Origin of the sequence: Burkholderia sp. MSMB0856, assembly GCF_001524645.2 — a bacterium.
GTDB classification, from domain to species: Bacteria; Pseudomonadota; Gammaproteobacteria; order Burkholderiales; family Burkholderiaceae; genus Burkholderia; species Burkholderia diffusa.
In genome coordinates, this window is sequence record NZ_CP013427.1 from 2,564,145 (window position 1) to 3,017,510 (window position 453,366).

Annotated in this window: 412 protein-coding genes, 3 tRNA genes, 1 other RNA gene, 7 pseudogenes and 2 riboswitches (2 of these 425 running past the window's edge); of the genes and pseudogenes, 212 read left to right on the forward strand and 211 right to left on the reverse strand. The window is 66.1% G+C overall.

The window, feature by feature from the left end; translation table 11 throughout:
* The 22 genes from hemW to WS87_RS33585 form a co-directional block, all read left to right on the forward strand.
* A protein-coding gene (gene hemW, locus WS87_RS13185) for a radical SAM family heme chaperone HemW (RefSeq protein WP_059816318.1) crosses the window boundary here: on the forward strand, positions 1-1,053 show its 3' portion. 162 nt of this gene lie to the left of the window's left edge; only the last 1,053 of its 1,215 coding nucleotides appear in the window; the start codon falls outside the window, past its left edge; its stop codon occupies positions 1,051-1,053.
* Between the two features lie 42 nt (positions 1,054-1,095).
* A tRNA-Ser gene (locus WS87_RS13190) sits at positions 1,096-1,183 on the forward strand.
* A gap of 177 nt (positions 1,184-1,360) precedes the next feature.
* A complete protein-coding gene (locus tag WS87_RS13195; RefSeq protein ID WP_059816321.1) occupies positions 1,361-2,596 on the forward strand; it encodes a tyrosine-type recombinase/integrase in 1,236 nt (411 codons plus the stop codon).
* Between the two features lie 13 nt (positions 2,597-2,609).
* Positions 2,610-3,227 (forward strand): hypothetical protein, encoded by a 618-nt coding sequence (locus tag WS87_RS13200; protein WP_059816325.1) that lies wholly within the window; start codon positions 2,610-2,612, stop codon positions 3,225-3,227.
* Positions 3,228-3,373: 146 nt separating this feature from the next.
* Positions 3,374-3,592 (forward strand): helix-turn-helix transcriptional regulator, encoded by a 219-nt coding sequence (locus WS87_RS13205; protein WP_082750564.1) that lies wholly within the window; start codon positions 3,374-3,376, stop codon positions 3,590-3,592.
* A complete protein-coding gene (locus WS87_RS13210) occupies positions 3,589-3,912 on the forward strand; it encodes a transcriptional coactivator p15/PC4 family protein (protein ID WP_082750565.1) in 324 nt (107 codons plus the stop codon). The genes WS87_RS13205 and WS87_RS13210 overlap by 4 nt, the downstream gene beginning before the upstream one ends.
* Before the next feature lie 183 nt (positions 3,913-4,095).
* A complete protein-coding gene (locus WS87_RS13215; RefSeq protein WP_236873188.1) occupies positions 4,096-4,335 on the forward strand; it encodes an XRE family transcriptional regulator in 240 nt (79 codons plus the stop codon).
* 68 nt (positions 4,336-4,403) lie between these two features.
* A complete protein-coding gene (locus WS87_RS13220) occupies positions 4,404-4,685 on the forward strand; it encodes a hypothetical protein (protein ID WP_107938135.1) in 282 nt (93 codons plus the stop codon).
* The gene (locus tag WS87_RS13225; RefSeq protein WP_059816333.1) at positions 4,682-4,990 is read left to right on the forward strand and encodes a hypothetical protein; all 309 of its coding nucleotides are present in this window, start codon (positions 4,682-4,684) and stop codon (positions 4,988-4,990) included. Before WS87_RS13220 ends, WS87_RS13225 begins: the two co-directional genes overlap by 4 nt.
* Positions 4,983-5,216, forward strand: a complete 234-nt coding sequence (locus WS87_RS13230; protein WP_059816335.1) for a hypothetical protein — start codon at positions 4,983-4,985, stop codon at positions 5,214-5,216. The genes WS87_RS13225 and WS87_RS13230 overlap by 8 nt, the downstream gene beginning before the upstream one ends.
* A complete protein-coding gene (locus tag WS87_RS13235) occupies positions 5,209-5,613 on the forward strand; it encodes a hypothetical protein (RefSeq protein ID WP_107938136.1) in 405 nt (134 codons plus the stop codon). Before WS87_RS13230 ends, WS87_RS13235 begins: the two co-directional genes overlap by 8 nt.
* The gene (locus WS87_RS13240) at positions 5,610-5,795 is read left to right on the forward strand and encodes a hypothetical protein (protein WP_059816337.1); all 186 of its coding nucleotides are present in this window, start codon (positions 5,610-5,612) and stop codon (positions 5,793-5,795) included. The genes WS87_RS13235 and WS87_RS13240 overlap by 4 nt, the downstream gene beginning before the upstream one ends.
* Complete coding sequence (locus tag WS87_RS13245) at positions 5,792-7,108, forward strand: AAA family ATPase (RefSeq protein WP_082750566.1); 1,317 nt, start codon at positions 5,792-5,794, stop codon at positions 7,106-7,108. Before WS87_RS13240 ends, WS87_RS13245 begins: the two co-directional genes overlap by 4 nt.
* A complete protein-coding gene (locus tag WS87_RS13250; protein ID WP_059816340.1) occupies positions 7,105-7,536 on the forward strand; it encodes a hypothetical protein in 432 nt (143 codons plus the stop codon). Before WS87_RS13245 ends, WS87_RS13250 begins: the two co-directional genes overlap by 4 nt.
* On the forward strand, positions 7,523-8,113 hold the full coding sequence (locus tag WS87_RS33575; protein WP_159085667.1) for a hypothetical protein: 591 nt from the start codon (positions 7,523-7,525) through the stop codon (positions 8,111-8,113). The genes WS87_RS13250 and WS87_RS33575 overlap by 14 nt, the downstream gene beginning before the upstream one ends.
* 227 nt (positions 8,114-8,340) lie before the next feature.
* On the forward strand, positions 8,341-8,808 hold the full coding sequence (locus WS87_RS13255) for a hypothetical protein (RefSeq protein WP_159085668.1): 468 nt from the start codon (positions 8,341-8,343) through the stop codon (positions 8,806-8,808).
* Complete coding sequence (locus tag WS87_RS13260) at positions 8,805-9,899, forward strand: hypothetical protein (RefSeq protein ID WP_059816349.1); 1,095 nt, start codon at positions 8,805-8,807, stop codon at positions 9,897-9,899. The genes WS87_RS13255 and WS87_RS13260 overlap by 4 nt, the downstream gene beginning before the upstream one ends.
* A 157-nt stretch (positions 9,900-10,056) precedes the next feature.
* A complete protein-coding gene (locus tag WS87_RS33580; RefSeq protein ID WP_159085669.1) occupies positions 10,057-10,212 on the forward strand; it encodes a hypothetical protein in 156 nt (51 codons plus the stop codon).
* Positions 10,199-11,167, forward strand: a complete 969-nt coding sequence (locus WS87_RS13265; RefSeq protein WP_059819712.1) for a hypothetical protein — start codon at positions 10,199-10,201, stop codon at positions 11,165-11,167. The genes WS87_RS33580 and WS87_RS13265 overlap by 14 nt, the downstream gene beginning before the upstream one ends.
* 254 nt (positions 11,168-11,421) lie before the next feature.
* Positions 11,422-12,441 (forward strand): tyrosine-type recombinase/integrase, encoded by a 1,020-nt coding sequence (locus WS87_RS13270; protein ID WP_082750687.1) that lies wholly within the window; start codon positions 11,422-11,424, stop codon positions 12,439-12,441.
* 304 nt (positions 12,442-12,745) lie between these two features.
* Positions 12,746-13,342: a hypothetical protein gene (locus WS87_RS13275; RefSeq protein WP_159085670.1), complete on the forward strand. Its 597-nt coding sequence runs from the start codon at positions 12,746-12,748 to the stop codon at positions 13,340-13,342.
* A gap of 79 nt (positions 13,343-13,421) precedes the next feature.
* Complete coding sequence (locus WS87_RS33585) at positions 13,422-13,631, forward strand: hypothetical protein (RefSeq protein ID WP_159085671.1); 210 nt, start codon at positions 13,422-13,424, stop codon at positions 13,629-13,631.
* 34 nt (positions 13,632-13,665) lie between these two features.
* Here WS87_RS33585 and WS87_RS33590 read toward each other — a convergent pair whose 3' ends face one another.
* From WS87_RS33590 to WS87_RS13285, 3 genes are read right to left on the reverse strand one after another with little or no spacing between them, the layout of a single operon-like run.
* The gene (locus tag WS87_RS33590; RefSeq protein WP_159085672.1) at positions 13,666-14,019 is read right to left on the reverse strand and encodes a hypothetical protein; all 354 of its coding nucleotides are present in this window, start codon (positions 14,017-14,019) and stop codon (positions 13,666-13,668) included.
* Positions 14,020-14,060: 41 nt separating this feature from the next.
* The gene (locus WS87_RS33595) at positions 14,061-14,549 is read right to left on the reverse strand and encodes a hypothetical protein (RefSeq protein ID WP_159085673.1); all 489 of its coding nucleotides are present in this window, start codon (positions 14,547-14,549) and stop codon (positions 14,061-14,063) included.
* Between the two features lie 38 nt (positions 14,550-14,587).
* Positions 14,588-15,148 (reverse strand): helix-turn-helix domain-containing protein, encoded by a 561-nt coding sequence (locus tag WS87_RS13285; RefSeq protein ID WP_059820288.1) that lies wholly within the window; start codon positions 15,146-15,148, stop codon positions 14,588-14,590.
* Positions 15,149-15,430: 282 nt separating this feature from the next.
* On the opposite strand from WS87_RS13285, the gene WS87_RS13290 reads away from it, so the two are divergent.
* The 3 genes from WS87_RS13290 (at position 15,431) to WS87_RS33600 (ending at position 17,010) form a co-directional block, all read left to right on the forward strand.
* A complete protein-coding gene (locus WS87_RS13290) occupies positions 15,431-15,805 on the forward strand; it encodes a helix-turn-helix domain-containing protein (protein WP_053060305.1) in 375 nt (124 codons plus the stop codon).
* Positions 15,789-16,370 (forward strand): ImmA/IrrE family metallo-endopeptidase, encoded by a 582-nt coding sequence (locus WS87_RS13295; protein ID WP_082750731.1) that lies wholly within the window; start codon positions 15,789-15,791, stop codon positions 16,368-16,370. Before WS87_RS13290 ends, WS87_RS13295 begins: the two co-directional genes overlap by 17 nt.
* 316 nt (positions 16,371-16,686) lie before the next feature.
* Positions 16,687-17,010, forward strand: a complete 324-nt coding sequence (locus WS87_RS33600) for a hypothetical protein (protein WP_159085674.1) — start codon at positions 16,687-16,689, stop codon at positions 17,008-17,010.
* Between the two features lie 391 nt (positions 17,011-17,401).
* On the opposite strand, the gene WS87_RS13305 is transcribed toward WS87_RS33600, so the two are convergent.
* Complete coding sequence (locus WS87_RS13305; RefSeq protein ID WP_059820297.1) at positions 17,402-18,520, reverse strand: right-handed parallel beta-helix repeat-containing protein; 1,119 nt, start codon at positions 18,518-18,520, stop codon at positions 17,402-17,404.
* A gap of 502 nt (positions 18,521-19,022) precedes the next feature.
* Here WS87_RS13305 and WS87_RS13310 point away from each other — a divergent pair.
* Both WS87_RS13310 and WS87_RS34235 read left to right on the forward strand, forming a co-directional pair.
* On the forward strand, positions 19,023-19,343 hold the full coding sequence (locus WS87_RS13310; protein ID WP_236873190.1) for a hypothetical protein: 321 nt from the start codon (positions 19,023-19,025) through the stop codon (positions 19,341-19,343).
* Between the two features lie 285 nt (positions 19,344-19,628).
* Positions 19,629-19,880: pseudogene (locus WS87_RS34235) on the forward strand (TetR/AcrR family transcriptional regulator); the annotation flags it as partial.
* A 90-nt stretch (positions 19,881-19,970) separates the two neighbouring features.
* On the opposite strand, the gene eco reads toward WS87_RS34235, so the two are convergent.
* Positions 19,971-20,474, reverse strand: coding sequence for a serine protease inhibitor ecotin (gene eco, locus WS87_RS13320; protein ID WP_059820284.1), 504 nt, complete (start codon positions 20,472-20,474; stop codon positions 19,971-19,973).
* Between the two features lie 143 nt (positions 20,475-20,617).
* On the opposite strand from eco, the gene WS87_RS13325 reads away from it, so the two are divergent.
* Positions 20,618-20,995, forward strand: coding sequence for a hypothetical protein (locus tag WS87_RS13325; RefSeq protein ID WP_059820283.1), 378 nt, complete (start codon positions 20,618-20,620; stop codon positions 20,993-20,995).
* Between the two features lie 183 nt (positions 20,996-21,178).
* Here the strand turns inward: WS87_RS13325 and WS87_RS13330 are convergent, their stop codons facing one another.
* Positions 21,179-21,541, reverse strand: a complete 363-nt coding sequence (locus WS87_RS13330) for a hypothetical protein (RefSeq protein WP_059820296.1) — start codon at positions 21,539-21,541, stop codon at positions 21,179-21,181.
* Positions 21,542-21,697: 156 nt separating this feature from the next.
* Here WS87_RS13330 and WS87_RS13335 point away from each other — a divergent pair, with 156 nt between their 5' ends.
* Both WS87_RS13335 and WS87_RS13340 read left to right on the forward strand, forming a co-directional pair.
* On the forward strand, positions 21,698-22,078 hold the full coding sequence (locus WS87_RS13335; protein ID WP_059527440.1) for a DUF5594 family protein: 381 nt from the start codon (positions 21,698-21,700) through the stop codon (positions 22,076-22,078).
* A gap of 186 nt (positions 22,079-22,264) precedes the next feature.
* Positions 22,265-23,632 (forward strand): MFS transporter, encoded by a 1,368-nt coding sequence (locus tag WS87_RS13340; protein WP_059820282.1) that lies wholly within the window; start codon positions 22,265-22,267, stop codon positions 23,630-23,632.
* Between the two features lie 25 nt (positions 23,633-23,657).
* On the opposite strand, the gene WS87_RS13345 is transcribed toward WS87_RS13340, so the two are convergent.
* From WS87_RS13345 to WS87_RS13355, 3 genes are all read right to left on the reverse strand, one after another.
* The gene (locus WS87_RS13345) at positions 23,658-24,236 is read right to left on the reverse strand and encodes an AAA family ATPase (protein WP_059820281.1); all 579 of its coding nucleotides are present in this window, start codon (positions 24,234-24,236) and stop codon (positions 23,658-23,660) included.
* Positions 24,229-25,650 carry an alpha,alpha-trehalose-phosphate synthase (UDP-forming) gene (otsA, locus tag WS87_RS13350; protein WP_059820280.1) on the reverse strand — a complete coding sequence of 474 codons (1,422 nt, stop codon included), beginning with the start codon at positions 25,648-25,650 and terminating at the stop codon, positions 24,229-24,231. The genes WS87_RS13345 and otsA overlap by 8 nt, the downstream gene beginning before the upstream one ends.
* A gap of 150 nt (positions 25,651-25,800) precedes the next feature.
* On the reverse strand, positions 25,801-25,986 hold the full coding sequence (locus WS87_RS13355) for a hypothetical protein (protein ID WP_059527452.1): 186 nt from the start codon (positions 25,984-25,986) through the stop codon (positions 25,801-25,803).
* A 288-nt stretch (positions 25,987-26,274) separates the two neighbouring features.
* On the opposite strand from WS87_RS13355, the gene WS87_RS13360 reads away from it, so the two are divergent.
* The gene (locus WS87_RS13360; RefSeq protein ID WP_059820279.1) at positions 26,275-26,826 is read left to right on the forward strand and encodes a hypothetical protein; all 552 of its coding nucleotides are present in this window, start codon (positions 26,275-26,277) and stop codon (positions 26,824-26,826) included.
* Entirely contained in the window at positions 26,823-27,317 is a 495-nt protein-coding gene (locus WS87_RS13365; RefSeq protein ID WP_059820278.1) for a hypothetical protein, read from the forward strand. Before WS87_RS13360 ends, WS87_RS13365 begins: the two co-directional genes overlap by 4 nt.
* Positions 27,318-27,387: 70 nt before the next feature.
* Here WS87_RS13365 and WS87_RS13370 read toward each other — a convergent pair whose 3' ends face one another.
* Both WS87_RS13370 and WS87_RS13375 read right to left on the reverse strand, forming a co-directional pair.
* The gene (locus WS87_RS13370) at positions 27,388-28,725 is read right to left on the reverse strand and encodes an ABC transporter ATP-binding protein (protein WP_059468207.1); all 1,338 of its coding nucleotides are present in this window, start codon (positions 28,723-28,725) and stop codon (positions 27,388-27,390) included.
* Positions 28,726-28,747: 22 nt separating this feature from the next.
* Positions 28,748-30,505, reverse strand: coding sequence for an ABC transporter permease (locus WS87_RS13375; protein WP_059692265.1), 1,758 nt, complete (start codon positions 30,503-30,505; stop codon positions 28,748-28,750).
* A gap of 505 nt (positions 30,506-31,010) precedes the next feature.
* Between WS87_RS13375 and WS87_RS13380 the strand changes: the two genes are divergently transcribed.
* Complete coding sequence (locus WS87_RS13380; RefSeq protein WP_006398649.1) at positions 31,011-31,277, forward strand: double-stranded DNA-specific endonuclease; 267 nt, start codon at positions 31,011-31,013, stop codon at positions 31,275-31,277.
* Positions 31,278-31,317: 40 nt separating this feature from the next.
* On the opposite strand, the gene WS87_RS13385 is transcribed toward WS87_RS13380, so the two are convergent.
* Together WS87_RS13385 and WS87_RS13390 are read right to left on the reverse strand one after the other, a co-directional pair.
* A complete protein-coding gene (locus WS87_RS13385) occupies positions 31,318-32,634 on the reverse strand; it encodes an ATP-binding protein (RefSeq protein WP_059820277.1) in 1,317 nt (438 codons plus the stop codon).
* On the reverse strand, positions 32,618-33,343 hold the full coding sequence (locus WS87_RS13390) for a response regulator (RefSeq protein WP_059527468.1): 726 nt from the start codon (positions 33,341-33,343) through the stop codon (positions 32,618-32,620). The genes WS87_RS13385 and WS87_RS13390 overlap by 17 nt, the downstream gene beginning before the upstream one ends.
* Positions 33,344-33,567: 224 nt before the next feature.
* Between WS87_RS13390 and WS87_RS13395 the strand changes: the two genes are divergently transcribed.
* Complete coding sequence (locus tag WS87_RS13395; RefSeq protein WP_059820276.1) at positions 33,568-34,119, forward strand: Spy/CpxP family protein refolding chaperone; 552 nt, start codon at positions 33,568-33,570, stop codon at positions 34,117-34,119.
* 70 nt (positions 34,120-34,189) lie between these two features.
* On the opposite strand, the gene WS87_RS13400 is transcribed toward WS87_RS13395, so the two are convergent.
* Positions 34,190-34,888 (reverse strand): pirin family protein, encoded by a 699-nt coding sequence (locus WS87_RS13400; RefSeq protein ID WP_059820275.1) that lies wholly within the window; start codon positions 34,886-34,888, stop codon positions 34,190-34,192.
* A gap of 367 nt (positions 34,889-35,255) precedes the next feature.
* On the opposite strand from WS87_RS13400, the gene WS87_RS13405 reads away from it, so the two are divergent.
* The 4 genes from WS87_RS13405 (at position 35,256) to WS87_RS13420 (ending at position 38,457) form a co-directional block, all read left to right on the forward strand.
* Positions 35,256-36,032: an ABC transporter substrate-binding protein gene (locus WS87_RS13405; RefSeq protein WP_059451025.1), complete on the forward strand. Its 777-nt coding sequence runs from the start codon at positions 35,256-35,258 to the stop codon at positions 36,030-36,032.
* A 227-nt stretch (positions 36,033-36,259) separates the two neighbouring features.
* Positions 36,260-36,949, forward strand: a complete 690-nt coding sequence (locus WS87_RS13410; protein WP_059820274.1) for an ABC transporter permease — start codon at positions 36,260-36,262, stop codon at positions 36,947-36,949.
* Positions 36,946-37,659 carry an ABC transporter permease gene (locus WS87_RS13415; protein WP_059820273.1) on the forward strand — a complete coding sequence of 238 codons (714 nt, stop codon included), beginning with the start codon at positions 36,946-36,948 and terminating at the stop codon, positions 37,657-37,659. The genes WS87_RS13410 and WS87_RS13415 overlap by 4 nt, the downstream gene beginning before the upstream one ends.
* A gap of 18 nt (positions 37,660-37,677) precedes the next feature.
* Complete coding sequence (locus WS87_RS13420) at positions 37,678-38,457, forward strand: ABC transporter ATP-binding protein (RefSeq protein WP_059527484.1); 780 nt, start codon at positions 37,678-37,680, stop codon at positions 38,455-38,457.
* Between the two features lie 46 nt (positions 38,458-38,503).
* Here WS87_RS13420 and WS87_RS13425 read toward each other — a convergent pair whose 3' ends face one another.
* Positions 38,504-39,001 carry a GNAT family N-acetyltransferase gene (locus WS87_RS13425; RefSeq protein WP_059820272.1) on the reverse strand — a complete coding sequence of 166 codons (498 nt, stop codon included), beginning with the start codon at positions 38,999-39,001 and terminating at the stop codon, positions 38,504-38,506.
* 136 nt (positions 39,002-39,137) lie between these two features.
* Between WS87_RS13425 and WS87_RS13430 the strand changes: the two genes are divergently transcribed.
* The gene (locus WS87_RS13430; RefSeq protein WP_059820295.1) at positions 39,138-40,064 is read left to right on the forward strand and encodes a LysR family transcriptional regulator; all 927 of its coding nucleotides are present in this window, start codon (positions 39,138-39,140) and stop codon (positions 40,062-40,064) included.
* A 575-nt stretch (positions 40,065-40,639) separates the two neighbouring features.
* Positions 40,640-41,725 (forward strand): porin, encoded by a 1,086-nt coding sequence (locus tag WS87_RS13435; protein WP_059820294.1) that lies wholly within the window; start codon positions 40,640-40,642, stop codon positions 41,723-41,725.
* A 168-nt stretch (positions 41,726-41,893) separates the two neighbouring features.
* Here the strand turns inward: WS87_RS13435 and WS87_RS13440 are convergent, their stop codons facing one another.
* Positions 41,894-42,232: a P-II family nitrogen regulator gene (locus WS87_RS13440; protein ID WP_006398637.1), complete on the reverse strand. Its 339-nt coding sequence runs from the start codon at positions 42,230-42,232 to the stop codon at positions 41,894-41,896.
* 83 nt (positions 42,233-42,315) lie between these two features.
* Positions 42,316-44,022 (reverse strand): NAD+ synthase, encoded by a 1,707-nt coding sequence (locus tag WS87_RS13445; protein ID WP_059820293.1) that lies wholly within the window; start codon positions 44,020-44,022, stop codon positions 42,316-42,318.
* A gap of 109 nt (positions 44,023-44,131) precedes the next feature.
* On the opposite strand from WS87_RS13445, the gene WS87_RS13450 reads away from it, so the two are divergent.
* Positions 44,132-45,313 (forward strand): GNAT family N-acetyltransferase, encoded by a 1,182-nt coding sequence (locus WS87_RS13450; RefSeq protein ID WP_059820271.1) that lies wholly within the window; start codon positions 44,132-44,134, stop codon positions 45,311-45,313.
* 105 nt (positions 45,314-45,418) lie between these two features.
* Positions 45,419-46,276: a GIY-YIG nuclease family protein gene (locus WS87_RS13455; RefSeq protein ID WP_059820270.1), complete on the forward strand. Its 858-nt coding sequence runs from the start codon at positions 45,419-45,421 to the stop codon at positions 46,274-46,276.
* A gap of 56 nt (positions 46,277-46,332) precedes the next feature.
* Here the strand turns inward: WS87_RS13455 and ppa are convergent, their stop codons facing one another.
* Positions 46,333-46,860, reverse strand: a complete 528-nt coding sequence (gene ppa / locus WS87_RS13460; RefSeq protein ID WP_011885693.1) for an inorganic diphosphatase — start codon at positions 46,858-46,860, stop codon at positions 46,333-46,335.
* Between the two features lie 263 nt (positions 46,861-47,123).
* Between ppa and WS87_RS13465 the strand changes: the two genes are divergently transcribed.
* From WS87_RS13465 to WS87_RS13475, 3 genes are all read left to right on the forward strand, one after another.
* A complete protein-coding gene (locus WS87_RS13465) occupies positions 47,124-48,563 on the forward strand; it encodes an aldehyde dehydrogenase family protein (protein ID WP_059820269.1) in 1,440 nt (479 codons plus the stop codon).
* 75 nt (positions 48,564-48,638) lie between these two features.
* A complete protein-coding gene (locus WS87_RS13470; protein ID WP_059820268.1) occupies positions 48,639-49,397 on the forward strand; it encodes an SDR family oxidoreductase in 759 nt (252 codons plus the stop codon).
* A gap of 130 nt (positions 49,398-49,527) precedes the next feature.
* Positions 49,528-50,832, forward strand: coding sequence for an MFS transporter (locus WS87_RS13475; RefSeq protein WP_059820267.1), 1,305 nt, complete (start codon positions 49,528-49,530; stop codon positions 50,830-50,832).
* A 105-nt stretch (positions 50,833-50,937) separates the two neighbouring features.
* Here WS87_RS13475 and WS87_RS13480 read toward each other — a convergent pair whose 3' ends face one another.
* From WS87_RS13480 to hemC, 3 genes are read right to left on the reverse strand one after another with little or no spacing between them, the layout of a single operon-like run.
* Positions 50,938-52,125, reverse strand: coding sequence for a heme biosynthesis protein HemY (locus tag WS87_RS13480; protein ID WP_059527516.1), 1,188 nt, complete (start codon positions 52,123-52,125; stop codon positions 50,938-50,940).
* Between the two features lie 2 nt (positions 52,126-52,127).
* Complete coding sequence (hemDX, locus tag WS87_RS13485) at positions 52,128-54,104, reverse strand: fused uroporphyrinogen-III synthase HemD/membrane protein HemX (protein WP_059820266.1); 1,977 nt, start codon at positions 54,102-54,104, stop codon at positions 52,128-52,130.
* Entirely contained in the window at positions 54,104-55,105 is a 1,002-nt protein-coding gene (gene hemC, locus WS87_RS13490) for a hydroxymethylbilane synthase (RefSeq protein WP_059820265.1), read from the reverse strand. Before hemC ends, hemDX begins: the two co-directional genes overlap by 1 nt.
* A gap of 218 nt (positions 55,106-55,323) precedes the next feature.
* Here hemC and ppc point away from each other — a divergent pair, with 218 nt between their 5' ends.
* The gene (ppc, locus tag WS87_RS13495) at positions 55,324-58,338 is read left to right on the forward strand and encodes a phosphoenolpyruvate carboxylase (RefSeq protein ID WP_059701929.1); all 3,015 of its coding nucleotides are present in this window, start codon (positions 55,324-55,326) and stop codon (positions 58,336-58,338) included.
* 148 nt (positions 58,339-58,486) lie between these two features.
* On the opposite strand, the gene WS87_RS13500 is transcribed toward ppc, so the two are convergent.
* Positions 58,487-59,239, reverse strand: coding sequence for a class I SAM-dependent methyltransferase (locus WS87_RS13500; RefSeq protein WP_059527529.1), 753 nt, complete (start codon positions 59,237-59,239; stop codon positions 58,487-58,489).
* A gap of 162 nt (positions 59,240-59,401) precedes the next feature.
* Between WS87_RS13500 and WS87_RS13505 the strand changes: the two genes are divergently transcribed.
* The gene (locus WS87_RS13505; protein WP_059468225.1) at positions 59,402-60,211 is read left to right on the forward strand and encodes a helix-turn-helix transcriptional regulator; all 810 of its coding nucleotides are present in this window, start codon (positions 59,402-59,404) and stop codon (positions 60,209-60,211) included.
* A gap of 6 nt (positions 60,212-60,217) precedes the next feature.
* On the opposite strand, the gene WS87_RS13510 is transcribed toward WS87_RS13505, so the two are convergent.
* Positions 60,218-61,213, reverse strand: a complete 996-nt coding sequence (locus tag WS87_RS13510) for a Csu type fimbrial protein (RefSeq protein WP_059820264.1) — start codon at positions 61,211-61,213, stop codon at positions 60,218-60,220.
* A gap of 299 nt (positions 61,214-61,512) precedes the next feature.
* Here WS87_RS13510 and WS87_RS13515 point away from each other — a divergent pair, with 299 nt between their 5' ends.
* From WS87_RS13515 to WS87_RS13535, 5 genes are all read left to right on the forward strand, one after another.
* Complete coding sequence (locus WS87_RS13515; RefSeq protein WP_059820263.1) at positions 61,513-62,049, forward strand: Csu type fimbrial protein; 537 nt, start codon at positions 61,513-61,515, stop codon at positions 62,047-62,049.
* A 6-nt stretch (positions 62,050-62,055) separates the two neighbouring features.
* Positions 62,056-62,769: a fimbrial biogenesis chaperone gene (locus tag WS87_RS13520; RefSeq protein WP_059820262.1), complete on the forward strand. Its 714-nt coding sequence runs from the start codon at positions 62,056-62,058 to the stop codon at positions 62,767-62,769.
* Positions 62,770-62,793: 24 nt separating this feature from the next.
* On the forward strand, positions 62,794-65,172 hold the full coding sequence (locus WS87_RS13525) for a fimbria/pilus outer membrane usher protein (protein ID WP_082750730.1): 2,379 nt from the start codon (positions 62,794-62,796) through the stop codon (positions 65,170-65,172).
* A gap of 111 nt (positions 65,173-65,283) precedes the next feature.
* Positions 65,284-66,693: an argininosuccinate lyase gene (gene argH / locus WS87_RS13530; protein WP_059701917.1), complete on the forward strand. Its 1,410-nt coding sequence runs from the start codon at positions 65,284-65,286 to the stop codon at positions 66,691-66,693.
* A gap of 94 nt (positions 66,694-66,787) precedes the next feature.
* Positions 66,788-67,471: an HAD family hydrolase gene (locus tag WS87_RS13535; RefSeq protein ID WP_059692251.1), complete on the forward strand. Its 684-nt coding sequence runs from the start codon at positions 66,788-66,790 to the stop codon at positions 67,469-67,471.
* A 90-nt stretch (positions 67,472-67,561) separates the two neighbouring features.
* Here the strand turns inward: WS87_RS13535 and WS87_RS13540 are convergent, their stop codons facing one another.
* The 5 genes from WS87_RS13540 to apbC all read right to left on the reverse strand — a co-directional run bounded on the left by WS87_RS13540 (position 67,562) and on the right by apbC (position 73,193).
* Positions 67,562-68,389, reverse strand: coding sequence for a lysozyme inhibitor LprI family protein (locus WS87_RS13540; RefSeq protein WP_059820260.1), 828 nt, complete (start codon positions 68,387-68,389; stop codon positions 67,562-67,564).
* A complete protein-coding gene (locus WS87_RS13545; protein WP_059527551.1) occupies positions 68,389-70,668 on the reverse strand; it encodes an arginine/lysine/ornithine decarboxylase in 2,280 nt (759 codons plus the stop codon). The genes WS87_RS13540 and WS87_RS13545 overlap by 1 nt, the downstream gene beginning before the upstream one ends.
* Before the next feature lie 81 nt (positions 70,669-70,749).
* Positions 70,750-71,319, reverse strand: coding sequence for a dCTP deaminase (gene dcd / locus WS87_RS13550; RefSeq protein WP_006398615.1), 570 nt, complete (start codon positions 71,317-71,319; stop codon positions 70,750-70,752).
* A gap of 112 nt (positions 71,320-71,431) precedes the next feature.
* Complete coding sequence (locus WS87_RS13555; protein WP_059820259.1) at positions 71,432-71,968, reverse strand: superoxide dismutase family protein; 537 nt, start codon at positions 71,966-71,968, stop codon at positions 71,432-71,434.
* A 133-nt stretch (positions 71,969-72,101) separates the two neighbouring features.
* Positions 72,102-73,193 (reverse strand): iron-sulfur cluster carrier protein ApbC, encoded by a 1,092-nt coding sequence (gene apbC, locus WS87_RS13560; RefSeq protein ID WP_059820258.1) that lies wholly within the window; start codon positions 73,191-73,193, stop codon positions 72,102-72,104.
* A gap of 350 nt (positions 73,194-73,543) precedes the next feature.
* Here apbC and WS87_RS13565 point away from each other — a divergent pair, with 350 nt between their 5' ends.
* Together WS87_RS13565 and metG are read left to right on the forward strand one after the other, a co-directional pair.
* The gene (locus WS87_RS13565) at positions 73,544-74,185 is read left to right on the forward strand and encodes an OmpA family protein (RefSeq protein WP_059527561.1); all 642 of its coding nucleotides are present in this window, start codon (positions 73,544-73,546) and stop codon (positions 74,183-74,185) included.
* A 369-nt stretch (positions 74,186-74,554) separates the two neighbouring features.
* On the forward strand, positions 74,555-76,711 hold the full coding sequence (metG, locus tag WS87_RS13575) for a methionine--tRNA ligase (protein ID WP_059820257.1): 2,157 nt from the start codon (positions 74,555-74,557) through the stop codon (positions 76,709-76,711).
* Between the two features lie 111 nt (positions 76,712-76,822).
* On the opposite strand, the gene WS87_RS13580 is transcribed toward metG, so the two are convergent.
* The gene (locus WS87_RS13580; protein WP_059820256.1) at positions 76,823-80,887 is read right to left on the reverse strand and encodes a translocation/assembly module TamB domain-containing protein; all 4,065 of its coding nucleotides are present in this window, start codon (positions 80,885-80,887) and stop codon (positions 76,823-76,825) included.
* Between the two features lie 28 nt (positions 80,888-80,915).
* On the reverse strand, positions 80,916-82,742 hold the full coding sequence (locus WS87_RS13585) for an autotransporter assembly complex protein TamA (RefSeq protein WP_059820255.1): 1,827 nt from the start codon (positions 82,740-82,742) through the stop codon (positions 80,916-80,918).
* A gap of 253 nt (positions 82,743-82,995) precedes the next feature.
* Between WS87_RS13585 and WS87_RS13590 the strand changes: the two genes are divergently transcribed.
* From WS87_RS13590 to panD, 4 genes are all read left to right on the forward strand, one after another.
* Positions 82,996-83,184 (forward strand): DUF3460 family protein, encoded by a 189-nt coding sequence (locus WS87_RS13590; RefSeq protein ID WP_044849219.1) that lies wholly within the window; start codon positions 82,996-82,998, stop codon positions 83,182-83,184.
* Positions 83,185-83,188: 4 nt separating this feature from the next.
* Entirely contained in the window at positions 83,189-84,061 is an 873-nt protein-coding gene (locus tag WS87_RS13595; RefSeq protein ID WP_059527573.1) for a segregation and condensation protein A, read from the forward strand.
* 259 nt (positions 84,062-84,320) lie between these two features.
* Positions 84,321-85,160 (forward strand): pantoate--beta-alanine ligase, encoded by an 840-nt coding sequence (panC, locus tag WS87_RS13600; RefSeq protein ID WP_044849221.1) that lies wholly within the window; start codon positions 84,321-84,323, stop codon positions 85,158-85,160.
* A 41-nt stretch (positions 85,161-85,201) separates the two neighbouring features.
* Complete coding sequence (gene panD, locus WS87_RS13605; RefSeq protein ID WP_006484038.1) at positions 85,202-85,588, forward strand: aspartate 1-decarboxylase; 387 nt, start codon at positions 85,202-85,204, stop codon at positions 85,586-85,588.
* A 125-nt stretch (positions 85,589-85,713) separates the two neighbouring features.
* Here panD and WS87_RS13610 read toward each other — a convergent pair whose 3' ends face one another.
* From WS87_RS13610 to WS87_RS13620, 4 genes are all read right to left on the reverse strand, one after another.
* Complete coding sequence (locus tag WS87_RS13610; RefSeq protein ID WP_059527575.1) at positions 85,714-86,373, reverse strand: ParA family protein; 660 nt, start codon at positions 86,371-86,373, stop codon at positions 85,714-85,716.
* Positions 86,374-86,500: 127 nt separating this feature from the next.
* Positions 86,501-86,914 (reverse strand): DoxX family protein, encoded by a 414-nt coding sequence (locus tag WS87_RS13615; protein WP_059820292.1) that lies wholly within the window; start codon positions 86,912-86,914, stop codon positions 86,501-86,503.
* A 164-nt stretch (positions 86,915-87,078) separates the two neighbouring features.
* Positions 87,079-87,219 carry a hypothetical protein gene (locus tag WS87_RS33980; protein ID WP_175907982.1) on the reverse strand — a complete coding sequence of 47 codons (141 nt, stop codon included), beginning with the start codon at positions 87,217-87,219 and terminating at the stop codon, positions 87,079-87,081.
* Between the two features lie 82 nt (positions 87,220-87,301).
* On the reverse strand, positions 87,302-88,804 hold the full coding sequence (locus WS87_RS13620; protein ID WP_059820254.1) for a cobyric acid synthase: 1,503 nt from the start codon (positions 88,802-88,804) through the stop codon (positions 87,302-87,304).
* 75 nt (positions 88,805-88,879) lie between these two features.
* Here WS87_RS13620 and cobU point away from each other — a divergent pair, with 75 nt between their 5' ends.
* Genes cobU through WS87_RS13640 form a run of 4 tightly spaced genes read left to right on the forward strand, consistent with a single transcriptional unit; the run spans position 88,880 to position 92,304 of the window.
* The gene (gene cobU / locus WS87_RS13625; protein WP_059692270.1) at positions 88,880-89,440 is read left to right on the forward strand and encodes a bifunctional adenosylcobinamide kinase/adenosylcobinamide-phosphate guanylyltransferase; all 561 of its coding nucleotides are present in this window, start codon (positions 88,880-88,882) and stop codon (positions 89,438-89,440) included.
* Entirely contained in the window at positions 89,434-90,378 is a 945-nt protein-coding gene (gene cbiB, locus WS87_RS13630; protein ID WP_059820253.1) for an adenosylcobinamide-phosphate synthase CbiB, read from the forward strand. The genes cobU and cbiB overlap by 7 nt, the downstream gene beginning before the upstream one ends.
* Positions 90,371-91,390, forward strand: coding sequence for a threonine-phosphate decarboxylase CobD (gene cobD / locus WS87_RS13635; protein ID WP_059820252.1), 1,020 nt, complete (start codon positions 90,371-90,373; stop codon positions 91,388-91,390). Before cbiB ends, cobD begins: the two co-directional genes overlap by 8 nt.
* Positions 91,387-92,304, forward strand: a complete 918-nt coding sequence (locus WS87_RS13640; protein ID WP_059820251.1) for a cobalamin-binding protein — start codon at positions 91,387-91,389, stop codon at positions 92,302-92,304. Before cobD ends, WS87_RS13640 begins: the two co-directional genes overlap by 4 nt.
* 47 nt (positions 92,305-92,351) lie before the next feature.
* Here WS87_RS13640 and cobC read toward each other — a convergent pair whose 3' ends face one another.
* The 5 genes from cobC to WS87_RS13665 are packed head-to-tail and all read right to left on the reverse strand — an operon-like array spanning position 92,352 to position 96,602.
* Complete coding sequence (gene cobC, locus WS87_RS13645; RefSeq protein ID WP_059820250.1) at positions 92,352-92,936, reverse strand: alpha-ribazole phosphatase; 585 nt, start codon at positions 92,934-92,936, stop codon at positions 92,352-92,354.
* On the reverse strand, positions 92,921-93,697 hold the full coding sequence (locus tag WS87_RS13650) for an adenosylcobinamide-GDP ribazoletransferase (protein WP_059820249.1): 777 nt from the start codon (positions 93,695-93,697) through the stop codon (positions 92,921-92,923). The genes cobC and WS87_RS13650 overlap by 16 nt, the downstream gene beginning before the upstream one ends.
* A complete protein-coding gene (cobT, locus tag WS87_RS13655; RefSeq protein WP_059820290.1) occupies positions 93,687-94,742 on the reverse strand; it encodes a nicotinate-nucleotide--dimethylbenzimidazole phosphoribosyltransferase in 1,056 nt (351 codons plus the stop codon). The genes WS87_RS13650 and cobT overlap by 11 nt, the downstream gene beginning before the upstream one ends.
* A 52-nt stretch (positions 94,743-94,794) precedes the next feature.
* On the reverse strand, positions 94,795-95,607 hold the full coding sequence (locus WS87_RS13660) for an ABC transporter ATP-binding protein (RefSeq protein WP_059820248.1): 813 nt from the start codon (positions 95,605-95,607) through the stop codon (positions 94,795-94,797).
* Positions 95,604-96,602: a FecCD family ABC transporter permease gene (locus WS87_RS13665; protein ID WP_059820291.1), complete on the reverse strand. Its 999-nt coding sequence runs from the start codon at positions 96,600-96,602 to the stop codon at positions 95,604-95,606. Before WS87_RS13665 ends, WS87_RS13660 begins: the two co-directional genes overlap by 4 nt.
* A gap of 632 nt (positions 96,603-97,234) precedes the next feature.
* Positions 97,235-97,487: riboswitch (cobalamin riboswitch) on the reverse strand.
* A gap of 176 nt (positions 97,488-97,663) precedes the next feature.
* Between WS87_RS13665 and WS87_RS13670 the strand changes: the two genes are divergently transcribed.
* The 5 genes from WS87_RS13670 to WS87_RS13690 all read left to right on the forward strand — a co-directional run bounded on the left by WS87_RS13670 (position 97,664) and on the right by WS87_RS13690 (position 100,117).
* Positions 97,664-98,014, forward strand: a complete 351-nt coding sequence (locus WS87_RS13670) for a hypothetical protein (protein WP_059527607.1) — start codon at positions 97,664-97,666, stop codon at positions 98,012-98,014.
* Positions 98,011-98,325, forward strand: coding sequence for a cell division protein ZapA (locus tag WS87_RS13675; RefSeq protein WP_011885730.1), 315 nt, complete (start codon positions 98,011-98,013; stop codon positions 98,323-98,325). Before WS87_RS13670 ends, WS87_RS13675 begins: the two co-directional genes overlap by 4 nt.
* Positions 98,326-98,405: 80 nt before the next feature.
* A non-coding RNA gene (gene ssrS, locus WS87_RS13680) (6S RNA) lies at positions 98,406-98,587 on the forward strand.
* 109 nt (positions 98,588-98,696) lie between these two features.
* Positions 98,697-99,158, forward strand: coding sequence for an EVE domain-containing protein (locus tag WS87_RS13685; RefSeq protein ID WP_059820247.1), 462 nt, complete (start codon positions 98,697-98,699; stop codon positions 99,156-99,158).
* Between the two features lie 218 nt (positions 99,159-99,376).
* On the forward strand, positions 99,377-100,117 hold the full coding sequence (locus WS87_RS13690; RefSeq protein ID WP_059701886.1) for an SIMPL domain-containing protein: 741 nt from the start codon (positions 99,377-99,379) through the stop codon (positions 100,115-100,117).
* Between the two features lie 168 nt (positions 100,118-100,285).
* Here WS87_RS13690 and lgt read toward each other — a convergent pair whose 3' ends face one another.
* Both lgt and WS87_RS13700 read right to left on the reverse strand, forming a co-directional pair.
* Positions 100,286-101,176, reverse strand: a complete 891-nt coding sequence (gene lgt, locus WS87_RS13695) for a prolipoprotein diacylglyceryl transferase (RefSeq protein WP_059820246.1) — start codon at positions 101,174-101,176, stop codon at positions 100,286-100,288.
* 89 nt (positions 101,177-101,265) lie between these two features.
* Positions 101,266-102,183, reverse strand: coding sequence for a LysR substrate-binding domain-containing protein (locus WS87_RS13700; protein WP_059820245.1), 918 nt, complete (start codon positions 102,181-102,183; stop codon positions 101,266-101,268).
* Between the two features lie 135 nt (positions 102,184-102,318).
* Here WS87_RS13700 and ilvD point away from each other — a divergent pair, with 135 nt between their 5' ends.
* Positions 102,319-103,992 (forward strand): dihydroxy-acid dehydratase, encoded by a 1,674-nt coding sequence (gene ilvD, locus WS87_RS13705; RefSeq protein WP_059820244.1) that lies wholly within the window; start codon positions 102,319-102,321, stop codon positions 103,990-103,992.
* A gap of 125 nt (positions 103,993-104,117) precedes the next feature.
* Entirely contained in the window at positions 104,118-104,447 is a 330-nt protein-coding gene (locus WS87_RS13710; RefSeq protein WP_059692234.1) for a c-type cytochrome, read from the forward strand.
* Between the two features lie 91 nt (positions 104,448-104,538).
* Here WS87_RS13710 and WS87_RS13715 read toward each other — a convergent pair whose 3' ends face one another.
* The 3 genes from WS87_RS13715 to WS87_RS13725 are packed head-to-tail and all read right to left on the reverse strand — an operon-like array spanning position 104,539 to position 107,216.
* Complete coding sequence (locus tag WS87_RS13715; RefSeq protein ID WP_059820243.1) at positions 104,539-105,228, reverse strand: DUF2486 family protein; 690 nt, start codon at positions 105,226-105,228, stop codon at positions 104,539-104,541.
* 25 nt (positions 105,229-105,253) lie between these two features.
* Positions 105,254-105,670, reverse strand: coding sequence for a DNA polymerase III subunit chi (locus tag WS87_RS13720; protein WP_059527631.1), 417 nt, complete (start codon positions 105,668-105,670; stop codon positions 105,254-105,256).
* A gap of 34 nt (positions 105,671-105,704) precedes the next feature.
* Positions 105,705-107,216 carry a leucyl aminopeptidase gene (locus tag WS87_RS13725; protein ID WP_059820242.1) on the reverse strand — a complete coding sequence of 504 codons (1,512 nt, stop codon included), beginning with the start codon at positions 107,214-107,216 and terminating at the stop codon, positions 105,705-105,707.
* Between the two features lie 122 nt (positions 107,217-107,338).
* Between WS87_RS13725 and lptF the strand changes: the two genes are divergently transcribed.
* From lptF to WS87_RS13740, 3 genes are read left to right on the forward strand one after another with little or no spacing between them, the layout of a single operon-like run.
* Positions 107,339-108,430 (forward strand): LPS export ABC transporter permease LptF, encoded by a 1,092-nt coding sequence (gene lptF, locus WS87_RS13730; protein ID WP_059820241.1) that lies wholly within the window; start codon positions 107,339-107,341, stop codon positions 108,428-108,430.
* Between the two features lie 3 nt (positions 108,431-108,433).
* Entirely contained in the window at positions 108,434-109,582 is a 1,149-nt protein-coding gene (lptG, locus tag WS87_RS13735) for an LPS export ABC transporter permease LptG (protein ID WP_059527640.1), read from the forward strand.
* Between the two features lie 25 nt (positions 109,583-109,607).
* Entirely contained in the window at positions 109,608-109,991 is a 384-nt protein-coding gene (locus tag WS87_RS13740; protein WP_059820240.1) for a sirohydrochlorin chelatase, read from the forward strand.
* Between the two features lie 80 nt (positions 109,992-110,071).
* On the opposite strand, the gene cobA is transcribed toward WS87_RS13740, so the two are convergent.
* From cobA to WS87_RS13770, 6 genes are all read right to left on the reverse strand, one after another.
* Positions 110,072-110,821, reverse strand: coding sequence for a uroporphyrinogen-III C-methyltransferase (cobA, locus tag WS87_RS13745; RefSeq protein WP_059820239.1), 750 nt, complete (start codon positions 110,819-110,821; stop codon positions 110,072-110,074).
* A 75-nt stretch (positions 110,822-110,896) separates the two neighbouring features.
* On the reverse strand, positions 110,897-112,213 hold the full coding sequence (locus WS87_RS13750; protein ID WP_059820238.1) for a sulfate adenylyltransferase subunit 1: 1,317 nt from the start codon (positions 112,211-112,213) through the stop codon (positions 110,897-110,899).
* A 22-nt stretch (positions 112,214-112,235) separates the two neighbouring features.
* Entirely contained in the window at positions 112,236-113,198 is a 963-nt protein-coding gene (cysD, locus tag WS87_RS13755) for a sulfate adenylyltransferase subunit CysD (RefSeq protein ID WP_059468264.1), read from the reverse strand.
* Between the two features lie 75 nt (positions 113,199-113,273).
* The gene (locus tag WS87_RS13760; RefSeq protein ID WP_059820237.1) at positions 113,274-114,017 is read right to left on the reverse strand and encodes a phosphoadenylyl-sulfate reductase; all 744 of its coding nucleotides are present in this window, start codon (positions 114,015-114,017) and stop codon (positions 113,274-113,276) included.
* The gene (locus tag WS87_RS13765; protein WP_059820236.1) at positions 114,014-114,556 is read right to left on the reverse strand and encodes a DUF934 domain-containing protein; all 543 of its coding nucleotides are present in this window, start codon (positions 114,554-114,556) and stop codon (positions 114,014-114,016) included. The genes WS87_RS13760 and WS87_RS13765 overlap by 4 nt, the downstream gene beginning before the upstream one ends.
* 25 nt (positions 114,557-114,581) lie before the next feature.
* A complete protein-coding gene (locus WS87_RS13770) occupies positions 114,582-116,261 on the reverse strand; it encodes a nitrite/sulfite reductase (RefSeq protein WP_059527662.1) in 1,680 nt (559 codons plus the stop codon).
* 216 nt (positions 116,262-116,477) lie between these two features.
* Here WS87_RS13770 and WS87_RS13775 point away from each other — a divergent pair, with 216 nt between their 5' ends.
* From WS87_RS13775 to WS87_RS13790, 4 genes are all read left to right on the forward strand, one after another.
* Positions 116,478-117,419 (forward strand): CysB family HTH-type transcriptional regulator, encoded by a 942-nt coding sequence (locus WS87_RS13775; RefSeq protein ID WP_009689198.1) that lies wholly within the window; start codon positions 116,478-116,480, stop codon positions 117,417-117,419.
* Positions 117,420-117,483: 64 nt separating this feature from the next.
* Positions 117,484-118,641, forward strand: coding sequence for an ABC transporter substrate-binding protein (locus tag WS87_RS13780; RefSeq protein ID WP_059820235.1), 1,158 nt, complete (start codon positions 117,484-117,486; stop codon positions 118,639-118,641).
* Between the two features lie 95 nt (positions 118,642-118,736).
* Positions 118,737-118,821 (forward strand) — tRNA-Leu (locus tag WS87_RS13785).
* Positions 118,822-118,994: 173 nt separating this feature from the next.
* Positions 118,995-120,212, forward strand: coding sequence for a tyrosine-type recombinase/integrase (locus WS87_RS13790; RefSeq protein ID WP_059820234.1), 1,218 nt, complete (start codon positions 118,995-118,997; stop codon positions 120,210-120,212).
* Between the two features lie 59 nt (positions 120,213-120,271).
* Here the strand turns inward: WS87_RS13790 and WS87_RS13795 are convergent, their stop codons facing one another.
* Positions 120,272-120,676, reverse strand: coding sequence for a hypothetical protein (locus tag WS87_RS13795; protein ID WP_082750729.1), 405 nt, complete (start codon positions 120,674-120,676; stop codon positions 120,272-120,274).
* Between the two features lie 1,227 nt (positions 120,677-121,903).
* On the opposite strand from WS87_RS13795, the gene WS87_RS13810 reads away from it, so the two are divergent.
* Positions 121,904-123,124: an ISL3 family transposase gene (locus WS87_RS13810; protein ID WP_059819742.1), complete on the forward strand. Its 1,221-nt coding sequence runs from the start codon at positions 121,904-121,906 to the stop codon at positions 123,122-123,124.
* A 580-nt stretch (positions 123,125-123,704) separates the two neighbouring features.
* On the opposite strand, the gene WS87_RS13815 is transcribed toward WS87_RS13810, so the two are convergent.
* Positions 123,705-124,139 carry a hypothetical protein gene (locus tag WS87_RS13815; protein WP_236873191.1) on the reverse strand — a complete coding sequence of 145 codons (435 nt, stop codon included), beginning with the start codon at positions 124,137-124,139 and terminating at the stop codon, positions 123,705-123,707.
* A 74-nt stretch (positions 124,140-124,213) separates the two neighbouring features.
* On the opposite strand from WS87_RS13815, the gene WS87_RS33605 reads away from it, so the two are divergent.
* On the forward strand, positions 124,214-124,510 hold the full coding sequence (locus WS87_RS33605) for a hypothetical protein (protein ID WP_159085675.1): 297 nt from the start codon (positions 124,214-124,216) through the stop codon (positions 124,508-124,510).
* Positions 124,511-125,196: 686 nt separating this feature from the next.
* Here the strand turns inward: WS87_RS33605 and WS87_RS13820 are convergent.
* The 9 genes from WS87_RS13820 to WS87_RS13860 form a co-directional block, all read right to left on the reverse strand.
* Entirely contained in the window at positions 125,197-125,784 is a 588-nt protein-coding gene (locus WS87_RS13820) for a hypothetical protein (RefSeq protein ID WP_082750746.1), read from the reverse strand.
* A 488-nt stretch (positions 125,785-126,272) separates the two neighbouring features.
* Complete coding sequence (locus WS87_RS13825) at positions 126,273-126,908, reverse strand: hypothetical protein (protein WP_159085676.1); 636 nt, start codon at positions 126,906-126,908, stop codon at positions 126,273-126,275.
* 73 nt (positions 126,909-126,981) lie between these two features.
* Positions 126,982-128,739, reverse strand: a complete 1,758-nt coding sequence (locus WS87_RS13830) for a ShlB/FhaC/HecB family hemolysin secretion/activation protein (RefSeq protein ID WP_059820534.1) — start codon at positions 128,737-128,739, stop codon at positions 126,982-126,984.
* Positions 128,740-129,077: 338 nt separating this feature from the next.
* Positions 129,078-129,506 (reverse strand): hypothetical protein, encoded by a 429-nt coding sequence (locus WS87_RS33610; protein WP_159085677.1) that lies wholly within the window; start codon positions 129,504-129,506, stop codon positions 129,078-129,080.
* A gap of 1 nt (position 129,507) precedes the next feature.
* Complete coding sequence (locus tag WS87_RS13835; RefSeq protein WP_236873192.1) at positions 129,508-140,226, reverse strand: hemagglutinin repeat-containing protein; 10,719 nt, start codon at positions 140,224-140,226, stop codon at positions 129,508-129,510.
* A gap of 993 nt (positions 140,227-141,219) precedes the next feature.
* The gene (locus WS87_RS34695) at positions 141,220-141,516 is read right to left on the reverse strand and encodes an AlpA family phage regulatory protein (protein ID WP_082750745.1); all 297 of its coding nucleotides are present in this window, start codon (positions 141,514-141,516) and stop codon (positions 141,220-141,222) included.
* Positions 141,517-141,567: 51 nt separating this feature from the next.
* Positions 141,568-142,098 (reverse strand): hypothetical protein, encoded by a 531-nt coding sequence (locus WS87_RS13850; RefSeq protein WP_159085679.1) that lies wholly within the window; start codon positions 142,096-142,098, stop codon positions 141,568-141,570.
* Positions 142,099-142,145: 47 nt separating this feature from the next.
* On the reverse strand, positions 142,146-143,972 hold the full coding sequence (gene traI / locus WS87_RS13855) for a TraI/MobA(P) family conjugative relaxase (protein ID WP_059820532.1): 1,827 nt from the start codon (positions 143,970-143,972) through the stop codon (positions 142,146-142,148).
* The gene (locus tag WS87_RS13860) at positions 143,962-144,309 is read right to left on the reverse strand and encodes a plasmid mobilization protein (protein ID WP_059820531.1); all 348 of its coding nucleotides are present in this window, start codon (positions 144,307-144,309) and stop codon (positions 143,962-143,964) included. Before WS87_RS13860 ends, traI begins: the two co-directional genes overlap by 11 nt.
* A gap of 506 nt (positions 144,310-144,815) precedes the next feature.
* Between WS87_RS13860 and WS87_RS13865 the strand changes: the two genes are divergently transcribed.
* Genes WS87_RS13865 through WS87_RS13875 form a run of 3 tightly spaced genes read left to right on the forward strand, consistent with a single transcriptional unit; the run spans position 144,816 to position 146,826 of the window.
* The gene (locus WS87_RS13865; RefSeq protein ID WP_159085680.1) at positions 144,816-145,310 is read left to right on the forward strand and encodes a hypothetical protein; all 495 of its coding nucleotides are present in this window, start codon (positions 144,816-144,818) and stop codon (positions 145,308-145,310) included.
* A gap of 8 nt (positions 145,311-145,318) precedes the next feature.
* Positions 145,319-146,092 carry a cobalamin biosynthesis protein CobQ gene (locus WS87_RS13870; protein ID WP_059820538.1) on the forward strand — a complete coding sequence of 258 codons (774 nt, stop codon included), beginning with the start codon at positions 145,319-145,321 and terminating at the stop codon, positions 146,090-146,092.
* A complete protein-coding gene (locus WS87_RS13875; protein ID WP_059820530.1) occupies positions 146,089-146,826 on the forward strand; it encodes a hypothetical protein in 738 nt (245 codons plus the stop codon). Before WS87_RS13870 ends, WS87_RS13875 begins: the two co-directional genes overlap by 4 nt.
* Positions 146,827-146,844: 18 nt before the next feature.
* Here WS87_RS13875 and WS87_RS13880 read toward each other — a convergent pair whose 3' ends face one another.
* A complete protein-coding gene (locus tag WS87_RS13880) occupies positions 146,845-147,165 on the reverse strand; it encodes a helix-turn-helix domain-containing protein (protein WP_059820529.1) in 321 nt (106 codons plus the stop codon).
* Between the two features lie 139 nt (positions 147,166-147,304).
* On the opposite strand from WS87_RS13880, the gene WS87_RS13885 reads away from it, so the two are divergent.
* Both WS87_RS13885 and WS87_RS13890 read left to right on the forward strand, forming a co-directional pair.
* A complete protein-coding gene (locus WS87_RS13885; protein WP_107938162.1) occupies positions 147,305-147,688 on the forward strand; it encodes a hypothetical protein in 384 nt (127 codons plus the stop codon).
* A 79-nt stretch (positions 147,689-147,767) separates the two neighbouring features.
* A complete protein-coding gene (locus WS87_RS13890) occupies positions 147,768-148,232 on the forward strand; it encodes a hypothetical protein (protein ID WP_059820527.1) in 465 nt (154 codons plus the stop codon).
* 168 nt (positions 148,233-148,400) lie between these two features.
* On the opposite strand, the gene WS87_RS13895 is transcribed toward WS87_RS13890, so the two are convergent.
* Complete coding sequence (locus WS87_RS13895) at positions 148,401-149,138, reverse strand: type IV toxin-antitoxin system AbiEi family antitoxin domain-containing protein (RefSeq protein WP_082750747.1); 738 nt, start codon at positions 149,136-149,138, stop codon at positions 148,401-148,403.
* 148 nt (positions 149,139-149,286) lie between these two features.
* Between WS87_RS13895 and WS87_RS33615 the strand changes: the two genes are divergently transcribed.
* From WS87_RS33615 to WS87_RS13930, 8 genes are read left to right on the forward strand one after another with little or no spacing between them, the layout of a single operon-like run.
* Positions 149,287-149,811, forward strand: a complete 525-nt coding sequence (locus WS87_RS33615) for a hypothetical protein (protein ID WP_159085681.1) — start codon at positions 149,287-149,289, stop codon at positions 149,809-149,811.
* Between the two features lie 5 nt (positions 149,812-149,816).
* Complete coding sequence (locus WS87_RS13900) at positions 149,817-151,928, forward strand: DNA cytosine methyltransferase (protein ID WP_059820526.1); 2,112 nt, start codon at positions 149,817-149,819, stop codon at positions 151,926-151,928.
* A 29-nt stretch (positions 151,929-151,957) separates the two neighbouring features.
* Positions 151,958-154,597 (forward strand): Z1 domain-containing protein, encoded by a 2,640-nt coding sequence (locus WS87_RS13905; RefSeq protein WP_082750744.1) that lies wholly within the window; start codon positions 151,958-151,960, stop codon positions 154,595-154,597.
* On the forward strand, positions 154,594-155,640 hold the full coding sequence (locus WS87_RS13910; RefSeq protein ID WP_082750743.1) for a PD-(D/E)XK motif protein: 1,047 nt from the start codon (positions 154,594-154,596) through the stop codon (positions 155,638-155,640). The genes WS87_RS13905 and WS87_RS13910 overlap by 4 nt, the downstream gene beginning before the upstream one ends.
* Positions 155,612-157,519: a hypothetical protein gene (locus WS87_RS13915; RefSeq protein WP_159085682.1), complete on the forward strand. Its 1,908-nt coding sequence runs from the start codon at positions 155,612-155,614 to the stop codon at positions 157,517-157,519. Before WS87_RS13910 ends, WS87_RS13915 begins: the two co-directional genes overlap by 29 nt.
* A complete protein-coding gene (locus WS87_RS13920) occupies positions 157,516-158,421 on the forward strand; it encodes a hypothetical protein (RefSeq protein WP_159085683.1) in 906 nt (301 codons plus the stop codon). The genes WS87_RS13915 and WS87_RS13920 overlap by 4 nt, the downstream gene beginning before the upstream one ends.
* 2 nt (positions 158,422-158,423) lie before the next feature.
* The gene (locus WS87_RS33620; protein ID WP_159085684.1) at positions 158,424-159,227 is read left to right on the forward strand and encodes a hypothetical protein; all 804 of its coding nucleotides are present in this window, start codon (positions 158,424-158,426) and stop codon (positions 159,225-159,227) included.
* On the forward strand, positions 159,220-159,636 hold the full coding sequence (locus WS87_RS13930) for a very short patch repair endonuclease (RefSeq protein WP_059820522.1): 417 nt from the start codon (positions 159,220-159,222) through the stop codon (positions 159,634-159,636). Before WS87_RS33620 ends, WS87_RS13930 begins: the two co-directional genes overlap by 8 nt.
* Positions 159,637-159,976: 340 nt before the next feature.
* Here WS87_RS13930 and WS87_RS13935 read toward each other — a convergent pair.
* Positions 159,977-160,477: pseudogene (locus WS87_RS13935) on the reverse strand (integrase core domain-containing protein); the annotation flags it as partial.
* A 46-nt stretch (positions 160,478-160,523) separates the two neighbouring features.
* Here WS87_RS13935 and WS87_RS13940 point away from each other — a divergent pair.
* Genes WS87_RS13940 through tnpC (WS87_RS13950) form a run of 3 tightly spaced genes read left to right on the forward strand, consistent with a single transcriptional unit; the run spans position 160,524 to position 162,989 of the window.
* Positions 160,524-161,066 (forward strand): transposase, encoded by a 543-nt coding sequence (locus tag WS87_RS13940; RefSeq protein ID WP_059531437.1) that lies wholly within the window; start codon positions 160,524-160,526, stop codon positions 161,064-161,066.
* Positions 161,042-161,392: an IS66 family insertion sequence element accessory protein TnpB gene (tnpB, locus tag WS87_RS13945; protein ID WP_059531434.1), complete on the forward strand. Its 351-nt coding sequence runs from the start codon at positions 161,042-161,044 to the stop codon at positions 161,390-161,392. Before WS87_RS13940 ends, tnpB (WS87_RS13945) begins: the two co-directional genes overlap by 25 nt.
* 31 nt (positions 161,393-161,423) lie before the next feature.
* Positions 161,424-162,989: an IS66 family transposase gene (gene tnpC, locus WS87_RS13950; protein WP_059820731.1), complete on the forward strand. Its 1,566-nt coding sequence runs from the start codon at positions 161,424-161,426 to the stop codon at positions 162,987-162,989.
* A 26-nt stretch (positions 162,990-163,015) separates the two neighbouring features.
* On the opposite strand, the pseudogene WS87_RS13955 reads toward tnpC (WS87_RS13950), so the two are convergent.
* Positions 163,016-163,644, reverse strand: a pseudogene (locus WS87_RS13955) (transposase); the annotation flags it as partial.
* A 97-nt stretch (positions 163,645-163,741) separates the two neighbouring features.
* Between WS87_RS13955 and WS87_RS13960 the strand changes: the two are divergent.
* Positions 163,742-164,865, forward strand: a protein-coding gene (locus WS87_RS13960) for an IS3-like element ISBvi7 family transposase (RefSeq protein ID WP_107938004.1) whose coding sequence is annotated in 2 segments (ribosomal slippage) — positions 163,742-164,003 and positions 164,003-164,865 — 1,125 coding nt in all. Because the reading frame shifts where the segments join, the coding sequence is not laid out codon by codon here.
* Positions 164,866-165,182: 317 nt separating this feature from the next.
* A complete protein-coding gene (locus tag WS87_RS33985; protein ID WP_179949186.1) occupies positions 165,183-165,353 on the forward strand; it encodes a hypothetical protein in 171 nt (56 codons plus the stop codon).
* A 40-nt stretch (positions 165,354-165,393) separates the two neighbouring features.
* On the opposite strand, the gene WS87_RS13965 is transcribed toward WS87_RS33985, so the two are convergent.
* Complete coding sequence (locus WS87_RS13965) at positions 165,394-166,284, reverse strand: alpha/beta fold hydrolase (RefSeq protein WP_059820916.1); 891 nt, start codon at positions 166,282-166,284, stop codon at positions 165,394-165,396.
* A gap of 104 nt (positions 166,285-166,388) precedes the next feature.
* On the opposite strand from WS87_RS13965, the gene WS87_RS13970 reads away from it, so the two are divergent.
* Entirely contained in the window at positions 166,389-167,285 is an 897-nt protein-coding gene (locus WS87_RS13970; protein ID WP_059820917.1) for a LysR family transcriptional regulator, read from the forward strand.
* A gap of 81 nt (positions 167,286-167,366) precedes the next feature.
* On the opposite strand, the gene WS87_RS13975 is transcribed toward WS87_RS13970, so the two are convergent.
* The 3 genes from WS87_RS13975 to WS87_RS13985 all read right to left on the reverse strand — a co-directional run bounded on the left by WS87_RS13975 (position 167,367) and on the right by WS87_RS13985 (position 169,949).
* The gene (locus WS87_RS13975; RefSeq protein ID WP_059820918.1) at positions 167,367-168,296 is read right to left on the reverse strand and encodes a LysR family transcriptional regulator; all 930 of its coding nucleotides are present in this window, start codon (positions 168,294-168,296) and stop codon (positions 167,367-167,369) included.
* 179 nt (positions 168,297-168,475) lie between these two features.
* Positions 168,476-169,249 carry an SDR family oxidoreductase gene (locus WS87_RS13980; RefSeq protein ID WP_059450952.1) on the reverse strand — a complete coding sequence of 258 codons (774 nt, stop codon included), beginning with the start codon at positions 169,247-169,249 and terminating at the stop codon, positions 168,476-168,478.
* Positions 169,250-169,448: 199 nt separating this feature from the next.
* Positions 169,449-169,949 carry a DinB family protein gene (locus WS87_RS13985; RefSeq protein WP_059692225.1) on the reverse strand — a complete coding sequence of 167 codons (501 nt, stop codon included), beginning with the start codon at positions 169,947-169,949 and terminating at the stop codon, positions 169,449-169,451.
* Positions 169,950-170,167: 218 nt separating this feature from the next.
* Here WS87_RS13985 and WS87_RS13990 point away from each other — a divergent pair, with 218 nt between their 5' ends.
* A complete protein-coding gene (locus WS87_RS13990) occupies positions 170,168-170,884 on the forward strand; it encodes a pseudouridine synthase (protein ID WP_059701872.1) in 717 nt (238 codons plus the stop codon).
* A 105-nt stretch (positions 170,885-170,989) separates the two neighbouring features.
* The gene (locus tag WS87_RS13995; protein WP_059527680.1) at positions 170,990-171,178 is read left to right on the forward strand and encodes a hypothetical protein; all 189 of its coding nucleotides are present in this window, start codon (positions 170,990-170,992) and stop codon (positions 171,176-171,178) included.
* On the opposite strand, the gene WS87_RS14000 is transcribed toward WS87_RS13995, so the two are convergent.
* Positions 171,161-172,198 (reverse strand): NAD-dependent epimerase/dehydratase family protein, encoded by a 1,038-nt coding sequence (locus tag WS87_RS14000; RefSeq protein WP_059820919.1) that lies wholly within the window; start codon positions 172,196-172,198, stop codon positions 171,161-171,163. The two genes, WS87_RS13995 and WS87_RS14000, sit on opposite strands and share 18 nt — an antisense overlap.
* 105 nt (positions 172,199-172,303) lie before the next feature.
* On the opposite strand from WS87_RS14000, the gene WS87_RS14005 reads away from it, so the two are divergent.
* The 3 genes from WS87_RS14005 (at position 172,304) to WS87_RS14015 (ending at position 175,283) form a co-directional block, all read left to right on the forward strand.
* Positions 172,304-173,335 (forward strand): CDP-6-deoxy-delta-3,4-glucoseen reductase, encoded by a 1,032-nt coding sequence (locus WS87_RS14005; protein WP_059820920.1) that lies wholly within the window; start codon positions 172,304-172,306, stop codon positions 173,333-173,335.
* Positions 173,336-173,629: 294 nt separating this feature from the next.
* Positions 173,630-174,814: an acetylornithine transaminase gene (locus WS87_RS14010; protein ID WP_059527689.1), complete on the forward strand. Its 1,185-nt coding sequence runs from the start codon at positions 173,630-173,632 to the stop codon at positions 174,812-174,814.
* A gap of 13 nt (positions 174,815-174,827) precedes the next feature.
* Positions 174,828-175,283 (forward strand): GNAT family acetyltransferase, encoded by a 456-nt coding sequence (locus tag WS87_RS14015; protein ID WP_021160763.1) that lies wholly within the window; start codon positions 174,828-174,830, stop codon positions 175,281-175,283.
* A 15-nt stretch (positions 175,284-175,298) separates the two neighbouring features.
* Here the strand turns inward: WS87_RS14015 and WS87_RS14020 are convergent, their stop codons facing one another.
* From WS87_RS14020 to WS87_RS14060, 8 genes and pseudogenes are all read right to left on the reverse strand, one after another.
* Positions 175,299-175,970 (reverse strand): DUF2278 family protein, encoded by a 672-nt coding sequence (locus WS87_RS14020; RefSeq protein ID WP_059527695.1) that lies wholly within the window; start codon positions 175,968-175,970, stop codon positions 175,299-175,301.
* 249 nt (positions 175,971-176,219) lie between these two features.
* Positions 176,220-176,936 (reverse strand): ABC transporter ATP-binding protein, encoded by a 717-nt coding sequence (locus WS87_RS14030; protein ID WP_027785191.1) that lies wholly within the window; start codon positions 176,934-176,936, stop codon positions 176,220-176,222.
* Positions 176,936-177,712, reverse strand: coding sequence for an ABC transporter ATP-binding protein (locus WS87_RS14035; protein WP_011352945.1), 777 nt, complete (start codon positions 177,710-177,712; stop codon positions 176,936-176,938). The genes WS87_RS14030 and WS87_RS14035 overlap by 1 nt, the downstream gene beginning before the upstream one ends.
* Before the next feature lie 24 nt (positions 177,713-177,736).
* Positions 177,737-178,906: an ABC transporter permease subunit gene (locus WS87_RS14040; protein WP_059820921.1), complete on the reverse strand. Its 1,170-nt coding sequence runs from the start codon at positions 178,904-178,906 to the stop codon at positions 177,737-177,739.
* 19 nt (positions 178,907-178,925) lie between these two features.
* Complete coding sequence (locus WS87_RS14045; RefSeq protein ID WP_059468282.1) at positions 178,926-179,876, reverse strand: branched-chain amino acid ABC transporter permease; 951 nt, start codon at positions 179,874-179,876, stop codon at positions 178,926-178,928.
* Between the two features lie 211 nt (positions 179,877-180,087).
* Positions 180,088-180,923 (reverse strand): annotated as a pseudogene (locus WS87_RS14050) (branched-chain amino acid ABC transporter).
* 271 nt (positions 180,924-181,194) lie between these two features.
* Entirely contained in the window at positions 181,195-182,175 is a 981-nt protein-coding gene (gene ispH / locus WS87_RS14055; protein ID WP_006488968.1) for a 4-hydroxy-3-methylbut-2-enyl diphosphate reductase, read from the reverse strand.
* Between the two features lie 2 nt (positions 182,176-182,177).
* On the reverse strand, positions 182,178-182,633 hold the full coding sequence (locus tag WS87_RS14060) for an FKBP-type peptidyl-prolyl cis-trans isomerase (protein ID WP_059468284.1): 456 nt from the start codon (positions 182,631-182,633) through the stop codon (positions 182,178-182,180).
* A gap of 135 nt (positions 182,634-182,768) precedes the next feature.
* On the opposite strand from WS87_RS14060, the gene radC reads away from it, so the two are divergent.
* The 4 genes from radC to nadB all read left to right on the forward strand — a co-directional run bounded on the left by radC (position 182,769) and on the right by nadB (position 185,952).
* Complete coding sequence (gene radC, locus WS87_RS14070) at positions 182,769-183,548, forward strand: RadC family protein (RefSeq protein ID WP_059820922.1); 780 nt, start codon at positions 182,769-182,771, stop codon at positions 183,546-183,548.
* A 238-nt stretch (positions 183,549-183,786) separates the two neighbouring features.
* Complete coding sequence (rpmB, locus tag WS87_RS14075; RefSeq protein ID WP_004186391.1) at positions 183,787-184,020, forward strand: 50S ribosomal protein L28; 234 nt, start codon at positions 183,787-183,789, stop codon at positions 184,018-184,020.
* A gap of 17 nt (positions 184,021-184,037) precedes the next feature.
* Entirely contained in the window at positions 184,038-184,205 is a 168-nt protein-coding gene (rpmG, locus tag WS87_RS14080) for a 50S ribosomal protein L33 (protein ID WP_006478046.1), read from the forward strand.
* Positions 184,206-184,365: 160 nt separating this feature from the next.
* Positions 184,366-185,952 (forward strand): L-aspartate oxidase, encoded by a 1,587-nt coding sequence (nadB, locus tag WS87_RS14085; protein ID WP_059692220.1) that lies wholly within the window; start codon positions 184,366-184,368, stop codon positions 185,950-185,952.
* A 90-nt stretch (positions 185,953-186,042) separates the two neighbouring features.
* On the opposite strand, the gene nadC is transcribed toward nadB, so the two are convergent.
* The 6 genes from nadC to purN form a co-directional block, all read right to left on the reverse strand.
* A complete protein-coding gene (gene nadC, locus WS87_RS14090; protein ID WP_059820923.1) occupies positions 186,043-186,924 on the reverse strand; it encodes a carboxylating nicotinate-nucleotide diphosphorylase in 882 nt (293 codons plus the stop codon).
* Complete coding sequence (gene nadA / locus WS87_RS14095) at positions 186,921-188,057, reverse strand: quinolinate synthase NadA (protein WP_059820932.1); 1,137 nt, start codon at positions 188,055-188,057, stop codon at positions 186,921-186,923. Before nadA ends, nadC begins: the two co-directional genes overlap by 4 nt.
* Positions 188,058-188,314: 257 nt before the next feature.
* The gene (locus WS87_RS14100; protein ID WP_059527709.1) at positions 188,315-189,511 is read right to left on the reverse strand and encodes a DesA family fatty acid desaturase; all 1,197 of its coding nucleotides are present in this window, start codon (positions 189,509-189,511) and stop codon (positions 188,315-188,317) included.
* 210 nt (positions 189,512-189,721) lie between these two features.
* Positions 189,722-191,098: a mechanosensitive ion channel family protein gene (locus tag WS87_RS14105; RefSeq protein WP_082750784.1), complete on the reverse strand. Its 1,377-nt coding sequence runs from the start codon at positions 191,096-191,098 to the stop codon at positions 189,722-189,724.
* Between the two features lie 18 nt (positions 191,099-191,116).
* Positions 191,117-192,379: an RsmB/NOP family class I SAM-dependent RNA methyltransferase gene (locus tag WS87_RS14110; RefSeq protein ID WP_059692217.1), complete on the reverse strand. Its 1,263-nt coding sequence runs from the start codon at positions 192,377-192,379 to the stop codon at positions 191,117-191,119.
* Positions 192,376-193,038, reverse strand: coding sequence for a phosphoribosylglycinamide formyltransferase (gene purN, locus WS87_RS14115; RefSeq protein ID WP_059527718.1), 663 nt, complete (start codon positions 193,036-193,038; stop codon positions 192,376-192,378). Before purN ends, WS87_RS14110 begins: the two co-directional genes overlap by 4 nt.
* Before the next feature lie 123 nt (positions 193,039-193,161).
* On the opposite strand from purN, the gene WS87_RS14120 reads away from it, so the two are divergent.
* From WS87_RS14120 to dut, 5 genes are all read left to right on the forward strand, one after another.
* Complete coding sequence (locus tag WS87_RS14120) at positions 193,162-194,154, forward strand: bifunctional riboflavin kinase/FAD synthetase (RefSeq protein ID WP_059527721.1); 993 nt, start codon at positions 193,162-193,164, stop codon at positions 194,152-194,154.
* A 102-nt stretch (positions 194,155-194,256) separates the two neighbouring features.
* Positions 194,257-197,094: an isoleucine--tRNA ligase gene (ileS, locus tag WS87_RS14125; RefSeq protein ID WP_059820925.1), complete on the forward strand. Its 2,838-nt coding sequence runs from the start codon at positions 194,257-194,259 to the stop codon at positions 197,092-197,094.
* A gap of 2 nt (positions 197,095-197,096) precedes the next feature.
* Positions 197,097-197,597, forward strand: a complete 501-nt coding sequence (lspA, locus tag WS87_RS14130) for a signal peptidase II (protein ID WP_059527727.1) — start codon at positions 197,097-197,099, stop codon at positions 197,595-197,597.
* Positions 197,598-197,664: 67 nt separating this feature from the next.
* On the forward strand, positions 197,665-198,876 hold the full coding sequence (coaBC, locus tag WS87_RS14135) for a bifunctional phosphopantothenoylcysteine decarboxylase/phosphopantothenate--cysteine ligase CoaBC (protein ID WP_059820926.1): 1,212 nt from the start codon (positions 197,665-197,667) through the stop codon (positions 198,874-198,876).
* Positions 198,877-198,931: 55 nt separating this feature from the next.
* The gene (gene dut, locus WS87_RS14140; protein ID WP_059468295.1) at positions 198,932-199,378 is read left to right on the forward strand and encodes a dUTP diphosphatase; all 447 of its coding nucleotides are present in this window, start codon (positions 198,932-198,934) and stop codon (positions 199,376-199,378) included.
* Positions 199,379-199,432: 54 nt separating this feature from the next.
* Here dut and WS87_RS14145 read toward each other — a convergent pair whose 3' ends face one another.
* The 4 genes from WS87_RS14145 to clpS all read right to left on the reverse strand — a co-directional run bounded on the left by WS87_RS14145 (position 199,433) and on the right by clpS (position 204,423).
* On the reverse strand, positions 199,433-200,203 hold the full coding sequence (locus WS87_RS14145) for a COG4705 family protein (RefSeq protein WP_059820927.1): 771 nt from the start codon (positions 200,201-200,203) through the stop codon (positions 199,433-199,435).
* A 125-nt stretch (positions 200,204-200,328) separates the two neighbouring features.
* The gene (locus WS87_RS14150; RefSeq protein WP_059820933.1) at positions 200,329-201,708 is read right to left on the reverse strand and encodes an amino acid permease; all 1,380 of its coding nucleotides are present in this window, start codon (positions 201,706-201,708) and stop codon (positions 200,329-200,331) included.
* Between the two features lie 103 nt (positions 201,709-201,811).
* Positions 201,812-204,112, reverse strand: coding sequence for an ATP-dependent Clp protease ATP-binding subunit ClpA (gene clpA / locus WS87_RS14155; RefSeq protein WP_059527738.1), 2,301 nt, complete (start codon positions 204,110-204,112; stop codon positions 201,812-201,814).
* Positions 204,109-204,423 carry an ATP-dependent Clp protease adapter ClpS gene (clpS, locus tag WS87_RS14160; RefSeq protein WP_006398529.1) on the reverse strand — a complete coding sequence of 105 codons (315 nt, stop codon included), beginning with the start codon at positions 204,421-204,423 and terminating at the stop codon, positions 204,109-204,111. The genes clpA and clpS overlap by 4 nt, the downstream gene beginning before the upstream one ends.
* Positions 204,424-204,971: 548 nt before the next feature.
* Between clpS and WS87_RS14170 the strand changes: the two genes are divergently transcribed.
* Positions 204,972-205,175, forward strand: coding sequence for a cold-shock protein (locus WS87_RS14170; RefSeq protein WP_004196460.1), 204 nt, complete (start codon positions 204,972-204,974; stop codon positions 205,173-205,175).
* Between the two features lie 179 nt (positions 205,176-205,354).
* On the opposite strand, the gene WS87_RS14175 is transcribed toward WS87_RS14170, so the two are convergent.
* Positions 205,355-206,962 carry a multicopper oxidase family protein gene (locus tag WS87_RS14175; protein ID WP_059820934.1) on the reverse strand — a complete coding sequence of 536 codons (1,608 nt, stop codon included), beginning with the start codon at positions 206,960-206,962 and terminating at the stop codon, positions 205,355-205,357.
* A 675-nt stretch (positions 206,963-207,637) separates the two neighbouring features.
* Between WS87_RS14175 and WS87_RS14180 the strand changes: the two genes are divergently transcribed.
* Complete coding sequence (locus WS87_RS14180) at positions 207,638-207,862, forward strand: hypothetical protein (RefSeq protein ID WP_006490888.1); 225 nt, start codon at positions 207,638-207,640, stop codon at positions 207,860-207,862.
* Positions 207,863-207,991: 129 nt separating this feature from the next.
* Here WS87_RS14180 and WS87_RS14185 read toward each other — a convergent pair whose 3' ends face one another.
* Both WS87_RS14185 and icd read right to left on the reverse strand, forming a co-directional pair.
* Positions 207,992-210,220 (reverse strand): NADP-dependent isocitrate dehydrogenase, encoded by a 2,229-nt coding sequence (locus WS87_RS14185; protein WP_059820928.1) that lies wholly within the window; start codon positions 210,218-210,220, stop codon positions 207,992-207,994.
* Between the two features lie 280 nt (positions 210,221-210,500).
* Positions 210,501-211,757, reverse strand: coding sequence for an NADP-dependent isocitrate dehydrogenase (gene icd / locus WS87_RS14190; protein ID WP_044845581.1), 1,257 nt, complete (start codon positions 211,755-211,757; stop codon positions 210,501-210,503).
* A gap of 273 nt (positions 211,758-212,030) precedes the next feature.
* Between icd and WS87_RS14200 the strand changes: the two genes are divergently transcribed.
* The 5 genes from WS87_RS14200 to WS87_RS14220 all read left to right on the forward strand — a co-directional run bounded on the left by WS87_RS14200 (position 212,031) and on the right by WS87_RS14220 (position 217,302).
* Entirely contained in the window at positions 212,031-212,609 is a 579-nt protein-coding gene (locus WS87_RS14200) for a pseudouridine synthase (protein ID WP_059527744.1), read from the forward strand.
* A gap of 281 nt (positions 212,610-212,890) precedes the next feature.
* Positions 212,891-213,109 carry a hypothetical protein gene (locus WS87_RS14205; RefSeq protein ID WP_072444916.1) on the forward strand — a complete coding sequence of 73 codons (219 nt, stop codon included), beginning with the start codon at positions 212,891-212,893 and terminating at the stop codon, positions 213,107-213,109.
* A 160-nt stretch (positions 213,110-213,269) separates the two neighbouring features.
* The gene (locus WS87_RS14210) at positions 213,270-213,770 is read left to right on the forward strand and encodes a DUF192 domain-containing protein (protein WP_059820929.1); all 501 of its coding nucleotides are present in this window, start codon (positions 213,270-213,272) and stop codon (positions 213,768-213,770) included.
* 225 nt (positions 213,771-213,995) lie between these two features.
* Positions 213,996-216,107: an elongation factor G gene (fusA, locus tag WS87_RS14215; protein WP_059820930.1), complete on the forward strand. Its 2,112-nt coding sequence runs from the start codon at positions 213,996-213,998 to the stop codon at positions 216,105-216,107.
* 184 nt (positions 216,108-216,291) lie between these two features.
* Complete coding sequence (locus WS87_RS14220) at positions 216,292-217,302, forward strand: HoxN/HupN/NixA family nickel/cobalt transporter (RefSeq protein ID WP_059820931.1); 1,011 nt, start codon at positions 216,292-216,294, stop codon at positions 217,300-217,302.
* 827 nt (positions 217,303-218,129) lie between these two features.
* Here the strand turns inward: WS87_RS14220 and WS87_RS34700 are convergent.
* The gene (locus tag WS87_RS34700) at positions 218,130-219,101 is read right to left on the reverse strand and encodes a hypothetical protein (protein WP_162499719.1); all 972 of its coding nucleotides are present in this window, start codon (positions 219,099-219,101) and stop codon (positions 218,130-218,132) included.
* A 35-nt stretch (positions 219,102-219,136) separates the two neighbouring features.
* The gene (locus tag WS87_RS14235; protein ID WP_059820853.1) at positions 219,137-219,982 is read right to left on the reverse strand and encodes an aldo/keto reductase; all 846 of its coding nucleotides are present in this window, start codon (positions 219,980-219,982) and stop codon (positions 219,137-219,139) included.
* A 168-nt stretch (positions 219,983-220,150) separates the two neighbouring features.
* Between WS87_RS14235 and WS87_RS14240 the strand changes: the two genes are divergently transcribed.
* Positions 220,151-220,897 carry a GntR family transcriptional regulator gene (locus WS87_RS14240; protein WP_059528318.1) on the forward strand — a complete coding sequence of 249 codons (747 nt, stop codon included), beginning with the start codon at positions 220,151-220,153 and terminating at the stop codon, positions 220,895-220,897.
* A 21-nt stretch (positions 220,898-220,918) separates the two neighbouring features.
* On the opposite strand, the gene WS87_RS14245 is transcribed toward WS87_RS14240, so the two are convergent.
* On the reverse strand, positions 220,919-222,310 hold the full coding sequence (locus WS87_RS14245; RefSeq protein WP_059820854.1) for a CoA transferase: 1,392 nt from the start codon (positions 222,308-222,310) through the stop codon (positions 220,919-220,921).
* Between the two features lie 139 nt (positions 222,311-222,449).
* Here WS87_RS14245 and WS87_RS14250 point away from each other — a divergent pair, with 139 nt between their 5' ends.
* Entirely contained in the window at positions 222,450-223,682 is a 1,233-nt protein-coding gene (locus tag WS87_RS14250; protein WP_059820855.1) for a citrate/2-methylcitrate synthase, read from the forward strand.
* Here the strand turns inward: WS87_RS14250 and WS87_RS14255 are convergent.
* Positions 223,655-223,981, reverse strand: coding sequence for a DUF2917 domain-containing protein (locus WS87_RS14255; RefSeq protein ID WP_059820856.1), 327 nt, complete (start codon positions 223,979-223,981; stop codon positions 223,655-223,657). The genes WS87_RS14250 and WS87_RS14255 overlap by 28 nt on opposite strands.
* Before the next feature lie 201 nt (positions 223,982-224,182).
* Here WS87_RS14255 and mdtD point away from each other — a divergent pair, with 201 nt between their 5' ends.
* Together mdtD and WS87_RS14270 are read left to right on the forward strand one after the other, a co-directional pair.
* Complete coding sequence (gene mdtD, locus WS87_RS14265; RefSeq protein WP_059690565.1) at positions 224,183-225,622, forward strand: multidrug transporter subunit MdtD; 1,440 nt, start codon at positions 224,183-224,185, stop codon at positions 225,620-225,622.
* Between the two features lie 184 nt (positions 225,623-225,806).
* Positions 225,807-227,081 carry an EAL domain-containing protein gene (locus WS87_RS14270; protein WP_059527773.1) on the forward strand — a complete coding sequence of 425 codons (1,275 nt, stop codon included), beginning with the start codon at positions 225,807-225,809 and terminating at the stop codon, positions 227,079-227,081.
* A 15-nt stretch (positions 227,082-227,096) separates the two neighbouring features.
* On the opposite strand, the gene WS87_RS14275 is transcribed toward WS87_RS14270, so the two are convergent.
* Complete coding sequence (locus tag WS87_RS14275; RefSeq protein ID WP_059820857.1) at positions 227,097-227,711, reverse strand: class I SAM-dependent methyltransferase; 615 nt, start codon at positions 227,709-227,711, stop codon at positions 227,097-227,099.
* 173 nt (positions 227,712-227,884) lie between these two features.
* The gene (locus WS87_RS14280; RefSeq protein WP_059820858.1) at positions 227,885-228,409 is read right to left on the reverse strand and encodes an Mpo1 family 2-hydroxy fatty acid dioxygenase; all 525 of its coding nucleotides are present in this window, start codon (positions 228,407-228,409) and stop codon (positions 227,885-227,887) included.
* 81 nt (positions 228,410-228,490) lie between these two features.
* Here WS87_RS14280 and WS87_RS14285 point away from each other — a divergent pair, with 81 nt between their 5' ends.
* Positions 228,491-229,198, forward strand: coding sequence for a Crp/Fnr family transcriptional regulator (locus tag WS87_RS14285; RefSeq protein WP_059820859.1), 708 nt, complete (start codon positions 228,491-228,493; stop codon positions 229,196-229,198).
* A 100-nt stretch (positions 229,199-229,298) separates the two neighbouring features.
* Complete coding sequence (gene chrA, locus WS87_RS14290; protein ID WP_059820860.1) at positions 229,299-230,510, forward strand: chromate efflux transporter; 1,212 nt, start codon at positions 229,299-229,301, stop codon at positions 230,508-230,510.
* Positions 230,511-231,228: 718 nt separating this feature from the next.
* Here chrA and WS87_RS14295 read toward each other — a convergent pair.
* From WS87_RS14295 to WS87_RS14310, 4 genes are all read right to left on the reverse strand, one after another.
* The gene (locus WS87_RS14295; RefSeq protein WP_059820861.1) at positions 231,229-231,735 is read right to left on the reverse strand and encodes a hypothetical protein; all 507 of its coding nucleotides are present in this window, start codon (positions 231,733-231,735) and stop codon (positions 231,229-231,231) included.
* A gap of 113 nt (positions 231,736-231,848) precedes the next feature.
* A complete protein-coding gene (locus WS87_RS14300) occupies positions 231,849-233,108 on the reverse strand; it encodes a hypothetical protein (protein WP_059820862.1) in 1,260 nt (419 codons plus the stop codon).
* Positions 233,105-236,872, reverse strand: a complete 3,768-nt coding sequence (locus WS87_RS14305; RefSeq protein ID WP_159085685.1) for a hypothetical protein — start codon at positions 236,870-236,872, stop codon at positions 233,105-233,107. The genes WS87_RS14300 and WS87_RS14305 overlap by 4 nt, the downstream gene beginning before the upstream one ends.
* 816 nt (positions 236,873-237,688) lie before the next feature.
* Positions 237,689-238,812 (reverse strand): IS3 family transposase gene (locus tag WS87_RS14310; RefSeq protein ID WP_107938141.1). Its coding sequence is split into 2 segments (ribosomal slippage): positions 237,689-238,551 and positions 238,551-238,812, totalling 1,125 coding nucleotides; the frame shifts between segments, so codons are not numbered across the junction.
* 98 nt (positions 238,813-238,910) lie between these two features.
* On the opposite strand from WS87_RS14310, the pseudogene WS87_RS14315 reads away from it, so the two are divergent.
* Positions 238,911-239,021 (forward strand): annotated as a pseudogene (locus tag WS87_RS14315) (transposase); the annotation flags it as partial.
* Positions 239,022-239,046: 25 nt separating this feature from the next.
* Here the strand turns inward: WS87_RS14315 and tnpC (WS87_RS14320) are convergent.
* The 3 genes from tnpC (WS87_RS14320) to WS87_RS14330 are packed head-to-tail and all read right to left on the reverse strand — an operon-like array spanning position 239,047 to position 241,512.
* Positions 239,047-240,612 (reverse strand): IS66 family transposase, encoded by a 1,566-nt coding sequence (tnpC, locus tag WS87_RS14320; protein WP_059820731.1) that lies wholly within the window; start codon positions 240,610-240,612, stop codon positions 239,047-239,049.
* Positions 240,613-240,643: 31 nt separating this feature from the next.
* Entirely contained in the window at positions 240,644-240,994 is a 351-nt protein-coding gene (tnpB, locus tag WS87_RS14325; protein WP_059531434.1) for an IS66 family insertion sequence element accessory protein TnpB, read from the reverse strand.
* Positions 240,970-241,512 carry a transposase gene (locus WS87_RS14330; RefSeq protein ID WP_059531437.1) on the reverse strand — a complete coding sequence of 181 codons (543 nt, stop codon included), beginning with the start codon at positions 241,510-241,512 and terminating at the stop codon, positions 240,970-240,972. The genes tnpB (WS87_RS14325) and WS87_RS14330 overlap by 25 nt, the downstream gene beginning before the upstream one ends.
* A gap of 50 nt (positions 241,513-241,562) precedes the next feature.
* Between WS87_RS14330 and WS87_RS14335 the strand changes: the two are divergent.
* A pseudogene (locus WS87_RS14335) lies at positions 241,563-242,578 on the forward strand (IS3-like element IS407 family transposase); the annotation flags it as partial.
* Between the two features lie 222 nt (positions 242,579-242,800).
* Here WS87_RS14335 and WS87_RS33625 read toward each other — a convergent pair.
* From WS87_RS33625 to xseA, 10 genes and pseudogenes are all read right to left on the reverse strand, one after another.
* Complete coding sequence (locus WS87_RS33625; protein WP_159085686.1) at positions 242,801-245,161, reverse strand: hypothetical protein; 2,361 nt, start codon at positions 245,159-245,161, stop codon at positions 242,801-242,803.
* Between the two features lie 24 nt (positions 245,162-245,185).
* A pseudogene (locus tag WS87_RS34705) lies at positions 245,186-245,440 on the reverse strand (GAP1-N1 domain-containing protein); the annotation flags it as partial.
* Positions 245,441-245,450: 10 nt separating this feature from the next.
* Entirely contained in the window at positions 245,451-246,311 is an 861-nt protein-coding gene (locus WS87_RS33630) for a hypothetical protein (RefSeq protein ID WP_063901412.1), read from the reverse strand.
* Entirely contained in the window at positions 246,308-247,309 is a 1,002-nt protein-coding gene (locus tag WS87_RS33635; RefSeq protein WP_155674615.1) for a TRAFAC clade GTPase domain-containing protein, read from the reverse strand. Before WS87_RS33635 ends, WS87_RS33630 begins: the two co-directional genes overlap by 4 nt.
* A 2-nt stretch (positions 247,310-247,311) precedes the next feature.
* On the reverse strand, positions 247,312-248,025 hold the full coding sequence (locus WS87_RS33640) for a GTPase-associated system all-helical protein GASH (RefSeq protein ID WP_159085687.1): 714 nt from the start codon (positions 248,023-248,025) through the stop codon (positions 247,312-247,314).
* A protein-coding gene (locus WS87_RS14345; protein ID WP_107938028.1) for an IS5 family transposase occupies positions 248,022-248,839 on the reverse strand; the annotation gives its coding sequence in 2 pieces (ribosomal slippage) (positions 248,022-248,491 and positions 248,491-248,839; 819 coding nt in all). The genes WS87_RS33640 and WS87_RS14345 overlap by 4 nt, the downstream gene beginning before the upstream one ends.
* Positions 248,840-248,891: 52 nt before the next feature.
* Positions 248,892-249,260 (reverse strand): GTPase-associated system all-helical protein GASH, encoded by a 369-nt coding sequence (locus WS87_RS33645; protein ID WP_159085688.1) that lies wholly within the window; start codon positions 249,258-249,260, stop codon positions 248,892-248,894.
* A gap of 19 nt (positions 249,261-249,279) precedes the next feature.
* Positions 249,280-250,596: a metallophosphoesterase gene (locus WS87_RS14350; protein WP_082750732.1), complete on the reverse strand. Its 1,317-nt coding sequence runs from the start codon at positions 250,594-250,596 to the stop codon at positions 249,280-249,282.
* Positions 250,597-250,884: 288 nt separating this feature from the next.
* Positions 250,885-251,463, reverse strand: coding sequence for a superoxide dismutase [Fe] (sodB, locus tag WS87_RS14355; protein WP_059820303.1), 579 nt, complete (start codon positions 251,461-251,463; stop codon positions 250,885-250,887).
* Positions 251,464-251,709: 246 nt separating this feature from the next.
* On the reverse strand, positions 251,710-253,092 hold the full coding sequence (xseA, locus tag WS87_RS14360) for an exodeoxyribonuclease VII large subunit (protein WP_059690570.1): 1,383 nt from the start codon (positions 253,090-253,092) through the stop codon (positions 251,710-251,712).
* 449 nt (positions 253,093-253,541) lie between these two features.
* On the opposite strand from xseA, the gene lpxK reads away from it, so the two are divergent.
* The 5 genes from lpxK to WS87_RS14385 all read left to right on the forward strand — a co-directional run bounded on the left by lpxK (position 253,542) and on the right by WS87_RS14385 (position 257,503).
* Complete coding sequence (lpxK, locus tag WS87_RS14365) at positions 253,542-254,570, forward strand: tetraacyldisaccharide 4'-kinase (protein WP_059820304.1); 1,029 nt, start codon at positions 253,542-253,544, stop codon at positions 254,568-254,570.
* On the forward strand, positions 254,551-254,754 hold the full coding sequence (locus tag WS87_RS14370) for a Trm112 family protein (protein ID WP_006750935.1): 204 nt from the start codon (positions 254,551-254,553) through the stop codon (positions 254,752-254,754). Before lpxK ends, WS87_RS14370 begins: the two co-directional genes overlap by 20 nt.
* Positions 254,755-254,868: 114 nt before the next feature.
* On the forward strand, positions 254,869-255,660 hold the full coding sequence (kdsB, locus tag WS87_RS14375) for a 3-deoxy-manno-octulosonate cytidylyltransferase (RefSeq protein ID WP_059527793.1): 792 nt from the start codon (positions 254,869-254,871) through the stop codon (positions 255,658-255,660).
* A 208-nt stretch (positions 255,661-255,868) separates the two neighbouring features.
* Positions 255,869-256,531: an adenylate kinase gene (gene adk, locus WS87_RS14380; protein WP_059607999.1), complete on the forward strand. Its 663-nt coding sequence runs from the start codon at positions 255,869-255,871 to the stop codon at positions 256,529-256,531.
* A gap of 213 nt (positions 256,532-256,744) precedes the next feature.
* Complete coding sequence (locus WS87_RS14385; protein ID WP_059820305.1) at positions 256,745-257,503, forward strand: SDR family NAD(P)-dependent oxidoreductase; 759 nt, start codon at positions 256,745-256,747, stop codon at positions 257,501-257,503.
* A 78-nt stretch (positions 257,504-257,581) separates the two neighbouring features.
* Here the strand turns inward: WS87_RS14385 and WS87_RS14390 are convergent, their stop codons facing one another.
* Both WS87_RS14390 and murJ read right to left on the reverse strand, forming a co-directional pair.
* A complete protein-coding gene (locus WS87_RS14390; RefSeq protein ID WP_059528320.1) occupies positions 257,582-258,424 on the reverse strand; it encodes a SirB1 family protein in 843 nt (280 codons plus the stop codon).
* A gap of 8 nt (positions 258,425-258,432) precedes the next feature.
* Positions 258,433-259,983 carry a murein biosynthesis integral membrane protein MurJ gene (gene murJ, locus WS87_RS14395; RefSeq protein ID WP_059527801.1) on the reverse strand — a complete coding sequence of 517 codons (1,551 nt, stop codon included), beginning with the start codon at positions 259,981-259,983 and terminating at the stop codon, positions 258,433-258,435.
* 304 nt (positions 259,984-260,287) lie between these two features.
* Here murJ and rpsT point away from each other — a divergent pair, with 304 nt between their 5' ends.
* A complete protein-coding gene (gene rpsT / locus WS87_RS14400; protein ID WP_006482211.1) occupies positions 260,288-260,560 on the forward strand; it encodes a 30S ribosomal protein S20 in 273 nt (90 codons plus the stop codon).
* A gap of 146 nt (positions 260,561-260,706) precedes the next feature.
* Here rpsT and WS87_RS14405 read toward each other — a convergent pair whose 3' ends face one another.
* On the reverse strand, positions 260,707-261,027 hold the full coding sequence (locus WS87_RS14405) for a DUF3579 domain-containing protein (protein ID WP_006762342.1): 321 nt from the start codon (positions 261,025-261,027) through the stop codon (positions 260,707-260,709).
* A gap of 413 nt (positions 261,028-261,440) precedes the next feature.
* On the opposite strand from WS87_RS14405, the gene argF reads away from it, so the two are divergent.
* On the forward strand, positions 261,441-262,370 hold the full coding sequence (gene argF, locus WS87_RS14415) for an ornithine carbamoyltransferase (RefSeq protein WP_059820306.1): 930 nt from the start codon (positions 261,441-261,443) through the stop codon (positions 262,368-262,370).
* A gap of 120 nt (positions 262,371-262,490) precedes the next feature.
* Here argF and murB read toward each other — a convergent pair whose 3' ends face one another.
* Entirely contained in the window at positions 262,491-263,540 is a 1,050-nt protein-coding gene (gene murB / locus WS87_RS14420; RefSeq protein ID WP_059820307.1) for a UDP-N-acetylmuramate dehydrogenase, read from the reverse strand.
* Positions 263,541-263,676: 136 nt separating this feature from the next.
* Here murB and WS87_RS14425 point away from each other — a divergent pair, with 136 nt between their 5' ends.
* A complete protein-coding gene (locus tag WS87_RS14425) occupies positions 263,677-264,162 on the forward strand; it encodes a YajQ family cyclic di-GMP-binding protein (RefSeq protein ID WP_006762345.1) in 486 nt (161 codons plus the stop codon).
* Positions 264,163-264,256: 94 nt separating this feature from the next.
* Here the strand turns inward: WS87_RS14425 and plsY are convergent, their stop codons facing one another.
* Together plsY and ybaK are read right to left on the reverse strand one after the other, a co-directional pair.
* Complete coding sequence (gene plsY / locus WS87_RS14430; RefSeq protein ID WP_059690575.1) at positions 264,257-264,895, reverse strand: glycerol-3-phosphate 1-O-acyltransferase PlsY; 639 nt, start codon at positions 264,893-264,895, stop codon at positions 264,257-264,259.
* Between the two features lie 182 nt (positions 264,896-265,077).
* Entirely contained in the window at positions 265,078-265,569 is a 492-nt protein-coding gene (gene ybaK / locus WS87_RS14435; protein ID WP_059820308.1) for a Cys-tRNA(Pro) deacylase, read from the reverse strand.
* Between the two features lie 279 nt (positions 265,570-265,848).
* Here ybaK and WS87_RS14440 point away from each other — a divergent pair, with 279 nt between their 5' ends.
* Positions 265,849-267,411 carry a class I adenylate-forming enzyme family protein gene (locus WS87_RS14440; protein WP_059820309.1) on the forward strand — a complete coding sequence of 521 codons (1,563 nt, stop codon included), beginning with the start codon at positions 265,849-265,851 and terminating at the stop codon, positions 267,409-267,411.
* 37 nt (positions 267,412-267,448) lie between these two features.
* Here WS87_RS14440 and xerD read toward each other — a convergent pair whose 3' ends face one another.
* The 3 genes from xerD to queG form a co-directional block, all read right to left on the reverse strand.
* Positions 267,449-268,417 carry a site-specific tyrosine recombinase XerD gene (gene xerD / locus WS87_RS14445; protein WP_059820310.1) on the reverse strand — a complete coding sequence of 323 codons (969 nt, stop codon included), beginning with the start codon at positions 268,415-268,417 and terminating at the stop codon, positions 267,449-267,451.
* Positions 268,417-268,884 carry a methylated-DNA--[protein]-cysteine S-methyltransferase gene (locus WS87_RS14450; protein ID WP_059820419.1) on the reverse strand — a complete coding sequence of 156 codons (468 nt, stop codon included), beginning with the start codon at positions 268,882-268,884 and terminating at the stop codon, positions 268,417-268,419. The genes xerD and WS87_RS14450 overlap by 1 nt, the downstream gene beginning before the upstream one ends.
* Positions 268,885-268,947: 63 nt before the next feature.
* Positions 268,948-270,183, reverse strand: a complete 1,236-nt coding sequence (gene queG, locus WS87_RS14455) for a tRNA epoxyqueuosine(34) reductase QueG (RefSeq protein ID WP_059820311.1) — start codon at positions 270,181-270,183, stop codon at positions 268,948-268,950.
* A 17-nt stretch (positions 270,184-270,200) separates the two neighbouring features.
* On the opposite strand from queG, the gene tsaE reads away from it, so the two are divergent.
* Positions 270,201-270,752, forward strand: coding sequence for a tRNA (adenosine(37)-N6)-threonylcarbamoyltransferase complex ATPase subunit type 1 TsaE (tsaE, locus tag WS87_RS14460; RefSeq protein ID WP_059820312.1), 552 nt, complete (start codon positions 270,201-270,203; stop codon positions 270,750-270,752).
* Positions 270,734-272,260: an N-acetylmuramoyl-L-alanine amidase gene (locus WS87_RS14465; protein ID WP_059820313.1), complete on the forward strand. Its 1,527-nt coding sequence runs from the start codon at positions 270,734-270,736 to the stop codon at positions 272,258-272,260. The genes tsaE and WS87_RS14465 overlap by 19 nt, the downstream gene beginning before the upstream one ends.
* 45 nt (positions 272,261-272,305) lie before the next feature.
* Here WS87_RS14465 and WS87_RS14470 read toward each other — a convergent pair whose 3' ends face one another.
* The gene (locus tag WS87_RS14470; RefSeq protein WP_179952344.1) at positions 272,306-273,184 is read right to left on the reverse strand and encodes an EamA family transporter; all 879 of its coding nucleotides are present in this window, start codon (positions 273,182-273,184) and stop codon (positions 272,306-272,308) included.
* A gap of 249 nt (positions 273,185-273,433) precedes the next feature.
* Between WS87_RS14470 and WS87_RS14475 the strand changes: the two genes are divergently transcribed.
* Entirely contained in the window at positions 273,434-274,315 is an 882-nt protein-coding gene (locus WS87_RS14475) for a pirin family protein (RefSeq protein WP_059820315.1), read from the forward strand.
* Positions 274,316-274,367: 52 nt separating this feature from the next.
* Positions 274,368-275,216, forward strand: a complete 849-nt coding sequence (trxA, locus tag WS87_RS14480; protein WP_059820316.1) for a thioredoxin — start codon at positions 274,368-274,370, stop codon at positions 275,214-275,216.
* Positions 275,217-275,319: 103 nt separating this feature from the next.
* On the opposite strand, the gene tcdA is transcribed toward trxA, so the two are convergent.
* Entirely contained in the window at positions 275,320-276,177 is an 858-nt protein-coding gene (gene tcdA, locus WS87_RS14485; protein ID WP_059527837.1) for a tRNA cyclic N6-threonylcarbamoyladenosine(37) synthase TcdA, read from the reverse strand.
* A 128-nt stretch (positions 276,178-276,305) separates the two neighbouring features.
* On the opposite strand from tcdA, the gene pdxH reads away from it, so the two are divergent.
* The 3 genes from pdxH to WS87_RS14500 all read left to right on the forward strand — a co-directional run bounded on the left by pdxH (position 276,306) and on the right by WS87_RS14500 (position 279,641).
* A complete protein-coding gene (gene pdxH / locus WS87_RS14490; RefSeq protein WP_059820317.1) occupies positions 276,306-276,950 on the forward strand; it encodes a pyridoxamine 5'-phosphate oxidase in 645 nt (214 codons plus the stop codon).
* 130 nt (positions 276,951-277,080) lie between these two features.
* On the forward strand, positions 277,081-278,301 hold the full coding sequence (locus tag WS87_RS14495; RefSeq protein ID WP_059527843.1) for an SAM-dependent methyltransferase: 1,221 nt from the start codon (positions 277,081-277,083) through the stop codon (positions 278,299-278,301).
* Positions 278,302-278,324: 23 nt separating this feature from the next.
* Positions 278,325-279,641 carry a DUF72 domain-containing protein gene (locus tag WS87_RS14500; protein WP_059820318.1) on the forward strand — a complete coding sequence of 439 codons (1,317 nt, stop codon included), beginning with the start codon at positions 278,325-278,327 and terminating at the stop codon, positions 279,639-279,641.
* A 54-nt stretch (positions 279,642-279,695) separates the two neighbouring features.
* On the opposite strand, the gene msrA is transcribed toward WS87_RS14500, so the two are convergent.
* Complete coding sequence (gene msrA, locus WS87_RS14505; protein WP_059527848.1) at positions 279,696-280,256, reverse strand: peptide-methionine (S)-S-oxide reductase MsrA; 561 nt, start codon at positions 280,254-280,256, stop codon at positions 279,696-279,698.
* A gap of 565 nt (positions 280,257-280,821) precedes the next feature.
* Here msrA and WS87_RS14510 point away from each other — a divergent pair.
* The 3 genes from WS87_RS14510 (at position 280,822) to WS87_RS14520 (ending at position 283,674) form a co-directional block, all read left to right on the forward strand.
* Positions 280,822-282,228 (forward strand): selenium-binding protein SBP56-related protein, encoded by a 1,407-nt coding sequence (locus WS87_RS14510; protein ID WP_059820319.1) that lies wholly within the window; start codon positions 280,822-280,824, stop codon positions 282,226-282,228.
* A complete protein-coding gene (locus WS87_RS14515) occupies positions 282,225-282,890 on the forward strand; it encodes a hypothetical protein (protein WP_059690586.1) in 666 nt (221 codons plus the stop codon). The genes WS87_RS14510 and WS87_RS14515 overlap by 4 nt, the downstream gene beginning before the upstream one ends.
* 274 nt (positions 282,891-283,164) lie before the next feature.
* Entirely contained in the window at positions 283,165-283,674 is a 510-nt protein-coding gene (locus WS87_RS14520) for a flavin reductase family protein (RefSeq protein WP_059465659.1), read from the forward strand.
* Here the strand turns inward: WS87_RS14520 and WS87_RS14525 are convergent.
* A complete protein-coding gene (locus WS87_RS14525) occupies positions 283,661-284,161 on the reverse strand; it encodes an Lrp/AsnC family transcriptional regulator (protein WP_044844460.1) in 501 nt (166 codons plus the stop codon). The two genes, WS87_RS14520 and WS87_RS14525, sit on opposite strands and share 14 nt — an antisense overlap.
* Before the next feature lie 130 nt (positions 284,162-284,291).
* On the opposite strand from WS87_RS14525, the gene kynB reads away from it, so the two are divergent.
* From kynB to WS87_RS14560, 6 genes are all read left to right on the forward strand, one after another.
* Complete coding sequence (gene kynB, locus WS87_RS14530) at positions 284,292-284,933, forward strand: arylformamidase (RefSeq protein WP_059820320.1); 642 nt, start codon at positions 284,292-284,294, stop codon at positions 284,931-284,933.
* 40 nt (positions 284,934-284,973) lie between these two features.
* Entirely contained in the window at positions 284,974-286,227 is a 1,254-nt protein-coding gene (gene kynU / locus WS87_RS14535) for a kynureninase (RefSeq protein ID WP_059820321.1), read from the forward strand.
* A gap of 94 nt (positions 286,228-286,321) precedes the next feature.
* Complete coding sequence (gene kynA / locus WS87_RS14540; protein WP_059820322.1) at positions 286,322-287,248, forward strand: tryptophan 2,3-dioxygenase; 927 nt, start codon at positions 286,322-286,324, stop codon at positions 287,246-287,248.
* A 502-nt stretch (positions 287,249-287,750) separates the two neighbouring features.
* Positions 287,751-289,145: a D-arabinitol 4-dehydrogenase gene (gene dalD, locus WS87_RS14550; protein ID WP_059820323.1), complete on the forward strand. Its 1,395-nt coding sequence runs from the start codon at positions 287,751-287,753 to the stop codon at positions 289,143-289,145.
* A 126-nt stretch (positions 289,146-289,271) separates the two neighbouring features.
* Entirely contained in the window at positions 289,272-290,753 is a 1,482-nt protein-coding gene (gene xylB / locus WS87_RS14555) for a xylulokinase (protein WP_059820324.1), read from the forward strand.
* A gap of 51 nt (positions 290,754-290,804) precedes the next feature.
* On the forward strand, positions 290,805-291,812 hold the full coding sequence (locus WS87_RS14560; RefSeq protein ID WP_175911239.1) for a sugar-binding transcriptional regulator: 1,008 nt from the start codon (positions 290,805-290,807) through the stop codon (positions 291,810-291,812).
* 13 nt (positions 291,813-291,825) lie between these two features.
* Here the strand turns inward: WS87_RS14560 and WS87_RS14565 are convergent, their stop codons facing one another.
* Both WS87_RS14565 and WS87_RS14570 read right to left on the reverse strand, forming a co-directional pair.
* Complete coding sequence (locus tag WS87_RS14565) at positions 291,826-293,064, reverse strand: MFS transporter (RefSeq protein ID WP_059820325.1); 1,239 nt, start codon at positions 293,062-293,064, stop codon at positions 291,826-291,828.
* A complete protein-coding gene (locus tag WS87_RS14570) occupies positions 293,061-294,257 on the reverse strand; it encodes a serine hydrolase domain-containing protein (RefSeq protein WP_059820326.1) in 1,197 nt (398 codons plus the stop codon). Before WS87_RS14570 ends, WS87_RS14565 begins: the two co-directional genes overlap by 4 nt.
* A 113-nt stretch (positions 294,258-294,370) precedes the next feature.
* Here WS87_RS14570 and WS87_RS14575 point away from each other — a divergent pair, with 113 nt between their 5' ends.
* The gene (locus WS87_RS14575) at positions 294,371-295,255 is read left to right on the forward strand and encodes a LysR family transcriptional regulator (RefSeq protein ID WP_059820327.1); all 885 of its coding nucleotides are present in this window, start codon (positions 294,371-294,373) and stop codon (positions 295,253-295,255) included.
* A gap of 13 nt (positions 295,256-295,268) precedes the next feature.
* Here the strand turns inward: WS87_RS14575 and WS87_RS14580 are convergent, their stop codons facing one another.
* The 8 genes from WS87_RS14580 to WS87_RS14615 form a co-directional block, all read right to left on the reverse strand.
* Positions 295,269-296,378: an ABC transporter ATP-binding protein gene (locus WS87_RS14580; RefSeq protein ID WP_059820328.1), complete on the reverse strand. Its 1,110-nt coding sequence runs from the start codon at positions 296,376-296,378 to the stop codon at positions 295,269-295,271.
* A gap of 59 nt (positions 296,379-296,437) precedes the next feature.
* A complete protein-coding gene (locus WS87_RS14585) occupies positions 296,438-297,166 on the reverse strand; it encodes an HAD family hydrolase (RefSeq protein ID WP_059820329.1) in 729 nt (242 codons plus the stop codon).
* Positions 297,163-298,014 carry a carbohydrate ABC transporter permease gene (locus WS87_RS14590; protein WP_059820330.1) on the reverse strand — a complete coding sequence of 284 codons (852 nt, stop codon included), beginning with the start codon at positions 298,012-298,014 and terminating at the stop codon, positions 297,163-297,165. Before WS87_RS14590 ends, WS87_RS14585 begins: the two co-directional genes overlap by 4 nt.
* Positions 298,011-298,958, reverse strand: a complete 948-nt coding sequence (locus tag WS87_RS14595) for a carbohydrate ABC transporter permease (RefSeq protein ID WP_059527898.1) — start codon at positions 298,956-298,958, stop codon at positions 298,011-298,013. Before WS87_RS14595 ends, WS87_RS14590 begins: the two co-directional genes overlap by 4 nt.
* Before the next feature lie 102 nt (positions 298,959-299,060).
* The gene (locus WS87_RS14600) at positions 299,061-300,386 is read right to left on the reverse strand and encodes an ABC transporter substrate-binding protein (RefSeq protein ID WP_059820331.1); all 1,326 of its coding nucleotides are present in this window, start codon (positions 300,384-300,386) and stop codon (positions 299,061-299,063) included.
* A gap of 75 nt (positions 300,387-300,461) precedes the next feature.
* The gene (locus WS87_RS14605) at positions 300,462-301,814 is read right to left on the reverse strand and encodes a D-tagatose-bisphosphate aldolase, class II, non-catalytic subunit (protein WP_059820332.1); all 1,353 of its coding nucleotides are present in this window, start codon (positions 301,812-301,814) and stop codon (positions 300,462-300,464) included.
* Positions 301,802-302,758 carry a sugar kinase gene (locus WS87_RS14610; protein ID WP_059820420.1) on the reverse strand — a complete coding sequence of 319 codons (957 nt, stop codon included), beginning with the start codon at positions 302,756-302,758 and terminating at the stop codon, positions 301,802-301,804. The genes WS87_RS14605 and WS87_RS14610 overlap by 13 nt, the downstream gene beginning before the upstream one ends.
* Positions 302,759-302,830: 72 nt before the next feature.
* Positions 302,831-303,607: an L-iditol 2-dehydrogenase gene (locus WS87_RS14615; RefSeq protein WP_059820333.1), complete on the reverse strand. Its 777-nt coding sequence runs from the start codon at positions 303,605-303,607 to the stop codon at positions 302,831-302,833.
* A gap of 328 nt (positions 303,608-303,935) precedes the next feature.
* Here WS87_RS14615 and WS87_RS14620 point away from each other — a divergent pair, with 328 nt between their 5' ends.
* Genes WS87_RS14620 through WS87_RS14635 form a run of 4 tightly spaced genes read left to right on the forward strand, consistent with a single transcriptional unit; the run spans position 303,936 to position 307,036 of the window.
* Complete coding sequence (locus WS87_RS14620; RefSeq protein WP_059527909.1) at positions 303,936-304,397, forward strand: Fur family transcriptional regulator; 462 nt, start codon at positions 303,936-303,938, stop codon at positions 304,395-304,397.
* Between the two features lie 48 nt (positions 304,398-304,445).
* The gene (locus WS87_RS14625) at positions 304,446-305,360 is read left to right on the forward strand and encodes a metal ABC transporter solute-binding protein, Zn/Mn family (RefSeq protein WP_059820334.1); all 915 of its coding nucleotides are present in this window, start codon (positions 304,446-304,448) and stop codon (positions 305,358-305,360) included.
* Positions 305,361-305,373: 13 nt separating this feature from the next.
* A complete protein-coding gene (locus WS87_RS14630) occupies positions 305,374-306,261 on the forward strand; it encodes an ABC transporter ATP-binding protein (RefSeq protein WP_059820335.1) in 888 nt (295 codons plus the stop codon).
* On the forward strand, positions 306,254-307,036 hold the full coding sequence (locus WS87_RS14635; RefSeq protein ID WP_059820336.1) for a metal ABC transporter permease: 783 nt from the start codon (positions 306,254-306,256) through the stop codon (positions 307,034-307,036). Before WS87_RS14630 ends, WS87_RS14635 begins: the two co-directional genes overlap by 8 nt.
* A gap of 110 nt (positions 307,037-307,146) precedes the next feature.
* Here the strand turns inward: WS87_RS14635 and fghA are convergent, their stop codons facing one another.
* The 3 genes from fghA to WS87_RS14650 are packed head-to-tail and all read right to left on the reverse strand — an operon-like array spanning position 307,147 to position 309,679.
* The gene (gene fghA / locus WS87_RS14640) at positions 307,147-307,995 is read right to left on the reverse strand and encodes an S-formylglutathione hydrolase (RefSeq protein WP_059820337.1); all 849 of its coding nucleotides are present in this window, start codon (positions 307,993-307,995) and stop codon (positions 307,147-307,149) included.
* Between the two features lie 51 nt (positions 307,996-308,046).
* Entirely contained in the window at positions 308,047-308,232 is a 186-nt protein-coding gene (locus WS87_RS14645) for a hypothetical protein (RefSeq protein WP_059820338.1), read from the reverse strand.
* A gap of 10 nt (positions 308,233-308,242) precedes the next feature.
* Entirely contained in the window at positions 308,243-309,679 is a 1,437-nt protein-coding gene (locus WS87_RS14650) for a xylulokinase (RefSeq protein WP_059820339.1), read from the reverse strand.
* Between the two features lie 450 nt (positions 309,680-310,129).
* Between WS87_RS14650 and WS87_RS14655 the strand changes: the two genes are divergently transcribed.
* Entirely contained in the window at positions 310,130-311,506 is a 1,377-nt protein-coding gene (locus tag WS87_RS14655) for a nucleobase:cation symporter-2 family protein (protein WP_059527937.1), read from the forward strand.
* A 256-nt stretch (positions 311,507-311,762) separates the two neighbouring features.
* On the opposite strand, the gene WS87_RS14660 is transcribed toward WS87_RS14655, so the two are convergent.
* From WS87_RS14660 to WS87_RS14670, 3 genes are read right to left on the reverse strand one after another with little or no spacing between them, the layout of a single operon-like run.
* Positions 311,763-313,286, reverse strand: coding sequence for an efflux transporter outer membrane subunit (locus tag WS87_RS14660; protein ID WP_059820340.1), 1,524 nt, complete (start codon positions 313,284-313,286; stop codon positions 311,763-311,765).
* On the reverse strand, positions 313,286-316,486 hold the full coding sequence (gene bpeB / locus WS87_RS14665) for an efflux RND transporter permease BpeB (RefSeq protein WP_059820341.1): 3,201 nt from the start codon (positions 316,484-316,486) through the stop codon (positions 313,286-313,288). Before bpeB ends, WS87_RS14660 begins: the two co-directional genes overlap by 1 nt.
* A gap of 15 nt (positions 316,487-316,501) precedes the next feature.
* On the reverse strand, positions 316,502-317,779 hold the full coding sequence (locus tag WS87_RS14670) for an efflux RND transporter periplasmic adaptor subunit (protein ID WP_059527948.1): 1,278 nt from the start codon (positions 317,777-317,779) through the stop codon (positions 316,502-316,504).
* 398 nt (positions 317,780-318,177) lie between these two features.
* Here WS87_RS14670 and WS87_RS14675 point away from each other — a divergent pair, with 398 nt between their 5' ends.
* Positions 318,178-318,819 carry a TetR family transcriptional regulator gene (locus WS87_RS14675; RefSeq protein ID WP_059820342.1) on the forward strand — a complete coding sequence of 214 codons (642 nt, stop codon included), beginning with the start codon at positions 318,178-318,180 and terminating at the stop codon, positions 318,817-318,819.
* Between the two features lie 118 nt (positions 318,820-318,937).
* Here the strand turns inward: WS87_RS14675 and WS87_RS14680 are convergent, their stop codons facing one another.
* A complete protein-coding gene (locus WS87_RS14680) occupies positions 318,938-319,591 on the reverse strand; it encodes a cysteine hydrolase family protein (protein WP_059820421.1) in 654 nt (217 codons plus the stop codon).
* 152 nt (positions 319,592-319,743) lie between these two features.
* On the opposite strand from WS87_RS14680, the gene WS87_RS14685 reads away from it, so the two are divergent.
* Entirely contained in the window at positions 319,744-320,745 is a 1,002-nt protein-coding gene (locus WS87_RS14685; protein ID WP_059690608.1) for a helix-turn-helix domain-containing protein, read from the forward strand.
* Between the two features lie 52 nt (positions 320,746-320,797).
* Here WS87_RS14685 and WS87_RS14690 read toward each other — a convergent pair whose 3' ends face one another.
* The 6 genes from WS87_RS14690 to WS87_RS14715 all read right to left on the reverse strand — a co-directional run bounded on the left by WS87_RS14690 (position 320,798) and on the right by WS87_RS14715 (position 326,162).
* Positions 320,798-321,508, reverse strand: coding sequence for a CoxG family protein (locus tag WS87_RS14690; RefSeq protein WP_059820343.1), 711 nt, complete (start codon positions 321,506-321,508; stop codon positions 320,798-320,800).
* 28 nt (positions 321,509-321,536) lie between these two features.
* On the reverse strand, positions 321,537-321,896 hold the full coding sequence (locus WS87_RS14695; protein WP_059820344.1) for a DUF427 domain-containing protein: 360 nt from the start codon (positions 321,894-321,896) through the stop codon (positions 321,537-321,539).
* 136 nt (positions 321,897-322,032) lie between these two features.
* A complete protein-coding gene (locus WS87_RS14700; protein WP_059527962.1) occupies positions 322,033-322,470 on the reverse strand; it encodes a carboxypeptidase-like regulatory domain-containing protein in 438 nt (145 codons plus the stop codon).
* Between the two features lie 94 nt (positions 322,471-322,564).
* Positions 322,565-324,049, reverse strand: coding sequence for a DegQ family serine endoprotease (locus WS87_RS14705; RefSeq protein ID WP_059820345.1), 1,485 nt, complete (start codon positions 324,047-324,049; stop codon positions 322,565-322,567).
* Between the two features lie 100 nt (positions 324,050-324,149).
* Positions 324,150-325,496: an ATP-binding protein gene (locus tag WS87_RS14710; protein WP_059527967.1), complete on the reverse strand. Its 1,347-nt coding sequence runs from the start codon at positions 325,494-325,496 to the stop codon at positions 324,150-324,152.
* A 3-nt stretch (positions 325,497-325,499) separates the two neighbouring features.
* Positions 325,500-326,162, reverse strand: a complete 663-nt coding sequence (locus tag WS87_RS14715; RefSeq protein WP_040141750.1) for a response regulator — start codon at positions 326,160-326,162, stop codon at positions 325,500-325,502.
* Between the two features lie 183 nt (positions 326,163-326,345).
* On the opposite strand from WS87_RS14715, the gene dacB reads away from it, so the two are divergent.
* The 3 genes from dacB (at position 326,346) to WS87_RS14730 (ending at position 330,388) form a co-directional block, all read left to right on the forward strand.
* Positions 326,346-327,878: a D-alanyl-D-alanine carboxypeptidase/D-alanyl-D-alanine endopeptidase gene (gene dacB, locus WS87_RS14720; protein ID WP_059820346.1), complete on the forward strand. Its 1,533-nt coding sequence runs from the start codon at positions 326,346-326,348 to the stop codon at positions 327,876-327,878.
* Between the two features lie 358 nt (positions 327,879-328,236).
* A complete protein-coding gene (locus WS87_RS14725; RefSeq protein ID WP_059527973.1) occupies positions 328,237-329,151 on the forward strand; it encodes a sterol desaturase family protein in 915 nt (304 codons plus the stop codon).
* A gap of 94 nt (positions 329,152-329,245) precedes the next feature.
* Positions 329,246-330,388 carry an SGNH/GDSL hydrolase family protein gene (locus WS87_RS14730; protein WP_059820347.1) on the forward strand — a complete coding sequence of 381 codons (1,143 nt, stop codon included), beginning with the start codon at positions 329,246-329,248 and terminating at the stop codon, positions 330,386-330,388.
* Between the two features lie 87 nt (positions 330,389-330,475).
* On the opposite strand, the gene WS87_RS14735 is transcribed toward WS87_RS14730, so the two are convergent.
* The 6 genes from WS87_RS14735 to pyk all read right to left on the reverse strand — a co-directional run bounded on the left by WS87_RS14735 (position 330,476) and on the right by pyk (position 337,278).
* Positions 330,476-331,504, reverse strand: a complete 1,029-nt coding sequence (locus WS87_RS14735; RefSeq protein WP_059527979.1) for an L-threonylcarbamoyladenylate synthase — start codon at positions 331,502-331,504, stop codon at positions 330,476-330,478.
* Between the two features lie 11 nt (positions 331,505-331,515).
* On the reverse strand, positions 331,516-332,712 hold the full coding sequence (locus WS87_RS14740) for a 5-(carboxyamino)imidazole ribonucleotide synthase (RefSeq protein ID WP_059527982.1): 1,197 nt from the start codon (positions 332,710-332,712) through the stop codon (positions 331,516-331,518).
* Positions 332,713-332,800: 88 nt separating this feature from the next.
* Positions 332,801-333,322, reverse strand: a complete 522-nt coding sequence (purE, locus tag WS87_RS14745; protein ID WP_012364611.1) for a 5-(carboxyamino)imidazole ribonucleotide mutase — start codon at positions 333,320-333,322, stop codon at positions 332,801-332,803.
* 17 nt (positions 333,323-333,339) lie between these two features.
* Positions 333,340-334,230, reverse strand: a complete 891-nt coding sequence (locus WS87_RS14750; protein ID WP_059820348.1) for a phosphoribosylaminoimidazolesuccinocarboxamide synthase — start codon at positions 334,228-334,230, stop codon at positions 333,340-333,342.
* 235 nt (positions 334,231-334,465) lie between these two features.
* A complete protein-coding gene (gene fba, locus WS87_RS14755; RefSeq protein ID WP_059690613.1) occupies positions 334,466-335,530 on the reverse strand; it encodes a class II fructose-bisphosphate aldolase in 1,065 nt (354 codons plus the stop codon).
* 311 nt (positions 335,531-335,841) lie between these two features.
* Positions 335,842-337,278 (reverse strand): pyruvate kinase, encoded by a 1,437-nt coding sequence (gene pyk / locus WS87_RS14760; protein ID WP_059447904.1) that lies wholly within the window; start codon positions 337,276-337,278, stop codon positions 335,842-335,844.
* On the opposite strand from pyk, the gene WS87_RS34460 reads away from it, so the two are divergent.
* A complete protein-coding gene (locus WS87_RS34460) occupies positions 337,277-337,405 on the forward strand; it encodes a hypothetical protein (RefSeq protein WP_256097633.1) in 129 nt (42 codons plus the stop codon). The genes pyk and WS87_RS34460 overlap by 2 nt on opposite strands.
* A gap of 157 nt (positions 337,406-337,562) precedes the next feature.
* On the opposite strand, the gene WS87_RS14765 is transcribed toward WS87_RS34460, so the two are convergent.
* From WS87_RS14765 to WS87_RS14780, 3 genes are all read right to left on the reverse strand, one after another.
* Positions 337,563-338,759, reverse strand: a complete 1,197-nt coding sequence (locus tag WS87_RS14765; protein WP_006481732.1) for a phosphoglycerate kinase — start codon at positions 338,757-338,759, stop codon at positions 337,563-337,565.
* A 280-nt stretch (positions 338,760-339,039) separates the two neighbouring features.
* Entirely contained in the window at positions 339,040-339,363 is a 324-nt protein-coding gene (locus WS87_RS14775) for an AzlD domain-containing protein (protein WP_059690614.1), read from the reverse strand.
* Positions 339,360-340,115 carry an AzlC family ABC transporter permease gene (locus WS87_RS14780; protein WP_059690615.1) on the reverse strand — a complete coding sequence of 252 codons (756 nt, stop codon included), beginning with the start codon at positions 340,113-340,115 and terminating at the stop codon, positions 339,360-339,362. The genes WS87_RS14775 and WS87_RS14780 overlap by 4 nt, the downstream gene beginning before the upstream one ends.
* Before the next feature lie 205 nt (positions 340,116-340,320).
* Here WS87_RS14780 and WS87_RS14785 point away from each other — a divergent pair, with 205 nt between their 5' ends.
* From WS87_RS14785 to WS87_RS14810, 6 genes are all read left to right on the forward strand, one after another.
* Positions 340,321-341,244, forward strand: a complete 924-nt coding sequence (locus tag WS87_RS14785) for a branched-chain amino acid transaminase (protein WP_059447778.1) — start codon at positions 340,321-340,323, stop codon at positions 341,242-341,244.
* Positions 341,245-341,294: 50 nt separating this feature from the next.
* On the forward strand, positions 341,295-341,489 hold the full coding sequence (locus tag WS87_RS14790; RefSeq protein WP_059820349.1) for a zinc-finger domain-containing protein: 195 nt from the start codon (positions 341,295-341,297) through the stop codon (positions 341,487-341,489).
* A 137-nt stretch (positions 341,490-341,626) separates the two neighbouring features.
* Positions 341,627-342,664: a lipopolysaccharide heptosyltransferase II gene (gene waaF, locus WS87_RS14795; protein ID WP_059527997.1), complete on the forward strand. Its 1,038-nt coding sequence runs from the start codon at positions 341,627-341,629 to the stop codon at positions 342,662-342,664.
* A 115-nt stretch (positions 342,665-342,779) separates the two neighbouring features.
* The gene (locus tag WS87_RS14800; protein WP_006749968.1) at positions 342,780-343,226 is read left to right on the forward strand and encodes a nuclear transport factor 2 family protein; all 447 of its coding nucleotides are present in this window, start codon (positions 342,780-342,782) and stop codon (positions 343,224-343,226) included.
* 33 nt (positions 343,227-343,259) lie between these two features.
* Positions 343,260-344,297, forward strand: a complete 1,038-nt coding sequence (locus WS87_RS14805; protein WP_059528000.1) for a hydrolase — start codon at positions 343,260-343,262, stop codon at positions 344,295-344,297.
* The gene (locus tag WS87_RS14810) at positions 344,290-344,895 is read left to right on the forward strand and encodes a DUF2946 family protein (protein WP_059820350.1); all 606 of its coding nucleotides are present in this window, start codon (positions 344,290-344,292) and stop codon (positions 344,893-344,895) included. The genes WS87_RS14805 and WS87_RS14810 overlap by 8 nt, the downstream gene beginning before the upstream one ends.
* Before the next feature lie 31 nt (positions 344,896-344,926).
* Here WS87_RS14810 and WS87_RS14815 read toward each other — a convergent pair whose 3' ends face one another.
* Positions 344,927-346,621, reverse strand: a complete 1,695-nt coding sequence (locus WS87_RS14815; protein WP_059690616.1) for a M48 family metalloprotease — start codon at positions 346,619-346,621, stop codon at positions 344,927-344,929.
* 275 nt (positions 346,622-346,896) lie between these two features.
* Between WS87_RS14815 and moaC the strand changes: the two genes are divergently transcribed.
* The 4 genes from moaC (at position 346,897) to WS87_RS14835 (ending at position 352,495) form a co-directional block, all read left to right on the forward strand.
* Positions 346,897-347,385 carry a cyclic pyranopterin monophosphate synthase MoaC gene (gene moaC, locus WS87_RS14820; protein WP_059820351.1) on the forward strand — a complete coding sequence of 163 codons (489 nt, stop codon included), beginning with the start codon at positions 346,897-346,899 and terminating at the stop codon, positions 347,383-347,385.
* Positions 347,386-347,603: 218 nt separating this feature from the next.
* Positions 347,604-350,291 (forward strand): type VI secretion system Vgr family protein, encoded by a 2,688-nt coding sequence (locus WS87_RS14825; RefSeq protein WP_059820352.1) that lies wholly within the window; start codon positions 347,604-347,606, stop codon positions 350,289-350,291.
* On the forward strand, positions 350,284-351,231 hold the full coding sequence (locus WS87_RS14830) for a hypothetical protein (protein WP_059820353.1): 948 nt from the start codon (positions 350,284-350,286) through the stop codon (positions 351,229-351,231). The genes WS87_RS14825 and WS87_RS14830 overlap by 8 nt, the downstream gene beginning before the upstream one ends.
* Positions 351,232-351,310: 79 nt before the next feature.
* Entirely contained in the window at positions 351,311-352,495 is a 1,185-nt protein-coding gene (locus WS87_RS14835; protein WP_059820354.1) for a WD40/YVTN/BNR-like repeat-containing protein, read from the forward strand.
* Positions 352,496-352,624: 129 nt separating this feature from the next.
* On the opposite strand, the gene WS87_RS14840 is transcribed toward WS87_RS14835, so the two are convergent.
* From WS87_RS14840 to recA, 9 genes are all read right to left on the reverse strand, one after another.
* Entirely contained in the window at positions 352,625-352,975 is a 351-nt protein-coding gene (locus WS87_RS14840; protein WP_059528021.1) for a TonB family protein, read from the reverse strand.
* Between the two features lie 410 nt (positions 352,976-353,385).
* Positions 353,386-355,164: a PglL family O-oligosaccharyltransferase gene (locus WS87_RS14845; protein WP_059820355.1), complete on the reverse strand. Its 1,779-nt coding sequence runs from the start codon at positions 355,162-355,164 to the stop codon at positions 353,386-353,388.
* A gap of 156 nt (positions 355,165-355,320) precedes the next feature.
* Positions 355,321-355,917 carry a pilin gene (locus WS87_RS14850; RefSeq protein ID WP_059820356.1) on the reverse strand — a complete coding sequence of 199 codons (597 nt, stop codon included), beginning with the start codon at positions 355,915-355,917 and terminating at the stop codon, positions 355,321-355,323.
* Between the two features lie 97 nt (positions 355,918-356,014).
* Positions 356,015-356,719, reverse strand: coding sequence for a TerC family protein (locus WS87_RS14855; protein ID WP_059820357.1), 705 nt, complete (start codon positions 356,717-356,719; stop codon positions 356,015-356,017).
* Between the two features lie 160 nt (positions 356,720-356,879).
* Positions 356,880-357,761, reverse strand: coding sequence for a succinate--CoA ligase subunit alpha (gene sucD, locus WS87_RS14860; RefSeq protein ID WP_010090788.1), 882 nt, complete (start codon positions 357,759-357,761; stop codon positions 356,880-356,882).
* A 64-nt stretch (positions 357,762-357,825) separates the two neighbouring features.
* Entirely contained in the window at positions 357,826-358,992 is a 1,167-nt protein-coding gene (gene sucC / locus WS87_RS14865) for an ADP-forming succinate--CoA ligase subunit beta (RefSeq protein ID WP_059528034.1), read from the reverse strand.
* A gap of 68 nt (positions 358,993-359,060) precedes the next feature.
* Positions 359,061-359,669, reverse strand: a complete 609-nt coding sequence (locus WS87_RS14870) for a DUF2889 domain-containing protein (RefSeq protein WP_059528036.1) — start codon at positions 359,667-359,669, stop codon at positions 359,061-359,063.
* 146 nt (positions 359,670-359,815) lie between these two features.
* Positions 359,816-360,685, reverse strand: a complete 870-nt coding sequence (gene recX, locus WS87_RS14875) for a recombination regulator RecX (RefSeq protein ID WP_059820358.1) — start codon at positions 360,683-360,685, stop codon at positions 359,816-359,818.
* A complete protein-coding gene (recA, locus tag WS87_RS14880) occupies positions 360,685-361,758 on the reverse strand; it encodes a recombinase RecA (protein ID WP_059820359.1) in 1,074 nt (357 codons plus the stop codon). Before recA ends, recX begins: the two co-directional genes overlap by 1 nt.
* 190 nt (positions 361,759-361,948) lie before the next feature.
* On the opposite strand from recA, the gene WS87_RS14885 reads away from it, so the two are divergent.
* From WS87_RS14885 to WS87_RS14900, 4 genes are all read left to right on the forward strand, one after another.
* On the forward strand, positions 361,949-362,677 hold the full coding sequence (locus WS87_RS14885) for a response regulator transcription factor (RefSeq protein ID WP_059528042.1): 729 nt from the start codon (positions 361,949-361,951) through the stop codon (positions 362,675-362,677).
* Between the two features lie 17 nt (positions 362,678-362,694).
* On the forward strand, positions 362,695-364,248 hold the full coding sequence (locus WS87_RS14890) for a sensor histidine kinase (RefSeq protein WP_059820360.1): 1,554 nt from the start codon (positions 362,695-362,697) through the stop codon (positions 364,246-364,248).
* Positions 364,249-364,469: 221 nt separating this feature from the next.
* Positions 364,470-366,128, forward strand: coding sequence for an MFS transporter (locus tag WS87_RS14895; protein ID WP_059820361.1), 1,659 nt, complete (start codon positions 364,470-364,472; stop codon positions 366,126-366,128).
* Positions 366,129-366,250: 122 nt separating this feature from the next.
* Positions 366,251-366,327: transfer RNA gene (locus WS87_RS14900), tRNA-Met, on the forward strand.
* A 107-nt stretch (positions 366,328-366,434) separates the two neighbouring features.
* On the opposite strand, the gene WS87_RS14905 is transcribed toward WS87_RS14900, so the two are convergent.
* Positions 366,435-367,409, reverse strand: a complete 975-nt coding sequence (locus tag WS87_RS14905) for a LysR family transcriptional regulator (RefSeq protein WP_059690628.1) — start codon at positions 367,407-367,409, stop codon at positions 366,435-366,437.
* Positions 367,410-367,608: 199 nt separating this feature from the next.
* Positions 367,609-368,577, reverse strand: coding sequence for a GlxA family transcriptional regulator (locus WS87_RS14910; RefSeq protein WP_059820362.1), 969 nt, complete (start codon positions 368,575-368,577; stop codon positions 367,609-367,611).
* A 116-nt stretch (positions 368,578-368,693) separates the two neighbouring features.
* Between WS87_RS14910 and WS87_RS14915 the strand changes: the two genes are divergently transcribed.
* A complete protein-coding gene (locus WS87_RS14915; protein ID WP_059820363.1) occupies positions 368,694-369,377 on the forward strand; it encodes a DJ-1/PfpI family protein in 684 nt (227 codons plus the stop codon).
* A gap of 94 nt (positions 369,378-369,471) precedes the next feature.
* On the forward strand, positions 369,472-369,783 hold the full coding sequence (locus tag WS87_RS14920; protein ID WP_059528060.1) for a cupin: 312 nt from the start codon (positions 369,472-369,474) through the stop codon (positions 369,781-369,783).
* Between the two features lie 10 nt (positions 369,784-369,793).
* On the opposite strand, the gene WS87_RS14925 is transcribed toward WS87_RS14920, so the two are convergent.
* Both WS87_RS14925 and WS87_RS14935 read right to left on the reverse strand, forming a co-directional pair.
* Entirely contained in the window at positions 369,794-370,078 is a 285-nt protein-coding gene (locus WS87_RS14925; RefSeq protein WP_011657840.1) for a PAAR domain-containing protein, read from the reverse strand.
* A 320-nt stretch (positions 370,079-370,398) separates the two neighbouring features.
* A complete protein-coding gene (locus WS87_RS14935; RefSeq protein WP_059820365.1) occupies positions 370,399-370,791 on the reverse strand; it encodes an MAPEG family protein in 393 nt (130 codons plus the stop codon).
* 400 nt (positions 370,792-371,191) lie between these two features.
* Here WS87_RS14935 and WS87_RS14940 point away from each other — a divergent pair, with 400 nt between their 5' ends.
* Positions 371,192-374,326, forward strand: a complete 3,135-nt coding sequence (locus WS87_RS14940) for a transglycosylase domain-containing protein (protein ID WP_059820366.1) — start codon at positions 371,192-371,194, stop codon at positions 374,324-374,326.
* 34 nt (positions 374,327-374,360) lie between these two features.
* Here the strand turns inward: WS87_RS14940 and WS87_RS14945 are convergent, their stop codons facing one another.
* Positions 374,361-374,708, reverse strand: a complete 348-nt coding sequence (locus WS87_RS14945; protein ID WP_059820367.1) for a GFA family protein — start codon at positions 374,706-374,708, stop codon at positions 374,361-374,363.
* 156 nt (positions 374,709-374,864) lie between these two features.
* Between WS87_RS14945 and WS87_RS14950 the strand changes: the two genes are divergently transcribed.
* On the forward strand, positions 374,865-375,110 hold the full coding sequence (locus tag WS87_RS14950; RefSeq protein WP_059820368.1) for a DUF1272 domain-containing protein: 246 nt from the start codon (positions 374,865-374,867) through the stop codon (positions 375,108-375,110).
* 21 nt (positions 375,111-375,131) lie between these two features.
* On the opposite strand, the gene WS87_RS14955 is transcribed toward WS87_RS14950, so the two are convergent.
* Positions 375,132-375,851 (reverse strand): FadR/GntR family transcriptional regulator, encoded by a 720-nt coding sequence (locus WS87_RS14955; RefSeq protein WP_236873194.1) that lies wholly within the window; start codon positions 375,849-375,851, stop codon positions 375,132-375,134.
* Between the two features lie 119 nt (positions 375,852-375,970).
* On the opposite strand from WS87_RS14955, the gene dgoD reads away from it, so the two are divergent.
* On the forward strand, positions 375,971-377,119 hold the full coding sequence (gene dgoD / locus WS87_RS14960) for a galactonate dehydratase (protein ID WP_040144789.1): 1,149 nt from the start codon (positions 375,971-375,973) through the stop codon (positions 377,117-377,119).
* 139 nt (positions 377,120-377,258) lie between these two features.
* Here dgoD and WS87_RS14965 read toward each other — a convergent pair whose 3' ends face one another.
* The gene (locus tag WS87_RS14965) at positions 377,259-378,191 is read right to left on the reverse strand and encodes a copper resistance D family protein (protein WP_059528083.1); all 933 of its coding nucleotides are present in this window, start codon (positions 378,189-378,191) and stop codon (positions 377,259-377,261) included.
* A gap of 377 nt (positions 378,192-378,568) precedes the next feature.
* Here WS87_RS14965 and WS87_RS14970 point away from each other — a divergent pair, with 377 nt between their 5' ends.
* The 3 genes from WS87_RS14970 (at position 378,569) to WS87_RS14980 (ending at position 382,231) form a co-directional block, all read left to right on the forward strand.
* On the forward strand, positions 378,569-379,333 hold the full coding sequence (locus WS87_RS14970) for a c-type cytochrome (RefSeq protein WP_059528087.1): 765 nt from the start codon (positions 378,569-378,571) through the stop codon (positions 379,331-379,333).
* A 19-nt stretch (positions 379,334-379,352) separates the two neighbouring features.
* Entirely contained in the window at positions 379,353-380,651 is a 1,299-nt protein-coding gene (locus WS87_RS14975) for a c-type cytochrome (protein ID WP_059528091.1), read from the forward strand.
* Between the two features lie 128 nt (positions 380,652-380,779).
* Positions 380,780-382,231 carry a DEAD/DEAH box helicase gene (locus WS87_RS14980; RefSeq protein WP_059820369.1) on the forward strand — a complete coding sequence of 484 codons (1,452 nt, stop codon included), beginning with the start codon at positions 380,780-380,782 and terminating at the stop codon, positions 382,229-382,231.
* On the opposite strand, the gene WS87_RS14985 is transcribed toward WS87_RS14980, so the two are convergent.
* The 3 genes from WS87_RS14985 to WS87_RS14995 all read right to left on the reverse strand — a co-directional run bounded on the left by WS87_RS14985 (position 382,225) and on the right by WS87_RS14995 (position 385,596).
* Positions 382,225-382,734: a hypothetical protein gene (locus WS87_RS14985; protein WP_059820370.1), complete on the reverse strand. Its 510-nt coding sequence runs from the start codon at positions 382,732-382,734 to the stop codon at positions 382,225-382,227. The two genes, WS87_RS14980 and WS87_RS14985, sit on opposite strands and share 7 nt — an antisense overlap.
* A gap of 71 nt (positions 382,735-382,805) precedes the next feature.
* Complete coding sequence (locus WS87_RS14990; RefSeq protein WP_059528332.1) at positions 382,806-383,633, reverse strand: ferritin-like domain-containing protein; 828 nt, start codon at positions 383,631-383,633, stop codon at positions 382,806-382,808.
* A 322-nt stretch (positions 383,634-383,955) separates the two neighbouring features.
* Positions 383,956-385,596 carry a gamma-glutamyltransferase family protein gene (locus WS87_RS14995; RefSeq protein ID WP_059820371.1) on the reverse strand — a complete coding sequence of 547 codons (1,641 nt, stop codon included), beginning with the start codon at positions 385,594-385,596 and terminating at the stop codon, positions 383,956-383,958.
* Between the two features lie 223 nt (positions 385,597-385,819).
* Between WS87_RS14995 and WS87_RS15000 the strand changes: the two genes are divergently transcribed.
* Complete coding sequence (locus WS87_RS15000; protein ID WP_044846783.1) at positions 385,820-386,599, forward strand: DeoR/GlpR family DNA-binding transcription regulator; 780 nt, start codon at positions 385,820-385,822, stop codon at positions 386,597-386,599.
* A gap of 302 nt (positions 386,600-386,901) precedes the next feature.
* Positions 386,902-387,099 (forward strand): hypothetical protein, encoded by a 198-nt coding sequence (locus WS87_RS15005; RefSeq protein ID WP_040144790.1) that lies wholly within the window; start codon positions 386,902-386,904, stop codon positions 387,097-387,099.
* 88 nt (positions 387,100-387,187) lie between these two features.
* On the opposite strand, the gene WS87_RS15010 is transcribed toward WS87_RS15005, so the two are convergent.
* Positions 387,188-387,556 carry a hypothetical protein gene (locus WS87_RS15010; protein WP_059820372.1) on the reverse strand — a complete coding sequence of 123 codons (369 nt, stop codon included), beginning with the start codon at positions 387,554-387,556 and terminating at the stop codon, positions 387,188-387,190.
* A gap of 162 nt (positions 387,557-387,718) precedes the next feature.
* On the opposite strand from WS87_RS15010, the gene glpD reads away from it, so the two are divergent.
* The 4 genes from glpD to WS87_RS15030 all read left to right on the forward strand — a co-directional run bounded on the left by glpD (position 387,719) and on the right by WS87_RS15030 (position 392,607).
* Entirely contained in the window at positions 387,719-389,242 is a 1,524-nt protein-coding gene (gene glpD / locus WS87_RS15015) for a glycerol-3-phosphate dehydrogenase (protein ID WP_059690638.1), read from the forward strand.
* 105 nt (positions 389,243-389,347) lie between these two features.
* Positions 389,348-390,850 (forward strand): glycerol kinase GlpK, encoded by a 1,503-nt coding sequence (gene glpK, locus WS87_RS15020; RefSeq protein WP_059465737.1) that lies wholly within the window; start codon positions 389,348-389,350, stop codon positions 390,848-390,850.
* Between the two features lie 96 nt (positions 390,851-390,946).
* Entirely contained in the window at positions 390,947-391,663 is a 717-nt protein-coding gene (locus WS87_RS15025; protein ID WP_059820373.1) for an MIP/aquaporin family protein, read from the forward strand.
* A gap of 257 nt (positions 391,664-391,920) precedes the next feature.
* The gene (locus WS87_RS15030; protein ID WP_059528111.1) at positions 391,921-392,607 is read left to right on the forward strand and encodes an HAD family hydrolase; all 687 of its coding nucleotides are present in this window, start codon (positions 391,921-391,923) and stop codon (positions 392,605-392,607) included.
* A 90-nt stretch (positions 392,608-392,697) separates the two neighbouring features.
* Here the strand turns inward: WS87_RS15030 and ribB are convergent, their stop codons facing one another.
* The 3 genes from ribB to WS87_RS15045 all read right to left on the reverse strand — a co-directional run bounded on the left by ribB (position 392,698) and on the right by WS87_RS15045 (position 395,929).
* Positions 392,698-393,408 (reverse strand): 3,4-dihydroxy-2-butanone-4-phosphate synthase, encoded by a 711-nt coding sequence (ribB, locus tag WS87_RS15035; RefSeq protein ID WP_059690639.1) that lies wholly within the window; start codon positions 393,406-393,408, stop codon positions 392,698-392,700.
* A 118-nt stretch (positions 393,409-393,526) separates the two neighbouring features.
* Positions 393,527-393,675: riboswitch (FMN riboswitch) on the reverse strand.
* A 182-nt stretch (positions 393,676-393,857) separates the two neighbouring features.
* Complete coding sequence (locus WS87_RS15040; protein WP_059465738.1) at positions 393,858-394,541, reverse strand: helix-turn-helix domain-containing protein; 684 nt, start codon at positions 394,539-394,541, stop codon at positions 393,858-393,860.
* A 212-nt stretch (positions 394,542-394,753) separates the two neighbouring features.
* Positions 394,754-395,929 carry an MFS transporter gene (locus WS87_RS15045; RefSeq protein ID WP_059820374.1) on the reverse strand — a complete coding sequence of 392 codons (1,176 nt, stop codon included), beginning with the start codon at positions 395,927-395,929 and terminating at the stop codon, positions 394,754-394,756.
* Between WS87_RS15045 and WS87_RS33905 the strand changes: the two genes are divergently transcribed.
* The 9 genes from WS87_RS33905 to lnt all read left to right on the forward strand — a co-directional run bounded on the left by WS87_RS33905 (position 395,862) and on the right by lnt (position 404,443).
* A complete protein-coding gene (locus tag WS87_RS33905) occupies positions 395,862-396,047 on the forward strand; it encodes a hypothetical protein (protein WP_162499717.1) in 186 nt (61 codons plus the stop codon). The two genes, WS87_RS15045 and WS87_RS33905, sit on opposite strands and share 68 nt — an antisense overlap.
* 29 nt (positions 396,048-396,076) lie before the next feature.
* A complete protein-coding gene (locus tag WS87_RS15050) occupies positions 396,077-397,009 on the forward strand; it encodes a LysR family transcriptional regulator (protein WP_059820375.1) in 933 nt (310 codons plus the stop codon).
* 274 nt (positions 397,010-397,283) lie between these two features.
* Positions 397,284-398,657 carry a tRNA (N6-isopentenyl adenosine(37)-C2)-methylthiotransferase MiaB gene (gene miaB / locus WS87_RS15055; RefSeq protein ID WP_059528119.1) on the forward strand — a complete coding sequence of 458 codons (1,374 nt, stop codon included), beginning with the start codon at positions 397,284-397,286 and terminating at the stop codon, positions 398,655-398,657.
* 33 nt (positions 398,658-398,690) lie between these two features.
* Positions 398,691-399,737, forward strand: a complete 1,047-nt coding sequence (locus WS87_RS15060) for a PhoH family protein (protein WP_059820376.1) — start codon at positions 398,691-398,693, stop codon at positions 399,735-399,737.
* 152 nt (positions 399,738-399,889) lie between these two features.
* On the forward strand, positions 399,890-400,675 hold the full coding sequence (ybeY, locus tag WS87_RS15065) for an rRNA maturation RNase YbeY (protein WP_059528125.1): 786 nt from the start codon (positions 399,890-399,892) through the stop codon (positions 400,673-400,675).
* Between the two features lie 13 nt (positions 400,676-400,688).
* Positions 400,689-401,321 carry a gamma-glutamylcyclotransferase gene (locus WS87_RS15070; protein WP_059701730.1) on the forward strand — a complete coding sequence of 211 codons (633 nt, stop codon included), beginning with the start codon at positions 400,689-400,691 and terminating at the stop codon, positions 401,319-401,321.
* Between the two features lie 53 nt (positions 401,322-401,374).
* Complete coding sequence (locus WS87_RS34000; RefSeq protein ID WP_175910676.1) at positions 401,375-401,524, forward strand: hypothetical protein; 150 nt, start codon at positions 401,375-401,377, stop codon at positions 401,522-401,524.
* Positions 401,525-401,811: 287 nt separating this feature from the next.
* Entirely contained in the window at positions 401,812-402,699 is an 888-nt protein-coding gene (locus WS87_RS15080; protein WP_059447841.1) for an HlyC/CorC family transporter, read from the forward strand.
* 52 nt (positions 402,700-402,751) lie between these two features.
* Entirely contained in the window at positions 402,752-404,443 is a 1,692-nt protein-coding gene (lnt, locus tag WS87_RS15085) for an apolipoprotein N-acyltransferase (RefSeq protein ID WP_059820378.1), read from the forward strand.
* Between the two features lie 37 nt (positions 404,444-404,480).
* Here lnt and WS87_RS15090 read toward each other — a convergent pair whose 3' ends face one another.
* The gene (locus tag WS87_RS15090) at positions 404,481-406,118 is read right to left on the reverse strand and encodes a tetratricopeptide repeat protein (RefSeq protein ID WP_059820379.1); all 1,638 of its coding nucleotides are present in this window, start codon (positions 406,116-406,118) and stop codon (positions 404,481-404,483) included.
* Between the two features lie 343 nt (positions 406,119-406,461).
* Between WS87_RS15090 and glyQ the strand changes: the two genes are divergently transcribed.
* Genes glyQ through WS87_RS15115 form a run of 5 tightly spaced genes read left to right on the forward strand, consistent with a single transcriptional unit; the run spans position 406,462 to position 411,925 of the window.
* Positions 406,462-407,466, forward strand: coding sequence for a glycine--tRNA ligase subunit alpha (glyQ, locus tag WS87_RS15095; RefSeq protein WP_082750735.1), 1,005 nt, complete (start codon positions 406,462-406,464; stop codon positions 407,464-407,466).
* A gap of 22 nt (positions 407,467-407,488) precedes the next feature.
* Positions 407,489-409,588: a glycine--tRNA ligase subunit beta gene (gene glyS / locus WS87_RS15100; RefSeq protein ID WP_059820380.1), complete on the forward strand. Its 2,100-nt coding sequence runs from the start codon at positions 407,489-407,491 to the stop codon at positions 409,586-409,588.
* 10 nt (positions 409,589-409,598) lie between these two features.
* Positions 409,599-410,162, forward strand: a complete 564-nt coding sequence (gene gmhB / locus WS87_RS15105; protein WP_059528142.1) for a D-glycero-beta-D-manno-heptose 1,7-bisphosphate 7-phosphatase — start codon at positions 409,599-409,601, stop codon at positions 410,160-410,162.
* Between the two features lie 43 nt (positions 410,163-410,205).
* On the forward strand, positions 410,206-410,970 hold the full coding sequence (locus WS87_RS15110) for a lysophospholipid acyltransferase family protein (RefSeq protein WP_059528144.1): 765 nt from the start codon (positions 410,206-410,208) through the stop codon (positions 410,968-410,970).
* Between the two features lie 46 nt (positions 410,971-411,016).
* On the forward strand, positions 411,017-411,925 hold the full coding sequence (locus tag WS87_RS15115; protein WP_059820423.1) for a M48 family metallopeptidase: 909 nt from the start codon (positions 411,017-411,019) through the stop codon (positions 411,923-411,925).
* A gap of 108 nt (positions 411,926-412,033) precedes the next feature.
* Here the strand turns inward: WS87_RS15115 and gloA are convergent, their stop codons facing one another.
* Positions 412,034-412,423: a lactoylglutathione lyase gene (gloA, locus tag WS87_RS15120; RefSeq protein WP_011657880.1), complete on the reverse strand. Its 390-nt coding sequence runs from the start codon at positions 412,421-412,423 to the stop codon at positions 412,034-412,036.
* Positions 412,424-412,781: 358 nt separating this feature from the next.
* Here gloA and WS87_RS15125 point away from each other — a divergent pair, with 358 nt between their 5' ends.
* A complete protein-coding gene (locus WS87_RS15125; protein ID WP_059820381.1) occupies positions 412,782-413,717 on the forward strand; it encodes a DMT family transporter in 936 nt (311 codons plus the stop codon).
* A 123-nt stretch (positions 413,718-413,840) separates the two neighbouring features.
* On the opposite strand, the gene rsmA is transcribed toward WS87_RS15125, so the two are convergent.
* The 4 genes from rsmA to WS87_RS15145 are packed head-to-tail and all read right to left on the reverse strand — an operon-like array spanning position 413,841 to position 419,498.
* The gene (rsmA, locus tag WS87_RS15130) at positions 413,841-414,671 is read right to left on the reverse strand and encodes a 16S rRNA (adenine(1518)-N(6)/adenine(1519)-N(6))-dimethyltransferase RsmA (RefSeq protein WP_059528148.1); all 831 of its coding nucleotides are present in this window, start codon (positions 414,669-414,671) and stop codon (positions 413,841-413,843) included.
* 55 nt (positions 414,672-414,726) lie between these two features.
* Positions 414,727-415,716 carry a 4-hydroxythreonine-4-phosphate dehydrogenase PdxA gene (pdxA, locus tag WS87_RS15135; protein WP_059701719.1) on the reverse strand — a complete coding sequence of 330 codons (990 nt, stop codon included), beginning with the start codon at positions 415,714-415,716 and terminating at the stop codon, positions 414,727-414,729.
* An 11-nt stretch (positions 415,717-415,727) separates the two neighbouring features.
* Positions 415,728-417,086 (reverse strand): peptidylprolyl isomerase, encoded by a 1,359-nt coding sequence (locus WS87_RS15140; protein WP_059528154.1) that lies wholly within the window; start codon positions 417,084-417,086, stop codon positions 415,728-415,730.
* Positions 417,087-417,137: 51 nt separating this feature from the next.
* Entirely contained in the window at positions 417,138-419,498 is a 2,361-nt protein-coding gene (locus WS87_RS15145) for an LPS-assembly protein LptD (RefSeq protein WP_059820382.1), read from the reverse strand.
* Between the two features lie 223 nt (positions 419,499-419,721).
* On the opposite strand from WS87_RS15145, the gene WS87_RS15150 reads away from it, so the two are divergent.
* Together WS87_RS15150 and murU are read left to right on the forward strand one after the other, a co-directional pair.
* The gene (locus WS87_RS15150; RefSeq protein WP_059820383.1) at positions 419,722-420,771 is read left to right on the forward strand and encodes an aminoglycoside phosphotransferase family protein; all 1,050 of its coding nucleotides are present in this window, start codon (positions 419,722-419,724) and stop codon (positions 420,769-420,771) included.
* 22 nt (positions 420,772-420,793) lie between these two features.
* A complete protein-coding gene (murU, locus tag WS87_RS15155) occupies positions 420,794-421,516 on the forward strand; it encodes an N-acetylmuramate alpha-1-phosphate uridylyltransferase MurU (protein ID WP_059820384.1) in 723 nt (240 codons plus the stop codon).
* Between the two features lie 209 nt (positions 421,517-421,725).
* On the opposite strand, the gene WS87_RS15160 is transcribed toward murU, so the two are convergent.
* Entirely contained in the window at positions 421,726-423,597 is a 1,872-nt protein-coding gene (locus WS87_RS15160) for an ABCB family ABC transporter ATP-binding protein/permease (RefSeq protein ID WP_059528167.1), read from the reverse strand.
* Positions 423,598-423,772: 175 nt separating this feature from the next.
* On the opposite strand from WS87_RS15160, the gene WS87_RS15170 reads away from it, so the two are divergent.
* Entirely contained in the window at positions 423,773-424,168 is a 396-nt protein-coding gene (locus WS87_RS15170; RefSeq protein ID WP_059528170.1) for an acyl-CoA thioesterase, read from the forward strand.
* Between the two features lie 37 nt (positions 424,169-424,205).
* Here WS87_RS15170 and WS87_RS15175 read toward each other — a convergent pair whose 3' ends face one another.
* Positions 424,206-424,688: a nitrate reductase associated protein gene (locus WS87_RS15175; RefSeq protein WP_059820385.1), complete on the reverse strand. Its 483-nt coding sequence runs from the start codon at positions 424,686-424,688 to the stop codon at positions 424,206-424,208.
* 119 nt (positions 424,689-424,807) lie between these two features.
* Between WS87_RS15175 and fdhD the strand changes: the two genes are divergently transcribed.
* A complete protein-coding gene (gene fdhD / locus WS87_RS15180; protein WP_059820424.1) occupies positions 424,808-425,632 on the forward strand; it encodes a formate dehydrogenase accessory sulfurtransferase FdhD in 825 nt (274 codons plus the stop codon).
* A gap of 22 nt (positions 425,633-425,654) precedes the next feature.
* Here the strand turns inward: fdhD and WS87_RS15185 are convergent, their stop codons facing one another.
* The 18 genes from WS87_RS15185 to WS87_RS15270 all read right to left on the reverse strand — a co-directional run bounded on the left by WS87_RS15185 (position 425,655) and on the right by WS87_RS15270 (position 447,701).
* Positions 425,655-426,422, reverse strand: a complete 768-nt coding sequence (locus tag WS87_RS15185; RefSeq protein WP_059820386.1) for an enoyl-CoA hydratase — start codon at positions 426,420-426,422, stop codon at positions 425,655-425,657.
* 90 nt (positions 426,423-426,512) lie between these two features.
* Positions 426,513-427,712, reverse strand: coding sequence for an acetyl-CoA C-acyltransferase (locus tag WS87_RS15190; RefSeq protein WP_059820387.1), 1,200 nt, complete (start codon positions 427,710-427,712; stop codon positions 426,513-426,515).
* Between the two features lie 22 nt (positions 427,713-427,734).
* Positions 427,735-430,170, reverse strand: coding sequence for a 3-hydroxyacyl-CoA dehydrogenase/enoyl-CoA hydratase family protein (locus WS87_RS15195; RefSeq protein ID WP_059820388.1), 2,436 nt, complete (start codon positions 430,168-430,170; stop codon positions 427,735-427,737).
* A 113-nt stretch (positions 430,171-430,283) separates the two neighbouring features.
* Positions 430,284-432,071, reverse strand: coding sequence for an acyl-CoA dehydrogenase C-terminal domain-containing protein (locus tag WS87_RS15200; RefSeq protein WP_059690653.1), 1,788 nt, complete (start codon positions 432,069-432,071; stop codon positions 430,284-430,286).
* A 58-nt stretch (positions 432,072-432,129) separates the two neighbouring features.
* Positions 432,130-432,729 (reverse strand): TetR/AcrR family transcriptional regulator, encoded by a 600-nt coding sequence (locus WS87_RS15205; RefSeq protein ID WP_006751498.1) that lies wholly within the window; start codon positions 432,727-432,729, stop codon positions 432,130-432,132.
* A gap of 201 nt (positions 432,730-432,930) precedes the next feature.
* Entirely contained in the window at positions 432,931-434,205 is a 1,275-nt protein-coding gene (gene clsB / locus WS87_RS15210) for a cardiolipin synthase ClsB (RefSeq protein WP_059820389.1), read from the reverse strand.
* Positions 434,202-434,696 (reverse strand): dihydroneopterin triphosphate diphosphatase, encoded by a 495-nt coding sequence (gene nudB, locus WS87_RS15215; RefSeq protein ID WP_059528191.1) that lies wholly within the window; start codon positions 434,694-434,696, stop codon positions 434,202-434,204. The genes clsB and nudB overlap by 4 nt, the downstream gene beginning before the upstream one ends.
* Positions 434,697-434,852: 156 nt before the next feature.
* Positions 434,853-436,655, reverse strand: coding sequence for an aspartate--tRNA ligase (gene aspS / locus WS87_RS15220; protein ID WP_059820390.1), 1,803 nt, complete (start codon positions 436,653-436,655; stop codon positions 434,853-434,855).
* A 67-nt stretch (positions 436,656-436,722) separates the two neighbouring features.
* On the reverse strand, positions 436,723-437,373 hold the full coding sequence (locus tag WS87_RS15225; RefSeq protein ID WP_006477842.1) for a DUF502 domain-containing protein: 651 nt from the start codon (positions 437,371-437,373) through the stop codon (positions 436,723-436,725).
* 61 nt (positions 437,374-437,434) lie between these two features.
* The gene (locus WS87_RS15230; RefSeq protein ID WP_059690654.1) at positions 437,435-437,773 is read right to left on the reverse strand and encodes an FmdB family zinc ribbon protein; all 339 of its coding nucleotides are present in this window, start codon (positions 437,771-437,773) and stop codon (positions 437,435-437,437) included.
* Between the two features lie 95 nt (positions 437,774-437,868).
* Positions 437,869-438,495 (reverse strand): SAM-dependent methyltransferase, encoded by a 627-nt coding sequence (locus WS87_RS15235; protein ID WP_059820425.1) that lies wholly within the window; start codon positions 438,493-438,495, stop codon positions 437,869-437,871.
* Positions 438,496-438,512: 17 nt separating this feature from the next.
* Positions 438,513-440,090 (reverse strand): ubiquinone biosynthesis regulatory protein kinase UbiB, encoded by a 1,578-nt coding sequence (gene ubiB / locus WS87_RS15240; protein WP_059528200.1) that lies wholly within the window; start codon positions 440,088-440,090, stop codon positions 438,513-438,515.
* Between the two features lie 12 nt (positions 440,091-440,102).
* Complete coding sequence (locus WS87_RS15245; protein ID WP_059820391.1) at positions 440,103-440,729, reverse strand: ubiquinone biosynthesis accessory factor UbiJ; 627 nt, start codon at positions 440,727-440,729, stop codon at positions 440,103-440,105.
* A 163-nt stretch (positions 440,730-440,892) separates the two neighbouring features.
* Positions 440,893-441,918 (reverse strand): Tim44 domain-containing protein, encoded by a 1,026-nt coding sequence (locus tag WS87_RS15250; protein WP_059820392.1) that lies wholly within the window; start codon positions 441,916-441,918, stop codon positions 440,893-440,895.
* Positions 441,919-441,959: 41 nt separating this feature from the next.
* Positions 441,960-442,691: a bifunctional demethylmenaquinone methyltransferase/2-methoxy-6-polyprenyl-1,4-benzoquinol methylase UbiE gene (gene ubiE, locus WS87_RS15255; protein WP_059528209.1), complete on the reverse strand. Its 732-nt coding sequence runs from the start codon at positions 442,689-442,691 to the stop codon at positions 441,960-441,962.
* Between the two features lie 52 nt (positions 442,692-442,743).
* The gene (locus tag WS87_RS15260; protein WP_011886002.1) at positions 442,744-443,157 is read right to left on the reverse strand and encodes a gamma-butyrobetaine hydroxylase-like domain-containing protein; all 414 of its coding nucleotides are present in this window, start codon (positions 443,155-443,157) and stop codon (positions 442,744-442,746) included.
* Positions 443,154-443,597, reverse strand: a complete 444-nt coding sequence (locus WS87_RS15265; protein ID WP_044846840.1) for an HIT family protein — start codon at positions 443,595-443,597, stop codon at positions 443,154-443,156. Before WS87_RS15265 ends, WS87_RS15260 begins: the two co-directional genes overlap by 4 nt.
* 87 nt (positions 443,598-443,684) lie before the next feature.
* Positions 443,685-447,701 carry a DUF3683 domain-containing protein gene (locus WS87_RS15270; protein WP_059820393.1) on the reverse strand — a complete coding sequence of 1,339 codons (4,017 nt, stop codon included), beginning with the start codon at positions 447,699-447,701 and terminating at the stop codon, positions 443,685-443,687.
* A gap of 576 nt (positions 447,702-448,277) precedes the next feature.
* Here WS87_RS15270 and ilvA point away from each other — a divergent pair.
* Together ilvA and queF are read left to right on the forward strand one after the other, a co-directional pair.
* The gene (ilvA, locus tag WS87_RS15280) at positions 448,278-449,801 is read left to right on the forward strand and encodes a threonine ammonia-lyase, biosynthetic (protein WP_059820394.1); all 1,524 of its coding nucleotides are present in this window, start codon (positions 448,278-448,280) and stop codon (positions 449,799-449,801) included.
* Between the two features lie 12 nt (positions 449,802-449,813).
* Positions 449,814-450,638, forward strand: a complete 825-nt coding sequence (queF, locus tag WS87_RS15285) for an NADPH-dependent 7-cyano-7-deazaguanine reductase QueF (protein ID WP_059528217.1) — start codon at positions 449,814-449,816, stop codon at positions 450,636-450,638.
* A gap of 191 nt (positions 450,639-450,829) precedes the next feature.
* Here queF and WS87_RS33655 read toward each other — a convergent pair whose 3' ends face one another.
* Both WS87_RS33655 and WS87_RS34245 read right to left on the reverse strand, forming a co-directional pair.
* Complete coding sequence (locus WS87_RS33655; protein WP_159085689.1) at positions 450,830-451,498, reverse strand: hypothetical protein; 669 nt, start codon at positions 451,496-451,498, stop codon at positions 450,830-450,832.
* A 119-nt stretch (positions 451,499-451,617) separates the two neighbouring features.
* Positions 451,618-453,366, reverse strand: the 3' portion of a protein-coding gene (locus WS87_RS34245; protein ID WP_236873195.1) for a hypothetical protein. The gene runs 336 nt beyond the window's last position; only the last 1,749 of its 2,085 coding nucleotides appear in the window; its start codon lies off the right edge, out of view; its stop codon occupies positions 451,618-451,620.

Consider the following 453,366-nt stretch of genomic DNA (forward strand, 5'->3'; position numbering starts at 1 on the left):
GAGCGGTTTCCGGAAACCGAGTACCTCGACGCGCTGCGCGCCGATCTCGAACAGGCGCTGCCGCTCGTCTGGGGCCGGCAGGTGCATACGGTGTTCATCGGCGGCGGCACGCCGAGCCTGCTGTCCGCGGCCGGTCTCGACCGGCTGCTGTCCGACGTGCGCGCGCTGCTGCCGCTCGATGCCGACGCCGAGATCACGCTCGAGGCAAATCCGGGCACGTTCGAGGCCGCGAAGTTCGCACAGTTCCGCGCGAGCGGCGTGAACCGCCTGTCGGTCGGCATCCAGAGCTTCAACGAAGGCCATCTGAAGGCGCTCGGCCGCATTCACGACACCGCGCAGGCGCGAGCGGCCGTCGAGATCGCCGCGAAGACGTTCGACAACTTCAACCTCGACCTGATGTTCGCGCTGCCGAACCAGACGCTCGACGAATGCCGGGCCGACATCGAGACCGCGCTGTCGTTCGCGCCGCCGCATCTGTCGCTGTATCACCTGACGCTCGAACCGAACACGCTGTTCGCGAAGTTTCCGCCCGCGGTGCCCGACGACGACGCGTCGGCCGACATGCAGGAATGGATCCACGCGCGCACGGCCGAGGCCGGTTACGACCGCTACGAAGTGTCCGCTTACGCGAAGCCGAATCATCAGTGCAAGCACAACCTGAACTACTGGCGCTTCGGCGACTATCTCGGGATCGGCGCGGGCGCGCACACGAAGCTGTCGTTCCCGAACCGGATCCTGCGGCAGGCACGCTACAAGCATCCGGCCACCTTCATCGAACAGGCGATGGCCGGCACGCCGGTTCAGGAGGAACGTGAAGTCGGTGCGCGCGACCTGCCGTTCGAGTTCATGCTGAACACGCTGCGGCTCGTCGAGGGCTTCCCCGTGCACAGCTTCGTCGAGCGCACGGGTATGCCGATCGGCACGATCGAGCCGGCCCTCAAGGAAGCGGAGCAGCGCGGACTGATCACGCGCGATTTTGCGCAGATCGCGCCAACGCCGCTTGGTCAACGTTTCCTCAACGACTTGCAGGAATTGTTCCTGCGCGACGATTGAGGCTGAACGAGGCGGCATTTCGGTTACAATGCCGCCTCGTGTGGAAGCGTGGCCGAGCGGTTTAAGGCACCGGTCTTGAAAACCGGCGACGGGAAACTGTCCGTGAGTTCGAATCTCACCGCTTCCGCCAGATCACCCACCTACATCGATCCGAATTCGTCGGAATCAATCGGCGAAACGCCCGTCAGTCAAGGCTTCCAGCCAATCCACCATCACAAAAATAGCCGGAATCGGTTGCGTCCCATCGGGATAAATCGTAAAGTTTTCGGTGGGTTGGTTGGGGGGTTGAGAAACTGACGGGGAAACGATGCCGAGGAAAGCGACGGAGCTAGGCGCCCTAGCCGTGTCTAAGCTGTCGAAACCAGGAAAACACGCTGTTGGGCGTGTTCCTGGTCTCGTCCTGCAAATCAGTCCCACTGGTACGAAGTCGTGGCTGCTGCGCGTAACGGTGGGTGACCGCCGGCGCGAAATCGGTCTGGGCCCCTATCCCGCCGTCCGTCTGCAAGAAGCCCATGCGAAAGCCCAAGCCACGCGCGATGAAATTGCGAGCGGTATCGATCCCGTGCTCGCGAGAAAAGAGATCGCAAGTCGACTCCGGGCCAGCCAGGCTTTCGAGATGACCTTTGAAGAAGCGGCGAAGCGCTTCATCAGGGCCAAGGCGCCGGAATGGAAGAATGCCAAGCATGGCGACCAATGGCGAAATACCCTCGCTGAGTATGCATATCCCAAGATCGGAAATCTGATGGTGAGGCACGTCGCTCGTGCACACATCGTCGAAATCTTGGAGCCGATTTGGACCACCAAGACCGAGACAGCATCGCGCCTGCGGGGGCGCCTCGAAGCGATCCTCGACTGGGCCAAGGTGAAGGGCTTCCGCGACGACGGAACTAATCCTGCGTCATGGCGAGGCAACCTCGACAAGCTCCTATCCGCGCCCAAGCGCACCAAGCGCGTGCGAAACCATCCAGCCCTTCCGATCGACCAGATGGCGGAGTTCATGCAAGCGTTGCGTGCAACAACCGGCGTTAGCGCGAGATGCTTGGAGTTCGCAATCTTGACCGCCGCTCGCTCGGGGGAAGCCCGGGGAGCACGATGGAGCGAGATCGACTTGAAGCGCGGCATCTGGTCGATTCCTGCAGAGCGAATGAAGGCGAAGAAGGAACACCGCGTGCCACTGTCGTCAACCGCCATTGAGCTGCTCAAGGCGATCGAGCGAAATGAGGATCAGGATCTCGTGTTCCCCAGCCCACGGTCAGCCGGCTTGCTAAGCGACATGGCCTTACTGGAACTGATGCGCCGACAGAGCCTTGAGGCAACGCCTCACGGCTTTCGCTCTACGTTCCGGGACTGGGCCGGCGAATACACCAACTATCCGCGCGAACTCGCCGAGGTTGCTCTTGCACACATCAAGGCGGATGCGACCGAGGCCGCCTACTGGCGGGGCGATGTACTGGAAAAGCGGCGCCGCATGATGACTGATTGGGCGGAGTTCATAGCGATCGATCGCGATCGCGATACGAGCGAAAGTCCGCAGCAGGACTGACCAAGGAAAGACAATGACCATTAACGATGACCTGGCGGACCTTGAGGGCGCTACTCAGAAGCCCGGCGACCGCGCCACGGAGATCATGCTCGAGTTGCAGGAATTATGGCTGTCGATGGCGCCTGGAAAATCAGAGGACGATTTCGAAACCGAGGTCCACAAGCTCTTTGATTACCACGACGTCGAAGTCGCCGAACTCGAATCCCAATATCAAGCTGTTGCCGACAGGAGCAAGCGCGAACTCGGCGCATGGCCTTTAATCGAAATTCCTATCGTGATTGCGTACGGATATGCCTACTCTGCCAATCTCGCTAGCCTGGCCGGGCTTCCGACGAGGGCATGTAGCCAAATGGGACACGCGTCATTTTGGTGGGGGCTCGCTGTGGGTTTGGCACGCCCCGCCGGGGACAAAGAAGAATCGCCCAGTATCAGCGAGATTGCGCGTAGAGCCGCTTATGCGCGGAACACCGAGAATCGGGCGTTGAAGGAGGCGGCATTCGAGTGGATGTCGAGCCACCGGAATGAATGCAAGAGTAAGGACGACGCTGCGGAGCGTCTCACGAAAATTGTTCCCGTTGCATTTAGAACGGCACGCCGGTACGTCTCAGAATTCGATTTGTCAAGACGCTGAGCGTGCTCCGGCTGCACAGTGCGCGCTCGTCGAAATCAATGCACGCAGAGGTTGCATCGAGCACGCGCCCGGGATTCACGGCCTCGCGCCTGGCGTAAAAAATCCGTATCGACCCGTCCAATCCCGGACGCTTCCGAGTCGATACGATGAAAAAGTCAGACGCTCAAGCTCTCCAGAATTTCGACAGCCTGCCGAACGCTGCCGGAGTCAGTGACACCGTTGTGGCCGCCTTGTGCGGTTGCAACGTCTCCACCGTTTGGGATCGCGCAAAGCGCGGAGACCTTCCTAAGCCCATCAAGATCGGCGGCTCGACCCGCTGGAACGTCGGCGAGTTGCGTGCCGTTCTGACGGGAGCGCACGCATGACGATCCCGACGACCCAAAATGAAAAGGGCCGCGACTCCTGCCAGAGCGCGGCCCAGACGACCCGTGGAAATGATACCGCGGCGTCGGGACCCGGTGCGTGCTTTCTCGATGTGCACCGCAGCGCATCGGAACGTCTCCGTGTCCAATTGCGCCAGTACCGCGGCCGCGAGTTCCTCGACGTGCGCTACTGGTATCTAGACAACGACGGCGAATACCGCCCGAGCCAGAAAGGCGTCACGCTCAACCCTTCCCAGCTCGCCGAACTCGTCCAGGCACTGATGATCGCCGGCCGGGCCTTCGACACGAAGGGGGTGAACTGATGGACGAGAGCAACTTCGCCAGTTTGACAAAGGTACCCAAAGGGCCTACATTGACGGGTATGGTTCGCGCAGCCCGCGAGGACCGACTCTCCGAAAGGATGCCCATCATGAAGACCCTTCTTCGTGCGTGCCAAGTCGCGCCTAAAAAAAATGATTCAATACTCCCCTCCCAAAGCCGAAGACATGGAGCGTCTGAAACAGGCGCTTGGCAAGAGCAGCACGGAAATGGCCGAGCTCTTCGGCATATCGACCGGGCGGCAGTGGCGCAAGTACATGGCGGCGGATGCGAACAACAGTCGCGATATGGGGATGCACATGCTGTTCTTCGCAATGGCTCGGCTCGAGTTGGACACGGAGACGTTCGACCGGATCTTGAATCGGATGCGCGCGGTCGGCGCCACGATCGAGCTGGACAGCGAGTAACCGCCGGTGGCGCGTTCGCTGCCGCCATCCCGAATACTCCCGCTCAGCCGGCCGATCCGTTCGACATCGTGCCGAGCGCCTGGCGTACCGGCCGGCCGTCGACGCCCGCGACCACCCTCACGCCGGATCTGTTCCAACTCGCCGGCATTCGCGCTGCTGAGCACTGGATGAAGGTCCGCCCGACCTCGCGCCCGAACCAATGGTGCCGGTCGACGTTCGACAATCTCGTCGCCGGCCTGGGCCGCATCAACTCCTACTCCGACTGCCTCGCAGCGTTCGAGCGTTCGTTTAAGCGCCGCATTGAAGACGCCACCCGCACCAACCGTAATGCGACGGAGGTGCGCGCATGAACTCGCCCCTGTTCGAAATCATCCGGGCATCGCTTCGCGCGCCGGCCCCGTCCGTCAGCGCAGAGCACATCCGTAGCTCGGTTCAACAATATCCGCTCTTTGCTCGCGCTGGGTCGCATGCAGCCGAGCTCTGGCTCGGGCAGTCAGCGGTGAGCATGGCTGATTTCCGCGACCACCGCTTCGCGAACCTGTTGGACGGACTGGCGCCGGTACCGTCCGACGAGGACCGCCGAACGGCCTTCAATGATGCGTTCACGCGCCGTATCGCCACGGCTATCGCTCAAGCGGAGGTGTTCCATGTCTAACAACAGTCGAAACTACGGCAAGTTCGTGCGCATCCCTGGCGTCAGTCGAGACTGCGCTATCAGCGGCCGCGCGATCTTCGGTCTCAGCATCGACGCAGGTCATTTCGAGCCCGAGGAGCTCGAAGCCGCACTGCCTTTGTTGATCGACATGCTGCGCGAAGAATACGAGCTCGCGCGGGGGCGTGTTGCACAGCAACGGGCTCGTGCGGAGGTGAGCCATGGCTAATCGACAACCCGATGCAGCGGGTCTGCTCGCCTTTCTTTGGGACCACTTCGACGCGAATACGGCGTCCGACGAGGATCTCGAGTATCTGGCGGTTGCGACTGGTGAAGCAGTAAATGCCGCGTTCAAACTCGGCACGGTTATCTCCGGCATTGCTTGCCTCGTTGGTGACGACCGCGGCGCAGATGACAATCCGGAATGCGGAGCACTTCAGGATGGAAGTCAGTCGACCCTATTGCACTTCATTGCAGACGAAGTCGAGACGATTGGACGCCTCGCGTACATTGGTAGCGAATCAGATTTCAGGTTGCGCACGCGTCTGAAGGAACGGCTGGCGACCAGCACGTCTCGTCGTATCAAGTACGATTTGCAGTCCTCAACAGATAAGGGTGCCGCATGATCTCGACGAAAGCCGAAAACATCCGGTCGCTCGTCAACGCCATGATCGATAGAGAAATTGAGCGCTGCAAGAAACAGATGGGTAACCGCGAGTGGGAAAAGCACAAAGAGTGGGTAACGGCAAACATCGTGACGGCAGCGAAGATCTGGCTCACTCGGACAGCAGCGGAGGGCCGGCTATGACGGATCACCTTGCCGATTTCGATCTCGAGGACGAACTCGAGGCGGGTCGCGTAGCCGCGGCGCGCTCAGCGTTCTTTGCTAAGACCCGCAGCGTGAATGATGAAAAAGCACGGCCGGCGGTCACGATCTCGCGTGCTTCCGCCATTGTGCCGGAGGCGATTCGCTGGCTCTGGTCGGATTGGCTCCCGGAGGGGAAATTGACTCTACTGGCCGGTTCGCCGGGAACCGGTAAGACGACTCTGGCCCTAGCATTGGCAGCGACCGTCACAACAGGCGGCACGTGGCCGGACGGATCAGCCTGTAATCGTATCGGCGATGTTCTCGTATGGAGCGGCGAGGACAACCCGGCTGATACGATCGTTCCGCGGCTGATGGCGGCCGGCGCCGATCTCGATCGGGTGCACATCATCACGGGCCGCACTGATGAGAATGGGGGGCTGCTTCCTTTCGATCCGGCAGCCGACATGCCGCTGTTGTCAGAGCGGCTGGCCGACATGGACGCGGCGCGATTGCTGATCCTCGATCCGATTGTTTCAGCAGTGTCCGGCGATGCTCACCGTGTCAATGACGTGCGAAGAAATCTTCAGTCGCTGGTCGATATGGCCAGCGCGCACGGCTGCTGCGTACTCGGCATTTCGCATTTTGCAAAGGGGACCAAGGGTAGCTCCCCCGCCGAGCGCGTTATCGGCTCACAGGCGTTCGTTGCGCTCGCCCGCATGGTGCTAGTTGCCGGCAAGGACGAGGCAGCCGAGCGCCGGATTTTGGCCCGCGCAAAATCGAATATCGCCCCGGATGAAGGTGGCGTTGCGTACTCGCTCGAACTGACCGAAACGGTGGGGATCACTGCAAGTCGGGTTGTATGGGGCGCACTGATCGACGGATCCGCCCGCGACATTCTGGGCGACGTTGAGCAAGATGACGAAGAGCGTACCGGGCTGGACGATGCCTGCGAATTTCTGGCTGGCCTACTGTCGGATGGACCGGTCCGGACGAAGGTTCTGAAAGCTGACGCAGATGGCGCCGGTTTCAACTGGAAAATGATGCAGCGTGCCGCATCTAAACTCGACGTCCAGAAACGCAAAATTGGGATGAAGGAAGGATGGGAATGGGCGCTCGCGAAAGAGACAGCCCACGAAGAAGACACGAAGAATCCCACTCTCTATACCGTGTCCCCTTCGGGAAGTCATGTCCCCTTCGGCTCTGGCAAGGGTTTGCAGGCGGTCGATTTTGGTGATTTTCCCGAAGGGGACATTGTCAAGGGAGTGTCGCCTTCGGAGAATTCTTCGGATTCAGAGCCCGGAGGTGATGTATGACGCCCTTCGAAATTTGGACGGAATGCCGGCGAGTCGGGATCACCCTAATCGTCAATGGCGACCGCCTGAGCTGGCGCGGCCCCAAGGCGTCAGCCGATCGATTGCTGCCTGTCATGCGAGCGAACCGGGATGCACTGCGTGAGTGCGCGCGCGAGTTGAACGGCCTTCCTTTGGAAGACGGGCCGTTTCTCCCGTGGGGCCCGTATATCGCCCCCTGCCTCCTCGAATCGATGCAGCGCGAGTTGTTTGAGGTCGTTGACAAACTGGCGAAGCTCGAGCGCTGGCGCGACGATGACTATGATCTCGTCATCGGGGCGATCGAGCGCCAGCCGATCAGCACCCTCCGGCCGGATCTCGCCCATTTCAGAGAGCGGCTTGAGCGTGCCCGGGCAGCCAACAAAACGAGGAAACACCATGGTCAGTATTGAGCATGCCGCACGGGCGATCGCGCGCGCTATCGCTACAGATTCTCCCGATCGGCAACCTGCCATTGCCCAGAAATGGCAAAGCGAGCTGATGGCTGGCTTCTTGAGCGGAACGCTTCGTGTGCTTGACTCAGGAGATCGAACTCAAATTCCACCTGATCGACCTGGCTCAATAGTGGGTGCCGTGCACGTTGGTGCCGTCACACTGGATGAGCTGAACCGCTGGCTGACTGCACGAGGGACGCCAGTCACTATTGGTCAGAAGCACTTTGCTGAAGCCCTTGCACCATGGTCAGCGGACAGCGCAATCGGCGGCCCGACAGCCGGCCTGTCCTGGCGCAGCGACCCGTACTGGCGAAACGTTGCCCATGAACAGGCAAATCGAATTGCACAGCGCAACGTCCAACGGGGATACGGTGGCACGAGCCAACGTGACGTCATGGCCGATGTTGCAACCGAACTGCGAAAAGATTCGCGCTTTCCTGCCCGTGCCGTAGATCCGCAAACCTTCCGGAGAGTGCTTCTGAAAGGATGGAAGTGGCGTCATATCGTCGTCGCCCCCACAGCTCGAGCAGGTTGACTGCTTGGCGCAGTGGCGCGACTGGCGCGCGTGATGGCGCGTTGTAGTCTCTAATCTACAGATCGTCCCTCATATACCCTCGCTAACAATGGCAGCAAGGCGTTTTCGCTGAACACTGCCATTTTCAATTTTTAATCTCTCGCGCCATTGTGCGCGCCAAAACGCTCCACGAACCTATCTCCACTGGCTCGGCATCCGGTTGAGTCACTTACCTGGGGAGGATGATCGTGAAGCGTATCAAGGCAGCCGCGCTGCCGTTCGCCCAATTTCTCGGGCGTCATCACACCGCATCGACGACTCCGTTCGAATCGAAGCCGTCGGCGTCGAGCCGAGCCGTTCAAGCGATCCGCCGTGCTGCGAAGCTGCCGGAGCGAAAACCGCAGCTGCCGGATTCCACTGCATTCAGTCATACCGTCCAGGCGCTCACCAAACCGGGCGCAAATGAGGCGGCGTCGGCCGCGCGTCAGCACGACATCGACGACGAGCGCGCTCGCTGCAAGGCGATCTACGAGGCTGCTGCCAAGGTCGGATGCCCGTGGGTCGGCGTGGCGTTGATGAAGTCTGGCCTGTCGATCGATGCGGCCCAGGCCATCACCACCGCCATTGCGAAGGATCGAGCCGACGCGACGCCCTCCTCCGATTTCCAGGGCGACAACCGTATCGATCGCTTTAGGGCCATGGGAGCCATTCAGTGAAAGCAATCCAGAAGATCCAGGACAAGATCGCCGCTCAACACAAAGCAATCGAGCGGGTGACGTCCGATCGCAACGCGGCGCAGGCGAGCATCGACGGGGCGAACGCGCACCTCGTTACGCTCGACGAATTGAAATCGCAGCGGCGCCGTGTGCTCGCCGAGGCGATGGTCGCGAAGAAGACGGCAAACACCGCCGCGATCGACGCGCAGATCGCGAACGCCGAGCAGCAACATGCGACAGCGCTCGCAGCAGCCGGCGCAGCTCGCGACGCACTCGAAATCTATGACGAGGGTTTGCGCATCGCCGAAGCGGAGCTCGCCAGTCTCGAAGAGCAACGCCGTGAAGCCATCCGGGTCGAGATCCTCGCGTATCACGATGCCGGCCTCGAGAAATACCTCGCGGCCGTTGCGGCAATGGAGGAAGGTGTCGCCGCTATGGTCGCTGCCGGAAGAGCCTGGAAGCACGCCGGCGCAGCACTCGACCATCAACCGTTCCCGGCTCGTGGCGAGCGCGTCCTCACTGACATTCGCGAATCCGGTGTGCGCGTTCCGCACACCGCATCTCGGCTCGCTGATCCGAAGGTTGCGGCTGAATATACGTCCGACTATCCCGAACACTGGTATCTGCCCGCATGGGCCGATCCCCTCACGCGAGGATTCGCCGAGCAACACATCGCCAACCTGGTGGATTCGCTCGTCGACGCCGGCGTCGACTGCACTGCGCCGGCGCGGCCCGAGCCCGAAGAGAAGCAGGTCAAGGTGCGAATCATCAAGGGATCGATTCAGGCAGAGCCGAGGATCGTCCGTTCCGCTGCAACGGGCAAGGTCATTTCGTCGGAGCCTGTCACCTTCAGCGAAGGCGACGACGTGTGGATCGGTGAATCGCTGGCGCGCAGCCTCAAGGTCAATCGCATGGTCGCGATTCACGGTGAGGACTCGCTCCCGAGCTCCAACCCGCAATCCGCCGGGCCCGAAGTCGTGGATGCCTCACCGCCCGATGACCGCCCGGCATGGCGCCCGACATGGCGGCAAGATCAACCGAGCGAATATGCCGGCAACTTCCATCGGCTCGACATGAGCAGCTACGAGTAACAGCGGAAGCTCGTCACGCCCCAGCCGGCGGTGGGCGAAAACACCGGCAGTTGCCGATGCTCCTGGAAGCGGGGCCTCTCCCGACGTCACGCGTCAAGCGTCGGGCCCAACCGCGGCAGGCGGCAGCACCCCTCACCACATGAATTGGAGAAGTCGAATGACGGAACGAATCGATCAGACGGCTGCGAATGGCGGCGCGTCTGAATACACCTGGAAACCGTGCCTCATTGCCGGGGAAGTGTGCGGCGAGACGCCCGGAAACCCTGCGTTGAACGGTGGCATCAACAAGGAGGATCGGAATGTATCGCATTGATGACGCAACCGCTGCCACTTCGCTGCCGGCGCCTGAAGCCGCTAGCACCGAGGGATACTTCACTGAAGGGAATCCGGCCACCGGCACGCCCGCGACGAAGGTTCGTGGCTCATGGATGAACATGATCCAAGAAGAACTCTGCAGCATTCTGGCCGCAGCAGGAATCGCGCGGTCGAAGACGACCTATAACCAAGTCAACAGTGCGTTGCAGAAGATGTATTCGCCGGTCGTCGGCTCGGTCCGAAATTTGGCCATGAATATTCCGGCCGCATCCGCGACCGCAACGCTGACGGCCGATCAGATCATCGTGGGGAGCGCACTCGGAGGACAAACGTTCGCTCTTTCGAACTTTAACAAAACGATCAATCTGGGTGGCACCGGCGCCGGCGGGATGGATGCCGGCTCTGCGTCTCCGAACGGAACGGTCGCAATTTATGCAATCTACAACCCGACTACAGGGGCAAGCGCGCTGCTTGCGACGAACGCGAGCGCGACGGTCGCCCCGAGCATCTACGGCGGCGGCAATATGCCGGCTGGCTATACCGCCTCTGCCCTGGTGAGTGCGTTGCTGACGAACGCCAGCGGCCAGATGTTCCCCGTTGTGCAGGTCGATCGTGAAATCCATACGGTAACGAGCTTATTCGCGCAGACGAACTCGCAGATCTCGTCTTTGACACAGGGTACGATCGGTCTCCCTCCGAACGCGAAGACGTTCAGCGGGTGGGGTTCAATCAATTCGACCAACGCGGTCAACGCACAGGTCAACATCGCTGGCACGTCCACCAACATCGGGGGGCAGCAGGTTGCGGGGTCTGCCGCGTCGTCTGGCGAGACGGCTGGTGGTCGATTTTCCAACGTCCCGCTTGTGACGCCGCAGAAATACTACTGGTCGGCACTGTTGTCCTCGGGGACGTTCAACCAGGCAACCCTATACAACACTTCATACACCATCTGAGGTGGACAGCATGGCGACGATTTACGTGAATTTTTCTGACGACTCGAAGACGGAAATTGTTGGGTATTTCAATACCCGTCAAGACACGGAGGTATGGCCACACTCGGATGAAATCGGCGCAGACGATCCGCGATGGGAAACGTACTACACCGCGCAATCTCCGGATATTCAGAGGTATTTACCAAATCCAACTGCGTAAAGCTCGATCTGGCGACCATTGGTTATGACGAGTCCCAATTTTGTACATTTTTCCTATGAAGATCTCAGTATTTCGCGTGGGAAAGATTTGGCACTATCGGTTTCAAGTCGATCGCCGGCGCGTCCAGCGCTCCACGAAGAGCGTGGTATATGCCGACGCAGTGGCCATCGCACACCGCGCATTTCGATCGGCATGTGCCGCTTGCAACCATCATTCGGCACTTGCTATTCCCACACTTTCACAGCTGGCCCAAGCGTGGATCGATGCACATGGGATGATCGTAAGTCCGTCTCATTTAGCAGGCGTTGATGCATTCCGACGGCTTCACCTCTACCAGCTGGGCAATACGCCGATCGACTGCCTGACCACAGCAGCCGTCGAGGAGGCCCGCACTCAGCATCTCCGGTCACACGCACCGAGCTCGGTCAATCATTGGTCGCGCATCGTTCGTTTGCTGGCGAACTGGGCCGTTCACCGTGGCATCGTCGATCACGTCCCCTTCAAGGTGAAAATGCTCAAGCTGCAGCGCCGTCCCCGCGCAACATTGCCCGTCGATCTCTCAGGCCAGTGGCTGGCAGCGATCGACACCGTCGCTAGCGGCCCCGTACGTATCGCGATCCGGCTCATGCTGGGAATGGGTCTTCGAGAATCGGAGGCGGCCACCGCGCGGTGGGAATGGCTGGATCTCGTCCGTCAGATATACATTCCTGGGCGCACCAAGGGACGCGAGGCTGATCCGGTTCCAGTTCCGGCGTGGCTGCTCGACTATCTTCGGCCTCTTCGGCAGCCCACCGGATTGATCGTGGCGCGTCCTGACGGCCGAGCGTTCGCTCGCGGCTTCACGCGTGCAAGCATTAAAGCCGCCAACGCGCGCATCGGCATCGGCGAGATCACTCCGCACCGACTGCGCGGTACATTCGCCACGCTGCTCAGTGAAAATGGCGCCCCGGTACAGGTGATTCAGCGTGTGATGCGACACAAGAGCCCGCTCACGACCATCGGCTATCTCGAGGCGGATCTGGCTCATGCGGCCCGGGCTCAGGCGCGCATCGCTGAGCAATACGGATTCCGATGATGGTCACGTCACGCAGTGGCGAACGAGTGGCGAAAGGCGCCCGCAAACGCCCGACCAGCAAGGCACCTGCCCTTATCGTGAGTTGTGCAGAGTCGCGCGATCGCCGACCGCGCTGCCGGGCCGTGGTGAGCGCATCGGCCAGCGGAAAAGACTGGATTTCAGGGCGGCTGTGTGCCCGCCTGGCCGTCGCGGGTCCTTACTGAGGGCCCTGCTGCATGGGCACTGCGCACGCGCGATCTCCGGCTAGCTACAGACTTTTTGAATTTGGTTGACAGGTTGACAGAACCGCCAATAGGAGAAATCTATGACGACAGTTTCGCAGTCCGCATTCGCGTCAATGTGTAGCGTATCGCGGCAAATGGTATCGAAGTGGAAAAGCGCCGGATGGCTTGTACTGCAAGGATCCGCGGTCGATGTCGAAGCGACCGATGCGCGCATGAAGAAGTACTACAGCAAGGGCTCGCCAGTCCCAGCGTCGGCGCTCTCGGTGGTTGACACGGGGGCGGCATCGGTTGACAAACTCGCGGCGACCACGCGGTATTCTGTCAACCACTCGTCGGCCGCTGCAACTGCTGGCGCACGTCTGGCGATGCTCGACGGGACCCTCAGTTTCGCGTTTTCGCAAGATGCGCTGCGCTCGCGTATCGACAAGGTTGCTCGAATCCTCGGTTGGCAGGTGCGGTTCGAGGGCGAAGGTATCTTGCTTGGCAAGGGGGGCATGGATCCCGTGATGCTCAGCGACGACCCATTCGAGGTTAGTGCGTATGTCGCGCTCGAGACCCTGCGCGTTGTCGGCCTCGATCTTGACGCGCCGCTTGCGCCCGTACACGAGCCGGCGCTCCCCTTGCTGGCGAAGCCCTTCGGGACACCCGCGACGGAGCAGGCATGTAACGCTGAGTAGAACGTCTCACGGATCAAAAGAATGCCATGACCTTCGAGACCACGTTGACGGGACTGTCGCCCAGTCTCATGATAAAAAAATGGAAACCCGAATTTCAGCGCCCGAAGCACCCAAGCGTGAAACTCGCGAGCGCCTCGTGAGGATCGAAACTCGCCTGGAATCCGTGGCAACAAAGGAAGACCTGCATCGCGAAATAAACGCACAGACCTGGAAGCTCGTCACATTCGTATGTAGCTTTGGGACTGCGCTCGTGGCGGCAACCTACTTCCTCGCCAAGAATCTCCGCTGACGCCAACCTGATCTTCATCTAAGTCCCCCGAGCTTCACTGCCTTCCCTTGCGCTTCTTTTTCGGGCCGATTCCATTGAGCTGTTGGCGAAGAAATTCCTGTAACGGGGATCCGATTCCTTCGGGGGAGCTGATCGTCACGCGTCTCGCCTTGACTGGCTGTAGAGGCCGATCGATTCGCGCTGGCGGTCTGACGAGCTTTGCCTCGAGAAACACGTGCAGCGAATCCAAGTCGTACACATATGTCTTATGGCCGAGCCGGTATCGTTTGATGTATTCACCTTGGCGATCGATCCGGCTAATGCTCTGGTATGGCACGCCCAAGAATTCAGCGGCTTCTTTCGCGCTGATACGTCGCCCATCAAGCTTCTTAGAATCGTCGTTCTCCATCTCCCTCACCTCTGAAGCAATGATAAGCGCCGTGATGCAGGTCAGTTGACGAGGCTAACGCCGATCATGACCGTACTCGCAACCGCAAGCGTCGCGCTGGCCCATCCGCATGTCTGTCCCGCGATAATGAAGCGCCGGCCGCCGGCGAGACGATCGAACACGTGGTCGACTTGCTTAGATACATCATCAACCGCAGCGATCCGTTCTTTGACTTCCTCACGCATCCTGCTGTAGGCCGCCGAAGCAAGATACATATTGGCGATTGCAAGAACGACACCGAGTCCATACCCAAGCAATGGTGCAACAGCCGCCCATTTCGGTTGCGGCAATTTTCCACCTGCCAATAGCGTGGCAACGCCCGCAAAACCCGCCGCGTTCAGCACCACAAGATGCTTGACGGTCTCAAGGTCCCAAGTTGACGATAGATCCTCCAGGCGCTCCCACCATCGATCGAGAGGGGTTCGCAATACCTGCCGCCGTGCCAGTTCAAGCGCCCGATCATCTTCTGCACGTTCGTTTCGTACGTCCATCCCCTCAGCCTCCTAGTTCGCTCGCGATATACGAATCGTCACTTTTTCTTCTGCTTGTGAGCCCTGAGTAACGCATCAAACTCCTTCTCCGCTTGGCGCGCGGACGGCGACAAACTACGCGGCCGAAGCGGCGGGATTCGATCGGCCGGCAGACACGGGTCAATGCCAGAGCCCCTGGAACTCGGTTTCTTCGTTCGCTGCTCCATTTCCTCCCGCAGCGTTTCCGGCCATATACGCCATTGGCGCCCAACCTGGAAAAAGCCCAGGGCTCGCTTATTCGCGAAAACGGTTGAGTAAGAGACGTTGAGCAACTCCGCCGCCTCTTGCAAGCCGAGAGCGTTCGCCGTCGATGCTGCATGCGATTCGGACACTCCGACATCCGCCGGAGGTTGCGCGGGCGTGGTGGCGGCATGTCGCTCCGCTTGCGCCGCCTCTCTCCGCAATGATCGCGTTTCGGCCTCCAACCTCGCGCATTCAGCCTGCAGGTGGTCGATCGCATCTGCGGCCTTCCAGTCGAGAGACTGCTCGCGACTCGAGCTCCGCTCCACGCGAGCGCGAAGCCGTCGCACCAAGTTGCCGAGCTTGCTCGTATCGCTCATTAGATATGTCTGTGTCCATATGGTGCTGACCGGATCAGCCGCCCCCCGTACAGCGCCGATCGCTCGAATTGGATCCCCTCGCCCATGGTTTCCCGCTTGCCCCTTTGCCAGGTCAGTTAGCGTAGTCGTTGCTTTTGCACAACAGTAGTGAGATCAGGCCGTAAGCCAAATAGTTGACATCCCTCCCGATCGGCATATACTTCACCATGTAAGCTGATCGGCTTACTGCTTAACCGAGAGGACGACATCGACACCTAGGCGTCGAACACTGGAGAACTTGTGATGAAGCTTACCCCGTTCGGACTTTGCGTAAGAAAGCTCCGACTGGAACTGGGGCTTACGTTGAAGTCTATGGCTGATGCGCTTGGCGTCAGTTCTGCATACCTGAGTTCGATCGAACTGGGCGATAAACAGCTTACCGCGAAGATCGCGGAAGACTCGCTTCGGTTCTTTCAAGGGAGATTGTCGGAAGAGCAGTTGAAAGAACTGCAAGATTCGGCTGCGAAATCGGTCGACATTGTGCCCGTCTCATCTTTGGGTGGTGATGAGAAGGTGTTGGTCGCCGCCTTTGCGCGACGATTGACGGAGGGTGCTGGGGTTCCTGATGAAGTGATGAATTGGCTGAGACGCGAGGTCAAAAATGGTCGTTCTGAGTGATCAGGGAGTCGGGCCTAAACGCCCGTCGGGCTACAAAGTAGCGCCGCGCAACCGCGTGCAGTTGCGCGCGGTTGCGGACGAGCTTCGCCCCATGCTTGTGAGCGAAGGCTGTTACAAAAGCGATCCCTATTATCTCGATGCGAGTCATCTGCTGGAGAATGTGCTGCACCGCGCGCAGTACACGTTCCACCCGGACGACTCGCCCGAGCTTGTCGAGACCGCCGCTTTCGCGATTCCCGAGCGAAAGCTCATCGTGATCCGAGCGGACGTCTACGACAAGCTATCCGAAGGAAGCGCGTTTTCGCGGTACACGGTGGTCCATGAGTTCAGTCACATCGTGCTCGATCACGCAGTTACTCTGCACCGTGGCGCGGTACTCGGACAACATGAATGGTGGGAAGACAGCGAGTGGCAGGCGAACAATCTGACCGCTGAATTGCTGATGCCGGTCGCAGTTGTTCGGGCGCTGGGAGGAAATTCGCAACTGATTCAGCAGCGATGTGGCGTCAGTGCCCCGGCTGCCGAGAATCGATTGAAGAACTTGCGGAATGAGCGACTGATTTGATTGGAGGGCTAGAGTTGGCGCTCTAGCTCCCCATGAGCGGTGTCGGTAAGCGTTGTTTCGCCACCGGGCTCGATACGTCAAAGGCAACGGGATTGTAGATCTCGGGACGCTCGAGTGCAACAAGAAAAAACACAGCGCGCCTCAACATGACGAGGTGACTATGTTCAATCCGAACGTACGTCCGAAAGTCGTCCGTGTGAGCCAGTACGTGCGCTTCCGCTTCGGGCGGTTGGAGCATGTCTGCAAGCACTGGCGCTCGGCCCCGAGCCGATAAGCAAGGGGTTGATCGGCGGATCCTCGATTCGGGGATCCGCTCTTGATCTACACATTCTCGAAAGGTGTAACTATGACGTGGTACCTAACGCGAGTTGAGTTACTTCGCGATCCTAAAAGTTCGGACTATACGCAGTTGCATGACCGTATGCGGCGTGCCGGCTTCCGCACGACAATTCCAGCGAACGGCGGCGCAAAATTCGCACTGCCCCCTGCTGAGTATTTTTGTGACAGCACTCTGGACGTCAACGCGGTACATCAAGTGGCCAAGGACACGGTCGCGTCCAGGTTGCGATTCGGCCTCAAATATCGGATCGTCGTTGCGCGCATCGATGCCTGGTGCGGAAGCAATCTCGAAGCAGCATAAAGCGGCCTCTAATCACGACCGGCCCCAAAAAAGGCGACCTTTCTTGCAAGTGTCGCCTTTCTTCGCGCTGCATTGTCTAGCAAGCTGATCGCAACAGGCCGGCTTGACCATATGTCAGGCGGTCGCCCTTCATGGCCTTGAACGTCAGGGGGTTGTTTTGGGGGTCTTTTAGCAATCCATACCGCCTCGGCTCTTTTCCATCATACAGACATGAATTCTGTCGGGGGACCAGCAATTTCCCGATTTCCCCCCTGTCCCAAACCCGCGTCGCCCGCATTTGCTGCATCCGGGCGCAGGATCGTGCACGTGCTCACCTAGTCGCGGCTCGGCCGCAACCACCTCCATCGGGCTTTGCCACAACGCCCACCCGCCTTCCGGCCTCACCGCCCCGTCACTGCATCAACCCCGTCCTGACCTGCGGCATCAGACTCGCATTCGCGCCCGTCACAGCAAACGTCCCCGTCGGCGACGCCCCGGCCGGCAGCACCAGCAGACTGCCGTCCCCGAGCCGATTCGCATCGACGACGATCTGGTTCGCCGCGCAACCATTCGTCAACAACCAGACCGGCAAGCCGGCAATCGACGAGAACGTGTTGCCCGTCACACTGAACGAACAGACGTTCCCGTACGCCCGGAAACCCGCATAGCCGGAGCCCGACACGCGGTTGTCCGCCACCGTGACATCCGACACGGTTCCCGACCACGTATCCAGCTCGATCGCGCCCTGCTGCGTCGGCTGCAGCCCGTTGTTCACGTTCGCGTTCTGGATGTTGGTCACGGTATTGCCCTTGATGACGACGTTCGAAGACCCGTAGGTTTTCCAGCTGTCTTCCTGCGCGACCAGAATCCCCGCCGCCTTCTCGACGCCGTCGACCGTATTGTTCGAGATCGTTACCGCCTGCCCGCCGACGACGGTGATGCCGCGCCCCCACGCGTTGCCCGACACCGCGTTATGGTCGATCAGCACGTTGTTGCTCAGGCGGCCGTCGCCGAGATAGCTGACCACGGCGATCAGATCATCGCCGGTGCCGGCCACCGTATTGTTCTGCACCAGTACGTTGGCCGATCCGTAAGTCGTATGGATGCCGTCGGCCAGCGTCGCCCGCACGGTATTGCCCACGATCGCGATGCCGTTGCCGCCGAACACGAAGATCCCGGCGCTCGCGCCGCCCTGGATCGTCACGCCGAGCACCTGAACGTCCGAGCCCGTCACCTCGACTTTCGTCGACTCGGGCGTCGTGAGGCGCGTCGCGCCGGTGCCGGCCAGCGTCACGCCAACGAGCGTCGAACCGGCACCGCGCATCACGATTGTCTGGTCGGCCGGATTCGTGGCGGCCAGCGTCGCGCCGTATCCGGAAATCACCGTCTGGGGCACCGTCACGGCAAGCGAATGCCCGACGACGTAGCGTCCCGGTGCGATGACCAGGCGTTGACCGGCACGCAGGCTGTCGAATGCTTTCTGCAACGCGTCGGCCTGGTCGCTGCCGTCGGCGGCCGGGAAGACCGTCACATCGGCGACGAGAACGGGTTTGGTGCCATTGGAAGGCGCACGCGTCGCGCCGGACGCCGTACCGGTCGCCCCGGCGGTCGACACCGGGCTGCCGGAATTCGTCGATGAAGCCGATGCACCGGATGCTGCACCGGCAGGCGCGACGGACGATGTCGATGTGCCCGCAACGGTCTGCGCGCCCGCGGCCGCGTTGTCGTCGCCGCCGCCACATGCGGCAAGACAAAGGCAGAGCGCGGCAAACGTCGCCCGATCGACTGTACGCATACGAAGTTCCGCTAGCCCAAATTGGCGTCATCGTAAGTACGCTTGATCACTTTGTAAATGAATTCCACATTTCACCTGTGAAATATTTCGTTGTCCTCTTCCATTCATCACGACGACATGCGACACGCGATCGCACCCTGACCGAGCGCAATCGACATGCACGGGAGATTACGTAGAATCCCGAACCTTCATCTGCACACGGACCTCGACCATGATTCGAACACTCGCGGCCCTGGCCATGTTTTCGGCGCTGATCTGCACGGCGAATGCCGCCGGCGTCGCAAGCGCGACCGGCACGGCGACGCCGAAGCATCGATACGTCAGCCCGGGCGTCGCCAACGTCGCGGATGCCGCAACACGCCGGCCGGAACGCGCGTCGCCCGTTGCTCGCTGCAGCGAACTGGCCGCCGGCATTGATGCTGTCAAACATGCGCCGGACCGCGGCCATAAGGTCGTGCGCGGCATCGGCCCGGACGGCAAGCCGCGCAACGAGCTGCGTGCTTACGACAAACGAGCCGATTTGGAGGTCGAGCATCGGCAGCTCGGCTGCCAGCCGTAAACGTCACGCCGTCCGATCAGGTCGCACCGGCCATCGCCCCTTGCGCATTCGCGCCGCCGTCGATCGTCAACCCCGTCCCGCCGATCGACCTCCCCCACTGGCCCGACGACGAGCGCGACGAGCGCCACCACAACCTCGGCCTTGCCGCCTTGCGGAATCGCCATCCGCGATGGGTTGTGCGACGGTGTGCTACCCGTCGGCCGGATTCATGTCGGTATCGGTCGCCGAATGCACGAGATTGACCGAGATGCCGCACGCCGAGATCGTGCGCAAGCCCCTGCGTTCAGTGGTGTACTCCGGCAAACGCTGATCGCGATGCGCAAGCAGACGGTCGCGGCGTTACGCGCGCGCCTTGGCGAAGTCGTGGTAACCGGCGAGCTCACCGCGCACGCGAACCTCGATGCGATCGGGCGCTTCTACGTGACGCTGCAACAAGGGATGTCGATTCAGACGCGCTACGGCGCGAGCCGTCGCGATCTGGGGGTGGCCGCGCAAACCGCGCTGGCCGCATGGCCGGCGCTCGCGGACGCGAGCGGCGGATACCGTAACGGGCTCCGGAGAGAAACCCGCAAGACCGCACGGTCATGCAGCGGCAAGCGCCCCCGCATGACCGCGCCGGTCGGTGCGTTACTGCGTGACGGCGTGCTGCACGTCCTTCGACGCATGCCACACGCGGTAGCGCACGTCGAAACCGTCCGGTACGTATACGACGAGCGGCAGGCGGCTGTTGTAGCGCAGCAGCTGGCCGTCACCGCGCACCTGCACGAAGCGCTGCTGCGGCGCCTGGCCGGGGCAGGCCATCAGCGTCGATGCCGGCCCCTTCACGTCGGTCAACCGGTAATACGTATAGCCCCAGCCCTTCACGTCCTCGGCGGTCAGCTCGCCGCCGAACCATTGCTGGTTGCAGTCGGTCTGCAGCGTCTTGCCGATCATCAGCTCAACGCGCGCGTCGCCTTCGTTCTCGAGCGCGGGCAGCGCGATCACCGCGCGCTGCTGGCCAGCCGCCGGCTGCGGGAACATCTTGATCGATTCGGCCGGCACGGCGGGCGCCGATGCGGGCCCGGCCGCGCAGGCGGCGGCAGCGGTCGTCACGCAAAAGGCGGCCAGGACGGCCCGGATCGCGAATTTCATCGATGTGCTCCTGATAAACAAAATAGGCTCCGATGCTAACACTTTCGTCGCACGACCTTACGAGGCTGTAATTTGACGACACAATTGCAAACAGCCGGCAATCCCCGCGCGCGGTACTTATAGGGGAACCAACGGAGATCATCATGCTCAAGCTCATTGCCGCCGCCGGCGTCGCCACGCTGCTGGCCGGGTGCGTCGTCGGGCCGGACGCCGGATACGGATACGGCTACGGACCGACCTACTATTCCGATCCGGGCTATGCGTACGGCCCGACCTACGCACCGTCGCCCGTGTACGGCACGGTCAACATCTGGGGCGGTGGCGGCGGGCGCGACTGGGACCGCGACCGTCGCGGCTGGGATCGCGGACGCGACGGCTGGAATCGTGACCGCGGTGGCTGGGACCGTGACCGCGGCGAGCGCGCCCGTCATGGCGGCTGGGGCCGCGGCGACGGACGCCGCGCCGACTGGAATGACGGCGGCGGGAACGGCCAAGGCAACGGCGGCGGTCATCGCCACTGACGCAATTGCAACCGTTTGTATCCGCACACGGTTCACACGCGACCGAAACGAACCGATAGACGACCGCCAAAACACGAAGGCCCTCGCATCACTGCGAGGGCCTTTTGTCGTCCGCCCTGCCGGGAGTCCGGCAACGCCGGCGATGCAGCGCCGAGCCTGCCCACTCGTCAGACGCGTGCCCGCTTACCACCCGGCCGGCCGCGCATAGCCGCCCGACACCGGCGCGCCGCACACGTACGGGCGCTGATAGCGGTCGTAGCAATAGTCCGGGCCGTCGTCCTGGTACTGCGCCTGCTGATAGGTCGGATAAGCCGGCTGCTGGTAAGCCGGTGCCTGGTAGTACGTCGGCGGCTGATAGGCCGGTGCCTGATACACCGGCGCCTGGTACGCGACGGGCGGATTCATCGCCGACGTCACGATCGCGCCGAGCAACGCGCCGCCGATCAGCGCGCCGATAACGGCGCCCCCGTCGCGGCCATGCGCGGACGCCGGGCCCGCCACGGCGAGCGAACCGGCGAGGACACACACTGCGGCAATTCTTTTCATGATGGACTCCCACGCGAAGTGGTACTTGATGCAATGCATTGTGGCTGCGCACGGCCGTAATAGATGCAGCAAGTGGTAACGCGCCATTACGCGTATCACGCACACCGAAACGCGGCACCGCCGTGCTACGATTTTTGGCACACAGGAGACGCCTTCATGCAGCCCGAAACCGCCCGCCGTTTCGATACCGAATTCGCGCCGCGCATTGCGCAGGCGATCGCCGCCTACTTCGCCGATCACGTGCTGACCGGCGTCGTCCCATACGGCGGGCACGGGCAACCGACGCGCGTGCAGATCCGCAGCGCGCCGCACGAGCACGTGAGCGGCTTCGCGCATCCGCTGAATCTCGAGCTGACCTGGGACACCGACGAGATCGAACGACTGATGGCACCCGACGGGCCCGCGCGATTCGAGCACTACCTGAGCGCGCTGCCGAGGAAACTGAGCGCATGGCAGGGCGCGCGCGACATCGATCTCGCGTCGCGCACGCAGGCCGACCCGCTCGTGCGGCTCGGCGGCCTCGACTTCGAAGGCTGAGCGCACGCACCGGACGCCGGCCGGCCGCTGGCGGCGTCGCGCGAAACGGTCCGGTGATACACTCGACCGGTCCCGCTCCGGCGCCGCGAGGCTGACCGGACCGTTCACCGCCGCCTCCACCCGCGAGCATGGTTGCGCACGCAACCGGCATCCGGGCACGCGGACAATCACGCCTTCGCTCCCGTCATGAACGCCGATACCGGCCTGCCGCTTCCGCAACGCTACTGGGCAATCGTCTGCGTCGCACTGGGCATCACGCTCGCCGTGCTCGACGGCGCCATCGCGAACGTCGCGCTGCCGACGATCGCGCGCGACCTGCACGCGTCCGATGCCGCGTCGATCTGGATCGTCAACGCGTACCAGCTCGCGGTCACGATCACGCTGCTGCCGCTCGCGTCGCTCGGCGAACGCGTCGGCTATCGCCGCATCTACATCGCCGGGCTTGCGCTCTTCACCGCGGCGTCGCTCGGCTGCGCGCTCGCCGGCTCGCTGCCCGTGCTCGCCGTGATGCGCGTGATACAGGGGTTCGGTGCAGCCGGCATCATGAGCGTGAACGCCGCGCTCGTGCGGATGATCTACCCGTCGTCGATGCTCGGGCGCGGGCTGTCGATCAACGCGATGGTGGTCGCGCTGTCGTCGGCGATCGGCCCGACGGTCGCATCGGCGATCCTGTCGTTCGCGTCGTGGCCCTGGCTGTTCGCGGTCAACGTGCCGATCGGCATCGCCGCGGTGTTCGGCAGCCTCCGGGCGCTGCCGGCCAACCCGCTGCACGACGCGCCATACGACTTCCCGAGCGCGCTGATGAACGCGTGCGTGTTCGGCCTGCTCATCATGGCCGTCGACGGGCTCGGTCACGGCGAAAACCACGCGTACGTCGCAGGCGAACTGGCGATCGCGTTCGCCGTCGGCTACTTCTTCGTGAAGCGGCAGCTGTCGCAGCCGGCACCGCTGCTGCCGGTCGACCTGATGCGCATCCCGATGTTCGCGCTGTCGATCTGCACGTCGGTTGCGTCGTTCACGTCGCAGATGCTCGCGTTCGTCGCGCTGCCGTTCTGGCTGCAGCATTCGCTCGGGTTCTCGCAGGTCGAAACCGGCCTCTACATGACGCCGTGGCCGCTCGTGATCGTATTCGCCGCGCCGCTTGCCGGCGTGCTGTCGGATCGCTACTCGGCCGGCATTCTCGGCGGAATCGGGCTCGCGCTGTTCGCGGCCGGGCTGCTGTCGCTCGCGACGATCGGCGCGCATCCGGACACCGTCGACATCGTGTGGCGAATGGCGCTGTGCGGCGCAGGTTTCGGGTTGTTCCAGTCGCCGAACAATCGCGCGATGTTGTCGTCGGCGCCGCGCGAGCGCAGCGGCGGCGCGGGCGGGATGCTGAGCACGGCACGCCTGACGGGCCAGACGCTCGGGGCCGCGCTCGTCGCACTGATTTTCGGGCTGGCGCCCGACCGCGGGCCGACGATCGCGCTCTATGTCGCCACGGTGTTCGCGGCGCTCGCCGCGGTGGTCAGCATGCTGCGCATCGCGTCGCCGCGCCCCGACGCGACGACCTGACGCCGCCGCGCGTGGCGCCCGCCGGTCACGCGGCGTCGAGGGCGTCCATCACGAAGCGCACGCGCGCCTTCACGCTCACGCACGGCAGCTCGATCAGCCGGTACCCGTATGCCGTATAGCAATCGACCATCGCGTCGTAGGTGCGCACTGCCTCGGCGAAATCCTGCCGGCGCTCGGTGTCCTGCGTGTAGATGTCGGGCCACGGCGGCGCGATGAACACGCGCCGGTGATAACGGAAGCGCCGCGCCGCGGCCTCCGCGTGCGCGGGTACCGCGAGGCCCGTCAGACGCAAGTAGCCGATCACGTCCGGCACACCGCGGTCGAAGAACACGGGCCCGCGCGCGCCTCGTGCGAGATGATACGAACGCATCTCCCAGTTCAGCATCTGCTCGGCAAACGCGGCCCGGTCGCGCCAGGGCAGCGCCGGACCGTCGATCGCCATCTGGTCGCGGATCACACCACGCCCGGCCTCGTGCGAGCGCGCGAAACCGCTGCGCTCGAGCGCATCGAGCAGCGTGCTCTTGCCGGAGCCGGGGCCGCCCGTGACGACGAAGAAGCGGGCGGACGCCGCCTCCGCGCCGCCCTCCTCCATGCGCTCAGACATGCACGGCTCGCCGGCCCGCGCGCTGCGTGACCGACGCGGCCGCCGCGACGCTGCGCAGGTCGGCGACGAACGTATCGCGCCAGACCGACAGGTTGTTCTCGCGCAGGCGCGTGAGGTTCTCTTCGTGACGCGCCTGCCGCTCGGCGAGCGGCATCGACAGCGCGCGCTCGAGCGCGTCCGCCATCTGCGACAGGTCGTAAGGATTGACGAGCAGCGCGCCGGTCAGATCGGCCGCCGCGCCCGCGAACTCCGACAGCACGAGCACGCCCGGATCGGCCGGATCCTGCGACGCGACGTATTCCTTCGCGACGAGATTCATCCCGTCGCGCAACGGCGTCACGTAGCCGACCTGCGACATCCGGAAGAACGCCATCAGCAGATTGCGCTCGTACTTGCGGTTCAGGTACTGGATCGGCGTCCAGTCGAGCTGCGAGAAGCGGCCGTTGATGCGACCGGCCTCGCCTTCGAGCGTTTCGCGAATGCGCTGGTAGGTCTGCACGTCGGAGCGCGTCGGCGGCGCGATCTGCACGAGCGACACGCGCCCCTGCCAGCCCGGCGCGTTGGCGAGCATCCGCTCGAACGACTGGAAGCGTTCGACGAGCCCCTTCGAATAGTCGAGCCGGTCGACGCTCATCACGAGCTTGCGGCCGGCGAGCGCATCGCGCAGCATCTTCACCGGCTTGCGCGAGCCGTACTGGACGGCTGCCTCGGCGATCGCATCCGGATGCACGCCGATCGGATAGGCGGCGACCTTCACGACGCGGCCGTGCGCATGCAGCATCCCGTCGTCGCTCGCCGCGCCGATGCCGCGCCGCTCAATGTAGTCGGTGAATGCCTGCTTGTCGGCATCGGTCTGGAAACCCGCGATGTCGTACGCGCACATGAACTTCACGAGTTCCTCGTGCGGCGGCACGACGCGCAGCATGTCGGGCGACGGAAACGGGATGTGCAGGAAGAAGCCAATCGGGTTCTTCACGCCGAGTTCGCGCAGGCAATGCGCGAACGGCAGCAGATGATAGTCGTGCACCCAGATCAGGTCGTCGGGCCGCAGCAGCGCGGCGAGCTGCTTCGCGAGCATCGCGTTCACGCGCAAATAGCCGGCATACTCCTGCCGGTCGAAGCGCGCGAGATCGCCGCGGTAGTGGAACACCGGCCACAGCGTCGCGTTCGAGAAGCCGCGGTAGTACTGATCGTAATCGCGCCGGGTCAGCCCGAGCGTCGCATACGTGACGTTGCCATCCCGCTGGATCGCGGGTGCGGCGTCGGGCGTACCGACGATCTCGCCGTTCCAGCCGAACCAGACGCCACCGGTTTCCTTCAGCGCGTCCATCACACCGACCGCGAGGCCGCCTGCGCTCGGGCGCGTGTCCTCGCCGGCGGCGACACGGTTCGATACCACGATCAATCTGCTCATGCGGCTTCCCCTCCTCGATTCGATTGGATGACGCGCGGCGCGCGCCAAGGCGGACGCGACGGCCCGGAGGCGGTCGCGCGGCGATTCAGATGTGAGCGATGCAACAAAGAGCGCAATGAAATGCGGCGGCGGAATGCAACGGCGACGGCATCAGGCGTCCTGCTCCTGGCCGAGGTCGCGTTGATAGTCGAGCCCTTCCGGGCGTGCGCCGCCCTGGTTGTGATCGCCGTCGGACGGCGTCTCGTCGGGCGCGCCGGCCGGCGCGTCGGTCTGCGGACGCGGGCGCTCGGCACCCGCATCGGGCGGCCGGGGAGAAAACCGTTTCGAACGGCGCATGGCTGGGTGTCTCATAAGCAACGCGGTTCGGAGCCGTCGTAGAAACATTCCATAACAAAACAGTCTAGGTGGCTTGCTTGCATGCCACGGTAACAATTGCCTTCAATTTGTAACGTTTCGACCCCCGCTCAGCCAACTGTCCGACAATACCGCCGCGCGTACGCGCGCGAGCCGTCGCCCACCGATTTGTCAAAGCTTTGCAGTTTTCCTATGACAATTGCGAAACAATGACGCGGCATGCGGGCGCGCATGCGTCGCCGCTCACCCAGACAGGACTTGCACTCAGGGATGAACATTCGTTTCGAACCGCCGCGTCGGGCCATGCCGGCGCGCATCGTGCTGGCCGCGATCGCCACGGCCGCACTGCTGTCCGGCTGCAACTCGCTGTACAGCGAAGGCGCGACCGCCAGCGCCGGTATCGCGGGCGCCGCGATTGCCTCCAAGGTCACCAACAACGCCGCCGTCGCGACGGGCATCGGCCTCGGCGCCGTCGCCGGCGCGCGTGCGGGCGTCCAGTACACGCAGCGCGTCGCGCACCGCTACACGCAGGAGCAGATCGCGAAAGCGGCCGGCCCGCTCGACGTCGGCGGCGTCGCGCCGTGGACGACCCACCACTCGTTCCCGATCGAGGACGACGAACAGGGCCGCGTGACGGTCAGCCGGATGATCAGCATCGGCCCGCTCGACTGCAAGGAAATCGTGTTCGCGGTCGACACGCCCGCGAAGGCCGACAAGGCCGCCGAATCGGCGTTCTACGTGGCCACGATCTGCCGCGACGGCCCCGTGTGGAAATGGGCGTCGGCGGAACCCGCGACCGAACGCTGGGGCGCGCTGCAATGAGCATCGCGATCCGTATCGCGGCGATCGGCGCGCTGTGCGCGGCCAGCGCCGCGCTGTCGGGCTGCGGCTCGGTCGGCGCGGCGAGCGGCGCGCTCGCCGGCGCGGCGACGGGCCTCGTCACCGCGAACCCGGCCGTGGGCGTCGGTGTCGGGATCGCCGTGCAGGCGGCGACCGACGAGGCCGTCAACCGCACGATGAAGCAGCTTCATCAGAATCAGCAGGACGCGATCGCGAAAGCTGCGGGCAGCCTGGCCGTCGGCGAAGTGAAGCCGTGGAAGGTGAAGAACACGCTGCCGCTCGAAAACGGCGAAGGCGAGGTGCGCGTCACGCGTGCGTACTCGACGGCGCTCGCGCTGTGCAAGGAATTCGCGTTCTCGGTGAAGGACGGCGACAAGGCCGACTGGTATTTCGCGAATGCGTGCCAGCAAGGCACGCACTGGAAGTGGGCATCGGCCGAACCGGCCGTCGACCGCTGGGGCAACCTGCAGTAACGAGGCGATGCGCGGCGCCCGACACGCGCGGCGCATGCGAATGCCGGGCCCTGCGGCCCGGCGCGATGGCTCAGGACTCGACGTCCTCGAGACTGAAGATTTCGGTCTGGTCGTTGTACGAGAAGATCTCGCCGTAACGGCCCCAGTCGATCACCGCATCGAGCGTTTCCTCGGCCGCGCCGTCCGACAGAAAATCTTCCAGCTCCTGCTCGAAGCGCACGCGCGGCGCGCGATGGCCGGGGCGCTCGTTCAACACCTTCTTGATCCGCGCGGCGAGCGGCACGTGTTTCAGCAGGTGATCCGCGAACATCAGCTTGCGCTCCTGCGTGCCGAACTCCGCGAACACGCGCCCCGGCGGCGTCAGGAACACGTCCCCTTCCCGCACGTCGGCGAAGCCGAGGTATTGCAGCACTTCGGCGATCGGGAACAGGTCGTCGACCTCCAGATGCAGCGTGCGTGCAATTTCCGGCATGTCGGCGCGGCCGTGGTACGGCGCCATCGCGAGCGTCTCGATCAGGCCGGCCATCAGGTTGGTCGACACCTGCGGCAGCCAGCTGCCGAGCTCGAGCCCCTTCTTCGTCGCCTCGCCGGTCTGGCGTGCGGTCATCTTCGCGTAAATGTCGTCGACGAGCTTGCGGAAGGCCGGGTCGAGGCGGTTGCGCGGATGCTTGAACGGCACCTTGATCTCGGCGATCACGCGGCCCGGGTTCGACGACAGCACCAGAATGCGGTCGCACATGAACACCGCTTCCTCGATGTTGTGCGTGACGATCAGCACCGACTTGATCGGCATGCGGCCTTGCGTCCACAGATCGAGCAGGTCGGTGCGCAGCGTTTCGGCCGTCAGCACGTCGAGCGCCGAGAACGGCTCGTCCATCAGCAGGATCGTCGGGTCGACGACGAGCGCGCGCGCGAAGCCCACGCGCTGACGCATGCCGCCCGACAGCTCGCGCGGGTATGCGTTCTCGAAGCCGTCGAGACCGATCAGGTCGATCGCGGCGAGCGCGCGCTCGCGCCGCTCGCGTGCGCCGACGCCGAGCGCTTCCAGCCCGGCTTCCACGTTCTGCAGCACGGTCAGCCACGGGAACAGCGCGAAGGTCTGGAACACCATCGCGACGCCTTCGGCCGGGCCGGTCAGCGGCTTGCCGAGGTAGGTCACTTCACCGCCGGTCGGCTCGATCAGCCCGGCGATGATCCGCAGCAGCGTGGACTTGCCCGAGCCCGAACGGCCGAGCAGCCCGACGATCTCGCCTTCGCGCAGCGACAGGTTCGCGTCGTCGAGCACGAGCAGTTCGCCCTGCGTCTTGTTGAAGCCGCGGCAGACGTGATCGACGCGCAGGATTTCCTCACCGAGGCGCGGCGGCTGGGACGTCTGGACGGGGGCGTTTACAGCATTCGGATTGTGCATCGCGTTTCGCTCTCAATCGGTCTCAGTCGAGCCGCAGCTTCGCTTCGGCGAAGGCATACAGCGGGCGCCACAGCAGGCGGTTGAACAGGGTAACGAACAGGGACATCACGGCGATGCCCAGGATGATCTTCGGAAAGTCGCCAGCGGCGGTGGTCTGCGCGATATAGGCGCCGAGGCCGTGCGCCTCGATCCGGGTCGTGCCCCACTGCACCGCTTCCGACACGATGCTCGCGTTCCACGCGCCGCCCGATGCGGTGATCGCGCCGGTCACGTAGTACGGGAAGATGCCGGGCAGGATCGCCTGACGCCACCACTGCCAGCCGCGGATCCGGAAGTTCGTCGCGGCTTCGCGATAGTCGTTCGGATAGGACGTCGCGCCCGCGATCACGTTGAACAGGATATACCACTGCGTGCCGAGCACGATCAGCGGCGACAGCCAGATGTCGGCGTTCAGGTGGAAGCGCGCGATCACGATCACGAACACCGGGAACAGCAGGTTTGCCGGGAACGCGGCGAGGAACTGCGCGAGCGGCTGCAGCTTCTCGGCGAGTTTCGGGCGCAGCCCGACCCACACCCCCACAGGCACCCAGATCACGGACGCGATCGAGATCAGCACGACCACGCGCAGCAGCGTGATGAGCCCGAGCACGATCACGTGGCCGACTTCGGCCATCGTCACGCCGGTCGACACGAAGCTGACGACACGCCACACGATATAGGCCGTGCCGAGCAGCACGAGCACCGCCCACGCGATGTCGACCGTGCGCGACGCCTTCTTCTCGACCTTGGGCAGCGTGAAGCGCATCGCGCCCGACACCGGCAGACGCAGCGGAATCCGCGCGGCCTTCGCGAAGAACCAGCCGGCCGGCACGAGCAGTTGATGGATCAGGCGCGTACGGCGCACGAGGTCGAGCAGCCAGGATTGCGGCGCGTCGCCCGACGCGGTGTTCTCCATCCGGAACTTGTCGGCCCACGCGATCAGCGGGCGGAACAGGAACTGGTCATAGGCCAGGATCACCACCGTCATCGTCAGGATCACCCAGCCGATCGCGCCGAGGTTCTTGTCCGAGATCGCCTGCGCGAGATACGCGCCGATCCCGGGCAGCGTGATGGTCTGGTTGCCGACGGTGATGGCCTCCGATGCGACGACGAAGAACCAGCCGCCCGACATCGACATCATCATGTTCCAGATCAGCCCCGGCATCGAGAACGGCACCTCGAGCTTCCAGAAGCGCTGCCACGACGTCAGGTGGAAGCCGCGCGACACTTCGTCCAGATCGCGCGGCACCGTGCGCAGCGACTGGTAGAAGCTGAACGTCATGTTCCACGCTTGGCTCGTGAAGATCGCGAAGATCGCGGCCAGTTCGGCGCCGAGCACGCGGCTCGGGAACAGCGCGAGGAAGAACGTGACCGTAAACGAGATGAAGCCGAGCACCGGCACCGACTGCAGGATGTCGAGAATCGGGATCAGCACCATGCCGGCGCGGCGGCTTTTCGCGGCGAGCGTGCCGTAGACCAGCGTGAACGCGAGCGACGCGACCATCGCGGCGAGCATCCGCAGCGTGGTGCGCAACGCGTATTCGGGCAGGTTCGACGGATCGAGCGAGATCTTCTGGGTTTGAAGGGTCCCGATCGGCGCCATCGTTTCATGAAAGCCGACGACCGCCATCGCGATCAGGCAGATGATCAGCGGGAACGCGATGAAGTCCCACCGGTTCGGCAGAACGCGCCACGCGGACGCGTTGGCGGTCCGGTTCGGATTGAAGAATCCGACGTCCATCAGGCGCCCTCCCCGGTAAGGCCGAACGAAGCCGGCAGACGATGTTGATTCATGGCAAAGCGCACGGGCGCGGTAATTCGACGCGGTAATTCGATTGATTCACGATCTGACGCCGGCGCGAGGCGCCGTGCGTGCACGCTGCGCCCCCGGCGCGGCGAGTCAGGCCGCGACGGCACGACACTACACCAACCTGTATTTCAGGTTCAACCGTCCGGGGCCGGCGCGGTGCCATGCGACGCGCGGACGGCGCACGGATCGTGCCCGGCACGCGGGTGAACAGCAGGCGTGCGATGCGGAGCAGCCCGGCCGCAGTCCTCCGGCCGGCATGCAGGCCCCGAATTATGCCGTGATCCGGGCCGGCCGGGAACCCGCCAGCCGCATGCGGACGCAAACCATGCCGGACGTCATCGGACGATTGCGGCGAAGCAGGTATGATCGGGGCTAGCCCCTGGCGTCGGTGTCGACCACTGCCGCCAGGGATCGACCGACCAGCGGGAGGAAGGGAATGGCAGGAAACTTGGTGATCGTCTGCCGCGATCAGGATGCCGATGCGTTCTACGAGCTGATGCAGGAATATGGGTCGTTCCAGACGCGGCTGTCGTCGACGGCATGGTACCTGAACATGAACGTCGTGCCGGAATCGCTGCAGGACGAGATTCTGGAGCGCCTTGGCCGCTATACGACTGTCTATATCTTCGAGGCCACGAGCGTGACCTACAACACCATCGACAGCAACGCCGCCGAGACGCTCGGCACGCTATTCGGCGAATGATGCCGCGCGGCGCCTGCCCGGCAGGCGCCGCATCCGCCGCTTACGCGGCCTGGGCGTGCAGTTCGTCCTTCGGCACCACGTCGAACGGGAACGTCATCGCCACGCGCAGGCCGCCCTCGGGACGATTGCCGATCTCGCACGCCCCGCCCAGCCTCAGCACCAGCCGCTCGACGATAGCGAGCCCGAGCCCGCTGTGGCCATTGCCGCCGCGCGCTGGGTCGAGCCGCACGAACGGCCGTGTCGCGGCCGCCAGGTCGCGCGGCGCGATCCCGCCGCCGCTGTCGCTGACCGACAACACGTAACCCGTCGGCGTACGCAACGTCTCGATGAGCACGGGTGGCGCGCCGTACGCATGCGCATTGTCCAGCAGGTTCGACAGGATCCGGTCGAGCGTCGCGGTCGGCAGGCGGAAACCTCCGTCGGCGGCCAGATGCGTCTGGACCGCCGGTGCGTTCGGTGCGACCGCGCGATAGCTGCGCGCGATCCGCTCGCAGGTGTGGTCGACCGGCACGGGCTCGCTGCGGTCCGCCCCGCCGTGCGCGAACACGAGGAACTGGTCGACGATGTGCGACATCGAGTCGACATCGCGCACCACGCCGTCGCGCAGCCGCGCGTCGTCCATCATTTCCGCGCGCAGGCGCATCCGCGCGAGCGGCGTGCGCAGGTCGTGCGCGACGCCAGCCAGCATCACCGCGCGATCGCTCTCGGCCTGCGACACCTGTTCCACCATCTGATTGAAGCCATGCGTGAGCTGACGCAGCTCGCGCGGGCCGCGCTCGCGCAGCGGCGGCACCGGCTGGCCGCGGCCGAAGCGCGCGACCGCGCGCGCCAGCGAACGCAGTGGCTGCTGCAACTGCCAGGCCGCGAATAGCGCGGCGATCACGCCTGCCGAGAAGATCGTGCCGAGCCACAGCAGCATCCGGTCGAGCGAGCGCGGCGGGCGCAGCGGCTGCACCGGCACCACGATCCAGTTGCGGTCGGTCGGCTCCTTGACCCACAACACCGGCGGGTGGCCCGGCGCGCCGATCTCGACCAGGGTGCCGGCCGGCATGCGCTCGCTCACGTCGTCGCGAAAACGCTTGAGCGGCGCCGGCAGATTCGAGCCTGCGCTCGTCGGCACGTCCGGACTGTCCGGCGACACCAGCCGCACCCGCGACGGCAGCGGCTGGTCGGGCGTGCGCTCGACGTGCTGGCGCACGGCATCGACGAGGAAGGCAGCCTCCTCGACCGCGTAACGCGTCTGCATCTGGCTGCGCTCGAGGCGCATCGCGAAGAACCACGCGAAGTGCGACAGGAGCAGCACGCCGACGACCAGCAGCGCCAGCCGTCCGAACAGTGAATCAATGGGTTTGCGCATGGGCCTCGCCGTCGGGCACGAACACGTAGCCGCGCCCGCGGACCGTCTGGATGAAGCGCGGCGTCGACGGATCCGTTTCCAGGATGCGGCGCAGGCGCCACACCTGGACGTCGATGCCGCGGTCGGTGCCGTCGTACTCGGGCCCGTGCAGCAGCTCGAGCAACCGCTCGCGCGTGAGCGTGCGCAGCGCGTGGTTCACGAAGATCTTCAGCAGCGCGAATTCGCTGCTCGACAGCGTTGCCGGCTTGCCGTCGACCGCCAGCGTGCGCGCCTGGAAGTCGAGCACGAAACGGCCGAACGCGAACGGCTCGCGCTGCTCGGGCGCCGCCGCCGACGGCGTCGCCCGGCGGCGGCGCAGCACGGCTTGCACGCGCGCGAGCAGCTCGCGCGGGTTGAACGGCTTGCCGAGGTAGTCGTCCGCGCCGAGCTCGAGCCCGACGATGCGGTCGACGTCGTCCGCGCGCGCCGTCAGCATGATCACGGGGATGTCGTCGCCGGCCGCGCGCAGCTGGCGCAGCGCGGTCAGGCCGTCGACGCCCGGCATCATCAGGTCCAGCACGATCAGGTCGGGCCGCTCGCGCTCGAGACGCTTCTCGAGCGTCGCCGCGTCGTGCAGCACGGACACTTCCATCCCCTGGCGCACGAGATAGTCGCGCAGCAGGTCACGGAGTTCTTGGTCGTCGTCGACGATGAGGATCTGGGTAGTCATGGCTCGAAGTTTACCGCGCGAGTGCGGAGTCGAAGAACGAAACAAAGGAACGAAAGGGTTACTGCGGGTTACGGCGCAAGGGAACTGTAATGCACCGTAACCCGGCAGCCGCCCCGCGTAACACCCGCCGGGGCACGCACCGCTAACCTGCGTCTTACCGGATGCGGCACACGGGTCACCCGCGCACCGCATCGCCGGACCCTTTGGATACAGGAGTTTCTGAAATGTATAAGAAGACTTCCCGCGTGGCCATCGCGACCGCCACCGTGCTCGCTCTCGCATTCGGCACCGCGCATGCCGCGCAGCCCAACGACATGCCGCCGCCGGGTGGCCCCGGCATGCACCAGATGCACGGCGGCCATGACGGCGGCCCGTTCGGCGTGATCATGAAGCTGCACGATCAGCTGAAACTCAACGCATCGCAGGAGCAGCAATGGCAGACGGCCGTCAACACGATGAAGCAGAACCATGAAGCGATGCGCAAGAGCCACGAGCAGATGCGCGAGCAGTTCAAGGCGCAGCAGAATCAGCCGATCCTCGACCTGAACGCGATGCACGCCGCCCGCCAGCAGGCCGAGCAGCAGAATGCGCAGTTGCGCGAGCAAAGCTCGGCCGCCTGGCTCGCGTTCTACAACGGACTGAACGACCAGCAGAAGACGACGGTCAGCACCGCGCTGAAGCAGCAGTTCGCGCGGATGGAACAGCGTCACGAGAAGATGAAGGAACGCTGGCAGGAGCACCGCGCGGCCAAGGCCGCGTCGGCGCCGGCGCAGTAAGCCGGCGGGCCGCCTCCCCGGGCGGCTTCGCAGGGGACGCGGGTACTCGGCCCGCGTCCCCTGTTTCGTTTCAAGCGACGTCGAACAGCAGCACCTCGGCCGCCCGGCCGCGTGCGAACGCGATCGCTTCCACCCCGGCGATCCGCGCGCCGTCGCCCGCAGCCAGCGCGTGGCCGTTGACCTCCACGTCGCCACGCGCCACGTGCACATAAATGCCACGTCCGGCCGGCACACCGAATACCGCCTCCTCGTCACCGTCGATCAGCCCCGCGAAAATCCGCGCATCCGCACCGATCGACAGCGCGCTGTCGCCGCCGTCCGGCGACGCGACGAGCCGCAGGCGGCCGCGCTTCTCGTCGTCGGCGAAATGCCGCTCCGCGTAACCGGGCCGCCCGCCGCGCTCGGCCGGCTGCAGCCAGATCTGCAGCAGATGCAGCACCCGGTCGCGCGACGCATTGGTTTCGCTGTGCATGAGCCCCGTGCCGGCACTCATCCGCTGGATGCCGCCGGCCCGCACGATCGCGCCGTTGCCAAGGCTGTCGCGGTGCGCGAGCGCGCCGTCCAGCACGTAAGTGACGATTTCGAGGTCGCGGCGCGGCTGCATCCCCAAGCCGCGCGTCGGCGCGATCCGGTCCTCGCTCAGCACGCGCAGCGCGCCGAACGGCGGATGGGCGGCCTCGGCGTCGCCGACAAGCGGAAAACTGTGACTCGACTCGAGCCAGCCTTGGCGCGTGTGGCAGCGGTCGGCGGCGCGGCGGATCTGGAACATGGGGCGGGCACTCCGGCAGGCAGACATTCTTTCTTCGGGTTTACCTGCACTGTAGGGGCGCGCCAAGCGCGCCACAATCCGCCGCTCGCGCACCGCATCGTTGCACCCACGAATCCAATCGGCGCAATGCTCGTTGTGAATACCACGATTGCCGCAACGCCCGGATCGAAGAATCCATCGGTCGCGCCGGATTGCCGTTTTCCGGGTATCGCGTTCGGGTAAAATACCGCCCTTTTGGCGTTCGCCCGTCCGGCGAGCGCCGTTGCCCGCGCGCCGAAACACGAATTTTGGCCGTCTAGAATACGCCGCGGCGCCCGGCCCGACCGGCCGCGAGCGCCCCCCGGAAGTGAGCGACAAAAGGATGGAAATGAAGAAGGCCGCCCTGTGCGCCGCCCTCGCCCTCGTGGCGGGCAGCGCCTTCGCGAAAGAATGGAAGACCGTGCGGATCGGTGTCGATGCCAGCTACCCGCCGTTCGAGTCGACCGCGCCGAGCGGCGAGATCGTCGGTTTCGACGTCGATCTCACCAAGGAAATCTGCAAGCGCATCAACGTGAAGTGCGTGTGGGTCGCGCAGGATCTCGACGGGATCATTCCCGCGCTGAAGGCGAAGAAGTACGACGTCATCGTGTCGTCGCTGACCGTCACGGACAAGCGTCGCGAGCAGATCGACTTCTCCGACAAGGTGTACGACGCGCCCGCGCGGATGATCGCGAAGGCCGGCTCGCCGCTGCTGCCGACGGTTGCGTCGCTCAAGGGCAAGCGCGTCGGCGTCGAGCAGGGTTCGACGCAGGAATCCTACGCGAAGGCGTACTGGGAACCGCAAGGCGTCACGATCATTCCTTACCAGAACCAGGACCAGGTCTATGCCGATCTCGGCTCGGGCCGCCTCGACGCGACGCTGCAGGATGAACTGCAGGCCGACTACGGCTTCCTGCGCACGCCGCGCGGCAAGGGCTTCGCGTTCGCCGGTCCGGAAGTGAAGGATCCGAAGACGATCGGCGACGGCACCGCGATCGGCCTGCGCAAGGAAGACACGGACCTGAAGCTCAAGATCAACAAGGCGCTGGCCGACATGCACAAGGACGGCACGTACGATCGGCTGTCGCACAAGTATTTCTCGTTCAGCGTCTACTCGGCTCGCTGAGCGCAGACAATGACGGGAAGCGGATGCGGGGGCGCCCCGCGTCCGGCAGTACAGGCAGTCCACCACGCGCCGCCCGCGCCTCGCCCGCCGCTCCCCGCGACGGGCTGGCCCGGCACCGTTGCCGGGGCGGACGGTCATGATACGCACGGGGCGTTCCGCGCAGCTTGGCGGGCGCGTCTTTCGCGGCGCACCGCGTGCGCCGTCCGGGACCACACCAGGGACCACATATGTTTCTACAAGGCTACGGCCCGCTGATCCTCGCAGGCACCTGGCAAACCGTCAAACTGGCGGTGCTTTCGCTCGCGCTGTCGTTCCTGCTTGGCCTGCTCGGTGCGGGCGCGAAGCTGTCGCGCAATCGCTTCACGAACGGCGCCGGCACCGTCTACACCACGCTGATCCGCGGCGTGCCCGACCTCGTGCTGATGCTGTTGCTGTTCTACAGCCTGCAGATCTGGCTGAACATGGCGACCGACGCACTCGGCTGGGACCAGATCGACATCGATCCGTTCCTCGCCGGCGTGCTCGTGCTCGGCTTCATCTACGGCGCGTACTTCACCGAGACCTTCCGCGGCGCATTCCTGTCGGTGCCGCGCGGCCAGCTCGAGGCCGGCAGCGCGTACGGGATGACCAACTGGCAGGTGTTCACGCGGATCATGTTCCCGCAGATGATGCGCTTCGCGCTGCCGGGCATCGGCAACAACTGGCAGGTGCTCGTGAAGTCGACCGCACTGGTGTCGATCATCGGCCTCGCGGACGTCGTGAAGGCGTCGCAGGACGCCGGCAAGGGCACGCTGCGGTTCTTCTTCTTCACGCTGATCGCCGGTGCGGTCTACCTCGCCATCACGACGATCTCGAACTTCGTGCTGATTTGGCTCGAAAAGCGCTACTCGACCGGTGTCCGCAAGGCTGACCTATGATCGAACTCATCCAAGAATATTGGCGCAACTACCTCTACACCGACGGCTTCCGGATCACCGGCGTCGCGATCACGCTGTGGCTGCTGGTCGTGTCGATCGGCCTCGGCTTCTGCCTGTCGGTGCCGCTCGCGGTGGCCCGCGTGTCGAAAAGGAAGTGGCTGTCGAGCGCCGTGTGGCTTTACACGTACGTGTTCCGCGGCACGCCGCTCTACGTGCAATTGCTGCTCTGCTACACCGGCCTCTACAGCCTGCAGGTCGTGCGCGGCACGCCGCTGCTCGACGCGTTCTTCCGCGACGGGATGCACTGCACGCTGCTCGCGTTCACGCTGAACACCTGCGCGTACACCACCGAGATCTTCGCGGGCGCGATCAAGGCGACGTCGTACGGCGAGATCGAGGCCGCGCGCGCATACGGGATGTCCACCTTCACGATGTATCGCCGCGTGATCCTGCCGTCGGCGCTGCGCCGCGCGCTGCCGCTCTACAGCAACGAAGTGATCCTGATGCTGCACGCGACCACCGTCGCGTTCACCGCGACCGTGCCGGACATCCTGAAGATCGCGCGCGACGTAAACTCGGCGACCTACATGTCGTTCCACGCATTCGGGATCGCCGCCCTGCTCTATCTCGCGATCTCGTTCACGCTCGTGTGGCTGTTCCGCCAGGCCGAGCGTCGCTGGCTCGCGTATCTGCGCCCGCAAGGCAAGTAAGTTTTCGCAGGACTATTGATGAATTCCCAGACTCAAAAGCTTTTCGTCGACGATCTGCACAAGCGGTACGGCGACAACGAGGTGCTCAAGGGCGTGTCGCTGAAGGCGAACTCGGGCGACGTGATCAGCGTGATCGGCTCGTCCGGTTCCGGCAAGAGCACGATGCTGCGCTGTATCAACTTCCTCGAGCAGCCGAACGCGGGCCGCATCATCGTCGACGGCGAGGAAGTGCGCACCACGCCGGACAAGACGGGCGCGCTGCGTGCGGCCGATTCGAAGCAGCTGCAACGCGTGCGCACCAAGCTGTCGATGGTGTTCCAGCATTTCAATCTCTGGTCGCACATGAACGTGATCGAGAACGTGATGGAAGCGCCCGTCAACGTGCTCGGCATCCCGAAGAAGGAAGCCGAAGACCGTGCGCGCGAGTATCTCGAAAAGGTCGGCCTCGCGCCGCGCGTCGAGAAGCAGTATCCGTCGCATCTGTCGGGCGGGCAGCAGCAGCGTGTCGCGATCGCGCGCGCGCTGGCGATGCATCCGGACGTCATGCTGTTCGACGAGCCCACGTCGGCGCTCGACCCGGAACTGGTCGGTGAAGTGCTGAAGGTGATGCAGAAGCTGGCCGAGGAAGGCCGCACGATGATCGTCGTCACGCACGAGATGGGCTTCGCGCGCAACGTGTCGAATCACGTGATGTTCCTGCACCAGGGGCGCGTCGAGGAGGAAGGCGTGCCGTCCGAGGTGTTCGCCAACCCGAAGAGCGAACGCCTGCGCGGGTTCCTGTCGGGCAGCCTCAAGTAACGCGCGACGACACGCGGACGGGCGCCATGCGGCGCCCGTTTTGCGTTTACACGGCGTCCACCGGTGCGCCGTCGGCGAACGCGCGCAGCGCATCGCCCGCGAGCCGGTAGCGCACCCATTCGCTTTGCGGCGCCGCGCCGACGCTTTCGTAGAAGCGGATCGCCGGCTCGTTCCAGTCGAGCACGCTCCATTCAAAGCGCCCGCAGCCGGTGTCCACGGCGATGCGCGCGAGCGCCTTCAGCAGCCGCAGCCCGGCACCCGCGCCGCGAAAGCGCGGCGATACGTACAGATCCTCGAGATACAACCCCTGGCGGCCGAGCCACGTCGAGTACGACGAGAAATACACGGCGAAGCCGGCCGGCTCGCCGTCGACCTCGCAGATCAGCGCGCGCGCCGGCGTTCCTTCGCCGAACAGGCTGCGCTCGAGCGACGCAGGTGTCGCGACCACTTCATGCTCCGCCTTCTCGTAGATGGCCAGCTCGGTGATGAAGCGCAGGATTTGCGGCACGTCGGCGACGGCGGCAGAACGAATGTCGATTTGCACGGTGAGGAGCCCTCCTTCGGCCCGGACTGAAAACGGAATGCGGCGCCCGCGCAAGCGAGCCTGGCGTCGGACAGATCGACATGCTACGTTCGCGGTTCAACTGCAGGAAGTGCAGTTTCTTCATCCAGACATGAATATGATGCATCCCGACCTGCGCCGTCTCGACCTGAACCTGCTGCTCGCGTTCGACGCGTTGTACCGCCACAGGTCGGTCGCCGCGGCCGCGCACGAACTGGCGATGAGCCCGTCCGCGCTGAGCCACGCGCTCGCCCGGCTGCGCGACGCGATCGGCGATGCGCTGTTCGTGCGGCTCGGCAACGAGATGCAGCCGACCGTGCGCGCCGACGACATCGCCACCTGGGCCGGCGATGCGCTCGACACGATGTCGAAGGGGCTCGCCCGCGCGCGCCGGTTCGATCCCGCGCAAAGCGACCGCACGTTCGTGTTCGCCGCGAGCGACTACACGGCATTCGCCGTGCTGCCGGCGTTGCTCGCGCGCATCGAGCAGGTCGCCCCGCGGCTGCGGATCCGCGTCGTCCACTCCGAACGCAAGATTTCGATCGACGAACTCGCGGCCGGACGCATCGACTTCGCGCTCGGCTATCACGAGGAGTCGGCCGCCGACGCGCCGGGCATCGAGGATTTCGACTGGTTCTCGGACGACTACGTGGTGATCGCGAGCGCCACGCATCCGGACATCCGCCGGCGGCTGACGCTCGATCAGTACCTCGCAGCACGCCACGTGATCGTCACGCCATGGAACGAGTCGCGCGGCGTCGTCGACTACGTGCTCGACCGGCTCGGCCTCGCGCGGCAGGTCGCCGTGCAGTTGCCCAGCGTGCTGGCCGCGCCGTTCGTGATCGCGGAATCGGCACTCCTGATGACGGTGCCGAACCGTGCCGCGCAGGCGCTGCGCCACGCGGCGCCGATCCGCATCTTCCCCGCGCCGTTCGAGATCCCGCGCTACACGGTGAAAATCTACTCGCACGCGAAGCACGCGCGCACCGACGCGCACCGATGGCTTCGCGCGCAGTTGCTCGACGCCCGGGCGGCATCCGCTTGAGCCTGGCGCGCTTCCACGGCGGGCGGCGGTCAGCCGTTGCCGGACAAGCGTTTCGGGCCTCGCCCGGCAACGGCTGACCCCCGCCAAATCATTACGAAATACTTACCAATTTCGTCTCTGCAGCGCTTACGCTCGCGCCCCGATGGCGTCAATAGTGGCAATCCTTGACCCATGCGTATCGAATCCATGTCTCCCTTGTGTGACAAGGGTTTTCCGGGAATCGACGCCCCTTTGGGCACCCATCGCGCACGGTGTTGCATGGCAAATTGGCGACAGCGGTTAGTCAAACAACGATTTCCATCGCCACAAAATTGTATTTTTGCTAAATTAGTAACCAAAGTAGCAAAACGAAGTTCGTGAAATGTAGTTTAGCTTCACGACACAACAAGGAGACCCCGCAAGCCGACCCGGCCGCGCGGGACCGCTCAACGGTTTTCCGTCCGCTTGCCCGCGTGCCGCGCTTACCGGCCCTGCACGAGGTCTCCCTGGTTATCCCGCTTTTCGCTTTTGCCCGGCGCTCGCGCTCCGGGCATCTCGTGCAGTCTGGGTTGACTTTTTGACAGGGTATGGAGGAGATGATGAAGAAAGCTTTGGTCGCGGCCGCGCTGATGGCTGCTGGGGTGGTTACGGCGCACGCGCAGAGCAGCGTCACGCTGTATGGTCGCCTGGATGCCGGCCTCGAGTACATGAACGGGCTGCAGGATGGCCATCGCGTTCGCGCAGAAAGCGGCGACTGGGGCACGAGCCTGTGGGGCTTGAAGGGCAGTGAGGACATCGGCGGCGGCAACAAGGTCCTGTTCCACCTCGAAGGCGCGTTCAACACGATGAACGGCGGTCTCGGCACGTCCGGCTCGATCTGGGATCGTTTCGCGACCGTCGGTATCTCGAACGACCGCTACGGTACGCTGCTGCTGGGTCGCGAACTCGCGATCGCAAACGGCGTGTGGGACTTCGATCCGCTGGGCCAGTCGAGCTGGTCGTCGGCATCGCTGGTGCGCGGCCGCAACTGGAACAAGACCAGCAACAACGTGTCGTACCAGTCGCCGTCGCTCTACGGCCTCGACTTCTACGGCCAGTTCGCGTTCTCGAACTCGACCAGCTTCAATGGCAACACGACGGCCGGCCAGCCGGGTCGTGCAGCCGGCGCGCAGATCACCTATACGAACTCGCTGTTCCAGTTGCGCGGCATCTACGACGAAACGCGCGACAGCAACGGCCGCTTCTCGGACGTGTTCAACTACTCGCGTGAATACTTCGCGGGTGTGAACGTGTTCCTCGGCCAGTTCAAGGTGCAGGCGGCCTACCAATCGTCGCACGCGGACGGCAGCGGCGGCCCGGCCGTCAACAACGGCATCACCGGCACCCAGCAAGTCTGGGGCGGCGTGACGTGGCAGGCAACGCCGGCGGCAGCGCTGATCGCGGCCGTGTACCACGTGAATGCCAACCACGGCGGCGGCAACGCGAACATCTACACGGTCGGCGGCTCGTACAACATCTCGAAGCGCACGCTGTTCGACGTGCAAGTCGCGACGGTACGCAACAGCAAGACCGCGAACTTCGGCCTGAACGCAAACGGCGCGGGTACCGACGTCTCGACGGGCAACCCGCATCCGGGCGGCAGCCAGACCGGCGTCTACGCCGGCATCCAGCACCTGTTCTGATCAGGCGCCGTCCAGAGAACGATTCGACAACACTTTCCACGCTGCTGCGAGAGGCGCGTATCGGTGCGGTACCCTTCCGGGTATCCGCACCGTTTTTTATTGGCGGGCCGGGATCGTACGATCCACGGCCCGATCGACCGATTGGGTCGACCGTGCCCGAAGCGGCGCTCAGACCGCCGCTTCGTTCTCTTCGCCGGTGCGGATGCGGATCACGCGTTCGACGTCCGACACGAAGATCTTGCCGTCGCCGATCTTGCCGGTGCGCGCCGCGCCGATCACCGCGTCGATCACCTGGTCGACCTGCGCTTCCGCGACGACCACCTCGATCTTCATCTTCGGCAGGAAGTCGACCACGTATTCGGCGCCGCGATACAGCTCGGTGTGCCCTTTCTGGCGGCCGAAGCCCTTCACTTCCGTCACGGTCAGGCCGGTGAGGCCCACTTCGGCGAGCGCTTCGCGGACTTCGTCCAGCTTGAACGGCTTGATGATGGCGGTGATGCGTTTCATGATGGTTGTCCCTCAATGCTCGTTTGGATGCAGAATCGCGATCCCGATTGTAAGCCGGCCGGCCGCGTACGGCCCAGCGCGGCTCAGTCGAGACGTTCGGTAAAGCGTGACGTGATCGGATAGCGCCAGTCGCGCCCGAATGCGCGATGCGTGACGCGAATGCCGATGGGCGCCTGGCGGCGCTTGTATTCGTTGACCTTGATGAGCCGCGTCACGCGCGCGACGTCGGCCTCCGCATAGCCGGCCGCGACGATCTCCGCGAGCGGCCGGTCCTCCTCCATGTACATCCGCATGATCGCGTCGAGCACGTCGTACGGCGGCAGGCTGTCCTGGTCCGTCTGGTTCTCGCGCAGCTCGGCCGACGGCGCACGCGTCAGGATTCGCTCGGGAATCACGTCGCGCAGCCCGTAGTCCGTCGTTGCGTTGCGATAGCGGCACAGCCGGTAGACCAGCGTTTTCGCAATGTCCTTGATCACCGCGAAGCCGCCGGCCATGTCGCCGTACAGCGTGCAGTAACCGACCGCCATCTCGCTCTTGTTGCCGGTCGTCAGCACGATCGAGCCGAATTTGTTCGACAGCGCCATCAGCAGCGTGCCGCGGATGCGCGCCTGGATGTTCTCTTCCGTCGCGTCCTCCGCGCGGCCCGCGAATTCGCCCGCGAGCGCCGCACGGAACGCGTCGAACATCGGCGCGATCGCGATCTCGTCGTAGCGCACGCCGACGCGCCGCGCCATCTCCGCCGCGTCGGTGGTCGAGATGTCGGCCGTGTAGCGCGACGGCATCATCACCGCGCGCACGCGCTCGGGCCCGAGCGCGTCGCAGGCGACCGCGAGCACCAGCGCCGAATCGACACCGCCCGACAGCCCGATCAGCACGCCGGGAAAACCGTTCTTGCCGATGTAGTCGCGCACGCCGGTCACGAGCGCGCGATAGACCTGCGCGTCGACCGGCAACTCGGGCGCGATCGCGCCGGGCAGCGGGCGCGCCCCGTCGAACTCGACGATCGCGTGCCCTTCGTCGAACTGCGGCATCTTCGCGACGAGCGTTCCCTGCGCGTCGAGCACGAACGAGCCGCCGTCGAACACGAGCTCGTCCTGGCCGCCGACGAGGTTCACGTACACCATCGGCAGCCCCGTTTCGCGGATCCGCGCGCGCAGGATGTCGATGCGCAGCGCCTCCTTGTTCATGTGGTACGGGGAACCGTTCGGGATCAGCAGCACCTGCGCGCCGGCGGCCTTCGCGATCTGCGCGGCCGACGCATGCCAGGCGTCCTCGCAGATGATCACGCCGTATCTGACGCCGTCCAGCTCGAACACGAGCGGCTCGGTGTCCGTCGCGAAGTAGCGCTTCTCGTCGAACACGTCCGCGTTCGGCAGATCCTGCTTGCGGTACGTCCCGACGATCTCGCCGCCGACGATCAGCGACACCGCGTTGTAGGTGTCGGTCGGCGGCACGCCGCGCTCGATCGGGCGGTTTGCATTACCATCGACGGCTGGCGCGTGCGGATCGCCGCCCGCGCTCCGCAGCGGATGGCCGACCAGCACCGCGAGCCCGTCGAACGCGCGCAGCGCATCGGCGAGCGTGTCGAGCGCGGCGGCGGCGGCCGTGTAGAACGCGGGCCGTAGCAGCAGGTCTTCCGGCGGGTAGCCGGACAGCGCGAGTTCGGGCGCGATCATCAGGTGCGCACCGTCGTTGTGCGCGGCGCGGGCGGCGGCGACGATCCGCGCGACGTTGCCGGCGAAATCGCCGACGGTGACGTTGATCTGGGCGAGAGCGAGTCGGGTCTTCATGACGGGATCGGCGCAGCCCGGCGGCGCGCCCTGAACGGCTGACGAAATCGTCCCGGACGCGGGCCACGGCGGCACGCATCCGGCGGCATCCAACAGTACGGATTCACGCTTGAAACACGAACGCATCGATTATCGCACGGGCATCCTGTCGTCCCCCGCGGAGGTGCCGGCCGACGAATGGAACGCACTGCTCGAGCGCGACGCGCAGCCGACGCCGTTCCTGCGCCACGAATTCCTCGACGCGCTGCACGTCGCGCGCTGCGCGGTCGACGACACCGGCTGGTCGCCGCACTTCGTCACGCTGACCGACGCGCGCACGGGCCGGCTCGCGGCCGCTGCCCCCGTCTACGCGAAACAGCATTCGTACGGCGAATACGTGTTCGACTGGGCGTGGGCCGATGCATATCAGCGCAACGACCTGCCCTATTACCCGAAGCTTCTGTGCGCGGTGCCGTTCACGCCCGTGCAGGGCACGCGCCTGCTCGCCGCCGACGACGACGCACGCCGCCAGCTCGCGGCCACGCTGTTGGCGTTCGCCGAGCAGAGCGACGTGTCGTCGCTGCACGTGCTGTTCCCGACCGGAGACGAAGCGCGGCTGCTCGAGTCGATGGGAATGATGCTGCGCGAAGGCGTGCAGTTCCACTGGCTCAACGACGGCTATCGCGATTTCGACGACTTCCTCGGCACGCTCGAGCAGAAGAAGCGCAAGAACATCCGCGCGGAACGGCGCAAGGTGCGCGATGCCGGTGTCACGTTCCGGCGGCTCACCGGCGAGCAGATCACCGACGCCGACTGGCGCTTCTTCACGCGCTGCTACCGGCAGACCTACCGCGAGCACTATTCGAGCCCGTACCTGAACCTCGACTTCTTTCGCGCGATCGGCGCGACGATGCCGGAGAACCTGCTGCTCGTGATCGCCGAAGCCGACGGGAAGCCGATCGCGAGCTCGCTCGCCGTGTACCGGCGCGGCGCGAACGGCAGCGGCGGCACGCTGTACGGCCGCTACTGGGGCGCGCTCGAACACGTGCCGTGCCTGCATTTCGAAACGGCGTATTACCAGTTGCTCGAGTTCTGCATCGAGGCCGGGCTCGACACGTTCGAGGGCGGTGCACAGGGCGAGCACAAGCTCGCGCGTGGCTTCCTGCCGACCGTCACGCATTCCGCGCACTGGCTCGCGCATCCGGCGTTCTCCGATGCGGTCGCGCGCTTTCTCGAACGAGAGACCGAGCATATCCACGCGTACGTCGACGAGCTGCGCGAACACGATCCGTTCCGGCGGAGTGCCGGATAGCATCGGCCGGCCGGCACATCAGCTTCGGCGACGGTCACGGCGATCGGTGGCGTTGACGCCCGCCATTTCTGAGACACTGACGGCTTCGCATCCCGCCGCCTTCCCATGTCCTGGTTTCTGTATCTGATCGAGTGCGCCGACGACAGCGTCTACACGGGCATCACGACCGACGTCGCCGCGCGCTTCGACGAGCACGCGTCCGGCAAGGGCGCGCGCTATACGCGCTCGCGCAAGCCGCGCGCCGTGCTCGCATCGTTCCCGCTGCCCGACCGGTCGATCGCATCGCGCGCCGAATACTGGGTGAAGCGGCTCACGGCCGCGCAGAAACGCGAGCTGGCGGCCGGGATCCGGACGCTCGAATCGGTGTTGCCGGCCGGGATGTCGATCGACGGAAACGTCGACGCCGCAGTGCCGCAGGACGGCACACGCGGAAAGAAGAAGGTGAAGGCGAAGCGCGCCGACATTGCGAACGGGCCGGCCGAAACTGAAGAGGCTCGCGATAAGGCCGCGAAGAGCGGAACTGCCGGAAAAAAGACCGCGTCCGCGAAAACCGCGAAGACCCGACGCGCCGCAACGACACCAACGTCGGCAAAAGCCTCGCCTGTCTCCAGGAAACATACCGGGACCGCCGACGACACGGAAGGGAAAAAGACCGCCTCGCGAGGCACGCCGGCAAAACTGAACAAGCCGGCCACGAACGCATTGCCGAAGCGGAAAGCGTCGGCAGCCGGCGGCAAGCCTGCTGCGAACGGACTCGCCGCCCCTGCTTCCGCCCCGGCGCGCGGCCGTCCGTCGGCAAGGAAGACCACCGCCGAAGTCATAGAGGCCGCCCCGGCGCGCCGCGCAACGGGCGCGAAACGTGCGAAGGCCGCGCCGAGTGCTGGCGCCCAGCCGGCGCCGGCCCGCAAGAAAACCCTCGCACGCGCCACCGCGCGCACAAAACAAAACCGCGCGGCCTCCTGAGGAGACACGCGCGGTTTGCGTTCCGAACGAACCGGCCGCGAGGCCGGCCTGCCGGCTTACTTCTTGTAGTTCGCGGCGCCGTCGGCGATTTCCTTGTGCGCGGCGTCGATGCCGGCCCAACCTTCGACCTTCACCCACTTGCCCTTCTCGAGCGCCTTGTATTGCTCGAAGAAGTGCTTGATCTGGTCCTTCAGGTACTCGGGCACGTCGTCGATCGACTTCAGGTTCGCCGTCATCGGGCAGACCTTGTCGTGCGGCACGGCGACGAGCTTCGCGTCGACGCCCGACTCGTCGGTCATCTGCAGCATGCCGAGCACGCGCGAACGCACGATCGAGCCGGCCAGCAGCGGGAACGGCGTGATCACCAGCACGTCGACCGGATCGCCGTCGCCCGACAGCGTCTGCGGGATGTAGCCGTAGTTCACCGGGTAGCGCATGCCCGTGCCGATGAAGCGGTCGACGACGAGGAGACCCAGCTCCTTGTCCGCCTCGTACTTCACCGGATCGCTTTGCGCGGGGATCTCGATGATCACGTTGAAATCGTGCGGCAGGTCCTTGCCGGCCGGAACATGATTGAAGCTCATAGCGCTCTCTGTTGGTCGATGGGAATTCGGGACAGGGCGCCGCAGCCGATGCACCGCCGCGGGCGTCCCCGCAGGGAATGCGCCATTATAGCCAATCGACCGGTGGCGTCCGGATGACGATCGGCGCGATAATCGTTCCGGATGTCCGGCCATCGAACCGCGGGCGACGTTGCATGGGATCCGCGTAACCGCTGAAGCACCAACAGATTTGCATGGGGCCCGAGCAAGCGCCGAAGCGCCAACCCGGGTCGACAGGAGCAGGCATGGAAGAGGCGAAGCACTTCATCGCGGGCGAATGGACGTTGCCCGCGCAACTGGAGACGATTCCGGTCGTCGACCCATCCGACGGTCAGCCGTTCGCGGCGATCGCGCGCGGCACCGCGCCCGACATCGAGCGCGCGGTCGCCGCGGCCCGCGACGCGTTTGCGGGCCCGTGGGGCGCGGCGAGCGCCGCCGAGCGCGGCCGCGTGCTGATGCGGCTGTCCGCGCGCGTCGCCGACCACATCGAGGAACTCGCCGCGATCGAGGCGCGCGACACCGGCAAGCCGCTGAAGCAGGCGCGTGCCGACGCCGCCGCGCTCGCGCGCTACTTCGAGTTCTACGCGGGCGCCGCCGACAAGCTGCACGGCGAGACCCTCCCCTATCAGGCCGGCTACACGGTGCTCACGGTGCGCGAGCCGCACGGCGTCACCGGCCACATCGTGCCGTGGAACTACCCGATGCAGATCTTCGGGCGCAGCGTCGGCGCGGCGCTCGCGGCCGGCAACGCATGCGTCGTGAAGCCGGCCGAGGATGCGTGCCTGTCCGTGCTGCGCGTGGCCGAGCTGGCTGCCGAAGCCGGGCTGCCGTCCGGTGCGCTGAACGTCGTCACCGGCTACGGCCATGAAGCAGGCGCCGCACTCGCGCGCCATCCCGGCATCGACCACATCTCGTTCACCGGCTCGCCCGCAACCGGCAAGCTGGTCACGCAGATGGCGGCGGAGAATCATGTCCCCGTCACGCTCGAGCTCGGCGGCAAGTCGCCACAAATCGTATTCGCCGACGCCGATCTCGACGCGGCGCTGCCCGTGCTCGTGTCGGCGATCGTGCAGAACGGCGGGCAGACCTGCTCGGCCGGCAGCCGCGTGCTGATCGAGCGCGCGGTGTACGAGCCGCTCGTCGAACGGCTCGCCACCGCCTTCAACGGGCTGCGGGTCGGCCCGAGCCGCGCGGATCTCGACTGCGGCCCGCTGATCAACGCGAAGCAGCAGCAGCGCGTGTGGGATTTCCTGTCCGACGCGCAGCACGACGGCATTCCGATGGCCGCGCACGGCCAGGTCGTCGCCGAGGCGCCCGAAAGCGGCTTCTATCAGGCCCCCGCGCTGCTGCGCGACGTGCCGCCGTCGCACCGCCTCGCGCAAGAAGAAGTGTTCGGCCCGGTGCTTGCCGCAATGCGTTTCGTCGACGAAGACGAAGCGGTTGCGCTCGCGAACGGCACGCCGTACGGCCTCGTCGCCGGCATCTGGACCCGCGACGGCGCACGCCAGCTGCGTCTCGCGCGCCGGCTGCGCGCGGGCCAGGTGTTCATCAACAACTACGGCGCGGGCGGCGGCGTCGAGCTGCCGTTCGGCGGCGTCGGCCACTCGGGGCATGGTCGCGAGAAAGGCTTCGAGGCGCTGTACGGCTTCACCGCGCTGAAGACGATCGCGATCCGGCACGGCTGAACGGGACGAACGCGGCCGGCGATGACCGGCCGCGCACCGAAACACCACGCACGCTTCCAATACAGGAGACACATCATGCGGCTGAGCGGCAAGACGGCCATCGTCACGGGCGGCGGTTCGGGCTTCGGCGAGGGTATCGCCAAGACCTATGCGCGAGAAGGCGCGAACGTCGTCGTCAACGACCTGAACGGCGCGGCGGCCGAGCGCGTCGCGAGCGAGATCGCGCTGGCGGGCGGCAAGGCGATCGCGGTCGCGGGCGACGTGTCGAAGGACACCGACTGGCGCGCACTGCTGCAAGCCGCGCTCGACGATTTCCATTCGGTGCAGATCGTCGTGAACAACGCCGGCACCACGCACCGCAACAAGCCGGTGCTCGACGTGACGGAAGCCGAGTTCGACCGCGTGTATGCCGTCAACATGAAGAGCCTGTTCTGGAGCGTGCAGACCTTCGTGCCATATTTCCGCAACCAGGGCGGCGGCGTGTTCGTGAACGTCGCGTCGACGGCCGGCGTGCGGCCGCGCCCGGGCCTCGTCTGGTACAACAGCACGAAGGGCGCGATGATCACCGCGAGCAAGTCGCTCGCGGCCGAGCTCGGCGCCGACCGGATCCGCGTGAACTGCATCAACCCGGTGCTCGGCGAGACGGGCCTGATGACCGAGTTCATGGGCTGCGAGGACACACCGGAGAATCGCCGCCGGTTCCTGGCGACGATTCCGCTCGGCCGCTTTTCGACGCCGCAGGACATTGCGAACGCGGCGCTGTACCTTGCATCCGACGAAGCCGAGTTCATCACCGGCGTCTGCCTCGAAGTCGACGGCGGGCGCTGCATCTAGCCGCACCGCCGTAATTGCCCGCACCGGCATCGCCCGCCGGCGCCGTATCCAAGCATCATCATTGCTTCGCACGACACCGGATCGGGCGCCGACGCGCCAGGTCCGGACAACGACAAGAATTGGAGACAACATGGCAACATCGACGCAGTCGCTGCCGGGCTCGTCCGGCGCATTCGAGGAAGCAACCTACCGCAAGGTGTCCTGGCGGCTCACGCCGCTCCTGCTGCTGTGCTACGTGGTCGCGTATCTCGACCGCGTGAACGTCGGCTTCGCGAAGCTGCAGATGGCGAGCGACCTGAATCTCAGCGACACGGTCTACGGGTTAGGCGCCGGGATTTTCTTCTTCGGCTACTTCCTGTTCGAAGTGCCGAGCAACATCATCCTGCACAAGGTCGGCGCGCGCGTCTGGATCGCGCGCATCATGGCGACGTGGGGCGTGATCTCGATCCTGACGATGTTCGTCACGACGCCCGCGATGTTCTACGTGATGCGCTTCCTGCTCGGCGTCGCCGAAGCCGGCTTCTTCCCCGGCGTGATCCTGTACCTCACCTACTGGTATCCCGCGCATCGGCGCGGCCGGATGACGACGTTCTTCATGACGGCAGTCGCGTTGTCCGGCGTGATCGGCGGGCCGATCTCCGGCTTCATCCTGAAGGCGTTCAACGGCGTGAGCGGCTGGCACGGCTGGCAATGGCTGTTCCTGCTCGAAGGGATCCCGTCGGTGCTGGCCGGCGTGCTCGTGTTCTTCGCGCTCGACGACCGGATCGCGAAGGCCAAATGGCTCACCGACGACGAAAAGGCGCTGCTCGCGCGCAACGTCGACGCGGAAGAAGCAACGAAGGAAGACCTGCCGCTCGGCGCGGTGATGGCGAGCCCGCGCGTGTGGCTGATGGCGCTCATCTACTTCTCGTTCGTGATGGGGCTGTACGGCGTCGGCTTCTGGTTGCCGACGATCATCAAGGCGACCGGCGTGACCGACACGTTCATGATCGGCCTGCTGTCGGCGGTTCCGTATGCGGCGGCGGTGGTCGCGATGATCCTGATCGCGCGCAGCGCGGACAAGCGCCGCGAACGACGCTGGCACCTCGCGATTCCGGCCGCGTTCGGCGCGCTCGGGCTCGTGCTGTCGGTGATCTGGGCGCACCAGACGGCGCTCGCGATGCTCGGCCTCACGCTCGCGACGATGGGCATCCTGACGACGCTGCCGCTGTTCTGGAGCCTGCCGACCGCGTTCCTCGGCGGTGCGGCCGCTGCAGCGGGCATCGCGATGATCAATTCGATCGGCAACCTCGCGGGCTTCCTGAGCCCGTACATGATGGGCTGGCTCAAGCAGGCGACGGGCGCCAACGATGCAGGCATGTACATGCTCGCCGGGTTCCTCGTGCTCGGCGGACTGCTTGCGCTGTCGGTGCCGAAGCGGCTTGTCGACAGGTGATGCCGCACGTGACGACGTGCCTGCCGCAGTGAAATGCATGAAAAAGCCCCGAAGGCCGATTGGCGTTCGGGGCTTTTTTACGCGCGACGGGCAAGCGCCGCCGCGTCAGACCACGGTGATCGCGAGCGCGCTTTCGCGGTAATGCTTGGCCGCCTTGTCGGTTTCGCCGAGATGCTCGAACAGGCGGGCGAGCGCACGGTGCGCACGCACCTTCAGCGCCTCGTTGTCGGCCTGCTTCAGCGCGGCTTCGAGGAACGACTGCGCCTTGCCCCACAGCTGCTGCTGCTGGCAGAGACGGCCGAGCGCGAACAGCAGGTCGGCATCCTCCGGATGATCCTTCTTCCACCCTTCGGCCTTCTGGATCAGCGGCAACGCGTCGCCGCCGGCCGTGTCCGGATAGCGGCGCAGGAGGCGCGCATCCCAGTTGTGCGCGAGCGCTTCCTCGACGATGCGGCGCGCTTCGGTGCGGCGCTCGAGCGTCACCAGCAGGTCGGCCGCGAGATCGGCCAGGCGCGGCGACTGGCGCTCGAGCGGCGACAGCGACTGCCACACCTCGAGGAGCGCGTCCGGGTCGTGCCGGCGTTCGCGCAGCAGATTCTCCGCCGCCTGCTGGCGCAGTCGCACGGCGGCGGCCGGATGCAGCGCCTCGCGCTTCTCGAGCGCCTTCGCGAGCTTCAGCACCTCGGCCCAGTTCTTCAGCTGCTGCTGTGCGCGCAGCGCGACCTGCTGCGCATGGATGCGCTTGCCGCCCGCCTGCAGGTCGGCCAGCGCGGCGAGCGCACCGTCGGCATCGCGCGCATCCGCGCGCATGTCGGCCGCGGCAAGCAGCCGTGCGTCCTGCCATTCGGGCGCGTCGACCTTCGACAGCCAGTCGTCGCGGCGCGTGTATTCGTGCATCCGGTGCGCGGCGGTCGCCGCGACGAGACTCGCGGCGCCCTGGTTCGCATCGACCGCGAGCGCGTCGCGCGCGGCCTTCTCGGCGCGCGAGAAGCGGCCTGCGTACAGGTTCGCGATCGCATCGCGCAGCGACGCCTGTGCCTTCTCGTTGCGCGAACGCGCACGATACGCGGCGACCCGCTGCGGCATGCGCCAGATGTTGCGCACGATGCGCAGCAGCGCGTACACGACGATGAACAACACGACGATGGAGATCACGAACAGGTTCAGCGACACGTCGACCCGGTACGGCGGATAGACGAGCAGCACCTGCCCCGCGTCGAAATGGCCGACGGTGGCGAGTGCCGCGGCGATCGCGAACAGGATCGCGAGCCAGACGATTCCTCGAAGCGTCATCGTTACCCCCGGCTCTTGAACTGCTGAACGGCGTTCAGGCTCGTGTTCAGGTTCGGCACCGCGACCGTCAGCGATGCGCCGTCGACCTGCTTGAGCAGATCCTCGACGGTTTGCGTGTCCCTCGATGCCTGGTCGAAATACTTGCCGAGCGACGCCTGCGCCGCATGCAGGTCGGCCTTCATCGCGCCGTCATTGCGCGCGAGCAGCGACAGCCGCGCGGTGAGCAGGCGCAGCTTCACGTTCTCGCGCACGAAGTAGCCCTGGTCCGGCGATGCGAGCATCGCGTCGGCGTTGTCGATCCGGCGCACCTGCACGAGGCCCTTCAACTGCTGACCGAGCCCGGCAGAGAAGTCATGCCACCACACCTTCCAGCGCGGCTCGCCGGCCACGGCCGCGGCCGACGAAGCAGCGTCGGCCGGCACGGCCTTCGGTGCCGCATGCGGGACGATCGCCTCGCCGGACAGCGGCAGCGCGTCGATCTTCGCGATCGCGTCGTCGAGCTTGATCGCGAGGCCCGTGAGGTCGGCCGACGGCGCTGCCTTCAGCTTCTCGATGTCCTGCGCAAGCGCCTTGCGCACCGTCACGGCCTGCGCGCTCTGCGACGTCGCGAGGCGCGCATCGGCATTCTGCAGCGCGATCAGCGCGAGTTGCGTGTTCCCCGTCAGCTGCAGTTGCTGGCTCGCGCTCGACAGCATCTGATCGACCTCCTCGAGCATCCAGGCGTCGCGGTTGCGCGACAGGTCCTGGTATTGCTGCTGCAGCGCCTGCTGCGCGCTCTGCGCATCGGCGAGCTTGCCGTCGAGCTGCGCAAGCTGCGTGTCGACCTGATGCGTGCTCGCGAGCGCCTGCTCGGTCTTCGTGCGGGTTTCGGCCGTCTGCGCATCGAGCGCCTTCTGGCGCGCGACGAACGACTCGTCGAGCCGATCGACCTTGCGGTTCAGCGCGTAGCCGCCCACACCCGCCGCGCAGCCGAGCACGACGACGACGAACCACAGCGCCGCGCTGCCGCCGCGGCGCGCATGCGGTTCGGACGCGAGATAAGGAGGAGTGGACGGCGGTGCGGATGCAGCGGCCGGCTGGGAAGCGACGCCTTTGGAATCGTTGGTATCTGTCATGCGTTTAGTCACCGGTGCGGCTGTCGCCGGTTGGACGGCCTCGTCGGCCATCGTTCGAAACGCGCGGACGATGCGCTCATCGCCCGCGCCGGTCAGCGTAATCCTATCAAAACCCAGTGCGCGCGCGGTCTGCTCGATGCGCGGATGCGGCGTCACGAGCGGCGCATGCTTCAGCGCCTCGATCTCGGCGTCGTTCAGATGCGCGCGAGAGAGTTCGTGCAGGTTGCGCACGCCCTCCGAGCTCGTGACGAGCCACGCGTGCGGCGCGCCGGCGAGCAGCACATGCACGCGCTCCCACGCGCCGATGCGCGGCTCGGGCACGACGCGCCGGTACGCGGCGACCAGCGTGACCTCCGCCCCGGCTTCGCGCAGCCGCTCGGCGAGCCATTCGCGGCCGCCGTCGCCGCGCACGATCAGCACGTGCCGGCCGGCGAGCGCGTGCGCGCCGCCGAACGCGGCCTCGATGCTCGCGAACAGGCTTTCCGAATCGTAATGCGGGACGCCGCCATCGGCGGGTGCCTGCGGCGCAATCACGCGATGCGCGGGCGCCGCGATGCCGTGGCGCTCGAGCGCCGCGACGCTGCCGGGGCCGACGACGCCGACCGGCAGCGCATTCGGCCAGATCGCGCCGTACTGCGCGAGCGCGCGGTCGATCGCGTTCGGCGACACGAAGATCACGAGCGCGTAACGCTCAAGCGCCGCGAACGCGGCGTCGAGCGGCGCCGGATCGTCGACCGGCGCGATGTCGATCAGCGGGAATTCGAGCACGTCGCAACCGGCCTCGGCCAATTGGGCCGCAAGCCCGGCCGACTGACCGTCCGGGCGTGTCAGGACGGCGGTGAACGCGCGCGCGCCGCCCGCCATCAGGCGTCGCCCTTGCCGGCCTGCGAGCCGGCGAGCAGTGCGTTGACGATGTCGCGTGCGCCCTGCGCCTCGAGCTCGTCGGACACCGCGCGGCCGAGCGCGAGCGCATCGGCGACGGTCATGACGGCACCGCACTCCTCCGCGGTCAGCACGCGCTGTCCGTCGGTCGTCGACACGCGGCCCGTCAGGTAAAGCTCGCCCGCGCGCCACACCGCGTGGGCGGCGAGCGGCACCTCGCAGCTGCCGCCGAGCGCGCGCGACACCATTCGCTCGGCCTCGACCGCGAGCGCGGTCCGCGGGTCGTGCAGCGGCGCGAGCCATCCGGCGACGTCCGTGCGATGCGCGGCGATTTCGATGCCGAGCGCGCCCTGGCCGGCGGCCGGCGGGCTGTCCTCGACGCCGATCAGCGCGCGGATTCGCGCTTCGAGGCCAAGGCGCTTCAGGCCCGCGGCGGCGAGAATGATCGCCGCATAGTCGCCGCGATCGAGCTTCGACAGGCGCGTGTCGAGGTTGCCGCGCAGCGGCAGCACGTTCAGGTGCGGATAACGCGCGCGCAGCATCGCCTCGCGGCGCAGGCTCGACGTGCCGACGACCGCGCCGGCCGGCAGCGCGTCGAGCGACGCGTAGTCGTTCGACACGAACGCGTCGCGCGGATCCTCGCGCTCCATGATCGCGGCGAGCGTGAAGCCGTCGGGCAGCGCCATCGGCACGTCCTTCAGCGAATGCACGGCCAGGTCGGCACGGCCGTCGGCGAGCGCATTCTCCAGTTCCTTCACGAACAGGCCCTTGCCGCCGACCTTCGACAGCGTGCGGTCGAGAATCTGATCGCCACGGGTCGTCATCCCGAGGATTTTCACGTCACAAGCTGGATATAATTTGCGCAGCGCATCACGCACATGTTCGGCTTGCCACATCGCCAGGCGACTCTCGCGCGAAGCAATCGTCAGCGTCACGGGGGCTTGTGCCGACCGCGGCCCGGCCGAAGAGATCTCGGAATTCATTGCAGGAACAATCGAAGGACGGGATTGAAGATCGAACAATGGTAGCACGCACGCCCCGGCCCGCCCGGGCCCGGCGCCTGCGCCCGCCGCGCTTCGGCGCCGGCGGCGACACCGATGCGCGGATGTGCCGCACGTAGCTGGTTGCTTGACCGCAGTTCCCGTAGTTTCCGCAGTCCCCGCAGTCCCTTTTGACTCGAGCTTTCCCAAGGAAACCCATCGTGAAGTCTTCCGGATCGGCGCGTACGACGCGCCGCAATGCTGCCTTGCCCTCCTCCGACGCCCAGACGGGCTCCATCGCCACCGCCGCGAACGGCCGTGCGAAAACGGCAACGAAACCGAAAGACCCGATACGTCAGACAAAACGCGCGATCAAGACCGCCGCCCCGGCTAACGGCAAGGCCGGCGCGGCGAAGCCCGGCGCCCGCACGCGCGAGGACAAGGACGGCCCGCTGTTCGAGGACATTCGCTACCTCGGCCGCCTGCTCGGCGACGTGGTGCGCGAACAGGAAGGCGACACCGTGTTCGACGTCGTCGAGACCATTCGCCAGACGGCGGTGAAGTTTCGCCGCGAGGACGACAGCGAGGCCGCGCAAACGCTGGAGAAGAAGCTGCGCAAGCTGACGCCGGAGCAGACGGTGAGCGTCGTGCGCGCGTTCAGCTATTTCTCGCATCTGGCGAACATCGCCGAAGACCGCCATCACAACCGCCGCCGCCGCATCCACGCGCTGGCCGGCTCGGCGGCACAGCCGGGCACCGTCGCGTACGCGCTCGAGCAGCTGAAGACGACCGGCAACGCGTCGAAGCGCCTGCTCCAGCGCTTCTTCGACGATGCACTGATCGTCCCGGTGCTGACCGCGCACCCGACCGAAGTGCAGCGCAAGAGCATCCTCGACGCGCAGCACGACATCGCGCGCCTGCTCGCCGAGCGCGACCAGCCGCTGACGGCGCGCGAACGCTCGTACAACGAATCGATGCTGCGCGCGCGCGTGACCGCGCTGTGGCAAACCCGCATGCTGCGCGACGCGCGCCTGACGGTCGGCGACGAGATCGAGAACGCGCTGTCGTACTACCGCGCGACGTTCCTTGACGAGCTGCCCGCGCTGTACGGCGACATCGAGGCCGCGCTCGCCGAGCACGGCCTGTCCGCGCGCGTGCCCGCGTTCTTCCAGATGGGCAGCTGGATCGGCGGCGACCGCGACGGCAATCCGAACGTGACCGCCCCGACGCTCGAAGAAGCGATCAACCGCCAGGCCGCGGTGATTCTCGAACACTACCTGGAACAGGTGCACAAGCTCGGCGCCGAGCTGTCGGTGTCGAATCTGCTGGTCGGCGCGAACGATGCGGTGAAAGCGCTCGCGGCCGCGTCGCCGGACCAGTCGCCGCACCGTGTCGACGAACCGTATCGCCGTGCGCTGATCGGCATCTACACGCGGCTCGCCGCAAGCGCGCGCGTACGACTCGGCGAAGGCACGGTGCCCGTGCGCAGCGCCGGCCGCGGCGCGCCGCCGGTGCGTGCGGTGCCGTATGCCGATTCCGAGGCGTTCGTCGCCGACCTGAAGGTGCTGACCGCCTCGCTCGACGAACATCACGGCACGTCGCTCGCCGCGCCGCGCCTCGCACCGCTCGTGCGCGCGGCCGAGGTGTTCGGCTTCCATCTCGCGAGCATCGACCTGCGCCAGAGCTCCGACATCCATGAAGCCGTGGTTGCCGAGCTGTTCGCGCGAGCCGGCGTACACGCAGACTACGCGTCGCTCTCCGAGGACGACAAGCTGATCGCGCTGCTTGCCGCGCTTGCCGATCCGCGTCCGCTGCGCTCGCCGTACATCGAATACTCGGCGCTCGCGCAGAGCGAGCTGGGCGTGTTCGAGAAGGCACGCGAGGTGCGTGCGCAGTTCGGCCCGCGCGCGGTACGCAACTACATCATTTCGCACACCGAGACGGTCAGCGACCTCGTCGAAGTCCTGCTGCTGCAGAAGGAAACCGGGCTGCTCGAAGGCGCATTCGGCGCCGCTCACGACAGCGCGCGCAACGGCCTGATGGTGATTCCGCTGTTCGAGACGATCCCCGACCTGCGCGACGCCGCGCGCATCATGCGCGAATACTTCGCACTGCCGGGCATCGACGCGCTGATCGCGCACCAGGGCGCCGAGCAGGAAGTGATGCTCGGCTACTCGGACAGCAACAAGGACGGCGGCTTCCTGACGTCGAACTGGGAGCTGTATCGCGCGGAGCTCGCGCTCGTCGACCTGTTCCGCGAACGCAAGATCACGCTGCGGCTGTTCCACGGCCGCGGCGGCACGGTCGGCCGCGGAGGCGGCCCGACTTACCAGGCGATCCTGTCGCAGCCGCCGGGCACCGTGAACGGCCAGATCCGCCTGACCGAACAGGGCGAGGTGATCGCGAGCAAGTTCGCGAACCCCGAAATCGGCCGGCGCAATCTCGAGACGGTGGTCGCCGCGACGCTTGAGGCGTCGCTGCTGCCGCAATCGAACGCGCCCGCCCAGCTGCCCGCGTTCGAAGCCGTGATGCAGACGCTGTCCGACGCCGCGATGGCGTCGTATCGCGCGCTCGTCTACGAAACGCCCGGCTTCACCGACTACTTCTTCTCGTCGACGCCGATCACCGAGATCGCCGAGCTGAACATCGGCAGTCGCCCGGCCTCGCGCAAGCTGCAGGATCCGAAGCACCGCAGGATCGAAGACTTGCGCGCGATTCCGTGGGGCTTCTCGTGGGGCCAGTGCCGGCTGCTGCTGACGGGCTGGTACGGCTTCGGCAGCGCGGTGAGCGCGTATCTCGACGGCGCGCAGGACGCGGCCGAACGCACGAAGCGCGTCGCGCTGCTGAAGAAGATGAACAAGACCTGGCCGTTCTTCGCGAATCTGCTGTCGAACATGGACATGGTGCTCGCGAAGACCGATCTCGCGGTCGCGTCGCGCTATGCGCAACTGGTCGCCGACCGCAAGCTGCGCAAGCACGTGTTCGAGCGGATCGTCGCGGAATGGGAGCGCACGTCGCAGGCGCTCGCGGAAATCACCGGGCACGCAGGCCGCCTCGCGACCAACCCGCTGCTCGCGCGCTCGATCAAGAACCGCTTCCCGTATCTCGATCCGCTGAACCACCTGCAGGTCGAGCTGATCAAGCGTCACCGCGCGGGCGACACGAACGCTCGGCTGCGCCGCGGGATTCACCTGACCATCAACGGGATCGCGGCCGGCCTGCGCAATACGGGCTGATCCGTGCGCGGCGCGGGCCTGCCCGGCACCGCGCCGGCATCGCGAAGCGAAAGCCGCAAAACGAAAGCCGCGATACGCAACCACGCGTATCGCGGCTTTTTTTCATGGAGCGGCACGACGGCGCCGGCCGCCGTGTCGCCTCATACGCTCATTGCGCGTCGATCAGCAGCGCGTCGTGCTCGAACGAGCCGTCCGTCCGCACCGCGTAGTAGCCGCGCACCTCGTCGGGCGCATGCGCCCACAGCGCGCGGATGCCCGCGACGCTGTCGGCCGGCGTGCGGATCCGCTCGACCCATGTATCGAAATCGATCGGCAAGCGCCAGCGGCTCTGCACGTGCGCGTCGAACCCGGCGTCGCGGAACATCGCGAGCCATTCGTCGGCACGGTAGTCGCGCACGTGCGACGCGTCGCGCAGCACTTCGGCGGCCTGCAGATAGGTGTCGAGCAGCGGATGGTCGTTGCCTGCGATGTCGATCATCAGCACGCGGCCGCCCGGCTTCAGCACGCGACGCACCTCGGCGAGCGCCGCGCGCACGTCGTGCCAGTGGTGCGCGCTCATCCGGCTGACCACCCAGTCGAATGTGCCGGCTTCGAACGGCAGCCGTTCGGCCGGCCCTTGCTGCGTGCGGATGTTCGCGAGCCCGCGCTCGCGCGCGGCGGCGTCGACGGTCGCGAGCATCGGCGCCGCGAGATCGTATGCGACCACCTCGCGCACGTGCGGCGCGACCGCGAAGCTCGCGTGGCCCGCACCGCAACCGAGATCGAGCACCGCGGCGTCGGGCGTCGCGCGCACGGCGTCGGCCAGCGCCTGCAGATCGGCGCCCGTCGCGTGGACCGTGCTCGTCAGGTAGGCGGCGGCCGTCGTGCCGAATGCGTCGGCGACCTGGTCGTGGTGTTTCATGGTTCGCTCCTTCTTTGGGTGGGGCGCTCGCTGCCTGTCAGCGCGCGAATCGCTACAATAGGGCCGCGCTTGTACCAGTACAAGTTAAGCAGTTATTCTGGTATTTGTTACACCTGCCTGATCCTTGTCGCGCCTTCGGCGCCCCTTTTCAGCCGTTTCCGCATGAACCTGCCGTCCTCCGCCCCCACCCCGCCCCTCGACGCCACGCCCGCCCGCGCACTCGGCGAATTCATCCGCGCGCACCGCGAACGGCTGTCGCCGCAGGCCGTCGGCCTGCCGCCCGGCCCGCGCCGCCGCACGCCGGGGCTGCGGCGCGAGGAAGTCGCGCAGCTGTGCGGCGTCAGCCCCACCTGGTACACGTGGATCGAGCAGGGCCGCCCGGTGTCGGCGTCGGCCGATGCGCTCGCGCGGATCGCCGTCGCACTGCAGTTGTCGAAGGCCGAACGCGCTTACCTGTTCGAACTGGCAGCGCAGCGCGATCCGGCCGAGCCCGACGTCGCGGCCGGCGACCTGCCGCCGACGCTCGCGGCAACCGTCGCCGCGATCGCCACGCCCGCCTACGTGCTCGACCGGCAATGGAACGCGCTCGCATGGAACGCACCGGCCGCCGCGCTGTTCACGGGCTGGCTCGACGGCGAACACGACCGCAACCTGCTGCGCTTCACGTTCATGGCGCCGGCCGCGCGCACGCTGATCGTCGACTGGGAAACCCGCGCGCGGCGACTCGCGGCCGAATTCCGCGCCGACTCGATCCGCCACCTCGCTGATGCGCCGACCCGCGCGCTGATCGACGCATTGATGGCCGGCAGCGATGCCTTCGCGCAGTATTGGGCGTCGCAGGACGTGTTCGAGCGCGAAGGCGGCCTGCGCGAATTCGACCATCCGGCCGACGGCCGCCTCGTGTACCAGCAGATCACGCTGAAGCCCGCGCATCGCGAAGACCTGAAGCTGGTCGTGCTCGTGCGCGATTGACGCGGCTCAGAAGCTGATCGTCGCGGTAATGGTGTCGCTGTAGTTGCCGGGCGCCGGTGTCGCCTGCGCGGGTACGCGGCCGTATATCGTGATCGCCTGCGCGAACCCGCTCCCGGTTCCGGTCGCCATCGTCGTGCCGCCGGTGCCGTCGCCCCACGGTTGCGTGAAGGCGCTGTCCTGGTAGAGCTGATAGCTGACCGAGCCGCCGCCCGTGCGTCGCATCGTGCGTGCAGTGACACTGCCGCTGGCGCCGCCGTTCAACGCAATCTGGAATGCATCGCCGTTCGTGCATCGCGCACTGATCGAGCCGCTCGCGGTCAGCGCCGACGCCAGCACGCCCGACGCCGGAAACGCAACGCCGGTCGCGCTGATGATGCAGTTGTTGATGACGGTGGCGGTGGCGGTGAAACTCATCGTGCCCGCCGTCGCCTGCGATGCGCACGGCGTCGGCAGCACGCCGAGCAGCGAAAAGCTGTAGCTGTAGGCGGCCTGGTTGCCGCTGAAGCTCTGCGTATAGACCGTGCTGGCATTGTTCACGGTCGGCACGGTGGGCTGGTTCGCCGCGATGCGGCCGTAGATGGTCACGTTCGTACTCGCGGACGTGCCGAGCCCCGGTTTCGTCAACGAGACGGATATCGGCGTCGTGCCGGCGCTGACCGCGCCCCAAGGCTGCGAATAGCCCGAGTCCTGATACAGGTCGTACTGCATCTGGTTCGCCCCGTTGGTCAGGTAACGCGGGCTCGTGCCGGCGAGGTTCACGCAAACGAGCACACCTGTGTTGAGGCTCAGTGTGTCCCACGTGCAACTCACGGTCATCGTGCTGTTCGTCGTATAGGCCTGCTGCGTGATCGGACTGACCGAGCCGAAGCTCGGCACCGGCGGCGTCACCGAACACGAGTCCGCGCGGGCCGACATCCACGGCAAGCCGAGCAGCACGACCAGCAACAGGCACGATAGCGCGCGCAACCAGCGGCGCGCCGTGTGGAGTCCGTGATCTGACATGCATTCCCCCGAAAATGCCCGTCCGTTCGACCCGGCTTCCGGCCCGGGCAGCGCCCTCATGGTATCCGTCCGCGCACCAATCATTCGCACTGTTACTTGATCCATGTCAAAACCGCCGATGGCCATCGATCTCGAACCCCTGACAATGCGCTCCGAGTCGGCGTTTTCTCCATTGCGCGCGAGCGAATCCGTGGAGTAGTCTTCCACCAACGACAGAGCGGTTACGGCGACCGGCAACAGACCACGCGGCGGGCACTCCGCGGCCGGGCGACCCCATTGAACGGCAGGAGATAACCATAATGAACGCTTCCCGACGTCGTATTCTTTCAGCCTCGCTCGCGGCCATCTTCGCATTCGCGCCCGCGCTGCAGCCCGTCACCGTTGCCGCAGTCTATTCGAACGGCACGGCCACCGCCCAGTTCAACGTCACGCTCACGATCCAGGCAAACTGCGCGATCGCCGCGAATCCGCTTGCATTCGGCTCGTCCGGCGTGCTCACGGCGGCGATCAACCAGCAGACCACGGTCTCCGTCACCTGCTCGAACTCGACGCCGTACAACATCGGACTCGATGCCGGCTCGGTAAGCGGCTCGACGGTCTCCAGCCGGCTGATGGCCGGGACGACGAGCGGCAATACCAGCACGACGGTCGGCTACCAGCTCTACCAGGACTCGGGCCACACGACGGTCTGGGGCAACACGCAAGGCACCGACACGGTCGGCGGCACCGGCACCGGCTCCGCGCAGGTGCTGAACGTGTACGGCCAGGTGCCGACGCAAGCGACGCCGAAGCCGGATACCTACCAGGCCGCCGTCACCGCCACCGTGTACTTCTGACGCGCCGTGGCATCGATCCCGCGCGCCCTGGCCGCGCTGTGCGTCGCATCGGCGTCCGCGGCCACGTGCGCCGCCACACTGCAGATCACGCCCGTGACGATCGAGCTGCCGCCGTCGGCGGCCGCGGCGAGCATGACGCTCAGCAATCCGGGCGGGCAGCCGATCTACGGCCAGGTCCGCGCCTATCGCTGGACGCAGGAAAACGGCGATGACGTGATGACGCCAACCGATGCGCTCGCCGCCTCGCCGCCGCTGCTGCAGATCGGCGCGAACGCCGAGCAGTTGATCCGGCTCGTACGCACGGGACGCAGCGCGCCGGCCGCCGAGGAAAGCTATCGCGTGCTGATCGACGAACTGCCCGCGCCCGGCACGCCGGCCGAGAACGGCATCACGATCCGGCTGCGCTATTCCGTGCCCATCTTCGTCGAGCCCGCCGGCACACCGCAAACGCCACGCCTCGACTGGCGCGTCGAGCGCGACGGATCCGGCACGCGGCTCGCGGTCGACAATCGCGGCGGACGCCGTGCGCAGATTGCCGCGGTCCGTCTCGTCGACGCGCGCGGCACCGTGCACGACGTCACGCGCGGCCTGCTCGGCTATGCGCTCGCGGGCAGCACGCGACGCTGGCCACTCAAGCTGGACGCGGGCGCGGCCGGGTTCGTCAGGATCCAGGCGACCGTCAACGCGCAGCCGGTCGAAGCCCGGCTGGCACCGCCCTGATCCACGCCGGAGGATCGCACGACGTTGCCCGTTCCGACAACGAGCACGGCCCTCCGGGCTGCCTACCCCGCCCGATACGCCCGGCCCGCCGCCGCGGTGCTGGCACTCGCGGCGGCGCTGGCACTGCACGCATACGCCGTCCGCGCGCAGCCGGCGCCGGTGCCGGTGCAGGCGGCAGCCGCACCGGCGCCTGCGCCCGACACGCTGTTTCTCGACGTGTCGATCAACGGTGAACCGACGCACCGCATCGCGCGCTTTCAGCGAATCGACGGCCGGCTGTACGCCGCGTCCGCCGACCTGAACGACCTGGGCATCGCGACCGGCGACCGGGCGACCGGGCCGTCGAACACGCTCGTCGCACTCGATACGCTCGCGGGGCTGCGCTACGACTACGATGCGGGTCGGCAGACGCTCGACCTGCGCGTGTCCGATGCGCTGCGCATCCCGCACACGTTCGATACGCGCGCACTCGCGGCCGCGCCGCCCGCCACCTCCGGCCGCGGCTTCGTGCTGAACTACGACGCCTACGCGCAGACCGTCGCCCACGCCCCGCTCGCGGTCTGGAGCGAGGCGCGCTATTTCGATCCGGCCGGCGTGTTCAGCAGCACCGGGATCGCGTACCTGTACGACGATCGCCGGCGCTACGTGCGCTACGACACGTCGTGGAGCCACTCGAATCCCGGCACGCTCACGACGACCCAGATCGGCGACACGATTTCGTCGTCGTTGTCATGGACCCGCTCGCTGCGCCTCGGCGGCGTGCAGTGGCGCAGCAACTTCGGCCTGCGCCCCGACCTCGTCACGTTTCCGGTGCCGGCGCTGTCCGGCAGCGCGGTCGTGCCGACTTCCGTCGACCTGTACGTGAACAACGTGCGCCAGTTCAGCGGCGACGTGCCGAGCGGGCCGTTCGTGATCAACAGCGTGCCCGGAATCACCGGCGCGGGCAACGCGACGGTCGTCACGCGCGACGCGCTCGGCCGCTCGATCGCGACGACCATTCCGCTGTACGTCGACACGCGCCTGCTCGCGCCCGGCCTCGCCAGCTATTCCGCGGAAGCCGGGTTCCTGCGCCGCGCGTATGGCAATGATTCGTTCGACTATGCGCGAACGCCGGCGGCGAGCGGTTCGCTGCGCTACGGCATCAGCGAGCGGCTGACCGTCGAGGCGCATGCGGAAGCGACGGCCGGCGTCTATAACGCGGGCGCCGGCGCGCTCGCGCGCCTCGGCGAGCGTGGCGTGGCGAACGCATCGCTGGCGCTCAGCGCGCCGGGCCGCGCGGGCGTGCAGGCCGGCGTCGGCTACCAGTACGTGACGCCGCGCTTCTCGATCGACGCGCAGACGTTGCGCGCCTTCGGCGACTACGGCGATCTCGGCAGCCGCGAAGGCGTGCCGGTCTCGCGCGCCACCGACCGCGTCACGGTCTCGTTCCCGTTCCTGCGCGCGCAGACGCTGTCGTTCAGCTATCTCGGCCTCAAGTATCCGGGCATCGCCCCGTCGCGGATCGGCTCGATCGCGTACCTCGTCAATCTCGGCGGGCTGAGCTCGATCACGTTCAGCGGCTTCCAGGATTTCCGGCAGCGCGACGCACGCGGCTTCTTCGTGAGCCTGAGCATCGGGCTCGGCGGCAACACCTCCGTCTCGGCGAACGCCGGCCGGCAGAACGGCGACTCGACCTACACGCTGAACGCGACGAAGCCGCCCGATTACGGCGGCGGCGTCGGCTGGAACGTGCAGGCGGGCGCCAACGCGGGTATCCGCTACGCGCAGGGGCAGTTGCAGTATCTCGGCCGCGCCGGCCAGGTCACGCTGCTCGCGCAATCGTTCGACGGACGCGGCAACGCGTCGGTCGACGTCACGGGTGCGTTCGTGCTGATGGACGGCCGGCTGATGACCGCGCGCCGCGTCGACGACGGTTTCGCGCTCGTCTCGACCGACACCGGGCGCGTCCCCGTGCTCCACCAGAACCGGCTGATCGGCGAGACGGACCGGGCCGGCTACCTGCTCGTGCCCGACCTGAATGCGTACCAGAGCAATCGCGTCGCGATCGACGGCACCGCGCTGCCCGCCGACGCGCGGATCGCCGACACGACGCTCGACGTCGTGCCGCAGGCGCGCTCCGGCGTGCTCGCGCACTTCGCGGTGACGCGCTACAGCGCCGCGTCGATCGCGCTGCGCGCGCCGGACGGCACCCCGCTGCCGCCCGGGCTCGAGGTTCGCCACGTCGAAAGCGGTCAGCGCACGATCGTCGGCTACGACGGCCTGACCTTCGTCGACGGCCTCGGCGCGAACAATCATCTCGAAATCTCGGGCGGCGGCCGCGACTGCGCCGTCGAATTCGCGTACCGGCGCCCGGACGACGGCACGCTGCCGCGCATCGGGCCGCTGACCTGCGGCCCCCGGTAATCCGCGCCCGTTCGCGGCCGACGCGCACGCCGGCCGCCAGCCCCGCGAATGCTAGAATTGCGGGATTCCCTCGGCGGCGCACGCCGCCCAACTCCCCTTCGAAGAATCGCCATGACGTCCCAACTGCACAAAAAGGGCGAGGCCTGGTCGGCCCGCTTCTCGGAACCGATGTCGGAGCTGGTCAAGCGCTACACGTCGTCGGTGTTTTTCGACAAGCGCCTCGCGCTCGTCGATATCGCCGGCTCGCTCGCGCACGCGAGCATGCTCGCGGCGCAGAAGATCATCAGCGCCGACGACCTCGCCGCCATCGAACGCGGGATGACGCAAATCAAGGGCGAGATCGAGCGCGGCGAATTCGAATGGCAGCTGGATCTCGAGGACGTCCACCTGAACATCGAGGCGCGCCTGACCGCGCTGATCGGCGACGCCGGCAAGCGCCTGCACACGGGCCGCTCGCGCAATGACCAGGTCGCGACCGACATCCGTCTGTGGCTGCGCGGCGAGATCGACCGCATCGGCGGCCTCCTGAACGACCTGCGCGGCGCGCTGATCGACCTCGCTGAACAAAACGCGGACACGATCATGCCGGGCTTCACGCACCTGCAGGTCGCGCAGCCGGTGACGTTCGGCCACCACCTGCTCGCGTACGTCGAGATGTTCACGCGCGACGCCGAGCGCATGCGCGACTGCCGCACCCGCGTGAACCGCCTGCCGCTCGGCGCGGCCGCGCTCGCCGGCACCAGCTATCCGATCGACCGTCACGCGGTGGCGAAGACGCTCGGCTTCGACGGCATCTGCGCGAACTCGCTCGACGCGGTGTCGGATCGCGACTTCGCGATCGAATTCACGGCGGCATCCGCGCTCGTGATGACGCACGTGTCGCGTTTCTCCGAAGAACTCGTGCTGTGGATGAGCCCGCGCGTCGGCTTCATCGACATCGCCGACCGCTTCTGCACCGGCAGCTCGATCATGCCGCAGAAGAAGAACCCGGACGTGCCCGAGCTCGCGCGCGGCAAGACGGGCCGCGTGAACGGCCACCTGATGGCCCTCCTCACGCTGATGAAGGGCCAGCCGCTCGCGTACAACAAGGACAATCAGGAAGACAAGGAACCGCTGTTCGACACGGTCGACACCGTCGCCGACACGCTGCGGATCTTCGCCGAAATGGTCGCCGGCATCACGGTGAAGCCGGACGCGATGCGCGCGGCCGCGCTGCAGGGCTTCTCGACCGCGACCGACCTCGCCGACTATCTCGTGAAGCGCGGGCTGCCGTTCCGCGATGCGCACGAAGCCGTCGCGCACGCGGTGCGGATCTGCGACGATCGCGGGATCGACCTCGCCGACCTGACGCTCGACGAAATGAAGCAGGAACTGCCGAACGTCGCGCACCTGATCGGCGACGACGTGTTCGGCTACCTGACGCTCGAAGGTTCGGTCGCAAGCCGCAACCACCCGGGCGGCACCGCGCCCGATCAAGTGCGTGCGGCGGTCAAGGCCGCTCGCGCCGCGCTCGGCAAGTAAGCCAGCCGGCACGGACCGGCGCCTTCGGCGTCGGTCTTTCGCTCGGGCGGCCGCCGCGCCGCCCGACGCCCTTCCCGCTTCCCGGATACCGCCGATGACCTTCTCCGCCGCGCTCTTCGACATGGACGGCCTGCTCGTCGATTCCGAGCGGACCATCATGAACACGTGGATCGACGTGTCGACCGCACATGGCGTCGTGCTGACCGAGATCGACTACCTGCAGATCGTCGGCCGCTCGTTCGCCGAGGGCCAGGTCATTCTCGCGCGGCTGATCGGCGACACCGACACGTTCGACGCCGTGCGCACCCTCGTGCGCGAACGGCTCGCCGCGCCCGAACCTCATCCGAAATTTCCGCTGAAGTCCGGCGCACTGGCGCTGCTCGAGACGCTCGCGCAGGCCGGCATTCCGTGCGCGGTCGCATCGTCGTCCGCGCGCGACGTGATCCGTGCGCGGCTCGATGCGGTCGGCGTGCTGCCGTTCTTCCGCGCGATCGCGGGCGGCGACGAAGTCGCGCGCGGCAAGCCCGACCCCGCCGTGTACCGGCTCGCGGCCGAACGCCTCGGCGTGCCGGCGCACGCGTGCGTCGCGTTCGAGGACAGCGACTTCGGCGCGCAATCGGCTGCCGGCGCGGGCGCATCGGTCGTCACCGTGCCCGACCTGAAGGCGCCGACGCCCGAAATCGTCGCGCTGAGCCTGCACGTGCTCGCGTCGCTCGACGATGCGGTCGCGCTCGTGCCATCGTGGTTCGGCCGTCTGGACACGCAGCAGCCCGCGTAGGCGCCGCGCGCAGCACGCCACATGCAAAACGGGCACCCTCGGGTGCCCGTTTTCCGTTTCCGCGCCGAATGACCGGCGTCGCGGCGATCGTCAGTCGTTGCCGGCTGTCTCCGACAGACGCTTCATCGTCGCGATGCGCGCGCCGATCAGGTCGACGCGTCCGTCCTCGCCGACGAGCGGCGCCGTCGCATCGCTGAACGCGACCCACGCGCGCTGCGCGCGCACGAGCGTCGCGGCCGAATGCGCGGGCATCTTGCGACGCAGCTTCTGGTAATAGCGGTTCAAATCGAACAGCGCATGTTCACATGCGGCATCCTGCACGCACGGCCGCACACGGCGTATGGCCGGTTCGCGCGGCGCGTTCGCCGACTTGCCGGTGGCCGCCGCGGCAGTGCCCGCACCGCCCTGGGTGTCGCCTTGCGCACCGCTCGTGGCCGCCACCGGCACGGCGGCGGGCGGCGCATAGCGGTCGGCCGCCGCGCGCAGCGCCAATGCGCGATCGCGCACCGGCTGCAACTGCATGTCGGCGCTCGACATCGCGTACGCGGTGCCGCGCGTCGTGTCGTACACGGCCTTCAGCAGATGAACTTCATCCTTGCGCCACGTGACCCAGCGGCGCTGGCTGTCCTGCCAGCCGCGCTTCGCGTCGGCCGGCGCGTCGTTCGACAGGCGCTGGTACGCACCGTCCATCACCGCCTGCCACTGCTGCTGCGCTTCGCCCATGCACTGGATCTGGCCGGCCGTCGACGACCGGTCGCGCCGCGCGAGACACTGCCGCATCGCGACGTCGATCGGGTCGGCCGCCGCCACTTCCGCATGCGCGACGTTCAGCCCCGCCGGCCCTGCCGACCAGCCTGCCCAGACGACGAGCGCGGCCAGCGCCGCACGCATCGTCCGGATTCGTCCCTGCGCCGCCATCAGTCGCGCACGCAATCGACGAAGTACTCGACGCGGCCGTTCACCTCTTCCGCGACGAGGCCGTGGATGTCGGTGTGGAAGCCCGGGAAGCGCTCGTTGAAGTCGCGCGCGAACCGCAGGTAGTTCACGATCGTCTTGTTGAAGCGCTCGCCCGGAATCAGCAGCGGGATGCCCGGCGGGTACGGCGTGAGCAGGATGCTCGTCACGCGGCCTTCGAGCTCGTCGAGCGGCACGCGGTCGATCTTGCGGTGCGCGAGCTTCGCGAACGCGTCCGACGGCTTCATCGCCGGCTCCATGTCCGACAGGTACATCTCCGTCGTCAGGCGCGCGATGTCGTTCGCGCGGTACACGTCGTGGATCTGCGTGCACAGGTCGCGCAGGCCGACGCGCTCGTAGCGCGGATGCTGCGCGACGAATTCCGGCAGCACGCGCCACAGCGGCTGATTGTTGTCGTAGTCGTCCTTGAACTGCTGCAGCTCGGTGACCATCGAGTTCCAGCGGCCCTTCGTGATGCCGATCGTGAACATGATGAAGAACGAGTACAGGCCCGTCTTCTCGACGATGATCCCGTGCTCGGCCAGGTACTTCGTGACGATCGCGGCCGGAATGCCCGTCTCGCCGAACTCGCCGTCGACGTCGAGCCCCGGCGTGATGATCGTCGCCTTGATCGGGTCGAGCATGTTGAAGCCTTCCGCCAGCGGGCCGAAGCCGTGCCAGTGGTCGTTCGGCTTCAGCATCCAGTCCTCGCGCGAGCCGATGCCTTCTTCCGACAGGTCGTCCGGACCCCACACGCTGAAGAACCAGTCGTCGCCGTATTCGGCGTCGACCTTGCGCATCGCGCGGCGGAAGTCGATCGCCTCGGCGATCGATTCCTCGACGAGCGCAGTGCCGCCCGGCGGCTCCATCATCGCGGCCGCGACGTCGCACGACGCGATGATCGCGTACTGCGGGCTCGTCGACGTGTGCATCAGGTACGCCTCGTTGAAGCGGTGCTTGTCGAACGTGCGGTTCTCCGAATCCTGCACGACGATCTGCGACGCCTGCGAGATGCCCGCGAGCAGCTTGTGCGTCGAGTGCGTCGCGAACACGAGCGCGCCCGTGCGCGGACGGCCGTCGCCGATCGCGTGCATGTCGCGGTAGAAATCGTGGAAGGTCGCATGCGGCAGCCACGCTTCGTCGAAGTGCAGCGTGTCGAGCAGGTCGCCGAGCAGGTCCTTGATCATCTCGACGTTGTAGACGACGCCGTCGTACGTGCTCTGCGTGATCGTCAGGATCCGCGGCTTCATGTCCGGGTTCTCGCGCAGCGCCTCGCGCGCGAACGGGTTCGCCTCGATCTTCTTGCGGATGTTCTCCGGCTTGAATTCATCGCGCGGGATCGGCCCGATGATGCCGAAGTGATTGCGCGTCGGCGTGAGGAACACCGGAATCGCGCCCGTCATCGTGATCGCGTGCAGGATCGACTTGTGGCAGTTGCGATCGACCAGCACGATGTCGCCCGGCGCCACCGTCGCATGCCAGACGATCTTGTTCGACGTCGACGTGCCGTTGGTCACGAAGAACAGGTGGTCCGCACTGAAGATGCGCGCCGCGTTGCGCTCGGACGCCGCGACCGGGCCCGTGTGATCGAGCAGCTGGCCGAGTTCGTCGACCGCGTTGCAGACGTCGGCGCGCAGCATGTTCTCGCCGAAGAACTGGTGGAACATCTGGCCGAGCGGGTTCTTCAGGAACGCGACGCCGCCCGAGTGGCCCGGGCAGTGCCACGAGTACGAGCCTTCGTCCGCGTACTTCACCAGTTCCTTGAAGAACGGCGGCGCGAGCGAGTCGAGATAGACCTTCGCCTCGCGGATGATGTGGCGCGCGACGAACTCCGGCGTGTCCTCGAACATGTGGATGAAGCCGTGCAGTTCGCGCAGGATGTCGTTCGGCAAGTGGCGCGACGTGCGCGTTTCGCCGTACAGGAAGATCGGGATGTCCGCGTTGCGGCGGCGCACTTCGGTGACGAACGCGCGCAGCTCGATGATCGCGGTCGCGAGTTCGGGCAGCTCGCCGTCCGGGCCCGTTTCGCCGAGCATGAGTTCGTCGTCGTCGATCGACAGGATGAAGCACGACGCGCGGCTCGACTGCTGCGCGAACGACGTCAGATCGCCGTAGCTCGTGAGGCCGAGGACTTCGACGCCCTCCTTCTCGATCGCTTCGGCCAACGCCCGGATGCCGGAGCCCGAGATGTTCTCGGAGCGGAAATCTTCGTCGATGATGACGACGGGGAAACGAAACTTCATGGGCGATTCTCCAAAAAGAACGACCGCGGCGCGTCACGCGCAGCGGTCACCCGGAAACTGGTGAGACGTTATGCAACCAGATCAGGTTTTCGGCAGCGTGACACCGCGCTGACCCTGATACTTGCCGCCGCGATCGGCGTACGACACGTCGCACACTTCGTCGCTTTCGAAGAACAGCACCTGCGCGACACCTTCGTTCGCGTAGATCTTCGCGGGCAGCGGCGTGGTATTCGAGAATTCCAGCGTGACGTAGCCTTCCCATTCGGGTTCGAACGGCGTCACGTTGACGATGATCCCGCAGCGCGCGTACGTCGACTTGCCGAGGCAGACGGTGAGCACGGTGCGCGGGATGCGGAAATATTCGACGGTGCGGGCCAGCGCGAACGAGTTCGGCGGGATGATGCACACGTCGCCCTTGAAATCGACAAACGAACCCTCGTCGAAGTTCTTCGGATCGACGATCGTCGAGTTGATGTTCGTGAAGATCTTGAATTCGTCCGCGCAGCGGATGTCGTAGCCGTAGCTCGACGTGCCGTAGCTGACGATCCTGCGACCGTCCTCGGACGCGCGAACCTGATCGGGCACGAACGGCTCGATCATCTTGTGTTCTTCGGCCATGCGCCGAATCCACTTGTCGGACTTGATGCTCATAACGGGGCGCCAGGAAACGCTGCGTGACGGTAAACGACGGCCGCCGGTTCAAGGCGGCGGCCGGGGAAGGCGCACATTTTACGCGATCATCGGCGCGCGCACGCGGCGGCCGTCAACGGATCACGCCGCAGGCGAGCGCGGGGCCCGCTGCATGCTGCGGAAACGCCGGGTCGCTCGGTTCGCGGTGCACCAGCACCGCGCGATTCAGCGCGGAGCGCACGCCGTCGAGGGCCAGATCGGGCGCGACGATGAAACCGGCCGCGACGCCGTTCGCATCCGCATGGATGTTGCCGAGATCGCCGGCGACGCGCGCGCCCGCGCGCAACCGGTCGGCGGCCGGCGCGAACACCTGGCCGGCGCTCGAGCCGTCGCCCGCGTTGCAGTCGCCGCGCTCGTGCACCTGCAGCGCGTGATCGCTGTTCGGCGGCAGACCGGCCAGGTTGTACGTGACCTGGACGCCGTCCGGGCGTTCGACGAACGTTACCGCGCCGCGTGTCTGCGAGCCGACGGTCGGCTGCAGTTGCGCGTCGGCACGCTTCTCGTGCGACGAGGAAAAAGAGGTACAGCCGGCCAGCAGGCCCAGCGCGGCGGCGACCAGCAGCGCGCGCCGCGCGCGGCCGGCGTACACGCCGTGATGTCGTTGGTTCATTCGATCCTCATGCCGGCTGGCGGCCGTTCGATACGGCGGCCATGCCGGGCGGGTAAAGGGACCCGGGAAAAGTCGCCATGATACCGCGCCTCGCGGCGCCGTAAACAGCGTGAGGCCCCGCCCCGCAAGGGTTTTACGTATTTTGAACAACGATCGACGGGAACTTCGACGTCATGTCGCGCGCGCGCTCGGCGATCGCCAGCGCGACCCCGCGCGCGATGTCGCGGTAGCGCCGCGCCAGCGCGCCGTCCGGCTCGGCCGCGACCGTCGGCGTGCCGCTGTCGGCGCGCTCGCGGATCGCGATGTCGAGCGGGAGGCTGCCGAGCACGTTCACGCCGTAATCCTTGGCCATCCGCTCGGCGCCGCCCGCGCCGAAGATGTGCTCTTCGTGGCCGCAGTTCGAGCAGATATGGATGCTCATGTTCTCGACGATGCCGAGGATCGGAATCCCGACCTTCTCGAACATCTTCAGGCCCTTCTTCGCGTCGAGCAGCGCGATGTCCTGCGGCGTCGTCACGATCACGGCGCCCGTCACCGGCACGCGCTGCGCGAGCGTGAGCTGGATGTCGCCCGTGCCCGGCGGCATGTCGACGATCAGGTAGTCGAGCTCGCGCCAGTTGGTCTGCCGCAGCAGCTGCTCGAGCGCCGACGTCGCCATCGGGCCGCGCCACACCATCGGGTTGTCTTCCTCGATCAGGAAGCCGATCGAGTTCGCCTGCAGCCCATGACCGACCAGCGGATTCATCGACTGGTTGTCCGGCGACTCGGGGCGCTGGCCGTGAATGCCGAGCATGGTCGGCAGCGACGGACCGTAGATGTCGGCGTCGAGAATGCCGACCGATGCGCCTTCCGCGGCGAGCGCGAGCGCGAGGTTCACGGCCGTCGTGCTCTTGCCGACGCCGCCCTTGCCCGATGCGACCGCGACGATGTTCTTCACGTTCGGCAGCAGTTTCACGCCGCGCTGCACCGTGTGCGCGACGATCTCCTGCGACACGGCGACGCGTGCGTCGCGCACGCCTGGCACGGCCTTCAGCGCGTCTTCAATGCGCGCGCGCACGTCGTCGTGCTGGCTGCGCGCGGGATAGCCGAGCACCACGTCGACCGCCACGGCGTCGCCGTCGATCGCGACGTTGCGCACGCCCTTGTTCGCCGCGTACGGACGGCCGGTATTGGGGTCGACGACAGCCGCCAATGCGGCGTCGACTTGTGCCCGGTCAATGCTCATCGAAACTCCGTGAAAACGTTTTTCTCTCGCGCAAACGTCAAAAAATATCAAATAACGCTGCGAAAATCGGGAAAAGTGAAAGAATCTGTTGCACGCCATTGCGCGAACGCGCGCGTCGGAGCAATCTTCGCGTGCGGCATGCTATGGGGCCAAATCGGCCGCCAACCGCCTATATTGTAGAGGCTGATGCGTCGCCCTGTCCGGAACAGCCCCGCTGGCAAACAGGGCATGCAGCCGCCTCGGCGGCTGCCGCGAGCACGGGCCTGCCCTTCCTTTTTCGGGCGTCCGTGCAGGGAGCCGTAACTGTTGTTTGTCGTTGTCGACTCGTTCAACCAAGAGAGGAATCCAAGATGAACATGAAAATCGCGACTCGCCTGTCCGTCTTCGCACTCGCCGGCGCGCTGCTGGCAGGCTGCGCCACGCAGCAAGGCAACAATACGGCCGTCGGCACCGGCACGGGTGCGGCGCTGGGCGCGGGCATCGGCGCGCTGGCCGGTGGCGGCAAGGGCGCGGCGATCGGCGCGGGCGTCGGCGCACTGGTCGGCGGCGTGACGGGTTACAACTGGCAAGCGATCAAGAACAAGCTCGCGCCGTCGGCAGCCAAGACGGGCACGCAGGTGACCGAGCAGCCGGACGGCTCGCTGAAGCTGAACGTGCCGAGCTCGGTGACGTTCGCGACGAACCAGTACGCGATCACGCCGGCCTTCACGCCGCTGCTGAACGACCTGGCGACGACGCTGAACCAGAACCCGCAAGTGACGGCATCGATCGTCGGCTACACGGACAGCACGGGCTCGGCACAGCTGAACCAGACGCTGTCGCAGAACCGTGCGCAGAGCGTCGTGAACGCGCTGGTGCAGCGCGGCGTCGCCGGCGGCCGCCTGTCGGCACAAGGCATGGGCCCGTCGAACCCGATCGCGGACAACGCGACCGAAGCCGGCCGTGCGCAAAACCGCCGCGTCGAGATCTACCTGCGCGCAGCACAGCAGTAAGCATCGCCGCGAGAGGAGGGAACGGGGGCGCGCGCCCCCGTCGCACAAGGCTTCCCGCGGGGCCCGTAACAAATCGAAAAAAATTTCGAACTTCTGTCTCGGCCCGCGGTCTGTCTTTACGGTACGCGGCTGGCGCAGCCGGCGCGTCACCATTCTCCTCTTGTCGTTGTTGCTCCGGGGCCGTATCCGCCCCGGTTTTTTTTGCCCGGAATTTGCGTGCTGCGCCGCAGCATCACGCCGCCGGGCACGCCGCCCCGGCGGCCCCGCCCCCTCCGGCGCCCGGTCCATGGCGCCCGCGCCGGCTGACCTGCCCGCGCCCCTGCTAGAATCGCAGTTTCCGTCGTTTCCCGCCGTTCTTCTACAGACCCTATGTCCGCATCCGACCTCACTTCCGTGCAGGCCGCGGCGCCGCAAGGCAGCCGCCAGATCCTCGTTACGTCCGCACTGCCCTATGCCAACGGCCAGATTCATATCGGCCATCTGGTCGAGTACATCCAGACCGACATCTGGGTGCGGACGCTGCGAATGCACGGCCATGAGGTCTACTACATCGGCGCCGACGACACGCACGGCACGCCGGTCATGCTGCGCGCGGAGAAGGAAGGCCTCACGCCGAAGCAGCTGATCGACCGCGTGTGGACCGAGCACAAGCGCGATTTCGACAGCTTCGGCGTGTCGTTCGACAACTTCTACTCGACCGACTCGGACGAGAACCGCGTGCTGAGCGAGAAGATCTACCTCGCGCTGAAGGACAACGACCTGATCGCCGAGCGCGAGATCGAGCAGGCGTACGACCCGGTCAAGGAAATGTTCCTGCCGGACCGCTTCATCAAGGGCGAATGCCCGAAGTGCCACGCGAAGGACCAGTACGGCGACAACTGCGAAGTGTGCGGTTCGACCTACCTGCCGACCGAACTGCTGAACCCGTACTCGGTCGTGTCCGGTGCGACGCCGGTGCGCAAGACGTCGACGCACTACTTCTTCCGCCTGTCGGACCCGCGCTGCGAGTCGTTCCTGCGCGAGTGGGTCAGCGGCCTCGCCCAGCCCGAAGCCACCAACAAGATGCGCGAATGGCTCGGCGACGCCGGCGAAGCCCGCCTCGCCGACTGGGACATCTCGCGCGACGCGCCGTACTTCGGCTTCGAGATCCCGGGCGCGCCCGGCAAGTACTTCTACGTGTGGCTCGACGCGCCGGTCGGTTATTACGCGAGCTTCAAGAACCTGTGCGACCGCAAGGGCATCGACTTCGACGCGTGGATCCGGTCGGGCTCGACCACCGAGCAGTACCACTTCATCGGCAAGGACATCCTGTATTTCCACACGCTGTTCTGGCCGGCGATGCTCGAGTTCTCGGGCCATCGCACGCCGACCAACGTGTTCGCGCACGGCTTCCTGACGGTCGACGGCGCGAAGATGTCGAAGTCGCGCGGCACGTTCATCACCGCGCAGAGCTACATCGACACCGGCCTGAACCCGGAATGGCTGCGCTACTACTTCGCCGCGAAGCTGAACGCGACGATGGAAGACATCGACCTGAACCTCGACGACTTCCAGGCGCGCGTGAACAGCGATCTCGTTGGCAAGTACGTCAACATCGCGAGCCGTGCGGCCGGCTTCCTGCTCAAGCGCTTCGACGGCCGCGTGCAGGACAGCGCGATGAACCATCCGCTCGTCGCGAAGCTGCGCGATGCGATTCCCGCGATCGCCGCGCACTACGAAGCGCGCGAATACAGCCGTGCGCTGCGCCAGACGATGGAACTCGCCGACGAAGTGAACGCCTACGTCGACGGCGCGAAGCCGTGGGAACTCGCGAAGGATCCGGCCAATGCGGTCGCCCTCCACGAAACCTGCAGCGTGAGCCTCGAGGCGTTCCGCCTGCTGTCGCTCGCGCTGAAGCCGGTGATGCCGCGCGTGGCCGAAGCCGTCGAGGCCTTCTTCGGGATCGCGCCGCTCACGTGGGCCGACGCCGCGAAACCGCTGTCGTCCACGCAGCCGATCAAGGCGTACCAGCACCTGATGACGAGGGTCGATCCGAAGCAGATCGACGCGCTGCTCGCAGCGAACCGCGATTCGCTGCAGGCCGAGGCCTCCGGCGCCGCTGCCGCGGCCACGGCCAACGCCGCGAAGGAAGGCAAGAACGCCAAGGCGAACGCGAAGGCGGCCGCCGCGAACAACGCCGACGACGGTCCGATCTCGATCGACGATTTCGCGAAGGTCGACCTGCGCATTGCGAAGATCGTCGCGTGCCAGGCCGTCGAAGGCTCGGACAAGCTGCTGCAGCTCACGCTCGACATCGGCGAGGAAAAGACCCGCAACGTGTTCTCGGGCATCAAGTCCGCGTACCAGCCCGAGCAGCTCGTCGGCAAGCTGACGGTGATGGTCGCGAACCTCGCGCCGCGCAAGATGAAGTTCGGGCTGTCCGAAGGGATGGTGCTCGCCGCGTCGGCTGCCGACGAGAAGGCCGAGCCGGGCCTCTACATCCTCGAGCCGCACAGCGGCGCGAAGCCCGGCATGCGCGTGAAGTAAGCCGCACGCACGGCCGCTTGCACGAGAAAGCCCCGCACCGATGCGTGCGGGGCTTTTTTATGTTCGCAACGGGGACCGCGCGACGACGATGCGAGCCGGCGCGCGGCATCGTCACCGCTGGCCGAACCAGCGATCGAAGCGCCGCGTGTAGTTCAGGTCGACGCCCTGGAACGTGCCGCCATACGCGGACACCGACCAGAAGCGCGTCAGGTTGATCGTCGCCTTGAACGCGTTGCTCGCCGATTGCAGCCCTTGCTCGTAACCGAGCACGAAGCGCTCGTTGATCGCCTTCGAGATCTGCACGACCTGTGCGTCGGTGAGGCCGACGTCGCTGCGGCCAATCGAGAACTCGTCGAGACCGATGCTCTGCGCGACGCGCCTGCCGGTCGCGCTGCCAAGCAGCCCGAGCGCGGCGGTCATCGCATTCTGCTGGCCGACGTTGTTGCCCTGGTCGGTGCCGTGCCCGAACAGCAGCCACGACAGCTTTTCGTTGTCCGTGACGTTCGGCTCGGACACTAGCTTGACCGTCGGCGACTGAATCGTGCCGGTGACCTGCACGCCGGCCTCGACCTCCTGATTGCGCCGCATCGCGAGGATGTTCACGCCTGGATTCGACACGGGGCCGTTGAACGTGAAGAAGCCGTTCTCGACCGCGAGCTTGCGGCCGAACGACGTATACGTCGAGCCTTCGGTCACGCGCACGTTGCCGACTGCGCGCAGCGGCACGCCCGGCGCGCTCATCACGGTGATCGTGCCGCGCAGCCCGAGATCCGCGCCGTGCCCCTTGAAGCGGAAGTTGTTGCCGAGGCCGATGTCGATGTTCGCGCGCGGCGCGAGCGACGGCGCCGGCTTGTCCTCGACCTTCTGCGGCTTCGCGACCGCCGTGCCGGTCGGCGTCTCGCCGCGCACCGTCCCGTCCGGCCGCACCACGACGACATCGTCGGACAAGTGCGGCGCCGCGTCTTCCGGCAGGTCGAACAACGCACGGTCGACGACGAACTTGCCGTCGATCGACAGCGCGCCGCGCGGCCCGTCGTTCGCGACGGTCGCCTTGCCCGACAGCGACAGCTTGCGGTCCGGCGCCGCGAACAGTTCGAGCTTGTCCGCGACGATGCTCGCGGTCAGGTCCGGCGCCTCACCGTCGAGACGCACACGGCCGATGGCGCGCAGCGTGCCGTCGCCGCCGTGGAACTCGACCTGCTGGAATTCGACGAGGTTCTCCGCGAGCTTCACGCGCACGATGCCGTCCTTCAGCTGCACGCCCTGGTCGACGAGCGTCGCGGACAGATCGTCGCCCGTCAGCATGCCCGACACGTTCGGCTTCACCGGCGTGCCCGCGATCGTCAGCTTCAGCGCCGCGCGCCCGCCGAGCAGGTAGCTCGGCCCGAACAGGTTGCCGGTCGACTTCAGCGACGGGATGTCGGCGTCGATGCGGCCCGCCAGCGGGCCGTCGTCGACGACGCCGAACACGCCGTCGCGCAGCGCGAACGGCACGGTGACGTTCGCGTCGAGCGTGCCGACCCGGTTCGCCTTCGCGAGCGCCACCACGTTGAGCCGGTTGCCCGGTGCAAAGCTCGCGCGCGCCGACAGGTCGGTCAGCCCGAGCGACGCGATGCCGCGCCCGGTCTCGATCGTCACGTCGCCGCCGCGCCGCTTCAACTGCACGTAGCCCGTCGCGTTCGCGCCGAGCGAGAAATCCCAGTCGGCATCGAGCACGACGTCGGTGCGCACCGGCGGCCGCTGGCCCGTCAACTCCTGGCGGATCTCGAGGAAGCGCGCGACCGACGCGCCGCGCACGGCGCCGGCCGAGCGCAACTGCCCGTGATCGAACACGAACGACTTCAGGTCGATCGCCGCGCCTTCGAGCGTGATCCGCGTCGCGCCGAGCGTCACGCGGCCGGCGCCGGCCGACACGGCAAGCGGCGCCTGCAGCGCCACCGACGGCGTGCCGCGGTTCGCGAGGCGCGTGACGGTGCCGTCCCAGCGCATCCCGTCGCGATTCTCGACCACGCCGCCGTTCGCCGCGAGCGTCAGGTCGATCACGCGGCCGCCGGCGGTCCCGATCGCCGACGCGTCGAGCGTGTGCTTCGCGCGCGTGCCGTCAAGGTTCGCGCGCAGCGATTTCAATTGCAGCGAGCCGAGCGCGATGTCGGTCGCGTCGGCCGTGAACACGAGCGCGCCGTGCGCACCGTCGCGGATGTCGGCGCGCCCCTGCGCGGCACCGATCCGGTTCGAGCCGACCACGACGTGCTGAGCCTTGTAGGTGCCCGTCACGTTCGGATGCGCGAAGCTGCCGGTCAGCTCGCCCTGCGCCTGCACGAGCCCCTGCACGCCGAAGCCGAGCCGGTCGAGCTCGGGCGCGTCGACGACGAAGCGCAGCCGGTCGCCCGGCGCGCCGAAACTGCCGCGCAGGTCGACGTGGTTGCCCGCGATCGACAGGTTCGCGTTGCTCGGCAGTATCCGCGCGCCGACGAGCTGCACAACGCCCGCGCCGGTCAGCGGCACGCCGTCGTAGAGGCTGTCGCCGAGCTTGAAGGTCGCCTTCGTCGACACCTGCGGCGCGAGCGCGCCGGAGGCCGTCAGCGTGCCCGATACGCGCGTCTCGCCGCGCCTGGCCGGCGCCTTCGCAGTCGCCTTCGCCGCTTTGGCGGCCGGCTTGCCGCCGCCCGCGCCCGGCGCGCCCGGCGCGCGCATCGCGGCGAGCAGCAGCGGATCGAACGCGGTCAGCGTCGCCTTCGCGTCGTAGCTCGAATGCGCGTCGTGGCGGAACACGCCGGTCAGGTCGATACGGCCCTTGCCCGCCGTCACGCGCGCATCGGTCAGCACCGTCTGCTGCTGCGTCAGCGCGACCTTCGCGCGCGCGCCGAGCGCGAGCTTCGGATCGTTCAGGTTGAAGTCGACGGTCGTCACGTCGCCTGCGAGCGTCACGCCGAGCGGGCCGCCGAGGCGCATCGGCCGCAATTCGGCGACGAATGCATTGAGGTCGAGGTTCGCGACCTTCAGGTCGAAGCGGCCCTTGCCGCCGGTCAGCGCGCCGTTGCCGATCACGCTGCCGTCGCGGATCAGTTTCAGCGCGAGGCCGTCGATCCGCTGCGCGTGTGCGTCGAGATTGACGGTCGCATGTGCGTCGACGACAGGCAGCAGGTGCTCGCCGAGCGTGCCGGGCTTCGCGTTGACGATCGACACCGGGCCGGTCACCGCGAATCCCTTCGCCGGTGCAGCACCGGCCGGCGCGGTCACGGGCGCCAGCTCCGCGCGCACCGCGAGATCGGCGGCCGGCGCGCCCGGCGCGATCGCCTGCGGGTTCACGTGATCGAACGCGAGCGACGCGCGCGTGAGCGGCACCGCGCCGAACGGCGCGGCCTCGACGTGCGCGCGCCCGTTCAGCTTCATCCCGCTCGCGGCGACGTCGGCGACGAGCGCTTCGAGCGAACCCGATACGTTCGCGCTCGCGTTGACCGGTTCGTTCGCGAGCTTGCCCACGTAGGTCGCGTTGCCCGTCAGCGCGAACGGCTTCACGCCGTCGAGCTTCGCGCGCGCGGTCAGCGCGCCGTACGGCGTGTCGACACCGTCGAGCGCAAGTTCATGGTGGCGGCCGTCGCTGCGGCCGTTCAGCGCGAGATGGTCGAGCTGCGTCGTCGACCCGCCTTCGTGAATCGCCAGGTGATCGACGCGCAGATCGTCGATCCGCAACTGCAGCGGCAGGCGCAGGTCCTGCGGCGTCGTGCCCGGCGTCGACGGCCCCGGCGCGATCCGCACGTCGATCGTACCCGCGCGAAGGTAGTCGACGGACAGCCGCCACGGCGCGCGGGTCAGCGCCCAGCGGCCGTCGAGCCGGTCGATCCGCACTTCGGTGCCGGCGCCGCCGGGGCTCGTCCACGCGAAGCCGCGCAACCGCACGCCCGTCGCGAGCGCGCCGCCTTCCAGCGTGCCCGCCAGCCGGCCGCCCAGCACGCGCACGGCCGTCTGCCACGCGAGCCGCGTGCCGCGCTCGGTCGTCGCCGCGGCCAGCACGAGCCCGGCCGCCAGCACGGCGAGCAGCACGACCGTCACGAGCGTCCACGCGACGATCCGGCCCGCACGCACGCGGCGCGGCGCGCGCGGCGGCGCGTCGGGCGCGCGCTCGGGCGAGTCCGGATCGTGAGGCGGCGGCGTGTCGTTCGGATCCTTCGTCATGCGGTTCGTCGTGGCTCGTGCAACAAGGTCAGAAAGCGATGCCGAGCGTCAGGTACGGGCGCACGCTGTGGTTGCGCAGCCCGTACGCGACGTCGACGTTGATCGGGCCGACGGGGCTGCGCCAGCGCGCGCCGATACCGACGCCCGGGTAGAACACCTTCTCGCCCCATGCATCGGTCGCGGTGCCGATGTCGAAGAAGGTCGCGGCGCCCCAGTCGCGGTTGAACCAGTGCTGGTATTCGGCGGTGCCCGTCATCAGGTACTTGGTCGGCAGCACCGAGCCGTCGACGCTGTTGCCGATGCTCTGGTAGCCGTAGCCGCGCACCGAATTCGAGCCGCCCGCGCGAAACAGCAGTGACGCCGGCACACCGGCCGAGCTGCCGCTCGTGAACACGCCGCCGAGCTCCGCGCGGAACACGAACAGGTCGCGCTTGCCGATCGGCACGTACTGCTGGCCGCGCGCGTAACCGCGGATGAAGGTCTGGTCCGTCAACACGCCCTTGATCGCGAAGCCAGCCTCCGCGTGGATCAGGTTGCCCGAGCGCGGGAACAACGGATCGTCGACGTTGCGGCGCGTCCATGCCCACTGCGGCACCAGCGCGCGGCTGGTGGTCGGGCCGGCGCCGTTCTGGTCGAGCCGGTCCTGGTAGAACATCAGCGAATACGCGTAGTCGATGAACTGACCGGTGCGGGTGCGCTGCGCGCCGATCCGCGCGCTGTAGATCCGGGTGTCGGACACGTTGGTGTTCGTGTACGACGCGAGCACGCTGTTGGTCCAGCCTTTCTCGCCGGGCGGCATCGACAGCTGGACCTGGCCGTACTGCTGGATCTGGTCGAGCCGGCCGGACACGGTGAGCGGCCACGCGGCGCCGAACGTGTCGAGATACGTATAGGAGCCCTGCACATGCGGGCCCGTATCGGTCGCGTAGCCGACGCCGCCGCGAATGTTGTTGTACGGAAACTCGCTGACCTTCACGTGCACGGGCGTGCGCTCGGGCTTCGTCGTATCGTCGCCGACGTCGATCGCGACGCTCGCGTAGTACGGCGTGTTCTGCAGCTGCCGCTGCAGCTCGGTGATCCGCTGCACGTCGTAGATCTCGCCTTCCGACAGCGGATTGACGTTCGTGACGATTTTTTCCGGATAGCGGCGCACGCCGTCGACGTCGACCTTGCCGATCGTAAAAGTCGGGCCGCTGTCGAACGTGACGGCCAGCGTCGCGCGCTGCGTGCGCGGATCGACGCGCGCTTCCGACGACGCGATCTTCGCGCCCAGGTAGCGGCGCGACTGCAACTGCCTGAGCGCCGCCCCTTTCGCGCCGTCCCAGTCGGACTGCGTGAACGGGTCGCCCGGCTTCAGCGAGAACGCGAAGCGGGTCGCGGCCTCCTGCTTCGGATCCTCGGTCTCGACCGGGCCCTTGAACGCCAGGTCGACCGTCGACACGACGGTCTGCGGCCCCGGATCGACCGCGACGCGCACGTCACGCTTGCCGTCGCGCGTGCGCACGTCGGTGCGCACGACCGGCGAGAAATAGCCGGCCGTCGCGGTCAGGTCGCGCACCTGCTGCGGCGTGGCGGTCACGAGGAAGTCGAACTGGTCGTCGCTGATGTCGTCGCGCTTGGCGAAGCGCGCGATGTCGAGATGGGCCTCGAGGAGCTTGCGGATCGCGCGCGGCGAGTCGATCTCGACGTCGTACTTCGCATACGCCGGCAGCACGAAGCACGCGGCGAGACAGCCCGCGAGGGCCGCCCGGGCCGCCGCGCCGGCGCCGCGCCGCGCGCGACGACCGTGGTGACGCGCCGCGCGCGGGCTCGCCTCATGCGCCGTATGTGCCTGCTGGTTCACCTGACCCGCCAAATATGACCTCGTCCTCGGTTGGTGATTTTGTGGAAAACCCCGTATTTGACCACAGGGCGGCGGCGCTGCCCGCACGGGCGCCGCTTTGACGCCTGGACGCAACGCGACGCGCGCGAGGCCGGCCGGACGCGCCGCGGGTGTCGCGCCAGCGGATTCGACGCGCGATTGCCGCCGGCTGTTCCCCGCTATGCGGTAAAATCCCGCCATCGCGAACCCGGCGCATCGTGCGCCGCCCGAAACGGAAAGCCAAGCCATGCCGTATCAGTCCGACGTCACGCAATTCCTGAATCAGCTCAAGCAACAGAAGCCGACGCTCGAAGAAGAGCAGCGCAAGGGCCGCTCGCTGCTGTGGGACAAGCAGCCGATCGACCTCGACGAGCGCGCCGAGCAGCAGGAATCGCGCGTGAAGCAAACGTCCTACGTCTACTACCAGAACTTCTGACGACGTGAGCGCCGCCGACGAGGCCAGCGCCGCCCGGCAGGACGACGCGATCGCCGCGCCCGCGGGCGCCGATTCGACGCCCGACACGGTCGACGGTGTCGCGGCGTTCGCACGCCTGTACGGCGAGCCGCTCTTCAAGCTGCCGCAGGATCTCTACATCCCGCCCGATGCGCTCGAGGTGTTCCTCGAGACGTTCGAAGGCCCGCTCGACTTGCTGCTGTACCTGATCCGCAAGCAGAACTTCAACGTGCTCGACATCCCGATGGCGCAGGTCACCGCGCAATATCTGGGCTACGTCGACCAGATCCGCACGTCGAACCTCGAGCTGGCGGCCGAATACCTGCTGATGGCCGCGATGCTGATCGAGATCAAGTCGCGGATGCTGCTGCCGGTCAAGAAGGCCGATACCGGCGAGGAAGCCGAGGATCCGCGCGCGGAACTCGTGCGCCGCCTGCTCGAATACGAGCAGATGAAGCTCGCCGCGCAACGCCTCGACCAGTTGCCGCAGCTCGGCCGCGACTTCCTGCGCGCCGAGGTCTACATCGAGCAGAGCATCACGCCGCGCTTCCCGGACGTCGATTCGGACGACCTGCGCGCCGCGTGGGCCGACGTGCTCAAGCGCGCGAAGCTCGTCCAGCACCACAAGATCTCCCGCGAGGAGCTGTCGGTACGCGAACACATGAGCCTGATCCTGCGACGGCTGCAGAACGCACGCTTCATGGAGTTCGCCGACCTGTTCGACACGTCGCGCGGCGTGCCGGTCGTCGTCGTGAACTTCATCGCGATGCTCGAACTCGCGCGCGAATCGCTCGTCGAGATCACGCAGGCCGAACCGTTCGCGCCGATCTACGTGCGCCTCGCGTACCTGCCCGCGTAACGCGCGCCGCCGCGCCCGCGTCACCCCCGCACACCGAAACACACCGCATCTCGCCGCCGGGCCCGCCCGCGCGGCTCGCTCGCGGTGCGCCCGGCCAAAAAGTGAACGATCGTACTTTTTTCGATGCGTCCGGCGGCCAAATCCTCTACAATCCGCCGACGCCCGATGCGCCGCCCGCGCGCCGGCGTTCTCCGCTTCGACCCCGACGCCGCTGTTGCGGCGCCAACGCGCGCCTGCGCGAGGAACCCGCTACCCGATCATGAAAGTCATCAGCTCGATCCAGGAACTGCGCGACCAGTTGCGCGGCCAGAACCGCACGGCGTTCGTGCCGACGATGGGCAACCTGCACGAAGGTCACCTGTCGTTGATGCGCCTCGCGCGCCAGCACGGCGACCCGGTCGTGGCGAGCATCTTCGTCAACCGGCTGCAGTTCGGCCCGAACGAGGATTTCGACAAATATCCGCGCACGCTCCAGGACGACATCGAGAAGCTGCAGAAGGAAAACGTCTACGTGCTGTTCGCGCCGACCGAGCGCGACATGTATCCGGAGCCGCAGGAGTACCGCGTGCTGCCGCCCGACGACCTCGGCGGGATCCTCGAGGGCGAGTTCCGCCCGGGCTTCTTCGCCGGCGTGTGCACGGTCGTCACCAAGCTGATGTCCTGCGTGCAGCCGCGCGTCGCGGTGTTCGGCAAGAAGGATTACCAGCAGCTGATGATCGTGCGCCGCATGTGCCAGCAACTCGCACTGCCGGTCGAGATCATCGCCGCCGAGACGGTGCGCGACGAGGACGGCCTCGCGCTGTCGTCACGCAACCGCTACCTGACGACCGACGAGCGCAAGGAAGCGCCCGAACTCGCGAAGACGCTGCAGCGCGTGCGCGACAGCGTGCTCGGCGGCGAGCGCGACCTCGGCACGCTCGAGCAGCACGCGCGCACGCACCTGGCCGAGCGCGGCTGGGCGCCCGACTACATCGCGATCCGCCGCCGCGCGAACCTGATCGCGCCGAGCGCCGCCGAACTCGAAGCCGGCGAGCCGCTCGTCGTGCTCGCGGCCGCGAAACTCGGCGCGACGCGCCTGATCGACAACCTGGAAATCTGACGGGCCGCCCGCCCTCGCCTCTCACGCATCACGGAGATACCATGCAGCGCCATATGCTCAAATCGAAGATCCACCGCGCGGCCGTCACGCACTGCGAGCTGCATTACGAAGGCTCGTGCGCGATCGACGAAGACCTGCTCGAAGCGGCGGGCCTCATCGAAAACGAACGGATCGACATCTGGAACATCAACAACGGCGAGCGCTTCTCGACGTACGCGATCAAGGGCGAGCGCGGCAGCGGGATGATTTCGCTGAACGGCTCGGCGGCGCGCCGCGCGCAACTCGGCGACCTCGTGATCATCGCGGCGTTCGCGATGGTCGATGAAGCCGAGCTGCAGGCCGGCTGGAAGCCGAAGCTCGTGTTCATCGACGAAGGCAACAAGATCAAGGGCCATCGCGATCACGTGCCGACGCAGAACTGGACCTGATTCACGCGGCGGCCGGCGCCGCGCAGTCGCCGATGCAGGAAGGGCCTGATCCGTCACGATGCCGGATCAGGCCCTTCTTCATTCATCCTGCTGGATTGGCCTCGCCAGTGTTCGGCCGTCGGCGATCAAGACGCCTTGGCGACCTTCTCCGCTTTCGGCGCGCGACGCTCGGCCCATTCGACGATCGGCCGCCACTGTTCGAGATCCTTCTCGACGCGGCTTTTCGCGACGTCCCACAGCGTCAGGCCGTGCGCGGCGATCTGCACGTAGTTCTGCGTGTCGCGCACGTAGCCGAGCACCGGCAGCCCGAGCCCTTCGACGAAACGGTGCAGCTGGTCGGACGAGCGCGTGCGCGCGTCGACCCGCATCCCGACGATCCCGACCTCCACGCTGCCCTTGCGCACCGCCTTCTCGCCGGCCAGGCGCTCCAGAAACTGCTGGGTCGCGAGAATATCGAACATCGACGGCTGCAGCGGCACGATCACCTTGTCGGCGAGCTGCAGCGCGACGTTGAGCCGGTTGCCGTGCAGGCCGGCCGGCGTGTCGATCACCGCATATTCGAGGCCGCGCGGCGGCTTCGACGGCGCGTCCGGATCGAGATCCCACGCCTCGATCGCCGGCAGACCGGCCGGCCGCAGGTCGAGCCACGCATGCGCGGACTGCTGCCGGTCCAGATCGGCGAGCGCGACCCATGCGCCCTGCGCCGCGAAATAGCCGGCAAGATTGGTGGACAGCGTGCTTTTCCCCACGCCGCCCTTCGGATTCGCCACCACGATGACCGTCATGAATTCCCCCGAAAAAGCCACGCGGCGCCTGCCGCCTGGCAAGCGCCGCTCGATTGCGGATACAGGGAGCGATGATATCGGCAAACGGGGTGTCACCGGAACGGGTTGCGCCGATGCCCGCCCTCTTTTATACGGTTCGCGTCGCGGCACGCGGTGCGCCGAGCGCGAACGCGCCGCCGCCCAGCAGCGCCTGCACGGCCAGCGTGACGGCCCAGAACGCCGGATATTCCCAGCCGCCGTTCGGTGACGCGAAGCTCCAGCCGTTGGGCAGATGCGCGGACACCGCGCCGAGCATGAACGGCAGCAGCACCAGCGCGGCGATCCGTACGCGGAAGCCCACGAGCAGCGCAAGGCCGCCGGCCAGCTCGACGAACGTCGTGACATACGCGAGCCAGCCCGGCAGGCCGATCGACGCGAAGAACTGCGCGGTGCCGGGCAGCGTGAAGACGAACACCTTCTGCGCGACGTGCGCGAGGTACAGCACGCCGAGTGCGACGCGCAGCAGCGTCGCGCCGAGATCGTTGAGACGTTGGGAGTTCATGGCGAATTCCTTCATGAGTGGATGAGAATGGATCGCACTCTATTCGAATCGATTCGACCAATAAACACGCGATATGGCTTTAACTGATTCTCAAAAAGAACGAATCGGGTCGAAAAAAAGGGCATGACCGATCATGCCCCGCTGCCCGTACCCGGCTACGAACCTCAGCCGCCGCTTTTGCCTTGCGTGGCGTCACCCGAACCGGCCGGCCCGCCGCCCGGTGCGTACGAGTCACATGCGTGCGCCGCCGCCGACGCGCCCAGCAGCGCCGCGAGCAGCACGCCCAACCACCATCGAGCCTTCATCGTCGCGCTCCTTCGGGCGGACCTCCGCCCATCTGAGTTGTACGCGATCCGCCGCAAAATGCCAGGCCGGGCACGGCCTGCGTCAGCGGAACTCGGCGTACAGCGCGCGCAAATCGAGATGCTCGGCGAACGAATCGGCAAGCCGCTCCAGCGACGCCTCGCGCAGCGCCGGGTAGTCGATGCGCTCCGCGCCGTCGAGCCCCGCCCACGCGAGCAGTGCCGCGCACGCGTCGGGCGCGTCGAACAGCCCGTGCACGTAGGTCGCGAGGATCTGCCCGTCGGCCGACCGTGCGCCGTCCGCGCGCACGCCGCCCGGTGCGTCGCCCGTCGCCAGTTCCAGAGCGGGCATCGCGAGCGCGGGCCCGCGCGTATCGCCCATGTGGATCTCGTAGCCGTGCACGGCGGCCGCGCCGGGCAGCGCGAGATGCCCGGTCACGTTCTTCAGCGTCTTGTCCGGCTGCAGCGTCGTATTGAAATCGAGCAGTCCGAGCCCCGGCACGCTGCCGGGCGCGCCTTCGAGGCCGAGTGGATCGTCCAGTGTGCGGCCGAGCATCTGCATCCCGCCGCAGATGCCGATCACCTTGCCACCATAGCGCAGATGCCGGCGGATTGCCGCGTCCCAGCCCGTGTCGCGCAACCACGCGAGATCGCGCTGCACGCTCTTCGAGCCGGGCAGGATCAGCAGGTCGGCATCCGGCACCGGGCCGCTCTTCCAGTACGTGAACTCGACCTGCGGATGCGCGCGCAGCGGATCGAAATCGGTATGGTTGCTGATCCGCGGCAGCGCGGGCACGACCACGCGCAACAAGCCGGCGTCGCCGCGCAAGGCGGCGCTGCGCGCCTGCGACGGCAGCATGTCCTCGGCATCGAGCGTCAATCCGTGCAGGTACGGCAGCACGCCGAACACCGGCTTGCCCGTCTGCGCGCGCAGCCAGTCGAGGCCCGGTTCGAGCAGCTTGATGTCGCCGCGAAAGCGGTTGATCACGAAGCCGCGCACGCGCGCGCGCTCGCTGTCCGACAGGCACGCGAGCGTGCCGACCAGATGCGCGAACACGCCGCCGCGGTCGATATCGGCCACCAGCACGACCGGGCAGTCCACGCGTTCCGCGAAGCCCATGTTCGCGATGTCGCCTTCGCGCAGGTTGATTTCGGCCGGGCTGCCCGCGCCTTCGACGAGCACCGTGTCGTAGCCGGCACGCAGCCGCGCGTACGACTCGAGCACCGCGTCGAACGCGACCGGCTTGTAGTCGTGGTACGCACGCGCATCGAGGTTCATGCGCGCCTTGCCGTGGATGATCACCTGCGCGCCGCGATCGCTCGTCGGCTTCAGCAGCACCGGGTTGAAATCGGTATGCGGCGCGACACCCGCGGCGAGCGCCTGCAACGCCTGCGCGCGGCCGATCTCGCCGCCATCGGCCGTCACCGCGCTGTTCAGCGCCATGTTCTGCGGCTTGAACGGCGCGACGCGCGCGCCCGCGCGACGCGCGAGGCGGCACAGGCCCGCGACGAGCGTGCTCTTGCCGGCGTCGGACGTCGTGCCCTGGATCATCAACGTGCCGCGCGGCTGCGGTTCGGGTGCATTCATCGTATGCAAGGTCGTGGCGAAGCAAAGGCCGCATTATCGCCCGCGCCGCCACGCGTGCGCCGTTACAATCACGCGATGATTCCGCACGACCTCACTTTCGTCCTCGGCGGCGCGCGCTCGGGCAAGAGCGCACACGCCGAGCGGCTCGCCGCCGACAGCGGCCGCCCCGTCACCTATATCGCGACCGCGGCCGCGACGGCCGCCGATGCCGAATTCGAACGGCGCATCGCGCATCACCGCGCGCGCCGGCCGGCCGACTGGGGCTTCGCCGACGCGCCCGTCGACCTCGCCGGCACGCTCGCGCGGCTCGACGATCCGCGCGCGTGCCTGCTCGTCGACTGCCTGACGCTCTGGCTCACGAACCTGCTGTGCCCGCTCGACGGCGACGCGCTCGACGACGCGCAGTATGCGGCGCAGGTCGAGCGGCTCGAGCACGCGTTGCGCGGTGCGCGCGCGAAGGTGATCGTCGTCAGCAACGAAATCGGGCTCGGCGTCGTGCCGCTCGGGTCGGTCACGCGCCGCTACGTCGACGAACTCGGGCGCCTGAACCAGCGCATCGCCGCGCTCGCGACGCGCGTGACGCTGCTGGTCGCCGGGCTGCCGCTCGAACTCAAGGCCGGAGCCCCGTCATGCTGATGCTGTCGCTGCCGGTCGTCGCGATGCTCGCGGTCGCGGCCGCGATCGTCGATCGCATCGTCGGCGAACCGGCCGGCTGGCATCCGCTCGTCGCGTTCGGCAGGCTCGCCGCGCGCATCGAAGGCGCGCTGAACACGGGCCGGCGCGGCCGCATGGTCGGCGTCGCCGCCTGGCTCGCGGCGGTGGTGCCGCCGGTGGCCGTCGCCGCGTGGCTCGCGGCCGTGCTGCCCTGGCCGCTCGCGGCCGCGCTGCACGTCGCGCTGCTGTGGTTCGCGCTCGGCGCGAAAAGCCTCGCCGACCACGTCGCCCCGATCGCCGCCGCGCTGCTGCGGCACGACCTCGACGCCGCGCGCGCGCTGACCGCGCGCATCGTATCGCGCGACACCAGCGAAGCCGACGAAGGCGCGCTGTCGCGCGCCGCCGTCGAATCGGCGCTCGAGAACGGCAACGACGCGATCTTCGGCGCGCTCTTCTGGTTCGTCGTCGCGGGCGGCCCCGGCGCGCTGCTGTTTCGGCTCGCGAACACGCTCGACGCGATGTGGGGCTACCGCACGCCGCGCTTCCTGACGTTCGGCTGGGCCGCCGCGCGCCTCGACGACGCGCTCAACTGGATTCCCGCCCGCCTCACCGCCGTGAGCTACGCGCTGCTCGGCGACACGGCCGCAGCATGGCGCTGCTGGCGCACGCAGGCGCGCCACTGGGACAGCCCGAACGCGGGCCCCGTGATGGCCTCGGGCGCCGGCAGCCTGAACGTGCAGCTCGGCGGCCCGGCCGTCTATCACGGCGAAATCGAAGACCGTCCCGCGCTCGGCACCGGCGCGCCGGCGACGGCCGTGCACGTCGTCGCCGCGCTGTCGCTCGTCACGCGCACGCTCGCGCTGTGGCTCGCGCTGCTCGTCGCGGGCGGCGCACTCATCCTCGCTACCCATCATGTCTGACGCACGCATCCCGCACGGCGGCAACCTGCACGAAGCCGCGCGCCGCCACGGCATTCCGTACGACGCGTGGCTCGACCTGTCGACCGGCATCAATCCGGTCGGCTATCCGGTGCCGCCGGTCCCGGCCGACGCATGGCGCCGGCTGCCCGACGATGGCGATACGCTCGCCGCATGCGCGTCCGGCTACTACCACGCGCCCGATGCCGCGCACGTGCTGCCGGTCGCCGGCAGCCAGGCCGCGATCCGCGCGTTGCCCGCGCTGCTGCCGACCGGCGACGCCGGTGTCGCCGCGCTCGCGTATGGCGAATACGCCCCTGCATTCGCGCGCCACAGTCATCGCGTCGTCGCGCTCGACATCGGCGCGGAGGTGTTGCCCGCGTCGCTGCGTCACGTCATCGTCGGGAATCCGAATAATCCGACCGCCGAATTCGTTCCGACCGAACGGCTGCTCGGCTGGCATGCGCAGCTGTCGGCACGCGGCGGCACGCTGATCGTCGACGAGGCATTCGCGGATACGGGCGCCACGCCGTCGCTCGCGCAGTTCACCGATCGTCCGGGCCTCGTCGTGCTGCGCTCGGTCGGCAAGTTCTTCGGACTCGCCGGCATTCGAGCCGGCTTCGTGCTCGCCCGTCCCGAGCTGGTCGCCGCGCTGCGCGACATGCTCGGCGCGTGGACCGTCAGCGGTCCCGCGCGTCACGCGGTCGCCGCCGCATTCGCCGACCACGCATGGCAGGCCGCCGCGCGCATGCGGCTCGCGGCCGACGGCGAACGCCTCGCCGCGCTGCTGCGCATGCACGGCTTCGCAGTGCACGCGACGCCGCTGTTCAGCTGGACCGACGACCCGCGCGCCGCCGCGCTGCACGCGGCGCTCGCCGCGCACGGGATCTGGACGCGATACTTTGCACGACCGTCGAGCGTGCGCGTCGGCCTGCCGGGCAACGAAGCCGAATGGCGGCGCGTCGCCGACGCACTCTCGCAGTGTGTTCCGACGCTGCCACAGGCATCCGCATGACCGCCTGCCTGCTCCGCCGGCTGCCGGCCCTCGCGTCGCTGATCGCGCTCGCGCATGCGCCCTTCGCTCACGCCGACGTGACGACCCGCGACGATGCCGGCAATACCGTCACGCTGCCCGCACCGGCGCAACGCGTGATCAGCCTCGCGCCGCATGCGACCGAGCTGGTCTACGCGGCCGGCGGCGGTGCGAAACTGGTCGGCACGGTCACGTACAGCGACTACCCGCCCGCCGCGCAGGCCGTGCCGCGTGTCGGCGACAACAAGGCGCTCGACCTCGAGCGAATCGCCGCGCTGAAGCCCGACCTGATCGTCGTCTGGCGACACGGCAACGCCGAGCGGCAAACCGATGCGCTGCGTGCGCTGCACATTCCGCTGTTCTTCAGTGAGCCGAAACATCTCGACGACGTGACCACGTCGCTGCGCCGGCTCGGCACGCTGCTCGGCACCGAGCCAGCCGCCGACGCGGCCGCGGCATCGTTCTCGCGCGATATCGCGGCGCTGCGCGCGCGTTACGCGGCACGCCCGCCCGTCACGATGTTCTTCCAGGTATGGGACCGCCCGCTGACGACGCTCAACGGCGCGCATCTGTTCAACGAAGTCATCTCGCTGTGCGGCGGCCGCAACGTATTCGCGGCGCTGAAGCCACTCGCGCCGACCGTCACCGACGAGGCCGTGCTCGCGGCGAATCCGGAAGCGATCGTGACGACGAGTGCCGGCGCGACACGTTCGGACGCCCCGCTGCCGAGCCTCGCGCGCTGGCGTGCATGGCCCGCGCTGACGGCCGTGGCGCGCAACAACCTGTTCGCGATCGACGGCGATCTGCTGACCCGGCCATCGCCGCGGATCGCGCAAGGCGCGGCCGCGCTGTGCGAGGATCTCGACGCCGCCCGGGCGCGACGGCCGGCGCGCTGATTCCGGGCTTCGATGCCCTTCCGCGCGTCAGGCGAGCAAGCGGTCGCCTAAGCGTCCCAGTGGACGACGTCCCATGTGCGGGCGGCATCCTCCGTCCGCAACCAGACGACGCCGCTCGTCGGCACCGGTCGCGACAACAGCGTATCGAGCGGCACGCGCAACGCATGCGACGCGAATGCGCGAATCACGCCTGCGTGCGTGAGCGCCCATTGCGGCGCGTCGGTCCGCGCGACCGCGTCCGCAGTCCGCACGACGCGCGCGGCGAACCGTGCGACGCTTTCGCCGCCATGCGCGCACGCATGCATCAGGTCGGCCGCCCACGCATCGAGCGCCGCGCGGTCGATATCGTCCCAGCGCCGCAGCTCCCACGCGCCGAAGTCCATTTCCTGCCAGCCCGCGTCACGCCGCAGCGGCACGTCGAACGCCTGCGCGAGCCGCTCGGCGACCGACGCGCAACGCGTCAGCGGGCTCGTCCAGACCTGCCCGGGCAACGGCGCCCCGAGCGCCGCCAGACGCTCACGCACGGCCCGCGCCCCCGCCTCGGCCGACGTGGCGAGCGGCACGTCGCTGCGTCCGTAGCAAACGCCCGGTTCGACATCGACGGCCGGATGGCGAATCAGGACGAGATCCATCCGAGCACCACGAGATAGATCGCCAGTTCGCTCAACTGCTGCGCGAAGCCGAGGCAGTCGCCCGTATACCCGCCGATCCGCTTTACGAAATAGCGGGCCGCCCATGCGCGCACGAGCGCGAGCGCGACGAGCGCCGCGAGGCCCGCGCGCCAGTCCGGCCAGAACAGCCACGGCAACCCGAATGCGGCCGCGATCCAGGCCGCGCGTGCGCCCATGCGTTGCGCGACCGGTTTCGCCTTGCCTTCCGGCCGGACATAGTCGAGCGACATCAGCAAGCTCACGGCCCCCGCGCGGCTCGCCGCATGCGCGGCGATCATCGTCCACGCGGCGCGCAGCGGCGGCATGGCCGCGAGCGCCTGCCATTTCAGGCCGAGCGCGATCACGAGCGCGACCGCGCCGAACGTGCCGATTCGCGAATCGTGCATGATGCGCAGCACGTCGTCTCGCGCGTAGCCGCCGCCGAACGCATCGCAGCTGTCGGCCAGGCCATCCTCGTGGAACGCGCCGGTCGCAAACAGCGTCGCGGCCATCGACAGTCCGACCGCGATCGACGCGGGCAACACGCGCAGTGCCGCGAGATAGACGAGCGCGCCCCACGCGCCGACGCACGCGCCGACCAGCGGGAAGTAACGTGCGGCCTGGTCGAGATCGCCGGCGGCGTAGCCGATCGCGCGCGGCACCGGCACGCGCGTGAAATAGCCGAGCGCGACGAAGAAATAGCGCAGTTCGGCGCGTACACCGTTCGCGCGCTCAGGCGTCACGATTGTCGACGCCTGCGGATTCGAAGCTCGCCATCTCGGTAAGGAACGCGACCGCCGCGCGCACCAGCGGCAGCGCGAGCGCGGCGCCCGTGCCTTCGCCGAGGCGCAGGTCGAGCGCGAGCAGCGGCTTCGCGCCGAAATGCTCGAGCATGCGGCGATGCCCGGCCTCGTGCGACGCATGCGAGAACACGCAGTAGTCGCGCACGCCGGGCGCGATGCGCTCGGCGACGAGCAGCGCGGCCGTGGCGATGAAGCCGTCGACGAGGATCGTCATCCGCTCGCTCGCGGCCGCGAGATACGCGCCCGTCATCATCGCGATCTCGAAACCGCCGAACGTCGCGAGCACATCGAGCGGCGCGATCGCATGCGAATGCCGGACGAGCGCGCGGCCGAGCACCGCGCGCTTGTGCGCGAGCCCCTGGTCGTCGAGGCCCGTGCCGCGCCCGACGCACGCGTCGATCGGCACGTCGAGCAGACGGCTCATCAGGCACGCGGCCGACGACGTGTTCGCGATCCCCATTTCGCCGAAGCCGATCACGTTCGTGCCGAGCGAGGCGTGCAGGCGCACGCGCGCCGCACCGGCGGCGAGCGCCGTCTGCGCCTCGTCGGGCGTCATCGCCGGTTCGGCCGCGAAGTTGCGCGTGCCGCGCGCGACGGGCAGCGACACGAGCCGGTCGGACACCGGCAGCGGTGACGCGACGCCCGCATCGACGATCTCGAGCACGCTCTGCGCGACGCCCGAGAACGCGTTGATCGCCGCGCCGCCGGCCAGGAAGTTCGCGACCATCTGCGCGGTGACCGCCTGCGGATACGGGCTCACGCCCTCGGCCGCGATCCCGTGGTCGCCCGCGAACACGATCGTCACCGGACGCTGTACGTGCGGCTTCTCGGTGCGCTGGATCAGGCCGACCTGCAGCGCGAGCGCCTCGAGCTGGCCGAGACTGCCGGGCGGCTTGGTCTTGTGATCGATCACATGCTGCAGGCGCTTGCGCAGCGTCTCGTCGAGCGGCGCGATCGCGGGCGGGAAGTCGGTCGGATTCGTCATCGGAAGGTTGCCTCGTTGGCGCGGCCGGTGCCGCGCATCGAAAGAAGGAAGTTCATCGTCGCTCGGGCCACGCAGGCAGCAGCGCGTCGCGGCCATTCTCGCGGATCAGCACGAGCGGATAGCCGAACGCGTCGCTCGCGCGTGCCGGCGTCAGCACGTCGTGCACGGGGCCCGCCCACGCATGGCCGCGGCCGTCGAGTAACAGCGCGTGCGTCGCGTAACGCCGCGCGAGATTCAGATCGTGGCATGAGAACAGCACCGTGCGCGGCCCCGCGTCGAGCCATGCGCTCAGCGCGGTCAGGCCATCGATCTGGTGATGCAGGTCAAGGTGGGCGAGCGGTTCGTCGAGCAGCATCAGCGGCGCATCCTGGCACAGCGTCGCGGCCAGCGCGACGCGCTGCCGCTCGCCGCCCGACAGCGACAGCACGTCGCGCGACGCGAGCGCGGTCAGCCCGAACGTCGCGAGCGCGTCGCGCGCGGCCGCGCGGTCGCCGTCGCGCTCCCAGCCCCAGCCGCCGAGATACGGAAAGCGGTTGAGCAGCACCGTGTCGAATACCGTCGCGCTGAACGCGTCGTGCAATTGCTGCGGCATCAGTGCGCGGCGCCGTGCGAGCTGTTCGGGCGGCCATGCGGCGAGCGGCCGGCCGTCGATCTCGACGTGGCCGCCGGCCGGTCGCTGCAGGCCCGCGAGCGTCGCGAGCAGCGTCGTCTTGCCTGCGCCGTTCGGCCCCGCGACACACCAGATCTCGCCGGGACGGAACGCCTGCGTGAAGCCGTCGAGCAGCGTCCGTTCGCCGGCCGTCAGCGTGAGGTCGATCGCCGCATAGGTCATTTCGCCGGCAGCGTGCGGTGCGGCGTGCGTCATCGCATCGGTCTCCTCAGCAACATCCACAGGAACACCGGCACGCCGATCAACGCGGTCATCACGCCGACCGGCAATTGCGCGGGCGCGATCGCGGTGCGCGCGAGCAGGTCGGCGGCCATCACGCCGCCGCCGCCCGCGAGCATCGCGGCCGGCAGCAGCATGCGCTGGTCGTTGCCGAATGCGAGCCGCAGCGCGTGCGGCACGACGAGGCCGACGAAACCGATCGTGCCGGCCGTCGTCACCGCGGCCGCTGCGGCCAGCGACGCGACGAGGTAGATCCGCACGCGAACTCGCGCGACCGGCACGCCGAGCGCGAGTGCGGTCGCGTCGCCGCGCAGCAGCACGTTGAGCTGCGGTGCGGCCGGCAGCGCGACGCATGCGGCCACCAGCAGCGCCCCCCATGCGAACCACGGCGCCGTCACGCCGTTCAGGTCGCCCGTCAGCCAGAAGATGATGCCGCGCAGGCGCGCATCGGGTGCGAGCGACAGCAGCAGCGTGACGAGCGCGCCCCACCCGGCCGCGATCACGACGCCCGTGAGGAGCAGCCGCGGCGACGCGTCGCGCGAGTCGCCGCGCCACAGCTCGCGGCGAGCAAGGCCGAGCACGAGCGCGACCGACACGAGCGCGCCGGCGAATGCGGATGCATCGACGAGCCACCACGCGCCACCCGCGATCATCGCGACGAGCGCGAAGCCGGCCGCGCCGCCGGATACGCCGAGCACATACGGCTCCGCGAGCGGATTGCGCAGCAGCACCTGCAGCAGTGCACCGGCCAGCGCAAGCAACGCGCCGCACGCGAACCCCGCGAGCGCACGCGGCAGCCGCAGCGTGCGCACGATGTCGGCGAACAATGCGTCGCCGCCGTGCGGCACGAGCGACGCGAGCGCCTGCCACGGCGACATCGGCACGCTGCCGATCGACAGCGATGCGACGAACAGCAACGCGACCACGGCCGCGAGCGCGGCCCAGATCGCGGTGGCACGCGCGGCGCTCATGCGCCGCACGGCGTCGCGCTGCGACGTGTGGCAGGTATACGCAAGCTCGTCATCCTCGTCGAACAGGTTGTTGATGCATGCACGGGCGACCCGCGACCCGGTGATATCGTCGCGCGCGCGGCGCGGATGCCGTGCCCGTGTGCGGCAAAGCGAGCGATGCTCGGCCGATGGCACACAATAGCGCGCGCCACGAACGGCACCCCGATTCCCGCGTTTCGCCGATCGTATCCCGCAAGCGATCGGCCGGCCGAACGTCGGTCGCACCGGCGTGACACGACCACGACCCATCGAGCCGCACCTGCGTGCGGCCGACATTCTGCGCAATATAGTGGAAGCCGCCGCATCGGGTCGATCGGCATCGCGGTTGCGTCGCCGTCACGCATGATCGGCGCGGTGATCGCGACTTCCGGCGGCAACGGTGCGTCGGCGCGCGGCGCGACCGGTCCCGGCGCCGCAACGCCTGCGTCGTCGATCCGGGCGAGCCAGCCGCCGCCGCGATGTGCACGACGGCGGGATGCGGCACGCCGCGGCATGCGCCGGAGGCCGTGCGGACGATTAGGGTCAGCATCGAAGACAAGTCCCGTGAAGCACTGCGCACCCCGCTTCCCCGCAGGCCGCGCGTCATGAAGCCGTGCAGGCTCCTCGCCTCGGCCGGTATCCGGGCTGGCGGCGTACCGGCTCGCCTTCCCGCGCGAATCACGCGCAGTGGCCCGCGCCCGCGTGCGACCTGCACGCGAAACGCGCCCGAGCCGGCCTGCGTCGTCCGACGCGGCCGCTTACCGTTGCGGGGGCAGCGCAGGTTGGCGATCTCCATGCGGAGCGCGCGCCCTGCTTCCCGTTTAACCGCGCGACGCACGCGCGAGCACCGAGGCGGCGCCAGTTTAGGAGCGGGTCGCGCGAGCGTCAAGAAAGCGGCCGAACGTATGCCGGGAGCGCGCGGCGAACGCGCCGCAGCCGCGTATTCGCGGCAAGAAGCCGGGGTGTTACGACTGGAAACGTTACAGATGTCGGAATGCGCGTTATTCCGCGCTAAAATGCTGGGTCTTTAGAGGACGCAGCAAATGCTCAACGAACTCGAAACCTTATCTCAAAATATTGGCCGTCTGATCTCGCTGAACAAGCGCTATCACTCGGAACGGCTCGCGCTCGAGGAGCAAGTCGCGCAAATGCGCGCGGAAGCGGACACGGTCCGCGCGGAACTCGCGCAACTGCGCGACGAACGCAACGCGCTCGCGGCCGAGCGCGACACGCTGTCGGCAAAGATCGATGACGCCCAGGTCAAACTGAACGCGATTCTCGAAAAACTGCCGCGCACGAAGAGCGCGGAGCAAGCCGACAACCAGCTCGACCTGCTGGATGCGCAGGCGCGCACGGATGGCGACGACGCGGCCAGCCACGGAGAACATGCATGAGCACCAAGCAGATCGAAGTCTCGATTCTCGGTCAGCCCTATCGGCTCGCCTGTTCGGCCGAGACCGAAGCGGCGCTGCTCGAGGCCGTCGCACGTGTCGACGCCGAAATGTCGAAGATCCGCGCGAACAGTTCGGTGCGCGGCACCGACCGTATCGCGGTGATGGCGGCCCTGTCGCTCGCATCCGAATTGCTGCGACTGCAAACGAGCGTGCGTCACGGTGAAGCATTTCCGGCGGAAGAAATCCGTCGTACAATGCACCAGATGAACGAACAGCTCGGCGCGGTGCTCGCACAGCACGAGACGCAGTAACGTTTGATCGATGCGTCGATTCCCCTTGATCTCGGCGATCAACGGTGGTCAAATTGGCGCAACGAAACACAGTTCAGTCAGCTTCCCTGCCTGGTTCGCCAAGGTCATATATTCCTTGAACCAATGCCATGTGCACGGTTGCGGAAATTTGTAGCACGGGCGCGCGCGTCACTCTGTCTGATGTACCCGAAGTGCTGCTAACTGCGACCAATTCTGAACCTCAGGTTCAGGATGCCGGCCTAGCGGCCAAGGCGGGGGCCTATCCAACGGCATCGGGGAACCCCGATGCCGTTTCCTTTTTCAGGGTCTGTTTGCATGCGGAACGCGCATGCAAACAGACCTTCATGCCCTTTCTGCGTCGATTACGATCCATGCAATACTGGCTCATGAAGTCCGAACCGGACGAAGCAAGCATTGACGATCTCGCGCATGCGCCGCAGCACTCGCTGCCGTGGACCGGTGTGCGCAACTATCAGGCGCGCAATTTCATGCGCGACACGATGAAGATCGGCGACGGCGTGCTGTTCTATCACTCAAGCTGCCCCGAGCCGGGCATCGCGGGCCTCGCCGAAGTCTCGTCGACGCCCTACCCCGACCCCACCCAGTTCGATCCGAAAAGCCCGTATTACGATCCGAAGTCGACGCAGGAAGCACCGCGCTGGCTGCTCGTCGACGTGCGCTTCGTGAAGAAGTCGCCGCTCGTGCCGCTCGCCACGCTTCGCGAGCATGACGAACTCGCCGACATGCGCGTGCTCGCGCGCGGCAACCGGCTGTCGATCACACCCGTCACGCGCGCCGAGTGGCGCTTCATCACCGAAAAGCTGATGAAGTAGGCGCACACAGTCGGCGCACGCGTCGGTCCACGCAACAGACACACGCCAAAGGTCAAATCCGGTCAATATGCGCCGCCGCCACGGAACTCGCGGCGCGTTCGTGCAGCCTAAGCAACCGCTGTCGCCCGATCGGGACGACGGCCGTTTTTTCGTCGCGCGGTACGCCCGCGTCGCGCACGCGTGATCCGCATGCGCGCCCTCGCACAAGGAGTCCAACAATGACCAAGAAATCCGCACTCGCGCTGTCGCTCGCCCTCGCCGCCGCCGTGCCCGTCGCGCTGACGCTCGCGTCGCCGGCCGCGCACGCGCAAACCGCGAACCCGCACTTTCCGGAACCGGCGGGCGTGCTGTCGCTGTCGTCGCAGGCCAGCGCCGACGTGCCGCAAGACATCATCCACATCACGCTGTTCTACGAACAGCAGGCGAAGGACCCGGGCAGCCTGACGTCCGCGCTCAACCAGCGCGCCGACGCGGCGCTCGCGCAGGCGAAGGGCGTATCGGGCGTCACCGCGCACACCGGCGCGTTCTCCGTGTATCCGAGCACTGATCGCGACGGCAAGATCTCCGCATGGCGCGGCCGTACGGAAGTCGTGCTCGAATCGCGCGATTTCGCGGCGGCGTCGAAGCTCGCGGGCCAGTTGTCGAACCAGATGCAGATCGCGAACGTCGAGTTCTCGCTGTCGCCCGAAGCGCAACGCGCGGCCGAGCAGAAGCTCACGACCGAAGCGATCAAGTCGTTCCGCGCGCGCGCGGACGAAGCCGCGAAGGCCTTCGGCTACAACAGCTACTCGATCCGCGACGTGAACGTCGGCGGCAGCCGCAACGTGCAGCCGTACCCGCGCATGATGGCGATGGCCGCGGCACCGATGGACAGCGCGAAGATGAGCGCGCCGATCGCGGTCGAAGGCGGCAAGGCGACCGTGTCGGTCACGGTCAACGGCTCGGTGCAGATGAAGTAACGCACGTCGCGCACCGCGCGGCAGATGTGAAAACGCCGGCCTTCGGGCCGGCGTTTTTCGTTCGGGATCCTGCAATCGATGCGCACACCGATCGTGCGCATCCGCATCGCATCACGCGTCATGCGTCACACGGCTCGCGCATGACGCGACCGCATGACGCATGCAACATCAAGCCGCCACACTCGCCGCGCGGCGACGATACGCCCACACCAGCAGCGCGATGCCCGCGAGAATCATCGGCAACGACAGCCACTGCCCCATCGACAGGCCGAGGGCGAGCAGGCCGAGGAAGTCGTCCGGTTCGCGCGCGAATTCGACCGTGAAGCGTGCGAGCCCGTAGCCGATCAGGAACAGCGCGGATATCGCGCCCATCGGCCGCGGCTTGCGCGAGAAGACGAACAGCACGAAGAACAGCGCAATGCCTTCGAGCGCGATCTCGTAGAGCTGCGAAGGATGGCGCGGCAGCATCTGGTACTGCATGAACACGTCGGCAAGGTGCCACTGCTCGACGAGCGCCGGATGCTTCGGCAGCCATGCCGCGTCGTCGCGCATTGCGCCCGGGAACAACATCGCCCAGGGCGCGTTCGGATCGGTCACGCGGCCCCACAGCTCGCCGTTGATGAAGTTGCCGAGCCGCCCGGCCGCGAGCCCCGTCGGCACCATCGGCGCGACGAAGTCGGTGACCTGCAGCCAGTGGCGCTTGCGCTGCCACGCGAACAGCGCCATCGCGAGCGTCACGCCGAGAAAGCCGCCGTGGAACGACATGCCGCCTTCCCACACCTTGAACACGTCGAGCGGATGCGAGAAGTAGAAGTCGGCCTTGTAGAACAGCACGTAGCCGAGCCGGCCGCCGAGCACGGTGCCGAGCACGCCGTAGAACATCATGTCGTCGATGTCCTTGGCGGTCCAGCCCTGCGCCGCGACGTGCGGCAGCTTCAGGCGGATCCGGCCGACGACAATCGCCGCGATGAAGCCGACGAGATACATGAGGCCGTACCATCGTACGGCCAGCGGCCCGAGATGGATCGCTACGGGGTCGAAATTCGGGTGAATGATCATGGGTTAGCGATGAAGTTTTCGAATGCGGTACGGCGCGCCCACCGGCGCCACACCGCGCATTGGACGGCGCCGGCGCGCCATCGTTCGCATCATGCGGCGAGACCGTGCGCGCGCACGACGTCGATGAAGCCGGCGAGCACGGGGCTGACATCGCCCGTGCGCCACACGAGGCCCGTCTCGACGACCGGCGCGTCGCCGGCGAGCGGCCGGTAGACCACGCCGGTGCGCCGCAGGTTACGCAACGACTGCGGCACCAGTGCGACGCCCATGCCGGCCGACACGAGGCTGACGATCGTCTGCATCTGGATCGCCTCCTGGCCGATGCGCGGGGTTTCCCCCGCCGCGCCGTAGCAGCCCGTAATGATGTCATAAAAGCCGGGCGCCAAACGACGCGGGAAGATGACGAGCGGCAGCGCGGCCAGCTCGGCCAGACGCACGGGTTCGTCTTCGGGCACGCCGGGCGCCGCGGCCGCCGGCATCGCGACCACCAGCGGCTCGCGCACGACCGGCAGGTACGACAGCCCGGCCGCGTGGCGCGGCGGTACCGGTGGAATCACGAGCCCCGCGTCGATGCGGCCCGCGACGAGTTCGTCGATCTGCACGTCGCTCGTCGCCTCCGCGAGTTGCAGCCGCACCTGCGGATAGCGTGCGCCGAACGCGCGCAGCAGCGACGGCAGCAGCCCGTAATCGGCGGTCGACACGAACGCAAGCGACAGCGAGCCGGCTTCGCCGCGCGCGAGACGCCGCGCGAGCGGTGGCAGCGCGTCGGCCGACGCGAGCAGCCGGCGGACGTCGGGCAGCAGCGCCGCACCGACCGCCGTCAGCGCGACCGAGCGCTTGGTACGCGCGAACAGCGCGACGCCGAGCGCGTCCTCCAGCGCCCGAATCGCTTGCGACAGCGGCGGCTGCGTCATCGACAGGCGCTCGGCCGCACGGCCGAAATGGCGCTCGTCGGCAACGGTCACGAAATAGCGCCACTGGCGCAGATCGGGCGTCGGGTCAGCCATATTTCACTCAATCGCAAAACGACTTAATAAGCGACAAATAATATATTGGACATCCCAAACCGGAAACTCCATTCTTGATTGATCCGAACCGGCGCGCCGTTCGCGGGCGTCGCCAATACAACGATGGAGTCCCCCATGCCGTACAACCGTCGCTCGAAGCACATCACGCAAGGCGTGGCCCGCTCGCCGAACCGCTCGATGTATTACGCCCTCGGCTACCAGAAGGACGATTTCGACAAGCCGATGATCGGCATCGCGAACGGCCATTCGACGATCACGCCGTGCAACTCGGGCCTGCAGCGGCTGTCGGACGCGGCCGTCGCGGCGGTGAAGGCGGCCGATGCGAACCCGCAGATCTTCGGCACGCCGACGATCTCGGACGGCATGTCGATGGGCACCGAGGGCATGAAGTACTCGCTCGTGTCGCGCGAAGTGATCGCCGACTGCATCGAAACCTGCGTGCAGGGCCAGTGGATGGACGGCGTGGTGGTGGTCGGCGGCTGCGACAAGAACATGCCCGGCGGGATGATCGCGCTCGCGCGCCTGAACGTGCCGGGCATCTACGTTTACGGCGGCACGATCCGCCCCGGCCACTGGAAGGGCCGCGACCTGACGATCGTATCGTCGTTCGAGGCGGTCGGCGAGTTCACCGCGGGCCGGATGTCGCAGGAAGATTTCGAAGGGGTCGAGCAGAACGCGTGCCCGACGTCGGGGTCGTGCGGCGGGATGTACACCGCGAACACGATGAGCTCGTCGTTCGAGGCGCTCGGCATGTCGCTGATGTACTCGTCGACGATGGCGAACCCCGATCAGGAGAAGGTCGACTCGGCTGCCGAATCGGCGCGCGTGCTGGTCGAGGCCGTGAAGCGCGACCTGAAGCCGCGCGACATCATCACGAAGGCGTCGATCGAGAACGCGGTGTCGCTGATCATGGCGACCGGCGGCTCGACCAACGCGGTGCTGCACTATCTCGCGATCGCGCATGCGGCCGAGGTCGACTGGACGATCGACGACTTCGAGCGCATCCGCAAGCGCGTGCCGGTGATCTGCGACCTGAAGCCGTCGGGCCAGTACGTCGCGACCGACCTGCACCAGGCCGGCGGCATCCCGCAGGTGCTGCGGATCCTGCTCGATGCGGGGCTGCTGCACGGCGACTGCATGACGATCACCGGCCGCACGATCGCCGAGGAGCTGAAGGATGTGCCGGGCGTGCCGCGCGCGGACCAGAAGGTGATCTTCCCGATCGATCGCGCGCTGTACAAGGAAGGGCATCTCGCGATCCTGAAGGGCAACCTCGCGGAAGACGGTGCGGTCGCGAAGATCACCGGCCTGAAGAACCCGGTGATCACGGGCCCGGCGCGCGTGTTCGACGACGAGCAAAGCGCGATGGACGCGATCCTCGGCGACCGGATCCGCGCGGGCGACGTGCTGGTGCTGCGCTATCTCGGCCCGCAGGGCGGCCCCGGCATGCCGGAAATGCTCGCACCGACGTCGGCGATCATCGGCAAGGGGCTCGGCGAATCGGTCGGCTTCATCACCGACGGCCGCTTCTCGGGCGGCACCTGGGGGATGGTGGTCGGGCACGTCGCGCCCGAGGCCTTCGTCGGCGGCACGATCGCGCTCGTGCAGGAAGGCGACTCGATCACGATCGATGCGCACCGGCTGGTGCTGCAGCTGAACGTCGACGACGCCGAGCTCGCGCGCCGGCGCGCTGCATGGAAGCAGCCGGCGCCGCGCTACACGCGCGGCGTGCTCGCCAAGTACGCGGCCCTCGCGCGCCCGGCGAACAAGGGTGCCGTCACCGGCTGACGCGGCACGCGGGTCATGCGACCCCATTGCGGACGGCCGCCGGGAAAACGCGCAAAACGCGCTTTCCCTTTGCTTTTATAATGCGCGGACCGTGAAGCCGGCCGTTCCCGCCGGCGGAGACTCGCATGAAACAGACGATATCGCGTGCGCTGCTCGTGGCGCTGCTGACCGGCAGCGCGGCGGCGGCACACGCCGACCAGGCCGGCGACGGACTCGTGCTCGCGCAGCGCAAGAACTGCATGGCCTGCCATGCGGTCGGCAAGCCGCTGATGGGCCCGTCGTTCCATGACATCGCCGGCAAGTACACCGCACGTGCCGACGCCGTCGATTACCTCGCGCAATCGATCGTGAAAGGCAGCGTCGGGGTGTGGGGCGGCGTGCCGATGCCCGCCAATACGCAACTGACGAGCGGCGAAGCGCATACGCTCGCGCAATGGGTGCTGTCGCTGCGCTGAACCGAATGACCGGGCCCGTGCACGCGCGCCATGCTTCTCGTTGCGACAGGAGCCGCGCCCGCGGCACCCGCGCACGAAACGCGCCGTGCGCTCAGGCTGAACGTCCGATCCGGCGGCGAGCGATCTCTTCGTCGACCGCGTCGCGAACCCATTCCATCACTTCGGTTTCGAGCGCCAGCGCCACTTCGCGCGTGATCTGGCCGACCAGCCAGGCCGTATGGTCGTGCAGCGCGTCGCGGCAGCGTGCCTCGATGGCCTCGCGCCCTTCCCCGGTCAGATAATTCGTCAGCCGATTGCGCAGACGCTCGGCGATATGTTGCGCGTCCTCTGGCGTCAGCGCGGCGGCCGCATGCGACTCCGGGGGCACTGCGCGAGCCAGATGATCGGTGGCCAGTTCGTCGGCAGCCGGTGCGACCGCGTGAGACGGCATCGCTTCGCCGGCGTCGCGCGGCATCGCGGCGGCGCCGGCCTGCTGCCCCTCGACCTCGGCCAGCGCGGAGCGCAACGGCGCCTGTGCCGCAGCCGACTCCTCGGCGACGACGTGCCCGGCGGCACCGGGTTGCGCCGGCGCATCGCTGTCGCCCGGCAGTTCGACGGCCGTGACGTCCGGCGTCGGCACCGGCTCGACCACCACGAATTCGGGGTCGGTTTCCGCGTGTTCCGGCGCGGCGGCATCGTCGCGCGGCTGCGCATCGGTCGCGGACGAACGCGCCGGCACCGGCTTGCCCGGCACCAGCACGTCGGTCAGCGTCGGGATCGAAGAGGATTCGGCTTGTGTCACGGGGACGCTCCGTCGACGGTTTCGGCTAGCTGCCTTGCTTGTAGTTGTTCAGCGCGTATCCGCGATCGCGGTAGAAGCGATAGCGATCGCGGCCCGCGGCCAGCTCGTCCGGCGCATTGCCGACCACCTCGAGCAGGCGCTCGAAGCGGGCGAACTGCGCGGGCACGGCCGCGCCGAGGTTCAGCAGCACGTGGTGATGCGGCGCCTGGTCGAGATCAGCGGTCAGCACGATCGGCGTGCCGGCCGCGTGCGCGCTGTCGACGCCGCAATGCGGAATGAAATCGAGCGGCGAGAACGTCCAGAGCCGCTCGTCGAGCGCGCGCAGGCGCGCGGGTTCCGCCAGCACGACGACCGGCTGCCCGGCCAAGTAGGCCTTGCGCAGCAGCCGGCATGCGTACGCGAGCGAATCGCCGACGTTCGAATGGAAATCGATTCGCGTCATTGCCCGCGCACCCGCATCGTCGTGAGACCCGCCATCACTGGCCGGCGCGGTCGATCAGGAACTGCGCGAGCAGCGGCACCGGACGGCCGGTCGCGCCCTTCGCCGCGCCGCCCTTCCACGCCGTGCCGGCGATGTCCAGGTGCGCCCACGGATAGCTGTCGGTGAAGCGCGACAGGAAGCACGCCGCCGTCACGGCGCCGGCCGGACGCCCGCCGATGTTCGCGATGTCCGCGAAATTCGACTTCAGCTGTTCCTGGTATTCGTCGTCGAGCGGCATGCGCCACGCCGGATCGTTCGCTTCGCGCGAGGCGTCGAGCAGCTCGCCCGCGAGCGCATCGTCCTTCGAGAACAGGCCGCTGTTGTGGGCGCCGAGCGCGATCACGCAAGCGCCCGTCAGCGTCGCCACGTCGATCACGGCTGCCGGCTTGAAGCGTTCCGCATAAGTGAGCGCGTCGCACAGGATCAGGCGGCCCTCGGCGTCGGTGTTGAGCACCTCGATCGTCAGCCCCTTCATGCTGGTGACGATGTCGCCCGGCTTCGTCGCGTTGCCGCCCGGCATGTTCTCGCAGGTCGGCACGATCGCGACGACGTTGATCTTCAGGCCCATTTCGGCGACCGCACGCATCGTGCCGAGCACCGAACCCGCGCCGCACATGTCGTACTTCATCTCGTCCATGCCCTCGCCCGGCTTCAGCGAGATGCCGCCCGTGTCGAACGTGATGCCCTTGCCGACCAGCACGACCGGCGCGGCCTTCGCGGCGGCGCCCTGGTAATGCAGCACGATGAACTGCGGCGGCTCGACCGACGCGCGCGCGACCGACAGGAACGAGCCCATCTTGAGCGCCTGGATCTGCTTCAGGCCGAGCACCTCGACCTTCAGACCCCAATCCTTCGCGATCTTCTTCGCGGTGTTGCCGAGATAGGTCGGCGTGCACACGTTGCCGGGCAGGTTGCCCAGGTCGCGCGTGAGGTCCATCCCGTTCGCCAGCGCGACGGCCTGCTTGGCCGCCAGCTTCGCCGCCTTTTCATCGGCCGGATCGACGCTGAACACGACGCGCTTGAGCGTATGCGACGCCGGTTCCGGCTTGCTCTTCATCTGCGTGAAGCGGTAGGTCTCGTTGCGCAGCGCGAGAATCGCCGCACGCACGCCCCAGTCGGAGCCGCGCTCGTCGACCGGCAGCTGAGCGAGCGAGAACGTGACCTGGACGACCTTGGTCGCCAGCAACGCGCGCCATGCGGCCGTCGCCGCGTCGTTGTAGGCTTTCTGATTGAAAGCATCCTGCTTGCCGAGGCCGACGAGCAGCACGCGCGACGCCCCGATGCCCGAAACCTCGTGCAGGAACAGCGTCTTGCCGCGCTTGCCGTCCATGTCGCCGGCCTTCACCACGCGCGAGATCAACCCCTTGGTGGCCGTGTCGATGTCGAGCGCCGCACCCGAGAGAGTCTGCGCCTCGAAGATGCCGAGCACGATGCAGTCGGACTTCCCGGTCAGGAACCCCTTGGCCTCGCCTTTGCTCCAATCACAGCCTTTTATGCTAAAGTCCATCGCGCTTGTCCTCGGATAAAATCTGGGCTAAGGATGAAAGCCGCAATTATCCGCTATTTTTCCCGTGGCGGCGCGAGCGCTCCACCACGCGTGCGCAGCCTCCCGCCCTCTTCTCATCAAGAATGATCTTCGAACGCTCCCTCCAGCGCGAGCTTGCGTATACGGCTGGCGCCGTGTTCATGGTGCTGCTCACGATCATGCTCACGACGATGATGATTCGCATCGTCGGCTATGCCGCGTCCGGCGAAATCGATCCGCGCGACGTGCTCGTGCTGATCGGTCTGACCGTGATCGGCTATCTCGCCGTGATGCTCGTCGTCACGCTGTTCGTGTCGATCCTGTTCGTGCTGACCCGGTGGTACCGGGACTCCGAAATGGTCGTCTGGCTCGCGTCGGGCGTGAGCCTCACGCGCCTGATCAAGCCAATCGGCGTGTTCGCCACGCCGATCGTCCTGCTGATCGCGTTCTTCGCGTTCGTCGGCTGGCCGTGGTCGAACCAGCAGAGCAAGATGATCAAGGCGCGCTTCCAGCAGCGCGACGAAATCTCGCTGCTCGCGCCCGGCCAGTTCCGCGAATCGGCGTCGAACCATCGCGTGTTCTTCATCGAGAAAATGTCGCCGGACCAGAGCAAGGTGCAGAACGTGTTCGTCACGTCGACCGAGAACGGCAAGGTCAACGTCGTGGTCTCGCACACGGGCCACACGGAAACGAAGGACGGCGATCGCTTCGTCGTGCTGGAGGACGGCCGCCGCTACGACGGCACACCCGGCCAGCCGAACTTCAAGATCATGGAGTTCCAGCGCTACGGCGTGAAGATCACGAGCACGCCGGTCACCAACGTGCCGACCACCAACAGCACGCCGACACCCGACCTGCTGCGCAACCCGACGCGCGACAACCTCGCGGAATTCGCGTGGCGCGCGGGGCTGCCGCTGATCGCCATCAACCTGATGGTGCTCGGCATTCCGCTGTCGTACCAGAACCCGCGCCGCAGCCGCACGATCAACCTCGTGATGGCCGTGCTGATCTATCTCACGTATTCGAACCTGCTGAACGTCGTGCAGGCGCAGATCGAGCAGGGCAAGATGTCGTTCGGCGTCGGCCTCGTCGGCCTGCATCTGGTCGTCGCGGCGATCGTCGCGGTCATCTTCTGGTTGCGCGTGCGCAATCGTCCGCTGTTTACACGCGCGCTGTTCGGCCGCTCGGGAGCATGATCGATGCGGCTCTATGAAAAATACTTCGCGCGGCAGATCTACGTCACGTTCATCTTCATCCTGTTCGCGTTCTCGGGCCTGTTCTTCTTCTTCGACCTGATCAGCGAACTGAACTCGGTCGGGCACGGCAACTACAAGTTCGGCTACGCGGTGCTGCGCGTCGCGCTGCAGACCCCGTCGCGCTTCTACGAGATCATCCCGGTCGCCGCGCTGATCAGCGCAATCTACGTGTTCGCGCAGATGGCCGCGAACTCGGAATTCACGATCTTCCGCGTGTCGGGCCTCGCGACCAACCAGGCGCTGCGCTCGCTGCTGAAGATCGGCATTCCGCTCGTGATCATCACCTACCTGATCGGCGAATTCGTCGGCCCGTACGCCGACCAGCTGTCCGAACGCGTGCGGCTGCAGGCGCTCGGCGCGTCGGTGTCGTCGAACTTCCAGTCGGGCGTGTGGGTGAAGGACACGCTCGCGGCCCGCGAGAACGGCGAGCAGGTCACGCGCTTCGTCAACGTCGGCAGCCTGTCGCCCGATTCGACGATCAGCAACGTGCGCATCTACGAATTCGACTCGAAATTCCAGCTGCAGAACGTGCGGATCGCGCAGACGGGCCGCTACGAACCGCCCGGCCACTGGCTGCTCACGGGCGTGACGGAAACCGAACTGACGCCGATCAAGCCGATCAGCGGCGAACCGGCCGACGCGCTGAACCCCGTGTACCGGTCGCAGCAGGTGACGCTGCCCGAATACCGGCTGCGCTCGGACCTGACACCGCAGATCCTGTCGGTGCTGCTCGTGTCGCCGGAACGGATGTCGCTCATCAACCTGTTCCGCTACATCCAGCACTTGCGCGAAAACCAGCAGGACACGCAGCGCTACGACATCGCGCTGTGGCGCAAGCTGCTCTACCCGTTCGCGGTGTTCGTGATGCTCGTGCTGTCGCTGCCGTTCGCGTACCTGCATACGCGTGCCGGCGTGGTCGGCGTGAAGGTGTTCGGCGGCATCATGCTCGGCATGAGCTTCCAGCTGCTCAACACGCTGTTCTCGCACATCGGCACGCTGAACACGTGGCCCGCGCCGCTGACCGCGGCGACACCGGGCCTGATCTATCTCGCGCTCGGCCTGTTCGCGCTCAAGTGGGTCGACCGGCACTGAGCGCCGTCACGACGGAGGCTTCGACATGAGTTCGCACGGCATCGTCCTGTTCGGCCACGGCGCACGCGATCCGCGCTGGGCCGAGCCGTTCGAGCGGCTCGCCGCGCGGCTGCGCGCGGCCGGCTCCCCTGCCCCGCACGTGTCGCTCGCGTTTCTCGAACTGATGACGCCGTCGCTCGATACGGCCGTTGCCGCGCAGGTCGCGGCCGGCTGCACGCACATCACCGTGGTGCCCGTGTTCTTCGGCCAGGGCGGCCATGTGCGCCGCGACCTGCCGCAGCTCGTCGACGCGTGCCGCGCCGTGCATCCGGGCATCGAGATCCGCTGCGCGACGGCCGTCGGTGAAGACGACGGCGTGCTCGATGCGATCGCACGCTACTGCATCGACCAGGTCGGCCCCGACGCGTAAGCGAATCGGCGAGCCCAAACAAAAAAGCGCTGGCTTCGGAAGCCAGCGCTTTTTTTACGCCTGCGAACCACGCGCTCGACTCAAGCGGCATCCTGCAGCGCATCACCCTCTTTCACGTGCCGCACGCGTTCGGCGAACGCATCGCCGATCATCAGCAGGCTCGGCTCCGTCGGGTCGAGCCACGCCTGTGCGTCGCCCGCCGCCATCTGCGCAAGCGTGAGCGTCAGCGTGCGTTCGCGCGCGGTGCTGCACGCCTCGACGATCGCGACCGGCGTCGCGGGCGCACGGCCCGCGTCGATCAGTTCGCGGGCGATGCCCGGCGCGCTGTCGCGGCCCATGTAGTAGACGATCGAATCGGCGCGCGCGGCCTCGCGAATCTCGTCGCTGCCCGGTGCGCGGCTGTGCGTCGCGAACGCGACGCTGCGCGACACGCCACGCAACGTCAACGAGCGCTTCAGCGTCGCCGCGCCTGCCAGCGCCGCGGTGATGCCCGGCACGACCTCGTAATCGATGCCGGCCGCCTCGAGCGCGCGCATTTCCTCTTCGGCGCGCCCGAACAGCATCGGATCGCCGCCCTTCAGGCGCACGACGCACGCATGCTCGCGCGCCGCGTCGACGATTTGCTTGTTGATGAAGTGCTGCGCGGTCGAACGCTGCCCGCAGCGCTTGCCGACCGCGATTTTCCGCGCGTTCGGCGCATAGTCGAGCATCGCCGGCTCGACGAGCGCGTCGTGCAGCACGACGTCGGCTTGCTCGAGCAGCCGCGCGCCACGCACCGTGATGAGGTCCGCCGCGCCCGGCCCTGCTCCGATCAGATACACCTTGCCCATGTTTGTCGCTTCGCTTGTCCTGCTCGTGAACGGCGACCGGCGCGCGCCGCCCGCACGGGCGGCGCTAAACGCCGGTTACGCCGAGAACGCCCGGATCATGCCGGCGGCGACCGTATGATGCGTCGCCTCGTCGATCAGCACGAACGCGCCCGTGCCCGGATGCGCGTCGTACGTGTCGCAGACGATCGGCTTCTGCAGCGTCAGCGCCACGCGGCCGATGTCGTTCATCTTCAGTTCCTGGCGGTCAGTCGCGTGCGACAGCGTATGCACGTCGAGCACTTCCTTGACCGCGCCGATCTTCGCGAACACCGTGCTCGTGGTCTGCTTCAGCAGGTATTTGCGCTGCGGCGACAGCGGCGTCTCGTCGAACCAGCACAGGTCCGCCTCGAGCTTCTTCGCCGGCGCGACCGTCTCGGCGGTCGTGACGAACATGTCGCCGCGCGACACGTCGACGTCCTGTTCGAGGCGAATCGTCACCGTCTGGCCCGCGAATGCGTGCGCAACCGACGCGGTGCCGCCCGGCACCGGCGCGACGATCTCGGCGATCGTCGCAGTGCGATTCGACGGCAGCACGACGATCTCGTCGCCGACCTTCACCTCGCCCGATTCGATCCGGCCCATGTAGCCGCGGAAATCGTCGGCCGAGCTGCCGTCCTGGCGTGCGACCCACTGCACCGGGAAACGCAGCGCGTCATGCGCCTGCGTCTCGACCGGCAGCGATTCGAGCACGTCGAGCAGCGGCTCGCCCGCGTACCACGGCATGCGCTCGCTCGCGCCGACGATGTTGTCGCCCTTCAGCGCCGACACCGGCACGAAACGCACGTCCTTCAGGCCGAGCTGCTTCGCGAGCGCGACGTACGCATCGCGGATTTCGTTGAAGCGCGCTTCGCTGTAGTCGACGAGGTCCATCTTGTTGATCGCGACGATCACGTGCTGCAGCGCGAGCAGCTTCACGATCGCGCTGTGACGCTTCGTTTGCGGCAGCAGTTCCGCGACGCCGTTCTCGACCGTCACGCGCGTCGCGTCGACCAGGATGATCGCCGCATGCGCGGTCGATGCGCCCGTCACCATGTTGCGCGTGTACTGCTCGTGGCCCGGCGTGTCGGCGATGATGAGCTTGCGCTTCGCGGTCGCGAAGTAGCGGTATGCAACGTCGATCGTGATGCCCTGCTCGCGCTCGGCTTCGAGCCCGTCCGTCAGCAGCGCGAGGTCGATCTCGTCGCCGACCGTGCGCTTGTTCTTCGCGCGCGACAGCGCGGACAGCTGGTCGGACAGCACGGCCTTGCTGTCGTACAGCAGGCGGCCGATCAGCGTGCTCTTGCCGTCGTCGACGCTGCCCGCGGTGATGAAGCGCAACACGCCGAGGTCTTCGGTGTTCTCGATGATGCTCATGATGTGAATGTCCTCGTGTGCTTCAGAAATAACCTTGCTTCTTGCGCTGTTCCATCGCGGCTTCGGATGCCTGATCGTCCATCCGGGTCGCGCCGCGTTCGGTGATCTCGGTCACCGCCGTCTCGGCGATGATCTTCTCGACGTCGTCCGCGTCGCTCTCGACCGGGCACGTGCAGCTGATGTCGCCGACCGTGCGGAAGCGCACCTGCGCGAGTTCGCTCGTCTCGCCGTCACGCATCGGCGTGAGCGGCGTGACCGGCACGAGCAAACCGTTGCGGCGCACGATCTCGCGCTGGTGCGCGTAGTAGATCGACGGCAGCTCGAGGTTCTCGCGCGCGATGTACTGCCACACGTCGAGCTCGGTCCAGTTCGAGATCGGGAACACGCGCAGGTGCTCGCCCTTGTGCAGGCGCGCGTTGTACAGGCTCCACAGTTCCGGGCGCTGCGCCTTCGGATCCCACTGGCCGAATTCGTCGCGGAACGAGAAGATCCGCTCCTTCGCGCGCGCCTTCTCTTCGTCGCGGCGCGCGCCGCCGATCAGCGCCGTGTAGCCGTGCTGTTCGATCGTCTCGAGCAGAGTGACGGCCTGCGCGGCGTTGCGCGAATCGGTTTCGCGGCGCAGCACGACCGTGCCGCGCTTGATCGAATCCTCGACGTGGCCGACCACCAGTTCGGCGCCGAGCTCTTGCGCACGGCGGTCGCGGAAGTCGATCACTTCCTCGTAGTTGTGGCCCGTATCGATGTGCACGAGCGGGAACGGCAGCGTCGTCTTGCGGTTCGCGCCGAGGCCGAATGCCTTCAGCGCGAGGTGCAGCACGACGACCGAGTCCTTGCCGCCCGAGAACAACAGCGCCGGCTTGCTGCATTCGGCAACGAGTTCGCGCAGGATGTGGATCGACTCGGCTTCGAGCCAGTCGAGGTGGCCCATGCGGTCGTCGGCGCCGGTGGGCGGGGCAAAGGCGGATTGCTCGAGCGTCGTGCTCATGATTTCAGTCCTTCTCTTCTGGGTTCGTGCCGCCCGCTGTCGCGGGCGGCGCAATATTCGGTTTCTTGTCGGCTTTCAGTGCGCGGCGCCGGCTTCGGCGTTCGCGGGAATCGGCGTGATCGTGATGTGCAGCCCGCATTCCTTCGTGTCGCGCGACTCCCACCACCAGCGGCCCGCCCGGCTGTCCTCGCCGGGGCGGATCGCGCGCGTACACGGCTCGCAGCCGATGCTCGGGTAGCCGCGCGCATGCAGCGGGTTGACCGGCACGTCGAACGCCTTCAGGTACGCCCACACGTCCGCTTCCGTCCAGTCGGCGAGCGGGTTGTACTTCGCGATCCCGCGCGCTTCGTCCTGTTCTTCCTCGTGCAGTTCCGCACGCGTGACTGACTGCTCGCGGCGCTGGCCCGTGACCCACGCGCCAACGTCGGCCAGCGCGCGGTTCAGCGGCTCGACCTTGCGGATGTGGCAGCACGACTTGCGCAGCTCGACGCTTTCGTAGAATGCGTTCAGGCCGTGCTCGGCGACGTACTGGTCGACCGCGTCCTGGCGCGGGTGAAACTGCTCGATCTCGTAGCCGTAGCGCTCGCGCACGCGGTCGATCATGCCCAGCGTTTCCGCGTGCAGGCGGCCGGTGTTCAGCGAGAAGATGCCGATCGACACGCCCTTCGACAGGATCGCGTGCGTGAGCAGCATGTCTTCCGCGGCGAGGCTGCTCGCGAACTTCACCTTCTCGTGGCGCGCGCCGATCTGCGCGAGCAGCGCGTCGAGGCGCTCGACCTTCGCGGCGAGTTCCGGCGTCAGTGCGATCGCGGTGCTCATGCGCTCACCTTGGCGTCGGCCGCGGCATCGCGGCGGCGGAACAGCGGCGCCGGCTCGTCGAACGCGCCCTGGTAACGCTGCGTGAATTCGCCGAACGCGTTCAGCGCGTCGCGGATGTCCTTGTCGGCACGCACCGCGAACGCGTCGAAGCCGCAACGCGACATGTACAGCAGCTGGTCGCGCAGCACGTCGCCGATCGCGCGCAGCTCGCCGGTCCAGCCGTGGCGCTCGCGCAGCAGGCGCGCGATGCTGTAGCCGCGGCCGTCCGCGAAGCGCGGGAAATCGACGGCGATCAGCGAGATCGCACCGAAGTCGGCCACGAGATCGGCCGGCTCGCTGTCCGGCGCGAGCCACACGCCGAGTTCGTCCTTCGTCTTCGCGGCGACGAGCGCCACGCGCTCGGCCTGCCACAGGGTGAACGGCACCAGCACCTTGCCGGCCGGCAACGCGTCGACCGCGGGCAGCGCACCGTCTTCCGCCGCGCGCACGACCTGCCATGCGTCGTCGATCACTGCGCGGTTCTTGATAATCGAAGCCATCTGCAAATTCCTTCTACCCGGTTGGTTACGCGTTCACTGCCTGGCGCGCCGCATACACGCGCTCCTTGAACGGTGCGATGCCGATGCGGTCGTACGTGTCGATGAAGCGCTCGCCGTCGATGCGCGCCTCGACGAACGTGTCGATCAGCTTCGCGATCACGTCCGGCACTTCTTCCGCGGAGAACGACGGCCCGATCACGCGGCCGAGGCGCGCGCCGTTGCGGCCCGTGCCCTGCTCGCCGCCGAGCGACACCTGGTACCACTCGGCGCCGTCCTTGTCGACGCCGAGGATGCCGATGTTGCCCACGTGATGATGACCGCACGAGTTCATGCAACCGGAAATGTTCAGCGACAGGTCGCCGAGGTCGTACACATAGTCCAGATCGTCGAAACGCTGCTGGATCGCCAGCGCGATCGGGATCGACTTCGCGTTCGCGAGCGAGCAGAAGTCGCCGCCCGGGCACGCGATGATGTCGGTCAGCAGGCCGACGTTCGGCGTCGCGAAACCGGCCGCCTTCGCCTTTTCCCACACCGCGAACAGGTCGCGCTTCTTCACGTTCGCGAGAATCAGGTTCTGCTCGTGCGACACGCGCAGTTCGCCGAGCGAGTACGCGTCGGCCCAGTCGGCCACCAGGTCCATCTGCGCGTCGGTCGCGTCGCCCGGGGCCACGCGGTGATCCTTCAGCGACAGCGTGACGGCGGCATAGCCCGGCACCTTGTGCGGCGCGACGTTGCGCTCGACCCAGCGCGCGAACGCCTTGTTCTCGAGCAGGTGCTGTTCGAACGACGCGTCGGTGTCGGCGAGCTTCTCGTAGACGGGCGGCAAGAAGTACTGCGACACGCGGTCGACTTCCGCCTGCGTGAGCGTCGACGGGCCGTCCTTCAGGTGCTGCCACTCTTCCTCGACCTGCTGCGCGAACTTCGCGGGCGACAGCGCCTTCACGAGAATCTTGATACGCGCCTTGTACAGGTTGTCACGGCGACCGTAGCGGTTGTACACGCGCAGCACGGCTTCGCAGTAGGTCAGCAGGTGCTGCCACGGCAGGTCTTCCTTGATCACCGCGCCGACGATCGGCGTGCGGCCGAGACCGCCGCCCGCGAGGATGCTCGCGACCACTTCGCCCTGCGCGTTCTTCTTAAGGTACACGCCGAGGTCGTGGATCTGCACGGCCGCGCGGTCGTGCTTCGAGCCGGACACCGCGATCTTGAACTTGCGCGGCAGCCATGCGAATTCGGGATGGAACGTCGACCATTGGCGCAGGATTTCCGACCACGGACGCGGATCGATCTCCTCGTCCTGAGCGACGCCGGCGAACTGGTCGGCCGTGATGTTGCGAATGCAGTTGCCCGACGTCTGGATCGCGTGCATCTGCACCGACGCGAGCTTCGCGAGGATCTCGGGCGTTTCCTCGAGCTGGACCCAGTTGAACTGGATGTTCGAGCGCGTCGAGAAGTGGCCGTAGCCGCGGTCGTGTTCGCGGGCGATGCGCGCCAGCATGCGGAGCTGCTCGCTGCGCAGGTTGCCGTACGGAATCGCGATGCGGTGCATGTACGCGTGGCGCTGCATGTACAGGCCATTCTGCAGGCGCAGCGGACGGAACTCGTCTTCGCTCAACTCGCCCGACAGGCGGCGGCGCACCTGATCGCGGTACTGCGCGACTCGCTCGTCGACGATCGTCTGGTCGTACTGGTCGTACTGATACATTCGGGGACCCCAGGGTTTTCGTGGTGACCGCGCGACGTCCTAGCCACGTCGCGCCCGAATCTCCGTTCCGCCGCCACCGCCGGCCTTCCGCGGCCCGGCTGGATTGCTAATGACGAAAACAGATATCCATATTTGAAAAACTCCGGTGAATCGTAATAAACTCGCCTTATATTTCAAACGACTAAAAAATTCTGTTGATATGCGGAAGGGTTATAAATGAACCTGCACCAATTTCGCTTCGTGCGCGAGGCCGTCCGGCAGAATTTCAACCTCACCGAGGCCGCCAAGGCGCTCTACACGTCTCAACCGGGGGTGTCGAAGGCGATCATCGAGCTCGAGGACGAGCTCGGCGTGGAGATCTTCACGCGGCACGGTAAACGCGTGCGCTCGCTCACCGAGCCGGGCAGGATCATCCTCGCGTCGGTCGAGCGGATCCTGCAGGAAGTTGAAAGCCTGAAAAGGGTCGGAAAAGACTATGCGGCGCAGGATCAGGGCAACCTGACGATCGCCGCCACCCACACGCAGGCCCGCTATTCGCTGCCGGCCGCGATCGCCGAATTCAAGAAGCGCTTCCCGAAGGTGCACCTGTCGATCCTGCAAGGCAGCCCGACGCAGGTCGCCGAGATGGTGATCCACGACCAGGCCGATCTCGCGATCGCGACCGAGGCGATCGCCGACTACAAGGAACTCGTGTCGCTGCCCTGCTTCCAGTGGCATCACGCGGCCGTGGTCCCGGCCGACCACCCGCTGCTCGAACGCAAGCCGGTCACGCTGGACGATCTCGCGCAATACCCGCTGATCACATACGACGACGCGTTCGCCGGCCGCAAGAAGATCAACCATGCGTTCGCGCTGCGCGGGCTGTCGCCGGACATCGTGCTGGAGGCGATCGACGCCGACGTGATCAAGACCTACGTCGAGCTCGGCCTCGGCGTCGGGATCATGGCCGACATCGCGTTCAACCCGGAGCGCGACCGCAACCTGCGGCTGATTCCGGTCGGCCACCTGTTCGGCAGCAACGTGACGCGCGTCGCGCTCAAGCAGGGCGCCTACCTGCGCAGCTATGTGTATACGCTCGTGGAGCTGCTGTCGCCGACGCTGAACCGCAAGCTGATCGAACAGGCGCTCAAGGGCGAATCCGAATCGTACGAGCTTTGAAGGACAGGTATAAACACAGGGGCGCAAATCGCGCCCCTTTTTATTGCCCGACGGAGATTCCCGCATGACGCTTCCCGCCCTGTTGCGCCGCGCCGCCGGCGCCGCCCTCGTGCTCGCCTGCGCGGCCGCGCATGCCGATCTGAAGGTCGGCGTCGACCTGTCGTCGACCGGCCCGGCCGCCGCGATCGGCATCACCAGCAAGAACGCGATCCTGATGTGGCCGAAGACGATCGCCGGGCAGCCGCTGCAGGTGACGGTGCTCGACGACGCGTCCGACCCGGGCGCCGCCGTGCGCAACATCCGCAAGCTGGTCGACGAGGATCACGTCGACGTCGTGGTCGGGCCGAACATCACGCCGGCCGCGCTCGCGGCGCTCGACGCGGTGGCGGCCGCGCAGACGCCGATGATCACGCTGGTCGGCTCCGGCGCGATCGTCGAGCCGCAGGAAGGCGCGCGAACCTGGGCATTCAAGATGGCGCAGAGCGACAGCGCGATGGCCGACGTGATGACACGCTACATGGCCAACCACGGCGTGAAGACGGTCGGCTTCATCGGCTTCGCGGACAGCTACGGCGACAGCTGGCTGAATGAATTCACACGCTTCGCGGAAGTCCGCAAGATCCGCGTGATCGCGACGGAGCGCTTCAACCGCACCGACGCCAGCGTCACCGGCCAGGCGCTGAAGCTGATCGCGGCGAAGCCGGACGCGATCCTGATCGCGGGCTCGGGCACGCCGGCCGTGCTGCCGCAGCGCACGCTGATCGAGCGCGGCTACAAGGGCGCGATCTACCAGACGCACGGGATCGCGACGCCCGAATTCATCAAGCTCGGCGGCAAGGACGTCGACGGGACGCTGTTCCCGACCCAGCCGGTCGTCGTCGCGCGCACGCTGCCCGCCGACCATCCGGCCCGCAAGGCCGCGCTCGCGTTCGTCGATGCGTACGAAGCGAAATACGGCGCCGGCACCGTCACGCAGTTCGCGGGCGACGCGGCGGGTGTGTATCCGCGCCTCGCCGACGCGGTCGGCCGCGCGCTCAAGGCCGCGCAGCCCGGCACGCCGGCCTTCCGCGCGACGCTGCGGCGCGAGCTCGAGCGTGCGCACGAGCTCGTCGTGCCGAACGGCGTCGTCAACACCAGCGACAAGGATCACGTGGGGCTCGATCAACGCGCGAGCGTGATGGGGATCGTGAAGCACGGCCAGTTCGTCTATCTGAGCCAGTAACGCAAGGACGATCGCCGGACAGCTTGCCCGGTGCCCCGTTTTCCGCCATAATCCGCGTTTCGCCGCGCACAATCGCATGCGCGGCCAGGATCAAAGCCCAGGTGGTGAAATTGGTAGACGCAGGGGACTCAAAATCCCCCGCCGCAAGGCGTGCCGGTTCGATTCCGGCCCTGGGCACCAAACACGGTTCCAACGAGATCCGCGCACTTCCGAAAACCCGCGACAGCACAAGGCTCCGCGGGTTTTTTATTGCTTCCGTGATCCAAGCTGAGTCGTGGACAACCGGTGGTATTGGGTGGTATTTTTGGTGGCACCAGCGCAGCCTCTGTCCTTCTCCGATAGGAGATACCACCATGTCGCTCACCGACACTCAGGTCAGGAACGCCCGTTACAACCCGGGAGGGACCGGCAACCGCTTGTCTGACGGCGGTCGCATGTACCTGCAGCTTTCCCAGTCCGGCGCGAAATACTGGCGAATGAACTATCGCTTCGCCGGCAAAGACAAGACACTCGCGCTGGGCGTCTATCCAGACGTGTCACTCGCATCGGCACGCAAAAAGCGCGACGAAGCACGTGAGCAACTGGCTGCTGGCATTGATCCTGGCGAGGCCAAGAGAGCCGAAAAGCGCGCTACGCGCATAGCGCTAGCCAACTCGTTCGAAATCGTCGCCCGAGGCTGGATGGATGAGCGCAAGACGACGGTCGATCCAGCGCAGCACAAAAAAACGGTGGCTCGATTCAACAATGACGTGCTTCCGTGGCTGGGTAAGCGCCCGATCACAAGTCTTGACGCACCGGAAATCCTTGCTGTCCTGAAGCGCATTGACGGCCGCGGTGCGCGCTTTACAGCCCATCGAGTACGCAGCGAGATCAGTCGAGTCTTCCGGTATGCCATCAAGGAAGGGCTGTGCAAAACCGACCCGGCCAAGGATCTGATCGGCGCTATTCCATCGCCTGTTGAGAGGCACTTCCCGTCCATTACGGAACCCGTCAAGGTGGGGGAAATGCTGCGAGCATTTGACGGCTTCTCGGGCACGTTTCCGGTGCTTTGCGCGCTCAAGCTTGCGCCGATGCTGTTCGCGCGCCCCGGAGAACTGCGGCAGGCGGAATGGTCGCAGTTCGATCTCGACAGGGGAGAATGGCGCTATCTTGTCAGCAAAACGAGAACGGAGCACCTCGTTCCACTTGCCACACAGGCAGTCGTCATTCTGCGCGAACTGCATGCTCTGACGGGGCACGGCCGTTACGTATTCCCGGGCGCACGAAGCCATCTTCGCCCGATGAGCGAGGCAGCCCTCAATGCGGCGCTGCGCCGGCTCGGGTACGACACACGCACAGAGGTTACCGGTCACGGATTTAGGGCCATGGCCCGTACGATCCTACACGAAGAACTTGAACACAAACCTGAGGTCATCGAGCATCAACTCGCACATGCAGTTCCGGACAATCTAGGCTCAGCCTACAACCGGACGAAGTTCATTCGAGAACGACGGGCCATGATGCAGGAGTGGGCTGACTATCTTGATCAACTTAAATCAGGCAGCGCAGCCACTTCAATTTCCGTACAGTGATAACGGCACGCCTCAGACAGCAGCGGACGCAACGCCCCTAGTATGGCTCATGCTCGCGTCTACTGAGTATCACGTGTTGGAATCGGCGAGCGGCCACCACCCGTCACAAAGCGTTGCAGTCGATCCCAAGCGACCAGATAGCGATATTTGGGGATCGCTGCCAGTTGCTCATCATGCACGACCAACACGCGCTCCACGTCGGCCAGTTCGTCAGCCAAAAGGGTCCACGGCTCGCCGCGTTCAGCACGCGCAATACAGGCGTCCAAAACAGCTTCCGCTCGCCTATACAGATCTAAGTCTGAACCCGAAGCTGTCTCGCTTCGCATGAAGAACGCGAGATAGACAATTCGCAGCAGACAGATCGCCTGATCACAATCCCCGTTCCCGGAGCGAATCACGGCCAGCGCCATGTGATGCTCCAGCGACAACGATCGCACCTTCTCGGTCGATAGCGGCAATAACATCTCTTTCGGAAGCCCAGCGCGAGCATCACGCCGCGTCGCGCGTCCTCGGCTAGTAGCCGTCTTTCCCATTGCCAGAACCTCTGCTTACAAGTCACTCCCTGCCCTCATAATCCCACTTCAGACGCTTTTTCGGGTCCTTCGTCATTTCCAGGAAAGCACAATTGGGACACCAACGCCCCTTGTTCTTGACGTTCGCCGGTGACGACTGCCAGACATGCCCTCGATGGCACTGCCAAGTCAGTTTCACGTGAACACCCTGGTATCCCTCAGACAAACATAACCCACCGCGATCCTTCGCGATCGCCTGCATGGTCTCAAGCGTGAGACGGCGCGCAAGACCCGCACATTGGGGACACCAATGTCCGTGCACCACCATTTGTCCGGACGCCTTCCACCGATGGCCTTTTGCACACTCGAACGGGTAATGATCACGACTACGCGTGTACTTTGCCGCCAGGCACCGACCACCGTGCTGCCGAGCAATAGTCTCCAATCTCTTGAGCCCATCGGTCAAAATATTGCATTGCGCCGATTTCACTCGCCCGCATTCCGGGCACCATTTGCCTCTGCGGATCAGTTCGCCGGTCGTCTCCCACTCGTGCCCGTCGACGCACCGTAGTCGGTAACGTTCAGATAGCCCCCTGAACGGCCCATTGAGAAGCTCTCCGCTCCGGCTAGCGATAGCATTCAGCCAACGCGCTTCCATGTCGTCTGCTTCGCACGCCTCGCAACGAGCTTGCTCGCCTCGATACAGTAGCGACATTGCATTGCGAGTAAATTGATGGCCTTGCTCGCATTCGAATTCATACCGCTCGTTGTAGCCGGCCCAGGTGCCAGAGAGACATCGCCAGCCCAGTGCCGTAACTGCGGCATGCAACCGCTCAAACGCTACCGCACCCGCTTCGGCGAATCGACATGCTGTACACCATGTCCCGCCCAAGATCGAACCGGCAAAGCTTTGCCACTCATGGCCCGCTGCACAACGAAACCGGTATCGTGACATCAGGCCCGTATATTTTTCGCTTAGACAAGCACCGCCTCTTGACGCCGCCGCGGCCTGCAATCGCTGGAGGCCGTCGGACCTACGCTGTTGTTCGGCACTCTGCCTTCTCGCGCAATGCGGACACCAGTGACCGTCTAAAATAAGGTTCATCGCAGAAAACCGTGGAGGGTTTTCGAGCGATTGCATAATCTGACACCTGATTCTAAGGATGTCGGAGGGGGCAATTGCTCGATAGAAAGGCACTTCAGGCATTGGGCTGCTGGACCGGCTATCGGTTGGAGCGTGTGGAATGGCCGCAAGGAGAAGAGCGCACGCTATCGCTGCATTTGAAGCCGGTCAGCAAGGTGATGTACTGCGAGCAATGCGGTGCACGGTGCAATCAAATCCACGAGACGATAGTTCGCCGCGTGCGCGATCTGCCGCTGTTCGAATACCGAGTAGTGCTGCACGTCCCCCGCCGCCGGGTCTGGTGCGAACGCTGCGGCGGTCCACGACTGGAGAAACTGGCGTGGCTGGGCCGTTACCAGCGAGTGACGGAGCGATTTGCCAAGGCCTGCGAGAAACTGCTGCAAGCAGCCAGCGTGCAGGCAGTGGCGGCCTTCTACGATCTGGGCTGGCACACGGTCAAATCGATTGACAAGATGCGCTTGCAAGCGCGTGTGGCTGAGCCGGACTGGTCGACGATCCGTTATCTTGCGATGGACGAGTTTGCACTCCATAAAGGCCATCGATATGCCACGGTGGTGGTCGATCCGATCGGCCGGCAGGTGCTCTGGATTGGATCGGGACGCTCACGCGAGACGGCCCGCGCCTTCTTCGAGCAGCTTCCTGAGGGTGTCGCCGAGCGCATCGAAGCAGTCGCGATCGACATGACCACGGCCTACGAGCTGGAAATCAAGGCGCAGTGTCCGCAGGCCGAGGTGGTCTACGACCTGTTCCACGTCGTGGCCAAGTACGGGCGCGAGGTGATCGATCGGGTGCGAGTGGATCAGGCCAATCAGTTACGCCATGACCGGCCGGCCCGCAAGGCATTGAAATCCAGTCGCTGGCTACTGCTGCGCAACCGCCACAACCTGAAGCCCGAGCAGTCCGTGCATCTGAAGGAATTGCTGGCTGCCAATCAGCCGCTGCTGTGCGTCTACGTGCTACGCGACGAACTCAAACAGCTCTGGTTCTACCGAAAGCCTGCCTGGGCGGAAAAGGCCTGGGAACACTGGATCGAGCAAGCCCGGCAAAGCGGGATTGCCGCGCTACAACTGTTCGCGCAACGCCTGCAGGGTTACTGGCACGGAATCCTCGCCCGCTGCCGCCATCCGCTCAATACCAGCGTCGTCGAAGGCATCAACAACACCATCAAGGTCATCAAGCGTCGGGCCTACGGGTACCGCGACGAGGAATACTTCTTCCTCAAAATCCGCGCCGCGTTCCCCGGTAATCCTCGATGAACCTAAAATAAACCCGCCCTTGGTCTGCCAGCGATGACCGTACGAACACTCCAGTTCGTAGATCGCCGCCCTACCGACATATTCCGTCGCCAGACAACGACCGCCCTTGCGCTGTGCCGCTTCCTGCAAGCGTGCAAGTCCGTCATGGTCCAATAGGCGCGCGGAATTGGCTTCCGCCACGCAGCGTCGGCACCAATGGCCGGCAACGATATGCTGTCCCAGCGCCTCCCACTCATGCCCGTCCGCACAGCGGAAGCGGCATCGCCTCGCTACGGTCGTGAATTCGTCCCCTACAAGCTCCCCTCCGCGCTGCCGGACTATTTCCATCCATCGCTCGCGCAGAGCTTCCCGCTTACATTCGGGACATGCGGTCGCATTTTTATACAGGACGGACGTCGCAAGCCGCTCGAACTCATGCCCATTCGAACACCGGAAAAGGTAGTTCGCCTGTGCCCCAGCCCATGCAGTCGTCACAAGTGTGAGCCCCGCCGCCTTCGCAACCTCTACCGTATGTTTAAACGCCTCTTCAGCTGTACGCGCCATGATCAATGGAGCCTTATGCTCAAGCTGTAATGAAAACTCATTGAATCAGCGCACTCACGGCATCGATACCGACCGCCGATGTGTCGATACGCGAGCCCTCAATGGGAGTCTGATAATGCGTGACGATCACGCGCTGAAACTGCTGCCATGCGTCCGCGAATCGATACGCGGGGGCGGCAGCGAGCTGAGCATCATACAAGAGCAAGATGCGCTCGACGGCCGCAAAATCCTCGTCCTTCAAAACCCATCGCTCGCCGTTGAGTGCTCTGGTCACGCACTGCTCTACGATAACCTCTGCGATACGAAACTGCTCGATGTCGGCCCCCGCTACTGTCACGTCACGCAGGAAATACGAAAGATAGACGATCTGCGCGAGTCGGCCGATTTGAACCGCATCTCCTTGGCCGCTGCGCAGAACGGACAATGCGACATGACCTTCAAGCGACAGCGTTCGAATTGTATTGTTCGACATCGGCAAAAGCTGCTCCTTGGTGAACGGCTTACGCGTTGTTCGACGGTGAGAGTTTCGAGCCATATCAGTCAACCATGCAAATTCTTATCAATCTTTACAGCGGGGCATTCATCGATAACAAAGGGAATCCTCTCGTCGTTTTGAAGAAACAACTGAGCGACCGCCTACGTTGCAACGCTCGTCGGCATGCGTTCAACTTTCGTCATGGCGCCCCACTCGCGGCCATCGATTTCCCGCAAAGCTCGAGGAACGCCATCAATCACCACTGTCGCGTCGAACACCTGATGTACGGCATTCCGACCGCAGAATTCAAATACCGCGTTTCCTCATGTCTTCTGCCGAACGGTCTTCTCCTGACGAGGCAGAGTTGAGGCTGACCGCGACTTTTGCTGATCAAGAACGCCACGGTCGACGCGAGCAAATGCCGCGATCGGATCTGAGGACGACTGACGCGCCGCACGATCTGGTTGAGCATGGGATCGCGGAGATGACGCTTGTGGCGTCAATTGCTTTACCGATCGCGCCTTGCTTGGTGGGCTCTTGCGTCCCGCCGCCAAACTCTTCAACTCGCCTGGACTCACCCAGGTCTCCCGATACTCAGCGAATGCCGTCGTCGTCGACAGCACCAGCAGACTTCCGATTACTACGTTGCGCATTTTCGGTGCCGATATTTTAAAATTGAAGGTGTCGACCAACCACCACGCGAGCCTTACCGGACGCACCGTTCGCCTCAGTTCCAGTCCATTCCGTAGTCAGCAACGCGAGTCCGGTCGCCTTCGCAAGCCCTGCCATGCATTTTAGGCTTCGACAGTCAACCGACCCATATGCAAACTACCTCGCGATCTTGAAACGAGCCGCCGATGCACGATTGCGGGCCGGATGGCGCGGCGCGGGTTTTCGTAGATGAGAGCCAAGTGGGCGGTCGCTCCCGACAGCCGAGTCCCGCTCCGTACATTCAGAATCGAATCGCGTGCGAAGCGACGAGAAATCGCACGCGGCCGGCACCGCGAGTTTCTGGACGCATACCCCGCCGCACAATGCATCGCACCGCCGATCTTTACCTCTTCAGACGGACGACATACACACCGGCTGCCTGCGCGCTGGTGCTCAGACTATAGTTCGGCGAGTTCGCATACGATGCCCCCTGCACCAACGGCTTGTAGACCGTCTCCCCGCCCGAGCTGTCCGCAAGCTCGATCACCGGCGGATTCGGATTGGGCGTAACGTTGGTCGTGAAATTCAGCGTCAGTGTCGCAGACGCCATCGAATGAAGGTCGCCCTGGCGCACCTCAATTTGATAAATATAATTCGCTATCGCGCCAACAGATGAAGGATCAGCCTTGCCGAGGCACACGGTCAGATCACCCGTTTGGCCGTTTGCAGGCGTCTTGAGCGTCAACGTCGCGATACCGTCGTCAGTCGTGAGATTGATGTTCGTATTGGCAACCACGTTGCTATTCGAGATCGTTAACTTCTTGTAGCCGTCCGTGCACGCCAACGTTGTCGTTGACGACGTCGACGAGCTTTGCGAGGTCGAACTGGTCGAACTGCTTGTTGCCGAACTTCCACCGCCGTCGCCGCCACCACACGCTGCTAACAGAACCGCCGACCCCATCAAACCCGCCAGCATGAGTTTCTTTTTCATTACTTTCCCTCTTAATTGTTAAATAGACCTAACAAACTACGTCACCCGATCGACTTGGCCCAAATCGCTCGGTGCGATCCCAGCATGAAAAGGTTCAGCAGCGACACCCGCCACACAAAAGTGCCTCGACCCCGAGGAAACCTAGACACGACCAATCGACTTAGAACTGCGTAGATACCTGGAATCCAACCGTGACGCGCGCGGTCGTGAAACCCGATGGGTTGTAAACGGCCGTGCCCGCAAAGACGTCATATGCGTATCCGGCAAGCCTGCGTCGATACGCTGCGATCGTCATATGTGTCCCACCGCAGTAGACATATGCAGATCTAAGTCCGCCGACGGAGACAGAATCATGCTCATATGCCGCCGGAGGAATGCGGTCAGGTCCCGATCCTCCGCATCGACGGCAGGCGTCTTACTGCACAACGAACGCCGAGACGTAGCGCCAGACGCACTTATAAGTCGCCTGTCGGCGGGCCGTTCAGAGTTCAACCGCCAACTGTCCCCGTAATCCCGTAACTCGGGTCTCGAGCACAGCCATATACGAAGCTCGGGTTACAGCGCTCAACGAGCGTATGCGCAACGCGCTTTGCTGCAACGCTCCCATCCATGTCGTTCGCTTCCCCCGTTCCGATCGGCTTATTTCGTCCAGTCCGGTAGAGGTTCAGGTCGTAGGCGACGATCGTAAGCGGCCGTTGTCCCGATGATTGAAGAATCGATTTGAAGATGGGCTTGCCAACGTAGAGCGCATAGGTTGCACCCAAAGCTATGGCGTCCCGGTCGCGAACCTCCTGCGTCGGCGGCTCCTCGGTTGTCACGGATACGATCCTTGCTTTGATGCCTTCCGCGGAAATTGCCGAGGCAATCGCCGCGTTGAATTTGTTGCACATGTCAAGCAAGTGATTCATCCTCCAACGGCGGTTCTCGTACTTGATTTCAACGGTATCCCAGACGTATTTCGATAGTGTGCCGTCAAGTTGATAATTGCCGCATGACTCGACGTACACCACAACGGGCGTGACCTTTTGCTCGCGTGGAAGGTCCGCCATGTTCGAAGCGCAGCCGGCGAGTGTCGCTGCTACCGCCACGAGAACCAGCGCGGCTCTTTGTTTTGTCGACTTCAAAGCATCCTCCTCTTTTTTGCTGTGTTGAAAGTCCGCAAGAAAGACTTCATGTCATCGACGTCAGAAAAAGTGGTCAAAATTGAGCCGTCACTTGGAATCCAACTGTGACACGCGCGGTTGGGAAGCCCGACGGTTTGTAAACCGGCGTACCCGCGAACAGGTCGTACGCGCATGCGCCGAACCGTGTTCCCATGCTGCCCTTCACGCCGATGACCGCCCCCGCCAATTGCGTACCGACGAGCGCGATCGGTTGCGGTCCCCACACGCGGCCATAGTCCAGCCCTGCGTATATCGCTTGTCCCGTTTGACCGATCGGCATTTGCAATTCGTTGCGCCAGTAGAAGCCGCGCGCCGCCGCCAGCATCGTCTCTCCGTCGAAACCGCGCACGGTGTACCGGCTGCCGATCGTCATGTCGTCGAGGTAGTACAGGGTGTCACCGGTGTACTGGCCGTGAAACGTGCCGACATAGCGAAACGGCTGCTTGCTGATCTCGAACGGCACCGATAGATTCGCGTCGAGCACGGCCATCTTGAAGCGATACGTCGGGCCGCCTGTCGCCAGCGTGTCGTTCTGCGCGCCGAATCCGCCGACGCCCTGGCGATATGCGAGCGAGCCGTCGAGCTGCGCGCCGTCGAAGTAGTGCCGATCGGTCAGGCCCAGCTCGATGATCGTATTGTTGCGGCGCTGCTGCGAAATCTCGGTGTCTTCAATGAAGCTTTTCCCGAACCGGCGCGACAACCGGAAATACCCGCCCAGCACGTCGTTCTGGCTGCGCGCAATCACACTGGCCAGCTTGAAGTCCACCGTCTTCGAATTACCGCTCGCGACGAACGTCTGGTTCACGCCCGCGATCTGCTGATAATAGGTGTTCGTGCTTGCGGACAGTGTGGCTGTCCAGTAACCCCATGGAATCGAGTAGAAGCTGTTCCAGCCGTGCGAGCCGAGGCGGTTGTCGCCGAACTCAAGGTCCTGGCTCACGCCGACGTTGAATATGTCATTCAGGCCGAGCGGGTTGTCGATGCCGACTGACAGGTTGCCTTGAAGCTTGCCCGTAGCGCGCGTGCCTGAATTATCGATCGATGCGACAACGGTCCACGGCTTACCGCGTTTCACGTCGAGCACCACGTCGCTTTCGCCGGGCAACTCGCCGGGAACGATCTGCATCGAGACGTCCTGACTCGTCACGCGTTTCATTTGCTCGATACCTTGCTCAAGGTCGCGCAAGTTCAGCACTTCGCCATCGCCGGTCGGGAACGCGGTTTTCCACGTGCCGCGCAGCTTTTCGTCGGCGAAGCGGACATGACGAATCACGCCGGGAATCAATGACAGTTTGAGCGTGCCGCTCGACAGGTCTTGCTCAGGGACGAGCACGCGCGTGGTGACGTAGCCGCGTGCCAAAATCGCCTGAGACAACCCCTTGACCAGCACGTCAACGCCTTGCTTGCCGACGCATTGCCCAGCGTAGTGGTTCAGCCATTCGCGCGCGAAGGCGAAGCGATCCATCGGCAGGGCCGACGCGCCTTGCGCCTTCTCGGCGTCAGGCAACGAGGCCGGCACGTCGAGCGTGAAGCGGTCGATGCGAAAGCACGGCGTTTCAGTTGGAAGCACGGGATACGCTTCAATCTTCGGCACGTCCGAGCGCACGGAAGGGGCGCGCACAGTCGCGTCGCGCTGCTGCGCGTCGCGTTGTTGCTGTGCCTGCCGATCCTGTTCCGCATTTGCGCGCGCGGCGGCGGCTTGGTCTGCAGGTGTCGGAGCCTGCTGCGCGTGTCCCCCGAGCGACATCAAGGCTGTGAATGGCAAAGCCACCAGCCGATTCCTTATTCTCATTATCAACTAACCCCTGATTCAGCCTGCTACATAAACGTTGAGAATGCACGCCGTCTTATCAGCTGCGAAAGCGTGCATCTCGAATGCACACCGACTACAGTGGCGCTAGCTCCGCCGCAAAACTGCTGCTTTCTGTAGCGCACTGCCACATCGACTTTGATAAGCCTCTGGGTACAGCCAACGCTCGTGGGCTTTCGTGTTTCGCTTCCAGGCTCTATGCCAACCAAGACCCTCTTTTCTAGAGGAGCATTCCGACGGCAACATCTCACTCTCGCGAGCACAACCACAAGGGCGCCACAACAAGAATTTAAACCCGTCGATGCATCGATTTACAAATATCAATCATCCAGCCAGTCCCGGACCGGATTTCTATTTCTTTCGAATTTATATTCACCATTATTTTTAACATATGACGAAACTATTTCCGGCCTGACATCGACATCCACATACCGGCCGCTTCCCCTGTCAGGCTCTATGCATATGTTTTCTGCCCTCAAAATCCAGGGCAAACAACATTCCACAACGGCACTTATTTTTGCCCGATAAAATATAAGCGACCATCCACCGCCCAAGCTCGGAACTTGTTCCAAAAGTGGATACATGATATTTCCGTTGGCGATCTTGACCCTATAAGGGTATTCATAATTTTCAGGCCAATGATCTCCCAAGATGAACAAGCCATCGCTTGTATCAACCAGCCAGCCGGATACTTCAACACGATCACCAGGCTTCAGGCTCCGCGAATCTAGCAAATCTTTCACGTCCATGTTACTTCCCTATCACAATTGCATTGACGCCACGTGACATAACAGAATTTAGTGCGCTAGCCAAGACTCCACGGGGACCCACGTAGGGGTCCCGAGTCATGTAGTACGAGACTCCATTAACCATCGTTTCGCTGTCCACGATGATAAAGTGCCCGTTTACATTAACTATTGCTGACTGCCCATTTGACAACACTCGACTCAGTTGCCCTGGCAACATCACCGTCTCAACAGTATTCTGCACTCCAGCGTTTGATATTACGCTCGATAGCTCGGTCGTGCTGACGCCCGTTGGTCGGATACCATTTGTGAAACTACCTATCGCGTCTGCCAAACTGACTGAGTTTCCGGTGTTATCTGTAATAACCATTGCCGCACACGCTGGACCACATACTGGCGCATTTCCCTGCAGAATCACGGTCCCGCTCGGCTGATAAGGAATAGTCTTCGGTACTCCAACAGCACCGCCAGCACCATCCGCTACACCAGCAACTTTGCTGTCTACGACGGCTTGCACCGCTCCTTCGGCTCCTGAGCCGAAGACCGCGCCGAGCACGCGTGAAACAATCTTGCCGACGGCCGCCCCCCCTACCAGATTCTCGACCGTGTAGTCCGGCGTAACTGCGCCGTTCGACGCCCCAGCTCGCTGAAGCACGTTTTGCTCAAAGCCCGCCACCTGCTGATTTATCGCACCGGCCGTAGCGTAGTTTTTCTCTCCAATCCCTGCTGTATGTGGCGTCTGTCCCGGCGCTAACGCCTGCGCGGTGCCAGCCGGTGAATCGAACAAGTACTTATCGTTGTACTGCGCAGTAGTCGATTGGAACGTCTTGACCGGGCTACCATCCGCCACGATCGGACCGGTCGTCCCCGAGATCGTGTAGCCCGACATCCGATCAATCGCGTTCTGTGCAATCACCAGATTTTGCATAAAGCTGTTCAGGGTCTGCGTATTGCCCGACGCTTGGGCAGCCTGCGCCAACTGGAATACGTAATTCGTGAGCTGCGACTGCGCGGCCGCGTCTACCTTTGCGCCTGCCGCCAACGTCAGCATATTGGTCCAGTAGTCAGTCAGCGTCGCTTGATCAGCCTGTGTCTTACCGATCGCGGCTGCAATACCCTTCGCCGCCGTAGAAATCATGGTGCGTTCTTGCGGGTGAAGTTGGCGATTGAACAGATCCGCGCTCAATGCACCATTTGCGCCGCTCATCGCACCAGCCGAGCCGCCCAGCAAACCGCCCGCCGCCGCACCAGCCAGCCCCGACGCCGCATTCGCCAACAACGTGCCGCCCAGTGTATCGCCGAGCGCGTTCCCAACGGCGTTGCCTGCCATGTCACCGGCTACCGTGCCAGCGACCGCCCCGGCCACATTGCCACCGCCCATCGCCGCCCCGATTGCAGCTACTCCTGCGTGCGACGCAATGCGTGCGGCACCATCGTTACCCCACAAAGCTTCCTGCTGTTGCGCCGCCGTGAAATCTGCCTGTGCCTGGGCCATCCCGGCCGTGTCGCCTGTGGCACTAGCGTTGGCGTATGCCAGTCGGGCCTTGGTTTCGTCTGCGATTGCCTTGTTTTGCAATGCGTTCGCTACGTCGCCCACCACCTGCATACCGACTTGGCCGACCGACTGCTGAACCGCGATGTCGTTCTGCACGTTCTGCGCATTGAACGTGTTCTGTACCGCACCGTTCGCATTCGCCGTGTCACGGCTCAGCCCAGCAGTGCTGTCGTGTCCGGTACCCGTGTCACCGCGTACCGTGATCTTCCCAGGACTGACAGCCGCATAGGTCGTCCCCGACGCGTCGCTGCTCGTGCCAGCTGCCGAGAATCCGCTCGGTCCCAAGCCTTGCGAGTTCTGCGCTCCCGGTACGTTGCTCGCGCCCTGCTTGACAGGCGTATTGAGATTCACGCCGCCCGGCGTGCTGTGCCCGAATCCACCGCTCGCGCTGACGCCCACCGTATCGCCCGAGTAAGACGCGTGGTTCTCCAGATTCGAATAGCCAAGCGTCTGCGTCGACAAGCTGTTCTTATCCGGCGTCGCCGTGCTGGCGATCACGCCCCCGTCGAGCTGCGTATGGTTCCCAACGTTCACGTTATACCCGCCGGTACCCGCATAGATGCCGCTTTGCTGGTTCACCGATTGATAGTTCGCGTTGATGTTCTGCTCGCTCGCGCTCGCGCTGCCGCTGACCGTCTGGCCATAGCAGAACGGCGGCACGCAAATACTTGCCTGGAATCCGGCGCTCGATTGCTTGCTGTCGTAGGTGCTGGTGTCCTGCTGGCTCTGGATGTTCAGGTCGCGTCCAACGCTTGCGTTGACGGTATTGCCCGACACCTCCGCCCCGCGCAGGTTTGTATCGCGTCCGCTTGTCATCGACAGCGTATCGCTCGCGGTAATCTGCGTATCCCGATTCGTCACGCTGTTACCGTTCGCATGTCCGTGTGCCGTGCTTGCACCTAGTTCCAGCGTAAAGCCATTCTGCTGTCCGCCGAGAGCAGCCCCGACACCGATACTGCCGCCGCTGCTGCTGTTGCTGCTCGACTGCTGGCTAGTATCCTTCGCGCTTGTCAGGTTGATATCGCGCGCCGCGCTCAGCTCAACGTTCTGCGCGCTAATCTGCGTCCCGCTGGCATTGATGTCACCGTCGGTCGCAAAGCCATTCGCATCCTTGGCTCCGCTCCCCGTTGCAATCAGCGTTGCCTTACCGCCAGCGTGCAGCGCGCTCCCGTCGTTGGCGACCGAGCTCGATTGCGCTTCGCTGTGGCTGGTACCGCCGCCAATGCTGACCGTCGCCTTGACCAGTGCCTGATTCGTTGGCTGCCCGTTACTCAATGCACTACCAACTTGATATGCGTTGTATGCGGCAAGTCCGGCCTGTGCCTTGTCGAGCGCCGCCAACCGCGAGTCGCCGCCGCGCGCCGGTTGGCCAAACGCCTGATTCGCCTGCGCAATTGCATTGCCAACAGCACCGCCAAGCGCAACACTCACGCCGAACTGGCTCGAATCCTGACTCATCCGGCTCTGTGTTGCGTCCGTTCCCGGATCGAGATTCAGGTTCTTGCCGATCAGCGTCAAATCCTTGCCCGCGCTCAGGTCTGAGCCAGCCACCGTAATGTCCCGCTTCGCATCGAGCGTCACATTACCGTTGCCGCTCACGATCTGGCTACGCATCGTGCTCTGCGTCTGCGACGCCGTATCCTGCACGCTATGGCTGTTCGCAACGCCCACCGAAAAACCCGTAGCCGTACCGTTACTGCCGAGGCTGCCAACCTGGTGGCTGCTCGATTCCTGATGCGTGACGTTGGTATCGAGGCCCGCCAGTACATTGATCGCGCCCTGCGTTGCAATCAGATCGACGCCTTGCGTTCCACTGACGCCGGAGCCGACGACGTTGATGTCGCCGGTCTTGCTCTTGATGACGACGCTGTTACCCGTGACCGACGACGCCGTTTGCTGGGTCAGCATCTGGCTGCCGTCCGAATTGCTCCGGCTCGCGTTGTACGGAGACGGACTGTTCCCGCCGCTGTTGGCCGTACCGCCGATCCATCGGGCGACATCACCGAGACTCGGTGTCGAAATTAACGCAAGGCTCGTACTGGAACTGCTCGACGACGTACTCTGCTGAAGCTGGTCCGTCGATGCCTGCAACGTCACGTTGCGGTTGGCATCCAGCGTCGCCGTGCCGCCCGCGCTGATCGCCGAGCCGATCACCGCAATATCGCCGTCCACGATGTTGCCGCTCGCATCCTTCTGCGCGCCGCCGGTCGCTTTCACGGTCACATTGCCGCCGCCCCGTACCGTGCTTCCAGCGTTCGTCAGGCTCGACATATCGGTTGTACTGCTGCTGCGGCTCTGACCATACGTCACCGAAATCGACGGCACGTCCGCGGCGCTTGCGCCGATTTCGGTCAGCACCGATTGGCCGCGCTGAAACCCGTTGCCCGACGACGCATCCGCTTTCAGGTTGCGCACCGTATCGAACGGCGTACCGGTCACGGCCACCGTCAGGCCACTCGAATGCGCTTCCCGCTGATCGTGCGATTGCGCTCGGTCCTGTCCAGGATCAATCGTGACATTCTGTCCAGCGATGCTGATGTTGCCCGTTGCCCCAGTGGTATCGCCTGCGGCCTTGCCTGCCACGATGTCGCTGCCGCTGATATGGACGTCCTTTCCGCCCGACACGGTCACGTTGCCTTCAACGCTGCCGACCGCGCTGCGCGACTGGCTCTGCGTCGTCGAAGTAGCGTTATACCGATCGCTCTGCTCGCTCGATCCAATCGTGATGCCCAGACCGCCCGAGCCCGACAGGCCAGAATGCTTCTCTTGATGGTACTCGTTGTCCTGATAGGTATTGGTCGCTGCCGAGATGTTGACATTGTCCTTAGCGGAAAGTGCTACATCGTGCGTCCCGACAATGGCGCTGCCGGTGACGTTGATGTCTTTCCCGCTCACAACCGTCACGCCGTCAGCCGAGATCGTGCTGCCATTGGCGTACGTGGTGGTCTGGTCAACCCGATTCGTCGCGCTCGTATGACTTGCGAAACCGCCATGGTCATGCGATTCGTCCATGTTGGACACGTGCGTTTCGGTCGCCGCACCAACATTCACGTTGCCGACTGCCATCAGGCCCACGTTGCCCTGATCAAGCGTAATCGTGCTTCCGACGACGTTGATGTCCTTGCCCGAAGCAACGTTTAAGGTATTGCCGCTATGCAGCGTCGTGCCAACCACGGTCTGGTCAGACGTATGCAACGTTTCCGTATAGCTGCCGTGATGATCGCTACCCGAACTGTTGCTGTCGACCGTCGAAGTCGTGCTCGCCGCGCCGAGCGTGACATTCCCCTTGGCAGCGATCGTGCCGCCATTACCCAAGTTGATCTGCGCGCCACTCGCGGTCAAGTCACCATTCACGCCGATCATCGACACACCACCGACATTCACAGCGCTGCCCACCACGCCATTGATGTCGGTATTCGAGACACCATTCGCCCGCTGGACAATCTTGTGCTCGCCGACTTGCTGCGTACCGAGGTCGTAGTTCCCACCGACGAGCATGCCGAGATTTCCACCAACCGTCAGCGCACCCGCGTGCTGTTCAAGGTTTCCACCGGTCACGATTGCTGCATCGCCCTTGACGTCAATCTGAGCGATCGGCCCGAGCGTCGACGTGACGCTCGTTGCGCCATCGCGGCTGACCCGCTTGTCGGTCTTCACTGCGGTATCGAGAATCAGGTCGCCGCCGGCATTCAGGTTCAAGCTACCGGCTTGGACCTTGGCCGAAGTCAAATCGACATTGCCCGTCGTCGTCAACGACATCAGGCCACCGCTCTGCAGCGCACCGAATGCGTTGTCGATCTGCTTGCCCTGGATCGACAGCGTGTTGTCCGCCTTCACCGTGCCGCTGTTGGTGAAGTTCTGTGCGTCCTTCAGGTCGATGTCGGTGGCCGTAATCAGCGGACCGTTGATATTCTGCTGATTGGCCTTCGCGAGATACACGACCGGCACAAGCACCGACTGCCCGTCAACAACGCGCGTCTCCATCATGATCACGTTGCTCGTGAGCTGCGACACCTGCTCGGCCGACAGGCTCGCGCCCAACGGAAGGTTGAGCGACTTTTCCAGCGAAGCGCCTGCCGCCATCAGCGACTGGTACATCGACTGGAGATCCGCGTACGGACCGAGCACCGCCCGGCCCGTCAGCGACGTGACTTGGTTGCGAACCAATTGCTGCTCGTAGAAGCCGTCACCCAGCCTCTTCGGAATGTGGGTAAGGTCGACACCGATCTGACCGAAGAAGTAGTCGCTCGAGATGAAACTCTTCTGGTTCATGAACGCCGGATTCGTCTCGATCACATAGCTCGCGTTCGGCGACGGATTCGGTTTGAACAAGCCGCCCTGCGGGATCGTCAAATTGTTCAACACATTCGCAGCGGTCGCACTCGCGATGACCGGATCGACCGTGGTCACACCACCATGTACCGCCGCGGCCCCCGACTTCGTACCGCTCGCGCTACCGCTCAGTCCGCCAATCGTCAGGCCGGGTACCGCTTGCCCGGGCAGCAAGCCCAGCGACGGGATCGACGCGTTGCCCGCCGTGTTGTTGATGCTCACGCCGGTTCCAGAAATCGTCCCGTTCGAACCCAAAGTCGAATCGTAGCTCGGCAGCGAATACGTCTTGACCCACGCCGGTGCGGCTTGCGTATAGCCGCCGGGACGCCCTGTCACAAATGTGGCGTTGCCGAACGGCAACTGCCAGTTGTATTCGCTGTTGTCGTAGTTGTTGTAGTGGTACTGCCCGGAGTAAGACACCGTCACGCTCGGCGCCTGTTGTCCGGTGGCAGCCCACCCGTTGGCATCGTAGCTCTTCGGCATCTGGACATTGCCAACTGCCGTGATGCTGCTCCAGTAGTTTTGCAGGGTGGCGACTGTTGATGCATTGATACTGCCGCCCGACACGATTTGAGCAGCCGGGCTGATGCTGGTCACGGTCGTCGCGGTCGCGCTATCCGCGTAGTAGGTCGTGTATTGATACGTACTGTTCCACTGACCGCCGTGGGGCGGATCGGTATACACGCCGCCGATGCTGGTCGGGTCTTTCACGCCCACCTGGCCCGTTTGGCCCTTGATAGGAACGCCGAACGGCGCCAACGTCGCGGGATCGACCGAGCCCGTCGAAGTCGTCATCACGCGACGCGTGTTCGTGATCTTGTCGGCATGCAATTCCATGTCGCCGCCGGACTGGATCAACGCCGACGAATTGTTGATCAAGGCCGCGTTCGTGTAGTTGCCGCTGGTGTCCTTGCCACCGGCCAGGACAACCTTGCCCATACCGAAGATGGCCGTCGTCGCCAGCGTGTCGGTCGCCGTCGTATCGTCACGGTTCTCGATGTCATTCGCGAGAATTTCGAGCGTGCCGTTGCTGTCCGACGCACCAATCAGCGCGGTCGGCCCGAGGTTCGACACCGTGCCCGTTGCGTTGAGCGACACGCTGCCGCCCACGATCGCACCCGTGTTGGTCAGATTGACCGATTGCGTATGCAGCAACCCACCGGCCGCTAGTGCGCCTGAGTTGACGATGTTGCCCGCACTGACGTTCAGATTGTTGACAGACTGCACGTTGCCGCTATTGTCGAACGTGCCAGGCAACGTGAACGCAAGATCGTGACCGACGTTGAACTGGTAGTCGGGCGTCACCGAGAAATCGCCCTGCAGGTTCACGTTGGCATCGTGGGCCGCGCTGTAAGTCCCGCCGCCCTGCAGCGTCGGAGCCGTTACCGTCAGGTCGTGCGTGGAGCTGATCTGTCCGTTCGTGTTCGTGACTGTGCCGGACGTCGTCACGTCCACATCGCCACTCGAATTCGCGACGTTGCCGATCTGCCCGCCACTGTTGTCCAGGGTCGTCCCTTGAACGTGGAGGCTTGCGCCGCTCAGTTGGCCGCCCTGGGTGTTGGAAATCGACGTCGCGCTGACCGTCACGTCACCGTTACCGGTGATTGCGCCCATGCCGGACACACCGCCCGCATGGCTGTTGGTGATCTGGCTGCCGCCCTGCACCGTCATCTTGCCGGCACCAAGATCGGTAATCGAGCCATCAGCATTGTTGATCGATGCCGATTGGATGCTGAGCGTGCTTGTATCGCCCGCCGTCGCCTGGCCGGACTGAATGTGCCCGCCCTGATTCACCAGCGCGCCGCCGTTCGTCAACGACAGTGACGTTCCGGCACGCACCAGCCCCTGCGAGTTGTTCACATCGCCCGCGATCGCCCCGGTGATGCTGCCCTGTGCGGCGAGGATACCGCCCGAGTTGTCCCAAGTGCTCGCGTCAACCACCGCTTGGCCCTTGGTGACGATGGTGCCGCCTGCATTGTTCAGCGCGCTGGCGCCGTTGCCCGGTTCGATCGTCAGCGTGCCCGTACCGGCATGCGTGAGTGTCCCGCCCCCATTGTTCAGTTGGGCCGGAGCGAGCGTGAGGTCCGTGCTGTTCGTCTGAATCACGCCGCCCGCTGAGTTGTCCAGCGTGCCGCTCACATTGACACCCATCGCGGACGATCCAAACTGCGTGATCGTCCCGCCGTGGTTCGTCAAGTTCGGCGTGGTCAGTACCATCTGGTTCGCTTCGAGCGTACCGCCGCTGTTGTCGAGTGTCGAATCGGCGGTCACCGACAAGTTCGGCGCGACAATCGTTCCGCCCTGATTGGTCATCGAGCCGGTATGTATTACCGCATTCGTGCTCGCGCCGATCTGTCCGCCGTCATTCGTCAGCGTGCCGCTGGTGATGCCCAGGTCCGTATTGGACAGCAGCTTACCGTTGGTGTTGTTCAACACGCCGCCAACCGCAGCGGTCAACCCGGCCTGGGCATCGATCGAACCCGACGTGTTGTTCAGCGAACCGCTTTGTGCCGTGATACGTCCATTGCTGGCGATCTTGCCGCCGATGTTCGACACCGAGCCCGATCCATTGCCGAGCGTCAACGTACCGGTGCCGGCGTGCGTGATCGTACCGCCGTCGTTCACAAGTGCCGCGGGCGCGAGCGTCAGATCGGTGCTGTTGGTCTGCAGCGTGCCGCCGCTCGAGTTGTCGAGCGTACCCGCGACATTGACGGCCATCGTGCCGGTGCCGGTCTGCGTAATCGTGCCGCCGTGGTTCACCACGTTGGTTGCGGTCAACGAAACCTGATCCGCCTGCACGGTACCGGAACTGTTGTCGAGCGTGGTGCCGCTCAACGCAGCCGTCTGGCCGACGATGCTGCCGCCGCTATTGGCGAGGTGCGTGCCGGCATCGACCGTCACGCCCTGGGCAGCTTGAAGCACTCCGCCGCTGTTGTCGACCGATTGCCCGGACACATGAAGATTCGTGTTCGACGTAATCGTCGCGTGGTTGGCGATATTGCCGCCTTGGATGGTCACATCGCCGTTGCCGCCAATCACGCCGCCTTGCGCACCGTTCGCGGTCGTGCCCCCCACGTTAGTGAGCTGGCCGGTTGCCGTCAACACCATTCCATCGGTATTGAGCGATGTGATGCGGCCGGCCGTGTTGTCGATCGTCACGCCGTCGACAGTCGCATGGCCGGCGCTCTGGATCGTGCCTTGATTATTCGCGACGGTGCTGCCGCGCAGCGCCATCGTGCTTTCCGACACGAGCACACCGGCCTGGTTGGCGATCTGACCGGCGACCGTCACGGACAACGGTCCTTGCGACGACACTGTGCCGCCCTGGTTCGATACGTTGCCGCCCGTCAGCGTCGTACTACCTCCGCTCGTCAGGCTACCGTGATCGTTGATGACCGTTCCTGCGGCGTTGGCCGTGACTGCCCCTTGAGCGCTCGTGGTCGCGTTCGTGAGATTCACGTCGCCGCCCGTCGCGTTCAGGGACAGGTTGCCGTTCGCAGCCGTCGTGCTGCCCGCGAGGTTCACGCCGTAGCCGGTCGCCGACACGTTGCCGCCCGCGACGTTCTTGCCGGTCGCGTTCAGTTGGCCCGTCGTCGTGACTTGCAGGTCGCCGGCTTGCGTGACGGTACCGTCGCTGTTCACGCCCGCGCCCAGCAGGCCCATCGAATTCAGCGAACCCGCCGTCACGCCGACGTTATGTTGCGCCGCAACCGTTCCGGTATTCGTCAAATCGGCGCCAGTATTCAGCGATACCGACTGCTGACCGTAGGTCGTGCCGCTGTTCTCGATTCCACCCGCAGCCGATACCGCGACGTTGCCGACCGAACTGATCTTGCCCGACTGCACCAACCTACCATCTGTGGTCAACGTCAGGCCCATCGCATCAGCCGCGATCGACCCCGCGTTCCGGACCCCGACGCCCCCCTCGGTCCCAACCAAAAAGATGCGATTACTGTACATTCCGCCCAATTGACCCACGTCAATTGCAACGGCAGGGGCTGCACCATCCCCCTGAATTCGAGTCGCCTGGAGCGTGTCGTGACTGACCTGATTCGCGCCAGCGATCACGTTCAGGTTCGATGCGTAGATGACTGCATTGGCCTGTACGGCTCTGGAAATAAGATCAACCTGATCCACATTCGTGGCGGTCAGGCCCGCGCCTTGTACCGTGATGAGGCCGCGTGTCACGCTGAAGCCCCCCAGCGAACCGTCCGCATTCAGATTCGGCGTGCCAGTCGTCAGGATTGCGCGCGAGGTGTTGATAAAGCCGCCACCGTCGACTACGAGGCCCGACGGATTCGAGATGATCATCTCGGCCCGTTGGCCGGCGATCTCGACAAAACCTTTCAGTTGCGAAGGATTGTTGCTGTTGACCTGGTTGATGATGATCTTGGCCGAACCGTTCGGGCTGAGGTTCGGGTTGCCGTTGATGTACCCCGCCTGCTGCGTGTTCGTCAGCGTGGGTGAGTTATTGACGATAACGCCGACTTTGGGCACATCGAACTGCGAATAGGTGTTCAGCGACACACCCGCGCCGCTCGGCTTCGTAATGTTGACTTGCTGAAGACCGTTTTGCGTCTGGATGACTGACGGCGCGTTCGCGCCCGCACCCACGACCTGAGCGCTCGCCCACATCGGTATAACGCCGGCCGCAATCAGCACCGCGAACGCGGCATGGCGCAAGGCGAAGCTCGCCAAAGCGCTCAATGCGCGATTGGCAACGGCGCGCGGTGCCTCTCCCTTGCTGACTTTCCCCGTTGCATGAGCGGTCTCCTCGACCGCTACCAGCATGCCGCGCACGCGGCTGAACACCAGACGATATTGGTTCTTATTCATGGATACGGCAAGCGCTTTTTTAGACGTCAAGCAAATGGATCGGAACGCCTTGCACAAGTACAGGGACGCTCTCTAACGTCGAACGCAACGCTGCCGAAGATTCTCAATATTTCTTGACTTGAGATTGCGGCGGAATAGCGGCCCCTCACGCCGCAATCTACCGAAACGCTTTCCCGCACACTGTCAAGGATTGCAAGACGCGAACGAATACCGGCCAAGCGATGACTGTGCGCTTGCCGCTAATGCTGTCAGGTCGATTCGGATCAAATTCGCTCAGTTAATAGATACTTCGACCCGCCTAAACATTTTCCTCATCCACAAATAACTATAAACTTAACAACACCCCGATCCACCATGGATTGATCGAAGAAAAAGCGCTCGGCCTTCGTGTCTGACCAGGTAGGGCGTCATGTGTCACGTCCCTCGTGCCGATATGCATCCACACGATACAGCGCGGATCAGTAACATCATTCATAAGCGCCGGAATTTGCGCATAGCAGCAACGCGCGATGCTCAAAAAACTTGCGCCATCAATCAGTCACATTATGACGATGAGATTATTCTTTATTTAACAATTTCTCCCTTACCAAAAAAATTTTCACCAACGCAATGTGACAAAGTTCCCTCGCATATCAGGATGCAGTGCAACGACTGCCCATATCGCCAATATGCAACACAGTGCAGTTTCGATGCCCGCAGTGTTTGCGCGCATTCTGACGTCTTGACTCGCAGGTTGCGTGGCGCATGCGTTGGCGAACTCATGGCAGAGCTTGCACCAAGTCACTGCTCAATTTTCGTTCGTCGCGAATTGACGGCTCTCGCTTCGTCGTTCGGCCGCCAGCCCCGATTTCATTAGGGCTATCGAGGCTCCGCATCTCCAATCTGTCTACTGTCGAAGCCAGTTGCAATCGCGCCGATCACCAATCCGCCGGCGCCCGAATGCACCGCTTTTTCACATAGCTCGACAACGCGCTGCAATATGATCGAGCACGCTCATCGCTCACCACAACGCTCGTCTGGAGGCAGTACCCGGTAACGCTCCGGGTCTGCCAACCACTCGATCACGTCGTCTGAGCGCCAGAGCGTACAGCGCGCCCCGAACCGCACGGCCTGCGGGAAGCGCCCCGCCTGCTCCAACGCCAGAACAGTTTGCCGAGACAGGCGAACGTAAAGTCGTAAATCCGTAAAGCGCAGCAGATAACCGGGGACGAGCGGCCCGGTCGGCCACGGCACAGAAGTCTTCCGAGCCATCAGACTGCCTCCAAACATAGGCAGCCTCTTCGGGTCCATCAGGGGAGTACGCCGCGCGCGCAGCAAGAGGCGAAACAATCCGCGCAACACTCAGGCGTGCGGAGTCTTCGGCGGAACGATGCGGAATACGGTGAGGTTAAGGTCGGTCAAGCCCAGCCGCATATGCAGGCGTGCCCTAAGACGAGTCAGGACGACAGGCAGCATGTCGAGTGTCATGCGGATGCGTTGCGCGACTGCGCGCCATCCCAACCGCACGCATAGCCCCAGCATCGCAAGCCACGCGTTCATGCGGCCCACTCGCAGCAGCCTGGCAGACCGAATCCTGTTCCATTGCATCCATCCGGACAGACCGTAGAAGATCGCGACCCACGCGACCATACCGACGAAGCAGACGAGCATCGGAACGCGGTGGACCCCAATGCTGAACAGCAACGCGAACGTCGTGAGTATCGCGAACGAGCCGAGCACCCCAATCGCCACCGACCGATTCTCATGTGAGACGCGATTGAGCTGCGAACGGAATCCCTCGCAGCACATGCGAATGGCATATCCCGGCAATACCTCTGCGTCGCCGCTTGGCCCGCGTCGATACGGATCGAGAGGATCAGGAATAGGGTTCATGACTACAACCTATGCTTCGGGTTTCATAAAATCAAGACCGTACGTCCCTAGCGCTCAGGTCCATCGGATGACCGCTCCGGATTCGGTGCCAGCTGCGATTCCGGCAACCGATCAACGACTCGCGGTGGCTGCGGAGCAGGTAACGTTCTCTGCGCTTCCCGCGCGTGCTCACATTGCTCCCGCGCTTGCATGAGTTGCTTCCGCCGTGCCTCCAGCGCCTCGTCACCAAACGTTATGTTGAGCCGATAGGTGACGACCACCATTGCAGTCCGTTCCCTGAACTCCTCGCTGCCGCTCACGTCGATGGTCGAGCCGAATTTCTGACGTGCGAGCAATAGTCCCGTCAGCATCGCGTCCCACTGCGCAGCATTAGACGCAAACACGACGCCCCACCCTTCGTCGGTAAACTGCCGCGCGCCTTCGCGCAGATAGTCGACGTTGCCGCTCGCGGTGTCGACGCGCCACGTCCAGTGCTCCATGACCCGTACCCGCTTCGGCGGCAGCGGATCGAGGTCGTCTCCAAACAGGCCGGTAATCCGGTTACGGCGCTCGGGTTCCACTGGTTGCTTGCGCCGGCGTCGCGCCGCGTAGGTCCAGCCGCGCAGTTGCGCAATCGCCGCTTCATCGCCTTCCTTTGCCCGCATCTCCACCCATTCGCGGTAGCTTTGCGGTCGCATCAGCGCCGCGCGCTCCTCTTCCTGTTGCTCGCGCAGAATCTCGAGTTCACGCGCACGCTCGAAGGCCGATATGGAATACGCCGCCTTGCGTTCGACCGAGCGCATGCCGCTGTTGCGGATTCGCTCGCGCGCCTGTCGATGCCGATCCAGCAATGCGCGATAGTCGTTACGGTGCCGAGTGCGCATCTGTTGCCGCGCCGTGTCGAAGCCGCGTTGCTGTTTCGTGCGGTCGCGCTCATAGCTTGCGCGCAGGTCGGCCCGCATGCGGGCCCGTGCTTCGCGGCGTACGGCGCGCGCACCATCGATTTCCCGTTCCAGATACCGTCGTTCAGCGCTCGAGACCCGAATCGCCCGAATTGGCTCAACCCACGGTCCGAGACGCTTTTCCAGCTTGCCGCGGCCCAGGTGTTCGTGCACGCTGCTCGCCTTCAGCGGCGTCAGGTCGTCGCGCCCTTTCGCGACGATCGCCAGCCCCTGCCCCTTGATGCGTAGCTCCAATCCGTGTCGCGCCAGTGCCTCATGCACGTCCTGCCACGTCACACCGGGCTGCTTGAGCGCCGCCAGCACCGCCTGCTTCGGCGCCCCGTTCACGTACGTGGCCAAGCTCTCCATACCGCCAAATGCCTCCATGTCGCGCGCTCGTGCCGGTTGCGAGGGTCGCTCCATTCGATGCGTGCGATCCCGCTCGATGACGCGTTGACCACCGCGATCGACGACGGCGTACGGTCCACGATCGTGCTGCCAGCCCTGGCGTAGCTCCAGTTCACGCATACAGCGATCCAGTTTCAGGTAGCCCAGTCCAGGATGCACGGCACGCCCGCTGTCCAGACTCACGCGATTCGCGACGACATGCAGATGCACGTTGTCCGTGTCGCGATGGACAGCAAACACGTACTGATGCGCGTCGGGTGGCATGCTCAGTGCCTCGAGTGCCGTGCGGCCGGCTTCATGCAGCTGCGCCACATTCGGCTGCTCACCCTCGCGCCACGAGATCACGAAGTGGAGTACTGGATCCCGCACGCGCGCGCTCCGATCCGCGACCGCACGCATTTCTACGTGGGCCGTCTCCAGCGACAGGCAGTTCGTGAAGGTCTCGATGTCGGCGGTTTGTCCTTCGTCAATCCGCGTCACGTATTCGATCAACGAGCGGAAGCTGCTGCGTGCGTCGCCGCGCTTCGGTGGAATCTTAGCCAGCATGGTCGACGCGCCGAATCGCGTCGATGACGGCGCGCTGCGAGGTTTCAATCTGCCCTATCAACGTGGCGCGTTCATGGGCCGACAGATAATCCTCGCCCCGCAAATGCTTGATCAAGCCGCCGATGCGGCGCTGTTCGTTGCCCAGAACCGTCAGCGCATCGAGCATACGGCTGGTCGTGGCGCTTCTCGTCTTCCGGCCCAGTGCGCACGCGCGGAAATACGCCGCAAGCGTGAGGCCGCAATCATTCGCCTTCTGCAGAAGGGCGACGTGTTCGTCCCCCGTCACACGCACGCCGACGACAATCGTGCGCTGCCTGTTTTCGGTGCCGTGGGTCATGTGAGCGCCTCCTTCGGCGTGAGTGCGCGTGGGCGGCGCGCGGGGTCTCGGGGCAGCGCCCTGAGCAGGGGGGTAGTCAGGCACAACGAGCAACAGCGAGTGGCGGCCTGGCGATGGGCAACGGCGCGCATGCGCGCGGTTGCACAACCCTCACCCTGCCCCCGCTGTTGATGCGCGTCGTCGTGAACGCCAAACGTATCGGCACGAATACCGCACGCTCGCCGAGCATCCTGGCGTGATCGATTTGCACACGCTGCACACCGCGCCGTCACGGGCGGCGCAGCGAACACGCAGCCTCGACGCAAGACCAGTGTGCCGCGCCAACCGGGCTGTGTGGACCATAAAACGGTAAGCGCTGATTTCGGGTTTGAACAACGGCGAACAAACGCGCGCCGATCGGCGCGCTGTTGTAACGCGCGGTGATCGATCCTGTTACAGCTGCCGTGTCGTTGCGTGTGTACGGTGAAGACATGCCCGAACGGGATCGATTTCGACAGGACGGCACGATGACCACCAAACGGCAACGCCCTTCGCCCGATCAGTGGGCCATGCTCGATGCAGCGCTGGAAGGGATGCGGGAACGTACGCCGCCCGGCGCCGCCCCCCCGCTGGCGCAGGAAATCCTCCGGCGCGCCGATGCGCTGCGTGCAGCGCTGGAATCGGGCTGGCGCATCCGCGATCTCGCAGTGTTCTTCAAGGACGTCGCCGGCATCGACGTGTCGCCCAGCACGATTCAGACAGCGCTGCGACAGGCGCTAATCAATGCGCAACCGGACGCCAAGCGCCCACGTGCGAAACGGCCCCACAAACGGCGCATGACCGCCGCGCCACCGGTGCCGCAAGCTGTAGTGGTAGCCGGTGCTGGCCAAGCCGGCCTGTGGCCGGTCGCTGATCAACCGATTACAGCATCGGAAGCAAAGACGGACGTGCCACGCGGCCCGACAATCACGCCGCTGGGTTCGGCATTGACTCAGGGCGCCACGAAACGGGGCCAACGATGAAATCTGCGATGAAACGATTCGTGATGGTCTGCGGCGACAAGGGCGGGACCGGTAAAAGTCTGAAGGCGCGGGCGTTGGCGGACCGGTTCCGGCGCGAACAACGCGACACGTTGATGATCGACGGCGACGGCGAGATCGGCAACCTGTTCCAGTTCTATGCGAAGCTCGATGCGCACGGCGAGCCGGTCGCGGATCAGGTGCCGGACGGCGTCGTACCGATCCGCTTCACTGGTCCAGAACGGGAGCGCGATCAGTTACTCGCAGCGGTTGATCTTGGTCGGCCGCTGGTGCTCGCCGACATGCCGGCCGCATCGCTCACGCAACTGAAACAGTTCGACGCCGAGACGGGATTTTTTGCGGAACTGGCGCGGGCCGGCTATCGCGCGACGCTCGTCAACGTCCTGTCGCCGTTCAGCGCCAGCACCCGCACGGTACGTGAGATGATCGAATTGGCCGGGGAACAGGCCGACTACGTGGTCGCGATCAATCAGTGGTTCGGAGATCGCGAGGATTTTTTCATGTGGTATGGCAATGCGACCTGTTCGGCCAGTCCTGGCCGCACAATGCTGGCCGAGTCCTGCGGCATTGAGATTGCGTTGCCGAAGCTGCAAGCCGGCGTGCTCGTCGCCATCGACGAGCGGTTGCTGACGTTCTCGGCAGCGCGAAAGGATATCCGGCTGACCACGCCGCAGCGCTCGCGCCTGCACCGCTGGATGCAGGCGGTCGACGTCGAATGCGACCAGGCTGCCGAGTATCTGGGGCTGGAGGTGATCGCACCATGAGCAGCGAGGCGTTCGACCTGCTGCTCTCGCGGCTCGATCCCGACGACCGGGAGCGCATTCGCGAAATGGCGATCGCCTACGGGCTGACGTTCGACGATCCGTCGTGGATCCCGTTTGCGATCACGCAGATGACCCTCGACGAGCTGAAAGCGCAGATCAAGGATGCGACAACAGCCATCGAGGATGCTGCCGATCTGGCTTTGCGCAAGATCGGCAACAGGGCACGAGAAGCCAGCCACCAAGCGCAGGCCGTGATCGACGCGCAATCTAAAGCGGTGCTGGGCTTGCGGGAAACCATGCTGGACATCGAACGGGCGTCGGCCGTCGAATATCGCAAGGTCCTCGCCGAACTCGCGGTCCGGCAAATCACCAAGCTCGTCGACAAGGGCACAAACGGCATTGTGCGGGACGTGACGCAATGCCTGATTGGGAGAGACGGCCTACTGATCCATAGCGCGACCGAGCATGGCGCGGCGCTCGAACAGGTTCGACAACGTTTCGTGGCGTCTGTCGATGCGGCGGTCGCAAAAGTCGATGACGCCGCCCGGCGTACTGCCGCGTCGACCCGGCGCGGCGTGCGTCATGCGGTGGCACTGGCCATGGGGACCGTCGTGGTCTACGCAGCTCTGATGTTCGGGCTGATGGTGTACTGGAGCAACCACCAGCCGGCCAGCGACGCGCCCGCATCAGCGACATGCCGCGCTCAACAGCGCCCTGCCCATCCGCTGAAATGACGGGGGTAGCCGGCGAATCTATTCCTGCGCAGGCTCAGCAATCGCTTCGATCAACGCCAAAATCACTTCGCGCTTGCGCGCGTCGAGCGCTCGAAACCCGGAAATGATCCGTTGCTCATTCGGGTTCTCGAGGCGAGCTCCCTCTACTCCGGTAAGGACATACAAGATATCCACACCGGCAGTTGCGATCGCGCTCAGGTAATCGGCGTTCGGCCGACGCAAACCTTTCTCGTACTGGTACTGGGCGTGCTGCTGGACCCCACCGAGCGTTGCCAATTCGGTCTGATTCAGCCCTAAACGCGATCGCTCCCTTTTCAGGCGCGCCTCAAACCCATTCATTTGATATGAATTTCCCTTGAAATATTATCAATAAGTTCTAAACTCAGCTTCGTAAACATCCGATTGCTAGCGTATCGCCCACCGGTGAGGTATGCACACGCCCTTACGCGGCTGGCGGAAAACTTGTTACGGAGGCTGTATGTCATACACCTACGAAATCTGCGGTGCCCTGTCTGTCCTCGACAGCTTCCGGCACTACCATGCGCAGCAGTTCGCCCAGACGATTGCCGACCCGGCAGACATTTACTTCGCGACCGATGCCATCACGCATTCCCTCGTAATTCGCATTCGCGGCACGCTTACCGACGACGAAACGGAGGTAGTCGAGAACGCAGTGAAGGAATTGTCCCAGAAATGGGCACGAGCCGGCGCCGTCTTCCGCCGCGTGCGTTACGGTGAAGCGTCGTTCGTACCAATCGGACTTGCCCAACACGTTGAGCTGCTGGAAGAACTCGCCGATGAGCACCTGCAGCTGGAGGCCTTCCTGCAGCGCCAGGCACGGATTCTGGAAAAGTTCCGGTAGCCCGCGACTTGATACGCGAAGCGCGCTAACAGCCCGCACCAACCCAGGATCTAGCATAACCGAATGCACGGAGAAAACGATGGACGAACCAGCACGCTACGTCCTGTCGGGTGCGCTACCCGTTCAGGACGACCTGGAAGACGAGCAGCTTGACCGAGTGTCCCGACATCTGGGCGGCATCGCGACGGTATACCTGAAGCACGACGAGGTGGCACATACCGTCTCGTTGCGCATCAACGGTACGCTGATGCGCGACGACGTGCGGTACATTGAGCAACGCGTCGAGCGCTTCGCCGAAGAAAACGCTCGAGCCGCTGCAATTCTGCTGAGCGAATGGAACTGCGAGACGAGTGAACTCGTCGTGGGCATGAATTGGGATGCGCAGTGCCTCCTCAGGCTCGGTGCGGTACAGGAGCAACTGGCGAAGCTCTCAGCGCGGTACTTCGACTTTCTCCTGCGCATCGAGCCCGCTGACGCCGCCGTTCGCGGCGACTCATTCATGTGTGTCTCGGTTGAGACCGATAACACACAACGAATCTGGTGACGAACTCCCATCCTATAGAGACACGTCTCGTCATGCGAGCGCGCAAAGCAACTACAGGGTCGGCGGTGCCCGATGTGGATCGTTCGGATCACTGGGAATTGAAGCGCCTGCTGGTTTCGTTGGCCTATCACCGCGGCGACGCGATACCGAGCGAGATAACTCTTTGTTTCATGGCTTAAGCACAAGCAGACCTTCGACCGATTTGGACACCCAAGGCCGGTTACTGCCGGTAGGGAGCCGAGTTGGATCGAGCTTGGCCGCCCAGGGTAGCGCCCCCTCACGACCGAGCTGAAGACAAAGCCGCACTGATTTAATACTCGTGCATCGCTGCAACAATTCGCGCAGTACGTCGGCGCGCAAGCCGCGGGAATACGCGACAAATTCACGGGCCTCCTGCAGCGGCAGGCGCACGCCAACATCACTGAGTAGCTCGAGCAACGCCCTCTCCGGCGCCGATACTCGGGGACGCCCGCTTCGCTGCTCCAAGGGAACCACATGAAGCATAGCGTCGGGTTGTTCATCAAACAGGCGCTTCCGATGGTACTCAGCGGGGAAGCGCTCAGTAAACCACCCTGGTAGACGCCCCGCTGTCCAGCCGTATAGGTGCAGTTCCGACTGCTGTTGCAAATTTTGTCGCGGGCCGCACCAATCGAGCGCCGACTTGCCGCCGACATGCAGACCATCGAGTCGACGCTGAAGAAGCGGTAGGCACGAACTAAGGGTCAAATCATCATTTGGACGGATATATACGCCACGCGCCAAGCGCGTAAGCCACCCCGCCCGCACGTAGTGGACAGCCAGATCCGCTGAGATGCCCAGCGCCCCGAGGTCCTCCGATGTCAATAGGATCCCTGGAGCCAGCCGGGTGTAGAGCTCATTTAACTTGCGTGCCCTATTTGTAGCCATACTGCGATTGGCGCATTTTTCGCAAACAATGTCAACTTGAAAAGATTTGCTTAGTCGTAGCATGACTACGATAATCACAACTTTTCCAAACAGTGCTTTGTCGTGCGCCAGCTCGCTGGCAAACTCGCTAAAAATCATCGACCGGTCCGTGATAACCATCTATCCTGTTGTCAACAACAGGATAGATGCGGAATGTAGTGAAACCATGCTAAGGCTTACCCCTCAACAAGTTGCCGAAGTGGCGCAATTGTCTGATCAGACGCTGCGCCATTGGCGCAGCGTTCTACCACCGCTTGCCGGCCTGAATGGCTACACGCCGTGCTTCACGCCAGGCGATGCGCTGGCATTGCTTGTGGTACGGCACCTGGTCAAAGCCATGGGCATTAGCGTGGGAACGCTGGTCGGCGCTTCAACTGACCTGTTTTCCATCTGTCGCAACACGAGTTGGCCGCACTTGGCAGACCACCATCTTCTTATTCAAGTTGAACAAGGCAGCGTGATTCTATTGACCAGTCAACCTGACCTCGAGGCTCCCGCCATCTTGGTTCCCATGCGCCCCTTCGCGAAACAGCTGCAGGCAGCCTGGGCAAGCAGCCTACCCGCTTTGGAGCAGTTGCCTCTTCAGTTCGGCGCAGCCGTAGTTCCGCGCTCTGCGCGTGTCGCAGGAGCGTGACCACCATGAGCGTCGAATTGACCACACCCGAACTCGGATTTGAGGCCCAAACTCTGGCGGGGGCCGGAGCCGCAACGGCTGATCTGGGACCGGTCTGGATTCTAGAAGAGGTTGCCGGGCACCTACGCGCCCAAGGCAGGAAGACGGGCACCTCTCGCATGAGGCTCTACCGCCTTGCTGGCGACATACTGACCGCTGCGAGCGAACAGGAATTAGACGAGGAAGCTTCGCGCGTTGACACCGCCATTTCTCTTCTTGAAACGGCGAAGGCGCGTACCGGAGTCGTTGTCTGCAGTTTCCGGACGGTGGCTGCCGCCCTGATGGTGGAACGCCTCGAGGCGTATGGCCCCAGCACACTTCACTATGTTGTCGAAATTGATCCAACACGCAAAGTGGAATTCGCGCGCGCGCGCGACGGAATACGTATCGCTCCGGCCAAGGAGCGTGTGGAAGCAGCGACTTGGCAACAGGTCAACCTGAGCAAGCCCGCGGGCGACTCCGCATGCTATGCGGCAAATCTTGGAAAAGCGGCGCTTGGCGGCGTGGAGGAATTGACCTGCTTTGCTCTGTCGATTGGCGGCATCAAAGGATACCAACGAGGCGTGCTCGTGGGTATGACATCGCTCAGCCTTGACGACGGCATCAAGAAGCTCGCTCAACTGCTGGCTTGGACGCGATGGGTCCGGCTCGCAGCCCGCAAAGCCAAACGAGAGCGATCGACAACTAGTGCAGCCACCACCCGCAACCCTGATACCGGCGATGGCACTTCGCCGCTGAACATTCTCGTGCGGGCCAATCGCAAGATCGCCGCAGGCCACGACGCGAAGGCAGCCAGCCAGCGCCCGCTATGGCAAGATCAGCCCGTGCAGTTCAGGCGACGACTGACTGCGAATAAAAGTACGCTCAATATCGTAGAGCTCTTTGCGGGAGCGGGGGGGATGGGCCTTGGCTTCCTCAGCGCACGGACAGCAGACGGACGGGGCTATCGCATCGCTGGATCGGCCGAAATCCATCCGATCTATACGCAAACGCTGAAGCAGAACCATGCCTATATGCAGAAGGCAGGGCTTACGCCAGTTGACACGACACCGGCCGAGTATGCCCCAATGGATCTTTGTTCCGACAAGGTCAGAGCACGCCTCGGAGCCATGGCAAGCGAACACGGGGATGTCGATGTGCTGATTGGCGGCCCCCCTTGTCAGGGTTTTTCAAGTGCAAACCGAAACAGCTGGTCGAGCTCAAACCCGAACAACCGGCTAGTCGATGCCTTCTTGGACTGCGTGTCGCAGATGGCGCCAAAGGTTCTGCTGATGGAGAACGTACAGGGGATACTGTGGACACCCAGAGAGGAGTCAAATTCGGACTTGAGCGTAGCCGCACACGTTCTCGAGCGCCTCGGAGGTATGGGCTATCTCGTCTTTCCCAAACTGCTCGATGCCGTTTGGTACGGAGCACCTCAGAACCGCAATCGGTTCTTCCTTCTTGGCATCCACAAGGATGTGGGTTACTCCTCGGAGGATTTTGGCAAGTGGGGGCCTTTTCCTAAGCCGACGCATGGACCCGGTACGAACAGGGCGTATGTAACGGTCCGCGATGCTATTGCCGATCTACCGAAATTGGCCAACGGGGATGCGCTAACCGAGCGGCCCTATGAGGAGGATGCTAGCCGTCTGCAGCAAAACGCCTTTCTCCGAGCCATGCGCAGAGGTGCTCCCAAAGGAATCATTTGGGACCACGTCACCTCGCGGCATGCGGAGTATGTTATCGAGCGATACAAAGGCATTGGCCAAGGACAAAACTGGCAGGCCGTTCGCGACTTGATGACAAACTACGCCGACGTAGAGCGTACGCACAGCAACATCTATCGTCGCCTGGCATGGTCAGAGCCCGCGATTACCATGGGCCACTATCGCAAAAGCATGATCATTCATCCGGCACAGCATCGGGGCCTTTCGTTGCGCGAAGCAGCAAGGCTGCAAAGCTTCCCTGACTGGTTTCGTTTTGCAGGCACCGCGACTGGCGGCGAAGGTGGCCTCATGTACAAGCAACAGCAACTCGCAAACGCAGTCTGCCCGAATGTGACAAAGGCCGTGGCAGAATTTATTCTCCAGCTTTAATCAAACCAAGAACCCCGAGGGAGCCATACATGCCTTTGAGTGAAGGGGCTAATGATCAAGTCGGTCAACTGGCCGAACAGATCCATGATTCGGTGCGCGCAGGAAGGACGCCCGAGGAGGCAGCAGCGCGCCTCTCGACACTGCTGCCCGCTGCACTGGTTGAACAAGCTCTACAGAAGTACCGCGATGCAAGCCGCCGCGTATGGACAATGACGGAACCGGGGAGCATCTACAACAAACATCTTGATCCGTGGTATTTGGGCCCAGACCCATCGGACCGCTTGTGGCACTCCTATGAAAAACACTTGAAGGGCAAAGGATGGGATCCGGAGGCCATCAAGGATATCGATGAAGCATCAACGCGGGTGGTTTCTCTACTCGATCCTCCCGGCAAGGCGCAGATTCGCACGCGAGGACTTGTCTTGGGTCACGTCCAGAGCGGCAAGACTGCAAGCTTCACAGCTGTCATCGCCAAGGCCGCCGATGTCGGCTATCGGTTCATCATTGTGCTGTCAGGAATGAACAACGTCCTCCGGTACCAGACTCAGTTGCGCATCGACGAGGATCTCATTGCTGCCAATCTGGAGCACTGGATCACAGTGACGAACGTCGAGGACGATTTCGCTTCCAGCACCAACGTAAATTCGTTCCTTACGGAAAAGCACTCCACAAAAGTGCTCGGTGTCGTCAAGAAGAACAGCGCCAGACTCAAACGCCTCTATAAATGGCTCACCGGGGCACGGCCCGAAGTACTTCGAGCATGTCCCGTTCTGATCATCGATGATGAAGCCGACCAGGCCAGTCCAAACTCGCACCCGAAGCCAGATGAGCGGACCAAGATCAACGAGTGGATCGTCAAGCTGTTGAGGGATCTGCCTAAGGCCGCCTACGTGGGCTACACCGCTACGCCCTTCGCTAACCTCTTCATCGATCCGTCTCTGCCGGAAGACCTCTATCCACGAGACTTCATCGTCGATCTGCCGCGCGGCAAGGGTTATTTCGGTGCCGAACAAATATTCGGGCGCGCCCCTGTTGATGAAACCGAGGACCCCATTGATGGACTGAACGTCATACGTTTGGTCCCGGAGGGCGAAGGTGCGCAACTGAAACCGCCGAATCGAGATGCGCGGTTTACATTCATACCCGAAATTACGCCCACGCTTCGCGAGGCGATGCTGTACTACTGGATGGCCACCGCTGCACGACGTGTACGTGGCCAACGGAGCAAACATGCATCCATGCTTATTCACACCACCCAGTATGCAGCAGTACATCGGAACGCCAAGGGGGTTGTTGATTCATTTCAGGACACCGTACTAAATCAGATTCAGCATGGCGACGCCGCCTTGGCCAGCGAACTCGAAGCACTGTGGCTGCGCGAACAGGCAGCTCTCCCTTCACAGGAGCTTGGTTTGGAGCCTGTGGCCTTCGACGATTTGATGGCGCACATGGCAGCAGTGGTCAAGCAGACTGAAACCAAGGTGGAGAACGGTAGTAGCCCGACCCTCGACAGGGTGGATTATCAACAGGACGCCGACGGCAATGGCCGCATCTACATCGTGATTGGCGGCAACGTGCTGTCCCGTGGCTTGACGCTGGAAGGACTGACGGTGAGCTTCTTCATCCGATCGGCTTCCGCCTACGACACGCTGTTGCAGATGGGACGCTGGTTTGGCTACAGGCCAGGCTACGCCGACCTTGCGCGCGTGTGGATGACGAAGGAGTTGCGTGGCTACTTCTACGACCTCGCTAGTGTCGAACGGGAAATTCGACAGGACATCTCGCGCTATAAGAATGGCGACGTCACGCCAATGGAGTTCGCAGTCCGCATCCGACAGCACCCTGCACTGGCCATAACTGCAAAGCTCAAGATGCAGCACGCCGTGCCAGCGAAGATGGCATTCAACGCACGGGAAGTACAAACTATCGTCTTCCGCCACGAAGACCAAGCGTGGCTGGATCAGAACCTTAAGGCGGCGCGCAACTTGATTGCACGTATTCGCGTAGCTGGCATTCAACCGGCAAAGGTTGCAGACAAGCCGCACAAAGTATTCTTCGATGTTCCGTCAACCCAGGTGCTTCAGTTTTTGAACGAATACGCCATTGACGTCAATAACAGTGAGATGCCTACGGGTCTGCTGCAAAGCTACATCCGTGAACAGAATCAGCGCGGGCACATCACGGACTGGACAGTTGCCGTCGTTACGCGCTCCGAACCACTGCCTGCACTTGGGACGATTGACCTCGGGCTGGACGAGGAAGTCCCGATGGTCAACCGCGCTCGATCATTGCGCGAAAGAAGCCCGCAGGTGGTTGACATCAAGGCACTGATGTCGGAAACCGACGTCGCTATCGATGTCCCGGAACTCGCCACGGTACTACGCGGTAAGGATCGCGACACGCTTCGCAAGCTTCGCGACGAATTCGTTCCAGACAAGGGGTTACTGCTCCTCTATCCGATCAGCAAGGATTCTGTGCCTCGCAAGGGCAGCAGCGAACGTGCGCCGCTTGCGGCGATCCAGCATATCATCGGTCTCGCACTCGTCTTCCCCGACGTCCCGCAAAGCGATTTGACGCCGCAAAACTACATGACTGTCGAGCTACCGGACATTGGCAGCGAAATGATTGACATCGACGATTTAGAAGACATGGCCGAGATCGAAGAATGACAAGAAGCGGCATTCAACTCACTCAAGACGGATGGCGCCAGCTCGAATTGGGCGCCGACATGCCGACGCGGGGTGAATTTCGCGTCTTTGATACCGCACTAAACACCACCTACGGCACCGCGTTACTGGCGATCGATGCGACCGGCCTCAGGCACGTATTGATCCCCGTTGCGGCGGACTTTCCTGCTGCCTACGATCGACGCAGCGGCGGCGTCCATTTGACTACTCGAACGCTCGTCGATGCATCGGGCCAGCGGCAATATCTCGACCTTGCCTGCAAGAAGGCGCACCTTAATAATGTTTTTGCCCATCTTGCCGAAGAAGTACTCGGCTTGTTGCAAGAAGGTGCATTCCAGCCGCTGCATGCCTGCCGGCAAACACTGCAGCGGTGGCGCGAACTACTGGACCGCGAGGCTTCGAACATCCTGTCAACAGAGGCTCTGTGCGGCCTGTTCGGGGAACTGTGGCACTTGGTACGCATTGCGGAGCGGAACATTCAAGGTATCTCTGCCTGGCAGGGACCATACGGCGCACGGCACGACTTCGCGGTGAACGGTTGTGCACTGGAAGTCAAAACAACAACGCGTCGGGATGAATGGAAATTTCGAGTGCATGGGCTGACGCAGTTGGAGCAGCCTCGCGATGCCCAACTCTATCTGTGCGCCATGCACCTAGAGCTGAATGGAGCATCGGGCTCCACCGTGCCGGAACTGATTCAGTCAGCCCTGGATGCCGGTGTTGATCGGCTTGATCTAGTGAACCGCCTTTCGCATGTTGGGTACGATCAGCGCGATGAAGCCCACTACCGGCAACTCCGACTCGATGTTACCGACTGGAGGCTCTACGAAGTGGCGGCATCGTTTCCCCGACTGACAGCGACATCTTTCAACTCATCCGAGCCGCCACCCGGCGTCTCCGATATTCATTACACCATCGACCTCGCCACATCTTCGGCTGCGCCATTACAGCCGGAGATGCTGGATAACCTTCATATGGCGCTTGCAGGAATCCGCGATGCCGACCCCGCTGGACCTTCAATCTGAGCCGTTTTCCGCAACCGGCGGCGCGGCAGCAGAGGGGGTTTCGAACCAACTTGGCCGCCCGCGGGCAGACCGCTTTACGCTGCTGGTTCGCGAAGCAGTTCAAAACAGTTGGGACGCGCGGATTTCGCCCGCCGGTGGAGTGCAATTCCAGGTGGATGGACTCCTGCTCGATCGAGACGCACGCAAGGCGCTGTCGGTCCAGGCGTTTGCAAACACGCCTGCTGCAGTTGATGTACGAAGCCGCCTCCTCGCCGATGGCGACTTCCCCGTTCTTGCCGTTAGCGATTTCGGTACTCGAGGACTCAGCGGACCCACTCGCGGAAATATTGTTCCGCAGCCAGGCGAGTCGACCAATTTCGTCGACTTCATGCGATACATCGGGCGTCCGCCGAACCGTGCATACGCAGGAGGTACATACGGCTTCGGTAAAGCAGCGTACTTTCTCGCCAGCTCGCTGAAAACCATTTGCGTCCATACTCGCTTCAGGAACGAGCACGGCATCGAATCGAGATTCATGGCAGCCGCATTGGGACCACAGTTTGAGACCCATGGCCCTGAAGGTCAGCGCTTCACCGGACGACACTGGTGGGGGCGATTGGCGCAAGACGAGGTCGTCGACCCTGTGGTCGGCGATGAGGCCGATGCTCTGGCGTTGTTGCTTGGTGGTATCGGGCGCGCCACGGATGCCCTCGGCACCACTGTCTATGTTCTCGCACCCGATTTCGAGGGGGCCGCGCCCCAGCAAGTACTTCATCAGATGGGGCGCGCAATCATGGACTACTTCTGGCCGAAGTTCATCGACGGCCCTGAACAGACGCCTACCATGTCGTTCAGCGTCCGGTGGCAAGGTAGCGAGTTCCAGCTACCCAAGGTACAGGAGGAGCCCGAACTCGCGTTGCTCGCCCGCGCCTTCACTGTCGCGTCAGCAAAAGTTCCGTCCGGTGGTGCGGTCCTAGAGCCCATTGCTTCACAGCGACCCAAAAAGTTGCTGGGCCAGCTTGCGCTCGCGCGGCAACCTTCGGCCCTTATGGGCTCGTCACCTGCCGCCAGCGAAAGCAATGATGACGGTGCCAACCTGTACCAGCGCACGCTTCGGCGACCGCTACGCCAAATTGCATTGATGCGTGCTCCCAACTTCGTGGTGAAGTACTTGGAAGGACCGCTAGTTCCATATGAACTGGCTGAGTACGGAGGCGTGTTTCGAGTTGATGCCGAAGCAGATGCTGCATTTGCGCGCGCCGAACCGCCGACGCACGATGACTGGGTTCCTGATCTTCTGTTGGATGCGGCCGAAAAGACCTATGTTCGCGTAGCCTTGCGTAGAGTAAAGGACACAGTCGACGCCTTCACTGCCCCCCACCCCATCGAAGCCACTGGAGCAGGACCTCATTCGGTGGCCGGCTTCTCTCGCCTGCTCGGCGGACTTGTGCCATCGCTAGGTTCTGCGGCCTCCAGTCCAGGCTCTCGCGCGAACGGGTCCTCCAACAGCAATGGCGAAGGTGGCAAACGATCCGGCACAGGGCGCACCACGACTACGGCCCCACAGATTTCGTTTGTTGGCGAGCCGGTGATCGAACTGGTCGACGGCGTCGCATCGATGGTTGCCCGCTTCGAAGCTTCGAACTCGACCGGTGCCGCAGTTAGAGTTTTCGCACAACCCAAAGTGGTTATAGCTGATGGATTCGAGAGTAATCCGCCTGAGGGGGCGCAGCAGCCGGCCGTCTTAAAGTGGATAGACTCAAACGGCGGGGTTGTCGCCAAAGGCGTTGCAAGTTGCGACGTTCTAGCTAACAGTGGCACATGGGCCGTCATAGTTAGCATCCCTTCCGATGCCATGATCTCAGTGTCGCTTAGGGTGGAAGCAGAGGCGGGAGCATGAAAACTGCAATCGCCGTCCCCTACAAGCGGGCCGCGTCTCATCGCCTTGCAGCAGGGCTGTGGGAGGTCCTATCGATGGAGCCGCCTGCCTTCCTCGCTCCAGTCTTACCCGGACTGGATTACAACTCCGTCCTCCGCTTGCGCAGAGAAGTCATCATTGACACCGCCGGACTGCGAGCCGACTGCAACTTTTCGAATGATGTTCCTCTGCTGGCTGCGGCAAGCTGGTCTAGCACTGGCACCATGCTACGCCGGAGCATTGCCCGCGTTCCCATTGCAGACGACGGTGGCACGTGCATTGTTGAATTGGCTGGAGAAATAGCCGGCAGCGACATCGCAGGGGCTCTGCATATCGACACCACTATCGTGACGGCCTGCAGGCACGATTCCCCCGCTCCACTCGCTGCACGGCACGCCGGTGCCGTGCTACTGCAGGAGAGGCAGACGATTCAGTTGGATACGTCGCAGTCGCTCTTTCCTGTCGAAGTGGTGGATTTTAGCAAAGGCTATTGGGCGAACCGGGATGCAGGTTGGCGGCTCTCTTGGAACGTCCTTGCCCTGGATCAGCCCTTTCTTGGGTCAGTCCGCCTGCTCATCAACGCTGCACACCCCCGCGTGGTGCACGCCGTTTCAGGTGACGCCCCTAACGCTGAAGCATCCGCTATCCGCTCAGCGATCTACTTTGACACCGCCAAGGCTCTGATTCTTGGAACACTGGCGAGTGAGGACTTCATTGAGCGCAATGGCGACTACGCCGAAGGCAGTTGCGGAAGAGTCGTCTACACGATGATCCAGATGCTATTTCCTGGCGACAGCATTGGCGGTTTGGCTGCTGCTGCAAACCAGAGGCCGGATCATTTCGGTACGGACCTTCAGGGTCGGCTTAGGCTGTTTTGGAGTTGAACGTGACTCTCTTTCCCCAAGTCCCCCACCATATCGCTATTCAGATCGCTAATATCGCCCGTTCGACGTCAGTTCAATCGCTCGCGGAATCGGCCGCCTCCGAGCACCCCTCTTGCGAATACACGCCTACAGGTGGAACACGCGCGACCGTAGCCGCTCTGAACAATCTGCGTAACGAACTCCTGATACTAGCTGCGGCCGCAGGGTATCCAGATCCACCGGACCAACAGCGTGCTGCGGACTTCGACGTCGGAGCCGCTCTTGTGCTTGCCGAGCAGATGACGATGGCACCTGCGGAGGCAACCAAAGGCGGGGTCTGGGAGTTTTTGTCCTGCGTTCTGCTACCCGATATCGTTCGATGGCGCTTCAGTGGAACAGGAGGTGCCCCAACCCCGCTTGAGCGATTCGTTTCGGGCCGACGCAACGTTTTTCAACGCCTCTGGTGGCGCGCCTTTCACCTTGCGCCGCGGTGTGCCGGAGCTCCCCAGGTTACGGATCTCCTTCGCGTTTTGGGGGAAGATGAACTGGTGCAGCTAATGGAGCGCCCGTCTCTCGCAGGAATAGAAGGACTGCCCGGCTCCATCGCCGTCGGTCTGCTGGCGGCATCGAAAGCCTATCCGGACCTTACCCGGCGTCAGTTGATTCGAGAAGCACAGAAACGCTTTCTCCGGCTATCCTCGTTCGTGTCGTTTGAGTCGATTGCCATCGAAGAAATCAACCATCATGTCGAGCTCGTTTTCGAGCAAGTGGCGGCCTCGGTTCTCCGCCAAGATTTAGTGTCCATGCCTGTGTCGCGCCATGGCTGACAACATGACGCCCGAGCAGAGACGCGTAACCATGTCGCGGATCCGCAATCGGGACACCAAAGTTGAGCTTGCGGTTCGAAAGGAGCTCCACCGGCGCGGACACCGCTTCCGCGTCAATGCAGCATGGCTTGCAGGCAAACCCGATGTAGTCTTCACCAAGATTCGCCTCGCAATATTCATTGACGGCGATTTTTGGCACGGCTGGCAGTTTGAGCGATGGGCGGACAAACTTGCGCCCTACTGGTATGAAAAGATCAGCGGAAACATCGCACGTGACCTCCGACGCAGAGCGCTTCTTCGCCGAGAAGGGTGGGCAGTCATGCACATCTGGGAACATGACGTGGAAAAAAACTTTGAGCGCTGTATTCAACGCATCGAGGCGAAAATAGATCAACTTCGCAGGAGCTGACCCTATGCAGTTCATCGAAAGCGATAACTACTGTCCGCGCCACCCGGTATCGACTAGCGTTAGCAAATCGTCATCTTGAGTATTTCGCAGCGGGCAGGACTCGTAATCCCGAGCCTAATCCTCACTTCAATGCTCTGACAAGCCTTCCCCCATTACTTCGAATTGTGACGATTTCTGCGCCCTCTCATCGCGCGGAAGTTCACCTCCGTTACCTGAGACGTAAACACCGCAACGTGAGTACCAAGCAGCCGTCGCTGGCTGGTGGTATTTTTGGTGGTATCTGCAGCATGGTCTGACGTGCCCCCATCAATAGGGCCAATGGGCTTCTAGCAAAGTCCCTTTAAACCAACTCCTGGAAAGCGGCAGGAGTATCCGCGGTTGCCCGATGTTTCGCCGCAAACTCTGACGGCGCAAGGTAGTTCAGTGCGCTGTGCGGCCTTTGCTCGTTGTAGTCCTGACGCCATGCCGCGATGACAGCCCGAGCATGCGCGAGCGTCGTGAACCAGTGCTCGTTAAGGCATTCGTCGCGGAACTTGCCGTTGAACGATTCGATGTACGCATTCTGCGTTGGCTTGCCCGCCTGAATCAACTTCAGAGCGATGCCGTTCGCATACGCCCACTGGTCAAGCGCGCGGCTCGTAAATTCGGGGCCCTGGTCTGTTCGCACCGCCTTGGGATAGCCACGGAAGCGAGCTGCGCGGTCCAATGCCCGAGCGACATACAAACCTGAGATGCCATGGTCGACGACGATGTCGACAGCCTCTTTCGTGAAGTCGTCGACGACGGTCAGGCACTTCACGCGCCGGCCGTTGGAAAGCGCATCCATCACGAAATCAATTGTAAGCCGTCAATAAACGACGCCCTACCAATGGTAGGCAGAAGGTCAGATGCTAAGTGTCCGCGTGGACACATGCACTCAGACCGTGATGACAGAGAAACAGGACCTTCGAAGCAGACTGGTGGTTGGCCGCAGACGGGATGGCCGGCGGGAATTTGATGAAGATGCCGTGCGGGAGCTGGTCGAGTTTTGCCTGAGGCCGGGGGTATCGATCGCCCGGGCGGCCATGGACCATGACGTTAATCCGAACCAGTTGCGTCGCTGGATCTCGCGCCATCAGCAGCATACGCTGCAAACCCCGACGAGGCCGGACCCGCTGGTGATCGACGGCGTATCGATCGACATTCCGGGCACTGCACATCGGGTTCCAATGAGTGAAGCGCGAGCATTCGTTCCTGTCGTCACGACTGCGTCGACTGTGCCTGCCGCTTCCCCAGTATTGCCACCAGCCCCGTCGTTGATGGCGCTCTCGTTACATGTGCGCTTGTCCAATGGTGTCGAATTCGATCTCGGCGAGGCGAGTGTCGATGAGCTGGCCACGGTGATCCAGATGCTCGGGAGGCTGCCGTGTTCCGGTTCGACGAAGGGCTGAAGGTCTACCTGCATCGCGATCCCGTCGACTTCCGCATGGGCATCAACGGGCTGTCGATCCTGGTCGAACAGGCGATGCGCCTGAACTCAATGACCTCGGCGCTGTTCGTCTTCGGCAACCGCCGTCGTGATCGAGTCAAGATCCTCGGCTGGGGCGGCAACGGCTTCTGGTTGCTGCTCAAGCGACTCGAAGCCGACCGCTTCGTCTGGCCGAACGGCGGCGACACGATCACGCTCAGCACTGAGCAGTTGCACTGGCTGCTCGACGGCATCGACCTGGCCGTGATCCAGAAGCATCCCCAGCGATATTACGCGCGGATGAGCTGAACACTACGCAGATGGCATGGTCTAATCGGCCATGCCGAATAGCCCCGTCATGTTGAGCGCGGAGGAATACGAAGCGCTGATTGCCGCGAGCGCCGAACGCGACGCGCTGCGCGGTGAGCTTCGACTCGTGACGGCCCAGCGCGATCTGGCCGAAGAGAAGCTGCGGGCCTACAAGCACGAACTGTTCGGTGCCTCTAGCGAGGCGCGCCATGCCGACCAACTCGGCCTGTTCAACGAAGCTGAAGCATTGGCCACCACTACCGATGCGCCCGCGCGCGAGGACGCGCCCGGCACGTCTGTCGCCGCCCACACGCGAGGCAAGCGCGGACGCAAACCACTCGATCCGAACTTGCCGCGCGAGGTCGTGCGGCACGAACTACCCGAGTCTGAACGATTCTGCGCGCATGATGGCCAGGCTCTCGTCGAGATCGGCGTCGAGACGAGCGAACAGCTTGACGTGATTCCCGAGCAGGTCCGCGTCGTTCAGCACCAGCGCGTCAAGTACGCGTGCCCGTGCTGTGATCTCGGCATCAAGGTCACGCCGGCGCCAGCGCGTATCATCCCGCGCGGGTTGCTCACGGAATCCGCGCTGGCGTGGATCATCACTGGCAAGTACCAGTACGGTATGCCACTGTATCGCCAAGCCACGCTGCTGCGTCGCTTCGGCGGCGACATCTCGTCCAACACGCTGGCCGCCAGCGTGGTGCGGGTGGGACTGGCCACGCAGCCGGTGATCAACCTGATGCGCGACGCGCTGCTCGAGTCGGACCTGATCTACGGCGACGAGACAACGTTCCAGGTGCTGAAGGAACCGGGACGAAGGCCGCAGGCGAAGAGTTACCTGTGGGCGCAGGTCAACGGCTCGGGGCCACCAGTACGGATGTTCTCGTACTCGCCGGGGCGCGGCGCCCAGCATGCGCAGAAGCTCTATGCTGGCGTGCAGCCTGGCACCGTGCTGATGACTGACGGGTACGAGCTCTACAACGGAATCGCCCACGATCACCAGCTCGTGCATCTCGGATGCTGGGCACACGTGCGCCGCAGCTTCATCAAGGCCGAGGAGTCGGTGCCGAAGGCGGCACGCTCGCCGGATCTGCTGGCCACGCGCTTCGTCGTGCTGATCGGCAAGCTGTTCGCGGCCGAGGTGCGCAGCGCGAAGTGGAAGTCTGAACGTCGGCAACGACTGCGCGCTCGGTACAGCGCCCGCGTGCTCGCCATCATCGAGCGCATGCTGGTTGAGCATCTGCCGGGCGTCGTGCCGTCGAGTCTGCTCGGCAAGGCATTGCAGTACATGAGCGGACAGTGGCCCAAGCTGGTCCGATACGTCGGTAACGGCAACTGGCCGATCTCGAACAACCTGTGCGAGAACGCGATCCGGCCGTTCGTCGTCGGCCGCAAGGGCTGGCTGTTCTCCGATACTGTCGCTGGCGCGCAGGCCAGCGCCAACCTGTACTCCCTCGTCGAGACGTGCAAGGCGAACGGCGTCGAGCCGTATCGCTATCTGGTCTGGCTGTTCACCAGGTTGCCGCTCGCCGCAACCGCCGACGACTATGCCGCCCTCATGCCATGGAGCATGCCTGCCACTCCCAACCTCTGATGGGCGTCGTTAAAAGACCGCATACAATCAATTGACCACACCTCGTTGGGGGCGCCCGGCAATGCCAGTTGCTCGCGCTCAATCATGACGCCGTGGCGCTTGCGACGGCGCCGCACAGCCAGCCCTGCCTCGCGGTACAGGCGATAGATGCGCTTGTGATTGGCGTGCGTGCCTTCGCGTTCCACTAGGGCGTGCAATCGGCGGTAGCCGAATCGACGACGTTGGTGTGCCAACTCCACCAGACGCGCCGCTAGCACCTCATTCTCGTGGTCTGGCTTCGCGTCGTAATGCAGCACGCTGCGAGAAAGCCCGACAAGCCGGCAGGCGCGGCGCTCGGAGATGTTGACCTTCTCCCGAATCGCCGATACTGCTTCGCGTTTGGCTTGCGGGCTCAGGGCTTTCCCTTGACGACGACCTTCAACGCTTCCATATCGAGCATTGCTTCGGCCAGCAGTTTCTTCAGCCGGGCATTCTCCACCTCGAGGTCCTTGAGCCGGCGGGCTTCCGAGACTTCCATGCCGCCGAACTTCGCACGCCAGGTGTAGAACGACGCGTCACTGAACCCGTGCTTCCTGCACAGTTCCTTGACCGGCACCCCGGCCTCGGCTTCCTTCAGAAACCCGATGATTTGCTGTTCCGTAAAGCTCTTCTTCATGTTCGTCTTCTTCTCCGAAATGAGCGGCCCCCAGCAAACAGTGCCATGATGTAAGCGAGTTTTCGGCGGACTTTTTCAGTATGAAAGGAGCCGTACGATGAAACGCAAGCGCTTCAGTGTGGAGCAGATTGTGGCGGTGTTGAAACAGGCCGAAGCAGGCATGCCGGTAGCGGAACTGATTCGTCACGTGGGCATTTCGGAGCAAACCTTCTATCGCTGGAAGAAGGTATATGCCGGTTTGCAGACGGACCAGGTGCGGCAGCTCAAGCAGCTTCAAGACGAGAACGTCCAACTGAAGAAGGTGGTCGCGGAGCTGACGTTGGACAAGGCGATGCTGACCGACGTATTGAAAAAAAAGTGGTGAATTCATCGCCGAGGCGCCATGTCGTGGATTATCTAAAGTCCGCCTATGGAGTAGCAGAGCGGCGTGCCTGCCGCCTGGTGGCCATATCGCGCTCGGTGTACCAGTATCGCAGCCACCGCGACCCGCAGACTGCATTGCGGCAGCGCATGTGTGAAATCGCGGCGACGCGGGTGCGCTATGGTTACCGCAAGATACGCGTGCTGCTGCTACGGGAGGGCTATCAGGTCAGCAAGAATCGGCTGTACCGTTTGTATCGTGAGGAAGGGCTGTCGCTGCGCTACAGACCAAATCGCAAGCGACGTGCACAGATGAGCCGCCCGGCACGTGCAAAGTCGACGGCGGCAAATCAGGCGTGGAGTTTGGACTTCGTCGCCGACCAGCTTTCGAACGGCCAGAGGTTCCGCGCGCTAACCATCATCGACGTCTTTACGCGCGAAGCACTAGCCATCGATGTTGGCCAGCGACTGAGCGCTTCAGATGTCGTGCGTGCACTGGATGAATTGAGGAGCAAACGCGGAGCGCCCCGCACGCTGTTTTGTGACAACGGCTCGGAATTTACGAGTCAGGTGATGGACCTGTGGGCTTACCATCACAAGGTCGAGATTGCCTTCAGCCGGCCCGGCAAGCCAACGGATAACGCATTCGTGGAGTCGTTCAACGGCACGCTTCGCGATGAATGCCTGAACGTGCACTGGTTCACATCGCTGGCCGACGCCAGGGAGCAGATTGAGCGATGGCGGGTCGAATACAACGAGAGTCGGCCTCACAGGGCTCTCGGTGAAGTGCCGCCTGCCGAATACGTCCGTCAGTTGGGCCTGCAGGCCCAACTGACGGACCAACAGAACGCCGAAGACTAACATTGCCTTTGGCACTGAAAACCGGGACCGTTCAAAAACGAACTTTACTAGACTCCGGCTGGCCCTGTTTGCTGGGGGCAGGTCAGGTCTATTAAAGAATCAGCCACCGGTGTGCGATAGCAAGGGCTTTTTCATTCCGGCCCTGGCACCAGTATTTCGCAGCGTCATGCGCTGCACCCTGTCGAAACCCGCGCAAGCTCGCCGCTTCGCGGGTTTTTTGTTTTTGCCGCGCGTTTTTCCCGCGCGCATCGCACACCGCAACGCGCACCCTCCGCCGGCGGTCCAAGCATCAGGACACGCAAGCACGGAGGCCGCTCATGTCCACGCGCGTCTTCTTTTCGAGCCGGATTGGCCGCGGCATGCTCGTCGCGCTGCTGTCAATCATGCTGGGCGGATGCGATCTGCTCCGCGAGCCGCCCGTGCCCGACTGGCCTGGGCCGCATGCACCCTACCCGTTCCCGGACAACATTCCGCACCGCACCGAGTGACCGGCTCGACCGACCTCGCCCCAAGGCGCGCGCCGCACGTTCAGCCCTGCTCGCAGAACCGCAGGATCGCGTCCGCGACGGCCGCCGGCGCCTCGCGCTGCGGAAAGTGCCCGACGCCATCGAGCACGGTGCGCTCATAGCGGCCGGTGAAGAATCGCTCGCGCCCGGCCGAAGTCTCCGGCCCGTTGCAGGTATCCGCGCCGCCGTGCAGCACCAGCGTCGGCACCGACAGCACGGGCGCGGGCGTCAGTTGCGCTTCGTCTTCCGCATAGGCGGCCCCGCCGTCGACGAATCCCCAGCGATAACGGTACGAATGCAGCACCACGTCGATCCAGTCCGGCCCGTCGAAGGCAGTCGCCGCCGCGTCGAAGTCGCGCGCGTCGTACCAGCCGGCCGGCGACCACGTGTCCCACATCAGGCGCGCGAACGCACGGCGATCGTCGCGCAGCGCCTGCTCGCCGCGCGGCGTCGCCATGAACCAGTGGTACCAGTAATTGCGCGCCTGCGGCAGCGACAGCGGCTGGGCCGGGTCGTTCGTGCCGTATCCCACCGATAGCATCACCAGATACGAGGCCGCGCCGTCGCGCAATCCGCACGCGTTCGCAACCGCGCGGGCACCCCAGTCGTGCCCGACCAGGACCGGCCGTTCGATGCCGAGCACGTCGATGAATTCGAGCAGGTCGCGGCCAAGCGCCGCGAGCTGGCCGCTGCGCGGCGTCGCGGGATCGCGAAAGCGGGTCGGCGCGAAGCCGCGCAGCGCGGGTGCGAGCACGCGGTAGCCGTGCGCGGCCAGCGTTTCGGCCACGGCTTCCCAGCCGACCGGGCTGTCCGGCCAGCCATGCAGCAGCACGGCCACGCGTTCGCCGCGCGGATTCCATTCGAGATAGGCAAGTTCGAGCGACGCGGTGGTCGCATATCGATAAGCGGTCATGTGCACTCCGGTGAGTCAGCCTGAATAGCCCATGGTAGACCCGCCTTTCATCACGATTCGCGGCGTATCATCATTCATTCTTCGAATATCGCGTTGAATTACCCATGGAACCGCTGACCGATCCCGCGTCGACCGCGCTCGACATCGCGTTGTTGCGCACCTTCCTCGAAGTCGTCGACAGCCGCGGCTTCGCGCCAGCCGCGGAACGGCTCGCGCTGACGCCGTCCGCGGTCAGCGGCCACATCAAGCGGCTCGAGCAGGCGGCCGGCACGGTGCTGCTCGCGCGCACCACGCGCCGCATCGCGCTCACGCCGGCCGGCGATACGCTGTACGCGTACGCACGCAACATCGTCGACATGGAGCGCGAAGTGCGCGCCCGGCTGCGCGGCGCGTCGGCGTATGGCCGGCTGCGCGTGGGCGCGTCGGAAGACTTCGCGGGTACGTGGCTGCCGCAGGTGTTGCGCACATTCCGCGACAGCCATCCGCGCACGTCGATCGAACTGAAGGTCGGCATCACCGCGGCGCTGCTGCGCGAGCAGACGTTGGGCCGGCTCGACGTCGTGTTCGGCAAGCAATGCCGGCAGGTCGATGCGCCGGGCGAACTGCTGTGGGAAGAGCCGCTGGTATGGGCGTTCGCGTCGGATACGCCGCTCGACGCCGAAAGCGACGTGCCGCTCGCGCTGTTTCCGGAGCCATGCGTATACCGGGAAGCTGCGGTATCCGCGCTCGCGGCCGCACTGAGGCGCTTTCGCGTGCAGTTCGAAAGCGCGAGCATGGCCGGCTGCGTGTCGGCCGCGCTCGCCGGCTTCGCGGTCACGGCGCTCGCGCGCAGCCAATTGCGCGACGGCCTGCGCGCATGCGGGCCGCGCGATGGCCTGCCGACGTTGCCGGCCGCACGCTTTTACGCGTTCGCCTCGAAGCCCGGCGGTGCCGGCGCCGCGCTGATCGACGCGGTGCGGGCCACCGGACGCACGCGGCAGTTCTCGGCACACGCCGACTGAACGCGCGCGCCGGCCGCGATACAAGTCGCAGGCCGCCGCCCCCTTGGTCGCGGCCGGCGCGGGCGGGCGCGGCGCCCTTTTTCAGTCGCCGGTCGCTGCCGCGCCCGTGTCGTTCAGCGCATCCGCCATCAACTCCGCGAACCATTCGACGAACGCATTGAGCCGCCTCGACCGATGCCGGCGATGCGGATAGACAGCCGATACGTCCATCGCCGCGGCCCGATGGCCGGGCATCACCTCGACCAGCGCCCCGCTGTCGAGCAGATGCACGACGTCGAAGCGCGGAATCTGGATCAGCCCCATCCCGGCGATGCAGCTCGCGATATAGGTCTCGGCGTTGTTGACGATCACGCGGCTCGGCAGCGCCAGTGTGCGGTGCTCGCCGTCCGCGCAGTATTCCCAGCCGAGCTCGCGGCCGGTCGTCGGCGACGCATAGCCGATCGCCCAGTGCCCGTGCGCGAGCGCATCGGGGTGCTCGGGCACGCCGCATTCGCGCAGATAGTCGGGGCTCGCGCAGTTGATCAGCGCGAACTGGCCGAGGGGCCGTACCACGAGGCTGCTGTCCGCGAGCCGCCCGACCCGGATCGCGCAGTCGACGCCCTCCTGCACGAGATCGATCGAGCGATCCGTCGAGCCGAGCGACAGTTGCAGCTTCGGGTAGCGGCGAAACAGCGACGGCAGCGCGGGCGCGATCACGCGGCGCGCGATCCGGCTCGGCGCATCGACGTTCAGCCGCCCGATCACGTCGCGATCGCGGCGCCGGAACAGCCGGTCGAGCTCGTCGGCTTCCGCGAGCAGGCGCCGGCCACGCTCCAGCAGCAGCGCGCCGTCGGCCGTCAGCTGCACCTGCCGCGTCGTACGGTGCAACAGGCGCGTGCCGAGCGCGGCCTCGAGTTGCTGGACGGCGGCCGACACCGTCGCGCGCGGCACGTCGAGCGCATGCGCGGCCTTGATGAAGCTGCCCATCTCGGCAACCTGAAGGAAGATTCTGACCTGGTCCAGCTTGTCCATCGGCGGGCGGAAAACGTGGGTTCGGACGACCGTCACCGGCAAGCGCCGCGCGTCGCGGCCGATCCCGGCGGCACAGAAGAAACGGGCGCGCGGTCTTGTGCCCGCGCGCCCGTCCATTGTCCATGCAAACGGTCCATTGCGGGTCGCCGCGCGCACGCGACGACCGCCGGCACGGCCCGTTACTTGGTCGTATAGCCGCCGTTGATCAGGATCGTCTGACCGGTGATCCACCAGCCGTCGGTCACGAGATGGCGGATGAACGGCACGACGTCCTCGATGTCGGTGAGGCCCGTCTTGCTGAACGGCGACAGCGCGGCCGCCGTCTTGTGATACGCGACCGCGTCGGCGCCTTCGGCCGGGTAGAAGAATGGCGTGTCCATCGGGCCCGGCCCGACCGCCGTCACCGAAATGCCGCGCGCGCCGTATTCCTTCGACGCGGCGCGCGTGAAGTGCTCGACGGGCGCCTTCGATCCTTCATAGGCCGCATAGAACGGCGTGAACGCGCCGAGCAGCGACGTCACGAGCGTGACGAGCTTGCCGTGATCCTCGAGGTGCCGCCCCGCTTCCTTGATGAAGAAGAACGCGGACTTGCTGTTCACCGCGAACATCTCGTCGTATTCGGCCTCGGAGATTTCGGTGAACGGCTTCTTCAGCACCTTGCCGACGGTGTTGATCGCGATGTCGATCTTGCCGAAGCGCTGCTTCGCGTCGCCGAACAGCTTCTCGACCGCGGCGGCCGTCGTCAGATCGGCCTGGAACGTCGCGGCTTGCGCGCCGGCCGCGCGCACGGCGGCGGCCGTTTCTTCGGCCTGCGCCTGCGATGCCGCGCTGTTGTAGTGAATCGCCACCGCCTTCGCGCCGTGGCCGGCCAGATCCCGGGCGATCAGGCCGCCGAGATTCTTGGCGCCGCCTGCGATCAGGACGACCTTGTCTGCGAGCGTGTGAGTAGCCACGGTTGACTCCTTTTTGCGTTGGGTGAAGCTAGGAGTGTAGGCACGCGCGACGCGCCGGTCAGCCGGGCATGGCTGGATGGATTATCCAGAAAAACGATCCAATCAGGCGTCCGGAACGGCGGGCTGCCCCACCGACGCGGGCGGCGAAATCTGCTTGGCCTTGGCGCGACACGTCGCACGGCCTCCTCGCACGCGTGAATCAGCGTGCGTAAAGCGCCGCGTCGATCTTGCCGAGCAGCCACTGCATCCCGGCCAGATGCTGCTGGTCGTGGCTGCACAGATAATGAACGAGGCCGCGCACGGTCAGCGCGCCATAGCCGTCGAATTCGCCGGTGCGTGCAAGCTGCCCGGGCGTCAGGCGCGACACGACGTCGAGCGTCTCGCGCCGCGCGTCGCGGATCGCCGCGAGCACGTCGGACGCGTTCGCGGCGTCGTAGCGGCGCTCGATCGCGAGCGCGTCGCCGTCGACCGACACGAGCAGCGGATGATCCTCATCGAGCATCCGCCTCAACCTCACGTGGTAGCCGTCGATCTCGATGTCGCGCACGTGGCAGAGTTGCCCGAGCGGCGAGAAGTGCTCGCTCGGGATGCCGTTCCAGTCGTCGGGGGTCCAGCGTGCATAGCCGTCCGGCACGGCGGCGAAATGGGCTTCGAGCTGGCGGGGAAAATCGGCGAGTGCATCGAGCGTCGTCGGATTCATGCGGCAAACTCCGTGTCGGGTGAAGACGGCAACAGCCCTGGCACGGACCCGCCGCCGCGGTGGCACTGCTTCACGCTGGAGCCGTACGTACCTTGCGTGCGATGTCCACTTTCCATGAAGAAGGAACGTGCCCCGCGTCGCGCCCAGCGCTCCGCAGCTTACCAGCGCGGGCGAGTTCGTGCCGGCGCCGGCGCGCCGCTTGATAGAATGCGCGCGCTATGGATCTCGAAAGCATTCTCTACACGCAGGGCTTCGGCTCGCGCCGCCAGTGCCGCGGCCTGATCGAAACGGGCCGCGTCACCGTCGCGGGCGCGAGCGCGACCGACCCCGACGCGTCGTTCGACACCGACGGCCTCGTGTTCACGGTCGACGACACCGCCTGGCCGTTCCACGCCCGCGCATATCTCGCGCTCAACAAGCCGGCCGGCTACGAATGTTCGCGCGACCCGCAACACCATGCCAGCGTGTTCAGCCTGTTGCCCGCGCCGCTCGTCGCACGCGGCGTGCAGTGCGTCGGCCGCCTCGACCAGGACACGACCGGCCTGCTGCTGCTGTCCGACGACGGCCAGTTCGTGCATGCGTACACGTCTCCGAAGCGCAAGGTGCCGAAGACCTACGTCGCGACCGTGCGCCACCCGCTCGACGATGCCCAACTGGACGCGCTGCGCGCCGGGGTGCAGCTCCACGGCGAGCCGAAGCCGATCGCGGCGGTCGCCGCCGACGCGCGCGACACGCACGCGCTCGCGCTGACCGTCCTCGAAGGCAAATATCATCAGGTGAAACGCATGGTCGCCGCGGCCAGCAACCGCGTCGAGGCGCTGCACCGCGAAAGCATCGGCGGTTTCACGCTGCCGGACGACCTGGCGCCGGGCGCATGGCGCTGGCTCGGGGAAGACGACCTTTCAGCCCTGCGCAATTCCGTCAAAACCCTGTAAGGGAAAATCCGCACGATCGTTCGGTGTCCGGCCGCGTCGCGGCCGCACGATCCCCCGCTATACTGAAATCACAAGCTGTACGAGCAGCAATGCAGGGGAGACATCATGAACATCAACCATTCTTTCGAACTGTCGTACGTGACGATCGCCTTCGCGGTCGTGGGCGCCATCGTGATCGGCGGGCTGCTGGCCACGATGCACATGAAGCACAAATATCATCCGAATCTGATCGGCGCGCTGATCGGCGCGTTGCTGTGCTTCCTGCTGATCGAGGCGTTACCGGCGCTCACCTGACGCGCCGCGCGACGCGAGCGTTTGAAGGAATTCGTCTACGGTCGGATAGCGCAACGTCACGCACAATTCGGCCTTGAGCCGCGCATTCGACAGGCGCCGCGACTCGCGCATGAACGACAGAAGCGTCGGTTCGAGCCGATGCTCGGCGTCCGCGCGACTGATCCGCGGCGGCAGCGGCAGGCCGAACACCTGCGCGACCCGGTCGAAATACTCTCCCATCCGCAGTTCGCTGTCGTCCGACGCGTGCACGGCGCGCGCCGGCTTGCCGCGCACGGCCGCGCGCCGCAGGATCGCCGCGAGATCGTCCGCGTGGATATGGTTCGTGTAGACGTCGTCGGCCGCGTCGAGCGCCGGCGTGCCGCGCTCGAGCCGCGCGAGCGGCAGCCGGTTCGCCGCGTAGATGCCGGGAATGCGCACGATGCGCGCGGACAGCACGCCGCGCACCGTCGCCGCGCGCAACTGACGCTCGGCCGACACGCGCCGGAACGCGCGCGGATTCGCGGGGCGCAGCGGCTGCGTCTCGTCGATTCGCGCCCCGCCGCAATCGCCGTATACGCCCGTCGTGCTGGCGTAGACGAGCGTCGGCGCGCGAAGGGCGTCGGGTACAATACGCGCTGCCCGCGCCGGCACGCCGGCCTGCCGGGACGCGGCACGCAGCGTGCGGAGCCGGCCGACCGACGATACCGGCGGTGCGGATGGCCGCCGTGCAGGCACGGACAATGCGGCGATCAGCGCGCGGGTGCGGCGATCGTCGCGGCCGTCGGATTGCGGCGGCGCGAGATGCAGGATCGTGCGGGCGAGCCCCGCGATACGTCCGAGCGTCGCGCGGCGATCGAGGTCGCCGACGATCGGCGTCGCGCCTGCCGCGCGCAATTCGTCGCAGCGGCCCGGATGGCTCGTCAGCGCGACGATGCGCAGGTTGCGGCGCGCGGCGCGCCATTGCGCGACGCAACGCAGGCCGACGTCGCCGCAGCCGACGATCAGTGCGCGCGGCCGGCGCAGGATTCGAGTCGCGATCATGATGGTTGCGAAATCAGTAGCCACCGTTGCGCGGCGCGCAACGGGTTTGCATTGTAGCTGCCGTGCCGACATGCACGGTCCCCACATTTTGTTCTATTTGGTTCTATGGCATTCAACGTTACTCTCAAGCAAAGCGGCCGGCAGTTCCAGGTCGAGTCGGACGAAACCGTGCTGGCGGCGGCGCTGCGCCAGAACGTCCATCTGCCGTACGGATGCAAGAACGGCGCGTGCGGCTCCTGCAAGGGCCAGATCGTGTCGGGCCAGATCGAACAGGGCCCGCACGCCGCGTCGGCACTGTCCAACGACGAACGCACGCGCGGCCTCGCGCTGCTCTGCTGTTCGAAGGCGCAATGCGACCTCGAGATCGACGTGCGTGAAATCGCCGGCGTCGACGGCGTGCAGGTGAAGAAGCTGCCGTGCCGGATCGCCGCGCTCGAGCGCCGCGCCGACGACGTGATGGTCGTGAAGCTGCAGTTGCCCGCCAACGAGCGCCTGCAATACCTCGCGGGCCAGTACGTCGAGTTCATCCTGAAGGACGGCTCGCGCCGCAGCTACTCGATGGCGAATGCGCCGCACGCGGAAGGCCCGATCGAGCTGCACATCCGCCACATGCCGGGCGGCAAGTTCACCGACCATGTGTTCGGCGCGATGAAGGAGCGCGACATCCTGCGCTTCGAAGGCCCGCTCGGCACGTTCTTCCTGCGCGAGGATTCCGACAAGCCGATCGTGCTGCTCGCGTCGGGCACCGGCTTCGCGCCGATCAAGGCGATCATCGAGCACGTCAGGCATTCCGGCATCACGCGCCCGATGACGCTCTATTGGGGCGCACGCCGCAAGAAGGACATCTACCTCGGCGAGCTCGCCGAGCAATGGGCGCGCGAGATCCCGAACTTCAAGTACGTGCCGGTGCTGTCCGAGCCGGACGACGCCGACCAGTGGACGGGCCGCACCGGCTTCGTCCACCGCGCGGTGATCGAGGACCTGCCCGATCTGTCGGGCCACCAGGTGTACGCGTGCGGCGCGCCGGTGATGGTCGAATCCGCGCAGCGCGACTTCACGCAGCACCACGCGCTGCCGGCCGACGAGTTCTACGCGGACTCGTTCACGAGCGCCGCCGATCTCGCGCACCCGGTCTGAGCACCGGGCGCGCCCGCGTCCCCGCTGCGCGCCGCCGTGTCACATCCGTGGCATCGCGGCGGTTTACAGTGGGGCGCGGGATGCCTTATGCTTGCGCACATGAACCGCTTCCTGTCCGCTCTCCGACGTCGCCGCTCGCCGCTCCGCCCGGATGCCGCCGGCTCGTCACGGACTCGCGCGTAACCCTCCCTCCGCTTCACCGGTTACGCACAAGCTGTTCGACCTACCAGCCACGGCCTTCCGTGGCTTTTTTATTGCCCGTTTCCCTTTCAACGTCCGCTGGAGTCTGCTGTCATGTCCCTGAACGATTACCCGATCGACTCGCTGATGTACATCACGAACCGCCCCGACATCGTGTTTACGCACGGCAAGGGTTCGTGGCTCTACGATCACACCGGCAAGCGCTATCTGGACTTCATTCAGGGCTGGGCCGTCAACAGTCTCGGCCACTGCAACGACGGCATCGTCGAAGCGCTGAAGACGCAGGCCGAGAAGCTGCTGAACCCGTCGCCCGCGTTCTACAACGAACCGATGGCGAAGCTCGCGGGGCTGCTGACGCAACACAGCGTGTTCGACAAGGTGTTCTTCACGAACAGCGGCGCGGAAGCGAACGAAGGCGCGATCAAGCTCGCGCGCAAATGGGGCCGCAAGTTCAAGAACGGCGCGTACGAGATCATCACGTTCGACCACAGCTTCCACGGCCGCACGCTCGCGACGATGTCGGCCAGCGGCAAGCCGGGCTGGGACACGATCTACGCACCGCAAGTGCCGGGCTTCCCGAAGGCCGAGCTGAACGACATCAACTCGGTCGAGAAGCTGATCACCGACAAGACCGTCGCGGTGATGCTCGAGCCGATCCAGGGCGAAGGCGGCGTGATTCCGGCGACGCGTGAATTCATGCAGGCGCTGCGTGCGCTGACGAAGCAGCACGACCTGCTGCTGATCGTCGACGAAGTGCAAAGCGGCTGCGGCCGCGCGGGCACGCTGTTCGCGTACGAGCTGTCCGGCATCGAGCCGGACATCATGACGCTCGCGAAGGGCATCGGCGGCGGCGCTCCGCTCGGCGCACTGCTGTCGAAGGCCGACGTCGCGGTGTTCGAGGCCGGCGACCAGGGCGGCACGTACAACGGCAACCCGCTGATGACGGCGGTCGGCCATTCGGTGATCTCGCAACTCGTCGCGCCCGGCTTCCTCGAAGGCGTGCGCGCGCGCGGCGAATACCTGAAGCGCAAGCTGCTCGAGCTGTCGGAGGAGCGCGGTTTCGAAGGCGAACGCGGCGAAGGCCTGCTGCGCGCGCTGCTGCTCGGCAAGGACATCGGCCCGCAGATCGTCGAGAAGGCGCGCGACATGCAGCCCGATGGCCTGCTGCTGAACGCGGCGCGCCCGAACCTGCTGCGCTTCATGCCCGCGCTGAACGTCACGACCGAGGAAATCGACCAGATGATGGCGATGCTGCGGTCGATCCTCGACACGCTCTGAGGAGACCGCCGCGATGGATGCCGCCGCCGATGCTGTCGCTATCCGCCCGTTCGAACGCGCCGACACCGATGCCGTGCTCGCGGTCTGGCGCGACGCGTTCCCGCAGTACGACGAAGCCGGCGCGCCGCCGCACCGCGATCCGCTGCGATCGATCGAGCTGAAGCTCGCGACGCAGCCGGAACTGTTCTTCGTCGCGACCAGCGGCGCGCGGGTCGTCGGCACGCTGATGGCGGGCTTCGACGGACATCGCGGCTGGCTATATTCGTTCGGCGTGTCGAACGACGCACGGCGACTCGGCATCGGCCGCGCGCTGATCGCGCATGCGGAACGCGCGCTCGCCGCGCGCGGCTGCCTGAAGATCAATCTGCAGGTGCTGCCCGGCAACGACGATGCGTGCCGCTTCTATGCGGCGCTCGGCTATCGCGTCGAGGAACGCATTTCGTTCGGCAAGACGCTGCCGGCCGCCTGACGCCGGCAGCCCCCATCAGCGCGTGATCGGCCCCGCGTCCGGCAGCGGATTGCCGAGCGCGTCGGTCGGCACGGCCTGCTGCTCGAACGCCGCGAAATACGCGGCCCACTGCGACTCGCTCACGCGCACGATCAGCGCGCCGTCCTGCCAGACGTCGTTGTGATCGTTGTGGTCGTCGCCCGCGCGGTGCAGATAGTGCGAGCCCGTCGACCCCTGGTTCATGTGCGTGTCGTGAATGCCGTTGCCTTCCGAATACGTGCGGCCGAACACGACGACGTCGAGCCCCTGCGACTGCGCGGCGTTGACGAGCCGCAGCAGCGAAGGGATCGGCTCCGCGTTCTCGGTACCGTCCATCACCGCGCTGGCGCGCCATGCGCCCGTCTCGTTCAGGATGTCGCTGCGCAGATAGTCGAGCGCCGGCAGCGCGGTTTGCCCGGTGAGATCGGTGTAGCCTTCGGCCGCGGCCGCGAGCGTCGCCGTGACCGGATGATGGAAATCGTAGACGAGCTTGTAGTTCAGCAAGTCGTCCGCGTCGTTGGTGCCGACGTTGATCGCGACGTCCCAGTCGCCCGTCGGCAGTGCGAGTGTCAGGTGGATGTGATACTGGATCTCGCTGCCATGCGGCGAGCCCTTCAGCTGCGCCACCGACGTCACCTTCGCCTTCACGAAACCGTAGTCCAGACTCATGCGTGCTCTCCGTGTCCCGATGGATCGACCATGCTACGCAGCCCGCGTGTCGGTTTGCGGACGGCCGGTTGCCGCGTCCCGCGCCGCATGTTCGGCGTCACCGCCGAATGAATGGAGTCGCCTCCGCACGCACAAGTTCGCCGCCGGGCGCGCCGCACGAAAAAAAAGCTGCCACGGCATCCCGTGACAGCTTTTCGAAAGCTCTTGCGCGGCACGCCGGCATCCGCCGCCGCGCCGCACCGGGCTCGGTCATTCACCCAGATACGCGGCCCGCACCTTAGGATCGTCGAGCATCTGCTTCGCGTCGCCTTCCATCGTGACCGTGCCCGAGTCCATCACATAACCGCGGTCGGCCGCCTGCAGCGCGAGGCGTGCATTCTGCTCAACCAGCAGCACCGTGATGCCCTCCTTCGAGATCTCGCGCACCACTTCGAAGATCTTCTCGACCATGATCGGCGACAGGCCCATCGACGGCTCGTCGAGCAGCAGGAGCTTCGGCTTCGACAGGATCGCGCGCGACATCGCCAGCATCTGCTGCTCGCCGCCCGACAGCGTGCCCGCAAGCTGCGTCGCACGCTCCTTCAGACGCGGGAAGAAGCCGAACATCCGGTCGACGTCCTTCTTGATCTGCTCCTTGTCGTTGCGCAGATACGCGCCCATCTGCATGTTCTCGATGATCGACATCCGCGCGAAGATCCCGCGACCTTCCGGCACCATCGCGAGCCCGCGCTTGAGCAGTTCGTGCGACGGCACGCCCTTGATCGACTTGCCGTCGTACTCGATGTCGCCCGCCGAATACGGCTTGAGACCCGTGATCGCCTTCATCGTCGTGGTCTTGCCCGCGCCGTTCGCGCCGATCAGCGTCACGAGCTCGCCCTGACGGACTTCCATGTCAACACCCTTGACGGCCTGGATGCCGCCGTAGTTGACCTGCAAGCCCTTGATTTTCAACATTGCCGCTGCCATCAGTGCACCCCTGCGCCGAGATATGCCTCAATCACCTTCGGATTCTTCTGCACGTCCTGCGGCAGACCCTCGGCGATCACCTTGCCGTAATCGAGCACCGTCATCCGGTTGCACAGTCCCATCACGAGCTTCACGTCGTGCTCGATCAGCAGAATCGTGCGGCCGTCCGAGCGGATCTTGTCGAGCAGGCGCGTGAGTTCGACCTTCTCGGTCGCGTTCATCCCGGCCGCCGGCTCGTCGAGCGCGAGCAGCTTCGGGTCGGTCGCCAGCGCGCGGGCGATTTCCAGCCGGCGCTGGTGGCCGTACGACAGGTTGCGCGACGTGTAGTCCGCATACTGCAGCACGCCGACGTATTCGAGCAGCTCGATCGCGCGTTCCTTGATCTCGCGCTCTTCCTGGCGTTCGGCCGGCGTCTGGAACACCGCGCCGAGCAGCCCGTGCTTGGTGCGCACGTGGCGGCCCACCATCACGTTCTCGAGTGCGGTCATCCCGCCGAACAGGCGAATGTTCTGGAACGTGCGCGCGATGCCCGTCTTCGCGACCTGGTGCACCGCGGTCGGCTTGTATTCCGTGCCGTCGAGCTTGAACTCGCCGGAGTCCGGCGTGTACAGGCCCGTGATCACGTTGAAGAACGTGGTCTTGCCGGCGCCGTTCGGGCCGATCAGGCCGTAGATCTCGCCTTCCTTGATCTCGAGGCCGACGTCGGACAGTGCCTGCAAGCCGCCGAAGCGCTTGTTCACGCCTTTGACGGACAGTCGGATTTGCTTGTCGCTCATGTGTGATATCCCCTTGTCCGTTGGTTAAGCGCGCACCGGCTTCTTGCTGTTGCGCTTCGCCAGTTTCGCGATCTTGTCCTCATGCTTCGGCGCCGGCCACAGGCCTTCCGAGCGGTACAGCATGATGATCACCATCGCGAGGCCATACAGCGCCTGACGGATCACTTCGGTATCGACGATGTCGTGACCGAAGATCGCATGCTGCAGCGGGCTCATCGTCGAGCGCAGGAATTCCGGGAAGATCGCGAGCAGCACCGCACCGAGGATCACGCCCGGAATGTGGCCCATGCCGCCGAGCACCACGCAGGCCAGCACGACGATCGATTCCCAGAACGTGAACGATTCCGGCGACACGAAGCCCTGGAACGAACCGAACATCGCGCCCGACAGGCCGCCGAACGATGCACCCATCGCGAACGCGAGCAGCTTCACGTTACGGGTGTTGATGCCCATCGCCTTCGCGGCGATTTCGTCTTCGCGGATCGCGGCCCAGGCACGGCCGATACGCGAGTGCTGCAGGCGCGTACACGTCCAGATCACCAGCAGCGAGCACAGCACGAACAGGTAGTAGTACATGTACACCGACGGCAGCTGGAAGCCGAACAGCGAGTGCGTCTGCGACAGGTTGAAGCCGCCGACGTGCACCGGATCGATGCCCGTGATCCCCTTCGGGCCGTTGGTGATGTTCACCGGACGGTCGAGGTTGTTCATGAAGATCCGGACGATTTCACCGAAGCCGAGCGTCACGATCGCCAGGTAGTCGCCGCGCAGACGCAGCGTCGGCGCGCCGAGCAGGATCCCGAAGGTCGCCGCCAGCGCCATCGCGATCGGCACGATGATCAGGAACGGGATGTGCAGGCCGTTCGGCGCGAGCGCCGCGATCCACTCGAACTGCGAGGTCAGGTGCGGCGAGCTCAGCAGCGCCGCCGTGTACGCGCCCACCGCGTAGAACGCGATGTAGCCGAGGTCGAGCAGGCCGGCGAAGCCGACCACCACGTTCAGACCCAGCGCGAGCATCACGTACAGCATCGCGAAGTCGAGCACGCGGACCCAGTAATTGCCGCCTGCCGAGCCGATGATGATCGGCGCCGCGATCACGAAGGCCGCGGTCAGGATGCCGATGACGACGGTCTTCGTCGTGTTGCGTTCTTCGACGAGCGACGTCGAGGATTCGATCGGTTGAATGGATGTCATGTTGTTTGCTCCCCTTCCGTTACGCGCGGTCCGCGACACGTTCACCCAGCAGGCCCGACGGACGGAACACCAGCACGATGATCAGCACGATGAATGCGAACACGTCCTGGTAGTTACTGCCGAATACGCCGCCCGTGAGGTTGCCGATGTAACCCGCGCCGAGCTGCTCGATCAGGCCGAGCACCACGCCGCCGACCATCGCGCCGCCGAGGTTGCCGATCCCGCCGAGCACCGCCGCCGTGAACGCCTTCATGCCGGGGATGAAGCCCATGTAGAAGTGCACGTTGCCGTATTCGGACGCGATCATCACGCCGGCCAGCGCGGCGAGCGCGGAGCCGATCATGAACGTCGCCGAAATCACGAAGTTCGGGTTCACGCCCATCAGGCTCGCGGTGTTCGGGCTTTCGGCAATCGCACGCATCGCGCGGCCGAGCTTGGTCTTGTGCACGAGCAGCAGGAGGCCTGCCATCACGATGAACGCCACCGCGATGATCACGATTTCAGTCACCGAGATCACGGCGCCGGGCGTCGTGTCGGTCGCCTTGATCACGTTGATCGGATCGGTCGGCAGCAATTGCGGGAACGGCAGCGGGTTGCGCGACCAGATGATCATCGCGGCCGTCTGCAGCAGGATCGACACGCCGATCGCGGTGATCAGCGGGGCGAGACGCGGCGCACGGCGCAGCGGCCGGTACGCGACACGTTCGATCGTGTAGCCCACGCACGCGCAGACGACGGCGGCGATGCCAAGACCGATCGTCAGCGTCGCGACGTTGCCGAGTCCGGGGAAATGGTTCTGCAGCACGGTGATCGCCGACAGGGCGACCATCGCGCCGATCATCAGCACGTCGCCGTGCGCGAAGTTGATGATGCCGAGAATGCCGTACACCATCGTGTAACCCAACGCGATGATGGCGTACACACTGCCGAGCACCAGCCCGTTGAGGATCTGCTGGATGAAAATATCCATTTAAAGCTCCTTGGCCCATGCTGCCGGAGGACGTTGCGCCCCGCGGGTAAGCGAGGAATCGCGCCTTCTCGGCGACACTGCGGGTACTAGTCGATACCGGTAAGGGTGGATCGTCCCGGCGCGCGCCGCCCGGCCTGTACGGCCGGACCTGCCGCCGGAGCGGATACAGAAACGGCACCGCACTGTTCCGGTGCCATCATGAGTCCCGTCGCTAAATCGTCACGACATCGAGGACGGTGTACTTGGCCTCCTTGAAGTCGTAGGGCAGCGTGCCGCAACGGTGTCCGGTTGCCCGAACGCCGTGCCTTTTTCCGTCCGGGCCGGGGCGAACCCTGCTTCCGGGCAGATCAGGTTCCGCGCCGCGTCGCCCGCGGGCTCGACCACCTTGGCGGCGCACATGCCGTTGTCGCCAAGGATTTGCACTCCGATGCCGGACGCCGTCGCCTGCGCTGCAAGCGGGCCGTCCACCGCCGCCCGCGCGGCGCCCGAACCGGCATCGCGAAGGTGGCGCCCGACTTTCGTCAGGACTGCGTCGGAATCCGTGAAACGAAGCAGCCCGCCCGCCGCGACGCGATGGGTCGCGGCGACACGCTGTTTCGTCGAATCGAAATGAAAGGGGATCAGTGACATCTGCACGTCGCCTGCGTTGCCCCGAAACCCGGGCGTCCGTCGTTCGACGCGCCCTGCTGTCGCCGCATCACGGTCCGCGGCTCGTTGTCGGACAATCTGCATGCCCGTCGCCCGGTCGATGGCAGCGCCGCCGGCGCGTGCTGCCCGCCGTGCCGAATGCATGCCGATCTTCGAGCCCTGCGCGTTGATTTCCTCGATCGCCAAACGTGCCCCGTTGTCCTTGTCACTGTCCGATTGCGCAACGCGGCACGCCGACGGCACCGCACGACCGGTTCCGGCAGCGCGCACGTCGCTGGCAGCCGGTACTGCGCGTGCCGCAGCGTCCCTGCCCGCCTCGTCGTCGCTCTTTTTGCTGCAGCCGGCAAGCATTGCAACCGGTGCGGCGACGGACATGGCGTAAGCCAACTTCACATGCATCGAGTAGGTCTCCCGCGCCTTGCCAAAACCCGATTTCAAAGCCATTCCGGCCTGAAAACGGGCGCATTGTAACTCCATTTATAGGACGCCAATAATCCTGATTCGATGGGGTTTTCCTGCATTGCAACCATTTTTGAGAGACGGTTAAGCGCAGCGATAGCAACCGGGTTGCACCATTGGTGTGAATAATGGTTGCGATCTCATTTTCGCAACGCAAAAAAAAGCGCGCCAAACGGCGCGCTTCGGGGTATCGCGGGTGCGGATGCGGCAATCAGGCGGCAGGCGGCAGGTTCAGCCCGCGCGGCAGCGGAAACGACACGTTTTCCTCGATGCCGTCGAGTGCGCGGACGTTGCGCACGCCGAGCTCGCGCAGCCGCGCGATCACGGCCTGGGCGAGCACTTCCGGCGCCGATGCGCCGGCCGTCACGCCGATGCGGCGCTTGCCGGCGACCCATGCCGGATCGATCTGATCGGGTGCGTCGACCATGTACGCGGCCACGCCGCGCTTCTCGGCCACTTCACGCAGGCGGCTCGAATTCGAGCTGTTCGGGCTGCCGACGACGATCACGACGTCGCACTGCGGCGCCATGAACTTCACCGCATCCTGGCGGTTCTGCGTCGCGTAGCAGATGTCCTGCTTCTTCGGTTCGCGAATCTTCGGATACTTCGCCTTCAGCGCGCCGATGATCTCGGCGGCGTCGTCCACGGACAGCGTCGTCTGCGTAACGAGCGCGATGCGCTCGGGATCGGCGAGCTCGAGCTTCTGCACGTCCTCGACGCTTTCGACGAGATGCATGCCGCGCTCGACCTGCCCCATCGTGCCCTCGACTTCCGGATGGCCCTTGTGGCCGATCATCACGATGTCGACCCCGTCCTGGCGCATCTTCGCCACTTCGACGTGCACCTTCGTGACGAGCGGGCAGGTTGCGTCGTAAATGCGCAACCCGCGCACGTCCGCCTCGTCGCGCACGGCCTTCGACACGCCGTGCGCGCTGAAGATCACGGTGTTGCCGGCCGGCACTTCCTCGAGTTCCTCGACGAAGATCGCGCCTTTCTTCTTCAGATCCTCGACCACGTACTTGTTGTGGACGATTTCGTGACGGACGTAGATCGGCGCACCGTGCATCGCGATCGCGCGCTCGACGATCTCGATCGCGCGATCGACGCCCGCGCAGAAGCCACGCGGCTGGGCCAGCAGGATTTCGGCATCGGCGGCGACGGTCTGCCCGGACAGCGTATCGGTGGTGCTCATGGTTACAGGATTCCGATGATTTTCACTTCGAACGTGAGCGCTTGGCCCGCGAGCGGATGATTGAAGTCGAACAGCGCCGAGGTTTCGCTGACTTCCTTCAGCACCCCTGCATAGCGGCCGCCGTCCGGCGCGTTGAACTCGATCAGGTCGCCCGGCGTGAAATCGTCGCCGACCATCCCGTTCTCGCGCAGCGTCGACAGCGTCACGCGCTGGAGCATGTCGGGATTGCGGGGACCGAACCCCTGCTCGGGCGTTAGCTGATAAGTCGAATGGTCGCCCACCCTGAGCCCGATCAGAATCTGTTCCAGCGAGGGCGCCAGTTGCCCCGCGCCGAGCAGCAGCGTGGCGGGCTTGTCGGAGAAGGTGTTGACGATGTCGGCGCCGTCGGCCAATGCAAGCCGGTAATGCAGCGTGACATGGGAACCGGGCTTCACTTCGGATAGATCGATGATGCTCATGAATGACTCGTGTTCGTCGGCGCCCGAACTGGCCGAAAGGCCCGGCGCAAAGCCAATATTGTAAGTCACCTGAGCGCGCAAGGCTGAAAGTGCGACGACATCGCGCCCGCGTCCGCCGCCAATGGAGTCTGGATCATGCTGTCACCCTGTCCCGCCGCACCGGCGACCGAATGTCGCGACACCGCCGATGCCCCCGTCGCTCCGGCCCGCCTCATCGACGCAGCCAGGCCGCCGGGCAAGCGCCGCCCGCGAAACTGGAAACCCCATCTGCCGCGCGAGCGCTTGCTGGAACGTGGGCCGGCGGCGCTGACCGACGCGGAGCTGATCGCACTGCTGCTCGGCACGGGCGGCGGCGGCCACGACGTGTTCGCCAGCGCCCGCGCGCTGCTCGCACGTTTCGACGATTCGCTGCGCGACATGCTCGACGCGGAGCCCGGCGCGTTCGCCATGCACCCCGGCATCGGCCCCGCGCGCTCGGCGGTGCTGATCGCGGTAACGGAGATCGTGCGGCGCGCACTGGCCGAGAAAGCCCGCGAGCGGATGCAGATCGGCTCGCCAGGCGCGGTCGAGGATTATCTGCGGCTCCGGATCGGCACGCGTCCGCACGAGGTGTTCGTCACGCTGTACCTGGACGCCCGTCACGGTCTCATCGACGTGGAGGAGAGCGCCCGCGGCTCGCTGACGCGAATGGTTGTCTATCCGCGCGAGATCGTGCGGCGCGCGCTCATGCTGAATGCCGCCGCGCTGATCATCGCTCACAATCACCCGTCCGGCGCGGTGCAGCCGAGCGCGGAGGATCGCCGCCTGACGCGCATGCTGCACGAAGCGCTCGCGCTCGTCGACGCGAAGCTGCTCGATCACGTGGTTGTCGGCACCGCCGATACATTTTCGTTCGCACGCGCCGGTTGGCTGTAGACTGTGGCCCGGCGACCCGCCCCGGGGTGGCCGCAACGACGAAGCGAAATTAGGTTTGATTTTTCTGAACTTTTTCTGCTAGAATCGTCGTCTGTCTTTTTTCCAACCAGTTCTAGCCATCGAAGGGCCTTGTCTGTAAAGGCTTCGGCGTTCTGAGTGCAGCCATGGATCACGTGGCGGTACGATGGAACCTTCATCGGCGATCGAACCCCGAATTTAGCGTATTAGGAGTGCTCTCATGGCACGCGTATGCCAAGTAACTGGGAAAGCGCCGATGAGCGGCAACAACGTTTCCCACGCAAACAACAAGACGAAGCGCCGCTTCCTGCCGAACCTGCAAAACCGCCGGTTCTGGGTGGAGAGCGAAAACCGCTGGGTGCGCCTGCGCGTCTCGAACGCCGGCCTGCGCCTGATCGACAAGAACGGCATCGATTCCGTGCTCGCTGACCTGCGCGCACGCGGCGAAGCCTAAGCCCAAGGAGCACAATCATGGCAAAAGGCGCACGCGACAAGATCAAGCTCGAGTCGACCGCTGGTACGGGTCACTTCTACACGACCACGAAGAACAAGCGCAACATGCCGGAAAAGATGGCGATCAAGAAGTTCGATCCCGTCGTCCGCAAGCATGTGGAATACAAAGAAACCAAGATCAAGTAATCTCCGGTTTCTGCCAGCCTGACGGCGACCAAAAAGCCCCGCACATGCGGGGCTTTTTGTTTTGCGCGCACGCGCGGGCCCGACGCGGTATGCTCTCCCCTTTCCGCGGCCACGGTCGACGGAACGCACAAGAGCTAAAGCGTAACGATGGAGATGCAGCATGAAATTCGACGTGGCGATCGTCGGCAGCGGCCTGGCAGGGCTGTCGGTCGCACTCAACCTGGCCAGCACGCGACGTGTCGCGCTGATCGCGAAACGGTCGATGATGGAGGGAGCAAGCGATAACGCGCAAGGCGGCATCGCGGCCGTCCTCGATTCGGCGGACAGCATCGAGAACCACGTCGACGACACGCTGGTCGCCGGCGGCGGCCTGTGCGACGAAGGCGCGACGCGCTACATCGTCGAGCACGGCCGCGAAGCGATCGAGTGGCTGATCTCGCAAGGCGTGCCGTTCACGAAAGACGATGCGGCCGAGCTCGGTTTCCATCTGACGCGCGAAGGCGGCCACAGTCACCGTCGAATCATCCATGCGGCCGACGCGACCGGCCATGCGGTGCTCGCGACGCTGTCCGACCGCGCGCGCCAGCATCCGAACATCACGTTCTTCGAAAACCACCATGCGATCGACCTGATCACGTCGGACCGGCTCGGGCTGCCCGGCCGCCGCTGTCACGGGCTGTATGCGCTCGACGTCGACAACGATCGCACGATCACGATCGAGGCGCCGCACACGGTGCTCGCGACCGGCGGCGCCGGCAAGGTCTACCTGTACACGACGAACCCCGACACCGCGACCGGTGACGGCATCGCGATGGCGTGGCGCGCGGGCTGCCGCGTGTCGAACATGGAATTCATCCAGTTCCACCCGACCTGCCTGTTCCATCCGTACGCGAAATCGTTCCTGATTTCGGAAGCCGTGCGCGGCGAAGGCGGCCTGCTGAAGCTGCCGGACGGCACGCGCTTCATGCCCGCACACGATCCGCGCGCGGAACTCGCGCCGCGCGACATCGTCGCGCGCGCGATCGACTTCGAGATCAAGAAGCGCGGGATCGACTGCGTGTATCTCGATATCAGCCACCAGCCGGAAGCCTTCCTGCGCGAACACTTCCCGACGATCCACGCGCGCTGCCTCGAATTCGGCATCGACATCGCGAAGCAGCCGATTCCGGTCGTGCCGGCCGCGCACTACACGTGCGGCGGCGTCGTCACCGACCTCGCGGGACGCACCGATCTCGCGGGCTTGTATGCGGTCGGCGAGACGTCGTACACGGGGCTGCACGGTGCGAACCGGCTTGCGAGCAATTCGCTGCTCGAATGTCTCGTGATCGGCCGCGCGGCAGCCGAGGCAATCGAGGCGGCCGGCTTCGACGCCGAAACGCCGGGCACGCTGCCCGCATGGGACGAAAGCCGCGTGTCGGATGCGGACGAGGAAGTCGTCGTGGCGCACAACTGGGACGAACTGCGCCGGTTGATGTGGAACTACGTCGGCATCGTGCGTACCGACAAGCGTCTCGAGCGCGCAAAGCACCGGTTGTCGCTGCTGCGCGACGAGATCCACGAGTACTACGCGAACTTCCGCGTGACGCGCGACCTGCTCGAACTGCGCAATCTCGTCGACGTCGCGACGCTGATCGTGAAGAGTGCGTATTCGCGCCGCGAAAGCCGCGGGCTGCACTACAGCCGCGACTGGCCGCACACGTTGCCGAAGGCGCTGCCGAGTGTGCTCACGCCCCGCTCGCGCCGCTGAGCGGCACGCCCTTCCGGCTTGCGGCCCACGAAAAAAGCCGCTGGCGTTTGCGCGCCAGCGGCTTTTTTCGTCAGACGGTATGTCGTGCGATCAGTCGACGATCCGCATCGAATAGTCGGTCGCGTGCACGTCCTTCGTCAGCGCGCCGATCGAGATGCGGTCGACGCCCGTCTCCGCAAACGTGCGCACTGTATCGAAATTGACACCGCCCGACACCTCGAGCACGGCCTTGCCGGACGCAACACGCACCGCCTCGCGCATCATGTCGAGCGTGAAGTTGTCGAGCAGCACCGACTGCGCGCCATGCGCGAGCGCCGTATCGAGCTGCGCGAGCGTCTCGACTTCGACCTGCACCGGCACGCCGGCATCGAGCGCGAACGCCGCATCGAGCGCTTCACCGACACCGCCGGCTGCCGCGATATGGTTTTCCTTGATCAGGATGCCGTCGTACAGCGCGAGACGCTGGTTCTCGCCGCCGCCGACGCGCACCGCGTACTTCTGCGCGAGCCGCAGGCCCGGCAGGGTCTTGCGCGTATCGAGGATCTTCGCGCGCGTGCCTTCGACGCGATCGACGTAACGACGGGTCGCGCTCGCGACGCCCGACAGCAGTTGCAGGAAGTTCAGTCCGTTGCGCTCGGCCGTCAACAGCGCGCGCGCCGGCCCTTCGAGTTCGCAGACCGTCGAATCCGGCGTCATCCGGTCGCCTTCGCGATACCGCCACTGCACGACGATCGACGGATCGATTCGCGCGACGACGGCCTCGAACCACGGCACGCCGCACAAAACCGCCTCCTCGCGCACGATGATGCGCGCACGGCGCCGCTCGCCTGCCGGCACGAGCCGCCCGGTCTGGTCGCCGGTGCCGACGTCTTCGGCGATCGCATCGGCGACGTTGCGCGCGATCGCTTCGTCGAATGCCGCGCCGTATTGGGCGCGCACGGCTTCGAACAATGGAGAGACTGCGCTGGTCATGCAGCCCCCACGTTCGCAAACAGTTGCTGATCGCGCTGCAGATCGCCGCTCGCCTGCACGCGCTTCTTGTGCGCTGCTGCGAAATCGAGCATCCGGTCGATCGGCAGACGCGCGCGCGCGCCGATCGCGGGATCGACGAAGATCTCGTTGTGACCGCGCTCCAGCACGTCGGCGAGGTTCGCGAGGCCGTTCATCGCCATCCACGGGCAATGGGCGCAGCTCTTGCAGGTCGCGCTGTTGCCGGCCGTCGGCGCGGCGATGAAGGTCTTGCCGGGCGCCGCGAGCTGCATCTTGTGCAGGATGCCGAGGTCGGTCGCGACGATGAAGTGCGTCGCGTCGAACTTCACGGCAGCGTCGATCAGCTGCGTCGTCGAGCCGACGACGTCCGCCTGCGCGACGACGTTTTCCGGCGACTCGGGATGCACGAGCACCTTCGCGTCCGGATACTCGGCACGCAACAGGTCGAGCTCGATGCCCTTGAATTCGTCGTGGACGAGGCACGAGCCCTGCCACAACAGCATGTCCGCGCCGGTTTTCTTCTGGATGTAGCTGCCGAGATGGCGATCGGGTGCCCAGATGATCTTCTCGCCCCGTGCGTGCAGGTCGGCGACGATCTCAAGGCCGATCGACGACGTGACCATCCAGTCGGCGCGCGCCTTCACGGCGGCGCTGGTATTCGCGTAGACGACGACGGTGCGGTCGGGATGCGCATCGCAGAACGCGGAGAATTCGTCGACCGGGCAGCCAAGATCGAGCGAGCAGGTCGCGTCGAGATCGGGCATCAGTACGCGCTTGCCGGGGCTCAGGATCTTCGCGGTTTCGCCCATGAAGCGCACGCCGGCGACGACGAGCGTCTGTGCGTCGTGGTCGCGGCCGAAGCGGGCCATTTCGAGCGAATCGGCGACGCAGCCGCCGGTTTCGTCGGCCAGTTCCTGCAGCTCGGCATCCACGTAGTAGTGAGCGACGAGCACGGCCTTTTCACGCGCGAGCAGCGCCTTGATGCGCGCCTTCAGTGCGGTGCGTTCTTCGGCGGACGGTGCCTCGGGCACCTTGGCCCACGCCTGGCCCACGCCGCAGACGGTCCCTGCCGAGATCGGCCGGTCGTACTCGACGGGTTTGATCGTCGATTGCATCTCCATATCTCCTGTCGACCAGAGTTAGTGCTTCAGCACTTACTCGGGTCCCATGCTTCGCGGTCGACCAGAGCTAGCGCGTGAGCACCTGCTCTGGCCCCATCCTCTACGCTTGCCCCGGGGCGCCACGTCGGCGCGGCCCCGAGTCTCATGCGAATTCCGGCACGTCGGGTCGCCCTTCGAAAACCGGCCGCCCAAATGAAAAAACCCCGCCAACGCGGGGTTTGTGACGTCCTGAGATTCTAATCGATTTCGAATCAGGCGTAGCGACGCAGGCGCGTCGCAAATTCCTGCAGCGCCTTGATGCCGCTTTGTTCCGCGCGATGGCACCAATCCTGCAATTGCGCGAGCAGTTGTTCGCGCGAGGCGGTCGAGCGATCCCAGATCGCGGCCAGATCCTGGCGCAGCTGGAAGTACGTATGCAGCTTCTGGCTGTTCGCGAAAATCTCCGGCAGCAGCTTCTTCTGCGGCTCGTCGAGGCCGTCGGCGTCCTTGTGGAACCACTTGCGCGCGCCGCGCATCAGCTGGTACTTCTCGCTCGAACCGAGTTCCTTCAGATGCGCGAGCTCCTGGCGGTACGCACGCTTCACGGCCTTGCCGTAGCGCGCCATCACTTCGTAACGGTTCGACAGCACGGCCTGCAGCGTTTCCTGGTCGAGCACCGTCTTCGGCTTGTTCAGACGCGGCGTCGGCGCAACCTTCTTCACCTTCGCGAGACCGAATGCCGACATGATGCGGATGTACATCCAGCCGATGTCGAACTCGTACCACTTGTTCGACAGCTTCGCCGACGTCGCGAACGTGTGGTGGTTGTTGTGCAGCTCTTCGCCGCCGATCACGATGCCCCACGGGAACAGGTTCGTGCTCGCATCGGCCGAGTTGAAGTTGCGGTAGCCCCAGAAGTGGCCGAAGCCGTTCACGACACCCGCGGCCCAGAACGGGATCCAGACCATCTGCACGGCCCACACGGTCAGGCCGAGCACGCCGAACAGCGCGATGTCGATCACCATCATCAGGCTCACGCCGAGGATCGGGTACTTCGAGTACAGATTGCGCTCGATCCAGTCATTCGGCGTGCCGTGGCTGAACTTGCGCATCGTTTCTTCGTTCTTCGCTTCCGCACGATACAGCTCGGCGCCTTCGAGGAACACCTTCCAGATGCCGCGCGTCTGCGGGCTGTGCGGATCTTCCTCGGTTTCGCACTTCGCGTGGTGCTTGCGATGGATCGCGGCCCACTGGCCCGTCAGCATGCCGGTCGTCATCCACAGCCAGGCACGGAAGAAGTGACTCGCGATCGGGTGCAGCTCCAGCGCGCGGTGCGCCTGGCAGCGGTGCAGGTAGACCGTCACACCGATGATCGTGACGTGCGTGACGGCGAGCGCGAACAGCGCGACCTGCCACCACGAAAAGCGCAGGAGCCCGTGGGAAAGAAAATCGAGCAGGGAATTCAACAAGGCAGTTACCTGTGGTGAGAGCGATGCCGGCGCAAGCCGACGTCATAAAAATGAAAGCATACCGCGTGTAGACCGGAATTTTACTTCAACCGTTCCAAGTCTTTGTAAAAAATGAATATTTTCTTGTCTTGACGCAACGCAAATAGTCCATCGGCGGACCGGGAAAGCGCGGCGATCCGGTTCTGACCGCCCGATTCGCCCGATTCGCGCCTACGCCGCCGACGCCCGCCCGTCCGCCGCACCGCCGACCACCGCCACGGGCATCACGTCCGCTACGGCGCCGGTCGCGGTCAGACCGTCCGGCAGGCCGACCACGCGCACTTCGCGCTGCGGGAACGGAATCGAGATGCCATGCTCGCCGAAAAGCCGCCAGATGTTGCGGTTCACCGACGAACGCACGCCCGACGTGCCTTTCGCCGAATCCTCGATCCAGAAGCCGAGCTCCAGATCGATCCCGTCCGCGCCGAAGCTGACCAGATAAGCGGTCGGCGCCGGGTCCGCGAGCACGCGCGGCACGTCCTTCGCGGCTTCCGCGAGCACCGAGAGCGCTTGCTCGACGTCGCTGGTATAGGCAACCTGCACGGCGACCTTCGCGTAGCCGCGCGTCAGGTACGACGACTGGTTCTGCACGACATCGGTGATCAGTTTCTCGTTGGGGATCAGCGTCTCGTTGCCGTCGAGGCCGCGCACGACCGTATAACGCGTGCGGATCTGCGTGACGACGCCCTGCAGCCCGCCGACGCTGATCGCGTCGCCGAGCCGCAGCGAGCGGTCGAGCAGGATGATGAAGCCCGACACGTAATTGCTGGCGATCTTCTGCAGCCCGAAGCCGAGGCCGACGCCCACCGCCCCGCCGAACACGCCGAGCACCGTCACGTCGATGCCGACGAGCGACAGCCCGATCAGGATCGCCGCGAACACGAGCAGCGCGCGGCCGACCCGCGACATCACGACCTTCAGGTTCGCGTCGAGCGTGGCGGCGCGCGCGAGGCGCTCCTCCAGCACCGAGCCGAGCCACATCGCGACCATCAGCGTCACGCACACCCACAACGCGCCGGAAATCACCGACAGCAGCGTCAGGTGCGCATTCGCGACGCGGAACTGCACGCTGTCGAGCCACGCGATCACGTCGCGCTGGATCCCGAGCACGGTCAGCACCATCGCCGCCCACACGATCACCGACACGATCTTCTCGACGATCGACAGCCACGCATGCGTGTGGCCGTCGCGCGCGAACACGCGCCGCGCGAAGAAGAACAGCACGTAGATGAGCCCGATGCCGAACAGCGGCACGAGCGCGAGCGACAGGAGCGACGTCGACATGAACGGGTCGAACCCAAGCTGCGCGGCCAGCACGAACAGGCCGCCGAACAGCGGGAACAGCGCGCGCTTCAGGCTTTGCGCACCGGCACCCGGCGTCCGGCCGGCCGCGCGCCGGCGCGCGTCGATGCGGCCGTGCACGAAGCGCGCGGCGACCCACGCGAAACACAGCGCGCCGACGAGGATCGCCGCCTGCCAGATCATCACGGGCTGGTTGAAGTCGCGGATCACCGACGCGAGCCGGTGCGACAGCAGGCGGTTCTGCATCATCCGTGGGTCCTGCCGTTACTGCGCGCGTCGTTCGAGGACCGCGGCGAAGAAGCCGTCGGTCGCATGGCGGTGGGGCCACAGCGACAGGTAGTCGCCGGTCTCGAGCTCGATGCGCTGGTCGGCCAGCACCTTCTGCGCGGGCACCAGCACGAAGTCCGGATGATCGGCGAGGAACTGCTCGACGATCGCTTCGTTCTCCGCGTCGAGCACGCTGCAGGTCGCATAGACGAGCCGGCCGCCCTTCTTCACGAGACGCGCGGCGCTCGCGAGGATCGACGCCTGCTTCGGCGTGAGCTCCTCGATCGACGTGCGCGTCTGGCGCCACTTGAGGTCGGGGTTGCGACGCAGCGTGCCGAGGCCGCTGCACGGCGCGTCGACCAGCACGCGGTCGATCTTGCCGGCGAGCCGCTTGATCTTCGCGTCGTGCTCGCTGTCGATCAGCACCGGATTCACGTTCGACAGCCCGCTGCGCGCGAGGCGCGGCTTCAGCTTCGTCAGGCGCTTTTCCGACACGTCGAACGCATACAGGCGCCCGGTCGAGCGCATCATCGCGCCGAGCGCGAGCGTCTTGCCGCCGGCGCCCGCGCAGAAATCGACGACCATCTCGCCGCGACGCGGCGCGACCAGCGAGCACAGCAACTGGCTGCCCTCGTCCTGCACCTCGATCTGGCCTTCCTCGAACAGCTTCAGGCGCGTGAGCGCCGGCTTGCCGACGACGCGCACGCCCTGCGGCGCGAACGGCGTCTCGCCCGCGTCGATGCCGTTCGCGCGCAGCGCGTCGATCACCTGTTCGCGCGTCGCCTTCTGCGCGTTGGCGCGCAGGTCCAGCGGCGCCGGGTAGTTCAGCGCCGCGGCGAGCTGCGCGAGCTCCTCGGCGTCGAAACGGGCCGACAGCGCCTGGTAGATCCAGTCCGGCAGGTTCGTGCGCACGCGCACCGGCAGGCTCGCCGGATCGATCTTCGACACGTGCTCGAGCCACGCGGCCTCGGTGTCGGACACGAACGGCTTGAGCGCATTGCGGCCGAGCGTCTGCATCAGGCCGAGCAACGTCAGGCGCCGCGCGGGGCTGCCCGTGCCGCTCTCGGCCAGGTGCGAAAACTCCATCTTCCGGCGCAGCACCGCGAACACCGCCTCGGCGATCACGCCGCGCTCGGCATGGCCGAGCTTCGGGTGCGCGCGGAAGAACCGGCTCGTGGTCGCGTCGGCGGGGCCGGTGAACTTCAGCACCTCGGCCAGCAAGGTCTCGGTCTGGCCAATCAGGAATCCGTGCAGCTTCATACGCCCTCGCTCGTTTCGGTATGCGGTTGATCCGCGAAAATCCAGCGCGCCTCTTCCGGCGCCACCACTGCCCGGCCGTTCTCGAGGCGCAGGCGCCCCTCGACGAACCAGCGCACCGCACGCGGATACAGCACGTGCTCGACCGTCAGCACGCGCTGCGCGAGCGCGGCCGCGTCGTCGCCGGCGCGCACGGGCACCGCGCCCTGCGCGACGATCGCGCCGCTGTCGAGTTCGGGAATCACGAAATGCACGCTCGCGCCATGCAGCGCGACGCCGGCATCCAGCGCCTGCTGGTGCGTGTGGATGCCCTTGAAGCTCGGCAGCAGCGACGGGTGGATGTTCAGCAGCCGGCCTTCATATCGTCTGACGAAATCGGGCGTAAGGATGCGCATGAAGCCGGCGAGCACGACGAGATCGGGCGCGAAGCGGTCGATCTCGGCGGCGAGCGCCGCGTCGAAGCTGTCGCGGCTGTCGAACGACCGGTGGTCGACCACCGCGGTCGCCACCCCGTGCGACGCGGCAAAAGCCAGGCCGGCCGCGTCGGGCCGGTTGGCGATCACGGCAGCGACCTCGGCCGGCCAGCGCTCCTGCGCGCACGCGCGGACGATGGCCTCCATGTTGCTGCCGCGACCGGAAATCAGGATCACGAGTTTTTTCATCCGCGAATTTTACCATTCGCCCCCGCGTTTCCCCCCTTCTCGGCCGCCGGGCCGCCCGAACGTTTATAATCTTCTGCTTTGCGGCATCCCACCGCCCATTCCCCCGACGCTGCATCCGCTATCGTGAAAGTCTTCCGCGGCCTGCCCAACGCCGAGAGCCGCGCGCCGTGCGCGCTGACGATCGGCAACTTCGACGGTGTCCATCGCGGCCACCAGGCCCTGCTCGCGCGCGTGCGCGCGGCAGCGGACGCGCGCGGCCTGCCCGTGTGCGTGATGACCTTCGAGCCGCATCCGCGCGAATTCTTCAACCCTGCCGGCGCGCCGCCGCGCATCGCGATGCTGCGCGACAAGCTGGAAGCGCTGCGCGAACACGGGGTCGACCGCGTCGTCGTCGAGCACTTCAACCATACGTTCGCGAGCCAGTCGCCGCAGGCGTTCGTCGAACGCACGCTGGTCGGCGGGCTGCACACGCGCTGGATGATGGTCGGCGACGATTTCTGCTACGGCGCGAAGCGCGCGGGCACCTTCGACACGCTGAAGGCGGCCGGCGAGCAGTACGGCTTCGAGGTCGAGCAGATGGGCACGGTCGCCGGCAGCGACGGCACGCGCATCTCCAGCTCGGGCGTGCGCGCCGCGCTCGCTGCGGGCGATCTCGACGCGGCCGCGCAGGCGCTTGGCCACGGCTATGCGATCAGCGGCCACGTCGCGCACGGGCTGAAGCTCGGCCGCGACCTCGGCTTCCCGACCCTGAACCTGCCGATCGCACACAAGCGGCCGGCGCTCGCGGGCATCTTCGTCGTGCAGGTGCACGGCCTGGGCCCCGCCCCGCTGCCGGGCGTCGCGAGCCTCGGGCTGCGTCCGACCGTCGACGATTCCGGCCGCGTGCTGCTCGAAGTCCACCTGCTCGACTGGCACGGCGACGCGTACGGCAAGCTCATCCGCGTCGAATTCCTGAAGAAGCTGCGCGACGAGGCGAAGTTCGACGATCTCGAGGCGCTGTCGCGCGCGATCGCGCTGGACGTCGCGAACGCGCGCGCGTACTTCATCGAGCGCGACCGCGCGCCGGGCAGCCGCGCGACCGGCTTCGCGACATCGGCCACCGACCGAATTAGCTGATCCGGCCGGCGGCGCCCCGCGCCGCACCCTCGCGCCGCCGACACGCGCGCATCCCCGATTCACGACGCACGAGCGTCCCCCGATTTAGATAGCGATCCCATCATGAGCAACAAGAAAGCCGATTCGAAACCGCAGGCCAAGTATCCGGTCAACCTGCTCGACACGCCGTTCCCGATGCGCGGCGACCTGCCCAAGCGCGAACCGCAGTGGGTCAAGGAATGGGAAGAGCGCGGCATCTACGAGAAGATCCGCGAGGCCAGCCAGGGCCGGCCGAAGTTCATCCTGCACGACGGCCCCCCGTATGCGAACGGCGACATCCACCTCGGTCACGCGGTCAACAAGATCCTGAAGGACATCGTCGTGAAGTCGCGCAACATGGCCGGCTTCGACGCGCCGTACGTGCCGGGCTGGGATTGCCACGGGATGCCGATCGAGATCCAGATCGAGAAGCAGTTCGGCAAGTCGCTGCCGGCGGCCGAAGTGATGAGCAAGGCGCGCGCGTACGCGACCGAGCAGATCGAGAAGCAGAAGGTCGGCTTCAAGCGCCTCGGCGTGCTCGGCGACTGGTCGAACCCGTACAAGACGATGAACTTCGTCAACGAGGCGGAAGAGATCCGCGCGCTCGGCAAGATCATCGAGAAGGGCTACGTGTATCGCGGGCTGAAGCCGGTGAACTGGTGCTTCGACTGCGGCTCGGCACTCGCCGAGGCGGAAGTCGAGTACAAGGACCGCACCGACCCGACGATCGACGTGATGTTCGCGTTCGCGGAACCGGAAAAGACCGCGCAGGCGTTCGGCCTGCCGGCGCTGCCGCGCGCCGACGGCGGCATCGTGATCTGGACCACCACGCCGTGGACGATCCCCGCCAACCAGGCGCTGAACCTCCATCCGGAAATCGTCTACGCGCTGGTCGACACCGAGCGCGGGCTGCTGATCATCGCGGAAGAACGCGTCGAGGCCTGCATGGCCGACTTCCAGCTGACGGGCCGCGTCGTCGCGACCGCGCCCGGCGTGAAGCTCGCGAACCTGCGCTTCCACCACCCGCTCGCATCGGCCCACCCCGGCTACAAGCGCACCGCGCCCGTCTACCTCGGCGACTACGTGACGACCGACACGGGTACCGGCGTCGTGCACTCGTCGCCGGCCTACGGCATCGAGGACTTCCAGTCGTGCAAGGCGCACGGGATGACCGATTCGGACTTCATCAACCCGGTGATGGGCGACGGCCGCTACATTGAATCGCTGCCGCTGTTCGGCGGCCTGTCGATCTGGGACGCGAACCCGAAGATCGTCGACGCGCTGAACGCAGCCGGCTCGCTGCTGCGCAGCGAGAAGTACACGCACAGCTACATGCACTGCTGGCGCCACAAGACGCCGATCATCTATCGCGCGACGTCGCAGTGGTTCGCCGGCATGGACGTCACGCCGCGCGACGACGGCAAGACGCTGCGTGAAACCGCGCTCGAAGGCGTCGAGGCGACCGCGTTCTATCCGTCGTGGGGCAAGCAGCGCCTGTTCAGCATGATCGCGAACCGTCCCGACTGGACGCTGTCGCGCCAGCGCCAATGGGGCGTGCCGATGGCGTTCTTCGTGCACAAGGAAACCGGCGAGCTGCACCCGCGCACGCTCGAGCTGCTCGAGGAAGTCGCGAAACGCGTCGAGCAGTCGGGCATCGAGGCGTGGCAGACGCTCGACCCGCGCGAGCTGATCGGCGACGACGCGAACCTGTACGAAAAGAACCGCGACACGCTCGACGTGTGGTTCGACTCGGGCACGACGCACTGGCACGTGCTGCGCGGCTCGCACAAGGATCAGCTGCAGTTCCCGGCCGACCTGTACCTCGAAGGCTCGGACCAGCACCGCGGCTGGTTCCACTCGTCGCTGCTGACCGCGTCGATGATCGACGGCCGCGCGCCGTACAAGGGCCTGCTCACGCACGGCTTCACGGTCGACGGCGAAGGCCGCAAGATGAGCAAGTCGCTCGGCAACGGCATCGACCCGCATGAAGTCGCGAACCGTCTCGGCGCGGAAATCATCCGCCTGTGGATCGCGTCGACCGACTATTCGGGCGAGCTCGCGATCTCCGAGGAAATCCTGAAGCGCGTGACGGAAGGCTATCGCCGCATCCGCAACACGCTGCGCTTCCTGCTCGCGAACCTGTCGGACTTCGACTTCGCGCAGCACGCGGTGCCGGTCGGCGAATGGCTCGAGATCGACCGCTACGCGGTCGCGTTCTCCGCGCAACTGCAGACGGAACTGCTCGGCCACTACGAGAAGTACGAGTTCCATCCGGTCGTCGCGAAGCTGCAGACGTACTGCTCGGAAGACCTCGGCGGCTTCTACCTCGACGTGCTGAAGGACCGCCTGTACACGAGCGCGCCCGATTCGCGCGCCCGTCGCTCCGCGCAGACCGCGCTGTACCACCTGACGCACGGGCTGCTGCGCGTGCTCGCGCCGTTCCTGTCGTTCACCGCGGAAGAAGCGTGGAAGGTGTTCCAGCCGGCCAGCGACACCGTGTTCACGGAAACCTACTACACGTATCCGGAAGTCGCCGGCGCGGCCGCGCTGATCGAGAAGTGGGCGCTGCTGCGCGACGTGCGCGGCAACGTGACGAAGGCGCTCGAGGAGGCACGCACCGCGAACCGCATCGGTTCGTCGCTGCAGGCGGAAGTGGCCGTGCATGCGAGCGGTGCGCGCTACGACGCCCTCGCGAGCCTCGGCGAAGATCTGAAGTTCGTGCTGATCACGTCGGCGGCGACGGTCGTGAAGGTCGACGACGAAGCGCAGGAAAGCGTCGACGTCGCGGCGTCGAAGTACCAGAAGTGCGAACGCTGCTGGCACTACCGCGAGGACGTCGGCGCGCACGCCGATCATCCGACGCTGTGCGGCCGCTGCTTCTCGAACCTGTTTGAAAACGGCGAAAACCGGAGCGCTGCTTGAATATGGCGAAGACTGTGTCGAAACCGGCCAGCGGCGCGCTCGCGCCCTGGCTCGGCATTTCGCTGATCGTGATTCTGTTCGACCAGCTGTCGAAGATCGCGATCCTGAAAACGTTCGCGTACGGCGCGCAGCATGCGCTGACGTCGTTCTTCAACCTCGTGCTGGTGTACAACCGCGGCGCCGCGTTCGGCTTCCTGTCGACTGCGAGCGGCTGGCAGCGCTGGGCGTTCACCGCGCTCGGCATCGGCGCGACGCTCGTGATCTGCTTCCTGCTGCGCCGTCACGGCCAGCAGCGGCTGTTCAGCCTGTCGCTCGCGCTGATCCTCGGCGGCGCGCTCGGCAACGTGATCGACCGGCTGATCTACGGCCACGTGATCGACTTTCTCGATTTCCACCTCGGCGCCTGGCACTTCCCGGCGTTCAACCTCGCCGATTCCGCGATCACGATCGGTGCGGTGCTGCTGATCTACGACGAACTGCGTCGCGTGCGCGGCTCGCGCTGAGCGCGCATACTCGGTGTCGACGGCCGGCTTCGCGCCGGCCGTTCCGTTTGACCCTTGGAGGCCTGAGTTGGCACACGCAGAACTCGCAGGAAAACACCTCGTTCTCGGCCTGACGGGCGGCATCGCCTGCTACAAGATCGCCGAGCTCACCCGGCTGCTGACGAAGGCGGGCGCGACCGTGCAGGTCGCGATGACCGAAGCCGCCACGCAGTTCATCACGCCCGTGACGATGCAGGCGCTGTCCGGCCGGCCCGTCTACACGAGCCAGTGGGATGCGCGCATCGACAACAACATGGCGCACATCGACCTGTCGCGCGAAGCCGACGCGATCGTGATCGCGCCCGCGTCGACGGATTTCCTCGCGAAGCTCGCGCACGGGTTCGCTGACGACCTGCTGTCGACGCTGTGCATCGCGCGCGACTGCCCGCTGCTCGTCGTGCCTGCGATGAACCGCCAGATGTGGCAGAACCCGGCCACGCAACGCAACGCCGCGCAACTGCGCGCCGACGGCGTGACGGTGCTCGGCCCCGATTCGGGCGCGCAGGCGTGCGGCGAAGTCGGCGACGGACGCATGCTCGAACCCGAGGCGATCTACGAAGCGATCGTCGCGCACTTCGCGCCGAAGGTGCTCGCGCACCGTCGCGTGCTGATCACGGCCGGCCCGACGTTCGAGCCGCTCGATCCGGTGCGCGGCCTCACGAACCGCTCGAGCGGCAAGATGGGCTTCGCGCTCGCGCGCGCCGCGCAGCAGGCCGGCGCCGACGTGCATCTCGTCGCGGGGCCGGTCGCGCTCGACACGCCGTGGGGCGTATACCGCCAGGACGTGCAGACGGCACAGCAGATGTACGACGCGGTGATGCAAGCCGTGTCCGACGCCGACATCTTCATCGCGGTGGCCGCGGTCGCCGACTGGCGCGTCGATCGTCCGGCCGAGCACAAGATGAAGAAGACGGCCGACCGCAAGATGCCGGCGCTCGCGTTCGTCGAGAACCCGGACATCCTCGCGTCGGTCGCGGCGCTGCCCGATCCGCCGTATTGCGTCGGGTTCGCGGCCGAAAGCGGCGACCTCGACGTGCACGGCGACGAGAAGCGCAAGCGCAAGAACGTGCCGCTCCTGGTCGGCAATCTCGGCCCGCTGACGTTCGGCCGCGACGACAATGAAGTCGTGCTGTTCGAGGCGGCCGGCCTCACGCGCCTGCCGCGCGCCCCGAAGGACGAACTCGCGCACGTGCTCGTCGCGGAAATCGCGAAGCGCCTGCCGGACAACCGCCTGATCTGATCACCCGCGCGGCGGCCCGCGCCGCCGCGCCCTTCCCGACCGATTCGACGACCGCATGAAACTCGATCTGAAGATTCTCGACGCGCGCATGCGCGACTACCTGCCCGCCTACGCCACCACCGGCAGCGCGGGCCTCGACCTGCGCGCGTGTCTCGACGCGCCCGTCACGCTGCAGCCGGGCGAAACGACGCTCGTGCCGACGGGCCTCGCGATCCACCTCGCAGATCCGGGCTACGCGGCGCTGATCCTGCCGCGCTCGGGCCTCGGCCACAAGCACGGCATCGTGCTCGGCAACCTCGTCGGTCTGATCGATTCCGACTACCAGGGCCAGCTGATGATCTCGACATGGAACCGCGGCCAGACCGAGTTCGTGCTGAACCCGTTCGAGCGGCTCGCTCAGCTCGTGATCGTGCCGGTCGTGCAGGCGCAATTCAACATCGTCGACGACTTCGCGCAAAGCGATCGCGGCGAAGGCGGCTTCGGCAGCACCGGCCGACACTGAACGACGCCACGCAAAAAAGGGGCCTCACGGCCCCTTTCCTTTTTCGGCAACCGTTCACCGATCGGCCGTCTGCGCAATCCGCGCGGGCATGAGCTCGCGTCGCCGCGCCTGCACGATGATCGCGTAGATCACCATCGCGACGAGTACGCCGAGCAGCACCGCCGACGATCCGACGGTGCCGAGCGCGAGTCCGCCCTTGGCAACCGGTTTCGTCAGCAGGTCGCCGACCGTCGCCCCGAACGGACGCGTGAGCACGAACGCGGCCCAGAACAGCAGCACGCCCGAAATGCGCGTGAAATAGTGGGCCAGAACGATCAATGCGAGCAGTCCGCCGATCAGCAGCGCGCCGCCGCCGAAGCCGAGGCCCGAGCTGTCCGCGAGGAAATCGCCGAGCGCGGTGCCGAGCGTGTTCGAGAACAGGATCGCGATCCAGTACAGCAGTTCGACCTTGCGCGTACGGATCAGGTCGACCGACAGCGATTCGCCGCTCAGCCGCCATACCGCGAAGATCGCCAGCAGGATCGCGACGAGAATCGACGAGCCGGCGGCATAGCCGAGGCCGAGCGTCCGGTCCATGAAATCGGACATCGTCGTGCCGGCAGTGCTCGTCGCGACGATCACCGCCCAGTAGATCGCCGGACGATACTGCGTCGTTCTGAGCTGGGCGCCCAGCGTCACGAGAAAGAAACCGAACAGCAGGATCGAGCTCACCGCATAGCCGACGTTCAGGGTCATCGACAGCAGGTCGCCGCCGGTCTCGCCGAGCGTCGTCGCGCAGATCTTCATGATCCAGAACGCGAGCGTGATTTCAGGAAGTTTGTTCATTCGAACCCCTTTTTACAGATGGCGACGGACTGGCCTGCGCCAGCCCGGATCGCGGACAGGTTCGAATGTAGTCGCCGCCTGCTTAACGGAACCTTAGCGGTGTGGCAGCGGCGCGCAGCCACGCGTCAACGCGCGTGCCGGTGCCGGTAGTGCAGTGCGTACGCGAGCGTCAGCAATACGACGAACACGACGCCGACCACCATCGTCATCCGGAATTCGCGCGTGAAAGCGGTCGTCAGCAGGATCGCGCCGACGAGCCCTGCACCGAGCAGGCTGCCGAACGGGTGCCCCCACATCCGGAACGCGAGCGCCGGGCCGCGATATTGCGCGCGAAAACGCAGGTGCGTGACGAAGATCATCAGCCATGTGAACAGTGCGCCGAACATCGCGATCGCCATCATCACGGTGAACGCGGTATCCGGCGACAGCGCGACCAGCACCGCCGCGACCGCGACGCCGCTGGTCGAGATCCACAGCGCCGCACGCGGCACGCCGTTGTTGCCGAGCCGGCCGAACACGGCCGGCGCGAGCCGCGCGCGCGACAGGCTGAACATCATCCGCGTCGTCACGTAGAGCTGGCTGTTCATCGCCGACAGCGCCGCGATCAGCAACACGAAGTTGATCACGCCGGCCGCATACGGCACGTGCGTCGCGGCCATCACCTTCACGAACGGGCTTTCGTCGGTGCCGGCCTGCGTCCAGGGCACGATCGCGAGCATCAGCGACAGCGTGAGCAGGTAGAACAGCACGAGCCGGAACACCGTCGAGCGGAACGCGCGCGTGACCGCATGCTGCGGATCGCGCGCCTCGCCGGCCGCGATCGCGACCGCCTCGATGCTCATGTAGCTGAAGATCGCGACGATCACCGCGACCCAGGTGCCCCATGGCCCTTTCGGCATGAAGCCGTCGTGCGCGGTGTAGTTCGCGAAGCCGATGCCCGAAGCCGCCGGCGCTGACCACACGAGATACGCGCCGAGCGCGATGAACACGACGATCGCCGCGATCTTCAGCAACGAGAACGCATATTCGACCGACCCGTACAGCGTGACGCTCGCGAGGTTCACCGCGATCAGCAGCGCGGAGAAGCCGATCACCCAGTACCAGCCGGGCACGGCGGGAAACCAGTACTTCATGAAGACGGCGATCGCGCTGATCTCGGTCCCGATCGCGAACACGACCGCGAACCAGTACGCATAGCGCACGAGAAAGCCCGCGAGCGGGCCGACGTAATGCTCGGCGTACGCACCGAACGAGCCGGCCGTCGGATGCGCGACCGTCATTTCCGCGAGCGCGCCCATCAGCAGCAGCGCGATCAGCGCGCCGATCGCGTACGAAACCAGCACGCTCGGGCCCGCGAGCCCGATCGCGAACCCGCTGCCGAGGAACAGCCCCGTGCCGATCGCGCCGCCGATCGCGATCATCGCCATCTGCCCCGACGTCAGCGCATGGCGTAACCCTTGTTCGCGCGCGACGATGTTGTCGAACGACCGTTGTTGTTGTGTCACCGCGTTACCACTCCCCTGCACCACCATCGCGCCGCCGGCGCCAGATAAAGCGAAACGGCGCGGAAAACTTCCCGCGCCGTTCGCATGAACAACGAATTATCGCTTACTCGACTTCGACCGTCTCTTCGTTCGGCTTGTGCGGCGGATTCGCCAGCTTGTCGAACGACAACTGCACCTTGTCGTTTTCGTCGACGTCGACCGTCACGTGACCGCCGTTAACGAGCTTGCCGAACAGCAGTTCATCGGCCAGCGCGCGACGGATCGTGTCCTGGATCAGCCGCTGCATCGGCCGCGCGCCCATCAGCGGGTCGAAGCCGTGCTTCGCGAGATGCTTGCGCAACGCGTCGGTAAAGAGCGCGTCGACCTTCTTCTCGTGCAGCTGCTCCTCGAGCTGGATCAGGAACTTGTCGACCACGCGCATGATGATTTCCTCATCGAGCGAGCGGAAGCTGATGATCGCATCCAGACGGTTGCGGAACTCCGGCGTGAACAGGCGCTTGATGTCGGTCATCTCGTCGCCCGTCTCGCGGCGCGTCGTGAAGCCGATCGTCGCCTTCTGCATCGACTCGGCACCCGCATTCGTCGTCATGATGATAATGACGTTGCGGAAATCCGCCTTGCGGCCGTTGTTGTCCGTCAGCGTGCCGTGGTCCATCACCTGCAGCAGCACGTTGAAGATGTCCGGATGCGCCTTCTCGATTTCGTCGAGCAGCAGCACGCAGTGCGGCTTCTTCGTGACGGCTTCGGTCAGGAGGCCGCCCTGGTCGAACCCGACGTAGCCCGGCGGCGCGCCGATCAGGCGGCTCACCGCGTGACGCTCCATGTATTCCGACATGTCGAAGCGGATCAGCTCGATGCCGAGCGTGAACGCGAGCTGACGCGCCACTTCGGTCTTGCCGACGCCCGTCGGACCGGAGAACAGGAACGCGCCGATCGGCTTGTCCATCTTGCCGAGGCCCGCGCGCGCCATCTTGATCGACGCCGCGAGTGCGTCGATCGCCGGATCCTGGCCGAATACGACGCTCTTCAGGTCGCGATCGAGCGTCTGCAGCTTGCTGCGATCGTCCTGCGACACGCTCTGCGCCGGCACGCGCGCGATCTTCGAAATGATTTCCTCGATCTCGCTCTTGCCGATCGTCTTCTTCTGCTTCGACTTCGGCAGGATGCGCTGCGCGGCGCCCGCTTCGTCGATCACGTCGATCGCCTTGTCCGGCAGGTGACGGTCGGTGATGAAGCGTGCCGACAACTCGGCCGCGGCCGACAGCGCACCCGACGAATACTTGACGCCGTGATGCTCCTCGAAGCGCGACTTCAGCCCGCGCAGGATCGCGACCGTCTGCTCGACGGTCGGCTCCGTCACGTCGACCTTCTGGAAGCGCCGCGACAGCGCCGCGTCCTTTTCGAAGATGCCGCGATATTCGGTGAACGTGGTCGCGCCGATGCACTTGAGCGTGCCCGACGACAGCGCCGGCTTCAGCAGGTTCGATGCGTCGAGCGTGCCGCCCGAAGCAGCGCCCGCGCCGATCAGCGTGTGAATTTCGTCGATGAACAGGATCGCGTGCGGCCGTTCCTTCAGCTCCTTCAGCACCGTCTTCAGACGCTGCTCGAAGTCGCCGCGATACTTGGTGCCCGCGAGCAGCGCGCCCATGTCGAGCGAATACACCTGTGCGTTCGCGAGGATGTCCGGCACTTCGCCGCGCGTGATGCGATAGGCGAGCCCTTCGGCGATCGCGGTCTTGCCGACGCCGGCTTCGCCGACGAGCAGCGGATTGTTCTTGCGGCGGCGGCACAGCACCTGCACGACGCGCTCGACTTCCGGCTCGCGACCGATCAGCGGATCGATGCGGCCGTCCTTCGCCATCTGGTTCAGGTTCTGCGTGAACTGCGCGAGCGGGGTTTCCTTTTGCGCGTTCGCGTCTTCGCTTTCCGCGTTCGCGTCGGCCGACTTCGCGGCTTCGCCGCCGTTCGTCTTCGCGATGCCGTGCGAAATGAAGTTCACCACGTCCAGGCGCGTGACGCCCTGCTGCTGCAGGTAATAGACGGCGTGCGAGTCTTTCTCGCCGAAGATCGCGACCAGCACGTTCGCGCCGGTGACTTCCTTCTTGCCGTTCGACGTCGACTGGACGTGCATGATCGCGCGCTGGATCACGCGCTGGAAACCGAGCGTCGGCTGGGTATCGACATCGTCGGTGCCCGGGACGGTAGGTGTGTTGTCGTGGATGAAATTGCGCAGGTTCTGACGCAAGTCCTCGATGTTGGCCGCACACGCGCGCAACACCTCGGCTGCCGTCGGATTATCCAGCAGGGCCAGCAGCAGATGCTCGACCGTAATGAACTCATGGCGCGCCTGGCGTGCTTCCATGAACGCCATGTGCAGGCTGACTTCCAATTCCTGGGCAATCATGCTTCCTCCATCACGCACTGCAGCGGATGCCCGGCCTGCCGCGCATGGGTAACGACTTGCTCAACCTTGGTCGACGCGATGTCCCGCGTATAGACCCCACAAACCCCTCGCCCTTCACGATGGACCTTCAGCATGATCTGCGTGGCCGTCTCGCGATCCTTCTTGAAATACTCCTGTACGACCATCACGACGAACTCCATCGGCGTGAAGTCGTCGTTCAGCAGCACCACCTTGTACATCGAAGGCGGCTTGAGCTTCTGCTGCTTGCGTTCCAGGACGGTGCTGTCCTGCTTGTCCGGGATAATCGCCATACACCCATTCTAAACAACTCGGACAGGCCCGCAATCCTGCCATTACCCGACCGACCGGCCGGCGCCCTCCCTGGTTCCCGACGACTCGCGATCGTCTTCGTGCCATACGAAAGCCGGCTGCGGTGCCGGCTTTCACGCGTGGCGCGGAACACGAACCGTCAGGGGGAAACCGCACCGGACCGTCGCATCCGCATCCAGTATCCCACAAGCCGGGACGACTCGATCGCGTGTCACTCGAGCCTGGTATATGAGCCGATTATGCGACTTTTCAAGTCCGCGCGCTCGGCGGCATGCTGCAAAGCAAAGCCGGAAAAACCCTGAAAATGGGTTCTTTACAACGGCCCTCTAACCGTCTAAAAATTCCGCTTGACACTCAAATAAAGAGCGCCAACAATCAAGCTGGCACTTTTTTCAACTCGTCGGTTGGCGAAATGAAAGAGGCCGAAGGTGAGCTTGTGAGGGGGGAACGGCTGTATTTTCCGGTCGTTTAGCTTTTCGAGCGTGCTCGTGGTAAGTAGCAGCGACTGTGTGACAGGGGAAGTAGGAAAATGGCAACTGGTATCGTTAAGTGGTTCAACGACGCGAAGGGCTTCGGTTTCATCACTCCCGACGAGGGCGGTGAAGATCTGTTTGCGCACTTCTCGGCCATCAACATGCAGGGCTTCAAGACCCTGAAGGAAGGCCAGAAGGTTAGCTTCGAGGTCGTTCAAGGGCCGAAGGGCAAGCAAGCGTCGAACATCCAGGCCGCGTAAAGGCACCGGATATCAGACGAAGAAACCCGGCATTGCGCCGGGTTTCTTTTTTTTCAGGCCGGCCACGCGTTAATTCGATTGGCCGGCCTTTTCGTTCAATCCCGATAATTGAACACGTATTGTCTTGTCGCACGCGCAGATCGAATGCCGTCATACGCGTGAAACATATTCAATACTCGTTACACGACCTTCAGCGTGCCCATCATGCCTAGATCCTCGTGTTCGAGAATATGGCAGTGAAACATGCGCTCGCCGGGCATGTCCTGCATGACGAGCATCGTCACGGTCTCGCCGCTGCGCACGTTCACGGTGTCGCGCCACGCGCGGAACGGTTCGCTCGTGCGCGTGCCGTCCGATACGCGCTCGATCACCTGGAATTGCGTGCCGTGCAAATGGAACGGATGATCCATGTCGGTGGCATTGCGAATCGCCCAGCGTTCGACGTCGCCGCGGCGGCTCGTCAGCGTCGCACGGTGCGGCGCGTAGGTCGCGCCGTTGATCGTGAAGCGCATCCCGGCCGGGCGGCCATGCGCCGGGCTGTTCATCATCGCGTCCATGTCCATCTCCTCGCCGAACGCGACCTCCTTGTGCGCAACCGGTTCGCCGAGGGCAGGCACCGCGCGCAGCGTGGCCGGCAGCGCACGGGCGGCGGCCGGTGCGAACGTGACGTCGGCGAGTGGCAGTGTCGGATCGGGCGGCAGACTGCCGTGGCCGCCGTCGTGCGACATCGCCATCTTGCGGCGGTCGTATTCGGCCGCCTGCAGCACCGCGCGTGACGCGCGATCGCCCGCGCGCACCAGCAGTTCCGCGCGTTCGCCCGGCGCGAGCAGCAGCGACGTCACGCGGCGCGGCGCATCGAACAACCCGCCGTCGGTGCCGACCTGCTCGAACGCTCGGCCGTCGTCGAACGCAACGCGCAGGTAGCGCGCGCTGCACGCGTTCCACACGCGCCAGCGCTCGTCGCCCGCGACGTCGATCCGCGGCCGGCGCGCACCGTTGACCAGCACGAACTGGCCTTCGCGGCCGTTCATCCAGTCCATCATGTCGTTCGGCGGAATCGTGCCGTCGCGCGCGAGTTTCAGGTCGGACACGAACAGGTTGCGCTCGGGCCAGCCGGCGAGCGGATCGTCGGCGGCACGCACGACGAACGGGCCGGCCAGCCCGCGGAACACCTGCTCGGCGGTCATCATGTGCGGATGCGGGTGATACCAGTAGGTGCCGGCGCTCCCCTTCGGCAGCGTGAAGCGATACACGCGCGACGCGCCCGGCGCGACGGGATCGGACGGGTTGCCGTCCTGGTCGGGCGGCACCGGCAGGCCGTGCCAGTGGATCGTCGACGGCTGCGGCAGCTTGTTCACGAAGCGGATTTCGACCGTGTCGCCTTCGCGCACGTCGATCAGCGGGCCGACCACCGGCCCTTGCGTGCCCGCGCCGAACTGCCAGAACGTCGTCGGACGCGCACCGCGCAGCATCGGACGCGCGACCGGCTGGGCGACCAGCGTCGCGCGGAACGTGCCGGGCTCGCGGCTTTCGTTCGCGAGCGTGCGCAGCGATGCGAGCGGCGCGCCGGACGGCAGCGCATCGGCCGCCGCGAGCGCGGCTGGCGCCGGTTTCGCGTGCTGCGCGTGGTCCGCCATCCCTGACATGCCCGACATCCCCGGCATGTCCTCCATCTGATCCATGCCGGCCATGCCCGTATGACCGGCATGCTGCGCCCAGGCGGTGCGCGCAAACAGCGATGCCGCCGCGACGCCAATGGCGTGCGACAGGAAGGTTCTCCGTATCATCAATCGTTCCTCGTTATTCGTGCTGCGTCGCGCGGCCGTCGCGACACTCGCGCCGGCCGGCACGGAGAAGCGCTCGTGCGCGACGCGAATCCTGATGCCCGCGTCATCATAACCGCAGCCCCCGACCGAGGCGCGGCGACGACGGACGAGCGTCGATACGACGCAGCGCGCGGCCGGTCGGACGAACGGACCGGAGACCGGGATCGTCGAGCGTTTTCGATCGTCGCCGGGTGCTGCGGCGCCTCACCGCATTCACCGCCGCCCGCTGTCGCCACGTCACGTCGAGACAATTCGCCCCTGCCGCTCATCCCGCGATCGGCGTGCCGGACACCACCCATGCACGAACCCGCCAATTTTTCACGATGCGGAACAAGTCCCTGCGTTATAAAAATTCGTGGTGCACGGCACAAATTCGTTGTTTCGCGATGCCAAAAAACGTTCCGCAATACAAAACGCGCGAAATAAACCACTGTTTTTACGGAAGAATTTTTGTTTCGAGAAACCGCTCTACGCGCACCATCGGGCGCGGCCCCGGACGTAGACTTTGTTCCATGCACTGACGCTTCGCGACGACGGTCGATACGGAATCCGGCGCAAGCAGCCAGTCGGGCCACAGCCGGACGAACCGGCGGGCGGCACAACAGAATCGCTTGTGATCAGAAAGGGAGAATGGAAATGAAGGGATTTCGCTTTGGTTCAGCGCTCGGGTCGTTCTACATCCTGCCGGGTAATGGCGGCTGGGAAGCGACGTTCGGCAACGCCCTGCTCGGCGCGTTCTCGTGCCCGGAAGTGGCGGCCGACCACATCTCCCGCGGCGACTGCGAGCAACTGTCCGAACTGGATACGGCCACGCTCGAAGTGCCGCACGAAATCGCCGAGTGGGAAATCGTGCACGTCTGAATGGCACGCCGGCAACGAAAAACGCCCCGGGTGACCGGGGCGTTTTCATGTTCGGCGGAACGGCGAGCCGCCAGGCCCGCCGCATCGGCTGGTGCCGCTGCCGTGGCGCGCGCGGGAGCGCGGCCTGCGTCAGGCGACTGCGTCGACGATGCCGTTCAGCGTTGCGCTCGGGCGCATCGCCCGGCTCGTCAGCTCGACGTTCGGTCGGTAGTAGCCGCCGATCGCCTGCGCGCTGCCCTGCGCCGCCGACAGTTCTTCGAGGATGCGCGCCTCGTTGTCGGACAGCGACTTCGCGACGCCTTCGAACTGCGCCTTCAGCGCGGCGTCCTCGGTCTGCTCGGCCAGCGCCTGCGCCCAATAGAGGCACAGATAGAAGTGGCTGCCGCGGTTGTCGAGGCCACCGACCTTGCGCGCCGGCGATTTGTTCTCGTCCAGGAACTTACCGGTCGCCTGGTCGAGCGTCTTCGCGAGCACGAGCGCCTTCGGGTTCTGATACGCGTTGCCGAGATGTTCGAGCGACGCGGCCAGCGCGAGGAATTCGCCGAGCGAATCCCAGCGCAGGAAGCCTTCCTCGACGAACTGCTGCACGTGCTTCGGCGCCGAGCCGCCCGCGCCCGTTTCGAACATCCCGCCGCCGGCCATCAGCGGCACGATCGACAGCATCTTCGCGCTGGTGCCGAGTTCCATGATCGGGAACAGGTCGGTCAGGTAGTCGCGCAGCACGTTGCCCGTGACCGAGATCGTGTCCTTGCCCGCGCGGATGCGCTCGAGCGAGAAGCGCGTGGCGTCTTCCGGCGTCATGACGCGGATGTCGAGGCCGTTCGTGTCGTGATCCTTCAGGTAGCGTTCAACCTTCGCGATGATCTGCGCGTCGTGCGCACGTGCCGGATCGAGCCAGAACACGGCCGGCGCGCCGGTCGCGCGGGCGCGGTTCACCGCGAGCTTGACCCAGTCCTGCACCGGCGCGTCCTTCGTCTGGCACATGCGCCAGATGTCGCCCGACTCGACCGCGTGCTCGAGCAGCACGTTGCCGGCTTCGTCCGTGACGCGCACGACGCCGTCGGCCGGGATCTGGAACGTCTTGTCGTGCGAACCGTATTCCTCGGCCGCCTGCGCCATCAGGCCGACGTTCGGCACGCTGCCCATCGTGACCGGGTCGAATGCGCCGTGCTGCTTGCAGTCCTCGATCACGGCCTGATAGACACCCGCGTAGCAGCGATCCGGAATCACGGCCTTCGCGTCGTACAGTTCGCCGTCCGGGCCCCACATGCAGCCCGACTCACGGATCATCGCCGGCATCGATGCGTCGACGATCACGTCGCTCGGCACGTGCAGGTTCGTGATGCCCTTGTCCGAGTTGACCATCGCGAGGCGCGGACGCGCTGCGTATTCGGCCTTGACGTCGGCTTCGATCGCTTCGCGCGTGTCGGCCGGCAGGTCCTTCAGGCGCGCGTACAGGTCGCCGATGCCGTTGTTCGGGTTGAAACCGGCCTGCGCCAGCACGTCCGCGTGCTTCGCGAGCGCGTCGCGGTAGAACACCGACACGAAGTGACCGAACAGGATCGGGTCCGAGACCTTCATCATGGTCGCCTTCAGGTGCACCGAGAACAGCACGTCCTGCGCCTTCGCGTCGGCGATCTGCGCTTCGATGAAGCTGCGCAGCGCCTTGCGGCTCATCACCGATGCATCGATGACTTCACCGGCCTTCACGGCCGTCTTTTCCTTCAGCACCTTCTTGACGCCGTCGGCCGTCGTGAGTTCGATCTTCACGCTGCCGGCATCGGCGATCAGCGCCGACTTCTCGCTGCCGTAGAAGTCGCCTTCGCTCATGTGCGCGACGTGCGCCTTCGACGTCGCCTTCCATGCGCCCATCTTGTGCGGGTGCTTGCGTGCGTAGTTCTTGACCGACAGCGGCGCGCGACGGTCGGAGTTGCCTTCGCGCAGCACCGGGTTCACCGCGCTGCCCTTGATCTTGTCGTAGCGGGCCTTGACGGCCTTCTCTTCGTCGGTCGACGGCTCTTCCGGGTACGCCGGCAGCTTGTAGCCCTGCGCCTGCAATTCGGCGATCGCGGCCTTGAGCTGCGGCACCGACGCGCTGATGTTCGGCAGCTTGATGATGTTCGCTTCCGGCTTCAGCGTGAGCTGGCCCAGTTCGGCCAGATCGTCGGAACCCTTCTGCTCCGGCGGCAGGACGTCGGCGAATGCCGCGATGATACGGCCGGCGAGCGAGATGTCGCGCGTTTCGACGGCGACGCCCGACGAGCGCGTGAAGGCCTTGACGATCGGCAGCAGCGAATAGGTCGCGAGCGCCGGCGCTTCGTCGGTGAGGGTGTAGATGATCTTGGGCGAAGTGGACATGGTCGATGCGTTGCTACGTGAAAATTTGGGACTGAGGAGCGCCGACGGTAATCGGCGGGGAGCGACCGGGTCGATCGCGAAAGGGGCGTGCCGGCTAGCCGGACGGTGGTGTTGCGAGGGCCGTCATGTTCTACCTTGCAGGGCGTGCGAGCCGCATCGCGGCGCCGCGGCCCGCATGCCGGACCGCCCTGCCAACAAACCTGCCGTTCATGAAATGCCCCGGCGCCGGCAGTAGGCGCCGGGGCTGCCGGCGGTCCGCCGGCCTGCCCCGGAAGGGGACTTACATGTTCTCGATCAGCACTTCGCCGAAGCCGGAGCACGACACCTGCGTCGCGCCTTCCATCAGGCGCGCGAAGTCGTACGTGACGCGCTTCTGCAGGATCGACTTCTCCATCGCGGCGATGATCGTATCGGCCGCTTCCGTCCAGCCGAGGTGGCGCAGCATCATTTCCGCCGACAGGATCTCGGAACCGGGGTTCACGTAATCCTTGCCCGCGTACTTCGGCGCCGTGCCGTGGGTCGCCTCGAACATCGCGACCGAATCCGACAGGTTCGCGCCCGGCGCGATCCCGATGCCGCCGACCTGAGCGGCCAGCGCGTCGGAGATGTAGTCGCCGTTCAGGTTCAGCGTCGCGATCACGTCGTATTCGGCCGGGCGCAGCAGGATCTGCTGCAGGAACGCGTCGGCGATCGAATCCTTGATGACGATCTCGTTGCCCGTCTTTGGGTTCTTCACGCGCATCCACGGGCCGCCGTCGATCAGCTCGCCGCCGAACTCCTTCTGCGCGAGCGCGTAGCCGGCGTCACGGAACAGGCCTTCCGTGAACTTCATGATGTTGCCCTTGTGCACCAGCGTGACCGACTTGCGATCGTTGTCGATCGCATACTGGATCGCCTTGCGCACGAGACGCTCGGTGCCTTCCGTCGACACGGGCTTGACGCCGATCCCCGAGGTTTCCGGGAAGCGGATCTTCTTCACGCCCATTTCTTCCTGCAGGAACTTGATGACCTTCTTCGCCTGCTCGGAGCCCGCGGCCCATTCGATGCCCGCGTAGATGTCTTCCGAGTTCTCGCGGAAGATCACCATGTCGATCTTTTGCGGCTCGCGCACCGGCGACGGCACGCCCTTGAAATACTGGACCGGGCGCAGGCATACGTAGAGGTCGAGCTCCTGGCGCAGCGCGACGTTCAGCGAACGGATGCCGCCGCCGACCGGGGTCGTGAGCGGCCCCTTGATCGACACCACGTATTCCTTCAGCACCTGCAGCGTTTCGTCCGGCAGCCACACGTCCGGACCGTACACCTTCGTCGCCTTCTCGCCCGCGAAGATCTCCATCCAGTGGATCTTGCGCTTGCCCTTGTAGGCATGCGCGACCGCCGCGTCGACGACCTTGATCATCACCGGCGTGATGTCGAAGCCCGTACCGTCGCCTTCGATATAGGGAATGATCGGCTGATCGGAAACGTTGAGCGAGAAGTCCTTGTTGACGGTGATCTTGTCACCGCCCTCCGGAACCTTGATGTGCTGATACGGCATGATCGACTCCAGTGACGTGGCTGAGCAGGTGATGCTGGTCGAAACTGCGCGCGCGGCGAGGTGGCCCTGCCACCCTCGTGACGGCAACAGCGAGCGCTATTCTAGCGCCCCAACCGGGGCCGGCGGCACGAAGCGCGACGCTGCGTATCAAGTCTTCCCTTATGTCTTATATAAGACAGAGGACTTGCCGTTCCGTATTATGCATTAAGATTCCGCCATTTGCCATAGACCGCCCGTCCCGCTTCCCGCGGCACGTCGGGCGGGCGCCTCGACATGACCCTGATCGCTCTCAACAAGCCGTTCGGCACGATTTGCCAGTTTTCCGCGCACGAGACGCGGCCGTCGCTCGGCGACTGGGTGAAAGCACCCGGCGTCTACCCGGCCGGCCGGCTCGACGCGGACAGCGAGGGCCTGCTGCTGCTCACCGACGACGGCGCACTGCAGGCGCGCATCGCCGAGCCGCGCCACAAGCTCGTCAAGCGCTACTGGGCGCAGGTCGACGGCGCGCCGGGCCCGGCCGACCTGAAAGCGCTCGCGCGCGGTGTCGATCTCGGCGACTACGTGACGCGTCCGTGCCGCGCCGAATTCATCGAGCCGCCCGATACGCTGTGGCCGCGCAATCCGCCGATCCGCTATCGCGCCGCGATCCCGACCACGTGGATCGAACTCGCGATCACCGAAGGCAAGAATCGGCAGGTGCGGCGCATGACGGCCGCGATCGGCTTCCCGACGTTGCGTCTCGTGCGCGTCGGCATCGGCGCGCTCGACATATTCGCGCTCGGCATTGCACCGGGCGAAACAATCGCGCTGCCGCCGCGCGCCCCGTGGGATGGTTTCGCGCGCGCTGAATGACGCATTCCGGCCGCACGAATTTTTCGTCATCTTTTTCGTCAACCGCCTGCGAAGATCGCGCGTTAAACCACGCAGATGCCAACCTTAGCTATCCGGCATTGGCAGCCGAATCCGTGTTTGCGTCACGAAAGCGACGTTTTCATCGAATACGATTCGGCGCCCGCAGCGCAATGAGAAATTTCTCGAAGCGTCTGTCAACCGAAAGGTGGATGGCACCGTTAGACGACATGACTCCTATTGCCGGGTCATTTGGTTAATTAACTAAAGCTGAGGAACACAACATGAACAAACTGATCGCTGCTCTGGTCGCTGGCCTCTTCGCAACGGCTGCTTTCGCACAAGCTTCGGCTCCGGCCGCTCCGGCTGCTGCTGCTCCGGCAGAAGCTGCTTCGGCACCGGCTAAGAAGGCAACGCACAAGAAGCACCACGCTGCTAAGAAGCACCACGCAGCTAAGAAGGCAGCTAGCGAAGCCGAAGCACCGGCAGCTGCTTCGAACTAAGTAAGCAAGCTGTAATAACGCAGTCAAGAACACGCAGTCTTGCCGTTCTTACGGCGTTGAAAGGCAGATCACCGCGAGGCGATCTGCCTTTTTCTTTTTTGTGCCCGCCGGCGCGCTTCGCGTACCATGCGGGTCTCGTTTTCCCGATAGGAGCCCTGCTGTGCGATTCTCCCTGCGCTCGTCGCTCGGCCGCCTTGCGCGCGCCGCCGTGTTTCCCGCCGCGCTCGCCGTCCTCGCGCTCGGCATGCAGACCTCCCACGCGCAGATGCCGCCCGGCGCCAAGCAGCCGAGCGAGTTCCCGCGCGCGAAGCTGCGCGCCGGCATGTACGTGATCGACGCGGCCGTCGCCGCGAACGACGCCGACCGCGAACAGGGACTGATGTACCGGTCGCAACTCGCGCCGAACGAAGGCATGCTGTTCGTGTTCAACGAGAACGCCGTGCACTGCTTCTGGATGAAGAACACGCTGATCCCGCTGTCGATCGCGTTCATCCGCGCGGACGGCACGATCACCGACATCGACGAGATGAAGGCCGAGACGACCGACAACCACTGCCCGCGCAACAACGGCGTCTATGCGCTCGAAATGAGCAAGGGCTGGTTCGCGGCGAAGGGCATCAAGCCTGGCATGAAGCTCGAAGGCCTGCCCAAGGCCCAGTAACGGCCACTGCCGCGGCGCCGCCGCACGTCGACCGAAGCCGGCCGCCCATTCTTGTGTTGGGCGCCGGTTTTTTTTCGCCGGCCGACGGCGACGCGCGCCTTGATTCGGCCAATGCTGCCCGCATCTGCAAAAGCCACGGACAAGCGCTATGCTTTAAATCTCGCTAGTTCCAGCCCGGGCCGGTGCAGCCGGCCCGCTTACGATCCGAACCACCAGGAGGTTCACGTGCCCCGCAAAACCCCCATCGAGCGCTATCGCAATATCGGGATCAGCGCTCACATCGATGCCGGCAAGACCACGACGACCGAGCGCATCCTGTTTTACACCGGCGTGAGCCACAAGATCGGTGAAGTGCACGACGGCGCGGCCACGATGGACTGGATGGAGCAGGAGCAGGAACGCGGCATCACGATCACGTCGGCCGCGACCACGGCCTTCTGGAAGGGCATGGCCGGCAACTATCCGGAACACCGGATCAACATCATCGACACCCCCGGGCACGTCGACTTCACGATCGAGGTCGAGCGCTCGATGCGCGTGCTCGACGGTGCGTGCATGGTCTACGACTCGGTCGGCGGCGTGCAGCCGCAATCCGAAACCGTGTGGCGCCAGGCGAACAAGTACAAGGTGCCGCGCATCGCGTTCGTCAACAAGATGGACCGCATCGGCGCGGACTTCTTCCGCGTGCAGCGCCAGATCGGCGAGCGTCTGAAGGGCGTCGCCGTGCCGATCCAGATTCCGATCGGCGCGGAAGATCATTTCCAGGGCGTCGTCGATCTCGTGAAGATGAAGGCCATCGTCTGGGACGACGAAAGCCAGGGCGTGAAATTCACGTACGAGGACATCCCGGCGAATCTCGTCGAGCTCGCGCACGAATGGCGCGAGAAGATGGTCGAAGCCGCCGCGGAAGCCAGCGAGGAACTGCTCGAGAAGTACCTGCACGACCATGAATCGCTGACCGAGGACGAGATCAAGGCCGCGCTGCGCCAGCGCACGATCGCGAACGAGATCGTGCCGATGCTGTGCGGCAGCGCGTTCAAGAACAAGGGCGTGCAGGCGATGCTCGACGCGGTGATCGACTACCTGCCGTCGCCGGTCGACGTGCCCGCGATCCTCGGCCACGACTTCCACGATCCGGAGAAGCCGGCGGAACGTCATCCGAGCGACGACGAGCCGTTCTCGTCGCTCGCGTTCAAGATCATGACCGACCCGTTCGTCGGCCAGCTGATCTTCTTCCGCGTGTATTCGGGTGTCGTCGAATCGGGCGACACGGTCCTGAACGCGACGAAGGACAAGAAGGAGCGGCTCGGCCGGATCCTTCAGATGCATGCGAACGAGCGCAAGGAAATCAAGGAAGTGCGCGCGGGCGACATCGCGGCGGCGGTCGGCCTGAAGGAAGCGACGACGGGCGACACGCTGTGCGATCCGACCAAGCCGATCATCCTCGAGAAGATGGAATTCCCGGAGCCGGTGATCTCGCAGGCCGTCGAGCCGAAGACGAAGGCCGACCAGGAAAAGATGGGCCTCGCGCTGAACCGTCTCGCGCAGGAAGATCCGTCGTTCCGCGTGCAGACCGACGAGGAATCCGGCCAGACGATCATCTCGGGGATGGGCGAGCTGCACCTCGAAATCCTGGTCGACCGGATGAAGCGCGAGTTCGGCGTCGAGGCGACGGTCGGCAAGCCGCAGGTCGCGTATCGCGAAACGGTGCGCACGACGGCGGCCGATGTCGAAGGTAAGTTCGTCAAGCAGTCGGGCGGGCGCGGCCAGTACGGGCATGCGGTGATCACGCTGGAGCCGAACCCCGGCAAGGGCTACGAGTTCCTCGACGAGATCAAGGGCGGCGTGATTCCGCGCGAATTCATCCCGGCCGTCGACAAGGGCATCATCGAAACGCTGAAGAGCGGCGTGCTCGCGGGCTACCCGGTCGTCGACGTGAAGGTGCACCTGACGTTCGGCTCGTACCACGACGTCGACTCGAACGAAAACGCGTTCCGGATGGCCGGCTCGATGGCGTTCAAGGAAGCGATGCGCCGTGCGAAGCCGGTGCTGCTCGAGCCGATGATGGCGGTCGAGGTCGAGACGCCCGAGGACTTCATGGGCAACGTGATGGGCGACCTGTCGAGCCGGCGCGGCATCGTGCAGGGGATGGAGGACATCGCGGGCGGCGGCGGCAAGCTGGTGCGCGCCGAGGTGCCGCTTGCCGAGATGTTCGGCTATTCGACGTCGCTGCGCTCGGCGACGCAAGGTCGTGCGACGTACACGATGGAGTTCAAGCAGTACGCGGAAACGCCGGCGAACGTGTCGGAAGGCGTGATCAACGCGAAAGTGAAGTAAGCGCGGGGCGCGCGCCCTGCTGCGCGCAGACCTCAGGCCCGTCCGGTTCCGGACGGGCCTTTTTTTCATCCGTCCAACGCGGCACGGCCGGTAGCCGACGCCCCGACGCCGTTTTTGATCGGCACGCCAGGCCATTTTTGCGCATGCCACAATGCATCGCGATTCGTCCGATGGAACCACCCCGATGCCGCCCACCCCTGCCCTGCGCCGCCTGCTGATGCTGTATGCCGGCCTGATCGCCGCAAATGTCGCCGTCTGGCTGTGGGCGCTCGCGGTGCTGCACGACCATCCGCTGCTGCTGGGCACCGCGGCGATCGCGTACGGCCTCGGGCTGCGTCATGCGGTCGACGCCGATCACATCGCCGCGATCGACGTCGCGACGCGCAAGCTGATGCAGGACGGCCAGCGTCCGGTGACGGTCGGCCTGTTCTTCTCGCTCGGCCATTCGACGATCGTGGTCGTCGCGACGCTCGGCATCGCGCTGAGCGCGTTCGCGCTGCGCGACCGCTTCGACGCATTCCGCGAGATCGGCGGCACGATCGGCACGGCGGTGTCCGCGACCTTCCTGCTCGTGCTCGCGTGCATGAACCTGGCGATCCTGCGCGACGTGTGGCGGCGCTATCGCGGCGCACCGGACGCGGCTCACGGCGCTGCGCACACGCATCGCGCGAGCGGCCTCGTATCGCGGCTGCTGCGCCCGCTGTTCCGGTTCGTGTCGAAAAGCTGGCACATGTATCCGGTCGGCGTGCTGTTCGGCCTCGGTTTCGATACTGCAACAGAAATCGCGTTGCTCGCGATCGCGGCCACGCAGGCGAGCCACGCGCTGCCGATCCATTCGGTCATGCTGTTTCCCGCACTGTTCGCGGCCGGCATGACGCTGATCGACTCGACCGACAATGTGCTGATGATCCATGCGTACGGCTGGGCGATGGACGATCCGCGGCGCAAGCTGCTCTACAACGCGAGCATCACGCTGCTGTCGGCCGCCGTCGCACTGGCGGTCGGCGGGATCGAGGCCGCCAGCCTGCTCGCCGACAAGCTGTCGCTGACGGGCCCCGTACGCGATGTGCTCGACGCGCTTGGCGCGCGCTTCGGCGCGATCGGTTACGGCATCGTCGCGCTGTTTCTCGTCGCCTGGATCGCGTCGATCCTCTGCCATCGCTGGCCGCGCGCTGCCGACACGACGGCGCGATAGACGTAGTCAGACGTTTCATTTCGGAAACAAAAAGCTCACGACGGCGTATCACGCGCTGTCACGCGATACGTGCGCGCCTTGCGCCACGGACACGGCCGGCCGTTGGCACGAATCTCGCAGTTAGGGATTCGCACGGCGGGCCCGCGGGCCGATTCGTGTTCCCGGCTGGCCTCCGACGCCAGTCCGACACGCATCGGCCGCCGATACGACAATGCATCGTTGCTGGTCCCCTGCATCACACGTTGATGGTCGCGCGTGACGAGGCATCGCGCGCATCGGGGAGATCAATAATGAGCAGAACGAATCAACGGTCCCGCGCGGCGGGCCGGTGCTATCGCACGACCCTGCTGGCCGCAGCCGCGTTTGCGTGCTGCTGTTCTTACGCGATTGCTCAGGACTCGATGCCCGACGTCGCGTCCGACCCGACCGCCAGCGCAGACCCCGTCATGATGCTCGCCGAGGACTCGGCGTCCTGCGCCGCAGGTCCGGCTGCTTGCGCGGTACACATATATGCCGGCCGCGGCGCTGTGGGCAGCGGTGCAGGAAGCACCTCCGGCAGTAGCAGCCCGGGGAACAGCGGGAATGGCGGAAGCGGCGCCGTCGGGCCTGCGGGCGTCGGTGGATCGATCGGGGCGACATCCGGTGGTACGAGCGGAACAGGTCGTAGCGGCGGTGCATCAGGCAACGGGGGTAAAGGTGGCGGGACCTCGGGTAACGGCACTTCGGGTGGTGGTACCTCGGGTGGCGGTACCTCGGGTGGCGGCTCCTCGGGTGGTGGCTCCTCGGGTGGTGGCTCCTCGGGTGGTGGCTCCTCGGGTGGTGGTTCCTCAGGGGGCGGCTCCTCGGGTGGTGGCTCCTCGGGTGGCGGCTCCTCGGGTGGCGGCTCCTCGGGTGGTGGCTCCTCGGGTGGTGGCTCCTCGGGTGGTGGCTCCTCGGGTGGTGGCTCCTCGGGTGGTGGCTCCTCGGGTGGTGGCTCCTCGGGTGGTGGCTCCTCGGGCGGCGGCTCCTCGGGTGGGCATGGGGGCGGTGGTAACGGCGGCGGTAACGGCGGCGGCGGTGGTGGTCACGGTAATGGTGGCGGCAGCGGCGGCGGTACCGGCGGCGGCAACGGCGGTCACGGTAATGGTGGCGGTACCGGCGGTGGCAGCGGCGGTGGCAACGGCGGTCACGGTAATGGTGGCGGCAGCGGCGGTACCGGCGGCGGCAACGGCGGTCACGGTAATGGTGGCGGTACCGGCGGTGGCAGCGGCGGTGGCAACGGCGGTCACGGTAATGGTGGCGGCAGCGGCGGTACCGGCGGCGGCAACGGCGGTCACGGTAATGGTGGCGGTACCGGCGGTGGCAGCGGCGGTGGCAGCGGCGGTGGCAACGGCGGTGGCAACGGCGGTCACGGCAATGGTGGCGGCAACGGCAGCGGCGGCGGCGGCGGCGGCGGCAGCGGCGGCGGCAGCGGTGGCGGCAGCGGTGGCGGTACCGGCGGTGGCAACGGCGGTCACGGTAATGGTGGCGGCAACGGCAGCGGCAACGGCGGCGGCGGCGGCGGCGGCAGCGGTGGCGGCAGCGGTGGCGGTACCGGCGGTGGCAACGGTGGCGGCGGCAGCGGCGGTACCGGCGGTGGCAACGGCGGTCACGGTAATGGTGGCGGCAGCGGCAACGGTGGCCACGGCAACGGTGGCCACGGCAACGGCGGCGGCAACGGTAATGGCAACGGGAGCGGCGGCGCCGGCAACGGCGGTGCCAACGGTGTCGGGAACGGCAATGGCGGCGCCGGCGGCAACGGCGGATCGGCCGGTGGCCATGGCCACTGACCGACGCATCGCCTGACCCGGTACGATCAGAGCATTTCGAGCGCGCGCTTGCTGCGCGGCGGACGGAAATAGCCGTCGAGTTGCGCGCGCTCGTCATCGCTCAACACGAAATCGAGCGCCGCGCGATTGTCGCGAACGTGTTCGATCCGCGACGCCTTCGGGATCGCGAATACACCCGGCCGCGCGAGCACCCAGGCAAGCGCGACGCGCATCACCGACACACCGCGTTGCCGCGCGATCTCGTCGAGCGGCGAACGCTTCGGCAGCCGCCCGTGATCGACCGGGCTGTATGCCATCGCCGGCATCCGGTGCTTGGCGAGCCATGGCAGCAGATCGAATTCCGGGCCGCGCCGCGCGATGTTGTAGAGGATCTGGTTGGTCGCGCACGCGCCGCCGCCCGCCTCGTCGACGAGTTCCGCCATGTCGGCCGTATCGAAGTTGCTGACGCCCCAATGGCGGATCTTGCCCGCGCGCCGCAGCGCCTCGAATCCTTCGACCGTCTCCTCGAGCGGCACCGAACCACGCCAGTGCAGCAGGTACAGGTCGAGACGGTCGGTACGCAAACGCTTGAGGCTCGCTTCGCACGCGGCGACGACGCCACGCCGGCTCGCATGATGCGGATACACCTTGCTGACAAGGAACACGCCGTCGCGCAATCCGGTCAGCGCCTCGCCGACGAGCACCTCGGTCGCGCCGTCGCCGTACATCTCCGCGGTGTCGACCAGCGTCATCCCGAGCGCGATTCCTTCGCGCAATGCGGTGATCTCGTCCGCGCGACGCGCGGGCCGCTCGCCCATTTCCCATGTGCCCAGGCCGAGCTTCGGAATGGTCTCGCCGTCCGGCAAGACGACCGTGGCGATCGTGTCTGTCATGCGCTCCTCGCTGCGGATTGGCGGCCGCGCACCCGCGGCCGTAGCATCGAATACGACGCATCAGTGTAGTCAATCGGTGCGGCGTCCACCTGCTGCACGGCAAAAACCGGATATAACGGCGCCGCATGATGACTTAGAATGGCCGGCAATCTGATCGATACCCATTCCATGAAGGCACCCACGGACGACCGCTGGCAGGACCTGCGCCCCGACCCCGAGAACGATACGCCGCTCTACCTGCAGCTCGCCCGCAAGCTCGGCGACGCGATCCACGACAATCGCTGGGCGGCCGGCGAGGCGCTGCCGTCCGAACGCGTGCTGTCCGAAGCGCTCGGCGTGTCGCGCATCACCGCGCGCAAGGCGATCGCGCTGCTTGTCGAGCAGGGCTTGATCCGCCGCACGCAAGGCGCCGGCAACTTCATCCAGCCGCGCTACGAGGATCCGCTGTCGCGGCTGTCGAGCTTCAGCGAGATGCTCGAGCGCCGTGGCTTCAAGCCGAGCTCGCAGTGGCTCGAACGCGAGATTCAGCCGGCGAACCGCGACGAAGTCATCCAGCTCGGCCTGTCGCCGGCCGCGTCGGTTACACGGCTGAAACGCCTGCGTCTCGCCGACGGCATCGTGATGGCCGTCGAGAACTCGACGTTCCCCGCCACGCTGATTCCCGATCCGCAAGCGATCGGCGGTTCGCTGTACAGCTATCTCGAAGCACGCGGCACGCCGATCGTGCGCGCGCTGCAGCATTTCCGCGCGGTCAACGCGACCGACGAGATCGCGCAGCAGATGGGCATCGCACCGCACGACGCGCTGCTGCTGATCACGCGAATCGGCTATACGGCCGACCAGCGCGCGATCGAGCTCACCGATACCTACTGCCGCAACGACTACTACGACTTCGTCGTCGAGCTGCGCAAGTAATGCGCGCGGCGCCGCCGGCGCTCATCGCCAGCGCGCTTCGTCCGTGCCGAGCGGCACGGGCGGCCGCGTGAATCGCGGCGGTGTCGCCGACAGGCGTTCGGCCGGACGCACGGCATCGATCACGCCGAACGGCGAAGCGGTCCGGTCGATCCGGTCGCGCACGTCGTCGAACGTGAAATCCGGTGCATGCAGGCCGTCCGGCACCGTGCCGAACGATTGCAGCCAGCGCCCCGTCTGCGCGAGCGACAGCCGCACGTGCCAGCTCCCTCCTTCCGTCGCACGGCGCGCGAGCGCGATCATCGCGCCGAACGCCGCGAGATAACCCGTCGCATGATCGAGCGCCTGGCACGGCAGATGGCGCGGCCCGTCCGCGTGCGCGGCATGTTGTTCGTGCCAGGCGATACCGCTCGCCGACTGCACGAGGCTGTCGAAGCCGCGCCGCATCGACCACGGCCCCGCATGCCCGTACGCGGATACCGACACGCACACGATGCCGGGCCGCAATTCCGCCAGCGCCTGCGGCGAGAACCCGCGCGCCGCGAGCGCGCCGGGGCGATAGGCCTGCAGGAATACATCGGCGTCGCGTGCAAGCTCACGCAGCGTGGCAACACCGGCCGCCTCGCGCAGGTCGATCCACGTCGAACGCTTGCCGCGCCCGTTGTCGATCACGAGCGATGCGATGTTCGGCAGGTGCGGACCGTTGACGAGCAGCGTCTGCGCACCGTGCGATGCCAGCGTGCGGCCCGCGACCGGCCCCGCGATGATGCGCGTGAGATCGAGCACGCGCACGCCCGCGAGCGGCTGGTCGGGCTCGCCGCGGCCGATCGCCTCGACGGGCGCGTCGCCGATCCGCTCGATCTCGAACAATGGCAGCGACGCGAGCGCGCGTGCCTGGTCGTGCGCCGCCCATTCGTCAGGGGTTCTGATCAATGCCGCGCACAGGCCGGCCTCGGCCAGCGCGGTATCGAGCGCCGCGCCGTCCCACGTGCGGATCGCGGCCGCAACGTCGTCACGCTGCGGACCGCAGCCCAGCACGTCGAGAATCCCGTGCAGGTGATGCGGAAAGTTCGCATGCAGCTGGATCCAGCGTCCGTCGCGCGTGTCGTAGAAGCCCGTCACCGGATGGCGCGGCTCGGGCGGCAGGCCGTCGTCCACGCGCAGGTAGCGTTCGCTCCGGAATGCGACGAGCGCGTCGCGCATCGATACGTCGACGCGCTGCGCGATGCCCGTGCGCAGCCGGTGGCATTCCGCCGCCGCGAGCCCGGCTGCCGCGATCGTCGCCGCGGCGAGCGTGCCGACGTGGAACGTCGACGGCAGCGTCGGGTCCTGCCCCGTCACGGCCGCGCGGGCCAGCGCGCCGGGTTCGCCGTGCGCGAGTTGCCACAAGCGGGTCAATGCGAGTTCGGGTGTCATGGTGGAAACGAACCGTTGAGGAGACGGATTCGAGTCTAGAATTCGCGACGGGCGCGATCAATCTTGATTGCGCGAATCAATGCATAACGAATAGTTGTAGCCGGGCCGCGCTTCATGCGCCCCGACAGGAGCGATCGGCATGACGTCCCTCAGCGCGCCGGAAGCCGCCGGCATCCTCGGTGTCAGCGTGAGCACCCTTTACGCGTATGTGAGCCGCGGCCTGCTGCGCTCGCTGCCCGACGGCGCGAGCAAGCGCCGCCGCTACGACGCGGACGAGGTGCGCCTGCTCGCACGCCGTCGCGCCGACGCGAAACGTGCGGGCGGCGTCGCCGAACGCTCGCTCGACTGGGGCGTGCCCGTACTCGAATCGCGGATCACGCAGATCGCCGACGGCCGCCTGCACTATCGCGGCGCCGATGCGATCGCACTCGCGAACGACGCGACGCTCGAGGAAGCGGCCGCACTGCTGTGGAATTGTCCGCCCGCGCGGCTTGGCGCGACATCGCTCGCGTCGACCGGATTCGACACCGCGCAGTGGGACGACTGGGCTCGCCGCTGGGCACATCTCGCGCCGCTCGAGCGCACGCTGGTGCTGCTCCCCGCCGCGGCCGCGTCGCTGCCGCGCCTGTGGGCGCAGGGGCGCGACGCGCAGTTCGACGCGGCCACGCTGCTGCTGCGCGTGACGACGGCCGCGCTGGCCGGCATCGCGCCGGGCGACACCCCCGTGCATCGGCAGCTCGCCGCGGCATGGCGGCTGCGGCGACGCGACGAAGCCGACCTGCTGCGCCGCGCGCTCGTGCTGTGCGCCGATCATGAACTGAACCCGTCGTCCTTTGCGGTGCGCTGCATCGCGTCGACCGGCACTCACCTGTTCGGTGCGATCGCGGGCGGGCTCGCGGCGCTGTCGGGCCCACGCCACGGCGGCGAGACGTTCCGCGCGGGCGCGCTGCTCGACGAAGCGGCGCGCGCCGCCGACCTCGACCGCTACCTCGCGCTGCGCGTCGCGCACGACGAACGGGCGGACGGTGCACGCACCGCGCTGTCCGGTTTCGCGCACCCGCTCTATCCCGACGGTGACCCGCGCGCCCGCGCGTTGCTCGATGCGCTGCACGCGATGCTGCCCGACCGGACGCCGCTATGCATGGCCCGTGCGATCGCCGCGCGCGTCGAGGCGGCGACCGGCCTGCGACCGTCGATCGATTTCGCGCTCGCGGTGCTGGAACGCACGCTTGCGCTGCCGGACGGCGCCGCGTTCACGCTGTTCGCGGCCGGCCGCACCGCGGGCTGGATCGCACACGCGCTCGAACAATATGCGGACGGCAAGCTGATCCGGCCCCGCGCGCGCTACATCGGCAGCGACGCGGCTGCCTGACCACGGCCGCCGCGCCATGCGGCGGCGAACCGTCGCCACGCGATCGGCGCGGCCTGCGGGGCCGGCGCCACCTGAGGGCCGAACGCGAACACCGCGCCGCCCGCCGCCGCGCTGATCCATACGCGCATGCCGGGCAGCAGCGCCAGCGTCTCGCCGGCGCGCAGCCAGTGATCGTCGGGCCGGCCCTCGATCGTCACCCACAGATCGCCGTCCGCGACCTGCAGCGCGGTGCGATCGACGATCCGCCACCGCGCGGCCGGCTCGTTGCCGTCCATTTCGTAGAGTCGCAGTTCTCGCATGGCCGCCTCCGGGTCGCGTGGGTCGATGACACCAGTATTTCGGACAGCGGCAACATACGGACAGATACGCCTGCAGACACTTTCGGCTGAACTGTACCGGTCGGCTGACGGACGGGCGTCTGGCGCACCCGTTGCTGATCCTGCGTGGAACGGCGGCTTTGCCTACAATGGCGGCTGTCCCGCGCCCTCGGTTCCGTCCCCATGTTCCAACGCCCGCCCGCCGCCGCTCCCGGCGAAAAGAACCTCACCGTGATGCTCTGGCTCGTTGCGACGGGCTTCTTCATGCAGACGCTCGATGCGACGATCGTCAACACGGCGCTGCCGTCGATGGCCGCGAGCCTCGGCGAATCGCCGTTGCGGATGCAGTCGGTCGTGATCGCATACTCGCTGACGATGGCGGTGATGATTCCCGTCTCGGGCTGGCTCGCCGACACGTTCGGCACGCGGCGCGTGTTCTTCAGCGCGATCCTGGTGTTCTCGCTCGGTTCGTTGCTGTGCGCGAACGCGCATACGCTGTCGCAGCTCGTCGTGTTCCGCGTCGTGCAGGGGGTGGGCGGCGCGATGCTGTTGCCGGTCGGGCGGCTCGCCGTGCTGCGCACGTTCCCGGCCGAACGCTACCTGGCCGCGCTGTCGTTCGTCGCGGTCCCCGGGCTGATCGGTCCTCTGATCGGGCCAACGCTCGGCGGCTGGCTCGTGAAGATCGCGTCGTGGCACTGGATCTTCCTGATCAACGTGCCGGTCGGCATCGCCGGCTGCGTCGCGACCTTCTACTCGATGCCCGACGCGCGCAACCCGGCCGTCGGCCGCTTCGACCTGAAGGGCTATCTGCTGCTGACGATCGGGATGGTCGCGATCTCGCTGTCGCTCGACGGGCTCGCCGATCTCGGCATGCAGCACGCGGCCGTGCTCGTGCTGCTGATCCTGAGCCTCGCGTGCTTCGTCGCGTACGGGCTGTACGCGGTGCGCGCGCCGCAGCCGATCTTCTCGCTCGAACTGTTCAAGATCCACACGTTCAGCGTCGGCCTGCTCGGCAACCTGTTCGCGCGGATCGGCAGCGGCGCGATGCCGTACCTGATCCCGCTGCTGCTGCAGGTGAGCCTCGGTTATTCGGCATTCGAGGCCGGGCTGATGATGCTGCCGGTCGCGGCGGCCGGGATGTTCTCGAAGCGGATCATCACGCGGCTGATCACGCAGCACGGCTACCGCAAGGTACTGCTCGTGAACACGATCATGGTCGGCGTGATGATGGCGAGCTTCGCCCTGATGCGCGACACGGTGCCCGTGTGGGTGAAGGTCGTCCATCTCGCGCTGTTCGGCGGTTTCAACTCGATGCAGTTCACCGCGATGAACACGCTGACGCTGAAGGATCTCGGCACCGGCGGCGCGAGCAGCGGCAACAGCCTGTTCTCGCTCGTGCAGATGCTGTCGATGAGCCTCGGCGTCACGGTCGCGGGCGCGCTGCTCGCCACCTTCACCGGAATGCTGCGCACGGTGACGCCGAGCAACACGCTGCCGGCGTTCCACGCGACCTTCATCTGCGTCGGGATCATCACGGCCGCGTCGGCGTGGATCTTCGCGCAGCTAGCACCCGAGATCCGCGCCCGCGCGCAGCACAAGACCGATCCGTCCGAGCGCGCGTGACGCACGACGCGCGCCGTGCCGGGAAACCCCACGACGGCGCGCCGCGCACCATGTCGGTGCAACATGGCTGCGCAGCGCGGCGCCCGGCGACCGCGACGGGGCGTCCGCACGGGGCCCGATGCCGTGCATGCTTCTTGCTCGCCTATTCTGTAGGTAAACTGGCAGTCTTCCTTCGGCCGACATCATGAGCATGATCGACATCGATCCACCCGGCTTTCAGCCGCCCCGCCCCGTCGCCGGCGACGACGGCAAGCGGCGCACCGTGCTGTACGGTGCGTACACCGTGTTCAGCGTGTTCCAGCCCGTTTTCTCGGTGTCGCACCGCCGCGCGATCGGCTACCACGCGTCGCTGCGCGCGCACGACGAGGACAGCCGCCAAGTCGCGTCGCACGAGGTGTTCACGCAGGCGGCGCGGCGCGGCGACCTGCTCGAGCTCGGCCGGCTCGCCGAATCGCTGCATCTCGGCAACTTCCACGCGTTCGACAGTCACGACGAATGGCTCTTCCTGAGCCTGCATCCGGCCGCGCTGATGGACACCGTCTACGGCGACGCGCTGCTCGCGAACCTGAAGGCGCTCGGCCTGCCGCCGCATCGCGTGGTGCTCGAAGTGCCCGAGCAGGCGGGCGGCGAGACGCCGCGCTATGCGGCGATCGTCGACGGCCTGCGCAAGGCCGGCTTCCTGATCGCGCTCGGCGGCTTCGGCGCGAAACATTCGAACATCGACCGCGTGTGGCACCTGCATCCCGACATCGTCACGCTCGACCGCGGGATCCTCGCCCAAGCGAGCGAACACTCGCATCTCGAGCGCGTGCTGCCGGGGCTCGTGTCGCTGCTGCACGAATCCGGCCAGCTCGTGCTGATGGGCGGGCTCTCGACCGAGCGCGACGCGCTGATCGCGCTCGAATGCGATGTCGATTTCGTGCAAGGGCAGTACTTCGCGGGGCCGAGCGTCGACCCCGTGCAGCCGCAGGCCGCCGCGGGCTGCATGGATACGCTGTCGGCCGCGTTGCGGCTGCGCGTCGCGCAACGCGAGCGCACGCAGGCCGAACGCCTCGCGCCGTATGTCGCCGCGCTGGAGGAAGCGAGCCGGAAGCTCGTCGCGGGCGAATCGCTGATCGACGCCGCCGGCGCCGTGCTCGGATTGCCGGAAACCGCGCGCTGCTTCCTGCTCGACGCATCGGGCCGCCAGATCGGCGACAACGTGCTCGCGCGCGGCAGCGTATCGCAGCGGGCGAAACGCTTCCGGCCGCTGCTGCATTCGGAAGGCGCGAGCTGGGAGCGCCGCCCCTACTTCATCCACGCGATGCGCGCGCCGGGCCGCGTGCATCTGACGCCGCCGTACCTGTCGATCAACGAAGCGCACCTGTGCGTGACTGCGTCGATCGCCGCGCCGGCCGCGACCGGCATGCAGGTGCTGTGCGTCGACATCAACTGGGAAGCGGCGCTCAACCGCGAATGAGTTCGCGCGCCGCGCTCATGCGGCGCCATCGATGGCGTCGTCCCGGCGCGCGATCAGCCGATGCACGCGCTTGCCGGACGACGCGCTGACCACCTCGTGCTCGTCGATCACGTGCATGCCGGGGCCGAGCGCCGCGTGCATGCGCGCCGAATCGAGCGGCGTGTACAAGCGGCCGCGCTCGTCGCGCAACGCGCCGTTGCCGGCCACCCGCCAGCTCAGGTACAACGTGCCGCCGGGCATCAGCAGCGCGGCCAGCCGCGCGGCCGCCGCGGCGGCATCGGCCTGCTCGAGATGCATGACGACCGTCTCGCACAACACGTTTCGAAACGCGCCGGACGGCACGCCCGCGAGCGCCGGCAGCGCGGCCAGTTCGAACGTCAGCGACGGGTGACGCAAGCGTGCCTCGGCGAGCAGCGCCGCGCTCGCATCGTAGCCGCGCGCGTCGAATCCTTGCGACGCGAGCCACGCAGTGTCGCGCCCCGCGCCGCAGCCGACGTCGGCGGTCGGTCCCGGCGAGAAATACTGCTCGAGCAGCGCATACATGTCGTCGGGGGCGGCCTGGTCGAGCCAGTCCTGCGCGTATTGCGCGGCATGGGCTTCGTAGGCATCGAGAGTCGGGCGATCCACCATGGCGATTGCTCCGCGTACGCGTCCTGTCGTGCGACGCATCCCGCATCTTAGCCGTTGCGCATCGCGCGTGGTGCGGCGCGGGGTCCTATGCGGCGAGCACGAGCCGCGCGGCGGCCGTGGCGGCCGGATCGGTCGAGCATGCGCCGAACTCGCAGACCGGCGCGGCCGGCGTGTCAGACGTGCGAGTGCACGCCGCCGTGAACCGGGCCCGCGCGCCGCTCGACTTCGCGGCGCACGTCGCCGCGCAGACCCGCGAAGAACGCGACTTCGGCGACGACGAACAGCGGCCCGACCATCAGGCCGACCAGGTCGTCGACGAAGGCGGGCTTGCGCCCCTCGAACCAGTGCCCGACGAACTGCACGATCCAGCCGACCACGAACGCGCCGACGCCGATCCCGAGCCATTGCGCGGTCGGCAGCACCGCGAGCGTCTGCGCGGCCCACAGGCCGAGCGCGAACAGCGCGGTCATCACCAAGCCGAAGCGCAGGTCGAGACGCAGGTAGAACACCGCGAACGCCACCGCGAGCAGCAGCGCCGGCGACAGCGCGACGCCCGCCAGCACGCCGATCGCCGGCCGTGACAGCAGCACCTCGACCGCGAACACGATCATCGGAATGCCGACCAGATGCGTCGCGATGTTGCGCGCGTCGCGATGGTAGGCCGCATATTGAGAAAGATGATCCTCGAGCGTCTTCATGGTGTCTCCTGAACGATCATTGGGCGCTATGATGCGCGTCACGCCCGACAACCTCTGTCAGCTACCCGACATCGCGTGTCCATGCCCTCGCCGCTCGCCCCGTACCTGCCGCAGCTCGAAGCGCACCCGTGGTTCGCCGCGCTGCCGCCCGCGTTGCGCGAGGCGTTGCTCGCCCGCGCCGCGTTGCGGCACTTGCCGGCCGGCCAGACGCTGTTCCGCCGCGGCGACCCGCCGTGCGGGCTGTATGCGGTGCTGGCCGGTTCCCTCACCATAGGCGCGGTCGATCCGCAGGGCAAGGAAGCGCTGCTGACGGTCGCCGAACCCGTCACATGGTTCGGCGAGATCGCGCTGTTCGACGGCCAGCCGCGCACGCACGACGCGATCGCGCTCGACGACACGCTGCTGCTGCACGTCCCGCAGGCCGCGCTGCTCGCGATGCTCGACGCGACGCCGCAATACTGGCGGCAGCTCGCGCTGTTGATGGCGCAAAAGCTCCGGCTGAGCTTCCTGACCGTCGAATCGATGAGCGTGATGCCGGCCGCGCAGCGGCTTGCCGCGCGGCTGCTGATGATCGCCGACGGCTACGGCGGAATCAGCGCCGGCCGCACGCGCATCCGGCTGTCGCAGGAAAAGCTCGCGGCGATGCTGTCGCTCACGCGGCAGACCACCAACCAGCTGCTGAAGGCGCTGCAGGCCGACGGCATCGTGCGGCTGCATGTCGGCGAAATCGAACTCGTCGACGTCGACGCGCTGCGCCGCGCGAGCGGCCTGTCCGACGGTACGCACTGACCGCACCCCGACGACGCCGCACAATCACCGCCACGCCGCATTCCCGCCGTCATCGCATTGCGCTATCGTGGCGGCTCGTTCGCCCTCCCCGCATCCGCTCTTGAACACGTCCACCGTCACCACTCCGTCCCGCCATGCGTGGCCCGTATTCGTCGCGTTCCTGCGGCTCGGCCTCACGTCGTTCGGCGGCCCCGTCGCGCATCTCGGCTACTTCCGCGACGCGTTCGTCACGCGGCGCGGCTGGCTGACCGAGCGCGCCTATGCGGATCTCGTCGGCCTGTGCCAGTTCCTGCCGGGGCCGGCGAGCAGCCAGGTCGGGATGGCGATCGGCCTGTCGCGCGCGGGCTATGCGGGGATGTTCGCCGCATGGCTCGGCTTCACGCTGCCGTCCGCGCTGCTGATGATGCTGTTCGCGCTCGGCGTCCACGCGACGGGCATGCCGGTCGCGGCAGGCGCGCTGCACGGGTTGCGCATCGTGTCGGTCGCGGTGATTGCGCAGGCGGTGTGGGGCATGGCGCGCACGCTGTGCCCGGATGCGCGCCGCGTCACGCTGATGGCGATTGCGGCCTGCATCGCGCTGCTTGTGCCGGCCGCGTGGGTGCAGGTGGTCGTGATCGTCGCGGCAGGCGCCGCCGGTCTCATGCTGTTGCCGCAGCCCGAGCGCGGCGCCCACGATCCGTTGCCGCTGCACGTGTCGCACCGCGCGGGCGTGCTGTGGCTCGTACTGTTCGCCGCGCTGATCGTCGTGCTGCCGGTCGCGGCGAGCGCGCTCCACTCGAACACGCTCGCCGTCGTCGACGCATTCTTCCGCACCGGCGCGCTGGTGTTCGGCGGCGGCCACGTGGTGCTGCCGCTGCTGCAAGCGGCCGTCGTCGCGCCGGGCTGGGTTGGCGAGTCGGCATTCCTGGCCGGCTATGGCGTCGCGCAGGCCGTGCCGGGGCCGCTCTTCACGTTCTCGGCCTTCCTCGGTGCATCGCTGCGCGACGCGCCGAACGGCTGGCTCGGCGGGACGATCGCGCTGATGTCGATCTTCGCGCCGTCGTTCCTGCTCGTCGCGGGCACGGCGCCGTTCTGGGAACGCCTGCGCCGCAGCACGCACATGCAGGCCGCGCTCGCGGGCGTGAACGCGGCGGTCGTCGGGCTGCTGCTCGCCGCGCTCTATCACCCGGTGTGGAGCGACACGATCGTGTCGCCGCGCGACTTCGCGGCCGCGCTCGTCGCGTTCGTCGCGCTCGTGTTCTGGCGCGTGCCGCCGTGGGCCGTCGTGATCGCGAGCGCGGCGCTCGGCTGGTTGTCGGGGATGATCGTTTGATCGGGCGAATGCCGCGCGTCGACTCACGCCCGCCGAAAGCAAAAAAGCCCTCGTGACGAGGGCTTTTTTTGGGGGGTGTGCCGCGCGCCGCGGAGGCGCGCAGGATGCCCGTGTTCCATGACAATATAGTTCGGAACATTCCGCAATAAAGTTTGCGACGCGATCCCCACGCGGAATTGCAAAAATCACGACATTTCATACAGTTTTCAATATGCTATAACTAGCCTTGCATAAGTAAATTGATATATTGGTAAATCCGCCCGATTATTAAGCGTAGATCGAAGCCGTTGTGAAAGGTTGATTCTGAACTTTATTGTTCATAGAAGTCATGGACTCAGTTTCGTGACGGCACGTGTCCGTGCGAGCAAAGAAGCGTGCCATCACCTGGTGAACCCGTCTGGGGACTACCTCACTGATTCTTGGAATACTGGTCAGATTTCCGCCGGAGGCGCTCACGAGACTCGATGTATCTCCTGCAAGACAGAACACATAATCGTAGCGACGGACTCGAGCGCGGGTCGGGAGCTACGCCTTTGCGAAGGATACGCGGTACCCAGATTTGGCCGCCGGGTGAAGGCAGCGATCTCGCGACAATAAAGACCGACTTGGCGGAACGGCCGGAATGTCGGATCGAGACGAACGGGCCGGCGACGATCTATTCCGTTTACACGATGCACTCCCCCGACTTGCAGTAGCGAGCGCCGCCCGCTTTAAGGAGTCAGAGACAACTAGCTTTCACATCCATACACATGGCAGTCGCGTCCTCGATCATCTGATCGCGTATGACCTTGGCTTGGGATTTCTTGCCGGCAACACGTTGCCGAATCTCCGTGATCTCTGCGCTTATCGCGCTAGCCTGTCGAGCTTTTTCGGATTCCGAGGCGGCTGTGTCGATGACAGAGTACAGTGCCAATATCTTGCCAACCCCGGCCACCATGCAACCGCCGCCGAGCGTCTCGAGGCACGCGCCTAGTCCAATGGTGGCCAAAGCGTTCCCAGTGATGGCCGTGCCAAGGCCGAGCCAGTTCTTGGAATCCTGTTGCTTTTTGAACTGGGCCTCGAGTGCGTCGAGTTGCTCGGCCACATCCGCACCATCGATCTCCCCTGTATCAGGTGTCGCCAAGATCTGTCGAGACAGCTCGTCTCGCCTCTCTTCCAGGAGCCGACAGCTAATTGTCGCTCCGCCGGTAGAAAAACCCTTGTCCTTCACGTTGAACGTGGACATACAGGATTGTGGAATGTCCTGCGCGTGAGCGCCGAATGATACGGTTCCGACCACGAGCGTACAGATGAGGCAAACAAAAACTCGCATGGAAACCCCCTATGATTGAAACAGCGTCAGTTGGAATCGACAGAATTGCGTGCGGCTTTCTGTGCCTCCGTTAGGAGCTGCTCCGCGAGAACCAGGTTCTCCCGCGTCCGCAGCATTGCCAACGTTCTTCCCGCATCGATGAGATGGTCCTTCGCGCAGTTATACAACCGCGCTTTGTCCGTAACGGAGCGCGCCGTCGCCGCCTCGGTATTGCAGTAGCCTGCAGCTTCACGGTAGAGGCCGACCGCGACCATCAGGTCCGTTCCCACCATTGCTCCGCGTTCCTGCACCCAAATGCTGGCCTTCAGGCCGAGTGTCTTGGCCAGCGTGATCACCGTGTCCGGTTTCCGGGGCGGCGCTTCCTTGTCAAAGTTGGCCTTGCTAACATCAAGGGCCTTTTTCACGTCCGCCGTTGCGGTAGTGAATTCGCCTAGTGCGATGTATGTGGCGGCAATCTCGTTGAGCATGTCTCCTCGAGATGGGTCAAGACCGCTAGCAAAGGAAACAATCGTTAAATAGTCCCGGCGTACGTCATTTGTCTCTCCCTTGTAGAAGGTCTTAGCATGCTCGAACAAGACATCCGCGATGCCGGACTTAACGTTGGCATCCTGGATAAAGAGAGGGTCCATTACCTCGCGAGAGACGATCTCGCCCGCCGATCGCCGTTTCTTCAGCAGCTCTGTTAGCAGCCGCAGACGTTGGTCATTGTTGACAACGACGGTGACCTTGTACGAGCCGGAACTACATTGAGGCGGACGGTTGCGGCATTGACCTCGGTCGATCGGAGTGTTGCCGTCGTATCGGTCTGCTACTACGGCGCGAAGTTCGGCCGCGGCCGAAAAGGCGTCGATCGACATTCCAGCATCCGGGACTTTGATGACAAAATCGTAGACGCCATCGGCAGCCACGGGCAGATGCCTAACCCCTGAATTTGCGTACCACTGCGCCTGATAGACTTGTTCCGGGGCAGAGAATGCCTCGACCGGCTCCAGGCTCAGGAGCAACGGCAGGCGGTTAACTCCCACCAGGTTGGACGATTCTCGGTCAACGTAGTGACAGCTCAAGCCGAACCAGCTACATTCACGGTCCTGCCAGTATCGATGATTCGCGTCGATCTGCCCCTCTACAATAATATGTACGCGTTGGCCCGGATAGAACTTGTTCGTGGCCGCGAAAACGTCCTCGAAAGACGTTCGATCGGGCAACACCTGCCCCGAAAGCTGAGCTCGCGCATCGATCGATTGACATGCGGCCAAGGCAATCAAGACGAACATTAACTTTCTCATGATCGTCCTCCTTGGCACAGCACCTGATATTTGTCTCGGATGTCCTTGGGTACCTCTGAGTCATTGGTCGGAGACAAAGGATCGAACGAACTCTTGCGTCTGCCTGTCGGGGGCGCATGATAGGCGGCGTACCAGGACGCCGCGATAGTTCGAATATCCTGCATCGGCTTGCAAACCTTGACGACTCGGGTTTCCAGACATGACTGGATCCTTTCGAGACTCTTCTTGCGTTCCTCCGGAAGAAGGCCGAGTGCATCGTGTTCGAGTGAATTCTCAAGCCGGCCGAATGCCGTAGTAAACGAAGTGCGCATGGCCGGCGGAATCGGGATGCTGGGCGCGTCTTGAGCGACTCCCGCTTGTCCTGCGCACGAAGGGGAGACCTTTGACACGAGCCTATAGTCGAAGATCTCGAAGGGCAAAGACGGATCTGTCGCGCGAATGCTGCTCAGGTACTTTTCCTCGGACACGATGTTCGAGGCGTCGTGATAGAAGTAGGCTATCTTCATCTCGATGTCATCGAGACTAGTGTTTTGCGTGATGTTTTCCAGAGTGAGCTCGTAGAGCGCGTACAGCCCGTAACCTTCGAAGTCACGCAACGACGGGTAATTGATGACAGTGAATTGCCCATCGAAGCGTGTGCGCAAGGCATTCACGTCGAAGTCTTCGGGGAGATTGAAGCCCGCTGACTGCCTCGGAAGCAGCGCTTCACGCTGAAATATGATGCCGCCGTCGCTGTCCTCAGCAGCTCGCGGTATCTGCGACATGCCAGAGTGCCTCAAGGAGATCTGGTTCAGTACCTGCGAATTTGCGCCGGTCCGCCCCGCCAGCCGTAGGTCGACGATGCGAACGTTTTCGTACGGCAACGGCACGATCCTGTCACTTGGAAGGATGGCGAAACGCATCACGAAGCGGCCGTTGGGGTTGCGTTGCCATTCTTTGAAGCGGTGCCACTCCTCGGCACTGACCAAAGTGTCTTTCAAGCTGATTTTGCCCGTGGCGGCTATCTGGCCCAGCGTGCCATCTCCTGGCTTGCATCCGTGTTGGAGGCAGACCTGCTTGGCCAGCGCCAACATCTGACGCCAGTGGATTCTCAATGTATCAGGATCGCCCCGCGTGCTCTCGCGCTCGCGATTCAGCCAATCGAACAAATGGATGTCGGAATCGAGCGCATACCGCACGTTTTGCGGATCGGCCTGAATCTCCGACGCGATCGCGCCGCGCGAGCTGAGGCCTGTATTCCACATCGCAAAGGAACGATCGAATAGATCAAACTCTTCGCGGAGGCGCTCCGACAGATAATATGTAAGTCCGCGACGCACACCGAGCGCCAGATGCGTCTTGGCGCCGTCGTTCGATCGTCGGTCCATTTCGGCTCGGTAGACGCCGAGTTGTCGCTCCGCCGAATCGCGAAGTATTTCGGCACGATGTCGTTCAACGTCGGCCAAGGCGTACTGGAAATAGGCCTCGGTGACGAGGTCGTACAGTTGCTCCTGCTCCGCCATGATCCGCAGGCTTTGGTCCGCCAACCGGTTCATCTCGGCGGCATTGGCATCCATCTTTGCGAAGGCCTGTGCCATGTTGACTGCCACGCCAGCACCTGGCACTGCATAATTCAAGGCGGCCATGGCTGCGGTATTCGCCTCCGGAGACAGCCCCGTGGAATTTCCGCTCTGCGTCGGGGAGATCGCGGGCACCGCCAGCCGAGGCGCTGCCTCCTTTCGCTGAAGGACGTCTTCGACGACGAGCCCCCCCAAGGTTTGGTGTACGAGCATCTCGTGTGCTCTCTGGGTAGCCTCTTTTGACATGCCCGATGTCAATAGCGCCCAAGTCTGCTCCTGCTCCTTGGGATCGGTTATCTTGCGCAGTGCGTTTTCGACGGATGTACCGAGCATTTCCGATGGGTACTGCTCCAGCGCGAGGCGTCGCAATTGAGGCACCTTGACCAGTTCTTCATAGAGCGCAGGAAGGTTCTCCAATCCGGTCGTCGTGTTCTCGAAGGATGCGGCCGTGAATAGCGTCTTGATCGCAATTGTCGCAGGCTTGCCGCGTATGGTATAGGTGATAAGCCTGCCTTGTACCTTACCTCGAGGAAGTGCGGAAAGGCCTTCCTCGGCCAGCTTGGTTATGGCGCCATCCACCGTCGGCTCGCCCATCGCCCGAGCTACATCGATGCGCCGCGGCCCAGGGATCATCGCGAACACGTCCGACGCACAGATGCGCACGAAGTGTTCAACGAAGATCCGGTAATCCGACTCGGACAGATCCACGTTCGCAATGCCCTTGTAAACGGTCTGGAATTTGATCTTCAGCTTGTCGATGTCCTCGTTCTTGACTATCTGCTTTGCGATCGTGTCCAGGTCTATTCGGATATCGTTGAGTGGAATGCGCTCGAGAGCCAGCGTTTCAATCTTGTCGCGCAGAGTTGTTGCGTCTTGTACCGCCAGTTCGAGGTGTTGATAGGACTCCATAAGGCCAGCTGTCGGTACCGATTGCATGACCCAGGCTGTCAATTGCTTGCGTTGCGCGTCGGGAAGCTTGCTCCACAGGGAGGTGCCGGCACCGACGAGGCTATCGAAAGTCGGCCTCTGGATGACGTCAGCTACTTGCTTCAAACTGTTGCCCGTGTTGCGAAGGGCTTGGTAGTTCTCAGATGCGGTAATATAAAAGTCCTGCAGCTCCTGTGCGCTCGCGCTGACGTGGGCGACAGCTTTGCTAATTTCGGAATTCGGATCACCGAGTTGCGCGGTCGCCTCCTGCAATAGTGCGGCCTTTACGTCCTTTGACACGACGGCAGTAGCGACTGCCGGCGGAACGCCGGTGCCAGCCGCGACCGCCTGGACCAGCAGCGACGATGCTGTGGCTGAAAGCTGCCTTTGTTCGTCCGCGAGTTGATTGCTACGCGCTTCTACGGCGAGCCTCTGACCGGTGAGGCTACGGACACGGTCTTCCCATGTTCCCAATTGGCTTCGCTGCTGCCGTGCTCCAATGGCTCCTTTTTCCTGGGCAAGAGTCTGATCCTCGATCTTTCCCTGTAGTTCGATCGTCATGCCCTGCAATCGCGCTTGCTCGGCGGCATCCAGGCCGCCCTTTGCAAGTAGGTCATCGATCTCGTTGACATCCGTTTCGAGTTGCCCCTGGAGATCTTGCAAGACAAGCAAATGCTGCTGCGGCGTACTGGGCCTGTCCGTGCGGTAACCGCTCCAGAAGTCGTTGCCCAAACGAAGGTTAAGGAGGCGGTATTCGACATCCACGTGCAGCAACTTCTTGACCGATTTTTGCGTATCCGTGAGTTTCTCGTCGGGCGCTTCGTAGTCGAGGGTGGCTATCGTGTCCTTGTAGGCAGTTTCGGCACGCGTGCGGTCGTCTCGCAGGTAGTGTTCGTCTGCAAGGGCCTTTTGTATGGTAGCCTTTTCGACCGCTAGGCCCGCATAGCCGACCGTGTCGTCCTTCAAATACTTGCTGAAATCGATCGCCGGTGACTCTGGAACTGCGCTCGATGCCGGTATCGGCGCGGCAGCACCGGCCCCGCTGGATGCGGCATCAGGGGCGCTCGCGCCTGTGGCAGGCGGAGGGACTGGGTCACTTGCCACAAGAGTTGAGGCGGGCACCGCCTGCTGTGCTGACGCATCGGTGGCAAAGCTCGGAAAGCATGACGCTGCGAAAGCGCCCAATACAAGGACAGCTGTTGACTTCCTCATACCCTTCCCCGTTCGTTGCTTGATGATCGTTGTATGCAACGGCCCATCACCGGCGCAGCCGGACATCGATGGATTTCGTAGGGCGTGGTTACGGCCCTCGCTCTAACGCGAGATACGACACGACCGCAGCCCTCTAAGAAGCAATTGCCTTGCGTTATTCGTTCGATTTCAATTCGGGCAGCGGTGCCACAAGAAACAGCATATCGCCAGTAGAAGGCCTTCTCAAGGCGCAATCCGCAGTGTCTAGCTAGGTGCAAACCCTATATCCCTAGCGATTGCTCGTGTGGAATAGAGAAAGTTTGGCTTAATTCTAGGAAGCGTCTATCGCACTGCTATTCCGCATCCAGACATCGGACTTCACCTGTGCATCAAAGAAAAAATGACTTTTGTTGGAAGACGACGCACACTTGCTTTCCCGGTTTGGATCATGCGGGCAAGTGCGCGAAGATCCCCTGACGCTCGGGAAAGCGACTCGCGAATCCGAGACGAAGCAAGTCTGCTGCAGTCAGCGTAATTCGACGCGATATCGTGGTACAAGCAAGTAACCGGAGGTACGATCACACGTACAACTCGCGACGAACACCGCAATACTGCTCCCAGGTGTCTGACCAACGCAGAGCGCGAGTGAAATCGAGCATCCTTTGCCCGAGTAGATCAGCCTCAGCCTTATCGATGGCAGACGCGAGAATGAAAGTCGGTTCCAGCATAGACACGCGCCGTAGCTCGTTCACCATGCGTTCACGTGGAATGCCGGCGTCACGTATAAGTTGAGGGACTCTTCGCCCCTCCCATATTGCTGACCTGCCCCCTGCAAACAGGGCCAGCTGGAGCCTAGTAAAGTTCGTTTTTGAACGGTCCCGGTTTTCAGTGCCAAAGGCAATGTTAGTCTTCGGCGTTCTGTTGGTCCGTCAGTTGGGCCTGCAGGCCCAACTGACGGACGTATTCGGCAGGCGGCACTTCACCGAGAGCCCTGTGAGGCCGACTCTCGTTGTATTCGACCCGCCATCGCTCAATCTGCTCACTGGCGTCGGCCAGCGATGTGAACCAGTGCACGTTCAGGCATTCATCGCGAAGCGTGCCGTTGAACGACTCCACGAATGCGTTATCCGTTGGCTTGCCGGGCCGGCTGAAGGCAATCTCGACCTTGTGATGGTAAGCCCACAGGTCCATCACCTGACTCGTAAATTCCGAGCCGTTGTCACAAAACAGCGTGCGGGGCGCTCCGCGTTTGCTCCTCAATTCATCCAGTGCACGCACGACATCTGAAGCGCTCAGTCGCTGGCCAACATCGATGGCTAGTGCTTCGCGCGTAAAGACGTCGATGATGGTCAGCGCGCGGAACCTCTGGCCGTTCGAAAGCTGGTCGGCGACGAAGTCCAAACTCCACGCCTGATTTGCCGCCGTCGACTTTGCACGTGCCGGGCGGCTCATCTGTGCACGTCGCTTGCGATTTGGTCTGTAGCGCAGCGACAGCCCTTCCTCACGATACAAACGGTACAGCCGATTCTTGCTGACCTGATAGCCCTCCCGTAGCAGCAGCACGCGTATCTTGCGGTAACCATAGCGCACCCGCGTCGCCGCGATTTCACACATGCGCTGCCGCAATGCAGTCTGCGGGTCGCGGTGGCTGCGATACTGGTACACCGAGCGCGATATGGCCACCAGGCGGCAGGCACGCCGCTCTGCTACTCCATAGGCGGACTTTAGATAATCCACGACATGGCGCCTCGGCGATGAATTCACCACTTTTTTTTCAATACGTCGGTCAGCATCGCCTTGTCCAACGTCAGCTCCGCGACCACCTTCTTCAGTTGGACGTTCTCGTCTTGAAGCTGCTTGAGCTGCCGCACCTGGTCCGTCTGCAAACCGGCATATACCTTCTTCCAGCGATAGAAGGTTTGCTCCGAAATGCCCACGTGACGAATCAGTTCCGCTACCGGCATGCCTGCTTCGGCCTGTTTCAACACCGCCACAATCTGCTCCACACTGAAGCGCTTGCGTTTCATCGTACGGCTCCTTTCATACTGAAAAAGTCCGCCGAAAACTCGCTTACATCATGGCACTGTTTGCTGGGGGCCGCTCATTTTCGGAGAAGAAGACGAACATGAAGAAGCGCTTTACGGAACAGCAAATCATCGGGTTTCTGAAGGAAGCCGAAGCCGGTATGGCGGTCAAGGAACTGTGCAGGAAGCACGGGTTCAGTGACGCGTCGTTCGTATGCGGTCTTTTAACGACGCCCATCAGAGGTTGGGAGTGGCAGGCATGCTCCATGGCATGAGGGCGGCATAGTCGTCGGCGGTTGCGGCGAGCGGCAACCTGGTGAACAGCCAGACCAGATAGCGATACGGCTCGACGCCGTTCGCCTTGCACGTCTCGACGAGGGAGTACAGGTTGGCGCTGGCCTGCGCGCCAGCGACAGTATCGGAGAACAGCCAGCCCTTGCGGCCGACGACGAACGGCCGGATCGCGTTCTCGCACAGGTTGTTCGAGATCGGCCAGTTGCCGTTACCGACGTATCGGACCAGCTTGGGCCACTGTCCGCTCATGTACTGCAATGCCTTGCCGAGCAGACTCGACGGCACGACGCCCGGCAGATGCTCAACCAGCATGCGCTCGATGATGGCGAGCACGCGGGCGCTGTACCGAGCGCGCAGTCGTTGCCGACGTTCAGACTTCCACTTCGCGCTGCGCACCTCGGCCGCGAACAGCTTGCCGATCAGCACGACGAAGCGCGTGGCCAGCAGATCCGGCGAGCGTGCCGCCTTCGGCACCGACTCCTCGGCCTTGATGAAGCTGCGGCGCACGTGTGCCCAGCATCCGAGATGCACGAGCTGGTGATCGTGGGCGATTCCGTTGTAGAGCTCGTACCCGTCAGTCATCAGCACGGTGCCAGGCTGCACGCCAGCATAGAGCTTCTGCGCATGCTGGGCGCCGCGCCCCGGCGAGTACGAGAACATCCGTACTGGTGGCCCCGAGCCGTTGACCTGCGCCCACAGGTAACTCTTCGCCTGCGGCCTTCGTCCCGGTTCCTTCAGCACCTGGAACGTTGTCTCGTCGCCGTAGATCAGGTCCGACTCGAGCAGCGCGTCGCGCATCAGGTTGATCACCGGCTGCGTGGCCAGTCCCACCCGCACCACGCTGGCGGCCAGCGTGTTGGACGAGATGTCGCCGCCGAAGCGACGCAGCAGCGTGGCTTGGCGATACAGTGGCATACCGTACTGGTACTTGCCAGTGATGATCCACGCCAGCGCGGATTCCGTGAGCAACCCGCGCGGGATGATACGCGCTGGCGCCGGCGTGACCTTGATGCCGAGATCACAGCACGGGCACGCGTACTTGACGCGCTGGTGCTGAACGACGCGGACCTGCTCGGGAATCACGTCAAGCTGTTCGCTCGTCTCGACGCCGATCTCGACGAGAGCCTGGCCATCATGCGCGCAGAATCGTTCAGACTCGGGTAGTTCGTGCCGCACGACCTCGCGCGGCAAGTTCGGATCGAGTGGTTTGCGTCCGCGCTTGCCTCGCGTGTGGGCGGCGACAGACGTGCCGGGCGCGTCCTCGCGCGCGGGCGCATCGGTAGTGGTGGCCAATGCTTCAGCTTCGTTGAACAGGCCGAGTTGGTCGGCATGGCGCGCCTCGCTAGAGGCACCGAACAGTTCGTGCTTGTAGGCCCGCAGCTTCTCTTCGGCCAGATCGCGCTGGGCCGTCACGAGTCGAAGCTCACCGCGCAGCGCGTCGCGTTCGGCGCTCGCGGCAATCAGCGCTTCGTATTCCTCCGCGCTCAACATGACGGGGCTATTCGGCATGGCCGATTAGACCATGCCATCTGCGTAGTGTTCAGCTCATCCGCGCGTAATATCGCTGGGGATGCTTCTGGATCACGGCCAGGTCGATGCCGTCGAGCAGCCAGTGCAACTGCTCAGTGCTGAGCGTGATCGTGTCGCCGCCGTTCGGCCAGACGAAGCGGTCGGCTTCGAGTCGCTTGAGCAGCAACCAGAAGCCGTTGCCGCCCCAGCCGAGGATCTTGACTCGATCACGACGGCGGTTGCCGAAGACGAACAGCGCCGAGGTCATTGAGTTCAGGCGCATCGCCTGTTCGACCAGGATCGACAGCCCGTTGATGCCCATGCGGAAGTCGACGGGATCGCGATGCAGGTAGACCTTCAGCCCTTCGTCGAACCGGAACACGGCAGCCTCCCGAGCATCTGGATCACCGTGGCCAGCTCATCGACACTCGCCTCGCCGAGATCGAATTCGACACCATTGGACAAGCGCACATGTAACGAGAGCGCCATCAACGACGGGGCTGGTGGCAATACTGGGGAAGCGGCAGGCACAGTCGACGCAGTCGTGACGACAGGAACGAATGCTCGCGCTTCACTCATTGGAACCCGATGTGCAGTGCCCGGAATGTCGATCGATACGCCGTCGATCACCAGCGGGTCCGGCCTCGTCGGGGTTTGCAGCGTATGCTGCTGATGGCGCGAGATCCAGCGACGCAACTGGTTCGGATTAACGTCATGGTCCATGGCCGCCCGGGCGATCGATACCCCCGGCCTCAGGCAAAACTCGACCAGCTCCCGCACGGCATCTTCATCAAATTCCCGCCGGCCATCCCGTCTGCGGCCAACCACCAGTCTGCTTCGAAGGTCCTGTTTCTCTGTCATCACGGTCTGAGTGCATGTGTCCACGCGGACACTTAGCATCTGACCTTCTGCCTACCATTGGTAGGGCGTCGTTTATTGACGGCTTACCGTCGTTCTACACCTGGCGCGCGAAGTTCGGCGGCATGGAAGTCTCGGAAGCCCGCCGGCTCAAGGATCTCGAGGTGGAGAATGCCCGGCTGAAGAAACTGCTGGCCGAAGCAATGCTCGATATGGAAGCGTTGAAGGTCGTCGTCAAGGGAAAGCCCTGAGCCCGCAAGCCAAACGCGAAGCAGTGTCGGCGATTCGGGAGAAGGTCAACATCTCCGAGCGCCGCGCCTGCCGGCTTGTCGGGCTTTCTCGCGGCGTGCTGCATTACGACGCGAAGCCGGACCACGAGAATGAGGTGCTCGCGGCGCGTCTGGTGGAGTTGGCGCACGAACGTCGTCGATTCGACTACCGTCGACTGCACGCCCTGGTGGAGCGCGAAGGCACGCACGCCAATCACAAGCGCATCTATCGCCTTTACCGTGAGGCAGGGCTGGCTGTGCGGCGCCGTCGCAAGCGCCAGGGTGTCATGATTGAGCGCGAGCAACTGGCATTGCCGGGCGCGCCCAACGAGGTGTGGTCAATCGATTTCGTGATGGATGCGCTTTCCAACGGCCGGCGCGTGAAGTGCCTGACCGTCGTCGACGACTTCACGAAAGAGGCTGTCGACATCGTCGTCGACCATGGCATCTCAGGTTTGTATGTCGCTCGGGTATTGGACCGTGCAGCTCGCTTCCGTGGCTATCCCAAGGCGGTGCGAACCGACCAGGGACCCGAATTTACGAGCCGCGCGCTTGACCAGTGGGCATATGCGAACGGCGTCACGCTGAAGTTGATTCAGGCGGGCAAGCCAACGCAGAATGCGTACATCGAATCGTTCAACGGCAAGTTCCGCGACGAATGCCTTAACGAGCACTGGTTCACGACGCTCGCGCACGCTCGGGCTGTCATCGCGGCATGGCGTCAGGACTACAACGAGCAAAGGCCGCACAGCGCACTGAACTACCTTGCGCCGTCAGAGTTTGCGGCGAAACATCGGGCAACCGCGGATGCTCCTGCCGCTTTCCAGGAGCTGGTTTAAAGGGACTTTGCTAGAAGCCCATTGGCCCTATTGATGGGGGCACGTCACGCCGTCTGGTCGTGTGGTAGCGCCCATCACGAAGAGCAACGGACCACGGATCCCAGTCAACGCCCCCAATGCCGCCACGGATCTGCACGCCTCATACATACATAACAACCGTTGAATCGCATGATTTCTGCACTGCTTTTTTACGACAAGGCGATTTCGCGCGACAGCAGGCAGCTAGATGATACGAAAACTCTCAGCAATAGAAATTTCCTTATGAAAATAGCTTCTCAGTGGTTCGTCACATTGCTCTACCGCACGGTCTGCGGTGAGAAGATACTCGCGGCCTCCCCATTGACGACGTATCACCCTTAGGATGGCACTAAGATCACCTGCGAAGTGTGCCGAAAAAAGAAGGTCAATCGATGGCCATTGAGAATTCATGAATGCACGAACGAGCTCGCGCCGCAATGTCTTGCACTTGTCCCAGTCAAAGAACGAGATAGATGAAAAGAAGTAAGGTGGATCATTACCTATTCTCACTTCATCGTACACAACAGGAAACGATGCAACGATGAGTCGGCTAACTGGTTCGCCCTGACGTTGCAGTGTATATGCTAGCGCAGCCCAGGCAGCGGCGACTTGCGATCGCTTGTTCACATTCCCAGCGTCTTGAATCAAGTTAGCCCAAGCATCGATTCCAACTACGCCTATTCGCCAAGCGGGAATTCCGGCTAGCCTGTACGACAACTCGCCAATAAGCATAAGCACTCGATTTCGAGCGGTGCGGCCCAATCGATTGAGAAGCGCCAAATTGTCACCGACATCTCGTGACGCCCCATCAGCGGCAACCGCAAACTCAAAAATATCCGTCGCGCTAACAATATTTTCTTCAATCAGTTCCTCGACCTGCTTTTCCCCTGCCGCATCCGCTGACTCAAGCCCTCGTTGTACAAAAAGCTTGGCCAATGCCGTTCGCTGCGAATCAGCGACGCGATCGAGTATCGCCAAGGTCATAGCCAAACCATCTCGCAACGGTACTACTCCAGCCAGCAGAACCCGAGCAATTTGTGTCGATGCCTCTTCCACTATGGTTTGCAAAATACGCAGCACGGTTTGCGTGATCTCGCCATAGGAAAGCACCGCGGAAAGCTGATCCTCCCCAACGTCATCAATCAGGGTTGCCATGACATGCGCTGCTCTACGTGACGTCAAGCTATCGGATTGACATACCCACAAGACATTGGATTCAGTGAAGGAAAGTGACTGAATCAACAATCTGTTTGAAGAGGACGTTTCCGGAAGTTGAGAGATGGCCACGCGCAAGCTATCGCACGTGTCGTCATCTAAGGAAGCATCCAGCAATGGTCGATCGAACTCGGGAACATCGAGTCGTGTTGTTCGCCAGATCGTGCTCAGTGCACCCAATATGGTCTCTCGATCAGCGCTTTTCAGCAAAAATCTCAAAACTGGTGCATGCTGGGGTTTTGAAAGTATCGGTAGCATGTAGCGACGAGCACGTGCCAAGACATAGGGATTGTCTACGCCCCCTTGATAATTAAATAATTTCTCCACATGCGTACTGGGCCCGTCACCGTCGAGCAGCTCAATGATGCGCGCAGCGAACCGTCGGCTGGCGGCACAGAGTTGCCATAGGGTTCTAGCTGATGTCGCACCTAACAGATTGCCTGGGTCATCCAAGGTGATTCGTTGTTCTATTGCATCACCGACGGCGGCGACGACTACGTGAGAAACTTCCGCTTCGTTCCTTTGCAGATATTGGAGCGCTTCCGAAGGCTGCCTCTCCGCACTCGTGCCGACTGTACGCATAGAATGAACAGCAATAGACACCGGCATTCTCGTGTGGGTGAACTTTCCCAGTAGTGTGTCGATATATTGAAGTGCATCAAATACGCTGTCTTGCACACGAATCTCGTCGATCGCTCTCAAGATTACTGGCCGCAACTCGTCTACTCGCACTGAAAGAAGATCTCGAGAATTCAGGATATCTAGCAATCCAAGTACCGCTGAAGTCGACTGGCTACTTTGGCTCCAAAGTTCGCTCCAGAGAAGTGCGACCCGTAGGTCCAACTCGTTAGCTCGCTTATCCAAGCCGAGGAAGCGAAGCGTCTGCCTGTCCACAAGACTAGGATGTGAGCTTGCAAAGAGTCGCTCGACCAATACTTGGGTCCACCGGTGCCGAGGTGTGCGCTCCACGATTTCGATGCGCCGGCCACCGAAACCCGAAAATCGCTGACGAGCGGCGACGGGAGCGAACGACAGATCGATATCCCTTCCAGCAACCTGTCTCGGGCCGATACTGAAGGTTGACAAACTGAATTTCGATCTCATATCAGGCCACAACGCCGCCAACACGCGCTCGGCAATAAGCTCAGCACTTCGCTCGAACCCAAATGCCACGATAGGGCGCCGCGACTCCAGGAAAAGCGCCTCAACAAGCTCGAAAAGTCTCGGCCCGCTGACATCGAACATGATGCGACGTGTCGGCGGCGGAGGCAGACCTTCTTCCACGCCCTTTACATCTCGTCCAAACGGTGTCAATAGCGCAAGGTATGCGTCGAGGGCTGGAGCGGACATCCACTCTCGCGTCGGAATCAACAAACTTCTTGTCAAAACACAGCCGGCCCGTGGTGCAGTAAGGTCCTGCCACGTTCGAGCCAGAACGTAATACGAACCACTAGGTAACGGATACGCAGTAAGATATGGATCGAACGATTCCCCCGGCCCCAGTGAGCCCGAGATGTCGGAGATTCTGTCGACTGTATCTTGATCTTCCCTTTCTAAGGAAATCGAGGATGCCAGGAGTTCATGCCCACGACGATAACCGTGGAGTTGCTGTTTCACCGAACCATACATGCTGGCCGCCTCAACCAGTAACAAGCCAAGCGACTGGAAGCGTAATATCACCGTGTTGTTGTACACCCTCCACTGAGTCAGTGACAACAAACCCGAAGTCTTCCAACTCGCCCTCAGCGAATGATTCGCGAAACACCCGATCGTCTCCAAGATCGCCGCCTACGACGCTTACACCGAAGACACGCACATCCAGTTTCTCCGTGTTAATCACACGCCCTGCGAACAATGGATATTGCTGTGTCAGGTAGCGAAGCGGGCCCGCCTCTTGACTCTCTGGGTCAAGAAGATCCCAAGCTGATACAACGACTGCAACGCGTGGGCGCCGAGACGGCGACACGCTTTTGAGAGTGTGCTCCAGAAAGCGGAGTAGCTCACACAGGAAGACCTGTGTCGGAAGCTTCTTAGAGTCTGCATCACTGCCTCGCAGACGCAAGAGACGCTCCATATTGACCCAGTCCGGCGGTGCAATATTCTGCTCTGAATGGACGCGCACAAAAAGCAGGGCTCCCGTCGAGTTTTTCAGTTTCTCGAGCCACTGCTGGGGAATTTCGAGTGTCTCAACTGCCTGCTTCCATAGCTCACCACGCACGTCTGGCACGGTCAACTCGATTTCCGCTGGATTTTTATCGCCGGCTAAAATCAGTGATACCGAGAAATTAGTGCGCCTTGTTTCAAGGGTTTGGTTCGAGCGTGGAGCAAATTCTCCCTGCAGCAGATGACTCAGAATTTCCTCGACGTACTCGATATCGCCAGGCGAACGAGCTGCTTTCAACTTCCCATGTCCGGAGTTGAGCGTCGCCCAGAGACGACCCAGGTAGTTCGTCTTGCCGGAATCCGGACCACCGACGAGCACGATTGCTTGTGACGTCATTCCGGTTGCTCCTCTCTTCGATAGTTCAGTATCCATCTCCCAGATTCAGATGCACCATGATCTGACCACAGAGTGCGAGCGCCCGCATCGCCGGCTACCGAGCTCAAGATCAATCCTTCGATGCCATGTCCGGCGTTGACCTCTACCCCATCTGCAAAGGACGCAATTTCGACAACCTCGAGCTCGAATCCGCACTGACGCCCAGTCCCCGCTATGCCTTCGATAACGGACATCGGAACTTCACCCGCGTCACGACGAGTCAACACAAGTTTGATCTTGGGCTTGTTCGGCCGCAGGTGCTCCGAGAGACGTTTAATCAAAAGAGTCGTTCGGTGTGCAGCAAGTCGCCGCGTCGCGACTTCACGCAATTGTCGTCCATCGACCATGACCCAGACGCAATCCGCTGACTTCAAGAAATCAAAGCGATCTGCTCGGTTCGTATCGATCAACGATGTCGACCACTCACCAGGTAAATCGGGGAGAAGCAAATCGACGAAGTCGCCAGTTTCCCGAGATCGCAACCTAATATGCAGTAGACCAGCGGCACGTGCATCCGCCTGCACGGTGTGAGCAGTCATTTGCTCCGGTGGCTGCCCCCGATTCCATCGTCTTGCGCCGCGCGCTATCTCATCAAGCGCCATCAGAGTTCGGCTGTCAGCAAAATCGAAATGCTTCAATTTTGCACTCGAAAGCAAGAGATAAAGACTAGCGAGCGCAGCGGTCTTACCTGCGTCTGGTGAACCGACGATACCAATCATATGGCAGTACCGCGCGGACATTAACGTGGCGGCATCGTTCAGAGTCAATGCATGAGAAGCTGGCAACTGTGCCGCTTGCGCAGGCTCCTCCAACGGTGCCAAGTCAACAGACAGGATTTCATTCACGCCGTCAACACTGGCCCCTTCCCGCTCGGGACAACCAGCGGGTTCTTTGTAGTTTAGGAGGCAGATTCCTGTTTGTGCGACAGTGCAATTAGGCCTATTGCAGGTGAGCTCCATACTTATACACCTGGGTTAGGAGAGCCGACCAGATAGAGCATTGCAGATTCGGCCAATGCTCGCGCGCACCAATCGGACAAGAGTCGAGACTTATCGGTAGCTTGGTTCACGCCTTGTTGCCCTGCAATCGCAGATAGCAGAGGGAACACCTGAATACATCGCGTTGCGCGAGCCTGTGCACCCGACGGCAAAGCAAATTTCGCGCGCACCGGCTCAAGATTGGAGAGAAGTTCCGCAAGCGTTAACTGAACATCTTCTCGTACCTGACGAAGCACGAGATGCTTGTGCGCGACGCTGGGAGGCCTGCGCAACAAGCGCCCCAATTCAACTGCTGCGGCCAACGCAGCCGGCACTGTCGGTGCCAACGAGAATTGCCGATCGAGCAGTGAACTCCTGTCCCCAAGAGTCCACCACAGGATGTCAATTTCTTCGCGATCGAGCACTGCGTTGGTCCGAAGTGCCTTAACAGTATCTGCAAGGGCCTCTTTGATCGCCTCCTCAATATCAGCGCTTGCGGCACTCTCGGGCCACTCAACCTCTGCTTCGGGAACTTCAAGGCGCTGACGAGAACGCTCCGCAATGGCCGCAACGTAGCGGTATGCGACGCTTTCCACGTTGTCACATAGTTGCTTAAGTTTCGGCCGCTCGGTGGGGCGAACGTGAGAGAGTGCGAGCCATACACCTACTGCAAGAACCGTTCTTAGAGACGGTTTCATAAAGGCTGTTCGGCGCGCCGGAGGGTATTCCAGCAGATCAGGCAGCAACCGAGTTTGAGGAACGCGCCGTGAATGTCAGCACGGCGCTCGAAACGAATACGGAGACGACGGAAGTGATGCAGCCAGGCATGCGTGCGTTCCACGACCCAGCGATATTTGCCAAGGCCGCTGCCGTGTTCGGTACGGCGCTTGGCGATCACCGGCTCGATACCGCGATTGCGCAACGCACGTCGATGTCGCTCGGAATCGTATCCGCGATCGGCGTAGACCACACGCGGTCTGTGCAGCGGGTGGCCGCGCAAACCGCGAATCGGCGGAATCGCGTCGATCAGCGGCAGCAATTGCGTGACGTCGTTGACGTTCGCGCCGGTCAGGATCGCGGCGAGCGGCGTGCCGTTGGCGTCGGTGACGATGTGGTGCTTGGAACCGGGTCGCGCGCGATCGGTAGGGTTTGGCCCAGTTTTTGGCCTGCCCCAACGGCGCGAATCGATGATGAATCGACAGCGGCTCGAGAGAAGTCGATCTGGTCTGCTGCTCGCAGCTTCGCGAGCAGCAGCTCGTGCAAGCGGTCCCACACGCCGGCAACCTGCCAGTCGCGTAGCCGTCGCCAACATGTCACGCCCGAGCCGCAACCCATCTCGGCAGGCAGATCGCGCCAGCGCAGTCCGGTCTTGAGAACGAACAAGATGCCGGTCAGCGCGGCGCGGTTCGAAACCGGCAGGCGGCCCGGGTTCTTCTTGCGCCGTGGCTTGGATGGCGGCAGTAACGGCTCGATCAGTGTCCACAACTCGTCGTCGATGATCGGCTTGGCCATCTCCTCAGTCTCGGTTGTTTCGATGCCTGAGGTTAACAGCTCGCCGCGAAAGTTAACAGCCCCAAGGGGCCATTTTGAAACCGTCTCTTATCGTAAACCAACTAGCTCCAGCATCGCTTCTGTCTATCGCGCGCCCAACGGCCAACAGTGCACAGACGAGCGCCTGGAGTTCGTTCCCTTCGTAAATAAAGGATGGACTGGACTCCTTGATAACTGCCTCAACAACCACTGAGATTGGCTGTGGCATTACGCCGCTGCCAACACCAACAGCTAGCGCGTTACCGATATCAAGAAGTGCATCGAGATTATTATTTTCAGTAAATTTCTTGGCAAGTGACTCGATTGCCTCGTCGCGCTTGGTGACCAAGTCGTCGGAGGGATTGGGATCAAAGATTCGGACATATGTCGCTGTGTCGAACATGTTTAGTCTCACTCGTCTGTTATTTCTTCTGTTGTACTTCGTCAATCACGCGCTTGAGATCATCCAGCCGACCGCTGTCACGCAGCTCCTCAAGTACCTGTGCCTCGATAGGGTGTGTTAGAGCCTCGGTCCAATCTGCTGGCAACGCCCCCAGTTTTACCAGCACTTCAATACGCCTTGCCGGAATAAGATCCCGGAAGAACTGTAGCCGAAGCATGGCGAATTGGTCGCTCACGACAGGAACTCCTTCGGTGCTCCCCACTTCATCCGGCAGCAACCGGTCGTCGGCAACAGGACCTCCTACGGGGTTGTGTTGCTCAGACCGAACTTGTGGGTGGGGCGCTTCTCTGAAATTCGGGCAGCCAAGGCTGTACACACAATGCTCATCACCCAATCGGCTTCCATCTGCACGAAACTCCTTATCGTCGTCTGACCAAGAACGCGGTGTAACGGTCACCTGCAAACGATCGTTGGTAGCATCCCAAGCAAATTGCAGAATATTGTAAGTGTAGGTATACCCGTCGTCAGCATGTGGAGGAACGGCTGCGCCTGCCGCGAGCATCATGACGTCACAACCGTCACGAACTTTCTCCACTCGAGCGGATGGGTTGTGTTCGTGCCCCGTAATGAGTACGCGAGCGCGATTGCGGATATATCTGGCCGCATCGTCAGAATCCTGCAGCCAGCCAAGAGGATGATGAGCAATGAGCACAACCTCCTCACCTGCGGCTATCGGCACGACACGCTGGCGCGCCCCAAGGAGAAGTTTCCCATATTCCTCTTTCAGTCCGCCGCAGAGCAAAGCTGTGTTCAAGCCAATGAAGCGGAGAATCCTGTTCGGCGCTATCTCGACTGTACGAGCGCCAGCGTTGCCTCCTGCGAAATCCAGCGGACATCCATAGCCTTCGGCGAAGGGACGGTATCCCTCAAACCGGGAGTAAAACAATTCGCGATCGTCAGACGTTTTTAGCACCTCGTCGAGTACAGGCTCACCGTTCGCTGCAATATCTTCCAGCGCTTTGCGAATCAGATGTGTGACTTTGGTACGGTCGACGTCATGATTTCCCGGCACCGTTTGAATAGCGACAATTGGGCACCCAGCAGCAGCTGCCAGCTGGTCGAGCCAATCTGCCGCTTTCCTATACTCCTCTGCTCGCCCCGCATACGCGATGTCGCCGGAAATGATGATGCCGTTCGCACGTTGTTCGGGAAGGCCTCGTACCATCACGCGCACATCGTCCACAAGTCGTGCCTTCACGTCATCATGGACTACAAGGGTGCCGCCTTTTTCTTGGCCGAAATGGATATCTGACAGATGGATATACGAGACGCCCATGTTTTCCCCGTAGTGACTGTTTTATCGCACAGGTGCAAACTGCGATGGCAAAAATTCTATTATCCGTTACGGATGTTTGAATAGCACCCAATCCATGACAACGCCCTCGACCATCGTCTGATTCTTCGCCATCCCGCACGCACCGGGTCGAAATCTGGGCAAAAAAAAGCCCTCGTGACGAGGGCTTTCAGATCGATTACGGTTTCCAAGGTTTGTTGCCGGTCACCCCGCTAACTTTCCAAACTTTGTTGCCGTTTCCAAACTTTATTGTGACGGAACAGCCCGGACTTACGCGAAGTTCTTCACTGCGAAGTCCCAGTTCACGATGTTCCAGAACGCTTCGACGAACTTCGGACGTGCGTTGCGGTAGTCGATGTAGTACGCGTGTTCCCACACGTCGATCGTCAGCAGCGGCTTGTCGGCCGTCGTCAGCGGCGTGGCGGCGTTGCTCGTCGACACGATGTCGAGCGAACCGTCGGCCTTCTTCACGAGCCATGCCCAGCCCGAACCGAACGTGCCGACCGCGGCCTTCGTGAACGCTTCCTTGAATGCGTCGTACGAACCCCACTTCGCGTTGATCGCGTCGCCCAGCGCGCCCGACGGTGCGCCGCCGCCGTTCGGCGACAGGCTGTTCCAGAAGAACGTGTGGTTCCAGATTTGCGCGGCGTTGTTGAAGATGCCGCCCGACGACTTCTTCACGATCTCTTCCAGCGACAGGTTTTCGAATTCCGTGCCCGGGATCAGATTGTTCAGGTTCGTCACATATGCCTGGTGATGCTTGCCGTAGTGGTACTCGATCGTCTCTTTCGAGATGGTCGGCGCGAGTGCGTCTTCAGCGTACGGGAGCGGCGGGAGCGTATGAGCCATGGCGATTCCTTCGTTGAGTATGTAGGGAGGCTGTGTTGAATGCTGCCGAGCGTCCGATTGTAGGCGAGTCCGAATATCCCCGCAAACTCACGGGCATTTATCCGCGGTATGCAGAAAATCGCCGCTGGCGCTTCATCCGGCAGGACGAGACGACGATGCGCAGCATCCGTTCCCGCGTCCGGCGTCCGGTATATCCGGACCGCCGGGCGCGCGACCTTCGTTTCGCTTACGCCGTCGTCGTCGTCGTCACATCGTGTCGGTCAGCCGCGGCTGCACGTCGGCGAGCGACACGTCGGCCGAGCCTTCGGCAAGATGCACGGTGAGTCGGCGCTGCGGCTTCAACGCGCTCGGCGCGCGCACCGCGCGGCCGGTCTGCGTGTCGATCAGCGCCGCATAGCCGCGCTCGAGCGTGCGCTGCGGGCTCAGCACCTCGAGCCGCGCCGCGCAGGCCGACACGCGCGCGGTATCGCGCTCGTGACGGCGCTGCAGCGCCACCGCGAGACGTTGAGACAGCCCGGCGAGCGCCTGACGCGCCTGCGCCGGGTCGGGCCGCGCGCGCTGCCAGCGCAATTGCGCGAGCGCGAAACGCGCACGCGCGTCGCGCACCGGCCGCGACGCCGCCGACGCGAGCCGCACCGCCAGCTGTTCGACGTGCGTGCGTTGCCGCTGCAGCCGTTCGGCCGGGCTGACGAGCCGGCGCGCGAGCCAGTCGAGCTGCTGCGCACGCTGCTCGAGCCCGCGTTCCAGGCTGCGCGCAAGCGCGCGCTGACGGTCGGCAACCTCGCGCAACAGCAACGCGCGCTGCGGACTCGCGAGCTCGGCCGCGCCGGTCGGCGTCGGCGCGCGCAGGTCGGCCGCGAAGTCCGCGATCGTGAAATCGGTTTCGTGGCCGACGCCGCTGACGACCGGCAGTTCGCTCGCCGCGATCGCTCGTGCGAGCGCTTCGTCGTTGAACGACCACAGATCCTCGATCGACCCGCCGCCGCGACAGACGAGCAGCACGTCGACCTCGCGCCGCGCATTCGCGGTCTGCACGGCCGCGACGAGCTTTTCCGCGGAACCGGCACCCTGCACGGGCGCCGGATAGACGATCACCGGAATGTGCGGCGCGCGGCGCGCGAGCGTGGTCAGCACGTCACGCAGCGCGGCGGCCTGCAGCGACGTGACGATGCCGATCGCGCGCGGATGCGCAGGCAGCGGCCGCTTGCGCTCGGCAGCGAACAGCCCCTCGGCCTCGAGCTGCGCCTTCAGCCGCAGGAACGCCTCGTACAGACGCCCTTGGCCCGTGCGCCGCACGGCCTCGACGTTGAGCTGCACTTCGCCGCGCGGCTCGTACATCGTGACGACCGCGCGCACCTCGATCCGGTCACCTTCGCGCGGCGTGAATTCCGCGTACTGCGCGCGACCGCGGAACATCACGCAGCGCATCTGCGCCTGCTGGTCCTTGATCGAGAAATACCAGTGGCCGCTCGCGGCACGCGTGAAATTCGACACTTCACCCGAAATCCACAGCAGCGGAAACGAGCGCTCGAGCATCGTCGAAATCGCGCGATTGAGCGCCGAAACGGGAATCACTTCGTCGCCGCCGCGCGTGGCGCCGGGAGCGGAAAAAGGAGAGTCGGAAAGCATGGGCGGTCGGATGAATGCTGGCGGCGACACGATAGTCCGACACGCGCGCGGCGTCCAGCGCCGGCCGCGCGCACTGCAACACGCGGAAGGTGTCCACACTCTGGCAATCGTCCGCCAAAAACGCTTGAAAACCGTGAAAAAACCAGACAATTCCGCGTAACACGTTGATTTTTATATATTTTTAAACCTTACAGTTTTGTTCGACGCCGATTCGAAGTCCATCCGGCGGGCGTTTGACGCGAACGGGCGGGGAGTTTTTCACAGAGTTATCCACAACCCGCTCAGATCTGCCCCCATCGGATGCGTCGCCCGGCCGCGCTTGCCGCGCCCGCGTGCGGCGCGCTAGAGTGCCGCCTTCCGAAGACCTTGCGGCATGCGCCGCCCAACGGAGAATCCGTCTTGATGAATCCGTCCCACGCCGCGGTGCACGACGCGCCGCATCCGGCCCGATGAGCGCGCCCGGCGGCCCGCTCGCGCGGCTCGAAGCACGCCTCACGCGCGAATGGCAGCGACGCGGCGCCCTCGCCTGGGCGCTCACGCCGTTCGCGTGCGTGTTCGGCCTGTGCGCGGCGCTGCGCCGCACGGCCTACGCGCAGGGCTGGAAGCAACCGGTCGACGTCGGCGTGCCCGTCGTCGTGGTCGGCAACGTGACCGTCGGCGGCACCGGCAAGACGCCGACCGTGATCGCGCTCGTCGACGCGTTGCGCGCGGCCGGGTTCACGCCGGGCATCGTGTCGCGCGGCTACGGCGCGAACGTGAAGACACCCACCGCGGTCACGCCCGCATCGCGCGCGAGCGCGGCCGGCGACGAGCCGCTGCTGATCGCGCGCCGCACCGGCGCGCCGGTGTGGGTGTGCCCCGACCGCGTCGCGGCCGCGCAGGCGCTGCGCGCCGCGCACCCGGACGTCGACGTGATCGTCAGCGACGACGGCCTCCAGCACTACCGTCTCGCCCGCACGGTCGAGCTCGTCGTGTTCGACCACCGGCTCGGCGGCAACGGCTTCCTGCTGCCGGCCGGGCCGCTGCGCGAGCCGCTGTCGCGCCACCGCGACGCGACGCTCGTCAACGATCCGTACAGCGGCGCGCTGCCGCCGTGGCCCGACACCTATGCGCTCGCGCTCACGCCGGGCGCCGCGTGGCACCTCGATCAGCCGGCGCTGCGCCGCCCGCTGTCGCAATTCGCGAACGAGCGCGTGCTCGCCGCGGCCGGCATCGGCGCGCCGGAACGCTTCTTCGCGACGCTGCGCGCGGCCGGCCTCGCACCGGCGACGCGCGCGCTGCCCGACCACTACGCGTTCGCCGACAATCCGTTCGTCGACGACGCGGTCGATGCGATCCTGATCACCGAGAAGGATGCAGTAAAATTGGGCGCTTCCTGGCGCGACGCTCGGCTGTGGGTCGTCCCCGTCGAAGCCGCGCTCGATCCTCGCCTCATTGCCCTCGTTGTGGAGAAACTCCGTGGACGCTCGCCTGCTTGAAATCCTTGTGTGCCCTATCTGCAAAGGCCCGCTCCACTATGACCGCGCCGCGCAAGAGCTGATCTGCAACGCGGACAAGCTTGCCTACCCGATCCGCGACGGCATCCCCGTGATGCTCGTCGACGAAGCACGCCAGACCGTCGAAGGCACGCCGGTCGACCCCGCCGGCCCGGCCGGCAGCTGACGCCGCACCGCTGCACCGGCACCTGGCCGCGGTTCGCCGCGGCCGCGTGCCCCTGCCCCGGGCGGCCTGCCTTCGACGCGCCGCCCGCCCCGCTCTTCTCACCGCCCAGCCCCGATGACTCATCCGCAGCCCTTCATCGCCGTTATTCCTGCCCGGCTCGCGTCGACGCGTCTGCCGAACAAGCCGCTCGCCGATCTCGGCGGCAAGCCGATGGTCGTCCGCGTCGCCGAGCGTGCGCGCGAAGCGGGCGCGCAGCAGGTGCTCGTCGCGTCCGACGCGCAGAGCGTCCTCGACGCGGCCCGCGAGCACGGTTTCGAAGCGGTGCTGACACGCGCCGACCATCCGTCGGGCACCGACCGGCTCGCGGAAGTCGCCGCGACGTTCGGGTGGAGCGACGACACCGTCGTCGTCAACGTGCAGGGCGACGAACCACTGATCGACCCGGCGCTCGTGCGCGACGTAGCGTCGCACCTCGCCGCGCATCCGGACTGCGCGATCGCGACCGCGGCGCACCCGATCCACGCCGCCGCCGACGTGTTCAACCCGAACATCGTGAAGGTCGCGCTCGACGCGCGCAACGTCGCGATGTACTTCTCGCGCGCGCCGATTCCGTGGAGCCGCGATGCGTACCAGCCGCACTGGCCCGACGTTGCGGCCATGCCGGCACCGGCCTTTCCGGTCCATCGTCACATCGGCCTCTACGCGTATCGCGCGCGTTTTCTGCGCACCTATCCGTCGCTCGCGCAGGCGCCGATCGAGCAGGCCGAGCAGCTCGAACAGCTGCGCGCGATGTGGCACGGCGAGCGCATCGCGGTGCTGATCACCGAGCATGCGCCCGAAGCCGGCATCGACACGCCGGCCGATCTCGCACGCGTGCAGGCCCTTTTTCGGCCGGGTTCAAAATAACCCGTGGCATAATCAGGCGATTGTGCGAGCCGTCCGCGACCCGCGCGTCCTCGCTTGACCCCGCCACGGCCCGCCCCGGCAGCCGCGCGTCGCTTTTCGCCGACGCGCCGCATCAGACCGGTCCGCCGCGCGCAAGGCAAGCCCCGCGCACGCTGTCGCCGACACTTTTGCGTCTCGCCACACGAATCTACATACTGGAGATATCACCATGCGTTTGATCCTGTTGGGCGCGCCCGGCGCGGGAAAGGGCACCCAGGCAAACTTCATCAAGGAAAAGTTCGGCATCCCGCAAATCTCGACGGGCGACATGCTGCGCGCGGCCGTCAAGGCCGGCACGCCGCTCGGCATCGAGGCGAAGCGTTTCATGGACGAAGGCAAGCTCGTGACGGACGACCTGATCATCGGTCTCGTGAAGGAGCGCCTGAAGGAAGCCGATTGTGCGAACGGCTATCTGTTCGATGGCTTCCCTCGCACGATCGCGCAGGCTGACGCGATGAAGGAAGCCGGCGTCGCGATCGATTACGTGCTCGAAATCGACGTCCCGTTCTCGGAAATCGTCGAGCGCATGAGCGGCCGCCGCACGCACCCGGCGTCGGGTCGCACGTACCACGTCAAGTTCAATCCGCCGAAGGTCGAGGGCGTGGACGACGTGACGGGCGAACCGCTGATCCAGCGCGACGACGACAAGGAAGAAACCGTCAAGAAGCGTCTCGAAGTGTACGAAGCGCAGACCAAGCCGCTGATCAAGTACTACGGCGACTGGGCGCAGCGCGGCGAGGAAAATGGCCTGAAGGCCCCGCAGTATCGCAAGATCTCGGGCCTCGGCAGCGTCGACGAAATCCGCGAGCGTGCGTTCGACGCACTGAAGTAAGCACAGCGTCGTGCACCGCGAGCCGCCCTTCCGGGCGGCTTTTTTTTCGTCTGCTGCAGCCGTTTCGTCTGACCTGGGTTCGCACGACCGTGCCGCACTGGCCGGCGCGCGACGGCGCCCCGTACAATCGATCGAACGCGTGCGCCGTGTGGATCGGCGCACCGGCCTTTCCTCCGATCGACCGGCATCGGACCCAAAACCAAGGAGACAGTGATGGAGATTCGCGGCAACGTCTTTCTGATCACGGGCGGCGCATCGGGCCTCGGCGCCGGAACGGCCCGCATGCTCGCGCAGGCCGGCGGCAAGGTCGTGCTCGCCGACCTGAACGAGGCGGCCGGCACGGCGCTCGCGACCGAGCTGGGCGGCCTGTTCGTGCGCTGCGACGTGTCGAGCGAGGCCGATGCGCAAGCGGCCGTCGACGCCGCGACGCGCGCGGGCACGCTGCGCGGCCTCGTGAACTGCGCGGGCATCGCGCCCGCCGCGAAAACCGTCGGCAAGGACGGCGCGCATCCGCTCGACGTATTCGCGAAAACGATCAACGTGAACCTGGTCGGCACCTTCAACATGATCCGGCTCGCGGCCGCTGCGATGACTGCGACCGCGCCGAACGACGGCGGCGAGCGCGGCGTGATCGTCAGCACCGCATCGGTCGCGGCCTACGACGGACAGATCGGCCAGGCCGCGTACGCGGCATCGAAGGCCGGCCTCGCGGGCATGACGCTGCCGATCGCACGCGACCTGTCGCGCAGCGGCATCCGCGTGATGACGATCGCGCCCGGGCTGTTCGAGACGCCGATGCTGCTTGGCATGCCGAAGGACGTGCAGGACGCGCTCGGCGCGATGGTGCCGTTCCCGCCGCGGCTCGGCAAACCGGACGAATACGCGATGCTGGTGCGCCATATCGTCGAAAACCCGATGCTCAACGGCGAAGTAATCCGCCTCGACGGCGCGATCCGGATGCAGCCGAAGTAAGGGCCACGCAATTACTAATGAAAAACGCCCGCGATGCGGGCGTTTTCACGTTCGGCGTTTCGGCGCTACCGCGACGGCTCAGTCCTCGTCGTCGCGCTGCATCCGCTGCCGCAACTCGGTCACCTGCGATTCGACGACGGTCGCGTCGTCCGCATCGGGCCGCTCGCCGAGATACTGCTCGAGATCCTCGAGCGCCGGGCGCAGATAGTCGAGCCGCGCATAGGCGAAGCCGCGGTCGCGCACCTCGTCGAGCTGTTCCGGCAGCAGGATCACGAGCCGCTGCTGCACGGCAAGCAGCCGCTGCCAGCGTTCCGTCTGCAGGTAGATCGTCTTCAGGTTGCGCAGCATCCGCGCGATGATCTCGCGGCTCGTGGCCGGCTGCAGCAGCGCGCGCAACGCGCTGTCGACCGCGCCCGCCGCGCGCGCGACGTACGGCTCGAGCATCTCGACCATCTCGGCTTCGGACAGCGAATGACCGTTGGTCGGATCGATGATCAGGTCGCCGTCCGGCAGCGTCACGCGCAGCAGGAAGTGGCCGGGAAACGACACGCCGCGCGCCGGCACGCCGATCTGCTCGGCGAGCTCCAGGTACAGCACCGACAGCGAGATCGGAATCCCGCGCCGCCGCTTCAGCACCGCGTTCAGGTGGCTGTTATCGGGGTCGTAGTAATCGTTGTGATTGCACGCGAAGCCGAGTTCGCGGAAGAAGAACTCGTTCAGCGCGGCGACGCGGTCCTTCAGGTCCGCATCGTCGGCGAGCCGGCGGCGCAGCCGCGCGGCCAGCATGTCGATTTCGGCCAGCGTGCCCTGCAGGTCGAGGTCGGGATACGCGTCCTGTGCGAGCGACAGCGCGGTTTCCGTGACGGGCAGACTGTCGTCGTCCGCCACGAGCGTGCTGAAGTAGTCGAGGACGCGGGTCATTGCGGTCGTCACTTGGCGCGCCTTCTGAAGTAAGCGTATTTGAAGCCCATCACCCACAACATACCGAAATATAGTGCAGCGAACAGCACCAGGCACGCCGCCATCAGCGCGATGCGATCGAGCGGCTGCGCGCGCATGCCGGTCCAGTCGAAGCTGATCGCGCACCAGTGCATCAGGCCCGCGAGCACGAGCGCCGCGCCGATCAGTTGCATGAAGAAGCGCAGCCAGCCCGGCGACGGCTGGTAGATGCCGCGCTTGCGCAGCCCGAGGAACAGCAGCAGCGAGTTCAGGCATGCGCCGACGCCGATGCTCAGCGTGAGGCCCGCATGGCCGATCAGCGGCACGAACACGTAGTTCGAGATCTGCGTGACGATCAGCACGCCGATCGCGATCTTCACGGGCGTCTTGATGTCCTGCTTCGCGTAGAAGCCCGGCGCGAGGATCTTGATCAGGATGATGCCGACAAGGCCGATCCCGTAGGTCGCGAGCGCGCGCGCGACCATCGTGACCGTATGCGCGTCGAACTTGCCGTAGTTGAACAGCGTCGCGGTGAGCGGCGTCGCGAAGAAGAACAGCGCGAGCGCGCTCGGCGCCGCGAGCAGGAACGTGACGCGCAGCCCCCAGTCGAGCAGTGCCGAATACTCGTGCGAATCGGCGTCGACGTGCGCCTTCGACAGGCTCGGCAGCAGGATCGTGCCGAGCGCGACGCCGAGCAGCGCGGTCGGGAATTCCATCAGGCGGTCGGCGTAGTTGATCCACGACACGGCGCCCTGCCCGAGCCGCGACGCGATGTTGGTGTTGATGATCAACGACAGTTGCGCGACCGACACCGCGAACGTCGCGGGCACCATCTTCGCGAGCACGCGCTTCACGCCGGGATGACGCAGCGCGCGCACCGGGTTGAGGCCGATCAGCGGCACCATGTCGATCTTCTTCAGCCCCGGCAGTTGCACGATGAACTGCAGCACGCCGCCGACGATGACGGCCCATGCGAGCGCGTAGACCGGCACCTTCAGGTGCGGCGCGACGAACACGGCCGCGGCGATGAACGCGACGTTGAGCAGCACCGGCGCGAACGCCGGCAGCGAGAAGCTCTTGTAGGTATTCAGCACGCCGGACGCGAGTGTCGTCAGCGAGATGAACACGATGTACGGGAACATGATCCGCGTCATCGTGACCGCGAGCGGGAACGCCTGCCCGTCGGTATGCAGGCCGGACGCGACCGCGAACACGACCCACGACGCACCGGCGATCCCGAGGACCGACAGCACGGCGAGCGCCCAGGCGAGCACGGTCGACATCGCGTCGACGAGCGCCTTGGTCGCATCGTGCCCCTGCTGGTTCTTGAACTCGGCCAGGATCGGCACGAACGCCTGCGAGAACGCGCCTTCGGCGGACAGGCGGCGCAGCAGGTTCGGGATGCGGAAAGCGACGTAGAACGCGTCGGTGTATTGACTGGCGCCGAACGCACGGGCGATCAGCGTCTCGCGGGCCAGTCCGGTCACGCGCGACAGCAGCGTGAAGCCGCTGACCGTCAGCAGGGCTCGGAATAGATTCATGGGGCGCTTATTATACGGACGTTGCGTGTCCCGGCACGGACGGATGCCGAAAAGGGCCCACGTCGCCGGCGCCCCCGTCCGACCGACGTCACGTTGACCTTGCCACGCGCTTGATTTTGTTGCTATAATCGCCGGTTTCTGAGCCTGTTACATGCACGGCGCCTGTCGTTTTCATGTCTCGGCCTCGGTTAAAATCACCGTTTTTTATGCGCCCCTGGGCAATCGTTCTCAGGGGACGGATCGAAAAGCAGCGCTTGGCCGTCAGGCTCCAAGCTCTGGAAACAGGACAGGATAAGGAACCGTCATGGCTAACTCCGCACAAGCACGCAAGCGCGCCCGCCAAGCCGCGAAGGCAAATTCGCACAACTCGGCGCTGCGCTCGAAATTCCGTACCGCGATCAAGTCGGTTCGCAAGGCTGTTGAAGCCGGCGACCAGGCAAAGGCTGCCGAGCTGTTCAAGGCTGCCGTGAAGACGATCGACACGATCGCCGACAAGAAGATCGTTCACAAGAACAAGGCCGCTCGCAGCAAGAGCCGCCTCGCCGCAGCCGTCAAGGGTCTGCAGGCAGCAGCGTAAATCCGGTGCGCCCGCTCTCGCGGGCGTTCCTGTTTCCTGCGATCGCAAAAAAGCCCGCCTAGGCGGGCTTTTTGTCGTGCGTCGCCCGCGCATGGCGCCGGGCGACCGTCAGACGCGGGCGCGGGATGCTCCCTCGCCCGCCCAACTCACTTCTTCTCGTTGTAGTCCGGCAACTCGCACGCCTCGGTGACGACGAGGTTGTTGTCCTTCGCGAAGTTCAGCACGAAATCGAACGCCATTGGCTCGATGTCGCGCAGCCGGGAATCGAGGATCACGCATTTCAGGTCGCCGAGCATCGTCGGGCGCACGTACAGCGAATATTTCAGGCGCGCGTTCGGCCCGCTCGCACCCGGCCCGAAACAGGCCATCACGCCAGCCAGACGCTCCGACCAGTCGCTCGGGCGAAACTTTTTCCCGTCTTTCGTGATGCCCTGGATGAAGAATTCGGTCGGAGGGGTTTCAGCCATGTGGTTACCCAAGTGACGGCCCGGCGATGTCCAGGCGACGGCGCCTGGATACGCGAACACAAAGCTGGAGTGGACGGCGACACATGCGCTCCGATATCCCGAAAACAGGACGTCGCTGCGTGCCGCCGGCGCGCCGCACCGGATTTGTGCAGCGCATGGCTTGTGTCCGGCAGAGCGCGAAGAGCCTTGCCTGCCGGGCTGGAGAAAACTTTTGGATTATACCGCAGCGCGACATCGCGCGTCGTCTCGCGGCCCCTCTTCCGGCATCCTCCCGTGCGCGCGTCGATCCCGCCCCGGATTTCGGTGCGGCTCGTCAAAGCACAGAAAATCCTTTATGCTGCTTTGAGTTATCCACACCCGACGGCGGCGCCGTCCGGCCCCACTGCCGGTTCAGACCCGCCGTATCTCGTTTCATGACCGCCAAAACCATTCGTCACTACCTGCAGTTCAAGGATTTCTCGCTGGAAGACTACGAGTACGTGCTCGAACGCACGGGTATCCTGAAGCGCAAGTTCAAGAACTACGAGACCTATCACCCGCTCCACGACCGCACGCTCGCGATGATCTTCGAGAAGAGCTCGACGCGCACGCGCCTGTCGTTCGAAGCCGGCATCTTCCAGCTCGGCGGCCACGCGGTGTTCATGAGCACGCGCGACACGCAGCTCGGCCGCGGCGAGCCGGTCGAGGATTCCGCGCAGGTCATCTCGCGGATGGTCGACATCATCATGATCCGCACGTTCGAGCAGGACGTGATCACGCGCTTCGCGGAAAACTCCCGCGTGCCGGTGATCAACGGCCTGACCAACGACTACCACCCGTGCCAGGTGCTCGCCGACATCTTCACGTACTACGAGCACCGAGGCCCGATCGCCGGCAAGACGGTCGCTTGGGTCGGCGATGCGAACAACATGCTTTACACGTGGATCGAAGCCGCGCAGATCCTCGGCTTCAAGCTGCGCCTGTCGACGCCGCCGGGCTATGCGCTCGACATGAAGCTCGTGTCGCCGGACAGCGCGCCGTTCTACGAGGTGTTCGACGATCCGAACGAAGCGTGCAAGGGCGCCGATCTCGTGACGACCGACGTGTGGACGAGCATGGGTTTCGAAGCCGAGAACGAAGCGCGCAAGCAGGCATTTGCCGACTGGTGCGTCGACGAGGAAATGATGGGCCACGCAAACGCGGACGCGCTCTTCATGCACTGCCTGCCCGCGCACCGCGGCGAGGAAGTGACGGCCGGCGTGATCGACGGCCCGCAGAGCGTCGTGTGGGACGAGGCGGAAAACCGCCTGCACGTGCAGAAGGCGCTGATGGAGTTCCTGCTGCTCGGCCGCCTCAAGCACTGATCGCAGCACCCGCGGCCCGCCGGCATCGGCCGGCATGCGAAAAAATGCGCCGATCGACGATCGGCGCTTTTTGTTTGCACGGGGCGAAAGCGAATGAAATGCGCGGTACGAAGCGCCGCGTTACAGGCACACCGGCTCGGGTTCGAGCTCGACGCCGAATCGCTCGCGCACGTCGTCCTGGATAGCGCGCGCCAGCGCGAGGACCTCGGCGCCCGTCGCGCCGCCGCGATTCACCAGCACGAGCGCCTGCCGGTCGTGCACGGCCGCCGCGCCGAGCGCGCGCCCCTTCCAGCCGCAGCGGTCGATCAGCCAGCCGGCCGCGAGCTTCACGTGCCCGTCCGGCTGCGGATACGACACGACTTCGGGCACGCGCGCGCGCAGCGCGTCGAACTGCGCGGCGTCAATCACCGGATTCTTGAAGAAACTGCCCGCGTTGCCGAGCACGAGCGGATCGGGCAGCTTCGCGCGGCGGATCGCGACGACCGCGTCGAACACGTCGCGCGGCGTTGCCGCGTCCGGCGCGATGCCGCGCGCATCGAGCTCGCGCGTGACATCGGCGTAGCCGAGCCGCGGCGTCCAGCGCTTGGGCAGCCGGAACGTCACCGCGACGATTGCGAAGCGGCCGCGCCCTTCCCGCTTGAAGAAGCTGTCGCGATAGCCGAACGCGCAGCGCGCGGCGTCGAAGCGCTCGCTGCGCCCCGTCGCGAGCTCGACGGCGACCAGCGAGTCGAAATACGTCTTCATCTCGAGGCCGTACGCGCCGATGTTCTGGATCGGCGCGGCGCCGACGGTGCCCGGAATCAGCGCAAGGTTCTCGAGGCCAGGCATCCCGTGCTCGAGCGTCCACGTAACGAACGCGTGCCAGATCTCGCCGCCGCCGGCCTCGACGTACCATGCGTCGTCGTCCTCGCGCACGACGCGGCGGCCGGCGATCTCGTCGAGCAGCACGACGCCGTCGAAATCGCGCGTGAACACGACGTTGCTGCCGCCGCCGAGCACGAGCCGCGGCAGCGACGCGACGCGCGGGTCGCGGTGCAGCGCCTCGAACTGCGCCGCCTGCGTGATGCGCGCGGCAAAGCGCGCCTTCGCGGCAATGCCGAACGTATTGTGCGCGGCAAGCGGATGGTCAGGGAGCAGCGACAGGGCGGAATCGTCAGGAGGCATCGGCATTCGCGGTCACGTCCGCCGAGCGGGCTCACGGCCGGCCTTGGGCAAACGGAGGGGCATCGGTAAAATGGCAAACAGTCCGCAATTATAGCGAGTGCCCGCGCGCGAGCCGGGCGCCCGCATCTCAAGGGAGAATGCCATGCCATCGTTCGACGTCGTTTCCGAAGCGAACATGATCGAAGTGAAGAACGCCATCGAGCAGTCGAACAAGGAAATTTCGACGCGCTTCGACTTCAAGGGCTCCGACGCGCGCGTCGAGCAGAAGGAGCGCGAGCTGACGCTGTTCGCCGACGACGATTTCAAGCTCGGCCAGGTCAAGGACGTGCTGATCAACAAGCTCGCGAAGCGCAACGTCGACGTGCGCTTCCTCGACTACGGCAAGGTCGAGAAGATCGGCGGCGACAAGGTCAAGCAGATCGTCACCGTGAAGAAGGGCGTGACGGGCGACCTCGCAAAGAAGATCGTCAGGCTCGTGAAAGACAGCAAGATCAAGGTGCAGGCGAGCATCCAGGGCGACGCGGTGCGCGTGGCCGGCACGAAGCGCGACGACCTGCAGAGCGTGATCGCGATGCTGCGCAAGGACGTGACCGACACCCCGCTCGACTTCAACAACTTCCGCGACTGATCGACGCCGTCGACCGCGCAGTCGACCGATCACGCCGCGCCGCCGGGCCCCGCACGCAGGGCGCCCCGGCGGGCGGCAGCAGTCATCCCCTTCCTCAGACCTTCCCGCCGTCCTGCGCGCCGCCGTCGGACGCAGCTTTCTTCTTGTCGCCGATCCGGCTTTCCTGCCCCGCCAGCAGCTTCGAGATGTTGCCGCGGTGGCGCCACACGAGCAGCACGCTCATCGCGAGCACAGCCCACGCGACCGGGTTGTGCCCTGTGCCGAACAGGAACACGTCGAACACCGGTGCGAACACGGCCGCCACCAGCGCCGCGAGCGACGAATAGCGGAAGAAGAACGCGACGATCAACCAGGTCAGCGCGGTCGCCAGGCCGAGCACCGGATGCACGGCGAGCAGCACGCCGGCCGCGGTCGCGACGCCCTTACCGCCCTGAAAGCGGAAGAACACCGGATACAGGTGGCCGATGAACACGGCGATCGCGACCCACGCGACGGCGACGTCGGACAGCCCGAAGTGCCGCGCGAGCCAGACGGCGAGCCAGCCCTTGAACGCATCGCCGACGAGCGTCAGGATCGCGGCCTTCTTGTTGCCGCTGCGCAGCACATTGGTCGCGCCGGGATTCTTCGACCCGTACGAACGGGGATCGGCCAGGCCCATCGCGGCGCTGACGACGACGGCGAACGACACCGAACCGATCAGGTAGGCAACAAGTGCGGCGAGCAGGATCTGCATGCGGAGAACTCTTCTTTCAACGTATCGGTGAAGGGGCGGCCGGGCACGGCATGCCGGCCGGTTGCGGCGGGCGCCGTCGCGGCGAACCGCCGGCAGGCCGTGGCGGCCGGCCGTACGAGCCGACCGGCCGAAACGGCGCTCATTCTACCGAACGAGCACGGCCTGCCACGAAGGTGAAACCCTCAGTCGACGCTCGCGCACTGCACGGGCGTCGCGCCGAGCAGCGTCGTGAGCACCGCCGGCGCGAGGCTGACGAGATAGCCGCGGCGGCCGCCGTTCAGGTAGATCGTCGGCAATTCGAGGATGGTCGACTCGACGTACACGGGCATCGTCTTGCGCGTGCCGAACGGCGACGTGCCGCCGACCAGATAGCCGGAATGGCGGTTCGCGACATCGGGCTTGCACGGCTCGACACGCTTCGCGCCGATCTGCCGCGCGAGGTTCTTGGTCGACACCGTGCGATTGCCGTGCATCAGCACGATCAGCGGCTTCGCGTGCTCGTCCTCCATCACGAGGGTCTTCACGACGCTGTGTTCGTCGACGCCCAGCTGGCGCGCCGACTCGCCGGTGCCGCCATGCTCGACGTAATCGTACGGATGCTCGCCGAAGGCGACGCCGTGGCGGCGCAGCAGCTGGGTCGCGGGTGTCTCGGACACGTGTCTGGATTTGCTCATGGCGGCATTTTAATGGCGAACGACCGCCGGGCGGGCGCCGACACACGACCGCACCGTCCTGTGTTCGGGGCGGCAGGCCGCGCACCGGCGGTATACTCGCGGCCCTTTTGCACCGGTGCGCCGGGCGAGCCCCCGTCGCCGCGGCGCGCCCGTCCATCATCATTGCGCACATCGCGAAGTGCTATTGCCCGATTGGCCGATTGTGGCGCGCCCGCCGTCATGGCACGATCGTTCGCAAAACTTGCCGCGCCGCCGCCCGGCCCTTCTTCTGGAGACGCCATGTCCTCGCCTGTCCGTTCATCCGCGCCGCTCGACGTCCCGGCGTTGCTCGCCGCCTTGCCCGCGCGCATCGCCGACGTGCCCGCCCGCTGGGCTGCGCAAGCGCCTGCGCATCCGGCGCTGATCGAGGACGCGCGCCGCCTGTCGTACGGCGAGCTGTCGCGAGCGGTCGATGCAGCCGCCGAGCGGCTCGCGCGCCTCGGCGTGCACGGCGGCGATCGCGTGATGATCGTCGCGGAAAACAGCATCGCGCAGATCGTGCTGCTGTTCGCGGCGGCGCGCGTCGACGCATGGGCGCTCGTGTCGAACGCGCGGCTGTCGGCCGGCGAACTCGATGCGATCGCCGCGCATGCGCGGCCGAAGCTGATCACATTCGCGACGGAGGCATCGCCCGATGCGCGCGCACACGCGGCGCGCCACGACGCGGCGCCGGCCGACGCGCTGCCGGTCGACATCGGCGCGTGGTCGTACCGCGTCGACCCGAGCGCGCCCGACGAACCGGTGGCGGCCGATGGCGCCGCGCAATGCGCGGCGCTGATCTACACGACCGGCACGACGGGTTCGCCGAAAGGCGTGATGCTGTCGCACCGCAACCTGCTGTTCATCGCGGCGACGTCGAGCGCGCTGCGCCGCGTGTCGCCGGACGACCTCGTCTACACGGTGCTGCCCGTGTCGCACGTGTACGGGCTTGCGTCGGTCTGCCTCGGCAGCCTGTACGCGGGCGCGACGCTGCGGCTCGCGCCGCGCTTCTCGCCGGAGGCCGTGCGCGTTGCACTTGCCGACGAAGGCGTGACGATCTTCCAGGGCGTGCCCGCGATGCACGCGAAGCTGCTCGAACACCTGCATACGCACGCGCACGCGTGGCGCGCGCCGCGGCTGCGTTTCGCGTATTCGGGCGGCTCGCCGCTCGACGCCGACCTGAAGGCGCGCGTCGAGCGTGTGTACGGCGTGCCGCTGCACAACGGCTACGGAATGACCGAGAGCAGCCCCACGATCACGCAGACGCCGCTCGACGCGCCGCGTGCCGACTGCTCGGTCGGCATGCCGATCCCGGGCGTCGAGATGCGGATCGTCGCGCCGGACGGCGCCGACGTGCCGCACGGCGAAGTGGGTGAAATCCGCGTGCGCGGGCCGAACGTGATGCTCGGCTACTACCGCAACGCGGATGCCACGCGCGCGGCCGTGTCGCCCGACGGCTGGCTGAGCACCGGCGATCTCGCGCGCCAGGAAGCCGACGGCTCGGTGACGATCGCGGGCCGCAGCAAGGAGTTGATCATCCGCTCGGGCTTCAACGTGTATCCGGTCGAAGTCGAACAGGTGCTGAACGCGCACCCGGACGTCGTGCAGGCGGCCGTCGTCGGCCGCGCGGTCGAGGGCAACGAGGAAGTGCTCGCATTCGTCGAGCTGGTGCCGGGCGCGACCGCGACCGAGGCCGCGCTGCAGGCGTGGTGCGCGGAACGGCTCGCGCCTTACAAGCGCCCCGCGCGCATCCGCGTGCTCGATGCGCTGCCCGCCGCATCGACGGGCAAGGTGCTGAAGCACAAACTGCGCGAACTCGCGTGACGCGCGGGCGCGGGCTGCATCCCGCGTGTGGCCCGCGCTAGCCGCGCGGGTGGTGTTGCGCGTGCAGCGTCTTCAGCCGCTCGCGCGCGACGTGCGTGTAGATCTGCGTGGTCGAGATGTCGCTGTGGCCGAGCAGCAACTGCACGACGCGCAGGTCGGCGCCGTGGTTCAGCAGATGCGTCGCGAATGCGTGCCGCAGCGTATGCGGCGACAGGTGCGCGCGCACGTCGGCCTGCTGCGCATGGCGCTTGATGATGTTCCAGAACTGCTGGCGCGTCATCCCGTCGCCGCGTCCGGTCACGAACAGCGCGTCGGCCGCGCGCGCGCCGAGCAGCGCGGGCCGCGCGTCGCGCAGGTAGCGCTCGATCCAGCCGTGCGCGACTTCGCCGAACGGCACGAGCCGTTCCTTCGAGCCCTTGCCCATCACCCGCACGACGCCCTCGTTGAGCCCGACCTCGACGGTCTTCAGCGTGACGAGTTCGCTCACGCGCAGCCCGCTCGCGTACATCAGCTCCAGCATCGTGCGATCGCGCAGGCCGAGCGGCGTGCCGACGTCGGGCGCGCCGAGCAGCGCTTCGACCTGCGCCTCGGACAGCGTCGACGGAAACCGCGCGGCCTGTTTCGCCGACGTGATCCGCAGCGTCGGGTCCGCGCTCGCGCGATGCTCGCGTACGGCCCAGCCGTAATAGCGACGGAACACCGACAACCGCCGGTTCGACGACGTCGCCTTGCCGTCGCTGCGCGCGGCGATGTAGCCGGTCACCATCGCTTCGTCGACCGAGTCGAGCGACGCGTCGTGCGTCGCGGCCAGCCAGTGCGAAAACAGCATCAGATCGCGCCGGTACGCATCGAGCGTGTTGCGCGCGAGCCCGTGTTCGAGCCACAGCGCGTCGCAGAACACGTCGATCGACGCGCGGCTCGCGAGCAGCGCGGGCGATGCCGCGGCCTCGTCGCCATTGGCGTCGGGCGCGGGGTCGGGATCGGGGGAAAGCAAGGGTTCACTCATCAGTACGGCACGCCTTCGTGCGCCAGCAGCCAGCGCTTCACTTTCTGGTAATAGCCATTGTCGTCGTGGTTCGCGAAGCCGCCGAGGCCGCCTGCCGCCACGACGCGATGGCACGGAATCACGAGCGGGAAATAGTTCGCGCCGCATGCCTGGCCGACCGCGCGCGGCGCGCTGCCGATCCGCTTCGCGACCTGCCCGTAGGTCAGCACCGTGCCCGGCGGAATGTCGCTGATCACGTTCCACACACGATGCTGGAAAGCACTGCCGACGTCGGCGAGCGGCAGGTCGAAACGCGCCGACGCGCGCTCGAAATAACGTTCGATCTGCTTGACCGCGCGCTGCGCGAGCGGCGAGTCCGGATCGACCGATTTGACCGACTCGGGCAGATAGACGATCTCGCGCACCACCGCGGCATCGGTGCGAATGCCGACCTTGCCGAACGGTGCGTCGATGACTGCGTTGAACATGAGCTTCTCCTCACCGGTGAAACGCGCGGCGCCGCCGCGCGCCGACGACACTTTACGCCGCCTTCATGCGGCACGCAGCGCCCATTCGACATGCTCGCGCACGACCGGCGACGGATCGTCGGCCCGTGCACGCAACGCGGCGACGATCGCGTCGCGCGCATCGGGCGCGAGCCGGTCGGCCGGTGCGCGCAACGCATTGCCCAGCCCGACCGCGAGATTGCGCAGCCAGCTTTCGTATCCGATGCGCCGGATCGCGCTGCCCTGCATCCGCGTGTCGAACGTGTCGGCATCCCAGCCGAACAGCTCGACGAGCGTCGCGCGGTCGAGCCCGTGCCGCACGTCGAAATCGGCAACGGGCGCGGCCTGCGCGAACTTGTTCCACGGGCACACGAGCTGGCAGTCGTCGCAGCCGTATACGCGGTTGCCGATCATCGGCCGCAGCGGCTCCGGAATGCTGCCTTTCAGTTCGATCGTCAGGTAGGAAATGCAACGGCGCGCGTCGACGCGATACGGTTCGACGATCGCGCCGGTCGGGCACGCGCCGATGCAGCGCGTGCAACTGCCGCAGTGCGCGCCGGGCGTCTCGGGCGCGACGTCGGGCGCGGTTTGCGCGTCGGTCGGCAACGGCACGTCGACATAGATTTCGCCGAGGAAGAACAGCGAACCCGCGTCGCGCTGCAGCAACAACGTGTGCTTGCCGCGCCAGCCGACACCGGCCTTCTGCGCGAGTTCGACCTCGAGCACCGGCGCCGAATCGGTGAACACGCGGTAGCCGAATGCGCCGATCTCGCGCTCGATGCGCTCCGCGAGCGTCTGAAGCCGGTTGCGCAGCACCTTGTGATAGTCGCGGCCGCGCGCGTAGATCGACACGACGGCCGCCTGCGGATCGTCGAGACGCGCGCGCTCGCGTGCGCGCCAGTCGTGCGGCACGAGCGCGCCGGATGACGCATCGGGTGCGTCGACGGCGAGCGTTTCGGCCGGCAGATAGGCGAGTCGCGCCGAGATCACGCGTCGCGTACCGGCCACAAGTTCGGCCGGCCGCGCGCGTTTCATCCCGTGTTTCGCCATATAATCCATTTCGCCGTGGTACCCGGCTTCCAGCCAGGCGGCGAGGCCCGCTTCGGCATCCGAGAGATCGGTATCGCTGATGCCGATCGCCCCGAAACCCAATTCGCGCCCCCACGCCCTGATGCGCGCGGCGAGCGCTGTCAACGTCGCATCATCGAGCGCGCATGGCGTCGCGCCTTCGGCACGTGTCGAAGGTCTGTCGGATGCGGCGAGTTCCGGTAATCGGTTCATCGCACTATTTTACGAGAATGCCAGCCACGCCCCATACGCCTCATGCCGACACGCTGCCCGTCCCGCTCGCGGAGCGCGTGATCGCACTCGCCGACGAAGCGGCGACCGAGGCCTTCGGCACCCGCTTCGCGCACGCGCTCGACGCGGCACGCAGTGAACTTGCCCATGCACACGCGTTCGACGGGTTGCAGATCCAGCTGATCGGCGACCTCGGTGCGGGCAAAACGACCCTCGTGCGCGCGATCCTGCGCGGCCTCGGCCACCCGGGGCGCGTGCGCAGCCCGACCTACACGCTCGTCGAACCATACGCATTCGCACGCGACGATGGGGAACTTGAGGTCTATCACTTCGATCTGTATCGATTCAACGATCCGGCCGAATGGTCCGACGCCGGCTTTCGCGAATATTTCAATTCCAGCGCGATCTGCCTCGTCGAATGGCCGCAACAGGCGGGCACCCTGCTCGGCGTGCCCGATCTGGTTTTCTCGCTCGACGTGGATGGCGACGGCCGCGCCCTCACCGTCCGGGCGTTCAGCGCTTCAGGAAAGGCATGTCTCGAAAGATGTTGATCAAACCGTTCCGCTCGATCGAATCGGCGGCCACCGCGACGCACAACTGGCGGCGCCGTCAGATCCTGCGCGCGGGCGCGTCGACGCTGGTGCTCGGTCTCGCCGCGCCGCGGCTCGCGCACGCATCGTCGGTGCTCGGCGTGCGCGTGTGGCCCGCGCGCGATTACACGCGCGTCACGATCGAATCCGACCAGCCGCTGCAGAATAGCCAACAGCTGTTGCAGGGTCCCGACCGGCTCGTCGTCGACCTGAACGGGCTCGATCTCGACCAGGCGCTGCGCGACCTCGTGTCGAAGATCGCGCCGAACGATCCGCAGATCCAGTCGGTGCGCGTCGGCCAGTATCAACCGCACGTCGTGCGGATGGTGTTCGACCTGAAAGGCTCGGTGAAGCCGCAGGTATTCACGCTGCCGCCGGTCGGCACCTACAAGTACCGGCTCGTGTTCGACCTGTATCCGGCCGTCGCGCCCGATCCGCTGACCGACCTGATCGCGCAGACGGAGCGCAAGGAGCAGGCGCTCAACGACAACGCGCGCGCGCAGCAGGTGCAGCCGCCGACCGCGCTCGCGGGCCCCGCCGCGCCGCCGCCCGCCGCGGGCGACAACAGCGACGCATTCTTCCAGCGCTTCGCGCAGAACACGCCGACCACCCCGCGCACGCCGCCGGCCGCCGCGACACCTTCGGCGCCCGCGAAGCCGGCCGTCAAGCCGCCGCCCGTCATCGCACGCCGCGACGACAGCGAAGACGACGGCGACACCTACAAGTTCACCGCGCCGAAATCGGGCAAGGGCGGCACCGTGCGCCTGCTGACGGTCGCGATCGATCCGGGCCACGGCGGCGAGGATCCGGGCGCGATCGGCGGCGGCGGCACGTACGAAAAACACATCGCGCTCGACATCGCGAAGAAGCTGCGCGCGAAGATCGACGGCGCGCCGAACATGCGCGCGATGATGACGCGCGACGCGGATTTCTTCGTGCCGCTGAACGTGCGCGTGCAGAAGGCGCGCCGCGTCGGCGCCGACCTGTTCGTGTCGATCCACGCCGATGCATTCACGACGCCGTCCGCGCGCGGCTCGTCGGTGTTCGCGCTGTCCGATCACGGCGCGTCGAGCGCCGCGGCACGGTGGCTCGCGAACAAGGAGAACTCGTCCGACCTGATCGGCGGCATCAACATCAAGACACAGGACGCGGCAGTCAGCCGCGCGCTGTTCGACATGTCGACGACCGCGCAGATCCGCGATTCGCTGCGCTACGGCAACTACGTGCTGAAGGAAGTCGGTGGCATCAACAAGCTGCACAAGGGCTCGGTCGAGCAGGCCGGGTTCGCGGTGCTGAAGGCGCCCGACATTCCGTCGATCCTCGTCGAGACCGCGTTCATCAGCAACCCTGACGAAGAACGCCGGCTCAACGACGACAGCTATCGCGACGAGATGGCCGACGCGATCTTCCGCGGCATCAAGCGTTACTTCGCCGCGAATCCGCCGCTCGCGAAGAACCGGATGGCCTGACCGGCCGCCCTTCCCCGCCGCCGGCACGCGCTGCGTGCCGGCGCGTCACGACGCCGCGAAGCGGCGCACCAGCTTTCCGCCGAACACGTTCACAGCGAGCCCGCCCATCACGAGCGCGGCGCCGATCAGCTGCGCGTCCGTCAGATGCTCGTCGAGCAGCAGCGCCGACGACGCCAGCCCGACGACCGGCACCAGCAGCGAGAACTGCGCGACCTGCGCGGCCGGATAGCGCGACATCAGGCGGCTCCACAGGCCGTAGCCGACGAGCGTCGCGACGAACGCGAGATAGACGACCGCGAAGATCGACGCGCCGTCGAGCCCGGCCATCGCGGCGCCGATCCGCTGCGGCCCCTCGAACCAGAGCGACAGCAGGAAGAACGGCACGGGCGGCACGAGGCTCGCCCACACGACGAGCGACACCAGATTGGCCTTGCCGACCTTCTTCGTGACGATATTGCCGAACGCCCACATCGCGGCCGAGCAGATGGTCAGCAGGAAGCCCGCGAGCGTCATCGCGCGGCCGCCCTGCGCCGCGATCACCACGAGCCCGCCCGCGGCGATCGCGAGCCCGATCAGGTTCTGCACGCGCAGCCGCTCGCCGAGGAACAGCATCGCGAACACGAGCGTGAAAAATGCCTGCGACTGCAGCACGAGCGACGCGAGGCCGGCCGGCATGCCGACGTACATGCCGGTGAACAGGAACGCGAACTGGCCGAGCTGGATCGTCGCGCCGTACAGGATCAGCATCCGCCACGGAATCTGCGGCCGGCGCACGAAGAACACCGCGGGCACCGCCGCGAGCGTGAAGCGCAGCGCGCCGAGCAGCATCGGCGGCATGCCGTGCAGGCCGACCTTGATCACGACGAAGTTCACGCCCCACGCCAGGATCACGACCAGCGCGAGCAGCAAGTCCTTCGGGGCCATCATCGGCGTCTCCTCAATTGTCGGATGGTTTCCTGAAGCCGCTCAGTCTACCCAATTTCGCCGTGCGGCCCGATACCCGCGCGGCGCGCATGGAATCGGCGACGGGTGCAACGACATGGCGCTCGCACGACTCGTGCCCGCACGTCCGCATCGCGGGGGAGTCATTTCGCACGCGCCCCCGACGCGCGCGTCGCCACCGCGCCGCCAGTACAATGACCGGCATTCCAGCCGTTGCCCACGAGGCCCGCCATGACCGATTCGATCAAAGCCCTGCTCAAGCCGCATGTTCGCGACATCGGCAACCTGCAGGTGCGCCGCACGCTGCCCGCGCTCGCCGCGCGCCTCGTCGGTCCGTTCATCTTCTTCGATCACATGGGGCCCGCGACGCTGCCGGCCGGCACCGGGCTCGACGTGCGCCCGCACCCGCACATCGGACTCGCCACCGTCACCTATCTGTTCGACGGCGCGATCCTGCACCGCGACAGCCTCGGCTCGCTGCAGGAGATCGTGCCGGGCGACGTGAACTGGATGACGGCCGGTCGCGGCATCGTCCATTCGGAGCGCACGCCCGACGCTCAGCGCGCGAGCGGCCACACGGTGCACGGGATCCAGACCTGGGTCGCGCTGCCCGTCGCCCACGAGACCACCGAGCCGTCGTTCGAGCACCATGCGGCCGACACGCTGCCCAAGCGCGACGAGAACGGCGTATCGCTGACGGTGATCGCCGGCGACGCGTTCGGCCTGCGCTCGCCCGTCACGACGTTCTCGCGCACGCTGTACGTGGCCGCCGAATTCGCGGCCGGCGGCCGCCTCGAACTCGACGCATCGCACGAGGAGCGCGCGGTCTACGTGGTCGACGGCGACCTCTCGATCGACGGCACGTCGGTGCCGGCCGAGCAGATGGCCGTGCTCGCGCCCGGCGCCACCGTCACGCTCGCGAGCGACGGCGGCGCGCGCGCGATGCTGCTGGGCGGCGCGAAGATCGACGGCGAGCGCTTCATCGAATGGAACTTCGTCGCCAGCAGCCGCGACGCGATCGAGCGCGCGAAACAGGCGTGGACGAACCAGGAAATGGGCAAGGTGCCCGGCGAAACCGAGTGGATTCCGCTGCCCGAATCGAAGCCGCGTTGAAAAAGGGGCACGCTGCCCCCATCCTGACGACATTCGAACGGAAGAGAACGACATGGACACCACGCTTGCCACTTTCGAGAAAGACGTCATCGAGGCGTCGCTGGACACGCCCGTACTGGTCGACTTCTGGGCGCAGTGGTGCGGCCCCTGCAAGACGCTCGGTCCGCTGCTCGAAAAGCTCGAAGCCGACTACGAAGGCCGCTGGAAGCTCGTGAAGGTGAACGTCGACGAGAACCAGGAACTCGCCGCGCACTTCCAGACGCGCAGCATCCCGCACGTGATCGCGTTCGCCGACGGGCGTCCCGTCGACCAGTTCATCGGCGTGCTGCCGGAAGGCCAGTTGCGCGCGTTCCTCGACCGGCTGCTGCCGGCGCCCGACGAAGCCGAGCGCCGCGCCGCGCAATACGCGATCGCCGAATCGCGCTACGACGATGCGCTGACCCACCTCGAAGCGGCGCTCGCGCTGAATCCCGGCTTCGACGACGCACGGCTCGACCTGATCGAACTGCTGCTCGCGAACAACCAGGTGGACGCCGCGCGCGCCGAGGCCGAGCGCCTGTCGCCGCAGACGATACAGAGCGGCGATCCGCGCTACCAGGCGATCAAGACCCGTTTCGATGCGCTCGACGCGACGGCCGACCTGCCGCCGACCGACGCGCTCGAAGCGCGCATCGCGGCGAATCCGGCCGATCTCGACGCACGCTTCGACCTCGCGCAGAGCCTGATCGCGCGACGCGCATACGAAGGCGCGCTCGAGCAGTTGCTGGAAATCGTGTTGCGCGACCGCGCGTATGGCGACGACCTCGGCCGCCGCACGATGATCTCGGTGTTCGAGCTGGCGGGCGATCGCCCCGAACTCGTCGCCGCATGGCGGCGCAAGCTGAGCATGGCGCTCAACTGACGAACGACCGGCCGGGCCGCGATGGTCTGGCCGAATCGCCTTGTCGCGGCACGGCAGGTCTGCCGCGCCGCGACATTCTTCCGCGTGTCGATCTGCTCGCCGATCAGCCCGCGGCGCGCGCCGCGACTGCCCGCAGCGCATGCGCGGCGGCCGCGAAGCCGAAGCTCGCGGTCACGCATACGCTCGAACCGAACCCCGCGCAGTTGAGCCCCGCGACATGCGCGGCGGCGGACGGCTCCGCGCCGTCCTCGATGTCGCACGCGGCCGCTTCCGGATAGATCAGCGGCTCGTCCGAATACACGGCGCTCACCTTGAAACGCGCCTTCGGCCCGCGCGGAAAGCCGTGCTGCTTGCGCAGCTGCGCGCGCACCTTCGACAGCAGCGGATCCTGGATCGTCAGCGCCAGATCGTCGATGCGGATACGCGTCGGGTCAAGCTGCCCGCCCGCGCCGCCGACCGTGACGAGCGGCTGCCCTTTTGCGACGCACCACGCGATCAGCGCGACCTTCGTGCGCACGCTGTCGATCGCGTCGACCACGTAGTCGAAGCCGCCGCCGAGCAGCGCGTCGAAGTTGTCGGGTTCCGCGAAATCCTCGATCCGGTTCACACGGCACGCGGGATCGATCAGCGCGATCCGCTCGGCCATCGCGTCGACCTTCGGCTTGCCGTAATTGCCGTCGAGCGCGTGGATCTGCCGGTTCGTATTGCTTTCCGCGACGTTGTCGAGGTCAATCAGCGTCAGCGTGCCGATCGCGCTGCGCGCGAGCGCCTCGGCCGTCCACGACCCGACGCCGCCGATGCCGATCACGGCGACGTGCGCGCGTTCGAACGCGGCGAGCGCGGGGGCGCCGTACAAGCGCGCGATGCCGCCGAAGCGGCGCTCGCGATCCACGTCAAGCTGGATTGTCGGGCTCGGGGTAAGATCAGAGGAACTGTGCGGGGCAGTGTCGGCAGCGGACATGGCAGCAAGGAAAACGTAAGTCGTGCAGTCCTCTATTTTGCCTGAACTCCCCGCCGACACGCGTCCCTGTGCACGCACGATTCTCGCGCGTTCGCTATACTGGCCCCAGATTGAAGCGTTTGCATAACATGACGACTCTCGCCGATCTCCGCATCAATTATTCGCGTGCTTCGCTCGACGAAGCCGATGCCGCCCCCAACCCCTTCGCCCAGTTCGATCGCTGGTTCAAGGAGGCGCTCGCCGCCAAGCTCCCCGAGCCCAACACGATGACGCTCGCCACCGTCGGCGACGACGGCAAGCCGTCGGCCCGAATCGTGCTCATCAAGGGTGTCGACGAACGCGGGTTCGTCTTCTTTACCAATTACGAAAGCCGCAAGGGCCGCGATCTCGCCGCCAATCCGCATGCGGCGCTGCTGTTCTACTGGATCGAGCTCGAGCGCCAGGTGCGCATCGAAGGCCGGATCGAGAAAACCAGCGCCGACGAAAGCGACCGCTATTTCGCGTCGCGCCCCCTCGGCTCGCGCATCGGCGCGTGGGCGTCCGAGCAGAGTGCCGTGATCGACAGCCGCGCGACGCTCGAAGCGCGCGAAAAGGCCGTGACCGAACGCTACGGCGAGAATCCGCCGCGCCCGCCGCACTGGGGCGGTTACCGCGTCGTGCCCGACGCGATCGAATTCTGGCAGGGCCGCCCGTCGCGGCTGCACGACCGCCTGCTCTATACGCGCGACGCCGCGGCAGGGTCGGGCTGGACGATCTCGCGCCTGTCGCCGTAAGCGCGGCTGCCGCAGTGCCGGCGCGCGCCGGCCGTGTCTCGTGTTGCATCCGGGCGCCCACGTCGCAAGGCATGGGCGCCGGTCAAGATACTTGGCTGTATTCGATTCAACGAACAAACGGAGAATCCAAATGTTCTGGGAAAAGAAGCTGGCACAGTGGGCGGACGAAGTACGGGCGAAAGCGAACATACCGGCGCGACTCGTGCTGTGGAACGGCGATCAACTCGATTTCGGCACCTTCAGCGCGCCGCAGGTCACGCTGAAGGTCAACAGCGCGTCGGCGTTGCCGCTGCTGCTCGAACCGAGCCTCGACAATCTCGGCGAGGCGTACGTGAAGGGCAAGATCGACATCGAGGGCAGGCTGTCGGACATCATCAACATCAGCTACTCGCTCGCGCGCAGCACGGTCACCAGCGCAAGCAAGCTCGCGCGCGTGAAGCGCTACTTCAATCACACGAAAAACACCGACAGGAAGGCGATCCAGTATCACTACGACGTCTCGAACGCCTTCTACCAGCTGTGGCTGGACGAAAACATGGTGTATTCGTGCGCGTACTTCGAGAACGGCGACGAGGATCTTTCGACCGCCCAGATCAAGAAGATCGACCATATCCTGACCAAGATCCAGCTCGAGCCCGGCCAGCGCCTGCTCGACATCGGCTGCGGCTGGGGCGCGCTCGTGCTGCGCGCCGCGCAGAAGTTCGGCGCGACGTGCCTGGGCGTGACGCTGTCGCAGAACCAGTTCGATCTCGCGACCGCGCGCGTGAAAGCCGCCGGGCTCGAGGACAAGATCGAGATCCGCCTGCAGGACTACCGCGAGATCGAGGGACAGTTCGACCGCATCACGAGCGTCGGGATGTTCGAGCACGTCGGCCGCAAGAACCTGCCGCTCTATTTCTCGCGCGTGCACGATCTGCTCACCGACGACGGCATCGCGATGAACCACGGAATCACGTCGACCGACGCGGAAAGCGGCGAAACGGCGCTCGGCGGCGGCGAATTCATCGACCGCTACGTGTTCCCGGACGGCGAGCTGCCGCACATCAGCCTCGCGCTCGAAGCGGCGCAGCGCGGCGGGCTCGAGGCGATTGACGTCGAAAGCCTGCGGCGGCACTATGCGCGCACGCTCGAAATCTGGACCGAGAATTTCGAGGCGAAGGCGGAAGAGGCGCGCACGCTCGTTGACGACGAAAAATTCCGCATCTGGCGCGTGTATCTCGCCGGTTGCGCGTATGCGTTCGAGCACGACGACGTGTCGATCTTCCAGATCGTGTGTCGCAAGGCCGGACGCAGCGCGAAAACGCTGCCGTGGTCACGGCGCTACATGTACGAACACACGCTGCCGCGCTAGGCGGCACTTCACGCTGGGCATGCATGGGTGACGGCAGGACGCGGCGCGGCACGCCGCCGCAACGACAGCAGCGCGACGAACCGGACGAGTCGCACGCCGACGGGCAGTTCGACCTGTTCGGCGCGTCGCCCGACGACGCGCGCGCGTCCGCGCCCGCGGACGACGACAACCCCGCAGGCGCCGGCGATCGCGCGACGCCTGACGAACACGACACTGCGCGACCGGCAAAGTCGCCCGCACGCGCCGGCCGTGCATCGCCCCGCCTTCCCGCCGACCAGGAACCGGAACCGCCGCCCGCCTCCGGCATGCTTTGGGACGGACCACCGCCGGCCACGCCGCCGAAGAAGGCCCGGCGTCGGCGCGGCGTGCCGCCCGCACCGGTTTCCGCGGAAGTCGCCGACGCGGCGGCCGCGCTGCCGCCGAACGTGCGGCTCGGCACGTCGTCGTGGTATTTCCCCGGCTGGGACGGCATCGTCTACGACGGCGATTTCGCGCAGACGAAGCTGTCTCGCGAGGGGCTCGAGGCGTACGGCGCACATCCGCTGCTGAAGAGCGTGAGCCTCGACCGGTCGTTCTACGGGCCGCTGTCGGTGGCCGACTACCTGCGCTACGCGCAACAGGTGCCGGACGACTTCCGCTTCGTCGTGAAGGCACCGGCGTCCGTCACCGATGCGGTCGTGCGCGGCCGGCGCGGCGAGCCGTCGGGCCCGAATCCGACCTTTCTCGACGCGCAGCTCGCCACTCGCGAATTCGTGCAGCCGTGCCTCGAAGGGCTCGGCAGGAAGGCCGGCGTGCTGGTGTTCCAGTTTTCTCCGATGCCCGATCAACTGCTCGCCGAACCGGCCGCGCTGATCGACCGGCTGTCGGCGTTCTTCGCGGCGCTGCCGACGCTGCCGCCGGACGCCGACGGCACGCGCTACGCGATCGAGATCCGCGACGCGAGCCTGCTCACGCCGCGCTTCATCCGCGCGCTCGCGACGCTCGGCGTGCGCTACTGCGTCGGCCTGCATGCGCGGATGCCCGACCCGCTGCGCCAGGCGGCCGCGCTCGCGCTGCTCGACGGCGATGCGCCGGGCCCGCTGATCGTGCGCTGGAGCCTGCATGGCGGCTTCAAGTACGAACAGGCCAAAGCGAAATACGAGCCGTTCGACAAGCTCGTCGACGAGGATCCGGCCACGCGCTCGGCGCTCGCCGAGCTGGCCGCGCGCTACGCGCTGGCCGGACAGCCCGTGATCATCACGATCAACAACAAGGCGGAAGGCTCCGCGCCGCTGTCGTGCCTCGCGCTCGCGCGCGAGATCGCCGCCGCGTGCGCGCACTGGCGCAGCGAGGCGGCGTAAGCATCGCGGGCGCGGGCGCCGTTTGCGCGCCGGCGAACCGCGCCGGCAAACCGATTACGCGCCGCGCAGCGACTTCAGCCGGTGCGAGAACTTCTGGCGGAATTTCGCGAGCTTCGGCCCGATCACGACCGAGCAGTAGCCCTGCCCCGGATTGCGCGCGTAATAGTTCTGGTGATAGTCCTCGGCCGGCCAGTAGTTGTCGTCGAGCGGCACGACCTGCGTGACGATCGGCTGCCCGAACACCTGCTCGCGCTCCAGTTCGCGGATCACGTCGAGCGCGACGTCGCGCTGCGCGTCCGAATGCGTGAACACGACCGAACGGTATTGCGTGCCGACGTCGTTGCCCTGACGGTTCAGCTGGGTCGGATCGTGCGTCGCGAAGAAGATCTCGAGGATCTCGCGATAACCGATGCGCGCCGGATCGAACGTCACGTTCACGACCTCCGCGTGACCGGTATCGCCGTCGCATACGTCGCGATAGCCGGGATTGCGCGTATGGCCGCCTGCATAGCCCGACTGGACGGCCGTCACGCCGTCGACGTCGAGAAACACGGCCTCCGTACACCAGAAACACCCGCCGCCAACAGTCGCGGTTTCAAGCATCTCGTTCACCATGAAATCATTACCTCGTTGATGACGACGGCCGGCACGCGGGCGCGCGCCGGTGTCGCCGGTCCTTATCTCCGCTGCCCGGCTGCGGCCCGGTTGCCCGATGCGCAGCGGCAGCGTTCAAGTATCTCACTCGTGCGCGAATCCGGCAGAACCGCAAGCGTGCCGCGCACCACCGGCCGCGCGTTTCTCGTCTACACTTAGGCACGCTTCGCCGTGACGGCACACCGTCCGGCTGCGCACAGCGTCCGATGCATGCCCGTCCTGATGCCAACATCATCCGCCGGAACATCGATATGCACGCCTCAGCAGAATTCGCCCGCATCGCGGGCCCGACCGCCGGCGCTTTCACCGCGCCCGCTCCCTCGCGCCGCCGTGCGCCCGTTGCGCTGCGTGCGCGGCGATCCGGCGCACAACGTTTCCCTCCTTTCCCGACCTGATGCACCGCGCCGCACGTCCTCCAATCGCGCGAGGCCGCCAGTGCGTTCCCGTCACGCAACCCGTTCGACCCGCACGTTCGCAGCGAACGTCCGTGCGCCCGTGATCCGATACGACCGAAAGAGGCACTACGATGAGCATGCGGCCTGACCCGACATTTCACGCTTCGCCGGAGCTTGCGATGCAGGCGCCGGCGGAGGAATTTGCCTATACGTTGTTGCTGAGCCCCGATTTTTCCAGACCCGACGCGCTCGCCGTGATCGACGTGAAACCCGGCTCGGCGACCTACGGCAAGATCGTGCACACGGTGACGATGCCGAACACCGGCGACGAATTCCACCACTTCGGCTGGAATGCGTGTTCGTCGTCGCTGTCGCCGCTGACCGGCCATGCGTTCCTCGAGCGCCGCTTCCTGATCATCCCGGGCCTGCGTTCGTCGCGGATCTACGTGATCGACACGAAGCCGCACCCGACGCAGGCGCGCATCCACAAGATCATCGAGCCCGAGGAGGTGCTCGCGAAGACCGGCTATTCGCGGCCGCACACGGTTCATTGCGGCCCCGAAGGCATTTACGTGAGCACGCTCGGCGGTGCGGGAAAGGACGGCACCGATGGCGCGCCCGGCATCTTCATCATGGATTGCGAGACTTTCGACGTGCTCGGCCGCTGGGAGATCGACCGTGGCCCGCAGGACAAGCATTACGACTTCTGGTGGAACCTGCCGCGCGACTACATGGTGTCGAGCGAATGGGCGCTGCCGCCGCAATTCGAGAACGGCATCGTGCCGGAAGACCTGCTCGCGAACCGCTACGGCCACCGGCTGCATTTCTGGGACCTGCGCGCGCGGCGCAACGTGCAGACGATCGATCTCGGCGCGCATCACCAGATGGCGCTCGAGGTGCGGCCCGCGCACGATCCGGTACGCGAATACGGTTTCGTCGGCGTCGTGGTCGACACGACCACTCTCGAAGGATCGATCTGGACCTGGTGGCGCGAGGACGGCCAGTTTCATGTGAAGAAGACCGCGACGATTCCGCCCGAACCGGCCGCGGCCGACGAATTGCCGCCGCTGCTCAAGGGTTTCGGCGCGGTGCCGCCGCTCGTGACCGACATCGACCTGTCGCTCGACGACCGCTTCCTGTACGTGTCGTGCTGGGGCACCGGCGAGATGCGCCAGTACGACGTGTCGGATCCGCATCACCCGGTGCTCGCGGGGTCGGTGCGTATCGGCGGGATCGTGCGCCGCGCGCCGCACACGAACGGCCGCGCGTTCGCCGGCGGCCCGCAGATGGTGGAAATCAGCCGCGACGGCCGCCGCGTGTACTGGACCAACTCGCTCTACTCGACGTGGGACGACCAGTTTTATCCGGACGGCGTGCCGGCCGCGCAGGTGCTCGCGCATGCGGGGCCGGACGGCGGGCTGACGCTCGCCGACGACTATTGGGTCGAGTTCCCCGACGGCTATCGCGCGCACCAGATCCGGCTCGAAGGCGGCGACTGCTCGACCGACTCGTTCTGCTATCCGTCGGTCAAGCGTTGAGCGCAGGCCTCTCCGCGCCGCTCGCGCTGTGGGCGGCCGTGCTCGCGAGCGGTGTCTATCACGGGCTCAATCCGGCGATGGGCTGGCCGCTCGCGGTGTCGAACGCGCTGATGACGCGCCGCGACGGCGCGCTCGTCGCCGCGCTCGGCTATCTCGCGCTCGGCCACGCGCTCGCGGTATTCATGGTGATGCTGCCGTTCGGGCTGCTTGCCGCGCTGCTTGCGTGGCAGTCGGCGATCCGGATCGGCGCGAGCGCGCTCGTGATCGGCTTCGGCGTGGTGCTGCTGATCCGGCGGCGGCATCCGCGTGCGCTCGCGCGGATTCCGCCCGCGCGGCTCGGCCTGTGGTCGTTTGCGGTTGCGCTCGCGCACGGTGCGGGGCTGATGCTGGTGCCGATTTACCTCGGGCTCTGCGGGCTCGACCGGGACGCCGGCCATCGCGCGGCGGCCACGCTCGTCGATGCGCATCTCGGGATGGCGCTTGTCGTCGCGGCCGTGCACGCGGCCGCGATGATCGGCGCAGGCGGCGTGCTCGCGTGGCTCGTGTACCGCTATCTCGGGCTGAAGTTCGTCGCGCGGAGCTGGTTCAATCTCGATGCGGTGTGGGCGTCCAGCCTGATCCTGACGGGTGCGCTGTCGCTCGGGCTGGCGGCGACGGCCTAGCGCCCGGCTCGGGGAGCGGCCTCGTGTGACGCGCAACGAAAAGCGCGAGAACGACCATTCCAGCATGGCGCCGGCGCCGCGCGACAGTGTTCGCTACCTCACGCTCGCCCCGCGATGCGCCGTCCGCACGGGTCCGGCGGTCGCGATTCCGCTAAAATCGGGCCATGCGCACCACTTCCCAACCGACCGCCCTGGCCTTGTCGCCTTTCGTCCGCCGCGCCCGTTGCATCCGCCGCGCGCCGCGCCCGTCCGTTTCGTTCCGGATGGCCGCCCGATGAACCACGCCACCCCGCCGGATTTCGACTCGGCCGCCTTTCGCCAGGCGCTCGGGCAGTTCGCGACCGGCGTCACGGTCATCACGACGCGTGCCCCGTCCGGGCAGCTGATCGGCATCACCGCAAGCTCGTTCAACTCGGTATCGCTCGACCCGCCGCTCGTGCTGTGGAGTCTCGCGCACAAATCGGCGTCGACCCCGGTGTTCCGCAACAACAGCCATTACGTGGTGAACGTGCTCGCGGCGTCGCAGCTCGACCTGTGCAAGCGCTTCTCGACCTACAAGGGCGACCGCTTCGAAGGGATCGCGCACGCGGCCGGCAACTCGGGCATGCCGGTGCTCGACGGCGCGCTCGCGTGGTTCGAATGCCATAACCGCAGCCGCTACGACGAAGGCGACCACGTGATCTTCGTCGGCGAAGTGGAACGCTGCGGCGTGCGGGCCGCGTCGGATGCCGCAGCGCCGCTCGTGTTCCACGGCGGCGGCTTCCACGGCCTCACACCGCTTTGATCGCCCCCATGCGCGCCAGCCCGACCGGCGCGCCCGCTTCGTCCTTCAGCGTCTGCAGCACGATGTTCGAACGGATGTCCATCACGCCCGGCGCCTTGTAGAGCCGGTTCAGCACGAAATCCGAGTAGTGCTTGAGGTTGTGCGCGAGCACCCGCAGCAGATAGTGGCTCTCGCCCGTCACGACGAACGCGCCGACCACCTCCGGCCATTCGCGCAGCGCTTCCGCGAAGCGCTCGTGCCATTGATTCTCTTCGTTGCGCATCGACACCTGCACGAACGCCTCGAGCTCAAAGCCGAGCTTCTCGCGGCTCAGGCACGCGCGATAGTGCTCGATCACGCCCTGCTCCTCGAGCAGGCGCATCCGGCGCAGACAGGCGGACGGCGAAAGCGAGATCCGTTCCGCCAGGTCGAGATTGCTGATTCTGCCCTCCTCCTGCAGTACCGCCAGAATCCGGCAGTCGGTGGCATCGAGCGTGATCGCGTGCATTTTTGGTCCCCGTTTTCCCTCTGAGTCGAATTATCTGCCAATCGGGCGGATTGTCCATGTTTATTTCGCAAGCACTTTCTGCGAGCGTCCACCTATCATTCGAAGCATCGATTCACCGCTTCGTCATGCCATGGACACACTCTGGGACATCTCGCCGCCCGTCAGCCCCGCCACCCCCGTGTGGCCGGGCGACACGCCGGTTTCGGTCGAACGCGTCTGGCGGATGGAGGCCGGCTCGCCGGTCAACGTCGCGCGTCTGACGCTGTCGCCGCACACGGGCGCGCACTGCGACGCGCCGCTCCACTACGACGCCGACGGCGCACCGATCGGCGCGGTGCCGCTCGACACCTATCTCGGCCCGTGCCGCGTGATCCACTGCATCGGCGCGTCGCCGGTCGTGCGCCCGGCCGACATCGACGCCGCGCTGGACGGCGTGCCGCCGCGCGTGCTGCTGCGCACCTATGCGCGCGCCAGTGTCGAGCAATGGGACAGCGGCTTCTGCGCGGTCGCGCCCGAAACCGTCGACCTGCTCGCCGCGCGCGGCGTGAAGCTGATCGGCATCGACACGCCGTCGCTCGACCCGCAGGAATCGAAGACCATGGATGCGCATCACCGCGTGCGCGCGCATCGGATGGCGATCCTCGAAGGGATCGTGCTCGACGACGTGCCGCCCGGCGACTACGAACTGATCGCGCTGCCGCTGAAGTTCGCGACGCTCGACGCGAGCCCCGTGCGTGCGGTGCTGCGCGCGCTGCCCGGCCGATCCTCCTGATTCACCGAACCACTGACCCGAGAACCACTGACCCGACATCATGATCAAGACCCGTGAAGACGCGCTCGCCCTCGACCGCGACGACCCGCTCGCCCCGCTGCGCGACCAGTTCGCGCTGCCCGACGGCGTGATCTATCTCGACGGCAACTCGCTCGGCGCGCAGCCGCGCGCGTCGGCCGCCCGCGCGCAACAGGTGATCGGCGCCGAATGGGGCGAAGGCCTGATCCGCTGCTGGAACACCGCCGGCTGGTTCGCGCTGCCGCGCCGCCTCGGCGACAAGCTCGCAACGCTGATCGGCGGTGCCCCCGGCGAGACCGTCGTGACCGACACCATCTCGATCAACCTGTTCAAGCTGCTGTCGGCGATGCTGCGCCATCAGGCCGAGCGCGCGCCGGAACGCCGCGTGATCGTGTCGGAGCGCTCGAACTTCCCGACCGACCTGTACATCGCGCAAGGGCTGATCGAACAGCTCGGCGGCGGCTATGAACTGCGCCTGATCGACGATCCGGCAGACCTGCCCGACGCACTCGGCGCGGACACGGCCGTCGCGATGATCACCCACGTGAACTACCGCACCGGCTACATGCACGACATGCCGGCCGTCACGCAGCTCGTGCACGACGCGGGCGCGCTGATGCTGTGGGATCTCGCGCATTCGGCCGGCGCGGTGCCGGTCGACCTGAACGGTGCGCGTGCGGACGGCGCGATCGGTTGCACGTACAAGTATCTGAACGGCGGCCCCGGTTCGCCGGCGTTCGTGTGGGTGCCGCACCGTCATCACGCGCACTTCTCGCAGCCGCTGTCGGGCTGGTGGGGCCATCGCGCGCCGTTCGCGATGCAGCCGGACTTCGCGCCCGATCCGGGCATCGCGCGCTTCCTCTGCGGCACGCAGCCGATGGTGTCGATGTCGATGGTCGAATGCGGACTCGACGTGTTCCTGCAGACCGACATGCACGCGATCCGCCGCAAGTCGCTCGCGCTGACCGATGCGTTCATCGCGCTCGTCGAGGCACGCTGCGCGGGCCTGTCGCTGAAGCTCGTCACGCCGCGCGCGCATCACCAGCGCGGCTCGCAGGCGAGCTTCGAGCATCCGCACGGCTACGAGGTGATGCAGGCGCTGATCGCGCGCGGCGTGATCGGCGACTACCGCGAGCCGTATGTGCTGCGCTTCGGCTTCACGCCGCTCTATACGCGCTTCGTCGACGTGTGGGATGCCGTCGAGACGCTGCGCGACATCCTGGCCACCGATGCGTGGAAAGCACCCGAGTTCGCCGAGCGCGGCGCGGTGACCTGACCGGCTTTTTGCCCGGCGCGCGCCGCGGTGACATGCGGATTGCGCGCCGCGCCCCCGTCATTCAATTCTGGAGAGAGTCGTGAATTCTGGTCATATGCAGCCACCCGGCGACGATGCGCCGGCGGGCTGCCCGTTCTCGGGCGCACGCGCGGCCCAACCGGCACACGAAGCACCGCACGTGCCGGGCGATGCCTCGGGCGAAGCCGGCTGGCACAACGCGCAGCTCGATTTCTCGAAGTCGATGAGCTACGGCGACTACCTGTCGCTGAATTCGATCCTCGACGCGCAGCATCCGCTGTCGCCCGATCACAACGAGATGCTGTTCATCATCCAGCATCAGACGAGCGAGCTGTGGATGAAGCTCGCGCTGTTCGAATTGCGCGGCGCGCTCGACGCGGTGCGCGGCGACGCGCTGCCGCCCGCGTTCAAGATGCTCGCGCGCGTGTCGCGCATTCTCGAGCAGCTCGTGCAGGCGTGGAGCGTGCTGTCGACGATGACGCCGTCCGAGTATTCGGCGATGCGGCCGTACCTCGGCCAGTCGTCGGGCTTCCAGTCGTATCAGTACCGGCAGCTCGAATTCCTGCTCGGCAACAAGAACGTGCAGATGCTGCAGCCGCATGCGCACCGGCCCGACATCCTCGAACAGGTGCGCGCGACGCTCGAGGCGCCGTCGTTCTATGACGAGGTCGTGCGCCTCCTCGCGCGGCGCGGTTTCCCGATCGCACCCGAGCGGCTCGAGCGCGACTGGACGCAGCCGATGCGGCACGACGAAACCGTCGAAGCCGCGTGGCTCGAGGTCTACCGTCACCCGCAGCAGCACTGGGAGCTCTACGAGATGGCCGAGGAGCTCGTCGATCTCGAGGACGCGTTCCGCCAGTGGCGCTTCCGTCACGTGACGACCGTCGAGCGCATCATCGGCTTCAAGCAGGGCACCGGCGGCACGAGCGGCGCGCCGTATCTGCGCAAGATGCTCGACGTCGTGCTGTTCCCCGAGCTCTGGCACGTGCGCACCACGCTGTAACGCGCTCGTGTGTCATGCGCCCGTGTGTCACGACGACGTGCGGGCCATTTTGTCCGGCGCACGCGCGCCGACACCGACGAGACTCCGACGTGCCGCTGGCGAGCGCATAGCCATTTCGTTGCGGCACCGCACAATCGTTCGACCGCAGACGTGCTGGCTTCCATACGCGCCGGCTCGCCCTTTTCGACATCGCGTCGAGACGCGTTCGGTCACACGCCGAAGCGTCTCGCCGTGGCACGCACGTCTGCCGCGTTCCGCGACCACCACCATGGGATCCTGCCGGCGCCGGCCGGCAAGCTGCTCGACGAACGCGTCGCGCTCACGCGCGAAGGTCGCTGACACCGCTCTCCCCTTCGCCACCCGCTTTCGCGCCGCCGCAGCGCACCATCGAAATGCCGTGTCCCCGCCTTGACTTTCGCTCGCCCGAATACGATCATTCGCTCACACAAAGAGCAAATGATCGTATTCGACAGGAAAGACTGGCACGAACAGGAGACACCGGATGAGCGAATCGTCCTCCGCCCGCGCGCCCGTGCTGCTGCACATCGGCGCGGGCTCGTTCCACCGCGCGCACCAGGCGTGGTATCTGCATCGCGTGAACGCGGCCGTGCCGGCCGACGAACGCTGGTCGCTGACCGTCGGCAACATCCGCGACGACATGCGCGCGACGATGGACGCGCTCGCCGCGCAGCACGGCGCGTACACGCTCGAAACGGTCACGCCGCAGGGCGAGCGCGCATACGAGACGGTCCGCGCGATCGCGCGCGTGCTGCCGTGGTCGATCGACCTCGCCGCGCTGATCGACGCCGGCGCCGACCCGGCCTGCCGGATCGTGTCGTTCACCGTGACCGAAGGCGGCTACTACCTCGACGAACACAACCGGCTCGACCTCGCGAACGCCGATCTCGCGGCCGACCTGCAGGGCGCGCGCACGACGCTGTACGGCGCGCTCGCGGCGCTGCTCGCCGAGCGCGTGAAGCGCGGCGCGGGCCCGCTCACGCTGCAGAGCTGCGACAACCTGCGCAACAACGGCGCGCGCTTTCGCGCGGGCATGCGCGAATTTCTCGAACGGCGCGGCGAGGACGGCCTGCTCGCGTGGTTCGATGCGAACGTCGCGACGCCGAGCGCGATGGTCGACCGCATCACGCCGCGCCCGACCGCCGACGTGCGCGAACGCGTGCGCGCGGCCACCGGCGTCGACGACGCATGCCCGGTGATGGGCGAATCGTTCATCCAGTGGGTGATCGAGGACCGCTTCGCGGCCGGCCGGCCGCGCTGGGAGCTGGCCGGCGCGGAGCTGGTCGACGACGTGCACCCGTACGAGGAAGCGAAGATCCGCATCCTCAACGCGACGCACAGCTGCATCGCGTGGGCCGGCACGCTCGCGGGCTACACGTACATCCACGAGGGCACGCACGACGCGGCGATCCGCCGGTTCGCGCACGACTACGTGACGCAGGACGTGATCCCGTGTCTCAGCCCGAGCCCGCTCGATCTCGAACGCTACCGCGACGTCGTGCTCGAACGCTTCGGCAACCCGTACGTGCTCGACACGAACCAGCGCGTCGCGGCCGACGGCTTCTCGAAGATTCCCGGCTTCATCGCGCCGACGCTCGCCGAATCGCTCACACGCGGCGCGGCGCCGGTCGCCACCGCCGTGTTGCCGGCGCTGTTCCTGCGCTTTCTCGAACGCTGGGCGCGCGGCTTGCTGCCGTATGCGTACCAGGACGGCGTGATGGACGACGGCGCCGCGCGCGCGATCGTCGAAGCCGACGACCCGGTCGTCGCGCTGTGCGCGAGCCGCGTGCTATGGGGCTCGCTCGCCGGCAACGCGGCGCTGTTCGACGCGCTGCGCGCCGGGCTCGCACGCGTCGACGCATGGCTCGCGCAGCGCTGACGCGCGACGGCCGACAGCCTAGCAACCGGCCGCCGCGAGCGGCCGCGCATCCGGGCGAACCTGCGTTGGCAGGTGCGCACGCGTGCGGCTAAAGTAGCGGCTCCTCACTGACGGAACGGATCGCTCATGTATCTCGGCATCGACCTCGGCACCTCGGAAGTGAAGGTGCTGCTGCTTGCCCCGGACGGCACGGTGGTCGGCACCGCGGGCACGCCGTTCAGCGTGTCGCGGCCGCACCCGCGCTGGGCGGAACAGCATCCGGACGACTGGTGGCGCGGCACGCTCGCCGCGCTCGCGGCGCTGCGCGAACGGCATCCGCACGCATTCGCGCAGGTGCGCGGGATCGGCCTGTCGGGCCAGATGCACGGCGCGGTGCTGCTCGGCCGCGACGACCGCGTGCTGCGCCCCGCGATCCTGTGGAACGACATGCGCAGCGCCGACGAATGCGCGCTGCTCACCGAACGCGCCCCCGATCTGCACGCGCTCGCCGGCAACCTGGCGATGCCCGGCTTCACCGCGCCAAAACTGCTGTGGGTCGCGAAGCACGAGCCCGACGTGTTCGCGGCGACCGCGTGCGTGCTGATGCCGAAGGACTACCTGCGTTTCCGTCTCACCGGCGCGAAGGTGTCCGACCCGTCCGACGCGGCCGGCACGCTGTGGCTCGACGTCGCGCGCCGCGACTGGTCCGACGCGCTGCTCGCCGCGTGCGACATGACGCGGGCGCAGATGCCGCGCATCGTCGAAGGCAACGCGCCGTCCGGCACGCTGCGCGCGGATCTCGCGCGCGAGCTCGGGCTGTCGGAGGCCGTCGTGGTGGCGGGCGGCGGCGGCGACAACGCGACCAGCGCGCTCGGCATCGGCGCGATCCACGCGGGCGACGGCTTCGTGTCGCTCGGCACGTCGGGCGTGCTGAGCGTGGTCGGCGACCGCTTCATGCCGAACTCCGCATCGGCCGTGCATGCGTTCTGCCACGCGATTCCCGATCGCTGGCAACTGATGAGCGTCGTGCTGTCGGCCGCGAGCTGCCTGCGCTGGGTCTGCAAGCTGACGGGCACGGACGAGCCGGCGCTGCTCGCCGAAATCGAGGCGCTCGACGCGGACGCGCTCGCGACGGCGCCGCTGTTCCTGCCGTACCTGTCCGGCGAACGCACGCCGCACAACGACCCTTATGCGCAGGGCGTGTTCTTCGGGATGACGCATGCGACCGAACGCGCGCACCTCGGCTACGCGGTGCTCGAAGGCGTGACGCTCGGCCTCGCGGACGGCCTCGACGCGCTGCATGCGGCCGGCGTCGAAACCGACCGCCTGTCGCTGATCGGCGGCGGCGCGCGCAGCGCGTTCTGGGCGCAGCTGATCGCCGATGCGCTGAACGTACGCACGTGCCAGCACGGCGGCGGCGAAACCGGTGCGGCGCTCGGCGCCGCGCGCCTGGGCTGGCTCGCCGTCGGCGGCGATCCGCATGCCGTGCTGACCAAGCCGCCGGTGCGCGCCGAATACGCGCCGGACGCCGGCCGTCATGCGCTGCTGCGCGAACGCCTCGACGCATTTCGCGCGCTGTATCGCCACGTGCGCCCGCTTTACGAACCGTCGCGCGCGCGGCTCGCGTAAGCGGCGACGCGCAGCGGCCGGCGGCCGCGCATCCGGCATGCGTTACAGTGGATGCCGTTGCGCCGCCCGACGGCCGACCCAGATCCGAACCGAACCGCTATCGTGTCCAAGTCCTCAGAAAAACTCGATCTCGCCACGCGCGCCGCGTGGCTCTACTACGTCGCGGGCGACACGCAGAACGAAATCGCCGAGAAGCTGCAGGTGTCGCGCCCGGTCGCGCAGCGCCTCGTCGCGTTCGCGGTCGAGAAGAACCTGATCCGCGTGCGCGTCGATCATCAGCTCGCCGATTGTCTCGACCTCGGCGCGCAGCTGTCGAAGCGCTACGGGCTCGCGATGTGCGAAGTCGTGCCCGTCGACGCCGACGCGCCCGAAGCGATCGACCGCAAGCTCGCGGTCGCCGGCGCGCAGGTGATGGAGCGCTATCTGAACGAGACGCGGCCGATGGTGATCGCCGTCAGCAGCGGCCGGACGCTGAAGGCCGCGGTCGCGCAGATCGCGCAGATCGAGCGGCCGCAGCACCGGCTCGTGTCGATGGTCGGCGCGATCGCGGCCGACGGCTCGTCGAACCGCTACGACGTCGCGCAGTACATCTCCGAGAAAACCGGCGGCAAGCACTTCCTGCTGCCCGCGCCGCTGTTCGCCGACAGCGACGCCGAGCGCGCGCAATGGTGCAATCACCGGCTGTACCGGATCGTCGATGCGCTGTCGGCGCAGGCCGATGTCGCGTTCGTCGGGATCGGCAACATCGGCCCGCACTGCCCGCTCTACGAGGACGGCTTCATCACCGAACAGGAACGCGACGAGATGACCGCGCTCGGCGCGGTGGCCGAACTGCTCGGCGTGCCGATCGATGCGCAGGGCAAGCTGGTCGACGTGTCGACCAGCGCGCGCGTGACGAGCGTCGCGCTCGACGCGCCGCCGAAGCGCCCGACGATCGCGTTCGCGGGCGGCCCGAAGAAGCGCGACGCCGTGATCGCCGCGCTGCGCGGCGGCTGGCTGTCGGGGCTCGTCACCGACGAGACCTGCGCGCGCGCGGCGCTCGAGGCGAAGGCGGCCTGACGCCGCCCAACGCTCACGCGGCCGCGCGCGGCGCCGGAAACGCGTGCCGGCGCGCGCGCCACGCACCGATCCACGCCGCCGCCAGCAGCGCGACGAGCACCCACGGAATCGCCCCCACACCCGTCGCGCCGAGCAGCATCCCGCCCGCGATGCCGCCGCCCGCGATCGCCAGATTCCACACCGTCACGAGCATCGACTGCGCGACATCGGCCGCGTCGCCCGCAGCGTTCGCGGCAGCCGTCTGGAACAGCGTCGGCGCGCCGCCGAACGCGAGCCCCCAGAGCGCGACGCCCGCATACACGATCGTCATGCCGGATCCTGCGCCGAGCATCGCCGCCGCAAGCGCGAACAGCGCGATGCTCGCGAGCGTCAGCCGCCGCTGCGCGGCGCCGATCCATGCGCCCGTCAGCGCAATGCCGACCAGCGACGCGACGCCGAAAACGAACAGCACCGCATCGACTTGCGCGCCCATCCGCACGCCCGCGAGGAACGGCGCGACGTACGTGTACAGCATGTTGTGCGCAAGCACGTACGCGAACATCACGACCAGCACCGGCCGCACGCCGGGCAGCGCGAACACGCGGCGCACCGGCGCGCGCGCGCCGGCCTGCTGCCCCGGAAAGTCGGGGACGCGCAGCCGGACCCAGCCGATCAGCGCGAGCGCCGCGACCGTGATGCCCGCGAACGCGACGCGCCAGCCGAACATCGCGCCGAGCGCGGTGCCGGCCGGAATGCCGATCGACATCGCGACCGGCGCGCCGAGCATCGCGACCGCGATCGCCCGGCCGCGCAACGACGCGTCGACCATCCGGCTCGCATAGCCGGCCAGCAGCGCCCACAGCAGCCCGGCCGACATGCCGGCGACGAAGCGCGCGGCGAGCGTGAGCGCGTAGTACGGCGACGCGGCCGTCAGCGCGTTCGACACGACGAACCCGGCGAGCGCCGCGAGCAGCAGCCGGCGTCTGCGCATCGCGCGCGTCGCGGCGACGAGCGGAATCGCCGCGACGATCGAGCCAAGCGCATAGACGGTCACGAGCTGGCCGATCAGCGCCTCGATCACGCGCAGGTCGACGCTCATCAACGGGAGGAGGCCGGCCGGCAACGCTTCGGTGAGGATCGTGATGAACCCGGCGGTCGCGAGCGCCAGCAGGTTCGCGACCGGCAAGCCTTCGCGCGCCGGCGTGGACAATCCGGACGCCGGGTCGGCGATGCGGTCGGACACGCGATCGGAAACGGCTACGCACTCGCTCATGTCGCGCTCCGTTCGTCGACGCCGTACACCGCATCGCGCACGTCGGCGACGAAACGCCCGTGCATCCCTTCGTACAACGTATTGGTCAGCGCGACGACCGTCAGCCCGGCCGCGCGATCGACGAACCACGCATGCCCGTATGCACCGCCCCAGCGCCACGTGCCGACCGACTCCGGCGACTGCGCGGCCGCCGGATCGTGCAGCACCGAAAAACCCAGCCCGAAGCCGAATCCCGGCGCGTCCGGCAGGTCGTGCGCGCCCGGCTGCACACGCGCCATCTCGTCGATCCAGCGGCGCGCGAGCCAGCCGTCGCGGCCGGTGCGCAACGTCTCGAGCAGCGTCAGGCAGTCGCGCGCGGTGCCGACCATCCCCGCCCCGCCCGACGGCCACGCGGCCGCGTCGAACGCGCGCGCCGGCGCGAAGCGGATGCCGACCGTGCCGTCGTACACCGGCGCGAGATCGTCGTCGGCCATCCGCCGCGGCGCGCCCGGCGTGCTCACGTACGGCGTCGCGAAGCGCGCCGCATCGCGTGAGAAGAACGCGGTGTCCGTCATCCCGAGCGGTGTCGTGACGAGCGCGGCCACGGCGTCGGCGAGTGGCCTGCCGTCAACCGCCTCGATCAGCGCGCCGACCACGTCGGTCGCGAGCGAGTAATCCCACGACGTGCCAGGCGCGAACCGCAGCGGAACGCCTGCGATGCGCCGCACGTTCTCCGCGAGCGACAGGTCCGCGCGGTCCATCCCGTCGGACACGCCGGCACGCGCATACGGGCCGTCGGCGTCGGCTTCGAGGAAGCGATAGCCGAGCCCGGCCGTATGCGACAGCAGATGACGCAACGTGATGTCGGCCGGCGTGCCGTCGGCCAGCGTCGGCCGGAACGCGGGTAGCCAGCGCGCGACCGGCTCGTCGAGTTCGATGCGTGCCGCCGCGACCAGCCGCATCGCGGCGGCCGTCACGATCGGCTTCGATACCGACGCGAGCCGGAACAGCGTGTCCTCCCGCATCGGCGTGCCGGCCTCGCGATCGGCGAGACCGGCCGCGCGCGCGTAGCGAAGCTCGCCGTCGCGGGCGACCAGCACGACCGCGCCGACCACGCGCGCGTCGGCCAGCGCGCGGTCGAGCGCGGCATCGAGGCGCTCGGGCAGCGCGGCGTCCGGTTCGGCGCGGCGAGCGGAGACAGGCAGGGATGACATGGCGTGACCTCGAAGAAAGAAGGAACGCCCATCGTAGGGAACCGGCGCAGGAAGAAAAACCGGGTTAGAGTTCCGGACACTCCGGACGTCGATGTCCGCAATCGGGAACCTGCATGGAAAATCTTGGCGGTTTCGTCGTGTTCGTCCAGGTCGCGGAAACGCGCAGTTTCGTCGCGGCCGGCCGCGCGCTCGGGTTGTCGGCGTCCGCGATCGGCAAGCGCATCGCGCGGCTCGAGGCCCGGCTGAACGTGCGGCTCTTCCACCGCAGCACACGCAGCATCACGCTGACCGCGGAAGGCACGCGCTTCCTGGAACGGTGTCGGCGCGTGATCGCCGAGATCGACGCTGCCGAGCAGGAACTGACGCACAGCGCCGAAGCGCCGCGCGGGCGCTTGCGCGTGAGCCTGCCGACGATCGGCACGCTGCTGCTGCCGCTGCTCGCCGATTTCATGGCCGCGTATCCGGAAATCGAACTCGACATCGATTTCAGCGACCGCCTCGTCGACGTCGTCGACGAAGGCTTCGATGCGGTGCTGCGCACCGGCCGGCCGACGGATTCGCGACTGTCGTCGCGGTTGCTCGGCCATTTCCGCCAGCACCTCGTCGCGTCGCCCGGCTATCTCGAACGGCACGGCGCGCCGCGCACGCCGGCCGATCTCGCTCGGCATCGCTGCCTGCACTACCGTTTCCCGAGCAGCGGCAAGCTCGAGACCTGGCCGTTGCGCGCATCGCGCTCGGGCACGCCGCCGGTGGTGCCCGTCTCGATGGTCAGCAACAACGCCGAGACCCGCCTGTGCTTCGCCCAGCGCGGGCTCGGCATCGCGTGCCTGCCCGAATTCTTCGTGCGCGACGCGCTCGACGGCGGCACGCTGCATGCAGTGCTCGACGAATACGTCGCGAGCCGCACGCCGATCTACGTCCTGTGGCCGTCAGGGCGCCATCCGACGCCGAAACTGCGCGCCTTCGTCGATTACATGGTCGAGCACCTGCGCATCTGACCGCGCCCGGCCGTCACGCCGCCTTCGCGTGCGGGCTCAGCCGGCGCAGCGCCTGCCCGTGTTCGTCGAACAGATGGCAGTGCTCGGGCTGCGCATGCACGTGCAGCGCCTCGCCGGTGCGGTACGTGTCGAGCGGCGGAATCCGCGCGATCAGCCCGTCCGGCGCGACGGCCGACTCCGCGTACAGATACGCGGCATCGCCGAGCGATTCGACGGCCATCGTCCGCGCGGTGACGCCGGTTGCCGCCTGCGCCACCATCAGATGCTCGGGCCGCACGCCGACGGTCACCGCCGCGCCGCGCTGCAACCCGGCCGCATCGACCGCGACGCGCTGCGTCTCGCCGCTGCCGAAGCGCACCAGCACGCCGGTCGCATCGATCGACTCGACCGTGCCCGTCAGGAAATTCATCTTCGGCGAGCCGATGAAGCCCGCGACGAACTGGTTGGCCGGCGCGTGGTACAGCGCGTTCGGCGTGCCGACCTGCTGCACCGCGCCGCCCGACAGCACGACGATCTTGTCGGCGAGCGTCATCGCCTCGACCTGGTCGTGCGTCACGTAGATCATCGTCGTCTTCAGCTCGTCGTGCAGCCGCGCGAATTCCAGCCGCATCTTCACGCGCAGCGCCGCGTCGAGGTTCGACAACGGCTCGTCGAACAGGAACACCTTCGGCTTGCGCGTGATCGCGCGGCCGATCGCGACGCGCTGCCGCTGGCCGCCCGACAGCTGCTTCGGCTTGCGGTCAAGCAGGTGATCGATGTGCAGGATCTTCGCGGCCTGCTTCACCGCCTGGTCGATCTCGGGCTTCTTCGCGCCGGCGAGCTTCAGGCCGAACGCCATGTTGTCGTACAGCGTCATGTGCGGGTACAGCGCATACGACTGGAACACCATCGCGATGCCGCGCTTCGCGCTCGGCACGTCGTTGACCTTCGCGCCGTCGATCAGCAGGTCGCCGCTCGAGATGTCCTCGAGCCCGGCGATCATCCGCATCAGCGTGGATTTGCCGCAGCCGCTCGGCCCGACGAACACGACGAATTCGCCGTCGGCGATGTCGAGGTTCACGTTGCGCAGCACTTCGGTGTCGTCGTAGCGCTTCGCGATGTTGCGCAGGAGCACGCTTGCCATGATCTGTCTCCGTTCATTCGTGATGCGCCGCGTTCGATGCGGCGCGATCGTTCGTGGTACTAGTTCGGCAGCACGGCGCCGGTCGCCTGCCAGCGCGCGACGTAGCCGGGCAGCTCGTGCATGTCGTCGAATACGTGACGCGCGCCGATCCCGCGCAGCGCGTCGATCTGCGCGGCCGACGCATGCCCGCCGCCGATGAAGCCGAGCACGGTCATGCCGGCCGCGGCAGCTGCGGTGATGCCGGTCACGCTGTCCTCGACGACGAGGCATTGCGCGGGCACCGCGCCGAGCGAGCGTGCGGCCGCGAGATACACGTCGGGCGCGGGCTTCGGCCTGGCGACGGCGTCCGCGCAGAACAGCCGGTCACCGAAGAAGCGCGCGAGGCCGGTGCGGGTGAGCGCCGCCTCGACGTATGCGCGGTAGCTGTTGCTCGCGCATGCCGTCGTCAGGCCGATCGCGGCGAGTGCCGTATCGATGCCGGCGACCATCGGCGCGTTGACGGCCGCCGCCTCGACCGCGCGGCGGATCGCGTCGACGTCGCCCGCCGTCAGCGTGCGGCCGACCGCCTCGCTCGCGCCGGCCAGCACGCGCTCGATGCGCAGCCCGAGCAGCGGCATCACCGCCGGCCGCGCGTCGACGCCCGGCCAGCGCGCGTCCAGCTCGCGCACGATCACGTCGGCGGCGACGGCCTCGCTGTCGATCAGCACGCCGTCGCAATCGCAGATCAGCACGTTCATCCCGTGGCCGACCGCGCCTTTTCCGCGCGCGCCTTCGCCGGCCGCGCTCATTTGACCGCCCCGAACGTGAGCCCGCGCACGAGCTGCTTCTGCGACAGCCAGCCGACGATCAGGATCGGCGCGACGGCCAGCAGGGAAGCCGCGGACAGCTTCGCCCAGAACAGCCCCTCGGGGCTCGAGTACGACGCGATGAACACGGTCAGCGGCGCGGCGTTCGAGCTCGACAGGTTGATGCTCCAGAACGCCTCGTTCCACGACAGGATCACGAGCAGGAGCGCGGTGGACGCGAGACCCGGCAGCGCCATCGGCATCAGCAGGTAGACGATCTCCTGCCACGTCGACGCGCCGTCGATGCGCCCGGCTTCGAGGATGTCCTTCGGGATCTCGTTGAAATACGTGAAGGTCATCCAGACCGCGATCGGCAGGTTGATCAGCGTGTACACGATCACGAGGCCCGACACGGTATCGAGCAGCCCCGCGTTCTTCCACAGCAGGTAGATCGGCACGAGCACGCCGACCGACGGCATCATCTTGGTCGACAGCATCCACAGCAGCACCTTCTGCGTGCGGTGGTTCGGGAAGAACGCCATTGCATAAGCCGCGGGCACGGCGAGCAGCAGCGAGATCACGGTGACGCCCGCCGAGATCAACACCGAATTCCACGCGAACGCGAAGTAGTTGCTGCGCGCGAACACCTCGCGGAAGCTGTCGAGCGTCGGCATGAAGAACAGCGACGACGCGTACGCCTGCTGCTCGGTCTTGAACGCGGTGATCGCCATCCAGAAGATCGGGAAGAACAGCAGCAGCGCGAGCAGCCACGCGAGCGCGCCGGGCAGCGCACGCCGCACGAGGTCGAACGCGGCCGGCGCGCGCCGGCCTTCGAAAGTCAGGTCGCTCATTTCTCGTACTCCCCCTTCAGGTTGCGCGCGAGCATCCGCACCAGGAAGAACGACACGACGTTCGCGACCACGACGGCGATGATCCCGCCCGCGGATGCGAGGCCGACGTCGAACTGCTGCAGGCCGAGCGCATAGATCAGGTACGACAGGTTGGTCGTCGCGTTGCCGGGGCCGCCGCCCGTCGTCGTGTAGATCTCCGCGAAGATCGACAGCAGGAAGATCGTCTCCATCATCACGACCACGGCGATCGCGCGCTTCAGGTGCGGCAGCGTGATGTAGAAGAACATCGCGATCGCGCCCGCGCCGTCGATGCGCGCGGCTTCCTTCTGCTCCTGGTCGAGCGACTGGATCGCGGTGAACAGGATCAGGAACGCGAACGGCAGCCACTGCCACGCAACGATGATGATCACGGCGGTGAGCGGGTAGTCGGCGAACCAGTCGATCGGCGTCATCCCGAGCGCGCGCATCGCGTTCGCGACGAGCCCGTACACCGGATGCAGGATCATGTTCTTCCAGATCAGCGCGGCGACCGTCGGCATCACGAAGAACGGCGCGATCACGAGCAGGCGCGCCACGCCCTGCCCGTAGAACTTGCGATCGAACAGCACGGCCATCAACACGCCGCCGACCACGGTGATCGCGAGCACCGCGCCGATCAGCACGAGCGTGTGCCAGATCGCGGGCAGGAACGACGGATCGGTCGCGAGGAAGCGGTAGTTGTCGAACCCGGCAAAGCCCTTCACGTCCGGGTTCAGCAGGTTGTAGCGCGAGAACGAATACCAGATCGTCATCGCGAGCGGGATCGACATCCACAGCAGCAGCACCGCGACGGACGGCGACACGAGCCAGCTGGCGCCGCCGCGCGCGCGGCGCGGCGCACCGGGCGGCGACGACGCGTCGCCGACCGACGGCGCGTGGCTCAGGGGAAGACGTAAATGACGCATGATCGGAGTCCCTCCGGTTGAGGCGCGGGCGCCAACGGCCGCCCGGCCTGTCTGCTTCGGCGACGGGCACCGTGCGCGGGGGCGCGCACGGCGCGGGCCGCGTTACTTCTTGTAGCCGGCCTGACGCACCGCGCGATCGGCGGCGGCCTGCCCGGCGGCGAGCGCCTGGTCGACCGTCATCTGGCCGGCCACCGCACCGGCGATCGCCTGTCCGACCACCGTGCCGAACGACTGGAATTCAGGAATCCCGACATACTGCACGCCCGTGTACGGCACCTTCTTCAGCGACGGATCGTTCGGGTCGGCCGTCTCGATCGCCTTCAGCACGAAGTCCGAGAACGGCGCGGCGGCCTTGTACTCGGGGCGCTGGTAGGTCGACGCGCGCGTGCCCGGCGGCACCGACGCCCAGCCTTCATCCTTGCCGGCCATCTCGATGTACTGCTTGGACGTCGCCCACGCGATGAACTTGCGCGCGGCGTCCTGCTGCTTCGACGTCTTCGGCACGGCCAGCGCCCATGCCCACAGCCAGTGCGAGCCCTTCGGCGTGGCAGCGACCGGCGCGGCCGCGAAGCCGACCTTGTCGGCGACCTGCGACTGCTGTTTGTTATAGAGCATCCCGGCCGCGACCGTCGCATCGATCCACATCGCGCACTTGCCCGATGCGGTCAGGGTCAGGTTCTCGTTGAAGCCGTTCGAGCTTGCTCCCGGCGGGCCGTCTTTCTTCAGCAGGTTCACGTAGAAATTGATCGCCTTCTTCCATTCCGGCGACGTCAGCTGCGCGTTCCAGTTCTCGTCGAACCAGCGCCCGCCGAACGTGTTCACGACCGTCGACACGTACGCCATGTTCTCGCCCCACCCGGCCTTGCCGCGCAGGCAGATGCCGTAGGTGCCCTTCGCCCTGTCGGTGAGCTTGTCCGCGAATTCGGCGATCTGGTCGTAGGTCGGCTGGTCGGGCATCTTCAGCCCCTTCGCCGCGAACAGGTCCTTGCGGTAGAACGTCATCGAGCTTTCGACGTAGAACGGCAGCGCATACAGCTGGCCGTTGTACGACAGGCTGTCGCGCGCCGTCTTCACGATGTCGTTCAGGTCGTAGTCGGCGGGCAGGCCCGTCATCGGCGCGAGCCAGCCGCGCTTGCCCCACTGCGGCGTCTCGTACGTGCCGATCGCCATCACGTCGAACTGGCCGCTGCCGGTCGTGATGTCGGTCGTCGCGCGCTGGCGCAGCACGTTTTCCTCGAGGATCACCCAGTTCAGCTTGATGTCCGGGTTCGCCTTCTCGAACGCCGGCGACAGCTTCTTCAACTCGATCATGTCCGGGTTGTTCAGCGTCGCGATCGTCAGCGTGCCGGCGGACGCCGCGCACGCGGCCGTCGCGAGCGCGGCTCCGGCGAAGCAGCGTGCGGCGGCATCGAGCATCTTTCGTTGCATGGCATGTCTCCTGTGATTGTTCGAACTGTCGTCGGTGTTGCGTGTTGCGTATTGCGTCGCTTCCTTCGCGGCCCGTCACGCCGGCCGCTGCATCCCGCACGCGCGCGCATAGTGCGCGATCACGTCGCGTATCCGGTGGCGCACCCATGCGCGCGGCTCTCTCGCGAGGCCGCCCGCGCGGCACGCGGCGTACACGTCCGGCAGCCACTGCGCGACGAGCGTCTCGGGCACGGGCTGCCGCGCAAGGTTGTCGAACAACTGCTCGACCGCCGCCGCGACGGCCGGCTGCAGCCAGTAATAGCGGATCCGGTCGCTGTAACTGAACTGGCGCGCGAGCCGCTGCTCGGTTTCGTCGCCGCGGTAATACGGCGCCCAGTGCTCGGGCTGCGCGCGCATCGCGGCGTCGACGACGTCGCGCAACCGCGAGCGCTGCGCGACGTCGTCGATCAACGCGTCCTCGATGAAGGTGAGCGCGAACAGCGCCTCGCGCAACGCGAAGGTCAGCGCGGGCCCGACCTTCAGCACCGCGAAGTGGTCGCGCACGAGCGCGGCGAGCGCGCCTTCGGTCTGGTAGTCGGTCGAATGCGCTTCGAACACGAGGCGCGGCGTGCGCAGGATGCTCGCGCCGAGCGACGCGGCCTTCGCGCTGTCGTAGTCGAGCACGTGGCGATCGTCGAAATCGACGCCCGGTTGCGCGACGATCGCGACCACGCGCGTCCATGCGTCGTCGAGCCCGGCCGCCGCGAATGCGCCGCGATGCGCGTCCAGCGTCGCGGCGATGCTGTCGCTGCGCGTGACCGTGATCCGCGCGATCGCATCGCCGCCCGTGTCGCCGGCCACTTCGCCGCCCGGCGTCGGCACCTCGGTGCCGATCACGTACACGGGCGCGACGCCGGCACGCGCCGCCGCGTCTTCGGCCGCGCGGCACAGCTCGGCCGCGCGGGCGGCGATGGTCCGGTCGTCGAGCCGCGCCGGATCGTCCGCGCACGCCATGCTCGCGTCGAGGTGGATCTTCTCGAAGCCGGCTTCGACGTATGCGGCGACCATCGCGGCCGCTTCGCGCATCGCATCGGTCGCGCGGCGGTGCCGCCACGGGTTCGGGCCCAGATGGTCGCCGCCGAGCACGAGTGCCGACGACGCGAGCCCGCAGCGCTGCGCGATCGCGTCGACGTCGCGCCGGAAATCGGCGGGCGTCATGCCCGTGTAGCCGCCGAGATGGTTCACCTGGTTGCAGGTCGCCTCGATCAGGAGCGGCGAGCCGTCCGCGCGCGCGGCCTCGCACGCGGCCTCCAGCACGAGCCGGTGCGCGCTGCAGACCGAATAGATGCCGCGCTGCGCATCCGCGCGGTTCGCGTCGAAGATCATCCGCAGCACGGTGTCGGCGTGCGCGTTGCGCGGGCGTTCGGCGACGGGGGTCAGGCCGGACATGCGACACCTCGTTCGGTCAGGAAGCGGTCGATTTCCGTCGCGCTGCTGTTGCCCTCCATCGGGCCGCGCCGCGTGACCGCGATCGCACCGGCCGCGTTCGCGCGACGCAGCGCGACGTCGATCGGCAGGCCGGCGACGAGGCTCGCGACCAACGTGCCGCCGAAGCAGTCGCCGGCGCCGGTCGGATCGAGTTCGTCGACCGGCCAGGCCGGCACGTCCACACGGCTCGCACGGTCGAACGCGGCGCTGCCGGCCGCGCCGCGCTTGAGCACGACGCGCTCGAGCAGCGGATGCGTCGCGAGCAGCCCCGCGATCGCGCGCTCGGCCGGCTGCGGCCCGCAGAAGAACGGCAGGTCGGCCTCGCTCGGCAGAAACAGATGGCACGCGGCGAGCATCGTGTCGAGCGCCGCGCGCATCGGACGAAAGCTCAGCATCTCGGGCCGCACGTTCGGGTCGAACGACACCTTCGCGCCGACTCGCGCCGCTTCGATCACGCCGCGCTGCACCGCCGCGATCGCCGATTCGCTCGTCAGCGACGAGCCCATCACGTGGAAGTAGCGGCAGCCGTCGAACATCGCGGAGTCGACGTCGGAGGCATCGACGCACGCGGCCGCGCTGGTCGACAGGCTGAACACGAAGCTGCGCGAGCCGTCGTCGCGATACGCGACGAACGCGGTGCCGGTGGGACGCGCGACACGACGAATGCGCGCGACGTCGACGCCGTCGTGCTCGAGCCGCGCGACGATCGCGTCGCCGAACGCGTCGCGCCCGACGCAGCCCGCATACGCGACGCGCGCGCCGAGCCGCGCGGCCTGGTCGGCGAAGATCGCCGGCGCGCCGCTCGGAAACGGCCCCGCGAACAGGCCCGGCGTGTCGAAACCCTGGCCGCGCTCGGCGGCGACGAATTCGGCCAGCAGTTCGCCGGCGACGACGATCTCGGCCATCATGCGTGCCCTCGTGCGGCGGCGGCCGCGCGCGGCGCGGACGCCCGGGTTGCGCGTGCGAGCGGCGCCATGTCAGCTCATCCAGTTGCCGCCGTCGACGTTCAGCGTCTGGGCGGTGATGTAGTCGGCGTCGGCCGACGCGAGGAACAGCGCGGCGCCGGTCAGGTCGCCCGGCACGCCCATCCGGCCGAGCGGCACGGCTTCGCCCACGAGCCGCTTCTTCTCGCCGAGCGGCCGGTTCTCGTAGCGCGCGAACAGCGCATCGACCTGCTCCCACATCGGCGTGTCGACCACGCCCGGCGCGATGCCGTTCACGTTGATCCGGTGCGGCGCGAGCGCGAGCGCGGCCGACTGCGTGTAGCTGATCACCGCGGCCTTGGTCGCGCAGTAGTGCGAAACGAGTGCCTCGCCGCGACGCCCCGCCTGCGACGACATGTTGACGATCTTGCCGCCGCGGCCCTGCTCGACCATCCGCTGCGCGACGGCCTGCATCAGGAAGAACAGCCCTTTCACGTTGACCGCGAACAGCCGGTCGAACACGTCCCAGGATTCGTCGAGGATCGGGCGCATGTCGAACAGCGCCGCGTTGTTGAACAGGATGTCGACGCCGCCGAAGCGCTCGACGGCGGTCGCGACGATGCGCTCGATATCGTCGCGGCGCGTGACGTCCGCGGTGACGGCCACCGCGCGGCCGGGGTTCGCCTCGATCAGCCGTGCGAGCGAACCGCTCGCGGGCTTCACGTCGACCAGCACGCAGCGCGCGCCCTCGTCCAGATAGCGTTGCGCGACCGCTTCGCCGATGCCGCTTGCCGCGCCCGTCAGGATCGCGACCTTGTCTTCCAGTCTCACTGGTTGTCTCCGGTTCGTTCTGCTGTGCGAAGGCAGCGAGGTGAGCGAACGCTCGCCGACCGATCAATTGCTCTGTTGTTGGTCGAATGATCGGATACGCGATTCACGCTGTCAAGGCGGCACGGCGGCTTTCGATGATGCGCTGCGGCACGATCGCGCCGCGCGTCGCGTGGGGAGCCGCGCGCGGCAAGGCGCGGCACGCTGGGTGCGGCGCGGCTGAAACGGCGATGAAGGGGACAGAGCCGGTGCGCGAGGCGGAATTCGGGCTGCACGACGGAAAGATACGTTATATCATCGCGATACTTCGTTTCATTGCCTGCTTCACGCCATGGCCACCTCATCGCCCATCGACGCCCGGCTGTCCCGGGCCGACGCATTCGCCGCCGAGCACGGGCTCGCGTGGACGCCGCTGCGCCGCCAGGTCTACGAACGCGTGCTGGCCGCGCAGCGCCCGATCGGCGCGTACGACCTGCTCGCCGAGCTCGAGCCGCAGCGCGGCCGCGTGCCGCCGACGACCGTCTATCGCGCGCTGGATTTCCTCGTCGAGCACGGCTTCATCCACCGGATCGAATCGAAGAACGCGTTCTTCGCATGCTGCGAGATCGGCGTGCCGCACGAAGGCCAGTTCCTGATCTGCGACTCGTGCGGCGAGACCGTCGAGATTCCGGGCAGCGACCTCGCGAAACAGCTGTCCGCGAGCGCGCCCGCGCACGGGTTCGAAGTCCACCACCAGGTCGTCGAGCTGAACGGCCTGTGCGGGCACTGCAAGGGCAAGCCCGCGCAACGCTGACACCGCACACGCGCGGCGCACGCGCCGCCCCTTCCAACGAGGAGTTTCATGTCCATTGCCCTGAAGCGCGCGCCGCGGCGCGCCCTGCCGCTTGCCCGTCTGTTCGCCGCCGCGGCCGCCGCGCTGTCGATCGCCGCACCCGCCTTCGCGCAGGCCGCGACCGTCAACGTGGTTGCCGCCGAGAATTTCTATGGCGACGTCGCATCGCAGATCGGCGGCCGCCACGTCGCGGTGACCAGCATCCTCAGCAATCCCGATCAGGATCCGCACCTGTTCGAAGCGAGCCCGAAGACCGCGCGCGCGCTGCAGCACGCGCAGGTCGTGATCTACAACGGCGCGGACTACGATCCGTGGATGGGCAAGCTGCTCGGCGCGTCGAAGCAGGCGAAGCGCGCGACGATCGTCGTCGCGGATCTCGTCGGCAAGAAGGCCGGCGACAACCCGCACCTGTGGTACGACCCGGCGACCATGCCGGCCGCCGCGCGCGCGATCGCAGCCGAGCTGGGCCGCGCCGATCCGGCGAACAAGGCCGACTACGACGCGAACCTGCAGAAATTCATCGCGTCGCTGAAGCCCGTCGACGACAAGGTCGCCGCGCTGCGCACGCAATACAAGGGCGTGCCGGTGACGGCCACCGAGCCGGTGTTCGGCTACATGTCCGACGCGATCGGCCTCGACATGCGCAACCAGCGCTTCCAGCTCGCGACGATGAACGACACCGAAGCCAGCGCGCAGGACGTCGCCGCGTTCGAGAACGACCTGCGCAAGAAGCAGGTGCGCGTGCTGATCTACAACAGCCAGGCCGAAGCGCCGATGACCCGGCGCCTGCTGAAGATCGCGCGCGACAGTGGCGTGCCGGGCGTGAGCGTCACCGAGACGCAGCCGGCCGGCAAGACCTTCCAGCAATGGATGGCCGGCCAGCTCGACGCGCTCGCCGCCGCGCTGTCCGCCAGCAAGAAATGACTCACGCAACGCCATGACCGACACTCCCCACGCACTCGCACTTGATCGCGTCACGCTCGAACTGGGCGGACGCACGATCCTTCGCGACGTGAGTTTCTCGATCGAACCCGGCGAATTCGTCGGCGTGCTCGGGCCGAACGGCGCCGGCAAGACGACGCTGATGCGCGCGGTGCTCGGTCTCGTGCCCGTCGCGGGCGGCACGCTGTCGGTCGGCGGCGTGCCGGTCGCGCGCGGCAACGCGTCGATCGGCTACATGCCGCAGATCAGGAGCGGCCTCGCGAATCGCCGGATGCGCGGCTACGACTTCGTCGCGATGGCCGCCGACGGCCACCGCTGGGGGCTGCCGCACACGAACGCCGCGACGCGGCGCGACGTCGACCGCGTGCTCGACCTCGTCGGCGGCCCGACGCTCGCGCGCCGGCCGCTGTCGGAGCTGTCGGGCGGCGAGCGGCAGCGCCTGCTGCTGGCGCAGTGCCTGCTCGGCAACCCGAAGCTGCTGCTGCTCGACGAACCGCTGATCAGCCTCGACCCGAACCACCAGCGCGGCGTCGTCGAACTCGTGCGCAAGGTGCAGCGCGAACTCGGCATCACCGTGCTGTTTTCCGCGCACGAACTGAATCCGCTCCTGAACGCGCTCGACCGCGTGCTGTATCTCGGCAACGGCGTCGCGGCGCTCGGCACCGTCGACGAGGTCATCACCAAGCCCGTGCTGTCGCGGCTCTACGGCTCGCCGATCGACGTGATGCGCGTGAACGGCAAGATTTTCGTGATGTCGGGCGACGTCGAAATCGAAAAGCACGATCACGAACACGAGGACGACGACGGCCACTCGCACGGCGGCGGCGGCCACGACCACCACCACCACGGACACGCTCATCCGGGGCATTCGCACGATGTTTGAATACGACTTCATGATCAACGCGTTCGCCGCGTCGGGGATCGTCGCGGTGCTCGCGGGCATCGTCGGCTACTTCCTGGTGCTGCGCGGACAAACCTTCGCCGGCCACGCGCTGTCGCACGTCGGCTTCACCGGCGCGACGGGCGCGGTGCTGCTCGGCATTTCGCCGATCTGGGGGATGGTCGGCTTCACGCTCGCGGCTGGCATCGGCATGGGCGCGCTCGGCGAACGGCTCGCGGGCCGCGACGTCGCGATCGGCGTGATCCTGTCGGGCGCGCTCGGGTTCGGCCTGCTGTTCCTGCACTTCTACACGTCGTTCGCGACGCAGGTCACCGCACTGCTGTTCGGCAACGTGCTCGCGGTCAACCACGACACGCTCGCGGTGCTGGCCGGCATCGGCGCGGTGAGCCTCGTCGCGCTCGCGCTGATCGCGCGGCCGCTGCTGTTCGCGTCGCTGCAGCCCGAACTGGCCGAAGCCAAGGGCGTGTCGCTGCGCACGGTGTCGATGCTGTTCCTCGCGGTGTGCGCGCTCGCGGTGGCTGCGGCGACGCAGATCGTCGGCGTGCTGCTCGTGTTCACGCTGCTGGTCGGGCCGGCCGCGGCCGCGCAGAACGTGTCGACGCGGCTGTCGACCGGCGTGCTGCTCGCCGCGCTGTTCGCGCTGTTCGAAGCGTGGGCCGGGATCACGCTCGCGTATCACACCGACTGGCCGACGAGCTTCTGGATCACCGCGCTGTCCGCACTCGTGTATGGCGCGAGCCTGTTGCGGCGACGCTGATCGTCGAGTGGCAAAAACGAAAACGCCGGCGTAGCCGAAAGGTCGCCGGCGTTTCTGCATGCGCGCGCGACGTGCGACGCGCGCCGCGGGTCACGCGTGCCGCACCCCGCTTACAGTGCGAGCACCCGCGCATGATGCGCGACGTGATCGGCGATGAACGTCGAGATGAAGTAGTAACCGTGGTCGTAGCCCGCATGACGGCGCAGCGTCAGCGGCTGACCGGCCTTCGCGCACGCGGCTTCAAAGACGTCGGGGTTCAGCTGGTTCGCGAGGAACTGGTCGGCGAGGCCCTGGTCGACGAGGATGCCGTCCGCGAACTTCGGCGCATCGGCGTGCGCGACGAGTTCGCTCGCGTCGTGCTGCTTCCACGCTTCGCGATCATCGCCGAGGTACCCCGAGAACGCCTTTTCGCCCCACGGGCAACGCGTCGGCGCGGCAATCGGCGCGAACGCCGACACCGACCGGTACAGGTCGGGGTGACGCAGCGCGAGCGTCAGCGCGCCGTGCCCGCCCATCGAGTGGCCGAAGATCCCGAGCCGCGCGCCGTCGATCGGCAGCTCGGCCGCGACGAGCTCGCGCAGCTCGCCCGTCACGTACGACTCCATCCGGTAATGCGTCGACCACGGCGCTTGCGTCGCGTCGACATAGAAGCCCGCGCCGACGCCGAAATCCCACGCATCGGCCTCGCCCGGCACGCCCGCGCCGCGCGGGCTCGTATCGGGCATCACGAGCGCGAGGCCGTGCCGCGCCGCGTACTGCTGCGCGCCGCCCTTGATCGCAAACGTCTCCTCGGTGCACGTGAGCCCCGCGAGATAGAACAGCGCCGGCACGCGACCGTGCGCCGCTTGCGGCGGCAGGTACACCGAGAACTTCATCGGCAGGCCGATCGCCTTCGAATCGTGGCGATAGAAGCGTTGCTCGCCACCGTGGCAAGCATGCGAAGAAACGAGTTCGAGCATGGGGTTCCCTTCCGTTCAATACAGCACGATCGGGCGAATCGATTCGCCCTTCTACATCGGGTCGGCGGCGCCGTGGAGCGTCTCGAGCGGCAGCACGTGCGTGATCAGGTCGAGCCGCGCCGCGTGACACGGCGATACCGTGGCGTGCCCGTCATGATCCCCGATCCCGCCGCCCGTCGCGTGCTGGAAATAGCCGCCGCCTTGCCGCGACGCGTCACCGCTGTCGCGACAGGACACGTGCCCGAGTTTAAACGCCGGTCGTGAACCACGCATCCGTTCGCGCATACAGATCGACGAAACGCGCGTGGCGTGCGGCCAGCGCGCGATCGTCGTGCGGGGCGGCGACCGGCGACGCGGTCGGCGCCAGCGTACGCAGCGCGTCGTCGCGCCAGTGTCCGATCGCGACGCCCGCGAGCAGCGCGGCACCGCGCGTCGCGGCATTTGGGCAATCGACCGCGTCGAGCGACGCGCCGAGCGCATCCGCAAGCAACTTGCGCCAGCGCGGATCGACCGAGCCGCCACCGGCGAGGCGCAACGTCGTCACCGGATCGGCCCGATTCGCATCGCGGATCGCATCGAGCCCCGCGCGCAACGCGAACGCGACGCCCTCGAACGCGGCGCGCATCATCGCGCCGCGCGTGTCGCCTAGGCCGAGACCGAGCCAGCCGCCGCGCGCGTCGGGATTCATCCACGGCGAACGCTCGCCCGTCAGGTACGGCAGGAAGCAGAGCCGCGCCGACGCCGGCTGCGCAAACGCGTCGTCGTACGCATCCGGCCAGCGCGGATAGCCGAGCCAGCCGCGCACGGCTTCGAGCGCGAGCCCGACGTTCTGCATCGCGGCCATCGTGTAATAGCCGCCGCCAGCCGCCGTGCGATAACGGTGCAGCCCGCGCCGTGCGGGCGGCAACGCATCCGCGAGCACGACGATCTGGCCGCCGCTGCCGGTGGTCAGCAACGCGTCGCCGGCCGCGACGAGCCCGCTGCCGAGCGCCGCGCACGCGGTATCGGCCGCCCCCGTCGCGAGCGGCACGCCGGCCGGCAGCCCGAGTGCCGCCGCCGCCTTCGCATCGAGCACGCCGCAGCGCGCACCCGAGGCCCGCACCGGTGCGAACCGGTCGACGGGCAAGCCGAGCGCGTCGATCAGCGCCGTGTCCCACGCGCCGTCCGGCGTCGCGAGCGCGGTCGCGCATGCGTCGCTCGGATCGGCCGCGACCTCGCCGCCCAGCGCGACGCGCAGCCAGTCCTTCGGCTGCACGGCCCAGCGTGCGTCCCGCAACGCCTGCGGTTCGTGTGCGGCCACCCAGCGCAACAGGGGGCCCGCCATGCCGGGCGCGACGGGATTCGGCGCGCCCGGCCAGTCGGCCGCGTCCGCTTCGCGCGCCGCACGCGTATCGGGCCACAACAGCGCGGGCCGCACCGGCTGCCCGGCCGCATCGATCAGCACGACGCCATGCATCTGGCCGGAGAAGCCGATCGCCGCGACCTGCGCACGCTCATCGGCCGGCAGTCGCGCAGCGGCGCGCACGAGCGCCTGCCACCACACGTCGGGGGCAATTTCAGCCCAGCCGGGCTGCGGCGACGACAACGCATAGGGTTCGCTCGCAACCGCGCGTTCGACGCCATCGGCATCGAGCGTGACGAGTTTGACGGAGCCGGTACCGAGGTCGATTCCGAGCAGGCGCATGACGGGTTGGCGTATTCGAATAAACGGATATCGATGATAGCGGGATCGCGACATGCGGCCCGATTTGCGCGGCGATTTTGACGCGCTGGCGACGCGATAAAACGAAGCCGCGCACGACCGGTTTCACCCGGCTGCACATAGCGTGCCAAAACGCCCGCCAGCGGGTTAACCCGGCGCGATTTTCCGCCGGTCGTTTTTTCCACTATGCCGCAGTCGCGATACACACCATAAAGCCGCCGATATTTGACATGGGGGCCTGCACTATTTTGAAGGGCTATAAAACCGGGGAACCTCACTCCAGCGGCGTTTCCCGATGATCGACACCCTGTTTCATGCCGAAATGGCATATCGAACCAGCAAAGAACGGAATAGAACCCAGCGCTCTTGTTGCGATGTTCCATTCCGCATAACTTCGTATCACCCCGAAAACAAGATCATGGAGTGAGACAGATGCAATCGAACACGGTCCATCCGTGCGATGAGGTGCTGCCGACCGGCAAGCTTGTAACGCTTGGTCTCCAGCACGTCCTCGTCATGTACGCCGGCGCCGTCGCCGTGCCGCTTATCGTCGGCGGCGCGCTGAAGCTGCCGAAAGACCAGATCGCGTTCCTGATCAGCGCCGATCTGTTTTCGTGCGGCATCGCCACGCTGATCCAGACGCTCGGCCTGTGGATCTTCGGGATCCGCCTGCCCGTCATCATGGGCTGCACGTTCGCGGCCGTGGGCCCGATGATCGCGATCGGCACCAACCCCGGCCTCGGCATTCTCGACATCTTCGGCTCGACCATCGCGGCCGGCATCATCGGCATCGTGCTCGCGCCGATGATCGGCAAGCTGTTGCGGTTCTTCCCGCCGGTCGTCGTCGGCACCGTGATCGCGGTGATCGGGCTGTCGTTGATGGAAGTCGGGATCAACTGGGCGGCGGGCGGCGTCGGCAATCCGGAATACGGCAGCCCCGTCTACCTCGGCCTGTCGCTGCTCGTGCTCACGCTGATCCTGCTGATCAACAAGTTCGGCCGCGGCTTCCTCGCGAACATCTCGGTGCTGCTCGGCATCGTCGCCGGCTTCGTGATCGCGTTCGCGATCGGCCGCGTGAATACCGACGGCGTCGCGCACGCACCGTGGGTCGGCTTCGTGATGCCGTTCCACTTCGGCCTGCCGCACTTCGACCCGCTGTCGATCGCGACGATGGTCACGGTGATGTTCGTCACGTTCATCGAATCGACCGGCATGTTCCTCGCGGTCGGCGACATGGTCGATCGTCCGGTCAACCAGGAGCGCCTCGTGCGCGGCCTGCGCGTCGACGGCCTCGGCACGCTGATCGGCGGCATCTTCAACTCGTTTCCGCATACGTCGTTCTCGCAGAACGTCGGCCTGATCGGCGTGACGGGCGTGAAGAGCCGGTACGTCTGCGCGACGGGCGGCGTGATCCTGGTACTGCTCGGCCTGTTCCCGAAGATGGCGCAGGTCGTCGCCTCGGTGCCGCCGTTCGTGCTCGGCGGCGCGGGCATCGTGATGTTCGGGATGGTGGCCGCGAACGGCATCAAGGTGCTGTCGAAGGTCGACTTCGTGAACAACTCGCACAACCTGTTCATCGTCGCCGTGAGCGTCGGGATGGGCCTCGTGCCGGTCGTGTCACCGCACTTCTTCTCGAAGCTGCCGCCCGCGCTCGCACCGATCCTGCACAGCGGCATCCTGCTTGCGTCCGCCTCCGCCGTGATCCTGAACATCGTGTTCAACGGCGTGAAGGGCGAGAAGGATGCACGTTGCGAAATCCGCCGCGCAGGGCACGACTTCGACGGACGCCCGGCCGACGCGCATCACTGACCGATCCGACCCGGATGCGCCGGAGCATGGCGCGATACGGGAGAGGAAAAACGCCACGGCTTGCCGTGGCGTTTTGCTTTGTGGCGAGTGATTGGGCGACGATAGCGGTAGCGCCGGCGATGACGATCCGCGGTCGCTGCTTACCCAAACCGGCCGAAAAAAAACGCCACGGACTTTCGTCCGTGGCGTCGTCGCATCCCGGAGACCGCGACTTCAGCGAACCGGAGCAGTCGCCCGCCCCTGCCCGCCTTCGTGCTTACCCGTTCGTCGCCGCTGCCGACGCAGGCGCCGGTGCGGCCGCCTTGTCGTAGTCGATCGTTTCGTCCGGTGCGCGCGGCGTCTCGCCGGCGCGCTGGATCCAGCCGCCGCCCAATGCGCGGTACAGCGTGACCAGGTTCGTCCAGCGTGCCAGACGTGCGCTGATCAGCGACTGCTGCGCCGAGTACAGGTCGGTCTGCGCGGTCAGCACCGACAGATAGCTGTCGACACCGTTCTTGTAGCGCAGGTCCGACAGGTCGAAGCGTCGCTGCTGCGCGTGCTCGTTGCGCTCGAGCGCGGCGATCTGCTGATCATACGTGCCGCGTGCAGCCAGCCCGTCCGACACTTCGCGGAACGCCGACTGGATCGCCTTCTCGTAGTTGGCGATCTCGATGCGCTTCTGCACGTTCGCGAGGTTCAGGTTCGCGATGTTCTGCCCGCCTTCGAAGATCGGCATCGTGATCTGCGGCGCGAACGACCACGCCGCCGTGCCGGCCTTGAACAGGCCGCCGAGCGTCGGGCTGCCGGTACCGAACGCGCCCGTCAGCGAGATGCGCGGGAAGAACGCCGCGCGTGCCGCACCGATGTTCGCGTTCGCGGCCAGGAGCGTCTGCTCGGCCTGCATCACGTCCGGACGACGCGTCAGCAGGTCGGACGGCAGACCGGCCGGCACGTCCGTCAGCAGGTTCTGCGCGTCGAGCGGCATGCCCGCCGGCAAATCGTCCGGCAGCGGCTCGCCGATCAGCAGCACCAGCCCGTTCAGCGCCTGCGCACGCGCACGCGCTTGCGCCTGCTGGTTCGCGAGCGCCGTCTCGACGACCGTCTGCGCCTGACGCAGTTCGAGCTCGGAGCCCGTGCCGTTGTCGAACTGCAGCTTCGTCAGGTCGTACGACGCCTGTGCCGTCTTCAGCGTGTTCTCCGTGACCTGCAGCAGGTCGTCGGTGGACAGCAGCGTCAGGTATTGGTCCGCCACCTGCGACACGAGCGAGATCTCGGTCGCCTGCCGCGCATACGACGTCGACAGATATTGCGCGAGCGCCTGGTCCTTCAGGCTCTGCACGCGACCGAACAGGTCGAGTTCCCACGACGCGGAAACGCCGACGTTGTAGGCACGCGAGATATACGGCGCCCCGGTCTGCGACAGGCCCTGCGGCACGCGCTGGATGCTGCCCGTGCCCGTGCCGTCGAGCGTCGGGAACAGGCCCGCGCGCGTGATCTGGTACTGCGCGCGCGCCGCCTCGATGTTCAGCACCGACACGCGCAGGTCGCGGTTGTTCTTCAGCGCGATCTCGATGAGCCGCTGCAGGCGCGGATCGACAAAGAATTCGCGCCAGCCGATGGCGGTCGCCGCCTGGCCGTTCGCGCTGCGCGCGCCGGCAGCGCCCGGCTGCGTCGCATAGACACCGCCGGCCGGATACGCCTGCGCGACGGGCGCGTCGGGCCGCGTGTAATGCGGCGCCATCGTGCAGCCCGTGGCAAAGAGCGCGACCGCGATTGCAGTCAAAGCGTGTTTTTGCATCATCACTGTCCCTTGTTGCCTTCGTCGCCGTTGCCCGGCTTCTCTTCGTGGTGCGAGTGCTCCTGAGCCAGACGCAGCGCCTGGTCGACGTCTTCCTTCTCGCCGCTGAAGATCGCGCGGATCTTCACGAAGAACATCGGGATCATGAAGATCGCGAGGAACGTCGCCGTGATCATCCCGCCGATCACGCCCGTACCGATCGCGTGCTGGCTCGCCGAACCCGCGCCGTTGCTGATCGCGAGCGGCATCACGCCGAGAATGAACGCGAGCGATGTCATCAGGATCGGGCGCAGCCGCAGGCGCGCTGCTTCCAGCGCGGCCTCGATCGGCCCCATCTTCTCCGTCATCTGCAGTTCGCGCGCGAACTCCACGATCAGGATCGCGTTCTTCGCGGACAAGCCCACGGTGGTCAGCAGGCCGACCTGGAAGAACACGTCGTTCTCGAGGCCGCGCATCGTCGCCGCGAGCAGTGCGCCGATCACGCCGAGCGGCACCACCATGATCACCGAGAACGGGATCGACCAGCTTTCATACAGCGCCGCGAGACACAGGAACACGACCAGGATCGAGATCGCATACAGGATCGGCGCCTGCGAACCCGACTGGATTTCCTGGAACGACAGGCCGGTCCACGAATAGCCGATACCGACCGGCAGCTTCTTCGCGAGCCCTTCCATCGCGGTCATCGCCTGGCCGGTCGACTTGCCCGGCGCGGCCTGACCCTGGATTTCCATCGCCGAGACGCCGTTGTAGCGCTCGAGCTTCGGCGAACCGTACGTCCAGTGGCCGGTTGCGAACGCGCTGAACGGCACCATCCCGCCCGACCCGTTGCGCACGTACCAGATGTTCATGTCCTCCGGCGTCATCCGGAACGGCGCGTCGGCCTGCACGTACACCTTCTTGATCCGGCCGTCGGTGTCGAGGAAGTTGTTCACGTACTTCGACGCCCACGCGATCGAGAACGTCTGGTCGATCGCCTCCGCCGTCACGCCGAGCGCATTCGCCTTCTCGCGGTCGATGTCGACCTTGTACTGCGGCGTGTCGTTCAGGCCGTTCGGGCGCACGCCCTGCAGCGTCGGATCCTTCGAGGCCATCCCGAGCAGCTGGTTACGCGCGGCCATCAGCGCGTCGTGGCCGAGACCGGCGTTGTCCGTCAGCTCGAAGTCGAAGCCGGCGGCGGTGCCGAGTTCCGGAATCGACGGCGGGTTGAACGGGATCACGATCGCGTCCTTGTAGCCGGCGTAGCGACCGAACATCCGGCCGATCAGCGCCTGGACCTTCTGGTTCGCGTGCTGGCGCTGCGAGTAGTCCTTCAGGCGCACGAACACCAGACCGGAGTTCTGGCCACGGCCCGCGAAGCTGAAGCCGTTGACCGTGAACGCCGATTCGACGATTTCCTTCTCGTCCTTCAGCAGGTAGTCGGAAATGTTCGCGAGCGTCTTCGCGGTCGTTTCCTGCGTCGAGCCCGACGGCGTCTGCACGATCACGAACATCAGGCCCTGGTCTTCATCCGGCAGGAACGACTTCGGCAGGCGCACGAACAGCAGGCCGACCGCGACGATCACGACCAGGTAGATGATGAGCCAGCGGCCCGAACGCTTGATTACGTGGTGCACGCCGACGTGGTACTTGTCGCGGCTGTTGTTGAACGTGCGGTTGAACCAGCCGAAGAAGCCCTTCTTCTCTTCGTGATGCCCTTGCGGGATCGGCTTGAGGATCGTCGCGCACAGTGCGGGCGTCAGAATCAACGCGACCAGCACCGACAGCACCATCGCCGACACGATCGTCAGCGAAAACTGACGATAGATCGCGCCGACCGAACCGCCGGAGAACGCGACCGGCACGAACACCGCCGACAGCACGAGCGCCACGCCGACGAGTGCGCCGGTGATCTGGCCCATCGCCTTGCGTGTCGCCTCCTTCGGTGACAGGCCCTCTTCCGCCATCACGCGCTCGACGTTCTCGACCACCACGATCGCATCGTCGACCAGCAGGCCGATCGCGAGCACGAGGCCGAACATCGACAGCGTGTTGATCGAGAAGCCCACCAGCGACATGATCGCGAACGTGCCGAGCAGCACCACCGGCACCGCGATCGTCGGGATGATCGTCGCCCGCAGGTTCTGCAGGAACAGATACATCACGAGGAACACGAGCACGATACCTTCGAGCAGCGTCTTGACCACTTCCTCGATCGACAGCTTCACGAACGGGGTCGTGTCATACGGATACTTCACGACGAGGCCGTGCGGGAAGAACGGTGCGAGCTCGTCGATCTTCGCGCGCACGGCTTTCGCGGTCGCGAGCGCGTTCGCGTTGGTCGCAAGCTGGATACCGAGTGCCGCGGTTGGCTGACCGTTGTACTTCGTGTCGAAGTTGTAGTTTTCGCCGCCGAGGCCGATCTGCGCGACGTCCTTCAGGCGAACCTGCGAGCCGTCCTGGTTGACCTTCAGCAGGATGTTGCCGAACTGCTCGGGCGTCTGCAGCAGCGTCGATTCGGTGATCGTCGCCTGCAGCATGGTGCCCGGCTTGGCCGGCGTGCCGCCGATCTGGCCGCCCGCGATCTGCACGTTCTGCGCGGTGATCGCCGAGCTCACGTCGACCGGCGTGAGGCCGTAGTTCGTCAGGCGGGTCGGGTCGAGCCAGATCCGCATCGCGTACTGCGAGCCGAACAGCGTGACGGTGCCGACGCCGTTCAGCCGGCTGATCGGATCCTTCACGTGCGACGCCACGAAGTTCGCGAGGTCGTACTTGTTCATGCTGCCGTCTTCGGAGTTGAAGGCGAGCACCAGCAGGAAGCTGCTGCTCGACTTCGTCACCGACAGGCCGAGCTGCTGCACGACCTGCGGCAGAACCGGCGTCGCGAGCGACAGCTTGTTCTGCACCTGGACCTGCGCGATGTCGGCGTTGGTGCCCGGCGCGAACGTCAGCGTGATCGTCGCGTTGCCCGAGTCGTCACTGGTCGACGACATGTACAGGAAGTTGTCGAGACCGCTCATCTGCTGCTCGATCACCTGCGTCACCGTGTCTTCCACCGTCTTCGCGGAAGCGCCCGGGTAGTTCGCGGTGATCTGGATCGATGGCGGCGCGATCGTCGGATACTGCGCGATCGGCAGCGTGAAGATCGCCGCAACCCCGGCCAGCATCAGGATGATGGCGATCACCCACGCGAAGATCGGGCGATCGATAAAAAACTTTGCCATGAAACAGGCTCCCTGTTATTGCGCGCTCGAAGCAGCGGCAGCACTCGCCGGCGCGGCGCCCGATGCGGCGGCACCGGACGCGGCGGCGGCGCCGGAACCGGCGGCAGCCGGCGCGGCGGTGGCAGCGGCGACACCCGATGCGGCGCCGGCCGCCGGTGCGAGTTGTGCCTCCACCGACTTCACGGTCGCGCCCGGACGCACCTTCTCGACGCCCTGCACGATCACGTGGTCGCCCGCCTGCAGACCGCCTTCGACGATCCAGTCCTGGCCGCGCATGCCCGACGTCTTCAACTGACGCGGCTCGACCTTGTTGCTCGCGTTCACCACCATCGCGATCGCCTGGCCCTTCTGGTCATGCGTGACGCCGATCTGCGGCACCAGGAACGCGTTCTCGTTCACGCCTTCCTCGATGCGCGCGCGCACGAACATCCCCGGCAGCAGCACGCGGCCCGGGTTCGGGAAGACCGCGCGGATCGTCACCGAGCCGGTTGCCTGGTCGACCGTCACGTCGGAGAACTGCAGCTTGCCGGCTTCCGAATACGTCTTGCCGTCCTCGAGGATCAGCGACACCTTCGCCGCGCCCGGACCGCTCGTCTTCAGGCGGCCGCTCTGCACGTCCTGGCGCAGCTTCAGCCCCTCGAGGCTCGATTGCGTGAGGTCCACGTACACGGGGTCGAGCTGCTGCACCGTCGACATCAGCGTCGCCTGGCTCGCCTGCACGTAGGCGCCCGGCGTCACTTGCGAAATGCCGACGCGGCCCGTGATCGGCGAGACCACGTCCGTGTAGCCGAGGTTGATCTGCGCGGTGTCGACCGCCGCCTTGCCGGCCGCGACGTCCGCCGCGGCCTGCCCCTGCGTGGCCACCGCGTTGTCGTAGTCCTGCTTGCTGACCGCGTTCGCGGCCACGAGCACCTTGTAGCGCGCGACCAGTGCGTTCTGCGTGACGAGGTTCGCCTGCGCCTTCGCGAGCGTCGCCTTCGCGCTGTTCAATGCCGCGATGTACGGCGCCGGATCGATCTTGTAGAGACGTTGGCCAGCCTTGACGTCGGTGCCTTCGGTGAATTCACGGCGCAGCACGATGCCGTCGACCCGCGCGCGCACCTGCGCGACGAGGAATGCGCTGGTACGGCCCGGCAGTTCGCTGAAGATGGGCACGGCTTGCGGCTGGACGGTGACGACGCCGACTTCCGGCGTTTGCGGCGGCGGTGCCGATTCTTTTTTTCCGCATGCAGCCAGGAAAACCGCGGCTGCCGCGACAGTGATCAAGCGGTATGGAACCCGTTCGACGCGCATGGAGCGACCTCTGTGTGTAACCAATGGAATAAGTGCAGCACCCGACGGGAGCGCAACACGGATGCGCCTCGCGGCGCAGATCGAACACCTGAATTACTGGACTGCTAGATACAGCAAGTCGGCACGAGACCTCCATGCCGACGAGATGCCGCGAACTGCGGACTGGTACTTTGGCGGGAATCAGCAGAGTGGGATATTAACTGATTGCCACTTTGGTCATTCGATCGTAGGGTGGTATTGTATATACATTCACGAATGTATGTAAAAAGCCCGCTCGCCCTTCGCCAACCGCTAGGTCTTACGAATTATTACCAGTCGCAAGCATAGCCCGTCCGCACAGCGACGACGAGGGTTACGGACCCTATATTCATCTACGATCGATTCATTCAGGCCTGCACATGGTCAGACGCACCAAGGAGGAGGCGCTCGAGACGCGCAACCGCATTCTCGACGCCGCCGAACACGTGTTCTTCGAGAAGGGCGTGTCGCACACGTCGCTCGCGGACATCGCCCAGCACGCCGGCGTGACGCGGGGCGCGATCTACTGGCATTTCGCGAACAAGAGCGAGTTGTTCGACGCGATGTTCGACCGCGTGTTCCTGCCGATCGACGAGCTCAAGCGGATGCCGCTCGATGCGCCCGGCGGCAATCCGCTGGAGAAAATCCGCAGGATCGTGATCTGGTGCCTGCTCGGCGTGCAGCGCGACTCGCAGTTGCGGCGCGTGTTCAGCATCCTGTTCATGAAGTGCGAGTACGTCGCGGACATGGAGCCGCTGCTGCAGCGCAACCGCGCGGGGATGAGCGAGGCGCTGCACGCGATCGATGCCGATCTAGCGGGCGCCGTGCGGCTCAAGCTGCTGCCCGAGCGGCTCGACACATGGCGTGCGACGCTGATGCTGCACACGCTCGTCAGCGGTTTCGTGCGTGACATGCTGATGCTGCCCGACGAGATCGACGCCGAGCAGCATGCGGAACAGCTCGTCGACGCCTGCTTCGACATGATGCGTTACAGCCCGGCGATGCTGAAGACGGGCGACTGACCGGCGGCCGCTCCGCCGGCGCGCCGCGCACCGTGGCATCGCGACCGGCCGGTCGATCCGGTCACGCGTGGGCGGCAGCGCCGCTCCGACCGATCGTCCCCTGCGCTCCCCGATTCGCTCAGGCCGCCTTCGCGCGTTGCGCGCGGGCCCGCCGGTTCGACGCGGCCACCGAATCGCGCGCCGGCATCGCCGCGCCGCCGAGTCCCGCGATCCATGCATCGGTCGACATCACGGCCGCGAAATTCGACTGAAACACCACCGTGTACGCGCGGTGAATCTCTTCGGCGCTCGCCGCGCCCGCTTCGTTCTCGTACGGCAACGCGCCGGTCGCGTCCGCCAGATACTCGACGGCGAGCCCCACGTGCGCCGCGTGATAGACCGTCGACGCATTGCAGTTGTGCGTCATGTAGCCGGCGACCGCGAGCGTGTCGATGCCGCGCGCGTCGAGCCATGCGGCGAGATCGGTGCCGGCGAACGAACTGGCCTGCGCCTTCACGATCAGGTGCGCATACGGCCGGTCGGCGACGACCGGATGCAGCGCGACGCCGTCCGTGCCCGGCGCGAAGATCGGCGCACCCGCCGGCGCGACGTGCTGGACGACGATCACGGGCACGCCGGCCGCGTGCGCGGCGTCGATCGCGCGGCCGATGTTCGCCAGCGATGCGTCGACGGGCGGATATTCGATCGGCAGGTTGCCCGTCACGTATTCGTTCTGGACATCGATCACGATCAGCGCACGGCGGGAAGCGGAAGGCAATTGGGCATTCGACATGGCAGGCTCCGGTTTCGGCGGCGCCGCCCCGCTCCGGAACGGGGCGGCCAGCAGCGCGATGCGATGCATTGTCGGATCGCATCGCGCTGACGGACAGTGGCCCGATAGCCATTCTTCGATAGAATCGGGCCATCACCCTTCCGGAGCCCGTCATGCGCGCCGCCGCGTCGTCCGTTGCCCCTGCCCCGACCGTCGTCGCCGTAATCGCGTACGACGGCATCAGCCCGTTTCACCTGTCGGTGCCGTCCGTCGTGTTCGGCAAGGAACGCGACGCGGCCGCGATGCCCGCGTTCGAGTTCCGCGTGTGCTCGGCCGAGCGCGGCCCGCTGTCGACGACGGGCGGCTTCACGATCACCGCGCCGTACGGGCTCGAGGCGCTCGACGACGCGGACATCGTCATCGTCCCGGCATGGCGCGACCCCGACGAAGCACCGCCTGACGTGCTGGTCGATGCGGTCCGCGCGGCCGCCGCGCGCGGCGCGCAGGTCGTCGGCCTGTGCCTCGGCGCGTACGTGCTCGCCGCAGCCGGGCTGCTCGACGGGCGCCCGGCCACGACGCACTGGGCGTGGGCCGACGACTTCGCGCAGCGCTTTCCGCGTGTGAAGCTCGACCCCGACGTGCTGTACGTCGACGACGGCAACCTGATGACGTCGGCCGGCACGGCAGCGGGGCTCGACTGCTGCCTGCACGTCGTGCGGCGGCGCTTCGGCTCGGACGCCGCGAACCGAATCGCGCGCCGTCTCGTGATCCCGCCGCACCGCCAGGGCGGGCAGGCCCAATACGTGCCGCAGCCGGTCGCCGCGCATCCGCGCGACGCGCGGCTCGCGGGTCTGCTCGACTGGGTGCGCGCGCATCTGGACATCGCGCACAGCGTGGATTCGCTCGCCGAACGCGTGCTGATGAGCCGGCGCACGTTCACGCGCCACTTCCGCCAGGCGACGGGCACGACCGTCACCGCGTGGCTGCAGGCCGAGCGGCTCACGCGCGCGCAGCATCTGCTGGAAACCACGGGACAATCGATCGACGCGGTCGCACAGGCGGCCGGTTACGGCTCGAGCGTGTCGCTGCGTCAGCATTTCGCGGGCGCGCTCGGCACGTCGCCGTCGGCCTATCGGAGGGAATTTCGCGGCGCCGCGCCCGATGCGCGGCGCTAATGGCCGCCGCGCCGCCGGCGCTCAACCCGGTATCGCGGTGGCCGTCGGCCGCTCAGACGCCGTTGATCCAGCGCGCCGCATACAGCAGCAGCGCGACGAACACGACGATCGCCGCCCACGCCCAGACGGGCAACGGGCCGGATTCGCGATGATGCACGGCGCTCGCGACGCGGCCGCTCAGCGCGCCGCCGAGGTGCGGCGGCAGCGGACGCTTCGCCGCGGCCATCAGCGACGCGGGCCGCAGGAACACATGCTGGCGACGCTGCGGGCTCGAACGCGCGCGGTTCGGCACGAGACCGTGCTTCGCCTGCAAAACCGCGCAGAATTCCCGGAAGAAATCGTCGGTCCACGCGTGCAGCGCATTCTCGATCTGCCGTGCCGGTAGTTCGGCGAGCGGCCCGCTCGCCGTCGCCCACACGACGTATTCGATGCGCGTCGCGGCCGCGTCGTCATCGTCCGGCCGCAGCACCAGCTCGACCTGCCCGCGCAGCGCGCCGAGGCCGTCGGCCCGCGCCTTGAAGTTGAGCACGCGGCGCGGCTGGCCTTCCGCGTCGCCCTGCTCGCTCGCCGAATGCGCACGCACGTCGTAGCGCGCACGCAGCGGGCCGAGCGGCACCGTGATGGTCAGCGCGAATTCGCCGTGCGCGTGCTTCACGAAGGATTCGCAATGGTCGAAGCTCGCCCGCAGCAACGCGAGATCCTCGAGGGCTTCCCGCACGACGGCCGGCGCGAGCGGTACGCGTAACGTGTCGTTCAGTTCCATGATGCCTCCCCGATGAACGCGCGCCGCATCAGGACGTCTCGATGAGACTGTCGACCCGCGCGACATCGAAGGCGACGTAGTGCGCCAGCGCGGACGCTGTCTCCCCCGGTTCCTCGTAACTCCATGCGGCGTTCTCGATCACGCCGTCTTCGGTCTGCAGGTTGAAATACACGGCACGGCCCCTCAGCGGACAATCCGTCGTGACGCTCGACTTCACGAGCCGGTGCATGTTGACGTCGCCGCGCGGCAGATAATGGATGTCCGGCAGGCCCGTTTCGCGCACGGTCAGCGCGCCGTGCGAATCGGCATACGTGATGCCGCGATGGATCACGCGCACGCGATGGCGGTTCGGCACGATTTCGAGGCGAAGGTCGGCAGCATCGGACATCGTTTCTCCTCCGGACGGCGGCCCCGGCGGGCAAGCCGGGCGCAGGAAACGAAAAAGCCACGGCACAGGTGCCGTGGCTCTCATTATGGGCGAAACCGCTTCCGATTGCGCGGCCTGGCCGCGCCCGCGCGATACGCTACTGCGCACTCCACTGGAATGCGGCCTTCGCCCCGCCCTTCGCACCGACCGTGACCGCGCGCGATTCGTCGCTGCCCTGGTACGACGCGTGCACGGTGTACCGCCCAGGCGGCAGCTTCACGAGCATGTACGGCCCGCGCGCGTCCGTCGTCAGCAGCTCGGTGCCCTTGCCGTCGACGATCCGCACATGGACGTCGGCCAGGAATTCGCCCCCCTTGCCGGTGAAGCGCAGTGCGAGCGGCCACGCCGCTTCGCTCTGCTCGAATGCCGTCGATTGATCCTTGCCGATGCCACCCGACACGTAGCTGACATCGCCCTGCTGGCTCGCCGCGGGCAAGCCGTCCGATTGTGCGTACGCGCCGGGTGCGGCGACGGCGAAGCCGGCGGCCAGCGCCGCGGCGGCGGCAAATCGGGACACGTTGCGTAGATATTGCATGGCTCCCTCCTTTTCGGGTCGGAACACAGCACCACGGGCCGAACGCCGGCAGCGCCCGCCAAGGCCGGCGAAGCCGGCCCGCAGCGGCCGCCGGTCAGCTCAGGTCGACCGGCACGAAGATCTGTGCATTATCGCGCTGGATCAGGAGAGCAAGACTGTTGCCCGCTCCCTTGACGGCGTCGCGCAATTGCTCGGCGCTCGTGACCGGGCGGCCGTTCACCGCGAGGATCACGTCGCCGGGCTGGATGCCCGCGCTGGCTGCCGGGCCGCCGGCCTGCTGCACGATCAGCCCGTGCGACAGGCTGGTGGCGCTGCGCTCCTGCGGCGTGAGCGGACGCACCGCGACGCCGAGGCGCCCCTGCTCGACGGGGCCGCCGTCGTTCGAGGCCAGCTTCGCGTCGGACATCGCGCCGAGCGTCACGCTGATCGACTTCTTCGACTTGTCGCGCCACACCTGCAGATCGGCCTTCGAGCCCGGCTTCAGGTTCGCGATCTGCGCGGGCAGCGACGTGGAATCGGCAACCGGCGAGCCGTTGACCGCGAGAATCACGTCGCCCGGCTGCAAGCCCGCTTTCGCGGCCGGGCCGTTCGGGTCGACCGAGCTGACGAGCGCGCCGTCCGGCTTCTGCAGCCCGAACGAGCTCGCGAGCGTCTGGTTCAACCCCTGCACGGCGACGCCGAGGCGGCCGCGGCTCACGTGGCCCGTCTTCACGAGCTCGTCCTTGACCTTGATCGCCTCGTTGATCGGGATCGCGAACGACAGGCCCTGGAAGCCGCCCGTCTGCGAGTAGATCATCGAGTTGATGCCGATCACCTCGCCCTGCAGGTTGAACAGCGGGCCGCCCGAGTTGCCGGGGTTCACCGGCACGTCGGTCTGGATGAACGGCGTGTAGTTTTCGTCGGGCAGCGAGCGCGATTTCGCGCTGATGATGCCGGACGTGACCGTGTTGTCGAAGCCGTACGGCGAACCGATCGCGACGACCCACTGGCCGACCTTGCTCTGTGCCGGATCGCCGATCTTCACGGTCGGCAGGCCGCTCGCGTCGATCTTCAGCACGGCGACGTCGGACTGCTTGTCGGCGCCGACGACCTTCGCCTTGTACTCGCGCTTGTCGGTCAGCTTGACCGTGACGACGTTCGCGCCGTCGATCACGTGCGCGTTGGTGAGGATGTACCCGTCCGCGCTGACGATGAATCCCGAACCGAGGCTCGCGCTCGGCTGGTCGTCCGGCTGCGTGTCGCCGCCCATGCCCGGCATCTGGCCGTAGAAGTGCTTGAAGAACTGGTAGAACGGATCGCTCGGATCCATCGGCAGCTGCGGCTGCGGCACGCGCCGCGACACCTGCTTCACGACGTGCTTCGCGCTGATGTTCACGACCGCCGGGCCGTAGGTTTCGACCAGCCCGGAGAAATCGGGAATGCCGGTCTTCGCCGCGGCCTCGGCCGGCATCAGCGCGGCGGCCTGCGCGGGCGTGATGATCTGCGGATCGGCGCGGCGGGTGCCTGCGACATAGCCGGCGGACAGGGCAGCCGCCACGGCGACCGCGACGGCGCCGCGCGCAAGGAATCGGGTGTTCATCGTAGGACCTCCTCTTTGTTAGGACGCAGCGTAACGACCCTGACTTAAAGGAGGCTTAATCGACCTTAAACGGGGCTTAGGCCACCGCCGACGCCGTTCGTCATACGGATTCGGATGCCTGCGGCACCTGCGCCGGCATCTCGGCGTCGCGGAACACGACGCTCACGAGCAGGCCGCCCGCGGCCGCGTCGCCGAGCGTCACCGTCGCGCCCTGCTGCGCCGCGACGCGCTTGACGATCGCCAGCCCGAGCCCGCTGCCCGACACGTCGGCGCGCGCCCGCGCGGAGCTGTCGCGGTAGAAGCGGTCGAACACGCGCTCGCGCTCGTCGGCCGGGATGCCGGGGCCGCTGTCGCCGATCTGCACGCACACGCGGCCGGCCGCGTCGCGAGTCAGCGACACGTCGATGCGGCCGCCGTCCGGCGTGTACTTCACCGCGTTGTCGAGCAGGTTGCCAAACATCACGCGCAGCGCGCCGACATCCGCGACGACGGTCGCCGCGCTGCTCTCCTCGAAGCCGAGATCGATGCTGTGCCGTTGCGCGAGCGGTGCATGCGCGGCCACGCATTCGACGAGCAGCGCCTGCAGGTCGACCGGCTCGCGCATCGTCGCGCCGTCCGGTTCGGCGCGCGCCAGCGCGAGCAACTGCTCGGCGAGGCGCGTCGCGCGCGTGACGCCGGCCTGCAGATCGGCGACCGCCTCGCGGCGCGACGTGTCGTCCTTCGCGCGCGCGACGAGCTGCGCCTGGATCTGCACGGCCGCGAGCGGCGTGCGCAGTTCGTGCGCGGCATCGGCAACGAAGGCCTTCTGCGTGTCGAGCGCCGCCGACAGCCGCGCGAGCAGCCCGTTCAGCGCACGCACGAGCGGCTGCACCTCGAGCGGCAGACGCGCATCGGGCAACGGATCGAGCGCTTCCGGCCGGCGCGCCTCGACCGCGCGCGTCACGCGGCCGAGCGGCGCGAGCCCGCGCCCGACGATCACCCAGACCGCCGCGCCGAGGAACGGCAGCAGCACGATCAGCGGCCACAGCGTGCGCAGCGCCACGTTCGCGGCGAGCCGGTTGCGCACCGACAGCGGCTGCGCGAGCTGCACGACGTTGTCGCCGACGATCGCGCCGTACACGCGCCATTCGCCGCGATCGGTGCGCTCGGTCGAGAAGCCGAGCTCCGCGCGCGGAGCGATCGGCGCACGCGGATGCGAGAAGTACATCAGCACACCGTTGCGGTTCCAGATCTGGATCACGATGCCTTCGTCGCCGTTGGTGCGCGAACCGAACACCTGCGAGAACGGCTCGGACGGCAGCGCCGCGGCGATTTCCTGCAGCTGGTAGTCGAACAGCTCGTTCGCCTCGGCGAGCGCCTGGCGATAGATGAGCCAGCCCGCGGCGCCCACGCCCGCGACGACGATCGCGAGCAGCCAGATCAGCAATTGATGACGAATCGACCTCACGCGTCAGCTTTCCTTGACGACCATGTAGCCGAGCCCGCGCACGTTGCGGATCAGGTCCGAGCCGAGCTTCTTGCGCAGCGCGTGGATGTAGACCTCGACCGTGTTGCTGCCGATCTCCTCGCCCCAGCCGTACATCTTTTCCTCGAGCTGGCTCTTCGACAGCACCGCGCCGGGCCGCGCGAGCAGCGCCTCGAGCAGCGCGAACTCGCGCGCGGACAGCGCGACGGGCGCGCCGTCGAGCGTCACCTGATGCGACGCGGGATCGAGCGTCAGCGCGCCGTGACGGATCAGCGACTCGCTGCGCCCCGCCTGGCGGCGGATCAGCGCGCGCATCCGCGCGCCCAGTTCGTCGAGGTCGAACGGCTTGACGAGGTAGTCGTCGGCGCCCGCGTCGAGCCCCTTCACGCGATCGGCCACCGCATCGCGCGCGGTGACGATCAGCACCGGCAGCGACAGCCCGCGCGCGCGCAAAGTGCGCAACACGTCGATGCCGTCGCGCTTCGGCAGGCCGAGGTCGAGCAGCAGCAGGTCGTACGTCTCGCCGCCGAGCGCCGTGAGCGCGGCGTCGCCGTCCTGCACCCAGTCGACCGCGAAGCCGTCGGCGCGCAACGCCTTGCGTACGCCCTCGGCAATCATTCGATCGTCTTCAACAAGCAGAATCCGCATCGGAGCTGGAACCCATCGGGCGAGTGAAACATGGCGACCATTGTAGCGCCGCGAATCGCGTGCGCCCCGTGCAATGCAACAGAAAGGCGGATTGCAAGGGGCGTGTGCGCACTTGTCTCTACAATGTGCGCTCCGGCGCCGCGCGCGCCCTGCCCGAATCCCGTGCTTTTCCCGTATTCGCCCATGCCGATTTCCGATCTTTCCGCCCGGTTCGCCCCCCGCGCCCGCCCGTTCCTGCGCGCGGCCGCCGTCGTCGCCACCTGCACGGCCCTTGCGTTCGCACCGTCCGCGCAGGCCCGCAAGAAGTCCCACAAGGAAGCGCGCAAGACCGCCGTCGTGTCGCCCGCCGCGCGGGCGGCCGGCCTGCCGGCGTCCGTGCTCGTCGCGCTGCAGCGCGCGAAGGTGCCGGCGTCTGCGATGAGCGTCGTCGTCGAGCGCGTCGGCGATCCCGAGCCGCTGATCGCATGGAATGCGAACCGACCGATGATGCCGGCGTCGACGATGAAGCTCGTCACGACCTTCTCGGGCCTGTCGATCCTTGGCCCCGACTACCGCTGGCGCACGACCGCGTACGCGGACGGCCCGGTCGATCCGGACGGCACGCTGCAGGGCAACCTGTACATCAAGGGCACCGGCGATCCGAAGCTCGTACCGGAGGAACTGATCGACCTCGTCGACAAGATCCGCAAGGCCGGCGTCAAGCGCGTCGCCGGCGGGCTCGTGCTCGACAAGAGCTATTTCGCCGCGTCGACGCGCGACCTGCCGTCGTTCGACGACGACGCGAGCGCACCGTACAACGTCGGCCCCGATCCGCTGCTGTATGCGTTCAAGGCCGTGTCGTTCACGGTCACGCCGGGCGACGACGGCAAGATCGCCGTCGACGTGCTGCCGCCGCTCGCGAACCTGTCGATCGACAATCAGCTGTACGAAGGCACCGGGTCGTGCGGCGCGGCGGCCGCTGCCGCGCGCCCGACGCTGTCGGCCGGCGGCGGGATCATGACCGCGTCGTTCGCCGGCGACTATCCGCTGCGCTGCGGCGCGCACACGACCAACCTCGCGATCCTCGATCACACGACGTTCTTCGCGCGCGGTTTCCTCGCGCTGTGGCAGCAGGACGGCGGCACGATCGCGGGCCCGGTCAGCGAAGGCAAGGTGCCGACCACCGCGCGCCCGCTCGCCGTCCATCACAGCCCCGTGCTCGGCAGCATCGTCTACGACATCAACAAGTTCAGCAACAACGTGATGGCGCGCAACCTGTTCCTGACGATCGGCGCGGCCGCCGGCAAGCCGCCCGCGAGCCCCGAGCAGTCGAGCCGCGCGATTCACGCGTTCCTGCAGAAGAGCGGAATCGCGATGCCCGACCTCGACCTCGAGAACGGCTCGGGCCTGTCGCGCGAGGAGCACGTGAGCGCGCAGTCGCTCGCCGCGCTGCTGCAGGCCGCGAACGCGAGCCCCGTCGCGCAGGCGTTCATCGATTCGCTGCCGATCGCCGGCATCGACGGCACGATGAAGAACCGCCTGACCAACGCGGGCGTGCTCGGCAACGCGCACATCAAGACCGGCACGCTGCGCGACGTGCGCGCTATCGCGGGCTACGTCGCGGGCGCCGACGGCCAGAGCTACATCGTCGTCAGCTTCATCAACGATGATCACGCGGAAGCCGCGCGCGCTGCGCACGACACGCTCCTCGAATGGATCTACGCGGGCGCGCACTGACGACGCACTCGCCGCGACGCGGCGCGGCGCACGCATGTCCGGCTGTTGGCTTGCGTCGATCGCAGGAAGACACCGTGCGTCGGGCGCCCCGCCGCCGGCGATTTCGCCCCGTGCGGTTTGAAACAACCTCGGCCGCGGCGCGCCGCACACGGCCCGCCAGCCGTGCCCAAAAAACGGGGCCGCACCGCGTAGCCCCGTTGCGCATGACTTCCGTAGAAACCCTGTCCTCTGAGGGAACCCTCTACGCTCCCCCCTCGCCTAGCGCGTGGCGATTGCGTAGGCTGTTGGCCTGACCGATATCTACAACGGGCCGTACGCCCGGCCTCACGGCTTGCAGGGGAAAGGAGGAGACACGTCCATGCGATTCGACGTCGAATTGCTTCTGCTCGCGCTGGCGCCCGTCTTCCTGCTCTGCATCGCGTGGGAAGCCTGGCACCTCGCCCGCACGCGTGCGCAGGACCATGTCTATGCGTGGCGTGACACGCTGTGCAACGCGGCGCTCGCACTGATGCACCAGGGCGCCGACAAGCTCGCGTGGCTGTTCGTGATCCCCGTTTATGCGTACTGCTACGCACATTTCCGGCTGTTCACGTGGCACGACGGCTGGCTGTCGTTCGCCGTGCTGTTCGTCGGCCAGGACTTCCTCTACTACGTGTTCCATCGCGCGAGCCATCGCGTGCGCTGGCTGTGGGCCGCGCACGTCGTGCATCACTCGTCCGAGCGGATGAATTTCTCGACCGCGTTCCGGCAGAGCCTGATGTATCCCGTCGCGGGCATGTGGGCGTTCTGGCTGCCGCTCGCGTTCCTCGGCTTTCCGCCGCAGCAGATCGTCGGCATCGTGCTGATCAACCTCGCGTTCCAGTTCTTCGTGCACACGCAGGCGATCGGCAAGCTCGGCTGGCTCGAATACGTGTTCAACACGCCGTCGATCCATCGCGCGCACCATGCACGCAACCCGCGCTACATCGACCGCAATTACGCAGGTGTGCTCGTGATCTGGGACCGCCTGTTCGGCAGCTACGTCGAGGAGTCGCCCGACGATCCGCCGCAATACGGAATCGTCGAGCCGCTCGGCTCGAACAATCCGCTCGTCGCGACGTTTCACGAGTGGGTGTCGATGGCGGCCGACGCGTTGCGCGTCCACGGATGGCGCAACAAGCTGCGCGCGATTTTCGGCCCGCCCGAATGGGCGAGCGCTTATCATGCGCAGATCGCCGAGGCCGCGAATCGCGATCCGCGCACCGTGCCGCTTGCGGCCGTGCGCGACCAATAACCGTTTCAGCCAACGGCCGCCGCGCAGCCCGGATCCGAGCCGGCGCGCGGCAGATGAGAAACACATCGGGCCATATCTACGAGGAGATCGAACGATGCAGTCACAACGACAATTCCCGTCGCGCACCCGTCAACGCCTGCTGCGCACCGCGCAGGTCGCGATCGCGGGCGCCGCGCTCGCCCTGCTCGCCGCGTGCGGCGGCGGCGACGACAACAACAGCAGCGCGTCGAACACGCCGCCGTCCGGCGTGAAGATGCAGGTCGTGTCGTTCGGCGACAGCCTGTCGGACGCCGGCACCTACTCGCAGATCAAGCTCGGCTTCGGCGGCGGCCGCTTCACGACCAACCCCGGCCAGGTGTGGACGCAGGACGTCGCGCAGTACTACGGCGACACGCTGCAGCCCGCGAACCAGGGCGGCTTCGGCATTCCGCTGCAGGCCACGGGCGGCCTCGGCTACGCGCAGGGCGGCTCGCGCGTGACGCTGCAACCGGGTATCGGCCACGCCGCCTCGAGCGTGCCGAACGCCGACTACGCGCAGGCCACGACGACCCCGATCGCCGACCAGGTCAAGCAATACCTGACGCAGCACGGCAGCTTCAACGCCGGCCAGATCGTGCTGATCAACGGCGGCGCCAACGACATCTTCTATCAGGCACAGGTCGCGCAAGCGCAGGGCAACACGCCGGCCGCGCAGCTCGCGGCCGCGCAGGCGATCGGCCTCGCCGCGCAGCAGCTCGGCGGCATCGTCCAGCAGATCGTCGCGGCCGGCGCGTCGCACGTGTTCGTCGCGACGGTGCCGGACATCGGCGGCACGCCGCTCGCGCTGCAAGGCGGCGCGCAGACGCAAGCCGCGTTCACGCAACTGTCGGGGCTGTTCAACCAGACGCTGGTCGGCACGCTCGCCGCGCTGAAGGTCGACACGACGAAGTACGCGGTGGTCGATGCGTTCAAGTGGCAGGACGGCATCGCGGCCAACTACCAGGCGAACGGCTTCAGCGTGTCGAACACCGACACCGCATGCAACCTGAAGGCGATGGTCGCGGCGGCGACCCAGTACGGCGTCGCGGACGCGACCGCCTTCGGCTCGTCGCTGTTCTGCTCGCCGCAGACCTACACGACCGCCAACGCGGACCAGACCTACATGTTCGCCGACACGGTCCACCCGACGACGCGCCTGCACGCGCTGTTCGCGCAGTACGTCCAGCAGCAGATCGCGGCCTCGGGCGTCGGCAAGTAAGCCGGGCGCCACGCGCGCAAGCGAAAACGCCCGACCGGTTCGCCGGTCGGGCGTTTTTCATTTCATGAGCGGATACGAACGACTGCGTCAGTCGCGCGCTTCGAATGCGGCGGCCGCACGACCGAGACGATCGTTGACCGCGATCCATTCGACGGTCTCGGGCAGTTTCTCGACGAGGATGCGAGCGACCTGCGCGCGGTCCAGCGCGCGCAGCATGCCGTACAGGTCGCGCGCATACGCCTGCGGATCTTCCGGCGCCGCGACGAAATGCACGCCGTCGGCCTGCGCCCAGCGTCCCGCGCGCGACGCGCGTGCGACGAGCGCGACACGTTCGCCATCGGTCTGCGCCGCCGCGAGCAGCGGCTCGAGCGCATCGAACGGCAGCAGCGCGAGCGGCGTGCGCGGCGCGTAATGCGCCTTCAGCGTGCCCGACGCGCGCGGTGCGGTCGCGTCGCTGCCGTCGGGCAGGCGCGGCGCGCGGCCGAGCACGTCGGCGATCTGCTGCGGCGTCACGTGGCCGGGGCGCAGTAGCGCCGGGAAGCCGCGCGACAGGTCGAGGATCGTCGATTCGATGCCGACTTCCGACGGGCCGCCATCGAGCACGTGCACGGTGTCGCCGAATTCGTCGCGCACGTGTTGGGCGGTGGTCGGGCTCACGTGACCGAAGCGGTTCGCGGACGGCGCGGCGACGCCGCCGTGGCCGCCGCGCCGCGCGCTGAACGCGGCCAGCAGCGCCTGCGCGACCGGATGCGACGGACAGCGCAGGCCGACCGAATCCTGACCGCCGCTCACGGCGTCCGGAATGCGCGCATGGCGCTTCAGGATCAGCGTCAGCGGGCCTGGCCAGAATGCATCGATCAGCGCCCGCGCATCGGCCGGCAGGTCTTCGACCCAGTAACCGGGATCGCCGCCGGGCGGCAGGTGCACGATCACCGGATGATTCGCCGGACGCCCCTTCGCCGCGTAAATGCGCGCGACGGCCTCGGGATTCGCCGCGTCGCCGCCGAGCCCGTACACGGTTTCGGTCGGGAACGCGACGAGTTGCCCCGCGTCGAGCAGCGCGGCAGCCGCGTCGATCTGAGCGGGCGTCACGGAGTTCGGGAGATCGATGGACATCGGCTGGCGCCTCAGTCGAGCGGCACGCGCAGCAGCTGCGCGCACGCGGTGGCGGCGGCAACGGCATCGTCGCGCGTCTCGGCCGTGAAGTTCACGTGGCCCATCTTGCGGCCGACGCGCGCTTCTTCCTTGCCGTACAGGTGCAGGTGCGCAGCCGGCATCGCGGCGACCGTGTCCCACGGCGGCGTGACGGCCTCGGCCGCGGCGCCGTTCGGGAACCACACGTCGCCGAGGATGTTCAGCATCGCGGCCGGCGAATGCTGGCGCGGATTGCCGAGCGGCATGCGCGTCATCGCGCGCACCTGCTGCTCGAACTGGCTCGTTGCGCACGCATCGACCGTGTAGTGACCAGAGTTGTGCGGGCGCGGCGCCATTTCGTTCGCGACGAACGAGCCGTCTTCCAGCACGAAGAATTCGACGCAAAGCACGCCGACGTAGCCGAGCGTATCGGCGATCCGGACGGCTGCCTGCTGCGCCTCCTCGACGCGCGCGGCATCGGCGGCCGGGGCCGGCACGACGGTCAGCGCGAGGATGCCGTTGTGATGCACATTCTGCGCGAGCGGGAATGCGGCCGAGCGGCCGTCCGCGCCGCGCGCGATCAGCGCGGACACTTCGTATTTCAGCGGCAGGCGCTTCTCCAGCACGCACGGCACGCCGCCGAGCGACGCATGTGCGTCGCGCGCTTCCCGCGCGGTGTTCACGCGCACCTGGCCCTTGCCGTCGTAACCGAGGCGCGCCGTCTTCAGGATGCCCGGCAGCACCGCGTCGAGCGCGGCATCGTCGAGCGCGGCGAGCGCCGCCGCCGATTCGATCACGACGTGCGGTGCGACCGGCACGCCCGACGCCTCGATGAAACGCTTCTCCGCGATCCGGTCCTGCGCGACCGCGACGCAGCGGCCGGCCGGTGCGACGAACGTCGTGCGCGCGAGGAAATCGAGGCTCGCGGCCGGCACGTTCTCGAATTCCGTCGACACGGCATCGCACAGCCCGGCCAGTTCGGCGAGCGCGGCTTCGTCGTCGTAGGCCGCGCGCAGGTGACGGTCGGCGACCGCGCCGGCGGGGCTCGTCGGATCGGGATCGAGCACGGCGACGCGATAGCCCATCGACTGGGCGGCAAAGCAGAACATGCGGCCGAGCTGGCCGCCGCCGACCATGCCCAGCCACGCGCCGGGCAGGATCGGGGAAACGGAATCAGGAGTTGCGGTCATGTCAGTGGTCGGTCGCGGCGGGCGCTGCCCGCCGCAGTGATGAGGATCAGGCGGCCGCTGAAACGGCAGTGCGGCCGCCGGTGCGCCGTCATGCGAGCGGCGGCAGCACCATCGCGTGCGCGGCTTCGTTCTGGCGCACGCGGAACGCGGCGAGGCGGTTCGCGTAGTCGACCGACGTGCCGGACAGAATCGACACCGCGAACAGCGCGGCGTTCGCGGCGCCGGCCTCACCGATCGCGAACGTCGCGACCGGCACGCCCTTCGGCATCTGCACGATCGAGTGCAGCGAATCGACGCCCTTCAGATACTTGCTCGCGACCGGTACGCCGAGCACCGGCACCGTGGTTTTCGCGGCCAGCATGCCGGGCAGGTGCGCGGCACCGCCGGCGCCCGCGATGATCGCGCGCAGCCCGCGCTCGCGCGCCTTCTCCGCGTAGTCGAACATCTCGTCGGGCATCCGGTGCGCGGACACGACCTTCGCTTCGTACGGCACGCCGAATTCCTGCAGGATCGCGACCGCGTTCTTCATCACGTCCCAGTCGGAACTCGAACCCATCAGCACGCCGACGAGCGGCGCGCTGTGCGTGTGGGCAGTCTGGACTTCACTCATTTCGTGCGTTCCTTCCTTCAGGCGAGCGGCTGGCCGGTGATGCGCTCGAGCGCTTCCTGGTACTTCGCGGCCGTCTTCTCGACGACGTCGGCCGGCAGTGCCGGTGCCGGCGCGGTCTTGCCCCACGGCTGCGCCTCGAGCCAGTCGCGCACGAACTGCTTGTCGAACGACGGCGGGTTGGTGCCGACCTGGTACTGGTCGGCCGGCCAGAAGCGCGACGAATCGGCCGTCAGCACTTCGTCCATCAGGTACAGCTTGCCGTGATTGTCGAGGCCGAATTCGAACTTCGTGTCGGCGATGATGATGCCGCGCGTCGCCGCGTAGTCGGCTGCTTCCTTGTACAGGCGGATCGAGATGTCGCGGATCGTCGCGGCCAGCTCGGTGCCGATGCGGCGCTCGGTTTCCTCGAACGTGATGTTCTCGTCGTGCTCGCCGAGCTCGGCCTTCGCGGCCGGCGTGAAGATCGGCTCGGGCAGCTTCTGCGCGTTCTGCAGGCCTTCCGGCAGCTTCACGCCGCACACGGCGCCCGACTCCTGGTATTCCTTCCAGCCGCTGCCGGCCAGGTAGCCGCGCACGACCGCCTCGATCATGATCGGCTCAAGGCGCTTGACGACCACGCCGCGGCCCTTGACCTGCTCGACCTCGTCGGCCGAGACGACCGCTTCCGGCGCATCGCCCGTCAGGTGGTTCGGCACGATGTGCGCGAGCTTGTCGAACCAGAAGTTCGCCATCTGGTTCAGCACGCGGCCCTTGTTCGGAATCGGCTCGCCCATGATCACGTCGAATGCCGACAGGCGATCCGTCGTGACGATCAGGAGCTTGTCGTTGCCGACCGCGTAGTTGTCGCGGACCTTGCCGCGACCGAGGAGCGGCAGCGAGCGGAGCGTGGATTCGTAAAGGGTAGACATCGTCTTTTCGCAGATAAGGAGCCAAACAAAAAGGGAAACGCCGTTCCCCGCGGCAGGCGGGAACGGCGGTCTTGCAATGCGTCGGCGAACCGCCGGGCAATCAGGCCCGCCGGCTGCCGGCCGGCCCTTGTTCGGCCGGACGGAACGGCCGCCCCGAGGGCCGGATCGAATCCGGCGCCCGGGCGGCCAGCCCCGGCCCGGCGGCAAGACCGGGCGGGGCAATCGTACTACAGTCTCAGCGCACGACCTGCGCAAGCGCGCCGGACTTGTACTGTTCGGCGATCTTGTCGAGCGACACCGGCTTGATCTTCGCGGCCTGGCCTTCGCAGCCGAACGCGAGGTAGCGGTCGACGCACACCTGCTTCGCCGCTTCGCGCGCGGGCTTCAGGTAGTCGCGCGGATCGAACTTGCCCGGGTTCTCGAACAGGTAGCGGCGGATCGCGCCGGTGATCGCGAGACGCAGGTCGGTGTCGATGTTGATCTTGCGCACGCCGTGCTTGATGCCTTCCTGGATTTCCTCGACCGGCACGCCGTAGGTTTCCTTCATGTCGCCGCCGAATTCGCGGATCTCGGCCAGCAGTTCCTGCGGCACCGACGACGAACCGTGCATCACGAGGTGCGTGTTCGGGATGCGTGCGTGGATTTCCTTGATGCGCTGGATCGACAGGATGTCGCCCGTCGGCTTCTTCGAGAACTTGTACGCGCCGTGCGACGTACCGATCGCGATCGCGAGCGCGTCGCACTGCGTGAGCTTCACGAAGTCCGCGGCCTGCTCCGGATCGGTCAGCAGTTGCTCGCGGGTCATCGTGCCTTCCGCGCCGTGGCCGTCTTCCTTGTCGCCCTTCATCGTCTCGAGCGAGCCGAGCACGCCGAGTTCGGCTTCGACCGTCACGCCGATCGAGTGCGCCATCTCGACGACCTTGCGCGACACCTCGACGTTGTATTCGTACGAGGCGACCGTCTTGCCGTCGGCTTCGAGCGAACCGTCCATCATCACGCTGGTGAAACCGCTGCGGATCGCGCCCATGCACACGGCCGGCGACTGGCCGTGGTCCTGGTGCATCACGACCGGGATGTGCGGATACGACTCGACCGCCGCTTCGATCAGGTGGCGCAGGAACGGCTCGCCCGCGTACTTACGCGCGCCGGCCGATGCCTGCATGATCACGGGCGCGCCGACCTGATCCGCCGCCGCCATGATCGCCTGGACCTGCTCCAGGTTGTTCACGTTGAAGGCCGGCAGGCCGTAACCGTGCTCTGCCGCGTGGTCCAGCAATTGACGCATTGATACGAGAGGCATTGTGGAACTCCTTGGAATGAAAACCGGTGCGCCCTGACGCCGGCGCGGCGCTCGGCCCCGTCGAAACCGGGGCGGCACGGCGCGGCTGAGCGTCGAATAGCCGCATTTTATCGCGAAGCGCCTCCGATTCCGACCGGCCGGTAGCGCGTACTCGCAATTTGTTACCTTCGCACGGCACAATCCGGCCAAAAAACAGAAAAAAAGCCGCACGGGGCATCAGACCCCGCGCGGCTTTCGTCAAAAAAACGGTGCCCGATCGGCTCGGGCGGCCGGTGGACTGGCCGCCGGGCCGGCCCGGCGCATGCCGGCGCTCAATAATGCTCGCCGACCCGCACAATCTTCAGCGTGTTGGTGCCGCCCGCCTGCCCCATCGGCTCGCCGACGGTCAGCACGACCATGTCGCCGTGCTGCACGTAGCCCTGCTTGACGACGATCTCGAGCGCCGCCTGCAGCGCCGAATCGCGGTCGCTGTTGAAGTCGACGTGCAGCGGCGTCACGTTGCGGTACAGCGCCATCGTGCGCTCGCTGCCGACGCGCGGCGTCAGCGCGAAGATCGGCACGTGCGTGTAGTGACGCGACATCCACAGCGCGGTCGCGCCCGATTCGGTCAGCGCGACGATTGCCTTCGCACCGAGGTGATACGCGGTGAACAGCGCGCCCATCGCGATCGACTGGTCGATCCGCGTAAACGTGCGGTCGAGGAAATCCTTGTCCAGCTCGACGTGCTCGGACTTTTCCGCCTCGACGCACACGGCCGCCATCGTCTCGATCGTGACGACCGGGTACTTGCCGGCGGCTGTCTCGGCCGACAGCATCACCGCGTCGGTGCCGTCGAGCACCGCGTTCGCGACGTCCGACACTTCCGCGCGGGTCGGCACCGGCGCGTGGATCATCGATTCCATCATCTGCGTCGCGGTGATCACGAGCTTGTTCGACTCGCGCGCCATCCGGATCATCCGCTTCTGCAGCGCCGGCACGGCCGCGTTACCGACTTCCACCGCGAGGTCGCCACGCGCGACCATGATGCCGTCGGACGCGTCGAGAATGCTCTGCAGCGCCGGAATGGCCTCCGCGCGCTCGATCTTCGCGATCATCTTCGGCTTGATGCCGTACGGCGCGCCCGCGATGTTCGCGAGCTGGCGCGCCATTTCCATGTCCGTCGCATTCTTCGGGAACGACACCGCGACCAGATCCGCGCCGAGCGACATCGCCGTGCGGATGTCTTCCATGTCCTTCGCGGTCAGCGCGGGCGCCGACAGACCGCCGCCCTGACGGTTGATCCCCTTGTTGTTCGACAGCTCGCCGCCCACCTTGACGATCGTGTGGATCTCGTCGCCGAGCACGCGCTCGACGGTCAGCACGATCAGGCCGTCGTTCAGCAGCAGCAGGTCGCCCGGCTTCAGGTCGCGCGGCAGTTCCTTGTAGTCGAGGCCGACGCGCTCGTCGTTGCCGAGTTCGCAGCCCGCATCGAGGATGAAGGCCTGGCCCGGCACGAGGGTCGTCTTGCCGTTCTCGAACTTGCCGACGCGGATCTTCGGGCCCTGGAGGTCGGCCATGATCGCGATCTCGCGGCCGACCTTGCGGGCGGCCTCGCGCACCATCTCGGCGCGCTGGCGGTGATCGTCGGCCGTGCCGTGCGAAAAGTTGAGCCGCACGACGTCGAGGCCCGCCTGCATCATCTGCAGCAGAATCTCCGGCGAACTGGAAGCCGGGCCGATCGTGGCGACTATCTTGGTGGCGCGCTGCATGAAACTCCTCATCTGGATCAAGGTGGATGCGCTGGGTGAAACGCTGCGAGAGCCGGAATCGGCGGGCCCAGCGGCGGCCGTTCCGGGGGGCGTGCCGGTGCTTGCGCCCGGCATCGCTTTGTTCTGAATCTCGTGGTGCTGCACGACCGCGTCGCCGGCGGCCGCCGGTGCGCGCGGGGTCGAGTTCGCCCGCGCGGGCGCGCGTTTGCGCTTGCCCGCGCCGGCCGGCTGCTCCGCCTTCGCGGAGCGCGCGGCCCTCGTCACCCCTGCGCGCGCCGCCACGCTCAGGCCGCCCGCGTTTCGAGCACTTCCACTGCCGGCAGCTTCTTCCCCTCGAGGAACTCGAGGAAGGCGCCGCCGCCCGTCGAGATGTAGCTGACCTGGTCATGGATGCCGTACTTCGCGATGGCCGCGAGCGTGTCGCCGCCGCCCGCGATCGAGAACGCGGACGATTTGGCGATCGCTTCGGCGAGCGTCTTGGTGCCGTTGCCGAACTGGTCGAACTCGAACACGCCGACCGGGCCGTTCCAGACGATCGTGCCGGCCTTCTCGAGCTGGCTGGCGAGCGCCTTGGCCGTATCCGGGCCGATGTCGAGGATCATGTCGTCCGCTTCGATGTCGGCGACCTGCTTCACCGTGGCCGCGGCCGTCGGCGAGAATTCCTTGGCCGTCACGACGTCGGTCGGGATCGGCACCGACGCGCCGCGCTCGCGCGCCTCGTCGATGATCGCCTTCGCCTCGGCGACGAGATCGGCTTCCGCGAGCGACTTGCCGATCGACAGGCCGGCCGCGAGCATGAACGTGTTCGCGATGCCGCCGCCGACGATCAGCTGATCGACCTTGCCGGCGAGCGACTTGAGAATCGTCAGCTTGGTCGACACCTTCGAACCGGCGACGATCGCGACCAACGGGCGAGCCGGGTTGCCGAGCGCCTTGCCCAGCGCGTCGAGTTCGGCGGCCAGCAGCGGGCCCGCGCACGCGACCGGCGCGTACTTCGCGATCCCGTGGGTGGTCGCTTCCGCGCGGTGCGCGGTGCCGAACGCGTCATTCACGTAGACGTCGCAGAGCTTCGCCATCTTCTGCGCGAGCTCGTCCGAATTCTTCTTCTCGCCCTTGTTCACGCGGCAGTTCTCGAGCAGCACGACCTGGCCCGGCGCGACGTTCACGCCGTTCTCGACCCAGTTCGAGACGAGCGGCACGTCACGGCCGAGCAGTTCGGCGAGACGCTTCGCGACCGGCGCGAGCGAGTCTTCCGGCTTGAACTCGCCTTCGGTCGGACGACCGAGGTGCGACGTGACCATCACGGCCGCGCCGGCGTCGAGCGCGGCCTGGATGGCCGGCACGGACGCGCGCACGCGCGTGTCTTCGGTGATGTTGCCGTGATCGTCCTGCGGGACGTTCAGGTCGGCGCGGATGAACACCCGCTTGCCGGCGAGCTGGCCGGCGGCGATCAGGTCGGTAAGACGCTTGACTTGGCTCATGTTGAACAGATTGAAGTAGTGGATGGGGAAAGGGGGTTCACGCTGGATGTGCGCGGGCTGCCGCGAAAGGGCGCCGGATGCGGCCGTGGCTGGCGGTTCGCATGACGCGCACGGGTAAAAAATCTCGAACGGGCATTCTAGCCGATCCATCCGGCAGACTGACCCGTGCGGCGGCGAATTCCGCCTATTTGGGATCGCGCGCGGCCGTCGACACATTTCCGCAACGCAGCAATACGAGTTCGCCAGCGGCCGGCGCCCGGCGGGCGGCCACGACGATTCATCAGAAGATCAGCCGCAGCGCGGTGAAGACGAGCATCCCGACGATGATCGTGCCGAGCATGCTGCGCCGCCACAAAAACCAGCCGAGACCGGCGAGCGCGGCGTAAAACGGATGGTTGGATAGCGCGAACGACAGCCCGGTCGGCGTTTCGAGCACGTCGGGCAGCACGACCGCGACGAGCGCGGCGGCCGGCGCGTAGCGCAGCGCGCGCTGCGCGCGCTCGGGCAGCACGGTGCGTTCGCCGCCGATCAGGAACAGCGCGCGCGTGACGGCCGTGACGATCGTCATCCCGACGATCACGATCCAGATTTCCGTCGCGCTCATTCGATTTCCTTTTCGTGCACGGTTTCGGTGCGGATGCGGCGCCAGTCGGCGCGTTCGACGAAGAAATCAGCCGTGCACCCGGCCGCGAGCGCGGCCAGCACCGCGATCGGCAGCGCGAGCCGGTACGGCAGGTCGAACGCGATCAGTGACACGATGCCCGCGACCGCGACGGCCGCGAGCGTCGAGCGGTTCGCGACCGCCGACACCATGATCGGAAGCAGCGCGAGCGTGCCGGCCAGCTCCAGCCCCCAGCTCGCGGGAAAGAAGCTCGCGAGCAGGATGCCGGCGAGCGACGACACCTGCCACGACGCCCAGCTCGCGAGCGCCATCCCCCAGAAATACGCCTCCTTGCCCGGCACGTGGCCGTATGCGAAGCCCTGTTTCTGGAACAGCAGGTAGATCACGTCGCCGTTGAAATAGCCGATCGCGAGGCGCCGCCACAGCGGCAGGTAGGAAAAATGGGGCGCAAGCCCGGCGCTGAAGATCACGAAGCGCATGTTGACCATCGTGGCCGTGAGCAGGATCGTCCAGATCGGCAGCTTCGCGACGAGGAGCGGCAGCACCGCGAGCTGCGACGAGCCCGCGTAGACGAAGATCGACATCGCGCTCGCCTGCCCGAGCGTCATCACCGACTTGCTCATCGCGACCCCGGTGACGAGCCCCCAGGACAGGATCGCCATCAGTGTCGGGGAATAGTCGCGCGCGCCCTGGATCAGCGCGAAGCGGTCGGTGGCGGAGAATCGAGCGAGCATGGGAAGCGGGCCGCGGCGGGCGGTTCGTCGGGCCGCCGGCGCCTCCTGCCGGTACGACCCGTCGTTATTGGAATCGGTACCGGGCGATTATAGCGCCGGCCCCGTGCCGACCGACCGGATCGCCTTCAAATGACGCTAAAATAAGCGTCTTTCCGGCTCAATGCTGCACACAACCCGCTGCACAACTGCTTCCCAGGAGAATCCTATGTCAATGGCCGACCGCGACGGCAAGATCTGGATGGACGGCAAGCTGATCGACTGGCGCGACGCCAAGATCCACGTCCTGACCCATACGCTGCACTACGGCATGGGCGTCTTCGAGGGCGTGCGTGCGTACAAGACGGCCGACGGCAGCACCGCGATCTTCCGTCTGCGCGAGCACACCAAACGTCTGCTGAATTCGGCGAAGATCTTCCAGATGGACGTGCCGTTCGACCGCGAAACGCTCGAAGCCGCGCAGCTCGAAGTCGTGCGCGAGAACAAGCTCGAGTCGTGCTACCTGCGCCCGATCATCTGGGTCGGCTCGGAAAAGCTCGGCGTGTCGGCGAAGGGCAACACGATCCACGTCGCGATCGCCGCCTGGCCGTGGGGCGCGTACCTCGGCGAGGACGGCCTCGCGAAGGGCATCCGCGTGAAGACGTCGTCGTTCACGCGCCACCACGTGAACGTGTCCATGGTGCGCGCGAAAGCGTCGGGCTGGTACGTGAACTCGATCCTCGCGAACCAGGAAGCGACCGCCGACGGCTACGACGAAGCGCTGCTGCTCGACGTCGACGGCTACGTGTCGGAAGGCTCCGGCGAGAACTTCTTCCTGGTGAACAACGGCAAGCTGTACACGCCGGACCTGTCGTCGTGCCTCGACGGCATCACGCGCGACACGATCATCACGCTCGCGAAGGACGCCGGCATCGAGGTGATCGAGAAGCGCATCACGCGCGACGAGGTCTACACGGCCGACGAAGCGTTCTTCACGGGCACGGCCGCCGAAGTCACGCCGATCCGCGAGCTCGACAACCGCACGATCGGCAGCGGCGCGCGCGGCCCGGTCACGGAAAAGCTCCAGTCGGCATTTTTCGATATCGTGTCGGGCAAGAACGCGAAGTACGCGCACTGGCTGACGAAGGTCTGAGTGCGCTGCGCCACCGACCGCCCCACAAAAGAGTGATAAGAGAAAGTCTCATGAGTGAAATCAAGGAAATGCCGCTGGTCGAGCTGACGGCCAAGGATCTCCCCGCCTACTGCCCGAACCCGGCCATGGCGCGCTGGAGCGCGCACCCGCGCGTCTTCATCGACGTGTCGCACGGCGAGGCACGCTGCCCGTATTGCGGCACGCGCTACAAGCTGCACGACGGCGAGGTGGTCAAGGGCCACTGAGCCCGGGCCGGGCCCGCGGGCCCGCCGCACGCGAGGCGGCGCAGCCGGAACTCCGGCGCGCCGCCCTTTTCCTGTTCTGACAACCCGAACGCGGTGCATGCGCGCCGTGCTTCATTACGACATCGGAAGTCGACCTGATGCGTCGAGCGCTGGTTATCGCACCGAACTGGATCGGTGACGCATTGATGGCGCAGCCGCTTTTTGCGCTGCTGAAAAAGCTCCATCCCCGCATCGCGATCGATGCCGTCGCGCCCACCTGGGTCGCGCCCGTGCTCGAGCGGATGCCCGAGATCCACGATGTCTACGCGACCGACCTCGCGCACGGCAAGCTGCAGCTGCTGCGCCGCTGGCAGCTCGCGACCGACCTGCGTGACGTCGGCTACGACGCGGCGTACGTGCTGCCGAATTCGCTGAAGTCCGCGGTGATCCCGTGGCTCGCGAACATTCCGCTGCGGATCGGCTACACGGGCGAGCACCGCTACGGCCTGCTGAACGTGCGGCACGCGAACCCGGACAAGTCGGCCGAGCGTCCACCGATGACGACCCACTACGCGGCGCTTGCGTATGCGCCGGGCGCGAAGCTGCCCGAGTCGATGAAGACGCTGCCCGCGCCGCGCCTCGACGCCGACCTGAACGAGACGGCGCGCGTGTCCGCGCGTTTCAATCTCGATACGCGCAAGCCGCTCGTCGTGTTCTGCCCCGGCGCGGAATACGGCCCGGCCAAGCGCTGGCCGCCCGAGCACTTCGCGACGCTCGCGACCATCGTCCACCAGTCGTTCCCGTACACGCAGATCGTCGCGCTCGGCTCGCAGAAGGACGCCGCCGCCGCGCAGGCGATCGCCGACCACGCGCCGAACGTGCGCAACCTGTGCGGGCAGACGTCGCTGTCCGAGGCGTGCGCGCTGATCGCGCGCGCGAACGCGGTCGTGACCAACGATTCGGGGCTGATGCACGTCGCGGCCGCCTTGCGCCGGCCGCTCGTCGCGCTGTACGGCTCGACGGATCCGCGCCACACCCCTCCGCTGTCGGAGCTGGCGAAGGTACAATGGCTGCATCTCGAATGCAGTCCCTGCTTCGAACGCGAGTGCCCGCTCGGCCATCTGAACTGCCTGCGCCAACTCGGTCCCGAGCAGGTATTCGGCGATTTGCGCGGCATGCTCGTCGGGCAGCGCTGACCCTGGCCGGCAGCGTCGCACGACGCGCCGGGCAATCCGATTCACCGGTGTACGGCGGCTCCATCCGGGCCGCCGTGCTGAATACGGCGCGCGACGCGCGCGAGAGATAACCCCGATGCCACGTTTTGCCCGCCTTTTCGAAGCCGCTGCCGATACGCTGAACGCTTACTACCAGGCCGTCGCCGATGCCAATCTCGACGCGCTGCTGGGGTTGTGGATCGACGAGGACTTCGCCAGCTGCGTCTGGGCCGACGGCGAGCATCTGCACGGCCTCGACCAGATCCGCAGCGGGCTGGCGAACCGCCTCGCGACGCGTCCCGTGACGATCGAACCGCTCGACATCCGCGTATACGATAGTCTCGGCACCGTCGTCTACACGATCGCCGAGGCGCATCAGCAGGCCGACCTGACGGCCGAACCGGACATGGTTTTCGCCACGTACGTGATGATTCACGAACGCGGCGAGTGGCGCATCGCGCATATTCACGCGAGCCCGATTCCCGAACAAGCGGCCGGACAATTCGCCGCGAAGATCCGTCACGGGCAGGGTCCGCTGCACTGACGAAGAACGAAGCAACGCATTAGCGGGGCGATCATGAGTACGGCTTCTCCGCCCACCTCGCCGCTGACCGGGGCCCCGGCCCCCGACGACGATTCATTGCGCTATCGCGCACCGCGCTGGCTGCCGAACAGCCATGCCCAAACCATCGTGCCCGCGCTGTTCGCACGGCGTCCGGCGGTCGCGTACCGACGAGAGCGATGGGAAACCCCCGACCACGATTTCATCGATCTCGACTGGGTCGCGCATCTCGACAGTGCCGCGCCGGCGCCCGACGCACCGCTGTTCGTGCTGTTCCACGGCCTCGAAGGCAGTTCCGGCTCGCATTACGCGCTGGCGATGATGGCCGCCGCGCGCGCGAAGGGCTGGCACGCCGTCGTCCCGCACTTTCGCAGCTGCAGCGGCGAGCTCAACCGGCAGCCGCGCTTCTACCATCTCGCCGACAGCGCCGAGGTCGACTGGATCCTGCGCCGGCTCGCCGCGCAGCATCGCGGGCCGGTCGTCGCGGCCGGCGTATCGCTCGGCGGCAACGTGCTGCTGCGCTGGCTCGGCGAGCACCGCAGCGACACGTCGATCGTGCACGCGGCCGCCGCGATCTCGACGCCGATCGACGTGCATGCGGGCGGCCTCGCGCTGTCGCAGGGCTTCGCGATGGTCTATACGCGCAGCTTCCTGAAGACGCTGAAGCGCAAGGCGCTCGCGAAGCTCGACCAGTATCCGGGGCTGTTCGACCGCGACGCGATGCTGCGGGCCGTGACGATGCGCGACTTCGACGAAGTCGTGACCGCGCCGCTGCACGGCTTCGCGGACGCCGACGACTACTGGACCCAGGCCACGACGCGCCCGCTGCTGCCCGCGATCGACGTGCCGACGCTGATCCTCAACGCCCGCAACGATCCGTTCCTGCCCGAATCCGCGCTGCCGAGCGCCGCCGACGTGTCGCCGGCCGTCGAGCTCGACCAGCCCGCGGACGGCGGCCACGCGGGATTCATGACCGGGCCGTTCCCCGGCCGCCTCGACTGGCTGTCGGCGCGGGTGTTCGGCTATTGCTCGAAATTCGTCGACCATGGATGACATCGTCAGGCAGGCCCTCGCCAAGTGGCCGAACGTACCGCACTGCACCGGCTGGCTGCTGCTCGACCGGCGCGGCGAATGGCGGCTGCGCGACGACGCCGCGCAGGCCGCGGGAGCGCTCGGCTCGCCGGTCCGGCATGCCGCGCTGAACGCGTTCATCGGGCGCAACTACGACTGCGACGCGCACGGCCAGTGGTTCTTCCAGAACGGGCCGCAGCGCGTGTACGTCGAGCTCGCCTATACACCGTGGGTCGTGCGCCTGGCCGAACGCGACGGGCAACTCGCGCTGGCCGACCAGACCGGCGCGCCATTCGAACCGGACGCCGCGTGGCTCGACGACGCGGGCGGCGTGCTGTTTCGCGCGGCCGGCTCGCCGCCGCGCGTCGCGGCGCTGCACGACCATGACCTCGGCCTGTTCGCCGATCACGCGGACTTCGACGCGACGCCGCCCGTGCTGCGCTGGCGCGACGGGTGCACGCTGTCGCTCGGCAATCTCGCCTGCGCCGACGTGCCCGCGACGTTCGGCTTCGTCGCGAGTCCCGCGCAGCGGGCGCGCCGCAGCTCGCCAGATGGCCGCGACGGCAGCGTCGAAAGCTGACGCGCAACCCACCCTGCCCGCCTGACGGCCGCTATCCGCGGCCGTTCTTCTCGTCCTCGCGCTCTTCCTTGTAGCGCGCCTCGAATTCCAGCAGCCGCGCGCCGATGATCGACTGGTCGTAGAACGACACGTCCTTCGCGTCGCGCGCCTCCTTCAGCTGGCGTATCGCCGACGGCCACGCGCCGTCGAGCGCCAGCTTCTCCGCGAGCGCGCGCCGCCGCGCGAGCACGTCGCCCCGGCCGTCGCTCGCCTTCGCGAGATAGTCCCACCAGTCCGGCTGCTCGGGGTCCGCCTGCGCCTCCGTGCGCGCGAGCGTCTGTGCTTCGGCGAAGCGGCGCGCGGCGATCAGCGCCTGCAGGTGCGCGACGATCGCCGCGTGCGACGCCGGCCAGCGCCGCTGCGCGAGCGCCGCGAGCCGCACCGCGTCGTCGGTCCGGCCCGCGCGGCGCGCGATGTCGGCGGCGAGCACGTCGAGGCTCGGCGAACTCGTCTCGGGATCGTCCGCGCGCCGCTCGCGCGCGTCGAATGCGGCACGGGCCGACACGAGCGCCTTGTCGGCCGCGTCGTACTGGCCGAGCAGCATGTTCGCGAGCGCGATCCCGTATTCGTTCGCCGCGACGTTCGGCGCCGTGCGATCGTCGAGCTCGAGCTGCATCCTGCGCGCCTCGGCCGCGATGTCGTTCGGCGCGCGATTCTGCAGGATGCGCAGCCGTGCGCGCACGAAGCCGTATTCGGCCGACTGGCGCGGCTGCCGGTATGGCGCGCGGCGTGCGCGATCTTCCATGTCAGCGATCCGTTCGCCCGTCAGCGGGTGCGTACGCGCATAGGCCGGCACGCCCGCGTCGCCCATCGACGCGCGCTCGAGCCGTTCGAAGAAGCCCGGCATTCCGTACGGGTCGTAGCCGGCGCCGGCGAGCAGCTGGAATCCGACGCGATCGGCCTCGCGCTCCGCCGACCGCGAGAAGCGCAACTGGTTGTCGACCGCGTACGCCTGCCCGCCCATCGCGATCGCGCTGCCGAGATCGCCGCTGCGCGCGAGCACGCCCGCCAGCACGCCGAGCAGCATCGTCGCGAGCGCCGTGTAGCCGGTCTTCTCGTTCGCGCCGATCATCCGCGCGATGTGCCGCTGCAGCACGTGGCCCATCTCGTGACCGACCACCGACGCGAGTTCGGATTCCGTCTGCGTCGTGACGACCAGCCCGCTGTTGATGCCGATGAAGCCGCCCGGCATCGAGAACGCGTTGATCTGCGGATCGCGCACCGGGAACAGTTCGAAATCCGGCATGTAGCCGCCGATGTAGCGCGCGGCCGCCGCGGCCGCGAGCCGCTTCGCGATCGCGTTCAGGTAGTCGCGCGCGAGCCAGTCGTCGAGATAGTCGGGATCGCGCCGCACCTCGCGCATCACGCGCTCGCCGAGACGCCGTTCGGCCCGCGGCGTGAGCGAACCGCCGGAGCCGTCGCCGAGGTCGGGCAGCTCCAGCGCGCGCAGCGGTGCGCGCAGGCTCGCGACCGGCGCGGACGCGCCGTCGGCGCCGGAAAACCGGCTCTCCGCGCCGCCGTAGGTGCCGAATACGCCGGTCGCGATGCCGGACGGCACCGTGGAAATCGACGGCGACGCGCCTGCCGCCGGCTCGAGCGGCAGCGCGGACGTGCGCTGTGCATGACCGCTCGGCGGCAGCACGAGCGCCGCCGACAGCAACACGGCAAGCAACTGTTTGACACGCATGGCAGGATGAAAGCGACGCCGTCCCGCGCGCCGGGCGCGCATCGCGGCGTTTGGTCTGAATATTCGGGTCATTGTACCGGCGACATCGCGACTGTCCCGCGCGGCAAATGCGCCATCTGCGCGCTCGGCGCCGCGAAGGCCACTGCTATGATAGGCGCCCGTTGAAACGTTGGATCGGATCGGGGTGCGGATACGGGATTCGGCGCCCCCGGCCGATCGCGAAGCCGGATCGAGGGACGTGCTCGCGCGCGCACTCCGTTCCACTGGAGCAAGACATGTCAGGACTCACCCATTTCGACGCCGCGGGCCACGCACACATGGTCGACGTCGGCGGCAAAGAGGAAACGCAACGCATCGCGATCGCGCGCGGCACGATCCGGATGCTGCCGGCGACGTTCGCGCTGATCCGAGACGGCAAGGCGAAGAAAGGCGACGTGCTCGGCGTCGCGCGCATCGCCGCGATCCAGGGCGCGAAGCGCACCGCCGACCTCATTCCGCTGTGTCACCCGCTCGCGCTGACGCGCGTGGCCGTCGACTTCGAACTCGACGACGCCCTGCCGGGCGTGCACTGCGTCGCGCAGGTCGAGACGTTCGGGCGCACCGGCGTCGAGATGGAAGCGTTGACTGCCGTGCAGGTCGGGCTGTTGACCGTGTACGACATGTGCAAGGCCGTGGATCGCGGGATGATGATCACCGACGTGAGCGTCAGGGAGAAACGCGGCGGGAAGTCGGGGGACTGGAAAGCGGAGGACGCGGCGGGCTGAGCGGCCGCGGGGGCGGTCGGTTGGGGCCCGGTACGACCCACGCCCGTCCGTCGTTCGACTGCATGACGTGCGCGGTCTCCCCTGTCAGGCCCACGCGCTGACCGTATTTGAAATCTCGTTGAAAGGCAAATTCGAGATAACTGCCGTTTATCTCATACAATTACCGGATTCCGCACGGGAGAGCGTGCGACCCAGCACAAAAAAAGCGAGCACGGGTGATGAATTCGCAAGCATTGAGAAACGCGCTGCAGGCCGGGCCGATCCAGGACGAACGACTCGTCAAGCTGGAGACGCCGCTCGGCCCTGACGTCCTGCTGCCCCATCGCGTCAAGGGACGATCGCGGCTTGGGCGTCATTTCGAGTTCACCGTCGACGCCGTGTCGGTGTCCGACGATATCGAGCTCAAGAAGCTGATCGCACAGCCCGTCACGCTGCGGATCCAGCAGGCCGACAAGTCGTACGCGCCGCACCACGGGTATGTGCACGCGGCCCGCCGGCTCGGGTCGGACAGCGGCCTCACGCACTACCAGATCGTCTTCGCGTCGTTCCTGCACTTCCTGAAGTTCCGCCGCGACCAGCGCATCTGGCAGGACAAACCCGCCGACGAGATCATCGCCGACGTCCTGAACCAGCACCCGCAAGCCAAGGGCTGCTTCGACTTCAGGCTCGACCGGCCACTGCCGTCGCGCTCGTTCTGCATGCAATATGAGGACGACTGGAACTTCGTGCACCGCCTGCTGGAATCGGAAGGCCTGTACGGTTTCTGGGAGCAGGCGCAAGACGGCAAGTCGCACAAGCTCGTCGTCGTCGACACGATCGACGCGCTGCCCGCGCTGTCGCCGCAGACCTTGCGCTTTCATCACGCCGGCGCACACGACGAGGCCGACACGCTCGTCCAGTTCTCCGGCACGCGCACGCTGCGCAGCGTCGAGCGCACGACGCGCACGTTCGACTACAAACAGCCGCCCACTGCGTCGAATCCGAAGGCAACCCACACGCCGACGATCGCGAATCAGGGCGACCTGCCGCAGCAGCTCGAAGTCTACGAATACACCGGCGCCTACACGTACCCCAAACAGTCTCGCGGCGACCATCTGTCGAAGATCTGGATGGAGGAGCAGGAGTCGATTGCGAAGCGCTTTCACGGCATCGGCGGCATCCGGCGCATGGACGCGGGACGCACGTTCGAGCTCGCCGATCACCCCGAACACGACAAGGACGATGCCGGCCAGCGCCGCTTCGCCGTGATCGAGACGGTCTGGCGCATCGCCAACAACCTGCCCGTCGGCAGTCGGCAGGCCAGGTTCCCGCATAGCCTGCAGACCGAAATCGACGATCTCGTGCGGGCCGGCGGTGCGGACCTGCCGCACGTCCGGCATCCGGATGGCAGCGAGGGCATTTTTCAGGTCAGCATCGAAGCGCAGCGCACGACGGTGCCGTTCCGCAGCCCGTTCGAACATTCGAAGCCGCCGATGCATCTGCAATCGGCGATCGTCGTCGCGCCGCAAGGCGAGGAAGTCCATAGCGACGAACTCAACCGCATCAAGGTCCGCTTCCACTGGGATCGTCTCAACGACGGCGACGAGAAGGCCTCGTGCTGGCTGCGCGCCGCCGCGTCGGATTCGGGCAATGGCTATGGCGCCGTTCACCCCCATCGCAGCGGCGAGGAAGTGCTGGTCGATTTCCTCGGCGGCGACTGCGATCGTCCGATCGTCGTCGGAAAGCTGTACAACGGCGCGACCCGTCCGCAATGGCACAGCAACGGGATCCTGTCCGGATACCGGTCCAGGGAATATTCGGGCGCCGGCTTCAACCAGCTGGTGCTCGACGACGCGACGTCGCAGAACCGCGTGCACCTGTACAGCAGCCAGGCAAACACGCACCTGCACCTGGGCTATCTGATCGACCATACGGGCAACGACCGCGGCAGCTATCTCGGCAGCGGCTTCGACCTGCGCGCCGACGCATTCGGCGCGGTTCGCGCGAACCGCGGCCTGTACGTCACGACGCATCCGAAACAGCCGGCGAGCCAGCCGCTCGACGTGAAGGAAACGCAAGAGCAGCTCGTCAGGGCGGAAGGCCTGATGGAAGCGATGTCCGAGGTCAGCGCGCAGCATCAGGGCGAGTCGCTCGACGCCGGCCACTCGGCGCTGAAGCAGTTCAGCGACGCGACGCAGAACAGCGTGAGCGGAAGCGCGTCGGGCGGGCGAACCGGCGGCGGCGGAACCGGCAGCGCCAATGCGTTCAAGGAACCCGTGATGCTGTTCGGCAGCCCGGCCGGCATCGCGCTGTCGACGCAGCAATCCGTGCAGTTCGCCGCGGACCGGCACGTCAACCTCGTCAGCGGACAAAGCACGCACGTCGCTGCCGGGAAGTCGCTGATCGCGAGCGTCCTCGACCGGATCAGCCTGTTCGCGCAGAACGCAGGCATGAAGCTGTTCGCCGGCAAGGGCAAGGTGGAAATCCAGGCGCATGCGGACAACATCGAACTGACTGCGCAGAAGGCGCTGAAACTGGTGGCGGCCACGCAGTCGATCGAAGGCGCGGCGGCGAAGGAAATCCTGCTGACGTCCGGCGGTGCCTACATCCGCATCGCGGACGGCAACATCGAGGTGCATGCACCCGGCAAGGTCGACATCAAGGGCGCGCAGCACGTGTTCGACGGCCCCACGCACCTGTCGCAAGCCCTGCCGACGTTGCCGAACTCGAGCGGCAACTACGACCAGGCGTTCATCGCGCACTGGGCCGGCACCGACATTCCGGTCGCGAACACGCGATACCAGATGTTCTCGAACGGCGCGCTGATCTCGGAAGGCGTCACCAACGCGGCAGGCGAGACGGGGCTCACGCAGAGCCACGTGCCGCATGACGTCATCGTCAAGTTCTTAGGGAAATCGAATGGCTGACGTGCAACAGAAGGACAACGTGCTGGGTACCGGCGCGGGAATGCTGACGCCGACGGGGTACAAGGATCGGCCGAAGGTGGCTATTCAGATCTGCGACAAGCATGTCACGCCGGCGGCGGACTCCATCATCGGTACTTGCCCGTTCTACTACCTGCCGCTTCACGGTGAGTACTGGGAAACGGTCGAGAAGGTCAGCGTGTCGAGCGCATGGGAGACCGTCAAGAAATTCGCAACGTCATGGGATCCGTGGAAAGACAAGAAAGTCGTCCATGAACTGCTGCATCGGCGAGAGGATCTGATCAAACCGAAAAGCATCGATTCGGACTGGTCTCGCCACGGCAATTTCATGATGCGTCATATCGGGTGTGGGCATAAACCGCCCGATTACTATGTGAGTTACGGCTACTACTATTGCTCCGATTACGGCGCCAATCTCTATCCCGCGCTCACGGCAAAAGGAAAGAAATGGCTGGACAACGCACGGTGGTGGCTCCAGAAATACATCGAGATCGGGCTGTCTCAGAACATGCAGGGAAACCAGATCGCATTCAACAGTGCGAAACCGGGAAACGGTAAGCTCTCGATGCAGGTGAAGCGATACGAACTGGAACTGGACAAGGACGGAGACACGTTCAAGACCTTCGCCTTTGTCACTCACCCATTGGCGTACCTGGATGGAGGCCTGGCCGGTCTGCCGGTCTCGGATCTGGTCAAGATCGGCAGACGGCCAAACATAGAGGAATGGGCCGACGAGCGCACGCGCAAACAGGCGATCGACGCTGGCATTCCCGTCGCCAAGGCAAAAGCGCGCGAATGGAGCAAAGACGCGGTCGACAAGGCTCGCGAGTGGGGTTCGGATGCGGCCGACAAGGCTCGCGAGTGGGGTTCGGATGCCGCCGACGAAGTTAACCGCGCGCTCGAACGTTTGCTGAAAAAGTGACATGCGAAAACACAAGCGCTGGAAGTGGATCGCCGGTGGCCTCGTTGCCCTGGCCATTGCAACATACGGGTACGTAAATATGACGACGGGCTGGGAGACGATTTCGACAAGCTTCATGCGGGACGATGCGCCGTATGGCGGCGGCAACTTCCGCATCAGGGGCAATGACGTGATGAGCGTCAAGCTCGCCAATCCCGAAGTGACGTTCAAGCCCCAGGCCGAATCGAACCAGCCGCAGCGGCCCGAACCGACCGAAGCATGGATGAACGACACTGGCGAGTTGCTGAACCGCATGACGATCAGCTTCTTCCGCGGCACCATCGATGGAGGGATGAAGCGCCATTTCCAGCAGGTCGGCCAAGAGGCTGCCTGGTGGTACTCGCCGGACTGGACCGTTCAGTTCATCAGCACGTCATGGATGAACTACAAGGCTCCCGAGGCGCAAGGCGGCGACGCGCCGCAAACCACCAAGCTGTGGAAATCGAGTAATGGCGGCCAGACATGGTCGCAACTGCACTGGCCCGAGAGTCAGAACATCGGCCGCCTGCTCTTTCTCGATCCGCAGCGTGGCTACGCGGCTGGCTGGGGCCCCCGCGTATGGCGAACGGTGGACGGCGGAAACACGTGGCAAGCGATCGACGTGCCGGCCGATGCACGCGTCGGCAGCGAGACGCGCCACGAATTCAATGCCATCAGCCTCGGCCCGGATGGTGTTCTGCGGATCGCCTACTATGTCGCACAGACTGCCGAAGCACCGGCTCATAGCGTGGTCGACCGGCTCGACTGGGGGCAGCACGCATTCGTGACAGATACGGTGCTTCCAGGCCAGGTCATCACCGCGCTCGACACCACGCCGACCACGCCGGGATCCGAGTCACGCTATTCCGTGTACACGCTGTCGCATCTCGACAAACCGCAGAACGGCGAGGGTCGCGACAACGGTCACCGGACGGGCGCCATTTCCACGTGGACGAACGACCATCCCGAGGTCGTGCAGCAACTGCGCACGTTCGACGAGAAGCTCACACTCGACAGCATGAGCATCGGTCGCAACGGCCTCTTGCTCGTCTATGCAACCGATCCGAACACCGCAAGCGGCGGTACCGCCGGCGGCGCACCGATCGACCTGACGTTCAGCAGCACCGACGCCGGCAAATCGTGGAATAAAACGACCGACAAGACCGCACAGGGCGGCTACTTCGACGCGCAAACCAACACGCTGTACTGGTTGCATGCCTATACGCTGAAAAAACGGACCTTCTGATCGCACACTGAACCCTCGATGGCCGGCCCTCGCTGCGGCCGCTCGATCGTCAAGATCGCGAACCGCAGCGACCTGTCTCGCGCACGACGGCCTTGGTCGCACACACATCACCGGCCACGGTGCCGCCCCTCACTCACCGCGACGCGGCTCGAACACGAACGGTTGTGTCAGCAAGAAAGGATTCGCGGTCGCGCCCGTCTGCGTGCAGGTGGCGTGCGTCATCGCTTCGACTGCCGCGCGATCCGCGGCCGTGTTGCGACTGCTCGTCGTGATCGTGACGTTCTGCGCTTCGCCCGACGTCGTCATCAGCGCGCGCACGAGCACGGTGACGGGACGCGTGAGCGGCTTCGCGCTATCGGGGTAGACGGCACGCGGAATGTGGCACGTCAGCTTGCTGTCCTGCGACGACGACATCATCGCGCAGCCGGAAAACAGCATGGCGACAGCGGGCAGGATCAGGTAGGTCGAGCGAATAGTCATGGTCGAATATCGTTCTTCAACACTGTTCTGGAGGAGCGCCGCACGCCGGCCGGTTTCGTCCGGGATGCACCGCATTGCGCCGCGGCCCTCGGACCGGCGCCCCGTGACGGCCGCGCGACCGAACGCTGTCCGATCGCGATCCTGCTTGGCGGTTCCCGGAGATCCGGGCGCTGCGCTCGCGCCGGGCGGCCCACACCAGGCGACCTTGCATGCGAACGCTTTCGCGCATTGTGCACGTGCCATCTCGCGCGTGGCGGCGATTTGACAATGGTTGACGCGAATCCTGCCGGATTCGGCAGTGATCCATTCCCTGCGGGAAGCAATCGCCGCACCGTCCCGTGCCGCCATCGCTCGCCTACCTCACCGCGATCCGACCAGCACCGGGATTCCCCGCCCGGCGCTGCGCGGCGTCACTCGGAATCGTCGTCCGAGTCGTCGTCGTCCGCGTCGGCCGGGACTTCCCCGTACTTCGCGACGACGGCCGCCTTGAACGCTTTCAGCTCCGGCTGCTGATCGCACAGCTTGTACAGCGACGCGAGCTGCTGCGGCCAGTCCTTCAACTCCTTCGCGAACACATGCAGGCGCGCGACCGTATCGAGCGCGTCGGCTTCGCGACCGGCCAGCGCCTGCAGCACCGCATAGCGGCGCAGCACCGTCTCGCCGGGCAGCAGCGCGATCGCGCGCTCATGCGCGACGAGCTTGAGCGGCAGGTTGTCCGGCGAAATCGCCAGCAGCGTGGCCGCCCCGTAGTCGCCCCACGCGCCGAACAGCAGCGACGGCGCATCGCGGTACTGTGCGGCCGGATCGCTGCCGTAATACAACACTTCCGCGCGCTGGTAGTCGCGCAGCACGGGCACCGCCGCCAGCACGCCGCCGAACGACAGCACCGCGAACAGCCCGAACGCCGCGCGGCCCGGCAGGATGCGCAGCGGCTTCACCTCGAGCAGGCCGATCACGAACATCGCCGGCAGCAGGAAGAACATGTACTGCTGCGGATATTCGACGAGCGCATGCATCAACAGGATGCCGATCAGCGCGAGGCCGAACACGCGCGTGCTCGATTGCGGCGCGCGCACCGCGCGCACGAACCATGTCACGAGCGCGACGACGAGCGCGCCGAGACCGACGAGGCCGGACTTCGCGAGCAGGTCAATGAAGATGTCGTGCGAGTTGTTCGCGATCTCGACACCGCCGAGGGTGCGCACAAGCGCGAACTGGTGCGACGGGAACTCGCCCCAACCGACGCCGAGCACCGGATGCTCGCGGAACATCGCGAGCCCGTACTTCCACAGCGCGAGGCGCGGCGCGATCTGCCCCGCGTCGCGCATCCGGTCGGCCGCCGACTCGGCGAGCCCCAGATGGAAATGCACGTTGGCCCAGCGCACCGCGACATTCACCGCGACGAAGGCCACCGCGAGCGCGACCGGTATCACCCATGCGCGGCGGTTGCCCGGCGCGCGGCGCGACTCGAGCCACGCCATCCAGAAACCCGCGACGACCAGCACCGCGACCTGCAGCCACGGGCCGCGCGACACCGTCAACGCGAGCCCGACCGACAGCACGATCGACAGCGCGAGCCACGCCCATACCGCGAGCCGGCGCGTCTGCACCAGATACAGCGCGCCCGCGAGCGCGAACGCGATGTAGGTCGCCAGGTGATTCGCCTGCGCCATGTTGCCGTACGGACGGCGATCGACCGCGATGTTGTACACCACCACGAACGGCGACACCGCAGATTCGAGATGGAACAACTGCACGACCTGGCTCGCGACCGCGAGCATCCCGCCGAGCAGCAGCGCGCCGGACATCATGCGCGCGGCGGCTTCGGCGAGCCCCTCGCGCGCGAGCGTGTAGCCGGCCTGCATCGCGACCAGCGCGGCGGCCAGATAGCCGACCGCCAGCCAGTTCATCGACGGCACCTTCAGCGGCATGAGCGCGACCTGCGCGATCAGCACCGCCGCGAACCCGAGCGGCGCGACGAACGCGGCTGGCGCGGCGAACGGCTCCGCCGGACGGCCCGTGCGTGCAAGCAGCACGACGGAGAGACCCACCAGCAGATACAGCACCAGCGCGGCAAACTCGGAATAGAAGGTCGGGATCGGATACGTGTGATTCGTGATCGAGTACGGCACGATCAGGGCGACAGCCAGCGCAACGAGCGGCAACGAACGGGAAAAAGTAGAAGGCATGAGCGAACCGGATGTCAGCAACCGGCGCACTATACAAAACTTTCCCCCCTCTGTGCGGCCGCGTCGTGCCATCACCCATGCCGTGGAGCGAGCGCAGCCGGCCGGCGGACACCGCGCCATTCACGCGGCCACTGACTTGCCGGCATGCCCCCGGCACTACGCGCGGCACTCCGCCGGCGCATATTGCGCGGGCAACGTCGCGGCTTCCGCCGGCAACGGGCCCGCTCCCGGCGCCGGGAGCGACGACGCAGACTTGCCGGCGGCAAAACACTCCCATGCGATCGTACCCGCCTGCATCGCGCCCTTTTTCAGCGGCACGCGCGCGGTCGGCGTGTCGGCCTTGTCCGGGGCGGACGGCACCAGGACGAGCGTATTCGCACCGGCCGCGGCGACGCGGGGGGTGAACGCCACCGTGATCTGGCCGGTGTCGCCGTCGATGGCGACGGATTCGACGTTGCGGGTGGCGGCCGGCGGGCTGTAGCCGCCGTCGAGGCCCGCGCCGCTCGCGGCGTTGTCGGCAACGGCGAGCCGCGCGGACGAAGCGAGCGCGAGCCCCTCGCCGACACGCGACCGCGCGAGGTAATCCTGGTACGCGGGAATCGCATAGGCCGCGATCACGCCGACGATCGCGAGCACGATCATCAGCTCGATCAGCGTGAAGCCGGCCGGCCGCCAGCGCGGCACCGGCCGGCTCGCGCGCCGCAGATCGGCGGCGATGCGACGGAACAGGGAAACGGAAAAGGCTTCGAACATGACTGGCTCCGGAAACGAAAAACGCCTGCCGAATCAGGCAGGCGTTTCGATCGTAGCCAGCGGGCCGCGGCCCCGGCAGTCGGCCGGACGGCCAACGTCAATGCGCGTGCATGGCGCTGCGGCGGCGCCGGAGCGTGTAACCGGCGGCGACGACGAACAGCGCGCCGGCGATGCTCGCGCCGTAGATCGCCGCCGGCGTATCGAGCACCGGCCAGCGGTCGCCGATCGGGTCGTGCACCATCAGCCCGCCGGCGATCCAGCCCAGCAGCCCGGCACCGAGCGCCACGACGATCGGAAACCGGTCGAGCAGCTTCAGCACCAGCGTGCTGCCCCACACGATGATCGGCACACTGACGACGAGCCCGAAGATCACCAGCGCCAGCCGGTGCGACGGATCGGCCTGTTCGGCCGCGCCGGCGATCGCGATCACGTTGTCGAGGCTCATCACCGCGTCGGCGATCACGATCGTCTTCACCGCATCCCACAGCCGGTCGGCCGGCTTCACGTTGTCGTGTGCGTCGGCGTCGGGCGCCATCAGCTTGACGCCGATCCACAACAGCAGCAGGCCACCGCCGAACTTCAGGAACGGCACGTCGAGCAGCACGACCGCGAATGCGATCAGCGCGACCCGCAGCAGGATCGCGCCGGCCGTGCCCCACACGACGCCGCGCAACCGTTGGTTGGCCGGCAGGTTGCGGCACGCGAGCGCGATCACGACCGCGTTGTCGCCGCCGAGGAGGATGTCGATGATGACGATCTGAAACACCGCGCCCCAATGGAGCGACGTCAGGAATTCAAGCATGAGCGGTATCGGGTGCGGGGCAACGGCTGTCGGACAGGCGCGCCGGGTGAACGCCGGGACATGCATCGCGCATGCCCGGTGCTTACAAATTCATTGCGCGAGCATAACAAAAAAAACGCCGGCGAGGCCGGCGTTTTTTGCAGGACGAACCACGCGGAAATTACAGCGCCTTCTTCAGCAGGCGGCCCATTTCCGACGGGTTGCGCGTGACGGTGATGCCGCACGCTTCCATGATTTCCAGCTTCGCTTCGGCCGTATCCGCACCGCCCGAGATCAGCGCGCCGGCGTGGCCCATGCGCTTGCCCGGAGGCGCCGTGACACCAGCGATGAAGCCGACGACCGGCTTCTTCATGTTGTCCTTGATCCACTGAGCGGCGTTGGCTTCGTCCGGACCGCCGATTTCGCCGATCATCACGACCGCGTCCGTATCCGGATCGTCGTTGAACATCTTCATCACATCGATGTGCTTCAGACCGTTGATCGGATCGCCGCCGATACCGACTGCCGACGACTGGCCGAGGCCCAGTGCCGTCAGCTGAGCAACGGCTTCATACGTCAGCGTGCCCGAACGCGACACGACGCCGATGCGGCCCTTGCGGTGGATGTGGCCCGGCATGATGCCGATCTTCAGTTCGTCCGGCGTGATCGTGCCCGGGCAGTTCGGCCCGAGCAGCAGCGTCTTGCGGCCTTCGCGACGCATGCGGTCCTTCACTTCGATCATGTCGCGCACGGGGATGCCTTCCGTGATGCAGATCGCGAGATCGAGGTCGGCTTCGACCGCTTCCCAGATCGCAGCGGCTGCGCCTGCCGGCGGAACGTAGATGACCGACACGGTCGCGCCGGTTTCTGCCTTCGCTTCCTTGACGCTCGCGTAGATCGGAATGCCTTCGAAGTCTTCGCCGGCCTTCTTCGGGTTCACGCCCGCGACGAATGCTTCGCGGCCGTTTGCATATTCACGGCAGGCGCGCGTATGGAACTGACCGGTTTTGCCGGTAATGCCCTGCGTGATGACCTTCGTGTCCTTGTTGATCAGAATCGACATGTATTTTGACCTCTGTTCGATTGGCGTCGCGTATCTGCCGCGCCGCCATGCGTATTCGATAGCGTTACTTGCCTTCGGCAGCCGCGACGACCTTCTGCGCAGCCTCTTCCATGCTGTCCGCCGAGATGATCGGCAGGCCCGAATCGGCCAGCATCTTCTTGCCGAGGTCCTCGTTCGTGCCCTTCATGCGCACGACGAGCGGCACGTTCAGGTTCACGGCCTTCGAACCGGCGATCACGCCTTCCGCGATCACGTCGCAGCGCATGATGCCCCCGAAGATGTTCACGAGGATCGCCTTCAGGTCCGGGTTCTTCAGCATCAGCTTGAACGCTTCGGTGACCTTCTCGGTCGTCGCGCCACCGCCGACGTCCAGGAAGTTCGCCGGCTCGCCGCCGAACAGCTTGATCGTGTCCATCGTCGCCATCGCGAGGCCTGCGCCGTTCACGAGGCAGCCGATGTTGCCGTCGAGCGAGATGTACGCGAGGTCGAACTTCGACGCTTCGATTTCAGCCGGATCTTCTTCGTCCAGATCGCGGTACGCGACGATTTCCGGGTGGCGGAACAGCGCGTTCGAGTCGAAGTTGAACTTCGCGTCGAGTGCGATGACCTTGCCGTCGCCGGAGACGTTCAGCGGGTTGATTTCAGCCAGCGATGCGTCGGTTTCCCAGAATGCCTTGTACAGGCCTTGCAGGATGGCGCGCGCTTGCGGAATCGAAGCAGCCGGCACGCCGATCTTCGCGGCGAGGTCGTCGGCCTGGGCGTCGAGCAGGCCCGTCGACGGCTCGACGATGACCTTGTGGATCAGCTCCGGGTGCTTTTCGGCAACTTCTTCGATGTCCATGCCGCCTTCGCTCGAACCCATCAGAACGATCTTTTGCGACACGCGATCAACGACGAGGCTGACGTACAGTTCCTGCTTGATGTCGGCGCCTTCTTCGATCATCAGGCGGTTGACCTTCTGGCCTTCCGGACCGGTCTGGTGCGTGACGAGCTGCATGCCGAGGATCTGGTTCGCATATTCGCGAACCTGCTCGATCGACTTCGCCACCTTCACGCCGCCGCCCTTGCCACGGCCACCCGCGTGAATCTGAGCCTTCACGACCCACACCGGGCCGCCCAGCTCTTCTGCCACCTTGACGGCCTCTTCAACCGAGAACGCCGGCTTGCCGCGCGGTACCGCGACTCCGAATTTCCGCAGGATTTCCTTACCCTGGTACTCGTGAATCTTCATGCGTGATTCCCTTCAGTCTGAGAGTTGGATGAAATGTCGCTTAAGACGCTTCTTCGAATGATTTCCGTTCATTCCTTCGTGCTGCCCTCACCGGGCAAGTCCGGCCGGTTCGTGCCATACCAGCGCGGGTAGTACTGCCGCACGACCTCGCCGTCGAACCGCAACGCCCGGCAGCGGCCGAGCTGGAAAGGCGGTTCGGCGTGCTCGCCGTCATGGTCCGGTCCTTCGCCTCCCTCCTCGCGCACGTTCCATACGTCACCGGCGAACGCCTGGATCGCTGCCGTCGGCAGCACGGCGCACAGTTCGGTGAGATGGGAACAGCCTGCGACGCCGGCGAGCAGCCGGTTCGCGTTGCGGCGGAAATTGCGGAAGAGATTGAGCCCGATGAGGGCACGATAGGCGGGAGGGGCGGATTGACAGTGACCGGGATAGGGAACCCACTCCGAAGACGCTTCGGCGTCGACGACATTGAGGTCACGATCGATAGTCACGCGCAGCCAGAGTTCGTGGATCGGCAGGCCTTGGGGCCGGATGCCCGACGCAAGCGCGACATCGCGCGGCTTGTGGTCGGTCAGGCAGGCTTCGATGTCCCACAAGCCGTCGCCGCGCTCGTAGGCTTCCGCTCGGATTGCGCGTCGATGTCGCAACTGACGGGGCACGGGCTCGGATAGCGGCATGCTGGAGGTTGAGGCCGAAGAGGAAAACCCGTGGATTTTAGCATATTGGGTATTTGAGGCATCCGGCCGCGACGGCGGGTATTCCCGCCTGTCCGGAAACGGTTGCGTTGCAGCAAAATCGCGCGCAGCGCGCGCGACCGAACCGGTCAGTCGTCGATCGGGAAATCGTCGCCGACCTTCAGCAACTTCACGATGGTCGAGCTCGAGAAGCCGCGCGCTGCAAGGAAACGCGCTTGCTTCGCGCGCTCGGCGGGCGTTTGCGGCAGTGCACCGAATTTCTTGCGCCAGACGGCCTGCGCGCGTGCCCACTCGGTCTCGCGCAATTGCGCATTCACTTCCTCGACGAGACTGTCGCCGACCGCATGACGCTTCAGTTCGCTGACGATGCGCGCGACGCCGACGCGCGATGCGCGGCGATGCACGAGGCTCTCGGCAAAGCGTGCGTCGGACAGCCAGCCTTCCTTTTCCAGTGCATCGAGCACCGGCTCGACGGATTCGTCCTCACCGACGTACGGTGCGAGCTTGCGCGCGAGTTCGGCCCGGCTGTACTCGCGCCGGGACAAATAGCCGAGCGCGCGGCCCTTCAGCGAACGCGGCGGTTTCGACGACTTGCGCTCGGCGGCACCGGATGCGTCGCCTGAAGCAGTGTCGGCGGAACCGCCGGACGCACGGCGCGTGCGACGCGGATGCTGGCTACTGCGCGTATACACATCTTCCTTGACCGACGCAGACGCATCGGCCGCGCGCTCGCCCGGAAAGCTGACACCAGACACGCGACGGCGCGACCGGTCGTGCGCGTCGAACGATTCGTCGTCGTCGAACGGATCGACCGGCGCGGTCATCTCAAACGAAACGAGGGCATCCTCGGATGCCCTCGTCGCGGTGCGGGTCGCGGCATGACTGCCCGCGCTCCGCCGGTTGGCCCCCGAGGATTCGGCTTGCCGGCCGGAGCGACCCGCCGTGTCGGGCGCGTCGCTCGGTTCCGGTTCGCCAGCCTGACCTCGGCGCCCGACCATCACTCTTCTTCGTCCATCGCCTCGGCTTCGTCGAACCCTGCACCATCCGGCATGGCGGCAACGCCGAGCGATTCGCGAATGCGGTTTTCGATCTCGCGCGCGATTTCCGGATTCTCGCGCAGGAATTCACGCGCGTTGTCCTTGCCCTGGCCGATCTTCTCGCCGTTGTAGCTGTACCAGGCGCCTGCCTTGTCGACGATCTTCGCCTGCACGCCGAGATCGATGATCTCGCCCTGACGCGAAATGCCCTCGCCGTACAGGATGTCGAAGATCGCTTCGCGGAACGGCGGCGACACCTTGTTCTTGACGACCTTCACGCGGGTTTCGTTGCCGATCACCTCGTCGTTCTTCTTGATCGAACCGATGCGGCGGATATCCAGACGCACCGACGAGTAAAACTTGAGCGCGTTGCCGCCCGTCGTGGTTTCCGGGTTGCCGAACATCACGCCGATCTTCATCCGGATCTGGTTGATGAAGATCACGAGGCAGTTCGTGCGCTTGATCGTGCCCGTCAGCTTGCGCAGCGCCTGCGACATCAGGCGAGCCTGCAGGCCCGGCAGCGAATCGCCCATCTCGCCTTCGATTTCGGCCTTCGGCACGAGCGCCGCGACCGAGTCGATGACGATCATGTCGATCGAACCCGAGCGCACCAGCGCGTCGGTGATTTCAAGCGCCTGCTCGCCGGTGTCCGGCTGCGAGATCAGCAGCTCCGGCACGTTCACGCCGAGCTTCGCCGCATATTGAACGTCGAGCGCGTGCTCGGCGTCGATGAAGGCTGCCGTGCCGCCCAGCTTCTGCAGTTCGGCGATAACCTGCAGCGTGAGCGTGGTTTTACCGGACGATTCCGGACCGTAGATCTCGACCACCCGGCCGCGCGGCAGGCCGCCGACGCCAAGCGCGATATCGAGGCCCAGCGAGCCCGTGGAGACGACCTGGATGTCTTCGGCCGCTTCGCCGTCGCCCATCCGCATGATCGATCCCTTGCCGAACTGCTTCTCGATCTGCGCGAGTGCGGCCGCCAGCGCCTTGCTCTTCTCGGCGGTCATCCCGGAGCCCTTCTTGCTATCTTCCATGAATCGTCCTTTGCTATGATGAGCAGCGTCTGTCAGAGGCGCGCCCGCTTTCAAGCGCTGCCCACGAATGCAGACACTGTATAAAAAAACAGTGTTTTATGCAAGCCCGCAATGCAGGCTGCGTTGTACACGGATAACTTCGGAGACAGCCGCGCCGGCGCGAACGCCCCGCCGGCCATCGGTCAGCAACATGCGAATTCTCATCGCCGAAGACGACAGCATACTCGCGGACGGCCTCACCCGGTCACTCCGCCAATCGGGCTATGCCGTCGACCACGTGAAGAGCGGCGTCGAGGCCGATACCGCGCTGTCGATGCAGTCCTTCGACCTGTTGATCCTCGATCTCGGGCTGCCCAAGATGTCCGGGCTCGACGTGCTGAAGCGCCTGCGCGCGCGCAATTCCAATCTCCCCGTGCTGATCCTGACCGCCGCCGACAGCGTCGACGAGCGCGTGAAGGGGCTCGACCTCGGCGCGGACGACTACATGGCCAAGCCGTTCGCGCTCAACGAGCTCGAGGCGCGCGTGCGCGCGCTGACCCGGCGCGGCGCGGGCGGTGGCCCGACCGTCGTGCGCCACGGCTCGCTCGCGTTCGACCAGGTCGGCCGCATCGCATATGCGAACGACCGCGTGCTCGATCTGTCCGCGCGCGAGCTCGGGCTGCTCGAAGTGCTGCTGCAGCGCATCGGCCGGCTCGTGTCGAAGGAGCAGCTCGTCGACCATCTGTGCGAATGGGGCGAGGAAGTCAGCAACAACGCGATCGAAGTGTACGTCCACCGGCTGCGCAAGAAGATCGAGCCGAGCGGCGTGCGGATTTCCACCGTGCGCGGACTCGGCTACTGCCTCGAGAAAGTCGCGCCCGCGGCGCCGGCCGACTCGCCCGCGCCCCAGTCCGCGGCTGCCGGCACGCCGCTGCGCTGACCCCGGCCGTCGCCGCGATGGCCACGCCGGCCCACCCCCGCCATCCGACCGGCGATCAACCGTCCGCCGCCGACGCCGCGCGCGACGCGCGCTACGAGAACCCGTTTGCGCCGCCCGACGAAACCGACACGCCCGAGGCCGCGCGGCCGCGCTCGCTGTTCGGCGAAATCCTCGACTGGATGCTCGCGCCGCTCCTGCTGCTGTGGCCGATGAGCATCGCCGTCACCTATCTCGTCGCGAAGACGATCGCGAACGGCCCGTTCGACCGCGCGCTCGAGACCAACGCGTACGTGCTCGCGCGGCAGATCCATCCGGTCAACGGCGTCGCCGAGCTGACGCTGCCGCAGCAGACGCGCGACTTCCTGCGCGCGGACAACGTCGACAGCGTGTACTTCCAGGTGCTCGGCACGCGCGGCGAGCTGGTCGCGGGCGAGGCCGACATGCCGCTGCCGCGCGACGAGGACCGCCCGCCACCGGGCGTCGTCGTGTTCCGCGACGACCTGCTGCGCGGCAACGACGTGCGCGTCGCGTATACGACTGTCGCGCTGCCCGAGTCGAACAGCACGCAGCCCGTGCTCGTGCAGGTCGGCGAGACGCTCGACAAGCGCAACGCGCTCGCGAACGACATCATCAAGGGCGTGATCCTGCCGCAGTTCGTGATCCTGCCGCTCGCGATCCTGCTCGTCTGGTTCGGGCTGTCGCGCGGGCTCGCGCCGCTCAACGCGCTGCAGGCGCACATCCGCGCACGGCGTCCCGACGACCTGTCGCCCGTCGAGGCGCAGCGCGCGCCGCCCGAGATCGAGCCGCTCGTCACGTCGTTCAACGACCTGCTCGCGCGCCTCGAACAGAACATGGCGCTGCAGAAGCGCTTCATCGCCGACGCCGCGCACCAGATGAAGACGCCGCTCGCGGGGCTGCGCACGCAGGCCGAGTTCGCGCTGCGCCACCCCGTGCCGCCCGACGTGCAGCGGTCGCTCGAACAGATCGCGACGAGTTCCGAGCAGGCCGCGCGGCTCGTCACGCAACTGCTCGCGCTCGCGCGCGCCGAGAACCGCGCGAGCGGGCTGACGTTCGAGCCGGTCGAGATCGCCGCGCTTGCACGCCGCACGGTGCGCGACTGGGTGCAGGCCGCGCTCGCGAAACGCATGGACCTCGGCTACGAAGGCCCGGAGGACGACGCGCCGCTCGAGGTCGACGGCAATCCCGTGATGCTGCGCGAGATGCTCGGCAACCTGGTCGACAACGCCATCCGCTACACGCCCGAAGGCGGCCGCATCACCGTGCGCGTGCGGGCCGAGCGTGCGGCGCGGCGCGTGCATCTTGAAGTCGAGGACACCGGGCCCGGCATCCCGGCCGCGGAACGCGACCGCGTGGTCGAACGCTTCTACCGGATCCTCGGCCGCGAAGGCGACGGCAGCGGCCTCGGGCTCGCGATCGTACGCGAGATCGCCGCCCAGCACGGCGGCACGCTGACGCTCGACGATCACGTATACCAAAGCGCACCGCGCCTCGCGGGCACGCTCGTGCGCATCAGCCTGCCGCTGTCGGACACCGCGCCGGATCAATCCTGATACGCGCGGGTCCGTACCGCGCCGCGATCGCATCGAAACCGGCGCTTTACCCCCGATTGCGACACGATCGGAGCGCGAAACGACCGATTCGGCGCGGGTTAACGCGCAGTCGTTTTGTGCCCGCGAGTCAGTGCGCCGTAAGTTTCCGTGCCAATAATCGTCGACAGGCCCGCCCACCCAAGGCGGCCGCATATCTATATCAAGGGACTTGGAGACGATTCATGGCAACGTTAGGCGAGCAAATTTCGCACTCGCCGATGACGGGCGAAGAGAAGAAGGTGATCTTCGCGTCGTCGCTCGGCACCGTGTTCGAGTGGTACGACTTTTATCTGGCCGGATCACTCGCGGCCTACATCAGCAAGAGCTTCTTCTCCGGGGTCAATCCGACCGCCGCATTCATCTTCACGCTGCTCGGCTTCGCAGCGGGCTTCGCCGTGCGTCCGTTCGGCGCGATCGTGTTCGGCCGGCTCGGCGACCTCGTCGGCCGCAAGCACACGTTCCTCGTGACGATCGTGATCATGGGCATCTCGACCTTCGTGGTCGGCTTCCTGCCCGGCTACACATCGATCGGCATCGCGGCGCCGGTGATCTTCATCGCGATGCGGCTGCTGCAGGGCCTCGCGCTCGGCGGCGAGTACGGCGGTGCGGCGACCTACGTCGCCGAGCATGCGCCGGCGAACCGTCGCGGCTTCTATACTGCATGGATCCAGACGACCGCGACGCTCGGCCTGTTCCTGTCGCTGCTCGTGATCCTCGGCGTGCGCACGTTCATCGGCGAGGAAGCGTTCGGCAACTGGGGCTGGCGCGTGCCGTTCGTCGCGTCGATCCTGCTGCTCGCGGTGTCGGTGTGGATCCGGTTGCAGCTGAACGAATCGCCGGTGTTCCTGCGCATCAAAGCGGAAGGCAAGACGTCGAAGGCGCCGCTGACCGAAGCGTTCGGCCAGTGGAAGAACCTGAAGATCGTGATCCTCGCGCTCGTCGGCCTGACCGCCGGCCAGGCCGTCGTGTGGTACACGGGCCAGTTCTACGCCCTGTTCTTCCTCACGCAGACGCTGAAGGTCGACGGTGCCAGCGCGAACATTCTGATCGCGATCGCGCTCCTGATCGGCACGCCGTTCTTCCTGTTCTTCGGGTCGCTGTCGGACAAGATCGGCCGCAAGCCGATCATCCTCGCGGGCTGCCTGATCGCGGCGCTCACCTACTTCCCGCTGTTCAAGGCGCTCACGCACTACGCGAACCCGCAGCTCGAACTCGCGACGCAGAAGGCGCCGATCACGGTCCTCGCCGATCCGGCCACCTGCTCGTTCCAGTTCAACCCGGTGGGCACGTCGAAGTTCACGAGCTCGTGCGACATCGTGAAGAGCGCGCTCGCGAAGGCCGGCCTGAACTACGAGAACGTCGCGGCGCCGGCTGGCGCGACCGCGCAGATCAAGGTCGGCGATACGGTGATCCCCGCGTATGACGGCAAGGCGGCCGACGCGAAGGCGCAGGGCGCGGCGTTCGACAAGACGCTCGCGTCGACGCTGAAGGCGGCCGGCTACCCGGCGAAGGCCGACCCGTCGCAGCTCAACTGGCCGATGACGATCGTGATCCTGACGATCCTCGTGATCTACGTGACGATGGTCTACGGCCCGATCGCGGCGATGCTGGTCGAGATGTTCCCGACACGCATCCGCTACACGTCGATGTCGCTGCCGTATCACATCGGCAACGGCTGGTTCGGCGGCTTCCTGCCGGCGACCGCGTTCGCGATCGTCGCGGCGAAGGGCGACATCTATTCGGGGCTCTGGTATCCGATCGTGATCGCGCTGGCCACGTTCGTAATCGGTCTGCTGTTCGTCAAGGACACGAAGAACTCGAACATCTACGCGCAGGATTGAGGTCGGGCGCGGGCGGCACCCCGCCCGCAACCCGTGCCGGCGCCGGCCGCCGGCACCTTTTTTCAGGAAAATGAAAAAAGGTGTTGACAGCCCTGCGGCACATCTACATAATTCAAGTCTTCGGCGAATTAGCTCAGTCGGTTAGAGCGACGGAATCATAATCCGCAGGTCCGGGGTTCGAGTCCCTGATTCGCCACCAAATGCAAAAAGCCGCTGTTCCGCAAGGATCAGCGGCTTTTTTCATTGCTTCATCCGGGCGGGCGCGGATTCGCGCACCGCCTGTCCATCAGGCGTGCGTCCCGCGCGTTACGCCACCACCGCCCCGCGCTGCGCGTCGGGCACCTCCGCCCGCACCTTCCCCCGCCAGTTCTCCCCGCCCTCCAGCGCCGGCGTCGACTCGAACAGCTCCGCGATCCAGTCCGCGAACACGCGCACCTTCTGCGACAGATGCCGGTTGTGCGGATACACGATCGAGATCGGCTTGGGCTTCGGATTGCAGTCGGGCAGCACCTCGACCAGCGAGCCGTCGCGCAGGTGCGGCAGCACCATAAACAGCGTCGGCTGGATCATCCCGAACCCTTCGAGCCCGCACGTCACGTACGCATCCGAATCGTTGACGGTGACACTGCCGTTCATCCGCACTTCGACCGGCTTGCCCTCGATCATGAACACCCACGGAATCGCCCGTGCACCGTGGCTCGCGCGGAAATTCACTGCATGATGGTCGGCCAGGTCGGCGATCTCCTGCGGCTCGCCGTGGCGCGCGAGATAGTCGGGCGACGCGCAGGTCACGCGCTTGAGCATCCCGATCCGCCGCGCGACCATCGACGAATCCTCGAGCGGCCCGACCCGGATCATGCAGTCGATGCCCTCCTCGACCGGATCCACGTAACGGTCCGACAAGCCGAGGTCGAGCGTCATGTCCGGATAGCGCTGCCGGAAGATCGACAGCGCCGGCAACACGACGCGCCGCCCGAGCGAACTCGGCATGTGGACGCGCAGCACGCCGCTCGGCTTGCGGTTGCCGGTCTGGAAACTCGCGTCGGCTTCCGCGATCTCCGAGATGATCTTCATGCAATGCTCGTAATACGCGGCGCCCTCCGGCGTCAGCGACAGCCGGCGCGTCGTCCGGTGCATCAGACGCACGCCGAGCAGCGCCTCGAGATTCTGGATGATGGTCGTCACCGATGCGCGCGGCATCGCGAGCGTGTCGGCCGCACGCGTGAAGCTGTTCGCGTCGACCACGCGGGTGAAAACTTCCATTGCCTGAATGCGGTCCATGCTGCGCCCCCCCCTTCGAATCGCCAACGGAACAGAATAGAGCGCGCAACCCGCGCGGCACAAGCCCCCGCCTATTGTTTGCCGCTTTTGAATAGTCTCAGCGTTTCGGACTGGAAAGTGATGCGGATCCGTGCAGTTCCAGACGCGACGACCCCATCCCCGGTCGCCATGCGCGGCGCGCTCACCGCTCACCGGCACGTTACCGCACGAACCGCTCGCGATAGCCCTGCGGCGACACGCCGAGCACGCGCACGAAACTGCGCCGCAGCGTCTCCTCCGAGCCGAAGCCGCACCGCGTGGCGATCCGCTTGACGGGCCACGCGGTTTCGCCGAGCAGACGCTGCGCGGCCTCGACGCGAATCTGCTCGACCGCGCGCGCGGGCGTGCGGCCGGTGCCCGTGCGGTAGTGACGCACGAAGCTGCGCTCGCTCATGCTGACGCGCTCGGCAAGCGCCGGCACCGACAGGTCGGCCGTCAGGTGCTCGGCGATCCATGCATGGAGATCGCCGAAGCGGTCGTCGGTACGTTGCATCGACAACATCGCGCTGAACTGCGCCTGCCCGCCCGGCCGCTTCAGGAACACGACGAGTTCGCGCGCCGCGTCGAGCGCGATCGTCCGCCCGAGATCCTCCTCGACCAGCGCGAGCGCGAGATCGATGCCGGCCGTCACGCCGGCCGACGTCCACAACGCGCCTTCGCGGATGAAGATCGGATCGGGCTCGACGCGCACGTTCGGATAGCGCGCCGCGAATTCGTCGCAGCGCGCCCAGTGCGTGACCGCGCGCCGCCCGTCGAGCAGGCCGGCCTCGGCGAGCAGGAACGCACCGGTGCAGACCGACGCGACACGTCGCGCGCGCTGCGCCTGCTGCCGCACCCAGCGCACCGTCCGCGCATCCCGCGAAGCGGCGTGCACGCCCTTGCCGCCGGCCACGATCACCGTATCGGGCCGCCCGGCCGAGCGCAGCGAATCGGCCATCACCACGAGGCCGGAGGACGTCTCGATCGGCCCCGCCTCCGCGGCGACGACACGCGGCGCATACGGCACGGGCTGCCCGCGCTCCTGCGCGAGTTCGTTGACGGATGCGAACACCTGCAGCGGCCCGGTCACGTCGAGCAACTGCGCACGGGGAAACGCGAGGACGATGATCGAGCGCGGAGCGGCAGACATGGCGATTGGCTGAAAACGTGGGTGATATGGCAATTTCGCCAGACACTACGCGCCTAGAATCGATCTGTCCATCGTGCGCCGGCCGTGGCGCATCCCCTTCCCTTCGGAGCGTTCGCATGACCCTGCATATCGGCCTTCTCGTGTTTCCCGGCGTCCAGCAACTCGATCTCACCGGCCCACACGACGTGCTCGCGTCGTTGCCCGACGCGACCGTCCATCTGGTCTGGAAATCGCGCGACACCGTCACGTCGAGCAGCGGCCTGGCGCTCGCGCCGACCTGCACGTTCGACGATTGCCCGCCGCTCGACGTGATCTGCGTGCCCGGAGGGATCGGCATCAACGACCTGCTGCTCGATGCCGAAACGATCGCGTTCGTGCAGCAGCGCGCGGCCGCCGCGCGCTATGTGACGTCGGTCTGCACGGGTGCGCTGCTGCTCGGCGTGGCCGGCCTGCTGCGCGGCCGCCGCGCGACGACGCACTGGGCATTTCATTCGCTGCTCGCGCCGCTCGGGGCGGTGCCCGTGCGCGAGCGCGTGGTGCGCGACGGCAACCTGATCACCGGCGGCGGCGTAACGGCCGGCATCGACTTCGCGTTGACGATCGCCGCCGAACTCGTCGGCGACGAAGAGGCGCAGTCGATCCAGCTGGCGCTCGAATACGCGCCCGCGCCGCCGTTCGATGCGGGCTCGCCGGATACGGCGCCGGCGTCGGTACTGAAGCGCGTGACCGAGCGCTCGGCGGCAGGGCTGGAGAAGCGCAGGCAGACGATCGACGCGGCGTTGCGCGCGATGTCCCGCTGAAGACAAGCACACGAAAACCGAAGGGCAGGCGGGCCGCGCGGCCACGCAGCCTGCCCAACTCGGCAGCATTCGCATTGACCGACCGGACCTATCGATGAACATCATCCGCAGCACCGCATTCACCGCGCAACGCCCGTGGGGGGCGCTGGACATCGCGAACCTGAACGGCATCACGGTCCGCCTGCACTGGACCGATCGGCCGTACCGCTGGCATGTGAATGACGGCGAGGAGGTTTTCGCGGTGCTCGACGGCCGTGTCGAGATGCGCTACCGCGCAGCAGGTGTCGAGCACGCGACGGTGCTCGAGACGGGAGACGTCTTCCACGCGACGATCGGCACCGAACACGTCGCGCACCCGCTCGGCGAAGCGCGCATCCTCGTGATCGAGACCGAAGGCAGCGACTGACGACGGGGCGTCAGCCCGAGATGGTGCCCGTCCCCTGCGACGGGATCAGCTTCGGCTGCGGCGTGCACAGGCACTGGCACAGGTCGTGTTCGAGCGCGACGACCTTGCCCATCACGGTCATCGTCCGCTCGCCGCCGTCGGACACGATCACGCCCTGGGTCTTGCACGCGGCGCAGAACACCGGCGCGCCGAGATAGGCGAGTTCGCGGCCGTCGAACGACGAATTGGCGATTCCGTCGAGCACGACACCGCCATGGTCGGTCGTGTCGCCCTTCAGGATGAATTTGCGGCTCATGCTTCGGCTCTCCCTCGGAAACGCCGCGCAGCGCGGCATCGGGCCGCGCGCGGGCAGTCGGTATCCGCCCGTCGGTCGCGGGCGTTTCGCGAGGATATCACCGCGCGGCCGATCGTCGAATGCACGTCGTTCAGCGCGGCGTTCACGGTGTCGTCGTACGCCGACACCATGTCATGCACGCCGAAGCACTTCATGGAGGCCGACTCGATACGCGAGCGAATGATCGCGATCGCGTGCGACTGGCTGATTCACTGCTTCGTCGAAGCCGTGCGCCGGCACGATCCCGCGAAGCGGCGATGGCGATGGCGATGGCAACGCGCTCAGACGAACAGCGCGACGCAAAGCGCGGCGCCGCACAGATACGTGCCGAGCGCGCCGATGAAACGCAGGGGATTCGGCCTGTCCATCGTCGGCCACGCGAGCAGTCCGATCACGAGCAGACAGCGGCACGCGGTTGCCGCGACGATCAACGAGACGATCGCGCGCGACGGGTCGTGTGCGCCGAAATAGAGAAACAGCACCGCGAGAAACGGCGCGTATTCGGCCGTGTTGCCGTGCGCGCGCACGATCTTGTGCAACCCGTCGGTCGGATCGGACACGCATCCGGAACCGGTGGTGCGCCGGAAGCGCGCAACGGACACGATCAGGCCGAGCCCGAACAGCAGCAACCCCAGGATCGTCGTGCAAACGAGCGCGACGGGATGAATCGACATGCAACCCCCGATGAAAGCGGACATGCGCCGCACATCCGGCGATCGTACCTGCGGCCGGTGCACCCGGCTATCGCGGAAACCCGTAGCGTCTTCACACCCCGGCAACGGATCCGGACAGGATCGGACCCGATTTGCCGTCGATAAGGCAATGCACAAGACCGGTGCGTGAGCCGCCGGCGCCGCCACGCGCCGTCGTTCCTTGCGGCCAGGCGGTGCGCGCAAACGTTACGCCACGGCGACACGCGCCACCGCATCGCACCGCCCATTGCCGCACATCACAGGCATGTGCGTTGCGTCGACGCATCTCGGTAGTGAACCGCCCTTGGCAGCCCGCTGCGGAGGACTACACTAATCCTTAATGAGGTGCGGCCGGAGCCTGCGCCTTCAGGGAGACGCCGCCATGAATCGGCCGCTGAATCGCATCCTGCCGCGCGTGACCGGTAGTGCCTCGGTCTGGACGTGGATCAAGTGGTCCTTGCTGGCCGCGCTGGTGATCGCAATCGCGATCGTCGCGCGACTCGTGATGACCGAGATCGCGACATCGCGCCTGCAGGCGCACTACCTGTCCGAGCTCACCCGTGACGTCGGCTACACCGTCGAGGCCGGCGCAAGCGACCACATCCGCTTCCCCGCCAACGGGCCGTACGACCAGCGCCTCGGCTACGCGATGATTCCCGCGTTCCAGCAGCATCTGCTCGCGCGCGGCTTCGTCGTCGGCAAGCAGGCGCGCGATTCGCAACGAATGCTGTCGCTCGCCGATCACGGCCTGTTCCTGCCTTACGAAGAAAAAGACCAGGCCGGGCTGATGCTGTTCGACTCGACCGGCGCCCCGCTGTTCGCGACCGTGTTCCCGCAGCGCGTCTACGCCGACTTCGACACGGTGCCGCGCGTGATCGCGGATTCGTTGCTGTTCATCGAGGATCGCTACCTGCTCGACGCGAACCAGCCGAACCGCAATCCCGCGATCGACTGGGGACGCTTCAGCCGCGCGCTCGCCGACCAGGCGATGCACGTCGTCAACCATCATCAGGCGCGTCCCGGCGGCAGCACGCTCGCGACGCAGATCGAGAAGTTCCGCCATTCGCCCGACGGCCGCACCGCGACGCCGCCGGAGAAGCTGCGGCAGATCGCGTCCGCGTCGGTCCTCGCGTACCTGAACGGCCCGCAGACGATGCTCGCGCGGCGCGCGATCCTGGTGCGCTACCTGAACTCGGTGCCGCTCGCCGCGCGGCCGCACGTGGGTGAAATCACCGGCATCGGCGACGGTCTCGCCGCGTGGTACGGCCGCGACTTCAACGACGTCAACCGGATCCTGTCCGCGCCGACGACCGGCGACAACGTCGACGAACAGGGCAAGACGTTCCGCGAGGTGCTGTCGCTGATCATCGCGCAGCGCGCGCCGTCGTACTTCCTGAATCGCGGCTATCCGGCGCTGCAGAAGCTGACCGACAGCTACCTGCGGCTCCTGTCGACCGGCGGCGTGATCTCGCCCGCGCTGCGCGACGCGGCGCTCGCCGCGCAGATCGAGCGCAGCGCGCCGCCGGCCGCCGCGCACGTGCAGTCGTTCGTGTCGCGCAAGGCCGTGTCGTCCGCGCGCGCGTCGCTGCTGTCGGCACTCGGAATCAGCGACCTGTACCAGCTCGACCAGCTCGACCTCGAAGCCACCAGCACGCTCGACAACGGCGTGCAGCAGGCGGTCGCCGAACGGCTCGCGCGGGCGTCGACCCGCGACGGCGCGCAGGCCGCCGGCCTGTACGGCTTCGAGATGCTCGCGCCGAAGGACGACCCGTCGCACCTCACGTACAGCTTCACGCTGTACGAGCACCGCAACGGCGCGAACATGCTGCGCGTGCAGACCGACAGCGTGAACCAGCCGTTCGACGTGAACCGCGGCGGCCGCATCAACCTCGGCTCGACCGCGAAGCTGCGCACGCTGATCACCTACCTGCAGATCGTCTCCGACCTGCACGCGCGCTACGGCAACCTGTCGAACGCGCAACTCGCGAAGGTGAAGCCCGACCCGATCGACGGACTGTCGCGCTGGGCGCTCGATTACCTGTCGCATACGCGCGATCGCTCGCTGCAGGCGATGCTCGATGCGGCGGTCGAACGCAAGTATTCGGCGAGCCCCGACGTGTTCTACACGGGCGGCGGCGCGCAAGTGTTCTCGAACTTCGAGAAGTCGGACAACGGCCGCATCCTGACACTGCATGCGGCGTTCGAGCACTCGGTCAACCTCGTGTTCGTGCGGCTGATGCGCGACATCGTCCATTACGAGATGCTGCAGGCGGCCGGCCCGTCGTCGTCGTGGCTCGGCGATCCGGAGCAGCGCAAGCATTACCTCGAGCAGTTCGTCGACGGCGAAAGCAAGGTCTACGTGAAGCGCTACTACACGCGCTATGCGGGCAAGGCGCCCGACGACGCGCTCGCGCTGATGCTGCAGGACGTGCGCAAGTCGCCGCCGAAGATCGCGACGGTGCTGCGCAGCGTCGCGCCGAACGAATCGCTCGCGTGGTTCAGCGCGCGGATGCGCGCGCAGCTGAAGGGCACGCCGGCCGCGACGCTGTCGGACGACGATCTCGCCGCGCTCTACGCGAAGTACGCGATCGACCGGTTCAACCTCAACGATCGCGGCTATATCGCGAGCGTCCACCCGCTCGCGCTGTGGACGCTCAACTATCTGCGCGCCCATCCGAACGCGCCGCTCGGCGACGTTCAGCGCGACAGCCGCGATGCGCGCTTCTACACGTACTCGTGGCTGTACAAGACGCGCTACCACGCGACCCAGGACCGGCGCATTCGCCACATGGTCGAGCTGCGCGCGTACGGGGAGATCACGAAAGCGTGGCGTGCGCTCGGCTACCCGTTCGCGGAAGTCACGCCGTCATACGCGGCCGCGATCGGCGCATCGGGCGACCAGCCCGACGCGCTCGCGAAACTGATCGGCCTGATCGCGAACGGCGGCCAGAAGGCGCCGACCGAGACGATCACGCGCCTCGACTTCGCGAAGGGCACGCCGTACGAAACGCGCTTCGTGCGCGCGGCCGCGCAGCCGCAGCCGATGCTGTCGCCGGAGATCGTCGACGTGGCGCGCACGCTGCTGCGCGACGTCGTGCTCAACGGCACCGCGCGGCGTCTCGCGGGCGGCTTCACGCTGCCCGACGGCAAGACGCTCCAGGTGTACGGCAAGACCGGGACGGGCGACCAGCGCTTCAACGTCTACGCGCGCGGCGCGCGGCTGATCGAGTCGCGCAAGGTCAATCGCAGCGGCACGTTCGTGTTCGTGCTCGGCGACCGCTTCTTCGGCGTGCTGACGGCGACCGCGCACGAGCCGTACGCGGCACGCTACGACTTCACGAGCGCAATGGCGGTGCAGTTGCTGAAGTCGATGGCGCCGGCGCTCGCGCCGCTGATCGAGCGTCCCATCACGGCGGGCCCGGCGCCGCAGGCGGAAACGCCGGCGCCGCAGGCGGAAACGCCGGCGCCGCAGGCGGAAACGCCGGCGCCGCAGGCCGCGCCGGTCGAGCCGTCCTGACGACGGCCCGTGCGCTCACGCGACGACGCGCCGCTCAGTGCGAGCGGCCGTCGTAGTGCGTGACCGGCAGCGCGTCGATATCGACATCCTCGAGGCATCGCACGTTGATCGCGGCCATCGCAGTGCCGTCCGGATGGGTACCCTCGCCGAACGCATGAATCCCGCAGCGCTTGCAGAAGCGATGGCGGATCACGTGCTTGTTGAACGTATAGGTCGCGAGATGTTCGTCGGGCGTGAGGAGCTTCATGTGATCGCGCGGCACGAACCACATCAGCGCGCCCTTGCGTCGGCAGATCGAGCAGTTGCAGGCCATCACGCCCTGCAGGTCGCCTTCCACCTCGAACTTCACGTCGCCGCAGTGACAGCTTCCACGATAAAGCATGGTCGTCTCCCGGGGCGGCCCGTGCGCGACGACGGCATCCCGGCGGGACACCGTTGGCCGGGTCGGCTCAAACGAGTACAGTAGCGCGCACCCGCGTCGCTCGCAACGTGCCGCGGCGCCTGTCCCGACCCCACTCCGACCACGAGGAAAACCACCATGCTCGAACTGCGCCCCGGCTGCGAATGCTGCGACAAGGACCTGCCGCCCGATTCGCCGGACGCACGCATCTGCACCTTCGAATGCACGTTCTGCGCGACCTGCGCGGACGACGTGCTGAAGGGCCGCTGCCCGAACTGCGGCGGCGACCTGGTGGTGCGGCCGCGCCGTCCGACGAGCCTGCTCGCGAAATATCCGGCGTCGACGCAACGCGTGCTGAAGCCGGGCGGCTGCGCGAACCACTGACGGCCCGCACCGCCCTTCCCGTCAGGACATCTCGATCCGCGCGCGCGTCACTGCGAGCAGCGACGCCATCGCGCGGCGCGCGCCGTCCTCGTCGCGCACGCGAATCGCGTCGCTGACGGCCGCGTGCTCGGCGAGCGACGCATTGAACACATGCGCCCGGCGCGCGTTCAGATGCAGCTGCGCCTCGAGCGTGCGATCGATCAGCGCGCCGAGCGGCACCAGCAGTTCGTTGCCGCCGGCCTCCAGCACGCTCAGGTGAAAGCGCAGGTCCGCGCGCACCCATTCGTCCACGTTGCGCGCGGCGGCCATCGCGCGCACCGCGTCCTCGATCGCGTCGAAGGCGCCCGGCCCGTGCGCGCGCGCGGCCAGCGCGGCCGCATGCGGCTCAATCATCTCGCGCATCTCCTGCAGCTTCAGCGCGAACGCGAGCGGCGGCGCGACACGCGCGTACCAGTCGAGCAGGTCGGCGTCGAGCAGGTTCCATGCGCGGCGCGGCCGCACGCGCGTGCCGACCTTCGGCCGCGATTCGACCAGCCCCTTCGACGTCAGCGTGCGCAGCGCCTCGCGCAGCACCGTGCGGCTCACGCCGAACATCTCCATCAGGTCCGGCTCCCGCGGCAGCAGCGATTCGGGCGGATAGTCGCCGCGCAGGATCGCCGTCGCCAGCCGGAAGGCTGTCTGTCCATGCAGGTCGCGTTGAATGATCGTTCTCCGGTGACGGGCAACGCCGCGGCTGCCCACTATCTGCACAATAGTGCTATTAATACTATTTTTTACCGGTCTACGCTAGGATAACCGTCACGCATTCGACCGGCGCAGCATCGGCATGTCCGCGCCGGTCACCCCTGGAGACTCGCGACATGAAAATCACCCGCCTCGAAACCTTCGTCGTCCCGCCGCGCTGGCTGTTCCTCAAGATCGAAACCGACGAAGGGATCGTCGGCTGGGGCGAACCGGTCGTCGAGGGCCGCGCGCACACGGTCGAAGCCGCCGTGCACGAACTCGCCGATTATCTGGTCGGCAAGGATCCGCTGCTGATCGAGGATCACTGGCAGGTGATGTATCGCGCCGGCTTCTACCGCGGCGGCCCGATCACGATGAGCGCGATCGCGGGTGTCGACCAGGCGTTGTGGGACATCAAGGGCAAGCATCACGGCGTGCCCGTGCACGCGCTGCTCGGCGGCCAAGTGCGCGACCGCATCAAGGTGTATTCGTGGATCGGCGGCGACCGGCCGAGCGACGTCGCGAACAATGCGCGCGCGGTGGTCGAGCGCGGCTTCAAGGCCGTGAAGATGAACGGCTCCGAGGAGCTGCAGATCGTCGACACCTATGACAAGGTCGAGCAGGTGATCGCGAACGTCGCGGCGGTGCGTGACGCGGTCGGCCCGCACGTCGGGATCGGCGTCGACTTCCACGGCCGCGTGCACAAGCCGATGGCGAAGGTGCTCGCGAAGGAGCTCGATCCGTACAAGCTGATGTTCATCGAGGAGCCGGTGCTGTCGGAGAACGCCGAGGCGCTGCGCGACATCGTCAACCAGACCAACACGCCAATCGCGCTCGGCGAGCGGCTCTACTCGCGCTGGGACTTCAAGCACATCCTCGCGGGCGGTTACGTCGACATCATCCAGCCCGATGCGTCGCACGCGGGCGGCATCACCGAGTGCCGCAAGATCGCGACGCTCGCGGAAAGCTACGACGTCGCGCTCGCGCTGCACTGCCCGCTCGGCCCGATCGCGCTGGCCGCGTGCCTGCAGCTCGATGCGGTGAGCTACAACGCGTTCATCCAGGAACAGAGCCTCGGCATTCACTACAACCAGGGCAATGACCTGCTCGACTACCTGCGCAATCCCGAAGTATTCCGCTACGAAGACGGCTTCGTCGCGATCCCGCAGGGCCCGGGGCTCGGCATCGACGTCAACGAGGAGAAAGTGCGCGAGATGGCGAAGACGGGGCATCGCTGGCGCAACCCGGTGTGGCGTCACGCGGACGGCAGCGTCGCCGAGTGGTGATGAGGGAGTGAGATGAGGCGCGTTGCGCGGCGTGCATGCCGCGCAACGGCTTCGCGACGGCTGCCCGACAGGCGGCCGTTTTTGCATCTGCAGCACGCGACGCGCGGGCACCCGGCCCGCCACCGCGCCGCCCCGGCCGTCAGCCGAGCGCCGCGAACCCCGGCACGCTGAACGACAGCACGGCGGCCGCGACGAACACGCCGATCATCGTCAGCGCCTCGAGATGCAGGATGTTGCGGAACGTGTGCGCGTCTTCGGTCGACGCGGTCCGGCGCAGGCGCGGCAGCGCCGAGAAGCGGTTCAACCCGCCGAGCACGAGCGCGAGCGCGACGAGCAGCAGCTTGAGCAGCAGCACGCGCCCCCACGTGGTGCCGTCGAGCGGTGCGAGCGAGCCGCCGAGCCCGCGCAGCGCATTGAGCACGCCCGTGCCGAGCACGAACACGACCGCGATCGTCGACGTACGCGACAGCTGCTGACCGATCCGGATCAGCGCGCCGCGCGCGACCGACGAGCCGAGCACCGGCAGCACCGCGAGCCCGCCCGCGAGCACGAGGCCGCCCCACACCGCGGTGGCAAGCAGGTGCAGCGTCTGCACGCCGACCGCCGCGGACAGCGGGCCGGTGTCGGCCGCATGGCCGAGCGACGCCTTGCCGGCCGCGACCACGATCACCGCGAGCCACAGCACCGCATGCGCGACCGGGCCCTCCGGCTTTGCCAGCGCGACGATCGCGAGCACGACGGCGCCGGCGAACGCGACGCTCCATGCGAAGCCCGTGTGCGTCTGCGCGAGCATGACGGGAATCGCGGCGAATGCGCCGCCGAGCCCCGCGCCGCTCATCGACGCCGCTTCATACACCAGCCAGCCGAGATCGGCGAGCACGAGCGCCAGCGCCGCCGCGACCAGCGAATGTTGCGCGCGCAGCCATGCGGGATGCGACGGCGCGACGACCGGTCGCGCGCCGTCCTTGCCGAGCCACGCCTTCAGCAGCGCCGAGCCGACGGCCATCGCGAACGTCGCGTCCATCAATGCCGCCAGCGCGACCTGCCCGATCCACAAGCTGTCGATCCTCATCGCGCGCGCCCCCCCGGGAACGGCCGGCCCGCAACGCGGCGGCAAGTGGAACGACAGCGGGAAGACGGCAACGGCACGGTAGGGAACGTCATCGATGAATCCGGAAACGGGAGAAATGACTGGGTCTGCGGCGGAGGCGGCGCCGCGCGACCCGCGAGTGTACGGTCTTCGATGGTCAAAGCGCACGCCGGTTCACACAACCCGTGTACGAAGCGCGTCAAATTGTCGCAAGTCGCAAACAGGCAGGAACCGATGTCCTTTTGCCAAATAGCCGTCATTACCCATCGATGATAGAATGCCGCGTCGCAGCAGCCCGGCTGTCCTGCCGTCCATGCGCCGAGCCGATCGTAGCCCGGACAGGTCCCCGACGAATAAACATGGAGTCTCGTGTGTCTTCAAGACGCCTCTTCCGTCCGTTGCTTGCCGTTCTCCTGATCGGTGGCGCGGGCCTTACGAGCGCTGCTCAAGCGCAGACCAAGCCCACGGAGCAAGCGCACGCCCAGCAGGCGCCGCTCAAGGCACCCGATACGATGGCCGAGCGTGTGCGCGGCTGTACCGCATGCCATGGCGTTCACGGCCAGGGTACGGACAACGACTATTTCCCGCGGCTTGCCGGCAAGCCGGCGGAGTACCTGTACAACCAGCTCGTCAACTTCCGTGATGGCCGGCGCAAGTACCCGCCGATGAACTATCTGCTGACGTACCTGAACGACGATTACCTGAAAGAAATCGCCGAGCACTTCTCGGCCGAGCGTCCGCCGTACCCGACGCCGGCCAAGCCGACGCTGCCGGCCGCCACGCTCGCGCGCGGCAAGCAGCTCGTCACGCAAGGCGATCCGTCGCGCAAGCTGCCGGCCTGCGTGGCCTGCCACGGCGCGGGGCTGACCGGCATGCAGCCGGCGATCCCGGGCCTCGTCGGCCTGCACGCCGATTACCTGAGCGCACAGCTCGGCGCATGGCGCTCGGGCAACCGCCACGCGAAGGCACCGGATTGCATGCACGAGATCGCGTCGAAGCTGTCGGACGAAGACGTGACGGCCGTGACCGCGTGGCTCGCCGCGCAACCGGCGCCCGCCAACCCCGTGCCGGCCCCGGCGCGTTCGATGAAGACTCCGCTCGCCTGCGGCAGCGAACCGCAATAAGGCAAGGGAGACAGACACAATGAAACGCAAGTCCCTGTTTGCACTCTCGGCCGTCGCGATCGTCGCGGCTGCCGCCCTCGTGCCGGTCCTCTGGCCGGGCAACGACACGCTGCACGGCAACGCTGCCGTCGCGGCCACGCCGGCCGACCAGGCCGCGCTGATCAAGAAGGGCGAATATCTCGCGCGCGTCGGCGACTGTATCGCGTGCCACACCGTGCGCGGCGGCAAGTCGTTCGCGGGCGGCCTGCCGATGGCGACGCCGTTCGGCACGATGTACACGCCGAACATCACGCCGGACGACAAGGACGGTATCGGCAAGTGGACGTCGGACGACTTCTACCGCGCGATGCACACCGGCCGTTCGAAGGACGGCAGCCTGCTCTACCCGGGCTTCCCGTTCGCGAGCTACACGAAGGTCACGCGTGCCGACTCGGACGCGATCTACGCGTACCTGCGTTCGGTCCCGCCGGTCTCGGTGCCGAGCCGTCCGCATGAACTGAAGTTCCCGTTCAACAACCGCAACCTGCTGATCGGCTGGCGCACGCTGTTCTTCAAGGAAGGCGAATACAAGCCGGATCCGACCAAGTCGGTCGAATGGAACCGCGGCGCGTACCTCGTCGAAGGCCTCGGCCACTGCTCGATGTGCCACACGTCGATCAACATGATGGGCGGCCCGGTGAGCTCGGCGGCCTTCGCAGGCGGCCTGATCCCGCTGCAGAACTGGTATGCGCCGTCGCTGACGAACGACAAGGAACTCGGCCTCGGCGACTGGCACGTGCAGGAACTGTCGGACCTGCTGCAGGCCGGCGTGTCGAACAAGGGCGCGGTGTTCGGCCCGATGGCCGACGTCGTGCACAACAGCCTGCAGTACATGAGCGACGAAGATACGCGCGCGATGTCGACGTACCTGAAGTCGATCCCGCAGAAGGCTGAAGCGCCGAAGAACATGCAGTACGAGCCGTCGAAGCAATTCGGCAACGCGCTGTTCGACCAGGGCAAGAAGATCTACGCGGACAACTGCGCGACCTGCCACGCCGAAACCGGCGCGGGCAAGCCGCCGGCGTATCCGCCGCTCGCGGGCAACCATTCGATCGTGATGGAATCGGCGGTCAACCCGATCCGCATGGTGCTGAATGGCGGCTATCCGCCGAGCACGTTCAAGAATCCGCGTCCGTACGGGATGCCGCCGTTCGCGCAGTCGCTGTCGAACCAGGAAGTCGCGGCGGTCGTCACGTATATCCGGATGTCGTGGGGCAACAACGGTACGCCGATCTCGCCGCAACAGGTGAGCGACCTGCGTTCCGCGCCGCTTGACTAAATAACGCGCGACACACACGGGGGCGCGGCTGCGGGAAACCGCAGCCGCGCCCCTTTGCTTTTTGCGACGCCGTTCCCCGCGCGGGCCGCGCGAGGCGTCGCCGATCATAAAACTCAAGAGTGGTATCTATGTCTTTCGAATCTCTCGGCTTGGCCGAACCGCTCGTCAAGGCGGTCAACGAGCTCGGCTACACGTCGCCGACTCCCATCCAGCAGCAGGCGATCCCCGCCGTCCTCGGCGGCGGCGACCTGCTCGCCGGCGCCCAGACCGGCACCGGCAAGACCGCCGGCTTCACGCTGCCGATCCTGCAGCGCCTGCACACGTTCTATGCCGAGCATCGCGGCGCGAAGCGCGCGGTGCGCGCGCTGATCCTCACGCCGACGCGCGAACTCGCCGCCCAGGTCGAGGAAAGCGTGCGCGCGTACAGCAAATACCTGAAGCTGCGCTCGACCGTGATGTTCGGCGGCGTCAGCATCAATCCGCAGATCGATGCGCTCAAGCGCGGCGTCGACATCGTCGTCGCGACGCCGGGGCGTCTGCTCGACCACATGCAGCAGAAGACGATCGATCTGTCGGATCTCGACATCCTCGTGCTCGACGAAGCCGACCGGATGCTCGACATGGGCTTCATCCACGACATCAAGCGCGTGCTCGCGAAACTGCCGCCGCAGCGCCAGAACCTGCTGTTCTCGGCGACCTTCTCCGACGAGATCAAATCGCTCGCCGACAGCCTGCTCGATTCGCCCGCACTGATCGAGGTCGCGCGCCGCAACACCACCGCGGAAAGCGTCGCGCAGAAGATCCACCCGGTCGACCGCGATCGCAAGCGCGAGCTGCTCACGCATCTGATCCGCGAACACAACTGGTTCCAGGTGCTCGTGTTCACGCGCACCAAGCACGGTGCGAACCGGCTCGCAGAACAGTTGACGAAGGACGGCATCAGCGCGATGGCGATCCACGGCAACAAGAGCCAGTCGGCTCGCACGCGCGCGCTCGCGGAATTCAAGAACAGCACGCTGCAGGTGCTGGTCGCGACCGACATCGCCGCACGCGGGATCGACATCGACCAGCTGCCGCACGTCGTCAACTTCGACCTGCCGAACGTGCCGGAGGATTACGTGCACCGGATCGGCCGCACGGGCCGCGCGGGCGCGACGGGCGAAGCCGTGTCGCTCGTGTGCGTCGACGAGAAGCAGCTGCTGCGCGACATCGAGCGGCTGATCAAGCGCGAGATTCCGCAGGAAGTGATTGCGGGCTTCGAACCCGATCCGAACGCGAAGCCGGAGCCGATCCAGCAACGCCGCGGGCAGCAGCCGCGCGGCGGCAACGGCGGCGGCGGCGGCGGTGGCAATCGCCAGCCGCGTGCAGGCGGCGCCGGCCAGCCGGCCGCGAAGCGCGACGGCAATGCGCAACCGAAGGCCGCGAAGGCGGCCAAGCCGCGCACGGCCGGCGGCGCGACCGGCAATGCCGGTGGCGGCGGCGGTCGCCCGTCAGGCGGCAACGGCGCGCGTCCGGCGAACGGCAACGCCGCGCACGCCAACCGCAACCGTTCGTCGCGCAGCGGCCAGCGCGGTCACTGAAGCCGCGCGGCCGCGCGCCGCAGGTGCTCGACCTGGCGCTGCCAGCGTGCGAGCACCTCGGCGCGCACCTCCCCTTCCAGCGCGAACGTGACGCCCGTCGCGAGACGCGCATAGCCGACCCGCTGCGCATCGCCATGCGCGATCGTCGCGGCGAACCCGGCCAGTCCGCAGAAGTCCCCTTCGAGCGGCTCGATCCTCAGTTGTGCCTGAAAGAATGCGCCGTCCGCGACGAGCGTCAACGCGGCCGCGCGCCGTTGCGCCAGCGCGCGCGCCGCGCGCGATTGCGGCCATAGCGCAAGCAGCAGCGTGTGCGCGTCGCGCGCAAGAATCTCGCCGACGCTGAGCAGCGTCGTGCGCAACTGGCCATCGTCGGTCGCGACGATCAGCGATGCGGCGAAGTCGGCATGGCGTTCGAGCGCGGCGCCGTCGAACAGCGAAACGACGGCCGGCGGCCACGCGTCGAACGTCCATTGTTCGAGCGCGTGGCGATGGGTATCGGTCATGATGGCGGGCCCGGTGAAAAGCAGACGATGATGCCGAAGCATACGCGCGCCGCCGGACCGCGCGGTGACGATCAGCGCATGAACACGTGCCGCGTGATCTTCGTCAGCGGATAGTGGACACTCGGCTGGATCTTGGCAGGCAGGTCGAGCGGCTTGAGCAGCATCTTCACGCACATGTCGGCCGACAGGTTGCGCCGCACGAGCGAGCTGATGCGCGCAACGCGCTCGCGGTTGTACTGGCTGTCGCCGACACGGTCCGGGTAGCGGATCGCGAACACGTGGCGCAGCGCGATCTCCGAATCCTCGTTCTTGATTTCCAGCACGCGGCGCGTCAGCGCGCCGAGCACCGCGAGCCGGCCGTTGCCTTCGAGCTTGTTGTACTTCTTGAAGAACTTGAAGAAGTGCTTGTAGTGGCGCACCTCGTCCGATCGGATGTTGTCGGTGATTTCCTTCAGCACCGGCTCGTCCGAGCATTCGTTGATCGCGCGATAGAGCGTGGCCGTGCCCGTCTCGACAACGCAGCGCGCGACCATCTCGAGCGCGCGGGTCTTCTCGAATGCGTCGACCGAGCAGGTCTTCGAATACTCGGCGAAGAAATTCGCGAACGCGGTATCCCAGTCGAACTCGGGCCACACATGCGCGATGTACGCCTTCAGCGCGCGCCCGTGCTGCAGTTCCTCGTGCTCCCACGCCGTGTTGAGCCACGCGGACACTTCGGGATCGTCGTTGAAGAACTCGCTCAGGTTGCTCGTGTAGAGATCCGAGCCGCTTTCGATGAACGACGACGCGCACAGCAACAGCAGCAGATCCTCGTTCGCGGCGGCGCGCTGACGATCGATCCGGTTGAGGTCGATGTCCTCGATACGCCACGGCATGACATGCGTCGTTTCAGTAGGCATGGTGGTGCGCTCCCAGTCGTCGCGCGGCCGGCGGCCGGCCCCGATCTTCGGCACGGGCCCGGCGCGCCCGCAGGCGACGTTTTGCTTGCATTTTTAGTGAGTTGGTCCGGCCGAACCATCCTGGCATCTTAGCCGGACTTTTATGTTCGTGCTTCAAAGCACTGACCATACCCGACGGGCGCAGTTCCGCCGCGCATGTTGCGGTTCGTTAGACGAGTTGTTCGAACCGGTTCGCGCACGTTCGACGAGATGCGCCGCGTCAAGCGAAACGGGCGGCCATCCGGCCGCCCGTCGAGCGCAAGACTGGACTGGAAGCGTTCCGTCAGAAACCGGCCGCGAGGCCGTCGCGACGGCTGTCGCTCGCGGCCACGTAGCCGCGCTCGGGATCGTCGCGATCGAGCCGCCACACGAACTGCCCCGAGCCGAAATCCATGTAAGGATCGTCGATCGACTTGATCGTATGGCCGCGCGCGGCGAGCGCATCGACCGTGTCGCGATTCATCGTCGACTCGACGTCGAGCGTGAAGTCGCGATTGACCTTCCAGCGCGGCGCGTCGCAGGCGGCCTGCGGCTGCTGCCCGTAACCGAGCATGCGCACGACGGTCTGCAGGTGGCCCTGCGGCTGCATGTCGCCGCCCATCACGCCGAAGCTCATCACGGCCTCGGTGCGGCCGTCGACTTCCTCGGTGACGAACGCCGGGATGATCGTATGAAACGGCCGCTTGCCGCCCGCGACGACGTTCGGCGACGCCGGGTCCATCGAGAAGCCGTGCCCGCGGTTCTGCAACGCAATGCCCGTACCCGGCACGACGAGCCCCGAACCGAAACCCATGTAGTTCGACTGAATGAAGCTCACCATCATCCCGCGCTCGTCCGCCGCCGACAGATAGATCGTGCCGCCCGAATGCGGCCGGCCGGCAGCGAAGTGCGTCGCGCGTGCGCGATCGATCAGCTTCGCGCGCTCCGCGAGATACGCGTCGTCGAGCATCTGCGCGGGCGTCACGTCCATCGCGCGCGGATCGGCGACGTAGCGATAGACGTCCGCGAACGCGAGCTTCATCGCCTCGATCTGCAGGTGCTGCGAGTCGGCCGAATCGACCGGACATTCGGCCACGCCCGCATGCTCCGCGATCCCGAGCGCGATCAGCGCGGCGATGCCCTGCCCGTTCGGCGGGATCTCGTGAATCGTGTGCCGCCCGAAGCGCTTGCCGATCGGCTCGACCCATTCCGGCTGGTATGCGCGCAGGTCGGCTTCGGTCAGCGCGCCGCCGCCTTCGCGCGCGAATGCCGCGATTTGCCCGGCGAGCGCGCCCTCGTAGAACGCGCGCGGACCGTCCTTCGCGAGGGTGTGCAGCGTCCGCGCGTGGCCCGGCAGGCACATGCGCTCGCCGACGAGCGGCGCGCGCCCGCGCGGCATGAAGGTATCGGCGAAGCCCGGCAGCCCCTGCAGCTCGGGCACCGCGGCGGCCCACTTGTGCGCGACGATCGGCGACACCGAATAGCCGCGCTCGGCGATCTCGATCGCCGGCTCGAGCAGGTCCGCAAACGGCAGCGAACCGAACTTCGCGTGCAGCGCTTCCCAGCCCGCGATCACGCCGGGCACCGTGACGGTGTCCCAGCCGCGCGTCGGCTTGTTCGCGATGCCGCGTGCGTCCTCGCCGTGGCGCTGGCGGAAGTAGCCGGGGTTCCACGCGGCCGGCGCGACGCCCGACGCATTCAGCCCGGACAGCCGCTCGCCGTCCCACACGAGCGCGAACGCGTCGCCGCCGAGCCCGCACGACACGGGCTCGACCACCGTGATCGCAGCTGCCGCGGCCAGCGCCGCATCCACGGCATTGCCGCCCTTCCACAGCATCCGCAGCCCGGCCTGCGCCGCGAGCGGGTGCGACGTCGACACGACGTTGCGCGCGAATACCGGAATGCGGGTCGTCGAATACGGGTTGTGCCAGTTGAAGCCAGTCATCGGTTCCACCTCGTCGAAAGCTGAATGAACGCGCCGGACGCACGACCGGCGCGCGCGGACAGTCCGCCATTGCAGCGCGATCCGCGTGATCGCACAAATTCATTTGTCACATGAATCTATGTACTTTGCGCATGAATTCCGCGCAGCGATACGCCGCAGGCCGGTCGAACGCCCTTCCCGCCCTTACAATACCCGCTCCGCCTCACGACCTGACCGCCGAGCCATGACCCGAGATCCCCGCCTCACCCTCAACGCGCGCCAGCAGGAACTGCTCGAATGGGTGCAGCGCGACGGCTTCGTGACCGTCGACGATCTCGCCGCGCACTTCGCGGTCACGCCGCAGACGATCCGCCGCGACGTGAACTGGCTCGCCGACCTGAACCTGCTGCGCCGCTATCACGGCGGCGCGAGCCTGCCGACCAGCTCGGAAAACGTGTCGTACACCGCGCGCCAGCGGATGTTCCACGACGAGAAGCGACGCATCGCGGCGCTCGCCGCGTCGCACATCCCCGACCAGGCATCGCTGTTCATCAACCTCGGCACCACGACCGAGGAGGTTGCGCGCGCACTGAACCGCCATCACGGGCTCCACGTGATCACGAACAACCTGAACGTCGCGTCGATGATGAGCGGCTACCCGGACTGCGAGGTGCTGATCACGGGCGGCATCGTGCGGCCGTGGGACAAGGGCATCGTCGGCGAACTCGCGATCGACTTCATCCGCCAGTTCAAGGTCGACTACGCGATCATCGGCACGTCGGCGATCGAGGCCGACGGCACGCTGCGCGACTTCGACACGCGCGAGGTGCGCGTGGCCGAGGCGATCATGCAGCATGCGCGCACGGTCTACCTCGTCGCCGACCACTCGAAGGTCGGCCGCCCGGCGCTGGTGCGCCAGGGACACCTGAGCCAGGTGCATGCGCTCTTCACCGACAAGCCGCTGCCGCCGGAGATGGCCGATGCGGTGGCGAACGCGGGCACCCAGGTGTACGTCGCGGAATGACGCTTGCGATGCTGCACCGCACCTGAAACTTCAAGTGAAATCAAGAAGTTGGCGCGCCGGCTGAACCGCTTGCGGCATACGTCCCTGTCAAACTGAAAATTAACGGGGCACGATTTGTCGTTGCCCGCGCGCTCGACTAGACTCCAGTTCCCCGGCCCGTTCGCCCGATACGCCCGTGCCAAGGCGTGTGCGAATCCCAAGGCCGGCGAATACAGCTTTCCCCCCAAGCCATACCCCGTGGGGTATCGCGCACCGGCGTTCGCGCCGGCCGCGCGGGCAGACCGATTGCCATGGAGAGAACGATGCTGAGTCCGCATGAATTCGCCACGCTACTGCTTGTGAAGGACGCCCCTGACCAGGGCGACATGGATCGGGATGAACTCGACGCGCTGCTCGAACAGCAGCTCGTGCGGCTGGAAGGCCTGGGATCGGGACGCAAATACTGCGTGACCGAGACCGGCGACGCCGCGCTGCGATCCATCAAATACCGTTATTCCTGAAGCTCCGCTGTTCCTGACCTGAGCGCGCCGGCCGGATTTCCGGCCGCGCCGCTTTTCCGGTTTTCCCGCCTACCGCAGCTTTGCCGCGTCAGCCGCCGCGCAGCGTCGGATCGACCGCGGCCCGCCAGCTGACGGCCTGCGCGCGTGCACCGTTGAAATAGGCGACCCAACCGGCGCGCCCCGCCGCGTCGGGTGCCGCGTAGTGCGTTGAAAGTTCGTTTACGAACGCGCAATAGTTCGCCTGCGTCAGCCCGCGATACCGTTTCGCCACGTACGCGTCGTACAGCGTCGCGTAGACCGGCTGCGCGTCCGCGCCCCAGTCGCGCGCGGTGCCGCCGCACGACGTCTGCAGGTCGACGAACGACGGCGCACGCCAATTGCCGGCCAGCGGCGGCATACCGGCGCTGCACCCTGCCAGAACGACGGCGCACGCACCGGCCCACATCCCAATACGCATGATTCACCTCGCGAAACGGTCGATTCCGCCAGTATCGTCCGGGATCGCGCCGCGCGCTACTGGCCCCGCTTTTTCGAACTTTACTTTTTCGATTTCGTTCGTTAAATTTCGAATTCGAACATTTCGTGTTCGCCCATTTCCATCAGACGATAAGGACAGCAGGTGACCCAACCGAATCGCTACGATCTGCTCGTCGTCGGCGGCGGCATCAACGGCGCGGGCATCGCGCGCGATGCGGCCGGCCGCGGCCTGTCGGTGCTGCTCTGCGAGCAGGACGACCTCGCGTCGCACACGTCGTCGTCCAGCACGAAGCTGATTCACGGCGGCCTGCGCTACCTCGAATACAACGAATTCGGCCTCGTCCGCAAAGCGCTGCAGGAGCGTGAAACGCTGCTGCGCGCGGCGCCGCACATCATGTGGCCGCTGCGCTTCGTGATGCCCCACATGCCGAACCTGCGGCCGGCCTGGCTGATCCGCATCGGCCTGTTCCTCTACGATCACCTCGCGAAACGCGAACTGCTGCCCGGCTCGCGCGGCATCGACATGCGCCGCCATGCGGCCGGCGCACCGCTGATCGACTCCATCAAGCGCGGCTTCGTCTATTCGGACGGCTGGGTCGACGACGCGCGACTCGTCGTGCTGAACGCGCTCGATGCGAAGGAGCGCGGCGCCGAGATCCTCACGCGCACGAAGCTCGTGTCGGCGGAACGCCGCGGCGACGAATGGGAAGCTCGGCTGCGGCACGCGGACGGCTCGATCCGCGTCGTGCATGCGCGCGCGGTCGCGAACGCGGCCGGCCCGTGGGTCGGCGAGGTGCTGCACGGCGCGCTCGGCCGCGGCGCGCAACACAGCGTGCGGCTCGTGAAAGGCAGCCACATCATCACGCGCCGCCTGTTCGATCACGATCACGCGTACATCTTCCAGAACCCGGACAAGCGGATCATCTTCGCGATTCCGTACGAGCACGACTTCACGCTGATCGGCACGACCGACGTCGAATACACGAACGATCCCGCGAAGGTCGCGATCGATCGCGACGAGACGCAGTATCTGTGCGATTCGATCAACCGCTACTTCAAGCGCAAGATCTCGCCCGCCGACGTGCACTGGACCTATTCGGGCGTGCGTCCGCTGCTCGAGGACGAAAACGCGGCGAACGCGTCGGCCGTCACGCGCGACTACCGCCTCGAGATGGACGACGGCGCCGGCGCGCCGCTGCTGTCGGTGTTCGGCGGCAAGATCACGACCTTCCGCAAGCTCGCGGAAGAAGCCGGCGACCTGCTGTGCAGCGCGCTCGGCCGCGAGGCGAAAACCTGGACGGCCGGCGCGCCGCTGCCCGGCGGCGACATCGCGAACGCGAAGTTCGACGTGTTCGCCGACGCGTTCGCGAAGCGCCATCCGTGGCTGCCCGCCGCGCTCGCGCGCCGCTACGCGCGCGCATACGGCACGCGCGCGGAACGCGTGGTCGACGGCGCGACGTCGCTCGCGGACCTCGGCGCGGAAATCGCGCCGGGCATCCACGACGCCGAACTGCGCTACCTGCGCGACGTCGAATGGGCGACCTGCGCGCAGGACGTGCTGTGGCGCCGCTCGAAGCTCGGCCTGCACGTCACGCCAGGCACGCTCGACGCGGTGACCGCCGCGGTCGACGCGTGGTTCGCCGCCGTGCACGCGCCGCACGCGTGATGCGTTTGCAGTTGCAATTGTCTGACCGACGTTGATTCACCGACGCGCCGCGTAACATGCGGCGCGCATCACAACTACGCCAATCCACGGATGGAGATGAGAGACATGCAGGATCAGTACATCCTCGCGCTTGACCAGGGCACGACGAGCTCCCGCGCGATGCTGTTCGATCGCCAGGGCAACATCGTATCGATCGCCCAGAAGGAATTCGAACAGATCTACCCGCAACCCGGCTGGGTCGAGCACGACCCTCAGGAAATCTGGTCGACGCAAGCGGGCGTCGCCGCCGAAGCGGTCACGCGCACGGGCCTGAACGGCACGTCGATCGCCGCGATCGGCATCACCAACCAGCGCGAGACGACGATCGTCTGGGATCGCGAGACGGGCCAGCCCGTCTACAACGCGATCGTGTGGCAGGACCGCCGCACCGCCGACTTCTGCGATTCGCTGAAGAAGCAGGGCCTCGAAGCGAAGGTGCGCGCGAAGACCGGCCTGCCGATCGACTCGTACTTCTCCGCGACCAAGATCCGCTGGATCCTCGACAACGTGCCGGGCGCGCGCGACAAGGCGCGCCAAGGCAAGCTCGCCTTCGGCACCGTCGACAGCTGGCTCGTGTGGAACTTCACGAAGCACGAACTGCACGTGACCGACGTGACCAACGCGTCGCGCACGATGCTGTTCAACATCCACACGCGCGAGTGGGACAGCGAGCTGCTCGAGCTGCTCGACATCCCGCGCAGCATGCTGCCGGAAGTGAAGGCGTCGTCGGAAATCTACGGCCATACGAAGACCACGGTGTTCGCGTCGAAGATCCCGCTCGCGGGCATCGCCGGTGACCAGCACGCCGCGCTGTTCGGCCAGATGTGCACGACGTCGGGCATGGTGAAGAACACCTACGGCACCGGCTGCTTCCTGATGATGAACACCGGCGACAAGCCGATCGAGTCGAAGAACAACCTCGTCACGACGATCGCCTGGCAGATCGGCGACGACGTGCAGTACGCGCTCGAAGGCAGCATCTTCATCGCGGGCGCGGTCGTGCAGTGGCTGCGCGACGGCGTCGGCATCATCAAGACGGCCGCCGAGATCGAAGCGCTCGCCGCGAGCGTGCCGCATACCGACGGCGTCTATCTCGTGCCGGCGTTCGCGGGCCTCGGCGCGCCGCACTGGAATGCGCGGGCGCGCGGTTCGGTGTTCGGCGTCACGCGCGGCACGACGTCCGCGCACCTCGCGCGCGCGGCGCTCGACGCGATCGCTTACCAGTCGCTCGACGTGCTGGCCGCGATGGAAGCCGACTCCGGCATCAGCATCGGCGAGCTGCGCGTCGACGGTGGCGCAAGCGCGAACAATCTGCTGATGCAGTTCCAGGCCGACCTGCTCGGCGTCGACGCGGTGCGTCCGCAGATCACCGAGACGACCGCGCTCGGCGCGGCCTACCTCGCGGGCCTCGCGATCGGCTACTGGAAGAACCTCGACGAAGTGCGCAGCCAGTGGCAGCTCGATCGCCGCTTCTCGCCGTCGATGCCGAAGGAGCAGGTCGAGCGCTGCATGGCCGGCTGGCAACGCGCGGTGCGCGCCGCCAAGGCGTGGGCCGACGACACGCAGTAACCCGCAGCAGCCGAAACCAGAAGCAATCCGAACGAAATAAAACAACACCGGCGGACCGCGCGGCGCGCGAGTCCGCCGTCATCTACGAGAGACAACATGTCACCTTACATTGCGGAATTCATCGGCACGGCGATCCTCGTGCTGCTCGGCAACGGCGCGGTCGCCAACGTGCTGCTTGCGAAGACCAAGGGCAAAGGCGCGGACCTCATCGTGATCGTCATGGGCTGGGCGATGGCGGTGTTCGTCGCCGTCTACGTGACCGCGTCGTTCAGCGGCGCGCACCTGAACCCGATCGTCACGATCAGCCTCGCGCTCGCAGGCAAGTTCGCGTGGTCGAAGGTCGGCGGCTACATCCTCGCGCAGATGCTCGGCGGGATGGCCGGCGCGCTGCTCGTGTGGCTCGCATATCGCCAGCACTTCGCGAAGGAAGTCGATGCGGACCTGAAGCTCGCGGTGTTCTGCACGGCGCCCGCCATCCGCAGCACCACGCACAACGTGCTGACCGAAGCGATCTGCACGTTCGTGCTGATCCTCGGCGTGCTGTACCTCGCGTCGCCGCAGGTCGGTCTCGGCGCGCTCGACGCGCTGCCCGTCGGCCTGCTCGTGCTCGGCATCGGCATCTCGCTCGGCGGCCCGACCGGCTATGCGATGAGCCCGGCGCGCGACCTGTCGCCGCGCATCATGCACGCGCTGCTGCCGATTCCCGGCAAGCGCGACAGCGACTGGCGCTATGCGTGGGTGCCGGTGATCGGCCCGCTGCTCGGCGGCGCCGCGGCGGCCGGCCTGTACCTGCGTCTGCACGCGATGGCCTGATCGCGGTTTCGATCGAGCTTGAGCCTGGGCGCGCGGCCGCGGTTGCCGCGCGCTTCCGCCCTCCCCTTTCGTCACACGAGCGACGACGAGCCCGCCTCGCTCGCGCCGGCCGAGGCCGCAACGGCGCGTCGGCGCATCGGCAAACGGAGGGCGTAGCGGGGACCGGACGCAGGCGCCAAGCGGTTCGCGGCGCACCTTCGAAAGCACGTATCATGGCGGGATGCTCGGCGTCGCCGACACCCCGCTTCTTCACCATCATGCTCGATCACCTTATCTGCGACTGCGACGGCGTCCTCGTCGACAGCGAAGTCATTGCCGACCGCGTGCTGTTCGACACGCTGTCCGCCACCTTCCCTCACCTCGATTTCGAAGAGGCTGCGAAGTCCGCCTTCGGCCAGCAGACCTCGCGCTTTCTCGCCGGGCTCGAAGCGCATTTCGGCATCCGGATGCCCGACAACTTCATCGAAACCGTCGAGCGCAACATCGAGACCGGTCTCGCACAATCGCTCGCGCCGATCACCGGCGTGCGCGACGCGCTGCTGAAGGTCGGCCTGCCGGCCGCGGTGGTATCGAACAGCCGGCTCGTACGCGTGCGCAGCTCGCTGAAGCGCGCCTCGCTCACCGAAATCTTCGGCGATCGTGTGTTCAGCTCCGAGCAGGTCGCACGACCGAAGCCCTACCCCGACGTGTACCTGCATGCCGCGCGGACGCTCGGCGTCGCGCCGGCGCGCTGCGTCGTCGTCGAGGACAGCGTGTCGGGCCTGAACGCCGCGCGCGCGGCGGGCATGAAGACGATCGCGTTCGTCGGCGCGAGCCACATCCCCGACAACTACGCGGACGCGCTGCGCGCGATGGGCATCACGCGGATCATGCGCAGGATGGATGAACTGCCGGCGCTCGTCGCGGCCGGCCTGCGCGGCGAATTCGGCGACGTGCAGTCCTGACGGACGGCCGCGCCGGATCGCCATGACCGGCGTGCGGCTCGATGCGCACGCCGTCCCGCGGGCGCATCGGCGCGCCCGCTACACCTGCCGTCAGGCCGGCTCGCAGCAGCGCTCGCGCACGGCCGCCAGCGCCTCGCGGAATTCGACGAGCTCCGCGATCGTCAGCATCGGCAACCCGTGCTGCCGCGCGAAACGCTCGACGTCGTCGCCGCGCGTCATCGTGCCGTCCGGATTCATCAGCTCGCACAGCACGCCCGCCGGCTTCAGGCCAGCGAGGATCGACAGATCGACCGTCCCTTCGGTGTGACCGCGGCGCGCCAGCACGCCGCCGGGTTGCGCACGCAACGGAAACACGTGGCCGGGGCGCACGATGTCGTACGGCTTCGCATCGTCGGCGATCGCCGCGCGAATCGTCGTCACGCGGTCGGCCGCGGACACGCCGGTATGCACGCCTTCGCGTGCCTCGATCGACACGGTGAACGCGGTGCCGTTGCGGCTCTCGTTGGTCTGCACCATCGGCGGCAGCTCGAGCGCGCGGACCTTGTCGTCGGTCAGGCACAGGCACACGATGCCGCTGCACTCGCGGATCAGGAGCGCCATCGTCTCGGGCGTGATGCGCTCGGCGGCGACGATCAAGTCGGCCTCGTTTTCACGGTCGTGATCGTCCTGCAACACGACCGCGCGGCCCGCGCGCAACGCGTCGAGCGCAGCGGCGATGCGCGGCGGCACCGGTTCGGAATCGAGCAACGGGAGATCGGCAAAGGCGTCGGCGGGTGCCGACGAAACGGACATGAAGGACATGTGAAACGCTCCTCGCAATTACGATTTGGGCGAAAAACGTTTCAGGGCATTGCAAACAGACAGAACGACAACCCGCTTCGCACGCATGGCAAAGCGGCCCTGACGGACATGACTATCTGCACATCTTCTCTCATCCGGACTATGACCGTCGGCTCTGGCATTCGACCAGATCTGCTGACCCCGCGCGGATGCGCGGGCGCTCGCGGGCTCGCCGGCTTTCGCCAGCCTACCGCCGGTGGGGAATTTCGCCCCGCCCTGAAGACGCACTGATTACCGGCCGGGGTCTACCCCGGAACCGGCGGGCCAAGCATACATCAGCCGCGCGCACCGCGCAGCGAACCACACCTAAAACCTTACTGACGACTCCGTCTAACGGCATCGTCCGAACGGCCGGCACCCGGACTGCGCGCCGTCCCGAACGGAACCGGCGCCGGCCCGGCGACCCGCGCTCAGCCGGCCGCGTGCGCGGCGTCGGGCACGAGCCAGCGCGGCGGCACCTCCGGGCTCACCGTCACGCGGAACGCGCGCGCCTCGCTGTCGCCGGGATTGCGCAGGCTGTACGGCTGGTCGGCGTCGAACACGATTGCATCGCCGGTCGCGAGCAGCTGGCGCCGATCGTGCACGCTGACTTCGAGCGTGCCTTCGCTGACGACCAGGTTGACCGTCGTGCCGGGCGCGCGGCGCGTGCCGGGTTCCGTGTGCAGCGGCGCGATCCGCAACTCGTGGAATTCGGCCGCGGCCGGCTCGCCCTCCGGATACAGCGCGCGCGCCGAGAAGCGGCCGTTCGAACTGACGACGCGCGCCGCGCGCTCGGCCGCCAGGTGCTCGAAGCCGTTCACCGCGTGACGGCGCAGGAATGCGGCCACCGATACCTTCAGCGCCGCGGCGATCTTGCAGAGCACCTTGATCGACGGCACGCTGCGCGCGGATTCGATCTGCGCGAGCATCGCGCGCGACACGCCGGACAACCGCGCGAGCGCATCGAGCGACAACTGCCGCTCGGCGCGCAAGCGCGCGAGATTCACGCCGACGACCTGCTCGAGGACGTCGAGCGACGCGGACGTCCGCGCGTCGGCGGCATTGCCGGACTCGAAGGAAGACACGTCGCGCACCAGCGCCAGGGGTGAAGACATAGCATGGCCTCCGGGCCGCCGCGCGGCCCTGCGAATGGGGTAAGCCGAAATCGGGTTGCGCCACGAACGGCGCGTATCGAGACGCTATCACCCGGCCCCACCCCGGCAAACGAAGTTATCTTCACACCGTTATCAGCATCGCGGAGGAATGCGTTTCTCGCGAACCTTTTCCTGTCGCCATAGCGCCGGCACGCCGCCGCCCGGTGCTCCGCTCAATGCGCGGCCGGTGCCGCGCCGCGCGCCGGAGCGCGCGCATCGAGCCGCATCGCGAACCACGTGACGACGAGCGCCGCGAACGTCACCGCGACGGCGACCCACGGCAACGCATCAAGCGCGAAGCCGTGCCCCAGCGCGAGGCCGCCGAGCCACGCGCCGCCCGCGTTGCCGACGTTGAATGCGCCGATGTTCAGCGTCGACGCGAGATGCGGCGCGCTCGCGGCCTTTTCGACCACGCGCGCCTGCAGCGGCGGCACCGTCGCGAACGCGGCGATCCCCCAGACGAATACGGTCACCGCGGCCGCGACCGGCAGGTGGCTCGTCTTCGCGAACACGGCCATCACGGCCATCAGCGCGACCAGGATCGCGATCAGCGACGGCATCAGCGCGCGGTCGGCGAGCCTGCCGCCGAGCGTGTTGCCGACCGTCAGCCCCGCGCCGAACAGCACGAGGATCAGTGCGACCGCACGCGGCGAAAAACCGGTGACGGTTTCGAGGATCGGCGCGATGTACGTGAACACGACGAACACGCCGCCGAAACCAAGCACGGTCATCAGGAGCGCGAGCCAGACCTGCGGCTCCTTGAGCACCCGCACTTCGTGGCCGAGGCCGACGGGCCCGCTGTCGTGGCGGTTCGGCACCAGCAGCGCGACGCCGCCGAGCGACAGCACGCCGAGCGCGGCGACGATCCAGAACGACGCGCGCCAGCCGAGCAGCTGGCCGACGAACGTGCCGAACGGCACGCCGAGCACGTTCGACAGCGTGAGGCCCGTGAACATCAGCGCGATCGCGCTCGCGCGCTTGTCAGCCTGCACGAGCGACGCGGCCACCACCGCGCCGATCCCGAAGAACGAGCCGTGCGCGAACGACGTGACGACACGTGCGACCATCAGCATCGCGTAGCCGGACGCGGTCGCGCACAGCACGTTGCCGACGATGAAGATCGCCATCAGCAGCTGCAGCGCGGCCTTGCGCGGCATGCGGCTCGTCAGCACCGCGAGCAGCGGCGCGCCGACCGCGACGCCGAGCGCGTAGCCCGTGACCAGCAGGCCGGCCGACGGCAGCGACACGGCGAGGTCGTGCGCGACTTCGGGCAGGAGTCCCATGATGATGAATTCGGTGGTGCCGATGGCGAAGGCGCTGATCGCGAGCGCCAGTAATGGAATGGGCATGACGTTCTCCGAAAAGGCGGCGGACGCGGCATCCGGTCCGTACCGCACCGCACAAGAAGCGGGATGTGCGCGCATTGTCCCGAATACGCCTATCTTTGATAATTGGCGCGGCATTTGAACCATTTTCAAAAAATTCTGGAAAATCCGATGGATCGACTGGGCGACATCCGGCTGTTCGTCGAGGCGGCGGAACTGGGCAGCCTGTCCGCGGCGGGGCGCAAGCTGAACCTCACGCCGGCCGCCGCGAGCGCGCGCCTCGCGAAGCTCGAGGCGAAGGTCGCGACGCGGCTGTTCGAGCGCTCGACGCGGCAGCTGCGCCTCACCGACGAAGGCCGGCTCTACCTGAACTGCTGCCGGCAGGCGCTGCAGGCGCTCGACGACGCGCACGCGCTGCTGCAGGAAGGCCGCAACGTGGTGGCCGGCAAGGTGCGGCTGTCGTCGACGTCCGATTTCGGCCGCAACCAGCTGCTCGACTGGCTCGACGAATTCACCACGCTGCATCCGGGCGTCACCTTCTCGCTGACGGCGTCCGATTCGTCGTCGAACCTGTGGCAGGACGAGATCGACCTCGCGATCCGCTTCGCCGCCCCGCCCGACGGCGCGCTGATCGCACGCCGGCTCGCCGCGAACCGGCGCGTGCTGTGCGCGGCGCCGTCGTTCGTCGAGCGCCATGGCGTGCCGGCCGATCCGCGCGATCTGGCTCGTTTTCCCTGCAACGTGATCACGATCGCGTCGGGCCCGATGAACACGTGGCGCTTCACGCGCGGAGACGAGGTGCAGACCCACACGGTGCCGGTGTCGACCGCGTTCGAGACCAACGACGGCGGCCTCACCCGCGAATGGACGCTGCGCGGCCACGGCATCGCGCTGAAGTCGCTGTGGGACATCGCCGACGACGTGCGCGCCGGCCGGCTGCGCGTGCTGCTGCCCGACTGGCGGCACCAGGACGCGCCGCTGCACGCGCTCTATCACGGCAAGCGCTACATGGCGCCGCGCGTGCGCGTGCTGCTCGACTTCCTCGCCGAACGCTTCGCGCGCGAGGAAGCGGCGCTCGACGACCTGCTGAACGCGTGCCGCTGAGGCCTGCCGCGCCGCCATATCGGGGTCGGAGCGCCACGCCGGCGTCGCGCGGCCGCAACCCGCGGCCCGCCCGCGACGGCGCGTAAAGCTATAATGGAAAGCTTTCCCGACGGCTTTTCACGCATTCGCGAGGTTTCGCGACATGCCCGCTCGACGCGCGCCGCGCGCCCCGGTCCGCCACGCGGCACCGGCATGAGCCGCTGCACCGGCAGCAGCCGTCCCGATTCACCCTTGACGACGCCCCCAGGTCAACCACTGCGAACGGCGAATCCCCATGACCAAGAAAGTTTACGTAAAGACCTTCGGCTGCCAGATGAACGAGTACGACTCGGACAAGATGGTGGACGTGCTCAATGCGGCCGAAGGCCTCGAAAAGACCGATACCCCGGAAGACGCGGACATCATCCTGTTCAACACGTGCTCGGTGCGTGAGAAGGCGCAGGAAAAGGTGTTCTCCGACCTCGGCCGCGTGCGCGAGCTGAAGGAAGCGAAGCCGGGCCTGCTGATCGGCGTCGGCGGCTGCGTCGCCAGCCAGGAAGGCGCGTCGATCGTGTCGCGCGCGCCGTACGTCGACCTCGTGTTCGGCCCGCAGACCTTGCACCGCCTGCCGCAGATGATCGACGCGCGCCGTGAAAGCGGCCGCGCGCAGGTCGACATCACGTTCCCCGAGATCGAGAAGTTCGACCACCTGCCGCCCGCACGCGTCGAGGGGCCGAGCGCGTTCGTATCGATCATGGAAGGCTGCTCGAAGTACTGCAGCTACTGCGTCGTGCCGTACACGCGCGGCGACGAAGTGTCGCGTCCGCTCGACGACGTGCTGACCGAAGTGGCCGGCCTCGCCGACCAAGGCGTGCGCGAAGTCACGCTGCTCGGCCAGAACGTGAACGCGTATCGCGGCGCGCTGACGGCCGGTTCGACCGAAATCGCCGATTTCGCGACGCTGATCGAGTACGTCGCCGACATCCCCGGCATCGAGCGGATCCGCTACACGACGTCGCATCCGAAGGAATTCACGCAGCGCCTGATCGACACCTACGCCAAGGTGCCGAAGCTCGTGAGCCACCTGCACCTGCCCGTCCAGCACGGCTCCGACCGCATCCTGATGGCGATGAAGCGCGGCTACACCGTCCTTGAATACAAGTCGGTGATCCGCAAGCTGCGCGCGATCCGCCCGGACCTGTCGCTGTCGACCGACATGATCGTCGGCTTCCCCGGCGAGACCGAGGAGGATTTCGACAAGATGATGGCGCTCGTGCACGAGATGAGCTACGACACCAGCTTCTCGTTCATCTACAGCCCGCGCCCCGGCACGCCGGCCGCGAACCTGCACGACGACACGCCGCGCGAGGTCAAGCTCAAACGCCTGCAACATCTGCAGGCGACCATCGAGGAAAACGTCGCGCGCATCAGCCAGTCGATGGTCGGGAAGGTCGAGCGGATCCTCGTCGAGGGCCCGTCGCGCAAGGATCCGAACGAACTGTCGGGCCGCACCGAGAACAACCGGGTCGTGAATTTCCCGGCGCCGCTCGCATCGCACCCGCGCCTGATCGGCCAGATGATCGACGTGAAGATCAACCATGCGTACCCGCACTCGCTGCGCGGCGAGCTGCTGCTCGTGAGCGACGACGCGAGCGCGGCCACCCACTGACCGACTGACGTTCAACAGGAGCCCGACGCTACTTTGAAGACCGTCCAAGCACTGGAATTCACCGCGCCGCGCGACGACAACGCGCGCCTCGCCAACCTCTGCGGCCCGCTCGACGAGAACCTGCGGCAGATCGAACAGGCGCTCGACGTCACGCTCGCGCGGCGCGGCCACCGGATCACGATCCGCGGGCGCGGCGCGAAGCTCGCGCTCGCGGCGCTCGAGAACTTCTACAACCGCGCGCGCGATCCGCTGTCGGTCGACGATATCCAGCTCGCGCTGGTCGAAGTGCGTCACACGTCCGGCAACGGCCGCCAGGATACGATCGACGTGCGCTTTCGCGGCGATCCCGACCATCCGTTCGACGAGCCCGTCGTGCAGCTCGACGCGGACATGCCGGACGAAGAACCCGCGCCGAAGCTTTATACGCGGCGCGCCGACCTGCGCGGCCGCACGCCCGCGCAGCGCGAATACCTGAAGCAGATCCTGTCGCATGACGTGACGTTCGGCATCGGGCCAGCCGGCACCGGCAAGACCTACCTCGCGGTTGCGTGCGCGGTCGACGCACTGGAGCGCGACCAGGTCAAGCGGATCGTGCTGACGCGCCCGGCCGTCGAGGCCGGCGAACGGCTCGGCTTCCTGCCGGGCGATCTCGCGCAGAAGGTCGACCCGTACCTGCGGCCGCTGTACGACGCGCTGTACGACCTGCTCGGCTTCGACAAGACCGCGAAGATGTTTGAGCGCCAGATGATCGAGATCGCGCCGCTCGCGTACATGCGCGGCCGCACGCTGAACCACGCGTTCATCATCCTCGACGAGGCGCAGAACACGACGCCCGAGCAGATGAAGATGTTCCTCACGCGGATCGGCTTCGGCTCGAAGGCCGTCGTCACCGGCGACACGAGCCAGGTCGACCTGCCGCGCGGGCACAAGAGCGGCCTCGTCGAGGCGCAGCAGGTGCTCGGCGGCGTGCGCGGCATCGCGCTCACGCGCTTCACGAGCGCGGACGTCGTGCGGCATCCGCTCGTCGCCCGCATCGTCGAAGCGTACGACGACTTCCACGCGCAGCACCGGGACGCGTAACGAACCGGCGGCGCCCGCGCGCCGCACCGGCCGACGGCCCGGGCCGCCCGACGGCGCGCCGGGCCTTTTTTCGCTTGGGCACGGCCGGTTCGAATTCGGGAGCGATCGGCCGTTTGGTGTATCCTCAACGCGTTCCAATCGCCGCACCCGTCATGAAATCTTCCCGTTCTCGCAAGTCCGGGCGCGACCAGTCCGCCGCGCCCGATTTCCCCCGTCTCTCGCTGTTCGATGCGAAGGGCAAGGCCCGAACCGTCAGCGCGCAAGGGCTTCGAATCGACTTCCCCGACGGCCGCAGCCTGATGTTCGACCTGTCGGGCAGTTCCGGCGAGGCCGCCGTCGCGATCGTCGCGCAGCACAACGATCCGGCGATGCGCGCGAAGCTCGCGCTGCAGCCCGAGCACTACGACAGCGTGACGCTGCACGTGGGCGCCGAACCCGCGCCGCTCGACGAGGAACTCGCGGAAATGGCGAACGAGGTGCGCGAGCTGGAGCTCGACCTGTCCGTGCAGTACGGTGACGAAATCACCGGCGACATCCGCAAGACGCTTCCCAAGCGCAAGCTGATCGCCGAATGGATCGAACCGGCGCTGTTCGCGAGCGCGCAGCTCACCGTGCGCTTCGTCGGCGAGGAAGAAGGCCGCACGCTGAACGCCGGCTACCGCCACAAGGACTACCCGACCAACGTGCTGACCTTCGCGTACGACCCGGCGCCCGACGGCACCGTGATCGGCGACCTCGTGCTGTGCTGCCCGGTCGTCGAGAAGGAAGCGCACGACCAGGGCAAGCCGCTCGCGGCCCACTACGCGCACCTGCTGGTGCACGGCGCGCTGCACGCGCAGGGCTACGATCACGAGACGAGCGACGAGGACGCCGCCGAAATGGAAGCGCTCGAAGTCGACATCCTCGCGAAACTGGGCTTTCCGAACCCGTACCAGTAAAGTCGTCCGCACCATGCACCACGCCGCGATGCTGCCGCCCGCCTACCCGCCGTCGATCGGCGAGGGACGGCTACTGACGGAAGACGAGCTCGCCGCGTCGCTCGCGCACACGATGCGCGACTGGGACGGCCGGCAGGATCTCTGGCTGTTCGGCTATGGCTCGCTGATCTGGAACCCCGGGCTGCCGACCGTCGCCGCCGTGCGCGGCAAGGTGCACGGCTATCATCGCGGGCTCTACCTGTGGTCGCGCGTGAACCGCGGCACGCCCGAACGGCCGGGCCTCGTGCTCGCGCTCGATCGCGGCGGCTCGTGCTCGGGCATCGCATTCCGGCTCGCGGGCCCGACCGCGCAACCGCATCTCGAGACGTTGTGGAAACGCGAAATGCCGATGGGGTCGTACCGGCCCGCGTGGCTGCCGTGCTCGCTCGAGACCGGCGAACGCGTGAACGCACTCGCGTTCGTGATGCGCCGCGACGTACCCACATACACCGGCAAGCTGAGCGACCCCGTCGTCAAGGAAGTGTTCAGCTGCGCGGCCGGCCGCTACGGCACGACGCTCGACTACGTGAGCCGCACGGTGGACGCGCTGCGCGCGAGCGGCATCCCCGATCGCGCGCTGGAAGGGCTGCTCGCGCGATGCCGGTGAGGCTCGACCAGCCGGCCCGCGCCGCTCGTGCACGCGAAGGAGGCTCCGCGCTCATGAAACCGTCACGCAAATCGCGCATCACGCTGGCCGTGCTGCTCGTCGCCGCGAGCGTCGCGCTGTCCGGCTGCGGCATCCTCGGCTGCGGCGGCGCCGCGACCAACGGCGCGGCCGCCGGCGGCTGCTCTGCCGGCATGCGCTTCTGAGGGTCCGAATGTCGGCCCGGCGTGTCCCGCACGCGACGAAATGCCGCTGACGCCGGCAGCCCGGCAGGTCGCCCCCCGCTTTTTTGCCGCCGCTGCCCCGCCGCGCCTTTCTGAGATAGGATGGAGACAAAGGACGGCGCCGCGCCCGGCGCGGCCGTTCCCGAGCGGGGCTCGCGCGCACCGCATGCCCTGGCCGGACGGCCGGTGTGACACGGCCGCGCCATGCCCTTGGTGTATCCTTGCCTACTCCGTGACCGCGCGCTCCGGCATGACCCGGGCGCACCACCATGAACGATTCGTATCCCAGTCGTAAGCTCACCGACAAACCGCAAGAAAAGCGCTCGCTGCTCGAGCGCCTGACCGACTTCATCTCGCCCGAGCCGGAATCCCGGACCGAGCTGCTGGAAATCCTCCAGGACGCCCACGAACGCAACCTGATCGACGCCGATTCGCTGTCGATGATCGAAGGCGTGTTCCAGGTGTCCGACCTGTGCGCCCGCGACATCATGGTGCCGCGCGCGCAGATGGACGCGATCAACATCGCCGACAAGCCCGAAGACTTCATCCCGTTCGTCCTCGAGAAGGCGCACTCGCGTTACCCCGTGTACGAGGAGAACCGCGACAACGTCATCGGCGTGCTGCTCGCGAAGGACCTGCTGCGCTTCTATGCCGAAGAGGAATTCGACGTGCGCGGGATGCTGCGTCCCGCCGTATTCATTCCCGAATCGAAGCGCCTGAACGTGCTGCTGCACGACTTCCGCGTGAACCGCAACCACCTCGCGATCGTCGTCGACGAATACGGCGGCGTCGCGGGCCTGATCACGATCGAGGACGTGCTCGAGCAGATCGTCGGCGACATCGAGGACGAATACGACTTCGACGAGGAAGCCGGCAACATCATCTCGGGACCGGACGGCCGCTACCGCGTGCGCGCCCTCACCGAGATCGAACAGTTCAACGAAACGTTCGGCACCGACTTCCCCGACGACGAGGTCGACACGATCGGCGGGCTGATCACCCATCACTTCGGCCGCGTGCCGCACCGCGGCGAGAAGCTGCAGCTCGGCAACCTCGTGTTCGAGATCCAGCGCGGCGATGCGCGCCAGGTCCACGTGCTGCTGGTGCGCCGCAACCCGCTCGCGAGCCGCCGCGCCGAAACCTCGCACGAGGACTGACCGTCTCGCGCCGGCCGCGTCTCCTTCAACCGCTCGCCCTTTTTCGCTTCACATGGACGATCCGATCCCGTCCCGCCCGGCTGGCGGCCTTTTTGCGCCGGCCCCCGGCCGCACGCTGCCGCGCTGGCACTATCCGGCCGCACTGCTCGCCGGCGCGGCCAATACGCTCAGCTTCGCACCGACCCCGCACGGCGGCTGGCTGCAGCTCGCCGTATTCGTCTGGTTTTTCGCGCAGCTGACGCGCACGTCGAGCTGGCGCGGCGCCGCGCTCACCGGCGGCGCGTTCGGCTTCGGCAACTTCATCAGCGGCATCTGGTGGCTGTACATCAGCATGCACGTGTACGGCGAAATGGCCGCGCCGCTCGCGGGCGGCGCGCTGGTGCTGTTCTCGCTTTACCTGTCGCTGTACCCGGCGTTCTCGGCGGGGCTCTGGTCGTTCTGCGCGGGCCATGCGTGGCATCGCCGCGAACCCGATCCGCGGCCGTTCTCGCCGACCTGGCACGGCGCGTTCGCCTTCGCGAGCGCATGGGCGCTCGGCGAATGGCTGCGCGGCACCGTGTTTACCGGCTTTCCGTGGCTCGCGAGCGGCTATCCGCAGGTCGATGGCCCGTTCGCGGGCTTCGCACCGGTCGTCGGCGTGTACGGGATCGCATGGGTGCTCGCGCTGTTCGCCGCGCTGGTCGTGCAGGCGCTCGTCGCCGCGCGCCGGTCGCCCGCATCCGAATCCGGCGGCGCCAGCAATGCGCGCGTGCGCGTCGTCGCGCCGGCCGGCATCGCCGTCGCGCTCGTCGCGGCCGGCATCGGGCTGTCGCAGGCCACGTGGACCGTGCCCGCGAACGCGCCGCTCACGGTGCGGCTGCTGCAGGGCAACGTGAAGCAGGACATCAAGTTCGAGCAGGAAGGCATCGACGCGGCGATCAAGATGTACACGCAGATGATCGTCGAGAAGCCGGCCGACCTGATCGTCACGCCGGAGACCGCGATCGCGGTGATGATCCAGGAGCTGCCCGAGCCGTTCGCCGTCGCGATCCGCAAGTTCAGCGACACGACGGGCTCGGCCGTGCTGTTCGGCGCGGTCGGCGCGTCGGTGACGCCGGACGGTCATTACGTCGACTACACGAACAGCCTGTACGGCGTGACGCCGCATTCGCGCGACATCTATCACTACGACAAGCACCATCTCGTGCCCTTCGGCGAATTCATTCCGTGGGGCTTCCGTTGGTTCGTCGACCTGATGAAGATGCCGCTCGGCGACTTCGCGCGCGGCGCGCCGGTGCAGAAGCCGTTCCTCGTGCACAACCAGCCGGTGATGGCCGACATCTGCTACGAGGACTTGTTCGGCGAGGAAATCGCCGCGACGATCCGCGACAACCCGCAACCGCCCGGCGTGCTCGTCAACGTGACGAACCTCGCGTGGTTCGGCGACACGATCGCGCTCGACCAGCATCTGCAGATCGCGCGGATGCGCGCGCTCGAAACGGGCCGGCCGATGCTGCGCTCGACCAACACGGGGATGACGGCCGCGATCGACGCGCACGGCCGCGTGCTCGGCCAGCTGAAGCCGTTCACGATCGGCTCGCTCGACGTGCGCATCGAAGGCACGAGCGGCTTCACGCCTTACGTGACGAGCGGCAACAACATCGTGCTCGCGGTGTCGCTGGTGCTGCTCGCGTTCGGCTTCACGTTCGGGCCGGGCCTGCGCCGCCGCAACGGCGCAAAGGCCGGCGACGACCGCGACGCCTGACGCATCGGGCGGCCGTCGCACGCGGTGGGGCGGCCGCTCAGCCGCTCCGCTGCGCATCCGCGGCCAGGCCGCGCAGATCCCGCCCGAGCGCTTCCATCACCGGCGCCCATGCGCCGAACGTCGGCTGGCGGTACAGCGTCGCGGTCGGATACCACGGGCTGTCGGTGCGCTCGAGCAGCCACGGCCAGTGCGGATTCACGTCGAGCAGCGCCCAGGTGCGCGCGCCGAGCGCGCCCGACAGGTGCGCCACCGACGTGCACACCGTGATCACCAGATCCAGCGCGCCGATGAACGCGGCGGTATCGTCGAAACTCTTCAGTTCGGCGGTGAAGTCCTCGATCGCGAAACCGGCCGCGCGCGCCGCGGCGACATCCGCGTTCGCTCCCGGTTGCAGCGAATGGAACGCGACGCCGTCGATACCGCGAAACGCATCGGCATAGCGTTCGAGCCCGACGCGCCGGAACGGATTGCGCTGGTGCCCCGCGCTGCCCGTCCACACGAGCCCGACCTTCAGCCGGCCGTCGCCCGCGAGCCGCGCCCGCCATGCATCGCGCGCGTGCGGATCGGCATGCAGGTACGGCACCGACGCGCCGAGCGTCGACGTCTCCATCCCGAGCATCAGCGGCAGGCCGATGAGCGGCACTTCGTAGTCGAAGGCAGGCAGCTCGTCGACGCCGCCGCCCGCGCTGAATGCGTCCGCATGCGAGCCGAGGCTGCGCCGCATCAACGTGCCCACTTGCGGAAACGTGTTCCACGCGAGCCGGCCGCCCTCGCGGTGCACGCGCTCCGCGAGTGGCACGACGAAGCGCGCGAACTGCAGCACGTCGCCGAGCCCCTGCTCGCCCCAGACGAGCAGCGTCTTGCCCGCGAGCGGCTCGCCCTGCCAGCGCGGGCCGGGCAGCGCCGGCCGGCGGCCGCGCAGCTCGCCGGCGCCGTCCCAGCGTGCCTCGTGGCCGCGCCAGCCGGCCGCGTAGTTGCCGCGCACGAGCTGGATGATCGCGAGGTTGAAACGGAACGACGCGTCGTCGGGCGCCAGTTCGCACGCGCGCGCCGCGTAGCGCTCGGCGTCGTCCCAGCGCTGCGCCTCCTTCATCGCCATCGCGATGTTGTTCAGCGCGAGCGCATTGTCGGGCGCGATCTCCGCAAGCCGTGCCGCACCGGCGAGCGCGCCGTCGAGGTCGAGCGTCGCGAGCCGCGCGACGATCAGGTTGATCCACGCCTGCACGTCGTGCGGGTCGGCTTCCACGGCTGCGTCGAGCAGCGCGATTTCCTCGCGGCGGTCGCCGCCCGACAGCCGCAGCGCGATCGCCAGGTTGTTTCGCAGCGACGGCCAGCGCGGATCGAGCGCATAGGCGGCGCGGTACGGCGCGACGGCCTCCGCGTGACGGCCGAGCATCTGCAGTGCGTAGCCGTGATTGAAACGGGCACCGGCGTCCGGATGAATGCGCACCGCGCACTCGGCCAGCGCGAGCGCGTCGGCCGTGCGCTGCCGCGCGACGAGCGTCACGGTCAGCTGCGAGAGCGCAGCCGTGTCGACCGCGTGCAGATGGCCGGCGGCGGCGAGCCAAAGTGCGTGCGCGCCGTGCTCGCCGCGCGCTTGCGCGTCGGCGGCCTGCCCGAGCAGCGCGAGCAGCGGCGGCATCAGCGGAATGAGGAGGTCGTTCGAATCGTCCATGCGGTCCGGAGTGGAAAATCGGTCGCGCGGCAGGCGTCGCGCGCACTTCGATACGCGCATCTTAACGCCCGCGCAACGCGGCGCGGCAGGCGGCGCCACAAGCGCATCGCAACGCCGCCGGCCCGACGCACCGCGATACCGGCAACCCGCGCACAGGCTGCGCACGGCTCGCCGAAACACCGCCGGCAGCCCCTTCGTCCGCGTTTCGGCCGCATCCGCCCGCCGATCCGGTAAAATTGCACGTTTCAGCACACTAACAAGCCGCGCCGCCGCGCGAGCCGACCCTCCGGGCCCCGCCCGGAGCGCCGCCCGCAACGGAGCGCCAGCGCCACGAAGGCTCTTCATGCTTACGTTTCAGCAAATCATCCTGACGCTGCAGTCCTACTGGGACAAGCAGGGTTGCGCCCTGCTCCAGCCCATCGACATGGAAGTCGGCGCGGGCACGTCGCACGTTCACACGTTCCTGCGCGCGGTCGGCCCCGAGCCGTGGCGCGCCGCCTACGTGCAGCCGTCGCGCCGCCCGAAGGACGGCCGCTACGGCGAGAACCCGAACCGCCTGCAGCATTACTACCAGTACCAGGTCGTGCTCAAGCCGGCGCCGGAAAACATCCTCGACCTGTACCTCGGCTCGCTGGAAGCGCTCGGCTTCGACCTGAAGCAGAACGACGTGCGCTTCGTCGAAGACGACTGGGAGAACCCGACGCTCGGCGCATGGGGCCTCGGCTGGGAAGTGTGGCTGAACGGGATGGAAGTCACGCAGTTCACGTATTTCCAGCAGGTCGGCGGCCTCGACTGCAAGCCCGTGCTCGGCGAGATCACCTACGGCCTCGAGCGCCTCGCGATGTACCTGCAGAAGGTCGAGAACGTGTACGACCTCGTGTGGACCGAGTGGGAAGAGCAGGGCCCGAACGGCCCCGAGCTGCGCCGCCTGTCGTACGGCGACGTCTACCACCAGAACGAGGTCGAGCAGTCGACCTACAACTTCGAGCACGCGAACGTCGAGCTGCTGTTCACGTTCTTCAACAGCTACGAAGCGGAAGCGAAGAAGATGATCGACGCGCAGCTCGCGCTGCCCGCGTACGAACTCGTGCTGAAGGCCGGCCACACGTTCAACCTGCTCGACGCGCGCGGTGCGATCTCGGTGACGGAACGTGCGGCGTACATCGGCCGCATCCGCGCGCTGTCGCGTCTCGTCGCGCAGGCTTACTACGACTCGCGCGAGAAGCTCGGCTTCCCGATGCTCGGCAACCCGCCGGGCGTGCCGGGCCTCACCACCGACGCCCAGGACGCCGCCCAGCCGGCATGGGCGCCGCCGCTCAAGGTCGAACGCAAGATCGATCAGGACTGACGAGACGAGATTTATTCCAGACATGACGCACAATCATCCCGCCCCCCTGCTCGTCGAACTGCTGACCGAAGAGCTGCCGCCGAAGGCCCTCGCGCGCCTCGGCGACGCATTCGCCGAAGGTCTCGCGCAACGCCTCGCGGCGCGCGACCTCGTCGAAGGCGACCTCGTATTCGAACGCTACGCCACGCCGCGCCGCCTCGCGGTCGTCGTGCAGAACGTGCGCGCCGTCGCACCGGAAAAGCAGGTCCGCGAAAAGGTCCTGCCCGTGTCGGTCGCGCTCGACGCCGAAGGCAAGCCGACCGCCCCGCTCGCGAAGAAGCTCGCGGCGCTCGGCCATCCGAACCTGTCGATCGCCGATCTCGAGCGCGCGCAGGACGGCAAGGCCGAAGCGTTCTTCGTCAACTACTCGGCCGCCGGCGTGACGCTCGCCGACGGGCTGCAGGCCGCGCTCGACGAAACGCTCGAGAAGCTGCCGATCCCGAAGGTCATGACCTACCAGCGCCCGGACGGCTCGGACGTGAAGTTCGTGCGCCCGGTGCACCGCCTGACCGTGCTGCACGACGATCGGATCGTGCCCGTCACGGCGTTCGGCGTCGACGCCGGCGACACCACGCTCGGCCACCGCTTCCTGTCCGACGGCCTCGTCGCGATCCAGCACGCACGCGCGTATGCCGACACGCTGCGCGACAAGGGCCGCGTGATCGCGCACTTCGCCGATCGGCGCGAAACGATCCGCACGCAGCTGAACGAGCACGCGAACGGCGACACCGTTGTGATGCCCGAGTCGCTGCTCGACGAAGTGACATCGCTGGTCGAATGGCCGGTCGTCTATCCGTGCCGCTTCGAGGACGAATTCCTGCAGGTTCCGCAGGAATGCCTGATCCTCACGATGCAGACGAACCAGAAGTATTTCGCGCTGACCGACATCGCCGGCAAGCTGCGCTCGCGCTTCCTGATCGTGTCGAACATCGAGACGAAGACGCCGGGTGAGATCGTCGAGGGCAACGAGCGCGTCGTGCGCCCGCGCCTCGCCGACGCAAAGTTCTTCTTCGAGCAGGACAAGAAGAAGCCGCTCGCCGACCGCGTGCCGCTGCTCGCGAACGTCGTCTATCACAACAAGCTCGGTTCGGCGCTCGCGCGCGTCGAGCGCCTCGAAGCGCTGGCCGGCGAGATCGCGCCCGCGATCGGCGCCGACGCCGCGCACGCGAAGCGCGCCGCGCGCCTCGCGAAGGCCGACCTGCTGACCGACATGGTCGGCGAGTTCCCGGAACTGCAGGGCACGATGGGCACGTACTACGCGCGCCACGACGGTGAACCCGACGACGTCGCGCTCGCCTGCGCCGAGCACTACCAGCCGCGCTTCTCCGGCGACGCGCTGCCGACCACGCCGGTGTCCACCGCCGTCGCGCTGGCCGACAAGCTCGAGACGATCGTCGGCATCTGGGGCATCGGCCTCGCGCCGACCGGCGAGAAGGATCCGTTCGCGCTGCGCCGTCACGCGCTCGGCGTGCTGCGCCTGCTGGTCGAGAAGCAGCTGCCGCTCGATCTCGTGTCGCTGCTGCGCACGGCCCACGCACGCTTCGAAGGCGTGCCGGGCGTCGCGGAATCGACCGACGCGATCCTCGCGTTCTTCATGGACCGCCTGCGCGGCCTGCTGCGCGAGCGCGGCTACACGGCCGGCGAAGTCGACGCGGTGCTGAGCCTGAACCCGACGCGCGTCGACGATCTCGTCGCGCGCCTCGACGCGGTGCGCGAATTCACGCGCCTCGCGGAAGCCGAAGCGCTCGCGGCCGCGAACAAGCGGATCTCGAACATCCTGAAGAAGTCGGAAGGCGGCGCGAACGGTGCCGTGCAGCCGACGCTGCTCGTCGAGGCCGCCGAAAAGGCGCTGCACGAACAGCTCGCGGCCGTGACGCCGCACGTGCAGTCGCAGCTCGAGGCGCGTGCGTACACGGGCGCGCTGTCGGCGCTCGCCGCGCTGCGCGCGCCGGTCGACACGTTCTTCAACGACGTGATGGTCAACGCCGAGGACCCCGCGCTGCGCGCGAACCGTCTCGCGCTGCTGTCCGCGCTGCATCAGCAGATGAACTGCGTCGCCGACATCTCGAAGCTCGCCGCATAAGGGCCGAACGATGCCGACCAGCCCCAACCGCAAGCTCGTCGTCCTCGACCGGGACGGCGTGATCAACGTCGATTCTGACGCGTTCATCAAGACGCCCGACGAGTGGATCGCGCTACCCGGCAGCCTCGAGGCGATCGCACGACTCAACCACGCGGGCTATCGCGTGGTCGTCGCGACCAACCAGTCCGGCATCGGCCGCGGGCTGTTCGACATGGCCGCGCTCAACGCGATGCACCTGAAGATGCATCGCGCGGCGGCCGCCGTCGGCGCGCGCATCGACGCGGTGTTCTTCTGCCCGCACGTGTCGGAAGACCACTGCGACTGCCGCAAGCCGAAGCCCGGCATGATGCAGATGATCGCGGAGCGCTTCGAGGTCGACCCCGGTCACACGCCGGCCGTCGGCGATTCGCTGCGCGACCTGCAGGCCGGCGTCGCGGTCGGCTTCAAGCCGCACCTCGTGCTGACCGGCAAGGGCAAGAAGACGCTCGCCGCGGGCAATCTACCGGACGGCACGAAGGTCCACGACGACCTGCGCGCATTCGCGCTCGACTTCCTTTCACACGAACACGAGTGATGCGGCCGCCGCGCGCATCCTCCCTACTGTCAGACCCACGCCGATGCGCTTCGTCCGCTCCCTGCTGCTGCTGATCTACTTCATCGTGTACACGGTGCCTTACGCCACCGCGTGCTTTATCGCGTTCCCGTTCATGCGTCCCGACGCGCGCTACTGGATGGCGGCCGGCTGGTGCAAGTCGACGCTGTGGGTCGTGCGCTGGCTGAACGGCATCCGCTACCGGATCGAAGGGATGGAAAACCTGCCCGACGGCCCGGCCGTGCTGCTGTCGAAGCACCAGTCGGCGTGGGAGACGCTTGCGTTTCCGGCGCTGATGCCGAAGCCGCTCTGCTACGTGTTCAAGCGCGAATTGCTGTACGTGCCGTTCTTCGGCTGGGCGCTCGGGCTGCTGCACATGGTCAACATCAACCGGAAGGAAGGCAAGAACGCGTTCGCGTCGGTGATCCGTCAGGGCAAGAAGCGCCTGTCGGAAGGCGCCTGGATGATCATGTTCCCGGAAGGCACGCGCACGCCGGTCGGCAAGCAGGGCAAGTACAAGACGGGCGGCGCGCGCTTCGCGATCGAAACCGGCACGCCGGTCGTGCCGATCGCGCACAATGCAGGTCGCGTGTGGCCGCGCAATTCGTTCACGAAATTCCCGGGCGTCGTCACCGTGTCGATCGGCAAGCCGATTCCCGTCGACGGCAAGACGCCCGACGTATTGAACTCGCAGGTCGAAGCATGGATCGAAGCGGAAATGCGCCGCATCGATCCCGATGCCTATCGCCAGCCGGGCAATGCCGGCGCGCGCGATGCCGCGCGCGTCTGAATCACCCGGATTGCAGCCGTTGCGAACGACGAAACGAAGCGAACTGATGAAAAAGCGTCCGCGGCCACGGCCTGCCGTCGTGGCCCTCGATCATCGCCAGATGGATCTGCCGCTCTTCGACGGGCCGACGGCATCGCCGGCACCGTCGGCGCCCGCCGCACCGCCCTCGCCGCCTGAAGCGGCCACGGCCCCCGCGGTGCCCACGGCGCCGCTCGATCCGGGCCCCGCGCCCGATCGCTCCCGCGTCCGCACGTTCGCACTCGACAGCCGTGTGCTCGAATATCGGCTGAAGCGCTCCGCGCGCCGCACGATCGGCTTCACGATCGACGGCAGCGGGCTGTCGATCACCGCGCCGCGCTGGGTCACGCTCGCCGACATCGAAGCGGCCATCGCCGAGAAGCAGCGCTGGATCTTCGCGAAGCTCGCGGAGTGGAAAACCCGCACCGAGCAGCGTGCGCTACCGCAGATCGACTGGCGCGACGGCGCGCAACTCCCGTATCTCGGCAAGACGATCACGATCGCGCTCGGCGCCGGTGCGCTCGCCTTCGACGCCGATGCGCAGCGGCTGTCGCTGCCGCTGCCCGCGCAAGCCGACATGCAGCAGATCAAGGATCGCGTGCAGGGCTGGTTGCAGGGCGAAGCGAAGCGGATCTTCGGCGAACGCCTCGTCGTCTATGCGGAAATGCTCGGCGTCACGTATTCGATGTACGCGCTGTCGTCGGCCGCGACGCGCTGGGGCAGCTGCTCGAGCGACGGCAAGATCCGGCTGAACTGGCGGCTGATCCACTTCCCGATGTCGATCATCGACTACGTCGTCGCGCACGAGCTGTCGCACCTGCGCGAAATGAACCACAGCCCGGCCTTCTGGCAGACCGTCGAATCGATCTTCCCGGAATTCCGCGAAGCGCGGCACACGCTCAAGCATCACCCGCCCGAGTTGCTGCCGTCGCTGTAACGCGATCGGTCGCACCGAAAATGCGAACGGGCGATGCGGATTCCTCCGCATCGCCCGTTTTCTTTGCGCGCCACGCCCATCGTGCGTCGCGCGCCGCTCATCCCGCGCTCAGTGCGCCTTCTTCTGGATGAACTCGATCTTGTAGCCGTCCGGATCCTCGACGAAAGCGATCACGGTCGTGCCGTGCTTCATCGGACCTGCTTCGCGGGTCACCTTGCCGCCTTGCGCCTTGATCTTGTCGCAGGCCGCGTACGCGTCGTCGACTTCCACCGCCAGATGGCCGAAGCCGTTGCCGAGATCGTAGGACGGCGTATCCCAGTTATGGGTCAGCTCGATCACGGTGCCCGTGCTTTCCGCTTCATAGCCGACGAACGCGAGCGTGAACTTGCCTTCCGGATAATCCTCGCGACGCAGCAGCTTCATGCCGAGCAATTCGGTGTAGAACTTGATCGAGCGGTCGAGATCGCCGACTCGCAGCATCGTATGCAGCAAACGCATGTGTTGTACTCCTGTGGGGACTTTCCAGAAGCGGAAATTCTACCGGAGTCGGGTGAATCCCGCCGTCGACGCCCCGTCCGCCGGCGGCCGATACCGGCTTCCGGACGGCGAGCCCGATGCCCGTGCGGCGGCAGTCATCACCGCACCCGACGGCACCCCGCAAGTCCATCGATCGGGTAACATCCTCCCACCTCGCACCAAAAGCGGGCATGCCGTCCGCCGCTTGAACGCGACCACCACCTCAATCAGCCACACAGCCTGCCGTGCGAAACCGCCGAATCGAGCGCGCCGGACCCGACCTCCGTCCGCCGCTGCCCTTGTCCGTGCCCCCTTTCCGCCGCATCGGCGAGGTCCGTCGATGACCGCGCTCGCCGGCGCGCCCGCGCGCCGCGCGCTCGACACGCGCGCCATCGGTGTGATGCTGCTGCTGTGCGCGATCTGGGGCTTCCAGCAGGTCGCGATCAAGAGCACGAACGCGGCGATCCCGCCGATGTTCCAGGCCGGGCTGCGCTCGGTGATCGCCGCGCTCCTGCTGTGGGGCTGGGCTCGCTCGCGCGGCACGCCGCTGTTCCGCGCGGACGGCACGCTCGGCGCGGGCATCGCGGCGGGCGCGCTGTTCGCCGGCGAGTTCGTCTGCGTGTTCTTCGGGCTGACGCTGACGAGCGCGTCGCACATGGCGATCTTCCTGTACACGGCCCCGTGCTTCACGGCGCTCGGCCTGCACCTGTTCGCACCGGGCGAGCGGCTGCAGCGCGTCCAGTGGGCCGGCGTCGGCCTCGCGTTCGCCGGCATCGCGCTCGCGTTCGCGGACGGCTTCCTCAAGCCGCGCACGCCCGGCGCATCGGTATTGGCCGGGCTCGCCGGCGACGCGCTCGGCATCCTCGGCGGCGCGATGTGGGCCGCGACGACGGTCGTCGTGCGTTCGACGTCGCTCGCGCGGGCCAGCGCGAGCAAGACGCTGTTCTACCAGCTCGCGGTGTCGGCCGTCGTGCTGATCGCGCTCGCCGCGCTACTCGGCCAGACGTCATTCGCGCAGGTCACGCCGATCGCGCTCGCGAGCCTCGCATACCAGTCGGTGATCGTCGCGTTCGTCAGCTATCTGTCGTGGTTCTGGCTGCTGACGCGCTACAGCGCGTCGCGGCTGTCGGTGTTCACGTTCCTGTCGCCCTTGTTCGGCGTCGCGTTCGGCGTGCTGCTGCTCGGCGAATCGGTCGGTTGGCGCTTCATGTCCGCGGCCGCGCTGGTGCTGACCGGGATCGCGCTCGTCAACGCGCCGCCGCGAGGGCGCGCGTAACGCCGCCCGGCCGCGGTCCGACCTCGACGAGAACGGCGCGGAAAAACAAAAAAGGCTGCCCGCCAGGGCAGCCTCATGAATCTCGAGCCAGCGGGCACCACGCGCGTTGCCCGCGTGGTCCTGCTACTCCGCGGTCTTGCGCACCTTCGCCAACGCCTGCGCGACGCCGACATATTCGGCCACGCTCACGTCCTCCGCGCGTCGCGCGAGGTCGAAGCCGAGCCCGTCGAAATCGATCGTCTCGCGGTAGTCGCCGAGCGTGTTGCGCAGCATCTTCCGACGCTGCGAGAACGCTGCCGTGACCACTTCGCCCAGCAGCACGGGATCGACGTCCGGCAATTCATGCGGCTCGTACGGAATCATCCGGACGATCGCCGAATCGACCTTCGGCGGCGGCTGGAACGACTCGGGCGGCACGTCGAGCATCTTGTCCATCACGTAGCGGTACTGCAGCATCACCGACAGCCGCGAGAACGCCTTCGTGCCCGGCTCCGCGACCATCCGTTCGACGACCTCGTTCTGCAGCATGAAATGCTGGTCGATGACCACACCGGCGAACGTCATCAGGTGAAACAGCAGCGGGCTGGAAATGTTGTACGGCAGGTTGCCGACGATCCGCAGCGACGGCTTGTCGCCGGGCGCCGCGAGCGAGCCGAAGTCGAACGCGAGCGCGTCGCCCGCGTGCAGCTCCAGCAGTGCGCCGAAGCGCTGCTTCAGGCGCCCGATCAGGTCGCGGTCGAGCTCGACCGCGTGCAGCGGCGACTCGGGCGTCGCGAGACGCGCGATCAGCGGCTCGGTCAGCGCACCGAGGCCGGGGCCGATCTCGACCATTCGCTGGCCGCGCGCGGGGCCGATCGTCGCGACGATCGAGTCGATCACGCCGTGATCGACGAGGAAGTTCTGCCCGAAGCGCTTGCGCGCGAAGTGGCCTTGGTGCTGTCTGCTGTTCGACATCGACTGAGAAAAACGAAAAATACGACGAATGAAGTCAGGACTGGGGCCGTGCGCGTCAGGCCGCGCGGCGATGGCGCGCCATCGTGACGGCCGTGTCGAGCGCGGCGACCATGCTGCCCGGATCCGCACGGCCCGTGCCGGCCAGATCCAGCGCGGTGCCGTGATCGACCGACGTGCGGATGATCGGCAGCCCGAGCGTGACGTTGATGCCCTCACCGAAGGTCGCATACTTCAGCACGGGCAAGCCCTGATCGTGGAACATCGCGAGCACGCAATCGGCATCCTCGAGATAGCGCGGCTGGAACAGCGTATCGGCCGGATACGGGCCGCGCGCGTCGATGCCCTGCGCTTGCGCGCGCGCGAGCGCCGGCGAGATCACGTCGATCTCCTCGCGCCCGAGATAGCCGTTCTCGCCCGCGTGCGGGTTCAGCCCCGTCACGAGGATGCGCGGCGCGGCGAGGCCGAAGTCACGCCGCAGGTCGCGATCGACGATCGCCAGCGTCTCGACGAGCCCGTCGATCGTCAGCGCGGCCGACACGTCCTTCAGCGGCAGGTGCGTGGTCGCGAGCGCGACGCGCAGCGGCCGCTCGCCGGTGCCCGCCAGCATCATCACGACGCGCGGCGTGTGCGTGCGTTCCGCAAGGTATTCGGTATGGCCGGTAAACGGTACGCCGGCATCGTTGATCGTGCTCTTCTGCAGCGGCGCGGTGACGATCGCGTCGAACCGGCCTGCCATCGCACCGTCGATCGCGGCATCGAGCAGCGCGAGCACGTAGCGGCCATTGGCCGCATCGAGCTTGCCGGCCCGTGCGGGCACGGCGAGCGGATGGTGCTCGACCGACACCGGCCCACCGCCGGCGAGCACTGCACGATCGGCACCGACGGCCGCCGCGCGCGCGTCGAGCAGCGCGGCGTCGCCGAGCACGGTGAAATGCGCGCCCGGCCAGCGCTGCGCGGCATCCTGCAACGCCTGCACGGTCAGCTCCGGGCCGACACCCGCGGGTTCGCCGGTCGTGATCGCGATCTGCAGCGCGGATGCCGTCATGCGAAGCTCGCTCAGTTCGCCGGGCCGACGCCGCCGATCTTGTACTGCACGTACGACGAATCGCGCAGCTCGCGCAGCCAGTCGGCGTACGCCTGCTCGGCCTTGCGCTGGCCGATCGCCTGGCGCGCGATATCCATCTGCTGCTGCACCGAGCCTTCCGCTTCGCGGCGCTCCATCACCTGGATCAGGTGGTAGCCGTACTCGGTACGAATCGGCTGGCTGATCTGTCCGTCCTGCAGATTGTTCATCGCGCGCTCGAATTCCGGCACGGTCTCGCCCGGGCTGATCCAGCCGAGATCGCCGCCCTGCGACGCCGAACCGTCCTGCGAGTAGGTGCGCGCGAACTTCGCGAAATCGCCGCCCGCTTCGACCTGGCGGCGGATGTCCTGCAGCTGCTGGCGCGCCTGGCCTTCCGACTTGCCTTCGCCGACGCGCAACAGGATGTGGCGCACGTGCGTCTGGACGATCTTCGGTGCCGCGGCGGTCGCGCCCTGGCTCTGGCGGCGGTCGACGAGACGCACGATCTCGAAGCCATCCGGCACGCGGATCAGCGTCGGGTTGACCTGGCCCGGGCGCAGCTTCGATGCGGCGTCGACGACGTCGGCCGGCAGCGCGCCCGGCGCCTTGAAGCCGAGATCGCCGCCCTTCTTCGCGTCGTTCGCTTCCGAATTGTTCTTCGCGAGCTTCTCGAAATCGGCGCCCGACGTGGCCTGCTGCAGCAGCGCTTCAGCCTTCTTCTGCGCGGCTTCGATGTCGGCCTGCGGCGCGTTGGTCGGTGCCTTGATGAAGATGTGCTGGAAGCGCAGGTCCTGCTGCTGCGATGCGTTCGGCCCACGCTGGCTCGCGATGTAGTTCGCGACCTCGGCATCCGACACGGTGATCTTGCCGTCGACCTCGCGCTCGCGCAGCTTCGACAGCATCAGCTCGGTGCGGGCGTCGCTCGTGAACACGCTCCAGGGCACGCCTTGCGCCACGATCCGCGCGCGGTACTGCTCGAGCGTCATCCCGTTCGCCTGCGCGAGGCGCTGCAGCGTTGACTGCACGGTCGCGTCGTCGATGCGGATCCCGTCGTCCTTGGCCTTCTGCACCTGGATGCGTTCGAGCACCATCTGGTTCAGCACCTGCGCGCGCAGCTGGTCGGCCGGCGGCACGGGTGCGTTCTGCTGCTGCAGCCGGCGCGAGATCAGGCCGACGCGCTGGTCGAGTTCGCGGCCCGTGATCACGTCGTTGTTGACGACCGCGACGACTTCGTCGGCGAGCTGCGCGCCTTGCGAACCAAGCGCCTGCGCCGCGGCCGGCGCGGCGGCGAGCAGCGCGGCGGACGCGGCGAGGCTGGACACGACTGCCGCGAAACGAAGGGTTTTCTTCATTGCCACTGATACTCCATTGAAATCGTGCTGACCGGTGCAGACAAGCCGGCGTTACTCGTAATTGCTGAAGCGGGACATCGGCGGCGGCGCGGACGGCAGCGGCGTGTAGCCCGGCACCCCGGCGCGGAATGCGGCCACGAGACCGTTGTCGACGCTCGACAGCCCCTTCAACGTCAGCTGCATCATGACTCGCGTCGACGAATTCTGTTGCCCCGACGTGTTCACGCCGTTCGCGTACCGCTGGACACCGACTCCGAGCGCCCAGCAATCCGCGTCGTATTGTAAGCCGAGCAGACCGTCGACGACCCGGTCGGCGGCCAGGTCGTAGTTGAAGCGGCCGATCGCATACAGGCGGCGCGTGAGCGGCCATTGCGCGGACACCAGGAACTGGTTGATCGGCTGGTTGTCGAGCGTCGTGTTCGCACGCGTATAGCGGTAGCCGACGTTGATCACGCGGCGCTCGCCCGGGCTGAAACCGAAACCGACGCTCGACTTCACGAGCTGGTTGTTGTTCTGGTTGTACTGGAACGCCGTCTCCGACATGAAGCCGGAGCCGAGTTTCAGCGCGGCGCCGACGATCAGGTCCGAGTGGCGCGCCAGCACGGCGCTCTGCCCGGAATTCAGCGTGACGCGCTGGTCGGCGAAATAGTACTGCTGCGCGACCACGAAGCGCGCGCGTTCGTCGCCTGTGCGCGGATCGATGAAGCGCGACGTCAGGCCGGCCGTGATCCGGTTTGCGTCCGCGATCCGGTCGTTGCCGACGAACGTGTTCGGCTGGTAGATCTCCGCGAGGCCGAAGTCCGATTCCGCGGTGTCGAACAGCGGCGCGTTCGACTGGTCGCGATACGGCGTGTACACGTAGTACAGACGCGGCTCGAGGGTCTGGATGAAGTCCTGGCCGAACAGGCGCACCGAGCGGTCGAAGATCAGGCCCGTGTCGAAGCTCACGGTCGGAATCGACTCGGTGAAGTGCTTCGGGTTGTTCGGCGTGCGCGACGACAAGTGGTTCAGGTCGTACGACGCAAAGTGATACTGGACCTTCGGCACGACGAAGTAGCCGGGGCCATACACGCCGTATGCGATGTACGGGTTGAAGACGATGCGGTCGCCTTCGGTCGCGTCGGCGGTCGTGATGCGGAACCGCGAATAGTCGGCTTCCGCGCCGAAGTCGAAGCCGCCGACGTTGTACTTCGTGTACTTCACGTTCAACTGTGGTTCGCGGCTGTACGGCGCGATCGACGGCGGCAGCGTCTGCCAGTGCTGGTAGCGCGCAAGCACCGACCACGGGCCGTTGTTGTACGTGAGCCCGGCTTCCTGCTGGTACAGCGTCTGCGTCCCGTTGACGAACTGGTTCATCGACCCAAGGTCTTCGGGATACGTGTTGTCCGAGACCTTGTTGTAGTAGACGTAACCGCCGAAACCGCCGCCGAAGTTCTGCTGGTGCTGCCAGTAGATCGCATAGCGGTCGCGGTGCGCGAGCCGGTCGTCGGGCAGGTAATTGGCCGTAAACGTGCCCGAATACGACGGCGACAGATAGCGGAACGTCGCTTCGGTCTGCACGCCGCGCCGCGAGATGATGCGCGGCGTGATCGTCAGGTCGCGGTTCGGCGCGATGTTGAAGTAGTACGGCAGCGTCAGCTCGAACCCGTTGTTCGAGTTCATCGAGAACGTCGGCGGCAAGAGGCCGCTGCGCCGCTCGCCCGACAGCGGGAACGTCATCCACGGGCTCGCGAAGATCGGCACGCCCTGGAAGAACAGCACGCCGTTGCGCGCTGTGCCTTCATCGGCGCCCGTGTCGAAGTCGAAACGGCTGCCCTTGATGTACCACGCGGGGTTCGTCGAGCACTGGCACGCGGTGTAGGTGCCGTTGACGAACACCGAGCGCTCGCTGTCGAGCAGGTCGACGCGCTCCGCGCTGCCGGACCCGCCCGTCACGTTGAAGTGGTACTTCGGCGCCGTCATGAAGCCCTGGTTCGCCTCGACCTTCAGATGCGCCTCAGGGCCCGCGAACGACGTGCCGCCGTTGACTACCTTGACCTGGCCGTACGCATCGGCCATGTCGGTATCCTGATCGTAGTGGATCGCGTCGGCCTTCACGACCGCGTCGCCGCGGCGCAGCTCGGCCGAGCCCTTCGCGGCGAGGTCCTGATCGGCCGTGCCGCTCGTATGGTCGGCAATCACGAAGGTGGCCGGCTTCGCGCCGTCCTTCAGCGGATGATCCTCGAGCTGCGGGGCGAGACGCAGGTCCCACGGCGAGTCGAGCGGCTGCGGCTGCGCGGCCGCGCCCGACAGCTGCGCGTACGACACGGCCGGCACGAGGCCGGGCACGGCCAGTAGCGCGAGCGCGAGCCGCCGTTTGCGCGGCGCCCCGTCACCGGGGAAGACATTCGGGAATAGCGGTTTGGGCGGCATCTATCGTTTGGCGAATCGCCCCTTGTCAACCGCACCTGCACGGCACATTCGCGCGCGGCGGGCCGCGCCGTCGCACCGCGACTGCGGCTGAGCGCAAACCGGGGAGGCGATCGGGCGGACGGCGCGACAGGCGGCGAGCCTGCACGGCGGAAGCTGACGCGGGGCGCGTCAAAAAAGTCGTGGGGTATTATATGGCAAGACGTTCCCCCCTCCGCCGAGTTTCATGACACCCCCATCCGCCGCATCCCAGCCCGACGCCCGCCTCGACGCACTGACCGCGTGGCTGCGCCCGCTCGCCGAGCGCTTCGCCCTCGACCTGTCGACCCTCGCACCCGCGTCGTCGGACGCCAGTTTCCGCCGCTATTTCCGGGTCGCGTCGGCCACGCGCCCCGGCGGCTCGCTGGTCGCGGTCGACGCGCCGCCGCCCGAGAAGTGTCGCGAATTCGTTCAGGTCGCGCAGTTGCTCGCCGCGGCCGGCGACCACGTGCCGGACGTGCTGGCCCACGATTTCGACGCGGGCTTCATGCTCGTGACCGACCTCGGCCGCACGTCGTACATCTCGGTGCTCGATCCGGCCGACCCGGTCGCGGCGCGCCCGTTGATGCGCGACGCGCTCGACGCGCTGATCCGCTTCCAGCTGAGCTCGAAGCCCGACGTGCTGCCGCCGTTCGACGAGGCATTCCTGCGCCGCGAGATGGAGCTGCTGCCCGAGTGGTTCGTCGGCCGGCACCTCGGCAAGCCCGTCACCGACGCGATGCGCGGCACGCTCGACCGCACCTTCGCACTGCTGGTCGCGAGCGCCCATGCGCAGCCGCAGGGCTTCATGCTGCGCGATTTCATGCCGCGCAACCTGATGGTCTGCGAACCGAACCCGGGTGTGCTCGACTTCCAGGACGCCGTGTACGGGCCGCTGACGTACGACGTCGTGTCGCTGTTGCGCGACGCGTTCATCAGCTGGGACGAGGAGTTCGAGCTCGACTGCTTCGCGTATTACTGGGAAAAGGCCAAGAAGGCCGGCCTGCCGGTCGATCCGGACTTCGGCGAGTTCTACCGCCAGCTCGAGTGGATGGGGCTGCAGCGCCACATCAAGATCCTCGGCCTGTTCGCGCGGATCAACTACCGCGACGGCAAGCCGCATTACCTGAACGATCTGCCGCGCTTCCTCGCGTACGCGCGCAAGGTTGCGCTGCGCTACCGCCCGCTCGTGCCGTTCGCGAAGCTGCTCGACGAGCTCGAGGGCAAGGGCGCGGCCGACGTCGGCTATACGTTCTGAACGCCCTCACATTCAGCCGAACATGAGCACTACCCTGACCACGGCGATGATTTTCGCCGCCGGGCGCGGCGAGCGGATGCGCCCGCTGACCGACACCCGCCCGAAGCCGCTGCTCGAAGTCGGCGGCAAGCCGCTGATCGTCTGGCAGATCGAGGCGCTCGCGCGCGCGGGCATCGAAACGATCGTGATCAACCATGCGTGGCTCGGCGAACAGCTCGAGACAACGCTCGGCGACGGCTCGCGCTGGGGTGTGCGACTCGCGTATTCGGCTGAAGGCGACGCGCTGGAAACCGCCGGTGGCATCGCGCAGGCGCTGCCGCTGCTCGAGCACGACGGCCGGCCGACGGTGTTCGCGGCGGTCGCGGGCGACGTGTACTGCGCATTCGACTACCGGACGCTTGCCGCCCGCGCCGCGCGGATGGCCGCGCTCGACGCGCCCGCGATGCATCTCGTGATGGTGCCGAACCCGCCGTTCCACCCGGACGGCGATTTCGTGCTTTGCGACGACGGCCGGCTGGCGCTCGCCGGCGCCCCGCGCGTCACGTTCGGCAGCATCGGCGTGTACGACACGCGGATGTTCCGCGACATCGTGCCCGGCACGCACCGGCCGTTGACGCCGTATTTCAAGGCGACCATCGAGGCCGGCCGCGCGAGCGGTGAATTGTATGAAGGTACCTGGGAGAACGTCGGCACGCCCGCGCAGCTGGGCGAACTGGATGCGCGGCTGCGTGCCGCCGCAGGCTGAGCGTTTCGCGGCTGGCCATCGAGCCACAGGGCGCGGCGGCCAAGGGCCCGCAAGGCCGATGACGGCCCGGCCGATCGCCGGCAGGCCGCTCCTGAATCAAAGGCCGAGCACGCTGCGCCGGAGCGCCCGGCCGTGACGGCGCAAAGCCGCCCGATGCCGAACGGCCGGCGAACCGACCGTTCCCGCGCCGCCCGGCGCGGCATCCACGCTCACGCGGCCTCGGCCGCTTCCCCGCCCGCCGCCGCGCGCTGCTGCTGCAGCGCCCACATCTGCGCATACAGCCCGTCCGCGCGCACGAGTTCGTCATGCGTGCCGCGCTCGACGATCCGCCCGTGGTCCATCACGAGAATCTGCTGCGCATGCACGACCGTCGATAGCCGGTGCGCGATCACGAGCGTCGTGCGGTGCCGCGCAATCTGGTCGAGTTCGTGCTGGATCGCGCGCTCCGAGCGCGAATCGAGCGCCGAGGTCGCCTCGTCGAACAGCAGCACCGGCGGATCCTTCAACAGCGTGCGCGCAATCGCGACGCGCTGCTTCTCGCCGCCCGACAGCTTCAGCCCGCGCTCGCCGACCGGCGTGTCATAGCCCTTCGGCAAGCTCTCGATGAAGTCGTGGATGTGCGCGGCGCGCGCGGCCGCGATCACTTCGTCGCGGCTCGCGGTCGGCCGGCCGTACGCGATGTTGTAGTAGATCGAGTCGTTGAACAGCACGGTGTCCTGCGGCACGATCCCGATCGATGCACGCAGCGAGTCCTGCGTGACGTCGCGAATGTCCTGGCCGTCGATCCGGATCGCACCGCCCGCCTGCCGGTCGAGATCGTAGAAGCGGAACAGCAGCCGCGACAGCGTCGACTTGCCTGACCCGCTGTGCCCGACCACCGCGGTCGTCGTGCCCGCGTCGATCGTAAACGTCACGTCGTGCAGGATCTGCCGCGACGCTTCGTACGCGAAGTTCACGTGCTCGAAGCGGACCTGCGCGCCGGCCACCGCGAGCGGTCGCGCGTCGGGCGCGTCCGCGACTTCCTTCGCGGCCGACAGCAGTCCGAACATGCGGTCCATGTCGGTGAGGCTCTGCTTCAGTTCGCGATACACGACGCCGAGAAAATTCAGCGGGATGTACAGCTGCAGCATGAACGTGTTGATCAGCACGAGATCGCCGAGCGTCAGCTTGCCGGCCAGCACGCCCTGCGTCGCGCGCCACAGGATGAATACGAGCCCGGTGCCGATGATCGCCTGCTGGCCGAAGTTCAGCACCGACAGCGAATTCTGCGAGCGGATCGCGGCCTTGCGGTATCGCTTCAGGTTTTCGTCGTAGCGCTGCGCCTCCCACTCCTCGTTGCCGAAGTACTTCACCGTCTCGTAGTTGATCAGCGAATCGATCGCCCGCGAGTTCGCGCGCGAATCGAGTTCGTTCATCGTGCGGCGAAAGTGCGTGCGCCAGTTGGTGACCTTCACGGTAAACACGATGTACGTGACCAGCGCCGCGAACGTCACGTATGCGTAGTACGCCTCGTACTTGACCACGAAGAAGCCGAGCACGAGCCCGACCTCGACGAGCGTCGGCAGGATGCTGTACAGCGAATAGGAAATCAGTTGCTGGATGCCGCGCGTGCCGCGTTCGATGTCGCGCGACATGCCGCCTGTCTGGCGCTCGAGATGGAAGCGCAGCGACAGCCCGTGCAGATGCCGAAACACCTGCAGCGCGAGCTGGCGCACCGCGCTCTCGGTGACCTTCGAGAACAGGATCTCGCGCAGCTCGGTGAAGAGCGACGTCGACAGCCGCACGAGCGCATAGGCGATGACCAGCAAGCCGACGCCGCCCGCCAGCACGATGCCGGCCGACTGCTCCGCGCGGCCGAGCGCGGTGAGTTGCTGCACCGCCGACAGATGATCGACGATGCGCTTCATCACGACCGGCACGCCGAGGTTCGCGACCTTCGCGCCGATCAGGCAGCCGAGCGCGAGCGCGACGCGCCATTTGTAGGTGGCCAGGTACGGCAGCAGCGACCGGATGGTCTGCCAGTCGTTGCGAGGCCCGGTCTGAGCCGGCGCGGGCTCGCCGGAAGCGGAATATCGGCGCATGGGGGAAGGATCGGCGGCGGCGCGGCACGCGTTGCGATGGCGGCCGGCTCGCCCGCTTTCTCGTACAATTTGCGAACGTTGTATTGTCGCAGAAGCCGCTACGCGCCGCTGCCGGCGGCCTCGCCGGCTGGCCTGCGCGCGGCGGCGCATTTATTACAGGATGAAAGCCCCCGCCATGACCGATTCGACCCTCGAACTTCCGCAAAAGCAGCCCGCGCTGCGCGTCGTCCCGCAACCGCACGACGCGAACGTCCACGGCGACGTGTTCGGCGGCTGGATCATGTCGCAGGTCGACATCGCCGGCTCGATCCCCGCGAGCCAGCGCGCGAACGGCCGCGTCGCGACGGTCGCGGTCAATTCGTTCGTGTTCAAGCAGCCGGTGTTCGTCGGCGATTTGCTGAGCTTCTACGCCACCATCATGCGCACCGGCAACACGTCGGTGACGGTCGACGTCGAGGTGTACGCGCAGCGCATGCGCCTGATGGGCGAAATCGTGAAGGTCACCGAAGCAACGCTCACCTACGTCGCGACCGGCCCCGACCGCAAGCCGCGGCCACTGCCGCCGCTCTGATCGGCGCGCGCCGCGCTGCGGCGCCGCACGCGGCCCGTCAGTGCGTGGCCGTCAGCCCGAACTCCCGCATCGCGGGCAGGAAGTCGTGATTGAGCTTCTGCTTGCGCGACAGCTTCATCAGCACGTAGCGCTGGAACGGCGCGAGCCGCTGCCACTGCGCGAGCGCGGGCGCCGGCAGCCCGGCCAGCGCGCTCTGCTGCACGAGCGCGTCCGGCACCGAATCGGTCGCTCGCCAGCTCGGCTGCTCGTCGGGCTGGAACCACGATGGTTCGAGGTCGGCGTGCGTGCGCAGCATTTCGAACAGCGCGTGATCGAAATTGGGCTCGATCGCGGTGTCGTCGTCGGCCGGGAAGCGTGCGAGCAGCTTGCGGTCCTCGAGCGGCAGCAGCTGCCATTGCTCCAGTGAAATCCGCAGACCGAATCGGTCGAGATTGAAACGCACGATCATCGGGATGTACGTCAGGTTTTCCGACGAATCGTGTTCGAAATTGAATAGCAGCGGAGCGTCGCTGAGTCCCATGGTCGTTACCTGAGTGGCGGATGCCGGCGCGGCCGGCCTGCCTGAGGTATTTTAGAACCTCTGCGCGCGAGCGGCGGACACGATCGTCGCCGCCCTGCCTCGAATCAACGGGAGTGCTCGTGAAACCGACTGAAACAGAAGAACCGCGCGGCGCGATCGAGCTGTCCGTGCGCCGCACGCGCGGCGGCGCCGTCGAAACCGCGCACGATTACGTCGGCCAGGAATGGCCGGTCGCGCTGGTCTTCAACGGCATCTCGCACGCGGTGATGATGTGCACGCCGCGCGACCTCGAGGCGTTCGCGGTCGGCTTCGCGATCTCGGAAGGGATCGTCGAACGCGGCAGCGACATCAAGGACATCGAGGTGATCCTCCACGCCGATGCATCGCTGCCGCACGCGGAGGTGCATCTGGAGGTCGTCCAGCAGGCTTTCGCCGCGCTGAAGGACCGTCGCCGCGCGCTCGCGGGGCGTACCGGCTGCGGCGTGTGCGGGATCGAGAGCATCGACCTGCTCGACCTCGCGCCCGAACGGGTGCCCGACACCGGCTTTCTCGCGCGCCTCGCGCCCGACGCGCTCGCGCGCGCGGCCCACGCGCTGCCAGTGCACCAGGCGCTCACGCAACTCACCGGCGGCCTGCACGCGGCCGCGTGGTGCGACGCAACAGGCGCGATCCGGATGGCGTTCGAGGATGTCGGCCGCCACAACGCGCTCGACAAGCTGATCGGCTCGCTCGTGCTGTCGCGCGCCGACGCGACCGACGGCTTCGTGTTCCTGTCGAGCCGCGCGAGCTACGAGCTCGTGCGCAAGTCGGCGCGGGTCGGAATCCCGATGGTCGCGACGATCTCCGCGCCGTCGTCGCTCGCGATCGAGATCGCGAAGGCGGCCGGCCTGCGGCTGGTCTGCTTCTGCCGCGAAACCGGCCACGTCGATTACGGCACGGCCTGATGCCGGCCGCCCGGCCGCTGCGTCAGTCGAACTGACGGAAATCCGGCTTGCGCTTCTCGAAGAATGCGGTCATCGCCTCGCGGGCTTCCGGCGCGCGCAGCATCGCGGAGAAGTGGCCGGCTTCCTCGTTCATCCGCGCGGCAACGGCCACCCCGCCCGTCTCCTTCAGCAACGCCTTCGTCACGCGCAGCGACGACGCCGGCAGCGCCGCGAGCTTCGCGGCCTGCTTCGCCGCGAATGCGTCGAGCTCGGCGGCCGGCAGCACGCGGTTGACGATGCCGATGCGGTGCGCTTCCAGCGCGTCGAACGCTTCGCCGAGCAGCAGCTTTTCAGCGGCGACCTGATGGCCGGCCAGGCGCGGCAGCAGCACGCTCGATGCGGCTTCCGGGCACAGCCCGAGCTGCGCGAACGGCAGCGAGAATGCCGCTGTGTCGGCCGCGTAGACGAGATCGCAGTGCAGCAGCATCGTCACGCCGACACCGACCGCAATGCCCGGCACCGCGGCGACGATCGGCTTGGTCGCGCCGCTGATCCGCGCGAGAAACTGGAATACCGACGCGTTCTCGTCCTTCGGCGGCGCCTTCAGGAAATCCTCGAGATCGTTCCCCGCGCTGAAGTTGCCGTCGCTGCCGCGCAGCAGAATCACGCGGATCGCCTTGTCTTCCTGCGCGTCGGCGAGCGCATCGGCCATCGTCTGGTACATCGCCGCCGTCAGCGCGTTCTTCTTCGCCGGGCGCGCGATCGTGATCGTCATCACGCCGTCGGCGCGTTCCACTTGAATTTCGGCCACAACCGTCTCCTTTGACTTTCCTCTTCCGGAATGAAAAACGGTGCGCAAGCTCGTGGCCCGCGCACCGTGATCGCTACTGTCCCGCTCCGCTTACAGGCGTTCGATGATGCCCGCCGCACCCATGCCGGTGCCGACGCACATCGTGACCATCCCGTACTTCAGGTTGCGGCGGCGCAGGCCATGCACGACGGTCGCCGCGCGGATTGCGCCGGTCGCGCCGAGCGGGTGGCCGAGCGCGATCGCGCCGCCGACCGGGTTGACCTTCGACGGGTCGAGGCCGAGATCGCGGATCACCGCCAGCGACTGCGCGGCGAATGCCTCGTTCAGCTCGATCCAGTCGAGATCGTCCTGCTTCAGGCCCGCGGCCTTCAGCGCGGCCGGGATCGCTTCCTTCGGACCGATGCCCATGATTTCCGGCGGCACGCCACGCACCGCGAAGCTCACGAAGCGCGCGAGCGGCGTCAGGTTGAATTCCTTGAGCACCTTCTCCGACACGACCAGCAGCGCGCCCGCGCCGTCCGACGTCTGCGAGCTGTTGCCGGCCGTGACCGAGCCCTTGTTCGCGAACACCGTGCGCAGCTTCGCGAGGCCTTCGAGCGACGTGTCCGCGCGCGGACCTTCGTCGAGCGCGATCTCGCGCGTCTTCACGTCGACTTCGCCCGTCGCGAGGTTCGGGAAACGCTCGGTGATCGTGTATGCGGAGATTTCGTCACCGAACTCGCCGGCCTGCTGCGCGGCGAGCGCCTTGCGGTGCGACTCGACCGAGAATGCGTCCTGGTCTTCGCGGCTCACCTTCCACTGCTCGGCGACGCGCTCGGCCGTCAGGCCCATCCCGTATGCAATGCCGAAATCCTCGCTGCGATCGAAGATGTGCGGCGACATCGACGGCTTGTTGCCCATCATCGGCACCATGCTCATCGATTCGCAGCCGCCCGCGAGCAGCGCGTCCGATTCGCCGACGCGGATGCGGTCCGCCGCCATCGCCAGCGCCGTGATGCCCGACGCGCAGAAGCGGTTGACCGTCACGCCGCCGACCGTCTGCGGCAGGCCCGCGAGCAGCGCGCCCATGCGGGCGACGTTCAGGCCCTGCTCGGCTTCCGGAATCGCGCAGCCGATGATCGCGTCCTCGATCACTTTGGTATCGAGGCCGGGCACCTGCGCGACCGCCGACCTGATCGCGTGAACCAGCAGCTCGTCGGGGCGCGTGTTCTTGAAGACACCGCGCGGAGCCTTGCCGATCGGGGTGCGGCTGGCGGCGACGATGTATGCGTCTTGCAGTTGTTTGCTCATTTGAAGCTCCTTATCCGCTCGCTCAGTTACGCACCGGCTTGCCGGTCTGCAACATGCCCATGATCCGTTCCTGCGTCTTCTGCGTGCCGAGCAGCTCGACGAACGCGTGGCGCTCGAGCGCGAGCAGCCACTGCTCGTCGACGAGGCTGCCGGCTTCGACGTCGCCGCCGCACACGGCTTCGGCGATGCGGCTCGCGATCAGGTAGTCGTGGTCGCTGATGAAGCGGCCGTCACGCATGTTGACGAGCGATGCCTTGATCGTCGCGATCGCCGAGCGGCCTGCGACCGGCACGTCCTTCGCGCGCAGCGGCGCACGGTAGCCGACGGCCGCCAGCGCGCGTGCTTCCTTCTTCGCGGTGTCGAGCAGCTCGAACACGTTGAAGATGATCGTGTCGGACGGCTTCAGGTAGCCCATCGCGCGTGCATCGTGCGCCGACGACGATACCTTCGCCATCGCCGCGTTCTCGAACGACTTCGTGACGAACTTCAGGATGTCGGTGGTCGCGTTCGCGGCCGTTGCCGCATCCGCCGCGCGCAGCGCCGCTTCCTTCAGGCCGCCGCCCGCCGGCACGAGGCCGACGCCGACTTCGACGAGACCGATGTAGCTCTCGACGTGCACGACACGCTTCGCGCTGTGCAGCATCAGCTCGCACCCGCCGCCGAGCGCGATGCCCGACACGGCCGCGACGACCGGCACGTTCGCGTACTTCACGCGCAGCATGCCTTCCTGGAACTTCTTCACGAACGGCTCGATGCCCTTCGCGCCGCCCATCATGAACGCGGGCATCGCCTCTTCGAGGTTCGCACCGGCCGAGAACGGGCCGCCCGGCGTGCCGAGCTTCAGCGACGTCGGCTGCCAGATCACCACGCCCTTGTAGTCCTTCTCCGCGAGTTCGATCGCCTGCACGAGGCCGTCGATCACGCTCGGTCCGATCGTGTTCATCTTCGACTTGAACGACACGATCACGACGTCGTCCTCGCCTGCGCGATCGTCGACCCATGCACGCACGGCGTCGGTTTCGAACAGCGTCTTGCCGTACGTCTTCGGATCGGCGCCGGCTTCGCCGACGAGCGGCGCGCGGAACACCTGCTTGCCGTAGACGGCCAGATCGGAGCGCGGCACGAAGCGCTTCGACGCCGGCGCCCACGAGCCTTCGGCCGTGTGCACGCCGCCCTTCTCCGCAACCGCGCCTTCGAGCACCCACGACGGCAGCGGCACGTTCGCGAGCGCCTTGCCGGCCGCGATGTCTTCCTGCACCCACTCGGCGACCTGCTTCCAGCCGGCAGCCTGCCAGCCTTCGAACGGGCCTTCGTTCCAGCCGAAGCCCCAGCGGATCGCGAGGTCGACGTCACGCGCGTTGTCGGCGATCGACTCGAGATGCACGCCGATGTAGTGGAATACGTCACGGAAGATCGACCACAGGAACTGCGCGTGCGGATGGTCCGTCTCGCGCAGCAGCTTCAGGCGTTCCGCCGGCGGACGCTTCAGGATGCGGCCGACGGTTTCATCCGCCTTCGCGCCCGAATCGACGTACGTGCCCGTCTTCGCGTCGAGCACCTTGATCGCCTTGCCTTCCTTCTTGTAGAAGCCGCCGCCCGTCTTCTGGCCGAGCGCGCCCTGCTTCACCAGTTCGGCGAGCACGGCGGGCGTCTGGTAGACCGGGAAGAACGGATCGTCGGCGAGGTTGTCCTGCATCGTCTTGATCACGTGCGCCATCGTGTCGAGGCCGACCACGTCCGCGGTGCGGAACGTCGCCGACTTCGCGCGGCCGAGGCGGCTGCCCGTCAGGTCGTCGACTTCGTCGAAGCGCAGGCCGAACTTCGCGGCCTCGGTGATCACCGCGAGGATCGAGAAGATGCCGACGCGGTTCGCGATGAAGTTCGGCGTGTCCTTCGCGCGCACGACGCCCTTGCCGACGATGCTCGTCAGGAAGGTCTCGAGCTGGTCGAGGATCTCCGGACGCGTGTGCGCGGTCGGGATCAGCTCAACGAGGTGCATGTAGCGCGGCGGGTTGAAGAAGTGCACGCCGCAGAAGCGCGACTTCAGCTCGTCCGAGAAACCTTCGGACAGCTTCGTGATCGACAGGCCCGACGTGTTGGTCGCGAAGATCGCGTTCGGTGCGATGTGCGGCGCGACCTTCTTGTACAGGTCGTGCTTCCAGTCCATCCGCTCGGCGATCGCCTCGATCACGACGTCGCACTCGGCGAGCTTCGCGATGTCGTCTTCGTAGTTCGCGGCTTCGAGGTATTTCGCGTCGTCCTTCACGCCGAACGGCGCGGGCGACAGCTTCTTCAGATTCTCGATCGCCTTCAGCGCGATCGCGTTTTTCGGGCCTTCCTTGGCCGGCAGGTCGAACAGCAGCACCGGCACGCGCGCGTTGACGAGGTGCGCGGCGATCTGCGCGCCCATCACGCCGGCGCCCAGCACGGCGACCTTGCGAATCAGGAAATTGCTCACGGGATGTCTCCGGATAATGTCGTGCAGCGCGGGTTGTGAGGGCTGCACGGCGAAGTGAGTACCAGGAACCGTTGCGTTCGGGCGGCGCGCGGCGCGCACCGCCCGGACTCGCGTCAGAACAGCGATTCGTCGACTTCCATCAGCGTCTTCGAGCCGGCGCGCGCGGCGCGGATCGTCGCCGCCGTCTCGGGCAGCAGGCGTGCGAAATAGAAGCGTGCGGTCGCGAGCTTCGACTTGTAGAACGGATCGCCCGACGCTTCCTTGTCGAGGGCGAGACGCGCCATGCGCGCCCAGAAGTACGAGAACACGAGGTGGCCGACGGTGCGCAGGTACGGCACGGCGGCGGCGCCGACTTCGTCCGGGTTCTGCATCGCCTTCATGCCGATTTCCATCGTCAGCTTCTGCACCTTGTCGCCGATGTCGGCGAGCGGGTTGATGAACTCGGCCATCTCCGGCTTCACGCCTTCGGCTTCCGCGAATTCGGTGACGAGCTTGCCGAACTTCTTCAGCTTCGCGCCCATGTCGCCGAGCACCTTGCGGCCCAGCAGGTCGAGCGACTGGATCGAGTTCGTGCCTTCGTAGATCATGTTGATCCGCGCGTCGCGCACGTACTGCTCCATGCCCCACTCGGAGATGAAGCCGTGGCCGCCGTAGATCTGCATTGCGTGGTTGGTCGACTCGAACGCGTTGTCGGTCAGGAACGCCTTGATGATCGGCGTGAGCAGCGCGACGAGGTCGGCCGCTTCCTTGCGCACCGCTTCGTCACCGTGCGACAGCTCCTTGTCGATCTGCAGCGCGGACCAGTACGTGAATGCGCGCGCGCCTTCCGCGTAGGCCTTCTGCGTGAGCAGCATGCGGCGCACGTCCGGGTGCACGATGATCGGGTCGGCCGGCTTGTCCGGTGCCTTCGGGCCCGTCAGCGAGCGCATCTGCAGGCGCTCCTTCGCGTACGTCAGCGAGTTCTGGTACGCGACTTCCGTGAGGCCCAGGCCCTGCATGCCGACGCCCAGGCGCGCGGCGTTCATCATCACGAACATCGCGTTAAGGCCCTTGTTCGGCTCGCCGACCATCCAGCCCTTCGCGTTGTCGAGGTTCATCACGCACGTCGAGTTGCCGTGGATGCCCATCTTGTGTTCGATCGAGCCGCACTTGATGCCGTTGCGCTCGCCCGGCTCGCCCGCGGCGTCCGGAACGAACTTCGGCACGATGAACAGCGAGATCCCCTTCGTGCCTTGGGGCGCGTCCGGCAGGCGCGCGAGCACGAGGTGGACGATGTTCTTCGACATGTCGTGCTCGCCGCTCGAGATGAAGATCTTCGTGCCGCTGATCGAGTACGAGCCGTCGCCGTTCGGTTCGGCCTTGGTGCGCAGGATGCCGAGGTCGGTGCCGCAGTGCGGCTCGGTCAGGCACATCGTGCCCGTCCATTCGCCCGACACGAGCTTCGGCAGATACTGCTTCTGGAGTTCCGGCGCGCCGTGCGCGTGCAGGCATTCGTAGGCGCCGTGCGACAGGCCCGGATACATCGTCCATGCCTGGTTCGCCGAATTAAGCATTTCGTAGAGCGCGTTGTTCACGAACGCGGGCAGGCCCTGGCCGCCGTAGTCCGGATCGCAGCCGAGCGCCGGCCAGCCTGCCTCGACGTACTGCCGATACGCTTCCTTGAAGCCGGTCGGGGTCTTCACGACGCCGTCGCCTTCATACGTGCAGCCTTCACGGTCGCCGACCTGGTTCAGCGGGAACAGTACCTCGGAGCAAAACTTGCCCGCCTCCTCGAGGACCTGGTTGATCGTGTCGGCGTCGAGGTCCGCGTGCCGCGGCATTTGCTTGACCTCGGCTTCGACGTTCAGAAGCTCGTGCAACACGAATTGCATGTCGCGCAGCGGCGCGGCGTACTGTCCCATGACTCTCTCCAAAGGTGGGCAAAACGGCTCGAGCTCCTGGCGGGCGGATCACGCGCCGCTAACGGCTCTCGCTCTGATACGAAACGATCGTCTTTTCCAGCGCGGCCCACGTGAGGCGCACGGCATCCGGCGAATGCAGGAATCGTGCGTCGTGATGCAGGCCGAGCGTGAAGCTGTACAACTCGAAGAGCATCAGGTCCGGATCCGTATCCGCACGCAGATGGCCTTCTTCCTTCGCCTGCGAAATGGCACGCAGCATCGCAGCACGCCAGGCCGTCACGCTCGCGATCAACTGCTCGCGCACGGGGCTGTCAGGCCGGTCGTCGTACTCGACGGCGCCGCTGATGTAGATGCATCCGGTCGTCACCTCCTGGATGCGCTTCTCCGTCCAGCGGGCCAGCATCGCCCGAAGGCGCGGCAAGCCTCGCGGCTCGCGCAGGCTCGGAAAGAACACCTCGTTTTCGAAACGATGGTGATACTCGCGGACGACCTCGACCTGCAGGTCTTCGCGCGATCCGAAGTGCGCGAACACACCACTCTTGCTCATCTGCATGCGCTCGGCCAGCAGGCCGATCGTCAGCCCCTCCAGCCCGTCACGGCTGGCGAGGTCCAAAGCAGCTTCGAGTATCGCGGCACGCGTCTGTTCGCCTTTTCGCATAGCTATTTCTGTAACCGTTCGGGGGGGTTCGAATAAAATCGAACGGCCGTACTATTATTGAGTGCGGCCGCTCGCGAAACAAGGAAATTATTAGAAACCGGTGTCTAACCGAGCCGCTATTTTGCGCGATTCCGGCGGGACCGGAGCGGCTTTTCCGCACGAACGTGCGGACAGATTTTTGAAGCGGATGCTTAGTCCGTGTCAGTCGTAACCACCGACCGTCAGCGCCTTCATCACGATGCGGTACGTGTTGTATGCGAGCCAGTTCAGCATGCGCTCGATGCGCGGCCGCGCGGCATACCGGGCAGCGTCGATTTCACGGCCTTCGGTGAAGGCGGCCGCGATTGCGTCGCGCAGTTCGTTGGTGACCGCATCGTAGCGCACCAGCACGACATTCGCCTCATTGTTCAGCATCAGGCTCAGCGCATCGAGGTTCGACGAGCCGACGGTCGCCCAGTTGTCGTCGATCACCGCAACCTTGCCGTGCAGGATCGTCTTGTCGTATTCCGCCACGCGCACGCCCGCGCGCAGCAGCGCGTGATACAGGAACGGCACGGCCGTATCGAGCGCCGTGAACTCGTTGCGGCCGATCAGGATCCGCACGTCGACGCCGCGGCGCGCGGCGCCCGTCAGCGCGCGGCGCAGCTTGCGGCCCGGCATGAAATACGGATTCGCGAGCAGGATCCGCTGGCGCGCCTGGCCGATCGCGGCGAGATACGCCTTCTCGATCGCGCGGCGGTTCACGACGTTGTCGCGCGCGACGAACGCGACGCTCGGCTCCGTCACGACCCGCAGCGCACCGGCCTTGATCCACCGGTGGCTGCGCATCCAGCGCCGGAACATATCCGGGAACGCCTCGCCGCCGTGCAGCCCGGCCGCGTACTGCGCGTACGGCTTGTGGCCGAACTGGATGCGGTGCCACTGCAGTTCGAACGCGGCGCGCACGTCCGACACCGCCGGCCCGGCCATCTCGACCGCGAAATCCCAGCGCGGGAACGGCAGCGTCGCGCTGCCCTGCGCGTAGTCGTCGACGATGTTGATGCCGCCGCAGAACGCGACCGCATGATCGATCACCGCGAGCTTGCGGTGCGTGCGCGAGAAGCCGAAGCGGCCGAACAGGTAGCGGTTGTAGATGCAGTGCTCGACACCGGCCTCGGCCCACGTATCGAACAGCGGCAGGCGCGCGGTGCCGACGCCGTCGGTGATCACGCGCACGCGCACGCCGCGCTGCGCCGCGCGAATCAGCGCATCCGACACCGGGCGGCCGGCCGCGTCGTCGCAGAAGATGTAGGTTTCGAGCATTACCTGCTCGCGCGCCGCATTGATCCGTTCGATCAGCGCGTGGAAGAATTCGCTGCCGGTCTCGCAGAGCCGCACCGTGTTGCCGGCCGTGAACGCGAGCCGCGACGCGGAGCCGCGCTCCTGCAGGAACATTTGCCGCAATTGCGCGAAGCGCTTGCGGGTTTCCGCATTCATGCGGACGAGCCGTGCGGCGCCCGCGCGAGCGACACGCGCACGGGCAATTGCAGGATCGCCTCGGCGTTCGACGGCGAGAAGCAGCGCGCGGCCGCTTCGCGGTACGGCAACCACGCGTGGTCGACATGCTCGCGCGGCGACAACGTCACGTCGACGCGGCGCGGCACGCACAGGCCGAACCAGTGCTCGACGTTGCGCGTGACGCCCGGCGCATAGCGATGCAGGTATTGCGGATAGATGCTGTATTCGATCCGGTGGTGCCAGTCGATCAGCGCGGTGGCCGGCACGTCGTGCGACCCGACCGAGATGCCGGTTTCCTCGGCGACTTCGCGCGCGGCCGTGAGCGCGAGCGGCTCGTCGAGCGCGTCCTTCGATCCGGTCACCGATTGCCAGAAATCGGGCTGGTCGGCACGCTTGATCACCAGCACGTCGAGTTCGGGCGTATAGATCACGACGAGAACGGATTCGGGGATTTTCGGCGGCTTCGTCATCTTTGTTTCATGCGGCAGAGGGCCGGGCGCCGGGCCTGTGCCGGAACGTGCGGCAAGTGCTGCGACTGTACCGCAAAAAACGAAAAAGGCGCACCACGGCGCCTTTTTCGCTGGATGTCGTGCACGCGTTGCCGCGCACACGACCTGTGGCACGCGTTACGCCTTCGGCTGTTCCGGCTGACGCAGACGGATGTGCAGCTCGCGCAGTTGACGCTCGTCGACCGGGCTCGGCGCCTGCGTGAGCAGATCCTGCGCACGCTGCGTCTTCGGGAACGCGATCACGTCGCGGATCGAGTCGGCGCCGGCCATCATCGTGACGATGCGGTCGAGGCCGAATGCGATACCGCCATGCGGCGGCGCGCCATACTGCAGCGCGTCCAGCAGGAAGCCGAACTTCAGTTGCGCTTCTTCCGCGCCGATCTTCAGCGCGCGGAACACCTTGCTCTGCACTTCCTCACGGTGGATACGCACCGAGCCGCCGCCGATTTCCCAGCCGTTCAGCACCATGTCGTACGCCTTCGCGAGGCAGCGGCCCGGATCGGTCTCGAGGTACTCGAGGTGCTCGTCCTTCGGGCTGGTGAACGGGTGGTGCGCGGCGACGTAGCGCGCATCTTCGTCGTCGTATTCGAACATCGGGAAGTCGACGACCCACAGCGGCTTCCAGCCGGCCTGGACGAGGCCGTTCGCCTTGCCGAATTCCGAATGACCGATCTTCAGGCGCAGTGCGCCGAGGCTGTCGTTGACGACCTTCGCGCGGTCGGCCGCGAAGAAGATGATGTCGCCGTCTTCAGCGCCGGTGCGCTCGAGGATCGCTGCGATCGACGCGTCGTGCAGGTTCTTGACGATCGGGCTTTGCAGGCCGTCGCGGCCCTTCGCCTTCTCGTTGACCTTGATCCATGCGAGGCCCTTCGCGCCGTAGATGCGCACGAATTCCGTGTAACCGTCGATGTCGCCGCGCGACAGCTCGCCACCCTTCGGCACGCGCAGCGCCGCGACACGGCCGTCCTTCGCGTTGGCCGGCGTGCTGAACACCTTGAAGTCGACGTCCTTCATCGCGTCGGTCAGCTCGGTGAATTCGAGCTGCACGCGCAGGTCCGGCTTGTCCGAACCGAAACGCGCCATCGCTTCCGAGTAAGGCATCACCGGGAATTTCGCGTCGAGTTCGACGTCGATCGTCGTCTTGAAGATGTGACGGATCATGTCTTCGAACAGGTCGCGGATTTCCTGCTCGCCGAGGAACGACGTCTCGCAGTCGATCTGCGTGAATTCCGGCTGACGATCGGCACGGAGGTCCTCGTCGCGGAAGCACTTGGTGATCTGGTAGTAACGGTCGAAGTTCGCGACCATCAGCAGCTGCTTGAACAGCTGCGGCGACTGCGGCAGTGCGAAGAACTGGCCCGCGTTCACACGCGACGGCACGAGGTAGTCGCGCGCGCCTTCCGGCGTGCTCTTCGTCAGCATCGGCGTTTCGATGTCGATGAAGCCCTGCTCGTCGAGGTACTTGCGTGCTTCGATCGCGACGCGGTAGCGCAGGCGCAGGTTGTGCTGCATCTGCGGACGGCGCAGGTCGAGCACGCGGTGCGTGAGGCGCGTCGTTTCCGACAGGTTGTCGTCGTCGAGCTGGAACGGCGGCGTGACCGACGCGTTCAGCACGTTCAGTTCGTGGCACAGCACTTCGATCTTGCCGCTCTTCAGGCCGGCGTTGACCGTGCCGTCCGGACGGTTGCGCACGAGGCCCTTGATCTGCACGCAGAACTCGTTGCGCACGCCTTCGGCGGTCGCGAACATTTCCGCGCGATCCGGGTCGCACACCACCTGCACGAGGCCTTCACGATCGCGCAGGTCGATGAAGATCACACCGCCGTGATCGCGGCGGCGCTGCACCCAGCCGCACAGCGACACGGTTTGGCCCAGCAGGTGTTCGGTCACGAGACCGCAGTATTCAGTACGCATCGACATGATGTTTGCTTTCGTTCGGTTTGATCAACGGGTGCCGCAACGCGCGGCCCGGGCGATGATTCTTTACTTACAGCGGCGGCTCGACGGGACGACGGGCGGGCGCCGGAGCCGGCGCCGAAGGCGCCACGACGCCCATCGAGACGATGTACTTGAGCGCGGCATCGACCGACATGTCGAGTTCGATGACTTCGCTCTTCGGCAGCATCAGGAAGAAGCCCGACGTCGGGTTCGGCGTCGTGGGCACGTACACGCTCACGTACTCTTCCGTCAGATGGTTGACCACGTCGCCGCCGGGCGTGCCCGTCAGAAACGCGATCGTATACGAGCCGCGCCGCGGGTATTCGATCAGCAGCGCCTTGCGGAACGCGTTGCCGCTGCTCGACAGCAGCGTGTCCGACACCTGCTTGACGCTCGTGTAGATCGGCCCGACGACCGGGATGTGACGCACGACCGCGTTCCACCACGTGACGAGCTTCTGGCCGATGAAGTTCTGCGTGGCCAGCCCGACGACGAAGATGAACGCGAGCGTCAGCACCGCGCCGATCCCCGGCAGGTGGAAGCCGAGCATCCGCTCCGGCTGCCACGATTCGGGCAGCAGCAGCAGCGTCTGGTCCATCGTGCCGATGATGAGGCCGAGCACCCACAGCGTGATCGCGAGCGGGACGAGAACCAGCAGGCCGGTCAGGAACACCGTTTTCAGGGTCGTCTTTTTCATCATCTGCCGTCAATGAACCGCGCCGGAAGCGCGGGTTGGTCGCGGCCCGGCCGGGCCGCGACGGTCAACTGCCGGCGGCGGGCGCCGCAGCCGGGGCCGGCGCGGCGCTCGTCGTCGTACTTTCGGAGCTCGCGGCAGCGGGCGCGGCTGCCGCCGGCGCTGCGGCCGGTGCTGCCGCCGTGTCGCCGGACGCCGTCGCCGGCGCGCTGGTGCCGCCCGAGCCACCGCGGAAATCGGTGACATACCAGCCGGAGCCCTTCAGCTGGAAGCCGGCGGCGGTGACCTGCTTGCGAAAAGCATCCTTCCCGCATTCGGGGCACTGCGACAACGGCGCGTCGCTCATCTTCTGGAGCACGTCCTTCGCGAAACCGCACGCTTCGCATCGATAGGCGTAGATCGGCATGATATTTTTCCCGCAGAAACTGGAAACGGCTTGCAAAACCTTGAATTATAGCCGAAACCCCGGCGCGCTCCGGCAACGGCCGCGACGCCCCGGCTTCAGCGACGGCGCCACGTGAGCCAGCGCTCGTGCCCTTCGAACACGGCCAGCGAATCGGTCACCGGCAGATCCTCGATCAGTTCGAAGTGCGGCGCGAGCAGCGCATCGAGTTCGGCGCGCTCGATGCCGAACGGCGGCCCCTTCGGTTTCGTAGTCACGAAGAAATAGCCGGCGAGCAACGCTCCGGCCGGCAACAATTCGGCCATCCGCGCCGCATAGCCGGCGCGCAGGCTCGGCGGCAGCGCGCACAGGAACGCACGCTCGTACACCCACTGCACGTCGAACGGCGGTCGGTACCCGAAGAAATCGGCCTGCTCGACGACGTCCGCATGCGCGCCGAGCAGCGCCTTCGCGGTCGCCACCGCCTGCGCCGAGAAATCGATCGCGCGCACGGGCCAGCCGGCCTGCGCGAGCCAGCCGGCCTCCTGCGCGCTGCCGCAGCCGGGAATCAGCACCGCACACGGCTCGAGGCGCTGCGCAAACGCGCGAAACCCGTCGGGCACGCCGCCGAATTCCCACGGCGTCACGCCGCGCGCGAAACGCTCGTCCCAGAACGCGGCGTTGCCGGGGTCACGCGTCGCGAAATCGGCGGCGCTCGGTGCGGACGGTCGTGTCGGTTCAGGCATCGCGCGGCTCCCTTCGTTCATGCGCCGTACGCGAGCGCGAGCAGCACGCGCGCGACGAGCGCCCCGACGCCGACGGCAAGCCCGAAGATCAGCAATGCCTGCAGCAGCCGGTTGGTACGTTTCTGCTCGACGAGGATCTGACGCATCAGGTCCTCGCTCGCCGCGCGCGGCGCGTCGTGGCGTGCCGCCATCGCATGGTGGATCAGGCGCGGCAGTTGCGGCAGCGTCTTGCTCCACTGCGGCGCCTCGACCTTGAAGCGCTCGTACCAACCGCGCAGGCCGATCTGCTCGGTCATCCAGCGCTCGAGATACGGCTTGGCCGTCTTCCACAGGTCGAGTTCAGGATCGAGCGAACGGCCGAGCCCCTCGACGTTCAGCATCGTCTTCTGCAGCAGCACGAGCTGCGGCTGGATCTCGACGTTGAAGCGGCGCGACGTCGAGAACAGGCGCATCAGCACCTGGCCAAGCGAGATGTCCTTCAGCGCGCGGTCGAAATACGGCTCGCACACCGCGCGAATCGCGCTTTCCAGCTCCTCGACACGCGTCTCGGGTGGCACCCAGCCCGATTCGAGGTGCAGCGTCGCGACGCGGTGGTAGTCGCGCTTGAAGAACGCGAGGAAGTTCTGCGCGAGGTAGTTCTTGTCGAAATCCGACAACGCGCCGACGATCCCGAAATCGAGCGCGATATAGCGGCCGAATGTGTTCGGATCGAGGCTCACCTGGATGTTGCCCGGATGCATGTCCGCGTGAAAGAAACCGTCGCGGAACACTTGCGTGAAGAAGATCTCGACGCCTTCGCGCGCGAGCTTCTTGATGTCGACGCCGGCCGAGCGCAGCGTCTCGACCTGGCTGATCGGCACGCCGGTCATGCGCTCCATCACGAGCACCTGCGACGTCGAGAAATCCCAGAACATCTCGGGCACGAGCAGCAGATCGAGGCCCGCGAAGTTGCGGCGCAGCTGGCTGCCGTTCGCGGCCTCGCGCATCAGGTCCAGCTCGTCGTGCAGGTACTTGTCGAATTCAGCGACGACTTCACGCGGCTTCAGGCGCCGGCCGTCGGCCCACATGCGCTCCGTCCACGTCGCGATGTCGCGCATCAGCGCGAGGTCCGAATCGATCACCGGTAGCATGTTCGGGCGCAGCACCTTGACCGCGACGGCCTTCCCCGCGTGCGGGCCCTGCTTCAGCTTCGCGAAATGCACCTGCGCGATCGACGCGCTCGCGATCGGCTCGCGCTCGAATTCGTCGAACAGCTCGTCGACCGGCGCGCCGAGCGACTTCTCGATGATCGCGATCGCGACCGCCGAATCGAACGGCGGCACCTGGTCCTGCAGCTTCGCGAGTTCGTTCGCGAAATCAACCGACAGCAGGTCGCGGCGCGTCGACAGCACCTGGCCGAACTTCACGAAGATCGGGCCGAGGCTTTCGAGCGCGTGACGCAGCCGCACGGCGGGCGGATCGGAATAGCGGCGGCCGATCGTCGTGATCCGCAACAGCAGTTTCACGCGCCGGTCGTCGATCCGGGACAGCATCACTTCGTCGAGGCCAAAGCGGATGACGGTGTAGACAATCTTGATGAAACGGAAAATGCGCATGCCCTGCGGCCCTCAGTGCGCGCCGCGCGGGCTGGAGCCCGTGCGCGCGCCGATTTTTTGTTCGAGTCGCTCGACCCGTTTCTCGACCCGCGCGAGCGCATCGCGCGCGCGCGCCAGTTCGGCGTCGAAGCCGCCGAGCACCGTGCGCCGGACGACTTGCGGGTTTTCGTCGAGCCAGTATTCGGCGACGGAATCGAGCACGTTGCGGCCGGTGCGGCGCGCGCGCGCGCCGGCGTCGCGCACGACCGTCGCGATCCGGTGCGCCGCCGCGTCGCCGACCAGCTTCGCGAGATCTTCCTCAGGTTCCCAGCGCAGGTGCTCGGCCAGCTTCGCGATCTGCGTCGCGAACTCCGCGTCGCCCTCGATCTTCACGTGCTTCATCACGGCCGCCTGGCCGCCCTGCAGGAATGCGGCGACGGTGTCGCCCGCGAGCGCGATCGACACATCGACGTGTTGCGCATCGTGCGCTTCCACGGCGGACAGATAGCCGTCGGGCTGCACGAGCAGCGTGAGCGTGACGGGCGGCACGTCGAGCCGGGCGGTCTTGCCCGCGTAGGGGATCAGGCGGTCGCGCGCCCACGATTCGCGCGCGAGCAGGTGATTGACAGCAGCAGCAAAAGGCTTGGCGGCAAAGGTCATCGGGCTGGGAAAGAAAAAACCCGCGCGGGCCGGGCGCCCACGCGGGTTTCTATTGTAACGTCGGATCGTCGGCAGACCGCGGCCAACCGCACACCCGGGCGGCAAGCGGTCGCAGTGCGGCGGCCGTCGCCCGGGCAGCCGGCAAGCCGGCCGCCGGTCACGTTCAGTGCGTGTTGAGCTGCTGGATACCCGCGAGCAGCCAACCCTGACTGCCCGACTTCGACAGGTTCCACACCTCGTCGAACGGTGCCGCCGACGCATTCGCCGATTCGCGGATCAGCCCGTGGAAGCGCACGCTCGCCGACTGCTCGATGCCGCGATCCTCGATCGCGACCAGTTCCGCGTCGAGCTGCACGACATCGGTCTGGTTCGCCTCGTTGCCGCGCGAGTCGAGGTCGATCTTGATCTCGGCGAACATTTCCGGCGTCGTGAACTCGCGAATGTCGGCCAGGTTGCCCTGGTCCCAGGCTGCCTGCAGGCGCACGAAGTAGACCTTCGCGCTGCGCAGGAACGCTTCGGTGTCGAAGCCGGCCGGCACCTGCAGCGGCGCGGCCGCCATCGCGCCCGCGGCGGCTGCGCCGCCGCCGAACACGCCTTGCGCTTCGTTCGCATAGCTGCTGCCGCTGCCGGCATAGTTGTTGCCGGTGCTGCCTTGCTGAAACGACGGGCTCTGCGAGTAGCCGCCCGACGACGATGCCGAGCCGCCCACCGAGTACGCCGGTTCGTGCGCACGGCGACGGTTCATGAACTTGCGGATCAGCCAGATGCCGACCATCGCGAGCAAGGCGATCACGATGACGTTCGCCATCATGCTCGCGAACGCGCCGCCCAGGCCGAAGTGCGACAGCAGCGCCGCGATGCCGAGGCCGGCCGCGAGACCGGCGATCGGCCCGAGCCAGCGCGAGCGGTTCGGCTGCGCGGCCGGAGCCGGTGCGGCCGGATTCGCGCGCTGCGCCTGCGCCGGCGCGGCCTGCTGCATCGGCTGCTGCGCGGGCGGCGTGGCCTGGCGCTGCGTGACGGTGGAGCTTTGACGGCCGATGCTGCGCCCGCCGCCCATGCGCTTGGCTTCAGCGTCGAGCGATGCGAACGTGCCGGCCGTGAGCAGGCCGACCATCAGCAGCGTGCCGACCCGTCGAGCCCACGGCTTCGACGGCTTGCTACGGTTGAACAACGAACGCGATTCGGACATCAGCTTCTCCAGATGTAAGGCGAATGTATGGAAAGAACCCCTTAGTACTTGGTTCCTAGGTGTAACGCTACCACGCCACCTGACAAATTGTAATATTTGACGGCATCGAGGCCCGCTTGTTCCATCATCGTCTTCAGCGTGTCCTGATCGGGGTGCATCCGGATAGACTCAGCAAGATACTTGTAACTTTCAGCATCTTTCGCGAACTTGTCGCCAAGCCACGGTAATACTTTGAAAGAATACAGATCGTACGCTTTTTTCAGCGGATCCCAGACTTTCGAGAATTCCAGCACCATCACGCGGCCGCCGGGCTTCGCCACGCGGCGCATCTCGGCCAGCGCGGCGTCCTTGTGCGTCATGTTGCGCAGCCCGAATGCGACCGTGACGACATCGAAGTAGTTGTCGGGAAAGGGAATTTTCTCGGCGTCGCACAACAGCGACGGCGTCACGATGCCCTTGTCGAGCAACCGGTCGCGACCGACGCGCAGCATCGATTCGTTGATGTCGGTGTGCCAGACCTCGCCCGTCGGGCCCGCCGCCTTCGCGAACGCCTTGGTCAGGTCGCCCGTGCCGGCCGCGATGTCGAGCACCTTGAAGCCGGGGCGCACGTTCGCCTGGGCGATCGTGAACGCCTTCCACGCGCGGTGCATGCCGGCCGACATCAGGTCGTTCATCAGATCGTAGTTGCTCGCGACCGAATGGAACACGCCCGCCACTTTCTTCGCTTTTTCGGTTTCCTCGACGCTTTCGAAGCCGAAGTGGGTTTTGCTCATCGCGTTGATCCTCAGTAAATGGCAAGACGGCGCCGAGCGGGCGCCGTCGATTTCAGTGGCAGTGGCCGTGAGGCGCGGGAGCCGCCTGCATCGGCGCGTCGCGCTCGACGCCCGCCGCCTTCAGTTTGTCGAAATAGTCGCGCCACAGCGCGTCCTGCTGCGTCGCCAGTTCGTACAGCAGATCCCACGAGTAGATGCCGGTCGAATGGCCGTCCGAGAACGTCGGCTGCAGCGCGTAGTTGCCCACGCCCTCGAGCGCGGTGATCGTCACCTCGCGCTTGCCGGTCTGCAGCGTCTCCTGGCCCGGCCCGTGGCCGCGCACCTCGGCCGACGGCGAATAAACGCGCATCAGTTCGAACGGAATCCGGTAGCTCTCACCGTTCGGGTACTGCAATTCGAGCACGCGCGACACCGCGTGCACGACGACGCCGGACGGAATCGGCGTCGTGGAAGTCAAACCGCTCATGGCTGCCTCGAATCGGTCATGCGTTGAATTTCCTCGCGCACCGCATTGTGCAGCAGCGAGGCCTGCGCCGCGCGCGTGCGCAGCAGTGCCTCGGACACGCTGCGCTGGCGCGGCGCCCAGACGGGCTGCGGGAAATGGGCGTCGTTGGAGAAGCGCGGAATCACGTGCCAGTGCACGTGCGGCACCATGTTGCCGAGGCTCGCGAGATTCACCTTGTTCGGCTGCATCACGCGGCGCACGGCCCGCTCCACCGCGTAGACCACGCGCATCAGATGTGCCCGCTCGGGCTCGCCGAGATCGGAAAACTCGGCCACGTGCGTGCCCCAGATCACCCGGCAGAAGCCCGGGTAGTCGTGCTCGCCCGTCGCAAGCACGACGCGCAGCGCATCGTCCTGCCAGAGCACCTCGCCGCCGTCTTCACGGCAAAACACGCATTCCATCGTCGCTCCCATGTAGACGGGCGCCGGCGCTTCAGCGCAGGCGCCCGCTCTCATCCCTCGCCCGGCCGGGCGGCCGTCATGCCCGCATTAGACCAGCACGCGCTCGATCCCGCCATTGTTCGCATGTGCGACATAATCGGCCATCCAGTTCTCGCCGAGCACCTGGCGCGCGATCTCGACCACGATGTAGTCGGCCTCGAGGTTCGCGTCTTCGTTGTAGCGCGACAGGCCCTGCAAGCACGACGGGCAGCTCGTCAGGATCTTCACGTCCGGGCCGTTCGCGGCGGGCGCCGGCGTGTCGCCGGCCACGACCGGGATGCTGCGCAGCTTCGCGGCGCCCTTGCGGATTTCCTCTTCCTTGCGGAAGCGAACCTGCGTCGAGATGTCCGGACGCGTCACCGCGAGCGTGCCCGATTCGCCGCAGCAGCGCTCGTTCTTCTCGATCTTGTAGCCGTCCTTCTCCGTACCCATCAGCTCGTTGACGAGCTTCACCGGGTCCATCGTCTTGATCGGCGTATGGCACGGGTCGTGATACATGTAGCGGGTGCCCGTCACGCCGTCGAGCTTCATCCCCTTCTCGAGCAGGAACTCGTGGATGTCGATGATCCGGCAGCCCGGGAAGATCTTGTCGAATTCGTAGCCCGCGAGCTGGTCGTAGCAGGTGCCGCACGACACGACCACCGTCTTGATGTCGAGGTAGTTCAGCGTGTTCGCGACCCGGTGGAACAGCACGCGGTTGTCGGTGACGATCTTCTCGGCCTTGTCGTACTGGCCCGAGCCGCGCTGCGGATAGCCGCAGCACAGGTAGCCCGGCGGCAGCACGGTCTGCACGCCCGCCTCCCACAGCATCGCCTGCGTCGCGAGGCCGACCTGCGAGAACAGACGCTCGGAGCCGCAGCCCGGGAAGTAGAACACCGCTTCCGAATCGACGGTCGTCGACTTCGGGTTGCGGATGATCGGCACGATCTTGTTGTCCTCGATGTCGAGCAGCGCGCGCGCCGTCTTCTTCGGCAGGTTGCCCGGCATCTTCTTGTTGACGAAGTGGATCACCTGCTCGACCACGGGAGGCTTGCCGACCGTCGCCGGCGGATGCTGGGTCTGCTTCGTCACGACCTTCTTCAGCATGTCGTTCGCGAAGCGCTGCACCTTGTAGCCGACGCCCATCATCACGCTGCGCGCGGCGTTGATCGTCTGCGGATTGGTCGCGTTCAGGAAGAACATGCCGGCCGCGTTGCCGGCGTTGAATTTCTTCTTGCCCATCTTGCGCAACAGGTTGCGCATGTTCATCGTGACGTCGCCGAAGTCGATCTTCACCGGGCACGGCGTCGCACACTTGTGGCACACCGTGCAGTGGTCGGCCACGTCGTTGAACTCGTCCCAGTGCTTGATCGACACGCCGCGGCGCGTCTGTTCCTCGTACAGGAACGCCTCGACCAGCAGCGAGGTCGCGAGAATCTTGTTGCGCGGGCTGTACAGGAGGTTCGCGCGCGGCACGTGCGTCGCGCACACCGGCTTGCACTTGCCGCAGCGCAGGCAGTCCTTCACCGAATCGGCGATCGCGCCGATGTCGGACTGCTGCATGATCAGCGACTCGTAGCCCATCAGCCCGAAGCTCGGCGTGTATGCATTGCGCAGGTCGGCGCCGTCGAGCAGCTTGCCCTTGTTGAAGCGGCCGTTCGGGTCGACGCGCTGCTTGTACGCGCGGAATTCGGCGATCTCGTCGTCGGTCAGGAACTCGAGCTTCGTGATGCCGATCCCGTGTTCGCCGGAAATCACGCCGTCGAGCGAGCGTGCGAGCGTCATGATGCGCGCGACCGCCGCGTGCGCATCCTGCAGCATCTCGTAATTGTCGGAGTTGACCGGGATGTTGGTGTGGACGTTGCCGTCACCCGCGTGCATGTGCAGCGCGACGAATACCCGGCCGCGCAGCACCAGCTTGTGGATCGCCTGCGCCTCGTCGAGGATCTGCTTGAACGCGCCGCCGTTGAAGATCGCGCGCAGCTCCGCGCGGATCTCCTGCTTCCACGAGATGCGGACCGTACGGTCCTGCGTGACGTGGAACACGGTCGCGCCCGGCTGATCGTCCGCGCGATCGGCGAACTTCTCGGCGAGCGCCTCGTAGCCGAGCTGCACGAGATAGTGCTGTGCCTCGCGCAGCGGCTGGTCGAGCCGGTCGCGCACGAATTCCCAGCGCGCACGCACGCGCTTGAGCAGCTCCAGCGCCTGCTGCACGCGATCCTCGAGCAGTTCGGCGCTCGGGATTTCGTTCGCGTCGTCGGTCTTGCCGAGCGGCAGGTTGCCGGCGCGGAAGAACGCTTCGAGCGCGTCGACCAGTTGCAGCTTGTTCTTCAGCGACAGCTCGATGTTGATCCGCTCGATGCCGTCGGTGTACTCGCCCATCCGGTTCAGCGGGATGACGACGTCCTCGTTGATCTTGAACGCGTTGGTGTGCTTCGCGATCGCGGCCGTGCGGCTGCGGTCGAGCCAGAAGCGCTTGCGCGCCTCCGCGCTGATCGCGACGAAGCCTTCGCCGCTCTTGCCGTTCGCCATCCGGATCACTTCGGACGTCGCCTGCGCGACCGCATCGGCGTCGTCGCCGACGATGTCGCCGATCAGCACCATCTTGGGGAATGCGTTGCGCTTGCTCTTGGTCGCATAGCCGACCGCGCGCAGGTAGCGCTCGTCGAGGTGCTCGAGGCCCGCGAGAATCGCGCCGCCCTGCTTCGACGTCTCGAACAGGTAATCCTTGATCTCGACGATGCTCGGGATCGCCTCGCGCGCCTGGCCGAAGAATTCGAGACAGACGGTGCGCGTGTGCGCGGGCATCTTGTGCAGCACCCAGCGCGCGGACGTGATCAGCCCGTCGCAGCCTTCCTTCTGCACGCCCGGCAGCCCGGCGAGGAACTTGTCGGTGACGTCCTTGCCGAGGCCTTCCTTGCGGAACCGGCGGCCTTCGATCTCGAGCATCTCGCTCTTCAGCAGCTTCTCGCCCGGCGCGTACGCGCCGTCGAACCACTTCAGCTCGAAACGCGCGACCGCGATGTCGTGGATCTTGCCCTGGTTGTGCTCATGGCGCGTGACTTCGAGCCAGTTGCCGTCCGGGTCGACCATCCGCCACCAGGCCAGGTTGTCGAGCGCGGTGCCCCACAGCACGGCCTTCTTGCCGCCCGCGTTCATCGCGACGTTGCCGCCGATGCACGATGCGTCCAGCGAGGTCGGATCGACCGCGAACACGTAGCCGGCCGCTTCGGCCGCTTCCGTCACGCGGCGCGTGACGACGCCCGCGCCGGAGAAGATCGTCGGCACCTTGTGGGCGACGCCCGGCAGTTCGGTGAGCTCGACCGCGCCGAGCTGTTCGAGCTTCTCGGTGTTGATCACCGCGGAGAACGGCGTGAGCGGCACCGCGCCGCCCGTGTAGCCGGTGCCACCGCCGCGCGGGATCACGGTCAGGCCGAGCTCGAAGCACGCCTTGATCAGGCCCGCGATCTCGGCTTCGGTATCGGGAGTCAGCACGACGAACGGGTATTCGACACGCCAGTCGGTCGCGTCGGTCACGTGCGACACGCGCGACAGCCCGTCGAAGCGGATGTTGTCCTTCTGCGTGCAGCGGCCGAGCGCCTTGGTCGCACGGCGGCGCAGGTCGGCCATCTTGTCGAATTCGTCGGCGAACTCGTCGACCGCGCGCTGCGCGGCGGCTTCCAGCATCTCGACGCGTCCGGCGCGTTCGCGGCCCGCGTCGTCGCGGTGCTCGGTCAGGTCGGCGCGGCGGCGCTTGCCGATCTCGGTCAGGCGGTGGTTCAGCGCCTCGATCAGCAGCGCGCGGCGCTTCGGGTTATCGAGCAGGTCATCCTGCAGGTACGGATTGCGGCGCACGACCCAGATATCGCCGAGCACTTCGTACAGCATCCGTGCCGAGCGGCCCGTGCGGCGTTCGGCGCGCAGCTCGTCGAGCACCGACCACGCCTCCTCGCCGAGCAGGCGGATCACGATCTCGCGGTCGGAGAAGGACGTGTAGTTGTAGGGAATCTCGCGCAGACGGGGCGCGGGGTCGGCGGCGACGGTGGCGGCCGCGCCATGCGGATCGAAAACTTGTGGTGCGTTCATGTTCGGACGACTCGGAGGGCCGATACACCGTGCACGGGCGTCGGCAAGCGCGTAGGCGCAATCTTGGGGAAATCTGTTCTGGTGCCAGGCGCGCGACTATCTCGCATGGGGCCGGAGCGGGTTTGGACTCACCGTTCCGGGCCGGCGGGGCCTGGCGGCACTCGGAGCCATCAGCACGATCGCGCGCGGCGCGCATGCCGCTCCGCCGCGGGGCTGGCTGCGCGCGGCGTCGGCTTCAATGGGGCGATCCGAGGGTGCCTCTGCATCTTCCGATCCTTGATTCAAAACGGAATTCTAACCCATGATCGGCCCGCCCGTGAGACGCCGGACAGGTCGTGGGGCTTTCGCCGCAACCCGCGCCGGGCCTGCTTCGGCGCGATTTCGCGCCTGCATTCGCCGTCCGTCCGGTCGGTAACCACGCGGTTAACCCGGTAAAAAGGGGACGCTCCGCGCGGCAAACACGCCCGCCGACGCGCTTCCGCGACCGCGCGCCCGGCATGCCGCTTGCGTGCGGACGGACCCTTGGCGCTATCATTGATCTTTTACCGTCTGCTTCCGCACCGCACGCGAGCGCCCATGGCATCCCACGATTACCTGAAGAAAATCCTCACCGCGCGCGTCTACGACGTCGCGCTCGAGACGGAACTCGAACCCGCCCGCAACCTGTCGGCCCGACTGCGCAACCCCGTCTACCTGAAGCGCGAGGACAACCAGCCGGTGTTCTCGTTCAAGCTGCGCGGCGCGTACAACAAGATGGCGCACATTCCGGCCGACGCGCTCGCGCGCGGCGTGATCACGGCATCGGCCGGCAATCATGCGCAGGGCGTCGCGTTCTCGGCGGCACGGATGGGCATCAAGGCCGTGATCGTCGTGCCCGTCACGACGCCGCAGGTGAAGGTCGACGCGGTACGCGCGCACGGCGGCCCGAGCGTTGAGGTGATTCAGGCGGGCGAGTCGTACAGCGATGCGTACGCGCACGCGGTCAAGGTGCAGGCGGAGCGCGACCTCACGTTCGTCCACCCGTTCGACGATCCGTACGTGATCGCCGGCCAGGGCACGATCGCGATGGAAATCCTGCGTCAGCACCAGGGGCCGATTCACGCGATCTTCGTGCCGATCGGCGGCGGCGGGCTCGCGGCCGGTGTGGCGGCCTACGTCAAGGCGGTGCGGCCGGAAATCAAGGTATTCGGCGTGCAGGCCGAGGATTCGTGCGCGATGGCGCAATCGCTGCAGAAGGGCGAGCGCGTCGAGCTGAGCGAGGTCGGCCTGTTCGCGGACGGCACCGCGGTGAAGCTCGTCGGCGAGGAAACCTTCCGGCTCTGCCGCGAATTCCTCGACGGCGTGCTGACGGTCGACACCGACGCGCTGTGCGCCGCGATCAAGGACGTGTTCCAGGATACGCGCAGCGTGCTCGAACCGTCCGGCGCGCTCGCGGTCGCGGGCGCGAAACGCTACGCGGAACGCGAAGGCATCGAGAACCAGACGCTCGTCGCGGTCACGTCCGGCGCGAACATGAACTTCGACCGGATGCGCTTCGTTGCCGAGCGCGCGGAAGTCGGCGAGGCGCGCGAAGCCGTGTTCGCCGTCACGATCCCCGAGGAGCGCGGCAGCTTCAAGCGCTTCTGCTCGCTCGTCGGCGATCGCAACGTGACCGAGTTCAACTACCGGATCGCCGATGCGCAATCCGCGCACATCTTCGTCGGCGTGCAGATCAAGCGTCGCGGCGAATCGGCCGAAATCGCCGCGAACTTCGAGTCGCACGGCTTCAAGACCGTCGACCTGACGCACGACGAATTGTCGAAGGAACACATCCGCTACATGGTGGGCGGCCGCTCGCCGCTCGCGCTCGACGAACGCCTGTTCCGCTTTGAATTCCCGGAGCGGCCGGGCGCGCTGATGAAGTTCCTGTCGTCGATGGCGCCGGACTGGAACATCAGCCTGTTCCACTACCGCAACCAGGGCGCGGACTACAGCTCGATCCTCGTCGGGCTGCAGGTGCCGCAGGCCGATCGCGCCGAATTCGAACGCTTCCTCGCTGCGCTCGGCTATCCGTATGTCGAAGAGAGCGCCAATCCGGCTTACCGCCTCTTCCTGTCGTAAAGGCTTCGTGCAATGAATCCCGAACATTCCCCGCTCGGCAAGGCGACCGTCTACGCAGCGCAGTACGACGCGTCGCTGCTGTTCCCGATCCCGCGCGCCGGGGCGCGCGAGCAGCTCGGCATCACGTCGGCGCCGCCGTTCTTCGGCACCGACATCTGGAACGCGTACGAGCTGTCGTGGCTCAACGCGCGCGGCAAGCCGCAGCTCGCGGTCGCGACGTTCTTCGTGCCGGCCGAATCGCCGAACATCGTCGAATCGAAGTCGTTCAAGCTGTATCTCGGTTCGTTCGCGCAATCGAAGTTCGACTCGGTCGACGCGGTGCGCGACGTGCTGAAACGCGACGTGTCGGCCGCGTGCGGCGCGAGCGTGTCGGTGCAGCTCGTGTCGCCGCACGATTTCGGCAAGCTCGAGATGGAGGAGCTCGACGGGCTGTCGCTCGACCGGCTCGACCTCGACACCGACGTGTACGAACCCGATCCGTCGCTGCTGTCGGCGGCCGAGGACGAAGCCCCGGTCGAGGAAACGCTCGTGTCCGACCTGCTGCGCTCGAACTGCCCGGTCACCGGCCAGCCCGACTGGGGCAGCGTGCAGATTCACTACGTCGGGCCGCAGATCGATCACGCGGGGCTGCTGCGCTACATCATCTCGTTCCGCAACCACACGGGGTTTCACGAGCAATGCGTCGAGCGGATCTTCCTCGACATCCTGCATGCGTGCAAACCGGTGAAGCTCGCGGTGTATGCGCGCTATACGCGCCGCGGCGGGCTCGACATCAATCCGTTCCGCACGAACTATAACCAGCCGATGCCGGACAACGCGCGGACCGCGCGGCAGTGACGGAGGGCGGCGAACGCCGCGGGTAGTCACGGCGAACCTCAAACGAATCAGCCCGTTCGGCACAAGCCGAACGGGCTGTTTTCCTGTGCGCGGGAAGCGCGGTCGCGTTACTTCGCATACGCTTTGTACGCGATGCAGCCTCTCCACCAGACTCGACTGCACACACGCTCAGGATTCCTACCTCGAGCTTTTCACAACCCATTCTGATTATGCTGAACCGCCACACCTTGAAGCCTCTTCATAATATATTCCGACCCCACAACATCCCCAGCCCTTTTTAATTCCTCAGCAATGTTTTTGTACGACTCAACATTACCCGCCCTCGGTAAATCGCATGCCATCAAATTATAAATTCCCAAACCCGAATAAATCTCCTCACGAATTGAAAGATGAAATGGTTTTCCAACAGAATTTACATATCCATTCCATAAGGCGTTTGCATCTTTAAATTGATGACTAAGCATTCCGTTGCTTGCATCATCCATCAACCCCGGAACGATCCAATGATCGCTTTGTCTCTCCCACTGCCCAGCACACAGTTCGCCAGACTGGTTGCTCACAATACAACCAGTCTTTGTTTCCAAGACTGGACAATATTGTCTACTCTGAACCACTGGCTTCCCGGACATGCCGGGATCTACAAAGCCAGCCCTGATTATGTCTATAACAGCGTATCCCCCAGTAGGAGATACTCTTAGGTGCAGATAATCTCCAAATATTACCCCCCCTTCTCGAGTTAACTTCTCCAACGGGAAAAGATTGAATTTATCCCCTCCCACGCTTGTATATGTTGCAACCTTCCATCCGGATCCAAAGATTTTTTTCTCATTAGAGGTCAACGGCGCCGAGAATACAAGCATGGCACCACCCACAAGAGGTATGCGATCCGCGCTCGCGTGGCATATTTGCGAGTATCCGATCGCAGCCACCGACAAACATTTAACCAAAACAAATCGAATAAAATTCAACGACACCTCCTTTAAGAAAGCCCGTTCTTGAGTGATGAATATCTTGCGGGAGCAACGCTCACGCCACCAACCTTTGCCATCCGCCTATCCGGACCATATATTTCCAGTATTTCATATTCGTAATCCGCACGACTATCTCCCCATTCGTCCGGATTTCTTGGAATAGATGGGTGACGGGAGAAGAATGTATCTAGCGCCTTGCCGATGTCTGGTCCGACATAAGACGGCCTGTTTACACTTTGATCCAGCGCCGTTGCCCGGCCGAGATCCGATGCAAAATATTCGCCAACTGTGCACGAATAACGCGCCGGAACAGTGGGCAATACTATGTTTCTTAGACGGTCAACGAAATCCATCAACTGGCGTTTTTCGTATGATCTGCTAGAAATCGCATGAACAATGGCCGCCAGGGGTTCATTCTTGATCCTAGACTTGAAACTACTCTTCGAACACCCGTTTCTGATAAGCTTTTTCAAGCCGTCTCCAGTAATTTTTTCTCCCCCAGTAAGTATCGGATGAGAATAGTACATGGTAGCCGTCGGTCCAGCCCCATCGACCATCCACCCGCATCGTTCGAATAGAACTCGATAGTCAGCTTCGTTGAATTTTTTGAACTGTGCAACCTGCTCAGGAAATTCTCCATTTCCATATGAATTAATCGTTTTTTGCATTGCCCCTGCAGTTACGACTTCGCTGTCATATGACTGTACGGCATCCAAATTTCCTTCGTTTTCAGACATGGCAACAAGTATCCTCTGTTCACTTGAGGACAACTCCCCAGCACTCACCATATCACCCAGCACCGTCGACTTTGCCATCGGCTTGGAGCCCCAGTAAACTGGACCATAATTGGATCCCATGCGAGTGATCTGAAATACCTCCTCGTAACAGCAGCCGCACTGGCACGCGTCGGGGGCTGAGGCAAAGTTGGCTCGCAGTGCAATTGGGTGAAGGTGAAAGACATCCGTCGTAGGAAAACCCGGGATACGTGCCTTGACGTCATCCCACCATGCGAGTTTCTTGATCCGCTTCTGCTCTTCCTCATGCTGCGACTTCGGCCCCGTCTGCTTTTCCAACTCGGTGATCAACTGCTTCCATTTCGACGGATTCGCCCACTCGCTCTCATGCTTAACAATCAATCGGGACGCCGCCTGCATCAACCACGGATATCCACCACGCTCGGTCCGTGACAGCGCACATAGCTCATCAGCCGCATGCTTACCATCGCCTCTGGTAATCAGGGCGTCATACACCTTAAGCATCAACGGACTGAGCTTCGAACGCGAAGCAAGGTCGTCAACATTGGCTCCGCTCGCATAATCAACCCACCCCTGCGTTGTCGCAAAGATCGTATGCGCCGGATCATGGGCATCCGCCAAGCACTCGAAATCAATCCACTTCTGCGCGAATTCCCGCGTCACCCGACCGCCCGCGTGGTTGAAGTCGCACACCCAGCCGTCAATCGGTTGACCTTGTGCATTCACACCGTCAACGTGCCACCAGTTCACTGGATAACCCGGATCGGGATTCGGATGCGGCTCAGCGACTCGTCGATTCGGGTCACGCGCCAGTTCGGCGAGCGAATACACCTGAACGGCGCCCGTTTTTCTCAACTGTGGATCAACACCAGGAACAAATTTTTTCTTGTCTTGAGTACGTTGATACAGCAACGTGCCCGGCGCGATCCGCAGGATCGTCGGCTCGGATGGCAGGCCAAGTGCCGTCCAATCCTCCTTGTTTGGGCTGTGTTGATTGACCCA

Excerpts from the sequence above, each read along its gene's own strand:
- WS87_RS13195 (WP_059816321.1), top strand. The coding sequence starts at position 1,361 with ATGCCGAGGAAAGCGACGGAGCTAGGCGCCCTAGCCGTGTCTAAGCTG.
- WS87_RS13200 (WP_059816325.1), top strand. The coding sequence starts at position 2,610 with ATGACCATTAACGATGACCTGGCGGACCTTGAGGGCGCTACTCAGAAG.
- WS87_RS13205 (WP_082750564.1), top strand. The coding sequence starts at position 3,374 with ATGAAAAAGTCAGACGCTCAAGCTCTCCAGAATTTCGACAGCCTGCCG.
- WS87_RS13210 (WP_082750565.1), top strand. The coding sequence starts at position 3,589 with ATGACGATCCCGACGACCCAAAATGAAAAGGGCCGCGACTCCTGCCAG.
- WS87_RS13215 (WP_236873188.1), top strand. The coding sequence starts at position 4,096 with ATGGAGCGTCTGAAACAGGCGCTTGGCAAGAGCAGCACGGAAATGGCC.
- WS87_RS13225 (WP_059816333.1), top strand. The coding sequence starts at position 4,682 with ATGAACTCGCCCCTGTTCGAAATCATCCGGGCATCGCTTCGCGCGCCG.
- WS87_RS13230 (WP_059816335.1), top strand. The coding sequence starts at position 4,983 with ATGTCTAACAACAGTCGAAACTACGGCAAGTTCGTGCGCATCCCTGGC.
- WS87_RS13235 (WP_107938136.1), top strand. The coding sequence starts at position 5,209 with ATGGCTAATCGACAACCCGATGCAGCGGGTCTGCTCGCCTTTCTTTGG.
- WS87_RS13240 (WP_059816337.1), top strand. The coding sequence starts at position 5,610 with ATGATCTCGACGAAAGCCGAAAACATCCGGTCGCTCGTCAACGCCATG.
- WS87_RS13245 (WP_082750566.1), top strand. The coding sequence starts at position 5,792 with ATGACGGATCACCTTGCCGATTTCGATCTCGAGGACGAACTCGAGGCG.
- WS87_RS13250 (WP_059816340.1), top strand. The coding sequence starts at position 7,105 with ATGACGCCCTTCGAAATTTGGACGGAATGCCGGCGAGTCGGGATCACC.
- WS87_RS33575 (WP_159085667.1), top strand. The coding sequence starts at position 7,523 with ATGGTCAGTATTGAGCATGCCGCACGGGCGATCGCGCGCGCTATCGCT.
- WS87_RS33580 (WP_159085669.1), top strand. The coding sequence starts at position 10,057 with ATGACGGAACGAATCGATCAGACGGCTGCGAATGGCGGCGCGTCTGAA.
- WS87_RS13265 (WP_059819712.1), top strand. The coding sequence starts at position 10,199 with ATGTATCGCATTGATGACGCAACCGCTGCCACTTCGCTGCCGGCGCCT.
- WS87_RS13270 (WP_082750687.1), top strand. The coding sequence starts at position 11,422 with ATGAAGATCTCAGTATTTCGCGTGGGAAAGATTTGGCACTATCGGTTT.
- WS87_RS13275 (WP_159085670.1), top strand. The coding sequence starts at position 12,746 with ATGACGACAGTTTCGCAGTCCGCATTCGCGTCAATGTGTAGCGTATCG.
- WS87_RS33585 (WP_159085671.1), top strand. The coding sequence starts at position 13,422 with ATGGAAACCCGAATTTCAGCGCCCGAAGCACCCAAGCGTGAAACTCGC.
- WS87_RS33590 (WP_159085672.1), bottom strand. The coding sequence starts at position 14,019 with ATGGAGAACGACGATTCTAAGAAGCTTGATGGGCGACGTATCAGCGCG.
- WS87_RS33595 (WP_159085673.1), bottom strand. The coding sequence starts at position 14,549 with ATGGACGTACGAAACGAACGTGCAGAAGATGATCGGGCGCTTGAACTG.
- WS87_RS13285 (WP_059820288.1), bottom strand. The coding sequence starts at position 15,148 with ATGAGCGATACGAGCAAGCTCGGCAACTTGGTGCGACGGCTTCGCGCT.
- WS87_RS13290 (WP_053060305.1), top strand. The coding sequence starts at position 15,431 with ATGAAGCTTACCCCGTTCGGACTTTGCGTAAGAAAGCTCCGACTGGAA.
- WS87_RS13295 (WP_082750731.1), top strand. The coding sequence starts at position 15,789 with ATGGTCGTTCTGAGTGATCAGGGAGTCGGGCCTAAACGCCCGTCGGGC.
- WS87_RS13310 (WP_236873190.1), top strand. The coding sequence starts at position 19,023 with ATGTTTTCGGCGCTGATCTGCACGGCGAATGCCGCCGGCGTCGCAAGC.
- eco (WP_059820284.1), bottom strand. The coding sequence starts at position 20,474 with ATGAAATTCGCGATCCGGGCCGTCCTGGCCGCCTTTTGCGTGACGACC.
- WS87_RS13325 (WP_059820283.1), top strand. The coding sequence starts at position 20,618 with ATGCTCAAGCTCATTGCCGCCGCCGGCGTCGCCACGCTGCTGGCCGGG.
- WS87_RS13330 (WP_059820296.1), bottom strand. The coding sequence starts at position 21,541 with ATGAAAAGAATTGCCGCAGTGTGTGTCCTCGCCGGTTCGCTCGCCGTG.
- WS87_RS13335 (WP_059527440.1), top strand. The coding sequence starts at position 21,698 with ATGCAGCCCGAAACCGCCCGCCGTTTCGATACCGAATTCGCGCCGCGC.
- WS87_RS13340 (WP_059820282.1), top strand. The coding sequence starts at position 22,265 with ATGAACGCCGATACCGGCCTGCCGCTTCCGCAACGCTACTGGGCAATC.
- WS87_RS13345 (WP_059820281.1), bottom strand. The coding sequence starts at position 24,236 with ATGTCTGAGCGCATGGAGGAGGGCGGCGCGGAGGCGGCGTCCGCCCGC.
- otsA (WP_059820280.1), bottom strand. The coding sequence starts at position 25,650 with ATGAGCAGATTGATCGTGGTATCGAACCGTGTCGCCGCCGGCGAGGAC.
- WS87_RS13355 (WP_059527452.1), bottom strand. The coding sequence starts at position 25,986 with ATGCGCCGTTCGAAACGGTTTTCTCCCCGGCCGCCCGATGCGGGTGCC.
- WS87_RS13360 (WP_059820279.1), top strand. The coding sequence starts at position 26,275 with ATGAACATTCGTTTCGAACCGCCGCGTCGGGCCATGCCGGCGCGCATC.
- WS87_RS13365 (WP_059820278.1), top strand. The coding sequence starts at position 26,823 with ATGAGCATCGCGATCCGTATCGCGGCGATCGGCGCGCTGTGCGCGGCC.
- WS87_RS13370 (WP_059468207.1), bottom strand. The coding sequence starts at position 28,725 with ATGCACAATCCGAATGCTGTAAACGCCCCCGTCCAGACGTCCCAGCCG.
- WS87_RS13375 (WP_059692265.1), bottom strand. The coding sequence starts at position 30,505 with ATGGACGTCGGATTCTTCAATCCGAACCGGACCGCCAACGCGTCCGCG.
- WS87_RS13380 (WP_006398649.1), top strand. The coding sequence starts at position 31,011 with ATGGCAGGAAACTTGGTGATCGTCTGCCGCGATCAGGATGCCGATGCG.
- WS87_RS13385 (WP_059820277.1), bottom strand. The coding sequence starts at position 32,634 with ATGCGCAAACCCATTGATTCACTGTTCGGACGGCTGGCGCTGCTGGTC.
- WS87_RS13390 (WP_059527468.1), bottom strand. The coding sequence starts at position 33,343 with ATGACTACCCAGATCCTCATCGTCGACGACGACCAAGAACTCCGTGAC.
- WS87_RS13395 (WP_059820276.1), top strand. The coding sequence starts at position 33,568 with ATGTATAAGAAGACTTCCCGCGTGGCCATCGCGACCGCCACCGTGCTC.
- WS87_RS13400 (WP_059820275.1), bottom strand. The coding sequence starts at position 34,888 with ATGTTCCAGATCCGCCGCGCCGCCGACCGCTGCCACACGCGCCAAGGC.
- WS87_RS13405 (WP_059451025.1), top strand. The coding sequence starts at position 35,256 with ATGAAGAAGGCCGCCCTGTGCGCCGCCCTCGCCCTCGTGGCGGGCAGC.
- WS87_RS13410 (WP_059820274.1), top strand. The coding sequence starts at position 36,260 with ATGTTTCTACAAGGCTACGGCCCGCTGATCCTCGCAGGCACCTGGCAA.
- WS87_RS13415 (WP_059820273.1), top strand. The coding sequence starts at position 36,946 with ATGATCGAACTCATCCAAGAATATTGGCGCAACTACCTCTACACCGAC.
- WS87_RS13420 (WP_059527484.1), top strand. The coding sequence starts at position 37,678 with ATGAATTCCCAGACTCAAAAGCTTTTCGTCGACGATCTGCACAAGCGG.
- WS87_RS13430 (WP_059820295.1), top strand. The coding sequence starts at position 39,138 with ATGATGCATCCCGACCTGCGCCGTCTCGACCTGAACCTGCTGCTCGCG.
- WS87_RS13435 (WP_059820294.1), top strand. The coding sequence starts at position 40,640 with ATGATGAAGAAAGCTTTGGTCGCGGCCGCGCTGATGGCTGCTGGGGTG.
- WS87_RS13440 (WP_006398637.1), bottom strand. The coding sequence starts at position 42,232 with ATGAAACGCATCACCGCCATCATCAAGCCGTTCAAGCTGGACGAAGTC.
- WS87_RS13445 (WP_059820293.1), bottom strand. The coding sequence starts at position 44,022 with ATGAAGACCCGACTCGCTCTCGCCCAGATCAACGTCACCGTCGGCGAT.
- WS87_RS13455 (WP_059820270.1), top strand. The coding sequence starts at position 45,419 with ATGTCCTGGTTTCTGTATCTGATCGAGTGCGCCGACGACAGCGTCTAC.
- ppa (WP_011885693.1), bottom strand. The coding sequence starts at position 46,860 with ATGAGCTTCAATCATGTTCCGGCCGGCAAGGACCTGCCGCACGATTTC.
- WS87_RS13465 (WP_059820269.1), top strand. The coding sequence starts at position 47,124 with ATGGAAGAGGCGAAGCACTTCATCGCGGGCGAATGGACGTTGCCCGCG.
- WS87_RS13470 (WP_059820268.1), top strand. The coding sequence starts at position 48,639 with ATGCGGCTGAGCGGCAAGACGGCCATCGTCACGGGCGGCGGTTCGGGC.
- WS87_RS13475 (WP_059820267.1), top strand. The coding sequence starts at position 49,528 with ATGGCAACATCGACGCAGTCGCTGCCGGGCTCGTCCGGCGCATTCGAG.
- WS87_RS13480 (WP_059527516.1), bottom strand. The coding sequence starts at position 52,125 with ATGACGCTTCGAGGAATCGTCTGGCTCGCGATCCTGTTCGCGATCGCC.
- hemDX (WP_059820266.1), bottom strand. The coding sequence starts at position 54,104 with ATGGCGGGCGGCGCGCGCGCGTTCACCGCCGTCCTGACACGCCCGGAC.
- hemC (WP_059820265.1), bottom strand. The coding sequence starts at position 55,105 with ATGAATTCCGAGATCTCTTCGGCCGGGCCGCGGTCGGCACAAGCCCCC.
- WS87_RS13500 (WP_059527529.1), bottom strand. The coding sequence starts at position 59,239 with ATGAAACACCACGACCAGGTCGCCGACGCATTCGGCACGACGGCCGCC.
- WS87_RS13505 (WP_059468225.1), top strand. The coding sequence starts at position 59,402 with ATGAACCTGCCGTCCTCCGCCCCCACCCCGCCCCTCGACGCCACGCCC.
- WS87_RS13510 (WP_059820264.1), bottom strand. The coding sequence starts at position 61,213 with ATGTCAGATCACGGACTCCACACGGCGCGCCGCTGGTTGCGCGCGCTA.
- WS87_RS13515 (WP_059820263.1), top strand. The coding sequence starts at position 61,513 with ATGAACGCTTCCCGACGTCGTATTCTTTCAGCCTCGCTCGCGGCCATC.
- argH (WP_059701917.1), top strand. The coding sequence starts at position 65,284 with ATGACGTCCCAACTGCACAAAAAGGGCGAGGCCTGGTCGGCCCGCTTC.
- WS87_RS13535 (WP_059692251.1), top strand. The coding sequence starts at position 66,788 with ATGACCTTCTCCGCCGCGCTCTTCGACATGGACGGCCTGCTCGTCGAT.
- WS87_RS13540 (WP_059820260.1), bottom strand. The coding sequence starts at position 68,389 with ATGGCGGCGCAGGGACGAATCCGGACGATGCGTGCGGCGCTGGCCGCG.
- WS87_RS13545 (WP_059527551.1), bottom strand. The coding sequence starts at position 70,668 with ATGAAGTTTCGTTTCCCCGTCGTCATCATCGACGAAGATTTCCGCTCC.
- dcd (WP_006398615.1), bottom strand. The coding sequence starts at position 71,319 with ATGAGCATCAAGTCCGACAAGTGGATTCGGCGCATGGCCGAAGAACAC.
- WS87_RS13555 (WP_059820259.1), bottom strand. The coding sequence starts at position 71,968 with ATGAACCAACGACATCACGGCGTGTACGCCGGCCGCGCGCGGCGCGCG.
- apbC (WP_059820258.1), bottom strand. The coding sequence starts at position 73,193 with ATGAGCATTGACCGGGCACAAGTCGACGCCGCATTGGCGGCTGTCGTC.
- WS87_RS13565 (WP_059527561.1), top strand. The coding sequence starts at position 73,544 with ATGAACATGAAAATCGCGACTCGCCTGTCCGTCTTCGCACTCGCCGGC.
- metG (WP_059820257.1), top strand. The coding sequence starts at position 74,555 with ATGTCCGCATCCGACCTCACTTCCGTGCAGGCCGCGGCGCCGCAAGGC.
- WS87_RS13580 (WP_059820256.1), bottom strand. The coding sequence starts at position 80,887 with ATGACGAAGGATCCGAACGACACGCCGCCGCCTCACGATCCGGACTCG.
- WS87_RS13590 (WP_044849219.1), top strand. The coding sequence starts at position 82,996 with ATGCCGTATCAGTCCGACGTCACGCAATTCCTGAATCAGCTCAAGCAA.
- panC (WP_044849221.1), top strand. The coding sequence starts at position 84,321 with ATGAAAGTCATCAGCTCGATCCAGGAACTGCGCGACCAGTTGCGCGGC.
- panD (WP_006484038.1), top strand. The coding sequence starts at position 85,202 with ATGCAGCGCCATATGCTCAAATCGAAGATCCACCGCGCGGCCGTCACG.
- WS87_RS13610 (WP_059527575.1), bottom strand. The coding sequence starts at position 86,373 with ATGACGGTCATCGTGGTGGCGAATCCGAAGGGCGGCGTGGGGAAAAGC.
- WS87_RS13615 (WP_059820292.1), bottom strand. The coding sequence starts at position 86,914 with ATGAACTCCCAACGTCTCAACGATCTCGGCGCGACGCTGCTGCGCGTC.
- WS87_RS33980 (WP_175907982.1), bottom strand. The coding sequence starts at position 87,219 with ATGAAGGCTCGATGGTGGTTGGGCGTGCTGCTCGCGGCGCTGCTGGGC.
- WS87_RS13620 (WP_059820254.1), bottom strand. The coding sequence starts at position 88,804 with ATGAATGCACCCGAACCGCAGCCGCGCGGCACGTTGATGATCCAGGGC.
- cobU (WP_059692270.1), top strand. The coding sequence starts at position 88,880 with ATGATTCCGCACGACCTCACTTTCGTCCTCGGCGGCGCGCGCTCGGGC.
- cbiB (WP_059820253.1), top strand. The coding sequence starts at position 89,434 with ATGCTGATGCTGTCGCTGCCGGTCGTCGCGATGCTCGCGGTCGCGGCC.
- cobD (WP_059820252.1), top strand. The coding sequence starts at position 90,371 with ATGTCTGACGCACGCATCCCGCACGGCGGCAACCTGCACGAAGCCGCG.
- WS87_RS13640 (WP_059820251.1), top strand. The coding sequence starts at position 91,387 with ATGACCGCCTGCCTGCTCCGCCGGCTGCCGGCCCTCGCGTCGCTGATC.
- cobC (WP_059820250.1), bottom strand. The coding sequence starts at position 92,936 with ATGGATCTCGTCCTGATTCGCCATCCGGCCGTCGATGTCGAACCGGGC.
- cobT (WP_059820290.1), bottom strand. The coding sequence starts at position 94,742 with ATGACGAATCCGACCGACTTCCCGCCCGCGATCGCGCCGCTCGACGAG.
- WS87_RS13660 (WP_059820248.1), bottom strand. The coding sequence starts at position 95,607 with ATGACGCACGCCGCACCGCACGCTGCCGGCGAAATGACCTATGCGGCG.
- WS87_RS13665 (WP_059820291.1), bottom strand. The coding sequence starts at position 96,602 with ATGAGCGCCGCGCGTGCCACCGCGATCTGGGCCGCGCTCGCGGCCGTG.
- WS87_RS13670 (WP_059527607.1), top strand. The coding sequence starts at position 97,664 with ATGCTCAACGAACTCGAAACCTTATCTCAAAATATTGGCCGTCTGATC.
- WS87_RS13675 (WP_011885730.1), top strand. The coding sequence starts at position 98,011 with ATGAGCACCAAGCAGATCGAAGTCTCGATTCTCGGTCAGCCCTATCGG.
- WS87_RS13685 (WP_059820247.1), top strand. The coding sequence starts at position 98,697 with ATGCAATACTGGCTCATGAAGTCCGAACCGGACGAAGCAAGCATTGAC.
- WS87_RS13690 (WP_059701886.1), top strand. The coding sequence starts at position 99,377 with ATGACCAAGAAATCCGCACTCGCGCTGTCGCTCGCCCTCGCCGCCGCC.
- lgt (WP_059820246.1), bottom strand. The coding sequence starts at position 101,176 with ATGATCATTCACCCGAATTTCGACCCCGTAGCGATCCATCTCGGGCCG.
- WS87_RS13700 (WP_059820245.1), bottom strand. The coding sequence starts at position 102,183 with ATGGCTGACCCGACGCCCGATCTGCGCCAGTGGCGCTATTTCGTGACC.
- ilvD (WP_059820244.1), top strand. The coding sequence starts at position 102,319 with ATGCCGTACAACCGTCGCTCGAAGCACATCACGCAAGGCGTGGCCCGC.
- WS87_RS13710 (WP_059692234.1), top strand. The coding sequence starts at position 104,118 with ATGAAACAGACGATATCGCGTGCGCTGCTCGTGGCGCTGCTGACCGGC.
- WS87_RS13720 (WP_059527631.1), bottom strand. The coding sequence starts at position 105,670 with ATGACGCGAATCGATTTCCATTCGAACGTCGGCGATTCGCTCGCGTAC.
- WS87_RS13725 (WP_059820242.1), bottom strand. The coding sequence starts at position 107,216 with ATGGACTTTAGCATAAAAGGCTGTGATTGGAGCAAAGGCGAGGCCAAG.
- lptF (WP_059820241.1), top strand. The coding sequence starts at position 107,339 with ATGATCTTCGAACGCTCCCTCCAGCGCGAGCTTGCGTATACGGCTGGC.
- lptG (WP_059527640.1), top strand. The coding sequence starts at position 108,434 with ATGCGGCTCTATGAAAAATACTTCGCGCGGCAGATCTACGTCACGTTC.
- WS87_RS13740 (WP_059820240.1), top strand. The coding sequence starts at position 109,608 with ATGAGTTCGCACGGCATCGTCCTGTTCGGCCACGGCGCACGCGATCCG.
- cobA (WP_059820239.1), bottom strand. The coding sequence starts at position 110,821 with ATGGGCAAGGTGTATCTGATCGGAGCAGGGCCGGGCGCGGCGGACCTC.
- WS87_RS13750 (WP_059820238.1), bottom strand. The coding sequence starts at position 112,213 with ATGAGCATCATCGAGAACACCGAAGACCTCGGCGTGTTGCGCTTCATC.
- cysD (WP_059468264.1), bottom strand. The coding sequence starts at position 113,198 with ATGAGCACGACGCTCGAGCAATCCGCCTTTGCCCCGCCCACCGGCGCC.
- WS87_RS13760 (WP_059820237.1), bottom strand. The coding sequence starts at position 114,017 with ATGAGCACCGCGATCGCACTGACGCCGGAACTCGCCGCGAAGGTCGAG.
- WS87_RS13765 (WP_059820236.1), bottom strand. The coding sequence starts at position 114,556 with ATGGCTTCGATTATCAAGAACCGCGCAGTGATCGACGACGCATGGCAG.
- WS87_RS13770 (WP_059527662.1), bottom strand. The coding sequence starts at position 116,261 with ATGTATCAGTACGACCAGTACGACCAGACGATCGTCGACGAGCGAGTC.
- WS87_RS13775 (WP_009689198.1), top strand. The coding sequence starts at position 116,478 with ATGAACCTGCACCAATTTCGCTTCGTGCGCGAGGCCGTCCGGCAGAAT.
- WS87_RS13780 (WP_059820235.1), top strand. The coding sequence starts at position 117,484 with ATGACGCTTCCCGCCCTGTTGCGCCGCGCCGCCGGCGCCGCCCTCGTG.
- WS87_RS13790 (WP_059820234.1), top strand. The coding sequence starts at position 118,995 with ATGTCGCTCACCGACACTCAGGTCAGGAACGCCCGTTACAACCCGGGA.
- WS87_RS13795 (WP_082750729.1), bottom strand. The coding sequence starts at position 120,676 with ATGTTATTGCCGCTATCGACCGAGAAGGTGCGATCGTTGTCGCTGGAG.
- WS87_RS13815 (WP_236873191.1), bottom strand. The coding sequence starts at position 124,139 with ATGTCGAACAATACAATTCGAACGCTGTCGCTTGAAGGTCATGTCGCA.
- WS87_RS33605 (WP_159085675.1), top strand. The coding sequence starts at position 124,214 with ATGCAAATTCTTATCAATCTTTACAGCGGGGCATTCATCGATAACAAA.
- WS87_RS13820 (WP_082750746.1), bottom strand. The coding sequence starts at position 125,784 with ATGAAAAAGAAACTCATGCTGGCGGGTTTGATGGGGTCGGCGGTTCTG.
- WS87_RS13830 (WP_059820534.1), bottom strand. The coding sequence starts at position 128,739 with ATGAGAATAAGGAATCGGCTGGTGGCTTTGCCATTCACAGCCTTGATG.
- WS87_RS33610 (WP_159085677.1), bottom strand. The coding sequence starts at position 129,506 with ATGGACGTGAAAGATTTGCTAGATTCGCGGAGCCTGAAGCCTGGTGAT.
- WS87_RS13835 (WP_236873192.1), bottom strand. The coding sequence starts at position 140,226 with ATGAATAAGAACCAATATCGTCTGGTGTTCAGCCGCGTGCGCGGCATG.
- WS87_RS34695 (WP_082750745.1), bottom strand. The coding sequence starts at position 141,516 with ATGGACCCGAAGAGGCTGCCTATGTTTGGAGGCAGTCTGATGGCTCGG.
- WS87_RS13850 (WP_159085679.1), bottom strand. The coding sequence starts at position 142,098 with ATGAACCCTATTCCTGATCCTCTCGATCCGTATCGACGCGGGCCAAGC.
- traI (WP_059820532.1), bottom strand. The coding sequence starts at position 143,972 with ATGCTGGCTAAGATTCCACCGAAGCGCGGCGACGCACGCAGCAGCTTC.
- WS87_RS13860 (WP_059820531.1), bottom strand. The coding sequence starts at position 144,309 with ATGACCCACGGCACCGAAAACAGGCAGCGCACGATTGTCGTCGGCGTG.
- WS87_RS13865 (WP_159085680.1), top strand. The coding sequence starts at position 144,816 with ATGACCACCAAACGGCAACGCCCTTCGCCCGATCAGTGGGCCATGCTC.
- WS87_RS13870 (WP_059820538.1), top strand. The coding sequence starts at position 145,319 with ATGAAACGATTCGTGATGGTCTGCGGCGACAAGGGCGGGACCGGTAAA.
- WS87_RS13875 (WP_059820530.1), top strand. The coding sequence starts at position 146,089 with ATGAGCAGCGAGGCGTTCGACCTGCTGCTCTCGCGGCTCGATCCCGAC.
- WS87_RS13880 (WP_059820529.1), bottom strand. The coding sequence starts at position 147,165 with ATGAATGGGTTTGAGGCGCGCCTGAAAAGGGAGCGATCGCGTTTAGGG.
- WS87_RS13885 (WP_107938162.1), top strand. The coding sequence starts at position 147,305 with ATGTCATACACCTACGAAATCTGCGGTGCCCTGTCTGTCCTCGACAGC.
- WS87_RS13890 (WP_059820527.1), top strand. The coding sequence starts at position 147,768 with ATGGACGAACCAGCACGCTACGTCCTGTCGGGTGCGCTACCCGTTCAG.
- WS87_RS13895 (WP_082750747.1), bottom strand. The coding sequence starts at position 149,138 with ATGGCTACAAATAGGGCACGCAAGTTAAATGAGCTCTACACCCGGCTG.
- WS87_RS13900 (WP_059820526.1), top strand. The coding sequence starts at position 149,817 with ATGAGCGTCGAATTGACCACACCCGAACTCGGATTTGAGGCCCAAACT.
- WS87_RS13905 (WP_082750744.1), top strand. The coding sequence starts at position 151,958 with ATGCCTTTGAGTGAAGGGGCTAATGATCAAGTCGGTCAACTGGCCGAA.
- WS87_RS13910 (WP_082750743.1), top strand. The coding sequence starts at position 154,594 with ATGACAAGAAGCGGCATTCAACTCACTCAAGACGGATGGCGCCAGCTC.
- WS87_RS13915 (WP_159085682.1), top strand. The coding sequence starts at position 155,612 with ATGCCGACCCCGCTGGACCTTCAATCTGAGCCGTTTTCCGCAACCGGC.
- WS87_RS13920 (WP_159085683.1), top strand. The coding sequence starts at position 157,516 with ATGAAAACTGCAATCGCCGTCCCCTACAAGCGGGCCGCGTCTCATCGC.
- WS87_RS13930 (WP_059820522.1), top strand. The coding sequence starts at position 159,220 with ATGGCTGACAACATGACGCCCGAGCAGAGACGCGTAACCATGTCGCGG.
- WS87_RS13940 (WP_059531437.1), top strand. The coding sequence starts at position 160,524 with ATGCTAAGTGTCCGCGTGGACACATGCACTCAGACCGTGATGACAGAG.
- tnpC (WP_059820731.1), top strand. The coding sequence starts at position 161,424 with ATGCCGAATAGCCCCGTCATGTTGAGCGCGGAGGAATACGAAGCGCTG.
- WS87_RS33985 (WP_179949186.1), top strand. The coding sequence starts at position 165,183 with ATGTCCACGCGCGTCTTCTTTTCGAGCCGGATTGGCCGCGGCATGCTC.
- WS87_RS13965 (WP_059820916.1), bottom strand. The coding sequence starts at position 166,284 with ATGACCGCTTATCGATATGCGACCACCGCGTCGCTCGAACTTGCCTAT.
- WS87_RS13970 (WP_059820917.1), top strand. The coding sequence starts at position 166,389 with ATGGAACCGCTGACCGATCCCGCGTCGACCGCGCTCGACATCGCGTTG.
- WS87_RS13975 (WP_059820918.1), bottom strand. The coding sequence starts at position 168,296 with ATGGACAAGCTGGACCAGGTCAGAATCTTCCTTCAGGTTGCCGAGATG.
- WS87_RS13985 (WP_059692225.1), bottom strand. The coding sequence starts at position 169,949 with ATGAATCCGACGACGCTCGATGCACTCGCCGATTTTCCCCGCCAGCTC.
- WS87_RS13990 (WP_059701872.1), top strand. The coding sequence starts at position 170,168 with ATGGATCTCGAAAGCATTCTCTACACGCAGGGCTTCGGCTCGCGCCGC.
- WS87_RS13995 (WP_059527680.1), top strand. The coding sequence starts at position 170,990 with ATGAACATCAACCATTCTTTCGAACTGTCGTACGTGACGATCGCCTTC.
- WS87_RS14000 (WP_059820919.1), bottom strand. The coding sequence starts at position 172,198 with ATGATCGCGACTCGAATCCTGCGCCGGCCGCGCGCACTGATCGTCGGC.
- WS87_RS14005 (WP_059820920.1), top strand. The coding sequence starts at position 172,304 with ATGGCATTCAACGTTACTCTCAAGCAAAGCGGCCGGCAGTTCCAGGTC.
- WS87_RS14010 (WP_059527689.1), top strand. The coding sequence starts at position 173,630 with ATGTCCCTGAACGATTACCCGATCGACTCGCTGATGTACATCACGAAC.
- WS87_RS14015 (WP_021160763.1), top strand. The coding sequence starts at position 174,828 with ATGGATGCCGCCGCCGATGCTGTCGCTATCCGCCCGTTCGAACGCGCC.
- WS87_RS14020 (WP_059527695.1), bottom strand. The coding sequence starts at position 175,970 with ATGAGTCTGGACTACGGTTTCGTGAAGGCGAAGGTGACGTCGGTGGCG.
- WS87_RS14030 (WP_027785191.1), bottom strand. The coding sequence starts at position 176,936 with ATGGCAGCGGCAATGTTGAAAATCAAGGGCTTGCAGGTCAACTACGGC.
- WS87_RS14035 (WP_011352945.1), bottom strand. The coding sequence starts at position 177,712 with ATGAGCGACAAGCAAATCCGACTGTCCGTCAAAGGCGTGAACAAGCGC.
- WS87_RS14040 (WP_059820921.1), bottom strand. The coding sequence starts at position 178,906 with ATGACATCCATTCAACCGATCGAATCCTCGACGTCGCTCGTCGAAGAA.
- WS87_RS14045 (WP_059468282.1), bottom strand. The coding sequence starts at position 179,876 with ATGGATATTTTCATCCAGCAGATCCTCAACGGGCTGGTGCTCGGCAGT.
- ispH (WP_006488968.1), bottom strand. The coding sequence starts at position 182,175 with ATGAGCACCACCGATACGCTGTCCGGGCAGACCGTCGCCGCCGATGCC.
- WS87_RS14060 (WP_059468284.1), bottom strand. The coding sequence starts at position 182,633 with ATGAGCATCATCGATCTATCCGAAGTGAAGCCCGGTTCCCATGTCACG.
- radC (WP_059820922.1), top strand. The coding sequence starts at position 182,769 with ATGCTGTCACCCTGTCCCGCCGCACCGGCGACCGAATGTCGCGACACC.
- rpmB (WP_004186391.1), top strand. The coding sequence starts at position 183,787 with ATGGCACGCGTATGCCAAGTAACTGGGAAAGCGCCGATGAGCGGCAAC.
- rpmG (WP_006478046.1), top strand. The coding sequence starts at position 184,038 with ATGGCAAAAGGCGCACGCGACAAGATCAAGCTCGAGTCGACCGCTGGT.
- nadB (WP_059692220.1), top strand. The coding sequence starts at position 184,366 with ATGAAATTCGACGTGGCGATCGTCGGCAGCGGCCTGGCAGGGCTGTCG.
- nadC (WP_059820923.1), bottom strand. The coding sequence starts at position 186,924 with ATGACCAGCGCAGTCTCTCCATTGTTCGAAGCCGTGCGCGCCCAATAC.
- nadA (WP_059820932.1), bottom strand. The coding sequence starts at position 188,057 with ATGCAATCGACGATCAAACCCGTCGAGTACGACCGGCCGATCTCGGCA.
- WS87_RS14105 (WP_082750784.1), bottom strand. The coding sequence starts at position 191,098 with ATGCAGAACCGCCTGCTGTCGCACCGGCTCGCGTCGGTGATCCGCGAC.
- WS87_RS14110 (WP_059692217.1), bottom strand. The coding sequence starts at position 192,379 with ATGAAGCTGCACGGATTCCTGATTGGCCAGACCGAGACCTTGCTGGCC.
- purN (WP_059527718.1), bottom strand. The coding sequence starts at position 193,038 with ATGAAAAAACTCGTGATCCTGATTTCCGGTCGCGGCAGCAACATGGAG.
- ileS (WP_059820925.1), top strand. The coding sequence starts at position 194,257 with ATGAGCAACAAGAAAGCCGATTCGAAACCGCAGGCCAAGTATCCGGTC.
- lspA (WP_059527727.1), top strand. The coding sequence starts at position 197,097 with ATGGCGAAGACTGTGTCGAAACCGGCCAGCGGCGCGCTCGCGCCCTGG.
- dut (WP_059468295.1), top strand. The coding sequence starts at position 198,932 with ATGAAACTCGATCTGAAGATTCTCGACGCGCGCATGCGCGACTACCTG.
- WS87_RS14145 (WP_059820927.1), bottom strand. The coding sequence starts at position 200,203 with ATGAACAAACTTCCTGAAATCACGCTCGCGTTCTGGATCATGAAGATC.
- clpA (WP_059527738.1), bottom strand. The coding sequence starts at position 204,112 with ATGATTGCCCAGGAATTGGAAGTCAGCCTGCACATGGCGTTCATGGAA.
- clpS (WP_006398529.1), bottom strand. The coding sequence starts at position 204,423 with ATGGCGATTATCCCGGACAAGCAGGACAGCACCGTCCTGGAACGCAAG.
- WS87_RS14170 (WP_004196460.1), top strand. The coding sequence starts at position 204,972 with ATGGCAACTGGTATCGTTAAGTGGTTCAACGACGCGAAGGGCTTCGGT.
- WS87_RS14175 (WP_059820934.1), bottom strand. The coding sequence starts at position 206,962 with ATGATACGGAGAACCTTCCTGTCGCACGCCATTGGCGTCGCGGCGGCA.
- WS87_RS14180 (WP_006490888.1), top strand. The coding sequence starts at position 207,638 with ATGAAGGGATTTCGCTTTGGTTCAGCGCTCGGGTCGTTCTACATCCTG.
- WS87_RS14185 (WP_059820928.1), bottom strand. The coding sequence starts at position 210,220 with ATGTCCACTTCGCCCAAGATCATCTACACCCTCACCGACGAAGCGCCG.
- icd (WP_044845581.1), bottom strand. The coding sequence starts at position 211,757 with ATGCCGTATCAGCACATCAAGGTTCCGGAGGGCGGTGACAAGATCACC.
- WS87_RS14200 (WP_059527744.1), top strand. The coding sequence starts at position 212,031 with ATGACCCTGATCGCTCTCAACAAGCCGTTCGGCACGATTTGCCAGTTT.
- WS87_RS14205 (WP_072444916.1), top strand. The coding sequence starts at position 212,891 with ATGAACAAACTGATCGCTGCTCTGGTCGCTGGCCTCTTCGCAACGGCT.
- WS87_RS14220 (WP_059820931.1), top strand. The coding sequence starts at position 216,292 with ATGCCGCCCACCCCTGCCCTGCGCCGCCTGCTGATGCTGTATGCCGGC.
- WS87_RS34700 (WP_162499719.1), bottom strand. The coding sequence starts at position 219,101 with ATGGCCACCGGCCGATCCGCCGTTGCCGCCGGCGCCGCCATTGCCGTT.
- WS87_RS14235 (WP_059820853.1), bottom strand. The coding sequence starts at position 219,982 with ATGACAGACACGATCGCCACGGTCGTCTTGCCGGACGGCGAGACCATT.
- WS87_RS14240 (WP_059528318.1), top strand. The coding sequence starts at position 220,151 with ATGAAGGCACCCACGGACGACCGCTGGCAGGACCTGCGCCCCGACCCC.
- WS87_RS14245 (WP_059820854.1), bottom strand. The coding sequence starts at position 222,310 with ATGACACCCGAACTCGCATTGACCCGCTTGTGGCAACTCGCGCACGGC.
- WS87_RS14250 (WP_059820855.1), top strand. The coding sequence starts at position 222,450 with ATGACGTCCCTCAGCGCGCCGGAAGCCGCCGGCATCCTCGGTGTCAGC.
- WS87_RS14255 (WP_059820856.1), bottom strand. The coding sequence starts at position 223,981 with ATGCGAGAACTGCGACTCTACGAAATGGACGGCAACGAGCCGGCCGCG.
- mdtD (WP_059690565.1), top strand. The coding sequence starts at position 224,183 with ATGTTCCAACGCCCGCCCGCCGCCGCTCCCGGCGAAAAGAACCTCACC.
- WS87_RS14270 (WP_059527773.1), top strand. The coding sequence starts at position 225,807 with ATGAGCATGATCGACATCGATCCACCCGGCTTTCAGCCGCCCCGCCCC.
- WS87_RS14275 (WP_059820857.1), bottom strand. The coding sequence starts at position 227,711 with ATGGTGGATCGCCCGACTCTCGATGCCTACGAAGCCCATGCCGCGCAA.
- WS87_RS14280 (WP_059820858.1), bottom strand. The coding sequence starts at position 228,409 with ATGAAGACGCTCGAGGATCATCTTTCTCAATATGCGGCCTACCATCGC.
- WS87_RS14285 (WP_059820859.1), top strand. The coding sequence starts at position 228,491 with ATGCCCTCGCCGCTCGCCCCGTACCTGCCGCAGCTCGAAGCGCACCCG.
- WS87_RS14295 (WP_059820861.1), bottom strand. The coding sequence starts at position 231,735 with ATGTCCACGTTCAACGTGAAGGACAAGGGTTTTTCTACCGGCGGAGCG.
- WS87_RS14300 (WP_059820862.1), bottom strand. The coding sequence starts at position 233,108 with ATGAGAAAGTTAATGTTCGTCTTGATTGCCTTGGCCGCATGTCAATCG.
- WS87_RS14305 (WP_159085685.1), bottom strand. The coding sequence starts at position 236,872 with ATGTCCGGCTGCGCCGGTGATGGGCCGTTGCATACAACGATCATCAAG.
- tnpC (WP_059820731.1), bottom strand. The coding sequence starts at position 240,612 with ATGCCGAATAGCCCCGTCATGTTGAGCGCGGAGGAATACGAAGCGCTG.
- WS87_RS14330 (WP_059531437.1), bottom strand. The coding sequence starts at position 241,512 with ATGCTAAGTGTCCGCGTGGACACATGCACTCAGACCGTGATGACAGAG.
- WS87_RS33625 (WP_159085686.1), bottom strand. The coding sequence starts at position 245,161 with ATGTCCGCTCCAGCCCTCGACGCATACCTTGCGCTATTGACACCGTTT.
- WS87_RS33630 (WP_063901412.1), bottom strand. The coding sequence starts at position 246,311 with ATGACGTCACAAGCAATCGTGCTCGTCGGTGGTCCGGATTCCGGCAAG.
- WS87_RS33635 (WP_155674615.1), bottom strand. The coding sequence starts at position 247,309 with ATGGAGCTCACCTGCAATAGGCCTAATTGCACTGTCGCACAAACAGGA.
- WS87_RS33640 (WP_159085687.1), bottom strand. The coding sequence starts at position 248,025 with ATGAAACCGTCTCTAAGAACGGTTCTTGCAGTAGGTGTATGGCTCGCA.
- WS87_RS33645 (WP_159085688.1), bottom strand. The coding sequence starts at position 249,260 with ATGTTCGACACAGCGACATATGTCCGAATCTTTGATCCCAATCCCTCC.
- WS87_RS14350 (WP_082750732.1), bottom strand. The coding sequence starts at position 250,596 with ATGGGCGTCTCGTATATCCATCTGTCAGATATCCATTTCGGCCAAGAA.
- sodB (WP_059820303.1), bottom strand. The coding sequence starts at position 251,463 with ATGGCTCATACGCTCCCGCCGCTCCCGTACGCTGAAGACGCACTCGCG.
- xseA (WP_059690570.1), bottom strand. The coding sequence starts at position 253,092 with ATGCTTTCCGACTCTCCTTTTTCCGCTCCCGGCGCCACGCGCGGCGGC.
- lpxK (WP_059820304.1), top strand. The coding sequence starts at position 253,542 with ATGAGCGCGCCCGGCGGCCCGCTCGCGCGGCTCGAAGCACGCCTCACG.
- kdsB (WP_059527793.1), top strand. The coding sequence starts at position 254,869 with ATGACTCATCCGCAGCCCTTCATCGCCGTTATTCCTGCCCGGCTCGCG.
- adk (WP_059607999.1), top strand. The coding sequence starts at position 255,869 with ATGCGTTTGATCCTGTTGGGCGCGCCCGGCGCGGGAAAGGGCACCCAG.
- WS87_RS14385 (WP_059820305.1), top strand. The coding sequence starts at position 256,745 with ATGGAGATTCGCGGCAACGTCTTTCTGATCACGGGCGGCGCATCGGGC.
- WS87_RS14390 (WP_059528320.1), bottom strand. The coding sequence starts at position 258,424 with ATGACCCGCGTCCTCGACTACTTCAGCACGCTCGTGGCGGACGACGAC.
- murJ (WP_059527801.1), bottom strand. The coding sequence starts at position 259,983 with ATGAATCTATTCCGAGCCCTGCTGACGGTCAGCGGCTTCACGCTGCTG.
- rpsT (WP_006482211.1), top strand. The coding sequence starts at position 260,288 with ATGGCTAACTCCGCACAAGCACGCAAGCGCGCCCGCCAAGCCGCGAAG.
- WS87_RS14405 (WP_006762342.1), bottom strand. The coding sequence starts at position 261,027 with ATGGCTGAAACCCCTCCGACCGAATTCTTCATCCAGGGCATCACGAAA.
- argF (WP_059820306.1), top strand. The coding sequence starts at position 261,441 with ATGACCGCCAAAACCATTCGTCACTACCTGCAGTTCAAGGATTTCTCG.
- murB (WP_059820307.1), bottom strand. The coding sequence starts at position 263,540 with ATGCCGATGCCTCCTGACGATTCCGCCCTGTCGCTGCTCCCTGACCAT.
- WS87_RS14425 (WP_006762345.1), top strand. The coding sequence starts at position 263,677 with ATGCCATCGTTCGACGTCGTTTCCGAAGCGAACATGATCGAAGTGAAG.
- plsY (WP_059690575.1), bottom strand. The coding sequence starts at position 264,895 with ATGCAGATCCTGCTCGCCGCACTTGTTGCCTACCTGATCGGTTCGGTG.
- ybaK (WP_059820308.1), bottom strand. The coding sequence starts at position 265,569 with ATGAGCAAATCCAGACACGTGTCCGAGACACCCGCGACCCAGCTGCTG.
- WS87_RS14440 (WP_059820309.1), top strand. The coding sequence starts at position 265,849 with ATGTCCTCGCCTGTCCGTTCATCCGCGCCGCTCGACGTCCCGGCGTTG.
- xerD (WP_059820310.1), bottom strand. The coding sequence starts at position 268,417 with ATGAGTGAACCCTTGCTTTCCCCCGATCCCGACCCCGCGCCCGACGCC.
- WS87_RS14450 (WP_059820419.1), bottom strand. The coding sequence starts at position 268,884 with ATGTTCAACGCAGTCATCGACGCACCGTTCGGCAAGGTCGGCATTCGC.
- queG (WP_059820311.1), bottom strand. The coding sequence starts at position 270,183 with ATGAACCGATTACCGGAACTCGCCGCATCCGACAGACCTTCGACACGT.
- tsaE (WP_059820312.1), top strand. The coding sequence starts at position 270,201 with ATGCCAGCCACGCCCCATACGCCTCATGCCGACACGCTGCCCGTCCCG.
- WS87_RS14465 (WP_059820313.1), top strand. The coding sequence starts at position 270,734 with ATGTCTCGAAAGATGTTGATCAAACCGTTCCGCTCGATCGAATCGGCG.
- WS87_RS14470 (WP_179952344.1), bottom strand. The coding sequence starts at position 273,184 with ATGGCCCCGAAGGACTTGCTGCTCGCGCTGGTCGTGATCCTGGCGTGG.
- WS87_RS14475 (WP_059820315.1), top strand. The coding sequence starts at position 273,434 with ATGACCGATTCGATCAAAGCCCTGCTCAAGCCGCATGTTCGCGACATC.
- trxA (WP_059820316.1), top strand. The coding sequence starts at position 274,368 with ATGGACACCACGCTTGCCACTTTCGAGAAAGACGTCATCGAGGCGTCG.
- tcdA (WP_059527837.1), bottom strand. The coding sequence starts at position 276,177 with ATGTCCGCTGCCGACACTGCCCCGCACAGTTCCTCTGATCTTACCCCG.
- pdxH (WP_059820317.1), top strand. The coding sequence starts at position 276,306 with ATGACGACTCTCGCCGATCTCCGCATCAATTATTCGCGTGCTTCGCTC.
- WS87_RS14495 (WP_059527843.1), top strand. The coding sequence starts at position 277,081 with ATGTTCTGGGAAAAGAAGCTGGCACAGTGGGCGGACGAAGTACGGGCG.
- WS87_RS14500 (WP_059820318.1), top strand. The coding sequence starts at position 278,325 with ATGGGTGACGGCAGGACGCGGCGCGGCACGCCGCCGCAACGACAGCAG.
- msrA (WP_059527848.1), bottom strand. The coding sequence starts at position 280,256 with ATGGTGAACGAGATGCTTGAAACCGCGACTGTTGGCGGCGGGTGTTTC.
- WS87_RS14510 (WP_059820319.1), top strand. The coding sequence starts at position 280,822 with ATGAGCATGCGGCCTGACCCGACATTTCACGCTTCGCCGGAGCTTGCG.
- WS87_RS14520 (WP_059465659.1), top strand. The coding sequence starts at position 283,165 with ATGAACCACGCCACCCCGCCGGATTTCGACTCGGCCGCCTTTCGCCAG.
- WS87_RS14525 (WP_044844460.1), bottom strand. The coding sequence starts at position 284,161 with ATGCACGCGATCACGCTCGATGCCACCGACTGCCGGATTCTGGCGGTA.
- kynB (WP_059820320.1), top strand. The coding sequence starts at position 284,292 with ATGGACACACTCTGGGACATCTCGCCGCCCGTCAGCCCCGCCACCCCC.
- kynU (WP_059820321.1), top strand. The coding sequence starts at position 284,974 with ATGATCAAGACCCGTGAAGACGCGCTCGCCCTCGACCGCGACGACCCG.
- kynA (WP_059820322.1), top strand. The coding sequence starts at position 286,322 with ATGCAGCCACCCGGCGACGATGCGCCGGCGGGCTGCCCGTTCTCGGGC.
- dalD (WP_059820323.1), top strand. The coding sequence starts at position 287,751 with ATGAGCGAATCGTCCTCCGCCCGCGCGCCCGTGCTGCTGCACATCGGC.
- xylB (WP_059820324.1), top strand. The coding sequence starts at position 289,272 with ATGTATCTCGGCATCGACCTCGGCACCTCGGAAGTGAAGGTGCTGCTG.
- WS87_RS14560 (WP_175911239.1), top strand. The coding sequence starts at position 290,805 with ATGCCGTTGCGCCGCCCGACGGCCGACCCAGATCCGAACCGAACCGCT.
- WS87_RS14565 (WP_059820325.1), bottom strand. The coding sequence starts at position 293,064 with ATGAGCGAGTGCGTAGCCGTTTCCGATCGCGTGTCCGACCGCATCGCC.
- WS87_RS14570 (WP_059820326.1), bottom strand. The coding sequence starts at position 294,257 with ATGTCATCCCTGCCTGTCTCCGCTCGCCGCGCCGAACCGGACGCCGCG.
- WS87_RS14575 (WP_059820327.1), top strand. The coding sequence starts at position 294,371 with ATGGAAAATCTTGGCGGTTTCGTCGTGTTCGTCCAGGTCGCGGAAACG.
- WS87_RS14580 (WP_059820328.1), bottom strand. The coding sequence starts at position 296,378 with ATGGCAAGCGTGCTCCTGCGCAACATCGCGAAGCGCTACGACGACACC.
- WS87_RS14585 (WP_059820329.1), bottom strand. The coding sequence starts at position 297,166 with ATGAGCGCGGCCGGCGAAGGCGCGCGCGGAAAAGGCGCGGTCGGCCAC.
- WS87_RS14590 (WP_059820330.1), bottom strand. The coding sequence starts at position 298,014 with ATGAGCGACCTGACTTTCGAAGGCCGGCGCGCGCCGGCCGCGTTCGAC.
- WS87_RS14595 (WP_059527898.1), bottom strand. The coding sequence starts at position 298,958 with ATGCGTCATTTACGTCTTCCCCTGAGCCACGCGCCGTCGGTCGGCGAC.
- WS87_RS14600 (WP_059820331.1), bottom strand. The coding sequence starts at position 300,386 with ATGCAACGAAAGATGCTCGATGCCGCCGCACGCTGCTTCGCCGGAGCC.
- WS87_RS14605 (WP_059820332.1), bottom strand. The coding sequence starts at position 301,814 with ATGTCCGGCCTGACCCCCGTCGCCGAACGCCCGCGCAACGCGCACGCC.
- WS87_RS14610 (WP_059820420.1), bottom strand. The coding sequence starts at position 302,758 with ATGGCCGAGATCGTCGTCGCCGGCGAACTGCTGGCCGAATTCGTCGCC.
- WS87_RS14620 (WP_059527909.1), top strand. The coding sequence starts at position 303,936 with ATGGCCACCTCATCGCCCATCGACGCCCGGCTGTCCCGGGCCGACGCA.
- WS87_RS14625 (WP_059820334.1), top strand. The coding sequence starts at position 304,446 with ATGTCCATTGCCCTGAAGCGCGCGCCGCGGCGCGCCCTGCCGCTTGCC.
- WS87_RS14630 (WP_059820335.1), top strand. The coding sequence starts at position 305,374 with ATGACCGACACTCCCCACGCACTCGCACTTGATCGCGTCACGCTCGAA.
- WS87_RS14635 (WP_059820336.1), top strand. The coding sequence starts at position 306,254 with ATGTTTGAATACGACTTCATGATCAACGCGTTCGCCGCGTCGGGGATC.
- fghA (WP_059820337.1), bottom strand. The coding sequence starts at position 307,995 with ATGCTCGAACTCGTTTCTTCGCATGCTTGCCACGGTGGCGAGCAACGC.
- WS87_RS14650 (WP_059820339.1), bottom strand. The coding sequence starts at position 309,679 with ATGCGCCTGCTCGGAATCGACCTCGGTACCGGCTCCGTCAAACTCGTC.
- WS87_RS14655 (WP_059527937.1), top strand. The coding sequence starts at position 310,130 with ATGCAATCGAACACGGTCCATCCGTGCGATGAGGTGCTGCCGACCGGC.
- WS87_RS14660 (WP_059820340.1), bottom strand. The coding sequence starts at position 313,286 with ATGATGCAAAAACACGCTTTGACTGCAATCGCGGTCGCGCTCTTTGCC.
- bpeB (WP_059820341.1), bottom strand. The coding sequence starts at position 316,486 with ATGGCAAAGTTTTTTATCGATCGCCCGATCTTCGCGTGGGTGATCGCC.
- WS87_RS14670 (WP_059527948.1), bottom strand. The coding sequence starts at position 317,779 with ATGCGCGTCGAACGGGTTCCATACCGCTTGATCACTGTCGCGGCAGCC.
- WS87_RS14675 (WP_059820342.1), top strand. The coding sequence starts at position 318,178 with ATGGTCAGACGCACCAAGGAGGAGGCGCTCGAGACGCGCAACCGCATT.
- WS87_RS14680 (WP_059820421.1), bottom strand. The coding sequence starts at position 319,591 with ATGTCGAATGCCCAATTGCCTTCCGCTTCCCGCCGTGCGCTGATCGTG.
- WS87_RS14685 (WP_059690608.1), top strand. The coding sequence starts at position 319,744 with ATGCGCGCCGCCGCGTCGTCCGTTGCCCCTGCCCCGACCGTCGTCGCC.
- WS87_RS14690 (WP_059820343.1), bottom strand. The coding sequence starts at position 321,508 with ATGGAACTGAACGACACGTTACGCGTACCGCTCGCGCCGGCCGTCGTG.
- WS87_RS14695 (WP_059820344.1), bottom strand. The coding sequence starts at position 321,896 with ATGTCCGATGCTGCCGACCTTCGCCTCGAAATCGTGCCGAACCGCCAT.
- WS87_RS14700 (WP_059527962.1), bottom strand. The coding sequence starts at position 322,470 with ATGCAATATCTACGCAACGTGTCCCGATTTGCCGCCGCCGCGGCGCTG.
- WS87_RS14705 (WP_059820345.1), bottom strand. The coding sequence starts at position 324,049 with ATGAACACCCGATTCCTTGCGCGCGGCGCCGTCGCGGTCGCCGTGGCG.
- WS87_RS14715 (WP_040141750.1), bottom strand. The coding sequence starts at position 326,162 with ATGCGGATTCTGCTTGTTGAAGACGATCGAATGATTGCCGAGGGCGTA.
- dacB (WP_059820346.1), top strand. The coding sequence starts at position 326,346 with ATGCCGATTTCCGATCTTTCCGCCCGGTTCGCCCCCCGCGCCCGCCCG.
- WS87_RS14725 (WP_059527973.1), top strand. The coding sequence starts at position 328,237 with ATGCGATTCGACGTCGAATTGCTTCTGCTCGCGCTGGCGCCCGTCTTC.
- WS87_RS14730 (WP_059820347.1), top strand. The coding sequence starts at position 329,246 with ATGCAGTCACAACGACAATTCCCGTCGCGCACCCGTCAACGCCTGCTG.
- WS87_RS14735 (WP_059527979.1), bottom strand. The coding sequence starts at position 331,504 with ATGTCCATCGATCTCCCGAACTCCGTGACGCCCGCTCAGATCGACGCG.
- WS87_RS14740 (WP_059527982.1), bottom strand. The coding sequence starts at position 332,712 with ATGACCGCAACTCCTGATTCCGTTTCCCCGATCCTGCCCGGCGCGTGG.
- purE (WP_012364611.1), bottom strand. The coding sequence starts at position 333,322 with ATGAGTGAAGTCCAGACTGCCCACACGCACAGCGCGCCGCTCGTCGGC.
- WS87_RS14750 (WP_059820348.1), bottom strand. The coding sequence starts at position 334,230 with ATGTCTACCCTTTACGAATCCACGCTCCGCTCGCTGCCGCTCCTCGGT.
- fba (WP_059690613.1), bottom strand. The coding sequence starts at position 335,530 with ATGCCTCTCGTATCAATGCGTCAATTGCTGGACCACGCGGCAGAGCAC.
- WS87_RS34460 (WP_256097633.1), top strand. The coding sequence starts at position 337,277 with ATGAAACTCCTCATCTGGATCAAGGTGGATGCGCTGGGTGAAACGCTG.
- pyk (WP_059447904.1), bottom strand. The coding sequence starts at position 337,278 with ATGCAGCGCGCCACCAAGATAGTCGCCACGATCGGCCCGGCTTCCAGT.
- WS87_RS14765 (WP_006481732.1), bottom strand. The coding sequence starts at position 338,759 with ATGAGCCAAGTCAAGCGTCTTACCGACCTGATCGCCGCCGGCCAGCTC.
- WS87_RS14775 (WP_059690614.1), bottom strand. The coding sequence starts at position 339,363 with ATGAGCGCGACGGAAATCTGGATCGTGATCGTCGGGATGACGATCGTC.
- WS87_RS14780 (WP_059690615.1), bottom strand. The coding sequence starts at position 340,115 with ATGCTCGCTCGATTCTCCGCCACCGACCGCTTCGCGCTGATCCAGGGC.
- WS87_RS14785 (WP_059447778.1), top strand. The coding sequence starts at position 340,321 with ATGTCAATGGCCGACCGCGACGGCAAGATCTGGATGGACGGCAAGCTG.
- WS87_RS14790 (WP_059820349.1), top strand. The coding sequence starts at position 341,295 with ATGAGTGAAATCAAGGAAATGCCGCTGGTCGAGCTGACGGCCAAGGAT.
- waaF (WP_059527997.1), top strand. The coding sequence starts at position 341,627 with ATGCGTCGAGCGCTGGTTATCGCACCGAACTGGATCGGTGACGCATTG.
- WS87_RS14800 (WP_006749968.1), top strand. The coding sequence starts at position 342,780 with ATGCCACGTTTTGCCCGCCTTTTCGAAGCCGCTGCCGATACGCTGAAC.
- WS87_RS14805 (WP_059528000.1), top strand. The coding sequence starts at position 343,260 with ATGAGTACGGCTTCTCCGCCCACCTCGCCGCTGACCGGGGCCCCGGCC.
- WS87_RS14810 (WP_059820350.1), top strand. The coding sequence starts at position 344,290 with ATGGATGACATCGTCAGGCAGGCCCTCGCCAAGTGGCCGAACGTACCG.
- WS87_RS14815 (WP_059690616.1), bottom strand. The coding sequence starts at position 346,621 with ATGCGTGTCAAACAGTTGCTTGCCGTGTTGCTGTCGGCGGCGCTCGTG.
- moaC (WP_059820351.1), top strand. The coding sequence starts at position 346,897 with ATGTCAGGACTCACCCATTTCGACGCCGCGGGCCACGCACACATGGTC.
- WS87_RS14825 (WP_059820352.1), top strand. The coding sequence starts at position 347,604 with ATGAATTCGCAAGCATTGAGAAACGCGCTGCAGGCCGGGCCGATCCAG.
- WS87_RS14830 (WP_059820353.1), top strand. The coding sequence starts at position 350,284 with ATGGCTGACGTGCAACAGAAGGACAACGTGCTGGGTACCGGCGCGGGA.
- WS87_RS14835 (WP_059820354.1), top strand. The coding sequence starts at position 351,311 with ATGACGACGGGCTGGGAGACGATTTCGACAAGCTTCATGCGGGACGAT.
- WS87_RS14840 (WP_059528021.1), bottom strand. The coding sequence starts at position 352,975 with ATGACTATTCGCTCGACCTACCTGATCCTGCCCGCTGTCGCCATGCTG.
- WS87_RS14845 (WP_059820355.1), bottom strand. The coding sequence starts at position 355,164 with ATGCCTTCTACTTTTTCCCGTTCGTTGCCGCTCGTTGCGCTGGCTGTC.
- WS87_RS14850 (WP_059820356.1), bottom strand. The coding sequence starts at position 355,917 with ATGTTCGAAGCCTTTTCCGTTTCCCTGTTCCGTCGCATCGCCGCCGAT.
- WS87_RS14855 (WP_059820357.1), bottom strand. The coding sequence starts at position 356,719 with ATGCTTGAATTCCTGACGTCGCTCCATTGGGGCGCGGTGTTTCAGATC.
- sucD (WP_010090788.1), bottom strand. The coding sequence starts at position 357,761 with ATGTCGATTCTGATCAACAAGGACACGAAGGTCATCACGCAGGGCATT.
- sucC (WP_059528034.1), bottom strand. The coding sequence starts at position 358,992 with ATGAAGATTCACGAGTACCAGGGTAAGGAAATCCTGCGGAAATTCGGA.
- WS87_RS14870 (WP_059528036.1), bottom strand. The coding sequence starts at position 359,669 with ATGCCGCTATCCGAGCCCGTGCCCCGTCAGTTGCGACATCGACGCGCA.
- recX (WP_059820358.1), bottom strand. The coding sequence starts at position 360,685 with ATGGTCGGGCGCCGAGGTCAGGCTGGCGAACCGGAACCGAGCGACGCG.
- recA (WP_059820359.1), bottom strand. The coding sequence starts at position 361,758 with ATGGAAGATAGCAAGAAGGGCTCCGGGATGACCGCCGAGAAGAGCAAG.
- WS87_RS14885 (WP_059528042.1), top strand. The coding sequence starts at position 361,949 with ATGCGAATTCTCATCGCCGAAGACGACAGCATACTCGCGGACGGCCTC.
- WS87_RS14890 (WP_059820360.1), top strand. The coding sequence starts at position 362,695 with ATGGCCACGCCGGCCCACCCCCGCCATCCGACCGGCGATCAACCGTCC.
- WS87_RS14895 (WP_059820361.1), top strand. The coding sequence starts at position 364,470 with ATGGCAACGTTAGGCGAGCAAATTTCGCACTCGCCGATGACGGGCGAA.
- WS87_RS14905 (WP_059690628.1), bottom strand. The coding sequence starts at position 367,409 with ATGGACCGCATTCAGGCAATGGAAGTTTTCACCCGCGTGGTCGACGCG.
- WS87_RS14910 (WP_059820362.1), bottom strand. The coding sequence starts at position 368,577 with ATGTCTGCCGCTCCGCGCTCGATCATCGTCCTCGCGTTTCCCCGTGCG.
- WS87_RS14915 (WP_059820363.1), top strand. The coding sequence starts at position 368,694 with ATGACCCTGCATATCGGCCTTCTCGTGTTTCCCGGCGTCCAGCAACTC.
- WS87_RS14920 (WP_059528060.1), top strand. The coding sequence starts at position 369,472 with ATGAACATCATCCGCAGCACCGCATTCACCGCGCAACGCCCGTGGGGG.
- WS87_RS14925 (WP_011657840.1), bottom strand. The coding sequence starts at position 370,078 with ATGAGCCGCAAATTCATCCTGAAGGGCGACACGACCGACCATGGCGGT.
- WS87_RS14935 (WP_059820365.1), bottom strand. The coding sequence starts at position 370,791 with ATGTCGATTCATCCCGTCGCGCTCGTTTGCACGACGATCCTGGGGTTG.
- WS87_RS14940 (WP_059820366.1), top strand. The coding sequence starts at position 371,192 with ATGAATCGGCCGCTGAATCGCATCCTGCCGCGCGTGACCGGTAGTGCC.
- WS87_RS14945 (WP_059820367.1), bottom strand. The coding sequence starts at position 374,708 with ATGCTTTATCGTGGAAGCTGTCACTGCGGCGACGTGAAGTTCGAGGTG.
- WS87_RS14950 (WP_059820368.1), top strand. The coding sequence starts at position 374,865 with ATGCTCGAACTGCGCCCCGGCTGCGAATGCTGCGACAAGGACCTGCCG.
- dgoD (WP_040144789.1), top strand. The coding sequence starts at position 375,971 with ATGAAAATCACCCGCCTCGAAACCTTCGTCGTCCCGCCGCGCTGGCTG.
- WS87_RS14965 (WP_059528083.1), bottom strand. The coding sequence starts at position 378,191 with ATGAGGATCGACAGCTTGTGGATCGGGCAGGTCGCGCTGGCGGCATTG.
- WS87_RS14970 (WP_059528087.1), top strand. The coding sequence starts at position 378,569 with ATGGAGTCTCGTGTGTCTTCAAGACGCCTCTTCCGTCCGTTGCTTGCC.
- WS87_RS14975 (WP_059528091.1), top strand. The coding sequence starts at position 379,353 with ATGAAACGCAAGTCCCTGTTTGCACTCTCGGCCGTCGCGATCGTCGCG.
- WS87_RS14980 (WP_059820369.1), top strand. The coding sequence starts at position 380,780 with ATGTCTTTCGAATCTCTCGGCTTGGCCGAACCGCTCGTCAAGGCGGTC.
- WS87_RS14985 (WP_059820370.1), bottom strand. The coding sequence starts at position 382,734 with ATGACCGATACCCATCGCCACGCGCTCGAACAATGGACGTTCGACGCG.
- WS87_RS14990 (WP_059528332.1), bottom strand. The coding sequence starts at position 383,633 with ATGCCTACTGAAACGACGCATGTCATGCCGTGGCGTATCGAGGACATC.
- WS87_RS14995 (WP_059820371.1), bottom strand. The coding sequence starts at position 385,596 with ATGACTGGCTTCAACTGGCACAACCCGTATTCGACGACCCGCATTCCG.
- WS87_RS15000 (WP_044846783.1), top strand. The coding sequence starts at position 385,820 with ATGACCCGAGATCCCCGCCTCACCCTCAACGCGCGCCAGCAGGAACTG.
- WS87_RS15005 (WP_040144790.1), top strand. The coding sequence starts at position 386,902 with ATGCTGAGTCCGCATGAATTCGCCACGCTACTGCTTGTGAAGGACGCC.
- WS87_RS15010 (WP_059820372.1), bottom strand. The coding sequence starts at position 387,556 with ATGCGTATTGGGATGTGGGCCGGTGCGTGCGCCGTCGTTCTGGCAGGG.
- glpK (WP_059465737.1), top strand. The coding sequence starts at position 389,348 with ATGCAGGATCAGTACATCCTCGCGCTTGACCAGGGCACGACGAGCTCC.
- WS87_RS15025 (WP_059820373.1), top strand. The coding sequence starts at position 390,947 with ATGTCACCTTACATTGCGGAATTCATCGGCACGGCGATCCTCGTGCTG.
- WS87_RS15030 (WP_059528111.1), top strand. The coding sequence starts at position 391,921 with ATGCTCGATCACCTTATCTGCGACTGCGACGGCGTCCTCGTCGACAGC.
- ribB (WP_059690639.1), bottom strand. The coding sequence starts at position 393,408 with ATGTCCTTCATGTCCGTTTCGTCGGCACCCGCCGACGCCTTTGCCGAT.
- WS87_RS15040 (WP_059465738.1), bottom strand. The coding sequence starts at position 394,541 with ATGTCTTCACCCCTGGCGCTGGTGCGCGACGTGTCTTCCTTCGAGTCC.
- WS87_RS33905 (WP_162499717.1), top strand. The coding sequence starts at position 395,862 with ATGATGATGAATTCGGTGGTGCCGATGGCGAAGGCGCTGATCGCGAGC.
- WS87_RS15045 (WP_059820374.1), bottom strand. The coding sequence starts at position 395,929 with ATGCCCATTCCATTACTGGCGCTCGCGATCAGCGCCTTCGCCATCGGC.
- WS87_RS15050 (WP_059820375.1), top strand. The coding sequence starts at position 396,077 with ATGGATCGACTGGGCGACATCCGGCTGTTCGTCGAGGCGGCGGAACTG.
- miaB (WP_059528119.1), top strand. The coding sequence starts at position 397,284 with ATGACCAAGAAAGTTTACGTAAAGACCTTCGGCTGCCAGATGAACGAG.
- ybeY (WP_059528125.1), top strand. The coding sequence starts at position 399,890 with ATGAAATCTTCCCGTTCTCGCAAGTCCGGGCGCGACCAGTCCGCCGCG.
- WS87_RS15070 (WP_059701730.1), top strand. The coding sequence starts at position 400,689 with ATGCACCACGCCGCGATGCTGCCGCCCGCCTACCCGCCGTCGATCGGC.
- WS87_RS34000 (WP_175910676.1), top strand. The coding sequence starts at position 401,375 with ATGAAACCGTCACGCAAATCGCGCATCACGCTGGCCGTGCTGCTCGTC.
- WS87_RS15080 (WP_059447841.1), top strand. The coding sequence starts at position 401,812 with ATGAACGATTCGTATCCCAGTCGTAAGCTCACCGACAAACCGCAAGAA.
- lnt (WP_059820378.1), top strand. The coding sequence starts at position 402,752 with ATGGACGATCCGATCCCGTCCCGCCCGGCTGGCGGCCTTTTTGCGCCG.
- WS87_RS15090 (WP_059820379.1), bottom strand. The coding sequence starts at position 406,118 with ATGGACGATTCGAACGACCTCCTCATTCCGCTGATGCCGCCGCTGCTC.
- glyQ (WP_082750735.1), top strand. The coding sequence starts at position 406,462 with ATGCTTACGTTTCAGCAAATCATCCTGACGCTGCAGTCCTACTGGGAC.
- glyS (WP_059820380.1), top strand. The coding sequence starts at position 407,489 with ATGACGCACAATCATCCCGCCCCCCTGCTCGTCGAACTGCTGACCGAA.
- gmhB (WP_059528142.1), top strand. The coding sequence starts at position 409,599 with ATGCCGACCAGCCCCAACCGCAAGCTCGTCGTCCTCGACCGGGACGGC.
- WS87_RS15110 (WP_059528144.1), top strand. The coding sequence starts at position 410,206 with ATGCGCTTCGTCCGCTCCCTGCTGCTGCTGATCTACTTCATCGTGTAC.
- WS87_RS15115 (WP_059820423.1), top strand. The coding sequence starts at position 411,017 with ATGAAAAAGCGTCCGCGGCCACGGCCTGCCGTCGTGGCCCTCGATCAT.
- gloA (WP_011657880.1), bottom strand. The coding sequence starts at position 412,423 with ATGCGTTTGCTGCATACGATGCTGCGAGTCGGCGATCTCGACCGCTCG.
- WS87_RS15125 (WP_059820381.1), top strand. The coding sequence starts at position 412,782 with ATGACCGCGCTCGCCGGCGCGCCCGCGCGCCGCGCGCTCGACACGCGC.
- rsmA (WP_059528148.1), bottom strand. The coding sequence starts at position 414,671 with ATGTCGAACAGCAGACAGCACCAAGGCCACTTCGCGCGCAAGCGCTTC.
- pdxA (WP_059701719.1), bottom strand. The coding sequence starts at position 415,716 with ATGACGGCATCCGCGCTGCAGATCGCGATCACGACCGGCGAACCCGCG.
- WS87_RS15140 (WP_059528154.1), bottom strand. The coding sequence starts at position 417,086 with ATGAAGAAAACCCTTCGTTTCGCGGCAGTCGTGTCCAGCCTCGCCGCG.
- WS87_RS15145 (WP_059820382.1), bottom strand. The coding sequence starts at position 419,498 with ATGCCGCCCAAACCGCTATTCCCGAATGTCTTCCCCGGTGACGGGGCG.
- WS87_RS15150 (WP_059820383.1), top strand. The coding sequence starts at position 419,722 with ATGACACCCCCATCCGCCGCATCCCAGCCCGACGCCCGCCTCGACGCA.
- murU (WP_059820384.1), top strand. The coding sequence starts at position 420,794 with ATGAGCACTACCCTGACCACGGCGATGATTTTCGCCGCCGGGCGCGGC.
- WS87_RS15160 (WP_059528167.1), bottom strand. The coding sequence starts at position 423,597 with ATGCGCCGATATTCCGCTTCCGGCGAGCCCGCGCCGGCTCAGACCGGG.
- WS87_RS15170 (WP_059528170.1), top strand. The coding sequence starts at position 423,773 with ATGACCGATTCGACCCTCGAACTTCCGCAAAAGCAGCCCGCGCTGCGC.
- WS87_RS15175 (WP_059820385.1), bottom strand. The coding sequence starts at position 424,688 with ATGGGACTCAGCGACGCTCCGCTGCTATTCAATTTCGAACACGATTCG.
- WS87_RS15190 (WP_059820387.1), bottom strand. The coding sequence starts at position 427,712 with ATGAGCAAACAACTGCAAGACGCATACATCGTCGCCGCCAGCCGCACC.
- WS87_RS15200 (WP_059690653.1), bottom strand. The coding sequence starts at position 432,071 with ATGGGACAGTACGCCGCGCCGCTGCGCGACATGCAATTCGTGTTGCAC.
- WS87_RS15205 (WP_006751498.1), bottom strand. The coding sequence starts at position 432,729 with ATGCGAAAAGGCGAACAGACGCGTGCCGCGATACTCGAAGCTGCTTTG.
- clsB (WP_059820389.1), bottom strand. The coding sequence starts at position 434,205 with ATGAATGCGGAAACCCGCAAGCGCTTCGCGCAATTGCGGCAAATGTTC.
- nudB (WP_059528191.1), bottom strand. The coding sequence starts at position 434,696 with ATGACGAAGCCGCCGAAAATCCCCGAATCCGTTCTCGTCGTGATCTAT.
- aspS (WP_059820390.1), bottom strand. The coding sequence starts at position 436,655 with ATGTCGATGCGTACTGAATACTGCGGTCTCGTGACCGAACACCTGCTG.
- WS87_RS15225 (WP_006477842.1), bottom strand. The coding sequence starts at position 437,373 with ATGATGAAAAAGACGACCCTGAAAACGGTGTTCCTGACCGGCCTGCTG.
- WS87_RS15230 (WP_059690654.1), bottom strand. The coding sequence starts at position 437,773 with ATGCCGATCTACGCCTATCGATGCGAAGCGTGCGGTTTCGCGAAGGAC.
- WS87_RS15235 (WP_059820425.1), bottom strand. The coding sequence starts at position 438,495 with ATGCCTGAACCGACACGACCGTCCGCACCGAGCGCCGCCGATTTCGCG.
- ubiB (WP_059528200.1), bottom strand. The coding sequence starts at position 440,090 with ATGCGCATTTTCCGTTTCATCAAGATTGTCTACACCGTCATCCGCTTT.
- WS87_RS15245 (WP_059820391.1), bottom strand. The coding sequence starts at position 440,729 with ATGACCTTTGCCGCCAAGCCTTTTGCTGCTGCTGTCAATCACCTGCTC.
- WS87_RS15250 (WP_059820392.1), bottom strand. The coding sequence starts at position 441,918 with ATGTCCGAATCGCGTTCGTTGTTCAACCGTAGCAAGCCGTCGAAGCCG.
- ubiE (WP_059528209.1), bottom strand. The coding sequence starts at position 442,691 with ATGAGCAAAACCCACTTCGGCTTCGAAAGCGTCGAGGAAACCGAAAAA.
- WS87_RS15260 (WP_011886002.1), bottom strand. The coding sequence starts at position 443,157 with ATGAGCGGTTTGACTTCCACGACGCCGATTCCGTCCGGCGTCGTCGTG.
- WS87_RS15265 (WP_044846840.1), bottom strand. The coding sequence starts at position 443,597 with ATGGAATGCGTGTTTTGCCGTGAAGACGGCGGCGAGGTGCTCTGGCAG.
- WS87_RS15270 (WP_059820393.1), bottom strand. The coding sequence starts at position 447,701 with ATGAACGCACCACAAGTTTTCGATCCGCATGGCGCGGCCGCCACCGTC.
- ilvA (WP_059820394.1), top strand. The coding sequence starts at position 448,278 with ATGGCATCCCACGATTACCTGAAGAAAATCCTCACCGCGCGCGTCTAC.
- queF (WP_059528217.1), top strand. The coding sequence starts at position 449,814 with ATGAATCCCGAACATTCCCCGCTCGGCAAGGCGACCGTCTACGCAGCG.
- WS87_RS33655 (WP_159085689.1), bottom strand. The coding sequence starts at position 451,498 with ATGCTTGTATTCTCGGCGCCGTTGACCTCTAATGAGAAAAAAATCTTT.